Annotated in this window: 421 protein-coding genes and 3 tRNA genes (1 of these 424 only partly in view); 182 read left to right on the forward strand and 242 right to left on the reverse strand. The window is 63.2% G+C overall.

The features are described 5' to 3' along the window. The first annotated feature begins 48 nt into the window (after positions 1 to 48). The 4 genes from hemB (at position 49) to V8J83_RS03825 (ending at position 4,813) form a co-directional block, all read left to right on the forward strand. Positions 49 to 1,047 carry a porphobilinogen synthase gene (gene hemB, locus V8J83_RS03810; protein WP_339983642.1) on the forward strand — a complete coding sequence of 333 codons (999 nt, stop codon included), beginning with the start codon at positions 49 to 51 and terminating at the stop codon, positions 1,045 to 1,047. A 138-nt stretch (positions 1,048 to 1,185) separates the two neighbouring features. Next, positions 1,186 to 1,746 carry a lipid-binding SYLF domain-containing protein gene (locus tag V8J83_RS03815; protein WP_339983644.1) on the forward strand — a complete coding sequence of 187 codons (561 nt, stop codon included), beginning with the start codon at positions 1,186 to 1,188 and terminating at the stop codon, positions 1,744 to 1,746. A 75-nt stretch (positions 1,747 to 1,821) separates the two neighbouring features. After that, entirely contained in the window at positions 1,822 to 2,286 is a 465-nt protein-coding gene (locus tag V8J83_RS03820; RefSeq protein WP_339983646.1) for a DUF302 domain-containing protein, read from the forward strand. Positions 2,287 to 2,335: 49 nt separating this feature from the next. Next, positions 2,336 to 4,813 carry a penicillin acylase family protein gene (locus tag V8J83_RS03825; protein ID WP_339983648.1) on the forward strand — a complete coding sequence of 826 codons (2,478 nt, stop codon included), beginning with the start codon at positions 2,336 to 2,338 and terminating at the stop codon, positions 4,811 to 4,813. Positions 4,814 to 5,275: 462 nt separating this feature from the next. Here V8J83_RS03825 and V8J83_RS03830 read toward each other — a convergent pair whose 3' ends face one another. The 12 genes from V8J83_RS03830 to dusB all read right to left on the reverse strand — a co-directional run bounded on the left by V8J83_RS03830 (position 5,276) and on the right by dusB (position 21,094). After that, positions 5,276 to 6,640, reverse strand: coding sequence for a sensor domain-containing phosphodiesterase (locus tag V8J83_RS03830; RefSeq protein ID WP_339983650.1), 1,365 nt, complete (start codon positions 6,638 to 6,640; stop codon positions 5,276 to 5,278). 81 nt (positions 6,641 to 6,721) lie between these two features. Then, entirely contained in the window at positions 6,722 to 7,972 is a 1,251-nt protein-coding gene (gene hflX / locus V8J83_RS03835) for a GTPase HflX (protein WP_339985975.1), read from the reverse strand. A 53-nt stretch (positions 7,973 to 8,025) separates the two neighbouring features. Then, a complete protein-coding gene (gene hfq, locus V8J83_RS03840) occupies positions 8,026 to 8,259 on the reverse strand; it encodes an RNA chaperone Hfq (protein ID WP_025312876.1) in 234 nt (77 codons plus the stop codon). A gap of 125 nt (positions 8,260 to 8,384) precedes the next feature. Continuing rightward, positions 8,385 to 9,902: a TrkH family potassium uptake protein gene (locus tag V8J83_RS03845; RefSeq protein WP_339983659.1), complete on the reverse strand. Its 1,518-nt coding sequence runs from the start codon at positions 9,900 to 9,902 to the stop codon at positions 8,385 to 8,387. Positions 9,903 to 9,928: 26 nt separating this feature from the next. Further along, positions 9,929 to 11,305, reverse strand: coding sequence for a Trk system potassium transporter TrkA (gene trkA, locus V8J83_RS03850; protein WP_339983661.1), 1,377 nt, complete (start codon positions 11,303 to 11,305; stop codon positions 9,929 to 9,931). Positions 11,306 to 11,580: 275 nt separating this feature from the next. After that, positions 11,581 to 12,387 carry a methyltransferase domain-containing protein gene (locus V8J83_RS03855; protein ID WP_339983663.1) on the reverse strand — a complete coding sequence of 269 codons (807 nt, stop codon included), beginning with the start codon at positions 12,385 to 12,387 and terminating at the stop codon, positions 11,581 to 11,583. 314 nt (positions 12,388 to 12,701) lie between these two features. Further along, entirely contained in the window at positions 12,702 to 13,586 is an 885-nt protein-coding gene (locus V8J83_RS03860) for an NAD-dependent epimerase/dehydratase family protein (protein WP_339983665.1), read from the reverse strand. 171 nt (positions 13,587 to 13,757) lie between these two features. Further along, positions 13,758 to 15,155, reverse strand: coding sequence for a nitrogen assimilation response regulator NtrX (gene ntrX / locus V8J83_RS03865; RefSeq protein ID WP_339983667.1), 1,398 nt, complete (start codon positions 15,153 to 15,155; stop codon positions 13,758 to 13,760). A gap of 3 nt (positions 15,156 to 15,158) precedes the next feature. Then, positions 15,159 to 17,423, reverse strand: coding sequence for a sensor histidine kinase NtrY-like (locus tag V8J83_RS03870; protein WP_439649771.1), 2,265 nt, complete (start codon positions 17,421 to 17,423; stop codon positions 15,159 to 15,161). 85 nt (positions 17,424 to 17,508) lie between these two features. Then, the gene (locus tag V8J83_RS03875) at positions 17,509 to 18,888 is read right to left on the reverse strand and encodes a response regulator (protein WP_339983669.1); all 1,380 of its coding nucleotides are present in this window, start codon (positions 18,886 to 18,888) and stop codon (positions 17,509 to 17,511) included. 155 nt (positions 18,889 to 19,043) lie between these two features. Continuing rightward, positions 19,044 to 20,114, reverse strand: coding sequence for a two-component system sensor histidine kinase NtrB (locus tag V8J83_RS03880; RefSeq protein ID WP_339983671.1), 1,071 nt, complete (start codon positions 20,112 to 20,114; stop codon positions 19,044 to 19,046). Further along, positions 20,111 to 21,094 (reverse strand): tRNA dihydrouridine synthase DusB, encoded by a 984-nt coding sequence (gene dusB, locus V8J83_RS03885; RefSeq protein ID WP_339985979.1) that lies wholly within the window; start codon positions 21,092 to 21,094, stop codon positions 20,111 to 20,113. Before dusB ends, V8J83_RS03880 begins: the two co-directional genes overlap by 4 nt. Positions 21,095 to 21,274: 180 nt before the next feature. On the opposite strand from dusB, the gene V8J83_RS03890 reads away from it, so the two are divergent. The 3 genes from V8J83_RS03890 to V8J83_RS03900 are packed head-to-tail and all read left to right on the forward strand — an operon-like array spanning position 21,275 to position 23,375. After that, the gene (locus V8J83_RS03890) at positions 21,275 to 22,420 is read left to right on the forward strand and encodes a bifunctional 2-C-methyl-D-erythritol 4-phosphate cytidylyltransferase/2-C-methyl-D-erythritol 2,4-cyclodiphosphate synthase (RefSeq protein ID WP_339983674.1); all 1,146 of its coding nucleotides are present in this window, start codon (positions 21,275 to 21,277) and stop codon (positions 22,418 to 22,420) included. After that, positions 22,417 to 22,902, forward strand: coding sequence for a phosphatidylglycerophosphatase A family protein (locus tag V8J83_RS03895; protein WP_339983676.1), 486 nt, complete (start codon positions 22,417 to 22,419; stop codon positions 22,900 to 22,902). The genes V8J83_RS03890 and V8J83_RS03895 overlap by 4 nt, the downstream gene beginning before the upstream one ends. Continuing rightward, a complete protein-coding gene (locus V8J83_RS03900) occupies positions 22,899 to 23,375 on the forward strand; it encodes a CinA family protein (protein ID WP_339983678.1) in 477 nt (158 codons plus the stop codon). Before V8J83_RS03895 ends, V8J83_RS03900 begins: the two co-directional genes overlap by 4 nt. 354 nt (positions 23,376 to 23,729) lie before the next feature. Here the strand turns inward: V8J83_RS03900 and V8J83_RS03905 are convergent, their stop codons facing one another. After that, positions 23,730 to 24,194, reverse strand: coding sequence for a type II toxin-antitoxin system RatA family toxin (locus V8J83_RS03905; RefSeq protein ID WP_339983680.1), 465 nt, complete (start codon positions 24,192 to 24,194; stop codon positions 23,730 to 23,732). 84 nt (positions 24,195 to 24,278) lie between these two features. Between V8J83_RS03905 and hpt the strand changes: the two genes are divergently transcribed. The 4 genes from hpt to V8J83_RS03925 all read left to right on the forward strand — a co-directional run bounded on the left by hpt (position 24,279) and on the right by V8J83_RS03925 (position 27,709). Further along, entirely contained in the window at positions 24,279 to 24,818 is a 540-nt protein-coding gene (hpt, locus tag V8J83_RS03910; RefSeq protein WP_339983682.1) for a hypoxanthine phosphoribosyltransferase, read from the forward strand. Positions 24,819 to 24,929: 111 nt separating this feature from the next. Then, a complete protein-coding gene (locus V8J83_RS03915; RefSeq protein ID WP_339983684.1) occupies positions 24,930 to 25,409 on the forward strand; it encodes a c-type cytochrome in 480 nt (159 codons plus the stop codon). Positions 25,410 to 25,412: 3 nt separating this feature from the next. Continuing rightward, positions 25,413 to 26,303 (forward strand): c-type cytochrome, encoded by an 891-nt coding sequence (locus V8J83_RS03920; RefSeq protein ID WP_339983686.1) that lies wholly within the window; start codon positions 25,413 to 25,415, stop codon positions 26,301 to 26,303. A 50-nt stretch (positions 26,304 to 26,353) separates the two neighbouring features. Next, entirely contained in the window at positions 26,354 to 27,709 is a 1,356-nt protein-coding gene (locus V8J83_RS03925; protein WP_339983688.1) for a WD40 repeat domain-containing protein, read from the forward strand. A 1-nt stretch (position 27,710) separates the two neighbouring features. Here V8J83_RS03925 and lipA read toward each other — a convergent pair whose 3' ends face one another. The 3 genes from lipA to V8J83_RS03940 all read right to left on the reverse strand — a co-directional run bounded on the left by lipA (position 27,711) and on the right by V8J83_RS03940 (position 30,429). Beyond that, positions 27,711 to 28,664, reverse strand: a complete 954-nt coding sequence (lipA, locus tag V8J83_RS03930; RefSeq protein ID WP_339983690.1) for a lipoyl synthase — start codon at positions 28,662 to 28,664, stop codon at positions 27,711 to 27,713. Positions 28,665 to 28,766: 102 nt separating this feature from the next. Continuing rightward, entirely contained in the window at positions 28,767 to 29,033 is a 267-nt protein-coding gene (locus V8J83_RS03935; RefSeq protein ID WP_339983692.1) for a hypothetical protein, read from the reverse strand. A 250-nt stretch (positions 29,034 to 29,283) separates the two neighbouring features. After that, a complete protein-coding gene (locus tag V8J83_RS03940) occupies positions 29,284 to 30,429 on the reverse strand; it encodes a DUF6456 domain-containing protein (protein ID WP_339983694.1) in 1,146 nt (381 codons plus the stop codon). Between the two features lie 206 nt (positions 30,430 to 30,635). Between V8J83_RS03940 and V8J83_RS03945 the strand changes: the two genes are divergently transcribed. Beyond that, positions 30,636 to 30,878, forward strand: a complete 243-nt coding sequence (locus V8J83_RS03945; protein ID WP_339983696.1) for a DUF6477 family protein — start codon at positions 30,636 to 30,638, stop codon at positions 30,876 to 30,878. Positions 30,879 to 30,920: 42 nt separating this feature from the next. Here V8J83_RS03945 and V8J83_RS03950 read toward each other — a convergent pair whose 3' ends face one another. Then, positions 30,921 to 32,477: a trimethylamine methyltransferase family protein gene (locus V8J83_RS03950; RefSeq protein WP_339983698.1), complete on the reverse strand. Its 1,557-nt coding sequence runs from the start codon at positions 32,475 to 32,477 to the stop codon at positions 30,921 to 30,923. 142 nt (positions 32,478 to 32,619) lie between these two features. On the opposite strand from V8J83_RS03950, the gene guaA reads away from it, so the two are divergent. Together guaA and V8J83_RS03960 are read left to right on the forward strand one after the other, a co-directional pair. Then, positions 32,620 to 34,224, forward strand: a complete 1,605-nt coding sequence (gene guaA, locus V8J83_RS03955) for a glutamine-hydrolyzing GMP synthase (RefSeq protein ID WP_339983700.1) — start codon at positions 32,620 to 32,622, stop codon at positions 34,222 to 34,224. A 130-nt stretch (positions 34,225 to 34,354) separates the two neighbouring features. After that, positions 34,355 to 34,978, forward strand: coding sequence for a YdcF family protein (locus V8J83_RS03960; protein ID WP_339983702.1), 624 nt, complete (start codon positions 34,355 to 34,357; stop codon positions 34,976 to 34,978). Positions 34,979 to 34,984: 6 nt separating this feature from the next. Here V8J83_RS03960 and V8J83_RS03965 read toward each other — a convergent pair whose 3' ends face one another. Further along, complete coding sequence (locus tag V8J83_RS03965) at positions 34,985 to 36,328, reverse strand: PQQ-like beta-propeller repeat protein (protein WP_339983704.1); 1,344 nt, start codon at positions 36,326 to 36,328, stop codon at positions 34,985 to 34,987. Positions 36,329 to 36,412: 84 nt separating this feature from the next. Next, positions 36,413 to 37,186, reverse strand: coding sequence for a tetratricopeptide repeat protein (locus tag V8J83_RS03970; RefSeq protein WP_339983706.1), 774 nt, complete (start codon positions 37,184 to 37,186; stop codon positions 36,413 to 36,415). A gap of 294 nt (positions 37,187 to 37,480) precedes the next feature. Between V8J83_RS03970 and V8J83_RS03975 the strand changes: the two genes are divergently transcribed. Beyond that, on the forward strand, positions 37,481 to 38,794 hold the full coding sequence (locus V8J83_RS03975) for an efflux RND transporter periplasmic adaptor subunit (RefSeq protein ID WP_339983708.1): 1,314 nt from the start codon (positions 37,481 to 37,483) through the stop codon (positions 38,792 to 38,794). Next, complete coding sequence (locus V8J83_RS03980; RefSeq protein WP_339983710.1) at positions 38,791 to 42,630, forward strand: efflux RND transporter permease subunit; 3,840 nt, start codon at positions 38,791 to 38,793, stop codon at positions 42,628 to 42,630. The genes V8J83_RS03975 and V8J83_RS03980 overlap by 4 nt, the downstream gene beginning before the upstream one ends. 189 nt (positions 42,631 to 42,819) lie before the next feature. On the opposite strand, the gene V8J83_RS03985 is transcribed toward V8J83_RS03980, so the two are convergent. Together V8J83_RS03985 and V8J83_RS03990 are read right to left on the reverse strand one after the other, a co-directional pair. Further along, positions 42,820 to 44,688, reverse strand: a complete 1,869-nt coding sequence (locus V8J83_RS03985) for an ABCB family ABC transporter ATP-binding protein/permease (protein ID WP_439649750.1) — start codon at positions 44,686 to 44,688, stop codon at positions 42,820 to 42,822. Positions 44,689 to 44,758: 70 nt separating this feature from the next. Continuing rightward, a complete protein-coding gene (locus V8J83_RS03990; protein ID WP_339983712.1) occupies positions 44,759 to 46,069 on the reverse strand; it encodes a LysM peptidoglycan-binding domain-containing protein in 1,311 nt (436 codons plus the stop codon). Positions 46,070 to 46,188: 119 nt separating this feature from the next. On the opposite strand from V8J83_RS03990, the gene V8J83_RS03995 reads away from it, so the two are divergent. After that, a complete protein-coding gene (locus V8J83_RS03995; protein ID WP_339983714.1) occupies positions 46,189 to 46,728 on the forward strand; it encodes an LOG family protein in 540 nt (179 codons plus the stop codon). A gap of 48 nt (positions 46,729 to 46,776) precedes the next feature. Here V8J83_RS03995 and V8J83_RS04000 read toward each other — a convergent pair whose 3' ends face one another. From V8J83_RS04000 to V8J83_RS04045, 10 genes are all read right to left on the reverse strand, one after another. Beyond that, the gene (locus V8J83_RS04000) at positions 46,777 to 47,280 is read right to left on the reverse strand and encodes a host attachment family protein (protein WP_339983716.1); all 504 of its coding nucleotides are present in this window, start codon (positions 47,278 to 47,280) and stop codon (positions 46,777 to 46,779) included. Position 47,281: 1 nt separating this feature from the next. Beyond that, positions 47,282 to 47,512: a hypothetical protein gene (locus V8J83_RS04005; RefSeq protein WP_339983718.1), complete on the reverse strand. Its 231-nt coding sequence runs from the start codon at positions 47,510 to 47,512 to the stop codon at positions 47,282 to 47,284. A gap of 158 nt (positions 47,513 to 47,670) precedes the next feature. Then, on the reverse strand, positions 47,671 to 48,270 hold the full coding sequence (locus tag V8J83_RS04010; RefSeq protein ID WP_339983720.1) for a superoxide dismutase: 600 nt from the start codon (positions 48,268 to 48,270) through the stop codon (positions 47,671 to 47,673). A 181-nt stretch (positions 48,271 to 48,451) separates the two neighbouring features. Beyond that, positions 48,452 to 49,063: a hypothetical protein gene (locus V8J83_RS04015; protein ID WP_339983722.1), complete on the reverse strand. Its 612-nt coding sequence runs from the start codon at positions 49,061 to 49,063 to the stop codon at positions 48,452 to 48,454. Positions 49,064 to 49,312: 249 nt separating this feature from the next. After that, positions 49,313 to 49,882 carry a sarcosine oxidase subunit gamma gene (locus tag V8J83_RS04020; RefSeq protein WP_339983724.1) on the reverse strand — a complete coding sequence of 190 codons (570 nt, stop codon included), beginning with the start codon at positions 49,880 to 49,882 and terminating at the stop codon, positions 49,313 to 49,315. After that, positions 49,875 to 52,871 (reverse strand): sarcosine oxidase subunit alpha family protein, encoded by a 2,997-nt coding sequence (locus V8J83_RS04025; RefSeq protein WP_339983725.1) that lies wholly within the window; start codon positions 52,869 to 52,871, stop codon positions 49,875 to 49,877. Before V8J83_RS04025 ends, V8J83_RS04020 begins: the two co-directional genes overlap by 8 nt. Before the next feature lie 15 nt (positions 52,872 to 52,886). Beyond that, complete coding sequence (locus tag V8J83_RS04030) at positions 52,887 to 53,666, reverse strand: hypothetical protein (protein WP_339983727.1); 780 nt, start codon at positions 53,664 to 53,666, stop codon at positions 52,887 to 52,889. Next, positions 53,663 to 53,983 (reverse strand): sarcosine oxidase subunit delta, encoded by a 321-nt coding sequence (locus V8J83_RS04035; RefSeq protein WP_339983729.1) that lies wholly within the window; start codon positions 53,981 to 53,983, stop codon positions 53,663 to 53,665. The genes V8J83_RS04030 and V8J83_RS04035 overlap by 4 nt, the downstream gene beginning before the upstream one ends. A 78-nt stretch (positions 53,984 to 54,061) precedes the next feature. Further along, a complete protein-coding gene (locus V8J83_RS04040; protein WP_339983731.1) occupies positions 54,062 to 54,289 on the reverse strand; it encodes a hypothetical protein in 228 nt (75 codons plus the stop codon). A gap of 205 nt (positions 54,290 to 54,494) precedes the next feature. Next, positions 54,495 to 55,739 (reverse strand): sarcosine oxidase subunit beta family protein, encoded by a 1,245-nt coding sequence (locus V8J83_RS04045; protein WP_339983733.1) that lies wholly within the window; start codon positions 55,737 to 55,739, stop codon positions 54,495 to 54,497. A 213-nt stretch (positions 55,740 to 55,952) separates the two neighbouring features. Between V8J83_RS04045 and ccmI the strand changes: the two genes are divergently transcribed. Genes ccmI through V8J83_RS04060 form a run of 3 tightly spaced genes read left to right on the forward strand, consistent with a single transcriptional unit; the run spans position 55,953 to position 57,942 of the window. Then, positions 55,953 to 57,227: a c-type cytochrome biogenesis protein CcmI gene (ccmI, locus tag V8J83_RS04050; protein ID WP_339983735.1), complete on the forward strand. Its 1,275-nt coding sequence runs from the start codon at positions 55,953 to 55,955 to the stop codon at positions 57,225 to 57,227. Next, the gene (gene ruvX, locus V8J83_RS04055) at positions 57,224 to 57,709 is read left to right on the forward strand and encodes a Holliday junction resolvase RuvX (RefSeq protein ID WP_339983736.1); all 486 of its coding nucleotides are present in this window, start codon (positions 57,224 to 57,226) and stop codon (positions 57,707 to 57,709) included. The genes ccmI and ruvX overlap by 4 nt, the downstream gene beginning before the upstream one ends. Beyond that, complete coding sequence (locus tag V8J83_RS04060) at positions 57,706 to 57,942, forward strand: DUF1289 domain-containing protein (RefSeq protein ID WP_339983737.1); 237 nt, start codon at positions 57,706 to 57,708, stop codon at positions 57,940 to 57,942. Before ruvX ends, V8J83_RS04060 begins: the two co-directional genes overlap by 4 nt. Here V8J83_RS04060 and V8J83_RS04065 read toward each other — a convergent pair. The 3 genes from V8J83_RS04065 to V8J83_RS04075 all read right to left on the reverse strand — a co-directional run bounded on the left by V8J83_RS04065 (position 57,939) and on the right by V8J83_RS04075 (position 63,039). Further along, positions 57,939 to 58,718 carry a phytanoyl-CoA dioxygenase family protein gene (locus V8J83_RS04065; RefSeq protein ID WP_339983739.1) on the reverse strand — a complete coding sequence of 260 codons (780 nt, stop codon included), beginning with the start codon at positions 58,716 to 58,718 and terminating at the stop codon, positions 57,939 to 57,941. The genes V8J83_RS04060 and V8J83_RS04065 overlap by 4 nt on opposite strands. Then, positions 58,715 to 59,539: a sulfite exporter TauE/SafE family protein gene (locus V8J83_RS04070; protein ID WP_339983741.1), complete on the reverse strand. Its 825-nt coding sequence runs from the start codon at positions 59,537 to 59,539 to the stop codon at positions 58,715 to 58,717. The genes V8J83_RS04065 and V8J83_RS04070 overlap by 4 nt, the downstream gene beginning before the upstream one ends. Positions 59,540 to 59,634: 95 nt before the next feature. Continuing rightward, a complete protein-coding gene (locus V8J83_RS04075) occupies positions 59,635 to 63,039 on the reverse strand; it encodes an indolepyruvate ferredoxin oxidoreductase family protein (RefSeq protein ID WP_339985984.1) in 3,405 nt (1,134 codons plus the stop codon). A gap of 146 nt (positions 63,040 to 63,185) precedes the next feature. On the opposite strand from V8J83_RS04075, the gene V8J83_RS04080 reads away from it, so the two are divergent. The 6 genes from V8J83_RS04080 (at position 63,186) to grxD (ending at position 69,100) form a co-directional block, all read left to right on the forward strand. Continuing rightward, the gene (locus V8J83_RS04080; RefSeq protein WP_339983743.1) at positions 63,186 to 64,037 is read left to right on the forward strand and encodes an EamA family transporter; all 852 of its coding nucleotides are present in this window, start codon (positions 63,186 to 63,188) and stop codon (positions 64,035 to 64,037) included. A gap of 106 nt (positions 64,038 to 64,143) precedes the next feature. Continuing rightward, complete coding sequence (locus V8J83_RS04085; RefSeq protein WP_339983745.1) at positions 64,144 to 65,055, forward strand: LysR family transcriptional regulator; 912 nt, start codon at positions 64,144 to 64,146, stop codon at positions 65,053 to 65,055. A 217-nt stretch (positions 65,056 to 65,272) separates the two neighbouring features. Further along, complete coding sequence (locus V8J83_RS04090; RefSeq protein ID WP_339983747.1) at positions 65,273 to 65,743, forward strand: GNAT family N-acetyltransferase; 471 nt, start codon at positions 65,273 to 65,275, stop codon at positions 65,741 to 65,743. Between the two features lie 54 nt (positions 65,744 to 65,797). Then, positions 65,798 to 67,957, forward strand: coding sequence for a phosphoribosylformylglycinamidine synthase subunit PurL (purL, locus tag V8J83_RS04095; protein ID WP_339983749.1), 2,160 nt, complete (start codon positions 65,798 to 65,800; stop codon positions 67,955 to 67,957). A 167-nt stretch (positions 67,958 to 68,124) separates the two neighbouring features. Further along, positions 68,125 to 68,361, forward strand: coding sequence for a BolA/IbaG family iron-sulfur metabolism protein (locus V8J83_RS04100; protein ID WP_339983751.1), 237 nt, complete (start codon positions 68,125 to 68,127; stop codon positions 68,359 to 68,361). A 379-nt stretch (positions 68,362 to 68,740) separates the two neighbouring features. Further along, a complete protein-coding gene (gene grxD / locus V8J83_RS04105) occupies positions 68,741 to 69,100 on the forward strand; it encodes a Grx4 family monothiol glutaredoxin (RefSeq protein WP_339983753.1) in 360 nt (119 codons plus the stop codon). A gap of 56 nt (positions 69,101 to 69,156) precedes the next feature. On the opposite strand, the gene V8J83_RS04110 is transcribed toward grxD, so the two are convergent. Genes V8J83_RS04110 through V8J83_RS04130 form a run of 5 tightly spaced genes read right to left on the reverse strand, consistent with a single transcriptional unit; the run spans position 69,157 to position 73,647 of the window. Continuing rightward, positions 69,157 to 69,909 carry a DsbA family protein gene (locus V8J83_RS04110; RefSeq protein ID WP_339983755.1) on the reverse strand — a complete coding sequence of 251 codons (753 nt, stop codon included), beginning with the start codon at positions 69,907 to 69,909 and terminating at the stop codon, positions 69,157 to 69,159. Then, positions 69,909 to 71,345, reverse strand: a complete 1,437-nt coding sequence (gene der / locus V8J83_RS04115) for a ribosome biogenesis GTPase Der (protein ID WP_339983757.1) — start codon at positions 71,343 to 71,345, stop codon at positions 69,909 to 69,911. Before der ends, V8J83_RS04110 begins: the two co-directional genes overlap by 1 nt. A gap of 46 nt (positions 71,346 to 71,391) precedes the next feature. Then, on the reverse strand, positions 71,392 to 71,856 hold the full coding sequence (locus tag V8J83_RS04120) for a YaiI/YqxD family protein (protein WP_339983759.1): 465 nt from the start codon (positions 71,854 to 71,856) through the stop codon (positions 71,392 to 71,394). Next, positions 71,849 to 72,892: a hypothetical protein gene (locus tag V8J83_RS04125; protein WP_339983761.1), complete on the reverse strand. Its 1,044-nt coding sequence runs from the start codon at positions 72,890 to 72,892 to the stop codon at positions 71,849 to 71,851. The genes V8J83_RS04120 and V8J83_RS04125 overlap by 8 nt, the downstream gene beginning before the upstream one ends. Further along, on the reverse strand, positions 72,889 to 73,647 hold the full coding sequence (locus V8J83_RS04130) for an HpcH/HpaI aldolase family protein (RefSeq protein ID WP_339983762.1): 759 nt from the start codon (positions 73,645 to 73,647) through the stop codon (positions 72,889 to 72,891). Before V8J83_RS04130 ends, V8J83_RS04125 begins: the two co-directional genes overlap by 4 nt. 313 nt (positions 73,648 to 73,960) lie before the next feature. Here V8J83_RS04130 and V8J83_RS04135 point away from each other — a divergent pair, with 313 nt between their 5' ends. The 11 genes from V8J83_RS04135 (at position 73,961) to V8J83_RS04185 (ending at position 81,730) form a co-directional block, all read left to right on the forward strand. Next, a complete protein-coding gene (locus V8J83_RS04135; RefSeq protein ID WP_339983764.1) occupies positions 73,961 to 75,169 on the forward strand; it encodes an ABC transporter substrate-binding protein in 1,209 nt (402 codons plus the stop codon). Positions 75,170 to 75,280: 111 nt separating this feature from the next. Then, on the forward strand, positions 75,281 to 76,072 hold the full coding sequence (locus V8J83_RS04140; RefSeq protein ID WP_339983766.1) for an ABC transporter ATP-binding protein: 792 nt from the start codon (positions 75,281 to 75,283) through the stop codon (positions 76,070 to 76,072). After that, positions 76,069 to 76,830, forward strand: a complete 762-nt coding sequence (locus tag V8J83_RS04145; protein WP_339983768.1) for an ABC transporter ATP-binding protein — start codon at positions 76,069 to 76,071, stop codon at positions 76,828 to 76,830. Before V8J83_RS04140 ends, V8J83_RS04145 begins: the two co-directional genes overlap by 4 nt. Before the next feature lie 4 nt (positions 76,831 to 76,834). Then, positions 76,835 to 77,242, forward strand: coding sequence for a hypothetical protein (locus tag V8J83_RS04150; RefSeq protein WP_339983770.1), 408 nt, complete (start codon positions 76,835 to 76,837; stop codon positions 77,240 to 77,242). Between the two features lie 92 nt (positions 77,243 to 77,334). After that, positions 77,335 to 77,706: a hypothetical protein gene (locus tag V8J83_RS04155; protein ID WP_339983771.1), complete on the forward strand. Its 372-nt coding sequence runs from the start codon at positions 77,335 to 77,337 to the stop codon at positions 77,704 to 77,706. A 47-nt stretch (positions 77,707 to 77,753) separates the two neighbouring features. Beyond that, positions 77,754 to 78,107, forward strand: a complete 354-nt coding sequence (locus V8J83_RS04160; RefSeq protein ID WP_339983772.1) for a hypothetical protein — start codon at positions 77,754 to 77,756, stop codon at positions 78,105 to 78,107. After that, on the forward strand, positions 78,104 to 78,472 hold the full coding sequence (locus V8J83_RS04165; RefSeq protein ID WP_339983773.1) for a hypothetical protein: 369 nt from the start codon (positions 78,104 to 78,106) through the stop codon (positions 78,470 to 78,472). The genes V8J83_RS04160 and V8J83_RS04165 overlap by 4 nt, the downstream gene beginning before the upstream one ends. A 32-nt stretch (positions 78,473 to 78,504) precedes the next feature. Beyond that, positions 78,505 to 78,927: a hypothetical protein gene (locus V8J83_RS04170; protein ID WP_339983774.1), complete on the forward strand. Its 423-nt coding sequence runs from the start codon at positions 78,505 to 78,507 to the stop codon at positions 78,925 to 78,927. Then, entirely contained in the window at positions 78,927 to 79,295 is a 369-nt protein-coding gene (locus V8J83_RS04175; RefSeq protein WP_339983775.1) for a hypothetical protein, read from the forward strand. The genes V8J83_RS04170 and V8J83_RS04175 overlap by 1 nt, the downstream gene beginning before the upstream one ends. Before the next feature lie 93 nt (positions 79,296 to 79,388). Then, the gene (locus tag V8J83_RS04180; protein ID WP_339983776.1) at positions 79,389 to 80,399 is read left to right on the forward strand and encodes a branched-chain amino acid ABC transporter permease; all 1,011 of its coding nucleotides are present in this window, start codon (positions 79,389 to 79,391) and stop codon (positions 80,397 to 80,399) included. Continuing rightward, positions 80,396 to 81,730, forward strand: a complete 1,335-nt coding sequence (locus V8J83_RS04185) for a branched-chain amino acid ABC transporter permease (RefSeq protein ID WP_339983777.1) — start codon at positions 80,396 to 80,398, stop codon at positions 81,728 to 81,730. The genes V8J83_RS04180 and V8J83_RS04185 overlap by 4 nt, the downstream gene beginning before the upstream one ends. A gap of 28 nt (positions 81,731 to 81,758) precedes the next feature. On the opposite strand, the gene V8J83_RS19045 is transcribed toward V8J83_RS04185, so the two are convergent. The 5 genes from V8J83_RS19045 to V8J83_RS04205 all read right to left on the reverse strand — a co-directional run bounded on the left by V8J83_RS19045 (position 81,759) and on the right by V8J83_RS04205 (position 87,520). Continuing rightward, on the reverse strand, positions 81,759 to 82,115 hold the full coding sequence (locus V8J83_RS19045) for an HNH endonuclease (RefSeq protein WP_439649751.1): 357 nt from the start codon (positions 82,113 to 82,115) through the stop codon (positions 81,759 to 81,761). Between the two features lie 387 nt (positions 82,116 to 82,502). Continuing rightward, a complete protein-coding gene (locus tag V8J83_RS04190) occupies positions 82,503 to 83,279 on the reverse strand; it encodes an enoyl-CoA hydratase-related protein (protein WP_339983778.1) in 777 nt (258 codons plus the stop codon). Between the two features lie 69 nt (positions 83,280 to 83,348). After that, positions 83,349 to 83,828: a cytochrome c-type biogenesis protein gene (locus tag V8J83_RS04195; RefSeq protein WP_339983780.1), complete on the reverse strand. Its 480-nt coding sequence runs from the start codon at positions 83,826 to 83,828 to the stop codon at positions 83,349 to 83,351. Further along, a complete protein-coding gene (locus tag V8J83_RS04200) occupies positions 83,825 to 85,813 on the reverse strand; it encodes a heme lyase CcmF/NrfE family subunit (protein WP_339983782.1) in 1,989 nt (662 codons plus the stop codon). The genes V8J83_RS04195 and V8J83_RS04200 overlap by 4 nt, the downstream gene beginning before the upstream one ends. A gap of 135 nt (positions 85,814 to 85,948) precedes the next feature. Then, positions 85,949 to 87,520: a helicase HerA-like domain-containing protein gene (locus V8J83_RS04205; RefSeq protein ID WP_339983784.1), complete on the reverse strand. Its 1,572-nt coding sequence runs from the start codon at positions 87,518 to 87,520 to the stop codon at positions 85,949 to 85,951. Positions 87,521 to 88,010: 490 nt separating this feature from the next. Between V8J83_RS04205 and V8J83_RS04210 the strand changes: the two genes are divergently transcribed. Then, on the forward strand, positions 88,011 to 88,670 hold the full coding sequence (locus tag V8J83_RS04210) for an invasion associated locus B family protein (RefSeq protein ID WP_339983786.1): 660 nt from the start codon (positions 88,011 to 88,013) through the stop codon (positions 88,668 to 88,670). A 64-nt stretch (positions 88,671 to 88,734) separates the two neighbouring features. Here the strand turns inward: V8J83_RS04210 and V8J83_RS04215 are convergent, their stop codons facing one another. Genes V8J83_RS04215 through V8J83_RS04230 form a run of 4 tightly spaced genes read right to left on the reverse strand, consistent with a single transcriptional unit; the run spans position 88,735 to position 92,970 of the window. Further along, the gene (locus V8J83_RS04215; protein WP_339983788.1) at positions 88,735 to 89,946 is read right to left on the reverse strand and encodes a beta-ketoacyl-[acyl-carrier-protein] synthase family protein; all 1,212 of its coding nucleotides are present in this window, start codon (positions 89,944 to 89,946) and stop codon (positions 88,735 to 88,737) included. A gap of 3 nt (positions 89,947 to 89,949) precedes the next feature. Then, complete coding sequence (locus tag V8J83_RS04220; RefSeq protein ID WP_339985986.1) at positions 89,950 to 90,216, reverse strand: acyl carrier protein; 267 nt, start codon at positions 90,214 to 90,216, stop codon at positions 89,950 to 89,952. A 30-nt stretch (positions 90,217 to 90,246) separates the two neighbouring features. Then, positions 90,247 to 91,344, reverse strand: a complete 1,098-nt coding sequence (locus tag V8J83_RS04225; RefSeq protein WP_339983790.1) for a UDP-3-O-(3-hydroxymyristoyl)glucosamine N-acyltransferase — start codon at positions 91,342 to 91,344, stop codon at positions 90,247 to 90,249. A 30-nt stretch (positions 91,345 to 91,374) separates the two neighbouring features. Beyond that, on the reverse strand, positions 91,375 to 92,970 hold the full coding sequence (locus V8J83_RS04230) for a L,D-transpeptidase family protein (protein ID WP_339983792.1): 1,596 nt from the start codon (positions 92,968 to 92,970) through the stop codon (positions 91,375 to 91,377). A gap of 392 nt (positions 92,971 to 93,362) precedes the next feature. Between V8J83_RS04230 and mepK the strand changes: the two genes are divergently transcribed. The 4 genes from mepK (at position 93,363) to V8J83_RS04250 (ending at position 95,144) form a co-directional block, all read left to right on the forward strand. After that, positions 93,363 to 93,920, forward strand: a complete 558-nt coding sequence (gene mepK, locus V8J83_RS04235; RefSeq protein WP_339983794.1) for a peptidoglycan L,D-endopeptidase MepK — start codon at positions 93,363 to 93,365, stop codon at positions 93,918 to 93,920. A 125-nt stretch (positions 93,921 to 94,045) separates the two neighbouring features. Next, entirely contained in the window at positions 94,046 to 94,489 is a 444-nt protein-coding gene (msrB, locus tag V8J83_RS04240; RefSeq protein WP_339983796.1) for a peptide-methionine (R)-S-oxide reductase MsrB, read from the forward strand. Beyond that, the gene (gene msrA / locus V8J83_RS04245; protein WP_339983798.1) at positions 94,486 to 94,998 is read left to right on the forward strand and encodes a peptide-methionine (S)-S-oxide reductase MsrA; all 513 of its coding nucleotides are present in this window, start codon (positions 94,486 to 94,488) and stop codon (positions 94,996 to 94,998) included. The genes msrB and msrA overlap by 4 nt, the downstream gene beginning before the upstream one ends. A gap of 5 nt (positions 94,999 to 95,003) precedes the next feature. Continuing rightward, complete coding sequence (locus tag V8J83_RS04250; protein WP_339983800.1) at positions 95,004 to 95,144, forward strand: hypothetical protein; 141 nt, start codon at positions 95,004 to 95,006, stop codon at positions 95,142 to 95,144. Here the strand turns inward: V8J83_RS04250 and V8J83_RS04255 are convergent. The 13 genes from V8J83_RS04255 to V8J83_RS04315 form a co-directional block, all read right to left on the reverse strand. Continuing rightward, positions 95,141 to 96,127, reverse strand: coding sequence for an Ldh family oxidoreductase (locus tag V8J83_RS04255; protein WP_339983802.1), 987 nt, complete (start codon positions 96,125 to 96,127; stop codon positions 95,141 to 95,143). The genes V8J83_RS04250 and V8J83_RS04255 overlap by 4 nt on opposite strands. Before the next feature lie 69 nt (positions 96,128 to 96,196). Then, positions 96,197 to 96,273 (reverse strand) — tRNA-Arg (locus tag V8J83_RS04260). Positions 96,274 to 96,326: 53 nt separating this feature from the next. Further along, positions 96,327 to 97,325, reverse strand: a complete 999-nt coding sequence (gene dusA, locus V8J83_RS04265; protein WP_339983804.1) for a tRNA dihydrouridine(20/20a) synthase DusA — start codon at positions 97,323 to 97,325, stop codon at positions 96,327 to 96,329. Positions 97,326 to 97,619: 294 nt separating this feature from the next. Beyond that, positions 97,620 to 99,356, reverse strand: a complete 1,737-nt coding sequence (locus V8J83_RS04270; RefSeq protein ID WP_339985988.1) for a SulP family inorganic anion transporter — start codon at positions 99,354 to 99,356, stop codon at positions 97,620 to 97,622. Between the two features lie 105 nt (positions 99,357 to 99,461). Next, on the reverse strand, positions 99,462 to 101,141 hold the full coding sequence (locus V8J83_RS04275) for a bifunctional protein tyrosine phosphatase family protein/NAD(P)/FAD-dependent oxidoreductase (protein ID WP_339983806.1): 1,680 nt from the start codon (positions 101,139 to 101,141) through the stop codon (positions 99,462 to 99,464). Positions 101,142 to 101,152: 11 nt separating this feature from the next. Then, positions 101,153 to 101,587, reverse strand: a complete 435-nt coding sequence (locus tag V8J83_RS04280; protein ID WP_339983808.1) for an EF-hand domain-containing protein — start codon at positions 101,585 to 101,587, stop codon at positions 101,153 to 101,155. A 14-nt stretch (positions 101,588 to 101,601) separates the two neighbouring features. Then, on the reverse strand, positions 101,602 to 102,486 hold the full coding sequence (locus V8J83_RS04285) for an MBL fold metallo-hydrolase (protein ID WP_339983809.1): 885 nt from the start codon (positions 102,484 to 102,486) through the stop codon (positions 101,602 to 101,604). Positions 102,487 to 102,508: 22 nt separating this feature from the next. Beyond that, positions 102,509 to 102,934, reverse strand: coding sequence for a DUF6691 family protein (locus tag V8J83_RS04290; protein WP_339983810.1), 426 nt, complete (start codon positions 102,932 to 102,934; stop codon positions 102,509 to 102,511). A gap of 5 nt (positions 102,935 to 102,939) precedes the next feature. Further along, the gene (locus V8J83_RS04295; protein ID WP_339983812.1) at positions 102,940 to 103,374 is read right to left on the reverse strand and encodes a YeeE/YedE family protein; all 435 of its coding nucleotides are present in this window, start codon (positions 103,372 to 103,374) and stop codon (positions 102,940 to 102,942) included. Then, positions 103,374 to 103,583, reverse strand: a complete 210-nt coding sequence (locus V8J83_RS04300) for a YgaP family membrane protein (RefSeq protein ID WP_339983814.1) — start codon at positions 103,581 to 103,583, stop codon at positions 103,374 to 103,376. The genes V8J83_RS04295 and V8J83_RS04300 overlap by 1 nt, the downstream gene beginning before the upstream one ends. Before the next feature lie 135 nt (positions 103,584 to 103,718). Next, positions 103,719 to 104,360, reverse strand: coding sequence for a class I SAM-dependent methyltransferase (locus V8J83_RS04305; protein ID WP_339983816.1), 642 nt, complete (start codon positions 104,358 to 104,360; stop codon positions 103,719 to 103,721). Between the two features lie 48 nt (positions 104,361 to 104,408). Beyond that, a complete protein-coding gene (locus V8J83_RS04310) occupies positions 104,409 to 105,077 on the reverse strand; it encodes a Crp/Fnr family transcriptional regulator (RefSeq protein WP_339983818.1) in 669 nt (222 codons plus the stop codon). 78 nt (positions 105,078 to 105,155) lie between these two features. Continuing rightward, complete coding sequence (locus V8J83_RS04315; RefSeq protein WP_339983820.1) at positions 105,156 to 105,818, reverse strand: peroxiredoxin; 663 nt, start codon at positions 105,816 to 105,818, stop codon at positions 105,156 to 105,158. A gap of 103 nt (positions 105,819 to 105,921) precedes the next feature. Between V8J83_RS04315 and V8J83_RS04320 the strand changes: the two genes are divergently transcribed. Together V8J83_RS04320 and V8J83_RS04325 are read left to right on the forward strand one after the other, a co-directional pair. Continuing rightward, positions 105,922 to 106,827, forward strand: coding sequence for a LysR substrate-binding domain-containing protein (locus V8J83_RS04320; protein WP_339983822.1), 906 nt, complete (start codon positions 105,922 to 105,924; stop codon positions 106,825 to 106,827). 90 nt (positions 106,828 to 106,917) lie between these two features. Then, positions 106,918 to 107,112 carry a CTP synthetase gene (locus V8J83_RS04325; RefSeq protein ID WP_339983824.1) on the forward strand — a complete coding sequence of 65 codons (195 nt, stop codon included), beginning with the start codon at positions 106,918 to 106,920 and terminating at the stop codon, positions 107,110 to 107,112. Between the two features lie 63 nt (positions 107,113 to 107,175). Here V8J83_RS04325 and V8J83_RS04330 read toward each other — a convergent pair whose 3' ends face one another. From V8J83_RS04330 to V8J83_RS04425, 20 genes are all read right to left on the reverse strand, one after another. After that, positions 107,176 to 107,610, reverse strand: a complete 435-nt coding sequence (locus tag V8J83_RS04330) for a DsrE family protein (RefSeq protein ID WP_339983826.1) — start codon at positions 107,608 to 107,610, stop codon at positions 107,176 to 107,178. Between the two features lie 23 nt (positions 107,611 to 107,633). Next, positions 107,634 to 108,608 (reverse strand): SLAC1 anion channel family protein, encoded by a 975-nt coding sequence (locus tag V8J83_RS04335; protein ID WP_339983828.1) that lies wholly within the window; start codon positions 108,606 to 108,608, stop codon positions 107,634 to 107,636. A gap of 28 nt (positions 108,609 to 108,636) precedes the next feature. Continuing rightward, a complete protein-coding gene (locus V8J83_RS04340; protein WP_339983830.1) occupies positions 108,637 to 109,005 on the reverse strand; it encodes a DUF5368 domain-containing protein in 369 nt (122 codons plus the stop codon). Positions 109,006 to 109,017: 12 nt separating this feature from the next. Continuing rightward, positions 109,018 to 110,319 carry an NAD(P)/FAD-dependent oxidoreductase gene (locus tag V8J83_RS04345; protein ID WP_339983832.1) on the reverse strand — a complete coding sequence of 434 codons (1,302 nt, stop codon included), beginning with the start codon at positions 110,317 to 110,319 and terminating at the stop codon, positions 109,018 to 109,020. Between the two features lie 53 nt (positions 110,320 to 110,372). Continuing rightward, positions 110,373 to 110,513, reverse strand: coding sequence for a cytochrome bd-I oxidase subunit CydX (cydX, locus tag V8J83_RS04350; RefSeq protein WP_339983834.1), 141 nt, complete (start codon positions 110,511 to 110,513; stop codon positions 110,373 to 110,375). A 15-nt stretch (positions 110,514 to 110,528) separates the two neighbouring features. Beyond that, positions 110,529 to 111,692, reverse strand: coding sequence for a cytochrome d ubiquinol oxidase subunit II (gene cydB, locus V8J83_RS04355; RefSeq protein WP_339983836.1), 1,164 nt, complete (start codon positions 111,690 to 111,692; stop codon positions 110,529 to 110,531). Positions 111,693 to 111,697: 5 nt separating this feature from the next. Beyond that, positions 111,698 to 113,365, reverse strand: coding sequence for a cytochrome ubiquinol oxidase subunit I (locus tag V8J83_RS04360; protein WP_339983838.1), 1,668 nt, complete (start codon positions 113,363 to 113,365; stop codon positions 111,698 to 111,700). 125 nt (positions 113,366 to 113,490) lie between these two features. Beyond that, a complete protein-coding gene (locus tag V8J83_RS04365) occupies positions 113,491 to 115,035 on the reverse strand; it encodes an amino acid ABC transporter ATP-binding/permease protein (RefSeq protein WP_339983840.1) in 1,545 nt (514 codons plus the stop codon). 50 nt (positions 115,036 to 115,085) lie between these two features. Further along, positions 115,086 to 116,756 carry an ABC transporter ATP-binding protein/permease gene (locus V8J83_RS04370; protein WP_339983842.1) on the reverse strand — a complete coding sequence of 557 codons (1,671 nt, stop codon included), beginning with the start codon at positions 116,754 to 116,756 and terminating at the stop codon, positions 115,086 to 115,088. A gap of 59 nt (positions 116,757 to 116,815) precedes the next feature. Continuing rightward, positions 116,816 to 117,478 (reverse strand): Crp/Fnr family transcriptional regulator, encoded by a 663-nt coding sequence (locus V8J83_RS04375; protein ID WP_339983844.1) that lies wholly within the window; start codon positions 117,476 to 117,478, stop codon positions 116,816 to 116,818. Between the two features lie 52 nt (positions 117,479 to 117,530). Next, the gene (locus tag V8J83_RS04380) at positions 117,531 to 118,745 is read right to left on the reverse strand and encodes a TsoY family (seleno)protein (protein WP_339983846.1); all 1,215 of its coding nucleotides are present in this window, start codon (positions 118,743 to 118,745) and stop codon (positions 117,531 to 117,533) included. A 972-nt stretch (positions 118,746 to 119,717) separates the two neighbouring features. Next, on the reverse strand, positions 119,718 to 120,017 hold the full coding sequence (locus V8J83_RS04385; RefSeq protein WP_339983848.1) for a beta/alpha barrel domain-containing protein: 300 nt from the start codon (positions 120,015 to 120,017) through the stop codon (positions 119,718 to 119,720). 75 nt (positions 120,018 to 120,092) lie between these two features. Then, positions 120,093 to 120,230, reverse strand: a complete 138-nt coding sequence (locus V8J83_RS04390) for a beta/alpha barrel domain-containing protein (RefSeq protein ID WP_339983850.1) — start codon at positions 120,228 to 120,230, stop codon at positions 120,093 to 120,095. Beyond that, positions 120,227 to 121,141: a 2-dehydro-3-deoxygalactonokinase gene (locus tag V8J83_RS04395; protein WP_339983852.1), complete on the reverse strand. Its 915-nt coding sequence runs from the start codon at positions 121,139 to 121,141 to the stop codon at positions 120,227 to 120,229. The genes V8J83_RS04390 and V8J83_RS04395 overlap by 4 nt, the downstream gene beginning before the upstream one ends. Before the next feature lie 149 nt (positions 121,142 to 121,290). Then, positions 121,291 to 122,283, reverse strand: coding sequence for an ABC transporter permease (locus tag V8J83_RS04400; RefSeq protein WP_339983854.1), 993 nt, complete (start codon positions 122,281 to 122,283; stop codon positions 121,291 to 121,293). 22 nt (positions 122,284 to 122,305) lie between these two features. Further along, the gene (locus tag V8J83_RS04405; RefSeq protein ID WP_339983856.1) at positions 122,306 to 123,763 is read right to left on the reverse strand and encodes a sugar ABC transporter ATP-binding protein; all 1,458 of its coding nucleotides are present in this window, start codon (positions 123,761 to 123,763) and stop codon (positions 122,306 to 122,308) included. A gap of 118 nt (positions 123,764 to 123,881) precedes the next feature. Beyond that, positions 123,882 to 124,853 (reverse strand): substrate-binding domain-containing protein, encoded by a 972-nt coding sequence (locus tag V8J83_RS04410; RefSeq protein ID WP_339983858.1) that lies wholly within the window; start codon positions 124,851 to 124,853, stop codon positions 123,882 to 123,884. 33 nt (positions 124,854 to 124,886) lie between these two features. Further along, positions 124,887 to 125,648 (reverse strand): SDR family oxidoreductase, encoded by a 762-nt coding sequence (locus V8J83_RS04415; protein ID WP_339985990.1) that lies wholly within the window; start codon positions 125,646 to 125,648, stop codon positions 124,887 to 124,889. A 5-nt stretch (positions 125,649 to 125,653) separates the two neighbouring features. Further along, positions 125,654 to 126,826, reverse strand: a complete 1,173-nt coding sequence (gene dgoD / locus V8J83_RS04420) for a galactonate dehydratase (RefSeq protein ID WP_339983860.1) — start codon at positions 126,824 to 126,826, stop codon at positions 125,654 to 125,656. Then, positions 126,823 to 127,623: a FadR/GntR family transcriptional regulator gene (locus V8J83_RS04425; protein ID WP_339983862.1), complete on the reverse strand. Its 801-nt coding sequence runs from the start codon at positions 127,621 to 127,623 to the stop codon at positions 126,823 to 126,825. The genes dgoD and V8J83_RS04425 overlap by 4 nt, the downstream gene beginning before the upstream one ends. Before the next feature lie 149 nt (positions 127,624 to 127,772). On the opposite strand from V8J83_RS04425, the gene V8J83_RS04430 reads away from it, so the two are divergent. Next, entirely contained in the window at positions 127,773 to 128,657 is an 885-nt protein-coding gene (locus tag V8J83_RS04430) for an aldose 1-epimerase (protein WP_339983864.1), read from the forward strand. Between the two features lie 142 nt (positions 128,658 to 128,799). Here V8J83_RS04430 and V8J83_RS04435 read toward each other — a convergent pair whose 3' ends face one another. Further along, on the reverse strand, positions 128,800 to 129,750 hold the full coding sequence (locus V8J83_RS04435) for a LysR family transcriptional regulator (protein WP_339983866.1): 951 nt from the start codon (positions 129,748 to 129,750) through the stop codon (positions 128,800 to 128,802). A gap of 117 nt (positions 129,751 to 129,867) precedes the next feature. On the opposite strand from V8J83_RS04435, the gene V8J83_RS04440 reads away from it, so the two are divergent. The 5 genes from V8J83_RS04440 to V8J83_RS04460 are packed head-to-tail and all read left to right on the forward strand — an operon-like array spanning position 129,868 to position 136,247. Then, complete coding sequence (locus tag V8J83_RS04440) at positions 129,868 to 130,830, forward strand: Bug family tripartite tricarboxylate transporter substrate binding protein (protein ID WP_339983868.1); 963 nt, start codon at positions 129,868 to 129,870, stop codon at positions 130,828 to 130,830. Beyond that, on the forward strand, positions 130,827 to 131,312 hold the full coding sequence (locus tag V8J83_RS04445) for a tripartite tricarboxylate transporter TctB family protein (protein ID WP_339983870.1): 486 nt from the start codon (positions 130,827 to 130,829) through the stop codon (positions 131,310 to 131,312). Before V8J83_RS04440 ends, V8J83_RS04445 begins: the two co-directional genes overlap by 4 nt. A gap of 3 nt (positions 131,313 to 131,315) precedes the next feature. Continuing rightward, positions 131,316 to 132,827 (forward strand): tripartite tricarboxylate transporter permease, encoded by a 1,512-nt coding sequence (locus V8J83_RS04450; protein WP_339983872.1) that lies wholly within the window; start codon positions 131,316 to 131,318, stop codon positions 132,825 to 132,827. Next, positions 132,820 to 135,072 (forward strand): DUF3604 domain-containing protein, encoded by a 2,253-nt coding sequence (locus tag V8J83_RS04455; RefSeq protein WP_339983874.1) that lies wholly within the window; start codon positions 132,820 to 132,822, stop codon positions 135,070 to 135,072. Before V8J83_RS04450 ends, V8J83_RS04455 begins: the two co-directional genes overlap by 8 nt. Beyond that, positions 135,069 to 136,247, forward strand: a complete 1,179-nt coding sequence (locus tag V8J83_RS04460; protein WP_339983876.1) for a CaiB/BaiF CoA transferase family protein — start codon at positions 135,069 to 135,071, stop codon at positions 136,245 to 136,247. The genes V8J83_RS04455 and V8J83_RS04460 overlap by 4 nt, the downstream gene beginning before the upstream one ends. 1,227 nt (positions 136,248 to 137,474) lie before the next feature. Here V8J83_RS04460 and V8J83_RS04465 read toward each other — a convergent pair. Further along, positions 137,475 to 137,891: an anthrone oxygenase family protein gene (locus V8J83_RS04465; protein WP_339983878.1), complete on the reverse strand. Its 417-nt coding sequence runs from the start codon at positions 137,889 to 137,891 to the stop codon at positions 137,475 to 137,477. Positions 137,892 to 138,080: 189 nt separating this feature from the next. Between V8J83_RS04465 and uxaC the strand changes: the two genes are divergently transcribed. The 3 genes from uxaC to V8J83_RS04480 are packed head-to-tail and all read left to right on the forward strand — an operon-like array spanning position 138,081 to position 142,422. Further along, positions 138,081 to 139,487 (forward strand): glucuronate isomerase, encoded by a 1,407-nt coding sequence (uxaC, locus tag V8J83_RS04470; protein WP_339983880.1) that lies wholly within the window; start codon positions 138,081 to 138,083, stop codon positions 139,485 to 139,487. After that, positions 139,484 to 140,899 carry a mannitol dehydrogenase family protein gene (locus V8J83_RS04475; RefSeq protein WP_339983882.1) on the forward strand — a complete coding sequence of 472 codons (1,416 nt, stop codon included), beginning with the start codon at positions 139,484 to 139,486 and terminating at the stop codon, positions 140,897 to 140,899. The genes uxaC and V8J83_RS04475 overlap by 4 nt, the downstream gene beginning before the upstream one ends. Further along, positions 140,899 to 142,422: a UxaA family hydrolase gene (locus tag V8J83_RS04480; protein ID WP_339983884.1), complete on the forward strand. Its 1,524-nt coding sequence runs from the start codon at positions 140,899 to 140,901 to the stop codon at positions 142,420 to 142,422. The genes V8J83_RS04475 and V8J83_RS04480 overlap by 1 nt, the downstream gene beginning before the upstream one ends. Before the next feature lie 26 nt (positions 142,423 to 142,448). Here the strand turns inward: V8J83_RS04480 and V8J83_RS04485 are convergent, their stop codons facing one another. The 6 genes from V8J83_RS04485 to V8J83_RS04510 form a co-directional block, all read right to left on the reverse strand. After that, a complete protein-coding gene (locus tag V8J83_RS04485; RefSeq protein ID WP_339983886.1) occupies positions 142,449 to 143,729 on the reverse strand; it encodes a TRAP transporter large permease in 1,281 nt (426 codons plus the stop codon). A 1-nt stretch (position 143,730) separates the two neighbouring features. Continuing rightward, entirely contained in the window at positions 143,731 to 144,276 is a 546-nt protein-coding gene (locus V8J83_RS04490; RefSeq protein WP_339983888.1) for a TRAP transporter small permease, read from the reverse strand. A 93-nt stretch (positions 144,277 to 144,369) separates the two neighbouring features. Further along, positions 144,370 to 145,353, reverse strand: a complete 984-nt coding sequence (locus V8J83_RS04495) for a TRAP transporter substrate-binding protein (RefSeq protein ID WP_339983890.1) — start codon at positions 145,351 to 145,353, stop codon at positions 144,370 to 144,372. Between the two features lie 170 nt (positions 145,354 to 145,523). Next, positions 145,524 to 146,000, reverse strand: coding sequence for a redoxin domain-containing protein (locus V8J83_RS04500; protein WP_339983892.1), 477 nt, complete (start codon positions 145,998 to 146,000; stop codon positions 145,524 to 145,526). Between the two features lie 86 nt (positions 146,001 to 146,086). Continuing rightward, the gene (gene uxuA / locus V8J83_RS04505) at positions 146,087 to 147,244 is read right to left on the reverse strand and encodes a mannonate dehydratase (RefSeq protein ID WP_339983894.1); all 1,158 of its coding nucleotides are present in this window, start codon (positions 147,242 to 147,244) and stop codon (positions 146,087 to 146,089) included. 142 nt (positions 147,245 to 147,386) lie between these two features. After that, on the reverse strand, positions 147,387 to 148,361 hold the full coding sequence (locus V8J83_RS04510; RefSeq protein WP_339983896.1) for a sugar kinase: 975 nt from the start codon (positions 148,359 to 148,361) through the stop codon (positions 147,387 to 147,389). A gap of 62 nt (positions 148,362 to 148,423) precedes the next feature. Here V8J83_RS04510 and V8J83_RS04515 point away from each other — a divergent pair, with 62 nt between their 5' ends. The 5 genes from V8J83_RS04515 to V8J83_RS04535 are packed head-to-tail and all read left to right on the forward strand — an operon-like array spanning position 148,424 to position 151,326. Next, a complete protein-coding gene (locus V8J83_RS04515) occupies positions 148,424 to 148,735 on the forward strand; it encodes a cupin domain-containing protein (protein ID WP_339983898.1) in 312 nt (103 codons plus the stop codon). 40 nt (positions 148,736 to 148,775) lie between these two features. Beyond that, a complete protein-coding gene (gene kduI / locus V8J83_RS04520; RefSeq protein WP_339983900.1) occupies positions 148,776 to 149,603 on the forward strand; it encodes a 5-dehydro-4-deoxy-D-glucuronate isomerase in 828 nt (275 codons plus the stop codon). Continuing rightward, positions 149,600 to 150,325 (forward strand): 2-dehydro-3-deoxy-D-gluconate 5-dehydrogenase KduD, encoded by a 726-nt coding sequence (gene kduD / locus V8J83_RS04525; RefSeq protein WP_339983902.1) that lies wholly within the window; start codon positions 149,600 to 149,602, stop codon positions 150,323 to 150,325. The genes kduI and kduD overlap by 4 nt, the downstream gene beginning before the upstream one ends. 10 nt (positions 150,326 to 150,335) lie before the next feature. Next, positions 150,336 to 150,782, forward strand: a complete 447-nt coding sequence (locus tag V8J83_RS04530; RefSeq protein WP_339983904.1) for a GNAT family N-acetyltransferase — start codon at positions 150,336 to 150,338, stop codon at positions 150,780 to 150,782. Continuing rightward, positions 150,775 to 151,326, forward strand: coding sequence for a GNAT family N-acetyltransferase (locus V8J83_RS04535; protein WP_339983906.1), 552 nt, complete (start codon positions 150,775 to 150,777; stop codon positions 151,324 to 151,326). The genes V8J83_RS04530 and V8J83_RS04535 overlap by 8 nt, the downstream gene beginning before the upstream one ends. Positions 151,327 to 151,385: 59 nt before the next feature. On the opposite strand, the gene V8J83_RS04540 is transcribed toward V8J83_RS04535, so the two are convergent. The 6 genes from V8J83_RS04540 to V8J83_RS04565 form a co-directional block, all read right to left on the reverse strand. Beyond that, on the reverse strand, positions 151,386 to 152,129 hold the full coding sequence (locus V8J83_RS04540) for an SDR family NAD(P)-dependent oxidoreductase (RefSeq protein WP_339983908.1): 744 nt from the start codon (positions 152,127 to 152,129) through the stop codon (positions 151,386 to 151,388). Positions 152,130 to 152,162: 33 nt separating this feature from the next. Then, positions 152,163 to 154,487, reverse strand: a complete 2,325-nt coding sequence (locus V8J83_RS04545) for a DUF4962 domain-containing protein (RefSeq protein ID WP_339983910.1) — start codon at positions 154,485 to 154,487, stop codon at positions 152,163 to 152,165. 75 nt (positions 154,488 to 154,562) lie between these two features. After that, entirely contained in the window at positions 154,563 to 156,128 is a 1,566-nt protein-coding gene (locus V8J83_RS04550; RefSeq protein WP_339983911.1) for a type 2 periplasmic-binding domain-containing protein, read from the reverse strand. Positions 156,129 to 156,157: 29 nt separating this feature from the next. After that, a complete protein-coding gene (locus V8J83_RS04555; protein ID WP_339983913.1) occupies positions 156,158 to 157,039 on the reverse strand; it encodes a carbohydrate ABC transporter permease in 882 nt (293 codons plus the stop codon). Between the two features lie 13 nt (positions 157,040 to 157,052). Next, positions 157,053 to 158,054, reverse strand: coding sequence for an ABC transporter permease (locus V8J83_RS04560; RefSeq protein ID WP_339983915.1), 1,002 nt, complete (start codon positions 158,052 to 158,054; stop codon positions 157,053 to 157,055). Further along, a complete protein-coding gene (locus tag V8J83_RS04565; protein ID WP_339983917.1) occupies positions 158,051 to 159,154 on the reverse strand; it encodes an ABC transporter ATP-binding protein in 1,104 nt (367 codons plus the stop codon). Before V8J83_RS04565 ends, V8J83_RS04560 begins: the two co-directional genes overlap by 4 nt. 148 nt (positions 159,155 to 159,302) lie before the next feature. Here V8J83_RS04565 and V8J83_RS04570 point away from each other — a divergent pair, with 148 nt between their 5' ends. Both V8J83_RS04570 and V8J83_RS04575 read left to right on the forward strand, forming a co-directional pair. Continuing rightward, on the forward strand, positions 159,303 to 160,565 hold the full coding sequence (locus tag V8J83_RS04570; protein WP_339983919.1) for an enolase C-terminal domain-like protein: 1,263 nt from the start codon (positions 159,303 to 159,305) through the stop codon (positions 160,563 to 160,565). 93 nt (positions 160,566 to 160,658) lie between these two features. Next, positions 160,659 to 161,342, forward strand: a complete 684-nt coding sequence (locus V8J83_RS04575) for a GntR family transcriptional regulator (protein WP_339983921.1) — start codon at positions 160,659 to 160,661, stop codon at positions 161,340 to 161,342. Here V8J83_RS04575 and V8J83_RS04580 read toward each other — a convergent pair. The 9 genes from V8J83_RS04580 to V8J83_RS04620 form a co-directional block, all read right to left on the reverse strand. Next, the gene (locus V8J83_RS04580; RefSeq protein ID WP_339983922.1) at positions 161,339 to 162,742 is read right to left on the reverse strand and encodes an MATE family efflux transporter; all 1,404 of its coding nucleotides are present in this window, start codon (positions 162,740 to 162,742) and stop codon (positions 161,339 to 161,341) included. The two genes, V8J83_RS04575 and V8J83_RS04580, sit on opposite strands and share 4 nt — an antisense overlap. A 149-nt stretch (positions 162,743 to 162,891) precedes the next feature. Next, positions 162,892 to 166,311, reverse strand: coding sequence for a hypothetical protein (locus V8J83_RS04585; protein WP_339983924.1), 3,420 nt, complete (start codon positions 166,309 to 166,311; stop codon positions 162,892 to 162,894). A 3-nt stretch (positions 166,312 to 166,314) separates the two neighbouring features. Next, positions 166,315 to 172,800, reverse strand: coding sequence for a CLIPPER-2 domain-containing protein (locus tag V8J83_RS04590; RefSeq protein ID WP_339983925.1), 6,486 nt, complete (start codon positions 172,798 to 172,800; stop codon positions 166,315 to 166,317). Between the two features lie 226 nt (positions 172,801 to 173,026). Continuing rightward, on the reverse strand, positions 173,027 to 174,220 hold the full coding sequence (locus V8J83_RS04595) for a hydantoinase/carbamoylase family amidase (protein WP_339983927.1): 1,194 nt from the start codon (positions 174,218 to 174,220) through the stop codon (positions 173,027 to 173,029). A 48-nt stretch (positions 174,221 to 174,268) separates the two neighbouring features. Further along, complete coding sequence (locus V8J83_RS04600; RefSeq protein ID WP_339983930.1) at positions 174,269 to 174,766, reverse strand: GAF domain-containing protein; 498 nt, start codon at positions 174,764 to 174,766, stop codon at positions 174,269 to 174,271. Continuing rightward, positions 174,763 to 175,515 carry an ABC transporter ATP-binding protein gene (locus V8J83_RS04605; protein ID WP_339983933.1) on the reverse strand — a complete coding sequence of 251 codons (753 nt, stop codon included), beginning with the start codon at positions 175,513 to 175,515 and terminating at the stop codon, positions 174,763 to 174,765. The genes V8J83_RS04600 and V8J83_RS04605 overlap by 4 nt, the downstream gene beginning before the upstream one ends. Then, positions 175,512 to 176,339 carry an ABC transporter ATP-binding protein gene (locus tag V8J83_RS04610; RefSeq protein WP_339983935.1) on the reverse strand — a complete coding sequence of 276 codons (828 nt, stop codon included), beginning with the start codon at positions 176,337 to 176,339 and terminating at the stop codon, positions 175,512 to 175,514. The genes V8J83_RS04605 and V8J83_RS04610 overlap by 4 nt, the downstream gene beginning before the upstream one ends. Further along, positions 176,336 to 177,244 carry an ABC transporter permease gene (locus V8J83_RS04615; protein WP_339983937.1) on the reverse strand — a complete coding sequence of 303 codons (909 nt, stop codon included), beginning with the start codon at positions 177,242 to 177,244 and terminating at the stop codon, positions 176,336 to 176,338. Before V8J83_RS04615 ends, V8J83_RS04610 begins: the two co-directional genes overlap by 4 nt. A 1-nt stretch (position 177,245) precedes the next feature. Continuing rightward, on the reverse strand, positions 177,246 to 178,289 hold the full coding sequence (locus V8J83_RS04620; RefSeq protein WP_339983939.1) for an ABC transporter permease: 1,044 nt from the start codon (positions 178,287 to 178,289) through the stop codon (positions 177,246 to 177,248). 124 nt (positions 178,290 to 178,413) lie between these two features. On the opposite strand from V8J83_RS04620, the gene V8J83_RS04625 reads away from it, so the two are divergent. From V8J83_RS04625 to V8J83_RS04635, 3 genes are all read left to right on the forward strand, one after another. Further along, on the forward strand, positions 178,414 to 179,031 hold the full coding sequence (locus tag V8J83_RS04625) for a helix-turn-helix domain-containing protein (protein WP_339983941.1): 618 nt from the start codon (positions 178,414 to 178,416) through the stop codon (positions 179,029 to 179,031). Positions 179,032 to 179,056: 25 nt separating this feature from the next. Next, positions 179,057 to 180,646 carry an ABC transporter substrate-binding protein gene (locus V8J83_RS04630; RefSeq protein WP_339983943.1) on the forward strand — a complete coding sequence of 530 codons (1,590 nt, stop codon included), beginning with the start codon at positions 179,057 to 179,059 and terminating at the stop codon, positions 180,644 to 180,646. 86 nt (positions 180,647 to 180,732) lie between these two features. Then, complete coding sequence (locus tag V8J83_RS04635; protein ID WP_339983945.1) at positions 180,733 to 181,827, forward strand: M24 family metallopeptidase; 1,095 nt, start codon at positions 180,733 to 180,735, stop codon at positions 181,825 to 181,827. 21 nt (positions 181,828 to 181,848) lie between these two features. Here the strand turns inward: V8J83_RS04635 and V8J83_RS04640 are convergent, their stop codons facing one another. Next, positions 181,849 to 183,297, reverse strand: a complete 1,449-nt coding sequence (locus V8J83_RS04640; RefSeq protein ID WP_339983947.1) for an AMP-binding protein — start codon at positions 183,295 to 183,297, stop codon at positions 181,849 to 181,851. Positions 183,298 to 183,406: 109 nt separating this feature from the next. On the opposite strand from V8J83_RS04640, the gene V8J83_RS04645 reads away from it, so the two are divergent. Then, positions 183,407 to 184,090 carry a fumarylacetoacetate hydrolase family protein gene (locus V8J83_RS04645; protein WP_339983949.1) on the forward strand — a complete coding sequence of 228 codons (684 nt, stop codon included), beginning with the start codon at positions 183,407 to 183,409 and terminating at the stop codon, positions 184,088 to 184,090. Between the two features lie 6 nt (positions 184,091 to 184,096). On the opposite strand, the gene V8J83_RS04650 is transcribed toward V8J83_RS04645, so the two are convergent. Beyond that, positions 184,097 to 185,620 (reverse strand): OpgD/OpgG family glucan biosynthesis protein, encoded by a 1,524-nt coding sequence (locus V8J83_RS04650; RefSeq protein ID WP_339983951.1) that lies wholly within the window; start codon positions 185,618 to 185,620, stop codon positions 184,097 to 184,099. A 261-nt stretch (positions 185,621 to 185,881) separates the two neighbouring features. Between V8J83_RS04650 and V8J83_RS04655 the strand changes: the two genes are divergently transcribed. From V8J83_RS04655 to V8J83_RS04695, 9 genes are all read left to right on the forward strand, one after another. Then, positions 185,882 to 186,607: a CDP-alcohol phosphatidyltransferase family protein gene (locus tag V8J83_RS04655; protein WP_339983953.1), complete on the forward strand. Its 726-nt coding sequence runs from the start codon at positions 185,882 to 185,884 to the stop codon at positions 186,605 to 186,607. Beyond that, positions 186,580 to 188,223 carry a sulfatase gene (locus V8J83_RS04660; protein WP_339983955.1) on the forward strand — a complete coding sequence of 548 codons (1,644 nt, stop codon included), beginning with the start codon at positions 186,580 to 186,582 and terminating at the stop codon, positions 188,221 to 188,223. Before V8J83_RS04655 ends, V8J83_RS04660 begins: the two co-directional genes overlap by 28 nt. After that, positions 188,220 to 189,146 (forward strand): lysylphosphatidylglycerol synthase transmembrane domain-containing protein, encoded by a 927-nt coding sequence (locus V8J83_RS04665; protein WP_339983957.1) that lies wholly within the window; start codon positions 188,220 to 188,222, stop codon positions 189,144 to 189,146. Before V8J83_RS04660 ends, V8J83_RS04665 begins: the two co-directional genes overlap by 4 nt. An 89-nt stretch (positions 189,147 to 189,235) precedes the next feature. After that, complete coding sequence (locus V8J83_RS04670; protein WP_339983959.1) at positions 189,236 to 190,237, forward strand: ABC transporter substrate-binding protein; 1,002 nt, start codon at positions 189,236 to 189,238, stop codon at positions 190,235 to 190,237. Between the two features lie 9 nt (positions 190,238 to 190,246). Further along, a complete protein-coding gene (locus V8J83_RS04675; protein ID WP_339983961.1) occupies positions 190,247 to 191,026 on the forward strand; it encodes an ABC transporter ATP-binding protein in 780 nt (259 codons plus the stop codon). Continuing rightward, the gene (locus tag V8J83_RS04680; protein ID WP_339983963.1) at positions 191,023 to 192,564 is read left to right on the forward strand and encodes an ABC transporter permease; all 1,542 of its coding nucleotides are present in this window, start codon (positions 191,023 to 191,025) and stop codon (positions 192,562 to 192,564) included. The genes V8J83_RS04675 and V8J83_RS04680 overlap by 4 nt, the downstream gene beginning before the upstream one ends. After that, entirely contained in the window at positions 192,564 to 193,601 is a 1,038-nt protein-coding gene (locus tag V8J83_RS04685) for a glycosyltransferase family 4 protein (protein ID WP_439649772.1), read from the forward strand. The genes V8J83_RS04680 and V8J83_RS04685 overlap by 1 nt, the downstream gene beginning before the upstream one ends. Further along, positions 193,598 to 194,326 (forward strand): FkbM family methyltransferase, encoded by a 729-nt coding sequence (locus tag V8J83_RS04690; protein WP_339983967.1) that lies wholly within the window; start codon positions 193,598 to 193,600, stop codon positions 194,324 to 194,326. The genes V8J83_RS04685 and V8J83_RS04690 overlap by 4 nt, the downstream gene beginning before the upstream one ends. 45 nt (positions 194,327 to 194,371) lie before the next feature. Continuing rightward, a complete protein-coding gene (locus V8J83_RS04695; RefSeq protein WP_339983969.1) occupies positions 194,372 to 195,265 on the forward strand; it encodes a hypothetical protein in 894 nt (297 codons plus the stop codon). A 2-nt stretch (positions 195,266 to 195,267) separates the two neighbouring features. Here V8J83_RS04695 and V8J83_RS04700 read toward each other — a convergent pair whose 3' ends face one another. Further along, positions 195,268 to 195,687: a response regulator gene (locus V8J83_RS04700; protein WP_339983971.1), complete on the reverse strand. Its 420-nt coding sequence runs from the start codon at positions 195,685 to 195,687 to the stop codon at positions 195,268 to 195,270. Positions 195,688 to 195,828: 141 nt separating this feature from the next. On the opposite strand from V8J83_RS04700, the gene V8J83_RS04705 reads away from it, so the two are divergent. Both V8J83_RS04705 and V8J83_RS04710 read left to right on the forward strand, forming a co-directional pair. Then, the gene (locus tag V8J83_RS04705) at positions 195,829 to 196,524 is read left to right on the forward strand and encodes an alpha/beta fold hydrolase (RefSeq protein ID WP_339983973.1); all 696 of its coding nucleotides are present in this window, start codon (positions 195,829 to 195,831) and stop codon (positions 196,522 to 196,524) included. A 116-nt stretch (positions 196,525 to 196,640) separates the two neighbouring features. Continuing rightward, complete coding sequence (locus tag V8J83_RS04710) at positions 196,641 to 198,191, forward strand: trimethylamine methyltransferase family protein (protein ID WP_339983975.1); 1,551 nt, start codon at positions 196,641 to 196,643, stop codon at positions 198,189 to 198,191. Between the two features lie 35 nt (positions 198,192 to 198,226). On the opposite strand, the gene V8J83_RS04715 is transcribed toward V8J83_RS04710, so the two are convergent. From V8J83_RS04715 to glyA, 11 genes are all read right to left on the reverse strand, one after another. Beyond that, positions 198,227 to 199,531 (reverse strand): NAD(P)/FAD-dependent oxidoreductase, encoded by a 1,305-nt coding sequence (locus tag V8J83_RS04715; protein WP_339983977.1) that lies wholly within the window; start codon positions 199,529 to 199,531, stop codon positions 198,227 to 198,229. A 20-nt stretch (positions 199,532 to 199,551) separates the two neighbouring features. Then, positions 199,552 to 201,045, reverse strand: coding sequence for an aldehyde dehydrogenase (locus tag V8J83_RS04720; RefSeq protein ID WP_339983979.1), 1,494 nt, complete (start codon positions 201,043 to 201,045; stop codon positions 199,552 to 199,554). 3 nt (positions 201,046 to 201,048) lie between these two features. Further along, positions 201,049 to 201,966, reverse strand: coding sequence for a dihydrodipicolinate synthase family protein (locus V8J83_RS04725; protein ID WP_339983981.1), 918 nt, complete (start codon positions 201,964 to 201,966; stop codon positions 201,049 to 201,051). Beyond that, positions 201,963 to 202,685 (reverse strand): GntR family transcriptional regulator, encoded by a 723-nt coding sequence (locus V8J83_RS04730; RefSeq protein WP_339983983.1) that lies wholly within the window; start codon positions 202,683 to 202,685, stop codon positions 201,963 to 201,965. The genes V8J83_RS04725 and V8J83_RS04730 overlap by 4 nt, the downstream gene beginning before the upstream one ends. Positions 202,686 to 202,733: 48 nt before the next feature. Further along, complete coding sequence (gene kynU / locus V8J83_RS04735) at positions 202,734 to 203,948, reverse strand: kynureninase (protein WP_339983985.1); 1,215 nt, start codon at positions 203,946 to 203,948, stop codon at positions 202,734 to 202,736. Further along, positions 203,945 to 204,763, reverse strand: a complete 819-nt coding sequence (locus V8J83_RS04740) for a tryptophan 2,3-dioxygenase (RefSeq protein ID WP_339983987.1) — start codon at positions 204,761 to 204,763, stop codon at positions 203,945 to 203,947. Before V8J83_RS04740 ends, kynU begins: the two co-directional genes overlap by 4 nt. 68 nt (positions 204,764 to 204,831) lie before the next feature. Beyond that, complete coding sequence (locus V8J83_RS04745; protein ID WP_339983989.1) at positions 204,832 to 205,758, reverse strand: metal ABC transporter permease; 927 nt, start codon at positions 205,756 to 205,758, stop codon at positions 204,832 to 204,834. A gap of 18 nt (positions 205,759 to 205,776) precedes the next feature. Further along, positions 205,777 to 206,982 (reverse strand): metal ABC transporter permease, encoded by a 1,206-nt coding sequence (locus V8J83_RS04750; protein WP_339983991.1) that lies wholly within the window; start codon positions 206,980 to 206,982, stop codon positions 205,777 to 205,779. After that, the gene (locus V8J83_RS04755) at positions 206,982 to 207,776 is read right to left on the reverse strand and encodes a metal ABC transporter ATP-binding protein (protein ID WP_339983993.1); all 795 of its coding nucleotides are present in this window, start codon (positions 207,774 to 207,776) and stop codon (positions 206,982 to 206,984) included. The genes V8J83_RS04750 and V8J83_RS04755 overlap by 1 nt, the downstream gene beginning before the upstream one ends. A 7-nt stretch (positions 207,777 to 207,783) precedes the next feature. Further along, complete coding sequence (locus V8J83_RS04760; protein WP_339983995.1) at positions 207,784 to 208,731, reverse strand: metal ABC transporter solute-binding protein, Zn/Mn family; 948 nt, start codon at positions 208,729 to 208,731, stop codon at positions 207,784 to 207,786. Between the two features lie 100 nt (positions 208,732 to 208,831). Next, the gene (gene glyA / locus V8J83_RS04765; protein WP_339983997.1) at positions 208,832 to 210,154 is read right to left on the reverse strand and encodes a serine hydroxymethyltransferase; all 1,323 of its coding nucleotides are present in this window, start codon (positions 210,152 to 210,154) and stop codon (positions 208,832 to 208,834) included. Positions 210,155 to 210,252: 98 nt separating this feature from the next. On the opposite strand from glyA, the gene V8J83_RS04770 reads away from it, so the two are divergent. Further along, positions 210,253 to 210,921, forward strand: coding sequence for a hypothetical protein (locus tag V8J83_RS04770; RefSeq protein WP_339983999.1), 669 nt, complete (start codon positions 210,253 to 210,255; stop codon positions 210,919 to 210,921). A gap of 395 nt (positions 210,922 to 211,316) precedes the next feature. Here V8J83_RS04770 and ugpC read toward each other — a convergent pair whose 3' ends face one another. From ugpC to V8J83_RS04795, 5 genes are all read right to left on the reverse strand, one after another. Then, a complete protein-coding gene (ugpC, locus tag V8J83_RS04775) occupies positions 211,317 to 212,369 on the reverse strand; it encodes a sn-glycerol-3-phosphate ABC transporter ATP-binding protein UgpC (RefSeq protein WP_339984000.1) in 1,053 nt (350 codons plus the stop codon). Positions 212,370 to 212,383: 14 nt separating this feature from the next. Further along, on the reverse strand, positions 212,384 to 213,289 hold the full coding sequence (locus tag V8J83_RS04780) for an ABC transporter permease subunit (RefSeq protein WP_339984002.1): 906 nt from the start codon (positions 213,287 to 213,289) through the stop codon (positions 212,384 to 212,386). Positions 213,290 to 213,303: 14 nt separating this feature from the next. Then, positions 213,304 to 214,185, reverse strand: a complete 882-nt coding sequence (locus V8J83_RS04785) for an ABC transporter permease subunit (protein WP_339984004.1) — start codon at positions 214,183 to 214,185, stop codon at positions 213,304 to 213,306. A gap of 123 nt (positions 214,186 to 214,308) precedes the next feature. Continuing rightward, positions 214,309 to 215,613, reverse strand: a complete 1,305-nt coding sequence (locus tag V8J83_RS04790; protein WP_339984006.1) for an extracellular solute-binding protein — start codon at positions 215,611 to 215,613, stop codon at positions 214,309 to 214,311. 274 nt (positions 215,614 to 215,887) lie between these two features. Continuing rightward, complete coding sequence (locus V8J83_RS04795) at positions 215,888 to 216,256, reverse strand: methylglyoxal synthase (RefSeq protein ID WP_339984008.1); 369 nt, start codon at positions 216,254 to 216,256, stop codon at positions 215,888 to 215,890. Between the two features lie 227 nt (positions 216,257 to 216,483). Here V8J83_RS04795 and otsB point away from each other — a divergent pair, with 227 nt between their 5' ends. Together otsB and V8J83_RS04805 are read left to right on the forward strand one after the other, a co-directional pair. Next, positions 216,484 to 217,251: a trehalose-phosphatase gene (otsB, locus tag V8J83_RS04800; RefSeq protein ID WP_339984010.1), complete on the forward strand. Its 768-nt coding sequence runs from the start codon at positions 216,484 to 216,486 to the stop codon at positions 217,249 to 217,251. Beyond that, entirely contained in the window at positions 217,248 to 218,597 is a 1,350-nt protein-coding gene (locus V8J83_RS04805) for an alpha,alpha-trehalose-phosphate synthase (UDP-forming) (protein ID WP_339984012.1), read from the forward strand. The genes otsB and V8J83_RS04805 overlap by 4 nt, the downstream gene beginning before the upstream one ends. Before the next feature lie 17 nt (positions 218,598 to 218,614). On the opposite strand, the gene cysG is transcribed toward V8J83_RS04805, so the two are convergent. The 30 genes from cysG to recA form a co-directional block, all read right to left on the reverse strand. Next, entirely contained in the window at positions 218,615 to 220,018 is a 1,404-nt protein-coding gene (gene cysG, locus V8J83_RS04810; protein ID WP_339984014.1) for a siroheme synthase CysG, read from the reverse strand. After that, a complete protein-coding gene (locus tag V8J83_RS04815) occupies positions 220,015 to 220,974 on the reverse strand; it encodes a glycosyl transferase family protein (RefSeq protein ID WP_339984016.1) in 960 nt (319 codons plus the stop codon). Before V8J83_RS04815 ends, cysG begins: the two co-directional genes overlap by 4 nt. Further along, the gene (locus V8J83_RS04820; protein WP_339984018.1) at positions 220,971 to 223,601 is read right to left on the reverse strand and encodes a molybdopterin-dependent oxidoreductase; all 2,631 of its coding nucleotides are present in this window, start codon (positions 223,599 to 223,601) and stop codon (positions 220,971 to 220,973) included. Before V8J83_RS04820 ends, V8J83_RS04815 begins: the two co-directional genes overlap by 4 nt. Continuing rightward, positions 223,601 to 223,930 carry a nitrite reductase small subunit NirD gene (nirD, locus tag V8J83_RS04825; protein WP_339984020.1) on the reverse strand — a complete coding sequence of 110 codons (330 nt, stop codon included), beginning with the start codon at positions 223,928 to 223,930 and terminating at the stop codon, positions 223,601 to 223,603. The genes V8J83_RS04820 and nirD overlap by 1 nt, the downstream gene beginning before the upstream one ends. 72 nt (positions 223,931 to 224,002) lie before the next feature. After that, positions 224,003 to 226,438, reverse strand: coding sequence for a nitrite reductase large subunit NirB (gene nirB / locus V8J83_RS04830; protein ID WP_339984022.1), 2,436 nt, complete (start codon positions 226,436 to 226,438; stop codon positions 224,003 to 224,005). A gap of 5 nt (positions 226,439 to 226,443) precedes the next feature. After that, positions 226,444 to 228,171, reverse strand: a complete 1,728-nt coding sequence (locus tag V8J83_RS04835) for an ABC transporter ATP-binding protein (RefSeq protein ID WP_339984024.1) — start codon at positions 228,169 to 228,171, stop codon at positions 226,444 to 226,446. Between the two features lie 10 nt (positions 228,172 to 228,181). Further along, positions 228,182 to 229,255 carry an ABC transporter permease gene (locus tag V8J83_RS04840; protein ID WP_339984026.1) on the reverse strand — a complete coding sequence of 358 codons (1,074 nt, stop codon included), beginning with the start codon at positions 229,253 to 229,255 and terminating at the stop codon, positions 228,182 to 228,184. 169 nt (positions 229,256 to 229,424) lie between these two features. Next, entirely contained in the window at positions 229,425 to 230,783 is a 1,359-nt protein-coding gene (locus V8J83_RS04845; RefSeq protein ID WP_339984028.1) for a CmpA/NrtA family ABC transporter substrate-binding protein, read from the reverse strand. Positions 230,784 to 231,052: 269 nt separating this feature from the next. Then, positions 231,053 to 232,222 carry an ABC transporter substrate-binding protein gene (locus V8J83_RS04850; protein WP_339984030.1) on the reverse strand — a complete coding sequence of 390 codons (1,170 nt, stop codon included), beginning with the start codon at positions 232,220 to 232,222 and terminating at the stop codon, positions 231,053 to 231,055. After that, a complete protein-coding gene (locus tag V8J83_RS04855; protein ID WP_339984032.1) occupies positions 232,219 to 232,803 on the reverse strand; it encodes an ANTAR domain-containing response regulator in 585 nt (194 codons plus the stop codon). Before V8J83_RS04855 ends, V8J83_RS04850 begins: the two co-directional genes overlap by 4 nt. 421 nt (positions 232,804 to 233,224) lie before the next feature. Continuing rightward, positions 233,225 to 243,655 carry a CLIPPER-2 domain-containing protein gene (locus tag V8J83_RS04860; protein ID WP_339984034.1) on the reverse strand — a complete coding sequence of 3,477 codons (10,431 nt, stop codon included), beginning with the start codon at positions 243,653 to 243,655 and terminating at the stop codon, positions 233,225 to 233,227. 68 nt (positions 243,656 to 243,723) lie between these two features. Next, a complete protein-coding gene (locus tag V8J83_RS04865; protein WP_339984036.1) occupies positions 243,724 to 247,275 on the reverse strand; it encodes an RHS repeat domain-containing protein in 3,552 nt (1,183 codons plus the stop codon). Between the two features lie 282 nt (positions 247,276 to 247,557). Next, a complete protein-coding gene (locus V8J83_RS04870) occupies positions 247,558 to 248,073 on the reverse strand; it encodes a site-specific integrase (protein WP_339984038.1) in 516 nt (171 codons plus the stop codon). A 20-nt stretch (positions 248,074 to 248,093) separates the two neighbouring features. Then, a complete protein-coding gene (locus V8J83_RS04875) occupies positions 248,094 to 248,582 on the reverse strand; it encodes a site-specific integrase (protein WP_339984040.1) in 489 nt (162 codons plus the stop codon). A 51-nt stretch (positions 248,583 to 248,633) separates the two neighbouring features. Next, complete coding sequence (locus tag V8J83_RS04880) at positions 248,634 to 249,032, reverse strand: helix-turn-helix domain-containing protein (RefSeq protein WP_339984042.1); 399 nt, start codon at positions 249,030 to 249,032, stop codon at positions 248,634 to 248,636. A gap of 23 nt (positions 249,033 to 249,055) precedes the next feature. Next, on the reverse strand, positions 249,056 to 249,265 hold the full coding sequence (locus V8J83_RS04885) for a MerR family transcriptional regulator (protein ID WP_339984044.1): 210 nt from the start codon (positions 249,263 to 249,265) through the stop codon (positions 249,056 to 249,058). A 95-nt stretch (positions 249,266 to 249,360) separates the two neighbouring features. Next, positions 249,361 to 250,059: a hypothetical protein gene (locus V8J83_RS04890; protein ID WP_339984046.1), complete on the reverse strand. Its 699-nt coding sequence runs from the start codon at positions 250,057 to 250,059 to the stop codon at positions 249,361 to 249,363. A gap of 228 nt (positions 250,060 to 250,287) precedes the next feature. Then, positions 250,288 to 251,499, reverse strand: a complete 1,212-nt coding sequence (locus V8J83_RS04895) for a tyrosine-type recombinase/integrase (protein WP_339984047.1) — start codon at positions 251,497 to 251,499, stop codon at positions 250,288 to 250,290. A 147-nt stretch (positions 251,500 to 251,646) separates the two neighbouring features. Beyond that, positions 251,647 to 251,736, reverse strand: a tRNA-Ser gene (locus V8J83_RS04900). 50 nt (positions 251,737 to 251,786) lie between these two features. Next, the gene (locus tag V8J83_RS04905; protein WP_339984048.1) at positions 251,787 to 252,614 is read right to left on the reverse strand and encodes an endonuclease/exonuclease/phosphatase family protein; all 828 of its coding nucleotides are present in this window, start codon (positions 252,612 to 252,614) and stop codon (positions 251,787 to 251,789) included. Positions 252,615 to 252,677: 63 nt separating this feature from the next. Next, entirely contained in the window at positions 252,678 to 253,394 is a 717-nt protein-coding gene (locus tag V8J83_RS04910) for an alanyl-tRNA editing protein (protein WP_339984049.1), read from the reverse strand. 2 nt (positions 253,395 to 253,396) lie between these two features. Next, entirely contained in the window at positions 253,397 to 255,799 is a 2,403-nt protein-coding gene (locus V8J83_RS04915) for a DUF3772 domain-containing protein (RefSeq protein ID WP_339985992.1), read from the reverse strand. After that, positions 255,799 to 256,824 carry a cysteine synthase A gene (locus V8J83_RS04920; RefSeq protein ID WP_339984051.1) on the reverse strand — a complete coding sequence of 342 codons (1,026 nt, stop codon included), beginning with the start codon at positions 256,822 to 256,824 and terminating at the stop codon, positions 255,799 to 255,801. Before V8J83_RS04920 ends, V8J83_RS04915 begins: the two co-directional genes overlap by 1 nt. Positions 256,825 to 256,885: 61 nt before the next feature. Continuing rightward, entirely contained in the window at positions 256,886 to 258,016 is a 1,131-nt protein-coding gene (locus V8J83_RS04925) for an NUDIX domain-containing protein (protein WP_339984053.1), read from the reverse strand. A 1-nt stretch (position 258,017) separates the two neighbouring features. Continuing rightward, positions 258,018 to 258,464, reverse strand: coding sequence for a TrgA family protein (locus V8J83_RS04930; RefSeq protein ID WP_339984055.1), 447 nt, complete (start codon positions 258,462 to 258,464; stop codon positions 258,018 to 258,020). An 18-nt stretch (positions 258,465 to 258,482) separates the two neighbouring features. Then, the gene (locus V8J83_RS04935; protein WP_339984057.1) at positions 258,483 to 259,694 is read right to left on the reverse strand and encodes a class I SAM-dependent methyltransferase; all 1,212 of its coding nucleotides are present in this window, start codon (positions 259,692 to 259,694) and stop codon (positions 258,483 to 258,485) included. Between the two features lie 96 nt (positions 259,695 to 259,790). Further along, positions 259,791 to 261,206 (reverse strand): cryptochrome/photolyase family protein, encoded by a 1,416-nt coding sequence (locus V8J83_RS04940; RefSeq protein WP_339984059.1) that lies wholly within the window; start codon positions 261,204 to 261,206, stop codon positions 259,791 to 259,793. A gap of 111 nt (positions 261,207 to 261,317) precedes the next feature. Continuing rightward, positions 261,318 to 261,608 carry a DUF1330 domain-containing protein gene (locus tag V8J83_RS04945; protein WP_339984061.1) on the reverse strand — a complete coding sequence of 97 codons (291 nt, stop codon included), beginning with the start codon at positions 261,606 to 261,608 and terminating at the stop codon, positions 261,318 to 261,320. A 3-nt stretch (positions 261,609 to 261,611) separates the two neighbouring features. Then, positions 261,612 to 264,257 carry an alanine--tRNA ligase gene (gene alaS / locus V8J83_RS04950; protein WP_339984063.1) on the reverse strand — a complete coding sequence of 882 codons (2,646 nt, stop codon included), beginning with the start codon at positions 264,255 to 264,257 and terminating at the stop codon, positions 261,612 to 261,614. A gap of 138 nt (positions 264,258 to 264,395) precedes the next feature. Further along, positions 264,396 to 265,472, reverse strand: a complete 1,077-nt coding sequence (recA, locus tag V8J83_RS04955) for a recombinase RecA (RefSeq protein WP_339984065.1) — start codon at positions 265,470 to 265,472, stop codon at positions 264,396 to 264,398. A 216-nt stretch (positions 265,473 to 265,688) separates the two neighbouring features. On the opposite strand from recA, the gene V8J83_RS04960 reads away from it, so the two are divergent. Further along, entirely contained in the window at positions 265,689 to 266,294 is a 606-nt protein-coding gene (locus tag V8J83_RS04960) for a gamma-glutamyl kinase (protein WP_339984067.1), read from the forward strand. Here V8J83_RS04960 and V8J83_RS04965 read toward each other — a convergent pair. The 6 genes from V8J83_RS04965 to V8J83_RS04990 form a co-directional block, all read right to left on the reverse strand. Further along, complete coding sequence (locus V8J83_RS04965; RefSeq protein WP_439649773.1) at positions 266,291 to 268,540, reverse strand: hybrid sensor histidine kinase/response regulator; 2,250 nt, start codon at positions 268,538 to 268,540, stop codon at positions 266,291 to 266,293. The genes V8J83_RS04960 and V8J83_RS04965 overlap by 4 nt on opposite strands. Positions 268,541 to 268,717: 177 nt before the next feature. Continuing rightward, entirely contained in the window at positions 268,718 to 269,890 is a 1,173-nt protein-coding gene (locus V8J83_RS04970) for an RsmB/NOP family class I SAM-dependent RNA methyltransferase (RefSeq protein WP_339984071.1), read from the reverse strand. A gap of 36 nt (positions 269,891 to 269,926) precedes the next feature. Continuing rightward, a complete protein-coding gene (gene guaB / locus V8J83_RS04975) occupies positions 269,927 to 271,381 on the reverse strand; it encodes an IMP dehydrogenase (protein ID WP_339984073.1) in 1,455 nt (484 codons plus the stop codon). Between the two features lie 257 nt (positions 271,382 to 271,638). Next, the gene (locus V8J83_RS04980) at positions 271,639 to 272,340 is read right to left on the reverse strand and encodes an RlmE family RNA methyltransferase (RefSeq protein WP_339984075.1); all 702 of its coding nucleotides are present in this window, start codon (positions 272,338 to 272,340) and stop codon (positions 271,639 to 271,641) included. A 16-nt stretch (positions 272,341 to 272,356) separates the two neighbouring features. Then, positions 272,357 to 273,001 carry an MSMEG_1061 family FMN-dependent PPOX-type flavoprotein gene (locus V8J83_RS04985; protein ID WP_339984077.1) on the reverse strand — a complete coding sequence of 215 codons (645 nt, stop codon included), beginning with the start codon at positions 272,999 to 273,001 and terminating at the stop codon, positions 272,357 to 272,359. A 2-nt stretch (positions 273,002 to 273,003) separates the two neighbouring features. After that, entirely contained in the window at positions 273,004 to 274,179 is a 1,176-nt protein-coding gene (locus tag V8J83_RS04990; protein WP_339984079.1) for a Ppx/GppA phosphatase family protein, read from the reverse strand. Between the two features lie 286 nt (positions 274,180 to 274,465). On the opposite strand from V8J83_RS04990, the gene V8J83_RS04995 reads away from it, so the two are divergent. The 7 genes from V8J83_RS04995 (at position 274,466) to V8J83_RS05025 (ending at position 282,696) form a co-directional block, all read left to right on the forward strand. Further along, positions 274,466 to 274,777, forward strand: coding sequence for a virulence factor (locus tag V8J83_RS04995; RefSeq protein WP_339984082.1), 312 nt, complete (start codon positions 274,466 to 274,468; stop codon positions 274,775 to 274,777). Positions 274,778 to 274,814: 37 nt separating this feature from the next. Beyond that, positions 274,815 to 275,756, forward strand: coding sequence for a methylenetetrahydrofolate reductase (locus V8J83_RS05000; RefSeq protein WP_339984084.1), 942 nt, complete (start codon positions 274,815 to 274,817; stop codon positions 275,754 to 275,756). Positions 275,757 to 275,768: 12 nt separating this feature from the next. After that, the gene (locus V8J83_RS05005) at positions 275,769 to 276,839 is read left to right on the forward strand and encodes a methyltetrahydrofolate cobalamin methyltransferase (RefSeq protein WP_339984086.1); all 1,071 of its coding nucleotides are present in this window, start codon (positions 275,769 to 275,771) and stop codon (positions 276,837 to 276,839) included. A 105-nt stretch (positions 276,840 to 276,944) separates the two neighbouring features. Further along, positions 276,945 to 278,114, forward strand: a complete 1,170-nt coding sequence (locus V8J83_RS05010) for a CaiB/BaiF CoA transferase family protein (protein WP_339984088.1) — start codon at positions 276,945 to 276,947, stop codon at positions 278,112 to 278,114. A gap of 90 nt (positions 278,115 to 278,204) precedes the next feature. Beyond that, positions 278,205 to 280,247 carry an ASKHA domain-containing protein gene (locus tag V8J83_RS05015; protein ID WP_339984090.1) on the forward strand — a complete coding sequence of 681 codons (2,043 nt, stop codon included), beginning with the start codon at positions 278,205 to 278,207 and terminating at the stop codon, positions 280,245 to 280,247. A 37-nt stretch (positions 280,248 to 280,284) separates the two neighbouring features. Beyond that, entirely contained in the window at positions 280,285 to 281,313 is a 1,029-nt protein-coding gene (locus V8J83_RS05020; protein WP_339984092.1) for an AraC family transcriptional regulator, read from the forward strand. Positions 281,314 to 281,490: 177 nt separating this feature from the next. Continuing rightward, a complete protein-coding gene (locus V8J83_RS05025) occupies positions 281,491 to 282,696 on the forward strand; it encodes an acyl-CoA dehydrogenase family protein (RefSeq protein ID WP_339984094.1) in 1,206 nt (401 codons plus the stop codon). A gap of 5 nt (positions 282,697 to 282,701) precedes the next feature. On the opposite strand, the gene V8J83_RS05030 is transcribed toward V8J83_RS05025, so the two are convergent. Further along, positions 282,702 to 284,384 carry a hypothetical protein gene (locus tag V8J83_RS05030; RefSeq protein WP_339984096.1) on the reverse strand — a complete coding sequence of 561 codons (1,683 nt, stop codon included), beginning with the start codon at positions 284,382 to 284,384 and terminating at the stop codon, positions 282,702 to 282,704. Positions 284,385 to 284,438: 54 nt separating this feature from the next. On the opposite strand from V8J83_RS05030, the gene V8J83_RS05035 reads away from it, so the two are divergent. Continuing rightward, positions 284,439 to 284,512, forward strand: a tRNA-Gly gene (locus tag V8J83_RS05035). On the opposite strand, the gene gph is transcribed toward V8J83_RS05035, so the two are convergent. Next, positions 284,479 to 285,162: a phosphoglycolate phosphatase gene (gene gph, locus V8J83_RS05040; protein WP_339984098.1), complete on the reverse strand. Its 684-nt coding sequence runs from the start codon at positions 285,160 to 285,162 to the stop codon at positions 284,479 to 284,481. The two genes, V8J83_RS05035 and gph, sit on opposite strands and share 34 nt — an antisense overlap. 36 nt (positions 285,163 to 285,198) lie before the next feature. On the opposite strand from gph, the gene V8J83_RS05045 reads away from it, so the two are divergent. Beyond that, positions 285,199 to 285,699 (forward strand): acyl-CoA thioesterase, encoded by a 501-nt coding sequence (locus V8J83_RS05045; RefSeq protein WP_339984100.1) that lies wholly within the window; start codon positions 285,199 to 285,201, stop codon positions 285,697 to 285,699. Positions 285,700 to 285,891: 192 nt separating this feature from the next. After that, positions 285,892 to 286,380, forward strand: coding sequence for a hypothetical protein (locus V8J83_RS05050; RefSeq protein WP_339984102.1), 489 nt, complete (start codon positions 285,892 to 285,894; stop codon positions 286,378 to 286,380). 27 nt (positions 286,381 to 286,407) lie between these two features. On the opposite strand, the gene pgi is transcribed toward V8J83_RS05050, so the two are convergent. The 8 genes from pgi to V8J83_RS05090 all read right to left on the reverse strand — a co-directional run bounded on the left by pgi (position 286,408) and on the right by V8J83_RS05090 (position 294,688). Continuing rightward, positions 286,408 to 288,021: a glucose-6-phosphate isomerase gene (gene pgi / locus V8J83_RS05055; RefSeq protein ID WP_339984104.1), complete on the reverse strand. Its 1,614-nt coding sequence runs from the start codon at positions 288,019 to 288,021 to the stop codon at positions 286,408 to 286,410. A 5-nt stretch (positions 288,022 to 288,026) separates the two neighbouring features. After that, on the reverse strand, positions 288,027 to 288,698 hold the full coding sequence (gene pgl, locus V8J83_RS05060) for a 6-phosphogluconolactonase (protein ID WP_339984106.1): 672 nt from the start codon (positions 288,696 to 288,698) through the stop codon (positions 288,027 to 288,029). After that, complete coding sequence (zwf, locus tag V8J83_RS05065; protein ID WP_339984108.1) at positions 288,695 to 290,140, reverse strand: glucose-6-phosphate dehydrogenase; 1,446 nt, start codon at positions 290,138 to 290,140, stop codon at positions 288,695 to 288,697. Before zwf ends, pgl begins: the two co-directional genes overlap by 4 nt. 161 nt (positions 290,141 to 290,301) lie before the next feature. Then, positions 290,302 to 291,513, reverse strand: coding sequence for a reductive dehalogenase domain-containing protein (locus V8J83_RS05070; RefSeq protein WP_339984110.1), 1,212 nt, complete (start codon positions 291,511 to 291,513; stop codon positions 290,302 to 290,304). 63 nt (positions 291,514 to 291,576) lie between these two features. Further along, a complete protein-coding gene (gene speB / locus V8J83_RS05075; protein ID WP_339984112.1) occupies positions 291,577 to 292,539 on the reverse strand; it encodes an agmatinase in 963 nt (320 codons plus the stop codon). A gap of 105 nt (positions 292,540 to 292,644) precedes the next feature. Beyond that, positions 292,645 to 293,229 (reverse strand): HNH endonuclease, encoded by a 585-nt coding sequence (locus V8J83_RS05080; RefSeq protein WP_339985994.1) that lies wholly within the window; start codon positions 293,227 to 293,229, stop codon positions 292,645 to 292,647. Between the two features lie 189 nt (positions 293,230 to 293,418). Then, positions 293,419 to 294,081 (reverse strand): alpha/beta hydrolase, encoded by a 663-nt coding sequence (locus V8J83_RS05085; RefSeq protein ID WP_339984114.1) that lies wholly within the window; start codon positions 294,079 to 294,081, stop codon positions 293,419 to 293,421. Position 294,082: 1 nt separating this feature from the next. Beyond that, positions 294,083 to 294,688 carry a DNA-3-methyladenine glycosylase family protein gene (locus tag V8J83_RS05090; protein WP_339985996.1) on the reverse strand — a complete coding sequence of 202 codons (606 nt, stop codon included), beginning with the start codon at positions 294,686 to 294,688 and terminating at the stop codon, positions 294,083 to 294,085. A 123-nt stretch (positions 294,689 to 294,811) separates the two neighbouring features. On the opposite strand from V8J83_RS05090, the gene V8J83_RS05095 reads away from it, so the two are divergent. Continuing rightward, positions 294,812 to 296,044, forward strand: a complete 1,233-nt coding sequence (locus V8J83_RS05095; RefSeq protein WP_339985998.1) for an MFS transporter — start codon at positions 294,812 to 294,814, stop codon at positions 296,042 to 296,044. A gap of 49 nt (positions 296,045 to 296,093) precedes the next feature. On the opposite strand, the gene V8J83_RS05100 is transcribed toward V8J83_RS05095, so the two are convergent. The 5 genes from V8J83_RS05100 to cysS form a co-directional block, all read right to left on the reverse strand. Beyond that, a complete protein-coding gene (locus V8J83_RS05100) occupies positions 296,094 to 296,837 on the reverse strand; it encodes a squalene/phytoene synthase family protein (protein WP_339984116.1) in 744 nt (247 codons plus the stop codon). Continuing rightward, a complete protein-coding gene (locus tag V8J83_RS05105) occupies positions 296,834 to 297,559 on the reverse strand; it encodes a class I SAM-dependent methyltransferase (RefSeq protein WP_339984118.1) in 726 nt (241 codons plus the stop codon). The genes V8J83_RS05100 and V8J83_RS05105 overlap by 4 nt, the downstream gene beginning before the upstream one ends. Continuing rightward, positions 297,556 to 298,062, reverse strand: coding sequence for a hypothetical protein (locus V8J83_RS05110; RefSeq protein ID WP_339984120.1), 507 nt, complete (start codon positions 298,060 to 298,062; stop codon positions 297,556 to 297,558). Before V8J83_RS05110 ends, V8J83_RS05105 begins: the two co-directional genes overlap by 4 nt. Next, positions 298,059 to 299,675: a citramalate synthase gene (gene cimA, locus V8J83_RS05115; RefSeq protein WP_339984122.1), complete on the reverse strand. Its 1,617-nt coding sequence runs from the start codon at positions 299,673 to 299,675 to the stop codon at positions 298,059 to 298,061. The genes V8J83_RS05110 and cimA overlap by 4 nt, the downstream gene beginning before the upstream one ends. 280 nt (positions 299,676 to 299,955) lie before the next feature. Beyond that, a complete protein-coding gene (cysS, locus tag V8J83_RS05120) occupies positions 299,956 to 301,320 on the reverse strand; it encodes a cysteine--tRNA ligase (RefSeq protein WP_339984124.1) in 1,365 nt (454 codons plus the stop codon). Positions 301,321 to 301,545: 225 nt separating this feature from the next. Here cysS and V8J83_RS05125 point away from each other — a divergent pair, with 225 nt between their 5' ends. Beyond that, positions 301,546 to 301,884: an MmcQ/YjbR family DNA-binding protein gene (locus V8J83_RS05125; protein ID WP_339984126.1), complete on the forward strand. Its 339-nt coding sequence runs from the start codon at positions 301,546 to 301,548 to the stop codon at positions 301,882 to 301,884. Positions 301,885 to 302,088: 204 nt separating this feature from the next. After that, positions 302,089 to 303,282, forward strand: coding sequence for a pyridoxal phosphate-dependent aminotransferase (locus V8J83_RS05130; protein ID WP_339984128.1), 1,194 nt, complete (start codon positions 302,089 to 302,091; stop codon positions 303,280 to 303,282). A 33-nt stretch (positions 303,283 to 303,315) separates the two neighbouring features. Here the strand turns inward: V8J83_RS05130 and V8J83_RS05135 are convergent, their stop codons facing one another. From V8J83_RS05135 to V8J83_RS05150, 4 genes are all read right to left on the reverse strand, one after another. Continuing rightward, the gene (locus tag V8J83_RS05135) at positions 303,316 to 303,912 is read right to left on the reverse strand and encodes an outer membrane protein (protein WP_339984129.1); all 597 of its coding nucleotides are present in this window, start codon (positions 303,910 to 303,912) and stop codon (positions 303,316 to 303,318) included. Between the two features lie 205 nt (positions 303,913 to 304,117). Beyond that, positions 304,118 to 304,756 carry a bifunctional 4-hydroxy-2-oxoglutarate aldolase/2-dehydro-3-deoxy-phosphogluconate aldolase gene (eda, locus tag V8J83_RS05140; protein ID WP_339984130.1) on the reverse strand — a complete coding sequence of 213 codons (639 nt, stop codon included), beginning with the start codon at positions 304,754 to 304,756 and terminating at the stop codon, positions 304,118 to 304,120. Between the two features lie 228 nt (positions 304,757 to 304,984). After that, positions 304,985 to 306,790 carry a phosphogluconate dehydratase gene (gene edd / locus V8J83_RS05145; protein WP_339984132.1) on the reverse strand — a complete coding sequence of 602 codons (1,806 nt, stop codon included), beginning with the start codon at positions 306,788 to 306,790 and terminating at the stop codon, positions 304,985 to 304,987. Between the two features lie 111 nt (positions 306,791 to 306,901). Then, a complete protein-coding gene (locus V8J83_RS05150; protein ID WP_339984134.1) occupies positions 306,902 to 307,300 on the reverse strand; it encodes a BLUF domain-containing protein in 399 nt (132 codons plus the stop codon). Positions 307,301 to 307,430: 130 nt separating this feature from the next. Between V8J83_RS05150 and V8J83_RS05155 the strand changes: the two genes are divergently transcribed. After that, entirely contained in the window at positions 307,431 to 308,246 is an 816-nt protein-coding gene (locus V8J83_RS05155) for an AraC family transcriptional regulator (RefSeq protein ID WP_339984136.1), read from the forward strand. Between the two features lie 156 nt (positions 308,247 to 308,402). After that, positions 308,403 to 309,194, forward strand: coding sequence for an FkbM family methyltransferase (locus V8J83_RS05160; protein ID WP_339984137.1), 792 nt, complete (start codon positions 308,403 to 308,405; stop codon positions 309,192 to 309,194). Between the two features lie 62 nt (positions 309,195 to 309,256). Here V8J83_RS05160 and V8J83_RS05165 read toward each other — a convergent pair whose 3' ends face one another. From V8J83_RS05165 to V8J83_RS05190, 6 genes are all read right to left on the reverse strand, one after another. Continuing rightward, positions 309,257 to 310,390, reverse strand: a complete 1,134-nt coding sequence (locus V8J83_RS05165) for an ABC transporter ATP-binding protein (RefSeq protein WP_339984139.1) — start codon at positions 310,388 to 310,390, stop codon at positions 309,257 to 309,259. A gap of 18 nt (positions 310,391 to 310,408) precedes the next feature. Next, the gene (locus V8J83_RS05170; protein WP_339984141.1) at positions 310,409 to 312,073 is read right to left on the reverse strand and encodes an alpha-glucosidase family protein; all 1,665 of its coding nucleotides are present in this window, start codon (positions 312,071 to 312,073) and stop codon (positions 310,409 to 310,411) included. A 13-nt stretch (positions 312,074 to 312,086) separates the two neighbouring features. Beyond that, positions 312,087 to 312,362: a hypothetical protein gene (locus V8J83_RS05175; RefSeq protein ID WP_339984143.1), complete on the reverse strand. Its 276-nt coding sequence runs from the start codon at positions 312,360 to 312,362 to the stop codon at positions 312,087 to 312,089. A 17-nt stretch (positions 312,363 to 312,379) separates the two neighbouring features. Continuing rightward, positions 312,380 to 313,597 carry a carbohydrate ABC transporter permease gene (locus V8J83_RS05180; RefSeq protein ID WP_339984145.1) on the reverse strand — a complete coding sequence of 406 codons (1,218 nt, stop codon included), beginning with the start codon at positions 313,595 to 313,597 and terminating at the stop codon, positions 312,380 to 312,382. A 39-nt stretch (positions 313,598 to 313,636) separates the two neighbouring features. Then, complete coding sequence (locus V8J83_RS05185; protein ID WP_339984147.1) at positions 313,637 to 314,617, reverse strand: carbohydrate ABC transporter permease; 981 nt, start codon at positions 314,615 to 314,617, stop codon at positions 313,637 to 313,639. A 159-nt stretch (positions 314,618 to 314,776) separates the two neighbouring features. After that, positions 314,777 to 316,126 (reverse strand): ABC transporter substrate-binding protein, encoded by a 1,350-nt coding sequence (locus tag V8J83_RS05190; protein ID WP_339984149.1) that lies wholly within the window; start codon positions 316,124 to 316,126, stop codon positions 314,777 to 314,779. Between the two features lie 261 nt (positions 316,127 to 316,387). On the opposite strand from V8J83_RS05190, the gene V8J83_RS05195 reads away from it, so the two are divergent. From V8J83_RS05195 to V8J83_RS05205, 3 genes are read left to right on the forward strand one after another with little or no spacing between them, the layout of a single operon-like run. After that, positions 316,388 to 317,422, forward strand: a complete 1,035-nt coding sequence (locus tag V8J83_RS05195) for a substrate-binding domain-containing protein (RefSeq protein ID WP_339984151.1) — start codon at positions 316,388 to 316,390, stop codon at positions 317,420 to 317,422. Between the two features lie 33 nt (positions 317,423 to 317,455). Then, a complete protein-coding gene (locus tag V8J83_RS05200) occupies positions 317,456 to 318,763 on the forward strand; it encodes a GH1 family beta-glucosidase (protein WP_339984153.1) in 1,308 nt (435 codons plus the stop codon). A 28-nt stretch (positions 318,764 to 318,791) separates the two neighbouring features. Beyond that, the gene (locus V8J83_RS05205; RefSeq protein WP_339984155.1) at positions 318,792 to 319,730 is read left to right on the forward strand and encodes a glucokinase; all 939 of its coding nucleotides are present in this window, start codon (positions 318,792 to 318,794) and stop codon (positions 319,728 to 319,730) included. 42 nt (positions 319,731 to 319,772) lie between these two features. On the opposite strand, the gene V8J83_RS05210 is transcribed toward V8J83_RS05205, so the two are convergent. Then, complete coding sequence (locus V8J83_RS05210; RefSeq protein ID WP_339986000.1) at positions 319,773 to 320,663, reverse strand: aldo/keto reductase; 891 nt, start codon at positions 320,661 to 320,663, stop codon at positions 319,773 to 319,775. An 11-nt stretch (positions 320,664 to 320,674) separates the two neighbouring features. Beyond that, a complete protein-coding gene (locus tag V8J83_RS05215; RefSeq protein ID WP_339984157.1) occupies positions 320,675 to 321,829 on the reverse strand; it encodes an LLM class flavin-dependent oxidoreductase in 1,155 nt (384 codons plus the stop codon). Between the two features lie 100 nt (positions 321,830 to 321,929). Here V8J83_RS05215 and V8J83_RS05220 point away from each other — a divergent pair, with 100 nt between their 5' ends. The 3 genes from V8J83_RS05220 to V8J83_RS05230 are packed head-to-tail and all read left to right on the forward strand — an operon-like array spanning position 321,930 to position 324,666. Beyond that, a complete protein-coding gene (locus V8J83_RS05220) occupies positions 321,930 to 322,682 on the forward strand; it encodes a GntR family transcriptional regulator (protein ID WP_339984159.1) in 753 nt (250 codons plus the stop codon). A 28-nt stretch (positions 322,683 to 322,710) separates the two neighbouring features. Then, complete coding sequence (locus tag V8J83_RS05225; RefSeq protein WP_339984161.1) at positions 322,711 to 323,799, forward strand: Gfo/Idh/MocA family protein; 1,089 nt, start codon at positions 322,711 to 322,713, stop codon at positions 323,797 to 323,799. A 21-nt stretch (positions 323,800 to 323,820) separates the two neighbouring features. Then, the gene (locus V8J83_RS05230) at positions 323,821 to 324,666 is read left to right on the forward strand and encodes a glucosamine kinase nucleotide-binding domain-containing protein (RefSeq protein ID WP_339984163.1); all 846 of its coding nucleotides are present in this window, start codon (positions 323,821 to 323,823) and stop codon (positions 324,664 to 324,666) included. Positions 324,667 to 324,670: 4 nt separating this feature from the next. Here the strand turns inward: V8J83_RS05230 and V8J83_RS05235 are convergent, their stop codons facing one another. The 7 genes from V8J83_RS05235 to V8J83_RS05265 form a co-directional block, all read right to left on the reverse strand. Beyond that, on the reverse strand, positions 324,671 to 325,390 hold the full coding sequence (locus tag V8J83_RS05235; RefSeq protein WP_339984165.1) for a VIT1/CCC1 transporter family protein: 720 nt from the start codon (positions 325,388 to 325,390) through the stop codon (positions 324,671 to 324,673). Further along, complete coding sequence (locus tag V8J83_RS05240) at positions 325,390 to 326,799, reverse strand: FAD-binding oxidoreductase (protein WP_339984167.1); 1,410 nt, start codon at positions 326,797 to 326,799, stop codon at positions 325,390 to 325,392. Before V8J83_RS05240 ends, V8J83_RS05235 begins: the two co-directional genes overlap by 1 nt. 468 nt (positions 326,800 to 327,267) lie before the next feature. After that, complete coding sequence (locus V8J83_RS05245) at positions 327,268 to 327,645, reverse strand: rhodanese-like domain-containing protein (protein ID WP_339984169.1); 378 nt, start codon at positions 327,643 to 327,645, stop codon at positions 327,268 to 327,270. A 13-nt stretch (positions 327,646 to 327,658) separates the two neighbouring features. Beyond that, the gene (gene ispG, locus V8J83_RS05250) at positions 327,659 to 328,792 is read right to left on the reverse strand and encodes a flavodoxin-dependent (E)-4-hydroxy-3-methylbut-2-enyl-diphosphate synthase (protein WP_339984171.1); all 1,134 of its coding nucleotides are present in this window, start codon (positions 328,790 to 328,792) and stop codon (positions 327,659 to 327,661) included. A gap of 216 nt (positions 328,793 to 329,008) precedes the next feature. Continuing rightward, positions 329,009 to 330,484: a helix-turn-helix domain-containing protein gene (locus V8J83_RS05255; RefSeq protein WP_339984173.1), complete on the reverse strand. Its 1,476-nt coding sequence runs from the start codon at positions 330,482 to 330,484 to the stop codon at positions 329,009 to 329,011. Positions 330,485 to 330,762: 278 nt separating this feature from the next. Then, positions 330,763 to 331,986: a 5-aminolevulinate synthase gene (gene hemA / locus V8J83_RS05260; protein ID WP_339984175.1), complete on the reverse strand. Its 1,224-nt coding sequence runs from the start codon at positions 331,984 to 331,986 to the stop codon at positions 330,763 to 330,765. A gap of 204 nt (positions 331,987 to 332,190) precedes the next feature. Next, positions 332,191 to 332,781: a cytochrome P460 family protein gene (locus tag V8J83_RS05265; protein ID WP_339984177.1), complete on the reverse strand. Its 591-nt coding sequence runs from the start codon at positions 332,779 to 332,781 to the stop codon at positions 332,191 to 332,193. A 238-nt stretch (positions 332,782 to 333,019) separates the two neighbouring features. Between V8J83_RS05265 and V8J83_RS05270 the strand changes: the two genes are divergently transcribed. Further along, positions 333,020 to 334,408 carry a M20/M25/M40 family metallo-hydrolase gene (locus V8J83_RS05270; protein ID WP_339984179.1) on the forward strand — a complete coding sequence of 463 codons (1,389 nt, stop codon included), beginning with the start codon at positions 333,020 to 333,022 and terminating at the stop codon, positions 334,406 to 334,408. A gap of 116 nt (positions 334,409 to 334,524) precedes the next feature. On the opposite strand, the gene V8J83_RS05275 is transcribed toward V8J83_RS05270, so the two are convergent. The 3 genes from V8J83_RS05275 to V8J83_RS05285 all read right to left on the reverse strand — a co-directional run bounded on the left by V8J83_RS05275 (position 334,525) and on the right by V8J83_RS05285 (position 337,664). Continuing rightward, positions 334,525 to 335,910, reverse strand: a complete 1,386-nt coding sequence (locus tag V8J83_RS05275; protein ID WP_339984181.1) for an MATE family efflux transporter — start codon at positions 335,908 to 335,910, stop codon at positions 334,525 to 334,527. A gap of 108 nt (positions 335,911 to 336,018) precedes the next feature. Beyond that, positions 336,019 to 336,960 (reverse strand): nickel/cobalt transporter, encoded by a 942-nt coding sequence (locus V8J83_RS05280; RefSeq protein ID WP_339984183.1) that lies wholly within the window; start codon positions 336,958 to 336,960, stop codon positions 336,019 to 336,021. Beyond that, positions 336,948 to 337,664: a DUF1007 family protein gene (locus V8J83_RS05285; RefSeq protein ID WP_339984185.1), complete on the reverse strand. Its 717-nt coding sequence runs from the start codon at positions 337,662 to 337,664 to the stop codon at positions 336,948 to 336,950. The genes V8J83_RS05280 and V8J83_RS05285 overlap by 13 nt, the downstream gene beginning before the upstream one ends. A 216-nt stretch (positions 337,665 to 337,880) precedes the next feature. Between V8J83_RS05285 and V8J83_RS05290 the strand changes: the two genes are divergently transcribed. The 6 genes from V8J83_RS05290 (at position 337,881) to V8J83_RS05315 (ending at position 343,480) form a co-directional block, all read left to right on the forward strand. Continuing rightward, complete coding sequence (locus V8J83_RS05290; protein WP_339984187.1) at positions 337,881 to 338,465, forward strand: hypothetical protein; 585 nt, start codon at positions 337,881 to 337,883, stop codon at positions 338,463 to 338,465. A 99-nt stretch (positions 338,466 to 338,564) separates the two neighbouring features. Beyond that, positions 338,565 to 339,092, forward strand: coding sequence for a hypothetical protein (locus tag V8J83_RS05295; RefSeq protein ID WP_339984189.1), 528 nt, complete (start codon positions 338,565 to 338,567; stop codon positions 339,090 to 339,092). 184 nt (positions 339,093 to 339,276) lie between these two features. Continuing rightward, positions 339,277 to 341,238, forward strand: coding sequence for a DNA topoisomerase IV subunit B (gene parE, locus V8J83_RS05300; RefSeq protein ID WP_339984191.1), 1,962 nt, complete (start codon positions 339,277 to 339,279; stop codon positions 341,236 to 341,238). Positions 341,239 to 341,423: 185 nt separating this feature from the next. Then, the gene (locus V8J83_RS05305) at positions 341,424 to 342,053 is read left to right on the forward strand and encodes a hypothetical protein (RefSeq protein ID WP_339984193.1); all 630 of its coding nucleotides are present in this window, start codon (positions 341,424 to 341,426) and stop codon (positions 342,051 to 342,053) included. Between the two features lie 300 nt (positions 342,054 to 342,353). Next, complete coding sequence (locus V8J83_RS05310; RefSeq protein ID WP_339984195.1) at positions 342,354 to 343,040, forward strand: hypothetical protein; 687 nt, start codon at positions 342,354 to 342,356, stop codon at positions 343,038 to 343,040. Further along, positions 343,040 to 343,480: a DMT family transporter gene (locus V8J83_RS05315; protein ID WP_339984197.1), complete on the forward strand. Its 441-nt coding sequence runs from the start codon at positions 343,040 to 343,042 to the stop codon at positions 343,478 to 343,480. The genes V8J83_RS05310 and V8J83_RS05315 overlap by 1 nt, the downstream gene beginning before the upstream one ends. Here V8J83_RS05315 and V8J83_RS05320 read toward each other — a convergent pair. The 6 genes from V8J83_RS05320 to V8J83_RS05345 all read right to left on the reverse strand — a co-directional run bounded on the left by V8J83_RS05320 (position 343,477) and on the right by V8J83_RS05345 (position 348,617). Further along, positions 343,477 to 345,288, reverse strand: a complete 1,812-nt coding sequence (locus V8J83_RS05320) for an ATP-binding cassette domain-containing protein (RefSeq protein WP_339984199.1) — start codon at positions 345,286 to 345,288, stop codon at positions 343,477 to 343,479. The two genes, V8J83_RS05315 and V8J83_RS05320, sit on opposite strands and share 4 nt — an antisense overlap. Positions 345,289 to 345,462: 174 nt before the next feature. Next, positions 345,463 to 346,086: a peptidylprolyl isomerase gene (locus V8J83_RS05325; RefSeq protein ID WP_339984201.1), complete on the reverse strand. Its 624-nt coding sequence runs from the start codon at positions 346,084 to 346,086 to the stop codon at positions 345,463 to 345,465. Beyond that, the gene (locus V8J83_RS05330; RefSeq protein ID WP_339984203.1) at positions 346,079 to 346,579 is read right to left on the reverse strand and encodes a peptidylprolyl isomerase; all 501 of its coding nucleotides are present in this window, start codon (positions 346,577 to 346,579) and stop codon (positions 346,079 to 346,081) included. Before V8J83_RS05330 ends, V8J83_RS05325 begins: the two co-directional genes overlap by 8 nt. Positions 346,580 to 346,610: 31 nt before the next feature. After that, positions 346,611 to 347,105: a pantetheine-phosphate adenylyltransferase gene (gene coaD, locus V8J83_RS05335; protein ID WP_339984205.1), complete on the reverse strand. Its 495-nt coding sequence runs from the start codon at positions 347,103 to 347,105 to the stop codon at positions 346,611 to 346,613. 89 nt (positions 347,106 to 347,194) lie between these two features. Next, positions 347,195 to 347,641 (reverse strand): CBS domain-containing protein, encoded by a 447-nt coding sequence (locus V8J83_RS05340; protein ID WP_339984207.1) that lies wholly within the window; start codon positions 347,639 to 347,641, stop codon positions 347,195 to 347,197. Between the two features lie 82 nt (positions 347,642 to 347,723). Continuing rightward, positions 347,724 to 348,617, reverse strand: a complete 894-nt coding sequence (locus V8J83_RS05345) for a LysR family transcriptional regulator (protein ID WP_339984209.1) — start codon at positions 348,615 to 348,617, stop codon at positions 347,724 to 347,726. Positions 348,618 to 348,714: 97 nt separating this feature from the next. Between V8J83_RS05345 and V8J83_RS05350 the strand changes: the two genes are divergently transcribed. Then, positions 348,715 to 350,214 carry a CoA-acylating methylmalonate-semialdehyde dehydrogenase gene (locus V8J83_RS05350; protein ID WP_339984211.1) on the forward strand — a complete coding sequence of 500 codons (1,500 nt, stop codon included), beginning with the start codon at positions 348,715 to 348,717 and terminating at the stop codon, positions 350,212 to 350,214. A 336-nt stretch (positions 350,215 to 350,550) separates the two neighbouring features. Then, the gene (locus V8J83_RS05355; protein WP_339984213.1) at positions 350,551 to 351,687 is read left to right on the forward strand and encodes a carboxylate-amine ligase; all 1,137 of its coding nucleotides are present in this window, start codon (positions 350,551 to 350,553) and stop codon (positions 351,685 to 351,687) included. 84 nt (positions 351,688 to 351,771) lie between these two features. On the opposite strand, the gene V8J83_RS05360 is transcribed toward V8J83_RS05355, so the two are convergent. Next, a complete protein-coding gene (locus tag V8J83_RS05360; RefSeq protein WP_339984215.1) occupies positions 351,772 to 352,413 on the reverse strand; it encodes a VPLPA-CTERM sorting domain-containing protein in 642 nt (213 codons plus the stop codon). A 311-nt stretch (positions 352,414 to 352,724) separates the two neighbouring features. Here V8J83_RS05360 and V8J83_RS05365 point away from each other — a divergent pair, with 311 nt between their 5' ends. The 3 genes from V8J83_RS05365 to mmsB all read left to right on the forward strand — a co-directional run bounded on the left by V8J83_RS05365 (position 352,725) and on the right by mmsB (position 355,857). Next, positions 352,725 to 353,870: an acyl-CoA dehydrogenase family protein gene (locus tag V8J83_RS05365; protein WP_339984217.1), complete on the forward strand. Its 1,146-nt coding sequence runs from the start codon at positions 352,725 to 352,727 to the stop codon at positions 353,868 to 353,870. 65 nt (positions 353,871 to 353,935) lie between these two features. Then, positions 353,936 to 354,988, forward strand: a complete 1,053-nt coding sequence (locus V8J83_RS05370) for an enoyl-CoA hydratase/isomerase family protein (protein ID WP_339984219.1) — start codon at positions 353,936 to 353,938, stop codon at positions 354,986 to 354,988. After that, a complete protein-coding gene (mmsB, locus tag V8J83_RS05375; RefSeq protein ID WP_339984221.1) occupies positions 354,985 to 355,857 on the forward strand; it encodes a 3-hydroxyisobutyrate dehydrogenase in 873 nt (290 codons plus the stop codon). The genes V8J83_RS05370 and mmsB overlap by 4 nt, the downstream gene beginning before the upstream one ends. 84 nt (positions 355,858 to 355,941) lie before the next feature. Here mmsB and V8J83_RS05380 read toward each other — a convergent pair whose 3' ends face one another. Then, entirely contained in the window at positions 355,942 to 356,286 is a 345-nt protein-coding gene (locus V8J83_RS05380) for an antibiotic biosynthesis monooxygenase family protein (RefSeq protein ID WP_339984223.1), read from the reverse strand. Positions 356,287 to 356,730: 444 nt separating this feature from the next. Next, a complete protein-coding gene (locus tag V8J83_RS05385) occupies positions 356,731 to 357,300 on the reverse strand; it encodes an SRPBCC domain-containing protein (protein WP_339984225.1) in 570 nt (189 codons plus the stop codon). A 246-nt stretch (positions 357,301 to 357,546) separates the two neighbouring features. Here V8J83_RS05385 and V8J83_RS05390 point away from each other — a divergent pair, with 246 nt between their 5' ends. The 4 genes from V8J83_RS05390 (at position 357,547) to V8J83_RS05405 (ending at position 359,832) form a co-directional block, all read left to right on the forward strand. Next, the gene (locus tag V8J83_RS05390; protein ID WP_339984227.1) at positions 357,547 to 357,954 is read left to right on the forward strand and encodes a DUF2852 domain-containing protein; all 408 of its coding nucleotides are present in this window, start codon (positions 357,547 to 357,549) and stop codon (positions 357,952 to 357,954) included. Positions 357,955 to 358,091: 137 nt separating this feature from the next. Continuing rightward, positions 358,092 to 358,523, forward strand: a complete 432-nt coding sequence (locus tag V8J83_RS05395) for an RDD family protein (RefSeq protein ID WP_339984229.1) — start codon at positions 358,092 to 358,094, stop codon at positions 358,521 to 358,523. Between the two features lie 100 nt (positions 358,524 to 358,623). Next, positions 358,624 to 359,445, forward strand: coding sequence for an arginyltransferase (locus tag V8J83_RS05400; RefSeq protein ID WP_339984231.1), 822 nt, complete (start codon positions 358,624 to 358,626; stop codon positions 359,443 to 359,445). Between the two features lie 168 nt (positions 359,446 to 359,613). After that, a complete protein-coding gene (locus tag V8J83_RS05405) occupies positions 359,614 to 359,832 on the forward strand; it encodes a VOC family protein (RefSeq protein WP_339984233.1) in 219 nt (72 codons plus the stop codon). A gap of 97 nt (positions 359,833 to 359,929) precedes the next feature. Here V8J83_RS05405 and V8J83_RS05410 read toward each other — a convergent pair whose 3' ends face one another. From V8J83_RS05410 to V8J83_RS05420, 3 genes are all read right to left on the reverse strand, one after another. Next, positions 359,930 to 362,287 carry a TRAP transporter large permease gene (locus tag V8J83_RS05410; protein WP_339984235.1) on the reverse strand — a complete coding sequence of 786 codons (2,358 nt, stop codon included), beginning with the start codon at positions 362,285 to 362,287 and terminating at the stop codon, positions 359,930 to 359,932. Positions 362,288 to 362,338: 51 nt separating this feature from the next. Beyond that, positions 362,339 to 363,250, reverse strand: coding sequence for a TRAP transporter small permease subunit (locus tag V8J83_RS05415; protein WP_339984237.1), 912 nt, complete (start codon positions 363,248 to 363,250; stop codon positions 362,339 to 362,341). Between the two features lie 167 nt (positions 363,251 to 363,417). After that, complete coding sequence (locus tag V8J83_RS05420; RefSeq protein ID WP_339984239.1) at positions 363,418 to 364,503, reverse strand: TRAP transporter substrate-binding protein; 1,086 nt, start codon at positions 364,501 to 364,503, stop codon at positions 363,418 to 363,420. Between the two features lie 792 nt (positions 364,504 to 365,295). On the opposite strand from V8J83_RS05420, the gene V8J83_RS05425 reads away from it, so the two are divergent. From V8J83_RS05425 to V8J83_RS05455, 7 genes are all read left to right on the forward strand, one after another. After that, complete coding sequence (locus tag V8J83_RS05425; protein WP_339984241.1) at positions 365,296 to 367,065, forward strand: acetolactate synthase 3 large subunit; 1,770 nt, start codon at positions 365,296 to 365,298, stop codon at positions 367,063 to 367,065. 81 nt (positions 367,066 to 367,146) lie between these two features. Beyond that, positions 367,147 to 368,034, forward strand: a complete 888-nt coding sequence (locus V8J83_RS05430) for a hypothetical protein (protein ID WP_339984243.1) — start codon at positions 367,147 to 367,149, stop codon at positions 368,032 to 368,034. A 12-nt stretch (positions 368,035 to 368,046) separates the two neighbouring features. Continuing rightward, a complete protein-coding gene (locus V8J83_RS05435; RefSeq protein ID WP_339984245.1) occupies positions 368,047 to 368,499 on the forward strand; it encodes a hypothetical protein in 453 nt (150 codons plus the stop codon). A gap of 89 nt (positions 368,500 to 368,588) precedes the next feature. After that, positions 368,589 to 369,170 (forward strand): hypothetical protein, encoded by a 582-nt coding sequence (locus V8J83_RS05440; RefSeq protein ID WP_339984247.1) that lies wholly within the window; start codon positions 368,589 to 368,591, stop codon positions 369,168 to 369,170. 26 nt (positions 369,171 to 369,196) lie between these two features. Continuing rightward, entirely contained in the window at positions 369,197 to 369,811 is a 615-nt protein-coding gene (locus tag V8J83_RS05445; RefSeq protein WP_339984249.1) for a hypothetical protein, read from the forward strand. Between the two features lie 12 nt (positions 369,812 to 369,823). Next, on the forward strand, positions 369,824 to 370,381 hold the full coding sequence (gene ilvN, locus V8J83_RS05450; RefSeq protein WP_339984251.1) for an acetolactate synthase small subunit: 558 nt from the start codon (positions 369,824 to 369,826) through the stop codon (positions 370,379 to 370,381). Then, entirely contained in the window at positions 370,381 to 370,983 is a 603-nt protein-coding gene (locus V8J83_RS05455) for a hypothetical protein (protein WP_339984253.1), read from the forward strand. Before ilvN ends, V8J83_RS05455 begins: the two co-directional genes overlap by 1 nt. A 182-nt stretch (positions 370,984 to 371,165) precedes the next feature. On the opposite strand, the gene V8J83_RS05460 is transcribed toward V8J83_RS05455, so the two are convergent. Next, positions 371,166 to 371,447, reverse strand: coding sequence for an EF-hand domain-containing protein (locus tag V8J83_RS05460; RefSeq protein WP_339984255.1), 282 nt, complete (start codon positions 371,445 to 371,447; stop codon positions 371,166 to 371,168). Positions 371,448 to 371,812: 365 nt separating this feature from the next. On the opposite strand from V8J83_RS05460, the gene V8J83_RS05465 reads away from it, so the two are divergent. The 3 genes from V8J83_RS05465 to V8J83_RS05475 all read left to right on the forward strand — a co-directional run bounded on the left by V8J83_RS05465 (position 371,813) and on the right by V8J83_RS05475 (position 373,936). Further along, entirely contained in the window at positions 371,813 to 372,424 is a 612-nt protein-coding gene (locus V8J83_RS05465) for an RNA polymerase sigma factor (RefSeq protein WP_339984257.1), read from the forward strand. A 139-nt stretch (positions 372,425 to 372,563) separates the two neighbouring features. Then, positions 372,564 to 373,718, forward strand: a complete 1,155-nt coding sequence (locus V8J83_RS05470; RefSeq protein WP_339984259.1) for an aromatic ring-hydroxylating oxygenase subunit alpha — start codon at positions 372,564 to 372,566, stop codon at positions 373,716 to 373,718. A 5-nt stretch (positions 373,719 to 373,723) separates the two neighbouring features. Beyond that, entirely contained in the window at positions 373,724 to 373,936 is a 213-nt protein-coding gene (locus V8J83_RS05475; protein WP_339984261.1) for a hypothetical protein, read from the forward strand. A 21-nt stretch (positions 373,937 to 373,957) separates the two neighbouring features. Here the strand turns inward: V8J83_RS05475 and V8J83_RS05480 are convergent, their stop codons facing one another. Further along, positions 373,958 to 374,578, reverse strand: coding sequence for a hypothetical protein (locus V8J83_RS05480; RefSeq protein WP_339984263.1), 621 nt, complete (start codon positions 374,576 to 374,578; stop codon positions 373,958 to 373,960). Further along, entirely contained in the window at positions 374,562 to 375,080 is a 519-nt protein-coding gene (locus tag V8J83_RS05485) for a lytic transglycosylase domain-containing protein (protein WP_339986002.1), read from the reverse strand. The genes V8J83_RS05480 and V8J83_RS05485 overlap by 17 nt, the downstream gene beginning before the upstream one ends. Positions 375,081 to 375,326: 246 nt before the next feature. Here V8J83_RS05485 and ssb point away from each other — a divergent pair, with 246 nt between their 5' ends. The 4 genes from ssb to trpE all read left to right on the forward strand — a co-directional run bounded on the left by ssb (position 375,327) and on the right by trpE (position 380,619). Beyond that, positions 375,327 to 375,848 (forward strand): single-stranded DNA-binding protein, encoded by a 522-nt coding sequence (gene ssb, locus V8J83_RS05490; protein WP_339984265.1) that lies wholly within the window; start codon positions 375,327 to 375,329, stop codon positions 375,846 to 375,848. Positions 375,849 to 375,987: 139 nt separating this feature from the next. Beyond that, positions 375,988 to 377,178, forward strand: a complete 1,191-nt coding sequence (locus V8J83_RS05495; RefSeq protein WP_339984267.1) for an aminotransferase — start codon at positions 375,988 to 375,990, stop codon at positions 377,176 to 377,178. Between the two features lie 76 nt (positions 377,179 to 377,254). After that, entirely contained in the window at positions 377,255 to 379,108 is a 1,854-nt protein-coding gene (locus tag V8J83_RS05500) for a SurA N-terminal domain-containing protein (protein WP_339984269.1), read from the forward strand. Then, a complete protein-coding gene (gene trpE, locus V8J83_RS05505) occupies positions 379,108 to 380,619 on the forward strand; it encodes an anthranilate synthase component I (protein ID WP_339984271.1) in 1,512 nt (503 codons plus the stop codon). The genes V8J83_RS05500 and trpE overlap by 1 nt, the downstream gene beginning before the upstream one ends. Positions 380,620 to 380,657: 38 nt before the next feature. On the opposite strand, the gene V8J83_RS05510 is transcribed toward trpE, so the two are convergent. Beyond that, the gene (locus V8J83_RS05510; protein WP_339984273.1) at positions 380,658 to 382,361 is read right to left on the reverse strand and encodes a divergent polysaccharide deacetylase family protein; all 1,704 of its coding nucleotides are present in this window, start codon (positions 382,359 to 382,361) and stop codon (positions 380,658 to 380,660) included. Positions 382,362 to 382,550: 189 nt separating this feature from the next. Here V8J83_RS05510 and V8J83_RS05515 point away from each other — a divergent pair, with 189 nt between their 5' ends. The 8 genes from V8J83_RS05515 to V8J83_RS05550 all read left to right on the forward strand — a co-directional run bounded on the left by V8J83_RS05515 (position 382,551) and on the right by V8J83_RS05550 (position 389,462). After that, positions 382,551 to 383,141: an anthranilate synthase component II gene (locus V8J83_RS05515; protein WP_339984275.1), complete on the forward strand. Its 591-nt coding sequence runs from the start codon at positions 382,551 to 382,553 to the stop codon at positions 383,139 to 383,141. Then, the gene (trpD, locus tag V8J83_RS05520) at positions 383,138 to 384,208 is read left to right on the forward strand and encodes an anthranilate phosphoribosyltransferase (RefSeq protein WP_339984277.1); all 1,071 of its coding nucleotides are present in this window, start codon (positions 383,138 to 383,140) and stop codon (positions 384,206 to 384,208) included. The genes V8J83_RS05515 and trpD overlap by 4 nt, the downstream gene beginning before the upstream one ends. Before the next feature lie 112 nt (positions 384,209 to 384,320). Then, positions 384,321 to 385,121 (forward strand): indole-3-glycerol phosphate synthase TrpC, encoded by an 801-nt coding sequence (gene trpC / locus V8J83_RS05525; protein ID WP_339984279.1) that lies wholly within the window; start codon positions 384,321 to 384,323, stop codon positions 385,119 to 385,121. After that, positions 385,121 to 385,624, forward strand: coding sequence for a cyclic pyranopterin monophosphate synthase MoaC (gene moaC, locus V8J83_RS05530; RefSeq protein WP_339984281.1), 504 nt, complete (start codon positions 385,121 to 385,123; stop codon positions 385,622 to 385,624). The genes trpC and moaC overlap by 1 nt, the downstream gene beginning before the upstream one ends. Next, positions 385,621 to 386,820 (forward strand): molybdopterin molybdotransferase MoeA, encoded by a 1,200-nt coding sequence (locus V8J83_RS05535; protein WP_339984283.1) that lies wholly within the window; start codon positions 385,621 to 385,623, stop codon positions 386,818 to 386,820. Before moaC ends, V8J83_RS05535 begins: the two co-directional genes overlap by 4 nt. A gap of 111 nt (positions 386,821 to 386,931) precedes the next feature. Next, on the forward strand, positions 386,932 to 387,627 hold the full coding sequence (gene lexA / locus V8J83_RS05540) for a transcriptional repressor LexA (protein ID WP_339984285.1): 696 nt from the start codon (positions 386,932 to 386,934) through the stop codon (positions 387,625 to 387,627). Positions 387,628 to 387,835: 208 nt separating this feature from the next. Next, the gene (locus tag V8J83_RS05545; RefSeq protein ID WP_339984287.1) at positions 387,836 to 388,468 is read left to right on the forward strand and encodes a transglycosylase SLT domain-containing protein; all 633 of its coding nucleotides are present in this window, start codon (positions 387,836 to 387,838) and stop codon (positions 388,466 to 388,468) included. 91 nt (positions 388,469 to 388,559) lie between these two features. Then, a complete protein-coding gene (locus tag V8J83_RS05550; RefSeq protein ID WP_339984289.1) occupies positions 388,560 to 389,462 on the forward strand; it encodes a transglycosylase SLT domain-containing protein in 903 nt (300 codons plus the stop codon). On the opposite strand, the gene V8J83_RS05555 is transcribed toward V8J83_RS05550, so the two are convergent. Next, positions 389,459 to 389,875, reverse strand: a complete 417-nt coding sequence (locus V8J83_RS05555; protein ID WP_339984291.1) for a hypothetical protein — start codon at positions 389,873 to 389,875, stop codon at positions 389,459 to 389,461. The genes V8J83_RS05550 and V8J83_RS05555 overlap by 4 nt on opposite strands. Before the next feature lie 172 nt (positions 389,876 to 390,047). Here V8J83_RS05555 and V8J83_RS05560 point away from each other — a divergent pair, with 172 nt between their 5' ends. Continuing rightward, positions 390,048 to 390,806 (forward strand): heparan-alpha-glucosaminide N-acetyltransferase, encoded by a 759-nt coding sequence (locus V8J83_RS05560; protein ID WP_339984293.1) that lies wholly within the window; start codon positions 390,048 to 390,050, stop codon positions 390,804 to 390,806. Between the two features lie 216 nt (positions 390,807 to 391,022). On the opposite strand, the gene pepN is transcribed toward V8J83_RS05560, so the two are convergent. Continuing rightward, on the reverse strand, positions 391,023 to 393,578 hold the full coding sequence (gene pepN / locus V8J83_RS05565; RefSeq protein ID WP_339984295.1) for an aminopeptidase N: 2,556 nt from the start codon (positions 393,576 to 393,578) through the stop codon (positions 391,023 to 391,025). A gap of 104 nt (positions 393,579 to 393,682) precedes the next feature. Between pepN and V8J83_RS05570 the strand changes: the two genes are divergently transcribed. Next, complete coding sequence (locus V8J83_RS05570; protein ID WP_339984297.1) at positions 393,683 to 395,236, forward strand: FAD-binding domain-containing protein; 1,554 nt, start codon at positions 393,683 to 393,685, stop codon at positions 395,234 to 395,236. 98 nt (positions 395,237 to 395,334) lie between these two features. Here the strand turns inward: V8J83_RS05570 and V8J83_RS05575 are convergent, their stop codons facing one another. From V8J83_RS05575 to V8J83_RS05585, 3 genes are all read right to left on the reverse strand, one after another. After that, positions 395,335 to 396,042 (reverse strand): hypothetical protein, encoded by a 708-nt coding sequence (locus tag V8J83_RS05575; protein WP_339984299.1) that lies wholly within the window; start codon positions 396,040 to 396,042, stop codon positions 395,335 to 395,337. A gap of 217 nt (positions 396,043 to 396,259) precedes the next feature. After that, on the reverse strand, positions 396,260 to 396,901 hold the full coding sequence (locus V8J83_RS05580; RefSeq protein ID WP_339984301.1) for a hypothetical protein: 642 nt from the start codon (positions 396,899 to 396,901) through the stop codon (positions 396,260 to 396,262). Continuing rightward, complete coding sequence (locus V8J83_RS05585; RefSeq protein WP_339984303.1) at positions 396,898 to 397,020, reverse strand: hypothetical protein; 123 nt, start codon at positions 397,018 to 397,020, stop codon at positions 396,898 to 396,900. The genes V8J83_RS05580 and V8J83_RS05585 overlap by 4 nt, the downstream gene beginning before the upstream one ends. A gap of 68 nt (positions 397,021 to 397,088) precedes the next feature. On the opposite strand from V8J83_RS05585, the gene gatB reads away from it, so the two are divergent. From gatB to V8J83_RS05605, 4 genes are all read left to right on the forward strand, one after another. Beyond that, on the forward strand, positions 397,089 to 398,600 hold the full coding sequence (gatB, locus tag V8J83_RS05590) for an Asp-tRNA(Asn)/Glu-tRNA(Gln) amidotransferase subunit GatB (RefSeq protein WP_339984305.1): 1,512 nt from the start codon (positions 397,089 to 397,091) through the stop codon (positions 398,598 to 398,600). A 424-nt stretch (positions 398,601 to 399,024) separates the two neighbouring features. Further along, the gene (locus tag V8J83_RS05595; RefSeq protein WP_339984307.1) at positions 399,025 to 399,252 is read left to right on the forward strand and encodes a hypothetical protein; all 228 of its coding nucleotides are present in this window, start codon (positions 399,025 to 399,027) and stop codon (positions 399,250 to 399,252) included. A 204-nt stretch (positions 399,253 to 399,456) separates the two neighbouring features. Continuing rightward, positions 399,457 to 400,500, forward strand: a complete 1,044-nt coding sequence (locus V8J83_RS05600) for a hypothetical protein (RefSeq protein WP_339984309.1) — start codon at positions 399,457 to 399,459, stop codon at positions 400,498 to 400,500. A gap of 352 nt (positions 400,501 to 400,852) precedes the next feature. Further along, entirely contained in the window at positions 400,853 to 401,173 is a 321-nt protein-coding gene (locus V8J83_RS05605) for a hypothetical protein (RefSeq protein ID WP_339984311.1), read from the forward strand. Here the strand turns inward: V8J83_RS05605 and V8J83_RS05610 are convergent. Then, positions 401,150 to 401,410, reverse strand: a complete 261-nt coding sequence (locus V8J83_RS05610; protein WP_339984313.1) for a BolA family protein — start codon at positions 401,408 to 401,410, stop codon at positions 401,150 to 401,152. The two genes, V8J83_RS05605 and V8J83_RS05610, sit on opposite strands and share 24 nt — an antisense overlap. 74 nt (positions 401,411 to 401,484) lie before the next feature. Between V8J83_RS05610 and V8J83_RS05615 the strand changes: the two genes are divergently transcribed. Together V8J83_RS05615 and V8J83_RS05620 are read left to right on the forward strand one after the other, a co-directional pair. After that, a complete protein-coding gene (locus tag V8J83_RS05615) occupies positions 401,485 to 402,120 on the forward strand; it encodes a J domain-containing protein (RefSeq protein WP_339984315.1) in 636 nt (211 codons plus the stop codon). A gap of 10 nt (positions 402,121 to 402,130) precedes the next feature. Then, positions 402,131 to 403,318 (forward strand): BaiN/RdsA family NAD(P)/FAD-dependent oxidoreductase, encoded by a 1,188-nt coding sequence (locus V8J83_RS05620; protein ID WP_339984317.1) that lies wholly within the window; start codon positions 402,131 to 402,133, stop codon positions 403,316 to 403,318. A gap of 144 nt (positions 403,319 to 403,462) precedes the next feature. On the opposite strand, the gene V8J83_RS05625 is transcribed toward V8J83_RS05620, so the two are convergent. Next, a complete protein-coding gene (locus V8J83_RS05625) occupies positions 403,463 to 403,987 on the reverse strand; it encodes an ester cyclase (RefSeq protein WP_339984319.1) in 525 nt (174 codons plus the stop codon). A gap of 22 nt (positions 403,988 to 404,009) precedes the next feature. After that, entirely contained in the window at positions 404,010 to 405,056 is a 1,047-nt protein-coding gene (locus tag V8J83_RS05630; RefSeq protein ID WP_339984321.1) for an ABC transporter ATP-binding protein, read from the reverse strand. Positions 405,057 to 405,165: 109 nt separating this feature from the next. Here V8J83_RS05630 and V8J83_RS05635 point away from each other — a divergent pair, with 109 nt between their 5' ends. Further along, the gene (locus V8J83_RS05635) at positions 405,166 to 406,149 is read left to right on the forward strand and encodes an ester cyclase (protein WP_339984323.1); all 984 of its coding nucleotides are present in this window, start codon (positions 405,166 to 405,168) and stop codon (positions 406,147 to 406,149) included. Between the two features lie 3 nt (positions 406,150 to 406,152). Here the strand turns inward: V8J83_RS05635 and V8J83_RS05640 are convergent, their stop codons facing one another. Next, the gene (locus V8J83_RS05640; protein ID WP_339984325.1) at positions 406,153 to 406,452 is read right to left on the reverse strand and encodes a TraR/DksA family transcriptional regulator; all 300 of its coding nucleotides are present in this window, start codon (positions 406,450 to 406,452) and stop codon (positions 406,153 to 406,155) included. A gap of 181 nt (positions 406,453 to 406,633) precedes the next feature. Here V8J83_RS05640 and V8J83_RS05645 point away from each other — a divergent pair, with 181 nt between their 5' ends. Next, entirely contained in the window at positions 406,634 to 407,071 is a 438-nt protein-coding gene (locus V8J83_RS05645) for a protein tyrosine phosphatase family protein (protein ID WP_339984327.1), read from the forward strand. Between the two features lie 138 nt (positions 407,072 to 407,209). Further along, positions 407,210 to 408,085, forward strand: coding sequence for a lysophospholipid acyltransferase family protein (locus V8J83_RS05650; RefSeq protein WP_339984329.1), 876 nt, complete (start codon positions 407,210 to 407,212; stop codon positions 408,083 to 408,085). Positions 408,086 to 408,105: 20 nt separating this feature from the next. Here the strand turns inward: V8J83_RS05650 and V8J83_RS05655 are convergent, their stop codons facing one another. Together V8J83_RS05655 and V8J83_RS05660 are read right to left on the reverse strand one after the other, a co-directional pair. Continuing rightward, a complete protein-coding gene (locus V8J83_RS05655) occupies positions 408,106 to 408,765 on the reverse strand; it encodes a DUF1223 domain-containing protein (RefSeq protein ID WP_339984331.1) in 660 nt (219 codons plus the stop codon). A gap of 189 nt (positions 408,766 to 408,954) precedes the next feature. Continuing rightward, positions 408,955 to 409,404 carry a methyltransferase family protein gene (locus V8J83_RS05660; protein WP_339984333.1) on the reverse strand — a complete coding sequence of 150 codons (450 nt, stop codon included), beginning with the start codon at positions 409,402 to 409,404 and terminating at the stop codon, positions 408,955 to 408,957. Between the two features lie 78 nt (positions 409,405 to 409,482). Here V8J83_RS05660 and V8J83_RS05665 point away from each other — a divergent pair, with 78 nt between their 5' ends. After that, positions 409,483 to 410,094, forward strand: a complete 612-nt coding sequence (locus V8J83_RS05665) for a tyrosine-protein phosphatase (protein ID WP_339984335.1) — start codon at positions 409,483 to 409,485, stop codon at positions 410,092 to 410,094. Positions 410,095 to 410,175: 81 nt separating this feature from the next. Here the strand turns inward: V8J83_RS05665 and acnA are convergent, their stop codons facing one another. Next, positions 410,176 to 412,956, reverse strand: a complete 2,781-nt coding sequence (gene acnA, locus V8J83_RS05670) for an aconitate hydratase AcnA (RefSeq protein WP_339984337.1) — start codon at positions 412,954 to 412,956, stop codon at positions 410,176 to 410,178. Positions 412,957 to 413,278: 322 nt separating this feature from the next. On the opposite strand from acnA, the gene ccmA reads away from it, so the two are divergent. From ccmA to V8J83_RS05695, 5 genes are all read left to right on the forward strand, one after another. Beyond that, positions 413,279 to 413,911 (forward strand): heme ABC exporter ATP-binding protein CcmA, encoded by a 633-nt coding sequence (gene ccmA, locus V8J83_RS05675; RefSeq protein WP_339984339.1) that lies wholly within the window; start codon positions 413,279 to 413,281, stop codon positions 413,909 to 413,911. Further along, on the forward strand, positions 413,908 to 414,564 hold the full coding sequence (gene ccmB, locus V8J83_RS05680) for a heme exporter protein CcmB (protein ID WP_339984341.1): 657 nt from the start codon (positions 413,908 to 413,910) through the stop codon (positions 414,562 to 414,564). The genes ccmA and ccmB overlap by 4 nt, the downstream gene beginning before the upstream one ends. Before the next feature lie 109 nt (positions 414,565 to 414,673). Next, positions 414,674 to 415,420 carry a heme ABC transporter permease gene (locus tag V8J83_RS05685; RefSeq protein ID WP_339984343.1) on the forward strand — a complete coding sequence of 249 codons (747 nt, stop codon included), beginning with the start codon at positions 414,674 to 414,676 and terminating at the stop codon, positions 415,418 to 415,420. Next, positions 415,417 to 415,578: a heme exporter protein CcmD gene (gene ccmD / locus V8J83_RS05690; RefSeq protein WP_339984345.1), complete on the forward strand. Its 162-nt coding sequence runs from the start codon at positions 415,417 to 415,419 to the stop codon at positions 415,576 to 415,578. Before V8J83_RS05685 ends, ccmD begins: the two co-directional genes overlap by 4 nt. Beyond that, positions 415,575 to 416,174, forward strand: coding sequence for a DsbE family thiol:disulfide interchange protein (locus V8J83_RS05695; protein WP_339984347.1), 600 nt, complete (start codon positions 415,575 to 415,577; stop codon positions 416,172 to 416,174). Before ccmD ends, V8J83_RS05695 begins: the two co-directional genes overlap by 4 nt. A gap of 81 nt (positions 416,175 to 416,255) precedes the next feature. On the opposite strand, the gene V8J83_RS05700 is transcribed toward V8J83_RS05695, so the two are convergent. From V8J83_RS05700 to V8J83_RS05710, 3 genes are all read right to left on the reverse strand, one after another. After that, the gene (locus V8J83_RS05700) at positions 416,256 to 416,753 is read right to left on the reverse strand and encodes a MarR family winged helix-turn-helix transcriptional regulator (RefSeq protein ID WP_339984349.1); all 498 of its coding nucleotides are present in this window, start codon (positions 416,751 to 416,753) and stop codon (positions 416,256 to 416,258) included. An 86-nt stretch (positions 416,754 to 416,839) separates the two neighbouring features. After that, a complete protein-coding gene (locus V8J83_RS05705; RefSeq protein WP_339984351.1) occupies positions 416,840 to 417,115 on the reverse strand; it encodes a succinate dehydrogenase assembly factor 2 in 276 nt (91 codons plus the stop codon). Next, a complete protein-coding gene (locus V8J83_RS05710) occupies positions 417,112 to 417,513 on the reverse strand; it encodes a helix-turn-helix domain-containing protein (protein ID WP_339984353.1) in 402 nt (133 codons plus the stop codon). The genes V8J83_RS05705 and V8J83_RS05710 overlap by 4 nt, the downstream gene beginning before the upstream one ends. Before the next feature lie 107 nt (positions 417,514 to 417,620). Between V8J83_RS05710 and V8J83_RS05715 the strand changes: the two genes are divergently transcribed. The 4 genes from V8J83_RS05715 (at position 417,621) to V8J83_RS05730 (ending at position 421,788) form a co-directional block, all read left to right on the forward strand. Beyond that, positions 417,621 to 418,823, forward strand: coding sequence for a pyridoxal phosphate-dependent aminotransferase (locus V8J83_RS05715; RefSeq protein WP_339984355.1), 1,203 nt, complete (start codon positions 417,621 to 417,623; stop codon positions 418,821 to 418,823). A 411-nt stretch (positions 418,824 to 419,234) separates the two neighbouring features. After that, positions 419,235 to 420,203 (forward strand): Hint domain-containing protein, encoded by a 969-nt coding sequence (locus tag V8J83_RS05720; protein WP_339984356.1) that lies wholly within the window; start codon positions 419,235 to 419,237, stop codon positions 420,201 to 420,203. A gap of 286 nt (positions 420,204 to 420,489) precedes the next feature. Then, positions 420,490 to 421,248 carry a carbohydrate ABC transporter permease gene (locus V8J83_RS05725; protein ID WP_339984358.1) on the forward strand — a complete coding sequence of 253 codons (759 nt, stop codon included), beginning with the start codon at positions 420,490 to 420,492 and terminating at the stop codon, positions 421,246 to 421,248. Between the two features lie 114 nt (positions 421,249 to 421,362). Beyond that, positions 421,363 to 421,788, forward strand: coding sequence for a hypothetical protein (locus V8J83_RS05730; RefSeq protein ID WP_339984360.1), 426 nt, complete (start codon positions 421,363 to 421,365; stop codon positions 421,786 to 421,788). Between the two features lie 39 nt (positions 421,789 to 421,827). Here V8J83_RS05730 and V8J83_RS05735 read toward each other — a convergent pair whose 3' ends face one another. From V8J83_RS05735 to V8J83_RS05745, 3 genes are all read right to left on the reverse strand, one after another. Next, complete coding sequence (locus V8J83_RS05735) at positions 421,828 to 423,219, reverse strand: hypothetical protein (protein WP_339984362.1); 1,392 nt, start codon at positions 423,217 to 423,219, stop codon at positions 421,828 to 421,830. Positions 423,220 to 423,283: 64 nt separating this feature from the next. Further along, positions 423,284 to 423,691: a DUF6314 family protein gene (locus V8J83_RS05740; RefSeq protein ID WP_339984364.1), complete on the reverse strand. Its 408-nt coding sequence runs from the start codon at positions 423,689 to 423,691 to the stop codon at positions 423,284 to 423,286. Beyond that, positions 423,688 to 424,035, reverse strand: a complete 348-nt coding sequence (locus V8J83_RS05745) for a hypothetical protein (protein WP_339984366.1) — start codon at positions 424,033 to 424,035, stop codon at positions 423,688 to 423,690. The genes V8J83_RS05740 and V8J83_RS05745 overlap by 4 nt, the downstream gene beginning before the upstream one ends. A gap of 64 nt (positions 424,036 to 424,099) precedes the next feature. Between V8J83_RS05745 and purB the strand changes: the two genes are divergently transcribed. From purB to V8J83_RS05785, 8 genes are all read left to right on the forward strand, one after another. Then, positions 424,100 to 425,407 (forward strand): adenylosuccinate lyase, encoded by a 1,308-nt coding sequence (gene purB / locus V8J83_RS05750; protein WP_339984368.1) that lies wholly within the window; start codon positions 424,100 to 424,102, stop codon positions 425,405 to 425,407. Between the two features lie 64 nt (positions 425,408 to 425,471). Beyond that, positions 425,472 to 425,639, forward strand: coding sequence for an adenylosuccinate lyase (locus tag V8J83_RS05755; RefSeq protein WP_339984370.1), 168 nt, complete (start codon positions 425,472 to 425,474; stop codon positions 425,637 to 425,639). 148 nt (positions 425,640 to 425,787) lie between these two features. Continuing rightward, positions 425,788 to 426,867, forward strand: coding sequence for a FliG C-terminal domain-containing protein (locus V8J83_RS05760; RefSeq protein WP_339984372.1), 1,080 nt, complete (start codon positions 425,788 to 425,790; stop codon positions 426,865 to 426,867). A gap of 72 nt (positions 426,868 to 426,939) precedes the next feature. Then, positions 426,940 to 427,950, forward strand: a complete 1,011-nt coding sequence (locus V8J83_RS05765; RefSeq protein WP_339984374.1) for a ligase-associated DNA damage response exonuclease — start codon at positions 426,940 to 426,942, stop codon at positions 427,948 to 427,950. Then, on the forward strand, positions 427,947 to 428,828 hold the full coding sequence (locus V8J83_RS05770; RefSeq protein WP_339984376.1) for an alpha/beta hydrolase: 882 nt from the start codon (positions 427,947 to 427,949) through the stop codon (positions 428,826 to 428,828). Before V8J83_RS05765 ends, V8J83_RS05770 begins: the two co-directional genes overlap by 4 nt. Next, positions 428,825 to 430,423 (forward strand): ATP-dependent DNA ligase, encoded by a 1,599-nt coding sequence (locus V8J83_RS05775; RefSeq protein ID WP_339984378.1) that lies wholly within the window; start codon positions 428,825 to 428,827, stop codon positions 430,421 to 430,423. Before V8J83_RS05770 ends, V8J83_RS05775 begins: the two co-directional genes overlap by 4 nt. Further along, on the forward strand, positions 430,420 to 430,629 hold the full coding sequence (locus tag V8J83_RS05780; RefSeq protein ID WP_339984381.1) for a hypothetical protein: 210 nt from the start codon (positions 430,420 to 430,422) through the stop codon (positions 430,627 to 430,629). The genes V8J83_RS05775 and V8J83_RS05780 overlap by 4 nt, the downstream gene beginning before the upstream one ends. Positions 430,630 to 430,730: 101 nt before the next feature. Beyond that, positions 430,731 to 430,904 (forward strand): hypothetical protein, encoded by a 174-nt coding sequence (locus tag V8J83_RS05785; protein ID WP_339984383.1) that lies wholly within the window; start codon positions 430,731 to 430,733, stop codon positions 430,902 to 430,904. 42 nt (positions 430,905 to 430,946) lie between these two features. On the opposite strand, the gene V8J83_RS05790 is transcribed toward V8J83_RS05785, so the two are convergent. The 3 genes from V8J83_RS05790 to V8J83_RS05800 form a co-directional block, all read right to left on the reverse strand. Continuing rightward, complete coding sequence (locus tag V8J83_RS05790; RefSeq protein WP_339984385.1) at positions 430,947 to 431,726, reverse strand: gamma-glutamyl-gamma-aminobutyrate hydrolase family protein; 780 nt, start codon at positions 431,724 to 431,726, stop codon at positions 430,947 to 430,949. Positions 431,727 to 432,002: 276 nt separating this feature from the next. Next, on the reverse strand, positions 432,003 to 432,383 hold the full coding sequence (locus V8J83_RS05795) for a RidA family protein (RefSeq protein WP_339984387.1): 381 nt from the start codon (positions 432,381 to 432,383) through the stop codon (positions 432,003 to 432,005). After that, positions 432,380 to 432,799, reverse strand: coding sequence for a GlcG/HbpS family heme-binding protein (locus V8J83_RS05800; RefSeq protein ID WP_339984389.1), 420 nt, complete (start codon positions 432,797 to 432,799; stop codon positions 432,380 to 432,382). The genes V8J83_RS05795 and V8J83_RS05800 overlap by 4 nt, the downstream gene beginning before the upstream one ends. A 137-nt stretch (positions 432,800 to 432,936) precedes the next feature. On the opposite strand from V8J83_RS05800, the gene V8J83_RS05805 reads away from it, so the two are divergent. Next, positions 432,937 to 433,506 carry a cytochrome B gene (locus tag V8J83_RS05805; RefSeq protein ID WP_339984391.1) on the forward strand — a complete coding sequence of 190 codons (570 nt, stop codon included), beginning with the start codon at positions 432,937 to 432,939 and terminating at the stop codon, positions 433,504 to 433,506. Positions 433,507 to 433,600: 94 nt separating this feature from the next. Beyond that, positions 433,601 to 434,722 carry a TFIIB-type zinc finger domain-containing protein gene (locus V8J83_RS05810; RefSeq protein ID WP_339984393.1) on the forward strand — a complete coding sequence of 374 codons (1,122 nt, stop codon included), beginning with the start codon at positions 433,601 to 433,603 and terminating at the stop codon, positions 434,720 to 434,722. Between the two features lie 70 nt (positions 434,723 to 434,792). On the opposite strand, the gene V8J83_RS05815 is transcribed toward V8J83_RS05810, so the two are convergent. Further along, positions 434,793 to 435,419, reverse strand: a complete 627-nt coding sequence (locus V8J83_RS05815) for a PEP-CTERM sorting domain-containing protein (protein WP_339984395.1) — start codon at positions 435,417 to 435,419, stop codon at positions 434,793 to 434,795. Positions 435,420 to 435,688: 269 nt separating this feature from the next. On the opposite strand from V8J83_RS05815, the gene V8J83_RS05820 reads away from it, so the two are divergent. The 6 genes from V8J83_RS05820 to V8J83_RS05845 all read left to right on the forward strand — a co-directional run bounded on the left by V8J83_RS05820 (position 435,689) and on the right by V8J83_RS05845 (position 441,262). Further along, a complete protein-coding gene (locus V8J83_RS05820) occupies positions 435,689 to 436,618 on the forward strand; it encodes a carbohydrate kinase family protein (protein WP_339984397.1) in 930 nt (309 codons plus the stop codon). Continuing rightward, the gene (gene dtd, locus V8J83_RS05825) at positions 436,615 to 437,058 is read left to right on the forward strand and encodes a D-aminoacyl-tRNA deacylase (protein ID WP_339984399.1); all 444 of its coding nucleotides are present in this window, start codon (positions 436,615 to 436,617) and stop codon (positions 437,056 to 437,058) included. The genes V8J83_RS05820 and dtd overlap by 4 nt, the downstream gene beginning before the upstream one ends. Before the next feature lie 206 nt (positions 437,059 to 437,264). Next, the gene (locus V8J83_RS05830; protein WP_339984401.1) at positions 437,265 to 438,692 is read left to right on the forward strand and encodes a circularly permuted type 2 ATP-grasp protein; all 1,428 of its coding nucleotides are present in this window, start codon (positions 437,265 to 437,267) and stop codon (positions 438,690 to 438,692) included. Positions 438,693 to 438,696: 4 nt separating this feature from the next. Next, a complete protein-coding gene (locus V8J83_RS05835; RefSeq protein ID WP_339984403.1) occupies positions 438,697 to 439,638 on the forward strand; it encodes an alpha-E domain-containing protein in 942 nt (313 codons plus the stop codon). Positions 439,639 to 439,643: 5 nt separating this feature from the next. Further along, positions 439,644 to 440,447: a transglutaminase family protein gene (locus V8J83_RS05840; protein WP_339984406.1), complete on the forward strand. Its 804-nt coding sequence runs from the start codon at positions 439,644 to 439,646 to the stop codon at positions 440,445 to 440,447. A 74-nt stretch (positions 440,448 to 440,521) separates the two neighbouring features. Continuing rightward, complete coding sequence (locus V8J83_RS05845) at positions 440,522 to 441,262, forward strand: proteasome-type protease (RefSeq protein ID WP_339984408.1); 741 nt, start codon at positions 440,522 to 440,524, stop codon at positions 441,260 to 441,262. A 74-nt stretch (positions 441,263 to 441,336) separates the two neighbouring features. On the opposite strand, the gene V8J83_RS05850 is transcribed toward V8J83_RS05845, so the two are convergent. Further along, positions 441,337 to 442,488 (reverse strand): FAD-dependent monooxygenase, encoded by a 1,152-nt coding sequence (locus tag V8J83_RS05850; RefSeq protein WP_339984410.1) that lies wholly within the window; start codon positions 442,486 to 442,488, stop codon positions 441,337 to 441,339. Between the two features lie 79 nt (positions 442,489 to 442,567). Beyond that, complete coding sequence (gene dksA, locus V8J83_RS05855; protein WP_339986004.1) at positions 442,568 to 442,990, reverse strand: RNA polymerase-binding protein DksA; 423 nt, start codon at positions 442,988 to 442,990, stop codon at positions 442,568 to 442,570. A gap of 259 nt (positions 442,991 to 443,249) precedes the next feature. On the opposite strand from dksA, the gene V8J83_RS05860 reads away from it, so the two are divergent. The 7 genes from V8J83_RS05860 (at position 443,250) to V8J83_RS05890 (ending at position 449,516) form a co-directional block, all read left to right on the forward strand. After that, entirely contained in the window at positions 443,250 to 444,089 is an 840-nt protein-coding gene (locus V8J83_RS05860) for an AAA family ATPase (RefSeq protein WP_339984412.1), read from the forward strand. 151 nt (positions 444,090 to 444,240) lie between these two features. After that, positions 444,241 to 444,690 carry a GNAT family N-acetyltransferase gene (locus tag V8J83_RS05865; RefSeq protein ID WP_339984414.1) on the forward strand — a complete coding sequence of 150 codons (450 nt, stop codon included), beginning with the start codon at positions 444,241 to 444,243 and terminating at the stop codon, positions 444,688 to 444,690. A 22-nt stretch (positions 444,691 to 444,712) separates the two neighbouring features. Then, positions 444,713 to 446,068 carry a DUF2927 domain-containing protein gene (locus V8J83_RS05870; RefSeq protein ID WP_439649775.1) on the forward strand — a complete coding sequence of 452 codons (1,356 nt, stop codon included), beginning with the start codon at positions 444,713 to 444,715 and terminating at the stop codon, positions 446,066 to 446,068. 15 nt (positions 446,069 to 446,083) lie between these two features. Beyond that, positions 446,084 to 446,248: an apolipoprotein acyltransferase gene (locus V8J83_RS05875; protein ID WP_339984419.1), complete on the forward strand. Its 165-nt coding sequence runs from the start codon at positions 446,084 to 446,086 to the stop codon at positions 446,246 to 446,248. Between the two features lie 174 nt (positions 446,249 to 446,422). Next, on the forward strand, positions 446,423 to 447,607 hold the full coding sequence (locus V8J83_RS05880; protein ID WP_339984422.1) for a vWA domain-containing protein: 1,185 nt from the start codon (positions 446,423 to 446,425) through the stop codon (positions 447,605 to 447,607). Further along, positions 447,608 to 448,771, forward strand: a complete 1,164-nt coding sequence (locus tag V8J83_RS05885; RefSeq protein ID WP_339984424.1) for a M24 family metallopeptidase — start codon at positions 447,608 to 447,610, stop codon at positions 448,769 to 448,771. 46 nt (positions 448,772 to 448,817) lie between these two features. Then, positions 448,818 to 449,516: a M48 family metallopeptidase gene (locus V8J83_RS05890; protein ID WP_339984426.1), complete on the forward strand. Its 699-nt coding sequence runs from the start codon at positions 448,818 to 448,820 to the stop codon at positions 449,514 to 449,516. 67 nt (positions 449,517 to 449,583) lie between these two features. On the opposite strand, the gene V8J83_RS05895 is transcribed toward V8J83_RS05890, so the two are convergent. From V8J83_RS05895 to V8J83_RS05920, 6 genes are all read right to left on the reverse strand, one after another. Beyond that, on the reverse strand, positions 449,584 to 450,123 hold the full coding sequence (locus tag V8J83_RS05895; RefSeq protein WP_339984428.1) for an RSP_2648 family PIN domain-containing protein: 540 nt from the start codon (positions 450,121 to 450,123) through the stop codon (positions 449,584 to 449,586). Next, entirely contained in the window at positions 450,120 to 451,316 is a 1,197-nt protein-coding gene (locus V8J83_RS05900; RefSeq protein ID WP_339984430.1) for an RSP_2647 family RNA methyltransferase, read from the reverse strand. Before V8J83_RS05900 ends, V8J83_RS05895 begins: the two co-directional genes overlap by 4 nt. Before the next feature lie 39 nt (positions 451,317 to 451,355). Beyond that, positions 451,356 to 451,991, reverse strand: coding sequence for a DUF6778 family protein (locus tag V8J83_RS05905; protein WP_339984433.1), 636 nt, complete (start codon positions 451,989 to 451,991; stop codon positions 451,356 to 451,358). Between the two features lie 239 nt (positions 451,992 to 452,230). Beyond that, positions 452,231 to 452,995: an HpcH/HpaI aldolase family protein gene (locus V8J83_RS05910; RefSeq protein WP_339984435.1), complete on the reverse strand. Its 765-nt coding sequence runs from the start codon at positions 452,993 to 452,995 to the stop codon at positions 452,231 to 452,233. Positions 452,996 to 453,116: 121 nt separating this feature from the next. Next, on the reverse strand, positions 453,117 to 454,283 hold the full coding sequence (locus V8J83_RS05915; RefSeq protein WP_339984437.1) for a FliM/FliN family flagellar motor switch protein: 1,167 nt from the start codon (positions 454,281 to 454,283) through the stop codon (positions 453,117 to 453,119). A 141-nt stretch (positions 454,284 to 454,424) separates the two neighbouring features. Next, positions 454,425 to 455,642, reverse strand: partial view of an ATP-binding protein gene (locus tag V8J83_RS05920; RefSeq protein ID WP_339984439.1) — the end only. Its footprint extends 1,449 nt past the window's final position; 1,218 of the gene's 2,667 nt are visible here — the last part of the coding sequence; the start codon falls outside the window, past its right edge — the gene reads right to left on this strand; the stop codon is at positions 454,425 to 454,427.

Raw genomic sequence — 455,642 nt, forward strand, 5'->3', positions numbered from 1 at the left:
CCGTGGCACCTCTGTCAACAGTTTCTGACGATCGAAAGACCTGACACGATGCGCGCCAACCAAGCCCCCTTCCCCCTCACCCGGTTCCGGCGCACCCGCGCCAGCGCGCCCCTGCGCAACCTCGTGCGCGAAAGCAACCTTAGCGTGCATGACCTGATCTGGCCGGTCTTTGTCTGCGATGGCACCCGCGAGCGTCAGAAGGTCGCCTCCATGCCCGGGGTGGAACGGCTGTCGGTCGATTTTCTGGTCGACGCCGCGCGCGAGGCTGCCGCGCTTGGCATTCCGGCGATCTGCCTCTTTCCCTACACCGACCCGGCGCTAAAAACCGAGCTCTGCGAAGAGGCCTGGAACCCCGACAACCTTTCGAATCGGGCGACGCGTGCGATCCGCGACGCGGGCATCGGGATCGCGATCATGACCGACATTGCGCTCGATCCCTACAACATCAACGGCCACGACGGTATCGTGCGCGACGGGGTGATCGTGAATGACGAGTCGGTCGATGCGTTAGTCAAGATGGCCCTCGCGCAGGCCGACGCCGGCGCCGATATCCTTGGCCCGTCTGACATGATGGACGGCCGCATCGGTGCGATCCGAGCGGCGCTGGAGGAAAATGGCCACACCAACGTGACGATCATGTCCTATGCCGCGAAATTCGCATCCGCCTTCTACGGCCCGTTCCGCGATGCGGTGGGCGCGTCCGGCGCGCTCAAGGGCGACAAGAAGACCTACCAGATCGACCCGCTCAACGCCCGTGAGGCCTTGCGCTGTGTCGAGCGTGACCTGCGCGAGGGGGCCGATATGGTGATGGTCAAACCCGGCCTGCCCTACCTCGACATGTGCCGCCAGGTGAAAGACCGCTTCGGCGCGCCGACTTATGCCTACCAGGTCAGCGGCGAATACGCGATGATCGAGGCGGCGGCGGCCAATGGCTGGATCGACGGCGAAAAGGTGATGCTGGAATCGCTGATGGCGTTTCGGCGGGCGGGTTGCGATGGGGTGCTGAGCTACTTTGCCCCTAGGGTTGCGCGTCTGCTCAACGGGTAGCGGGGGCATCGGCAAAAACCTGCAGATATTGCGTCTTCCCGGATGACAGCCGCGCCATTTCGGCGTATTGTTGCCGCCAAGGACCGGGGCACGAAGCGCCGGCACGAGGCAATTTAGGCATATAGGCAAGGTAATCCCATGGCAGATGGTCTTTCCAGACGGTCCCTTCTTCTCGGCGCAGGCTCGCTTCCGGTGCTGGCGGCTTGCGGCAACCCGCTCGGTAATTCAAACGGCCCCCGCATCGACAGCCGCGTCGATCAAGCGCTCGATTTCATGGTCACGCAGGTGCCCGGCACCCAGGATCTCGTCAACAACGCCTCTGGCATGCTGGTTATGCCGCTGATCACCGAGGCGGGCTTCGGGTTCGGCGGCGCCTACGGGCGCGGCGCGCTGCGGGTCGGCGGGGCGACGGTCGATTATTACTCCGCGGTCTCGGGCAGCTTCGGCCTGCAGATCGGCGCGCAGCAATATGCCCACACCCTGTTCTTCATGACGCAAGGGGCGCTGGCTGAATTCCGCAACACCGTCGGTTGGTCCGTCGGCGCGGACGTGCGCTACGCCGTGAACACAAATGCGGGCGCGCTCGGGTTCGACACTGCCACCCTGACGGAGCCGGTGATTGCCGTGATCTACGGTCAGGCGGGTCTGATCATTGGCGCCACCCTCGACGGAACCCGCTACACGCGTATCATTCCATAATGCTCGCGCAACCGTGACTGGATGCGGCCCCCGGGTCGCGCCATCCTCCACGCTGACCCGATCGGAGGCCTCGTCATGCTGCGCTACATCCTCGCCCTTCTGCTTTTCACCCTGCCCGCCCAAGCGCAGGAGACCGTTGCCGATCTCACCGTTCAGCCCGGCTGGCAGGTGCGTGTGACCGAGCATGATTTCGATACGCTGGTCGACCGCACCCGCGCGGCCATCGGCGCAAACGGCATGGCCGTCGTCACCCAGGCGGGGCCGACCGGAGCCGCCGCCCGTCGTGGGGTCGAGATCCCGGGCAACCTGGTGATTGGCGCATTCAATAACGATTTCGCCGTCCGCCTGCTGCGCCGCTCGACCCACGCGATGATCCACGCGCCGATCCGGCTCTACGTGACCGAAAACGCGGACGGCACCGCGACGCTTTCCTACATCGCGCCCTCGACCTTGCTTGCGCCCTATCCGGACACCGACGATATCGCGTCCGAACTCGATACGGTCTTTGACGCCATTGCCGAGGCCGCCGCAGCGCGGTAGACGCGACGCGCACGCCCCCGTTGGCCCCTCTGCAAAGGACCGCCCGAGCATGATCACACTGTTGCGATGGCTGACGCGGTTTGTCGCCGCCGGTATCGTCGTCGTGGTCCTGTGCGTGGCGCTGGCGTTCTGGATGGCAGGCCGCTCGATCCCGGATTACGAGGCCGACTGGACCGTGCCCGGCCTCGACGGCGAGGTCGAAATCGTGCGCAACACCGCCGCCGTCCCGCATATTTTCGCACTGACCGACCACGATGTGCATTTCGGCCTCGGCTTCGTCCACGCGCAGGACCGCCTGTGGCAGATGCTGATGCTGCGCCGCACAGCACAGGGGCGGCTGTCGGAATTGTTCGGGACACGGACGCTCGAAATCGACGATCTGATGCGGCGGCTGGATCTCGACGGCCATGCCAGTCGCTCGCTCGATGCCTTCTCCGACGATAGCCTTGGCGCGATGCAGGCCTATGCCGACGGCGTCAACGCGTGGCTTCGGCTGGTGGGCTCCGAAGCGCTGGGACGCGGCGCGCCGGAATTGTTCCTGTTCGAACCCGAGATCGCGCCGTGGCGGCCCAATGATTCCGTCGCGATTTCCCTGCTGGTGGCCTTCGACAGCGCCACCCACCACGAATACGAAATCCTGCGTGCGCGCACTTCGCTGGCCCTGCCCGAACCCGAGCGCATCGCCGACATCATGCCGGACGCGCCCGGAACGGGCGCGGCCGAGCTTGGCGATATCGCCGCGCTCCTGAACCTCCCGCGCAGCGCCTTTGCCGATGCCGGAGGCTCCGCGCCGCGCGATCCGCTCCATCCGCACGCCCAGGGTCTCAACCGGGGGGCTGCGTCCAACGTCTGGGCGGCCGCGCCGTCACGGTCGGCGGCGGGCGGCGCGCTGATGGCGTCCGATCCCCATGTCACGCTCACCGCGCCCTCGACCTGGTATCTGGCCCGTCTGGAATTGGCGACCGGTGCCGTGATCGGGGCCACGATCCCCGGCATGCCAAGTGTTCTCAACGGACGTTCGGAACGCCTCAGCTGGGGCATCACCGCCGCCTATCTCGACGACATCGACCTTTATGTTGAAGAGGTGAACCCCGACAATCCGCAGGAATACCGCACGCCCGACGGGTGGGCCGCGTTCGAGACCCGGCGCGAGATTATCGAGATCGCGGGCGAGGCCCCGGTCACGATCACCCTGCGCGAAACCGAGAACGGGCCCGTCATTCCCGGCTCCCACTTCGGGCTGAGCAACGTGACCCCGGCGGGCCATGTCATGGCGTTGCGCTGGACCGGGGCGAGCGATGAGTTCACCTCGATCCAGACCGGCCTGCGCCTGATGCGCGCGCGCTCTGTCGAAGAGGCGCTGGCCGCTGGCGAAGATTTCGTCGCCCCCGCCGCCAACCTGTTGGTCGCCTCCGCCGAGGGCGAGATCGGGATGCAGGTGATCGGTCACATGCCCTGGCGCCTGATCGAACATGAGACGCAGGCCCGCATGCCTTCGCGCGGCTGGATCGAGGGCAATCGATGGCAGGGGATTACGCAATATTTCGCCAATCCCACCTTTGTCGATCCCGAAAGCGGGGTCCTGGGCAACACCAACAACAAGATGGTCGACCGCGATTTTCCACTGCACCTGTCCTACCATTGGGGCGACACGCAGCGCATCGACCGGCTGAGCGGTCTGATGGAGGCCCGCGCTGTCCACACCCGCGACAGTTTCATCGAGGCGCAGCTTGATACCGTATCGCCCGCCGCGCGCAATCTCTTGCCGCTGGTCGCGCGCGATCTGTGGTTCACCGGCGAGCCCGCCGCACCCGGCACGCCCGAACGCCGTCGCCAACGCGCGTTGGAACTTCTGGCCGATTGGAACGGCGAGATGAACGAGCATCTGCCCGAGCCGCTGATTTTTGCGGCCTGGATGCGCCATTTGCAGCAGCGCCTGATCCGCGACGATATCGGCCCGCTGGCCGATGCGTTCTGGCAAGTCGAGCCGGTGTTTCTCGAACGCGTGTTCCGCGATGTGGACGGGGCCGCGATCTGGTGCGATGTGCGCCCGTCCACCGCTGACGAGAGTTGTACCGACATCGCGCGCGCCGCGCTGGATTCGGCGTTACAGGAACTTGAGGAAACCTATGGCAGCGACGTCGAAAGCTGGCGTTGGGGGGCCGCGCACGAGGCGCTGCACGAACATCCCGTTTTGGGGCAGACGCGCCTGTTTTCGTGGATCGTGAACATCCGGCAGGCCACCTCGGGCGGCGACTTCACCCTCAACCGTGCCGCCACGCCCGGAACCGGTCCTGAACCCTATCTCAACACCCATTCTGCGGGCTATCGCGGGGTTTATGATTTCGCGGATCCCGACAGTTCGGTCTTCGTCATCGCCACCGGCCAATCGGGCCATCCGCTCAGCCGACACTACGACGATCTGGGCGATCTCTGGCGCCGCGGCGAATACGTGCCCATGACGCTCGATCCCGACCTCGCCCGCGCCGGGAACCTCGGCATCACACGCCTCAGCCCCGCCCAGTGACCACGATCACGTCGTGCCGTTTCCCCGTGGTCCTCGCCGCGCTGACCTGTCTTCTTGCGACCGCGCCGCACTCTCTTCACACTGCCTTTGTGCTCACCGATATCAAGCAAGTAACGGATATCCGTCTCGTTAAGTCCCATCCGTGAAGACCGGGCCGCTTGCGTTGATCCCGTCACGTGCCCTTCTTCGTCTGTCTGGACCGCATAAATGGGTTCGCTTGACCCTTGACCCGCGCCCCGCGTCCGGGCGCGAATAGCCCGAACTCCTGAGGCCACGTATGCTGGTATCGCTTCATGCGCGTCACGAACGCGGCAAAAGCATAGCCAGCCACCTCCAACCACTCCGCTCAACCGACACTTTCAACACAACAGGCCGCGCCGAAACCCCAAATCATGGCACTCTGATCCTGGCCCAAACATCCACGATACGCCAAAGATCTTGATCCCTGGCCTTGTCTTCATCTCATCCGTCGCTGCCCGATAGCCGCAGAAAGCAATCCTTCTGCATCCATCCGATTACCAACAGCGCCACCGGGCATCCTCTCCAAAGTCCCCCCGGCGCAACCCTCAACCGATCAGACGCGCCTGGCCCTCGGATGCGGCGCGCGATGGCCAGCGCCTCGTCAAGCGGCATCGGTTTGCCAAGCAACCAGCCCTGCCCCCGATGGACGCCCAGATCTCGCAGCGCGGCGGCTTCGGTCTCCGTCTCGATCCCTTCGGCGACCAGAACCGCACCGGTCTCTGTCGTGTAGTGCATCAACGCCGCGCAGAGTGTGCGCAGAACCGGATCCTGATCGATACCCGACACCAGCGAGCGGTCAAGCTTGATCATCTCCGGGCGCAGCCGCACGATCTGTTGCAGGCCGGAATAGCCCGCCCCCGCATCATCCACCGCGATCCGTACGCCGATCTGGCGCAACGCATCCAGCGCGCGAGCGAAACTGGCCGCATCATTCACCGCAGCATGTTCCGTCACCTCAAGCACGATGCGTTCGGGCGTGTGGTCTGCGAACAAAGCCGCCAGATGGCCAGTCGCCACCAGATCCGGACCGGCATTGACCGAAAGGTAAAGCGGCTCGGGCAGGATCGGCAACACCGCCAGGGTGGCCTTCAGAACGCAAAGCTCAAGCTCCAAGCCCAAACCAATCGCTGCCGCTTCATCGAACCACATATCCGGGCTGCGCTTCGGATCGGCGTTGAACCGGCACAAGGCCTCGAATCCCGACACCTCGTTGCTCGCGAGATCGAAAATCGGTTGGAACACCATGCGGAAATGCCGGTTGTTCATAACCTCGCGCACACGGGACTCCGCTTCTTCGGCGATCTGGCGCGCTTCCATGCCGTCCTGCACCTCGGCCTGCGCAAGGCGGGCAAACATACGCATGATGTTCAGGTCACGCAGGTTCAGGCCCGAATTTGCCTTCGGACTGAGGCAGCAAAACATCCCGTAAACCGAGCCATCACGGCGATGGATCGGCACGCTGATATGGGCGCCAATGGGCAGCGCGCGGGTGATCGGCAAGCCCAAGGCAAGCGCATGATCGGCGGTGTCGGGGATCAATTCCGGCAGATCTCCGTCGAGAATATGCTTGCAATACACCTCCGTCAGCGGCTTCGCATCGCCGGGCTTGACCAGATGCTCATATCCGGGCGCGTCGACGGCGCGAAACACCGTCTTATCGCCCACCATTTCAGAGAGATAGGCGATTTCCATCCCCAAATGTGTGCGCACGTCATGCAGCGCTTCCTGCACCACATCGGGGGCCTGAAATGCAACCAAACGGCCCCTGTCAGGCCCGAACAGATCGGGCAAGTGCATGTCAACCATAACGCGTCCTTACGTAACCAAGTCCGCCTTGCTATCGCATGGCCGGGTTAAATCTTGGTTGCGAGGGCTACGATCCGGCACTCACAATGCGCGGAACGCCTTTTCCTGCCGCGCCGTCCACACCACTTTCAGCGTCGTCTCAAGCTCTCCGGACGTCTCGTCTTCCACAACGCCAGCTTCGAAAAGCCACGCCCGTTTGCGCCCCTCCGCATGGGACAACGTCACCTGCGTCTCATGGCGGGGGGGCGACAACGCCTCGGCCACGGCGGTCAGCATCGGACCCATCCCCGCACCGGTCAGCGCCGAGGTCGCAAAGATATCATCGCGCCGCCCGGCCTCCGTCTCGCGCGCCTGCGCCTGTTCGGGGGACAACCGGTCCAGCTTGTTCCAAACCTCGATCAACGGCGCGCCCTCGGCCACGCCCAGATCGCCCAGGATCTTCTCCACATCCTCGGCCTGTTCAACATGTTCGGGATGGCTGATATCGCGCACATGCACAATCAGATCGGCATCCAGAACCTCTTCCAACGTGGCACGGAACGCGGCCACCAATTGCGTCGGCAGATCGCTGATGAAGCCGACCGTGTCGGACAGGATCACATCGGTTCCGTCGGGCAGTTTCACGGCGCGCATCGTCGGGTCGAGCGTCGCGAAGAGCATGTCCTTCGCCATCACCTCTGCCCCGGTCAGGCGATTGAACAACGTGGATTTTCCGGCGTTCGTATAGCCAACCAGCGCAACGATCGGATAGGGCACCTTCTTGCGCGCCGCGCGGTGCAGCGCGCGCGTTTTGACCACCTTGTTCAATTGCCGCCGGATGCGCGTTACTGCGTCGTCGATGGCGCGGCGGTCGGCCTCGATCTGGGTCTCGCCGGGCCCGCCCACAAAGCCCAGGCCGCCGCGTTGCCGCTCCAGGTGAGTCCAGGCCCGCACCAGCCGCGTGCGCTGATAGCTCAGCGCGGCCAGTTCCACCTGCAACACCCCTTCGCGCGTGGCGGCGCGATCGGCAAAAATCTCAAGGATCAGGCCCGTGCGATCCAGAAGCTTGCAACCCCATTCCTTTTCGAGGTTGCGCTGCTGCACCGGGGTCACCGGCCCGTCGATCAGGACCAGACCGATGTCCAGCGCCTCGATCAGATCATGCAATTCCTCGATCTTGCCCGATCCGAACAAAAGGCCCGGTTGCGCACGCGGCAGGCGCACAATCTGCGCATCGACCACCTCAAGATCCGGCAGCGCAGCCGCCAGTGCCACGGCTTCGCCCAACGCGGGCTCGGGCGCGCGGAGGGTGCGGTCGGACTGGATCTCGGGATGCAAGACAAGCGCGCGCATCGGGCCGTTGCCCAATGCGGCTGCGTCGTCGTCATCCAATCGGTTGGATGCGCTCACTCTTCCCCGTCGTAGAGGTTGATGGGCTGCGCCGGCATCACGGTCGAAATCGCGTGCTTGTAGACAAGCTGACTTTGTCCGTCACGTCTTAGCAACACACAGAAGTTGTCGAACCAGGTGATCACCCCCTGCAACTTCACGCCGTTGATCAAAAATATGGTGACTGGAACCTTTGTCTTGCGGACGTGATTCAGAAATGCGTCCTGCAGGTTTTGTTTATTTTCGGCCATTAAACATCACGCCCCGTTGGTTTTTTTGGGCCAGGTTGATCCCGGCACCTCTCCCGCGTTAACGCACTATGTCGCCCTTCGCGGCGGATTTCCACCCCCCGTCAGGGACTTGGCTGCCGCCGTGCTCAATCCCGCCAGAACCCGGGATTGAACAGCGCGATCAACACCAGCGTCTCGATCCGGCCCACGATCATCGCCGCGGCACAGATCAGCTTCGCGGCATCCGACAGCGCGAAGAAATCGACGGGTGCGCCGCCCGCAACACCGGCCAGCGGCCCCGTTGTCGTCAGCGTCGCGATGGCCAGGATCAGCGCCTCCTCGAACGACAGGCCGGTCAGGCTGAGCGCGACCATCACCGCGGCGATGGTCATCGTGAAAAGCATGAACACGATCCAGGCGATATAGGCCCCCTCGCGCCGGATCCGCCGCCCCAGTCGCCCCGCGCCCGCGACGGAGTTCGGATAGATCAGTTTGCCCAATTCCCGCGCGCCGTGTTTGTAAAGCGCATAGACCCGCAGAAGCTTCACGCCGCCCGCCGTTGTCGCCACGCCGCCGCCCATCAAGACGAGGCCGACCAACAACAGGCCCGGCGCCTCCAGGCCCGACCATTCCCGCGCCGCGCCCCAATCGTCGGATACGAAGCCCGTCGTTGTCAGGAACGAGAAAACCGTGAACACCGCCCCCCAAAGCGCCTCGAAGGCGGCGCGGCCGTCGGCCAGTTCATCCACCTCCAACGCGCCGACCCAGTGACGCGCAAACAACAGCGTCGACAACACGATCCCCGCAAACAGCGCCAGGCGGATCTCGCGATCCTTGGTCAGCCGCTGGCGCAGCTCGCGGCCGATCCCGCTGGCATAGGTGCGCCGTGACAGCGCGAAGACGAAAAACACAAGGATCAACACCTCCCCCATCATACCCGCCGGGCGCGCCTCAAGCCCGCCGACCGGACTGATCCCCGAGGTTGCCAGCGTCGACATGGCGTGGATCGCGGCCACCATCGGCTCTTCGCCCACTGCCATCATCGACAGCGCCAATACGATCGTCAGCCCAACGTAGATCGGCGTCAGTCGCTGCGCCTGTTTCATAAGCCGGTCGGAGGCATCGGCCGCACGCATCTGACCGCGTGCCTTGCTCACCTGCCCCTGGATGCTGGCCTCCGACGTCACCTCGTAGCCGCCAAGGTTCAGTGGCGCGAGGATCGCAAACGCCGTCACCCAGATCAGCAATCCGCCCATCCATCCCACCAGGCCGCGCCACAGATGGACCGCCGGATCAAGCCGCGCGGGGTCGAACACCTCCGCCCCCGTGGTCGTCAACGCCGAGGCCATGTCGAGATAGACGTTGATGAACCGCGTGTTGCCAACCGCCTGATCCATCGGCCAGGCGAGCACGACCGGCAGCCACAGATAGGCGAGGAACACGGTGGCCAGGTGACTGCGTGCCGAGGGGCGGCGCCCTTGCTGCTGGCTTGCGAACCCGATCAGGAACGCCCCCATCACCACCATCAGACCCACGTAAAAGAAATCCCGCGCCGTCGCATGCAGGCCAAGCGATAGCCCCACGACCGCGGGCACAAACATCGCCAAACCCGCTCCCAACAGAAGCAAGGTTTGGAACGGCAGGTTGCGGAAATAAGCAGCCATAGGGCGTGCGGCTCCGTCCTCAGGGCTCAGAAGAAATCAATCGACACTTGCAGCAACGCTTCCACCGCCGGAACATCCGCCGTCAGCGCGAAGATCACGATGGCATCACCTTCCTCGATCCGCGTGGTGCCGGTCGGGCGGAACACCTTGCGCCCGCGTTGCACCGCGCCGACCAATGCACCCTCCGGCAGGTCGATGTCGCGGATCGCACGGCCCGATATCGGCGAGGTCGACAACACCTGCGCCTCGATGATCTCGGCCTCCGCATCGCCGATGGAATAGACGCCCCGCACACGCCCGTGCCGGATATGGCGCAGGATCGAGCTGACCGTCGTGGCGCGCGGGCTGACGTAGGCGTCGATCCCCAGCGGGTCCATCAACGGCACCAGCGTCGGATCATTGACCAGGCAGATCGCCATATCCGCCCCCGCCGATTTCGCCCGCACGGACGCCAGCATGTTGGTCTTGTCGTCATCGGTCAGGCACAGCATCACATCCGCGCGCTCCACGCCGGCCTCGCGCAGCAGGTCCATGTCAAGCCCGTCGCCATGCAGCACAATCGTACGCTCCAACGCATCCGCCGCCACTTCCGCGCGCGCCCGGTTCGCCTCGATCACCCGCGCACGAATCCGTGTCTCCGATTGCTCAAGCTTCTTGGCCACCGTCAGGCCCACATTGCCGCCGCCCACGATCAACACCCGTTCCGCGCGGACCTTGGTCTTGCCGAAAATCTCCAATGTGCGTGCCACGTCCTCGGCATGGGTGAAGACGTAGATCTGATCATGGGCGAACAATTGATCACCCGGCTCCGGCGCGAACAGGCGCCCCTCGCGCCGGACCCCCACCACCATCGCGCGCAGGGTCGAGAACAGCTCGGACAATTGCCGCAGCGGCGTGTTGAGCACCGGGCATTCCTCGTCCAGCGCAATGCCAAGCAGTTTCGCATCGCCGCCCAGAAAGCTCTCCGTATCGAAGGTCGTGGGCGAGGCCACACGGTTCAAAACCGCCTCCGCCACCTCCATCTCGGGCGAGATCACCACATCAATCGGCAGGTGGTCACGCCGGTAGAGATCGGAATAAATCGCCTGAAGGTAGCTCTGCGCCCGAAGCCGCGCGATCTTGCGTGGCACCGCGAAGACCGAATGCGCGACCTGGCAGGTGACCATGTTCACCTCGTCCGAAAAGGTCGCCGCAATCACCATATCCGCATCCCGCGCGCCCGCCCGGTCCAGCACGTCGGGATGGCTGGCAAAGCCCGTCAGGCCCTGCACATCCAGCGTATCGGTCGCGCGACGCACCAGATCGGGGTTGTTGTCCACCACGGTGACGTCGTTGTTTTCCGAAGATAAATGCCGCGCGATCTGCCAACCGACCTGGCCCGCGCCACAGATGATGACCTTCATGTCCGAGGCCCGCCTTCAAGCTCCATCAAGGTGCGCAGGATTGGCAGGTTGGCGGCCACGCGTCAACGCCTGTGGGCGCGGCAAGGGGTGCAAGGCGGGATAAATGACCGTTGGGCTTGCGGCCATGCAAGGAAGGGCTGGTTTGAGCCGTCTTTGACAGGTGCAGCACTTTGTACGAATGGTGGCTTGGGTCTCGGGTTCGGATGTCGAATTCGGTCCAAAGAATTAACCGAATCTGCGGGATTACTTGGCTGAAAGCTCGATTTTTGAATGCTTTAAGAGGTTTGCTTCGTCGCAATGAGGGTCACAAATGGCAGAACACAGTAGAGCGTACCTGCCTCGGCCCGCCGAAGGTATTCGGCCTCTAGAGCATCTGCCAAAGGTTGGCCGATAACCCCATCAGCTACCATGCGCGCGGTGGACATTCGGACCCATACCATTGATCCCATTCCAGACGTAACAACGCGGTTTAGAACACTGAAATGACGTGTCTCTAACCTCGCCGTATTGACGAGCGGCTTCAATTTCCCTGCGACCCACGGATCGGTCACAGCGCCCGCGACAAAGGCGTCCGCACAGCTTCCTAAGGGATCCCCGGGGACAACACCCATCTTGGCCTTGGAGAAGTCAGCATCACAAATCACCAAAGATCCGCCAGGACGTAGAATGCGCACAGCTTCGGACACCAATGGCTCAGGACTTTGAACATGCGACAAAACTGTATGTAAAATCGCCACATCAATAGTGTCGCTGTCAACATCAAGAGCTCCGCCGTCTCCAAGGCGGAAGGTCAGATTTGATCTGTCCCCTGCGAGTTCTTTCGCTTTTTCGGTCAGAGCGGTTGACGGTTCCAACCCGGTCACCAAAGCCTTTGGAAAACGATCGGCGATCCTTCGCGTAATGCCGCCGGTGCCCGATCCAATATCGACAATATGTCCCCCATCTCCAACAGCGATTGCGTCGAGATAAGCATCGATAACGGGAAGCATGTCTGTATCTTCTGCGCGCGTTTCCAGCGCCGAAGCAATGATGTCAATCATCTGCGGAGACGCAGCATCGACGTTCTCGAACGGGTCAGACATCGGCGGCTCTCTCCATTCCAAGTGATTGGCAAATTAGACTTACGAAACTGCCCTTGAGCCAATTACTTCTGGCAAAGCATGGATCATTTGGATTGCTTCGAAAAGCGATAAGTTGAGAAGAACTCACAGACTATTTTTTACTCTGCATGTCTCACGACTGGGAACCGAAGCTGACTTTGGTCAAGCCGAAAGCCACGGCAGCTTCGTCCCACACCCCCGTCATCCTCGCCCCTGCCCCAGCGGCTCCGCAACGCCAACGCCACCCCACAATCAACCGCACGCCAATCGCGCAACGTCCTTCCTAAACCACACCCTTACCCCAACACATCCCGCCACGAATGCGCGGGCCGAAACCCGACCATCTCGCGCGCTTTCCTGTTGGAATAGAACGTCTCATCCGGCCCCATCGGCCCGCGCACCTCGACGCCCTCATAATACCGCGCGATCACCTGATCCGAGGTCAGGCCCACCGACATATCGTCGTTTGAGACGTTGAACACCTCAAAGCCCAACCCATCGGTTTTCAGGCAGCAATCGACCATATGCCCCAGATCGCGGGCGTCGATATAGGCAAAGATGTTGCGCCGCCGCTGGTCCGGGTTTTCCAAGAAGGCGGGAAAATTCTCGGCGTATTCATGGGGTTCGATGACGTTGTTGATGCGAAGGCCGTAGATGTCGATGCCGGTGCGCGCCTGAAACGAGCGCGCCGTCGCCTCGTTGCAGACTTTCGACATCGCATAGCTGTCGTGGGGCACGGTCGGGTGGGTTTCGTCGACCGGCACGAAATCCGGCTTCACCGCGCCATCGGCAAAGCACACCGCATAGGTCGTCTCGGAGCTTGCGAAAATGACCTTTGGCACGCCCAGTTTTACCGCCGCCTCGATCACGTTGTAGGTGGTCTGCGTGTTCTGCCGGAAGCATTCGCCATCGGTCCCGATCATCACGCGCGGCACGGCGGCGAAATGGACCACCGCATCGTAGCTCGGCACGCCGGTGCCTGTGTCGAGTTCGGCGAAATCGGTGAATTGCGACATCGCGCCGATCACCTGCCCCGCGTCGTTGAGGTCGATCAGAAGCTCGGAGCACGCAAGGCCCGAGGGCGTCTGATCCACGTTCACCACATGGTGGCCCTGCGCCATCAGGTGCCGGATCGCCCATTTGCCGGCCTTGCCGCTGCCGCCCGTGAAGAAAACCCGCATGCTACGCTCCGATATTCATCCAGAAGGTCCGAAAATGGCCCGCATCCCGGGCGCTGGGGGGGGCGAAACATTTCTACAAACATAGAAATGTTATTTTTTCGCAATTGTTGTTTTTCAATGAGTTAGCGCTTAATTCTCCGTCTGATCACACTTGTGCACGCGTGCACATCCCTACCCTTCGCTGACCTGCGCGACCCGCGCGCCCGACTTCGAGGTCGTCACAACCCCCAGCGATTTCAGCTTGCGATGCAGCGCCGAGCGCTCCATCCCCACGAAGCTTGCCGTGCGGCTGATATTGCCCCCGAACCGGTTGATTTGCGCCATCAGGTATTGCCGCTCGAACAATTCGCGCGCCTCGCGCAGCGGCAGCGTCGTGAGCGATGCCGAGAGCGCGATATCCTCCTCCGACGTCGGCGCCTCCGACTGCCCCGGCAGGTCGCGTGCCTCGATCGGCCCGTTCCCCTCGCCCAGGATCAGGACCCGCTCGATCATGTTCCTGAGCTGGCGGACATTGCCCGGCCACGACATCGTCTGCAGCATGGCCGCCGCATCTTCCCCCAACTCGCGCACCGTCAGCCCCTGCTCGCGATTGAACAGGTCGATGAAATGCCGCGCCAGTTCCGGGATATCCTCGCGACGGTCCTCAAGGCTAGGCACCTCGACCGGCACCACATTCATCCGGTGATAGAGCTCCTCGCGGAACCGCCCGGCCGCGATTTCGGCCTGCAGATCGCGCGTCGTCGATGACACCACCCGAAGATCAACGCGCACCTTCGTCGTGCCACCCACCCGGGTGAAACTCTGATCGACCAGCACCCGCAGGATCTTGGCCTGCGTTTCCATCGGCATATCGGCGACCTCTTCGAAATAGATCACCCCGCCATGGGCCTGCTCCAGCAACCCCTGCTCGACCCCGCGCTGCTGACTTTCGCGGCCAAACAGGACCTCTTCCATGTGATCGGGCTGGATCGACGCGCTGGAGACGGAGACAAACGGCGCGTCCGCGCGGTTCGATTCCGCATGCACATAACGCGCCGCAACCTCCTTGCCCGCCCCTGGCCCCCCGGTCAGCATCACGCGACCATTGGATTTCGTCACCTTGTCGAGCTGGCTTTTCAAGGTTCGGAACGCCGACGAACTGCCGATCATTTCGGTCGAGCGGCTGTCCTGCCGCCGCAGCGCCGAGTTTTCGCGCCGCAAACGCGACGTCTCCATCGCGCGTTTGATCACCACCATCAATTGGTCGATGTTGAACGGCTTTTCGATGAAATCATACGCGCCTTGCTTGATCGCGGCGACGGCGATTTCCACGTTGCCATGGCCCGAGATAATCACCACCGGCACTTCGGGATTATCGCGTTTGACGTGGCCCAGAATGTCGATCCCGTCCATCGAGCTGTCCTTGAGCCAGATGTCAAGGATCATGAGCCCCGGCTGACTCTTGTTGATCTCGGCCATGCATTCATCCGACGTGCCCGCCATCCGCGTGGTGAACCCCTCATCTTCGAGGATATCGCAGATCAATTCGCGGATATCGCGTTCGTCGTCGACGACCAGAATGTCACTCATACCTTATTCTCCATGTCTGTCGGGCAAGCGCGGCAAGGTGATGCGTGCCAGGGCACCGGGATGGGCACCGTCGGAAAACGGTGGCGCATCCAGAAGCTCAAGCGTGCCGCCATGCTCCTCAATAATTTTCTTAACGATGGGCAGGCCAAGGCCCGTCCCCTTGTCGCGGGTGGTCACATAGGGTTCGAACAATTTCGCACGGTCCGGCGGCAGGCCGATCCCGTTATCGGCGATGTCGATACGCGCGATGTCAGGCTCGATCCGCATGGCCACGCGCAATTCCGGAACATGGCCGTCGGGCTTGCAATTTTCATAAAGGCTTTCAATGGCTTCGCCGCCGTTCTTGAGAAGATTTGTCAGGGCTTGACCGATCATCGTGGCATCGAGCTCGGCCATGGCGGCGGTGTCGGGAATATCGGTGACAAAGCGCACGTCCGGCTGACCCGCGCGTTGCAGCATCACGGCATTGTTCAGCAGTTGAACCAAATCCTCGACGCGCGTTTCGGGCTCGGGCATGCGGGCGAACTTCGAGAACTCATCCACGATCCGGCGCAGGTCGTTTGTTTGCCGTACGATGACTTCCGTCATTTCTGCAAGTTTTACTTGATCATCGCCCTCCAAAGTTTTGGAAAATTTGCGATTTATGCGCTCGGCGCTGAGTTGGATCGGGGTCAGCGGGTTCTTGATTTCGTGGGCAATGCGGCGGGCCACGTCGCCCCAGGCCGCCATGCGCTGCGCGCTGACCAATTGTGTGACATCGTCGAAGGCGACCACGTAGCCTTCCAACTCACCCTCGAAATTGCGCCGCGTGGCCATGCGCACAAGAAGGCTTTCCTGCTTGGTCCCACGGGTCAGCTTGATCTCTTCCTGCACCGCTTCGGCGGGGGTGGCCTTCAGCTTCTCGAACAATTCGGCGAATTCGGGCACTGCGGCTTCGAGGGTCAGGCCGCTGTCGCGCTGTTCGACCATGGACAGAAGTCGGATGGCTGAGCGGTTCATGAAATCCACGCGGCCCGACTCCTCTAACCCGATGACCCCGGCGGTCACGGAGGACAGCACGGAATCGAACAGCCGCCGGCGTTCCTCGGTTGATGCGTTCTGCTCGACCAGCGTGTCGCGCTGCCCCTTCAACTGAAGCGTCATCTGGTTGAACAGTCGCCCCAGCATCGCGATCTCGTCGTCAGAGGTTTCTTCCGGCACACGTACGTCCAGATCGCCCTGCCCGACCCGTTGCGCGGCCCCGGCCAGTCGGCCGACCGGACGCGACAGGCGTTCGCCAAAACTAAGGCCTGCCCAGATCGCGGCGAGGATCATCAAGGTGGCGAAGCCCAGATAAAGCAACGCGAAATCAAACAGAAGGCGACCCCGATCCTCCTCCACCTGCCGATACAGAAGGACAGTTTGTTCGGTTTCATCGAGCAGCGCGATGATCTGCCCATCCACTTCGCGGCTGATGTAGAGATAGCGGTCGGGAAAGGCGGCAAGGCGAAACAGGGCGCGGAATTCGTTCTGTTCGCGGTCTTCCGACAGGATCACGTCGCCTTCGGCGGCGGCGACCAGATCTTCATCGCTTGGACGGTCGTAATCGAAAAGGTAGGAGCGTTCGCCGCGGGCGCGAATTTCGCCGCCTCCGTCGATCACAAAGGCCTCGCGCAGACCGCGCTGGATCTGTTGCTGCCCCTGGCTGAGAACCTGCCGCAGATCACCGTCGCTCAGGAACGGCACCGCGCGGCGGTTGAGGTTGATGAACGCACCGAGCGCGCGCGCATCCTGTTCGAGGTCGTCGCGGTGTTCCTGCTGATAGGCGACGGCGGCATCGACGGAATTGCCAAGCGCGGTCGAAACGCGGTCCGAAAACCAGCCTTCGAGGCCCATATTCACGCTCAAAACCGCTAGGATCGCGACCACAACCGTGGGCACCAAAGCCACTGCTCCGAAGATGGTCGTGAGCCGCAAATGCAGGCGCGAACCGGCGGATTCGGCGCGGCGCGAGGCCACGATCCGGGCCAATTCCCGCAAAACAAGTGTCGCGATAACAAGGATATAGACGAAATCGGCCAACAGGATCAGCGTGCGCGCCGTGGTGCCTGTGACATCGCCAAGCGGGCGGAACGCGAGGAACGTGGCGAGCGCGAGTATCGGGGCCACGACGATTAGTCCGATGGTTCCAACGGAACGCACCCGGCGGTTGCGGCGCAATCCTGCGACGCGTTCTAGAAAGGGTTGCGTATCGCCCAGTCCGCGGGCCGGCTCGTCGACCACTCGTATCCCCCATATCCGCCGCTTGGTCGGGCTGACAGGCCCGGTGACGCAGGGGTGCCTGTTCCCCTTCTGCCACGCGACTGTTGCGAGATTACATCAATTTGCGCCGTCGCGTAACCCGAATATCGAGATCCGTGATCTTTTTTCTCAAGGTATTGCGGTTGATGCCGAGAAGGTCGGCACATTTGGCCTGGTTGCCGCCGGTCGCATCAAGGGCAATCTCGATCAGCGGCAGTTCAACCTCGCGCAGGATGCGGGTGTAGAGGCCGGGGGCGGGCAGGACCCCGCCGTGCAGATCAAAGTAACGGCGCAAGTGCTTGGCAACGCTTGACGAAAGCTTGTCACCCTCACCCGCGCCGGAGATCAACGGCTCGATCGCGGGCTGGCTGCCGAGGACGGCTTCGACTTCGGCGAGGGTGATTTCCTCGCTGGCGGCGGTCACGGTGAGACGGCGGATGGAGTTCTCCAATTGCCGCGCATTGCCGGGCCAGGAATAGGCGCGGATCAGGTCCATCGCGGCATCCGAGAACCGCCGCGTGGTGGTGCCATCGCGTTCCGCGCGGGCCAGAAAATGATTTGCCAACAATGGGATATCGTCAACCCGTTCGCGCAGGGCCGGCACAGCGATGCCCACGCCACCGAGGCGGTAGAAAAGGTCCTGACGGAAGGCGCCGGCCTCCATTTTTTCCATCAGATCCTTTTGCGAGGTGGCCATGATGCGTGGCCCGCCGTCCGACATTGCATCCAGCATGCGCACGATCTTGGCCTGCGCCTCTTCCGAGAGATCGCCGACTTCGTCGAATAGAATCGAGCCGCCCTTGGCGCGTGCGAGGATGGCGCCGGGCCCGTCCATGCCGTCCAGATCCGGCGCGGAGGCCACAACAAACGGCAACGTGCGACGATCAGAGAAGTCGTGAATGGCCTTTGCAATCAGGGACTTACCGGTTCCCGACTCGCCCGTGATCAACACCGTCAAATCCGTGTTCATCACCCGCGCGACAAGCCGGTATAGCGACTGCATCACGGGTGTGCGGCCAACAAGGGGGAGGTCTTCGCCGCTGGCCGGAAGAGGATCGGCGGCGGGTTTGGGGGCGGTTTGCAGGCGGCGCTTTTGCTCAAGCGCGCGGGCGGCGCGTTTCATCAGGTCTGGCAGATCGAAAGGCTTGGGCAGGTAATCGAAGGCCTCCTTCTCGGTGGCCTGGATCGCCGTCATGATCGTGTTCTGAGCGGAGATGATGATGACCGGAAGGCCCGGCCGCTCCGCAGTAATTTTCGGCAATGTTTCCAAACCGTTACCATCGGGCATGACGACGTCGGAGATCACCAGATCGCCCTTCCCCTCCTCGACCCAGCGCATCAGCGTCATCAGCGAGGAGGTCGCATGCACCTTGCACCCGGCGCGGGTGAGGGCCTGGGTCAGAACGGTGCGAATGGTGCGGTCGTCGTCGGCGACGAGAACGGTGCCGTCCATGGGTCAATTGCCTTTCGAAAGGCGTTCAACGGAACGCATGTGCGCGCAGTTGAACGGGGTTTTTCGGAGAAATGCGTTCAGGTGAACGGGGTTTGATGTGTTCAGCTGAACGAGTGTGCATGCGTTCGGATGAACGGATATCAGCGCGCCAAGCCTCATGCCGCGCCCGCCTTCGGAGCGACGGGCAGAGAGATGCGGAAGGCGGTGCGGCCCGGCACGCTCTCGACGCTGATCAATCCGTCGTGGTCGGAGACGATTTTCGAGATCAGGGCGAGGCCCAAGCCAGTGCCATTCTCGCGGCCCGACACAAAGGGCTCGAAGATGTCCTGCGCGAGGTCGGCGGGAATGCCCGGCCCGTCGTCGATCACTTCGATCTGCAACGGGACGGCAGCGCCGGTGCCATCGCCGCGCCGAACCCTCAGGCCGATCTCGAAGAAGGTGCGGATACGGATCGAGCCGCCCTCGCTTCCGACCTCCGCCGCGTTTTTCAGAAGGTTCAGCACGACCTGCAACAATTGATCGGGATCGGCCCAGGTCGACGGCAGGGAGGGGTCGTATTCATCCTCGATATTCATATGTGCGGCAAAGCCGATGGCGGCGGATTTTCTGGCGCGGTCCAGCACGTCGTGGATATTGACCGCCTTGCGATCGGGCGGCAGGACGTTGCCGAATTCCTCGACCTGTTCGAGCAGTTTGAGGATGCGACGCGTCTCGGCCACGATCAACTCGGTCAATTCGAGGTCTTCGGGGGGCAGGTTCATCGATAAAAGCTGCGCGGCGCCGGTGATGCCGGCCAGCGGGTTCTTGATCTCGTGGGCCAGCATCTCGCCCATGCCGATGGCGGATTTGGCGGCTGATTTCGACGACATGGCGCGGTCCATCCGGCCCTGCATCTCGCGGCTTTCCAGAAGCACCAGAACATGGTCGGGGCTGTCGCCAAGGCTGGCGATCTGAACGTCGCAGGACACCGGCTTGCGGCTTCCGGTGCCGACATCGACGGCGTTCACAAACAGCGGCGCCTGCGCTGCGCGTACGCGTGCGAAGCTGTCTTCCAGTGGCGCATCGACAAAAATCTTGTCCCACACCGGATGATCGAGAAGGCTGCGGCGGGAGGTGTTGAGGAAGAACTCCGCCGCCGGGTTCACGTCCACGATCCGGTCCTCGGGATCGAGGATCAGCGCCGGGATCGGCAGCGATGGCCAGAGGGCGTCGGTCGGGAAGATCATGCGACTGCCCTCACCTCCGATGAGATGGCCAGCGGCAGGATGGCGCGTACCGCTCGCGGGTCGGTCTCGGTCAGCACGCGCTTGCGCAGGTCGCGCGGTGTCGCGCTGGCGTCCATGTACCAGCCGAGGTGTTTGCGCGCGACTTTCACACCGAGGGCCGAGCCGTAGAAATCGAGCATGTCGTCATAATGCGCGGCGACCATGTCGGCGAACGCGGCCCCGTGCGGGATGACCGGCGCGGGCGCGCCGTAAAGGCTGGCTCCGATCTCGGCCAGACGCCAAGGCGCGCCCTGAATGCCGCGTCCGACCATGACGCCATCGGCGCGAGAACAGCGCAGTGCCTGCATCGCCGACGGCGCGTCTATGATGTCGCCATTGGCGATCACCGGGATCGAGACGGCGTCTTTCACCGCGCGGATCGCGGTCCAGTCGGCGGCCCCCTTGTAGAACTGACACCGCGTGCGGCCATGGATCGTGACCATCTGAATGCCCGCGTTTTCGGCGCGTTTGGCCAGGTCGGGCGCGGTCAAGAGGTCATCGTCCCACCCAAGTCGGGTCTTGAGCGTGACGGGTGTGTCAACGGCGCTAACCACCGCCTCGATCAGGCGCAGTGCATGGTCTGGATCGCGCATCAGCGCCGAGCCCGAAAGGCCGCCGGTGACCTTCTTGGCGGGGCAGCCCATATTGATGTCGATAATCCGCGCACCCTGCCCGGCAGCGATGCGCGCGGCCTCCGCCATCCAATGCGCCTCCCGGCCCGCGATTTGCACAGCGCTCGTCTGCTGGCCAAAACCCAGTTCAGCCCGCGCACGGACGGAGGCCTTGGCTTCGACCATCTCCTGGCTTGCGACCATCTCGGACACCACCAGCCCTGCCCCAAAGCGGGCGACCAGCCGCCGAAACGGCAGATCGGTGATCCCTGCCATGGGCGCGAGCAAAATCGGCGGGTTGAGCGTGATATCGGCGAGGGTCAGGGTCAGGGCGCTTAATCCTTGTGCGATTGTCCCCTTGGATAGGGCCGGATTTTCAGGAAGACAAAGCAGCGAGGCCTCCTAATCGCACGGCACGATGCCATTGCACAATAATTAAGCGTAGCGCCGTGAAAAACATCAGATGGATATCGGATTGTGCGCGCAAAGCGCCTCGCCTATCACAATCGCATGGTTGAAGCGCCCCCCTCCCTGACCGCTGTGATCGTGGCCGCCGGACGCGGTACGCGGGCCGGTGGGGATGTGCCGAAGCAATGGCAATGGATCGCCGGGCGCAGCGTAGTGGACTGGAGTGTTTCGCGGTTTGCGGCGCATCCCGCCGGGATCGGGATTGTTCTGGTGATCCACCCCGAGGATGACGCCATGCTCGGGGCGCTGGACCTGCCGCAGGGGCTGCGCGTGGTGCATGGCGGCGCGGACCGGGCGGCGTCGGTGCGCGCGGGGCTGGCCGCCTGTGGGACCGGAATCGTCCTGATCCACGACGTTGCGCGGCCCTGCGTGCCTGAGGCGGTGATTTCCGCAGTGATCGAGGGCGTGCGCACGCATGGGGCCGCGGCCCCGGCCGTGCCGGTGACCGATGCGCTTTGGCGCGGGGCGACGTCCGTGGAGGGCACCGAGGACCGCGATGGGCTTTGGCGGGCACAGACACCGCAAGGCTTTGATCTGAAGGCCATTGTCGCGGCGCATGAGGCGTTTGACGGGCTGCCCGCCGATGACGTGGAAGTGGCACGCGCGGCGGGGATTGATGTGACGATTGTGACCGGCGATGAGGCAAACCTGAAAATCACCGGCCCGCAGGATTTCGCGCGCGCCGAAGCGCTTTTGAAAGGCGACACGATGGATATTCGAGTGGGCAACGGCTTTGACGTGCATCGGTTCGGGCCCGGTGGTCAGGTGTGGTTGTGCGGTGTGTCGGTGCCCCATGATCGCGGCCTTCAGGGGCATTCAGACGCCGATGTGGGTCTGCACACGGTGACGGATGCGATTTACGGCGCGTTGGCCGAAGGCGATATCGGCAGGCATTTCCCGCCGAGCGACCCGCAATGGAAGGGCGCGCAAAGCCACATCTTCCTGACCCATGCCGTGGAAATGGCGGCAGAAAGGGGCTTTGTGATTTCGAATGCGGATCTGACGTTGATGTGTGAGCGGCCCAAGATCGGGCCGGTGTCGGGCGCGATGCGGGCGCGGTTGGCGGAACTGTTGCGGATTGAGGTCGGGCGCGTGTCGGTGAAAGCCACGACAACGGAGCGGTTGGGCTTCACGGGGCGCGAGGAAGGCATTGCGGCGATGGCCACGGTGACCTTGGTGGCGCGATGACACGGGCGATTGCGACGGTTTTCGGGGTTGGATTGCTGCGCCCGGCGCCGGGGACCTGGGGCAGTTTGGCGGGGCTGATCCTTGGGGTGCTGCTGCATATGGCGGGCGGAGCGGTCTTGCTGGTGCTGGCGACATTGGCGGTGACGGCGCTGGGATATTGGGCGGTGCACGCAGAGGTCGGCGCGTCCGAGGAGGACCCGAGCGAGATCGTGATCGACGAGGTGGCGGGTCAATGGGTGGCGCTTTGGCCGGTTTCGGTTGGCGCGAGCATGGCGGGGGCGGATATTCTGTCGCTTTATCCAGGCGTTATCACGGCATTTTTGGCGTTTCGGGCCTTCGACATCCTCAAGCCGGGACCGGTGGGATGGGCGGACCGGCAGCATGGGGCCTTCGGGATCATGGCCGATGACGTGATTGCGGGATGGCTGGCGGCGATGATCGTGGCGCTGGCGGCGGTGCTGGCGCATCTGGTGTTCGTATGAATGCGGCAAAGGTGATTGCGGCGCTGCGTGCGCAGGGCTGGATTATGGCCACGGCGGAGAGCTGCACCGGCGGGTTGATCGCGGGCGCGGTGACGGATGTTGCCGGAAGCTCGGACGTGTTCGACCGGGGCTTCGTGACCTATTCCAACGTGGCCAAGGCGGAGATGTTGGGTGTGCCCCCTGCCCTGATCGAGGCGCATGGCGCGGTGTCGGAGCCGGTGGCCCGGGCGATGGCCGAGGGGGCTTTGGCGCGGTCGAACGCGCAGATCGCGGTGTCGGTCACGGGCGTCGCGGGGCCCGGTGGAACGGCGTCGAAGCCCGAAGGCATGGTCTGCTTCGGGCTGGCCATGACAGCAGGCGAGACAAGTGTGGAAACGGTCCGGTTCGGGCCGCTCGGGCGCGCGGATGTCCGGGCAGCGACCGTCACCCATGCGCTTTCGATGATCCTGAAGGCGCTCAATTCCGCAACGTAGGCCAATTGATCCGCCCACCTATCCGCCAAAACAGAAATCGCGGAGGTTCTACGCGTCACCTCTGCCCGAAGCCTCTTTTTGCCGCAGAACGCCCGCATCCAACATGGTTGGAGCTGATAGCGCATGGATCATGGTCGCAGCGGCGCTGGTTCTATTCGTGACATTGCCGGAACTTGCGCGCCTGTTGGGCTGGCCGTGGTGGGCCCTTGGGCCTTTGCGGCGACCAATGTGACCATCGTAAGGGGCACGGCGACCGTCCCGCCGCGGGTCGGTGAAGAGGACAAGGCGGCGGTCCTTGACTGAAACAGACAAGCCCGGTCGGTTTGGTCGGGTGTGAATGGTTTGGGAGGCGGCTTAGGCGGTTTCGGCAGAGCCCGCCCCGTAGAGCGCGTCGGCGCGGGCCTCGAAGGCGCGGACAATGCGTTGCATGGCGTCCATGAAGAACAGGCCCGCCGCCCCTTGCAGAAGGCGGTTCTTGAACTCGAAATCAACTTCGAAATGGACGTCGCAGCCCGTGTCGGTATCGACAAAATGCCAGTTTGAATTCAGGTACTTGAACGGCCCGTCCACATAGGCGGTATCGATCTTGAAGGTTTCCTCGTACAGCACCACGCGGCTGAGGAATTTTTCTCGGAACATCTTGAAGCCCACGACCATGTCCGCATGCATCAAGGTGTGATCGCCCTTGTCTTCGACCGAGCGGATCCGTGTGGCCCTTGTCCACGGAATGAATTCCGGATAGCGCGCGACATCGGCCACAAGGTCGTACATCTGCTTGGCGGAATACGGCAGTTTGCGGGTTTCGGAATGGCTTGGCATGGGCCCCTTTAACCTTTTCGTCGTGCGGGTCATGTCATAAACCTGACCGGCGATTGCAAGGTTCCGTGGGAATTTGGGGGCGAAATGGCGCAGCAAGGTTACAGGGTCGGCAAGATGATCTCCGCAAAGGCGATCGCGGCGCGGATCGAGGAATTGGCGCGCGAGATCGAGGCCGAATTCAAGGGCACCGACAAACTGGTGGTGGTGGGCCTGTTGCGGGGGTCATTCGTGTTCATCGCCGATCTGGTGCGCGAGATCGACTTGCCGGTGGAGGTCGATTTCCTGGAGGCGTCAAGCTACGGCAACGCGATGGAAAGCAGCCGGGAGGTCCGTATTCTCAAGGACTTGCGCGGCGAAATTCAGGGGCGCGATGTGCTGGTGGTCGAAGATATCGTCGACACGGGCCACACGCTGAAACATGTCGTGGGGCTGCTGCACCAACGCGCACCCGCGCGAATGAAGACCATCGCCCTTCTCGACAAGGCCGAACGGCGCGAGGTCGAGGTACAGGCGGATTGGATCGGCTTCGAGATCCCGGATGAATTTGTCGTGGGCTACGGGATCGACTTCGCGCAGCGCAACCGCAACCTGCCCTATATCGGCAAGGTCACGATGGAAGGCTGACGCGCAGGCGTCGTGCGCGGATGCACGCAGTTGTGTGTTGACGGAATGTCGCACCTGTCTACCTTTTGCGTACAGGACGACGTGTCAGCAATGCAACCTCGGAGCCATTCCATGATTACATCCCGCATTCTTCTTTCAACTGCTCTCGCTGCTGCTCTCGCCGGTGGCCTTTCGCTTGGCGCGACGGCCGGTGGCCATGGCGGCAACCCGGCCGTCGATGCCCGGCAGGGGCAGTTCCAGATCATGGCGCTCAACATCGGGGTTCTGGGCAATATGGCGCGGGGCAACACCGATTATGACGCCGGCGCTGCGCAGGCTGCGGCCAACAACCTGCTGACGATTTCGCAGCTTGATCAGCAATTCCATTGGCCCGAGGGCACCGACAACGCCAGCATCGAGGGCACCCGCGCACTTCCGGCGATCTGGGAAGACGGCAGCCGGGTGCTTGAGATCTGGGGCGAATTTGGCACCGGTGCAGAGGGCTTGGCCGCAGTGGCGGGCGACGGGCTGGATGCGATGCGTGCGGCGTTGGGGCCGGTCGGGGCATCGTGCGGATCGTGCCACGACGATTACCGCGCGTCCGACAACTGAGCCATGGGTGGCGTTTTGCGCCTGTTGGGGCTTTTGATCCTCGCCGCCGTGGTGGCGGGGGTCTGGCTGAGCCGTCCGATGAGCGTGTCTGAGGGCGATCTGGCAGGGCTGGTGGGTGACGCGCAGGCGGGCGAAGCGGTTTTCTGGGCGGCCGGATGCGCGTCGTGCCATGAGGCCGAGGACGCAGAGGGAGACGCGCGCCTGATCCTGTCGGGGGGGCAGGCCTTTCCAAGCGACTTCGGGACGTTTCGCGCGCCGAATATCTCAAGTGATCCGACCCATGGAATCGGCGATTGGACCTTGGCGGAATTCGTCACCGCGGTGCAGAACGGCGTCAGCCCCGAGGGGCAGCATTATTACCCCGCCTTCCCTTACACGGCATATCGTCTGGCGACGCGGCAGGACATCGTGGATCTCTACGCGTTCATGCAGACGCTGCCTGCATCCGATTTGCCATCGGAGCCCCATGATGTGGGGTTCCCCTTTTCGATCCGCCGCGCGGTGGGCGCTTGGAACCTGCTCTATGCGCAAAATGAATTTACGGTCTCGGGTGATCTGAGCGTCGAGGAATCTCGCGGCCGCTACCTCGCCGAAGCCTTGGCCCATTGCGGCGAATGCCACACCCCGCGCGGAGCCTTGGGCGGGCTGGATCGGGCGCAATGGTTTGCCGGCGCGCCGGACCCGTCGGGGCGCGGCACGGTGCCCAACATTACGCCGGCGGGGCTTGGCTGGTCGGCTGACGAGATCGCGGCCTATCTCAATGATGGCTTCACGCCGGAGTTTGACGTGGCGGGCGGGCATATGCGGTCGGTCGTGCTCAATATGGGACAGCTGAACGAAGACGACCGCGCGGCGATCGCCGCCTACTTGCTGGCCGTGCCGCACGCAGACTAACGTTCGAATGACCGTTCATGCGAGCGGGGCCATTCAAGGGGGGCGGGATGATGCGGAAAGCAGGACTTGCGATGCTTGGTCTGATAATTCTGGGGGAGGCGGCGGTCGCTGATCCGGCCCCGGAGCGAACAGACCTCCTACAGAGTGCATGGCATGTCGAGCAGTCGCGCGATGCTCTTTTGTCGGGCGACCGGGCAACCGCGATCCTCGCGGCCCTGCGTGCGATCCCGGACACACCGACCGAGGCCGATGTCGAGACCTATTCCGATGCGTTCGACGCGCTGCACCTCGCCGCCGCGTCGCGGGCGTTTCAATCCGACATTCCGCTCGACTCATCGGTCTTCTGGAGCCCGAATGGGCGCTATCTTGTTTCTGCGCCGCTTATCCCCGATATATCGGGTATATCGGAGCAAACGACCGTGTTGTGGAACACGGCGACCCAACAACCCATTGCCGACCTTCTGCCGGGGTTGGGTACGAACGACTACACCAACGTCAACCAGTTCTCGGCCTTCGGAAACCCCTTTTCGCCCGACGGCGACCGCATCGCAATCAGCCTCAGCCCTGAGGCCGATTCGAGTGAGGACATGGCCGGGGAAATCCAGATTTTTGACACGGCGACGGGTCAGCGCCTGACCAGCGTCGCGGGCGACATGTTCATGGGATGGTCGCAATCGGGGCAGACCATGCTGATCAGCAACCGGATCGGCAATCTGCATTGGCTCTACGACACGAGCACGTGGCAGGTCGTGGCCGAATATCCCTACGAGACGTTCGAAGGCGGATCTCAATGGGGTTTCTTTCCCGGATCGGACGATGCCTTCTATGCTGTTCACGAGATCTATCAATATGATCCGAACGGCGCGTCGCTGGGGCCGAACCCGATCCACCTCTACCGGCTTGCCCGTGACGCAGGTGGGCAGATCGCGGATATCTCGGACCTGCGGGGGATAATGACCGGGTTGTACTTCAATGCCTTTTCCGTGAACAGATTTGCCCCTTACGTTGCGACCACTGTTTATCCAAGTGAACTTGTGATCATGGGGCTCGACGGGCAGGTGCGCAGCCGCATCGCGGATGTCTCGGCCCTTTCTTTTGTCGAGTTTGTGCGGGACGGGACAGCTGTCATGATCGCCGATCCAGCATTTCTGGAAACGTGGAGCCTCGATCATGTCCGTGTCTTCGACCTCGACGGTGCATCACTCGACGCCGAGCTCCGCGAGGTTGCGCCGATCACGGATAATCTGCGGACGCCAGACGGGGCAGTGATCACCTTTCCGAATGGCTTGCGCCGTGCGCTGCGCGATCCGCGGCCCGTTGGACTGGAGCTCTACGAGGAGGTCTGGCCGGAGATCCTTCCCGAATTGCAGGCGCAGATCGACGATGAGCGGGTGCGCAGACCGTAGTTCAGAGCGCGCCGAGCTTGGCCAGGCGATTGGCCCGCAGGCGTTCGAAATCGTCGCCTGCATGGTAGGACGAGCGGGTCAGCGGCGTTGCGGAGACCATCAGGAAGCCCTTGCCCCAGGCGGCTTTTTCATAGGTCTTGAATTCCTCGGGCGTCACGAACCGGTCCACCTTGTGGTGCTTGGGCGTGGGTTGCAGATACTGGCCGATGGTCAGGAAATCGATATCGGCGGCGCGCATGTCATCCATGACCTGCAACACGGCCTGCTTGTCTTCGCCGAGGCCCACCATGATGCCGGATTTGGTGAAGATCGTCGGATCCATCTCCTTCACACGTTGCAGGAGGCGGAGGGAATGGAAGTAGCGCGCGCCGGGGCGAACCTCGGGGTAAAGGCCGGGGACAGTTTCGAGATTGTGGTTGAAGACATCGGGCTTGGCATCGACCACGATCTGCAACGCGTCGGGCGTTGATTTGATGAAGTCTGGGGTAAGGATTTCGATCGTCGTCTCGGGCGCACGGTGTCGGATGGCGCGGATGGTCTGCGCGAAATGCTCGGCCCCGCCGTCGGCCACGTCATCGCGGTCCACGGAAGTGATGACGACGTGGTTGAGGCCCAGTTTCTGGACCGCATCGGCGACACGGCCTGGCTCGAACACATCAAGCGGATCGGGCGGCTTGCCGGTGGCGATGTTGCAGAAGGTGCAGGCGCGCGTGCAGACCTCGCCCATGATCATCATCGTGGCATGACCCTGCGACCAGCATTCGCCGACATTGGGGCAGCCTGCCTCTTCGCACACCGTGGTCAGCTTGTTCTCGCGCATGATCTTGGCAGTGGATTTATACCCCTCGCCAACGGGCGCCTTGACCCGGATCCAGCTTGGCTTCTTGGGCTGCGGGTTGTCCGGGCGGCGCGCCTTTTCGGGGTGGCGCTGTTCGGGGATTTTGAGATCGCGCATGGCTTCCTCGTTCGATGCTTTGGAGATCATTTAACTTTAAACGATCCCCACGTCACCCGGACGAGATGGCACAGCCGCTATGTGTCTGTTGCAAGGGCCAATTCAGCGACCTGTTCCGGAACTCGAGGCCGTCACCGCAGCGCCGGGGCGCAGCACGCCGAACGTACCCGGCGCGGCGGCGTTTTGCGCCAGCGCGCCGTAATAGGGCATGCATGCGGAAAAGGCGGCGGGGTCGGCCTGCTGCGGGCCAATCACCAGAAGCGCCTCGCATTGCGCGGGCGTCACGACGGTTTGTGCGACACTGACCTGAGGGACAACAGCGGCAAGCGACAGGGCGGCCATCATGGCCAAACGGGATTTGCGATACATCGGGGCGTCCTTTGTGGAATGGGTCAAGTGAGATACCAACCCATCCGCTCAGCCGCACTCCCTGGGGGTAAAGCGGATAGTCCCCGCGATGCGCTTCAAATGCGTAAAGCCCCGTATCAGGAAGACAATTTTCTTGGTTAACGAGGTGTTGGCGTCGCCAAAAGACGCCGCCCCGGGGCAGGTATCATGGTCTTGCCACAATCCCGCGCCGGGGAGAATCGTCGGCCAGCGCCCAAAAGGGCACGGAGCATCACACCTGGGTCGCGGGCACGAACCCGTGCCGGGCCTCGTAGTGCTGCAGCAGGCGTTGCAGGCCGATCTTCAGGACCACCTTGCCGGACCGTGCCGACCAGCCGAGCCGTTTTTCGGCCGATTCCATGCCTTCCAGGAAACAGCAGACCCGCATGACCACATCGGCCAGCCCCGGACCCAGGTCATCAAGCGCGTCCGAGACCCGCTTGCGCGCCGCGCGTGGCCCTTCGGCAATGCCCCCGTCGGAGAGAAACCCGCCCCGGTCGCCACCGGTCAGGAACCGATCCCAGTTCTGACCCACACGCGGCCCCATCTGGGCGCGCTCGAAATCTTCGCGCAGACGTTCGCCGGCCTGCACGAGATCGGGTCCGAGGAAAGGCTTGCCATCGGGCCCCTTGCGTCGGGCCAGCGAAGCCAGCGGCGATTCCGAGAGGTTGACGCGGAGCGGCATCGGCTTGCCGTTGTCGCCCGCAACCTTGCGCGCGCCCCAGGTCGCATGCTGCCCCTGAAACGGCGTGGGACCTTCGGCAAAGCCAGCGTTGCCCATGCGGCGGCGGCGATCTTCTTCGATCAGGCGCTTGAGCGCGGATTTGCCCGCGTTCGTGATGCCATAGCGCGCCAAACGCCCCCCTTGCATCACACATTCGATCCAATCCTTGACCGCAAAGGCCTGCGCGATCTTGCGATCGACCACGGCGGTCCGGGTCTGCTCACCATCTGTCCCCTGGCGCAGCACAACGGCCTTATCCATATCCTGGGCCACGGCAAGCACGGCCCCGGTTTCGCACATACGCCGCAAGATACGGCGTGCTTCGCGTGTAATCTGCGTGTCGTCTTCGTTCGGCGTCCGTATCGGAGCAGTCATGCGCCGCTTCTCCTGTTTTTGTGAGACGTCTACGGTCTGTTCGTGTGACGTCGATTGCGTGAGCCCGGCCAAGGCTTCGTCCATCAACGGGTCATCACGGCGGGCTTCGATGTTGTGGACGTGTCGACAAATGGTCGAGGCCGCCATGCCCGTTCGCTCCGCAATTTCGCGGTAGCTGCGACCGGACGCCGTGTGGGCCAGGTAGTGTTTTGCTTTTCCGGGCACCCATCCCGGCAACGCGGGATCAGCGGAAGGATCGGCAGAGTGAATGTCGGTCATATCCGGACGCCCCAAAGCTAAATGAACCTCTGCAAAAATCCGCCCTATTGATTACTGATTGGTTAAAATCTGTGGATATCTCAAAAATTGTTTCCAATTCGTAAACAATCACGGGGGCACCGCGCGCAGATTCCGCGATTCATGCAACACCCCTCAAACCGGGTGCATCCTGAGGGCAGACAAGATCTGCATTAGGGACATATGACATGAGCGATCTGACCACACATCTGAACCACCTGCGCCGCCCCGGTCTTCTGGTCCGCGCGGCCACAATGGCCTGTGAAACAGGCGATGCGCACCGGCGCGCCAAGCGGCGTCCGGTCACCAAACTCCTGGCCGAGGAAGAGCTTCTGAACGCGGCCCGGATGGGCGGCGGCATGGGCTATTCGCCCACCCGCCACGTGCAGGTGATGAGCGCCCTTCTGGCCGCGGCTCGCGCCGTCAACTGAAGCGCCGCGTTTACCTTTTGCTGTGGATAAGGGCCGCGCGCGTCAGATGAAGGCGTCGGGCATCGCGGCTTTCTTGTCTGCGATATAGGCCTGCAGCGCCTCATTGATGGCGGGGTCGAGGGCGGGTTGCTGGTATTCCGACAGCATCTTGTCGACCTTGAGTGCGGCCAGTTCGAAGCTCGACCTGCTGCCATCCTCGGCCCAGGTCTCGTACGGCTTGTAATCGAGCACGCCGGAGCGCCAGAACGCGCTTTGGTAATTGTCCTGGGTGTGTTCACAGCCCAGGAAATGCCCGCCCGGCCCCACTTCGCGCAGCGCGCCCATAGCTTGTGCGTTTTCGTCGACTGCTACGCCCTCGGCTATCTTGTGCAGTGCGCCCAATTGATCGGCATCGAGCACGAATTTTTCCGGGCTCGATGCCAAGCCACCTTCCAGCCAGCCGCAGGAATGCAGCATGAAGTTCACGCCCGACAGCAGCCCCATGTTGAGCGAATTGGCGGTCTCGTATCCGGCCTGAGCATCGGGGATCTTGGCACCGGTGAACGAGCCGGACGAGCGGTAGGGCAGCCCAAGCCGCCGGGTCAATTGGCCCATGCCATAGGTGATTTGCGAGGTCTCGGGCGTGCCGAAGGTGGGCGCGCCCGAGTTCATGTCGATCGACGTGACCATCGCGCCCATGATTGCGGGAGAGCCGGCCTTGACCAACTGGCTATAGGCGACACCGGCCAATCCTTCGGCGAGGCATTGGGTGAGCGTGCCCGCGACGGAGACGGGCGCCATCGCGCCGCCGACGATAAACGGGGAGATGATCGAGGCCTGCCCGGCCTCGGCGTAGACCTCCAGCGCGCCCATCATGGTGCTGTCGAAGGTCAGGGGCGAGTTGATGTTGATGAGCGAGGTCATCACCGTGTTCTCGGCCACGACATCCGCCCCGAAGAGGATCTTTGACATCTCGACCGAATCGACCGCCCGCGACGGGTCGGTGACCGAGCCCATGTAGGGTTTGTCGGAGAGCGTCATATGGGCATAGAGCATGTCCAGATGGCGCTTGTTGACCGGCACATCTGTAGGCTCGCAGACGGTGCCACCGGAATGGTGCAGCCATTTCGACATGTAGCCGAGCTTCACGAACATTTCGAAATCGGCCATCGTGGCATAGCGCCGCCCGCCTTTTAGGTCGGTGACGAAGGGCGGGCCATAGACTGGGGCCAGCACCAGGGAATTGCCGCCGATCTCGACGTCGCGGGCGCGGTTGCGGGCGATCTGGGTGAATTTCGACGGGGCAGTTTTGACCAGCTCGCGGGCCAGGCCACGCGGGATATGCACGCGCTCGCCCTTCACATCCGCGCCCGCGGCGCGCCACCGCTCCAAGGCGGCGGGGTTTTCGACGAACATGACGCCGATTTCTTCGAGGACCGTTTCGACGTTCGTCTCGATGATCTCAAGCGCCTCGTCGTGCAGGATGTCGAGGTTGGGAATGTTGCGCTCGATGAAGCGCGCGGTCTCGAAACTGACCGCGCTACGGCTGGCGCGTCGTGCCGCCCCGCCGCCGCCCCGTGCCCTGCGCCGTGGTTGTTCTGCCTGCTCTGCTTCGCCCATGACACCCTCCAAAGGCAAATGACCCGTTGCGCCGTGTCTAGCGCGCGCATCTCGGGCCAAGCAGGCGAATTGCGTCATCTGCGGCGCGGATGCGACATGGGCAGGGCTTGCGCGCCCCCGACCTGCGGCGTAATCCGCATCCATGAAAAACGCTGCCGTCCCCGACCCCGCCGACCATGAACGCCTGCTGATCATCGACTTCGGCAGCCAGGTCACGCAGCTGATCGCGCGCCGCCTGCGTGAGTTGAGCGTGTATTGCGAAATCCACCCGTATCAAAACGTCGATGACGCGTTTGTGGCAGCCTTTGCGCCCAAGGCCATCATCTTTTCGGGCGGACCGGATTCGGTGACGCGTGAGGGCTCACCGCGCCCGCCCGGGGCCGCGTATGACGCGGGCGTGCCGATCCTCGGCATCTGCTACGGGCAGCAGGTGATGATGCAAGATCTTGGCGGCGCGGTGCATGGCGGCAAGATTTCCGGCGGTGGTGGGACGGCCGAGTTCGGACGCGCGTTCGTGGAGCCGAAGGGGGAGTTGGACCTGCTGGCGGGCTGGTTCGGCACGCCAGAGCAGGACGGGCGGGAACAGGTCTGGATGAGCCACGGGGATCATGTGGCGAAGCTGGCGCCCGGGTTCGAGGTTTACGGTGTGTCGCCCAATGCGCCATTTGCCATCACGGCGGATGTGTCGCGGCATTTCTATGCGGTGCAGTTCCACCCGGAGGTCCATCACACGCCCAAAGGCGCGCAGCTTTACGAGAATTTCGTGCGGCTGGCGGGGTTTTCCGGCGATTGGACGATGGAGGCCTACCGCGAGCAGGCGGTGGAGGCGATCCGGGCGCAGGTTGGCGCGGCGAAGGTGATCTGTGCGCTGTCGGGCGGGGTCGATTCGTCGGTGACGGCGGCTTTGTTGCACGAAGCCATCGGCGATCAACTGACCTGCGTGTTCGTGGATCATGGGCTTTTGCGGCTCAATGAAGGGGCCGAAGTGGTCGAGATGTTCCGCGATCACATGAACCTGCATGTGATCCATGCCGAGGAGCAGGAGCTGTTCCTGGGCGAGCTGGACGGTGTTTCCGATCCGGAAACAAAGCGGAAGATCATCGGGCGGCTGTTCATCGACGTGTTCCAGAAATACGCCAATGAGATCGAAGGCGCGGAATACCTCGCGCAGGGCACGCTTTACCCCGATGTCATTGAAAGCGTGTCGTTTTCCGGTGGGCCGAGCGTGACGATCAAGAGCCACCACAATGTCGGAGGCCTGCCCGAGAAGATGGGTCTGAAACTGGTGGAGCCGCTGCGCGAATTGTTCAAGGATGAGGTCCGCGAGTTGGGCCATGAGCTTGGCCTGCCCGCGCATTTCATCGCGCGCCATCCCTTCCCTGGCCCCGGCCTTGCGATCCGCTGCCCCGGTGAGATCACCCGCGAAAAGCTTGAGATCCTGCGGCTCGCCGATGCCGTCTATATCGACCAGATCCGCAGGCATGGCCTTTACGACGAGATCTGGCAGGCGTTTGTGGCGATCCTGCCGGTGCGCACGGTTGGGGTGATGGGCGACGGGCGGACCTATGATTACGCCTGCGCACTACGCGCCGTGACCTCCGTCGATGGCATGACCGCCGATTATTACCCGTTCAGCCATGGGTTTCTGGGTGAGACGGCGACGCGGATCATCAACGAGGTGCCGGGGATCAACCGCGTGACCTATGACATCACGTCGAAACCGCCGGGCACCATCGAGTGGGAATGATTGGGGCCTGAGGGCCTTGGTCCGTGCGGCGGTTCATGTTTTGCTGAGATTTCCCTGTTAGGGATCGTGCGATGTGTGACCCGCCCCTGTTTGCCGGATGGCACCGCCGTCCCGCTGGCGAGGCCGATCCATGGCCCTGATCCGACATAAGAAAATGGCCCGCGTCCGGCGGGTTCTGCGGCTTACGGTGATGTTCTATGCGGCCACGCTGGCCTTGGTGCTGGGGTCGAATTGGTTCTGGCCCCGCGACACGGCCCCCGCCCCGGCAGCGCAGATCATATGCCTTGGCGGGGCCGTGTCACGCGGGGTTTTGGCCGAAGACAGCCTGATGCGCGCCGAACGGTGTGGCGGGCTATTGCTGGCCGGGCATGGGGAAAGGGTGATCCTGACGGGCGATGGGGCGGGCACATTGATGGCCGACCATCTGCGCGCGATGGGGATCGAGGAGGCGCGCATCACGGTGGAGCCGGAGTCGCGCTCGACCTTGCAAAACGCGCTGTTTACCGCGCGGATCACGCAGACCGACGCGCCGGTGATCGTGGTGACCGACGCCTATCACCTGCTGAGGTCGTGGGTGTCGTTTCGGTTGATGGGGTTCGATCATGTGCATCTTGCCTCAAGCGAGGCAATGGTGGACCGGACCGGGCCGATGTTCCGCGAGGTCTCCGCCATCTGGTTCAACGCGCTGCGGTTGCTGATCTACACCGGCACGTTTTGGGTCGAGCCTGCGGTGCGCGACGCTCTTCTGGCCTGAGCGCGCCTACCGAAACGCTTCGAGACGTCCGCCGTCGGTGACCACCAGCAACGTGTCATTGACCACAATCGGATGCGCCGCCGCGCCGTTGCGCATCTCCACCGCCCCGACCAAAGCACCGCTTTCGGGGCTGAACAGGCGAATGTTGCCATCGCCCGACGCCACCAAAAGCCGCCCACCGGCAAGGATCGGGCCATAATGCGTGAACACCGCGCGGCGACGACGCTCGCGATCATTGACATACAGCGGCAGTTCGGTGCCCCAGACCCGTGCGCCGGTGTCGGCGTCGAGGCGGATCAATTCGTTGCGGTCGGATACGAAGAACAGATCGCCTCCGGTGTTGAGAACCGGTGAATACGCGCCCTCCTCCGCCGTCCAGAGCCGCGTGCCGGTGCCAGCGCTGATCGATACGACGCGGCCCGATTGGTTGCCCGCGAAGACCCGGCCATTGGCAATCACCGGGTCGGAGGTGACGTCGTTGATGTTGGCATAGGCCACGCCGCTGCGCCCGCCGGCGACGGACGTGGCCCACAGCGGCGCACCGGAGCGGCGCAGGGTGCCCGACAATTCGCCCGAGCCGAAGGGAAAGACCACGATGCGGTCTGTCACAGCCGGCGCGGCGCCGCCGGACAGCAGCGGATCATTGGTCGTTGACGGCACCTGCCAGATCAGGCGCCCGTTTGCCGCTTCAAGCGCCCAGGCCTGATTGTTGCGGCTGACGATGTAGACGATGCCGCCCGAGATCGTCGGCGCGCCAATGCCCGCATCGAGCCGTTGGCGCCATTGCACGGCACCCGACGCCGTGTCGAGTGCCACAAGCTCCCCAAAGCCCGTCGTCGCGAAGAGCGTGCCGCCCGACACGGCCAGACCGCCGCCGGACACCGACCCGCCCCGGTCAAACCCGGGCTGCAAATCCGCCGACCAGACCGCGCCGCCCGACGTCAGGTCGGTCGCCACAACGCCCGCAGACGCATCCATCGTGAACACCCGCGCGCCGTCCGAGACCGGATCGGCGGTGATGCGGTTGCGGCGCGAATTGCCTTGGCCGATGTCTGCCGTCCAAATCGGCGTCAGGCTGCCGGACAGGCTCGCATGCGGGGTCCGGTTGGAGGAATTGAAGCCGCGCTGTTCCCAGGTGGCGGTGCGTGTGACGCCCGGCAGGCTGATCGCGCGGGGTGCATCGCTGGCCGCCGCGTCGCGCTGCGTGCCGGCGGCCTCACCGCTCAACACCTGCGACAGCGGGGTGTCGATGGAGAAGCGTTCGCCCGGCAGGACGGTTTCCCGCTCGCAGGCCGCCAGACCCAGAATCGCGGCGCAGGCAAAGGCGCTTGCTTTGACAAATGTGTTCATCTCGGGCCCACCATTCGCAGTCCGGGAGCCGACATGCGGCCCTTTGAAAATGTCTCTCGCCACCGGCCAAACGGCACCTGCGGCTTACTCGTCCGCCTCGGGGTCATTGGGCGTTTCGGCGTCATCGGGCGTTGCAGCCTCTTGCTCTGGCGCATCCTCTATAGCGGGCGCGTCTTCCTCCTGCGCGGGCGCGTCTTCGACCGGGCCATCCACAAGAACCGCACCGCTTTCAAGCGCCACAATCAACTGCGCGGCGCGTTGTTGCAAGCCCGCCGTCGCCGCCGCCGACCGCTCGATCCCCCGCAACCGGTCCAAACCGGCATCCAGATCGCCCGCGCGGATATCGACCAGAGCCAATTGTTCCTCGGCCAGAGCCGCGTAGGGCGCGCCGGGGGCCGCGATGGCTTCCAGCACAAGACGCGCTTCGTCGGCGGCGGCCGGATCCATCATTTGAGCTTTCAGCAGCGCCAGATCGACATAGCGGCGCGCAAGGCCCGGCGTGTCCGCCGCCGCCCGTAACCGCGCCGCCGCCGCTTCGGGATCATCGGCATTCGCCTCTTCCCCCGCCGCAAGAAGGGCAAGGATCATGGTGACTTCTGGCGAAGGCGTCTCGATCTCGGACAGTGCCGCGATCCGCGCTTCCGCGTCATCGGCATCCAGCCCCGATAGCAAGGCATCGCCAAATGCCTCGGCGCTGGCGCGTTGTTGCGCGGATTGCCACTCGAACCATGCGGCGAGACCGACGATGGCCACGACGATCAAGATCGCCAGCCACGCCCACCGGCGAAACAGCGAAAACAACCGGTCGCGGCGGACCTCTTCACTGACTTCGTTGATAAAACTGTCGCTGTTGGCCATGCCTGCCGCTCCACCCCGGATCGTCTGATTGCGCAGGGAGTACCCCGGCAAAGGGGCGCGGCGCAAGGGCCGGGTCACGTTGCAGCGCGCGTGCGGCACACCCGGGGCGCTCTCTACCTTGAGGCGAGTGTTCTGAACCGTTCAGTTCACTCTTGTGAAAGATTCTAAAAATGAGTAATCTGAACTGCATAGTTCACCGTATTCATCGGGAACACGGAACAACAGGCGGCCTGCTGCATCGGGTCAATGTTCCTGCCCTGTGGGGGGCAATGACGGGCAAATGAAGGTGATCACATGAAGCTGTTTCCGATCCTGACCGCAGTGATTGTCTGCGTCGCGCTCTATTTCGTGGTCCTTGACCGTGCGAGCCTGACCAATTTTGCCGCGCGTTTTGTGCCCGAACCGCAGTCGGCGCCGCAATCCGTGGCGGAAGATACTGCCGAAACCGGGGCCACCGACGACACGCCCTCCGCCGATGTCGATGCGGCGGAGGATGACCGCATTCATGTCGTTGTGCGCCGGTCCGAGGCGCAGGTCACCGAAAACGCCGTTTTGATGCGCGGTCGGACCGAGGCGATGCGCCTCGTCAATGTTGCGTCCGAGACCTCTGGGCGCATTATCTCGACGCCGATCCGGGCCGGGGCCTTTGTCGAAGAGGGTCAGGTGATGTGCGAGATTGATCCGGGCACGTCGCAAAGCGCGTTGGAAGAAGCGCAGGCTCGCCTTGCAGAAGCCCGCGCCCGCGTGCCGGAGGCCGAGGCGCGTCTGCCAGAGGCGCGCGCGATGTTGGCGCAGGCGCAGGCGCAGCTGACCTCAGCCGAGATTGATGGCAATGCCGCGTCGCGCCTGAACGAATCCGGGTTCGGGTCGGACACCCGCGCGGCCTCTGCGGCCGCCGTCCTTGCCGCTGCAGAAGCCGGGGTCGAGAGCGCGGCCGCGGGGCTGCAATCCGCCGAGGCAGGCCTGCAATCGGCCAGCGCCAGTGTACGCTCTGCCGAAGCGGCCGTGACCCGCGCCGAGGATGCCATCGCGGATTTCACCATTTACGCGCCATTTTCCGGCCTTCTGGAAACCGACACCGCCGAATTGGGTGCCCTCATGCAGCCCGGCGCGATTTGCGCCACGATCATTCAACTCGACCCGATCAAGCTTGTGGGCTTTGTGCCCGAAGCGCAGATTGACCGTGTTGCCATGGGTGCGCGGGCAGGTGCCGAGTTGTCTTCCGGGCAACGCGTCGAGGGGGAAGTGACCTTCGTGAGCCGCTCCGCCGATGACGACACCCGCACCTTCCGCGTGGAGATCACCGTCCCCAATGCCGAGCTTCTGATCCGCGATGGCCAGACCGCCGATATTCTGGTGCAGACCGAGGGGACACCCGCGCATCTGCTGCCCTCGTCCGCGCTGACACTCGACGACGACGGCAGGCTTGGCGTGCGCTCTGTCGTGGACGGCGTGGTCGAATTCGTCGAGGTGCAGATGATCCGCGACACGCCAAACGGGGTCTTGTTGACCGGCCTGCCGGATGTGGCTGATGTCATCACGGTTGGGCAGGAGTTCGTGACCGCCGGTGTCGAAGTGCGCACGACCTATGAGGAGTTGACGCAATGACCGGTGTCATTGACTGGGCCGCCAGCCGCGCGCGCATGGTAATTGCCTTTGTGCTGCTGTCCCTGACCGCTGGCACCGCCGCCTATATCGGCCTGCCCAAGGAAGGTGAGCCGGACATCGACATCCCCGGTCTGTTCGTCTCGGTCCCCTTCCCCGGCATCTCCGCCACCGACAGTGAACGGCTGCTGATCCGCCCGATGGAGGCGGAATTTCAGGACCTCGATGGCCTTTTGTCGATCAATTCCACCGCGGGCGAGAGTTACGCGGGCGTGTTTCTTGAGTTCGAGTTCGGCTGGGACAAGGGCGAAACCATCGCCGATGTCCGCGACGCGATGGGTCGCGCCGAGGTGCAATTCCCCTCCGGCGCGGAAAGCTATTCGATCAACGAGATCAACTTCTCCGAGTTTCCGATCATCATCGTGGCGCTTTCCGGTGACGCGCCGGAGCGCACGCTGATCCGCCTGGCCAACGAGATGCAGGCGGAGTTGGAGACGCTCTCGCCAGTGCTTGAAGCGGGCCTTGCGGGCACCCGCGACGAGATGCTGGAGGTGATCCTCGACCCCCTCGCGCTGGAGGCCTACAACGTCACCGCCGCCGACCTGATCAACGCGGTTGTCAACAACAACCAGCTGATCGCCGCCGGTGAGGTCGAAACCTCGGGCGGTGCGATTTCCATCACCATCCCATCCAGCTTCGACGGCGCGCAGGATGTCTATAACCTCGCCGTGACCGTGAATGGCGACCGCGTGGTGACGCTTGGCGAGTTGGCCGAGATCCGCCTGACCTACCAGGATGAGGTCGGCACGGCGCGCTTCAACGGCGAAACCACCGTGGCACTTCAGGTCGTCAAGCGGCAGGGGTTCAACATCATCGACACCGTCGCGCTGATCCGCGACGAAGTGGACCGCGTTCAGACCACCTGGCCCGAAGAGTTGCGCGCCTCGGTGCAGGTCGAGACGACGCTGGACCAATCGGTGCAGGTCGACAGCATGGTTCGGCAGCTTGAAGGCTCGGTCCTTACCGCGATTGCGCTGGTGATGATCGTGGTCCTCGCCGCCCTTGGCACGCGGTCCGCGCTTTTGGTGGGCTTCGCGATCCCGACCTCATTCCTTCTGTGCTTCATCCTTCTGGGCGTGATGGGCATCACCATCTCCAACATCGTGATGTTTGGCCTGATCCTTGCAGTGGGCATGCTGGTCGACGGCGCGATTGTGGTGGTCGAATACGCCGACCGCCGCCTGAAAGAGGGCGCACGACCGATGCAGGCCTATGCCGACGCGGCCAAGCGCATGTTCTGGCCCATCGTGTCGTCCACGGCGACCACGCTCTGCGCCTTCCTGCCGATGCTGTTCTGGCCGGGGGTGCCGGGGGAATTCATGGGAATGTTGCCCGTGACGCTGATCTTCGTTCTGTCGGCGTCGCTGATCGTGGCGCTGATCTACTTGCCGGTTCTGGGCGGTGTGGCCGCGCGGTTCAGCCGGACCATCGACATCGCCGCCGCCACCGTCAAAGGTCTGATCCCTTGGTACATCGTGCGCCTCGCGCTTACGTTCGTCGCGGGGTACCTGATGCTCATGGCGGCGCTCAACGTGGTGCAACCCGGCGTCCTGATCCCCCTGCCCGCCGATCTGTCGCCCGTGCTGCAGATGGCCGTGGGCGGGCTGATCTTCGTGGCGACCTGCGTGATCATGTCGGTCCTGATCGCTACCGTGCAGTTCCAGCGCCGCGAAAAGGCCGTGCAATCGGGATATAAACGCTCCCCCTTCGGCTGGTTCATGCACTTTCTGACCGGCAATCCCGTCATGCCCGTCGTTTCTGTCGTCGCGGTCCTGGGTTTTGTGGCCTTCACGTTCTCCTACTTCGGAGAGAACAACAACGGCGTCGAATTCTTCGTCGCAACCGAGCCCGAGAACGCTATCGTCTACGTTCGCGCGCGCGGCAATCTATCGGTGCAGGAACAGGATGCCCTTGTCAGTCAGGTCGAGGCCATCGTGCTCGAAACCGACGGTGTGCGCGACGTTTTTGCCTTCGCGGGTGAAGGTGGGCTGAACAACAACACCGGCGGTGCGGCGGCCCCGTCCGACACCATCGGGCAGGTGCAGATCGACCTTGAGCCTTGGGGCGAACGCGCCGACGGCGACATGATCCTTGACGCGCTGCAAGTCCGCCTTGATCAGATCCCCGGCATCCAGACCGAGATTTTCTCCGCTTCCACCGGCCCCGCGGAGGGCAAACCCGTCAGCCTGCGTCTGGCCGGGGACAATTGGGAGGAGCTGCAGGACGCCACCGACATCGTGCGGGATTATTACGAAAGCCTCGACGGGCTGACCCTGATCGAAGACACGCTGCCGCTGCCTGGTATCGACTGGCAAATCAACGTCGATGTGGAGGCTGCCGGGCGCTACGGCGCGGATGTCTCCACCGTTGGCGCAATGGTGCAGTTGGTGACACGCGGTATCCTGCTCGACACGATGCGGGTGCCGACCTCAGACGAGGAAATCGACATACGCGTACGCTTCCCCGAAGAGGCCCGCGTGCTCTCGACGCTCGAATCCCTGCGCGTGCGGACCAGCGATGGGCTTGTGCCATTGTCGAACTTCGTCTCGTGGGAGCCGACGCCGCAACTGGCCACCATCGAACGTTACAACCAGCAGCGCTTTTTCATGGTGAAGGCCGATGTCTATTCCGGGTTGGAACGCGTCGATGATGTCGACGGCACCATCATCGCCCTGATCCGCGACGTGTCCGATATCGCCACTGGCGACGCCACGCCCGATTTCGAACATCAGGAGGTCGGCTATCAGGTTTACGCCAATTATTCCGATCTCGACATCAACGAGATCGGCAATGCCGTGCAATCCGCAGAGCTGACGACCACTGCCGTGACCGCCAACGAGCGCATTGAACGCATCACCGAATGGCTTGAGGCCGAGACCCCCCTGCCCGCATCGGTCAGCTGGGAATGGGCCGGCGATCAGGAAGATCAGGAGGAAAGCCAGGCGTTCCTGTCGTCCGCCTTCGCGGCCGCTTTGGGCCTGATGTTCATCATCCTGCTGGCGCAGTTCAACTCGGTCTATAACGCGGTTCTGGTGCTGTTGGCGGTGGTTCTGTCGACCGCCGGGGTGCTGTGGGGAATGATCATCATGGATCAGACCTTCTCGATCATCATGACCGGTACGGGCATCGTTGCGCTGGCCGGGATCGTGGTGAACAACAACATTGTCCTGATCGACACGTATCAGGAATACAGCCGCTACATGCCCCGCCTTGAGGCGATCGTGCGCACGGTCGAGGTTCGCATCCGCCCGGTCCTGCTGACCACGATCACCACGATGGCGGGACTTGCTCCGATGATGTACGGCATCAGCCTCGATTTCGGGAACGGTGGTTATACCGTCGACAGCCCCACCGCGCTTTGGTGGAAGCAACTCGCGACCGCGGTTGTGTTCGGCCTCGGGATTGCGACCTTCCTGACGCTGTTGTTCACGCCGTCGCTTCTGGCGCTGCGAGTGTGGTTCTGGACGATCCTGTCCTGGGGCTTCCGCGGGTTAGCCCGTCTGGGTGCGCGCGACATGAGCCAGCGTGCGCAGGATTGGGCGTTGCAGCGCGAGGCCCGCCGGGCGCGCAATCCGGTTATCTTCTGGGATGAAGATCCCAGGGAAGATGAGGTCGAGGCCCTTGAAGTGCCGGAGGAGGAAACACCGCTTGGGGATCTCGCCGCGGAAGAGCCCATCCCCACTGCGCCGCTGGACCCGCTTGAGGACGACGCGCGCCATGAGGCATCCGAACGCGAAGATAGCGGGCCGCAGCCGCCTCCGTTGCGGGCGGCGGAATAGCGGTTTTCACCGCCGATCTCCGCCCCGTCAGACCGGGTTCGGGGATTTTTGATCATCAGAGGGCCTCGAGCCCAACCCGCCGCGCCGGAACACCTGCAGTTGCGAGTCCGGGAGAGGAGCAGCAGCGCGATGCAGATCGTCCGGCCGCGCATGGCAAGATCAACGTGCGCGGTGTCGGCGCGCCATTGTCTACAAGGCGTCGTCGTCCGCCGCCTGCCGGTGCCAAAGCTGCGCATAGCGCCCGTCGCGCGCCAGAAGCGCCTCGTGGCTGCCTTCTTCCACCACCTCGCCGCTCTCCAGCACCACGATCCGGTCCGCATCCACGATGGTCGACAAGCGGTGCGCGATGGTCAGAACCGTGCGGCCTTCGCCCATGGCCTTCAATTCGGCCTGGATCTCCATTTCGGTCTCGGTATCAAGCGCCGAGGTCGCCTCATCCAGCACAAGGATCGGCGGATCCTTCAGCAACGTGCGCGCAATGCCCACCCGCTGCTTTTCGCCTCCCGAAAGCTTCAACCCCCGCTCCCCCACGGCCGTGTCATAGCCGTCGGGCAAGGACATGATGAACTCATGCACCTGCGCCGCTTTCGCAGCCGCTTCCACCTCCGCCCGCGACGCACCATCGCGGCCATAAGCGATGTTGTAAAAGACCGTGTCGTTGAACAGAACCGTATCCTGCGGCACCACGCCGATCTGGGCGTGCAGGCTTTGTTGCGTGACGGCGCGCAGGTCCTGGCCGTCGATGGTGATCCGCCCGTCGCCGACATCATAGAAGCGGAACATCAGCCGCCCGATCGTCGATTTGCCCGACCCGCTGGAGCCCACAACCGCCACCGTCTGCCCGGCGGGGATGTCGATGTTCACCCCCTTGAGGATCGGGCGCGCGGCATCGTAGCCGAACTTCACATTCTCCAGCCGCACATTGCCGCCATCAACGCGCAACGCCTTGGCGTCCGGCGCATCCTGCACCTCCTGCGGCTGCTCCAGAAGGTCGAACATCTCGCCCATATCCACCAATGCCTGCCGGATTTCGCGGTAGACCGTGCCCAGAAAGTTCAACGGCATGGTGATCTGGATCATGTAGGCGTTGACCATGACGAAATCGCCCACCGTCAGATCGCCCGATTGCACCCCAAGTGCTGCCATCACCATCACGCCGATCAAGCCTCCGGTGATGATCAGGGATTGGCCGAAATTGAGGGCCGCCAGCGAATAGGAGGTCTTCAGCGCGGCCGTTTCATAGCCTTCCATCGCGGCGTCGTAGCGGGTGGCCTCTCGGGTTTCGGCGCCGAAATATTTGACCGTCTCGAAGTTCAGCAGGCTGTCGACGGCCTTTTGGTTTGCATCCGTGTCCTGATCGTTCATCTCCTTGCGGATCCGGACACGCCATTCGGTGACCTTGAAGGTGAACCAGACATAGGCCGTGATCGTCGCGGTCAGGACCAGCAGGTAATTGATGTCGAAGACCACGGCGAGGATGATCCCGGTCAGCGCCAGTTCAAGGATGAGCGGGCCAATCGAAAACAACAAGAACCGCAGCAGAAACTCGACCCCTTTCACGCCGCGTTCGATGATCCGGCTGAGCCCCCCGGTCTTGCGCGTGATGTGATAGCGCATCGACAGCGCGTGGATGTGTTGGAACGTCTCGAGCGCCAATTGCCGCAGGGCCCGCTGCGCCACGCGCGCAAAGACCGCATCGCGGAGCTGTTGGAAGGCGACGTTCAACACCCGTGTCAGGCCGTAGACGACCGTGATCGCCACCGCGCCAAGCCCCAACATCCACGCGGGAGAAGCCGTTTCGCCGGACAGAAGGTTGACCGCTTCGCGGTAGAAAAACGGCGTCGTGACCGCGATGACCTTGGCAAAAGCCAACAACGCCAGTGCCACCACAACGCGGCGCTTCACCCACGGCTTGTCTTCCGGCCAAAGGTAAGGCGAAACCTTGCGAATCGTGCGCCAGCCTGAGCGGCGTTCGGCCTGATCCATCAGCTCTTTTGGGTCTTGTGCGTTGGCGGGTGCGGGACCGGATTGGCCCTGCGCGGTGGTGTCGGCTGGCATCTCGGCTGGCCCCTTTGTCCGTCAGGGGTGCAACTTAGGACGTCGGGCCGGGGACGACCAGAGGCGTTGATCAGTTCTCGACCGTCTCCGCGTCAATAGTGGGCAGGCGGAAAACCTGTCCGGGGAAAATCCAGTTCGGATCGCGGATCTGATCGCGGTTTTCCTCGAAGATCTGCACATATTGGATGCCGTCGCCGAAATTGCGCTCGGCGATGCCCCAAAGGGTGAAGCCGGGCTGCACGGTGATCACATCGACCCCGACGGCGCCGCCCTGCGCCGCAGCCGCCTCCGCCGCGATCCGTTCGGGATCTTCGCGCAGGAACGGCGTCTCGATCCTGCTTTCGACGCTTCCATCCTCGGCCAGTTCGGCGACGGACAGAGTGTAGGTCCCCGGATCGACATCGGGCAATTGCAGCGACCAGGCACCGCTGGGGCTGACCTCGCCCAATTGTATGGGCTGGTTGTTGATCATCACCTGGATATTCGCAGTGGCCGGCCCACGCCCGGCCAGGATGACCGCGCCGCTGGCATCATAGGAGATCGCGTCGAGCAATACCTCGGTCGCCACCTCGGGACGTCCGGGGGGCTGCGAAATGCGCAACCCGTCTGGACCCGCGATCAGGACGGCGGGGGATTGGTCGGTGTCATCCCCGGCACTCGGCGCCTCGGGCGCCTCTAGCGGGTTTGGTGTAACGGCTGCAACCTCGACGTCTTCCGCGGGGATGTCCGGCGTGGCGTCGACTGTGGCGTCGGCTGTGGTCTCGGGCTCTGCCGATTCATTCGGTTGCGCGACCTCGGGTGGCGCGGGGGCATCCAACGCCTCCGCCACGGCGTCGGGCGCTGGGGTCGCGGGCTCTGCGCCGTCGTCTGCGGCGAGAGCGAACGGAGCAACCAGAACAGTTTCCAACCCGGCCAATGCGGGGCCGTCTTCCGGCCGGGTCTCCGCCGAAATCACCCGTGGTGTGTCGGAGGGCGGCAGGGTCAGGGAGGCCACGAAATCACCGTTCCGGTCGGCCTCGACCAGCGCGACCTCTGTTCCATCCAGAAGGATCGCGACGGACATTCCCGGCAAGGTGGCGCCTGCGATCAGGGTGCTGCCGTCTTGTTCGACCCGCACGATGTCTAGGTTCGGCGAGGCGTCGGGGACGGGATCAGGGGCGGGTTCCGCATCGGCCCCAGCCTGCGTGGCGTCCTCGGTCAGGGGGGCGGTTTGGCGCGCTTCAATCGCTGTCTCGTCGGGCAGGACCGGCTGCCCCGCATCGGGATCAGAGCGCCAGACGGAATACCCAATCGCCGCCGCCACCAGCAGAACTGCGCTGCCAGCCGCGGCCGCCACCGCCCCCGAGCTCGACCCGAACATCGACGAGACTTTCATCTGCATGCCTGCGGCATTGCTCTTTCCCCCCGGAAAGCGATCCACGACCCCGCCCAAGATGGGTTGAGGGCCCTGCGAATGGCTTTTATCAGGGGACAAACCAATCCGAAACACAAGGTATTGTCATGTCGAGCTTTTCATTGTGTGTCTATTGTGGCGCGCGCCCCGGAACACAGCCCGCCTATATGGCGACGGCGACGGAGTTGGGAACGGCCATCGCGGCGGCTGGCATGCGCCTCGTTTACGGGGCGGGCGATGTGGGCCTGATGGGCGCGGTTGCGCGCGCGGCCCAGGCCGGGGGCGGTGCGACCTTCGGTGTGATCCCGACCCATTTGATGCAGATAGAGGTGGGAAAGGCTGATCTGAGCACCTTCGTGGTCACGGAAACGATGCATGAGCGAAAGAAAGTGATGTTCATGAATGCCGACGCGGTTGTGGTCCTGCCTGGCGGCGCGGGATCGCTTGATGAGTTTTTCGAAGCGCTGACATGGCGGCAGCTTGGGTTGCACGAAAAGCCGATCTACCTGCTGAATGTCGATGGATACTGGGACCCGCTCCGCGCCTTGATCGACCACATCGTGGCGCAGGGGTTTGCCGATGCGACGCTGCTCGACTTCATGGAAAGCGTGCCGGATGTCGACACGTTGATGGCGCGGCTGGGGTAAGGTCCCTTGCACCGCGCGCGGCGCGCGGGGCAAGGCATGATGCGGCAATCAATCGCCGGTCGTCGCGTCGGCGATGCGTTCGGCAATCTCATCGATCGGGTGGTTCGTCAGGACAAGATCGACCTCGCCCACTACCTTGTCGGTCACGACCTGATGCAATTCCTGGCGCAGTTCGCCGAGGATCTTGGGCGCGGCGCAGATGATGATCCGCTCGAACTTGCCGTGATGGGCCTGCTTGTACAGGATATCGGCCATGTCGCTGGCGAAGCGTTCCTTCTCAAGCCAGTGCCAATCGGTATCGGCCACGGCGGAACGCTGAACCTGCGGGCCGTCGTTGAAGCGGCCGGGCTTGTGCGTGCCTTGCTCATGGGTCGGTGGGTTGTCCTGCTCTTCCTCGCGGAACACCGTCAGGTTGGGCGCGTCGGCGTCGCCGTCATTTCGCAAGAAAAGCGCCTTCTCGCCATCCGCCACAAGCACCCAGGTGCCGGTGGTCAGGGGCGAGGGATTGCGCCGGACGTAGTCGATCTCGGGCTGTCGGAGAGGGTCGGCCATATCACTTGTTCCTTTCGCCGAGATTGTCGGTGCCGGGCTTTTCCTCATCGGATTTCGTGACCCGGGTAACACCGGCAGAGCCGTTCTCGAATGTGCGCAGCTCGGCCTTGGTGCCGGTCTTGCGCGCAAGATCGCCACCGTCGCGTCCCGCGTGTCCGGGGGTGTCGGGCGTGTTGCCCAGTAGGTCCTTTGTCTCGCTGCGCCCGTCTTTTGATCTGTGTCGCTCGGCCATGATGTCCTCCGGTTGATGGGTTCCATTGGGAGGGCAACGCCCGGCGCAGGCGTCGGTTCCGGCAAAGGGATCCGGACGGGGGGTGGCAAGAGGGGTGCCGACACGAAAAAGGCCCGCCGTAGTCAGGCGGGCCTCAATGCGTTGGGTTGCCGACCGCGTTACATGCGCGAGGCGACGTTTTCCCAGTTTACCAGGTTGTCGAGGAAGTTCGACAGGTAGGCCGGGCGTTTGTTGCGGAAATCGATGTAGTAGGAATGTTCCCACACATCGCAGCCCAGAAGCGCGGTCTGACCGAAGCAGAGCGGATTCACGCCGTTCTCGGTCTTGGTGACCTTGAGGCCGCCGTCGCTATCCTGGACCAGCCAGCACCAGCCCGAGCCGAATTGCCCCGCACCGGCGGCGGAGAATTCTTCCTTGAACTTGTCGACGGAACCGAAGCTTTCATTCAACGCCGCTTCCAGCTCACCGGGCATGCCCGCGTCGCCGGGGCCCATCATTTCCCAGAACTGGTTATGGTTCCAAAGCTGGCTGATGTTGTTGAAGATCCCCGACTGCGCGACGGCGTTCGCGTCGTAGGTGCCGGTGATAATCTCTTCCATCGACTTGCCGTCCCACTCGGTGCCCGAGATCAGCTTGTTGCCGTTGTCGACATAGGCCTTGTGGTGCAGGTCGTGGTGATATTCCAGCGTCTCGGCGGACATGCCTTTGCCGGCCAGCGCGTCGTGAGCATAGGGAAGATCTGGAAGGTCGAATGCCATGGTGGCCCCCTGTTTTGATGTGGTGCGTTCTGCGGCACAGATGGAGGTCGCAAGGGGGGAAGGTCAAGGGGCACGCATCAGGATTACCCGATTGCGTGCGGCCCCGGCGGGTCGGCACGCGCCCGGTCTTTGGCGTGACAGAACGGGGCGCGGACCGCCCGCGCCCGGCCAGGTTGCGAGCCTACGTTTCACGCTCCGGCGTGACATCCATCGGCGTCAGGCGGTCGTGGGGAACGGCCAAACGTCGATTGGGCCTGTTCGCGGGGGTGCGGTTCAAAAGATACCACTCACGGCATTGTTGCTGGCTCACTCCGACGGAGCGTGGCGCGCCGTCCAGACCCGACGCTTGCAGGATGATCTGATCCACGGGCCCCCCAAAAAGCACGCCGAACCGTCGGCACATCCCCGGCCCCACAACCGCGCGGTCGACATCGTCGTCGGACACGGCGTGCTCTAGAGTGACGTGTACTGTAAAGGTTGTGGCCTCATAGGTGTAATCGGTCACACGAACAGAACGCTCAAGCCGAGGGATCGGCCGGTCTGCCAACGCCATCACGTCCTGACGCGTGAGTTCCGGCATGATGGCCTGGGCATTGAAAAGTACGGCGCTATTGTAAAGCCCCGTTGAAAACAGAAGCAAAAATACGATCAGGAAGGATCGGACAATCCGCAGTCGCCGTTCGCGCCACACGGCGCGCGCCATGACGCAGACAAGCAGCGCCGGAGGGATGATGAGCATCGTTGCGAAATGCATCATCATGTCCCGCTGCGCCTGGAGAAAATCGGCGGGCATGTAGAAGCCCCCATCAATCCCCCTGTTCGCGATCCACCAAAACAAAACGCACACCGGCAGGATGACACACACAAGCGTCAGAGTGCCAAAACCTACTTTGCGTTGCTGCGGCCCGCGGCTCAGGGGCAGGAAAGGTCCGTCCGGGTCGGTGCCGGACCGGGAAAAATGCTCGGTCATTGCGCGTGTGTTGACTGCGAAAACGGCGAGGTTTTGACCGCACTGGGAAGGTTTCGGGGCGGTTGATCCGGTCTAGTGAAACCCGACCTCTGCACCGGGCTTTGCGGCGGATCTCAGCAGGTCGAACATGTAGCCCGCGACCGAACGGAAGCAGATCACATCCGCGCGGCCCTCCTCAGGCAGACAGATGGCGCCCGCGACCTGCGCCAAGCGGGTGCGCCGCATCTCTGCCGTCGGGAGCGCCGCCATGTCGGCCGGGGTCAGCTTGGCCAATGTATCGCGGACGGCCCCCGCCGCGCCGGTGAGGGCGAACACCGCGCGGGCGTCCGACACGTTCACCGCCAGATGATGCGCCTTGCCCAACTCTTTGGTGAGCCGCCCAACCATCGCCTCGGCCTCGCCATGGGGGCACAGGATCAACAGCTCATCCGGGGCCATCCACGCGACGCTTTTGGCCAGATCACCGCCGGACATTTTTCGCGCATCCGGTAGGTCGAGGCCGGTCGCGGATTTCACCGCCTTCTTCGTCGCGGCCGCCGACAAATCGGCCTTGAGCGTGATCATGCCGACCAGTCCCATCTCGGTCACACGGACGTCACCATCGGCGATAACGCCGGGCAAAGCGCTGATAGCATTAGACATTCTGCTTCTCCCCATCCGGATCATAGAATACCGGGTTCACGATTTTCGCCTGGATCGTGCCGCCCTCGACCGTGTTGAATTCGACGACCTCGCCCATCCGATCCGGACCCTTATGGACCAGACCCATGGCAATGCCGCAGGCGAGCGTGGGCGAGTAATAGGTCGAGGTCACGCGCCCCTGCACATTGCGCTGGCCGTTGGCATTGTTTCCGTCCGCGACACAATAGCTACCGTCGGGCAGGACAGAGCCGTCGAGTGTTTCCAACCCGACCAGATGCCAGCGGTCCTCCGACGCAAGAAACGTGCGCTGCTGGCCGCGTTTGCCGAGGAAATCCTCTTTCTTCTTAGAGATCGCCCAATTCAGCCCGAGATCTTGCGGGATCACGGTGCCGTCGGTCTCATCGCCAATCATGATGAAGCCCTTTTCGGCGCGCATGACGTGCAACGCCTCGGTGCCGTAGGGCGTCGCGTCCCACTCCGCGCCCGCCGCGTGCAGGGCGTCCCAAAAGGCGCGGCCCTGACTGGCGGGGATGGCGATTTCATAGCTCAGCTCACCCGAAAAGCTGATCCGGAAGACCCGCGCGTCAAATCCGCCGAGCTTGCCTTCGGCCATTTGCATAAAGGGCAGCGCATCTTTCGACACATCCATACCGCCAAGCTTTTCCAACAGCTTGCGCGCATTGGGGCCAACGACGGCAATCTGCGCCCATTGCTCGGTCACATTGGCCGTGTAGACCTGCCAATCCCACCACTCGCATTGCAGCCAATCCTCCATATGCGCGTGGACATGATCCGCCCCGCCAGAGGTCGTGTGGCACAGGAACGTGTCCTCATCGAGCCTGACGACAACGCCGTCATCCATGAGGAACCCGTTTTCATTGCACATCAACCCATAGCGGCACTTACCCGGTTTCAGGCTGCTCATCATGTTGGTGTAGAGCATGTCCATGAATTTCGGCGCATCAGGGCCTTTGACGATGATTTTGCCAAGGGTCGAGGCATCCAAAAGGCCAAGCGAGCGCCGCGTGGCGTCAATCTCGCGATTGACCGCATCGGCATGGGTTTCGCCGTCGCGCGGAAAGCAATAGGGCCGCCGCCAATGACCGACGGGCTCCATGTACGCGCCATGATCGACGTGCCAATCGTGGATCGGCGTGCGGCGCAGCGGTTGGAAGATCTCGCCCCGTGCCTCGCCTGCGATCGCACCCAGGGAAATCGGCGTGTAGGGCGGGCGGAAGGTGGTGGTGCCGACTTGCGGGATGCCCTTGTCGAGCGCATCGGCAAGCACGGCAAGTCCATTGATATTGCTGAGCTTACCCTGATCCGTTGCCATGCCGAGCGTGGTGTAGCGCTTGGTGTGTTCGACGCTTTCATAGCCTTCCTGCGCGGCGAGCATCACGTCGGAAACCTTCACGTCATTCTGGAAATCCAGCCACATCTTGGCGCGCTTTTTGGCACCGGCATAGGCGGGCATGACCCAGACGGGGGCCAGCGGTGCCTCGGCCGGGGCCTGCACTTCGAGCGGGTCACAGGGAAGCCCCAGACCATTCATGACGTTGGCGGTGATTGAAACGCCTTCCGCCGCCTGAAGGCCCCCGCCCGCTGCGCCAATGCAGGTCACAAAGCCTTCGCCATTCTGATCGGTTGGCGGACGGCCGATGTCGGGAACGAAACAGGCCTGCGCCTCATCCCACGTCAACTTGCCCCCGCAATGGGACCACAGGTGGACCACCGGCGACCAGCCGCCCGACATGGCGACCGCGTCACACGGGATCTCATCGTAGCGACCGTCGTCCTCTGCGAAGGCCTGCACCCGGACCGAGACTACGCGCCGGAGGCCCTTCACCTTGCTGATGGCCGCACCCGTGCGGATCGGCACGCCAAGCGCGCGGACCTCGGCCGGAAGCGCGCCTTCTACCACCTCACGCGGATCGACGACGCAGGCGACCTCCACTCCGGCGGCGCGCGCGCTCAGGGCCGTTCGGTAGCCGTCGTCATTGTTGGTGACGACCACGATGCGCTCACCCGGTGTGACGCCATAATTGACGATGTAATCGCGCACCGCCGAGGCCAGCATGACGCCGGGTTTGTCGTTCCCGGGAAAGCTGAGCGGGCGTTCGATGCCACCGGTGGCCGCGATGATATGGCCCGCGCGGATGCGCCAGAGCCGGTGGCGCGGCGCGTCTTCGGTGGGGGCATGATCGCCGATCCGTTCATAGGCAAGCGCGTAGCCATGATCATACACACCCGACAATTGCACACGCAGGCGGAGCGTTACATTCGCCATCTTTTCAAGGGCTTCAACGGCGTCCTTCACCCAAGCCTCGGCGGGCATCCCGTCGATCACATCGCCATCAACCGGCGCGCGCCCGCCCCAATGGGCGCTTTGCTCCACCACAAGCACGCGCTTGCCCGCCTTGCCTGCCGCCAGGGCCGCCATCAGGCCCGCAATGCCGCCGCCCGCAATCACCAGATCGACATGGGCGTAGAAATGCTCGTAGGTGTCGGGGTCACGGGTTTCGGGATGCGGCGCCGCGCCGAGGCCTGCGGATTGGCGGATCACCGGCTCGAACACGTGCTTCCAGAAGGCGCGCGGGAACATGAACGTCTTGTAATAGAAGCCCGCAGGCAGGAACCGCGCGACCATCGCATTCACCGCGCCCACGTCGAATTCCAGCGACGGCCAGTGGTTCTGGCTGGTTGCCTCCAACCGCTCGAACAGCTCGGTGGTGGTGACCCGCTGGTTCGGCTCATGGCGATCCTTGCGGCCAAGGTTCACAAGCGCGTTTGGCTCCTCCCCGCCGGAGGCCACGATGCCGCGCGGGCGGTGGTATTTGAACGACCGGCCCACGAGCATCTGATCATTGGCCAAAAGCGCAGAGGCCAGCGTATCGCCGGCATGGCCGCGCATCCACTTGCCATTGAAGGTGAATTTCACCGACGTTGCGCGGTCGATCAGGCGACCGTGGGTCGAGATGCGATGGCTCATGTCAATTGGCTTCCATTAGTTCGACGCCCAGATTTCCCACTGCGCCAAGGTCTCGGCGACCTCAGGCGTGGACAGATCGAGGGTCACGTTTTCGATGAAGACTTGTGTGGCGGCCTGCAGGGTCAGGTGCAGCGCGCCCAGTTCGGAAAGCTGCGTATCGCTGAGGGTGATGAACCCATCGGCATCGCGCGACGCGACCGGCAATTCGAGGATCCGATGCATGTCCAGCTCGATGAACGACATGTCGCCGTAGACCCGTTTGGCGTCCACTGACGGTCCGGGCCAGGCCCCTGACATCAGGGTAGCTTCAGCCCAATCTTCATGGGTCCAGCGCCATTGCAGATTGCGTTGCAGTCGGATGTGGGCGGGCGTCACCATGACCTGCCCATCGGCATTCAGACCGGCCCGTTCCAGCGTCACGCCGCCATAGCCGCTGAGTAATGCGACGATCCGGTCGGGCGTCACGTTGCGTGGAACATAAAGGCCCGGCTCGATTTCTCCGAACAGGGCGGCGAGCTTCAGAAGCGGCAAAAGGTCGATCCAACCGTCAACCAAGGCCTGCGGCTCATCGGTGCCCAAGACTTCGGCCACAGCCTCCCACGGCTGGCCCGCATCAAGAGGCTGGATCATGTCGGTCATCGGCGCGCCCGCTTCGGCGCCGTCAAGCTCCAACCGCAGGCGTCCGATCAACGGCACCAGGCGCTGCGGATCGGGCGTCAGAACGCGCAATTCGCGGCGGTAGTCCGGATAGATCAGCGCCGCTTCCTGCTCTGATGTGAGGGTCGGGCGCGTCATGCAGGTGTCCAGTCCGGGTGTTTGGCCTTGATGGCGGCGATGATGTCGGTGGGCGGCTCAAGGGTCTGCGCGCTATAGGTGCCGAAAACCTCCAACGTGGCGGTGTCGCGCGCCGCATGGAACCACTTCCCGCACCCCATCGCATGACGCCAGCGCTCGAAATGCACGCCCTTCACGTTCGGGCGCATGAACAGGTAGTCTTCGAATTCCGCATCGCTTGAGCCGGGCCCATAGCGCTTGAGATGGGCTTCGCCGCCCGCAGAAAGTTCGGTCTCGCAGGCCGCAACGCCGCAAACAGGACAGGTCAGGGTCAGCATGGGATGGCCTCCGCGCGCATGAAAACGGCGGACGTCCGAAGACGCCCGCCGCTTGCGGTTGATCTGGTTGTGTAGGTCTTAGTCGACAGGCGCGGGTGCAACCGGAGCGCTGGGTGCAGTCTGCTCCACCGCAGGCGCCGCAGCGCCGTCTTCGGGGACCGGGCCCGTTCCGCCGCCCATGAAGATGATGGCGAGCACGAAGAGCACGAGAATTCCACCGATGAACATGAGCGCACCGGATCCGGAGCCGCCGCGCGTCGGCGGGGCGTAGTCGAAGGCTTGGTTTCTGTGGTCGTAGTCAGACATGAAGCATCCTCCATTTGGATGCCCACACCGTTGCGCCCTGCCCCGTTTGCCTCAACGCCGGACGCGTGCGTTGCCCCAGGTCGGCCAGAAAAGGCCGCTTCGGCCCCATCCCATGCGCCAAAAACAGCCGCGTCCCGCTCACATTTTGTGACCGGCGGGACGTTGCCACGCCGCAGCGCAGCGTTCGGATGCACGAGCCAGCCCATCAATGCGCCACCCCGGCCGCGACGCTTTCGTCGATGAAGCGGCCCTCGCGGAACCGTTCCATCCCGAAGGCATCGGTCAGCGGCGAATGCCCCTTGGCCATCAATTCCGCAAATCCCCAGCCCGAACCGGGGATCGCCTTGAACCCGCCCGTGCCCCAACCGCAGTTGATGAACACGCCATCGACCGGCGTTTTTGACAAGATCGGCGAGCGGTCGCCCGTCACATCCACGATCCCGCCCCATTGCCGCAGCATCTTGAGCCGCGAGAGCATCGGGAAGGTCTCGATCAGCGCGCGGACGGTTTCCTCGACATGGTGGAACGACCCGCGCTGCGTGTAATTGTTGTGGCTGTCGGTGCCGCCGCCGATCACCATCTCGCCCTTGTCGGATTGGCTGAGGTAGCCGTGAACAGTGTTGGCCATCACGACGACATCCATGCAGGGCTTGATCGGCTCGCTCACCAGCGCCTGAAGCGGCACGGATTCAAGCGGCAACCGGAAGCCCGCCATCTCGGCCAAGACGCCCGAATGGCCTGCGACCACGATGCCAAGCTTCTTGCACCCGATGAAGCCGCGCGTTGTCTCGACGCCTGCAACTGCGCCCCCTTCGCGGCGCACGCCCGTCACTTCGGTCTGCTGAATGATGTGCATCCCCATATCCGAACACGCCCGCGCATAGCCCCAGGCCACCGCATCATGGCGCGCGGTGCCACCGCGGGGCTGCCACAGCCCGCCGAGCACCGGATACCGCGGACCCTCGATGTTCATGATCGGCACCAGGCGCTTGACCTCATGCTTGTCGATGAAGCGGGTCTCGACGCCCTGCAGCGCGTTGGCATGAGCGGTACGGATGTAGCCGCGCACCTCGTGATGGGTCTGCGCCAGCATGATCACGCCGCGCGGGCTGAACATGATGTTGTAATTCAGGTCCTGCGACAGCGTTTCATAAAGCGAGCGCGCCTTCTCATATAGCGCGGCGGACGGATCTTGCAGGTAGTTCGAGCGGATGATCGTGGTGTTGCGGCCCGTGTTGCCGCCCCCGAGCCAGCCCTTTTCGATCACCGCCACATTGGTGATGCCGAAGTTCTTGCCGAGATAATAAGCCGTGGCCAGGCCATGCCCGCCGGCGCCCACGATCACGGCGTCATAAGCCGCCTTTGGTTCTGGCGAGGTCCACGCGCGCTCCCAGCCCTTGTGATGGCGGAACGCTTCGCGGGCGACGGCAAAAGCAGAATACTTGCGCATGGACGGGACTCCGAAACCTGATGCCTCGCTTTTCGCGCGGTGGCCGGAAAAGAGGATACTCGGCGCGACCAATGAAAGACAATTTGCGACCTCGGATCATCTTGTCGCGGGCTACGCGCGGGTCCTGTCGGCCATGTGACCGCATATGCGCTTTCGCTTGTGACGACCGGGCCTTATGAGAGGGGTCAAAGAGGCTACGCATGGGGTGCGAACATGGTGTTCTGGATCGCCGCTGGTTTGATCTGTCTGGTCGTGGTTGCCCTCGTCCTGCTGGCTGCGCGTCGCCCGGATACCGGCGAAGGGCCCAAGGCGGCCTATGACCTGCAGATTTACCGCGATCAGCTCAAGGAAGTGGAACGCGACGTCGCGCGTGGCACCCTGACCGAGGAAGACGCCGCGCGCGCCCGCACCGAGGTCAGCCGCCGCATTCTGGACGCCGACCGCGCGCTGCAAGGCGAACAGGCGCAGTCCAGCGCGGGCAAGGGCACCGCGCTTGTGGTGCTGGGGCTGGTCGCGACGATCGGCATCTCGGTCTGGACCTATTGGCAGATCGGCGCGCCGGGATATCCGGATTTGCCGCTGGATGGCCGGATCTCGATGATCGAGGAGGCGCGCGAAAACCGCCCCGATCAGGCCACCGCCGAAGAGCAGGCCCCCGATCGCCCGCAGCGCGAGGCCGACCCCGAACGTCTGGCCATGGTCGAGCAGTTGCGCACCGTCATCGAACAACGCCCCGACGATGCCCGCGGCCTGGAGCTGTTGGCCGCGAACGAGGCGATGCTTGGCAATTTCCGCGCCGCCCGCAACGCGCAGGGCCGTCTGCTGAACCTGTTGCAAGACGAGGCCACGGGCCGCCACTGGATCGACTATGCCGAAATGCTGATCTTTGCCGCGGGGGGCTATGTCTCGCCCGAGGCCGAAGATGCGCTGGTGCGCGGTCTGGCGCTAGAGCCGAGCGACGGCACCGGCCGCTATTTTGCCGGTCAGATGTACGCGCAACAGGGCCGCCCGGACCTGGCGCTGCCGATCTGGGTCAACCTGCTTCGCGAAAGCCGTCCCGAAGCCCCATGGGTCAACGCCATTCAAGCCCAATTGGGCGAGGTCGCCTTCGCCGCCGGGGTCGAACTCGACCCCGCCATGCTGCAAGGCGGGCCCGGCCCGTCCGATTTCGCAGCCATGGAAGGCCTCGATGCCGAGGGCCAGCAGGCGATGATCGAAACCATGGTCGAAGGGCTTGCCAACCGCTTGGCGACCGAAGGCGGCACGCCACAGGATTGGGCACAGCTTATCACTGCCTACGGCGTTCTGGGCCGCTCAAATGCCGCGCAGATCGTGCATGACGACGCGCAGGCCACATTCGCCGAGTTCCCCGAAGCGCTGGAAATGATCGACGAAGCCTTCCGGGCCGCCATGGCCCGCGCCGGGGGCGCATCGGAACCCCGCGCCGGGGGCGCATCGGAACCCCGCGCCGGGGGCGCATCGGAGTGATCCACGACAGTCTTGAGGCCTTCGCGGATGCCGCGCCGTCGATGCGCGGTCTGATCGGCCTTGATCTGGGCACAAAGACCATTGGCGTGGCGCTCTCGGACCGGCTGTTGAACTCCGCCACAGCACTGGAGACGATCAAACGCCGGAAATTCACCCTTGATGCCGATCGCCTGCAGGAGTTGATCGCGCGCCATGAGGTCGGGGGCCTGATCCTCGGCCTGCCGCGAAATATGGACGGGACCGAAGGCCCCCGCGCGCAGGCCACGCGCGCCTTCGCGCGCAACCTGACCCGGCGGCCGGACTTTGCCGAGACGCCCATCGCCTTCTGGGACGAGCGCCTGTCGACGGTTGCGGCAGAAAAAGCACTGCTTGAGGCGGATACGACCCGCAAACGTCGCGCAGAGGTGATCGACGCCGTCGCCGCAGGCTATATCCTGCAAGGGGCGCTCGACCGGTTGCGCCATATCAGGAGTGCGACGTGACCGACGACATCTGGAAACGCGACGAGATCGAAAGCCCCTGCGTGAAAATCTGCGTCGTCCATCCCGAGGCGCGCATTTGCACCGGGTGCCTGCGGTCCATCGACGAAATCACCCAATGGTCGCGCATGGCCCCCGAGGCCCGGCGTGAGGTGATGGCGGTTCTGCCCGAACGGCGCGCCCTGATCCAGAAGCGGCGCGGCGGGCGGGCGGCCCGGATGGCCTCAAAGGGCTAAGGTCGCTCTAACCAATCCGACGGATCTTCGAAACACGGCCTGAAATATGCGATCGCGCGACCCTCGGTCGCGGCCTTGGCGCCGTCTGTCCAGGGGGCCACGCCATGGATGACATGGCGATGCAGCAGCACTGCATCGCCCGGTGCCAGCGGGACTTCGACCCGGCGACAGCCCTCGAACACCTCGGCGCGGGCGGCTTTGTAGATCTCGGTGACGTCCACGTCTCCCCATTCCGGCGCGGGCACGCCCTCAAAGACCCGGGCGAAGGCGCGCCGGATCAATTCGTGGCTTCCCTCCCAAACCACCAACGGGCTCGCACCCACGTCCGCCTCGGTCAGGGCGACGCCAAGGATCCAGGCATGCGGCTCACGCAGATGCCGCCGTTTGTCCGGCCCTTCCGGCAACAAGCCATCCAGATGCGCCGCATCGCGCTGCGTCCGGAACCGATGCGCGGCGGCGCTTTCCTCCGCGTCCTGCAGCGGATAACCCGGATAGGTCACCGACAACTGCGCCCGGTGCAGCCGCGCAATTCCCGTTGCCGCCACCGCCGCATCAAACGCGGCGCCCGCAAACGCAGGGCCACGGCCCACAGCACCATGGACATCATTCGGCAAGGCATCCACGCCCACGAACCACGTTCCGCCATGGCGCAGCCAAACCGCGCGCTGCGCGTAATCCGCCGCCGCCGCAAGGGCCGGTGCCCGTACGCTTCGAACCCAGTCTTCGACCGCAGGTTCGGGCGGAAACACTTCAAAGCCTTGCGACAGCCAGCTCAAAACCCCATGGCCTTTCGCAGCATGTTCAAAGCCATGATCATGATGAAGACTGCAAACACCCGCTTCAACGGCTTCGGGTCAAGCGCGTGCGCCAGCCTGACCCCCAACGGCGTGGTCAGCAGGGTCATCGCCACGACCAGCGCAAAGCCCACCAGATTGACCTGGCCCAGTGTGAACGGCGGGCGGTTTGTTCCCTCACCACTGACCAAAAGGAACGCGATGACCGAGGGCACGGCGAGCAGCAGGCCAAAGCCCGCCGCCGTCGCCACCGCGCGGTGGATCGGTTGGCTGTAAAGCGTCATCAACGGCACGCCGAAGGACCCGCCCCCGATGCCCATCAACACCGACAAGAACCCGATCACGGGCGACGATACCATCGTCCCGACCCGGCCCGGCATCGCATCACCCAACCGCCAATCCGCCTGGCCGAACGACATGTAGAGGCCGACGCTCAAACCCAGAACGCCGAAAATCAACATCAGGACTTCGTTGCGCAGGCCGCTCGCCACCCCAACTCCAAAGAGCGCGCCAATCGCAATGCCCGGGCCCCAGCCTTTCAGGATCGCCCAATCGACGGCACCCTTTTTGTTGTGCGCATGCACCGATCGCATCGAGGTGACCATGATTGTCGCCAACGACGTCGCAAGGCAGATCTGCATCAACCCATCGGGCCCATATCCCAGACCCTCGAAGGCGAAGTAATACGCCGGCACCAACACGATCCCACCGCCCACGCCGAGCAGGCCCGCAATCACGCCGGCGAATGCCCCGATGACGAGGATCAGGGCCACCATTGGCAAGAGTTCCGACAATTCAGGCATGGCACGCGTCCTTCTTGCGGCCCGCCCTACCGCAGGGGACGCACGGGAGAAAGTCTTCCGCTGCGAGAGGTACCAAGGGACCGCGTCGCGACGGCCTATTCCGCCGCCTGCGCCGGTGCCGAGCCGCCCGCTTGCAACAGGGCCAGCAAATCGGCCCGTTGCCGCGCGGCCTTGGCGGCATTCGCCTCCTTGACCGGCCCAAACCCGCGGATCTGCAACGGTAATTCGGCCAGCGCCACCAGCGCGTCCATCCTCTCCGGCGTGGCATCGGGCAGCCAGAGCGTCATGTCGCGCTCGTAGTCGCGGATCAACGCGCGCTCCATCCTGCGCTCGTTGGTGTAGCCAAACGGATCGGCCCATGTCCCCCGAAGCCACCGCATCGCGGCCAGCAGCTTGAACGCCTTGCCCATCCACGGCCCGAAGGCGCGTTTCTTCGGGCGGCCATCCGGTGTCTTGCCCGGCAGCAGGGGTGGGGCGAGGTGGTAGGACATCTTGAAATCGCCCCCGAAGCTCTCGCGCGCCTTGGCCTCGGTCTCAAGATGCAGGCGCGCCACCTCGTATTCATCCTTGTAGGACAAGAGCTTGTGATACCCTTTCGCCACCGCCTCGCGCAGGCGCGGATCCTCCACCTTATCGAGCAGCGCGCGGTATTTCCGGGCCAGAGGCTTGCCGCCATAGGCCACCAGATGCCCCTCGCGGTAAGCGATTGTATCGTCAAGCGTCTTGGGAAGCGTCACCACATTGGGCGCGGTCAATCGCGTGACCGCCGCCGGGTTTTCCACGGCCCAACGGCCCATCTCGAACGCCTGTTCGTTGGCCTCGACCGCCGCGCCGTTCAATCCGATGGCCGCCACGATGGCCTCGTGGCTGAGCGGGACAAACCCCATCTGCCACGCGGCGCCGAACACCATCATGTTCGAATAGATCGAGTCCCCCAACAGAACGCGCGCCAATTCCGTCGCATCGAACAGATGCAGCCCATCGCGCAACCGTGCTTGAAGAGCGACCTCCAAATCCTTGCCTGGTATGGTAAATTCCGTATCGAGCGTGAAGTCACCGGTGGTGATCTCGTGGCTGTTCACCGCAGCGCCGGTGCGCCCCGTCGTCATCATGCCAAGCGTCTTTGCCCCGCCCGTGACCACCAGGTCGCCGCCGATCACAACATCCGCCTCGCCCGCACCGACGCGGATGGCGGCGATGTCCTCCGGGCGCTTGGCCAGCCGCAGGTGGATCGAAACCGCGCCGCCCTTTTGCGCAAGACCCGCCATCTCGATCATACCCGCACCCATGCCATCAAGCTGTGCGGCCTGCGCCATCACCGCGCCAATGGTCACAACGCCGGTGCCGCCGACGCCCGTGACCAGCACATTGTGCGTGCCATCGATCGCGGGCAGCGCCGGTTCGGGAAGCCCCGCAAGGTCCACGCTCGCGGAGGCCTCTTTCTTGATGACTGCACCCTCCAACGTCACGAAGGAGGGGCAGAAGCCGTTCACACAGCTGAAATCCTTGTTGCAGGTCGACTGATCAATCGCCCGCTTTCGGCCCAGTTCCGTCTCCACCGGCACGATGGACACGCAATTCGACTGCACCCCGCAATCGCCGCAGCCCTCGCAGACATCTGTGTTGATGAACACGCGCTTGTCGATATCGGGGAATGTCCCGCGTTTGCGGCGGCGGCGCTTTTCGGCGGCACAGGTCTGCACATAGATGATCGCCGAGACGCCCTGAACCTTGGCCATGCGCTCCTGCACATGCATCAAATCGGCCCGCTCGAACCTGTCCACATCCGCCGGAAACGATGCAAAATCCACGTCTTCCTTGGCGTCATAGACCAGCGCCACCTCGCCCACACCCATCGCACGCAGCTCATGGGCAATGCGCCCGGGCGACAGCTCGCCCTCATTGGTCTGCCCGCCGGTCATCGCGACGGCGTCGTTGAAAAGGATCTTGTAGGTGATGTTGGTGCCCGCGGCCAAAGCGGCGCGGATCGCGAGGATGCCGGAATGATTATATGTCCCCTCGCCGAGATTCTGGAACATGTGATCGCGGGTCGAGAACGGCGCCTCGCCGATCCAATTCGCGCCCTCGCCGCCCATATGGGTGTAAGCCTCGGTCTCGCGATCCATCCACTTCGCCATGAAGTGGCAGCCGATGCCCGCGCCCGCGCGGCTACCCTCGGGCACCTTGGTCGATGAATTGTGCGGGCAGCCTGAGCAAAACCACGGCGTCCGTGTTGCCAGATCGGGTGCGTTGGTGGCACGCTTGGCCTCTTCGACCCGCGTCATGCCCGCGCGCATCCGGTCCGTCATGCAGCCCTCTTCTTCGAGGATCCGGCCCAGTTTCAACGCGATATCCGCGGGATCGAGCGCAAAATGCTGCGGGAACAGCGTATTGCCCTGCCCGTCCTTGTAGCCATAAACGCGCCGCCCGCGCCGGTCGTCGAAGATCGCTTCCTTGACCTGCACCTCGATCAGCTTGCGCTTTTCCTCGACCACCACGATCAGATCGAGCCCTTCGGCCCAATCCTTGAAACCGTGCATATCAAGCGGCCAGACCTGCCCGATCTTGTAGGTCGTGATGCCCAGGCGCGTGGCCTCCGCCTCGTCTATCCCAAGCGCGGCAAGCGCCGATTGCAGGTCGAGCCAGTTTTTGCCCGCCGCCACAAACCCGACCTTCGCACCGCGCTGTCCATGCACGCGCTTGTCGATCCCATTGGCATTCGAAAACGCCTCCGCCGCCCAACGTTTGTGTTCCAGAAGGCGTTCTTCCTGCGCGATCCAATGGTCGCCAAGCCGGATGTTCAGCCCGCCCTCGGGCATATCGAAGTCCGGGATCGCAAAATTCATCCGATCCGGGCGCGCGTCGACCACCGCCGTCGCCTCCACCGTATCCTTGAGGCATTTCAGGCCCACCCAAACGCCCGCAAACCGGCTCAACGCGTAGCCGTAGACACCGTAGTCGAGGATTTCCTGCACCCCCGCGGGCGACAGCACCGGCATGTGCGCATCGACCATGGCCCAGTCGCTTTGATGGCACACGGTGCTGCTCTCGCCCGTATGATCGTCGCCCATCGCCATGATCACACCGCCATGGCGCGACGTGCCCGCCATGTTCACATGCCGCATCACGTCGCCGGTCCGGTCCACGCCCGGCCCCTTGCCGTACCAAAGGCCAAAGACGCCGTCATGGGTGCCTTCGCCACGCAACTCGGCCTGCTGGTGGCCCCAATGGGCGGTTGCGGCAAGATCTTCGTTCAATCCCGGACGAAACAGGATATCGTTTTCCGCCAGCCGCTTGTCTGCCCGCGCCATCTGTAGATCCACCGCGCCCAGGGGCGAGCCGCGATAACCCGACACAAAGCCCGCCGTGTTCAGCCCCGCCAAGCGGTCGCGTTCCTTTTGCATCAGCATCAGCCGCACCAGCGCCTGCGTTCCGTTCAGAAGAACCGGCGATTTCGTGAGATCGAATTTGTCGTTGAGCGAGACCTGCTGCACTCCCATATGGGCCTCCCGTGCTGCGTGGTGTTCATCCATTGCAATCAAACTAGGTCACAAAAGCTGACCTGTCTAGAAAAACAATCGTGAGGGATTGCGCCGCAATCCGTGACGTTCCAAGTTTTGCGCGCATCGCCACGGAGCCACGCGATATGACCCCCCTCGGCTTTTCGCTTGTCCTGGCCGCCGCCTTTGCCCACGCGACATGGAACTTTCTGGTCAAGCGCCTCAATGGTGGGCCCGAACTGCTTTGGCTCTTCGCGGCGCTGTCGCTGCCGGTTTACGGCCCTTTCGCGCTTTACCTCGCCCTGACCTTCGATGGGTGGAGCGCCCTAGTCGCCGTGGCCCTCGTCGGGACTGCGCTGCTGCACCTCGGCTATTTTCTCCTGTTGCAAGCGGGCTATCGGGCGGGCGATCTGTCCATCGTCTACCCAACCGCGCGGGCCACGGGGCCGGTCCTGTCGTCGCTCATGGCGCTTGTCCTTCTGGCTCAGGCCCTGCCCGCGCAGGCAGCACTCGGTGGCGCGATCATCGTTTTTGGCGTCGCGATGCTGACCGGTGGGCCAAGGGGCGGCGCGCGGCCTTTGAAATCACTGGCCTACGGGCTCGGCGTCGGTACGCTGATCGGAACCTACACCGTCTGGGACGCCTGGGGCGTCTCGGTCCTGCTGATCCCTCCGATCCTGATGGACTATGCGTCGGCCATCGGGCGCTCGGTCCTGCTCTATCCATACGCGCGCAGACGCTGGGACAAGGTGCAGGCGCTCTGGCGCGACCACAAACCTGCGGTGCTGATCATCGCCGTCTTGAATTCCGGCGCCTATATCCTCGTCCTCTATGCCCTCACCTTCACGCCGGTCATCTATGTGGCGCCCCTGCGTGAGGTCTCGGTCCTGATCGCGGTCTTGCTCGGCTCTGTCGTCCTGGGTGAAGGCCAGCTTGGCCGCCGCTTGGGATGGGCTGTGGTGATCGTGGCCGGGGTCTCGATCCTTGCCGCCAGCTGAGTTTTGATGCTGAAATGCCCCGCAATCCCGACCCCGCCAGAAACCCTTTGCATGGGCCGCGTGGGCTTCCTAGGTTGGCGCGCGAAGCGTGTGAACAGGTGACATGATGGATTGGGACAAGTTGCGGATTTTCCACGCAGTGGCCTCGGCTGGCTCATTGACCCATGCCGGTGACACGCTGCACCTGAGCCAATCCGCCGTCTCGCGGCAGATCCGCGCTTTGGAGGAGGGCCTCAACACGACGCTGTTTCACCGCCATGCCCGCGGCTTGATCCTCACCGAACAGGGCGAGCTTCTGTACGACGCAACACGCGCGATGACCAAGCGCCTCGATGCCGCCTCCGCCCGCATCCGCGACAGCGAAGAGGAAGTGTTCGGCGAGCTGCGCGTGACCACCACCATCGGCTTCGGCTCCCTCTGGCTGGCCCCGCGCCTGCCCGCGCTTTACGAGAAATATCCCGATCTCAAGATCGACCTCATGCTCGAAGAAAAGGTCCTCGACCTGCCGATGCGCGAGGCCGACGTCGCCATCCGCATGAAGGAACCCAGCCAGGCCGACCTGATCCGCCGCCGCCTGATGACGATCAACATGCGGCTTTTCGCGTCGCCCTCCTATCTGGCGAAACATGGCATGCCGGACAGCCTCGAAGACCTGTCCAACCACCGCCTGATTTCCCAAAACGCCTCCGCCGCGCAGGTGAGTTCCGGCGCGTTGCTGGTACGCGAATTGCTCAGCTACGATGTCGGCTCCACGCTTTCGGTGAACAATTACTTCGGCGTGCTGCAGGCCGTGATCCACGATCTGGGCATCGGCGTCTTGCCCGATTATCTGACGCAGGACTTCCCCGATATCGTCCGGGTTCTACCGGAGGTGGAATCCGCCGAAGTGCCCGTGTTCCTCGCCTATCCCGAGGAATTGCGCCAATCCCGCCGCATCGAAGTGTTTCGCGATTTCGTCATGGAAGAAGTCATCGCCTACCGCCGCAGGCAGCGCGAAGCCGAGGCGGTTCCGACCTGATCCGCGCCGACAAGGCTGTGTGCTATGCGCCACATACATACCGGCAATGCATCGTCAATCCCCATTTTGCCTTGATCGGAAGCGTTCCGCCTCTTACTTCATCAATCGTCGGAACGAGAGTTCTGACACCTCCCTGTTGGACTTCGGCCGAGATTCGTCTCGGCCTTTTTTTTTGCTCTGATCTGGCGTCCCGCGCCGTGATCTGCGACGCAAACCCATGGTTTCCAAAATAGAAACAAACCCCGCCTTCACCGATTGGCCCGCCCTCGATGCGCTTCTGCGCGCCGCATACGCGCCGATGGAAGGCCGGATCGACCCGCCGTCGTTCCTGACGACGATGACCCTTCAAGACATTGCGGAAAAGGCCATGGCCGAGGATCTGTTTTTGGCCCGCGAAGGAGTGAGTCCCGTGGCTTGCGGCTTTGGCAGACCCGAGGGGCGATATTACGAAATTGATAAGGTGGCCGTCGCCGCCACCCACCGCAAGCAGGGTCTTGCTCGCACGATGATGGAGGCCGCCGCCGTGCGGGCGCAGCACCTGGGCTGCGCTGGTTTGCAGCTTTATGCGCGCGTCGAACTGATCGAGAACCACGTCACCTATCGCGCACTTGGCTTCACCGAACACGCAACGTTCGCCCATCGCGGCTTTGACCGCCCCACTGCGATGATCTTTCGTCGCGCGGTCTGAGGCTTCCCCCCACGGCGCGGGCGGCTTATAGACCGGCCCAACTGGGGGACCGACATGACCGAACCGACACTTACGCCCGAGATCATCGCCGCCCATGGCTTTACCGACGCCGAATGGGCGGAGGTCAACGCGATCCTCGGGCGCGCGCCGAATTTCACCGAAATGGGCATCTTCTCGGCCATGTGGAACGAGCATTGTTCCTACAAATCCTCCAAGAAATGGCTGCGCACCCTGCCCACCGAAGGCCCGCAGGTGATTTGCGGCCCCGGCGAGAACGCCGGCATCGTCGATATCGGCGACGGTCAATGCGTGGTCTTCAAGATGGAAAGCCACAATCATCCCTCCTACATCGAACCCTATCAGGGCGCGGCCACGGGTGTGGGCGGCATCCTGCGCGATGTCTTCACCATGGGCGCGCGGCCCATCGCGGCGATGAATGCGCTCAGCTTCGGGGCGCCCGACCACCCCAAGACCCGGCAGCTGGTGCACGGCGTGGTCGAAGGTATCGGCGGCTATGGCAATTGTTTTGGCGTGCCCACCGTGGGTGGCGAGATTCGCTTTCACCCGGCCTACAACGGGAATTGTCTTGTAAATGCCTTTGCGGCTGGTTTGGCCGAAACCGACAAGATTTTCTATAGTGCGGCCTCTGGCGTCGGTATGCCGGTCGTCTATCTCGGGGCCAAGACGGGCCGCGACGGTGTCGGCGGCGCGACGATGGCGTCGGCCGAGTTCGACGACACGATCGAGGAAAAGCGCCCCACCGTTCAGGTCGGCGATCCCTTCACCGAAAAGCGCCTTTTGGAGGCCTGTCTTGAGCTGATGGAAACCGGCGCCGTGATCTCCATTCAGGATATGGGTGCCGCGGGCCTGACGTGCTCCGCGGTCGAGATGGGCGACAAGGGCGGGCTCGGCATCAAGCTGACCCTCGACCACGTCCCGCAACGCGAAAGCGCGATGACCGCCTACGAGATGATGCTCTCCGAAAGTCAGGAACGCATGCTCATGGTCCTCAACCCCGCGCTGGAAGATCAGGCGCGCGAGATTTTCGTCAAATGGGATCTGGACTTTGCCATCGTCGGGGAAACCATCGCCGAGGACCGCTTCCTGATTATCCACGGAAACGAAACAGTCGCCGATCTGCCGCTGTCGAAACTCGCCTCTACCGCGCCGGAATACGATCGCCCCTGGGTTGCAACGCCGCCCGCCGAGCCGCTCGCCGACGTGCCGCAGATCGACCCGATCGACGGCCTGCGCGCCCTCATCGCCTCGCCCAACTACTGCTCCCGGGCCTGGGCCTATCAGCAATACGACAGCCAGGTCATGGCCGACACGATCCGCGCGCCGGGCCTCGGCGCGGGCGTCGTCCGCGTGCACGGCACCGACAAGGCGCTCGCCTTCACCTCCGACGTGACCCCGCGCTACGTCAAGGCCAACCCCGTTGAGGGCGGCAAGCAGGCCGTCGCCGAGGCCTACCGTAACCTGTGCGCCGTCGGGGCCACGCCGCTCGCCACAACCGACAACATGAATTTCGGCAACCCCGAAAAGCCCGAGATCATGGGCCAGTTCGTGGGCGCGATCCAAGGCATCGGCGAAGCCTGCCGCGCGCTCGACACCCCCATCGTGTCCGGCAACGTCTCGCTGTACAACGAGACCGACGGCACCGGCATCCTGCCCACCCCCACCATCGGCGCGGTCGGTCTGCTCGATCATATCGAAGACCTGATTTCCGGCACCGCACGCGATGGCCACATGCTCCTGCTCGTTGGCGAAACAACCGGCCACCTTGGCCAATCGGCGCTACTGGCCGAGGTGTTCAACCGCGAAGACGGCGACGCGCCCATGGTCGATCTGGAGGCCGAGCGCCGCAACGGCACCTTCATCCGCGACAACCGCGAGTGGATCGGCGCCTGCACCGACCTGTCCGACGGCGGCCTTGCGCTGGCGGCGTTCGAGCTGGCCGAAGCTGCCGGAACCGGGGTCACGCTCGACGTGGCCGACACCCCCACCCTCTTCGGTGAAGATCAGGCCCGCTACCTGATCTCCACCAGCTTCGACAAGGCCGAGGCGCTGATGATCGCCGCCAGCCGCGCGGGCGTGCCCATCGTGACCGTTGGCAAGGTTGGTGGCGACACCGTCAAGATCGGCACCTCCGAGGCCCCGCTGGAAGAACTGGCCGAAAGCTGGTCCACATCCTTCGCCGGTCATTTCGCCTGACGCCGCCCCTCTTTGCTCTCCAAATACCTCCGGGAGCGCGAGGGGCTGGCCCCTCGCATCGCCACGCATCCGCCACGCGGCACGTGACGATCTTTCCCAAAGCTGACCGCTTGCGGCCTGCGCACGCGCGCCCTACATTCCTTATCGAAACGGTCAAGGACACGCCCATGCCAATGCAAGCCACCGAGATCGAAGCCCTCCTGCGGGAAAGCTTCCCCGACGCCCAGATCCAGGTCGCGGGCGACGACGGTGTGCATATGTCCGCAATGGTCATCGACGAAAGCTTCCGCGGCAAAAACCGCGTCCAACAACAACGCGCGGTCTATGCGGCCCTGAAGGGCAAGATGGACGGCCCCTCGGGCGAATTGCACGCGCTGGCCCTGACCACCAAGGTGCCGGAGTGATGTCATATACGGCATGGGTCGTTTGGGGCTTTGTCGCCTTGGTTGGCCTTGCCGGGGCCATCGGCATTTATCGCAATGTCACGCGCCAATCCCACGTCCCCAAGACCCGCGGTCTCACCGCTGGCCACGGAGATACGCTTGTATCAGCGGATCTCGGATCCGGCGTTGGCGGGCATAGCACCGTCTATCGTGTCCCAAAAGACCCCCAACACCACGCCAAGGGCATGATGCCCGGAAATCGAAAGTGAACGCCCCATGAAAGCCTTCCTCCACGGCGCGATCCTCGCGGCCATTGGCCCCCTCGCCCTTCTGTTCCGCCCCACGCGGGACCAACTCAACCCTATTCCCATCCGTTCCGACGATCAAAGGATCCGACCCCATGAGCGCTGAAGATCAGATCAAGCAAACCATCACCGACAATTCCGTGGTGCTGTTCATGAAGGGCACCAAGGAGATGCCGCAATGTGGCTTCTCCTCCCGCGTGGCGGGCGTGCTGAACTACATGGGCGTCGATTTCGCCGATGTGAACGTGCTGGCCGACGAAGACATTCGGCAGGGGATCAAGGATTTCTCCGATTGGCCTACAGTCCCTCAGCTTTACGTGAAGGGCGAATTTGTCGGCGGCTGCGATATCGTCACGGAGATGACCTTGTCGGGGGAGCTCGACACGATGCTCGCCGACAATGGCGTGACCTTCGACAAAGACGCCGCCGACAAGATCCGCGAAGCCAACGGGTAAGACCCCTCCGCGCGGCACGACATTGGGCGCTCCCATGCCAGGGGCGCCCTTTTTCGTCAACCGCGCGCGAGCGCTTCGTCCGCGATCACCGCACGCAGCACCGCGTCGGGTTGCACGCCCACCACGCGCGTACGCCCGATGATCAGCGACGGGGTTCCGGGCAATCCAAACAGTCCCGCCAAGGCCCGATCCTCGGCCAGCCGCGCGGCCACCTCTGCACCGTCGAGATCCGCACGGAATTGTCCGCCATCCAGACCCAGGCCCTCGGCCAGAGGCCCCAAAGCATCCGCCCCGGAAACTGCCCGCGTGCGGTGCAATCTTTCGCGCATCGCCTCTGCCGCGCCTTGTCGCCCTGCGGCCAGCACCGCGCGCGCGGCCAGCTCTGACGCAGCCCCGAACAGGGGATATTCCCGTGTGGTCAAGGTGATCCCCTCCAACGTGGCCAGACGCGGCTCCAACAGACGGCACAGCGGGCAGCGGATGTCGGTGAAATACGTCACCGGAACCGGCGCGCCGCCGGTCCAGCCGGACCACAGCAACGGCTCGACTTCGGCACGGACCCGTGCCTCCACGGCAGCATCGCGGGCGGGCGACGCATCAAGCCCCAAGAGAACAGCGCCCCCGGCCCCGCCCCCCGTCAACCCGCCCCCTGTCACCTGGCCCCCAAGACTCAGACGGCGAAACCCAGGGACCGGATCAAACGGCTCAAACTCAAGCTCAGGCGCGCGGCCCCAATTCCACGGACGCGCGACAATCGCCCAGGCCCCACCAAGGATCAGCGCCCCTTTGACAAGCCCGCGCCGCTCCATCAACTTTTTTTCGTCTCGCCCTTCCGGACGTGCTTGTTCAGCCGTGAGGGCGTGGATTTCTTGCGGTTCTTGTAGGGGTTATCTTCGGATTGGCTGCGCATCCAAAGCCGGATCGGCGTGCCGGGCATGTCGAAATCCTCGCGCAGCCCATTCACCAGATAGCGCGAATAGGCCTCTGGCAGCTTGTCGGGATGCGAACACATCACCACGAAGCCCGGCGGCCGCGTCTTGGCCTGCGTCATGTACCGCAGCCGGATGCGCCGTCCGCCCGGCGCGGGCGGTGGATGCGCCTCGGTCATCCCGATGAGCCATTGGTTCAGCCTCGCGGTCGCCACACGGGTGTTCCACGTCTTGTGAATTTGCAAAATGGCGGCGTGCAAGCGGTCCAGGCCTTTGCCCGTCTTGGCCGACACCGTGACCAAGGGCGCGCCCCTGAGCTGTGGCAGGAGTTTTTCGAACCCCGCACGCAAATCCTTGAGCTTTTGCTGCTTTTCGCCCTCGATGTCCCATTTGTTGACCGCGATCACCACCGCGCGCCCCTCGCGCTCGGCAAGGTCGGCGATGCGCAAATCCTGGCTCTCGAACGGGATTGCGGCATCCAGCAAAACCACCACCACTTCGGCGAATTTCACCGCGCGCAGGCCATCGGCCACGCTCAGCTTTTCCAGCTTTTCCTGCACCTTGGCGCGTTTGCGCATGCCGGCCGTGTCGAAGATCTTCATCGGCACGCCGTCCCATTCGAACGGCAGCGCAATGGCGTCGCGCGTGATCCCGGCCTCGGGCCCCGTGAGCAGGCGATCTTCACCGATGATCTGGTTGATCAGGGTGGATTTGCCCGCGTTGGGGCGGCCAACAACGGCAATCTGCAAGGGTTTCGAACGGGTTATAACGCGTTCTTCACCCTCGACGTCGACATCCGTTTCGGCCTCCTCCACCGGCTTTTCGTCGATCAACGGCCCCAAAGCGGCGGCAAGGTCACTCATCCCTTCGCCATGTTCCGCGCTTAGCCCGATCGGCTCTCCCAGGCCAAGACCATAGGCCTCGATCATTCCCGACTGGCCCGCGTTGCCCTCGGCCTTGTTGCAGCCCAACAGAACCGGCTTGCCCGATTTGCGCAGGATGTCGGCGAAATATTCATCCGCCGCCGTGACACCCGCGCGCGCGTCGATCACGAACAGGGCCGCATCGGCCATTTGCACCGCATGTTCGGTCAGCCGCCGCATCCGACCCTGAAGGCTGTCGTCGGTGGCATCTTCCAGACCGGCGGTGTCGACCACGGTAAACCGGAACGGCCCCAGCCGCGCGTCGCCTTCGCGCAGGTCGCGCGTCACGCCGGGCTGGTTGTCCACCAGCGCCAGTTTCCGGCCCACGAGCCGGTTGAACAGGGTCGATTTCCCGACATTGGGCCGACCGACGATGGCAAGGGTGAACGACATGGGACTACCTTTATAAGCAAGGCGCGGCTCTACGCCCCTTCGGGCCCTATTTCAAGCGTCTCAACGCGGTCTCCAGGGCATTGGAGAACGCGGAACGGTCTGCCTTGCTGAACGGTTTCGCCCCGCCGATGCCTTGTCCGTCCAGTCCGGCGCGCAGATCGGCCATGATCGCGCGCGTCGCGACCTGCGCCCCGATGGAGTTTTTGGTGAACGCGCGCCCCTTGGGATCCATCACCGCAGCGCCCTTTTCAAGGCACCGCTCGGCCAGCAGAATATCCGCCGTCACCACCAAGGCCGCAGGCCCCGCCACCTCGGCGATGAGGTCATCGGCGGCGTCGAACCCGTCGCCCGCCATTTGCATCGTGATCAACGGATGCGCGGGATGGCGCAGGTACGATCCCGCCACCAACCGCACCGCAATGCCGTGCCGCCACGCGGCCTTGTAGATCTCGTCCTTCACCGGACAGGCATCGGCATCGACCAGGATCAAGGGGCCCGCGGTATCAGTCAAAATGCCCCTCCGGGAACGGGACCGACAAGGTGCCGCCGCCCGCCTCACGCAGGTGCAGCTCCCCCTTGCTCAGGCGCAGCTCGGTGAGATCCGACCATCCCGGTGGCCGCGGCAGCGACACCATCGCATGCCGGATCGTGTGCATCTGCCCCAGCGGGATCGTCGTCGGCACATCCATCGCGCGCAGCGGATTATCACCGCGCGCCGCCTTCAATCCCTGCCCGCCAAGCGTGCAGCCGTCCTCGATGCCCAGAACGCCGGTATGACGGCTGTTCCACGGCGGGAAATCCCGTGCGCCGTTCGACAGCCAAAGCATCGTGACCGGCATCTCGGCCGGGTCCTTCAACACCAAAAGCATGTCATCCTCGGCATTGCGCATCACGCAGGTCCAACCAAGCGTGTTGCCCCGCGCCTCGACCAGCACGCAGAAATCCTCGGTCACGTGACCGGCGGGATAGGTCCGGCCATCCCACTGTCCGCCGCCGTCCAATTCCAGATGAAGATCGCCACGCAACTGATTGACAACCCAGTAATTACTTTCAGGGTGTTGCCAGGTCGGATCGGTCATCGCCGCACGTTTGGCACTGAACGACAGCCGCCCGCCCTCGCGCATGTGCACCATCGGATGATGCGCGAAGGTGATCTCGCCCGCGCCCTTGTCGACGATGTGACGTTGCAGCATCGCGTTGCCGATCAGCGTGATGTCCTTGACCACTACCGCGCCGCCGAACCGGTCCAGATTGGCCGTCGCAACCACGCGGTTGCCCTCTTCGCGCAGCACCTCCCACGGGTCATTCGCCGTCGACCCGTGCAGCGGAGACTCCGCCACATCATCTTTGCCGAACGGCATGCAAAAGAAATCGCCCGCCAAGCGCTTTTCCATCGGCAGGATGTCGGGATTGGTCTGCACCTCCGCCTCATCCCGCCACGGGGCGGCGTGCAACACCGCGCGCCCGCCAACCTGCCAGAGCGGGATATTGCCCACCTCTGTGTCAAACACCGCGCGCGTGTCGCCGTGTTTCAGCTCGACCTTCATGGCCGCGCCAACGCGGTAAGCGCGTTTTGCAACACCGCCGCATCCGCGCCGCAGCCCAGGAACGTCACCCCAAGATCAAGCATCCGCGCCTCCGCCTCGGCGCCCGCGACGATGATACCGGCCGATTTGCCGCCCGCGCGGATCGTTTTGATCGCCTGGCTCACCGCGTCCCAGACCGCCCGATTGCCCAGGTCATCGCGATATCCCATGTCCGCGCCCAGATCCGCGGGCCCGACAAAGACACCATCGATCCCATCGACGGCGGTGATCGCCTCCAGATCGTCCAACGCGGCGCGGCTTTCGGCCTGCACCAGAATGCAGATCTCCGCATTGGCGGTGGCCGGATAATTCTCCGTCGCGCCAAAGCGCCCGGCGCGCGCGACCATCGCGCCCATACCGCGCACGCCCTCGGGCGGATAGCGGCAGGCGCGCACGATCGCGCGGGCCTCGTCTGCGGAATTGACCATAGGCACCAGCAGGGTCTGCACCCCCAGATCGAGCGCCTGCTTGATCACCCAATCCTCGCCCACCGGAACCCGCACCACCGCAGGCGTCCCCGTGCCTTCCAGCGCGATCAACTGATCCCGGATCGCCGACGGATCCCACGGACCATGCTCGCCATCCACCAGGCACCAATCGAACCCGGCACGGCCCGCCATTTCGGCGCTCACCATGCCCGGAAGGTTCAACCACAGCCCCCGTTGCACGCGCCCTGCGGCAAGGTTTGCCTTCAATTCATTCTTCGGTGCCGCCATCCGCTATTCCCTTCCGATGTTGCGCGACCCGTCGCACCTTCGACCTTGGCCGCCTATGACGTTGGCCACCTTCGATCTTGGCACGGGTGGCCGAGACGCTGGCTTCTTTGCAGCAGGTTCATCGCCGCTTCGCAAGCCACAGCGCCCCGCGTGGCCCGCCCGCCTGCCCGATCATGGCCCGCCGCGCGCCCTCATGGTCCGAACCAGCGAACGTTGCGAAACCTCGCTTTTTGGCCTCTTTCCCTTTGTGCATCTCACCGTTACTGTCTCGCGCATCAAGGGCCATCAAGGCTCGGGTACAGGGAGAAAGTTTATGAAAAAGTTTCTGTTGGCATCCGCCGCAACCACCGCAATGTTTGGTGCGCTCACCGGAGCCGCAGCCGCGGACGGGCACCAGGGCGACGTGAGCCTTGGCGTGATCCTCGGGTTCACCGGACCGATTGAATCGATCACGCCCGCGATGGCCGACGGGGCCGAGCTGGCGATGGCCGAAGTGACTGAGTCAGGCGCGCTGTTTGACGGTGCCGCCGTGACCTCCGTGCGCGCAGACAGCACCTGCGTCGACAGCTCCGCCGCCCAGGCCGCCGCCGAGCGCCTGATCACGTCGGACGCCGTGCACGGCATCGTCGGCGCAGATTGCTCCGGTGTGACCGGCTCGATCCTCGCCAATGTCGCGGTTCCCAACGGCATGGTCATGATCTCGCCCTCGGCCACCTCGCCGGGCCTGTCGACCGCCGAAGACAACGGCCTGTTCTTCCGCACCGCACCATCGGATGCGCGTCAGGGCGTCGTGATGGCCGAGATCATCATGGAGCGCGGCATTGACACCGTCGCCGTGACCTACACCAACAACGATTATGGTCAGGGCCTCGCCGATGCCTTCACCGCCGCCTTTGAAGAGGCCGGTGGCACCGTGACCCTCTCCGCCGCCCACGAAGATGGCCGCGCGGATTACTCCGCTGAAGTCGGCGCATTGGCGTCTGCCGGGGGCGACGCCCTCGTGGTCGCAGGCTACGTTGATCAGGGTGGCTCCGGCGTGATCCAGGCCTCGCTCGACACCGGCGCGTTTGACACGTTCGTCTTCCCCGACGGCATGGTCTCCCAGGCCCTCGTGGACAACTTCGGCTCCGACATCGACGGCTCGTTCGGCCAGAACCCCGGCACCGACAGCGAAGGCGCATCGATCTACCAGGGCATGGCGGAAGAAGCGGGCTTCGACGGCACCTCGCCGTTCTCCGCCGAATCCTATGACGCCGCTGCCCTGATCATGCTCGCCATGGCCGCTTCCGGTTCGCGCAACGCGTCCGATTACATGGGCGAAGTGATGAACGTCGCCAACGCGCCTGGCACGCAGATCCTGCCCGGTCAGCTTGGCATGGCGCTTGAGATGATCGCCAACGGCGAAGAGATCGACTACGTCGGTGCCTCGGCAGTGGAACTCATCGGTGGCGGCGAGTCGGCTGGCAACTACCGTGAGATCGAGATCGTCGACGGTGAGCTCTCGGTCGCCGGTTTCCGCTAAACACGATCTGAGGGATATACCGAAGATATACCAAAGATATACCGATAATATCAGCGCAGTCCGGCCCGAAACGCCGGGCTGCGCCGTTTCATTCCGGAGCGCTTTGCAAAAATGATCGAGGTCCACGACCTGCACAAACATTTCGGGGGCTTTCACGCCGTCGACGGGGCGTCACTCAAGATCGAGACCGGCTCGATCACCGGGCTGATCGGCCCGAACGGCGCGGGAAAAACCACGCTTTTCAATGTGATCGCGGGCGTTCTTGAACCAACATCCGGCACCGTCACCATGGACGGCGAAGACATCACCGGGCTCAAGCCGCACAAACTCTTCGCCAAGGGCCTGCTGCGTACGTTCCAGATCGCGCACGAGTTCTCCTCCATGACCTGCCGCGAGAACCTGATGATGGTCCCCGAGGGTCAAACGGGCGAAAGCCTCTGGAACACCTGGTTCGGACGCAAGCGCATCGCGGATGAGGAACGTGCCCTCAAGGCCAAGGCCGACGAAGTGCTTGATTTTCTGACCATTTCCCACCTCGCCGACCATCCCGCAGGCGCCGTCTCGGGCGGGCAGAAAAAGCTGCTCGAACTGGGCCGCACCATGATGGTCGACGCCAAGATGGTGTTTCTGGACGAGGTCGGCGCGGGCGTGAATCGCACGCTGCTGAACACCATCGGCGACGCGATCCTCCGCTTGAACGCCGAACGCGGCTACACCTTCTGCGTGATCGAACACGACATGGATTTCATCGGCCGCCTGTGCGGTCCCGTCATCTGCATGGCCGAGGGTCGCGTGCTCGCCGAAGGCACGCTCGATGAGATCAAGGCCAACGAGCAGGTGATCGAAGCCTATCTGGGCACGGGCCTGAAAAACAAAGATCAACTGGCGGAGGCCGGCGCATGAGCGATTTGGCCGAGCAGACCCGCGCCGCTACGGCCGCTGACACCGACACCGCCTTCCTCATCGGCGACACGATGACCGGCGGCTATGGCTCTGGCGGGCCTGACATCCTTCACGATTGCACGATCGCCGTGAACCCCGGCGAAATCGCCGTCATCGTAGGCCCCAATGGCGCGGGCAAATCCACCGCGATGAAGGCCGTCTTCGGCATGCTCAACGTCCGACAGGGCGCCGTCCGCCTCGATGGTGAGGATATCACCTCCCTCACCCCGCAGGCCCGCGTGGCAAAGGGCATGGGCTTCGTGCCGCAAACCTCCAACATCTTCACCTCCATGACGGTCGAAGAAAACCTGGAAATGGGGGCCTTCATCCGCCGCGATGACATCCGCAACACGATGGAACAGGTCTATGATCTGTTCCCGATCCTGCGCGACAAGCGGCGGCAGGCGGCGGGCGAGCTTTCGGGCGGGCAGCGTCAGCAGGTCGCCGTGGGCCGCGCGCTCATGACCCAACCCAAGGTCCTGATGCTCGACGAGCCAACCGCAGGCGTCTCACCCATCGTTATGGATGAACTCTTCGACCGCATCATCGAGGTTTCCCGCACCGGGATCCCGATTTTGATGGTTGAACAAAACGCCCGTCAGGCCCTTGAAATCGCTGACAAAGGCTATGTTCTGGTTCAGGGGCGCAACGCCTATACCGGCACCGGCAAGGAACTCCTTGCCGACCCGGAGGTCCGCAAAAGTTTCCTCGGGGGCTAATGCCATGCCGCGCAGCCTTGCCTTTGCTGTGATCTGCGCAATAGGCGCTTTCGGCCCCGTCCATGCCCAAACGGCGGAGGATTTTGACTGCGCGCTCGCGATGCAATGCACCGGCGCCTGGGACGCATGCACACGTGCCACAGGCCCGGCGCAGGTACAGCTGCGCGAGGGCAGCATCATCGTCACCGCCATGGGCGACACGTTTCACTTCGACGAGGTCACGCCCGACCCCTTCGCAACCGGCGCGCGCAACCTGACCGCCTCCGGGCTCCGCTTTACGCCCGCGCCCGCGCGCTCCACAATCCTCCTTCTCTCCGACGACAGGCTCGGTGTGATCGTCAGCGAAGACCCGACCAACACCGGCCAATTCCACGCCTCGCTGAGCTTTGCGGCGGACTGCCCCGCCCCGTGACGACACCCGACCAAAGGCCACCCCCCTATTTTCGGCCGCCGCATTCCCGCCTATACTCCACCCCATCGCGTGATCTGTGATACGGACAGCCCATGGAACCCACCGCAATCCACCTCGTCTGCACCTTCATCACCTTCTGCACCGGCGGAACCTGCACCGAGTACACGCCCACAACCGTCAATCTGCGCTTCCAGCAGGACCGCGAGTTCGGCGAATTCTGGATCAGCCCCGAAAACGCGCTCTTCCCGATGCCCACCTTCGTCACCCACCCCGGCGAGACGGGGTTTGACCCGCGCACCCATATCTACGTCCCCGGCGGTTTGAGCATGCCCCATATGATCTCGCTCTCGCCCGATTTCGCCTCCGCCACCCTGACCACCCACCTGCCGCACCGCCCCGAAGGCACCGACGCCCACGCCGCCGCCTCCGAGGGCACCTGCCAACCGGCGGAAGACGGCGCATGAGGCCCGCGGCGGCCCTAGCGTGCACACTCGCCTGCGCCACGCCAGCTATGGCCAACCTCGCCGATGACCCCACAAACGCCCCCTATTTCGGGCGCTGCGAAACCACCGAGATCTGCCGTGACACCTCCGGCTGTATCTCCTTCCCCACCTTCGGCACGCTGGTCCTGCAAATCAACGGGGCAACCGGCACCCTGGGACACGAACCCGACGATCCCCGTCCGCTGGAAATCTACCACGCCCTCGACCCCACGCCGCCCGATCCCGACGACCTCGGCCTGCGTTTTCTGGTGGAACAGGAGCCGCGCGATGCCCTGAGCCGCCGCTTTGCCTATGTGGATCAGACCCGCGCAGGCCCGGCGGGGCAGTATTTCATTCTCGAATGCACGCAGAGCGCGCCATGATCCGCGCGCTCACCCTGGGTGCCAGCGTCTTGGCCTCACCCGTCGGCGCCACCGGGCTCGCCTGCACCTTCACGGACCTCTGCGCGCCGCTGACCGATTGTCAAAGCCACCCCGGCCTGCCGTTCACCTTCGAGCTGATCGACGGCGCCTTGGCACTCAGCACCGCCGAGGGCATCGCGTTCGGCACGCCCCTCTCCCATGTCGAGGCGCCCGCGCTGTCGCTGATCTTCGACACGCGGCCCGACCAAACGCTGCTGCTCAGCGTGTCCAACACCGGGCAGGCCGCTATGACGCAGCATGATTTCGAAGCCGCAGGCCGGCTCACCTCCGTGTCCTATTTCGGCACCTGTGAGCCCGCCTCGTGACCCGCCCGCTCCAAACCAAAAGGACACGCCCCTTGCGCCGCCTAAGCCTTGCCTGCCTGACCGCCATTCTCTGTACCCTGCCCGTCGCCGCCGCGGCACAGGACGACACCGCGCCCGTTGCCCTGACCTGCCTGCTCAACGTGCTGTGCCCCCACACCGGGGCCTGCCGCGATCTGGGCCAGACCATCGAGATCACCGAAGGCGACGCGGGCTGGCGCGTCGATTGGGTCGGCACCGATCTGCCATCCAACTACGAGTTGATCGCCGATATTCCGCCCGCCGCCGATGCCGTCGAACAGACCCGACTGCGCAGCCTGATCCACCGCGATACCAACACCCAAAGCACCCAGATGATCAGTTTCGACACCGCGGGCCATGTCGTTGTCACCACCCATCAACCCCAGGCGGGCATGCAGGTTGTCACCGGCCTGGGCACCTGCGAGGCGGCGGGGTGATGCGCGTCGCCCGGGCGCTGTGCCTGTTGGCCCCCGCCTTCGCCCCCAGCCCGGCCATTGCCGAGCCCTGGACCTGCGAGATGACGGTCATTTGCCAGAACCTCGATTGCCACGCGGTCGATGACACTTACCAGATCATCGCCGCCGATCACGCAGGCGATCTGTTCCTGACCTCGCCCGCAGGCGACCACCCCGTCACGCGGCTGACGGCGCGCGGTGCGCTGCCTGCTGCCTACGCCGGTGCAGGGGACGCGGCGTTGGGTGAATTGATCACCATCCTCGACGATGGCCGCGCCCTTTTGTCGATCCACGGCTATGATGGTCCGGCCCGCACAACCACCGTTTTCGGCACCTGTTTGTCCCAATAAAACAACGCCACCTCTGGCCAAGCCAGTGCCCCGCCGCTAGACCTGTGCCCAAGCGCCATCACAAGGCGCAATGTCGGATCAGGGAGAGGCCTTTTGGACGTCTTGAACGCCGTCGTCGCGCTGGCGAACTTCGTACTCATTCCCGCCACCGCCTATGGCGCGCAGCTGGCGCTTGGCGCGCTTGGCGTGACGCTGATCTACGGCATCCTGCGGTTCTCCAACTTCGCCCATGGCGACACGATGGCGTTCGGCACGATGATCACCATCTTCGGCACCTGGGCGCTGCAGGCCGTGGGCGTCACGTTCGGCCCGCTGCCCACCGCCCTGCTCGCCCTGCCCTTCGGCATCGCAATCACCGCTGCCCTGATGATCGGAACCGACCGCGTCGTCTACAGCTTCTATCGCGAGAAAAAGGCCAAACCGGTGATCTTCGTGATCGCCTCACTCGGCGTCATGTTCATCATGAACGGCATCGTGCGCTTCCTGATCGGCGTCGATGACCAACGCTTTGCCGACGGTGAACGCTTCATCATCCGAGCCCGCGATTTCCGCGAGATGACCGGCCTCGACGAAGGCCTCGCCTTCCGAACCACCCAAGGCATCACCATCGTCGTCGCGATGATCTGCGTCATCGCCTTGTTCTGGTTCCTCAACCGCACGCGCACCGGCAAATCCATGCGCGCGTTTTCCGACAACGAGGACCTCGCGCTGTTGTCGGGCATCAACCCCGACCGTGTGGTGCTGGTGACGTGGATAATCGTCGCCGCCCTCGCCACCACCGCAGGCGTCCTTTACGGCCTCGACAAAAGCTTCAAACCCTTCACGTATTTCCAACTCCTCCTGCCGATCTTCGCCGCCGCCATCGTGGGCGGCCTCGGCAATCCGCTCGGCGCGATCCTCGGCGGCTTCCTCATCGCGTTTTCCGAGGTCGGCGTGACCTACGCCTTCCGCAAGGTCGTGGGCTACCTCGGGCCCGAGGATTGGCAACCCGAAGGCCTCCTGCAACTGCTGAGCACCGATTACAAATTCGCCGTCTCCTTCGGCATCCTTCTGATCGTGCTGCTGTTCAAACCCACCGGCATCATGAAGGGGAAATCGGTATGAGCGACGCGACCACCACAACCGCCCCCACCACTACCCCGGCTCCCCGGAATTCCAAGGCGATCCTGCTCTTCGCTCTGGTGGCTGTTCTCTTCATCGGCACGGGCTTCGTGCAAAGCTGGAACACCGCCCTGACGATCTTCAACATGGGGCTGATCTCGGCCATCATGGCGCTTGGCGTGAACATGCAATGGGGCTACGCGGGACTGTTCAACGTGGGCGTCATGGGCTTCGTGGCCTTGGGCGGGCTGGCGGCCGTTCTGGTCTCCTCCGATCCGGTGCCCGAGGCCTGGGCCGCCGGTGGCTTCGGGGTGCTTCTCGGCCTTGTGCTGGGGGCGGCCACCATTGTCGCCGCGATCCTGACCTATACCAAAATGCCCGCCGGTCGCCTGCGCACTCTCGCCGTGCTTGCGGTGCTGCTTGGCGGTTTCGCGATATTCCGCACCGTTTTCGACCCCGCCGTTGCCGCGGTCGAGGCCGTGGACCCCGCCTCAACCGGCTTTCTCGGCGGTCTCGGCCTTCCCGTGATCCTGGCCTGGCCCATGGGCGGCGTGCTCGCCGCAGGCGCCGCCTGGATCATTGGCAAGACCGCCCTTGGCCTGCGCTCCGATTACCTCGCCATCGCCACCCTCGGCATCGCCGAGATCATCATCGCCATCTTGAAGAACGAGGATTGGCTGGCGCGCGGCGTCAAGAACGTCACCGGCATCCCCCGTCCTGTCCCCTACGAGGTCGATCTGCAGGCCAACGAGGCCTTCGTAAACGCGTTCTCCGACCCCGTTACCGCGTCGACCATTACCGTGAAACTGGCCTATGCCGCGCTTTTCATCGTGATCCTCGCGGCCCTGATCTGGCTCAGCGAAAAGGCCTGGAATTCGCCCTGGGGCCGGATGATGCGCGCGATCCGTGACAACGAAGTCTCCGCCTCCGCCATGGGCAAGGACGTCAAGGCGCGCCATTTGCAGATCTTCATCCTCGGCTCCGCCGTCTGCGGCCTCGCCGGCGCGATGATGACCACCCTCGACAGCCAGCTGGTGCCCGGCACCTACCAACCGCTGCGCTTCACCTTCTTGGTCTGGGTCATGGTGATCGTGGGCGGGTCCGGCAACAATTGGGGCGCGGTTCTGGGCGGGTTCCTGATCTGGTGGCTCTGGGTGCAGGTGGAGCCGATGGGCCTGATGCTGATGCAAGGCATCACCTATTTCATGGAGCCCGGCTCACCACTCTCCGACCACCTCCTCGACAGCGCCGCCCACATGCGCCTGCTGACGATGGGCCTGATCCTGCTGCTGGTCCTGCGGTTCAGCCCGCGGGGGCTTATTCCGGAGCGCTGAACGGGCGCAGCAGAACCGCAGCCAACCTTTATCGCGCGGCACCACGGGTCACGGCACCCAACTGGAGCCAACGCCCTTGGCTGATCCGGCGGCGCACCTTGCGCGCGTAATCCTGCGGCGCGAGAGGGCGCTTTGTGCGGTGCCGTGTATGATTGCAAAACCGGCAAGCCGCCGCGATGTTTTTCGCGGAGGTCTTTCCCCCGTTTGACACCGGTTCCAGATGCTCCGCCGTGCATTGAAACCACCGCACCTGACCCTTGCTCAGCCCGTATGCACGCTGAAACGCGTTGGCGCTCTTTGTCCACATCGGCTGCAAGCAATAGATGCACTTGCCGCCCTGCAGGTCATACTTTTCATTTCTGATCGTCTTGAGTTTGCTGCGCATAACGCACCTCTGCTGTCGATTTCCAAAATCGAGAACAGGGTGCGGATGCGTGGCGCTCTCCGCGCAGGTGGCCTGAGGTCACACCTGCTTGCTCTTCCCCACGGTCAGTGTCTTAGGACTACTCAACCGCATTGCCGAGATTGGGCATGGCCGGTCTCATATCAAGTTCCAAATTGGAAACGCTGGGTTTCCGCGCGATCGAACGACCACCGCAAAATATCGCGCACGCTTTTTCATCTTGCCAGAAAAACCTCGCGGTAAGTGCGTTTACGCACGCAGGGGCAGAGCCCCTTGCACGACAAAACCCTTACCAAAGCCTTAACGAAAAACAGAATATATCAGGATTACAGACACATAACCCCATTGTGCACGCGTGCACAAACCGCCTCACCGCCCCTCGTAGACCGGCGCACGCTTCTCCAGAAAGGCCATCACACCTTCCTTGAAATCCCGCGTTTTCCCGCATTGGCCCTGCAACTGACCCTCCAGCTTCAGCTGCTCTTCCAGCCCATTGCCAAAGCTCGCCCGCATCACCTGCTTCACGCGCTTGAACGCTTCCGTCGGCCCGCTTGCCAGATGCTGCGCCCGACCCATCCAGACCGCTTCAAAGGCATCATCCTCGGCCACTTCCCAGATCATCCCCCACTCGGCCGCCTGCTGCGCGCTGATCTTGTCGGCAAACAAAGCCGCCCCCATCGCGCGCTGCAATCCAATCGTGCGTGGCAAGGCCCAGGTCCCGCCCGCATCCGGGATCAACCCGATCCGCGTGAATGCCTGAATGAACGACGCAGACGCCGCCGCGATCACCACGTCGCAGACAAGTGCAAGGTTGGCCCCCGCCCCCGCCGCCGTCCCATTCACGGCCGCGATCACCGGCACGGGACATTCCACAATCGCCATCAACATCGGGATGTATTCGTCGCGCAGCGTCCGTTCGAGGTTCAGGTTCGCCGCATTCGCCCGGTCGCCCAGATCCTGCCCCGAGCAAAACGCCCGCCCCGTCCCGGTCAACACCACAACCCGCGCCTCATTGCCAGCCGCCGTTACCGCATGGGTGATCTCGGCCCGCATCTGCGTGTTGAGCGCGTTCATCACATCCGGTCGGTTCATCGTAATGATGGCCATGCCGTCGCGGTCGACGCGGGTGATTGTTTCGTAATTCATGGGGTGCCTCCCGTTGCCTTGCCCGGACCCTAGGCGAGCCCATCGGGTCAGAAAAGCACAAACGCTGCGTCAGTCGCGACGTTCCACGTCAAGTATGGCATCAAGGCGCGCCTGCTCATCAGCGCTCAATCCCGTTTCGCTCGGCGCTACCGCTGACGAACGCCCCCGGATATAGACCACCGACAGGCCAATACCGGCAGCCAGTAACACCAGCGGCAGCACCCACAACACGCGGTTCGCCCCGTCGAAATTCGGGCTCAGCAAGACATATTCGCCATAACGCGCCACGATGTAGTCGACGACCTCGACATCGTCGTCGCCCGCCACCAGCCTTTCGCGTACCAAGAGGCGCAGGTCGCGTGCGATCTCGGCGCTCGACTCGTCGATACTCTCGTTCTGACAAACCGGACATCTAAGTCCGGCAGAGATGTCGCGGGCCCGGTCTTCGAGCACCGGATCCGGCAAAACCTCATCGGGCTGCACCGCAAGACCCGGCCCCCCTGCGAGGAGGAGCGCAGATCCCAGCAGGAGCGCGCGCACCCCCCTCATTCTGCCGGAACTCCGCTGACCCGCGGCGGCGCTTTGGCCGCGCCCGCCGCCACCCGGTAGCGCCGGTCGCTCAGGCTCAGGAACCCGCCCAACGCCATCACAATCGTCCCGCCCCAGATCCAGTTCGCAAAGGGTTTGATCCAGGTGCGCAACGCCCATCCCCCACCGACCTGCGGGTCGCCAAGGGTCACGTAGACATCCCGCGTCACCCCATTGTTGATGCCCGCCTCGGTTGTCGGCATGCCCGCCACGGGATAGATCCGGCGCTCGGGGTTCAGAACGGAAATCAACGCCCCCGTCTCCGGGTCACGTACCGCCACACTTGCCATTGTGCTGAGGTAATTGGGCCCCTGCACATTCTCATCGACCCCCAGAAGCTCGATCTCATAGGCACCGACGCGGTACGGCTCGCCTTCGCGGGCCACACGGATGTCTTCGATCTGATACCCGGTCAGCGTCACGACACCAAACATCGTGATCCCGACCCCGGCATGGGCAATGGATTTGCCCCAATCGGCGCGCGGCAGGCGCGTCAGGCGTCCCAGCCGACCGCCGATGGCCCCGCGTCCGGTGCGCGACCACAGGTCCGTGACCGCACCCGCAACCAACCACACCGACAGCGCCACACCAATCGGGCCAATGGCCGATTTGCCTGTCCACATCGCCCAGGTCAGCAGGCCAACCGCGATGGCCAAAACCGCCGCCGGGATCAGCGCCCGTATCGGCTTGGCAAGCGTGGCCCGTTTCCATGGCATCATCGCCGCCACGGGAAGCGCTACGGCCAATGCGAAGACGAACGGGGTGAACGCCGCGTCGAAAAACGGCGGGCCGACCGACAGCGTGCGGTCAAAGAACAGATCCGCGATCAGGGGCCAGATCGTGCCGATGAACACCACGAAGGTCGACACGGCGAGGATCAGGTTGTTGAACACCAGCCCGCTTTCCCGGCTGACGATCCCGAAGACGCCTTTCGCTTCCATCGTCCCCGCCCGGAGCGCGAATAGCAGCAGCGCGCCACCCATGAACACACCCAGGATCATTAGGATGAAGACCCCACGCTCGGGATCATTGGCGAAAGCATGGACCGACGTCAGAACGCCCGAGCGCACGATGAATGTCCCGATCAGGGAGAAGCCGAACGCCAGGATCGCCAAAAGGATCGTCCAGCTTTTCAGGCTTTCGCGCTTTTCCACAACGATGGCCGAATGCAGCAAGGCCGCCGCCAGCAGCCAAGGCATGAAGGATGCGTTCTCCACAGGATCCCAGAACCAGAATCCACCCCAGCCCAATTCGTAATAGGCCCACCAGGAGCCCAGTCCGATGCCGATGGTCAGAAACACCCAGGCCGCCAAGGTCCATGGACGCACCCACCGGCCCCAAGCCGCATCCACCCGGCCCTCGATCAGGGCCGCGACTGCGAAGGAAAACGCCATGCTGAGCCCAACGTAGCCGAGGTAGAGAAACGGCGGGTGAAACGCCAAGCCGGGGTCCTGCAACAAGGGGTTGAGGTCTTGGCCGTCAAACGGCGGGCTGGCGAGGCGAAGGAACGGGTTCGACGTGAACAGGATAAAAGCGAAAAATGCCACCGCGACCGCGCTTTGAACGGCAAGGACGCGGGCCCGCAAGGTCGGGGGCAGGTTCTTTCCGAACCAGCTGGCGCAGGCTCCAAACAGCGTCAGGATCAACACCCACAAAAGCAGCGAGCCCTCGTGGTTTCCCCAGACGCCGGTGATTTTGTAGAGCATCGGCTTGTCGGTATGTGAATTTGCCACGACGAGGCTAAGCGAGAAGTCGGAGGTGACAAAAGCGTAGGTCAGCGCCGCAAAACTGAACGCCGTCAGGATAAACTGCGCCGAGGCTGCCGGATCGGCGGTCGCCATCCAGCCGCGATTGCCTACCCAAGCGCCCGCCAAGGGCACCACCATCTGGAAGATCGCCACCGCAAAGGCAAGGATCAGCGCGAAATGTCCGAGTTCAACAATCATGAGATGGAGTGTAGGCCGACAATCGCCCGGAGGCCATAGGATGTGACGCCCGCAGTGATCGGATTTTGCCGTTCTGACGCAGATGTCAGAACGGAATGGGTCCGGCGTACGGGCCAAGCCGCGGGAGCCGCACGCTCACCGCCCGCGGAAGAGCCCGCCAAGAACCCCGCGCACCACCGCGCGGCCCGTGCGGGTGCCAAGCTGTCGCGCGAAGCTTTTGGCGAAGGTCGTCCCGATGCTGTCGGACCGGGACGACGAACGCCGCTTGCGTGCCGGTTTTGATGAAGAGCGGCTGACCCCGCCGCCGGTGTATCGCCGCCCGGCGCGGAACTCGCGTTCGACTGTTTCGGCCTGTTCTTCGGCGTCTTCAGCAGCTTCGGCCTCCCTTGCCGCTTCGGCGGCGCGCTTTTGCAGGATTTCGAAGGCGCTTTCGCGGTCCTGCACTGCTTCGTATTTGCCCGCCAAGGGCGACTGGCCCATCAGCCCCGCGCGTATCGCAGGCGTGATCGGGCCCAGTTGCGACGACGGCGGCCGGATCAACGTGCGTTGCGCCATGCCGGGGATGCCCTTGCGTTCCAGAAGCGAAGTCACGGCTTCACCGACACCGACCTCACGGATCGCATCTTCGATCTCCAGGTCGGGGTTTTCGCGATAATTCTCGGCGGCCTGCCGCAGTGCCCGACGATCCTTGGCGGTGAAGGCGCGCAAGGCATGTTGGACGCGATTGCCGAGCTGTCCAAGGATATCCTCCGGCACGTCGTCGGGGTTCTGGGTTATGAAATAGACGCCGACCCCTTTGGACCGGATCAGGCGCGCGACCTGCTCGACCTTATCGACCAACGCTTTGGGCGCGTCTTCAAACAGAAGATGCGCCTCATCGAAAAAGAAGACGAGCTTCGGTTTATCGGGATCGCCAACCTCGGGCAGCGTTTCGAACAATTCCGACAGCAGCCAGAGCAGGAAGGTGGCGTAAAGGCGCGGGCTCTGCATCAGTTTGTCGGCGGCGAGGATGTTGATCCGGCCCGCCCCCGCCGCATCGGTCAGGAACAGATCTTCGAGATCCAGCGCAGGCTCGCCAAAGAATTGCGCGGCGCCCTGCCCCTCAAGCACCAAGAGCCGCCGTTGAATCGCGCCAATGGACGCGGTGGAGACATTGCCATAGCGCAGCGACAGGGTCTTGCGGTTCTGCCCGACCCAAACAAGCAACGCCTGCAGGTCCTTGAGGTCCAGCAGCGCCATCCCCTCTTCATCGGCGACGCGAAAGGCGATGTTCAAAACGCCTTCCTGTGCGTCGGACAATTCCAGAAGCCGCGCCAAAAGGAGCGGTCCCATTTCGGCAATCGTCGTGCGCACAGGATGACCTTGCTCCCCAAACAGATCCCAAAAGGTGACCGGGAACGCTCGATAAGCATAGTCGGTGAAGTTGATCCTCGCGGCCCGCTCGGTGAAGGCGTCGTGCAGTTTGAAATCCGCGCGGCCCGCCTGCGCGAGCCCCGACAGATCGCCCTTCACATCCGACAACACCACCGGCACTCCAAGCGCGGAGAAGCTTTCGGCGAGGATTTGCAGCGTCACGGTCTTGCCGGTGCCCGTCGCCCCCGCGATCAGGCCGTGACGGTTGGCGTAATCCGGGCGCAGCACTTGGGCCTCGCCGTATTCCCGGCCACCGCCCCCTACAAAAATCCCGTTTTCAACCTGATCGGCCATCGCATTTTTCCTGCAGTCGTTTTTTCTGCGGATACCAATACATTTTTAACCTTTGGATGCCAGTCTCGGCCTACGCCATGCATTTGCGTGGTGTTGACTTCCTCCCTGTCAACTGGCCGCGCCCCGCTTGGGCGCGGTTTTTTTGGCCAAATGGTCAAGAAAATAGGGCCTTGTTCACATCTGCTATTTTACCCAAAAGCCCTGTTGACGGCTGCCAAACCTTCGCATAGCGTCCGCATCATAAGTCGGCCAGTCCGACAGGGAGAGAAAACGCAAAGGGTCCGTCCGCGGACCCTTTCGCTATTTGCAGCGGCGTTCGCCTGCAAATTCGGGTTCCAGGCAGAGGTGGTTTCACCCGCCTTACCTCTGTATCGCAGTGGTTTTTTTATCCCTGACAGCCCCCCCTTCTCCATGCTAGCCACACGCAGGAATGGCAGGGCGCGCGCGCGTTCGAGCAGAGCCATCAGACAAAGCAAGAGGACACATGACGATGAATGTGCACAAGACACTCGCCACGTTTACCGCGTTGGGCGCGTTGACCCTTCCCGGCACCGCTACCGCGCAGGACGAACCGCTCGTGCTTCCCGATCGCAGCGAGGTCGCCGCAGGCGAGACGTTCGTGGCCGAGATTTTCCGCGATTGGCAGATCCGCTGTATCCGCTCGGAAGGCGACATCGCGCCAGACCGCTGCGAGATGTTCCAATTGTTGGAAGAGGAAAACGGCAACCCGGTCGCGGAATTCCGCATCTCCGCTCCGCTGATCAACGAAGACGGCGCGATTGCCAACGCCACAATCCTGACCCCACTCGACACGTTGTTGAGCCCCGGTTTGCAATTGCAGATCGACGAAGAGGAACCGGCGGTTTTGCCCTATGCGTTCTGCCGTCCAGTCGGCTGTTTTGTGCAGATATCGCTGACCGAGGACAATCTTGGCTTGTTTCAGAACGGGGCCGACGCGCAGGTCGTCATTTTCGCGCTGACCCGCGATGAGCTTGGGCAGATCGGCGGCGTACCTGTGCCCACATCTGCGTCGCTGCGTGGATTTACGGCAGCCTATGAAAACCTCGTCGAACGCCGTGACGAAATCATCGCCTTCATCGAAGAACAGGAAGGTGCAGCAGCCGAAGAAGACGGGGCCGCGAGCGAATAGACGCGACACAAAGCATCGCAAAACAGGCCCGCCGGACACAGATCCGCGCGGGCCTTTCTTTTGCTTAGGGGGCCGCGCGCAGGGCCAGCACGGCGTTCAGTCCGCCAAAGGCGAAGGCATTGGACAGGCACGCCTCGACCTTGGCCTCGCGGGCCACGTTGGGGACAACGTCGAGCGCGCATTCCGGATCGGCTTCTTCATAGCCAATGGTCGGCGCGACGATGCCGTCCTTCAGCGCCATGATACAGGCCAGAAGCTCCACCGCGCCGGTGCCTCCGATCAGGTGCCCATGCATGGATTTCGTCGACGAGATCATCAGATCGTCGGCATGGTGGCCGAATGCATGGGCCACGGCGGCGCATTCCACCTTGTCGTTGGCCGCCGTCCCGGTCCCGTGGGCGTTGATGTAGCAGACATCTTCGGGGTTGAGCTTACCATCGGTCAGCGCCCCGGTGATGGCGCGCGCGGCGCCCTGTTGCGAGGGCATGACAATATCAGCGGCGTCGGAGGTCATCGCAAAGCCGACCACCTCTGCCAGGATCTCCGCGCCGCGCGCTTTTGCGTGGTCGTATTCTTCAAACAGGAACACGGCCGCCCCCTCGCCTTGCACCATGCCGTTGCGATTGGCGCTGAACGGGCGGCAGGCGTCTTTCGACATCACACGGAGCCCTTCCCAGGCTTTCACGCCTCCGAAGCTCAACATCGCCTCGGCCCCGCCGGTCACCATCACATCGGCCATCCCACAGCGGATCAGGTTGAAAGCCTGCCCCATTGCGTGGTTGGAAGAGGCGCAGGCCGTCGCGACCGAAAACGACGGGCCCTTGAGGTTGTATTCCATGCTCACATGGCTTGCGGCGGCGTTGTTCATCAGCTTTGGCACGACGAAGGGGTGGACGCGGTTCTTTCCCTCTTCATAGACTGAACGGTAATTCTCATCCCAGGTGTTCACCCCACCGCCCGCCGTGCCGAAGACCACGCCCGAACGCGTCGCAAGCGCGCCGGAAAAGTCGAGGCCGCAGCCCTCAAGCGCCTGTTTCGTGGCGATCAGGGTGAATTGCGTGAACCGGTCGTAAAGCGCGATCTGCTGCCGGTTGAAAAGGGCTTCGGGATCGTAATCGCGCACCTGCCCGCCAATCCGGACGCTGAGCCGTTCGACATCACGCAGCGCCAATGGGCCGATCCCGCAGCGCCCCTGGCGAAAGGCGGCAAGCGTCTGGGCCACGTCATGGCCGAGGGCATTGATCGTCCCCTGCCCGGTGATGACAACGCGGCGCACCGCTCAGGCCTTCTGCTCGGCCACAAGACCTTCGACGGCTTTCACGATGGCCGCCACGGACGAAATATCAAACGCGCTGGATTGAGGTTCATTGGCGTTGAAGGGCACCTGAATATCGAAGGCTTCTTCGATGGCAAAGATCGACTCCACCAACCCAAGGCTGTCGATGCCAAGGTCTTCAAGGGTCTGGTCCATGGACACATCGGATGGCTCAAGCACCGCCTGTTCGGCGATGATGGCAATGACCCTGTCGTGAATGCTTTCGCCCATGGAAATGCCCTCTCCCTCTCGACTGGCCATTTAGGGTGTATCACCCGGCTTTGACAGGGCTTTTTGCAGTTCCGTCACGGCGCGCGTGGTGCGTGGCAGGCGGCGCAGGGCTTTGTACATCTCGACATGGGTGTCCATCTTCACGGCGGGATGGCCCATGATCATGCGGCCTGACGGCACATTGGTGAAAAGTTTGGAGGATCCGGCCGCCACCACGTCATTGCCGATCACAATATTGTCGTTCACGCCGCACTTGCCGCCCAGAACCACGCGGTCGCCCATCTGCACCGAGCCGGCAAATCCGGTCTGGCCGCAGATCAGGCAATCCTGACCGATCACGCAATTATGGCCGATATGCACGAGGTTATCGATCTTGGTGCCATTACCGATTTCCGTATTGGCGATGGTACCCCGGTCGAGGGTGGCGTTGCTGCCCACCTCGACGTCGTCGCCGATCACCAGGCTGCCGAGCGAATGAATCCGGGTCCAGCTTTGGTCGGTCGCGGCGTTTTCGGCCTTTCCAAGCGTCGCGCGGGCCTGTTCGACCATGGAGGTCTCGGGCGTCACGAAGCTGAACCCGTCTCCGCCCAAAACTGCACCGGGTTGCGCGATGAAGCGATCACCGATCTGAACGTGATGGCCGACCCGGACCCCTTCGTGCAACAGGGCATCGGCGCCGATGCGCGCATGGTTCCCGATGCTGGTATGCGGCGCAATACGGGCACGCGGGCCGATCCTTGCCTCGGCGCCGATCACAACAAACGGGCCAATGGCGGCGTCTTCACCGATTTCCGCGGAGGGCGCGATGACAGCGGAGGGATGGATACCCGGTTCAATCGCAGGCCCCCGGTCCATCGCAGCTGTAACCCCGGCCATCGCATAGCGCGGCCGGGGTGCGATGATGGCAGCCTCCAGGCCAAGCACTGTCCAATCCATACCCGGGCCAATCACCGCAACACGTGCGCGTCCCTGGCTCAGCCCTTCGGCAAATTCCGGCTTCATGGCGAGCGCCAGATCATCGGGCCCGGCGGCCGCGGGCTCGGCCACGCCGCTCACCACAAGATCAACGGCGCCCAAGGCTTCTGCCCCAAGCGCCGTTGCAATGTCTTTGATCGTGTAAGCAGCCATGCGGCCCCCGCTATGGTGTCGGGGGTGGACTTAGCTGTTCACCCCGCGAATCTCCACCCCGAGGTTGGCAATCGCCTGCCGCAGGATGGCGTTGCGCCCATAGATATCGTTGCGGAAATTCAACCGACCTTCGGTATCGACCCAAGAGGTCCAGTAAACGATATGAACCGGGACCGGTTCGACGAGGTTCACCTGGGTCTCGCGGCCAGAATTCAGGATCGTCTGAAAGAAATCGATCGGGCTGTCTTCTTGGGCGGCCAGAAGATGGTAAGCGAATTCGAACGGATCATCGAGACGCACGCAACCCGCCGAATAGGCCCTGACTTCATGAGTCATCAGATGCTGATCGGGGCTGTCGTGCAGATAGATGTTCCACTGGTTCGGGAACATGAACTTCACGAGGCCAAGTGCATTGCGCGGGCCCGGGGGCTGTCGCAGGTCGAACGGAAAGTTCGACGCAGACACGCGGCTCCAGTTCACGGCGCCACGGCTGACCGGACGGCCATTGGACATCAACTGCAAGTGGTTCGCGCCACCGGCAAGGATCGACGGGATATACCCGCGCGCAATCGAGCGCGGCACGTACCAAGACGGGTTGATGACCATATGCTCCATCGTGTCGGAGAACTCCGGTGTGCGCCGATCGCTGTCGCGGCTGCCGATGACGGACCGGGTGATGAACGTCACTTCGCCATCGTCGATCACACGGGTGTGGAAATCGGGCAGGTTCACGAAAACATGCCGGTCGCCTCGGTCAAAGTTCATCCAGCGCTGACGTTCCATCGCGAGGATCACTTCGGACAGATGTTCTGAAGCGGACCGGTTCACGGCGCGGATCGTATCGCCTCCGGCAACACCATCGGGGCTGATGCCGTTGGCCAATTGAAACGCAACGACGGCCTGCTGCATCCGCGCATCATACTCGGCTGTCATGGAGCGTTCGAGATAGCCCAAAGCGATCAAGCGGTTGCGAAGTTGCACAACGGAGGGTCCGGAATTGCCAGGCGCCAGGGATCCGGCCTGAACCGTGGGGCCGTAGCCGCCATTGTCGATCAGGTTTTCCAGATGCAGCTTGGCGCGCATCAGCCGCGTGTATTCGGGATGCTGCGGGGCCAGTGTGGCGATATATTCATAGGGGTTTGCGTCCACGAATTCCGTGAACAGCTCCAGAGGATCGCGGCGCGGCAGAGTGTGGACGATGTCGCCTACAATATCGCCCGGCTCCAGGAAGCCGGAGTGGATGTCTTGCGCATATTGCAGAAACAACAGCGACGCCTGCACATCAGCGCGCCCCATTTCATAGGGGTTGGTCGCGGTTTCGAACGCTGCGACCAGATCCGTCGTGTCATAACGCGCGGTCGGAAGGCCGTGATTGCGCGCTTCAGCCAGCGCACTGAACAAAGCGTTGCGCCGGTCTGCGGCGTCGGCGGTCGTCCAGATCGGCTGGAATTCGCGCTCCCGATAGAAGGCTGCGAGTTGTTCCTCGGTTGCCGATGCCTCTGCGATCGCTTGCCGCAAACTCGAAAATGCCTGAGCTTCGGCTTGCGATGGCGTCAGGACCAGCGTCACGGCTGGTGCGGCCGCAAGCGCGAGCGAAAGAAGCGAAAGCCTCGCGTATTTCAACATGTCATTTTATCCCCGGGTCAAATTTCAGTGCAGCCGTCAATATCTCACCCTTGCGTGAGCGCATCTGCGAGTCCATTCACGTTTCCGTAAGTTTTTCAGCGTAGTTTCCTCATTGCAACGGAGGTTATCCGGACTTGGAGCGTGGACGCCCGCCACCTCGTGACCGGCTCAATCCTTAACGCACATCGGCGGAATCCCGCTAAACCGGCAAAAAATCGCCGAAAAATGGAGAAGTATCCACAGGCAGAGCCGGTCGGGGCTTTCAGAAAAGTTTCGATTGTGTCATTCAGGTCGCACTGAGCCTGTGGGGATGGCACTCGCTTGATTAAGGCCGCTGGGACAGGCGGTCGAGGTGCTGAATGGAACGGGCAGAATGAAGGGGCAGTGAACCCATGGCTACTAATTTCTCGCGGCGCGCACTGATGCGCGCTTTCGCGGCCACCACTGTTGCGGCAGCGCCGGTCATGGCGAATGCAACGGGCCTTTTGCGTGGCGCAGGCGATATTCGCCGTCTCAACATGTACAATGGTCGTGCGGGCGAAAGCCTGAACATGATCTATTGGATTGAGGGCGAATACATCGCGCCAGCGTTGGAAGAAGTGAACTACTTCATGCGCGATTGGCGCAACGACCAGGTGACGGATATCAATATCCGCACGATCGACATCATGACGGCGGCGCATAATCTCTTGGAAACAAGCGAGCCATACACGCTGTTGTCGGGCTACCGCTCTGCTGAAACGAATGCCATGCTGCGCCGTCGGTCCTCTGGTGTCGCGCGCAATTCACGCCACATCCGTGGTGAAGCGGCCGATCTGCAGCTGCAGTCGCGGTCGGTCACACAGATGTTCAATGCGGCACGCTCATGCAACGCAGGTGGCGTAGGCCGGTACTCCCGCTCGAACTTCGTGCACATGGATTGCGGTCCGGTGCGCAGCTGGGGCGGTTAACTCTCCCACATCGGTAGCTATGCGTCATGCGCCCTGCCCTGCCCGCGGGGCGTTTTCACGTCGTGCAGTTGGACAAGTGACCAAAGCCTCCCCATATTCTGGCCTGAAACCAAAAGGGGAAGATCATGACCGACTACACCAAGAACCCCGACGTGATCGCGACGCTGACGCCTGAGCAGTACCGCGTCACCCAGCAAAGCGGCACAGAGCGCCCCGGCACGGGCGAATATCTCGATAACAAGGCGCCCGGCATCTACGTCGATATTGTCTCGGGTGAGCCGCTTTTTGCGTCCGGTGACAAGTTCGAGAGCGGCTGCGGCTGGCCGTCGTTTACCAAACCCATCGACAATGTGACCGAGCATCGCGACACCACCGCCGGCATGATCCGCACCGAGGTGCGTTCGAAACACGGCGATAGCCATCTGGGCCACGTGTTCCCGGATGGCCCGCGCGACCGGGGTGGCCTGAGATATTGCATCAATTCCGCCAGCCTGCGGTTCATCCATCGCGATGATATGGAAGCCGAGGGCTATGGCGCATACGTGGATCAAGTGGAGGATGTGGCATGAGCACACAACGTGCAGTTCTGGCCGGTGGCTGTTTTTGGGGTATGCAGGATCTGATCCGCAAACTTCCGGGCGTTCAATCGACACGGGTGGGCTATACCGGCGGTGACGTTCCCAACGCGACGTATCGCAATCACGGAACCCACGCGGAAGGCATTGAAATCGTTTATGATCCCGAGCTCATAAGCTACCGGACATTGTTGGAGTTCTTCTTTCAGATCCACGACCCGACCACACTCAACCGTCAAGGCAATGACCGTGGCATGAGCTATCGGTCCGCGATCTACTACCTAGACGAGGACCAGCGTCAGACGGCACTCGACACCATCGCCGATGTCAACCATAGCGGGATTTGGCCTGGCCCGGTTGTCACCGAGGTTGAGCCCGTAGGCGATTTCTGGGAAGCTGAACCAGAGCATCAGGATTATCTGGAGCGGATTCCGAATGGCTACACTTGTCATTTCCCGCGTCCCAATTGGGTGCTTCCGAAACGAACACAAGCAGCGGAGTAAGACCAATGGCCATTCGACATATCGCCGTATTCGTTGTTCTCGCGGCGGCCTATGCCGGATGGACCGTCCTGGCCAAACGCAAAGAGGCTGCCGCCCGTGACGCGGCGGCGGCCAACATGTCATCCGCGAAAACCGACGACGCCTAAGCGCGGGCCAGCGCCTGGGCCTGTGCCCAGAGAACATCGGGAACTTCGACCGGATCAATTTGCCTGCGTGGCACGCCGGGAATGCGTCCGTCGCCGCCATCCAACGCGATCACATCCGCGACCCGCGCAAGGCGTGCGCGCATGACATCGCCGCCTGAATGGGCCTCCGGGTCAATCAGCAGATACGTCTGCCCCAGGTCGTGCGGCGCGCCATCAGCGAGCTTCAGCCCCCGCACATCGAGTGAATTGACCGACCCGGTCAAGCCGGCCGCCATCACCTCGACCAAAAGACCGAACGCCCATCCTTTCGGCCCCGCAGCACTCACCAGCGCGCCTGCGAGCGCGGCCTCTGGATCTGTCGTTGGCTTCCCCGAGGCATCAACGGCCCATCCCAGCGGAATGGTCTCTCCCGCGGCCTTGGCCATTGTGATCTTGCCAAGTGCCACCGCCGAGGTCGAAAAATCTGCATGCATCGCGGGCGTACCGTCGCCGGGAATGGTCATCGCGATCGGGTTTGTACCAAGAACCGGCGCACGGCCACCCGGGGCTGCCACGATGGCCGAAGCGTTGGTGAAACCCATGCCGATCAACCCCTGCGCCGCGATCTGTTCGGTGAAAAAACCAAGCGACGTGCAGGTGTGGGCATGCGCGACGGAGAAGGTTGCGACACCGTTTTCCTTTGCGGCATCCAGCGCCTGCGGCAGGCCACGTGCGAATGCAGGTTGCGCAAAGCCGAAGCGTGCATTGGTCAACACGACGCCCGGTTTGGGCCGCGTCACCGCGGGCTCGACCGTGCCGTTCACCCGGCCTGAAGCCAGTTGGATGCAGTAGCTGTCGAGGTAATAGAGCCCGCAGATGATGTTTTCAGTCTCTTCCGCACGGGCCACGGCGCGGGCCACTTGATCCGCTTGAAATGCCCCTGCCCCATGAGCACGCAACGCGGCCTCGGACACGGCATGAATATCGGAAACTGAAACCTGCATCGACGGACCTTTCGTGGACGGCAATCTGGCGAACACAATCCAAACGGCGCGGGTCATGCAAGGGGAGAATGGCGCACCCAAAAGGATTCGAACCTTTGACCTCTGCCTTCGGAGGGCAGCGCTCTATCCAGCTGAGCTATGGGTGCGTGCAGGGCGGTATAGCCCTGACCCCCGTGCATCGCAATCGGAAATCGGGGGCTCAGGCGGCGTGCTGTGTGACGTGATCAAGCGCGCGCAGGATCACCTCCGGCCCCGCGCCGTCTTTGTGCGCCTCCTCCGACAGCGCTCTTTTCCAGCCACGCGCGCCGGGGCGTCCGGCGAAAAGGCCCAACATATGGCGCGTGATCTGGTTCAGCCGTCCGCCGGTTGCCAGATGCGCGTCGATGTACGGCAGCATGGCAAAGGCGATCTCCTCTGCGGTGCGGCTTGTCGCTTCCGCGCCGTATATCCGCGCGTCGGCGTCTAGAAGGATTTCGGCGGGCGTGTGGTAGGCCGCGCGCCCGACCATCACGCCGTCCATTCCCTGCGCCAGATGCGCCTCCGCCTCGTCAAGCGTGGCAATGCCGCCGTTGATGGACAGATGAATATCGGAAAACGCCTGTTTCATACGGTAAATCAGAGGATAATCAAGCGGTGGCACATCGCGGTTCTGCTTCGGGCTCAACCCCTCCAGCCAGGCCTTGCGCGCATGCACGGTCGCGCGCCGGACCCCGGCCCCGAGCATCGCATCAAGGAAGCGTGGCAGTGCCTCGTGCGGGTCTTGCTCGTCGACACCGATGCGACACTTCACGGTAATCTCGATCGCGGTCTGATCCTGCATCGCCTTGACACAATCCGCGACCAACGCCGGTTGCCGCATCAAAACGGCTCCGAAACAGCCAGATTGGACCCGGTCCGACGGGCAGCCAACGTTTAGGTTGATTTCGTCATAGCCATACTGCGCCGCAATCCGCGTCGCCTGCGCCAATTCCGTGGGATCAGAGCCGCCAATCTGCAAGGCCAAGGGATGCTCCGCAGGGTCATAGGCCAGAAACCGCTCCGCATCGCCCCGTGTAATTGCCGGCGCCGTGACCATTTCCGTATAAAGCAACGCCTGCCGCGACATCAGTCGATGCAGGTATCGGCAATGGCTGTCTGTCCAGTCCATCATGGGAGCAGTAGACAACCGCGCGGCCTGAGTGGCTGCGTTCAAGTGCATTCAGCGATCTCCTCGGGCGCGCCAGAACCTAAGACGTACTCGTAATGCACACCATACGCACATGAAGGAAAATCTGCCACCCTGCACCGCGCAAAGACAAGCCAATGGCGGTGATTGCGCATGGTCGGAACAGCGGCATAGGCAGCAGACGACCCAGCGAGTCTGTCCGATCTTCAATCGATCCGCGCAATAAGAAAAAAATGTTGTTCTAATATTTTGTAACAATAGCCAGCAAGCGCTCGCACTCGGTAGTCCGAGAGCGTCCTTAAGAGCACTTTGCTAGGTGACTTGGGTTCACACGGCGGCTTGAGGCACTGGAGCTCGGGTGAGTTCCTTCCAAGCGTCATACTGGGACAGAAATATCTTTCCGTTCAAATCCTCTATCAGGTGTGAGCGTTTCAGACGATCCATCACAGGTCCCTTAACTTCTGACAAGTGCAGGCCAATGCTCATATCCTTGAGACGGGCATTGATTGCTTCTAGACTTTCAAGCGCAGAATAGTCCACCGCGTTCACTGCGGAGAACATCAGTACCACGTTTTGCACCTCGCACCCGTCGGTGACGCGGGATTGGATCAGATCCTCGAGGAACCGGGCATTCACGAAATAAAGGCTTTCATCGACGCGCAAGGTCACAAGCGACGGGATCGTTTCAACTTCATGCCGATGGATATTGCGGAAGTGCTGAGAGCCGGGGACAAGACCCACTTCGGCCACGTGAGGCCGGGACGTTTTGTAAAGATGCAGAAGGACTGAAATAATCACCCCGCTTGCCACGCCGACTTCGACTCCCATGCCAAGTGTCAGAAGGATCGTGGCAGCCACGGCAATGAAGTCAGCACGGGAATATCCACAAGTCTTTTTTAGGATCGACAGGTCCACGAGTGAAAGGACTGCCACGATAATAGTTGCCGCCAAGGTCGCATTGGGCAGGAAGTACACCAGTGGCGTCAGCGCCACCGCGGCGAACGCCAGACCGATTGCGGTGTAAATCCCGGCGGCCGGGGTTTCTGAACCTGCGTCGAAATTCACAACAGACCGCGAGAAGCCACCCGTCACGGGGAAACCGCCGGTGAATGCGGCCCCAAGATTGGCCGCACCCAGCCCGATCAGTTCCTGATCAGGGTCGATACGTTGACGTTTCTTGGCCGCGAGCGTTTGGGCAACCGATACGCTTTCCACAAAGCCGATGATCGAAATCAAAACTGCGGGGATCAACAGCGCGCCGACGAGTTCGCCCGACAGGCCCGGCATGGTGAGTGGCGGTAGACTTTGGGGCACGTCGCCTACGATCTTCACGCCCAGTTCAGCGAGTCCCCCACCCCACACGGCCAGCGTTGTTCCCACGACTGCGAAGACAGGGCCACCTTTCGCCAGCAGATCGGTGAGCAATGGCCCGGTGCCAAGCCGCTTCAAGAGCGGTTTGAGATTGCCCCGGACCCAAAACAGGAACCCGGCCGCACTGACACCAAGGAGCACCGTGATCCAGTTGACTTCATTCAGGTGCGCAAAGATCGAAGCCAACATCTCGGGCAACGTGTGACCGTGGGCGCTGACACCGAGGATGTGTTTCAACTGACTTGTCGCGATCAGAATACCCGAAGCGGTGATGAACCCGGCGATCACCGGGTGGCTCAGGAAATTCGCCAGAAAGCCAAGGCGCAACACGCCCAAGAGCACCAGAAACCCGCCTGACAAGAAGGCCAGCGTGAGGGCTGCGACCGCGTACCCGGCGGTCCCCTGCTCGGCTACCTGCCCGATAGCTGACGCGGTCAGAAGGGAGACAACGGCCACCGGCCCAACGGCCAAGGCGCGGCTGGTCCCGAAAACCGCATATAAGATGATGGGCGCGATAGAGGCATAGATCCCCGCTTCCGGGGGCAAACCAGCAAGCAATGCGTAGGCCAGCGACTGTGGGATCAACATGATCGTGACGATCACCGCCGCGATCATGTCGTTCGACAATGCCTTGCGGTCGTACTGGCGACCCCAGTCAAGGATTGGAACGAACCGGCGCAAGGAATGGGACATCATCTTTTCCGTCAAATAGGAGCGGACGAACTCTTCTGTTCGCACAGGAGTTCGTCCGCCAGTCATCGCGCAAGAAGGGAGGTTTTGCGAGTTAGGGGCGCAGCCTTACTCGGCTGCGACCTTGATCTTTTCAGGTTTGGCCATCCACTCTTTGCCTTTCAGCATGGCCTTCCAGTAGATCGGTGGCAGCATCGTTTCTTTGAGGAACCACGCCGCGCGGCTCGGCTTCGTGCCATCCAGCAGGAAGGAGGGGAAGCTGGGCTTGAGAACGCCGCCATAGCCGAACTCTGCCAGCACGATCTTGCCGCGCTCCACCGTGAGCGGGCAGGAGCCATAGCCGTCATAGGCGGATGTGGGCGAACGACCCGCGATATCGGCCACAATGTTGTCACCCACCGTAGGCGCCTGTTTGCGCGCAGCGGCAGCCGTTTTGGCGTTGGGCGCGTTCATGACATCACCAAGCGACCAGATATTGTCGAAGCTCTTGTGGCGTAGCGTCGATTGATCCACGTCGACCCAGCCTGCCGCATCGGCCAGTGGGGAGACGCGGATGAAGTCCGGTGCCACCTGAGGCGGGCAAACGTGCATCATGTCAAACTCGACCGTCACCTCGGTCGGATCTGTGTCAGGCTTGGCGACCTTGAAGGTGGCGGTCTTTGCCGGGCCATCAACCGAGGTCAGGTTGTGGAAGAAGTTCAGCGTCGCGTCATACTTCTCAATGTATTGTTCGAGCGCCGGGACATAGTCCTTCACGCCGAACAGGACGCCGCCCGCATTCATGAACTGGATGTCAATGTTCTTCAAACGGCCATCACGGTGCCAGGCATCACCGGACAGATACATGGCCTTTTGTGGCGCGCCCGCGCACTTGATAGGCATGGGAGGCTGGGTGAAGAGCGCACGGCCTTCCTTCAACTCCTGCACAAGTTGCCAGGTATAAGGCGCAAGATCATAGCGATAATTGGACGTCACACCGTTGCGGCCTAGCGTCTCCTCAAGGCCTTCAACGGCGTCCCAATCCAGCTTGAGACCCGGGCAAACGACCAGACGATCGTATTTCACAACGCGGCAGCCATCGAGGATGACGGCATTGTTCTGCGGCTCAAAGGCGGCCACCGCCGATTTGATCCAATGAACGCCTTGGGGAATGAGGGAGCCCATGGTTTTGGCAGTGGTTTGCGGATCGAACACGCCACCACCAACCATTGTCCAGCCAGGTTGATAGTAGTGAATATCCGCCGGATCGATCACAGCGATATTGAGACCCGGTTTGCGAGACTTCAGGCTCGCGGCAACCGAAATGCCCCCTGCCCCTGCGCCCACGATCACCACTTCGTAATGCGCGTCGCCCGTGTCGGTGGGTGTCTTGCCACCATTGGCGATACGCCGCGCGACACCGTTCATGTCATAGCCAGCAGCCTTCGTTGCGGCGAGGATCTCCGGCATCGGGCGCTTCTTGCTTTCGTGGAAGGACCACAAGGTCGCAGATCGCGTTCCGGTCCGGCAATAGGCCAGCACCGGACGCTGTGTCTCCTTCAAAGCCGTGCCAAAGGCAGCAACGTCTTCATCGCGGACCATGCCGGACTGTACGGGCACGTAGCGTGCCTCGATGCCCGCAGCCTTGGCCGCGGCTTCGATTTCTTCGAATGAAGGTTGGTCCGCCCCTTCTCCATCGGGCCGGTTGCAGATGATGGCCCGAAAGCCCTGACCGGCCAGCTCCTCAATATCGTCCGGAGTGATTTGTGGACTGACTGAGACCTTGTCAGTTATTCTCTTCAATTCCATGGGTTTCCTCCCTATTGCCGACCGAAATCGGCGGTCGTGACGCCGCCGTCACCATTTCGATCGAGCATGGCCAACCAATCTGCCGAGTGCGCAAGGAATTCCTCGCGGGATACTTCGCCGTTGCCATCAGTATCGTTGAAGGCAAGTGTCATGCCTTCGGAGGCGCGACGCATCCCATTCCCTTGACCATGGCCACCGTTGTTTTCCATGTCGTTGGCGCGGGCTTCGTCGAAATACACGTATTCTTCAGCATCGAGCGCGCCGTTTTCGTCGGCGTCGAAGGTCAGGAAAACATCGCCGCGGCGGGTGGTGATGTCTTCAAGGCTGACAGCACCGTCCTGATCCAAATCCCAGTTTTCGATGAAATGGGCACCGGGCATTTGACCTTCTGCAAGCGCCGCGGTTGCTGAGAGAGCGACAACGGTCGCCAGCATGATCGATTTCATTTTGTTTTCTTTCTTTAGAGGCCGTTGACCGGCACTTTGAGCATTGGGTTGCCATCTTGATCCGTCGGCACTTCGCCTGCGCGCATGTTCACTTGCAGGGATGGAATGATGAGTTTCGGCATAGAGAGCTGTGCATCACGCTCGGTACGGAACTTGACGAAATCCTCTTTCGTCTTGCCCTCGCCCACGTGGATATTGGACGCTTTCTGCTCTGCCACGGTGGTTTCCCACGCAATCGCTCGGCCATTGGGACCATAGTCATGGCACATGAACAGCCGCGTCTCGTCAGGCAGCGCCAGCACCTTCTGGATGCTGTCGTAAAGCTCTTCGGCTGAACCGCCGGGGAAGTCACAGCGCGCCGATCCGCCGTCCGGCATGAACAGCGTATCGCCCACGAACGCGGCATCGCCCATCACATGAACCATGCATGCGGGTGTGTGGCCCGGCGTGTACGTGGCGAAGCACTGCATCTCACCGACCATGTAGGTGTCGCCGTCCTCGAACAGCGCATCGAACTGCGAGCCATCGCGTTCGAACTCGGTGCCTTCGTTGAAGACCTTGCCGAAGGTTTCCTGCACGACGGTGATTTTAGAGCCGACACCGATCTTGCCGCCCAGTTTCTGCTGGATGTAGGGCGCAGCACTCAGGTGGTCTGCGTGCACATGCGTTTCGATGATCCATTCCAGTTTGAGACCTTGAGTCTCAATCTGGCGGATCAGCTCATCAGCATGATCAAACGTGATGCGGCCGGCGGAGTAGTCGATATCCATCACGCTATCGACGATGGCGCAGCTGTTCGAAGCCGGATCCTTGACGATATAGGTGATGGTGTTAGTAGCTTCGTCAAAGAAAGCCTGAACGTCGGGTTTCACGGTGATATCGACTGGGTGGTCGGTCATTTTTTCCTCCTCAAGACGCGGGTTACGTCTTCGTTGTTCCGATGGATTGAGTGAATTTGGCGAGGAAGATCCCCGCGATAAGGGCCGCGGTGAAGGCGATCACTTCCCAGCGACCAGTGCCAAGCGCGGGAAGCGCGCCACCGGGGCAGAATCCCGCGATACCCCAGCCAATGCCAAAGACAGCCGACCCTGCGATCAAACGCGCATCAATCGTGCGGTTGGTTGGAACGCTGAATCCGCTTTCGAACACGGGCGCCGACCGACCGATAACGATCTTGTAGCCGATGAAGGTGGTCACCAGTGCCCCGCCCATGACGAAGATCAGCGAAGGATCCCACGTGCCCGCAATGTCGAAGAAGTTCAGAACCTTGGCGGGGTTCGCCATGCCTGAGATCGAAATCCCGACACCAAAGATCAGCCCGATCAGATAAGTTGAAAGAAGACGCATATGTTTCAGCCTCCGAACACATGACGAACGAGGTAAACAGTCACCCCCGTGAAGATCATGAACGTCACGGTGGCTGCGATAGAGCGCGGTGACAGTCGCGCCATCCCGCAAACTCCATGCCCGGACGTACAGCCGGCGCCATAGGTCACGCCTACACCCACGATCAGGCCTCCAACGATCAGCGCGACCGTTGAAATCGGCACCTCGACCGCAGGCATTTCACCCGACATCAGCCAGACAAGCGCAGGACCACTCACCATGCCGGCAAGGAGTGCGGCGCGCCATGCAAAGTCCTGGGACGAGGCCGGTTGAAACAGACCGGCAAGGACGCCCGTTGCGCCCATGACCCGTCCCAAAGTCAGCATCAAAAGTGTCGAGGCGATGCCAATCAGAACGCCCCCTGCGAGGGACGCGATCGGAGTGAAAGCAGTCTCGATCATCAGCAGTCCTTGCACGTCTTGAGGCCAATGACGCTGTAAAGCGGGCAGTTGCCGACAAACGCCGTCAGCGTGAAGACGCCAGCGACGATCAGTGCCAGCCAGGACAGGATGCCTGCGCCCAAGGCACTGGTGCCAAAGGCAAGAAACAGCAGAACCGCAGCAATCGCGAGGCGTCCGCCACGATCAAATTTTCCCATGTTGGTGGTCATGTTTCACTCCATTGAGAATCTCTGGTGACGCTATCGCACAGCATGGCTCACAGCTTTGGTGACCAAGTCACCAAACTCAAAAAAGACGTGCATGTTAGGCGAATTATCGTCCGCCTCACCGTCAGCGGAAGCGATCTACGCCGTTGTATTATTGAGCTTTTTTGCGACGATAACGTGCCTCACAGACCCTTCCGGGTGGCGTGCGGTCTCAATGATTTCGAAGCCTGCAGTCTTGATCTCTGTTTCCAGCCGCTTCGATGACAGAAACTTGAAACAGGGAGCCTTTGCGAAAGCATGAAGGATCAAAACAACGGGTCGTAGCAGCGTGAATAATCCGCTGACGCAAGGTGTCTTCGAGACAAACAAGCCCCCGGGTTCAAGGGACATGTGGATTTTCGCGAGTATCGTTTTTCTGTCGTCTAGGAGATGTAGGAAATTGAAACAAAGGACCATGTTGAAGGGCCCGGTTGGGTGGTTCTCGTCGCCGATCTGCCCGACATGAAAGTCTAGGTTCTCGCGTGTCTCGGGTGGCTGTCTCTCCATGGCAATGTCGATCATCTCAGATGAGTAGTCACTTGCCACATAACGACGAACGTTCTGAGCCAATCTGAACGCTGTCGTCCCTGTTCCGCACCCCAGTTCCAGCACACAATCCTTCTCAGACAAGTTCGCACGAATGCTGTCCAGCGTCTGTTCATAGGCGTCTGGATTGCGAATATCCATTTGAGCGTAGCGCCGCGCCACCCTATTCCAGAATGCACGTGTGTCCTGTGTCATCATGAACTCTTTTAAGGTTGGACCTATCGCCTTTTGATGCTGTGTTGACTACGCGCCAGCAGACTTGACCAACCGCTCGAGTCCGTCACGATCCGTCAAGTACACTTCGCCACGGGATTGTTCGATCCACCCACGACGATGAAACTCGGAAAGTGTTCGCGAAATGACTTCGCGCGCCGTACCCAGTTCTGTTCCCAAAACAGCATGGGTCGCGTGGACAACACCCTGCTCGTCAGCCAGTTTCAGTAGACGGGAGGCCAAGCGTACGTCCATGCGTTGGAAGACGATATCGTCGATCAAGGTGAACAGATCGGTGATCCGCCGCGAATAGGCAGTGAAGACAAACTCACGAAACACCGGCGATTTCGCAACGAGATCGTCGAATGTCTTCCTTGGGATCGCAACCGCTTCGACGTCGGTCTCAGAAGTCCCCTCAGCAGCATAGTCCTCAAACGCGAGCATGCAGGCCGTCGTCAGAACGCAGCTTTCACCTGCGTGAACGCGGTAAAGAAACACCTCTCGTCCCGTGTCGGATTTTTGCTGGACCTTGACGGTGCCGTCCAGAAGCAACCAAAGGTTATCCGCAGTCTGCCCCGGAGCAAAGATCTGCGTTCCGGGTGGGACCCCGACGATCTCGCTTCCCGACACCAGTTCATCTCTGATCTCTGCAGGGAGGCGGCTAAGGCCTTTGAATTTGTCGATCCATGTTGTTTCCATTTTGCCGTTCCAGATGAAGCATTTGGTATCAGGCGCGACGTCGCTGCTTCTGACGTCGCCGGGCCTTCCGAAGGATAGTCAGAGGGACTTGGTCGAGAAATACCAGTCCTTGGTTTCAAACCCTTCCGCCATGCGGGCTTCAGCGGCCGAGGCAGTCGCGGGGGGCGGTACGATCACATCGTCGCCGGGTTGCCAGTTCTCTGGTGTTGCAACCTTGTTTTCGTCCGATGTTTGCAGGGCCGTCACCAAACGAACGAATTCGTCGACCGAGCGCCCGTTGGTCATCGGATAGTACACCATCGCCCGTAAGATGCCTTCAGGGTCGATGATGAACGTTGCGCGCACGGCCTGCGTATCGGATGCGCCGGGCTGGATCATGCCAAAAGCCTGCGCCACCTTCATGTCGAGGTCCGCGATGATCGGGAACGGAATCTCAACGCCGAACGTGTCCTTGATGGAACGCATCCATGCGATGTGCGCATAGTGGCTGTCGATCGACAGACCCAGCAGCTCGGTATCCAGTGCTGCGAAATCATCGGCGCGATTGGCAAACGCCATGAATTCCGTGGTGCAGACAGGTGTGAAATCTGCGGGATGGGAGAACAGGATCAGCCACTTTCCTTTGTAGTCTTCGTTGGTTTTGCGGCCGTCCGTTGTCAGCGCGTCAAAGGCGGGCGCTGGCTCGTTCAGACGGGGCAAACCCACGGGGGCTTCGTTCGGTACCGGTGTATGTGCGTTCATGGTCATCTTCCTTCTGTTAGCGCCTTGCGCGTTACATAGGAGATGTAGATTTATTTGAGAAATTGATTGTATCGCACACCGTCATTCAATAAAGCGATTACCGATGACAACCCTTCGCCAACTCCGCTTTCTCGTCGCTTTGGACGAGACGCAGAATTTTTCGCGCGCCTCTGAGCTTTGCAACGTCACGCAGTCGACCTTGTCGACCGGCTTGAAGGAGATGGAGGAACGTCTTGGCGTTCAAGTCGCGGAGCGGACGAAACACAATGTCATGATGACACCTGTCGGCAGGGAGTTGGCGGAGCGCGCGCGGGGTATTCTTTCCGAGGTCCAGGACTTCGAAGACCGTGCAGAGCGAGAGAACTCCGCCGGGACCTCAAGCATTCGGCTTGGAACAATCCCCACGGTTGGTCCGTACCTCATGCCAAGGGCCATGCCACTCCTGCGCCAGCGCCTGCCTGACACGAAATTCTATCTGCGCGAGGAGCTCACGGACCAACTGGTCGAAGGGTTGATCGACGGTCGTCTGGACCTTCTGTTGCTCGCCCTCCCCCATCCGCTCCCGCCGCAGATCGAGACAGAAGCCCTTTTCTCGGACGGATACTATCTCGCAACGCCCGCGGATCATCCATTGGGCAACCGAGACAAGGTCGGCGCCGATGATTTGGTGGATCGCCACCTTCTGCTGCTGGAAAAAGGTCACTGTTTGCAAAGACACGCACTTTCCAGTTTCTCCGGCATCAACCTTGACGAGGATGAGAGTTTTTCGGCGACAAGCCTGTCGACGCTTGTCGCTATGGTCGAAGAAGACCTTGGGATCACTCTCCTGCCAAAGCTCGCTGTGGATGCTGGCATCTCGAAGACCCATCACCTGCATCTTGGGAATGTAGAAGGGGCGATCCCCCGCGACGTGGCACTTGCATGGCGCAAGAGCTCTCCAAACGCCGATACGTATCGCGATGTCGCAAGCTGCCTAAAGACAGCGCGAGAGCAGCTCGCAGCGTCCTGACTGAATTTCGGTTATCTTATTGATCTATATCAATGAAATATCGATGAGGACCCCTATCGTCGGGCTACTGTCTGCAAAAGGAATCACGGCATGTTTGGATTGGCTGGCATACTCTACTCTCTCATCAGTACGACCCTCGCGGGATCTGCGATCGTCGTGTCGCTGGTACTGGGGTACGATACATTGGTGCCGCTGTTGATCGCAGCTGGCATTGGTTTCGCCGCTGCACTACCGGCCTCGCTCATCGTTGCAAAGCAGATGCGCGGTAAAGTTTCCGACGAATAGAAAGTCAGCTGAAAGGAGTCAAAGGGGCCGCAGCACTCAAGGTACCGCAGCCCCGGCGGCCTCTTAGAAGCTCAAGACACGGGCATCGGGATCCATGAGTCTGGCTGCCATTTCGCCCGGGTTCGCGACGCCAATGCCATCAAGCAGCACCTCGGGTCCCTCTCCACGCCCCGGCAGATAGATCGCGCAGACCTCGACCGTCGCGCCAGCATTGGTCTGGATCATCTGCATAAGGCCTTGCGGGCTCATGTCGCGCGGAGGCTGTCCGGTCGTCGCGCTTTCCGGCGCGTCCTTGAGGGCCAGATCCCCAGCGGGACCACAAAGCAAGATGTGAGCTGAGGCCCCTTGCTGTGCCGCCTGCATGGTCAGCACCATCGACATCAGCTGCGTTTGGGGATCGGGCGAGGTCACAACTGTGACAACGTTGCTCGGGCCTTCCGCGAAAGCGGAAACGGCTGATGACATGACAAGAACCGCGGAGAGGAGGAGTTTCTTCATGGTTTTTCCTATCGTTTTCGGAGTTATTCCGGTTTGCAGATATCCCCGGCAAAGGCGGCACGGATTGTGCGCACGCCGATCACGAGGATGGTGAGAGCGAGCAGGCCAAGCAAAGCAAAGCCTGACACGCGAAACGGGTCAGATCCGGTGAGCGCCGCGTATCTGAAAACGGCGGTCGTCAGCGCAGCAAGCGGGAACGACAACGCCCAGAAAGACAGAGCGAAAGGGAGCCGCAGCAGCGCCGGCACCTGCAGCGCGACCAGCCCCGCGAAGAACAAGCCGGTGTTCATTAAGATGCGCGCGAATGCGTCGATCTGACCGCCGTTCAGTTCGATCCAGGCCAGGAAGCCAACCGCAGGCGGTGCTATCAAAATGACGAGTGTCGGCTGCAGCTTTCCGGGCAAAGGATCGTGGAAAATGATCCGGTTAAAGACAAGCGTGAGCAGGATCAGCCAGAAAATGATACCGACCGAGAAAAAGTACCAGCTTGGCTCTTGAAGCCCCAAATGCACGCCACCCAAGGGCACGATCACATTGGCGACTGCTGGAATGAACCATGCCGGCGACAGGGTCTGATGCGGAAAAGCCCTGTGAGACATCCAGGCCGAGACGATCACAAGCGTGAGGACCGCCTGCATGCTTGCTGCAAAAACCCATAACGCGGTGGACAGCGTCGGAGCGATATCCTGCAGCAACAGCGCCAGCAGCAAGATCGAGATGTTGGCCGCTGGAAAAAACATCAGGCGGACCGGGTGGTTCCATTCCTCAGCCACGTGTCCGGGAAACCGAATGGCTTTCGCTATGTAGAGCGCCAACAAACCCAAAAGCACCAAGGCCCCTGCCCCGGCGACGCCGTCAGAAACGGCCGTAAGACCTGCTGCCCGTGCAGCTAACGCAAGGCCAAACAGCCCCATGGTTGACCCGAAGAGGGTGATCGGGAAATGCGCGAGCCAAGGCTCTTGCCGTGTTGGAGCTGTGTCGAGATCGGGAATTTGCATGACAGTGTCTACCAATTAGATGTTGCGGTCAAAGATCCGCCTCACCTTTGGTTCGTTTCGTGCCCAATAGCGCTTCGAGCGTGTAGACGAGGATCGCCATACCAACCGCCCCTGCCGCACCAATGCCAAGGAACACGATCAGGTCGACGGGCCCGCCTAGATCGGACAGTTTGGATTTGGTCATTACCATCACGAACCAGACCGCGAGGACAGCACCAACAGGCATGGACAGCTGGGCAATCAGGAATTTCTTCCAGCTCACAGCACGATCGCGAATGAGAACGAAAAGGTAGGCCAGTGTCACCAAAGCAGCTGCAACCACCATTGCCCAGAACAAGCCACGCCCAAAAATCTCTTCGAAGACGGCAATAAGGGTTCCGAATGTCAGGTCTTTCATCTCTCGCCCTCCTCAGGCCCTGCCACGCAGCATGGCATTGTAGGTGGCTTTCAGCGCCACTTCCTTCATCAACCAGCTGATCCACAGCTCTTCCAATGGCGCAATCATGCCCGGGAAGGACGGGGTCAGGTTGTTGTTGTAATCAAACTCCACCAGCATCGCGCTGCCGATGCGGGTGATCAGTGGGCAGGATGTGTAGCCATTGTAGGTTTCCGTCCCCTCACGACCTTCGATGGCCGCAATCAGGTGATCCTCGACAACCGGAACCTGCCACTTGACCGAGGCTGCCGTTTTGCCCTTGGGCACTCCGGCCACGTCGCCAAGCGCGAAAATTTCGGGGAAGCGCAGATGCTGCAGGGTCTGCATGTCACATTCGACCCAGCCCTGATCCGTCCAGCGGTCAGCCCAGGCCAGACCCGACTGGACCACGAACTCCGGCGCGCGTTGCGGCGGGATGACGTGGATGTAGTCGTAATCGACCTCTTCCGTCCCGGTCTCGGTCGCGAAGGTCGCGCGCTTCGTGCCCGAGTCGATTGCCGTCAACGTGCGGTTCATCATGGTGTCGACACCGCGGTCCTCGAACAGCATGCGGACTTTCTCGGCCACGATCGGCACCCCGAAGAGCGACCCTTGCGGCGCGGCATAGACCATGTTGACCCGGCCGGAATTGCCTGCCCGGCGCGCGATATCGTCGATCAGGAAGGTGTGCTTAAGCGGCGCACCGGCACATTTCATTTCCGTGGCAGGCCGGGTAAAAAGTCCCGTGCCGCCCTCTTCGGTGAAGCGGCTGGCTGCGGTCCATGTCTTTGCCGCGTATTCGGGCCCTGCGTAAAGCGCGCCAATCCCGTTCTCGCCGACCATGTCGAGGCTGAAGCCGTCGATAGCATCGTGATCCAAGACCAGACCAGGTGCGACGACCAGCCAGTCATAGTCCACCGTCTGGCCACCTTCGGTCGAAACAGTCTTGCTGATCGCATCCACGGCGGACACCTTGTCGGCGACAAACGACACGCCGCCGGGCAACCAATCCGAATTCTCAGAGACCACGTAGCTGGCGGGTTTGAGCCCCGCCGCAACAAGGGTCAGGCCAGGCTGATACAAGTGATTGGGGCGCGGGTCGATCATCGTGATCTGCGCGCCATCGAGGCGCCGCACCAACCTGTTTGCCAGAGCCATACCGGCCGCGCCGGCGCCTATGATGACGATCTTCGCAGATGTCTGGATTGTCTGGGCGCTGGCTTGCTCGCCACGCGTGACCAATCCAGCGGCTACACCGCCAGCAAGGGCAGCAGTCAAAAATGATCTTCTATCCATCGTTCCTCCTCGGGTCGGGACGCGTCACACACAGTCGACGCGCACCTCGTCCCTTATTCCCCGACAACGACCGGCGCCGGTTCGTCGTCTTCTTCCGCAAGCTTCCGGTCACGCTGCAGCTCGAGCCACATGGCGTTCATGACGGCGAAGATTGCAGCGAGTGGAAGGCCAAGCAGCCAAGCGAAATACCACATCAGCTTGTTCCTTTCTCAGTAGACAGTGTCGGAGTTGCTGGTGACGTCGGCCTCGGTGACCTTGCCCCAGAGCACTTTGTAGACCCACGCGGTGTACATCAGGATCAAAGGCATAAAGATCACGGTGCAGACCAGCATGATGAAGAGCGTCATATGCGAGGATGAACTATCCCACACAGTCAGCGAGCTGTTTGGATCAACGGTCGACGGAAGGATGAACGGAAACATCGTCAGCCCAACCGAAGAGATCACGCCTGTGATCCCAAGCTTCGACCACAGCAGCGTGGACACCTCGCGGCCAGCGATCAGGCCCCGCAGTGCCAGCGCCATTCCGACAAAGCCCATGATGGGGGCAACCGCGATCCATGGACGCTCCGCATAAGCTGAGAGCCAGGATCCACCCCGCGCCACTTCGGAGTAGAGCGGATTGGACGGCCCATCGGTGACCACCTCGCCGACAAACGCAAAGCCGTCGATCCCAACAGCCAGCCAGAGCCCGGCAAGCGCGTAGCCTGCCATCGCTACGATCCCGGCATAGGTCCCGATCCGGCGGGCGCGATTGGCGATCAAACCTTCGGATTTGAGGCTGAGCCAAGCCGCTCCATGCATGAGCAGCATCGAAAAGGATACGACACCGGCCAGTAGCGCGAAGGGACGAAGGAGGCCCAGGAACTTGATCAGGAAGTTGCCATCATAGCGCGGCATCAGCATGTCGTTCAGATGAAACGGCACACCCAGCAGCACATTGCCAACCGCAACCCCGAAGAGCAGCGCGGGGACGGCACCGCCAGCAAACAGTGCCCAGTCCCAGCTATTCCGCCAGGTGGCACTATCCCGCTTTGAGCGATACTTGAAGGCCACGGGGCGCACGATAAAGGCCGCAAGCACGACAAACATTGCAAGGTAAAAACCCGAAAAGCTAACCGCATAAAGCGGGGGCCAGGCTGCAAAGATCGCGCCACCGCCGAGGATGAACCAGACCTGGTTCCCTTCCCAGACTGGACCGACTGTGTTGATGACAACGCGGCGTTCCACGTCCGTCTTGGCGACAAAGGGGAGGAGCGCGCCCACCCCCATATCGAAGCCGTCGGTGAGTGCGAAGCCGATCAGAAGCACGCCCAGAAGCGCCCACCAGATCACCCGCAAGGTTTCGTAGTCGATGAGTTCATAGAGGATCATGTGTCTTACTCCGCGGGGGTTGCGCTTGCGCCGGAAAGGCCGTCATCAACTGCAGAAGCCGCGCGTGCACCGGCAGGTGCAAATGGCCCTTTGCCGTCATGGGTGCGCAGGCGGTGTTCGTGCCGTGCTTCCCATGCGTCGGTCTCTGCCACATCCTGGAACGGGCCCTTGCGGATGTATTTCAGCATCAGGCCGATCTCGACAACGAAGAGGATCGAGTAAAACAGCATGAAGCCCGCAAGCGTGATCAGCAGATCAGCGACGCTCAGGTGGCTGGCCGACAGTGCGGTTGGCAGTACGCCATCCACGGTCCAGGGCTGGCGCCCGAATTCGGCCACGAACCACCCCATTTCGGCGGCGATCCACGGCGTCGGGATCGCGACCACAGCGGCCCAAAGCGCCCAACGCGGATAGGTCTGCCCCTTGAAGGACGAGCGATAGAAGAAATACGCCATAACGCCGATGAAGGCGAAACCCAGCCCCACCATGATCCGGAAGGCCCAGAAAAGTGGCCAGACGGTTGGAACGGTGTCTTCCGCCGCTTGCGCGATTTGCTCAGGTGTCGCTTCACGCGGATCATCCACGTAGCGTAGCAGCAGATAGGCAAATCCGAGATCGCCCGAATGCTCTTCGAAGGTCGCGCGTATATCCGCCGGAGTGGCATCACGCTGTTCACGGATGGTCTGCAGCGCATCATAGGCGACAATACCGCGCTCGACCCGTTCATGTGCTTCTTCGACGAGTTCTTCGATGCCCGGGATTTCCTGGGTCAGCGACCGCGTTCCGATGATGCCCATGGCCCACGGAATGTGCACGGCGTAGTGGGTTTCACGGGCTTCCTGATCTGGGAAACCAATGGCCGTGAACGACGCAGGTGCGGGTTCTGTTTCCCACATCGCCTCAATTGCGGCGAGCTTCATGCGTTGTGTGTGGCTGGCCGAGTAGCCGGACTCGTCGCCCAGGACAACAACGGACAGCGCCGCCGCAAGACCGAAAGACGCTGCAACCGTGATGGAACGGCGAGCCAGTTCGACATGGCGGTTTTTCAGGAGATACCACGCCGAGACACCAAGGACAAAAACCGCCGCTGTGACGTAACCGGCTGAGACGGTGTGGACGAACTTCGCCTGGGCCACCTCATTGAAAAGGACATCGAAGAATGACGTCATCTCCATGCGCATCGTGTCCGGATTGAACTCCGCGCCGACCGGGTTCTGCATCCACCCGTTGGCGATCAGGATCCAGAGCGCCGAGAAGTTGGAGCCGAGTGCCACAAGCCATGCAACAACAAGGTGCTGGACCTTGCTCAGCTTGTCCCATCCAAAGAAGAACAGCCCGACGAACGTCGCTTCAAGGAAGAAGGCCATCAGGCCCTCGATCGCAAGAGGTGCGCCGAAAATGTCGCCCACGTAGTGGCTGTAATAGCTCCAGTTCATTCCGAACTGGAATTCCATGGTGATACCGGTTGCGACGCCGAGGACAAAATTGATCCCAAACAGCGTGCCCCAGAATTTTGTCATTTGCCGCCAGATCGGCCGGCCAGTCATGACATAGACGGTCTCCATGATCGCGACGATGATCGACAGACCGAGCGTCAGCGGCACGAAGAGAAAGTGATACATGGCTGTCATCGCAAATTGCAGGCGCGACAGCTCTACGACATCTAGCTCCATTGAAAGCCCTCCTAAGTAGCGTGCGGCGTCCGGCCTGGTCAGCAAGGGCCTAGTCGGGCTCCACAAATCTTCAGGAGGCAGTGTACGTCAGCACACCGAAAAACCTTGGTGACAACATCACCAAGTCAGGCAGAAAGCTTGATCGACTTCTTGAAGACAGGGTGATCAGCCCCATCGTGCATGGCCGCGACGATGAGCACATTAGGCAAAGCGGCGCGAACCCCTTGAATGACAGCATCTGCAGTCTCAGCATCAAGGCCCTCAGTGGGTTCATCAAGAAGAAGTATATCGCTCTTTTTCAGTAGGTTACGGGCCAAGGCCAAGCGTCTCGACTGCCCGCCCGACAAGCCTGCGCCCCCTTCTACAAGCTTCGTGTCAAGACCTTCGCGCGCTACAAGCGCATCTGCCAGAACGACAGTCTGAAGCGCATTCCACATCTCGGCATCCGTGAAATCGCCACTGATTGACAAGTTGTCACGCACTGTCCCAGCGATCAGGGAACTGCGTTGCGGGAGCATCGACACGACCTTGCGCAACGCGTCGTCGGCGTATGCGTCTGGCTTGTGGCCTTTCACGAGAACCCTCGAACTTGGTGATAGCCCGGCGATCTGCATCAACAGCATGGATTTGCCCACACCGGATGGCCCCGTTAAAGCCACGGTCTCTCCGGCTCGGAATTCTTGCTCGCCACCTGGCAACCGAAGTAAAAGCAGCGGCGCATCGACCTGGCCTGACCGGTTGTCTGTTTGATCTATTCTCGGAAGAAGGTTGCTGATGCGCGCTGCAGCCCCGGACATGCGTCCAAGTTCAGAGACACCACGTCTGAGCGGCATAAGCGCTTCCGCGAGCGCCAGTGCAACGAATAATCCGATAACAGCTTTGGCTGGCCCAACAGACCCTGCGTCGAGAAGGACCGCTCCCATTAGAAAAGCGCTCATCGCAACGCCGGCGACAAGCAGCGACATCCAGAAACCCGACATGCGTTCTGCGCGATCGAGTTGTCTCGCGGCCTCTCGGGCCGTTTCGTCTATCTGGCGCAGACGATCTTCTTTACGTTTTAGGGCTGCATCGACAATCAGGGCTTCTCGATCCCTGATCATGTCAATCATGCCGCGGCGCAAGAACTGGCTTTGCGCCTCAGCTGTACTGGCGGGTGCCAATGTGCCGCGCCCAAGGCGCACAAGGACGACTAACCCTAATGAGAGGTAGAGACCGCCGACAACCGCGGCCACCGGCCAGCCAACGATGAGACCAAGCGCCGCGAAAACGAGTGCATATGTCACGATCGCAGCGCCAAGCGGCAGGATGAGCCGCAGGACAACGCCGTCGAGGGCATCCACGTCGGAGACGATCTGCGTCAACGCGCCTTCACCACGTAACTTTGCTAGCTCTCGGGCATCGCTTCGTGCAAAGCCGCGCAAAAGGACTACGCGAAGAGCTGCCAGCGCTCGAAGGGTCGTATCATGGGTCAGCAATCGTTCGCCATATCGCGCGGCCGCGCGACCCAAGGCCAGAAACCTCACGCCAGCCGAGGGTCGAAAGACGTCGAAGGCGATACCGATACCTGCAAGCCCGGCCAATCCCGTTGCGGTAATGAACCACCCCGACAGACCGAGCAAGGCGGCCCCCATGAGCAAAACAGTGATCGCCAGCAGCGCACCGCGCGCCATCGCCCATCGGTCTGCGCTCACAAGCAGAATTGCAATGCTCAAGAGGTTTCTCATCCAGCCACCTCTATGCGGTCATCCATGGCGGCGGCCAACCTCGGGTCATGTGTTGCCACAATTACCGTCCCTCCGGCATCTTGGAAACTGCGGAGCGACCCGATGATAATATCCGCCGTATCGGAATCCAGATCAGCGGTCGGCTCATCTGCAAGGAGAAGGCTTGCGCCGGTTATGATGGCACGTGCCATAAGTAGTCGCCGCGCTTCCCCGCCCGAAACCCCACCCCCACTTTCACCAAGGCGGGTCTCCAGTCCTTCGGGCAAGCGTGCAACGATGTTCAACGCACCCGCCATCTGAAGCGCGTGTGTCGGACTGGCTCCCGTTCCTCTTGGGTCCAGCCAGTCCTGTAACGTCTCATCGGGAAAATGCGGTCTCTGGGGCACTAACGCGAGGCGCGCGCGCCAGGCGTCGGCGGTTTTCTCATTCAAGGAGCCGCCGTTCACCTCAATGTCGCCCGATGCCAGCGGCACCAAGCCGGCAATCACAGCCAAAGCCGTTGTTTTTCCCGCGCCACTTGGCCCAACGAGCGCGACGCTTTGGCCTTCACACAAGGAAAAATCCGGCACCATGACTTCGCTGTCCGCGACGCGTGCGACCGCGCCCCCGCTCTTGACGCTTATGGGCCCGGCCAACGGCGTGCATGGCTCGGCCTTGCCCACAAACCCGATCCGGTCCGCCGCATCCAACTCATCAAGATCTGCAACCACGGCAAATCCGGCAGCACGATCGTGCCACGCCGTCGCGAGATCCCGTAGAGGCTGGAAGTAATCCGGCGCAATCAAAAGTAAGAACAGCCCCTGCCCCAAGGTCAGTCCGTCCCCCCAGAAGCCAAATCCGATTTCCCCAATCAGCGTGAATCCCACAAAAACCGCAACCATCGCGACACCAAGCGCTGAAAACAATTCGAGCACCGTCGAGGACAGGAAGGCGACCCGCAGAACGGCCATGGTCCGTTCGCGCAACGTGTTCGCGCGCAAGTCAAAATCGGCTGCAGAGCGATCAACGGCACCGAGTAGCCGAATGTCCAGCATTGCTGAAAGCCGGTCCATGACCATATCGTTCATCGATGCGATCTCAGTCATCTGGCGCTTTGAGGCGTCCTCGGCCGCCATGCCGACCAAGGCCATGAACAGGGGTATGAGGGGGCCTGCAACAAGGAGCGTCAGGCCCACGACCCAGGATTGTGAAAACGCCAAGAGCAGAAGCAGGATGGGCAGGACCTGCGCGCGCAACATGGCGACGTGATAGCGCGTGATCCAGGGCTGCAAGAGCGGGAGCTTCTGCACCACGAGGGCTGCGATCTGAGCTGATCCGGCCTCCGTTCGCGCCCGCGCCTCTCGCGAGATGAGGGTCTCACGCTCGCGTGCAATTGTCTTGTCTGCCGCATCAAACAAAAGCGCACCCGACCGGTGCTCCAACGCAGCCCGAACAATCGCGCACCCCATGAAAACCAAGGCGGCTGTGACCGCCGAGCCAAAAGCCGGCTGTCCAGATGCCCAACGTGACACCGCCCAGGCAATGGCCGCCGCTTGAACAGGCCACAGGGCCCCGGCAACCACCGAAAGCCATCCTGAGATGTTCAGCTGTCGCGCGACCGGCGCGATGATGCGTTCTTTCGCGCGCCTCCTGTCATTGCGAGCCGCGCCAGGGTTTTCATGTGTCATGACCAAAATGACCTGCGCAGATGCGGCGTGTGTTGAAGATATTTCAGTGTGTTAAAGCTTTAGCTGGCCAGTGAGAAGCATCCCTTGGACAGGCGTGTCAGCGCGGCTGGTGCATCAATGTGGATCCGGCCACGTTGTTGAACGATCCAGCCCTTAGAGGCAAAGTCACGCAACCTGCGTGAAACCACTTCCCTTGCCGTCAATAATTCTTTGGCAATGTCCCCATGCGTGGCGACAACCTCGCGGCCCTTCGCGTGGCACAAGAGCCAGTCGGCAAGCCGGTTATCCAGGCTTAGCCCTTCTTTCGTGGAAATCTTGGCGAAGAAGGTTGGCAAGCGTTTGGCATGGGTTGCGAACAGTGCCTTTCTGAAGGCCATGTCACTATGGACGAGCAACACAAGGCTGTTCGGAGATAATTCAATCCAGGTTGAAGGGCCCATACATTTCGCGCGGACCGTGATTTCCCGTTCCGACAGAATTGCAGCAGTGACCGGCATACAATCCTGCCCCACTGATGCCCGACATTCTGCCCAAGGCACGTTTCGGCCTTTGGTTCGAAAGTGAACGGTCAGTTTGCCCCGCGTGATAAGCACAAAGGCGCGGGGGTGGCCCTGCCAGCGAAACGCCGTCTGCCCCTCATCCGCACTCCTCACCACACCGCCTGAATCGAGAACAGCGCGCGCAAGAGATGCGTCCTGGCTCATATTGGAATGGATGTTCATCTATGCCTCCATCGCCCGGCTCATCTGAGCCGGGCGTCTGACAAGGGCGCGTTCACTCTACCGGAACAGCGTGGCCATGGGCAGGACGCCCAAAGTGCCGTTTGTTCAGCAGAAGAACCAGCACGATCATTGAAACCTGCGCAGCGATCGCAAGCGAGGTCAGCGACCAATAGGCGATGTCGAACTTGGCGATAAGACCGGCCCCAACGAGACCCTTGTTGATCCAGAAATGCAGCATCACACTGAGAGCAACTCCGGGACACACAAGCGCGTAGGACCCCGCCGAGTTGCCGTCTCCGCGCAGATAGGCATCTGCGTATTTCTGGCGCTTGAGGACCAACAGGCCGAGCGCTAGAAACACGCCTTGGATCGCCAGGATCGTCGTCGTCAGAAGCAGATTGTCGGCCATACCGCCATGCGCCTCGAAGGTCGTATGAAGGCCATGCTCCTGCCGCATGGTCATGATGCCGAGGATCGTCAGGATCGGCACGACAACCATCAATGTAGGCGCGCTTTCCTTGGCGGTCCCATGATGCAGCATCGAGTTGAAAGCGACGATCGCAGCAACCAGCGCATAAAGCGCGGCGATGGCACCGAGGACAATCGACAAGACGAGCGAGATACTAACGGTGTTCGGAACCGTGCTCATGGCCGCAGGCGCGGACATACCAACAGCGGTCATGGACAGCGCAAAAGCTGGCAGAAGTTGTGCAAAAGAGTTGTTTGCGGTGACGTCAAATACCCCACCTTCACTCAAAACGCGGCTCAGGAAAGCACCAATCCGGTGGAAGGCGAGATAGGCGATCAAAGCAAAGGCAATCATCGCCATCGGAAACAGGTATTCAACGACACTCCAGAGGCCCGGAACAAAAACAAGGCCGAGAATGAAGCCAGCATTGACTGTCATCGCCAGTGCCAAAGGCATGGCCAAGAACTGTGTCTCGCCATTGGAGCCCATGAGCTTGGCATAGGCGTCGGTGTTTTTGAACTCCGCCAAGCGCGCGAGGTTCCAGATCAACATCTTGATGTTGAGGAAAGCAAATCCGGCGGTTCCTGTCACCGCGACGATGATTGCGGCTTGCAAGGCGATGCTGCCCTGTGTGAACGCCGCTAGGATGTCCTCGAACACAGGAACAGGTTGTCCGGGATGTGGCACCCAGAACATTAAAAACATGAAGAAAGTCACAGCAAGACCACCTGCCCCGAGCGAGGCGAGGAAGTAGAGCGGCGACCAAGTGTCGGCGGGTCGGTGTTGAAAGGGTTTCATGGCAGTACTCCAATAGTCTGGAAAGGTCATGCCATGAACGACAACGGATCGACGGTGACATGATCACTGAAACCAAAACGCACAGTTCACCGACGTTTCGAATAGAACCACTGAGATGCCGAACGCCGCAAACCGAAAAGAACACGAAATTGCCCGCGACTAAGCGAATACAACATGAACACAAACTGCACACGCCAACCCACAACTCATTGCAATACTGTCAAAATCGCCACCTTCCATCATAGGGGCACAAGATAGACGCGCCGCCGCGGTGGCTGCGTTGTTGGGCATTCATAGGTCTCCTATGGTCCGCGATCGGGTTCTCGCGGCCATGTTGCACACATACTGCACACGGATTGGAGCGGTCCACCCCTCCGAGAGCGAAGACAGGCGAACGGCGGTAACAGGGCGGGGTTTTGCTTGAAGCCGACGTTGTTGCACAAATCACAGCGTAGGCGTGCTTCGCCTTTTGCCCGGACGGACCCATTCAATGGTCTCTGTCAAGGGTATGCCACGGGCGGTGTAACGGTTGAGGACGGCCCCTCTCTGTAGCATCCTGCGGTGCGCCTGCCGGGCCGTGGATGCGGACTTGGATTTCCGCGAGCTGCATGTCGAAATACCGCTCCATCCTCGCCAGATGATGCGGACCAGTAACGTGATAGGCCCACCGCTTCGTTTCGGGCGACCATTGCCCGGCAGGCCAATTGCATAGCAATTCTGTCGAGAACGGGCTTCCAAGGCTTGGCAGTCTTGCGTGGCACAATTACATCATGGGCATTCCGGGCAGCTATCACGCTGGAGTCGCACAGTGATGTCCCGACCCGTTTTATGCAGCAAAGCCGGAACACTTCATTAAGGGGGAAGACCCTACTGAGCCGTTATGCTCGAAACAGGCATCAAATCCTGCGACGCTCACCATGGCATTGCGTGATACATCGGACCGCGACATGACGGTTGAGACGAGGAAACTCCCTAGCCCAAAGGGATGGATCCCGGCGTCCAACCAAAGGCAAAATCAGAAGGTACGGCGCCGCCGACGGCAAACAGGGGAATGCGATTTGGCAGCACAGCCGTCAATGCTTTCACTCCAGAAGGTCCAAAAACGATGGCAGGGAAGATCTTGAGGCCCATTGCCCCGGCATCAATCGCAGTGAAGCACTCTGTGGGTGTCAGAACACTGGGATAGGCCTGCAGCCCAAGGTACCGCGTGGAAGAGATGACCTTGGGGTCGCAATTCGCCGAAACCACGATGAGGCCACCTGCATTGGCCAATCTGGCGACGTCTTGCGTTGACAAAAGCGTTCCGGCTCCGACCTGAGAATGCGTGCCGTGTGCGCGTACGATCCTTTAGATGCCGTCGAACGGGTTCGGTGAATTGGAGGGCACCCCAACCGTGTCGATACCGGCTTCGATCAACACGGCGGCGATGTCCGCGGCGTCTTCGGGGCTTATGCCACGCAATATCGCAATCGGATTTCGTTTCATGAAACAGCTTCCCGTAAGCTGGCTCTGACGGCTGCAAGGCCCGCAAGGGTCACGGTGTCTGCCTCAAGGCGAATGACCTCGCATTGCAGAAGCTCAAGCACTCTGGAATACAAATCCGCCAATGTACCGTCACCAAGAACGTGGACCACGCCCTGCCCGAGCAACGGCTTCGCCTGCCGGACGTCGGCGCCGAGAAGAAGCCCGGAAAGACGTGCCGTTGAGGCGGCGCTGCCAACGTCATGCAAGAGCGAGCCCGCCCGAATTGAGAACAGTTCGGCAAGGATGGTGGTGTCCTCTGCCAACGCCCGTTTTGCCGCCTCGTCAAAGCAAGACATCTCCCATGGACCATTGGAAACCGAATGGCGCAGCGTTGACTGGCTTTTGAGCAAGGCAAACACTTCACCCGTCATGGTTGTGCGAAACGACGAAATCCGCCCGTGGGAGCAGGCGACCCACTTACAGTGGGTTCCGGGCATGCAGACAAGACCATCCAGATCAGGGTCTGCCGCGAGGATCCCTGCAATCTGGGTTTCTTCACCGCGCATGACGTCGGGTGGGTTATCTTGCGACATTCCCGGCAGGACAAAGACCCGCAATCCCGCGTTAGGCAAGTCGATGCGTATCGCCTTGGCGCCGGTTGGCGGTCGACCCGGGACGGGCACGTAAGGCGCCTCACGCCACCCTTGGCGTGCTCCGACCATACCACAGGCGACAACGTCGAGGACGTCGTCGGACCGGGGTATGCCGGCAGTCAATTCAACAAGGACTTCGGCGAACTCATGGGGTTTCAAAACTGACATGCCCCGGGGGTCTTCGATCTTCTTAAGGACGGTATCGCCATCCCCCATGACCCATAGCCTCAGGTTAGACGTGCCCCAATCGACGGCAATCCATGTCGCAACGCCAGTCATATCCTGCCTCTTGCAAGTTGTGGGTGCACCCCGCCGAAAAGGTCATGCGTGGGATCGACAATGGCCATAGCGCTTACCTTCTTGACCGCCGAACTGTGCATGAGAAGGAGAAAACGGGAGGTGGGCGAAGCGCCCACCTCGTGATATTCTCAGGCCTTGTTCAGTCGGTATTCCGCCAGGAACACGGCCAGGATAAGCAACGTGCCCTTTGCCAGCATTTGATAGAACGTCGGTACTGCGGTCAGGATCATGCCGTTGTTGAGCACCCCGATGATGGCTACGCCAAGCAACGCACCGACGACTGTGCCACGGCCGCCTTGCATCGCGCACCCGCCGAGAAACGCCGCCGTGATCGCCTCAAGCTCCAGCCCGTCTGACCCCGAGATCGGCTGGCCCGATCCGGTACGTGCGGCCAGAAGCACACCGGCAACTCCGGCCATGACACCCGAAATGACGTAGATACCAACACGGTAACGCGGAATATTCAGGCCGGACAAGCGTGCTACGATGGGGTTGCCCCCGATCGCATAGTAGTTCCGACCGACGATGCTTTTGTGCATGAAGATGTAGAAGCCGACCGCAACAGCGATCAACACCCAAATCGGGATCGGCAGGCCAAGCAGGCGGTTGGTGCCGATGTACCGAAAGCTGTCCTCAAAGATCGAGATCGACTGGCCATTCGACAGAATAAAGGCCACGCCCCGGAAGATCGCCATTGTCCCAAGTGTCACAATAACGGCATTGATCCGCCCGTATGTAATGAGAACACCGTTGACCAAACCCGCAACCGCACCGACCGCAAGTGCCGCCACAATTCCGGCCCCCGTCAACCCGGTCGACTGCACAGCCATTGCCGTAACGACAGTCGTCAGGCCGACAATCGAGCCCACGGAAATGTCGAGACCGCCCGAAACAATGACCCCGGTCTGCGAAATTGCGAGGACCCCCAAGATGGCGACGCCCATTCCGATGTTCAGAAGGTTGCGGGTTGAAAAGAAGACGTCCCCGCGAAGCGTGCCGAAAATCACCAACAGGGCACATAGTGCAACCAGCAGGCTGATGTTGTGAATTCCCACGCGTTCGATCAATCGGTGCAGGAATGATGCGCCTGGGGCGTCGTTGTCTTTTGTGATGGTGGTCATTGGTTTGTTCCCGAATATTGTTTCATGCCGCCGCAGATCCGTGCGGAATAGCGGCTTGCATAATTGCTTCTTCATTCGCGTCTTCACGCGAGAACGCAGCCCTGATGCGGCCATCCGCCATCACCACGATCCTGTCTGAAAGACCGAGAAGTTCCGGCATCTCTGAAGAGATGACGATGACGCCGAGGCCCTCTTGATCGGTCAGCTTGCGAATGAGGTCATAGATTTCGGACCGTGCTCCCACGTCGATGCCGCGGGTGGGTTCGTCGAGGATCAGGATCTTGAGGTCACAGGCAAGCCACCGGGTCAGGACGACCTTCTGCTGGTTGCCGCCAGACAGGGATGTCACCGGGGCGTCCAGCGAAGAAGCCTTGAGCCGCATCTTGGTGGAAATCTGTGAAATCAAGGCGAGGGCCTTGCGACGGTCATAGAACCCGCGGCTGGACACCTTCTCAGGCACGCAGAGGACAGAGTTTTCAAGGATTGTCTGCATCAACAGCAAAGCCTCTTCCTTGCGATCCTCCGGCGCAAACCCGATCCCTGCGGCGATCGCTGCGGCAGTGTCACCGGAAGGTAATTCGGTGCCGTTTACCATGACGGTCCCGGCAGTGCGGCGATGGAACCCGAAGATGCCTTTCGCAAGCTCGGATCGGCCAGCGCCGATCAATCCGCCGATGCCGAGGACTTCGCCCGCGCGAAGCTCAAGAGAGATGTCGTGGACGTGCTCCGTGTTCATCGCGTCGACCTTCAGAACAACTGAACCGTCGCTCGATTTTCGGTCCGGAAACATCTCGGATAATTCACGGCCGACCATGAGCCGGGTGATCTGGGATTCTGTCACGCCTTCTGCGGGCAGATCATCGACAAGCAACCCGTCGCGCAGGACGACCACCCGGTCTGCCAATGCGGTAATTTCGGGCAATCGGTGCGAGATGTAGATGATTGCAACGCCCTGCCCGCGAAGGTCGCGGATGATCGTAAAGAGGCGTTGTGTCTCTTCATCCGTCAACGACGACGTCGGCTCGTCGAATGCCACGAGCCTACCACCGGCTTGAACCGCGCGCATGATCTCGATCATTTGCCGCTGAGCAGGCCCCAGGCCACCGCACATCTGCCGCGGATGCAGTTCGCGTTCGATGCCGAATTTCTTGAGCAGCGCAGCCGTTTCGCGCATCAGGCGCTTCCAATCGAGAAAATGGCCTGCCTTGCGCGGCAAATCCCCTGCGAAAATGTTTTCCGCCACAGTCAGATCCGGCACGATCTCCGGCTCCTGGTGGATCACGCGAATGCCCGCTTGATGGGCATCTCGGGGCTGACTGAATTCGACTGTCCGCCCCTCAACCTGGATCTCGCCACGCGTCGGAGCAAACACCCCTTCAAGCAAACGCATAAGAGTCGACTTCCCGGCGCCGTTTTCGCCAACCAAAGCCAGCACTTCGCCGAGTTTGACGTCAAACGAGATGTCGGTCAGTGCCTGCACGGGCCCGAAGTGCTTTGTGAGGCCTCGGGTGCTTACAAATGCGTCCGGCATTGGAGTTCCTCATACATCTTGTGAAAGAAGTTGGAGCGGGCATGGGAGGATTGCCCGCTCCGTCGCGTCATCCGTTACAAAGGCGGTCGCGATAGTCACCGAAATTTGCAAACGTCACAAATTCCGGATCGGAATAGGTTGCCTCTGGCAATGGAGCCCCATCGCGGATCGATGCAAGCAGTAGGTTGACCGCGTCGCGACCGTGGTTCTCGGAGTTGAGCCACATGGTGCCGCGATAGGCCGACTCCCGGCCGTTGCCGAACGCATCGCAGGCACGACTTCCGTCGATGCCGATCCCCATTCCGGTTTCCGCGGGATAACCGGAGTTCTCCATGGCACGCGCCGCGCCAAGTACTCCGTCATCGTTGCAGGCGTAGAAGATCCAGTTGTCGTATTGCGGATTGGCGGTCAGAGTTGTCGTCATGACGTCGATCGCGTTGACCATGCTGTTGTCATAGGCGGCGCGCACGATCTGATCCTCGGTGAGATCACTGTTGGCCAGAAGAGCTGCTTCGGCCCCGCCGTTGCGCTGCATGCAGGTGTCCGCCCGACGATCTTCAATCGAGACGATACCGACTGAGCCGGGTTCCCAGCCTGATTCCTCGTAGAACGCCGCCAACGCCTCGCCGACACGCTCACCGATCGCAAATGCGTTCAGGCCGACATAAGGGACCGGGTTACCATCTTGGTCGACAATGTCATCGTCGACCGCAATGAGCGGGATGCCGGCTTCGGCAGCCCGAGCGGCCACAATCGGACCAAGCGCCCGGTCGGGAACGACGATCGCAATTCCATCGACGCCATCGCCAATCATGGTGTCGAGGGTTGTGATCGTCAGGTCCGCGTTGAACTGGACGTCCTGGCTGATGAACTCGGCACCACCGGCTTCCGCGGCAGCCGCCGCGCCTGCCACTTCCGCGACGAACCACGGATGGTCGCCCATCTTGTTGATGTACCCGATCCTGATGTCTTCGTCCGCATGTGCTGCTACTGGGGCCAGCAGGACGGCACCCATTGCCGTCATCATCTTGATATTCATGAGATTTCCTCCCTTAGAGTGCTCTAACGATTATTAGTCGTGAAACAGTGCCGAACGTCCTCCATCGATGATGATCGTTTCGGCATTGATGAAGGGTGCTTCGTCTGAAGCGAGAAACACCGCAGTCATGGCGACTTCCTCTGGCCGTCCAATCCGACCGGGAGGATGCAACTTCTCAGCCTTGAGGCGTTCGGCTGCGGGATCTGGGAAACCCGCCCAATAGGCTTGGGCGATTTCGGTATCGATATATGCGGGGGCGATGGCATTCACGCGAATGCCATCGGCGGCATATTCAATCCCAAGGGCTCGTGTCATCCCGATGAGCCCGTGTTTGGCCACCGGGTAAGGAAACGTATGCGGAATGATCTTGAAGCTGTGGCTGCTGGCGATGTTTACAATCGCACCCGTCGCCTTTTGACGCATGGTCGGGAGAACTGCTTCGGCCATCGCCCAACAGGCTTCAAGATCAAGCGCCATACAGCGCGCCCATTCAGACCTCGGCATCTCGTGTGGGCGGTGGAAGACATTGGCCCCTGCGTTGTTCACAAGAACATCGATGCGCCCGAACCGCTCAAGGGTATGCGCGACACAGCGCTCAACATCCGCTTGCTTGGTGACGTCCGTTTGGATGAACGAACCACCTATTTCGGCAGCGACCCCATTGCCGGTCTCCGCACGCAACTCTGCCACGACAACCTTTGCGCCCGCGTCGGCATAAGCCCGGGCGATCGCCGCGCCTATGCCTTGCCCGGCTCCGGTGACGATGGCCACTTTGTTCTGAAGTCTTCCATTCATCGTGATCACCAATCCACCACAGTGCCGTCCGCCAGAACGGCGTTGCGGGCGTGCAGGACTTCCTGTTCAAACGGATGGCAGGCGATTTCGTCTTCGTTGACCTCAAGCCCGAGGCCTGGTTTTTCGGGCAGGTCCCAACGGCCCGGAACACGGTCGATGGGCCAAGTGACGACATCATCGTACCAGGGAACCGCGCCGACCATCTCTTCCTGAATGATGTGGTTGTGCGTCGAGATCCCGAAATGCAGTGCTGCGATCCCGGCTATGGGACCCAGCGGATTGTGCGGGGCCACACCGACGCCAGCTGTGTCACATAGCGAGGCGATCTTCTTCGCCTCCCAAAGCCCACCGACATGGCAGATGTCGGGTTGCGCGATCTGGAAGGCCTGTTTCTTCAACGCGGCGTCGAAACCGACCCGTCCCGTCAATCGTTCGCCAGCGGCAATCGTCACCGGGGACGTGCGGGTCAATTCGGCAAGGGCGTCGATGTTCTCAGGGGGAACCGGTTCCTCGGCGAAGAGGGGGCGCGACGGGGCAATCACTTTCAGGAACTCGCGGGCCAACGCGGCGGATGCAGGACGCCCATGGAAGTCGACCATGATGTCAACGTCGTCACCCAGGGCCGAGCGCAGCGCGTCCATCGATTCTCCGACCTGATCGATGGCCCGAATTGGCGCAGTATAGGCGGCATAAGGGATCGAGACGACTTTGACCGCGTCGTATCCCGCCTGCACAACGGCACGCCCGCGTGCGACCAATTCGTCCGTGCTTTCGGTCTCATAGACCGATTGCATCTGGCCCATGCCGAGGTGCGTGTAGGTGCGCAGGTAGTCCCGACATTTCCCCCCCAGCAAGCGCCAGACGGGGGTATCCAATGATTTGCCAAGGATGTCCCACAACGCGATCTCGACGCCGCTGATCGCGGACATGCCGATCACGCCCATGCGCCAGAACCCGTGGCGCATCATGATCTGGTAGCATTGTTCGATGTCGCGGGGATCCTGGCCCAGAAGAAGCGGTTCCAGATCCTCGACCGCTCCCGTCACGGCGCGCGTCTTCCATTCCAAGGTAGCCTCGCCCCAGCCGACCAAACCGGGTACATCCGTTTCGACCCGAACAAAGATCCAGTTCCGCATTTCAGCGTTGCAGACGATGCTCTTGATGCCCGTGATCTTCACGTGTGTCCCTTTCCGGCAGGATCTATCGCGACTTTCGACGCGCTTTCTTCAAGGGCGGTGTCCATGTCGCTTTTCGCCAGAGAGATGAGCGCACGCATCCCAGCCTCAGCTTCGTCGGGGCGGCGCATGCGGATTGCTTCCATGACGACGCGGTGCATCTCGATGGCTTGTTCAAAGGATTGGCTTGCGCGATTGGTTTTCCGGAAACTCGTCAGAAGCGCCGCTCGAATGGCGATGCCGAACTGGGCGAACACCCAGTTGCCGCTGGCCTCGAGAATTGCGGTATGGAAATCGAGATCGGACTTGCTGAAATCGTTGTTCTCGCGGCCTCCGGCATCGGCCATAGCGTCGAAGGCTTCGGCGATCCTGAGCAGCTCACGGGTGTCGCCACGTTCTGCGGCCAGTCGTGCGGCGGCTGGTTCCAGCAACTCCCGAGCCTCCAGCAGCGCCCGGTGAAACGAGGCGTCCTGGACCCCGCTCATGGCCGCTTCAAGGACGATCGGATCAAGCATTTGCCAAGCCGTTTTCGCCTGCACCACAGTGCCGGCACGGGGACGGGACCGGATCAGACCTTGGGCGCTCATGTATTGCATGGTTTCGCGCAGCGTTGTGCGGCTTACGTCAAAACGATCCAGCAGCTCGGCTTCAGCGGGGAGCGTCGCCCCCTCGGCGAATTCACCCGACACAACCGCTTGGACGAATTCTTGCAGGCACCCGGACATCTTGCGTCCGGTCTTGCCACCTGAATTCGGGGCAAGCCTGCCGCCAGACCTCTGGTTGTCTTTCGCGTCAGCCATGTGTTCCTCCCTGATTTGGTATCAAATATTATTTATTCATTTTTAGATAGTACTTTTTAGATCATTCGTACTATAAAACCGCAGCGCTCTGGAATGAAACAACAAAATATCAGTGCGAGCCCGCACACGGTGGTGGGTAGGAGGAAAAAATGAGCGAATCAAACCGTGTGAACCTGGCGTTGGGGGGGCTCAAAGCCTCGCTTTCGCTCCATGGTGGCGCGATCCTGAGTTGCACTTGGAGAGGGATACCGATCCTTCGCACAGCTCCAGAAGGGTGCGGACCTGGCGATCGGGCCTGCTTTCCTCTGCTGCCATTCGGCAATCGCATCACTGGCAACGGGTTCAGGTTCGAAGGTCGGTCATTCAGTTTGACGCCGAATACACCCCACGATCCGCACTACCTGCACGGCGAGGGTTGGCAAAGTGACTGGCAGATGACCAAGAATACGCCAGACACGGTTGAGATGCGTCACGCCTGCGTCGGATCGACAATCCCCTACGCGTATCAAGCGACCCAGTCCATTTCTGTGGCCGAAGAGGATCTATCGCTGACGCTTTCGGTCACGAACGTTGGACCGCTCAGGATGCCCTTCGGGATCGGTTTCCACCCCTACTTCCCCTTGACCCGCAACACCGTGCTTCAGTTCCTCGCGGGGCCCATGATGGACGAACTACCAGGACATCTGTCCGGCCCGCCTGTTCCGACGCCCGCAGATATGGACTTTCGCACCGGTGCCCCGCTCCCCGGGCGATGGATCAACAATGCGTTCGAAAATTGGGACGGCGACGCATGGATCAAATGGCTGGACAGAGGCATCGCCGTACATGTGCAGGCGGATGCAGTCTTTCGCGTCGCGCAGCTCTACGCGCCGGGATCTACAGAGGGTCCGTCTACTGACGCGGACTATTTTGCATTTGAGCCCATGAGCCACCTTCCCAATGGCCACAACTTGGAAGACTTGGGCGGGCTGGTCCCGCTCGCAAAAGGCGAAACCCTCACCGCGAGCTTGGTCTTGAGGCCACAGGTCTTGTGAAACGCGGCGTCGCCGGTCCCGGCTCGATCAAGTAGGCTGGGTTGCGCAAATCCACCGTTCTTCGTCAAATGCTCCAAGGTTGGCTAAGGGCCGAGGACACCCCCCTTCCCCTCAACAGATGCGCCGCCTCCGACCACGGTGTTCAGGTTTCTCGGATTTCGCTGTCCGGCCTCAGCCTTTCCTCGCACATTTCCTTTAGAACCTTGACGAACGACGCCCGCGCCGGGTGTGGAACGTTGGTATCGGATACAAAGTATCCAAAGTCGATGTTCACGCGAGGCCGCCATTGACGAACCGCCAAGCCGTGCTGCTCTGCCGGGCTGAGTGTAATTGAATCGGTAAATGTGAAACCGATCCCCTCTCGGACCAACCGACAGGCCGCCAGACTTGTCGACATTTCGTGTATGACGTCCAGATGCTCATCAGCTTTGGTCAGTTGGCGGTCTAACAGAGCGCGCATATTCGTACTCTCTTCTAACGCAACATAAGACAGATCCCTCACGTCGTCCGGCGTCAGGACCTGCTTTCGGGTTGCTGGATGAGCGTCGGGTAGCGCCACCCGCATTTCGGCCTGTGCCAGCAATTGCGCTGAGGGGTTCTGATCGGGCAACGGCAATGTGGCGACCCCGACGTCGTAGAGGCCGTGCGTAATGCGGCGACCCAGATACCGGCGCGGATGCACCTCCAGCTTCAGTTTGACGCTCGGGTCGAGCTTGACGAGGCATGCCATGGCCGGCACGATCAGGCCCTCAACCATCCTGGGGTGGCAGATCACCCGCAGGGGCGGAGCGGAGTTGGTTGCGATCTGCTGAAACAAGTCCGGAAGGTCGTCTACAGACGCCAGAATACGCACGGCTTGGGGGTAGAACGCATCGGCCTGATGGGTCGGAACCATGCGTTTGCGATCACGGTGAAACAATTGAATGTCGAACTCCGCCTCAAGGATCTGAATGAGCCTGCTTGCGGCCGGTTGGCTGAGGTTCATCTTGTGACAAGCCCGTGCCAGCGTTCCCTCATCCATGACGTTTACGAAAACGCGCAGGCTCTTGAGGTTCATGACAAGTGCCTTTCCTTCTTCGAAATCCACGGTCATCAGCTTTTTCGAAGATGTAATCCGATTATAAGATTTTTTCGATCAATTTTTTTCGTCTACGATATCGAAAACCAGTGTTCGGCCAACGATGCCGGATCCCCAACAAGGAGTATTTCGATGGATCGTAGATCATTTCTGCACCTCAGCCTCGCAGCGCCTGCTTTGGCGATGACGTCCACTGCAGCGTTCGCCGAGTGGAATCCGCGCCGTCCGGTCAACGTGATCGTTCCTTATTCCGCAGGTGGCGGCACGGACAGCTTTGGCCGCGCGCTGGCGGAGTCGGCGGAAGCCGCCCTTCCCGTGCCCATGGTGATCGTTAACCGCCCGGGTTCGTCCGGCATCACCGGGGCGACCGAGGCCGCAGGGGCGCGTCCCGATGGCAGCACCTTCATGATGACGTCGTCGGGGTCCTTAACCTTGACGTATCTGTTGCGTCACACCGATGTGGACCCCTTCGACAGCTTCATTCCTGTCGCCCAGATCGGTCGTTTGACGACATCGCTTATGGTTCCCATGGACAGCCCGTACGAGACCTTGGATGATTTGGTGGCCGCCATACAGGAGGCACCGGGCACCTTGCGGTGGGCTCATACCGGACGCGGCGGCTTCCACCACGTGGCGGGCCAGGGCTTCCTGAACGCTGCCGGGTTGGAAGCGCAGGATGTGCCCTTCAGTGGCGGCGGCAATACGCGCGCTGCCGTCATTGGCGGACAGGTCGATTTTGGCATGATCGGAATTCAACAGGCGGCTGGTTTTGCCAACGAATTGCGCACCCTTGCCTTGGTGTCTGACACCCGCGATGCCTTTGCAACCGAGGTTCCGACGTTCGCCGAACAAGGCTACGAGGTGCCGTTGATCTCTTCACCCATCGTGGTGTTTGCACCGCTTGGCACGCCTGACGATGTTGTCACCGGCATGCAGGACGCGATTGAGGAGATAACGCAGGAGCAAGGCTTCATCGACAGCATGGCCGAGCGTGGAAATGCACCGGCGTTCTTGCCGGGTGCCGATGTCGCGACTGTTCTGGCGGCGTTGCGCGATGATGCAGCACCCATTGTCGCCGGTATCTCCGAGGAATGAACACAGTTACGCCCTCTCGCCGCTTGGGCCAGGGCGTCGTCATCGGCGCGGTGCTGATTGTTATCAGCATCGCCGCCCTTGTCGCCAGTTTCCAGATCGACAAGGATCCTGGCGGCGGCTGGGGCGCGCGGATCTTTCCGCTTGCGGGATCGGGCGCACTGTCGATCGTGGGCTTGTTGGAGCTTCGATCCGGTCAAATCGCCAGCGTCAATGCACCCACCAAAGTCAATCCTTCCATCTGGGCGTTGCTGATATTGGCGCTTGGCTATGTCTGGCTGATCAGCAAAATCGGCTACCTTCTAAGTACCGGATTGGTTGCACCCCTGGCGTTATGGGTGTTCGGCATTCGGCGGCCGATAGCCCTTCTTCTTGCCGCTCTTCTGTGTCCGGCGATCTACCATTTGGTCTTCTTCGAATTGCTCGGCGTTTTCCCGCCCTACGGCAAATGGTTTGACCTGCTCGACATCTTGCAAGGCTATTGACGGATGGAGATCTTCGTAGCCTTGGGCGCCGTCGCGACAGACCCCATACTGATGCTCTGGGTCTTCGCGGCGGCGATCATCGGAATGGTCGTGGGCGCGATCCCCGGGCTGACCGCATCCGCCGCCATCGCGATGCTGCTGCCGCTGACATTCTACATGGAGCCCTTGGTGGCCCTCGCCTTCCTCTACGTGATCGGCAAATCGGGTCGCTACGGCGGCTCCATCGCAGCGATCCTGTTCAATACGCCAGGCACGGCGGCATCGGCTGCCACGCAGCTCGATGGCTACCCTCTGGCGCAACAGGGCAAGGCATCCAAGGCGATGAAAGTGGCCACGTTATCTTCTGTGATCGGCGACTATACCGGTGAAATCCTGTTGATTGTGGGTGTCGGCTTCATTGCGGCCATCGCCCTCAGGCTTGGCCCACCGGAGCTTTTTGCCATCTACTTCGCCGCTTTCGTGGTGATCGGGTCGGTCATCGGGAAATCGATCACACGCGGGCTGGCCTCGGCGGCGTTGGGGGTTTTGATCAACATGATTGGCATTGATCCGATCTCATCAGAGGAACGCTTCACCTTCGGCAGCTTTGACCTGACGAACGGGATTTCGCTCGTGCCGCTGATGATCGGTATTTTCGTGTTGGGGGAAGTCTTCTCGCAGCTGGAAGCGCGCGGGAACAAGGTCGAGATCGTGGACGAAAGCGATGCCGACGCGAAGGCGCGCAATCGCCTGACCTGGCCCGAATTCAGACCCTGCGTGCCCCATGTCATTCGATCGTCTTTCATCGGATCGTTCATCGGCGTGCTTCCAGGCATGGGGTCCTCCATCGCGGCGTTTGTCGCCTACGGGGAAGGCAAGCGACGCGCGAAGGACGCAGACCAATGGGGCACCGGTGCCTTGGAGGGCGTCGCGGCACAAGAAGCCGCCAACAACGCCGTCTCCGGCCCATCGATGGCGCCCCTTCTGACCCTGGGTATTCCAGGCTCGACGATCGGCGCGATCCTGGTGGGCGTGTTCCTTATCCACGGCATCCAGATCGGCCCGACGCTGTTCATCACGTCACGCGAACTGGTCTTCAACCTCTTCGCCTGCGGTCTTATCGGGATCGCGATGTACGGCCTTGTCGGCTACTTCGGCGCGTCCTTTGTCGGGCGGTTCATCACCAAGATCCCTACGGACATCCTCTATCCTATCGTCTTTCTCACCTCTTTCGTGGCGGCCTATGCGTCGCGGGGGAACCTCTTTGACGTCTACGTCATGGTCGCCGCCGGGTTCGCCGGGTGGCTGATGAAGAAGTATGACTTCAACGCGGCCGCGTTCGTGATCAGTTTCGTGCTGGCGGGCGGCGCGGAAGAGACGTTTCGCCAATCCCTGCTCCTGTCCGACGCCGGCCTGCTGATCTTTGTCACCCGCCCCGTCGCGCTGGCTTTCCTCGTCATCGGGATCGCCGCGCTTTTTTTCCGCGCCCGCAGCCTCAGCGCGGCTGCCAAGGAGGCTTCGCTCAAAGATGCCTGATCATTCCTACCGCCCCGACCTGATGGGTCACACAAAGCTGATCGACACAACCCCCGTGGTCGCAGGCAGCATGGCCAGTTTCACGCTGGTCTACACGGCGGGCAAGTTCGGGATCGATGATCTGGGGGGCGTGCGCGTGGCAATGCGCACCCATTCTGACATGACGCCTTTGCAGACCACGGACCCAAGCGCGCCGGGGTATCTGACGGTAGAGGCATCCAACGGCGCGCCGATAGAGTACGCGTTCGAGTACAAGCGCAATATCCGCCCCTGGGGCAATTGCATCACCGTGCTGTGCAAGGGTTTCTTGCGGCCCGATGATACACTGACCTTCCGCATCGGCGACACAAGGCAGGGCTCACCGGGTGTGCGCATGCAGACCCATTGCGAAAGCGCGTTCCAGTTTCGGGTGACGGTCGATGCCTTTGCCTCGGTCGATTACACGCCCGTGCTGGAGGAACACCACCCTACGGTCGCCATCGTGCCCGGCCCCCCCGTGATCTGGAAAGCCATCCTGCCGACGCTGCGCCGCCCCGGCGAACCCTTCCGGTTCATCGCCAAAGGCGAAGATCGTTGGGGCAACCCCAGCGACCAGTTCGAACGCCGATTACGCCTGAGCGCAACGCCATCGATTGATGGTTTGCCTGAACAGGTGGCGCTTGCGAAAGGCCAGTTCTCCGTCGTGATGGACGATCTCAAGATCACCGCGCCCGGCGATTACAGGATTGAGGTCACCGATGGCGACAGTCTTTTGGCAACCTCCAACCCCATGCGCATCGCCGACAGCCCCTTCGCGCATTATTGGTCCGACATGCACGGCCAATCGGGTGAAAGCATCGGGACCGGTACGGCGCGTGAATACTTCACCTTTGCCCGCGATCGCAGCTTCGTTGATATCACCGGACATCAGGCCAACGATTTCCAAGTGTCAGACACGTTCTGGGATGAAATCAATGCCCTCGCTGCCGAGTTCAACGTCGAAGGACAGTTCCTGTGCCTGCCGGGCTACGAATGGTCGGGCAACACAGGGTTGGGGGGCGATCACAACATCTGGTATCGGACCGAGGGGCGGCCCATCTACCGCTCGAGCCGCGCGCTGATTTCCGACACGACGCGGCCTGAAACGGACTGCCACGACGTCAAAGATCTGTTCGGCGCCTTGCAGGGGGAAGACGTCATCGTCGTACCCCATGTCGGCGGACGGTTCGCCGATGTGTCCTACGCACACGATGCGCGATTGGAGCCATCGGTCGAGGTGCATTCGTCCTGGGGCACGTTTGACTGGATCGTGGAGCAGAGCCTTCAGAACGGCCATCGCATCGGTATCGTGGCGGGCAGCGACGGCCACAAGGGACGGCCAGGGGCCAGCTATCCGGGCGACGCGAAGTTCGGCAGCTACGGCGGGCTGACCTGCCATCTGTTACCCTCCCTGACCCGCGACGACCTCTTTGAAGAGTTCCGCCGCAGGCACCACTACGCAACGACCGGGACGCGTCTTTTCTTGTCAGCCGACATGGCGTTCGACGCCCCAGCGCAGGTCTACACGCGCAACCCCGATTTCGAGCCCAACGCCTTTGTCTGGCAGTCCACCGCGATCATGGGCGATATCGTCCGCACCGACACGTCAACGGCGCAAATCTCCGTCGAGGTTTCTGCCACATCGCCGGTAGAGCGGGTGCAATTGTTCGATGGGACGCGCCTGCTTGAAACAGTTCAACCGTTTGACGAAGCGGAGATCGGCGCGCGTGTGCGCATCATTTGCAAGGGGCAGGAAACCCGTGGTCGCGGGCGCCTTGTGAAGTGGACCGGGCAAGCGCGACTGACTGGGGCATGCGCCACCCGCATCGCAGCGGTGAATTACTACAATCCGGACAAGCAACCCCAACTGACCGCACCGGATCAGATCGATTGGGTCACGGTGACCACGGGGGGCTTTTCGGCGATCGACGTATGGTTGGCGCAGGTGGAAGCCGGTGCAGAGATAAAGGTGGAAACCAACCTCGGCACCTTGCGGCTTGCGCTGTCTGACATCGGCGTGGATCCGGTGGTTCTGGACTGCGGGGGCATCGACAAGACCTTGTCGGTTCAGCGCCTGCCCGACGTGCTGGACCAGACCACCCTCTCTCTCACCCGGTCCGTCGATCTTCCCACCGTGGGCGAACGCGCCATTTTTGCGCGCGTGTCGCTGGAGGATGGCCACGTCGCATGGTCCAGCCCGATCTACATTTGCAGAGGAACCCCATGACAAGCCCGCTTGCCGGCATCACGGTGATTGACTTCACGCATGTTCTCGCCGGACCCGCCTGCGCCTACTATCTTGGCCTGCTAGGGGCGGATGTGATCAAGGTGGAACACCCCGACCGCGGCGACGCGATGCGCCATCGCGGCGGAACCGACAAGGACCGTGCAGCGCGGGGGATGAGCACCGCCTATTTGACCCAAGCGGCCGGCAAGCGCTCTGTCGCGCTGGATCTGGAGACGGCGGACGGGCGCCTGGCGATGCAAGAGCTGCTGCGGTCTGCGGACGTCCTGGTGGAAAACCATCGGCCAAGCACCCTGAAACGCCTGGGGTTTGACGAAGCCAACACGCTGGCCCTCAACCCGCGCCTGATCCACTGCGCGATGACGGGCTATGGGCGCGGCGGAGAGAAGGCGGATGCGCCTGCATATGACGTCAACATCCAGGCGGCTTCGGGTATCATGACCCTGACGGGAACGACTGAAACGGGGCCTTTGCGCACCGGTGCGCCAATCATGGATTACTCGGTCGCGCTGGCTGCCGGCTTTGCCGTCTCTGCGGCCCTTTTTGAACGCGAACGCACGGGGCAAGGCACCTTCATAGACGTCTCCATGCTGGAGACCGCCTATACTCTCATGAGTTCCACCATCACCGACTACAAGGCGACGGGCCACGCGCCCGGACCCCGCGGAAACGCCGCCAACAGCCGCAGCCCCGGCGCCGGGAGTTTTCCGTGCAAGGAAGGGGTGCTGAGCCTTGGGGTGAATGAAGAAAGCCAGTTTCGCGCCCTCGCGATTGGCTTGGGACGAAAGAGTTGGCTCAAGGATCACAGGTTCGCCCAACGCGCGGCCCGCAATGCACATGCGGCACAGTTGGAAACGGAGATCATCGCCGCCCTGTCGCACGGAACCGCTGATTACTGGGAAGACCATCTTGCCGGGTCGGGTGTGCCCGTCGCCAAGATCCGGACGTTGCCGGAAAGTTTGTCTCAGCGCCATTCGATCGAACGCGGCTACTTGCACGAAGATCCTGCCACCGGCGTAAACGTCCCGGGGCTTCCGTTCCGAATTGGGCAAGTCACGGCGCATACCCCGCGCGGGACAATGCAGGTGTTGGGCCAAGATACAGATGATGTTTTGGGTAAGCTGGAAAGACGTCCCAGGGGAAACGACGGCGATTAGGGGCACGTCATCACCACCCTCATCAAGCATCCGCGAATATTGACCAGGGTGATCAATAGATCGCTGACTTGGGATCGCGGATCAAAGATGACAGAGCGTCGCAAATTCACCATGGCGACCAAGATCAACATAGCCGATCGCGCCGCTCATTCCCCGACACCATTGGGTCGCAATGAAAGAACCAATCGACTTTTTCGCCAATGACTTCCCCAAAGGCATTGATTGATCGGGGCTTAGCCAAAGAAAACCGGCTGTTTTGGGCCCCTGCCCCAAGCCCGTCCTGAATCACCGGTGTTCTTGATCAGCGCGACACAGGACGACTGGGTAAGTCCCGCTACAAGGTTGGTGTGGTTCTTGGGTTATTTTGGTCCCAACGCGCTTCATTTTATCCAAACCCGCGCGCCCGTAAAACGCCCGACGCAGCGCGCCAAAGGGCGATCTCATGTTGCACACGTAGTGCACACGACGACACTTAACCTTCTGAAATTATGAAAGTACCCGTCCCATCCATCATGGGTGCGCAAGATAATCTCGCTGCCGCAGTGGCTGAGTTTTTGGCCATTCCTGTGTCTCCCATGGTGCGCGATCCGCCTTTCGCGTCCTAGCTGCACGCATACTTCACACCAATTGGGGCAGTCTAGCCCCCCGAGCGCAAGGGCTGGTGAACGGCGGTTTTGGGTGGGACAATGATCTCGAGGCCCTGCTCCACTGCCCTAGCCTGACCCTCATGGGCGTACAAAAATCCCGAAGAAAGTGATCTTTCGACAACTCGACATCTTCACACCAACCCCTGACATTTCAACACGAGGTTCGCTCCCCTATGCTCCTCTGTCCAACGATCAACGCGCAGTGCGACGCAATTGCCAGAACCGGACCTTCTTTTGCTCGGCGGCGAATGCCAGAGGCGCGCCCATTCCGGACATTTCAAAATCTTGTTGCGCGCGCGCCGCGCGAAATGGCCTTGTGAGCCAGTCAATACAGCGTTGCGTTGCTGCAGAAAACCTGGAAACCTATGCCTAGCGCATGGTTGAGGACACAACAGGCTGCGCAATAACCCGTATTGAGGATCACTTTCTCGGGGTGCCCATTGCAGAGTAGGTGGCTGTCGTTCGAGTACTGCCAATACTTTGCTGAATCAAATCGAGTCTCAGTCACGCGTTCGGAGAGGCCCAAGAGGTCGCACAGACGTCACCATCGTGACCCGAGCCGCCCCTTTTCGCCGTACCATCACACGGGCGGGCTCTGGGCCAGGGTTATCCAGAGGATACCACATAGCAGCAGTGCAGCTGAAACGACGCAAGCGATTGTCCGAACTGAGTTCCAGAACGTCCAGCGCGGCACGTAGATCTGGAGCCGGTAGTCGCGAGTGATGTCAGACGACATCTCCATGCCCGCCAGAGCCTCGTTCATCGGGACGTTGCAGAAGACGGTGACACCGAAACAGCCGATCAGGTAGGTCAAACCTGCCAGCATGATGAGCGTCCCTGCAGGTCCGGAAACGCGGAAGGCACCGTAGCCTGCGATGGCGAGTGAGTTGGCCGCCGTGCCCAGAAACAGCGCCATGAAATCCCAGCGAAAGACTTCCCGGTTGATGACTTGCATCCCTTCAACGCCACCATGGCCGCCGATGAGCGCCAATTCCACCGCATTGGCTCAATTCAAGGCTGGATCGGATTTCGCACAGTCACTGCCCGTCCAAAAGCGCTGCGGTGACAGACCTGTCACAATTGGGATCCAGGGCGTGAAATTGGCACACGACGGCTCCACTCTCTCCCAATTGGTATGCTAGAATATCAGATCAACCCATCCACAGGTTTCCGGAGCGCCGAGCCCATGACCATGCTACCCCCCGACCGCTTGTTTCCCGCCGAGGCCGGTCAACGTTCCATCGCGCGCGCGCTCTATGAAAGCGTGAAGAATCTGCCGATCATCAGCCCCCATGGCCATTGCGATCCTCAGTGGTTTGCCGAAAATGAGCGGTTCCCCAACCCTGCGGAGCTTTTCATCGTGCCTGACCATTATGTCTTCCGCATGCTGGTCAGTCAGGGCCTGTCGCTTGCCGATCTGGGCGTGCCGCGCGCCGATGGCGGCGTTGTGGAAAGTGACCCGCGCAAGATCTGGCACCGCTTTGCCGCGAATACGCATCTGTTCCGGGGCACCCCCTCAGCGATGTGGCTGAACCACGCGTTCGAGACCGTGTTTGGCATCACCGTTCCGCTCACTGCGGAAACGGCGGACCTGTACTACGACCAGATCGAGGCTCAGCTGGCGCAGGATGAGTTCCGACCTCGCGCGTTGTTCGACCGGTTCAACATCGAGGCCCTCGCCACGACCGACGGCGCGCTGGACGATCTGAAGTGGCACAAGATGATCCGCGACAGCGGCTGGTCCGGGCGGATTGTGACGACCTATCGGCCCGACGCCATCATTGACCCCGATTTTCGCGGCTTCGTGCAAAACATCATTGCGCTGGGAGAGATCACCGGCGAGGACACGGCCACATGGGTCGGCTACCTTGCCGCGCATCGTAAGCGGCGCGCGTATTTCATAGCCAACGGTGCAACGGCCACGGACCACGGCCACCCCAGTGCCCGGACCGAGGACCTGCCGCGCACCGAGGTGGAGGCGCTGTTCCACAAGGCGCGCAACGGCATCTGCAATGCGCAGGAGGCCGACGCGTTCCGGGGGCAGATGTTGACCGAAATGGCCCGGATGAGCCTTGAGGACGGATTGACGATGCAGATCCACCCCGGCTCACGCCGCAACCACTCGGCAACCGTGTTGGCGCAGCATGGGACCGACAAGGGCTTCGATATTCCCGGGCGCACGGATTACGTGGCTGATTTGAAGCCGTTGCTGGATGCTGTTGGCATGGAACCGAACCTGAACATCATTCTCTTTACCCTCGACGAGACTTCCTACGGGCGTGAATTGGCCCCTTTGGCGGGCGCCTACCCTGCCCTAAAGCTCGGCCCGCCGTGGTGGTTTTTCGACAGTTTCGAGGGCATCAAGCGCTTCCGCGAGGCCACGACCGAGACCTGTGGCTTCTATAACACCGCCGGTTTCAACGACGATACGCGGGCGTTCTGCTCTATCCCGGCGCGCCACGATGTCGCCCGACGCACAGATTGCGCTTATCTGGCGGAGCTGGTCAGCACCGGGCGATTGCGCGAAGTCGAGGCATTCGAGGTGGCCCATGACCTGACCTATCGCCTCGCGAAAGAGGCCTACCGCCTATGAGTGCCCCGCGTCTGACCCGCACGGCCCCGGCCCCTCTCGTTGGGCAAGTGCACCTTGGTCCCGGCGCGTTTTTCCGCGCCTTCAATGCGGTTTACACCGAAGACGCCATGGCGGCGGAGGGCGGCGATTGGGGTATCGTCGCGGTCAGTCTGCGCAGCGACACCGCCCGTGATCAGATGACGCCGCAAGCCGGCGCCTACACATCGGTCACACTTGGCACGGCGCGCGCCACACGGGTCATTGGCGCGGTCACACAGGTGTTGGTCGCGCCCGAGGATCCGGAGGCGGTGTTGTGCGCAATGACCGATCCGGGCGTACGGGTGGTGTCGCTGACAATCACCGAAAAGGGCTATTGCATCGATGCGACAACCGGCGGCCTGAATGCAGCGCATCCAGATATCGTCCATGATCTGGCCAATCCCGATACCCCGCACTCGGCCATCGGGTTTCTGGTTGCCGCTCTTGGGCGACGGCGGGCCAGCAGGACCGCGCCGTTCACCGTTCTGTCGTGTGACAATCTCCCCTCGAACGGGGGCCTGACGCGGGCGGTCGTGCTTGATTTCGCGCGCGCGCTCGACCCCGAGCTCGCCACTTGGATCGACGCGCAGGTTCCCTTCCCCGCCACAATGGTCGACCGGATTACACCGGCCACAACCGACGACGATGTGGCGGACCTGGCCGAGACGGCGGGCTATTTCGATCCGGCCTGCGTCGTGCATGAAGCCTTCCGTCAATGGGTGATCGAGGATGATTTCGTCGATGGCCGACCCGCATGGGAGGCCGCCGGCGCGCAATTGGTCAACAGCGTCGAAGCCCATGAATTGATGAAGCTCCGCTGCCTGAACGGCACCCACTCGACACTGGCCTACCTTGGATATCTGGCGGGGTATGAAACCATATCGGACACGGTGGCGTGCCCTGATTTCGCGCGGTTGTGCGAGATCATGTGGCGAGATGAGATCATCCCCACCGTGCCCCCACCCGAGGGAGAAGACTTGACCGTCTATTGCACAAGACTGATGCAGCGATACCGCGACCCGGCGATCCGGCACCGCACCTGGCAGATTGCGATGGATGGCAGTCAGAAACTGCCGCAGCGCCTCTTGGGGACCATCGCCGATACGCTTGCGACGGGGCGCGTTTCCCATGGGCTTTGCCTCGCTGTGGCGGGGTGGATGCGCTATGTCGGCGGCGTGGATGAGGCCGGACAGCCCATTGATGTGCGCGACCCCATGGCGGAGCAGTTGAAAGCCGCTGCGACCGTCGGTGATTTGCTGGCCCTGAAGGAGATCTTTCCTCCGGATCTTGCCCGACACGGTGGGTTTCGCGAGGCAGTCGCCGAGGCCTACGCCGCCCTTGAACGTGACGGTACGCGCGCGACTGTGCGGGCCTTTGTACAGGCACGGGGCTGATGGCGAAGACATTGGTATTGAACGCTGCGGACAATGTCGCAATCCTGACGGAAAAGGCGCCGATGGGCGAACGCCCGTTGGGGCTTGGCCGCGTCCTGTCGCAAGCCGTGCCAGCAGGACACAAGATCGCACGGCAAGCCATCGCAAAGGGCGCGCATGTCACCAAATTCGGCCATATGATCGGCGTCGCCTCCAAGGCGATTGAAGCGGGTGCACATGTTCATAGTCACAACCTGTCTTTCAGCACCCACGGCGATGGCGGGCAAATCGGCGACCACCTGCAGAAGGCGCAAACGGCGGTGCCCAAGGTGTCACCCCGCATGTTCGACGGCTATTTGCGCGCCGATGGCCGCGTTGGCACGCGCAATCAGATCGCGCTTCTCGCGACAGTGAACTGTTCGGCCAGTGTGATCCGACAGGCCGCCGATCAGATCACGCGTTCCGGCATCCTCGACGCCTATCCAAACGTAGACGGCGTGGTCGCCTTCGCCCATGGCACCGGCTGCGGCATGAACGCAAGCGGGCCGGGCTGGGACAACCTTCAGCGCGTGCTGTGGGGCCATGCCACCCATCCGAATATCGCGGCGGCGGTCTTTGTTGGGCTTGGGTGCGAGGTGATGCAGATCGCGCGGATGCGGCAGATGTTCGGCTCGGACGGGGTGGAACGATTTCACGGCCTGACCATTCAGGACAGCGGCGGAACCACCGCCACGATTGCGCAGATCATCGCCAAGGTCGAGGCGCTCTTGCCGATTGTGAACGCCGCAAGGCGCAGTCCGCAGCCGCTTTCCGCGCTCAGTGTGGCTCTGCAATGCGGCGGCTCAGACGGATTGTCGGGGGTCACCGCGAACCCAGCCCTTGGTGCGGCAAGCGACCTTTTGGTGGGCCATGGCGGGCGTGTGATCCTGGCGGAGACGCCGGAGATTTATGGGGCAGAGCGCCTGCTTCTACGCCGCGCTGCACGGAAGGAGGTGGGGCAGAAGTTGAACGCGCGCCTTCGATGGTGGGAGGCTTATGTCGCGATGAATGGCGGCTCGATGGACAACAACCCCAGCCCCGGGAACAAGGCGGGAGGATTGACCACGATCCTCGAAAAATCGCTCGGCGCAGTGGCCAAGGGCGGGGCCACACCGCTGAACGAAGTTGTGGAATATGGCGGGGTTCCAAGCGCTCAAGGCCTGATCTTCATGGATACACCGGGCTATGATCCGGTCTCGGTCACCGGGCAGATCGCGGGTGGAGCACAGATCGTGGTGTTTACAACCGGGCGCGGCTCGGCCTTCGGATCAAAACCTGCGCCAACAATCAAGCTGGCGACAAACGACGCGCTGTTTGCCGCGATGCCCGATGACATGGACCTGAATTGCGGTGACGTGGTGAGCGAAGGCGTTCCACTGGCCGACAAGGGCGCCGAACTCCTCGACCTCATCGTGGCGACCGCCTCGGGTCAGGTGACGAAAAGCGAGGCGCTGGGGCTTGGGGACAATGAATTCGTACCTTGGCAGATCGGCGCGGTGATGTAGCGGCGCAAACGCGCCAGACTCGCGCCTTAGCGCATCACTGACGGCAACCAGAGCGATACGGCGGGCACATATGTCACCAGGATCAGCGCTCCGAGAATGGCCAGGTAGAACGGCCATATTGACCGCAGAGCGTCCTCGATCTTGATCTTGCCAACCGCGCAACCCACGAACAGACAGGTCCCGACCGGTGGCGTGCACAGACCTAACCCAAGGTTCATCAACATCATGATCCCGAATTGCGTCGGGTCCATGCCAAGGCCTTGGGCGATGGGCAGGAAGATTGGCGTACAGATCAGGATGAGCGCCGCCATGTCCATGATCATCCCGAGGATCAACAAGATAACATTGATCATCAGCAGGATGATGATCGGATTTTCGGAGATTGTGACCAGACCGTTGGAGAGCGTTTCAGGCACGCGGTAAAGCGCCAAAAGGTAGGCAAAAGAACTGGCGAAGGCGATCAGGATCATCACCATCGACGTGGTCCGCACCGTTCCGGTGATCGATTGCAGGAAGTCCTTCCAGCTCAGGCTGCGGTAGAAAACCGACGTCAGGATCAGCGCGTAGATCGCGCCGAACGCCCCGGATTCCGTCACCGTGAACACACCCGACAAGGTTCCGCCAACAATGATGACCGCCGTGAAAAAGCCCGGAATGGCAGAGCCCGCCGTGCGCCCCACCTCGCCCCAGCCGGGGAACGGCTCGGACGGGTAATTGTGCTTGACCGAAAGGACGTAGGCCGCAATCGCAAGGCTGATGCACATCAGGATGCCGGGAATGACACCGGCCAGAAACAGCCCCGAGACCGAAATGCCGCCGCCCGCCGCGACCGCATAGATGATCATGTTGTGGCTTGGCGGAATGACGATGCCCGCGATGGAGGATGTGACCGTGACGTTGACGGCGAAATCGGGGCGGTAGCCGCGTTCCTTCATCACCGGCACCAAGAGCGAGCCAAGCGCCGAGATATCCGCCACGGCCGAGCCGGAAATGCCGCCAAACAGCATCGAGGAGAAGATGTTGACCATCGCCAGCCCCCCCTTGAGGTGACCGACAAGGGCGGAGGCCAGCTTGACCAGCCGCACCGCAATGCCGCCGCGTAACATCACCTCTCCGGCGAGGATGAAGAACGGGATCGCCAGAAGCGAAAACACCGACACGCCCGCCGTCGCGCGTTGGAAGGTGATCAGCATCGGGAAACCTTCGTACCAGAAGGCCGATGCGGCCGCGATACCCATGGCAAAGGCCACCGGCATGCCCATGATCACGAGCAGGAAAAAGACGCACATCAGGATGATCAGGCCCATCTCAGCTCTCCGTGGCGTCAGAAGGCGCGCTGTCGGGCAGAGGCTGCCAGCGTGAGAAGGAAATCGTGCGCAGGATCGCACGAATGGCGCAAATTCCGAACGTCAAGGCGCCGCAGGTTGTGATGGCAAGCGTGCGGTAGCTTTCGGGAATATCGAGCATCGGCAGAAGACTGTCCCAGCCAAATTGCACCAGCTTGATCCCCGCCAAAAGCATCACGAACCCGAACACGGCCAGCATCACGTCAATTGCGATGATGATGATCTTTTGCAAACCTGTCGGCAGCATGTCGCGGAACAGGGTCACGCCAAGATGTGTCTCGTCCTTCATCCCCGATACGGCGCCCAGGAACACGATGTAGCAAATCAGGAGGAGCGCGAGTTGTTCAACCCATGTCGGCGTCTCATTCAGGACATAGCGTCCGAAAACGAGCCATCCGAATGTGACCACAAGAACGACAACGGCGAGCGATGCAATCAATGCGCAGATCTTGCCGACCCAGTCGAGCATCACCTCGACCCAACCGCTTGGGGGTAACTGATCGCACATATTTGTTCCGCGATTGGTTTTTTTTGGACGGGTGTGAGAGGAGGCCCATGTCACAGCGCAACACGGGCCTCCCGATCCTTGGTCGAGCGTGGATTATTCCGCGCCGCGGATCAGATCGATGATACCCGCCATGTCCGGGTTGTCTGCCAGGAAGGCTTCATAGACCGGCGCCATGGCATCCTGGAACGGACCCTTGTCCTCGATCGTGTTGACGATCGTGCCGCCGGCTTCCACGACCTCCATCGAGGCCGCTTCACGGGCCTGCCACAGCTCACGCTGCATCTCGGCGCTGGCGCGACCTGCGGCCATGACGATTTCCTGATGCTCGGGCGACAGGGAGTCCCAGGCACTCAGGCTCATGCAAAGGCATTCGGGGATGATCAGGTGCTCGGTCAGCGAATAATACTGCGCAACCTCGAAGTGGCTGGTGGATTCGTAGGACGGCGGGTTGTTCTCGGCCCCATCGACAACGCCGGTCTGGATCGATTGGTACACCTCGGCAAACGCCATCGGTGTTGCGTTGCCGTCCATCGCCTCGACCATCATGACGAACAAATTGTTGTTCATCACGCGGATCTTCAGGCCTTCGACGTCCGCAGGCGTGTTGATCGGGCGAATCGAGTTGTAGAACGACCGTGCACCGGCATCGTACCAACCCAGCGGCACGATACCGCGCTCGCGCATGCCTTCACCGATGGCTTCGCCCACAGCGCCGTCCATCAGCTCGTACATCTGTGGGATGGAGCTGAAAATGAAGGGAAGCGAGACGATGTTGGTTTCAGGCACGGAGGTGCCCATTTGCCCCAGCGAGAAAACACCGAAGTCGAGGGCGCCGAGGCGGACTTGTTCAATCGCATCGGGCTGGCTGCCCAGAACACCGTTGTGGAACACAGTGCCGGTCACTTCACCGCCGGTGGCTTCGGTCACTTCGGCAATGAAGGACTCCATGGCGATGGATACGGGGTAGTCCTCGACGTGGATGTTCCAGCCGCGCAGGTCCTGCGCCGAGGCCGAGGAGGCCGCAACCGCGAGGCACCCTGCAATGACGGCGCTGCTGAGTGTGAAAGTTCGTGACATGTGATCCTCCCAGATCTTTTGTGATCGCGCCGCTTCCCTGGGCCTCAGACCCCCCTCTCGCGGACTGGAATACTAGTATCTTCACAGCTAGGGCGAGTCAATCATCTCGCGTGCCCCGCCCAACAAACGTCCTCGACTGGCCCCGCGCGCGACACGCCCCCAAGCGAGGTTTAGACCGTGCCGCGTGGCGGGCGGTCATTGTTTTTCGTGAAGATCATCCCGTCGAGCAATTCGCCCAGATCGGGGCGCGCCGAGGGGCCGTTTGAAATGGCGATCAAGAGCACGCTGCCATCGGGCCGGATAACAAATGTCCCGGGCTCGGCAAAGCGGCGGTCGGTCTCGGACGAAGACAGTGGCTCGGTCACATATAGGCCAAGCGTGCCCATCTGCGCCTCAGACAAGCCATATCCCAGATCAAAACCCCACCCGAATTCATTTTGGTCGGCCTTGGCTTTTTCTTCCGGATCGGCAGAGACGACCGCGACATCGAAGCCGGCCTTAGCCCATTGTGCCCGCATCCCATCAAGGATGTTGAGGTATTTCTTACACCGCGGGCAATGCTTGCCGCGATACACCACCAGAAGCGTCCAATTCTCCCTTGTGCCACCGAGGTTCAAGGCTCCGCCTCCCAGTTTGGGAAATGACATGGCTTCCAGAACGGTTCCGGACACGAGTTTTGGCGTTGGCATATCGACGGCTTTCTGTTGTTGCGATTTTAGTTACGGAAGCCCGGTCAGGTGTTTCGGTTCAGGGCGGCGACCACGCCGCGCAGTTCCGCTAACCCACGCATCCGACCGATCAGCGGGTAGCCCGGATGGCTCTGCCGCTCGACGTCGGCAAGCAGGTCATGCCCGTGATCGGGTCGAAACGGGATCGGGGTCTTGCGCCGCGCCTCGACCTGCAGCAGTGCATCAATGACGGCGACCATATCGGTGTCACCGCCCAGATGCGTCGCCTCTTCGAACGAGCCGTCGGGATCGCGGCGTACGTTGCGCAAATGCGCGAAGTGGATGCGGTCGCCAAACTGGCGCGCCATGTCGGGAAGGTCGTTTACCGGATTCGCACCAAGCGAACCGGTACAAAGCGTCAGGCCATTCTCGGGCGCATCGACGGCATCGAAGACCGATTGAATGTCCTGCGCGTTCGAGACGATCCGCGGCAGGCCCAAGATGTCTTGTGGTGGGTCATCGGGATGGATGCAGAACACCATGCCAAGCTCCTGCGCGGTCGGGATGACCTCCTCGAGAAACCGCTTGAGGTTGGCGCGCAGATCCGCACGGGTCAGGCCATTGTAGGCGCGCAAGGCGGTGCGCAACTCAGCGATATCGAACCGGTCATATGCGCCCGGCAGGCCCGACATGATTGCGTTGAGCAATTGCGCCTGCGCCTCCGGCCCTGCCGCCTCGTACCAAGCCTTGGCCTTTTCCAGAACCTCCGGCGCGTAGTCGTCTTCGGCTCCGTCGCGGTTGACCATGAAGACTTCGAACGCGGCCATTTTCGACGCTTCGAACCGCAGACAGGTGCCTCCACGCGCAACCGGCGCGGCAAGGTCGGTCCGGGTCCAATCGAGAAGCGGCATGAAGTTGTAGCATACCGTGCGTATTCCGTTGGCGGCAAGGTTCGCCATGGATTGCCGATAATTCGCAAAAAGTGGGCCTAGACCCTCTTCGCCGCGCTTGATCGCCTCGTGCACGGGCAGGCTTTCGACGACGTCCCAAGTGAAGCCCGCGGCCTTGATCATGTCGTTGCGCGCGGCGATGGCATCTGCCTTCCAGACCTCACCGTATGGCACCTCGTGGAGCGCCGTTACGATCCCAACCGCGCCCGTCTGCGCCACTTCCGCCAAGCTTATCGTGTCGAGCGGACCAAACCAACGCCAGGTTTCCCTCATACCCGGCCGGCCACATTGCAGAAAAACCGGGGATCGCAGAGTTGAGCCATGTCCATATGCGCACTTTCGATTGCGGGCTTCTGTTTCGGTTGTTCGACCACGCTAACACCGACATCCTTCCAATGCCCATGCCGCTTGGAGATCATGCGTCCGAAGGGGCCAGCGCGACCAACGCGCCTTTCTGGCCGATGACCTGTCGTGCGACATCGCATCCAAGCGCTATCGCATCATTTATGGACGCGTGCCGCGACAGGCCTGCGAGAAGGCCCGCGTTGAAGCTGTCGCCCGCGCTGGTTGTATCCACGACCACCTCTGCCGGACGTGGTGTCGCCTGACCTGTGTGTCCGTTATGGACGAAATGCAAGGTGTCAGAGGCGTTCTTGACCACGACGCTCCCTGCCCCGGCTGCGAGATACCTTTCGGTCGTGGCAACGATGTTTGCGTCGCCAAAATGCAGCGCTTCTTCATCGGAGGAGGGCAGGATCATATCGCTGACCCCGGCACCTGCCATAACCGCGTCCCGCATCTGCGCTACGTCTTGCCACAGCTTGGGCCGCAGGTTGGGATCGAACACCACGGTTTTGCCCGCATGGCGGGCGGTGTCGATGCTCTGCAGAAAGGCGGGCCGCGAATGGGCCTCAAGAATAGCCAGCGTTATGCCCGAAAAGAACACCACATCCGCATCGGCAATGGCGTCCGCCACCTGCGCAGGGGGCTCTGAGAGCCGCTTCGCCGCGGATTGCCCGCGCCAATAGGCAAAGCTACGCTCCCCCTCGGACAGGGATATCATGTAGAGGCCAACAGTGCGCTCCGGATCACGCTGGATATGCCCGGTCTCAATCCCCGCGCCTGCCATCATGGCAAGCATATCGTCGGAGACCTTATCCCGCCCAACGCGGCTTACATAACGACATGTCCAGTCCGGGCAGAGGTGTCGCAGATACCAAAGCGTGTTCAACGTATCTCCTGCAAAAGATTGCTGAAATTGGCCCGCCGTTTGCAGCGGCGCCATTTCGACCATGCATTCCCCAATGGAGGCAATGCACAGCGGCGCGCCGGTCGGGCCCGAGAGAAGCGGCTTTGAAAGGCGGGTGGGCATCGCAGAATCAACTTTCATTCAGCCAACTGGTATACTATCATACCAGATAGCGAAAGTGGTCACCCAAAAAGAAGGCGCGCATGTCACAGTTTCCGATCATTGAAGCAAGTGAGCACGTAACACGGCAAGTGCTGTCTGATCACTCCGATCTGATGGTGGTGGCCTTTGCATTCGGCGCAGAAGGGGCGGAGGGCGCGTTGCACAGCCACCCCCATGTCCAGTCCACCTATGTTGAAAGCGGCCGATTCCGGTTCACTATGAATGGCGACGCATTCGAAGTCGGGCCCGGTGACAGTTTCGTCATCCCGTCCGATGTCGTACACGGGTGCGTTTGCCTTGAACCCGGGCGCCTTGTGGATTGCTTCACCCCACGCCGGGACGACTTCCTCTGACACGTCCGGCCCCTGCTTACTCCTTCTAAAGAGAGATAAAATGACCCTGAAGACCGAAACCCGTTATGCCATAGATCCCACGACCGCGAAGTCGATGGACACCGATGGGCTCCGCTCTCATTTCCACAAGGATGGGCTATTCGCAGAGGGTGAGATCAACCTTGTCTACACGCATTACGACCGGTTCATCCTTGGATCTGCGGTGCCCGGTTCGGGGACGCTGACGCTTGATCATGTGGCCGAGACCGGGACGCCAAGCTTCCTCGACCGCCGTGAGATGGGCGTTTTGAACATCGGCGAAACCGGGCAGGTTCAGGTCGGCGGGGAGACCCACGAGCTCGCCAATGGAGAGCTGCTTTACATCGGCATGGGCGCGGGGCCTGTCACGTTTTCAGGTGCGGGCCGGTTCTACCTGACGTCGTCGCCCGCCCACCGCGCCTGCCCCACCAAGTTGATCACATTGTCGGACGCGCGGCGCGTTGAATTGGGCTCGCGCGACACGGCAAACGAGCGTGTCATCATCCAGTTCCTGCACCCCGAGGTCTGCGACACCTGCCAATTGCTGATGGGTTACACGCAGTTTCAGCCTGGCTCCTTGTGGAACACGATGCCTGCGCATTTGCACGACCGGCGGATGGAAGCCTACCTCTATTTCGACGTGCCCGAGGACGCGCGCGTCTTCCACTTCATGGGCAAGCCCGAGGAAACCCGTCACCTCGTCATGGCCAACGAGGAAGCCGTCATTTCGCCGCCATGGTCAATCCATTGCGGCGCTGGCACGGCGGCCTACACGTTCTGTTGGGCGATGGCCGGGGACAATGTCGATTTCGCCGATATGGACATGGTTGGCATGGACGAACTGAGATGAGCCCGTTCTCCCTTGCGGGTCAGACGGCCCTTATAACCGGTGCCAATACCGGGATCGGGCAAGCGATTGCTCGGGCCATGGGCCGCGCAGGTGCCCATGTGATCTGCGCCGGGCGCTCGTCGTGTGACGAAACCGTCGGTCAGATCGCCAGCGCCGAGGCCCTGCACCTCGATTTCGCCAACCCGATGGCGGCGCAGGGCGTTTTTGCGGACCGGCAGGTGGATATCCTCGTCAACAACGCGGGCATCATCCGGCGCGACGATAGCGTGGATTTCACCGAATCCGATTGGGATGATGTCATGGACGTCAACCTGAAGGCTGCGTTCTTCACCTGTCAGGCGTTCGCCAAGGCCGCCCTGCCCCGTGGTGCCGGCAAGATCGTCAACATCGCCTCGCTGCTGTCGTTTCAGGGCGGCATCCGGGTGCCAAGCTACACCGCGTCGAAACATGGTCTGGCGGGGCTCACGAAGATCCTGTGCAACGAATGGGCTGCGAAGGGCATCAACGTCAACGCCATCGCGCCGGGCTATATCGAGACCAACAACACCCAAGCTCTGCGCGCGGATCCGGAACGGAACAAGGCCATCCTTGATCGCATCCCGGCGGGGCGTTGGGGCAAGGCAGATGATATCGCGGAAACCGCAGTGTTCCTTGCGTCTCCGGCGGCCAATTACATCCACGGTGCGGTGCTTAACGTCGACGGCGGATGGCTGGCCCGCTAGGGTCGCGTGCATGATCCGGCCCGCAACCATCGACGATGTCCCGGCCATCGCTGTCATCAATCGGCTGGCGAGGGACAAGGCAATGCCGTGGTTGCCGGTGCTGCATTCGCTTGAAGGGGACACAAGGTTCTTCACCCGTGTCGTGGCCGAGCAAAGCTTCGCCGTGGCAGAGGTTGATGGCGACCCGGTCGGGTTTTGCGCCGTCCAGGACGGGTGGATCGAACAGCTCTACATTCATCCCGATCATCAGCGGCAAGGGTTGGGATCGTCCCTCATCGCTTGGGCGCAGGACGGCGCGCAGGCGTTGCAATTGTGGGCCTTCGAACAAAACCACGCCGCCCAAGCCTTTTACGCCAAGCACGGGTTTGTTGAGGCCGAGCGCACCGACGGGCGCAACAATGCCGAAAAGACTCCGGATGTGCGCATGACCTGGACGCGCTGGACCAGCGATGGCTGACGTGCAACTCACGATCCGCCATGAGGCGCCCGAAGATCACACCGCCGTTCATGCGCTCACCCTTGCGGCGTTCGACGGCGACGCGGGCTTGCCCGAGCTCGTCGAAAACCTTCGCCGTGCCGAGGCCCCTTTTCCCACGCTGTCGCTTGTCGCGACCTATGCGGACAACGTGCCCGTCGGGCATGCAATGCTGTCGCACGCCTGGCTGGACGGGCCTGAGCGGTTGATCGACGCCCTGATCCTGTCTCCCCTGGCCGTGGAACCGGACCACCAAAGGCGTGGCATCGGCACGGCGTTGATCAAGGCCGCTCTGACCGCCGCCGACGCCCGGGGGTCGCCATTTGTGATCCTTGAAGGCAGCCCGACCTACTATGGCGCGCGTGGGTTCGAGCCTGCCGGGGCGCTCGGGATACGGCGCCCGTCTTTGCGCATTCCCGAGCGTGCCTTCCAGGTGGCCCGCCTGTCGGCCTATAACCCGTCGATGACAGGCACGTTCGTCTACAAAGACGTGCATTGGCAGGGCGGCGTGGGGCTTTATCGCTAGCGTCATTCGACGCGAATGATTTGCTCAATACGCCAAGGTCACCTGCCCCGTTGCACGGATCAGCTGAACAACATCCCGCCGTTGATGTCGATGTTGGTGCCGGTCATGAACGCGCTGTCATCGCAGGCCAGGAACAGCACAAGATTGGCAACATCCATCGGCACGCCCTGGCGCTTCACGGGGGCTGCCGCCTCGAACGCGCGGCGTCCGGCGTCCGGGGTATGGATGTTGTGGAAATCCGTATCGATCATGCCCGGGCACAGGCCGTTGACGCGCACATCCGGCCCAAGCTCTTTCGCGAGGCCGCGCGTCATGGTCATCACCGCCCCTTTCGACGAGGCATAGGCGATTGATCCCGGGCCACCACCATCGCGCGCCGCCTGACTGGCGATGTTAACGATCGCGCCAGCGTTCATATGGGGTCCGACGGCCTTGATCATCAAAAACGTGCTGGTAAGGTTCAACGTCATCACGTCATTCCAATGCTCCAACGACATGTCCGCAATGGTTTTGCGCGCGATGAGGCCGCCGGAATTGTTTACCAAAACGTCGATGCCGCCGAATTCCGCCAAGGTTGCATCCACAAGCGCGTCCACGCCCGCCTGCGTGGTCAGATCGCCCTGCACTGCGATGGCGTTGCCGCCGGCGGCCTTGATCTCGGCCACGGTCTCATCGGCGCCGGTTGAACTGGCGAAATAGTTGATCGCGACATTGGCCCCTTCGGAGGCGAGATGAATCGCGCAGGCCCGCCCGATATCGCGCCCACCGCCGGTGATGATTGCCGATTTGCCCGCAAGTTTCATGAGGGAATTCCTTTTCGTGGATTGCAGAGTTGGCTAATTTCCAACGTCGAATGTCTTAGGCACGATCACCTTGAAGCTTTGGTCGTCGGCATCGGTGAAGTAGAGATCGCAGTCATAGCCTTGATCGTCCAGGAAACTGAACACCCGGCGTGGCGCGTTTACGGGATACGGTACCAAGAGCGTGGCGATGCGGTGGCGCGTGGCCTTGGGAAACCGCGCCGTGAGACAGGTGCTGACCGGCAGGCCTTCGAATTCGGCCGGGTCCACGCCGGGAAAGCCGGTATGCTGGCTCAGCGTGGGTTGGCCCGCCTCGGACCACAGGAACTTACCGTAGAACCCTGCGCGTTCCCCAGCATAGCGGAAGGTGCTTTCGCCCAATGCCATCGGCGCATTGGCATGCAGCAGCCAATCGATTTCCACCGGGTCGGAGGCGTCGATATTGTCGACGATCACGAAATACTGGTTGCGGACGAAATAAACATCGCGGGTCACGGATGTGACCTCGGGCGACAGGGAGGCGTAGGCGGCGGTCGCGTCGCCTTGGATAAAGACGTGATCCTCGCGCGCCTCGGCCACGTTGATTTGCCCAGAGGACGCCATGGCCATGACCTTGTCACCGCCCGCATATTGGCCTTTCCCATTGATCAGAATACCATTTTTCGACACAGTTTGCCGTCGGAATGCCTGATGCATGGTGGAATTGAAGGCGACGTAATGGCCCGCCTGGATCGCCAGATCCTCGCCAAATCCCGCGAGGCAAAACGCATTCTGGTCGCCGTGGCTGTGGCTGACAGAGCCGAACGGAGAGGATTTCATCACGAACTGGATGTGGTTTTCGGGGTCCTGCATCCGGTGCTGGATCGCGACCCATCCGATGCCACGGAACCAACGCAGTTGATCGTCATCGGCGGGAGGCACGGCCTCGATCACCGGGAAGTCGGTGCGATAGACCAGCTCGTCGAAATTGAAATCCCACCAGCCCCAATTGTAGAACGCTTTCTCGGTGCCCGGGTTCGCGCGCTTGATCTCGTCGTAATACCATTGGTAGGCGCCGTTGCCCGTGACGCCCGCATATTGGCGCAGGTTGTAGCCGACCTTGACCGAGGGCAGATCACCCATCGTCGCATCGTCGCCAAAGGTCGCGCGGCAGGTGTTGGGCGCCTTGGTATAAAGCGGAAAATCGCCCGTGCGCTGAAAGAACGGGCGCTGATAGAGGTCGATGCCGGAGTACCCTTTCAAAAGGTTCGCCGCATCAATCAGATAGGCCATCCCCGTCATCCAGTAGTGCGGGCCTTCCGCCCATCCGCCATCCGCGTCCCCCCACGGCGAATAGACGGTTGACAGGAATTCGACCGAATAATGCAGCCAATCCTCGGCCTCGGGCGCGTCGTCAAGAAGGGATATGCACGACGGGATCAACACGGCGGAGACGGCACGAACGGCGTGGCTGTCGAACGGAAATAGCTGAATGTTGGCGTTCTTGATGATGTGATCGGCGGTCTCGCGGGTGCGGGTGAGCAGAGCCGCGCGCACAGTTTCCTGCTCTGCCTCCGTCAGCTCGTCGAACAACCAATCATAGCCCCAGGCCAGCGCAAGGTTCACGCGAAACGCCCATTCGTCGGTATAGGCGCGGGACGTGGTACCGGCGGGGTTCCATGAGGCCGCCTCCAGCAGCCACGCCTTGGCATGGTCAAGCATGGCCTGATCGCGTGTCACCTGCCCGCCCACCGCGAGGTGGCGGATGGCGTAGAGCAATTCTTGGCAATCGATATAGGTCTGACGCCAGATCGGCGCGGTGCGCTTGTGGCCGGGGTAGCCGGCGGGCTCCTGCATCGGCGCGCGCTCCATCCAAGGGCGCGCGGACTTCTCGTAGAAGATGTTCCAGGTGTGCGTCGTCGGTTCTTTCGCAACCTCCTTGCGGAAGGAATCGAGGCGATCGGGCGTCAGCCACAGGCGCGGATGCGCGCGGGTGGTCTTGGCGAACCTATCGGCGCGCGAGGGCAACGGGGTCTTGTGCAAATCTTCGGTGATGGTGAAGCTGCGTGAGGAACTCCAAGCGGTGACGGGCGCCCCCTTTTGGTCGCAGACGGCATAGGACCAATGGTGCTCCCCCTCGGGCAGCACGACATCAGGCGTGTAGAAATTCAACGGAATGTTTGGGAAGGTCAGCGTCGATTTGGCCGGATACGTCGGGTCGGACGAAATCCGCAGCACGAAACGGGCCTCGTCTTCGATCACCGGCAACCATGTAAACCGTGGTGGGTTTTCCACAACCGGGCTGTGCGCGTCAGGCGCGTATTGGATCGTAAGACGGCCCGTCTTCGGCTCGTCCAGCATGGGGGCGGTCTTGGCCGTCATCCGAACTCTTTCAGGTGGAAAAGGGCAACGTGTGCGGCCCGCGCCGGGGCCGCACACCGGATCATTCAAGCGTGATTAGCCGTACTGACGGGCATAGGCCGCGTTCATCACTTCGATGACGTCCTGATAGCCCATGCTGTTGAGCGTCTCGATATAGGCGTCCCAATCCTCGTTCACGTCGCCCGAGCCCAGGATCCAGGCCTGGTTGCGCTCAAGCATGTACGTGCGGATGGAGGGCCAATACCGGTCGAACACCGCCTGCTCTTCCTGGTTGAAGGCAACGCCGAGGAACTGATCGACCAACAGGTCGTTCGCCCCATAAAGCTCGATCCCTTCACGGGCGGCCTCGGACGTCCACTGCCACTCATAGGCGTAATCCTGCGGGTACCCGCGGAAGATCTGCGCACCTTCCAGATACATCTGGCTGTTCACGGCCTGATCCGAATTCAACACTGCATCGGTGAAGACGGGCTCACCATCAACCATGTTCCATGTGCGGCCCTCGACGCCGAAATTGGCCAGATTGCGGCCTTCCTCGGTGAACCAGAAATCGAAATACTGGATCGTCTCGACAACGTTTTCGTTGGTGAAGCTGATGGCCCAACCATCGGGTTTGATGGGAATGCGACGATGCTCGGCCATGCGCACACCACCGGCGGAGGCGGGCGGCAGGAACGGGATGAAGTTGAAGCCGGGAACCGTTTCGGCCAGCGCATTGTTGTAGCCGGAGGTCGAGGCGAACCAATCGTGGGTCACGCCGCCGAGGTTCTCGGACAACAGGAAGTCACGCGCTGAAGATCCACGCGTGAAGATCTCAGGGTCGATCAGACCCTCTTCGTACCACTGCGCGATGTTCGAGATGCCCACACGATACGCGTCCTGTGCATAAGGGTGCGCGATCTGGCCTTCATCGGTGATGTAGAAATCGTGGTACGTGTCCGAGCCCGATGAACGCGCATCCCACAAGGTGAGCAGCCGGTTCACTTCTTCCCACTGGCGGGCAAAGAACGGAACCTCGTCGGCCACACCATTGCCATTGGGATCGTTGTCACGGAATGCGACCAACACTTCGTAAAGCTCGTCAACGTTCTGCGGCTGCTCCAGCTCCAGCGCATCAAGCCAATCTTGGCGGATGAACCACGCACGGCCAAACTCGCCATCGGGCAGATAGGGGATATAGTAATAATTCCCGTCATAGGCCGAGATCGCCGCCTGCAGGTCCGGGTTCTCGTCCCAGAATGCCTGAATGTTGGGGGCATGCTCACGGACGAGGTCGTTGAGCGGCAGGAACGCGCCCTCGGGGCCGAACTGGTTGACGGGCTGCTTGATCAGGTGCCCACCGACGATGTCGGGCATGTCGCCCATCGCCAGAAGCAGGTTCATCGCTTCGGTCGCTTCGGTCGAGTTGCTGCCCGCGGTCGCGTCAACCAGGGAGATCCCGGTCAACCGGCGCGCTTCCAGTTCGACGGGGTAAATCTCGCTTACCTCACCGCCGACACCATAGCCCTGGGCGCGCGGCCAGTGCATGTGGATCGTCAGTTCGAGCGGCTCCTCCACGATCATCAAATGGCCATCAGCCAGGACCGGGCTGCTGAGCGCCGTTGTTGCAAGGATGGCCGAAGCCAATGTCACTTTACGCATATTATTCCTCCCTTATGCGGTCGTTTGGGTTACTCTTTGACGCCGCCCAACATGATGCCCTTGCTGAAATATTTCTGCAGGAACGGGTAGATGAGCAGGATGGGGATGATCGAACAGACAATGATCGCGGCACTGACGGTCTCGAACGAATAACTGGCCTGAAGCAACGAAGTTGAGAATTCCTCATCATCGCTGAGTTCAAGGATGACGTGGCGCAGGTAGACCTGCAGGGGAATTTTGTCCTCGTCCTGCAACAGCACCATGGCCCAGAAAAAGCCATTCCAACGCGACACGATGCAAAACAGTGCAACGGTTGCGATCGCGGGCTTGGACAGAGGCATGTAGACCTTCCACAGCACCTGAAATTCATTGGCCCCGTCCATACGCGCGGCTTCCTCGAAGCTTTCTGGAATGCCTTCGAAAAAATTGCGCAGCAGGATGATGTTGAAGCCATTGACCGCGAAACCGATCATGATGCCGAAATAGCTGTCGAGCAGGCCCAGATCACGCATATTCAAGAAGAACGGGATCATGCCCGCGTGGAACCACATCGTGAACGCGACCATCAGGTTCCAGAAACGCCGTCCGTAAAGCTGTTTGCGCGACAGGGCATAGGCACCGGGGATGATGAACGCGAGGCTCATCAGCGTGCCGCCGATCGTGTAGATGAACGTGTTGCCGTAGCTGACCCAGAACATCCGCTCCGACAGGACCTGTCCATAGGCCTCGAGCGTGAAGCCCACAGGCGTCAACACGACGCTGCCGGCGCGGGCGGCGAAGCCCGAGCTCATGGACAGGGACGCGATGTAAATGAACGGATAAAGCGCCGAGATCGTGAAAATCGCGATCAGGAACATGTTGAGAAACACGAAGGCTCGATCACCGCGCGAATAGAGGTTCATGTTGGCCATGGCGCGCGCTCCTCTACCACAGGGATGTGCGCGAGTAGCGCTTGGAAATCGCGTTGGCGCTCATCACCAGCACGAAGGCCACGACAGCGTTGAACAGGCCAGCGGCGGCGGCGAGGTCGTATTGGCCGCCCTGCAAACCCTGCCGATAGATGAACGTGTTCACCACATCCGCCGTCTCGTAGGTGGCGGGCTGATAGAGCAGGATGATCATCTCGAAAGAGACCTCAAGCATGTTGCCGATCCGGATGATCAGCATGATGATGATCGTCGGAAGGATCGACGGGATCGTGATTTTCCACATCATCTGCCAGCGGCTCGCACCATCGACCACGGCGCTTTCATAGAGTGTGGGTGACACGCCCGCGATGGCCGCAAGGTAGACGATGGATTGAAAGCCCGCCTCTTGCCAGATCGTCGTACCCACGAAGATCGGTCGGAACCATTCCGGTCGTGTCAGGAAATAGATGGCCTCGCCGCCGAACCATTCGATCACCGTGTTCACGATCCCCGCCGACGGAGAAAAGCCGGTTATCACGATGCCAGCAATAATCACGGATGAAATGAAATGTGGAAGGTAAACAATAGTTTGCGCAGTTTTCTTAAACCATTCCCGCAGGATTTCGTTGAACATCAGCGCCAGAAAGATCGGCATCGGGAAACCAAACAGAAGGCTGAGGAAGCTGATATAGACCGTGTTGCGCAGGGCGCGCAGGAACTGGTCGTTGTTGAACAGCGTCTCGAAATGCTCGAACCCGACCCAGGGACTGGCGGCGATGCCGCGGAACACCGAGTAGTCCTTGAACGCGATCTGAAGGCCGTACATGGGCTTGTAAAGGAACAGCAGCAACCAGACGATCGTCGGGATCAACATCACGTAAAGCTGCCATTCGCGCTTCAGGTGATCGCCCACGCGCACGATGCGGCTCGGGCGAGTCCGGTGCAGCGCCTGTTTGGCAAGAAGCACCGTCTCTTCGGTCTTGGCGGGTCCGCCGACGTTGGTACCCGGCGTGCTCATTCCACACGCGTTTGGCCGGAGAGCGCCAATCCTGTCTGAGCGTCGAAGACTTTGATCAATTCCTGTGGCGCGGTGAACCCCCTCACGGTATCGAGTTTGTCGATATTGCCGAGGGTTTCGGTGCGGATCACGAAGGGGTCGCCAGCGACGCGAAGGTGCAACAACGCCTCGGAGCCAAGCGTTTCCACCAGATCCAAATCGCCCATGATTGCGCCGTCTTGCGGGTCGGTCACAATCTGACTGTATTCCGGACGAATGCCCACGATAACCTCGCGCCCGACCGCATTTTGCAGGCCCGGCAACGGCGCGAGGGCGATTTTCTGCCCCGCGAATTCCGCCATCGGTCCGGTCGTGCCATCGGCAATCGTGGCCTTGATCTGGTTCATCGGCGGCGCACCAAGAAAGCCCGCCACAAACGCGTTTGCGGGGTTGAGAAACAATTCCATCGGGGTGCCGATCTGCTCGATCCGCCCGTCGTGCATCACGACGATCCGGTCGGCCAGCGTCATCGCCTCGACCTGATCGTGGGTCACGTAGATGCTGGTCACGCCCAGGCGCTTGTGCAGGCGCTTGATTTCGGCGCGCATCTGAGTGCGCAGCTTGGCGTCGAGGTTCGACAGTGGCTCATCAAACAAAAACACTTTCGGACGGCGCACGATGGCCCGGCCCATGGCAACGCGTTGTCGCTGGCCGCCGGAGAGGTCGGCGGGGCGCCGCTCAAGGTAATCGGTCAGCCCAAGGATCCCGGCGACTTCTTCAATCGAGTCGTCGACAACCTGCTTGCTTTCCTTCCGGATCCGCAGGCCGAAGGCGATATTTTCGGCCACGTTCAGGTGCGGGTAAAGCGCGTAATTCTGGAACACCATCGCGACGTCGCGATCCTTGGGCGCGACACGGTTGACCAACCGGCCATCAATCGTCAGATCGCCATCGGAAATCTCTTCGAGACCCGCAATCATGCGCAGCGTCGTGGACTTTCCGCATCCCGACGGGCCCACCAGCACCACGAATTCCTGCTCCTGCACTTCAAGGTCGATGCCGTGCACGACCTGCACCGCGCCGTAGGCTTTCACGATGTTATCTAGGACTACGCCGGCCATTGCCCCTCCCGAAGCTCACGGGGACTTTCGTCGCTTGCGCGGACGATTCGTCCCTGGGTAGCCATATCTTAGTTTTTCCAATCTAGAATACTAGTATTGATTTGTCCAATCTGACGGGCCTAGGATGCATGACCCCTGGAGGTCCCGCATGAGAATTACCGACGTCGTCGTCACCCCGATCGCGATCCCGGATGTGCCCTTGGCCAACACCAAAGGCGTGCATCCGTCGGTCTTCCTGCGCGCGGTGATCGAGGTAAAGACCGACACTGGTCTCGTGGGTCTGGGGGAAGCCTATGGCGCGAAACGGACGTTGACGGGACTGCAGGCCGTGGCCCCGATGCTCGAAGGGCTGGATCCGTATGACCTACGGGATTTGCGACAGCGCGTCGAAGCCGTCCTTCCCAACAGCGGAGGCGTCAACGCGCCCACGGCTCTGGCCGATCACAAGGTCACAGATGTGGTCTATTCCGCTTTCGAAATCCCGATGCTGGACATTCGCGGCAAGGAGGTCGGACGCCCGCTTTACGACCTTCTGGGCGGCGCGGCGCGCAGGACAATCCCGTTCGGTGGGTATCTCTTCTACAAGTTTGCCAAGCAGGATCTGACCTTCGGTCCCGACATCATGGGCGAGGTCATGACTCCCGACACTCTTGTGGCGCAGGCCAGGGAATTTGCCGCGGAATACGGATTTAAATCCTGGAAGCTCAAGGGCGGCGTCCTGCATCCCGATCTCGAAGTTGAAACGCTTCTCAAACTGCGCGAAGTCTTCCCGCACGATAGCTTGCGCATTGATCCAATGGGCGGGTGGACCCTTGAGACCACCCTGAAAGTGATTGATCAACTCGGCGGCACCGAGGGCGGGGTTCTGGAATATCTAGAAGATCCGGTGCGGGGCCTTGATGCGATGTCCGTGCTGTCGGCGCGAACCGATATGCCGCTGGCGACCAACCTTGTGGTGGTGGAATTCGAGCACCTGATCGAGGCGATCAAGAAAGACGCCGTTCAGATTGTGCTGTCAGATCACCATTATTGGCGCGGCGCTACCGGCGCTGTGCATCTTGGCGAGATGTGCCGCGCGTCCGGGCTTGGTGTGTCGATGCATTCCAACTCACATCTCGGCATCTCGCTGGCAGCGATGTGCCATGTTGCGGCGGCCACACCGAACCTGACCTACGATTGCGACACGCATTATCCGTGGTCGACCAAGGAGATCATCAAGGGTGGGCGGCCAACGTTCAAAGGCGGCGCCCTTCAGGTGCCGGACGGGCCCGGCCTGGGCGTGGAACTGGACCACACAGCGGTGGCCGAGCTGCATGACCTTTATAACCGCGCAATGGTGCAGGATCGCGACGACACCGACGAAATGCTTAAGTATATCCCTGATTATGTGCGCATGGTGCCCAGATGGTAGGCACATCGCCCTTTTCGCACGTGCCCGCCGGGACTGGAGGCTGGCCAAGACCTCGTCCGCCCATTATGTGCAACCTCACAGGAGGAGATTGAGATGCCCAATGCCGTTCGCACGAGAGATCGCCGCACCAGCGTCGATGTTGTGTTCGATCATCTCCACAACTCCATTGTCACGCTGAAGCTTTTGCCGGGTGACAAGATCTCCGAAGCGGAAATTGCCGCGCAGTTCGGTGTGTCGCGGCAACCGGTACGCGATGCGTTCAGCCGACTTGAGAACCTCGACTTGCTGCTGATCCAGCCGCAGAAAGCCACCGAGGTGAAGCGCTTTTCGCTGCACGAAGTCACCAAATCGCGGTTCGTGCGCGCGAGCGTCGAGGCGGAGGTTCTGCGCCGTGCTGCCAAGCAGGCCAGTGCGGATGACGCCAATCTTCTCGATCGAAGCCTGGCGCAACAGGCCCCCGTTGCCGCCGATGGAAATTACGAGGAATTCAGCAAGCTCGATTATGAGTTTCACAAGATCCTGTGCAAGATCGCCAAGGTCGAGTTTGCTTTCGAAGTCATCGCGTTCGAGAAAGCCAATGTGGATCGTCTTTGCATGCTGAGCCTGTCGAAAGAGGATCGGATGACGGTTCTGCTTGACGATCATCAGGCCATTGCCGATGGGATCAAGGCCGGGGAAGCGGAGGCCGCCGTTGCGGCCGGGATGCTGCATCTGTCCCGGCTTGATGCAACGATCGAGACGATCTTTCGCGAGAACCCGGACTATTTCGAGATCTAATCCTCGACCACGCGGGCGTGCTTCCATGTGCCTTTCCACAGGCGCATATGGAACATTGGAAACTTCACCAACTCGTCCGCCACGAACAAGGCAAAGACCCATGCGACGGGCAGGTCCAGCACCAGCACGAACAACGCGGTCATTGGCACTTTGAACAGCCACTGGCTCGCCATGAAGATGTTCATCACCGCCAGCGTATCGCCCGCAGCGCGCAGCGTCTGACCGCAGATCGCGTTGGACCCTTTCGGGAATGGCAGCAAAAGCAGCGTCGGCCAGAACCACCAGAACGCCAACAGCGTTTCCGCCTCCAACCCGGCGTAGATCCATGGAGATGCCAAACAGATCGCCAGGTAGACTGCCGCCACAAGGCCCGCCGCCACAAAGGCCGCACGCCAGGCAAGACTCAGGAACGCATCTAGTGTGTCTTCGCCCGACCTTGCCCCCAATTGTTGTGCCACAATGATCCCGGTGGCCTGTGCCCACGACATCCCGAATGTGCCTGCGACCTGCACCCATGGCAGGATCAGCGTGATGGCTGCAAACTCGTTAACGCTCATCCGGGCGTAGATCAGGATGCAGGCCTGCGTGCCGATCGTCATGGACAGGAAGGTCGCCGCAATCGGCCATGAGAAAACCCAATGCCGGTGCAAGGCCGCGGCCAAACTGTCCCGCGTCCATCCCGCCACGTCGCGGAACATCCGGTGCTGGCGGTGGAACTGCAGCCCCAGATACGCCATCCGCGTCAGAGCGGCCACGGCACTGCCCCAGGCGGCACCTGCCACGCCAAGCTCCGGCGCGCCATAAAGGCCATGGATCAGGACGACGCTGGCCACGACATTGATCGGCAGCGCGATCAGATAGCTCAGGAACGTCACCTTGGTCTTGCCGCAGCCGTTGAAGTGGCTTCCGAGACATTGCCCCACGGCCTCCGCGAAGATGACCAACACGAAGACCTCAAGATAGGCCATCGCCTGATCCGCGATCTGTTCGGTCGGCGCGACACCTTCGATGATCCGACCGCCAAACGCCACGACAAGCGCGACCCCGATCAGCACCGAGGCAAGGTTCACGATCAACCCGCAATAAAAGGCGGTCTTCAGGCCGACCTCGCCTGCGGCACCGAAATTCTGCGCGATGCGGATCTGCGTTGCATTAGAGAATGCGAACAGGATGCCAAGGAGCAGACCCGCAATCGCCGACGCAAGGCCCATGGCCGCCAGCGCTGCCTCGCCCAAGGCCGAGATCAGATAGGCGTCGATGACAATAATACCGTGCAACATCACCGCTTTGAGCGTGAGCGGCCAGGCAATCCCGAGAACTGTGCGGAAGGTCGGGGCGTCGGTCAATGCGAACCCATCAAGATTGGTGTCCGGGTGGATCGAACCGATACCACCACTCACTTCGACTAGTATACAAGATGTCGACTGAGGTAAACGGGCGGCACCGCCCTGCCCTGCTGACGCGCGGTGGTCCGACGCGCTTGTAAAGGTAAGGCGGGCAAGGTCTCCCTCACCCGCCTGACCATGATTTGGTTCGCGCGGTGGCTAACCTAGAAGCGTGCGATCAGGTTCACGAATACACCCTGCGCATCATAATCGATGACGGTGGCGTCATCTGACACACTGCCCCATTCGTAGCCACCGCCGAGCGACACGGTGTCGTTGATATGGCGGTAGATCCCAAGCAGAGCGCCGCTTTCGGTCAGGTCGGTCTCCTGTGTGTAGAGAAGCCGCCCTTCGGCCAGCACGTCCCACTGATGCAGAACCTCGTAATCCAGCCGGACCACGCCGAGCGTGGCCGTGTCGGAGAAAAAATCATCGGTTCCGCGGTCGGCGATTTCCGAAGACCGGTGCCCGAGATACCCAGTTACGGTGAACCGCTCGTTTAGGTCGTAATTCGCCCCGATCGAAAAGACGGTCGAGCGTTGTTGGGGGCCATCGGTGCTTCCGGTGTCATCGCGCTGATCCTGAGCGGACGTGTCCTCAAGATGGATCAGGCGCGCCAGAAGGTTCAGCCGCTCGTTCGCAATCGGGCGATAGGCCACGCCGGCACTAGCAAAGAGGTATTCGGCATCGGCGAGCGCGCCTTCCTCGGCATCGGAGAAAATCGTGTCGATCTGCGTCAGCAGCCGCCATTCATCGGTAAGCTGCTGACGATACGACCCGGTCACAGCCCAAGTCTCTCGGTCACGCGTCACGCCATCGCCGTCCTCGGTGCGATATTCGAGGCGGACCTGCCCGGTGCGGTCTTCATCCGGCGTCCAGGCCGCGCCAAGCGAGAAGCCGAGGCGGTCAAAATCGCCGCTCGCCTCGTCCTGAATATCGGCCGCCTCAAGACCCGCCGAGAACGCCCAGGTGGTCGATGGCGTGAAGGTCAGGCCATAGACTTGCGTCAGGGTCGGGCCGGTGCCGGGCCGGTCGTAGACATATTCCGTGAACACGCGCAGGTGGTCGGAGTAATTATACGCCGCCCCCGTCACAAGACGCCCGCGATCATCGAACGGATCGCCGCTGCCCCCGCGCGTCGGATCGAGCGTGTAGCCGACATAAAGCTCGTTGTCGGGCGTCGGGTTCCAACTGGCCCGGGCTTCGCCGGCCACGCCGCCATCGCCACCGGACACTTCGCCAGCCAGCGTCAGGCGGTCGCCCACGCGGGCAGACGCACCCACACCGGCGCGATTGTTATCGGGCAAGCCACCGGTCACATCGACCGTTGCCTGCACGAAGCCGTAAACGCTCAGGGCGTCGCTTGGGGAATAAGTCACGCGGGCGGCCAGGTCGGTTCGACTGCCGGTCTCGTCGGGATCTCCCGGCGTGGTGATATCCTCATAGGCAATCGCCGTCGTCAGCTCCCAACGGTCGTTGAACGCATGGGTCAGGCTGATCTCGCCCTCGATGCGTTCCTCGCCATTGTCGCGGCTGAAGTATTCCGCAAATCCGCCAAGGCTCAACGCGTCGCTCAGCGCCACGTCCAACGCCACGCCATAAAGCTCCTGGTCGAAGGCCGTGTCTTGCGTCAGCGTCTCGAAACCCGCCTCGCGAACCTGCGCATAGGCCGTCAGGCCGCCGTCAACATTGAGCCCGAGATCCGAGAACCGCAGGCCGGCGCGTAGTTCATAAGCCAGCGATTGATCAGCCAGCGTTGCCGTTTCTTCGACGATGCTCAAGCCGCCGTCTGTCGAACTTGCGCGACCGAAACCGGGGCCGTCAGACCCTGCAACTTCGAACTCCACGAAGCCCGAAGTGCCGAATTCGACGCGCGCATCAACGGCACCCACGGTTTGCCGGCCATTGCCTGTTTCATCAGACATCATCGTCGCGCCGAGGCGCACGGTGTCGGAGACCCAGGCTTCGGCCCGCCCCCCGACGGAGGCGCCGTCGAAATCGCTCGTTGGAACAAATTCATACTGCACAACAAGGTTGAAGATCGTCTCGTCCGCGGCCCCGCTTATGATGGAGCCGTCGTCCCCACCGCTGGCAAGCGGGCGGGTCAGGATGATCACACCCTGCAGATGATCAACGACGTAATCCTGCCCTTCGATCAGGGTGCGCGTGCCGGTCACGAAGCCGGTCACGGCATCGGTTTCCTCGACCCGGACGTTGGTGCTTCCGCCAACCAGATCGCGCCGCGACAGGAAGTAGAGCGACCCGCCAGTCCCCCGCAGAATATCTCGCTGCGGCAGGGTGTCAGCGACGGCTGCATAGCCGTAGGCACTGACGCGTGCCTCGCCGTCCTCGGTGATCGCGAGGCTCTGATAGGCGACAGACGCGCCATAAAGGTCGCGCGACGACCGGATCAGGCCGGGCCCATCAATCGTGGAGGTGAAATCGCCCCATCCAAAGGTGGTCGTATCGTTCTCGACCCTCAGAAAGACATTGCCGGAGGTCGGCGTGCTGTCGAACCACGTGCTGTCATCGCCATAGGTCGGATAAAGGTCCCACCCTTCGGAGCGCAATGTATCGAGAACCCGCAACGGATCGCGATCATCAAGCCGTGTGAACAGATCCTCAAGCGGTCCGTAAGTCGTGTCGGCGGAGGCCGTTACGTTCCAGCCCCGTGCATTATAGCCGTTGACGTAGAACGCGGCGCGGCCATCGAGGTAGCTTTCATCTTCGTCCAGTGCCCCGCCGATGCGGTGTCCGGCGGTGATGTCGATGATCCCGTTACGGAACCAATCGCTCTGCGGCACATAGACATCGCGCAGGATACGCCGCCCATAGGCGTCGATCTCGATCACGTTGTCGCCCACCGGCAGGATGCGGTCGATCTCGACCTCGCCACGGGCATCGACGGTGACCTCATCGCCCATCACGCGGATCGTGTCGCCCGGCACCGCGTTCACCGCGCGCAGGGTCACGGTGCCTCCGCGCACAACGATGTTGCGGCGTGCGGTGCGGTCTTGGGAAAGGTCGGGCCGCAGGGCAGCATCGGCCCGGCCGCCGGCACCGTCCACACGAGAGAGGGCCGCCGGAATAGTCTCGTCGAAGCGCCCGTTGGCATCATAGACGCGCAAAACGTAGCCGAGCTCGTCCGCCCCATCAGCAGGCATGACCCAATCGGCGGTGCCGTTGGGCTGGATCGGAACAGTCGCAACGACCGGACGGTTGGGCCGGCTGCGATCAAAGATCTGCACCTCGGCGCGCGCGACATAGGCCGGGTAGTTGGTGGCCGCCTGGAAGGTGACCTGCTCACCGGCGCGGTAGCCCACACGCTGATCCTCGGTCAGGACGTTCAGCACGCGATTGCGTTCAAGCGTGTCGAATTGAACCGTGAAGTCCAGCAGCCGCAGGTCACGGTCCACCGGTGCCTGCCCCGGGCGATAGGGCGGCACCGCCCCCGCAATCACATCTTCGCCAAGCGAGATCGAGAAGCCGGTTTCACCGAACCCCTGCGGGATCGCCGGTACCGTCGCCAGCAACGTGAGGGCAGAGGCCATGGCCGTGGAGAGTTTCAACTTGTTGGTCGTCATAACTCAATTCTCCCCTCGGGCGATGGTTTGTTCGATCCTGAGCCGTCCAAACCCTGCACCTGACCATTGTCTGTCGATCTCGGCGGCCACGAGAGCCATGGCGTCGCGCCCCCGGGCCACGGCCTCCGGTCCCGCATTGGAAGAGACGTGGAAGACCAGTTCGACCGTGCTGGGGCTTTCGATCAACCGCGCAACCATGGCGGCGATCCCCTGCTGCATCTCGGGCGAGACGGCCAGACCGTTTGCAAACGCCTGCGCGCTCAGATCCACGCGCATCCGCTGCGCCAAGCGGGCCCCGAAGTTCAGTTCGGTCATCACACCCGGCGTCAGACGGACGACGCGCGGGTTCTGCGTCGTCATCTCGTAGCCCAACGGCAACGAGCGTTCATCCAGGCTCAACAGAAAGTTCGAGCCGATGTCCGCAGGCAAAGCCGCGCACGGGACCGAGAACAGGCCATTGGCGTCGGTGGTGATCACCAGACCATCCAGCGTCACCAGGCGCACACCCGACAGGCCAATCTCATCGGTGAGTTCCGAGGCGACCTCTTCGATCTTGGCTTCGGGATCAATCACAGCCGCCGAGATGGCGTTCGGATCATAGGCGTCCTGGAAACCATCTGCGTCGAGGTCGTCGAACACGCGTCCGATCACGTCGGAGCAATCGAAGACGGCTTCCGGCAGGATGCGCACCGATGCGGTGGCCGGGCCTGCGATCACACCAAAGGGCGGGTCAAACGCCAGCACGGAGTTCACATAGATCCCGGGATTGGCCGAGTTCAGGACCCGCGCATTCAGCGTCGCGACACGTTCCGTACCCGGCGGAACATCGAGACCCGCGAAGGTGATCGTCTGTCCGGACACCGTCACCGGGAAGGGCACGCCATCCAACTCCGCCGAGCCCGGCACAAAGATGAGGCCCTCGGGCAGGGTGTCGATAAGATCGATACCGGTGACGGCAAACGTATTATCGTTACGCAGACGGATCGTGTAGGGCGCGATGACGCCGCGCCGGATCACCTCATCCGGTGTGACCTTGGTCAGCGTCAGCCCATCGGACGGATCCGGCGGCGAGGCCACGACCGTATCGTCATCATCCACCGTAAGCGGCGCACCAAGCGGCCCGAAGGTACCAGTGACAGTCGCGGTATTCTCGATCCGTCCGCCATTGTCCACATCGGTCTGAGTCAAGGTGTAGACAGCCGTATAAGTGGTCGTGTCGACATCGGTGCCATCGGCTGCAGCCGCCGGGTTCATCAGCGGGATCGGCGCACCGCTCAACACGATGCCGGGAAGCGGGTCGGTCACAGTCACATCGCGCAGCGGCACGTTACCGGTATTGGTCACCGTGAAGGCGTAGAAGATCTGATCACCAACCTGCGCGCCGTCATCAAGATCGCTCTGGTCGGTTATGATCTTGTCCAAAGTAATCCCCGGCTCCGCAGCAAGCGGCACCGTTTCGGTATCATCGTCGGTTTCCGGTGGCCCGGCGGGCGGATCGCCGGTCACGCTGGCGGTGTTCTCGACTTCACCGGCGGTCAGGTCATCCTCGGTCAGCGCATATGTGCCGACAAAGGTGGTGCTGTCCTCCGCGCCTGCGGCCAGCGACGGGATCGGTGCTCCGGTCAGCGTCAGACCCGGCAAGGGGTCGGTCACGGTGACGTCGGTCAACGCCACGTTGCCAGTGTTGCGGACCGTAAAGCGGAAGGTCACGATATCCCCGACCTGCGGCGGATCCTGAAGCGCCGAGGTGTCGGCGGTTTTGATCAGGTCGATCGCAGGCGCCGTTCCAAGCGGAATGCTGGTCGGATCATCATTGTCGAACGCTGTCCCGGAATCGTCGGTGACATCGGGGCCGGATGGCGGCGTGCCGGTGACAAGCGCCTGGTTGTCCACGTTGCCCGCGGCGATGTCGCCCGGCGTCAGGGAGTAAGCCCCGGTGTAGGCCGCCGTTACGGTCTCGCCCGGTGCAAGGCTCGGGATCGGTGCCCCGCTCAGTACAAGACCCGGAAGCGGATCGGTGACGGTGACATTGGTCAAGGTGACGTTGCCCGTGTTGCGCACCGAGAAGGTGTAAGTCACGGGGTCGCCTGCCTCTGCGGGCGACGACAATCCGCTGATGTCGACCTCTTTCAGCAGCGCGACAGACGGCTGCGGGTCCAAGGTGATCGGCGTCGGATCGTTTTCGCCCGCCTCATCGGCCAGAAGGTTGCCGTCGCCGTCGATCACCGTGCCATCATCACTGAGGTCGCTGACCGGAAGCCCGGTAAATTCGCCTTCACCGGTGACCGCGGCCTGGTTCTCATATTGCGCGCCGGAAGGCTGCGCTAGCGGCACGGGGTCCGTGGGCTGCACGCGGATCGTGAAGCTGATCGTACAGGTCCCGCCGACCGGCAGAGTGACGCCAGAGGCAAGGGTCTGATCCCCGGCGCCGTTGAAGCCGGCGTTGAACCCGCCGCAGGAGCCGGAGCCCGTGCTGACGATGGCATATGTACCGTCAGCCAAGGGATCCGTTGCAGGGGTCGCGAGCGTGACGAGCGTGCCAAAGAGCGGCGCGCCACCGCTCAGCGCGTCGGTGACCGCGATATCCAGCAAAGGCTCACTGCTGAGGTTTTCGACCACAAGATCGAAGGTCGCGGTATAGGAGCCATCCGCCGCCAGCGCGAAGGCCGCCAGGTCCTTCGACAAGCCGATAGTCGGCGACGGCGTGATGGCAAAGTCGTAATCGACCGCGTCCACACCGTCGGGTACCGTGATGGCGGTGATCGCATCGGGCGCGGCAAGCGTGCCGCCTTCCGAGCCGACGGTGTCGATGCCATCCGTGAACAGCGGATCGGTCGGGTCGCCGCGGGTGATCACATAGGTCCACCCCGTGCCCGGCAACGCATCAAAAAGGTAATCGCCCGAGGCATCAGTTTCGACAGTCCGGGTGATCGTTCGCCCGCCGGGACCCGTGCCCGTAAGCGTCATGGTGACGCCCTCGATCCCGGTGTCGGCGGCGAGGTTCTGCGTGCCTTCATTGTCGAAGTCGCGGAAGAAGGTGCCCGCGATGGACGAGCTGACCACATCCACCGACGCGGATGAGCTATCGTTGCCGGTCGACGAGTCGAACGACGAGGTCGTGACGACGGCCGTGTTTTCGAATGTCTCGGGATTGGTCGAGACCGCGATCACGCGGACCGGTACGTCGATCTGGATGGTGGTTCCAGCCGCGACGTCCCCGAAGTCACATTCAAACTCGGTGTCTCCGGCGGCCCCGGTGCAGGCGGCGGGCAGGAACGCATTGGACGGCGTCCCGGTCAGCACCATGCCAGTCGGAAGCGTATCCTCGACCAACAGGTCGGTCGCGGTGTCAGACCCCACCGTCACATCAAGCGTGAAGCTGAAATCCTGCTCGACGGACACCTGTGTCTCGGCGGTGGTCTTGGTGATGCCGACGTCAGTCAACGTGCGGATCGTGGTGTTTTCCGTGTTGCTGTTGTTCAGAGCATCCGCGTCAAAGCCGTTCAGGATCTCGAACGACGAAACTTCAACGCTGTTCGGGAAGTCGCCCGCCTCGACGGCTTCCATTTCGACGAGGATCTCGAAGGTATCGTCTTCCAGCAGGACAGGCCAGGTACACACCACTTCGCCACCGATGCCGTCGGCGTCGACACCTGTGCTGTCACAGACACCGGGTGCTGGGATGGTCGCTGACACAAAGCGCAGGCCGGCCTGGGGCAAGGTGTCGGTGACCACAATGTCTTCCGACGTGGATGGGCCACCGTTTGTCACCTCGATCTGGTAGACCGTGTTACTGCCGATGGGTAGCGGATCAACGGAATCGTCCTTGTTGATCTGGATATCAGTGAGCGGGTTTTCGACCACGGTCTCTGCGCTGGCGGTGTTGGGCAAGGTGCCCTCTTCCGGCGTGGAGGTCGACACCTCGGCGGTGTTGGTCAGCGTATCGCCGATCTGGTCGTTTGTCGGCTGCAAGGTAACGGTCAGCGTGCGCTGCTGCGCATTGGAGACCGAACCATAGGTACAGACAAGCTCATCATTGACGCCGGCCACGATGATATCGCCTTCGTTCGGCACGCTCGCGCAAGCACCCTGCGGGGAAATCGCCGAGATAAAGCGCATGCCGGCGGGCAAGGTGTCGGTGATTGTAAAGTCGTCAGCGTTCGATTGACCGGTGTTTTCAACCTGGCCGGTGACAATGAAAATGACGTTCTGGCCCGCTTCGATGGTCGGCGCACTAACGGTCTTGTCCACCGTGATCTCGGCCAGGGGGTTCTGGGAGAACGACGTGGCGCTCCGGTTGTTGTCAAGATCGGGGTCAGGGGTGCTTTCCGAGATGATATCAGCCGTGTTGCCAATCGTGGTCGCGCTGGTGCCGTGACGCACTTCCACCGTGATCACCGGACAATCGCTGCCCGCCGTACAAGGGGCCAGTTCATCCGCTTCGCAAGTCAGCACGCGTGCCCGGCCACCCGACGCAGCGGTGGAGCAGGTCAGGTTCGTCGCGATCCCGGATGGGTCGGAGATCACGAAACCCTCAAAGCCCGGCGTCGGCGCCGTCACTGAGTTGTTGATCAGGTTGGTGAAGCGATCTGTCAGCGTCACATCGAAAGAAGTCTGCGTGGCATCATCGTTGATCAGTTCCAGCGTGTAGGTTTGAACTTCGCCCGCATCTAGCGGATCAAGTGCCACGCCTTTGACCACGCGGATGTCGGCGGAATTCCCGCCCACGGCAGTCGTGATCTCGAAATCGTCGATATTGTTGGCGGGGTTGGCATCCGGAAGGTTCGGGTTGACCGTCGTGATCTCCATCCGGTTGTTGCGCACGCCTTCAGCGGTCGCCGTCAGCGTCACAGTGATCGGCGGTGCGGTCTCTCCGGCTGCGAGCGGTGCGCCGGGCGTATAGTCGCGCGTACACTCAACGACGCCAGAGGCACCCGCAGGCGGCGCACCCGGAAGAAGCACGCAGACCCAACCAGGCCCGCTGGCCCCGGAGAACGCAAAAGTGTCGGGAATGACATCGCGCACCACGAGCGTGCCGTCAAAAGCGGTGTTGCCCTCGTTCGAGGCGCTCAGGGTGAAATCATAGTCGAGCCCAACCACGGCCAGCGCAGGGTCCGGACCGGTCTTGTCGGCCACCAGATCCACTTCCGGCTGAAGTATGGATGTCTCGATGGTGTCGGTGTTGTTACCGGGGTTCTGTTCCACCGGTCCGGTAGAGGTGACACTGACCGAACTTACAATATCTTCCCCAGGCGTAACGGCCGTTGTCGGAATGACAATATCACCGAGGCTGATGTCCGTGCCCGAAGCCGCACCTGGGTCAAGCGTGCGGGTAAAGGTAAGGTCATTGCCACTTACGCCAACGGTCCAACCCGGTGCCACGATGTCGCCGGGCACAAAGGTGAATTGTGGCGGCACGGTATGGGTGATCGTCACGGTATCGGGCGCATCGCCACTGTATTGCGGGGACAGTGTGAATTCGACCGGCGTATTCGACAGGATCTCGGGACCCGTATCTCGGGATATGGTGACCGAGACGTCGGTGCCGTCGGTGATCAGCATCTGGTCGCTGGTGCTGTTGTTCGAGCCCACCGGATCGTCCGGCGTTGTCCCATTCACCGTCGCCGACAGCGACACGTCCGAGCCGCCGCCCGCAACGACAAGAGCGTCAAAGTTGAACGTGGTGCTGGCAGACACCGCGAGCACGGACCCGACCGTACAGGTCACGGTCGAACCGGCCTGTGTACACCCGGCGGGCAATGTCAGATCGGCGAAACCGGGCGGCACGGCGAAGGTGAAGCTGTAGCCGTTAGAATCGTTGGGTCCGAAATTCTCGACGTCGACCGTGAACGGGACCCTCGAGCCGGATGCAGCCGTGGGAGGAAGGTCCACCAAGATACCCAGATCCGAACCCGCGCGCACGGTTGTGGTTTCGGTCAAGGCATTGTTTGTGAAGCTTCGGTCGACACCGCCCTCATCCAGAACGGTCATCGTCAACTGATAGCTCTCCGGCGGAGTGGCGGGCGCAGAGGTCAGGAATTGCGGCGTGAAGCCAGCTGTTTCAAGAAAACCAAGCGCGGGCACGTCACAAATGACGCGCTCACCGGTGGTGGCGGGCAAGGGCGTGCCGCCTGCAAATGGCGCTGTGGCACCGACGGCGACAACGCGACAATTGTCGATCGCGGGGCCCGCGCCCGGTGTCAGGAACCCGGTCATTGTGGTCAGGTTCGGCACAGTCAGGTCGATGAACGTGGCCGGGGCCGCGGTGCCGTTGTTGGTCACGGTGGCGGGGTAGTCGACTGTTGCGCCCGCAGCAACCGGGTCAGTTGCGTCCTCGTAGTTCAGAAGCCAGTCAACCGTTTGCGCCTGAGCCGCACCGTAGCCGCTTGGCAGGACCGAAAGGAAAAGCGCAACCAGCAGGAGGCGAAACGAAATAGCAAGCGCAGCACCAAAAGAGTTGCGGCGCGAAAGCCGAGTTCCAAACACCATCAATGACCCCCACGCGCACCAGGATGGGCGCAGTCTTTGTTTATTTCGGATCACGGCAGCCCACATTCTGGGCGCCGCTTTATTGACTGGTGTTCAATAACTTGTGCGATCTATCAACCTCCAGCACAAGACCTACCCAAAGCGAACAGAGAAGTGTTGCTAATATGAACCATCCAATAATAGCCGCCGTCGCGCGGCTTGCGTGAGTGCGCCGTCGCCAAAGCGATCAAACGCGCCGAACCGCCTCTGCGAGGACTTGCAACCCGGTCACCAGGTCCGCCTCCGCTGTATCTTCCCCGAAGGCATGGGATATGCCGTTAATGGACGGCACGAAGAGCATACCCACCGGCATCAACGCAGCCACATTGGACGCATCGTGAAGTGCGCCGGACGGCATCGCGCGCCACCGACCCGGCGCGACAGCTTCGGCGGCCTGCGAGAGCACCGATTGCATCGTTTCGTCCATCGGCATCGGTGACAGATCCTGCCGGAGCCGCTCCGCCGATATCTCACACCCGCTGCTGAGCCGGACATCGTCCAGCGTGTCGAGGATCACGCGCTCCATCCGCGACAACCGCTCCGCATCCGCGTCGCGCCATTGCAAGGTAAAGACCGCGCGCCCGGGCACAATCGACGACGCGTTGGGCTCCAACCGAAGATGTCCGATGGTCCAGACCGATTGCGGCGTGACGACGTTGGCGAAGCGATCTTCGAGCAACGTGGAAATGCAGGTGACCGCCGTGAACGCGTCTCGCCGCAGGGCCATCGGCGTGGTTCCGGCGTGATTTTGCTGCCCGTTGACGGTGATCTGCAACTGACGAAGGCCGACGATCCCGGTGACGACGCCAATCGCCTCTTTCGCCTGATCCAGAACCGGGCCTTGTTCGATATGCATTTCCAGAAATCCGGCAAAGCGTGCCGGATCCACGAAGTCGCCAACGTCCGAGCCGAGCTTGGCGCGCGCCTCGGCGAAGGTCATCCCATCAGTCGCGCGCAAGCCATCTGCCTCCTGCAGCGCAAGCTTGCCGGACCAGACCGAACTGCCGGTGAGCGCCCCAAACCGCCCCTCTTCATCCTGAAAGCTCACGATTGAGACCGCAGGTCCTCCCGCAGCCGCGCTCGCCCGCGCAATTTCGAGTGCAGCGATCACACCCAAGGCACCGTCCAGCCAGCCGCCTTCGGGTTGTGTGTCGCTGTGGGAGCCAATCAGGAGCGAGCGTCCCGGTGCCAGGCCGAAGAGATTTCCGAGCGGATCGAACTGCGGTAGCAATCCGGCCTCCCCGATGCGCTCCGCCAGCCAATCTCGCGCCGCGATGTCGGCCTCGGAAAACGCCCGGCGCCGCACACCGACGCCGTCCTTTCCGAACCGACGCAGCATATGCAGATCTTCCAAAAACCGGTGCGGGTCGACGTCGAACATCTTCCGTTCCTTCCCTTGTCTGTACCGATGATTGTAACGATGCGCGGCTCAGCCTTTCGCGAGGGCGCGCGCCGTTTCCATCGCGTCGCGGGCCGGATCCGAGAGCAATGCCTGAATAGTGGCGACGCGGTCCGGCGTGAAGTGGTGTGCAACATCCAGCAGATTGACGGTTCCGATGACCCGACCCGCGGCGACGATCGGCAGGTTCATCACCGACCCGCACCCAAGCGCCCCGATCAGTACGTGATCTGAAAATACGTGAGCTATGTCCGATAGAGTATTGGCCACAAAACACTTTTGCTCACCAAGCACCTCCGCAGACCAGGCATTTTCTTCAATCGGTTTGATGCCGGATGTGGGATAGGCCTCGGGCATGTTGGTGAAGGCACGTTGCGCCACGCGGCCCGTGGGGTCGACCGCCATGATCGTCCACAAACGCACCGGCATTATCGCGTCGCTCAGGCGATACAACGCCGCGTAAGCATCGTGCGGCGTTTGGGCCGTGGCAAGCTTATCGGCGAAGCGGGTCTTGTCCGTTGTCGTCATCTGTCCCTCGTCTCGCCGACACTGCCGCTGGCGGCGTAAAGCGCTTTCGCGTAGGGGTCCGTGAAGGCCCCGTTATGCAAGGTGCTGGCCGCCGCGATCTCCACGATGCGGCCGTTGTTCATCACAGCCATGCGCTCGCACAGAAAACTGACCACGGGCAAATTGTGCGTCACCATCAGATACGTCAGCCCGCGATCGCGGCGCAACCGCTTGAGCAGGTTGAGGATTTCGGCCTGTACCGAAACATCAAGTGCAGAGGTCGGCTCATCGAGCAGCATAACCTCCGGGCCAAGGATCAGCGCCCGTGCAATGGCCACGCGTTGCCGCTGCCCACCGGACATCTGATGCGGGTAGCGGAACCGGAACCGCCGGTCGAGGCCGACATCGCTCAGGACTTTTTCAACACGCGCATCCTGATCCCCGAGCCCGTGGATCGCCAAAGGTTCGGACAAGACCGCATCGACGGTTTTGCGCGGATGCAAGGAGCCGTAAGGGTCCTGAAACACCATCTGACAGCGTCGCGCGAGCGAAAGGTTCGGCGTGTGGCTGCCCGGTTGACCCAAAAGCTCAATCGAACCGCTCCATTCCGGCGCAAGGCCGCAGATCGCCTTCAGCACAGTCGACTTGCCGGAGCCGGATTCCCCAACCAAAGCAAAGCTTTCACCCTTGGAGACGTTGAAAGTCACCCCCTCTACAACGCGCGTGCCGTCATAGCCTATGTTCACGTTCTTGAGGCGGACCGCACTCATGTTCCGGCCCATTTCGTACGATCCATCACGGGCAATTCCGCGCGGGTTTCATGCATCTGCGGCACGGCCGCCAAAAGGCCCCGCGTATAGGGATGTTTGGCGTGTTCCAGGTCATCGGCGGCGCAGCTTTCCACCACGCGCCCGGCATTCATCACAAGGATCCGGTCGCAATACCGCGCCACCAGCGCCAAATCATGGCTGATCAGGATCAAACCCATCCCGTTGTCGCGCACCAAATCGTCGATCAGGCGCAGCACATCGCCCTGAACACTGACATCCAGCGCGCTCGTGGGTTCATCGGCGATCAAAAGGCGTGGCCGGGGGATCAGCATCATCGCGATCATCACGCGCTGGCCCATGCCGCCGGACAATTCATGGGCATACATGCGCGCGACGCGGTCGGGATCGTTGATGCGCACGGCCTCCAACATCTCGCGGACGCGGTGTTTCATGGCGCGGCGCGGCAAACGTTCATGAGTGCTGAGCGCCTCTTCGATCTGCGTGCCGACATTCATCACCGGGTTCAGCGAATACCGCGGGTCTTGCATGATCATGGAGATTTTCGCTCCGCGAATGGCTCGCATCTGCCGTTGCGACAGACCGGTCAGCTCCGTTCCATCAAAGGCCACATTGCCCGACACACGCCCCGGCGCACGGATCAGGCGCAGGATCGCGCGCCCGGTCATGCTTTTGCCCGAACCGGACTCGCCCACGATCCCCAAGCGCTCCTGCCCCAGCTCGAAGGACAGATCATCCACGACATTCACCCGCCCGCCGGGTGTCGGAAAGCTGACCGAAAGGTTCTGTACCTTGAGCAGGCTCATCCCTTGCGCTCCGATTTCGGGTCCAGCACGTCGCGCAGACCATCACCGAGAAAGCAAAAGCCGAGGGACACCAGGATGATGGCGAAACCGGGAAACGTAGAAACCCACCATTGATCGTAAATGAAGCTGCGCCCGCCGGAAATCATGGCACCCCATTCCGGGGCTGGCGGCTGCGCGCCGAGGCCAAGAAAGCCAAGCCCCGCCGCCGTCAGGATGATCCCCGCCATATCCAGCGTGACACGGATGATCATCGACGATGTGCACAATGGCAGCACATGGCGCGTGATGATGCGCGTGTGCGACGCACCGAGGCACCGCGCGGCGGCGATGAATTCGGTGTTGCGGATGGTCAGCGTTTCGGCCCGTGCGATGCGGGCGTAGGCGGGCCATGTGGTGATCGCGATGGCGATGATCGCGTTTTCGATGCCGGGGCCGAGCGCGGCCGCGAAGGCCAGGGCCAGCACCAGCTTGGGCATCGACAGGAATACATCCGTCACCCCCATCAGCATACGGTCGATCCAGCCGCCGAAATATCCCGAGACCGCCCCGACCAGCAGGCCCAGAGGCGCGGAGATAATCGCCACGAGCGCCACGATTTGAAGCGTGATCTCTGCCCCGTGCACGATCCGCGCAAAGATATCGCGACCCAATTGATCCGTGCCGAACCAGAACTCGGACGACGGCGGTTGCAGGCGGCGGTCAAGGTATTGTCCCCCGGCTCCGCCTGGCGCAATCAAATCGGCAAACAACGCCGTCAGGATCAGGGCGAGGATGATCGCCGCCCCCACCACCGCCAGCGGATTGCGCATCAAGGCCGACCCCCCCCGATAGGTACGCCCGGCCGCCGCTTGCCGACGCGAGGTTGGGCTATCATCCAGAAGCCAGGATCGCAGGCTGATGGCCATGCTAACGGCTCCTCGGATCGAGGATACGATAGAGCACATCCGAGATTTTATTGATCAGGATGAACACCGCCCCGATGACCAGCGTCGCACCAAGCACCGCGTTCATGTCCGCATTGAACAGCGCCGTTGTCAGGTAATTGCCGATCCCGGGCCAGGAAAACACCGTCTCGATCATCACGGAACCCTCCAGCAGGCCCGCATAGGATAGCCCGATCACGGTGATCAAAGGCACACGGATCGCGCCGAAGGCATGGACCCAGATCACCCGCCACTCGGCCACACCCTTGACCCGCGCGGTGGTGATGTATTCCTGGCTCAGCTGGTCGAGCATGAAGGACCGCGTCATCCGAGCGATGTAAGCCAGCGAGAAGACGCCGAGGATCGTGGCCGGAAGAATGATATGGGCCAGCGCGCTTTGGAATGCGCTGATGTCCCGGTCAAGCAGCGTATCGACCAACAGGAGACCGGTCACGACCGGCGTGATGCCATCGTAAAAGATGCTGATCCGGCCAGGTCCTTCGACCCACCCCAAGGTCGCGTAGAACAGAAGCAGGCCAACCAGCCCGAGCCAGAAGGCCGGTACGGAATAGCCCAGAAGCGCCACGACGCGGATCACCTGATCGATCACACTGCCCTGATGCGCCGCGGCCAAAACGCCCGCCGGGACGCCAAGGCCGACGCCGATGATTATCCCGAGCGTGGCCATTTCCAACGTGGCGGGGAAGACCCGCGCGAGGTCTTCGGCGACGGGTCGATTGGTCGAGACGGAGACACCCAAATCGAACCGCAACACATCAATCACATATGAGAAGAACTGCACGATCAACGGTCGATCGAGGCCCATTGCGACTTGCGCGGCTTCATATTGCTCGGGTGTTGCGCGGTCACCGACCACCGCAAGGACCGGATCAATCGGCACCACGCGCCCGATGAAGAACGTCAACGCCAGAAGGCCCAAAAAGGTCAACGCCACAACGCAGATGAAACGGATCACGGAAAGCGCGCCCCCTCCGATCGCGGTCTGGGTGATGGCCTGCGCCTTCATCTTGCAAATAGCTCCTTCGGATTTGAAATGCCGCGCCCGACAGATCAGTGTGCGCAATATTTTCCTTGGTATTGGCACATATTTTTGTTTAAATCAAAAAAATTATGATGAAGCGGGGGAGGACATGGCACGACCGAAGGCACAAAACGATCCCAATCTTGGGGCCTTGATCCGCAAACGGCGCAAACAGGCGAACCTGACGTTGCAGGCGCTTTGCGATGAAGCCGGGCTCTCCGTTGGATACCTCAGCCAGGTCGAGCGTGGCCAGGCGACTCCATCCCTTGGGACCTTGGCACAGATTGCGCGAGGGCTCGACGTGGGCCTGGAATACTTCATCGTGACCCAGAAACCGGGCGATAGCCTGACGCGGGCCGGCGCGCGCCCGCAATTTTCGATCGACGGCTCTTCGATGCGCTATGAGGCCATCAGCACCGATCTGCCTGGTGCCGAATTGTCCAGCTACCTGCTCCACGTGCCACCCGGCTACGTGTCCGAGATGGTCAGCCATGAGGGCGAAGAGATCATCTATCTGCTGGAGGGCTCGATCACGCAGACCCTTGGCGGGCAGCGCTTCATCCTGCAACAGGGGGACAGCCTGCATTACGCTGGCACAACCCCCCATGCCTGGTCCAACGAGACCGACACCACCACCCGTATCCTGTGGACCGGCACGCTTTCGGTCTTGCAGCAAAAAGGTGCGGTCAAACTGCCGGAGATGTCTCCGGCCAATAGCAATTCCTGACATGACCAATTGGAGGTTCCCTGATATGAGACTGATTAAACCCGCACTGCTTGCAGCTGTGATGGCGTTGCCGCTGTCTGGCCCCGCAGCCTACGCCGACACGCCACCCGAAATTCTTGTGGTGGCGCAGAACATCGACGACATCGTCGCGATCGACCCCGCGCAGGCTTATGAATTCACCTCCGGCGAGTTGGTGACCAACACCTACGACCGGCTGGTGCAATACGGCGCCGACGACCCCACCGTGCTTGCGCCCGGCCTTGCCACATCGTGGGAGATCGACGCCGACGCCAAGACCATCACCTTCACCCTGCGCGAGGGCGTGACGTTCAACTCCGGCAACCCGATGCGGCCCGAGGATGTCACCGGCTCTTTGCACCGTGTCGTGCAGTTGAACCTGACGCCTGCGTTCATCCTGACGCAACTTGGCTGGACGCCGGAAAACGTCGCAGAGATGGTCACGTCCGAGGGCAACACCGTCACGATCCGCTATGAGGGGGATTTTTCTCCGGCGTTTGTGATGAACGTCATCGCGTCCCGGCCTGCGTCGATCGTGGACATGGAAACCGTCATGGCCAACGAGGTCGACGGTGACATGGGCAACGCCTGGCTCAATGCCAACACCGCCGGCACCGGCCCGTTCCAGTTGACCGCCTTCCGTGCGGCTGAGCTGATCCGGATGGAGGCCAACCCGAACTATTTCAACGGCGCTCCGGGCGTCGAGGGGATCATCATCCGCCATGTCGCCGAAAGCGCTACGCAGCAATTGCTGCTGGAGTCGGGCGACGTGGACATTGCGCGCAATCTAACGCCGGATCAGGTGGCCTCGCTTGGTGGCGAAAACCTGCGTGTTGAGTCCTTCCCGCAGGCCGCCGTGCATTTCCTGTCGTTCAATCAGGCCGTCGATAGCCTGACCGATCCCGCCGTCTGGGAGGCTGCGCGTTACCTGGTCGATTACGAGGGCATGACTGACACAATTCTTGCAGGGCAAATGGAGATCCATCAGGCGTTCTGGCCCGAAGGGTTCCCCGGCGCCCTGACCGATACGCCCTATAGCTACGATCCCGAGCGCGCCGCGCAGATCCTGGCCGACGCGGATGTAGAGCTGCCGATCACCGTCACGCTCGACGTGATCAATGCCGCACCGTTCACGGACATGGCGCAGTCGCTTCAGGCCTCGTTTGCCGAAGCTGGGATCGAGTTCGAAATCCTGCCCGGTACCGGATCTCAGGTGATCACGCGCTATCGCGACCGGAGCCACGAGGCGATGCTGTTGTTCTGGGGTCCGGACTTCATGGACCCTCATTCCAACGCCAAGGCTTTCGCGTATAACTCCGACAATCGCCAGGAAACCTACACCGCCACCACGACATGGCGGAACTCCTGGGCCGTGCCGGAAGAGATGAACGCGATGACCACGGCGGCGCTTACGGAATCCGATCCGGCGGCGCGCGAAGAGATATACCTGGAATTGCAGCGTCAGGTACAGGCGGAATCGCCCATCGTGATCATGTTCCAAGCCTCCTATCAGGTGGCCTTTGCCGAGGGTGTAACCGGCGAAGTTTTCGGCGCCACATCGGACTTCGTTTTCTACCGTCTGATCGACAAGGAATGACCTGACACGATATCCACCGCCGGCCCCGCGGACTTGGGGCCGGCGCTTTCCATTCCGCTTTCCGATTTGTGACGGGGACCTGATCCATGGACGTTTTCAAAGACCGCCTCACCCGCCTTCGCGCCCGCATGGCCGACGTCGGCACGGATCTGGTCGCTCTTGGTCCCACGAGCCACATGGTGTGGCTTGCCGGAGCCGATCCACACGGCGATGAACGCCCCGTTATGCTGCTGATCAGCCAGACACACGCTGGTTTTCTGATGCCCGCGCTCAACGCCAATTCCGTGCGCCAGATGACGGACCTGCCGTTCGAGACATGGACCGATGACGCCGGGCCGGGTGAAGCCCTGGCGGCCTTGCTCAAGGCCTGTGGTCCTGCAAGCACTGTCGCGGTGGACGAGGCGATGCGCGCGGATTTCGCGTTGCTGTTGCTGGATGCGATGGACGCGCCCGCCCGCGATTTCTCACACACCACCTTGGGCCACCTGCGCGCCATGAAGGACGCGGCAGAACTCGACACACTGCGCGCCTGCGCCCGCCTGAACGACGCTGCCGCCACCGCCGGATTTGACGCGCTGGAGGTCGGCATGACCGAACGCGACGTGGCCCGCGTGATCCACGATCACTACAAAACCAACGGCGCGAAACCGGAATTCACCATTGTGGGCTTCGGCCAAAACGGTGCGTTCCCGCACCACCACACCGGCGACACCGCGCTGGCCGAGGACACGGCCGTGCTCATCGACACGGGGTGTCGGTTCAACGGCTATCCGTCCGACATGACGCGCTGCGGCTGGTTTGGGGGCACGCCCGATGCCACGTTTCTCGAGGTGTCCGGCGTGGTCGAGCAGGCCGTGCAGGCCGCGTTCGACGCCGTTCGGCCCGGTGCGGTCGCAAAGGACATCGACGCAGCCGCGCGGGGTGTGATCGCGGCGGCTGGCTACGGCGACTATTTCGTCCATCGCACCGGCCATGGCCTCGGCATTGACATCCATGAGCCACCCTACATCACCGCCACCTCCGACGTGATGCTCCACGAGGGCAACGTTTTCTCGATTGAGCCGGGGATTTACCTGCCCGGCCGCTTCGGAGTGCGCTTGGAGGATATCGTCACGGTCACCGCCGACGGCGCGGAGATCCTGTCGGGTCTGCCGCGCACGATCTGGACGTCCCGGCGTTAGGTTGTCGCAACCGCCGTCGCCCTAACCTTCCGCGCGCAACTGTGCCTTCTGCACCTTGCCCATCGTGTTACGCGGCAGTTCGGGCAAAACCCGCACCCTGCGCGGGATCTTGAACCGCGCCAACTTGTCCGACAACGCAGCGCCAAGGCTGGCCACATCCATCGCGCCGTCCGCCTTCAACACAATGGCCGCCGCCACGACTTCACCAAGATCAGGGTCCGGAAGACCGTAAACCGCGCTTTCGACGACCCCGGGAAGCGCGTCAATCTCAACCTCGACCTCCTTGGGGTAGACGTTAAAGCCGCCCGATATCACCAGATCCTTCTGCCGCCCGACAATTGACAGGTAGCCATCGGCGTCCAACTGCCCCAGGTCACCGGTGATGAACCAGCCATCTTCGGTGAAGCTTTCCGCGGTCTTTTCGGTATTGCGCCAATAGCCCGGCGTCACATTGGGCCCCTTCACCTCGACCACGCCGATCCCCTGCGCATCCGGCGCGGTGATCCGCATCTCGACCCCCGGCAAAGGATGGCCCACCGTGCCGGCGCGCCGATCGCCATCATAAGGGTTAGACGTAATCATGTTGGTCTCGGTCATTCCGTAGCGCTCAAGGATCGCGTGCCCGGTGCGCGCCTTGAACCCGGCGTGGCTTTCGGCCAGCAACGGGGCAGAGCCGGACACAAACACCCTCATATGCGCCAGCGCCTTGCGCGTGAACCGGGGGTCGCCAAGCATGCGCGTGTAGAATGTCGGCACCCCCATCATCGCGGTGCATTCCGGCAAGTGGCCCGCAACCGCGTCAATGTCGAAGCTCGGAAGGAACACCATCCGCCCCCCCGCCAGCAGCATGATGTTCGTTGCCACAAACAGCCCGTGTGTGTGAAAAATCGGCAAGGCGTGCAGAAGGCTATCGTCTTGCGTGAATTGCCATAGATCGCGAAGCACCTGCGCATTGGACAGCAGGTTGTCATGGGTCAGCATGGCGCCCTTTGACCGCCCCGTAGTGCCAGAGGTGTAAAGGATCGCCGCCAGATCTGCCCCCCCGCGCGCGACCGGAAAGGCCTCCGGCCCAGAGGCGGTCAGCTCGATCGGGGTGGCGACGTGGACCCCGCGCCGTTCGGCCACACAGCGCGCAGCTTCCGTGGTTTCGTCGAGCACGAGAAGCGTTGGATCGGCGTCGCCGAGAAAGTAATCTATTTCCGCCCCGGTATATCCGGTGTTGAGCGGTACAAAGACCGCACCCGCGGCCACCGTCGCCAGATAGAGCAAGAGACCCTCAGGCGATTTTGCGATCTGGCACAGAACCCTGTCGCCAGGTTTGACGCCAACGGCCTGCAGATGCGCGGCCGTCTGCGCCACGCGCTTTCGCAAGGGGCCGTATTCCAGAGCAAAGCCATCCGGTGTATTCAGAAACAGTGCATTGTCCGGCTGATGCGTCAGCAGCGCGGACATCAGGGTGTTGACGCTCATCTTCAGGGCCTCATTCTCGATCTTGAGTGCATATCACCACAGACATCGTGGCATTGGCCATGCCTGACCCGCATGTTAAGCCCCTGCCACATCGCACAGGAAAACGCCCATGCCCACATTTGTCATCCCGGCTGCGGATCAACCGGCTGTTCCGACATCGAGCGGCGAGCGATTTCCCGTGCGCCGGGTTTATTGCATCGGGCGCAATTTCGCGGATCACGCGGTTGAAATGGGCCATGATCCCACGCGCGAGGCGCCGTTTTTCTTTCAGAAGAACCCAGACAACCTCGATCCCTCGGGCCAATTTCCCTACCCGCCCCATACCGACAATGTCCATCATGAGGTGGAGCTTCTGATCGCGCTGAAATCCGGCGGCACGGACATCCCTTTGGACACGGCGCTGGATCACGTCTGGGGCTACGGCGTGGCGCTCGACATGACGCGTCGCGATCTGCAGGGCGCGGCCAAAAAGGCCGGGCGCCCATGGGAGATCGGCAAGGCCGCCGAACGCTCCGGCCCGGTGGGGCCCGTATATCCGGTCAGCGATGTCGGCCATCTCGAAGCGGGCCGGATCTCTGTTTCCGTCAATGGAGAGATGCGGCAGGACGGAGACCTGAACCAAATGATCTGGAAGGTGCCGGAAATGATCGCCTACCTCTCGGCCTATTTCGAACTGGCGGCGGGCGACGTCATTCTGGGCGGCACGCCAGCCGGCGTTGGCCCAGTGGTGCGGGGCGATACGATGGTGGCACGGATCGAGGGACTGGGCGAGATCACGGTGGACGTGACCTGAAGCGCGTCATTCCCGCCCGTCCCGCTTGCGGGTCCAGCGGTGCAGCCAGACCGGGCTGACGGCCAAGCCCGCCGCATCGCGCAGCACCAGTCGCAATTCAAGCGCGCGGGTCTCTTCGCCCGGCGTCACAAGGAATGTCGCGCGTTGGCCCCGCCCATCGGGCAGATCGAACAAGGCCAAGCCGCGCAGCATCTCGGGCGTGGACCCATCGCCCGACACCGACAGGTCGGGCATCAGCCCCTCTGCCGATCCGTCGAAATCAATCACGAACCGGCGTGTGCCGGGGAACTCATGCTCTCGCCCGCTGCGCGAGGCCAAGATGCGGGCGGGGCTTTGGGTGTCCGGCGCGGACAACGTCCAATCAATGCGGTAATCGTAACGGTATTCTCCGCCCGCCTCCAACGCCGCCTCCGGTCGCCAGAATGCAACGATATTGTCGAGGAATTCCGTGCCCGTCGGGATCTCCACCAAAAGGACCGCGCCCGGCCCCCACGCACTCTGCGGGCGCACAACGGCGGAGGGACGCGCCTCATAGCGCGCTTCGGTGTCTTCAAAATCCTCAAAGGTCCGCGCCGTTTGAAACAGGCCGAAACTGGTCGGATCGACATCCCCGAAGGCCGAGGTCTCTACTGAGACCGGGTTGCCAATGGGCCGCCAAAGCCGCTCGCCCGCGCCATTTTCCACGAACAGCACATCGCTGTCATGAACACGTGGGCGGAAATCGTCCGACGCGGCGTCGCGCATCGGCCCCTTGAGGTACATCGATGTCAACGGAGCGATCCCGATCGTTTCGAGGCGCGCGCGGGGGAACAGTGTCACGTTCACATCCATCACCGTGTCCACGCCCGGGCGCAGCACCAGATCGAAATGCCCGGTCAGGGACGGGCTGTCGATCAAGGCCTCCATCCGGATATGATCCCCCTGCCCTTCATGCACCCGCATATGGGTGAAGCGTGGGAATTCCTCGGGCACCGACCCGCCCGTGCCAAGGGCGACGGCGCGCGCCGACAGGCCATAGACCATCGCCCGCCCGATGGCGCGGAAATAGCTCGCGCCCTGGAATACCGCGACCTCGTCCATCCGGTCCGGCGCATTGACCGGATGGCGCAACCGCATGCCGGAAAACCCCGCACCGGGCGAGGTTTCGGGGATCTCGTCGAAATAACGCGGCTCAAAATCGAACAAGGCGGGCGTCAGCGGAAAATCCGACCACACACCGTCGACCTGCCGCTCCACCGTGACCGGGTCGGGAAAATAGAGGCCCGGCGGCATCAGATCGAGGGTGAACCCATCCCCCTGCGGCAGAAGCGCGGCCTGGCCCACGATCGGACGAATGCCGCGATAGGCGTCGTAGTCCAACCCTTCGAACGGGGCGGGCAAGACCCCAGATGGTGCGACATAGGCTTCACGTGCAAGCGCCCTGGCGGCCTCCAGTAATGAGGGAAGGCCAGATTGCGCGGCCAGTGGCAAGCCGTAGCTTGCCATGCCCGCAAGCGCCGTGCCCATGAACAACCGCCGATCCATCTTCATCCTGCATCCTCCCAAGGGCGCCCGTTCGCCCCGCCACAGATACGGTGATCTGCTCAATTCCTACGCACCAAACCGCAGGACCGCCCACGGATCATGCCGATTTCGTCATTTTCCCTACAAGGCCCTTTCTTGTACGCCTTGCCACATTACCATTCAGCCAAATCATGATCTGCCAACCCCGCCCTGAGCAAGGGCCCATTGCCCGGACCGCCTCAACCCTTGAGCGAGAGACCAACAAATATTGACGATCACGGGCCGCACATGCCGGGGCCTCTCTCGATTGTGAAGTCGGGCGGGCCGGTGGTGCCGTTCGGCCTCGCGGCCCTTGCAGGGCTTTGCGCCGTGATCCTTGCCGGGGGACTTCTCCCGAGCGTGGACCCATTGCGCGTCCAGCTCTGGGGCGGTGGTGCGTTTGCCGTTGCGGCGTCCGTAGCGCTTTTTGGGATGGCCCGCAGCTACCCGCATGGCGTGCCGGGCCTGTGCAACATTGTAACTTTGGCGCGCCTTGGTCTCGCCTGCTTGCTGGTCGGCGCGCTTGTGTCAGGGGCATCGGCGCAGTGGCTCGTGTTCGCCATCGCGGGGCTCGCTTTCGCGTTGGACGGCGTCGACGGCTATCTGGCGCGGCGCTCGGGCTTGTCCTCGGACTTCGGCGCGCGCTTCGATATGGAGGTCGACTCGGCACTAGCTCTGACGCTTGCGGCGCTCGCCTATTCGTCCGAGGCTGCGGGCGTCTACGTACTATTGCTGGGTTTGCCGCGCTATGCCTTCGGTTTGGCACAGGTTTTCCTGCCATGGCTCAACCGCCCCCTGCCGCCGCGCTTCACGCGCAAGGTTGTGTGCGTGATCCAGATCGCGGCGCTGTTGGTGATGGTCTTCCCGCTGGCCGGGTCGCCGTTTACCGATACACTTGCCGCTCTCGCGGCTTTGGCGCTGGTCTGGTCATTCTGGCGCGACATCGCTTGGCTGCGGGCCGAGGCCACGGCGTGAAATCGGTGCCGCTGATTGCTGCAGCCTTGATGCTGCATCTGGTGCTGATCCAGCCGAACCATCCCGGCGCCATGACCTGGGGCGCGCTATTGGCGTTTCCGCTCGAACTTCCCGCGATTTTGCTGGCCCTTTTGACCCTCGGGCGCAGTTGGGCCGGACAGGCTCTGCGCGTTGGTGTAACCTTGGCGTTAACCAGTCTCGCGGTGCTCAAGACCGCCGATTTCGTTAGCTTCACAGCCCTGTCGCGCGGCTTCAATCCGGTCACCGATCTCTCTCTGATCGATGCTTTTGCCCGGCTTCTGACCGGCGCGCTCGGCGTTGGCATGGCGATCGTCGTCGGCATCGCAGCGGTGCTTGCCATGGGTCTTGTCGCACTTTTGTTGTGGTGGGCCACTGGCGTATGGTCCGGCCTCCGCCGGTCCCGGCCCGCACGGCTGGCGACGGCCCCGCTTGCCTTGATGGCGAGCGGCGTCGCAGGCGCTGAAGTCGGGCACACGATGAACCGCTGGACGTTGCCCTATGACCCGGCGGGCGCTGCATTCACCGCGCGGGTCGGGGTCGAGCGCCTGGAGCTGATCCGCGACACCCGCGCCCGGCTGGCCGCGTTCGATGCCGCTGCCGCGCAGGATCCGTTTACCAACACCACCGGCCTGTTCGCGGCCATCGACCGCGATGTCCTCGTGATCTTCATCGAAAGCTATGGCCGCACCAGCTTCGACACCCCGCTCTACGCCGAGACCCACCGCGCGACCCTGTCCGCCGCCGAGGCGCGCCTTTCCGATCTCGGACTTGCGATGCAATCGGGGTTCATGACCTCACCCACGCAGGGCGGCCAAAGCTGGCTGGCGCACACGACCTTTGCAAACGGCCTCTGGGTCGACAATCAGATCAGCCATGCCGCGGCACTGGCCAGCGGGCGGGAAACGCTCTACCACCACGCCGCCGCCAACGGGTTCCGCACCGCGACGTTGATGCCGCAGATCACGCTGGATTGGCCGGAATCTGCAGTCATGGGCTTCGAGGATATCTTGGTGGCCGCCGATACGGGATATGCCGGATTGCCGTTCAACTGGGTCACGATGCCGGACCAGTACACGCTGGCAACGCTCGACCGGTTGCTGCGCGACGGCTCCGATCCGCGACGGCTTTTCGTGCAGGTCGCGCTGGTCTCGTCCCACGCGCCCTGGACGCCGGTGCCGGATCTGTTGCCGTGGGAGGCGATCACCGATGGCACCGAATTCAACAGCATGGCACAGGCCGGAGACCCGCCCGAAGTCGTCTGGCGCGACCATGACCGGGTGCGCGATCAATACCGCTTGGCCATCGATTATTCGCTACAGGTGGTCTTCGAATACGCCGCGCTGCATGCCGAAACGCCGCCATTGATCATCGCGGTCGGCGACCATCAGGCGGCGGGCTTCATTGCGTTGGACGAACGGGCCGAGGTTCCGATCCACGTGATCGGCCCCGAGGCGCTTGTGTCGCGTTTGGGCGCGCTCGCACCCTCACCCGGCCTTTTGCCCCCGGACGAGGCCGAGGCCATCGGGATGGAGACGGCGCGCGATATCCTTTTGACCGCGTTCCGAGCGGACGCAGCGGCGGAGTTGGGACAATGACGCGCCGCACCTTCGATCTCCTCCCCCGCTGGCTGACACGAACGGGGCAGCTGGGGCTGCTGGCGGGGTTGGCGTATCTTTTGTGGCACAGTGTCGATCTTCCACAGGCACTCGCCTACCTGGGCGGCGCGGATCTTCAGCTGCTCCTTGGCGCGGCTCTGTTGCTGAGCGTGCAGACCCTTTTGTCGGCATTGCGGTGGCGCCTGACCGCCTCGCGGCTTGGCATCATCCTGCCGCTTGGCCAGGCGATCCGCGAATACTACTTGAGCCAGGTCGTGAACCAGTCACTGCCCGGCGGCGTGCTCGGCGATGCGGGCCGCGCCGTCCGTGCGCGGGGACAGGCCGGGTTGCTGGCCTCCGGGCAGGCCGTGGTGTTCGAGCGGATTGCAGGCCAGATCGGGCTATTGGCGGTTCTGTTGGTGGCGCTCGCCCTGAACGCGGCACGCGCCGATGGCATCACATGGCCCGCCGGCGTCACAACGGCACTTTGGGTCGCCCTTGCCGCGGCTATGGTCGGCGCCGCCCTCGCGCTTTTCTTCCGGCAAAACGCCATCGGACGGGGCCTTTCACTTTTCCAAGACGCGGTGCTGGCCCGCCCGGTTTTCCCGCAACACGCAGCACTCAGCCTTGCCACCGCGCTCTGCAACATTGCCGGTTTCGCGCTTTGCGCCGCTGCGATCGGGGCGCCTCTTTCAATTCTCGCCGCGGCAACGCTGATCCCGATGATCCTCTTTGCAATGGTCCTGCCCCTGTCGATCAGCGGTTGGGGCCTGCGCGAGGGCGCGGCCGCAGTTCTGTTTCCCGTCGCGGGCCTGTCGGCAAGCGCGGGGCTGGCCGCAAGCGTTGCGTTCGGCCTGACCTTTCTGGCCGTGACCTTGCCGGGTCTTCTGATGCTGCGGCGCGGGCCGGATTTTGCCACCTGATCACAACTGGCGGTTGCCGGTTGAGTTCTCGAACACAAACCGCGAAACTATCAATAATACCAGACACCTGCAACGAAATGGACTTTCAGATGAAACGATCTTTTCCCCTCTCCCGCCGCTCTGTCCTGGCTACCGGAGCGAGTGCCCTCGGCGCGGCGTCCCTGGGTCTGTCCCCGCGTCTGGCGCAGGCGCAAACTGCTGTGAATTTTCAATTGTCCTGGCTGCATTCGACACAATTCGCCGGCAGCTACATCGCGCAGGATCGCGGTCTTTGGACCGAGCGCGGCCTGTCCGTCTCGCTGCAGCCAGGCGGCCCCAACGCACCAGTTGAACCGCCTGTCGTCTCCGGTTCGGCACTGATGGGCATCTCTGCCGCGGATTACACCGCCGCAGCGGTCTCTGAAGGGGCGCCGTTCAAGATCATCGGCGTCGCGATGCAGAACAATCCCTTCGCCATCGCCTCGCTGTCGGCCAACCCGGTCAACCAACCGTCGGACATGGAAGGAATGCGCATCGGCATGGCGCTGGCCAATACGCCGGTCCTGCAGGCGCTGTGCACCATCAACGATGTCGATTTCGACGCGATCGAGATCGTGCCGACGCAGTATTCGCCCCAGCCGCTTGTTGCGGGCGAGGTGGATTGCCTGCTGTGTTGGGCGACAGACCTGCCCGTCGCGATGACCGTACAGGGTGTGGACAACACCACGATGTTGATGGCCGATCACGGCTACGCAGTGCACTCGCAAACCTACATCGTAACCGAAGACAGCCTCGCCAACCGCCGCGAAGAGATCGTCGCCCTGATGGCCGGCGAAGTTGCCGGGTGGGCCGCCTACCGAGAGGACACCGCCGCCGCGACCGACCTGACGCTGGCCATGTACCCCGATGCGGGCCTTGACCGGGAGACGCAGCTTCTGCAGGCCGAACGTCAGGTGCCGCTGATGTTCTCGGATCTTACGGATGCCAATGGCTTCGGTTGGTGGACGGATCAAACCGTGGCGGCCAACATCGAGACGCTGGGGTTGCTTGGGCGGGACGTCAGCGCGGACCTCTGGGATCGCTCGATCCTTGAAGAAGTCCACAGCGTCTGACGCAGCGCGATGTCGGTTGAGATCCACTGCAACGGTCTGGCCAAGACCTACCCCGGCGGGGTCGAGGCGGTACGCCCGCTTGATCTGCGCCTGGAGGCGGGCCAGACCACGGCACTTGTCGGGCCATCGGGCTGCGGCAAGTCCACGTTGCTGCGGATGATGGCGGGGCTGGAGGATCCGTCCTTTGGCAGCCTTACCATCGGCGGTGCGCCAGCCGCCGAGACGCTGGCACGGGCGGGGCTTGCCGTGGTCTTTCAGGACCCTTCTCTGCTGCCCTGGCGGACCGTGCGGCAAAACATCGAACTGGCCCTCGATCTTGCCCGTAAACCGCGCAAAGGCTCCGATATCGCGCAATTGATCCACCTGGTGGGCCTCGACGGGTTTGCCGACACACGCCCCGCTGCGCTGTCCGGCGGCATGCGCCAACGCGCGGCCATGGCGCGGGCGCTGTCGACCAATCCCGATCTCTTGCTGATGGATGAGCCTTTCGGCGCGGTTGATGAGCTGACCCGCGCGCAACTGGCCGCCGATCTTCCTGGTATCTGGGAGGCGCGCGGGACCACGACGGTGCTGGTCACGCATTCCGTGACGGAGGCCGTGACCCTGTCTGACCGGATTGTTGTGCTGTCGCCGCGCCCGGCGACGGTGGTGGCCGATCTCGCCATCGACCTGCCGCGCCCGCGCCCCTCGAACCTCAAGGCGCTGGACGCATTCCAGTTCCATGTCGACGCCACCTTTGCAGCGCTGTCTCAAGGCGTGGCCAAGACACTGCCCAAAGCCGCGCAATGAGCCGCGCCCGCGCCTGGTTGGGGCCACTGGCGGCGCTGGTGCTTTGGGAAGGCTTGGCGCATCTCTTCGCAGGCGCGTTCGTGCTCGCGGCGCCCTCTGCAATCGTCCTTTACCTGACCGACAATGCGGCCCTCATGTCCCGTGCGCTTGGCGTCACCCTGACCAACGCCGCTGCGGGCTTTGTCCTTGGCAATGCCGCCGCGATCCTGCTTGCGGGTCTTGCCATCGCCCTGCCCCGCACCGAGGCGATGATCCGCGCGCTGGCCCTTGTCGTTTTCTGTCTGCCGCTGGTGGCCACCGGCCCGATCCTTCGCATCCTCTTCGGCCCCGGCACCGGCCCGCAGATCACGCTCGCGGCGCTTGCCGTCTACTACACAACTCTCATCCCCTTGCTGGTGGGCCTGCGCGCAGTGCCCTCCGATTGGCTCGACCTGGTGCGCAGCTACGGGCGCGGGCGCGTGACTGCGTTGGTGCGAGTGCGGGCCATGGCCTCCCTGCCCTATCTTGTGGCGGGCCTGCAGATCGCCGCGCCCGCGGCTTTTCTCGGCGCGATGGTGGGGGAGTTCACCGGGGCCGAACGGGGCATGGGCGTTCTCACGATCCGCGCAATGCGGGACATGAATGTCGAGATGACCTGGGCGCTCGCAACCCTGGCCACCATCGTGGCCGTCGCCACTTACCTCGCCATCGGTCATGCCGCGCGTGTGATCCTGACGGAGGAGCCGCCGGTGATCCTCGCCGCACCGGCCCGCGCCCGGCGCAATCCGCTGACCGCGCTTGTTATGGTCACGCTTACAACGGCCGCGATCGTGGCGATCTGGTGGGGTGGCCTTGAAGCGCTGAACCTGTCGCGGTTCTTCGCCAAGCGCCCCGATGACCTGATCGACGCTCTGTTTTTCGCCCCCGACGCGGCGCAAACGCGCGGCGCCCTGACCAATGCCCTGTCGGAAACGTTCGTGTTCCTGGTGCCCGGCTACCTTGCCGGTCTTGTTGCGGGGGCGGCGCTGGCCATGGCCCTGGTGCTGGCCCCAACGCTGGCCAATACCGCGATGCCGCTGGCCATTGCACTGCGTTCGGTGCCGATCATCACAACCGCGCCGCTGGTTGTCTTGCTGCTGGGGCGCGGTGCTGTGGGCACCGTTACGCTGATTGCCATTATGGTGTTCTTTCCGACCCTCATCGCGTGTGTGCACGGCCTGCGCCAGGCCCCGGGCCGGGCGACGGATGTGATGCGCTCCTATGCGGCCACACCCACCGCGATCCTGCGTTACGTGCGCATCCCGGCAATGCTGCCCGCCCTGTTTGCCGCCGCGCGCATCAACGTGCCGGCCTCGATCCTGGCCGTTACGGTTGTGGAATGGCTCGCCACCGGCAGCGGTCTGGGTGCGTTGATGGCGCTCTCGGCCTCGCTTTCGGATTACGACATGCTGTGGAGCGCCGTTGTCCTGACCACAGTGATCGCCGTCGTCGGCTACGGGATCGTCGGCCTGATCGAGCGTCGTGTCCTGACCAGTTACGCACCGGAGCAACTCGCATGATGCGCCAAGCTGCCTTCGCCATTCCCGGCGACATCGCCACGCTGACGGGCGGGTACATATACGAGCGTTGTCTGCTTCACGGTCTGCGTGATCTGGGCCATGATTTGACCCATATCGAACTGGGCGACAGCTTTCCGATGCCGAGCGCCGCCCATATGGAGCACGCAATTGAAACCCTCGCGGCCCTGCCGCCCGACCGCGCGCTGATCCTTGACGGGTTGGTCTATGGCTCCATCGACACCGCCGGGCTGGCCCGGGTCCGCGCGCCCATCGTCGCGATGATCCATCATCCGTTGGCCGCCGAAACCGGGCTTGATCCGGCCACCCAGGCGCACCTGTTCAAGACCGAACGCGACAACCTTGCGCTGGCCACCCGCGTTCTGGTCCCCAGCCCGCATACTTCCCATATCCTGAGCACCGATTACGGCGTGTCGCCCGAGAAGATCACAATCGCCCGCCCCGGCACCAAGCGCCCGAGCCTGCCGCACACGCCCTCCGATCCACCGCGTATCCTGTCGGTCGGCATCCTGCACCCGCGCAAGGGACACGACACCTTGCTGCAGGCGTTGGCGCGGATGACCGACCTCGACTGGCGCGCCACGATTGTGGGCGGCCCCCATGATCCTGCCCATGCCAAAGCCCTGGCCACGCTCGTCGAAACGCTCGACCTTGGTGACCGCGTGACCCTTGCAGGCCGGGTCGCGCAGGAGGATCTCGACCCGCTTTATGCACAGGCGACGCTTTTCACACTTGCCACGCGCTACGAGGGCTACGGGATCGTTTTTGATGAAGCGCTCGCCCGGGGTCTACCGATCGTGTCCTGCGCCACCGGGGCCGTGCCGCAGACCGTGCCCGAAGGGGCGGGCCTTTTGGTGCCAGTCGGCGATGTCCCAGCGCTCAGCGCCGCATTGCGCCGCGTGTTATCAGATCCCGAAACGCGCGCAGCCATGACCGTCGCCGCACAAACGGCCGGAGCCGCACTTCCGACATGGGCCGACACCGCCCGCACGGCCAGCAGCGTGTTGAACGCCCTATGATCAACCTGCGTCGGTCCTTCGATGTCTACTACCGTGACGCCGCGCGCACCGCGCGAATGGACGCGCTCAACGGGCAATTCATCCGCCCCGGCGCCTGCGCCTTCGACATCGGCGCTCATGTCGGGGACCGCACCGGCAGCTTCCTGCGGCTTGGCGCGCGCGTGGTCGCTTTGGAGCCTCAGCCGAAAGTGTTCCGCGCGCTGCGCCTGATCCACGGGCGCCATCCGAATGCCGTCTTGATCCGGTCTGCCATCGGTGCAGGGCCGGGCGACCTGCAACTCTACGTCAATTCGGCCAATCCCACGGTATCCACTGCCCATCGCCCGTTGATCGAGGCCGCGCCAATGACGCCCTCCTGGCAAGATCAGCTGTGGGATACCGAGATCACCGTCCCTGTCACCACGCTTGACGCATTGATCGCGACCCATGGCACGCCGGATTTCGTGAAACTGGATGTCGAGGGCTTCGAACACGAAGCGCTCAGGGGCCTGTCGCGGCCGATCCCGGCGCTGTCTTTCGAAGTGACCACCTTGCAACGTGCGGTCGGCTTGGCCTGTCTCGACCGGCTCGCCGCACTCGGGCACTATCGGTTCAACATCAGCCTGGGGGAAGACCACCGACTCCGTCATGCCGAATGGATGACCCATGACGCCACGCGCGCCGCTTTGTCCGCCCTACCAGATGCCGCGAACTCGGGAGACGTCTTTGCCCGATTGCAGACCTGACTGCGGGACATGGACCCGCGCGCGCCGCTGCGCCATCCTGCGCCCATGACCCAGCCCGTTTTCCCATCGCCGCAGCACCAGTCGTTTGGCTGCCTGATCCTGGTCAACCCCGACAGCGGCGAGATCACCCACGCCAGCGCCAATTGCGCCGACGCTTTGGGCCACGACCTAGGCACGCTTCTCGGCGCAAACTTGCGCGCCGTCCTGGGACAGAAGCTGTGGCATGCGCTGCGCAATGCTGCGGGCCATCCGGATTTTGCGGAGGCCTCTGTGGTGATGTCCGATGTCGGCCCGCTGGATGAAACGCACGACCTGCGCGCGTTTCGATCCGGCGCGCTGCACGGGATCGAGTTCGCCCCGCGCCTGCCATCCGGGCTGGGGACCACACCGGTTCTTGATGTCGCACGGGCGGCCATGGCGCAATTTCTGCCACTACAAAGTGAGGCTGAGCTGTCCACTGCGCTGAGCCGGTTCTTGCACCGTGTAACCGGCTACGACCATGCCGTGCTCTGGCAGGCCCCCGCGCCCGGTCTGGCCGACGCCCGCATCGTGGCCGAAGCAAAACGCCTCACCCGCGAGAGCGCCATCGGTCAAACGGAGCCCTGGTCCAATCTGTGGCAACCCGGAGACCCGGATTTGCGTGTGATCGCGGATTGCGGCGCAGCGCGTGTTCCGGTGTTGGCTGCCCCGCTGGCCCTCAGCGCCCCCGATCTGAACCGCGCCATGTGCAATGCGATACCAGACCACCGTATGACGCATCTGCACGCGCACGGCGTCGCGGCGGCGTTTCAGCTTCGTCTGAGCTGTCGGGGTGACGTTTGGGGAATGCTCGAATGCCAAAGCTTGCGTCCCCGCCGCCCGTCGGCACAGGCCGTCGCGCTCAGCCTTGCATTGTTGCCCTATCTCGACGTCAAACTGCAGAGCCTGACGCCGCGCTGACCCTATTCTTCAGCTGGACGCACCAGCAGTATGTCGATCTTTGACAGAAGCTCCCCGGCGCGCACGGGTTTTTGCATCTGGGCCGTCGCCCCGACCTGAACTGCCGTGGTCAGGATCGTCTCCATTCCGGGGTTTTTGAACGTGCCCGACACCGCAAGGATCGGCACACTGCGCTTCGTCGCACTGGTCATCGGCATCCGGCGCAAATATCCGATCAGGCTGATACCCCCATCCGGTGTCGCGCGGCCGTCCAGCTTGACGATAATATCCGTAACAATCAGGTCGAACGGCTCTTGCGTTGCCCGCATAAGCGCCTCGCTGGCGGTGTAGCAGGCAACAACATCATGCCCACCCTCTTCCAGCATTTCCACCATCTGCGCCCTCTGCAGCGCATCGTCCTCCATCACGAGCAAGCGTGCCATTGTCCCTCGTTGCGCCATGCAGGACGCAGATAACCCAAATTGCCGCGGCAGCTTTACTGCGTCATCGATCCATTTGCAAAACCTGTGTGTTCGGATGACAAATCACGCAAGGACACCCATGGCAGGAAGAAGGCCCACCCGATGAACACTCCGCTGCTTTTGCTGCCCGGGATGATGTGTGATGCGCGCCTGTTTCAGCCACAGATCACCGCCTTTTCCGCAAGCCGCCCGGTGATGTGCGCGCCGCTGTCGGGCCGCCGAACCATTGCCGAACTGGCCGCCGACATTCTTGCAGCGGCTCCGCCCCGCTTTGCGCTTCTGGGTCTGTCGATGGGCGGGATCGTTGCGATGGAGATGGCTCGTCAGGCGCCCGAACGGCTGGACCGGATCGCCCTGCTCGACACAAATCCTTTGGCCGAAACACCCGAACGCGCTGCCGCGCGGGAGCCTCAGATCGACGACGTGCGCACCGGCGGCCTGCGCCGGGTGATGCGCGATGAGATGAAGCCCAATTACCTCGCCGACGGACCGAACCAGGGCGCGACCCTCGATCTTTGCATGGCGATGGCGGAGACGCTGGGGCCGGAGGTGTTTGAAGACCAGTCGCGGGCGCTGCAGACCCGCCCGGATCAGACCGAGACGCTGCGCACCCTCGGCATGCCGGCGCTGGTGCTCTGCGGCGAGGCAGACAGCCTATGCCCACTGCATCGACATGAATTGATGCGCGACCTGATCCCCGGTGCGATACTTGAGGTGATCACAGGCGCAGGCCATTTGCCGACGCTGGAACACCCCACAGCGACCAACGCCGCACTGGCCAGGTGGCTGGCGCGCTAGCCTGTCCGCAATAAGGGCGAAGCCCGCGGATGTCGGCCTTGGGCCGTGGAAATTCGGAAACCGGCTAGCCGCGCAGCCACCTGCTGTATACGAAATGTATACAAAGGGAGCCCACGATGTCCGACACGCCCACCCGCACCCGCGCCGGAGGCCGCGCATTGCGCCGCGCGGCGCGGCAGGCCATCGACGTGACGATGCTTCCGGGCTTGGACAACACGCTGCCTTTCACCGAGGTCATGGACGGTGCGCAGGTTGAGCGGATCCACAACGCGTCCATGCATATCCTTGAAAACGTTGGCGTTCAGTTCCGCGACGAGATTGCGCTCGCCGATTGGAAAGCGGCGGGTGCAGATGTGCGGGGCGAGATGGTCCACCTTGACCGGGACTTGGTGTGCGAGCTGATCTCGACGATCCCGTCGACCTTCACGATGCATGCCCGCAACCCTTTGAACAACGTGCCCCTCGGTGGGCGGCGGTCGATGTTCGTGCCGATGACGGGCGCGCCGTTCCTGCGCGATCTGGAGGACAAGCGCCGCAATCCGATGCTCGACGATCTGGCCATGTTCCACAAGCTCAGCCACATGCTGCCCGCGCTGCAATCTTCCGCGCATCACATTGTGGAGCCCTATGACCACCCGATCAGCCAGCGCCACCTGCGCATCACCTATTCGTCGATGAAGCATTCCGACAAGACGTTCATGGGAATGACGACCTCGCCCAAAAACGCCGAGGATGTGATCGACATGTGCCGCATCCTTTTCGGCGCCGAGTTCATGGAAACGCACCCCGTCGTGACCGGCAATTGCAACGGCAATTCGCCCTTGGTTTGGGATGAGACCATGCTTGGCGCGTTGCGGGCGTTTTCACGCGCGAACCAGCCGATCCTGTGCTCTCCGTTCGTTTTGGGGGGTGCGAACACGCCTGCATCGGTGCCGGTCACCGTCGCACAGCTCAACGCCGAGGCGCTCTCTGCACTGGCCTACACGCAGGTCGTGCGCAAAGGCGCGCCTGCGATCTACGGCCATTACCTGTCCACCGTTTCGATGAAGTCCGGCGCGCCGATGGCGGGCACGCCCGAGATCAGCCTGATGAACTTCATGATCGGACAGATGGCGCGGTTCTACGATGTGCCATGGCGCACCTCCAACACGCTTGGCGGGGCCAAGACCTTCGACGCGCAGGCCGGATATGAAAGCGCCCACACCCTGTCGGCAGTGATGCATGCGGGCGCGCATTACATCTGGCATTCGGCGGGTTGGAACGAGGCGGGCATGCATTGCTCGGTCGCGAAATTCGTCGTGGATGCCGAACAATGCGCCATGGCCTACCGGATGGCGGAGGGACCGAAATGGGATGATTTCGACGCCGCGCTTGACGCTGTCGCCGATATCGGGCCAAGCGGGCATTACCTTGGCCATCCGCACACGCAGGAACGGTTTCAGGAGGCGTTTTTCATGCCGGACCTGTTCGACAACAACTCTATCGAGCAATGGGCCGCGGAAGGCTCGGTCGAGATCACCGAACGCGCGCTGAGCTACGCCAAGAAGCTGTTGGCCGCGTATGAGGAGCCGAAGTTGGATGCAGGCGTGAACGAGGCGTTGTTGGATTACATCGCACGGCGGGAGCGCGAAATTCCCGCCGCCGATGCGCTGAACCAGACTCACTGATCAAAAGTCCCCCGTCACGCCGCTCAGCGCGCCTGCTACTCCAACGCCGCGCGGCGTTCTTTCCACCGGATCACGGCATTGCCCACCGCATCGCGAAACGGTTGCGGCGGCAAGCGCGGCGGCGTGCGTTCCGTCGCGAAATGCCGGGTCAGCGCCGTGTCCACACCACAAGCCATTTCCGCGGCGGCGATACCGGTCAACGTGCCGCGCACCGTGCCAAGGCCGTTCTGCACGCAAGCCGAGTACAGGCCCTCGTCAACCTGCCCCGTGACCGACGCGCCGTTGCGCGACAGGCACAAATGCCCGGCCCAGGTGTACTCGGGCGCAAGGCCTGCGAAATCCGGGAACCGCGCGTCAAACTTGGATTGCTGCACCGCCGTGGCGCGCCTCAGATCCCGTTCCGACACCTGCAACCCGGAGCGCAAGCTGGCCACCGTCCGCGTCAGGATGCGGTCACCGCCCTGCGGCCCGTCAATCCGGCGCAGGGACGTGCCCATCGGATCGGACGGCGTGATCCCCCAACGCGGCGCGCCGGACAACGCGCCTTTGGGCAAAACCGGGCTCAGCGCGGCGTAAAGAAACACATGCATCAACCGCCCCCGGGCAAGACCGAAGCTTTCCAGATGCCCGTTCGTCGCAAGGATCACCTCAGGCGCGGCAACGCAGCCCTTGGGCACCTGCACGCGCCAGACATGGCCCATGCGCTTGATGGTGAGCACGGGCGAATGCTCATGCAGCACCGCCTTGCCCGACAGCCCCGCCGCAAAGCCCCGCACATAGCCCGCCGGTTGCAACATCACCGTGCCCGGCGTGTACAGGCCCGAGCGGTAGTAGCGGCTTCCGGTCATCTCCTCCATCGCAGGAGCGTCGAGGGTCTCAAAGGGCTCGCCCAACGCATCAAGGTGGCGGGCGTAGCTTTGGTTTTGCGCATCCGCCGCCGCGCTCACCGCGCCGTTGACCTTGCCGGCCGGGTCGAAAAAATCCGCCGCAATGGCATATTCCGCGACCGCGTCGCGGGCAAACGCGATGGCATGGCGGTTCATCGCAATCTGCGCCTGATCATCGCCCGCGCCCGCATAATCATGGCTCGTCAGCTCATGGGGCAAATCGATCATGAAACCCGAATTGCGCCCCGCCGCGGCCTCGGCGATGGCCCCCGCCTCCAACACGACCACGCGGGCCCCAGGGCGCAGTTGCACAACCCGCCGCGCCGCCGACAGCCCCGCAAACCCGGCCCCGACGATCACGACATCTGCGGTGATGTCCTCTTCCAGCCGGGGATAACTTGGCCCTGGCCCGAGGATGCTGGCCCAGGCCGCTTCCCCGCGGTGATGTGGCAAGCGGCGGGCGTGATATCGCGTCAATCCACAACCTCGTCCACATCGTCGCTCAGGTCGATCCAGATCGTCTTGAGCTGGGTGTATTGGTCATGGGCCTGCCAGCCGTTGTCGCGCCCGCCGAAGCCCGATTGCTTCCAGCCGCCGAATGGGGTGGTGATGTCGCCTTCGCCAAAGCTGTTGACCGTCACGGTGCCTGCTTTGATCGCGCGCGCGCCCCGGATCGCGCGTTTGGCGTTTGCGGTGAACAGGCTCGCGCACAGGCCATAGGGCGTGGCGTTGGCCAATGTGATTGCTTGATCAAAGCTGCCAACCGTCAAGACCGACAGAACGGGTCCGAAAATCTCTTCGGTGGCCTGCACGCTGTCGGCGTCGGTCTCGATACAGGTGGGCGTCACAAAACCGTCCTCGGCCTCGCCCCCGAAAACAACATGAAGATCGCCCGACAAATAGCTGGCAACCTTATCAAAATGCGCCGTCGATACGAGCGCCCCGATACGCGTCTCGGGGTCTAACGGATCGCCGACCGGCCATTCCCGCGCATGGGCCGTGATCCGATCCAGAAGCGGCGCCTTCACGGCCTCATGCACGATCAGCCGCGACGTGGCGGAGCAGTTCTCCCCCATGTTCCAAAACGCCCCGTTGACGATATGCGCCGCGACCCGGTCGAGGTTTTCGGCATCGTCCATTACGATGGCGGGGTTCTTACCGCCCATCTCCAGGACCACTTCTTTTGCATTGCTTTCAGCGGCATAGGAGAGGAACTTCATTCCCGTTTCAGTCGATCCGGTGAACGAGACCATGTCGATATCCATATGCCGCCCAATCGGTTCGCCGACCTCCGGCCCAACGCCCGGCACCACGTTCAACACCCCACGCGGCACGCCCGCCTCCATCGCCAGTTCCGCAAGCCGCAGCGCGGTCAACGGCGTCTCCTCGGCGGGCTTCAAAACCACCGAACAGCCCGACGCCAAGGCCGGGCCAATCTTCCACGCCATCATCAAAAGCGGGAAGTTCCACGGCAGGACCAAACCCACCACGCCGACCGGTTCGCGCACCACCATCGCGATGTGATCATCCGAGGGCGGAGAGATGGAATCGTAAATCTTGTCAATGGCTTCAGCATGCCACTTGATGCAGTTGATCGCCTCGGGCAGGTCCACTGTTTCGCAATCGTAGATCGTCTTGCCGCTGTCGACGCTCTCCATCACGGCCAGCTCGCGCGCGTTGCGCGTCATCAGTTTGACCAGCCGGATCAGCACGTCCTTGCGCTCGGCTGGGTGCAGGCGTGACCAGCGGCCATCCTCGAATGCCTCTCGCGCCTTTTCGACGGCAACATCCACATCCTCCGGCCCGCAGGCGGCGACCTCGGCCACCACTGCACCCGTCGCGGGGTTCACGCTGGCAAACGTCTTGGCGGACGCCGCCGACCGGAACCCGCCGTCGATAAACGCCCCCGTGGGGGGGCTGAGATCCGCGGCCAATGCCCGGTATTCCTGTGCGGTCAAAAGATCCATCGCCTAGCCCTCCGCCTCGATCGCGGCCACGGTGCGTCTGACCACGCTCACGACCTGCTCCAATGCCCGCTTGTCGTCTTTGTTGAGCGACTTGAGCGGTGCGCGCACATCGGTGCAATCGATGCCCTGCATCGTGACGCCATATTTGATCGTCGCCACGAATTTCCCGCCCTGCTCCAACACCCGCATCAACGGCAAAAGCGCCGACATGATGCGGCGGCCCTTGGTGAAATCGCCCTCCACCACGCAAGCCTTGTACAGCGCTACATGTTCGCGCGGCAGGAAATTCGACCCGCCGCACACCCAAAACGGAGCCCCCCACGCGAAGAATTCCAACGCCTGATCGTCCATCCCGCAGCCCAGTTGCATATGGGGATAGTCGCGCGCCAAAAGGTGCACCCGGTTGATATCGCCCGAACTTTCCTTGATCCCGCAGAAATTGCGCGACCGCCCGACCCGGTCGAGGAACTCTTCGCCCATATGCGTGCCGGTGCGCCCGGGGTAATTGTACAGCATCACCGGCAGGTTTGCGGCCCGGTCGATTGCAAGCGCATTAAGCGCATTTTCGCGGTCCGTTGGTACGGCATAAGGCGGCGAGGCCAGAAGAATCGCGTCTGCCCCCATCTCCCGGGCGGCTTCCGCAAGGGCAAGGCTGTCGCTGGTCAGCATCGCGCCAGTGCCCACCACCAGCGGCAAGCGCCCCGCCAAACGGTCCCGGGTAAATCTCGCGATTTCGATGCGCTCCGCGACAGTCTGCGCATAATTCTCGCCGGTCGAGCCGCCCGAGATCAGGCCATTCACCCCAGTCTCGACCAGCCATTCCACCACATCGGCCAGTCGGTCCCAATGGACGCTGCCATTGGCGGCATAGGGCGTGACAACCGGCGTGTAGATGCCGTCAAAACGGATCAGTGGGGTCATGACGCCCCTCCACCGACCTGATCCTCGCCAAGCTCCAGATCCAGCGGGACGGGCAGGACGAAGCGTTCAATCTCGTTGCGGCTCAGTGCCCAATGCGCCTCGGCCAAGGCTGCGGCGGCTTCCTCGTCGCCTACCTCAATCGCCGCGATGATCGCATCATGTTGAGCGGAGGCTTCGGCGAGATTGTCGGCCATTTGACGGTTTCGCGGTTGGTAAAACGTCATCCCGATGCGGGCATGATCGATCAGCAAGCGGTGAAAGGACGGCACCAGATAAACGTTGTGCGCCATCTCTCCGGTGATCTCGTGAAACGCGTTGTTGCTCAGCGCGCGCTCCGCGCCGGAACCTTGACGCAGCGCAGCGGTAAAGGCCTCTTGTGCCTGTTTCAGCTTGCCGATCTGAACGGAAGTGGCGTTGCGCGCAGCCATCCGCAGAATGGCGGAATAGATCATCGGCGCGACAAGAAAGAAATCGCGCAGCGTCGTGTGCGACAAGGCCGCGACCCGCGCGCCCTTGTTCTCGCGAAGCTCCAGATACCCCATCCCGTCGAGATCGCGGAACACCTCACGCACAGGCGTCCGGCTCAATCCGAAACGGTCACACAGGGCCACCTCATCAAGGTCACTGCCGGGATGGTATTCCAATGTGAGAATGCCCGCGCGCAGGTGGTCGGTCAGCGCGGCCTTGCGGGTCTTGGGCGTAAGGGGATCGTGTGTCATGCGGCCGACGCTAGGCCCGAATGCATTCTAAATACAATATGTATTTTCTTACGTGACGCGCTGTCGAGCAAGGTATTCGGGCCGATCCCACAGCCGGTCGCGCAGAATTTCGGCCAGGATCGCAACCGCCGCACGCACATCCGCCTCGTCCAGGTACAGCGGCGTGAAACCGAAGCGCATGATATCCGGCGCGCGGAAATCGCCGATCACGCCGCGCGCGATCAACGCCTGCATCGCCGCATAGCCATGCTCGAAACGGAACGACACCTGCGAGCCGCGCTGTGCTCCGTCGCGCGGACTGGCCAGCGTCAGGTCGGGGCATGCGGCCTCGACTTCCGCGATGAACAGCTCGGACAAGTGCAAGGACGCGGCGCGCAACTCCGCCATATCGACCGCGTCCCAGATCGCCATCGCCTCTTCCAAGGCGGCCATCTGCAAGACCGGCGGCGTGCCCACGCGCATCCGCTCGATCCCCGGCGCAGGTCGGTACTCGAGGTCAAAGGCAAATGGTGCTTCATGGCCCAACCATCCCGCCAGCGCCGGGTCGATCTCATCGGCCAGATCGGGGCGCACGTAGATGAACGCCGGTGCGCCGGGCCCACCGTTGAGGTACTTGTAGGTGCATCCCACCGCAAATTCCGCGTTTGACCCGCTCAGATCCACCGGCACCGCGCCCGCGGAATGTGCCAGATCCCAGATCATCACCGCGCCTGCCGCCTGGGCTTTTTCGGTAATCGCACGCATGTCATGCATCCGACCCGTGCGGTAATCGACCTGCGTGAGCATCACGGCGGCGATATCGTCGGACATCGCCGCCGTGACATCTTCGGGGGCCACGACGCGCAATTCATGGCCCTGATCCAGATGCCGCACCAACCCGTCGGCCATATACAGATCGGTCGGAAAATTGCCGCTGTCAGACAGGATCACCTTACGCTCAGGCCGCATCTGCAACGCCGCCGACAGCGCCTGATACACCTTCAATGACAGGGTATCACCCATCACGACGCTGCCCTTTGGCGCGCCGATGATCCGGCCCACCTGATCGCCGACGCGGCCCGGCTGCGCCATCCAACCGCAAGCGTTCCAGCCCTTGATCAACTGGCCGCCCCATTCATCCGCCATCATCTCCGCGACCCGCGCGGTCACGCCCTTGGGCAGCGGTCCCAGAGAGTTTCCATCAAGGTAAATCACCCCCTCCGGAAGTTCGAAGCGGTCCTTCATAGGCAGCGCGACCTGCGAGACGTGTTTCGGCCAACTCATAGCTGCCCCCTTACATTCCAGAGTTCCGGGAACAGCTCGACCTCAAGCATCCGGCGCAGATATTGCACACCGGACGTGCCGCCCGTGCCCCGTTTGAAACCGATGATCCGCTCAACGGTGGTGACGTGGTTAAAGCGCCAGCGGCGGAAATAATCTTCCAGATCGACCAGCTTTTCAGCCAGCTCATACAGCGCCCATTGCGCCTTGGGGTCGCGGTAGACCCGGGCCCATGCGTCTTCGATCTCCTTGACGGCCCGGTGCGGCGCGTCCAGCGCGGGCTGCGGCAGGGCCGGGTCCAGCTTGGCGATCGCAACCGCATAAAGCGACGGCCGCGTCAGTTCAGCGGCCAACATCGCATGCAGGGCCGGGCGATGTTCATGGACCCGCATCATGGCCGTGTTGCGGTTACCCAGTATGTATTCGATCAACCGATATTGATGCGATTGAAACCCGCTGCTTTCGCCCAGATCTTCGCGAAACGCGGTGTATTCCGACGGCGTCATCGTGCGCAGAACATCCCACGCGCCGTTCAATTGCTCGAAGATGCGCGCCACGCGGGTCAGCATCTTGAACACGGGCGCAAAATCGTCGGACATGAGCGCATCGCGCGCCGCGTTCAACTCATGCAGCGCCAGCCGCATCCAAAGCTCCGAGGTCTGATGCTGGATGATGAACAGCATCTCGTCATGGGCCGCGCTCTTGGGCTGCGCCGCGCCGAGGATCGGGTCAAGCGCGAGGTAGTCGCCGTAGCTCATCGCGCCGTCAAACGACATGCGCGCACCATCATCTTCCGGGTTGTGGGGATCACGGCTCATGGGCGGCAGCCTAGCCTGACGCGGCTCTGTGGCAAGCGGGAAAAACCTGCCCGCTCGTCCGGTGCGGCCTAGCCGCCCACGGCGACGCCCACACGCTGCCGCGCCGGGCCGAACACGCAGGCCAGCGCGAGGATCACGCCCGAGATCGCCGCAACCATCCCGGCCGCCGAGACCGAGCTGTCCGCGCCGATCCAAAGCGGCCCGTAGCCCGCCAGCACGTAGCCGATGATGGCCGAGAGCGTCGCAAACACAACGCTCCACCCGACCTGCGCGCCCAGGCGGTTTGTCATCAAACGCGCGGCAGCCGGCGGGCAGATGAACATCGCGATCACGATGATCGAGCCCACCGCATCAAACGCCGCCACCGCCGCAAGCGCCGCTGCCGTCACCAGTCCCAGGCTGATCAGGTTCACCCGCACACCCATGGCGCGCGCAAAGCCTTCGTCGAAGCTCGCCAGTTTCAGCGGTCGCCAGAACACCAGCGTCAGGATCGCGATGATCAGCGCCGCGACGGCCATACGCGGCAATTCCGGCGGCAGGTGCGACAGCGCGACAGGATCCAGAAGCGAGCCCCAGCCGTCCGCCCGCAGCCAGATCAATTGCTCCAGATTGCCCATCAATGCGTGCTCGACATCGAGGTGAACGCTGGACGTGTCGGATTGCTCCAACAACAAGACCCCGCCCGCGAAGAGCGAGGTGAAGACCACGCCCATCGCGGCACCCGGCTCTATCTTGCCCAAACGGCGCACCGCCTCGATCAGCAGAACCGCCAGCAATGCGGCCCCGCCCGCCCCCAGCATCATCGGCCCCGTCGCCACCGTACCGGTCAAGAGGAAGGCCACCACGATGCCCGGCAAAACCACATGGCTGATTGCGTCGCCGATCAGCGCCTGCCGCCGCAGGATCAGGAAATTGCCCGGCAGCGCGCAGGCGACGGAGGCAAAAATCCCGATCAGGATCGGCGTCAGCGAGAATTGTACGAATTCACTGCCCATGCGACACACCTCCGCCCATCAAGCGGCCCCCTCGGTCACCACATGGCGGTCGATCCACGCGATCTCATCGCCGGTGAACACCTCTTCGATCGGCGTCAGCCCGTCATAGCGCCCGGTCAGTGCGGTGTCCTTGTGCAGCCGCCGCGCGGCGGACCAGCGGCGCTCATCCCGCGCCACCCTTTGACAGGCCGCATGGCCCGCCTGTGTCGCGACGCCGTCGGGGCGCAGAAGTCCCTCGGCGGTCAGGATCCGGATCGTCAGGGGGTCATGGATCGGCTCGTTGCGGGCCAGCGCCAGCAGGCCTTGCCGCCGGTGCACCCGCGCCTGAAACGCGCGCCGCGCCATTACCGCCGCCGCCACGCCGCGGGCGGGCGAAAACAGAAGCGACGCCGCAAATGCCACTGTCGCGACCAGCACGATGATCGGCCCGGTCGGCAACGCAGGCGCAGAGGCCGACACGGCCGCGCCGATCCAACCCGACAGACCGCCGATGCAGCCCGCCACCCAAACCACCGTCTCGGCCCGCTCGGACCAGAACCGCGCGGTCACCGGCGGAATGATCAGCAACGCCACGATCAGGATCAGACCCACGAGCTTGAGCCCGATCACCGTCACGGCCAGAACAACGCCCATCATCGCCAGATCGATACGGCGCACGTCGACACCGCGCGCCGCCGCAAATGCCGGATCGAACGCCACCAGTGTCATCGGCCGCCGCAGCAGCCAGATCGCGCAGACAACCGCGACCCCACCCCCGGCAATCAGCAGCGCATCCTGCATCAACATCCCGGCGGTTGATCCCAAAAGGAAATCCTCCAGCCCCGCCTGACGCCCGCGCGACATGCCCTGGATCACCGTCAAAAGCACCACGCCCGCGCCGAAAAACACCGACAGGACCGCACCGATGGCCGCGTCCTCCGACAGCCGTGTCCGGCGCACTATCCATTCCACGGCCAACAATCCCAGAAAGGCCGAGATGGCCGACCCGGCAAGCAATCCCACAAGCGAGCGGCCATCGCCGCCCAAAGCCACCATGACGATGAAAGCCAGGCCCACACCCGGCAGCGTCGCGTGGGCCACCGCGTCCGAGACCAGCGCGCGTTTGCGGAGAAACAGGAAGCTTCCCCCCGCCCCGGCCGCAAAGCCCAACAGCGTCGCGCCAAGCGTCACCAGCGCCGCGTTATAGCCCGATTGCAGGAACAGCGCGTCGAAAAATCCACCCATCACGCACCTTGCAGGGCAAGCGCGTCGATCTGCATCGCGCCAAGACGCCCGCCATAGGCCTCCGCCAGGGTTTCGGCGGTGAAGGTCGTTGCAACCGGCCCTTCGGCGATGCGGCGCAGGTTCACCAACATGACATGGTCGAAATATTCGCTGACCGTGCTCAGGTCATGGTGCACTGCAATCACGCTGCGCCCCTCCGCCTTCAGCGCCTTGAGCACCCCGATGATCGCCGCCTCCGTCGCCGCGTCGACACCGGCAAACGGCTCGTCCAGCAAGAACAGATCCGCCTCCTGCGCCAGCGCACGCGCAAGAAACACGCGCTGTTGCTGACCACCGGACAATTGCCCGATCTGCCGGTCGGCGAAATCCGCCATCCCGACCCGCTCCAGACAGGCCCGGGCCTGCGCCTTGTGCGCGCCGGTGATGCGCCGCCACAGCCCCACGCTTCCGTAAAGGCCCATCAGGACCACGTCGAGCGCAGTGGTCGGGAAATCCCAATCCACACTGGCGCGCTGCGGCACATAGGCGATCCGGTCGCGCACGCGATCCACATCGCGGCCAAAGACCGCGACATCGCCCGACACTTTCGGGATCAGGCCGAGTGCCGCCTTGAGGAAGGTGGATTTGCCCGCTCCATTCGGCCCGACGATGGCCGACATAGCGCCCGCCGGGAATGTTGCATCCAGCGAGAACAGGGCCGGTTTTTGCCCGTAGCTGACCGTCAGCCCGCGCACCGCCAGCGGGCTGGCGGGATCAAGCGGGTCGGCGGATTGCAAGACGGTCAGCTCGGTCATTGTCATATCAATTCAACGCCAGCGCGCCCTGCATGCCCGCTTCGGGCACCTCGCCGCCCAAAGCGCGGGCAATGGTGGTGACGTTATGGTCGATCATGCCGATCCACGTGCCCTCATAGCTGCCGTCCGGCCCCATCGCGTCCGAGAACAATTCGCCCCCGATGATCACCTCATGGCCTTGAGCGGCAGCCCCCTCGATCAGCGCGCGAATGTTGCGATCCGAGACCGAGCTTTCGACAAAGACCGCGCCGATGTCACGCTCCACCAGCAGATCGACAAGCGCGCCGATGCGTTGCAAACCCGCCTCGGATTCCGTCGAGATGCCCTGAATGCCGACCACGTCGAACCCGTAGGCCGCGCCGAAATAATTGAACGCGTCATGGGCCGTGACCAGCACCCGCGCCTCTTCCGGCACCGTCATTAACACCTGTTCGGAATAGCTGGCCAGCGCAGCGATCTGATCGGCATAGGCGCTCGCGTTGGCGGCGAATTGATCCGCAGCATCGGGATGCACTTCGCTCAGCGTCACACTTACCTGCTGAACGACGCCCGCCCAAAGATCCGGGTCCATCCAGACATGGGGATCGAATTGATCCGCGTAATCCTCCGACCCAATGAGCGTGTCGGGATCAAGCGCTTCGGCTACGGCCACGACCGTATTCGTCTCGGACAGCTCCTGCAGGAAGTCTTCCATTTGCGCTTCAAGGTACAGACCGTGCCATAACACAACGTCGGCGCGCGCCGTCGCCACGATGTCCGAGCGGGTCTGACGATAGGCATGTGGGTCAACACCCGGCCCCATCAGGGCCTGAACATCGACCAGATCCCCGCCCACGACGCGCGCGGCATCGGCGATCATGCCAGTGGTTGCGACCACGGAAAGCTGCTCCTGCGCCAGCGCGGCGGCAGGTAGGATCGCAGTGGACAGGCTCAGGGCTGCAAGTGTGCGTTTCATAGGCAATGCTCCAGGGAAATGCGCCGTCACAGCTGAATATGCGAGGCATTCGCAAGAAGTCAAGAAGTTGCGAATGATTTTCAACTGCGCGTTTTTCGGATCAGGTGATGTAATGCAGGCTCTGGAACCGGGCCCGCATGTCCGCGACCTCCTGGGCCAAACCCTCCGGCGCGTCGCTGCGCAGGGCGCGCGCGATCAGGGACGCCAAATGGGCGGCATCATCCGGCCCCTGCCCGACGCCCCAGCGGACCAGTTCCGGCGTGCCGAAGCGGATCGCGTTCATGTCGCCGGGCACCTCGGCTGCGGGCACGCCAATACCGCAGGCGATCAGGCCCGCTTTATAGAGGTGTTTGGACGCCGCCTGCCCGCCTCCGAAATCGTGGGCCAGCACGGCGAATTGATGGCTTTGGGTGGGGCCATGGGCCGTCTCGAAGACAGGCACGCCTTCGGATTTCAGCGCGTCGGCGAGGGATTGGGCGACCTCGATCATCTTGGCGGCATAGGCTTGGCCGTGCTCGCGCCAGTCCAGCAGCGTGCGCGCCAGGGCTGCGGATTTGGAGGCGTCGAAATTCGCGGTCATGCCGGGGAAGGCGATGGAATCCAGCCGTTCCGCGATCTCGGGCTCGTTGGTCACGATAAGGCCGCCCGCGGGGCCGCCGAGGCTCTTGTAGGTGCTCATCGTCATCAGATGGGCGCCTTGAGACAGTGGATCGGGCCAGGCTTTGCCCGCAAACAGGCCGCATTGATGGGCGGCGTCCATGAGGACCTTGGCGCCGACCTCATCGGCGATCTCGCGGACCTCCGCCACGGGATGAGGCGTCAGGTTGAGGGAGCCGCCAAGCGTGATCAGGGCGGGCTGTGCACGCGTGCACATTTCCTTAAGCCCTTGAATATCCACAGAATACCGATTCTTGTTTACCGGATATTCATGAATTTTGAGGCCGAAAAGACCCGCGCAGCCCGCCATGTGATGGGTCACGTGGCCGCCGATTGCGGCGGGCGGCACAAGGATCGTGTCGCCGGGTTTGCACGTCGCCATGAAGGCATAGAGATTGGCCATCGCGCCGGAAGCCACGCGGATCTCGGCGAAGCAGGCGTTAAAGACCTCCGCGGCCAATTCGGCGGCGATCACCTCGACCTCTTCAATGGCCTCAAGACCCATTTCGTATTTGTCGCCGGGGTAGCCGAGCGAGGGGCGCGAGCCCATGCCGTTGGCGAGAAGCGCCTCGGCGGCCGGGTTCATGACGTTGGTGGCGGGGTTGAGGTTGAAACACCGCGCCTCATGGACGCGCTTGTTTTCGGTGCCGAGCGCTTCGATCCGCGCGGCAATGTCGGCGCTGGCGGCTTTGGTGGTGCGGGCGGCGATGGTTTGGACAAGCGTTTCCGAGGGGGTCGGGACCCAGGGGCGGTGAGCGAGCGTCATGGGGGGGCCTTTGTGCGGTGGTTTGGGGGAGTATGGCGTGCCATAGTGCAGGGAATTATGGCGCCATTTCCAACGCTTCTCTATCGAGTTTCTACTTAATGCTCAAATTTGTATGCCGACTTTGCCGCATATCTCCAATCATCCTTCTGTTGGGATGTAACTCGAGTGATCCGCAAATCGTATTCGGCCTAAACATTGAAGGAACAAGTATCGAGCAGTTCATCTCGACGTTTGATCACGAACTAGAAACTCACATTGTTCTCGAGTGGCTTCCAGGGAACACATCAAGCCTCGACAGGCTTGAGGAGCAATTGGCTCAGTCAATCGTCGATCCCTGTCTTCTCGCTTCGGAAGCTAGTTTAGTGTTGCGGTGGCAAGATGTGCCTGGTGAATATTCTTTTGCCGAGTTTCGCCAGCTTGAAAGCCAAGATGGCATTGCGCGTTGCCAAAGTGGTGACATGTCAGAATTCATATCGGCTAGATCAGCGGATTGGTATCGAGAGCGCATAGAGCCCAACAGAGTGGTATCGCCGATTATCGAACAATATGTCGGCCCCGGTTCCTCAACTGCAGGCGACTACCGAATGTCTGCTAACTTTTCGAGGCCGGGAGTACTGCACTCGATTGAAGTTTTTCGAAGTGTGCCGGTGACTTCGTACGTTGGCCAACAAATACAGAGGCTCTTTCAGAACCCCAACCCAGATCGCCGGACGGAGCCGGTACTGACTTTGTACGTGTCTGGGAATGTTGGATTGCTTTACGATTGAAGCGCGGCACCTAATAGGCTCGTGCGTAATTTGTTTTCGACTGGCCATATGCTGTCATGTTACAACACGCGCAGACAGATATGCCTTCCCCAAAACGGGTTAACAGCGGCGGAACCATTCTCTCGGCGGGCCGGGGTCTGTCGATCTGACGGAAATTCGGATCACTTTATGCCAGCCAAAACCGTCCTCTGCTCATTCGAAGCACCAAGATCAGACAAATCGACAGGCCGCCGGACGGCCCGTCGATAGCGGGGCGGGCCTGCAGCCCGCTGTTAACCCGCTTTGGGGAATGCGCGAATGGCGGGTCTGGTGCGGCTCGCGGGCACCCTACCCTCTCGGCAGACTTTGGCGTGCAAAGTCGCCTGCCGGGCCTCGGTGGGCGCCCGCGCCCCCCTTCACCCCAAACGCCGCCCCTGATCCGCGTCGAACAGGTGCACCGCGCCGGGCTTGAGCGCGAGGCGCATCTCGCCGGTTACGGCCTCCTGATCCTTCGGCACGGCGACGGAGAACGCCTGTCCGGCCATTTGGCCGTGGAGCAAACGCTGCGCGCCCAGTTCTTCTATAATATCAACATTGAGGGTCAGCTCGCCCTGCGGAGACGGGATGATGTCTTCGGGGCGGATGCCGACCTGCACCGGACCGGTGTGGCCGTTGACGCCCGCTTGCGGGACGACATCGCCACCCGGCAGCGTCACGCGCCCCTGCCCCGCTTCGGCTGTCAGAAGGTTCATCGGCGGCGCGCCCATGAACGACGCCACGAAGGTGGAGGCGGGGTGTTCATAGATCTCGTTGGGCGTCCCGATCTGTTCGATATGGCCGTTGCTGAGCACGATGATGCGGTCGGCCATGGTCATGGCTTCGACCTGATCGTGGGTCACGTACATGGCGGTTGTGCCGAGGCGGCGTTGGAGGGCGCGGATCTCAATCCGCATTTGGTTGCGCAGCTTCGCGTCAAGGTTCGAGAGCGGCTCGTCGAACAGGAACAGGTCCGGCTCGCGCACGATGGCGCGGCCCATGGCGACGCGCTGGCGCTGGCCGCCCGACAGTTGGCTTGGCCTGCGGTCGAGGAATTCGGTGAGGTTGAGCATCTCGGCCGCTTCACGCACCTTGGCGGCGATCTGGCCCCTGTCCATGCCGCGGTTCTTCAGGCCGTAGCCCATGTTGCGCGCCACACTCATGTGGGGGTAAAGCGCGTAATTCTGGAACACCATGGCGATGTTGCGGTCGGCGGGGTCGATGTCGTTGACGACGCGGTCGCCGATGGAGACCTCGCCTTCGGTGATGTCCTCAAGCCCCGCGACCATGCGCAACATCGTGGATTTGCCGCAGCCCGAGGGGCCGACAAGCACGCAAAGCTCGCCGTCGGGGATGGTGAAGGTCGAGGCCTCCAGCGCTTCGGCGCCGTTGGGATAGACCTTGCGGACCTGGTTAAGGGTGACTTGTGCCATTTGAATGGTTCTCTCTACTTATCGGATTCCGTGAGGCCCTTCACGAACCAGCTCTGGAAGAAGACGACGATGAGGACCGGTGGGGTCATCGCGATGATGGCGAGGGCGGCGGCCTGCCCGTAGTCCGGTGTCTCGGAGCCGTCGGCGTAGGATTGCACGATTTGCCGGATGCCGCGCACGAGGGTGAAGAGGGACTCGTCGGTGGTGATGAGGGTGGGCCAGAGGTATTGATTCCAGCCGAAGACGAACATGATGATGAACATCGCCGCGATCATGGTCTTGGACAGCGGCACGAGGATGTCGATGAAGAATTTCACCGGCCCCGCGCCGTCGATGCGGGCGGCTTCGATCAGTTCTTCGGGGATCGAGCGGAAGAACTGCCGGAAGAAGAAGGTGGCGGTGGCCGAGGCGATGAGCGGCACGATGAGGCCGGTGTAGGTGTTGCCGAGGTTCATCCAGGAGATCACCTCGTAGGATGGCAGGATGCGCACTTCGAGCGGCAGCAGGAGCGTGGTGAAGATCATCCAGAACGCCAGTGTGGCAAAGCGCAGGCGGAAGTAGACGATGGCATAGGCGGCCATCATCCCGACGATGATCTTGCCGATGGCAAAGCCCAGGCCGAGGATCATGGAATTGGCCAGCATGGTCATGCCGTTCACGCTATCGGTGAAGCCGCCATATTCGAACAGCGCCGCGTTGTAATTGGTGCCCATCTGGTCGCCGAAGCCGAATTGCATGCCGTTGCGGTGGATGGTGATTTCGTCCCAGGAGGAGGTCGCGAAGACCATCCAGACGGGCACGAGCATCAAAAGCGCGCCGGCGATCAGGATCGCGTGGTCGCCCACATGGTCCCAGCGGATGCGCTTGCGGCGGGTGGCCAGCGGGGCGGCGGCGACGCGGGTATCGGTGATATCAGCCATGGTTCAACGCCCCCTCACGTATAGTGGATCCGGCGTTCCAGGAACCGGAACTGCACGATGGTCAGGATCAGGACAAGCACCATGAGCACGACCGATTGCGCCGAGGATCCGCCAAGGTCCTGCCCGCGGAAGCCGTCGACGAACACGCGGTAGACAAGGGTCATCGGGTTGTTGCCGGGCTCGCCCTTCACGATCGTGTCGATGATGCCGAACGTGTCGAACAGCGAATAGGTGATGTTGATGATCAGAAGGAAGAAGCCGGTGGGCGCCAGCAGCGGAAACGTGATGTCCCAAAACCGCGACGTGCCCGACCGGTTGTCGATCATCGCGGCCTCGCGCACGGATTGCGGGATCGCCTGAAGGCCGGACAGAAAGAAGATGAAATTGACCGGGATCTGCTTCCAGATCGACACGGAAATCATCGCAAACGCGGTGTCCCAGTAATTCACGCCGAGGCGGTATTCGATGCCCATCATGCCCAGAAACTGGGTGATGTTGCCGCGCGATTGGTCAAACAGCATCACCCCGATCAGCCCCGCGACGGGCGGCGCGATGGCGTAGACCCACATCAAAAGCGTGCGGTAGGTCTTGGCCCCACGGATCACCTTGTCCGCCTTGACCGCCAGCAAAAGCGCGATCGCAAGGGCGAAAAACGTGACAAGGCCTGTGAAGATCAGCGTAAACCAAGCCGCGTCCATATAATTCGAGGAGGTGGCGAGGCGGGTGTAATTCTCTGCGCCCACAAAGGTCGAGCCGAAGCCGAACGGATCTTCAAGGTAGAACGACGATTGCAGCGCATAGCCCGCAGGCCAGTAGAAGAAGATGGCGATGATCACCAGCTGCGGCAGTAGCAGCAACAGCGGAAAGCCGATGTGCCCGAATGCGGCGCGTTTCACGGATGCAGCCCCCTGAGGTCTGGTCAGTCTAGTCAGTCGATTGGTCGTGTCGTCTTTTTGGGTGGCAACTGGCCGGGGGTCAGAGGCCCCGGCCAGTGCGGTGTTTGCTCAAGTGCGGTGGCGTTAGCCCTGCGTCTGCGCGAAGCGGGCCAGAAGCTCGTTGGCTTCCGCCTCGATGGTCTCGAAGGCTTCGTCGACACCCACTTCACCGGTCAGGATGCGACCGTATTCGCGGTTCATCACGTCACGGATCTGGACGTAGAAGCCCATGCGGTAGCCACGGGTGAATTCACCGGCGGGCAGCTGCAGCTGCTGAACACCCACCTCGGCGGCGGGGAACGTGTCGTAGTGACCGGTCTCTGCCGTGGCCTCATAGGCGGCGGTGGTGATCGGAACATAGCCGGTTTCGACGTGCCAGAAGACCTGGTTGTCGGTGGAGGCGAGGTAATCGAAGAAGGCCGCGGTGGCCTCGTTTTCCTCACCCTCGAAGCCGGACATCGCGAAAAGCGCCGCGCCACCGATGAAGGTTTGCGTGGGCTCGGTCGTCACGGCCTCCCAATAGGGCAACATCGCGGCGGAGAAGTTGAAATCCACACGATCCGCGATCCCGCCGAAGGAGCCCGAGGAGCCGAGCCACATGGCGACTTCGCCGGCTTCAAACGGATCCTGGTTGTCGCCCCAACCGGTGCCGTACCATTCGAAATAGCCCGCGTCCTGCCATTCCACAAGCGCTTCGAAATGCGCGCGGATGGCGGGGTGATTGACCATGATCTCGGTGTCGACGCCGGTATAACCGTTGTCGTTGGAGGCGAATTGCAGGTTGTGGCGCGAGAAGAAGTTCTCGGTGAAGATCCACGGCAGGTGCGATTGCGCCAGCGGGATATAGCCCGCCTCGAGCAGCGCGGGCGCGGTGGTTTCGGCAAATTCTTCCCATGTGGCGGGCGCTTCCACACCGGCCGCTTCCAGCGCATCCGCGTTGTAATACATGATCGGCGTGGAGGAGTTGAACGGCATGCCGATCATCTGCCCGTCGGCATCGGCGTAGAAGTTGCGCACGCCCGAGATGTAATCCTCGCGGTCGAACTCCACGCCGTTGTCGGCCAGAAGCTGCTCCACCGGGATGGTCGCCCCCTGCGCGCCGATCACGGTGGCGGCACCGGCGTCGAAGACCTGCACGATGTTGGGCTGCTCGCCCGCGCGGAACGCGGCGATGGCGGAGGTCAGCGTTTCCTCATAGGTGCCCTTGAAGACGGGCGTCAGGACGTAGTCATCCTGGCTTGCGTTGAAGTTTTCGGCCATCTGGTTGACCGTTTCGCCAAGCTGGCCGCCCATGGCGTGCCAGAACTCGATCTCGGTCTGCGCTTGCGCGGCGGCTCCGGTCAGAAGACCGGCCGCAAGGCCAAGCGAAAGGGTGGTCTTGAGGGTCATTCGTCTCTCCCATTTTCCTGCGCAGCCACAACTGGCTGCTGTTCCGCGACCGCCTGCCGTTGGTCCGGGCAGGTCATGTCGTTGTGTTACGGGGAATGCGGTCCGCGCCCCCCTCGGCGTGTCGCGTGACGCAGACACTACACGGCGCTTGCGCGAACGCAAACGAAATGAAGCGAACCTACCCCAGGCGTGCGGGGCTGGCTATGGGATGAGTCGGTGACACCCATATGACGGATCTTCGCAAAACCGTTACAAAACCGTCACTTGCGCGGCGTCAATCCGCCAGGCAACGGACAATCCCGGTGGCCGTCGCCTCGTTCACGGCCATCAAGGTATCGTAGAGAATGGCCAACCGGATCAAGGATTTGACGTCCACGTCATGGGGCATCGCCGACAACGGATCGACGAAGAAGATCAGCGCATCGAGATCCTCTTCCGCGATCATCGCACCGAGCTGCGCATCGCCGCCCAGGGGCCCGGATTTCAGCGGCGTGATGGCGAGCCCGGTCTCGGCCTTGAGCCGCCCGCCCGTGGTGCCCGTCGCGAACAGGCGGTGCGGAGCCAGCTGCGCCTCGTGGGTCCGGGCCCAGGCGATCAGCGCGTCCTTTTTCTGGTCATGGGCGACAAGGGCGATGGTCTTCATCTGTGATCTCCAATGGGGCCGCACCCGCCGGTGCGCCGTCGCGGGCCTTATCGCCGAAACCCGCGCGACATACGAGAGCGCGCGTGGCCGCGCGACATTCGAGGGCGCGCGACATACGAGAGCGCGCGTGGCGTTGTGCATGCGCGACCCGAACACCGGTTTTCAAACCGCGCGCCGCGTGGCAGGCACAGGGCACAACCTGCGCGCCCCCGAAGGGATTTCTGACGATGACAGCCGATGTTTCACCCGCCCGCCCGCTGCCGCCCAGGCACGGCGCCAGCCTGTTTCTCGACTTCGACGGCACGCTGGTCGATATCGCCCCGCGCCCCGATCTGGTCGAGGTCAGCGCCCGCGTGACCCGGTTTCTGGAGGACGCTCTGGTGGCGCTCGATGGGCGTGTGGCGATGGTGTCGGGCCGTTCAGTCGACGATCTGCGGCACTTCCTGCCGGTCGCGGGCCTGTTGCATGTCGGCGGTCACGGGGCGGAGCATGTCGATGCCGATGGCCAGCGTCATACGCGTGACGATTGGCGCCGGACCGCTCAGGCGCTGGCCGCGCGCGCCCGGGCCGGAGCGAGCGCGCGTCTGATGATCGAGGAAAAGCCAACCGGCATCGCGCTGCATTTCCGCACCCACCCCGAGGCCGAGGAGGAGGCCAACACGCTGGCCCGGACGCTGGCCGCCGATGCACCGGATTTCACCCTTCAGCACGGGCATTGCGTGGTGGAATTGCGCCCGCAGAGCGCGTCGAAGCGCGGCGCGGTCGAGCGGATGATGGACGCCGCCCCGTTTCAGGGCACCACGCCGCTGTTCGCGGGTGATGACCTGACCGATCAGCCGGCGATGGAATATTGTCGCTCCGTGGGCGGCGATGGGCTATGGATCGGGGCCAACCCGCCGCCCTACGCCGGTCTGCATGTCGCGCGGCCCGCCGATCTTCTGTCCCATCTGGAGCTCTGGATCGGACAGCCGGGCGTCACAGGAGCCGCCCCATGAGCCGACTGATCGTCATCTCCAACCGCATCCCGACCGACGAGGCCCCGGCCGGGGGGCTGGTCTTTGCGATCCACGAGATGCTGAACCGTGCGGGCGGGCTTTGGGTCGGCACGGCAGATCCCGGCGATGGCCCGACCGACCGGCTGACCCCGATGGCGGATGGGCGCTACAAACGGGCGACCTTTGCGCTGAGCGAGGCGGAATATGAGGGCTATTACCTGGGCTATGCGAACGCGGTCCTGTGGCCGATCTTCCACTCGCGCCGTGATCTGTTCACCAGTTCGGCGGGCTGGTTCGATGCCTACCGCGAGGTCAATGCGCGGCTGGCCGGTCTACTGGCCGCAGAGCTTGCGCCCGATGATCTGATCTGGGTCCAGGATTATCATTTTCTGCCGCTGGCCGCGGAATTGCGCGCGCGCGGGGTGCAGAACCGGATCGGCTTCTTCCTGCACATCCCGTTTCCCTCCACCGGCGATCTCGACGTGATCCCGCAGGTCGAGAAATTGCCCGGCTGGCTCGCGGCCTTCGATCTGGTCGGCCTGCAGGCGCAGCGCGACGTGGCCAATTGCCTCGATTTCCTGCGCCGCAGCGGCGAGGTCGAGATGCTGCCGCAGGGCGGGGAGCTGGCATGGCACGACCGGCGCTTTGCGGTGGCGAATTTCCCCATCGGGATCGACACCGCCGCCATGCAAGAGGCCGCGTCCGAAGGATACGCGGAGGCGCTGCGCACGCTGGGGTCGGGGCAGAAAATCATCCTTGGCGTGGACCGGCTGGACTATTCCAAGGGTCTCGTGCAGCGGGTGGAGGCCTTCGGACGGCTGCTGGATCACCCCGCGCATCGGGCGCGGCGGCCGACCTATCTTCAGATTGCCCCGGCGAGCCGCGAAAACATCTCTGCCTATGGCGAGATCCGGGCCCATCTGGATCAGATGGCCGGTTCGGTGAATGGCACCCATGCGGAGCTGGACTGGACCCCGATCCGCTACGTGCGGAAAAACTTTCCGCGTGATGTGATTGCCGGGCTGTACCGGCGCGCCGATATCGCGCTGGTGACGCCTCTGGCCGATGGGATGAACCTGGTGGCCAAGGAATATGTGGCGGCACAGGATCCCGAAAATCCCGGCGTTCTGATCCTGTCGCGGTTTGCCGGCGCCGCCGAACAGCTCGACGGCGCGCTGATCGTCAACCCGTATGATCCTCAGGACATCGCCGATGCGCTGGCCCGCGCGATCACCATGTCCGCCGAGGAACGGCTGAGCCGCTTTACCGATATGCTGCCCGGTGTGATGGAACGCGACATCGCGTGGTGGGGGCGGAGCTTTCTGGAGCGGTTGCAGGCCCTCTAGAGGCGGGCGCGTGCCCCCTACCCCGCCTGCAACGCGGGCGGCGGCGTCATCGCCGCCGCAGCCGCCACCTCTGTGGGCCAGCGGAACAGCAGGATGGCCGAACCCGTGACCTCCGCCGCCGCCAGCTGCCCCGGCAACCCGTCGAGCGTCGTGGCAAAGCGCCGCTCCGTGGGTTTCGACGCATCCACGCAGACCGTGACCTCCGCCGTTCCCGGCAGGCCACGCGCGCGAAACGCGGCACTGATCCGCCCGGCCTGCCGCACGCCCATGTAGATCGCCGTCGTGGTCCCCGGCCCCGCGAACCGCGCGCAGTCCGGCAAGGGGGCCTGCGCGCAGCCGGTTCCGGTGGCCAGGATCAGCGTGTCGGAGTGCCCCCGCATCGTCAGGCTTTCGCCCATCGCGGCCCCGGCGGCAGAGGCCGCCGTGACGCCCGGCACGATCTCGACCGCCACGCCCGCCGCGCGCGCCGCGTCGATCTCTTCGCCCGCGCGCCCGAAAATGCCCGGATCGCCGGATTTCAACCGCACGACGCGGCGGCCCTTGCGTGCCTCGGCCACGATCACCGCGTTGATCTGCGCCTGCGGCCAGGCATGCGCGCCCACGTGTTTGCCCACGAACACCCGTTCCGCATCGCGCCGCGCCAGCTCCAACACGTCCGGATCGACCAACCGGTCGTAGTAAATCACATCGGCCTCCTGCAGCCGCTCAACCGCGCGCATCGTCAGAAGATCGCGTGCCCCCGGCCCCGCACCGACCAGCGCGATGGACCCCTCCGTCGCGGTATCCGGCGCGCCGCCCGCCGCAATCGCCGCCTTGATCTGCCGCGCCGCGTCGCGTTCTGCACCGCGCGTCCATCCGTCCCTTGGTGCGCCCTTGAACACCCACGCCCAGAACGCCCGCCGCCCCGCGCGCGGCACCCGCTCGGCCACCACGGGCCGCAACCGCCCCGCCAATGCGGCCAACCCGCCGATATTGGCGGGCAACATCCGTTCGATCCGGGTCTTGATCTCGCGGCCCAGAACCGGGGCCGTGCCTTCGGTGCCGATCGCCACAACCACCGGATCGCGGTCCACGATCGACGGCGTGATGATGTCGCACAGGTCGGGTCTGTCCACCACATTCACCGGCACCCGCGCCGCCTGCGCCAACCCGTGCAGCGCCGCGTCCCATCCCGGACAGCCCGTCGCGATGAACGCCATCGCAGCCCCCTTGAACAGGCCCGCATCGAGCGGGCCCGCGTGATGCGCCGCGCGCCCCTCGGCCACCAAGGCGGCCAGTTCCGCGTCCAGCTCCGGCGCGGCCAGCACGATCTCGGCGTCGGTCTTGAGGATCAGGCGCGCCTTTTGCGCCGCCTGCTCGCCCCCGCCCGCAAGGACAACCCGCCGCCCCGTGGTGCGGAAAAACATCGGAAAGCTTTTCATGCTGCATGCTCCTTGAGGGGGCCACGGTCGCGCCACAGCGCCTTGGCCTGTTCCAGCGCGTCGCGTGCGCCAAGTGTGTCCAGCGCCAGAGCCGCCGTGCCGATCACGATGGCCTGCGCGAAGTCATCGCGCACAACCCCCGACCAGAGGCCCGCGAGATCAACGCCGGCCTCCGTCTCGGCCAGGCGCCGCGTGTCGGTGCAAAGCGCGTCATGTGTGGCCTCCCATGGGGCGCCCGCGCGCAGGCCGAAGCCCGCGATGCGCTTGGCCGGGTGCCGCTCGAACTCGCCGCCGCCGCCCTTGATCACGCTCAGCGCGCGCCAGCACAAAAGCCCCGCCGCGTCGGCCTGCACCAGACGGTAGGAGGGGTGGAACACGCCTTGCACGCTCGCGCCCGCCCGCGACGGGTTCAGCATCCGCGCGACCGTGTTGATGCACGACCGCAAACCCAACACCGGCCGCAACGCCAGCAGATCGAAGAGGCGTGGGTGCAGGTCTTCCAACGGCAGATACACCAGACCGCTGGCCTCCAACGCGCGCTCTGCCCCCGCCCCGTCGCGCGCCACAGCAATCCCCGCAGCGCTCAGGTGCGCGCGCACCGACGCGTCCGAGCCGTTCCAGCCATGCAGCACCACCCGGTGCCCGGCCTGCGCCACCAGACGCGCCGCCAATAGAAACCACGGCAAGCCCCGCGTGCGCCCCGCCGCATAGCTTGGCCAATCCAGATCGGCCCGTGGCAGGTCCGGGACCGCGGCCTGCGCGGCCTGCGCGAACCCGGCGATTTCATCCGCCGTCTCGCCCTTCATCCGCAACAACATCAACACCGCGCCGATGGCTTCCGGCGCGGCATCGCCCGACAGCATCCCCGCCATCGCGTCTGCCGCTTCGTCCCGGCTCAGCGACCGCGACCGCCCCGGCCCGCGCCCAAGCGTGGCCACATGGGGCGCAAGGCTCATTGGGCCGCCTCCGGCTGCGCGACCCGCGCCAGAAGTGCCGCCAATTCCGGCTTGCACGACCCGCAATTGGTTCCCGCCTGAAGGGCGGCACCGATGGCCTCGACACTTGTCACCTCGCCGCGTTCGATGGCCGTCAGGATCGTGTTGATCCCGACGCCAAAGCACGCGCAGATCACCGCGCCCGCATCCGGCACATCCGCCGGAACCCGCCCGGTCAGGACCGTGGCGCTTTGCGTGCCGGGCAGCGTCGCGAGGTAGTCGCGCATCACCGCCACCGGCTCGGGCGAGATGAACAAAGCGGCGCGCAGGCGTCCGTCCTGCGCAAGCGCGATGCGCGCGGTGCCCCTGGATGTATCGCTGATCTCGGTCACATCGGCGGCGGGCAGGTCGAACATCGCGCGCGCGGACGCCTCCCAATCCTGCGGGCTTTCATATCCGGCAAGTTCCGCGCGCTGCCCCGTCGCCGTGCGCGCCACCGCCCAATACGCGCAATCGGGCCTCAGCGCGCGGTCCGAGACCGCAAATCCGTACCATGCCGCCGCCATTCGCTTGACCGAGACCACCGCCGCCTTGCTTTCGGGCTGGCCCGAGACCGGATCGACCACCCCCGCCACCAGCGCATCAATGCGCCCCGTGGGTGCGGTCTCGCCGGTCCAGTGCATCGGCGCGAACAGCTGCCCGCGCGTGACGTCTTGGGACAGCCGCACGCGCAGGATCGCGCGGCCATGGGCGCTTGTCACCTCGGCCAGATCGGCGCGCGCAAGGCCAAGCTCTGCGGCGTCGTCGGGGTGGATATCCAGATACGGCTCGGCCAGATGGCCCGACAATCGCGGGCTCAGGCCCGTGCGCGTCATCGTGTGCCACTGATCGCGCACCCGCCCGGTGTTGAGCCGGAACGGATAGCGCGCGCTGAGCCGTGCCACCGGCCCCTTGCCCGTCACCGGCAGCAGCCGCGCCTTGCCGTCAGCATGGTAAAACTGCCCATCCGCAAAGAACCGCCCCCCGGTTCGGCCCCCCGGCTGCGTCGCGGAAACCGGCCAGCGTGTGGGCGCCATCGCGTCGTAATCCGCCTGGCTCAGCCCCGCGAGCCCCGAGATATCGAAATCGCGCCCGAACTCCGCCGCGACGCCAGAAAGGGTCGCGTATTCGTTGAAAATCTCCGCCGCGCCGGTGTAATCGAACGCCGCGCGCCAGCCCATGCGCCGTCCGACCTCGGCCAGGATCGCCCAATCGGGCCGCGCGGTGCCGGGCGCAGCAAGAACCGCGCGTTGGCGGCTGATGGTGCGGTCGGAATTGGTGACGGTGCCCTCCTTCTCGGCCCAGGCCGTCGCGGGCAAGAGCACATCGGCCAGCCGCGCGGTGTCCGTGGCCCCCGTCACATCGCTCACCACGACGAACTCGCAGCCCGCGATGGCGGCGCGCACCGCATCCGCTTCGGGCATGGACACGGCGGGGTTGGTGTGGATGATCCACAACGCCTTGATCTCGCCCCGGCCCACGGCGCGGAACATGTCGACGGCCTTCAGGCCCGGGGCCTCGGGCATCGCGGGCGATTGCCAGAACGCCTGCACCGCGCCGCGATGGCTCGCGTTTTCCAGATCGAGGTGACAGCCCAGCATATTGGCCAGCCCACCGACCTCGCGCCCGCCCATCGCGTTGGGTTGGCCGGTGACGCTGAACGGCCCCATGCCGGGCTTGCCGATGCGGCCGGTGGCGAGGTGACAGTTGAGGATCGCGTTGACCTTGTCCGACCCGCTGGTCGATTGGTTCACCCCCTGGCTGTAGATGGTGACGACCTTCTCGGTCCCGATCCACAGCTTGCAAAACGCGTCGATCTCCGCGTCGCTCAGGCCGGTATCGCCCATGTCCCCCATCGCCGCGTGCAGCGCCGCGTCAAAGCCCTCGGTGCGTGCAAGATATCCCGCGTCCAGCGCGCGGGCCTGCGCAATCGCCACCAGCAGCCGGTTGAACAGCGCCACATCCGCCCCCGGCGCCAGCGCCAGATGCATCTCGGCCCCCTCACATGAGGCCGTGCGCCGCGGGTCGATCACAACGATCTTCGCCCCCGACGCACGCACCCGCTGGTAAAGCACCGGATGACACCACGCGAGGTTCGAGCCCACCAGCACCACCAAATCCGCCGCGTCGAGATCATCATACGTCCCCGGCACCGTATCGGTGCCAAACGCGCGCCTGTGGCCCGCAACACTCGACGCCATGCAAAGCCGTGAATTGGTGTCGATATTGGCCGAACCGATGAACCCTTTCATCAACTTGTTGGCGACGTAGTAATCCTCGCTCAACAATTGCCCCGACACGTAGAACGCCGTCGCATCCGGCCCGTCCGTCTCGATCACCTCGCGGAACCGATCCGCCACCAATTGCAACGCCGCGTCCCAACCGGCCTCCTGCCCCGCCACCATCGGCGCGCGCAGCCGGTGGCCGAATCCCACCGTCTCGCCCAACGCGGTGCCCTTGGAGCAGAGCCGTCCGTGGTTCGCGGGATGCGCCGGATCGCCGCGCACAGCCAATCCGCCCGCGCCATCGGGGCGCAGCAACACCCCGCAGCCGACCCCGCAATACGGACAGGTCGAGCGCACTTCAGGCGCGGGCGCGGTCCCGTCCATCACGCCGCACTCCGCGCAACCAACGCCGCCCCGTCGATCAGGATCCGCCCCGCCTCCACGCGCACCGGATAGGTCGCGATGCGTCCCTCTTCGCCGCGCGCCTGCCCGGTGTTCAGATCAAACACCCAATTGTGCAGCGGACAGGTCACCGATTGCCCATGCACGATCCCCTCCGACAACGGCCCGCCCTTGTGCGGACAGGCATTCGAGGCCGCAAAGACCTCCTGCGCGCCGGTCCGAAACACCGCCACACAGCCCAACGCCGTCCTGATCTTCCGCGCGCCGCGCTCCGGCACATCGTCCAGCGCCCCGATATCAACCCATGCCATCGGTCCGCTCCTTCTTTGCTTTCAAAATACCTCCGGGGTTTGGGGGCTGGCCCCCAATTGCGACCGCGCCGCTCATTCCGCCGCCTCCAGCGTCAGATCCGCCAACGGCTGATAGCGCTCGGCCTGCTCCGCCACATGCTCGGCCCAGGGGTCCTTGCGATAGATGCTCTGGCTCAACTCGAACGCCGCCACCAGGCGCGCACGCTCGGCCTTGTCCTTGATCCGCGCGCGGATCCACTCAAGCCCCACCTTGCCCATCCACTTGTAGATCCGGTCAAGGTACTTCGCCCCCTCGCGGTAAAGCTGCGTGACCGCCATGACGACCTCGATCGCCTCCGCCTCGCTGGCGACCTGCACCAGCAATTCGGTCTCTTTCACATCCATCCCGGCCGCGCCGCCGATGCTGATCTGATAGCCGCTGTCGACACAGACCACGCCGATGTCCTTGCACGTCGCCTCGGCGCAATTGCGCGGACACCCCGACACCGCCAGCTTCAGCTTGTGCGGCGTCCATGACCCCCACAACACTTTCTCCAGCTTGATCCCAAGCCCCGTGCTGTCCTGCGTCCCGAACCGGCAATGGTCGGTGCCAACGCAGGTCTTTACCGTGCGCAGCCCCTTGGAATAGGCATGCCCCGAGACCAGCCCCGCCCGGTTCAGATCGGCCCAGATGGCGGGCAAATCCTCGCCCTTCACCCCCAGCAGGTCGATCCTCTGTCCACCCGTGACCTTGACCGTCGGCACATCGTACTTGTCCGCCGCATCGGCAATCGCGCGCAGCTCGGATGGGTTGGTGATCCCGCCCCACATGCGCGGCACCACGGAAAACGTGCCGTCCTTTTGAATGTTGGCGTGTTTGCGCTCGTTGATGAACCGGCTTTGCGGGTCGTCTTGATACTCCAACGGCCAATCGGCCAGCAGGTAGAAATTCACCGCCGGGCGGCACACATGGCAGCCGTTCCGGGTGGACCATCCCAGCTCCTGCCAGACGGCCTCCTGCGATTTCAAAGGCATCGTCTTGATCAACCGCCGCACGTCTTCGTGGGTATGCTCCGTACAGCCGCACACAGGCTGCGCCGCAGGCATCTCGAACGCATCGCCAAGCGTGACCTGCAACACCTGCTCGACCAGCCCGGTACAGGTGCCGCAGGACGCGCTCGCCTTGGTGGTGGCGCGCACCGCACCCAGATCGCCCGCCCCGGCCTCGATCGCCTCGACAATCGCGCCCTTGCAAATGCCGTTACAGCCACAGATTTCCGCCTCAGGCGGCAAGGCTGCAACGGCTGACAAAGGGTCCGCTGTGTCCCCCCCCTGATAGGCGGGCCCGAAGATCAGCGTCTCGCGCATCTCTTCGATGTCGGTGCCGTCGCGGATCAGGCCGAAGAACCACGAACCATCGGCCGTGTCGCCATACATCACCGCGCCGACCAGACGATTGCCCTCGATCACCAGCCGCTTGTAGACGCCGCGCGCGGGGTCGCGGAACACGATATCCTCGCGCCCCTCCCCATCGCCGAAATCCCCGGCCGAAAACAGGTCACATCCCGTCACCTTCAACTTGGTCGACAGGCTCTTTTGCACGAAAGCCGCCTCTTCGCCCAACAACGTGCGGGCCAGCACCTTCGCCTGATCGTAAAGCGGCGCGACGAGACCGAAGATCGCCCCGTCATGCTCCACGCATTCGCCCACCGCGAAGACATCCGCATCGGACGTGCACATCTGGTCATCCACATGCACGCCCTTGCCCACGGCCAATCCGGCCTCCTGCGCCAGCGCCACGTTGGGCCGAATGCCCACCGCCATCACCAAAAGGTCACACGGCAGGTCGGTGCCATCGTCCAGACGCAGGGCCGTGACCTTGCCGTCTTCGCCCAGGATTTCGCTGGAATTCGCCTGCAAGCGGATGGTGATGCCCTTGTCTTCAAGCGACTTTTTCAACAGGTAGCCTGCGGCTTCGTCCAATTGTCGCTCCATCAGGTGGCCCATGATATGGACCACCGTGACCTCGACCCCGCGCGCGGCCATGCCTGCGGCGGCTTCAAGGCCCAAGAGCCCGCCCCCGATCACGACGCATTTCTGCCCCGCGCCAAGCGTCATCATCGCTTGCGTGTCTTCCAGATCCCGATAGGCAATCACCCCCTCAAGATCATGGCCCGGAAGCGGGATCATGAACGGGTTGGACCCGGTGCCGAGGATGAGCTTGTCATAGGGCACGTCACCGTGTTCGCCGTGGATGACCTTGGCCGCCCGGTCGATGCGGGTCACATGCTCGCCAAACCGCGTGGCGATGCCGCGCTCGGCGTACCAGGCGGCGTCATGGGTGACGATCTCCTCGTAGGTCTGATCGCCCGCCAGAACCGGCGACAGCATGATCCGGTTGTAATTGCCGCGCGGCTCGGCGTTGAACAAGGTGATGTCAAAGGCGTCCGGCGCCGCGTCGGTCAGGTGCTCCAACACCCGCCCCGAGGCCATGCCCGCGCCGATGATGACAAGGTTTTGTTTGGTCATATCCCTCACTCCGCCGCGATCGCCGGCTTGGCCGATTTGTCAGTGCCGTTTCCCGATGTGGGTTTGGCCGCCTTGGGAGTCCCACCGGAGGTGGGCGTTTTCGGAGTCGCGCCGTGTTCGTATTCCTCAAGGAAATCGAGCACATCCTGCCGGTAGGCGTAGTAATCGGGGTGTTCCAGAAGCGCCTTGCGCGTGCGCGGGCGCGGCAGGTCCACCTCGGTGATCTTGCCGATTGTGGCTTGCGGCCCGTTGGTCATCATCACCACCCGGTCGGCAAGCAGGATCGCTTCGTCCACATCGTGGGTGACACAGATCGCCGTGACCTTGGTGCGGCTCCACACTTCCATGAGGACCTCCTGCAACTCCCACCGCGTCAGGCTGTCGAGCATCCCGAACGGCTCATCGAGCAGCAGCAGCTTGGGCGACAGCGCGAAGGCCCGCGCGATGCCCACGCGCTGTTTCATCCCGTTCGACAGATCGGCCGCGGATTTGTCCATCGCATCGGCCAGGCCCACCCGTTCAAGGTAGTATTCCACCACGTCCTGACGCTCCGCGCGCGAGGCGTTGGGATAGACCTTGTCGACCCCGATGGCGCAGTTTTCCCGCGCCGACAGCCACGGAAACAGCGATGGCGACTGGAACACCACCGCGCGCTCCGGGTCCGCGCCTTCCACGCCCACCCCGTCCAGCTTGATCGCGCCCTTGGAGATCTCGTTCAGCCCCGCCACCATCGTCAGCGCCGTGGATTTCCCGCAGCCCGAATGCCCGATGAGGCTGATGAACTCCCCCTTGCGCAGCTTCAGGTCGAAATCCTCCACCACTGTCAACGGACCCTTGGGCGTCGGATAGACCTTGTGCACCTTGGAGAACTCCAGATACCGGTCCTCGATCGCCGATTGCGCCGCGTTCTTCACCGCCACCGGCACCGCGTGGATCGGCGTCACGTCGGGCAACACACGCGCGCCCTCGACCTTCGCCTCGATGCCCACATCCATCAGATAGGTGGTCACCTGCGCGCGCAGCCGCTTGAACTCTGCATCATTGTTCATCGCCGTGCGGTCGCGGGGCCGCTCGATCCCCACCTCAAACGCCTCTGCCAACGTCCCGTCGGGGTTCAGCGGAATGATCCGATCCGCCAGCAAGATCGCTTCGTCCACGTCATTGGTGATCAGCACGCAGGTCTTCTTGTCCGCCTCCCAGATCTTCTCGATCTCTTCGGCCAGATTGCCCCGCGTCAACGCATCCAGCGCGCTCAGCGGCTCATCGAGCAGCAACATCTCCGGGTCCATCGCCAGGGCCCGCGCCACATTCACCCGCTGCCGCATGCCCCCCGACAATTCCGCAGGCCGCCGCCCCGCCGCCGGGCCAAGGCCCACCATCTCGACATATCTGGCCACCTTCGCGGCGCGCTCGGCCTTGGGCAGGCCGGGGAACATCGTGTCCACGGCCAGCCCCACATTCCCGCTCACCGTCAGCCACGGCATCAGCGAATAGTTCTGGAAGATCACGCCACGCTCGGGGCCGGGCTCGCGCACCGGCGCGCCCTTGAACCACACCTCGCCGCTGGTGGGGCGCTCCAGCCCCGCCATCAGGTTGATCAACGTGGTCTTGCCGGTCCCCGAGAAGCCCAGAAGGACAAGGAATTCCCCCTCCGCCACCTCAAGGTTAATGTCGTTAAGAACCTGGCTGTCGCCAAAGCGCATGGAGACATTTTTCAGCTCGAGAAAGGACATGTGCCAAACCTCAACGGTTGTTGGTGAAGGTGAAAAGCGACTGGATCGTGAACATCAGCCGGTCCAGCAGGAAGCCGATGATGCCGATGGTCAGAACCGCGACCATGATCTTGGCCAGCGATTGCGAAGACCCGTTCTGGAACTCGTCCCAGACGAATTTCCCAAGGCCCGGGTTCTGCGCCAGCATCTCGGCCGCAATCAGAACCATCCAGCCGACCCCAAGGCTCAACCGCAGCCCCGTAAAGATCAGGGGCAGGGCCGAAGGCAACACCAGCTTCTGGATCTTGGTCCAGGTGCCCATTTTCAACACCTTAGAAACGTTCACCAAATCCTTGTCGATGCTCGCCACACCCAGTGCCGTGTTGATCAGTGTCGGCCAAAGCGAACACAGTGTCACGGTGATGGCCGAGACCAGGAAGGAGCGTTCGAACCAGCCGTCCTCGGTCGTGTAGACCGCGGAGACCACGATGGTCACAATCGGCAACCACGCCAGCGGGCTGACCGGTTTGAAGATCTGGATGATCGGGTTCAGCGCCGCGTTCGCCGTCGCCGACAGGCCCGCCGCAATGCCCAACGGCACGGCGACAATGGTGGCGATCAGGAACCCGAAGAACACCGTTTTGATCGAGGTCCAGATTTGTTGGTAATAGGTCGGCGCGCCGGTGAATTGCCGGATCGGGCGTGCCTCTTCACCATTGGCGAGGCGCTCGGCGTTGCGCGTTTCCTGCCGGTCGTAGAAATCGGCGGCGCGCTCGCGCGTCCTTTGCGCGTCTTCGTTCAGATTGCCAACCTGCTCCCAGACCTGCGCGGGGCCCGGAATGGCCCCAAGCGAGGTCTGCACCGTCGGTGCCAGTGTCGCCCATAGCGTCAGGAACGCCGCAATCGCCAGAAGCGGCACCCCCAGAAGCCGCCAGACCTCGCCGCCCTGGGCGCGGGGGTTGTCGCCCGCCGCAATCCGCAGCACCGGCGTGATCCAGGCCAGGCCCAACACCTTGAGCCAGGCGTCGGCCTTGTTGATCCGGGTGAAGCGGCGCTCGCGGCGCGCCTCGCGGTCTGCGTCGAAATTCGGGTCTACCGTCGTCATCTCTCGCGTCCTTTCTGCGGTGCAGCATGGGCGTCTGGGATGGGCGGAGCTATCGCGCGTCTATACCGGAGATATACGATGTCTATACCCGGTCTATACCGCACCTGCGCCGCCCAATTTTTGGGCAATGTCGCGGGCGCAAATTTTCGCACCCGCAGCATTTCGCGGCTCAACCGCCGGTCACGGCGCCGTCGACCACCATCTCATCGCCGGTCAGGCCGATCGGGAAGGCGTCGATATAGGCGTTGGGGAAGCGGCCATCATAGGTGATGCCGTCGATCATCTCGCTGACCGGCTCGCGGAACCCGTCCGTGTCCCAGGGGAAGTCTGCCTCCGCCGCCAAACCGTCATCGACAAGGCTGCGCGCGGCCTCAAGATAGATGTCCGGGCGATACACTTGCGCGGCGACCTCGTGATACCACTCATCGCTCATCGGTTCGGCAATCTGACCCCAGCGGCGCATCTGCGTCAGGTACCAGACCGCATCGGAATAATAGGGATAGGTCGCGTAGTAGCGGAAGAACACGTTGAAGTCGGGGATCTCGCGCACATCGCCCGGCTCGAACTCGAACGTGCCGGTCATCGAGGCCGCGATCACCTCCGCATCCGCGCCGACATATTCCGGCCAGGACAGGATTTCGACCGCCTCTTCGCGGTTGGCATTGTCATTCTCGTCAAGCCACATGCCCGCCCGGATCAGGGCGCGGACGATGGCTTGCGTGGTGTTGGGGTTTTCCGCGGCGAACGCCTCTGTGATGCCAAAGACCTTCTCGGGATTGTTGGGCCAAAGCTGGTAATCGGTGATGACCGGCACGCCGATCCCGCGCTGCACGGCCTGCTGGTTCCACGGCTCGCCGACCGCGTAGCCAAAGATCGTTCCCGCCTCCAGCGTGGCGGGCATCTGCGGCGGTGGGGTGACGGACAGGAAGACGTCGGCATCGATGGTTCCTGTAATGTCTTCAGGGCTGTAGAAGCCGGGGTTCAACCCGCCCGCCGCCAGCCAGAAGCGGATCTCGTAATTGTGCGTGGAGACCGGGAACACCATGCCCATGTCGAACCGCGTGCCTTCATCGCGGTATTGCTCGACCACCGGAACCAGCGCTTCGGCGCTGATCGGGTGTTGCGGGCGGCCATCGTCCATCGAGGGGATGTGCGGGCGCATCAGCTCCCACACCTCGTTGGACACGGTGATGCCGTTGCCGTTGAGGTCCATCGAAAACGGCGTGATGATGTTGGCCTGCGTGCCGTAGCCGATGGTCGCCGCAATGGGCTGGCCTGCCAGCATATGCGCCCCGTCAAGCGTGCCGTCGATCACCCCGTCCAGAAGCACGCGCCAATTGGCCTGCGCCTCCAGCGTGACGAACAGGCCCTCGTCCTCGAAATAGCCCCGCTCATAGGCGATGGCGAGCGGTGCCATGTCGGTCAGTTTGATGAAGCCAAAGGTCAGCTCGTCTATTTCAAGGTCTTGCGCGGCCAGTGGCCCGGCAAGGGCTGTCGTGGTCACGAGGGCTGCGATTGCGCGATTCATGAGGATCGTCTCCTGGCTAGGGGTTGGCGCGTCAGGGCGCCGGACAAATGACAAAAAGCCGCCGAACACGTCGCGGAAGGGGCGACACATTCGAGCGGCTTTGCTCAGCAATCCCGGGCTTTGGGAAATTCGGGACGGAGACGCCATTGCCTCCGTGCCTGTGTACCGGAGCACTCTGCCCCGCTGAGCGCAAGCGTCTCGTCGGGGCCATGGGCGAAAAAATGCTGCGTCGCCGCATGCTCCGGGTGGACTCGCCCAAAAAATGGGCACTACGGATCGTAAGGATCAAAAATCCGCCCATCAAAGAACGCATCCCGCTCCAAAACCACCCCCCCCACCGACCCCACCGCCGTGCGGTGTGTGAGGGAGCCTTCGAGTTTTTCGGATGCGCCGGGCAACTCCGCGCTGGTGCCGTCGAGCGCCGCACGGTAGAGGTCGCTGCGAAAGACATGCCCGGCGCTGGCAACGGCGTCGGCGGTCTTCAAGCCGGTGCGTGTGGCGATCTGATGACCGATCCACTTGCCCTGAGACCGCCACGGAAACCCCGCGGCGCCGCGATGGAATTCGAGGAAGCCGGGCAGGTCGCGCAGCTCTCCGTCCGACGAGATCGTCAAATGCCCCGCCAACGAGCGGTCCACGACTTCGGCAGGCATGTCGAGCCAGGCGCTCTTGGCCAGCAATTCGGCGGCGGCGGTGCGGCTTGCGGGCTCCGAAAGCCAGCGGCCCGCGCGCCAGACCGCCCGGATCAGGCGCCCCAAAAGCTGCATCTCCGTCTCGGCCCAGGTTTCGCGGGTCGCCAACACCTTTTCGGGCGCGAAACTCCAGATCGCCTTGCCCGGCAACAAAAGCGCGCCGACATTGCTTTCGACACTGACGGATCCCCAAGGCTCGCCGACGCAGAATGCGTCGATCTCACCGGCGGCGAGGGCGTCGGCCATCATCGGCGGCGGCACGGTGCGGATTTCAAGTGGAACGCACGCCAAAGGCGTGGCCGCGCGCCAGACATGCAGCAACTCGACATGCATGGAAAACGGGAACGGAACACCGATGGTCAGCCCCTCGGGCGCAGCTATGGCCAAGGCAGCGCCTGCCGCGCGCGCATCCGCGAAGTCGAACGGGTACCCCGCGCCCCGCAGCTTGGCCTCAAGCGGGCGGCTGATGCCGATAACGTTGCCGTTGACGGACAGAACCGAGACCGCCGACAGCGCGGTCGCCACCCCGCCCAGACCCAGCGACATGGCAACGGGGACGACCGACAGCAAATGCGCCACATCCACCCGCCCGAACGCCAGCATATCGCGCACCGACGACCACGACGGCGCCGGGATCAGGTCGAGCGTGATCCCCTCGCCCTCCGCAAAGCCCAATTCCTGCGCCACGATCAAAGGGGCCGCATCGACCAGCGGCATGTAGGCCACGGACAGCGGCACCGTTTTCATCGCAGCAACCCCGCCGCCGTCACCAGCGATTGCGCCACTTCGGCGACGCGCTGCCCCTGATCCATGGCGGCCTTGCGAAGGATGGCATAGGCCGCGTCTTCATCGATCTGGCGGGCTTTCATCAACAGACCCTTGGCGCGGTCGATGACCTTGCGTTCTTCCAGGGCGCGGCGGGTTTCATCGAGCTCCACCCGCATCTGGCGCATGATCTGGAACCGCGCGATGGCGGTGTCCATGACGGGCTTGAGGCGGTCGGGATGCAGCCCATCGACGACATAGGCCGACACGCCCGCCTCAACGGCGGCCTTGGCAAGATTGCCCGCAGCGCCCGAGACGAACATCGCCACGGGCCGTTCCAGCGGGCCGGACGCCAACGTCAGTTCTTCGAGGATGTCGCGGGTCGGATGATCGATGTCGATCAGCACGATATCGGGGTTCAACGTTGCAACACGCCGAGACAGGCCAGAATTATCACCGATCACGTGAATGTCGTGATCGCCCGCATCTTTCAACGCATTGACGATGTCGATGGCGCGCGTGCGGTCTTCTTCGACAACCACGATGGTCAGGGCAGAGCTCATGCGCGGGGTGTCGGGCAAGATCGCCAGGCCATCAATGCCAATCGCAGGGCGAGCACACCCGCAGACGCGATGTGGTCAATCCTTGGGCAGTTTGCACCGATTTGGCATGCGGAACGATCAAATCCGCAAACCGGCGGCCGCCGCTTGCGGCCTGCGTCCTGGGGTCATCAACCCGGAAAAGGGAGGTGGCGGACAGGAAGTCCGCAAAATTTTTCAGGCAGCCAATTGTTTTCTATATGCTTTCATAAACAACACGCGACGCCATACCACGTTTCATACCACATAGGAGCCATCAATGAGTGGAAGTTCATGCGATGGAGAAAAAGAAGAACGCATTTAGCATCAAGTCTCTGCTACCTCGGATATAAGGTCGCGTCGCAGTCAAAACTGGATACTTCTTTCCAATGAGTTGTAAAACGACTCAGCGGGTTCGTCCTATGCTGGTGACGATGCGAAGTTCGTAGGGCGCGGCCCGGCGCCAACGCCGTTCAATCAGATCTTCCAGCATGCTCAAGTTACGCCGTGCGACTTCAAGACTTTCATCACCACGGAAGTAATCAAGCTCCAGAACCGACGGCCGCTCATCCATTACCTGCATCAGCCGGTCCACGCCGTCGAGGAGCGCCACGGTCGGGCGCCCCTCGGCATCGAAGGCCTCGGCCGTCAGGTCAATCTCGATCAACTGCCCAAAGGTAGCGCCGAAATTGAAAACGGTCATCGTGCCCGGTGTCACCCGCAGGATACGAGGGTTTTCAGTTGTAACGAAGAAGCCCGTGGGCAGGGTGCGGTCATCCAGTTCAAGCTGGAAGTTCGAGCCGATATCCTGTCGGGGCAGCGCGGCACAGGGCACAGAGAAGCGGCCGAATTCGTCCGTGGTTATGAGGGTGCCATCAACCATTACCAGCCGCACGCGCGGCAACCCTTCTTCGGTGCCTTCGTCAAAGACCCCGTCGAGATCGCGGTCGTCGAACACCCGCCCGATGATCTCGGCGCAATCAAACAATGCCTCTGCGCGGCGGGTCACGGTGGCGGAAGCCACGTTCGACAGGATCGAGCCATCGGCTGCCACGATGAAGGCGCGGTTGGTCAATTCGCCGCTTTCGCCGCCGGTGATACGGGCCTGCAATTCGATGGCGATCGTTTCACTGGGTCCGATGGTGACATTGGGCCACTGGAGCTGCCGCCCCGCGACGATCGGTGCCGGCGTGGCCGATCCGTTGAAGGTGGCGGTGCCGGGGGTGTATTCGAGCCCGGGCGGCAATTCATCGATCAGGGTCAACGCGCCTTCCGCCGTGGTCAGCCGGTTCTCGAAGGTCATCGTATAGGTAATCGTATCGCCCAGGATCGCGGTTTGCGGCGAGGCGACCTTGTTGGCGAACAGATCCGGTTCGGCGGTGATACCAGCAACAAAGGCGGTGGCGGTCACCGGCACCGTGATACGATCGGTCGTGACGGAAACGGTGTTCGGAGAGGCCGGGTTTCCGGTGGCGACGTCATAGCGGACCGTCAGAAGGATGGTGCCCCCCTCGCCCGGCGCCAGATCGACCGCACCGTCGAGCACTTCGGTATCGGTTGCCCCGTCATAAAGCCCGTTGCCCGATGCCCCGTTGAAATCGGTGACCGCCGGGGTATCGACATCCACCAGCGTGGCGGGCGCGACGAAGCCGGTCAGATCGTCGATCACCTGCAGCCCGGTCTGCGTGACGTTGCCGGTGTTCTCGATCTCGATCTCGAATTCGACTTGGGTGAGCGTGCCCCCGATGCGGATCGGCACACTGGCGGTCTTGCCGACGGCGAGTGCGTCGATCTGGGTTATCGGGGCCGGGGTTGGCGTGCTGCCATCGCCCAATCCGGTGTCAGAGACATCTACAACTGGCGCGCCGGTGGGCGAAGTGGCCTGGAACGTGGCGGAGTTCAGGACGCCGCCTGCGTCGATATCGGATTGCTGGATCGTGTAGATCACACGATAGACCGAGGTTGCACCGACGTTGAGGATGCCGGTGGTATCGCCGCTGATTTGCGTGATGCTGTCGGGCGTCAGCGCGGAGCCATCGAAATTCGTCAGATCCTCGGTGGTCAGTACCAGGTCACCGAGCGTGACATTGCCGCCGTTGGCGACGGCGATGTCATAGACGATGGTTTCGCCCACCGCATCGCCCGCCGAAACGAGGGACTTGATGACGTCGATGCCGGGATTGCGCGCGATCACAAGTTCGGTGGGATCGTCAGCGACATTGCCGTCGGCCAGATCGCCGTCACGCGAGACATCTTCGACCACGGGCCCTGTCGGCGGGGCACCTGAGACGGTGGCCGTGTTCGACAGGCCGCCAGCGTCGATATCGGCCTGCGTCAGCGTATAGCTTAGCGTCCAGGTCCAGGCCTCGCCGGGAGCGATGCCGGCGGCGTTGCCGGAGGTCAGGACCGGCGCGGGCACCGTGCCGCCCACGGGGGTGCCGTCGATCTGGGTCAGCGTATCGGCGACGGTGGGCGTGGTCAGCGTCACGTTGCCAGTGTTGCGCGCGGTGATCGTGAAAACAACCGTGTCGGTGGCCACAGCACCCGGTGTGGTGATGACCTTTTCGACCTCAAGCGACGGTTCACTGGTGATCTCGATCCGGGTCGGGTCGTCGGTGGTGTTGCCGTCCCCGTCGTCGCCATCGTCGGAAACGTCCGAGGCCAGATTGCCGAGCGCGTCGGCGGCGATTGCCGTCGCGGTGTTCTCGAACCCGCCGGCATTCACGTCGTCGAGCGTGATGGTGTAGGTGGCTGTATAGGTCCAGGTCTCACCCACATCGAGCAGGCCGTTGGCGGTGCCGCTTTCGACGGGCGCTGAGAGTGCGCCGATGGGGCCACCCGGCGATCCGTCCAGACGGGTCATCGTGTCGTTGATAGTGGGGGGCTGCAGGGTGACGGTGCCGGTGTTCACGACCGTGAAAGTGTAGGTAACCGTTCCACCGTCGCCGAGGAAATCCACCGCGCTGGTCTTGCTCAGTTCCAGAGCCGGGGCGGGCGTGGGACCGGGCGTGGTGATCGTTGCGTTGGCCGGGGCCGCCGCGCCGCGCGTGGCGGTCGCGTTGACCGTGGCGGTGTTGGTGATCTGCGCAGCGTCGACATCGGGCTGCGTCACGGTATAGCTGAGCGTGCAGCTTGAATTGGTCTGGCCCGGAGCGAGGTCCGGCACGGGGCAGCTGTAGCCGGGATCTATTGGGTCAGTCACCACAATATTGGTCAGCGTGACATTGCCCGTATTGGTGACGGTGAAGGTGTAAAGCACGTCGCCACCTAACGGACCAAAGGGATCGGGCGACGCTGACTTTGCCAAGTTTATCAACGGGTTGGCGGCTGGCATTGCAACTGTTTCGCCATCGGTTCCGCTGATCGAGCCGCCCGCCGGTATGGTGGCGTTGGCCGTGGCGGTATTAACCACGGAGCCCGCGTCGATATCGGCCTGCGTGACGGTGTAATTCTCGGAACAGATGAGGTTTGCACCGGGGGCTAGGCTTGCCACGGTGCAGGTGAGCCCCGGCAAGAGCGGGTCGGTGACCGTAACGTTGGTCAGGGTCTGGTTCCCAGTATTCTGAACCTCGAACTCGTAGGTGATCGACTGCCCCACGGCGGTGATCGGTGCGCTGATGACGCGCTTGTCGAAGGTCAGTTGCGGGTCGGTCGCGGCGTTCGCGGTCTCGGTATCAGCGGGCGAGTTGTAAACGGTCGGGATCAAGCCGAATTCGGTCGATGCGACGGCGGAATTGTCGACCAAGCCCGCATCGAGATCGGCCTGGGTGATAACATATTCGCCGCTACACGTCGCACTTTCGCCGCTTTGGAAATCCTCATCCGTGCCGGGGATGCGTGTCCAACAGGTGATCGGACTTGCGGGCAGGAGCGCATCGACCACGGTGATATCCCCAACAAAGGCCCGAGTGCCCGTGTTGGTCACCGTGAAGTCGTAGATCAGCGTGTCACCCACCTCGGCGAACTCGAGTGTGGCCCGCGGCGTGCCGGAAGGGTCTTCGACCGTGCCAAGGGTCTTGTCGATGGTCAGGGCGGGCACCGCGCCGTTCGGCACCGCCTCGCTCGCGGGGGGCGAGGTTGTCGCGCCGGAGGTGGCGGTCGCGTTGTTGACGACCGATCCGACATCCACATCATCGCCCGTCACCTCGTAGCTGCTGGTGCAAACATATTGCGCCGTGGGCGCGATGCCTGCCGCCGGAAAGACGGGACAGGTTATCCCCGATGCGGGGATGCGGTCATCGGTGATGGCGATCGGATCGGTCAGCGTGACATTGCCGGTGTTGGTGACCGTGTAGGTATAGGTGACGATGGCGCCGACAATGAAATCGACCGGATCAATCGGGTCCGCCACTTTCAGAAGACTCATGGCGGGCTGCGCATCGGCGGGCACCGTGACGCCGTCGGCGGCGCTACTGACGGGTGTGCCGTTGAACAACGAACTTGCCGTGGCCGAATTGGTGACCGCGCCCGCATCAAGGTCGGGCTGCGTCACCACATAGCTGCCAGAACAGGTGATCGTTGCCCCCGGCGCCACCGGCCCGGCGGGGCAGATCACGCTGCCCCCTGCCCCGATGATCAGCGGGTCGTCGATGACAATCGGCTCGGTCAGGGTGGTGTTGCCGGTGTTCGTCACATCGAATTCGAACCCCAGCACATCCCCCACCGCATCAAACGTCGGCCCGCCCGAGGCCAGGCGCTTGTCGAGGGTCAGGCCAAGGGATGGCGTGATTTCCTGCACCGTCGGATCGCTGGCCCCGATGCCGTCATTGTCAGACACATCGTTGATTGGAGCGCCATTGGGCGGCGTGCCGGTTGCGGTGGCGGTGTTCTGGATGCCGCCCGCGTCGACGTCCTCCTGCGTCAGGGTGTAGGTGACCGAATAGGTGGCCGTCTCGCCCGGCACCAGCGTTCCGGAGGGAGAGCCGCCACCGGACCCGGTGAAGATCGGCCCGTTGAGCGCGCCGGTCGCGGCGCTGCCATCCAGGCGGGTGACGGTGTCCGAGGCGATCCCGACGCCGGTCAGGGTGACGTTGCCGGTGTTCTGGACGGCAATTTCAAAGACCACTTGCCCGTTCACGATCGTTGCGGGAGTTGCGACGGTCTTGATCACCTCAATCGCGGGTGCGGCCGGGATCTGCACAAGCGTCGGCGCGTCGCCAGTGGGCGAACTGTCGTCAGAAACGTCAGACGTCGGTGTGCCCGAGGGGTCGAGCGCCTCGGCCAGGACCGAGTTCGAGATGCCGCCAGCATTCACATCGTCCTGCGTCAGCGTATAGATCAGGCTGTATTCCCAGACCTCGCCCACGTCGAGTTCGCCCAAGGTGCCGGTGTCGGCAATCGGGCCCGTGGGCGTCGGCGTTGCAATCAGCGTGCCATCAAGGCGGCGCAGCGTGTCGGTCAGCGTAACGGTATCGAGCGTGACGTTCCCGGTGTTCTGCACCCGGATGCGGAAGGTGACGTCGGTGCCTGCCACAAGCGTTGCAGGCAGATTGGGCACATCCTTCAGGACCACAAGCGCGGGCGCCGCCCCCGACACATCAACCGTGGCAGACGCCGTATCGCTTGGCGCGGTTACGCCGGCGGGGGGCGTCGCGGTGGCAGAGACAAGGTTGGTCAATGCCGCCCCCGCATCGACATCGGCCTGCGTCACCTCGTATTGCGCGGTCAGGGTCGCGCTGTCGAGCGGATCAAGCGACAGGACGACGCCGCCGTCCGAAATCGCCAGCGGTCCAGTGCCCGAGGCGGACGTATGCTGATCGTCGAGCACGATATTGTCGAGGGTCACGTTGCCGGTGTTTGTCACGACATAGGTGTAAGTGATGATGTCACCGACTGCGGCGCTCGTGGTGATCGAGGGGGTCTTGGTGATCTCGATCGAGGCGTTTTGCACCGCGGGGACGGTGGCGCCTGCGCTGGCCCGCAAGGGGGTGCCGGGATTGGTGGGATCGTCGATCTCGACGGCGGCCAGATTGGTGACCGCGCCCGCATCTACGTCGCCCTGCGTGGTCTGGTATGTGCCGGTGCAGTCCAACGTATCGGTGGGCTCCAGCCCGCCCGCGGGCACCGGATCACAGGTCAGGCCGGTGGGAATGCGGTCATCGGTCAGCACGGGTGCGGCCGTCAGGGTGACGTTGCCCGTGTTGGTGATGGTGTAGGTGTAGGTGATCGTCTGGTTCGCCCCGGTGAAATTTGCGACACCGGGTATCTTGGTCAGCGCGATGGACGGCGTCTGTTCCGCCGGGATCGTCACCGATGCGGTCGAGGTCAGCTGCGTGCCCGCGTCCAACGGATTGGGCAGTGAGGCCGTGGCGGTATTGGTGATGGACCCGGCGTCTATATCTTCCTGCTGCGCCTCGTAGGTGGCCGAGCAGGTGACCGTGTCGCCCGGCAGAAGCCCGCCCGGCGGCAGGGCATTACAGCTGAGCCCGGTGACCTGCGGGTCATTGATGCTGGGTGTGCCGGTCAGGGTGATGTTGCCAGTATTCTCGATCTCGAACGTATAGGTGAGCGTTTGCAGCGCGGCGTTGTAGCTGCTGAGATCAACGGTTTTCGTCAGCGTGATCTCCGGCGTCCGGGTCGGCCCCGTTGTCGTGAGTGCGCCGGTTTGGGTCACCTGCCCCGCGCCGGAAGACGGCACCGGAGTTGCAACGCCGGTCGCGACATTGTCGATCTGGCCCGCATCCACATCGCCCTGCTCGACGGTATATTCGAACCGGCAAGTGTCGTCGCTTTGCCCCGGCTCCAGCGTGCCGACCGTGCAGGTGCCGGGCACCAGGCTGTCGGTGACATCGACGCCACTGAGCGTCACGTTGCCGGCGTTGCGCACTTCGATCGTGAAGCTGACGACGTCGCCCTCGGCGGTATAAGCGGGTGTAGCACTTCCGGAGGTGAGGGTCTTGATAACCTCGATATTCGGCGTGGGGGTCGCCAGCGGATGCGTGTCGGTCCCGGTGCCCGAGACCGGGCTGCCATCAGGACTAAGCCCGGTGGCGGTGGCCGTGTTGGTCAGACTCTGCTGATCGAAATCATCCTGCGTGACCGTGTAATCGCCGGTACAAATCAGCGCTTCGCCCGGTTGAAGCGTCACACTGGCCGCGGCAGGCGCGGAGTTGACGGTGCAACTCAGGCTGGGGATCAGCGGATCGTTGAGGCTGACATCGGTCAACGTCTGGTTGCCGGTGTTCGTCGCAGACAGCGTATAGGTCAACGTATCGCCCGCCGAGGCCGGGTCCGGTCCGGCGGTCACATCCTTGGCAACGGTCAATTCAGGCGCGGTTACCGCTGTCACGGTTTCGCTGTCGGCCGGGGAATTATAGGTGCTGACCCCCTCGCCCGGGGCGTTGTATTCGACCGAGGCAAAGGCCGTGTTGACAACTTCGCCCGCATCCAGATCGGCTTGCGTGACGACATATTCCCCGGTGCAGGTCGCCACTTCACCCGGCTGGAAATCCGGATCGGCGCCCGTTGGCGTGAAACAGGTGATTGGGTTCGGCGTCAGCATCGGGTCGGTCACAGTGACCGGACGGACAAAGGCGCGGGTGCCGTTGTTGGTTACCGTGAAGGTAAAGGTCAGCACATCGCCGACATCATTAAACTGCAGTCCGCTTGCCGTGCCACCCAGCGGGTCGGCAATCGACGTGATCGCCTTGGCCACATCAAGGGCGGGCGCGCCGCCCGAGGGCACGGTTTCAGTGACGGGCGGCGAGGTGGTGCCACCCGACGTGGCGGTGGCATTGTTCACGACCGTGCCAATGAAGACGTCATTCGCAGTGACGGTATAGTCGCCGGTGCAAGTCAGCGTATCGGTCGGCTGCAGCCCGCCGGGCGGCAGGGTGGGGCAATTCACCGTCGGAATGCGGTCATCGGTAATGGTCACCGGATCGGTCAGCGTCACATTGCCCGCATTGGTCACCACATAGGTATAGGTGATCGTGCTGCCGACGGTCAGGACCGTGCCACCCGGCGCGGTCTTGGTCATTGCGAGCGCCGGGTTCTGCTGTGCAAAAGCCGTCTCGGTGCCGGGCGTCGCCGTATTGACGGGCGTGCCGTCGAAGGTTGTCGCGGCGCTGGCGGAATTGGCAAACCTGCCGGCATCGAGGTCGGGCTGCGTCACGGCATAGGTCACAGTACAACTCACGCTGTCGCCGGGTGCCAAGCTGACCGGGCCACCGGCGGGGCACGCGACCGTGGCGCCAATATCGGTATCGGTGACCGTGATCGCATCGGTCAGCGTCACGTTACCGGTGTTCGTGACCGTGAAGGTAAAGGTCAGGACATCGCCGACGTCATCGAAGGTCAGGGTCGGCTGGATACCACCGCCCACATCGGTGACCGAGGTGAGGTCCTTGGCAATCGCAATGGCAGGGGCCGCAGCGGCATTGGCAGTCGCGGTGTCCTGTGGCGAGGTCTCGGTGACGGTGGAGCCGTTGGCCAGCGTTTGCGTGACGCTGGCCGAAGCCAGGTTGGTGACGCTGCCCGCATCCAGATCGCCTTGCGTGACGGCATATTGGGCGGTGCAGGTCAGGGTCGCCGACGGCGCCAAGCCGCCCGCAGGGAGAACCGGGCAAGACACGCTGGTCAGATTGTCGGCCACAGTGATCGGCTGTGTAATCGTGATGTTGCCCGCGTTGGTGACCACAAAGCTGTAGCTAATGATATCGCCGACGGCCGTATAATTGTCGCCTGCGGTTATGCTCTTGGCCACGGTGAGTTCCAGCGCTTGCGCCGGTCCGTCGATGGTCAGGGTGTCGTCATCGCTGATCGCTGCGCCTTGCGTGGTTTCGCCCGTGACACTGACCGTGTTCTCGTAGGTTGCGGCGTCGACGAGAGCTTGGGTGATGGTTAGATCGGCATTCAACGGGTCGCCATTGGCGCAGGTCGTCGTGCTGCCGTTAGGGGCGAGATCGGCGAGAGCACAGGAAAACCCGAGGTCTGGATCGCTGAGCGTCAGGTTTGTCAGCGTCACGTCACCGTCGTTGAACACCTCGAAGGTGAAGGTTTCGATTTCATTGACCGGTCCGAAAACGCCATCCGCGCCCTCGTCGGTCTTTTCCACGCGCAAGGCCGCCACTTCAGCGGGCCCTGTCACCGTTGCGGTGGCGCTTTGTTCGGGCAAGGCGGCACCCCCAGCCCCATCGGCATTGGTGGTGGCGGTGTTCACGATTTCGCCGCGGTCGATATCGGCCTGCGTGACGTTGTAGGTGAAGCTGCAGGTTGTGTCGTCTGTCACACCGGGCGCAAGCGACGCGATGGTGCAATTCACTGCCGGATCAAAGAATGGATCGGCAACAACGATATCGGTGATAGTGACATTGCCCGTGTTCTCCACCGAAAGGGTGAAAACAATCGGATCGGCGACAGCGGCAAAGGTGCTGACATCGGTGGTCTTGGTGAAGGCGAAACTGTCGTCCTGATCGACGGGAATACTGGCCGTGTCGCTTTCGACGGTGGCACCCGTCTCGGCGGTGCTGACCGCGACGGTATTCACCAGGGGGCCACCGCCGTCGATATCGCCCTGCTCGACCGTGTAGGACACTGTGTAGCTCCAGGTCTCGCCCACATCGATGCGGCCCGGTTGATCGCGGCCGTCCGTGCCACCGCCCTCGACCGGTCCGGTCAGGGTTGCGGTGCTGCCGTTGGGCAGCGTGTCGACGATGTTGATCCCGGTCAGGGGGATATCGCCGGCATTTTCGACCTCGATCACGTAATCGACGACTTCGCCTTCTTCGGCGGCGACGGCCGCGCCCGAGACGCGCCGTTTATCGACCGTGAACCCGACGTCGCCGGTCACGTCGATGGTAACGGTCGCGGTCGCGGTCAGGCCCGCGGGGTCGGTCACGGTATAGGTGAACGTGTCGGTGCCAATGAAATAGACGTCGGGCGTATAGCTGAACGTGCCATCGGGGTTGAGCATCAGGGTGCCGTCGGATGGCCCTGTGTCGGGGCCTGCCACGTTCAGGTCGCCACCGTCGGGGTCGTTATCGATGCCGTTGCCGTTGTCGGCAGTCACATCCCCGGTTATGGCGACATTAACCGGCGTGGTGAAGTCATCGTCCTGCGCCAGGGGCGGCAGGTTCGGGAAATTCGCCAGCGAACACGAAAAGCCGTCGTTGTTGCCCGAGGGGACGCCAACGCCCACCTGCACGGCGCGTGGGGCATTTGTGTCGTAATCGAAGATTTCGAACAGAAGGCCCGTGTTGTTGTTAAAGGTAAAGAGCCGCCCCGACAGGTCGGTCCAGGTCGCACCGTAACCGCCACCGGGCAGGCCACCGGACACGTTCAGCCGCGTTTTCTGCAAGGTGGTCAGGTTGTAGACATACATCTGGCTGCCGCTGAACCCGATCAGGCGGTCGCCACCCCCGGGGATGAACGCGACATCGGCAGGGCCGCCGCCGGAGCCGGTAAAGTTGAGCGTCGTTATGACGCCCGTGGCCAGATCGAGCCGGTCGTAGCGATTGTTGTTGCGGCGCAGATAGAAGTTGTTCGATCGGTCCAGATCGCCGGAGAAGGTCGAGAAGCCGACATTGAACACGATTTCGGTTTCGCCATCCGAGCCGATGCGGATGATGTTGCCGCCCTGCGAAGCATAAGCGTAATTGTCGACGACATTGAAGCCGGTGGCGTTGTAGCTGCCCTGGTTGGTGCCGATGTTGGTATAGGTCGAGGTGATCGGGTCAAAGATCCGCAATTGCCCGGACTGCACCTGATAGATGTCACCGGAGCAGCCGAAGGTCGGCAAAGTGGATTGCGCCTGCGCCGCATCGCCAAGCCCAAAGACCCCTGCACAGGCAACCGCCATCCCAAACAGCGATGCCTTGATCCGTGCAATCCTGACCATCCGGTTCAAACTCCCCTGCGCGGCGCCTGTTTGCCGGTGCGCGCGTCTTTCGTCGCATTTGGCCTGCCCTAGAAGCTGGCCGTCAGATTGATGAACAGCCCCTGATCATCCCGCACCAGGTCGGTCAGATCGTCCGAGAAGCTGCCAAAGTTGTAGCCAACGCCAAGGCTGATCCCGTTGCCCATCTGCCGGGACACAGCGCCCAGTACACCCATATCCGTGCCGCCCGCCTGCACCGTATGCAGCGCGCGCCATTCCACCAGCGCGTCCCAGTTGTGCAGCAGGTGATAGCGGGCGTTCAGGACCGAAAGGATCGCGTCATTCTGGGTGAAGGGATCGGTTTCGGTGGCCGCCGCCTCGGTCAGGCGGAACCCAACCCGCGCGCCAAGCCGCCAATGATCGTCCAGCAGGTAATTGGCATCTGCGGAAAAGACATGGCTGCGCTGGCGCGGACCAAGTTCATCAGTGTCGTTGAGGCGTTGACCAACATCATCAAACAGATACCGATAGCGCACCAAAACGTTCAGGCGGTCATTGTCGGTGGGCCGGAACGCATAACCCACGGTGGCATCCACAAAACTGCCGTCGAGGATCGAGCTTTCGTCTGTGTCGGTGTCGATCCCCTCAAAGGAATAAACTAGCCGTTCGTGTTCGTTGATGAGGTAGCGGCCATCGAGGGTGAAGGCGATGGTCTCGCTGTCGAGCGCCGCGCCCGACCGCAGGCCGGTTTCCATGCGGTGTTCCAGGCGTGCCGCCGTGGTCAGGGTCTCGTCCTCGTAGCGGACGCCAAGGCTGATCGCTGTTCGGTCAAAGTCGTTGTCGAACCGGTCATCGACCGACCCGAATTCAAGGGCGCCGGTATAGCTGAGGAATTCAGTTGTCTGATACGTCAGCCCGTAGGCCGTGGTAAGCGCATTGTAGCGCCCGAACATGTCATATGTGTTTTCGCCGAAATAGGTGAGTTGGTCGTTCACCTGCCGCCGCATCCCGGCCACAAAGCGCCCGTTGTCGCGGCCATCAAGCGTCACACCCGGCAGCGTCTGCCCGGGATCAAGCTCGTATCCGAAATACGAGGTCGATCCGTCGCCATTGTCGTAGGAAAACCGCAACAAGCCGCCCGGCCCCATGGCGCCTGCGGAAATCTCGCCCGCGACTTGCCATCCGTTATCGAAATCATAGGTGGCCCCGACACCCAGCCGGTCGTTGTCTTCCAGTCCTTCGGTTTCGATGGAGGCCTGTCCGAACAGGTAGACTTCGGAGTCGGCGGTATAGGCATAGGTCAAGCGCGCGCCGATATCTGTGCGCCGCCCCTGTTCCCCCACCGATGCCGCGCGGTCCCGGTCCAGGTGTTCAAGCCCCAGACCCAGCGTGTAGCGATCGTTCAGGGCAAAGGACACCTCGCCCTCGGCCCGCCGGTCATGTTCGCCAACGGCATTGGCGTAATCGTCGTAGCTGATGGAATAGCTCAGGCCCTCGCGCGGCGTCCCCTCGATAGACGCGCCCAAAAGCCGTTCGTCCCCGGTGGCCGAAGTGACCGAGTAGTCGAGGCTTGAAAAGCCTTCTTGCCGATCTTCGAAGTAAAGGCCGATCACCCCCTCGCCCGGCAGGCCCATATCGGCAAAATCCAGTCGGGCAACGGCCCTTACCGCCGCGCCTGACCCGGCATTCGGGCCGACAGCGTCGAAGATCAGGCCGCCATCGGCTGAAAAGGTCGATCCGAACCCCGGCCCATCACTTTCAGCATATTCGAGTGTCACATGGCTGTTCTCGCCAATGCGCCATTCGACATCGGCGCCAAGCGCCGTTTGATCGGCGGCCCCGGTGCGTTCGACCATGCCCGACGCGCCCATCCGGACGTCATCGGTGATCCAGCCTTCGATCCTGCCCCCAACCGAATAGCCGTCGGCATCGACCAGGGTGGGCGTGTATTCATATTGCGCCACCAGCCGCAATTCCGGCGCATCACCAGGCGTCGCAATCACGCCCGCGTCGGCGACGCGGCTGGCAAGCGGTTCGGACAGGGTGACGATGCCCTGCAAGTAATTGATCGAATAATCGACACCGGGTGCCAGGCGCACGATGTCGATGACGCGGCCAGTCACCGGATCACGCACCTCGATGCTGAGCACTTCGGTCGCAACGCCGATATCCTGTCGTTGCAGCACATAAACCGACCCGCCGGTGCCCAGGAACACATCCCGCTGCGGAAGCATGTCGGGGCTTGCTGCATAGGCCGTGACGCTGACGCGCGCCTCCCCGCGTGCGGTGGTATCACTAGTGGCCCAATAGGCCTGCGCGCCGTAAAGGGAACGGTCGTTGCGCACTAGGGTGCTGCCGTCGATATCCGCTTCAAAATCACCCCATACAAAGTGGTTGCCGTCCCGCTCGATCCGCAGGTAAAGGCGGCCCGAGGTGGGGGTATTGTCGATCACGGTCGAGTCGTCGCCATAGGTCGGATAAAGGTCATCGGGGTCGATCCGCTGCACGGTCGCACGCGGATCACGCTCTTCCAGCCTGCGGAAAATATCCTCGATCTCGCCTTCACCGGTATCTGCCTGCGCCGTGATCTCGTATCCGGTCGCGGTGCGTCCATCGATGTAGAAGGCCAGCCGCGCGGAATTCCACGTCTCGGACCCTTCCCCTTCGACCTCGCGCCACCCGACTGTCAGATCGGCAAGCCCCGTCGTGAACCATTCGGCGCGGGGAATTTCGATGTCGCGAACTAGGTCGACCGCCTGACCCGGGCCAACGACGTTGACGTCGATGCCGTATTCCCCGGGCGGCAGGATGCGCTGCAAGACAAACCCACCCGATCCGTCGGGCTGCACGACCTCTCCAAGCGCTGCAACCCGCGCGCCGGGCACGATGGACGACCCACGTACGGTCACCGCCCCGCCATGGACCGGAATACGGGACCGCGCCGTCAGGTCAGAGCCGTCTTCGACGCCATCGGCCAACGGTCGGCGATCCGCCTCACTCAGAAGCACAGGATAGGTTTCGTTGAACCGTCCCTCGACGTCATAGACCCGATGCACCACGGCAATGCTGTCGCCTTCGGGCACCGTGATGGTCACCGTCCCATTGGCCTCAGTGGGAATGACCTCAAGTGTGCGGGGGCCGCCCGTCGCCGCCAGATCAAGCAGACGCACCTCGCTGCGCGCAATGAAGGCGGGATAGTTGGTGGCCGATTGTAGAACGCCCCGATCGCCGGTGACGCGGGCCCGCGGTTCGCCCACAACCTCGAGGTCCAGCCTCGGGCGCGCGCCCAATCCGTCAAACACCACCTCGATATCGGCATCGGCCAGCCGCACGTCGGTGCGACGCACAATGTCGCGCACCTCATCATCGCCTTCGAGCACGTTCCCGTCGACGGAAATGACAAACCCGGTCGGCGCGTCGGCCACACTTGGTCCCGGACGGGAAATGGCAGGTACGCAGACACCGTCCACGATCCGCGCGTCACCCATACAGGATTGTGCAATGGCACCCGACACCGGCACCACAGAGGCCGCCAACGCCGCAAGAAGGGCCTTGCCACCGACGGACTGCGCCATCGGCGTTTCGGGCTGCGTGAGCGGACCCGGATTTGCCACGCTGTTTGAAGCGTTCACCTGCTTCACACTGACCTCCCGTCAGCCGAATGATCGCCACTCGGGCGCCACCCAATTTTTTTCATGTCGTGGTGTTGGCCGCACCTTATACAAGGCTGAGTATTCAACTAGTGCCACGCAGCACTTACCGGTAGTGCGCTTGGCAACTGTGCTTGACCCGCAACACCCATGACCAGTGTACACCGATCGACAGCCGCCAAGACGCCAAACCGTATCAAGATAATTGGTTGAGTGGTTCTTAAGGAGCTGTACTGAACCATAGCCGCCACTCACTGTATTACATATTCACCGTTAGCGTCCGCAGCTCATGCCCGAGATCACCTCTCCTTGGCGCTCTCTACTTACAGGCAGATAGCTATTGGTCGTGGTGGCGAGATGAGCGTGCCCCAAGTTCATCGACCACGCCTTGTGCTGTTCCATCGACCTACAAATTCCATCCCCATACCGCACCAGCGTCTTGCGGAACGCATGCGGCGTAAAAGGGGGCATCTGAACCCGTCGAAACGCCGCCTTGATGATTGCGTTGAGCGGTGCGCCAGATGAATAGCCTTCTCGCGCAAATCCGACCTTGGCGAACCGCTTGTCCACCATGCCCATCTTCGCCTTCGGAAACACCGCGTCCACATCCCCTAACAACTCGACCTCGCGCAGATTGGTGACCCACCGCTCGAAATACTCACGATAGAGCGGATCGACGGGGAAAAACCATGTGTCGATAAGCTTGCCGTTCTTTGCCGCAACATCGCGCGGATCCTGGAATACGTGACCGTCAAACAGATTCACGTGCTTCAGAAGCAGGCTCGCCACCGCCCCGTCCCGCGCCCCTGTCAGCATAAAGAAGGCAAACACGCTTTATCCCGCCGCTGATACTTATCACCCTCCGGCATAGCCTGAAACGCTTGAAGCGCCTGCTCCATCGATGGATAGGGCACGGGCCGCCGTGCATGTGCCACCCGCCCGCCCTTACGTGAGTTATTGAAATAGGCAGCGTCCGAATAAGTGATCCGCGACTTATACCCCGGCTGGTCAGCCAGCCATTTCACGAAGCCTTTCACATAAGCCAGCGTCGTATCCACCGTAGAGGGCGACAGGGGCTTCTTGGTCCGCTTGTTCCGCGATTTAGCGAGGTGCGCTTTGAACCTCTCTCCCCAGCCGCGATGAAACTGCTTGAAATCCTTCCCGCCAACCGCTTTCTCGAATTCCGTCAGCGCCGCAGCGACTTTATCCAGCGTCTTTTCATCCTTACCGTCTGCCTGCTTAAGCCAATCCAGATACTTATGCTTCATCCGCACGTTCGATGCGTGTTTTCCGGGCATGTTCTGCGCCTCCTTTGAAGTGATCATTTGAGTTGAACGGAAAAGGTTCGCTTAGGCGTCTTCCTGCATGTTGGGCGCGAAGCCGTATTTCACGCCCCATTTGCGAAGATCAGATCGCTTGATGATCCGTCGGGTTACCCGTTCACAGGTCGGGCAGATCGCCATGATCCGGTCGCGCTTGGCATCCATAGGCTCTGCATCGACGAGGCCCGGTTGCGGCGTCCGCGCGGTCTGGCACCCTAGGCAATAGACCTCGAATGGCTGCAGCCGGGTTTTCTTCCGGGCCAGCTTCTCGGCATGGAATTCGAGAAAGTCGTGGCCAACGATCAGGAAGGGCCGCATGTCCGTCAGGCAGGGCAAGCCCAGCTTGCACCACCGCCGAACCGTGCCCACCGTCACCTCCAGAAGATCGGCAAGTTGCTGGATCGTGTAGATGCGATGGATTTTCACGCGTCGCGCCTGCACCCGCGCCATCAGCCACCCCCCCGCTCAGGATCGACCCGCTGGGCATCAGCCCATGTGTTCAGGTCTTCTCCCCGATAGACGATCTTGCGCCCAAGCCTGTAGAATGCCGGGCCGGTGCCCTTGTGCCGCCACTGCGCCAGTTTCTCTCGCGGGCCGATGACGTCCAGTTCAGGATCGCCCAGGACGTAGTTGCGGTTTTGCTCGAATAGATATGCCATGATGTGCCTCATGTAGTGAATGTGAGGCCATCAATTCCTATTGGAGGTGGTCTGTTAAGAACGAAGGGAACGCCAAAAATAGCGGTGCATAAGTCCTATCCATCCGGGTCTTTTTCTGGCGATTGGGTCCCCTCGTCTGGCAGTATGCCCAATATGCCGCCCATCTGCCTTGGAGGGCCACCAACCCCAAATCCGTATACCAAGTCATTCAGTGCATTTCTCGGCTCTTGGAAATCGGCATCGGTTAGTTGCGACAGCGCCCACTCGGCAGGCCGTCGCACGTCTCCCTTGATTTCGAGCAATTCGAAAATGTCTTCCAATGCGCGTCCAAAATCCGTGGATGGATGATTTCCATCGCGGGCTGTGCCAAAGGTCGGGCGCTTACCGGTGTTTCTGGCAATTGCCTGCGAAAAGCGAAGCGCAATGATCCTCGCGAAATGGTTTGGCGGGCGGTGTGACTGGCTCCAATACTCAAGCCGCTGCGCCTCAAGGTGTTGAAGACGTTGATCTATCGCCCGCTCAAAGTCGAAAGCCAAGAACACGGTGCAAAGAGATTGACCTTGCCGCGCCGCCATGGATCGAAGCAATTCATAGGGGTCTTGGAACGGGCCAGCATTACTCCCTTTCCTCGCCTCCTGGTCGAGAGCTTCAACGATAGCATGCACCCGCTCCTGGGCCGCTTCACCTTCTTTACCCGCCAACCGTCGCATTACGGCAATCATCGCGCCACAGGCATCTTTCAACGCGTGAAGTTCGCTGACCTCGGCATCGAAGTCCCGCTTGTTCTCGTGCAAGACCGGGCAATCAATCTCGAAGGGACGTACCTCATACGCAAGAAGGTAACGTCACTCAGGTCGCGGATAAAATTGCTCTGCGATTTTCCAGAGACGGTCGGTCAGTTCATCATGTTCCACAAAAGGTCATGTGGAAGAACCCTTTTGACGTTTCAAGGCATTGCGCTCGGTTTCGTTCAACTCCGCATATAACGTCAAAAGCCCAGCGGCTCGCCGACTTATGGAGTTTCATTGGGCTGACCTCGATGGATGTAGCCGCACAATATCCCCGCTCTCTCCCGTCACGTAATCCGACCACCGCTCCATCAGCACCCGCCGCCGATCCAACAAATCACTTCGCGCATAGGCCCGTTCCACCTCTGATCCGATTTTGTGCGACAGACTCACTTCGGCGACCTCGCGCGGCGCGCCCGCCACTTCCCCCGCCCAATCCCGGAAAGTCGAGCGGAAGCCATGAACCGTCACCCCCTCCACGCCCATCCGCCGCAAGAGCATCAGCATCGCCATGTTCGACAAAGGCCGGTGGCGCTTCTGCCCCTCAAACACCATCTCCGACTCCAATGCTTTCAACGGCTCCAGCACCTCGATCATCGCATCCGTCAAAGGCACCCGGTGGTCTTCGCCGCCCTTCATCCGCTCCGCCGGGCAAGTCCACAGGCGCGCATCGAAATCCACTTCCTCCCACCGCATCTTCAACACTTCGCTGGTGCGTGATCCGGATAGGCAGGTGAACATGAGCGCCTTTGCCGCCATCGCCTCCCTCCCCTGCAAATCCGCATAGAATGCAGGCAAGTCTTGCCAGCGCATCGCCTTGTGATGCGTCACCTTTTTCCTCACCTTCGGCAAAACCTGCCCGTCCCGGATCGCCACAACTGGATTTTCACCCTCCCGGAACCCTTTCGAGCGCGCCACGTCTAGAACCGTCTTGATCCGCTGTGACAAACGCCGCGCGGTTTCGTGTTTTTCAGTCCAGATGGGTGAGAGGCACATCAGCACCTCCGGCTGGCCAATCGCATCCACCGGTATTCGCCCAATCTTGGGGAAGGCAAAATCGCGCAGCGTGTTGATCCATTGCTGCCCGTGCTTGGTGTTCCGCCATGTCGGCATCCGATCTATGTGAACCTGTTGCGCCACTTCTTCGAAGGTCGGTATCTCGCGGGCTGCGTTGAAACGCGGGTTGAGGCCCTGTTTCGCCATCCGCCGGTATTCCAGCGCCCGGTCGCGCGCTTGGTTCAGAGTGACCACATCCGCGCCACCCAAGCCGAAATCCGTCCGCATCGGCGCGCCCTTGGCGTTCTTCTGGCCCTTGACCGTAACCCGCACTATCCACCGCCGCGCGCCGGAAGGGTCCACCACAAGGTAAAGCCCGTTGCCGTCCCCGTGTCGTCCCGGCCCCAGGTTCTCAACCAGCTTCTTCGTTAGCTTTCCAGTCAGAGCCATATCCATACCACACTTCGTACCACGCAAAGCACAATATTAGTTAGGATCGAAATAAACCGAACGCAACTGCACGGAGCCCCTCACGCCAGAAAAAAAAGGAAAAGGGCAGACCAAGGTAACCCAGTCAATTCGACAAAAAGGGTAAGGTGGCGGACAGGAAGGGATTCGAACCCTCGAGACGGTCTCCCGCCTACGCACTTTCCAGGCGCGCGCCTTCGACCACTCGGCCACCTGTCCGAGGCCGGGTCTACCCGCACTCTTGGGCGGTTTGCAAGAGGGTGTGAGGCCTACGAGACGCGGAAACTTGCGGTGAACGGCAGGTGATCGGAGACCTCGTTGCGAAACTTGGCCCGACCCATCTTCATGGCCCAATGCATCGGGAAAAGCCGAAGCGAGCCCTGCACATACCGCGCCGAGGGCGGGCCGGAGACCGCGAAGCCATCCAGTAGGTTCGCCCGCCCGCTTTTGAGGATATGCGACCAGCGGTCCTGCAAATCCCACGACGAGACGAAATTCATCTCGTCATCCCCGCCGAGGTAGTGGAAATTCGATACGTCCTGGCCCGGGATCATGTTGAAATCCCCCATCAGCACAATCGGGCGTCGCTTGTATCCCGGCACCTGCCGCAGCGCGGTGATCCACGCGCCGATCACCTTGCATTGGCCGTCGCGCTTGTCCTGATCCAGGCGGCCGCGGCCCGATTTCAGATGCACGCCGATCATGACCGCCTTCAGGCGCGACCCGGCGATCACGTCCACGGCCAGCGCCTGCCGCCCGCCACGATAAGTGCCCTCCGAGCCGGGAATGAAACGCGGGTTTTCGACGGTGAACCACGGCTTGTGCAGGAAACCGATGTTGAGATGGCTGTCGGGCTGCGGCAGGATCGTGACGTCGTAGCTCAGGTTCTTTTCGGCCAGAAGGTCGCGCAGCCGGTCGATATGGGTGATCGGGAAGACCTCGACCAAAGCGACCAGATCGGCATCGAGATGCGCCAGGCCAAGCGCCTGACGTGCGGCCTGCGGGTCTTCGGCGAGGATCCCGTCACCGGCCCCGCCGTCATGCAGGTCATTGGCCGCCAGGTTCCAGACGGCTGTTCGCAGAAGGTAATTGTTCATCGGGCGCGCTCCGGGTGGGGTCGCGGCCAGCCTAGCACAATTTTGCGAAACGCGCGTGCCCGCTCAGATCAGCTCGATGGTGACGCGGCGGTTCTGTTTGCCCTTGTTCTCGATCTTCACGATGCTCAGTTTCCCGATCTCGCCGGTGCGCGCGACGTGGGTGCCGCCGCAGGGCTGCAGATCGACCTGCGCGGCGCCCTCCCCGATCCGCACCAGACGCACGCGCCCCGCACCGCGCGGGGGCTGCACCGACAGGGTCTTCACAAGGCCCGGATTGGCGTCGAGTTGATCCTCGGTGATCCAATCGACACTCACCGGCAAATTGCGCGTCACAAGGGCATTCAACTGCCCCTCGACAACCGCCGGATCTTCGGGCGGGTTCGGCATATTGAAATCCAGCCGACCCTTTTCGGCCCCCACTGCGCCGCCGGTCACCGGGAGTGGGATCACCACCGACAGAAGATGCAGCGCGGTGTGAATGCGCATGTGGCCCATCCGGCGGTCCCAATCGAGGCGCTGCTCGACGCGCGCGCCGACCGATGGCAAAGGATTCGCCTCGGCGGGAACCAGAACGATGGCGCCCGCCTCGCCCTTCACGGTGGTGGCGATGGGAATGCGCCCGCCGTCCCAATCCAGCGTGCCGCTATCGCCCGGCTGCCCCCCGCCCCGCGCGTAGAAGATCGACTGATCCAGCACGATGCCGCCCTCGTCGGTCAGGGCCGTGACGGTGGCGGAGGCCGATTTGCGATAGGGATCGTCAAGGAAAAGCGGCTTGGTCATCGTTACTCCGGCTTGGGCTCTGGACGCGGTTGCGGCGGGGATTGCGGCTGAACCAGCGTTTCGGGATTGCGCAACCAGATATCGCGCTGCGCGAAGGGAATCTCGAGCTCTTCCTGCGCAAAGCGTTCGGCGATGCGGTGGTTCAATTCGGTTTGCACCTTCACGAACAGATTGATGTCGCGCAGGATGACCCGCATCCGGAAATCAAGGCTGTCGGCCCCGAAGCCCATGAAATCAACGCCGGGCTCGGGGAATTTGGCAACGTCATCATGGCTGCGCGCGATCTCCATCAGGATATCGGCCACGCGGCGCGTGTCGCTGCCGTAGGCCACGCCCACGTTGATCATCACCCGGCCCACCGTGTTGCCCCGGGTCCAGTTCGTCACCGTGCCGGAGATGAAATCGGCGTTGGGCACGATCACGTCGGTCTTGTCGAAGGTTTCAATCGTGGTGGAGCGTACGGAGATGTCCTTGACGATCCCCATGTTGCCGTTGACCTCGATCCAGTCGCCTTCCGAGATGGGCCGTTCGATCAGCAGGATGATGCCTGAGACAAAGTTCGAGACCACATTTTGAAGGCCGAAGCCGATGCCGACCGACAGCGCACCGACCACGAAGCCAAGCGCCGTCAGGTCGATACCTGCGCTCGTCACCGCGATGAGGGCGGCCAGCGCGATCCCGACGTAGCCCACGCCCGCGCTGACGGCATTGCGCGCGCCGACGTCGAGCTTGGTGCGCGGCAGAACCGTCGATTTCAGCGCGCCCTGCAACAGCCGCGTGATCAACAGCCCCAGCGCAAAGACCAGGATGACGGCCAGAATGATGCCCGGCGTGATCCGCGTCTCGCCCAGGGTGAAGCCTTCGAGCAGGCGCACGTAAAGCTCCCACAGGCGCTGGGGGCGCACGCCCCACGTGATCGCCAGAAGCGGCGCGGCCAAGAGGAACAGAACAAAGTTGATGAGCACCGGCACCAGCGCCTCGCGCGCCGCCTCGTTTGACGTCCGCGAGGCCAGCGCGTAGCCGTCATGCACCACCGCCTGCAGCGCCACCAACAGCCCGACCAGGAACAGCGTCATCGCCACCGGCACCATCAGCGCCTCGCCCGCGTTGATGTAGCCGATCAGGCCCAGAAGCGGGCCGACGAACGCCACAACCCGCAGTGCCGTCGCCGCCAGACCCAGCACGCCGATCGCAAAGCCCGAGCTTTCGGCCTCGACCAAAGGCGCGCGGATACGGTTGAGCAACCCCGCCAAGCGCCAATACATCAAGGCCAGGCCGATATGGACCGGCACCACCAGAACGCCACGCGCGGCCGGCGGCACGATATCCAGCTCGGCCACCACCTGGGCCAGATTGCCAAGGCCTGTCAGCAGGCCGATGAACAGGATCGTGCGCCGCATCGGTTTGCGCAGCGCAGGCGCGGTGTCGAAGGCGGCGGCGCGTTCTTCGTGGTTCGAGAACAGCCGCCCGGCCAACCACAGGGCCGCATAAATCGCCACGATCAGCGTCAGGACCGCCCCGATCAGGGTCTCGCCTTCCTCGCTCAAAAGGCCCGAGAAGGCGAGTGCGGCGGCCAGAAGGCTGAAGCCCACAACCGGCAGGATCAACTGACCGAGCGACACGATGAACCCAAGCAAGGTGCGCCCCCGACGGCGGTCGCCGTCCAGGAACCGCTCGCCCATCCGCGCCACGAACGGGCGCCCGCGCAGCACCATCACCAACCCGATCAGAAGCATGCCAAGGATGGCGGGCGCATTGTCGGCAATCGTGGCGCGCACCTGCGGATCGCCAAGCCGCGCAAACGTCTGGCTGCGCAGGGTCGCGGCAAGATCGGCCAGCGCGGTCAGCGCGGTGGCCCAGTTGACCGGATTGACCGGGGTCGGCTCAAGCTCCAGCAATTCCTGCGTCTGGCGTTCGATCAAGATCGCGTCGATCTCGGCGATCAGGCCATTGGCCCGGTTGAACGCCTCGTTTGCGGCCAATCGCGGAAGCTGCGCCTGTTCCAGCCGGTTGTCCAGCGTGGTGCGGCGGGTGCTAATGGTGTCGGGCTCGCGTTCGCCCTCGGCGGGGGCCGGTCCCAGCGCGTCGATCTGCGCCTGAATTGTGTCGATCCGCTCGGCATTGGCGGTTTCAGCGGCCAGAAACTGCGCCCGCCAGCGCACCAGTTCGGCGCGACGGCTTTCGAAAAACGCGGTGGAGGCGACCCCGCCGGAGATCAGGTTTTCCGCCGCCGTGGCCGTGGTTTCCCAAGCGTCATAGTCGATAGTGGCGGCGGTCTCGGGCGCCGTCGGCGGGGCGCTGGCCTCTGGAGTTTGGGACTGCGCGAGCACCGGCAGACCCGCAAGCGGCCCCATCAGCGCAAGCACCATCACCAGCGCCGCAGAGATGCGATGCAATAGGGGCATCAAGCCTCGAACACTTCGGGCACATCTCGGCCCGGGCCATCCATCCATGGCGGCACCGGAAGGCCCTTTTCGCGCAGGAAATCGGGATTGAAGAGTTTGGATTGATACCGCGTGCCGTAGTCGCACAGGATCGTCACGATGGTGTGGCCCGGTCCCATGTCGCGCGCCATCCGCATGGCACCGGCCACGTTGATCCCCGACGAGCCACCAAGGCACAGACCCTCGTTGGCGAGGATGTCATAGACGATCGGCAAGGCCTCGGCATCGGGGATCTTGTAGCAAACATCGGGCGTGAAGCCTTCGAGATTGGCGGTGATGCGCCCCTGTCCGATCCCTTCGGTGATGGAATTTCCGCCCGCCTCCTGCCCGGTATAGAGCTTGTAGAGCCCTGAGCCCTCGGGATCCGCCAGCCCGATCTGCACGCCCTTGGGCTGCAACGCCATGCCGACACCGGCCAGCGTTCCGCCCGAGCCGACCGCGCAGACAAAGCCGTTCACCTTGTGATCGGTCTGTTCCCAGATTTCGGGGCCGGTCATGTCGATATGGGCCTGCCGGTTGGCGACATTGTCGAATTGGTTGGCCCAGATCGCGCCGTTCGGGTCGGATTGCGCCAAGCGCTCGGCCAGACGGCCGGAATATTTCACGTAATTGTTCGGGTTCGCGTACGGCACCGCCGGAACTTCGATCAATTCCGCGCCCGCGATGCGGATCATGTCCTTCTTTTCCTGGCTTTGGGTGTCGGGGATCACGATCACCGTCTTGAACCCCAGCGACGCACCCACCAGCGCCAGGCCGATGCCGGTGTTGCCCGCCGTGCCCTCCACGATGGTGCCGCCGGGGCGCAATTGCCCGCTGGCCACCGCCGCACGGATGATGAACAACGCCGCGCGGTCCTTGACCGACTGGCCGGGGTTGAGGAATTCCCCCTTGCCCAGGATCTCGCAGCCCGTTGCCTCGGACGCGGCCTTCAGGCGGATCAGTGGCGTGTTGCCAATGGCAGAGGCCAGGTCATTGTGGATGGTCATGCGCTACGCCTTTTCCGGGGCTGACAGATGCCGTCAGGATTAGGCAGTTCGGCCCCCGACCTCAAGCCGTTGCAACACCCGCGCGCAAGCGGTCGCGATGCAACATGAGGTATTGCATCGAAATGATCTGTGCTGCATCCGCCATATCGCCCTCGGCCAGCATCCGCAGCGCCAGGTCATAGGGCACCAGATGGCTCAGGATATCCTCGTTCTCGTCGGCATGACCGCCAAGACCCGCCATCCCGTCGGGCAGATCCGCAAGCGCGAGATAGGAGAACAGAACCTGCGCCACCCCACCGGGCGACGGGTAATAGCGCGCCACGAACTCCAGCTCCCGCAGCGCCAGGTTGGCCTCCTCCTGCGCCTCGCGCCGCGCCGCGATCTCGGGCGTCTCACCGGCGTCGATCAGCCCCGCAACAGGCTCCAGCAGCCAGGGATCTGCGTCCCCATGGGCATAGGCCCCAAAGCGGAACTGCTGCACCAAAAGGATGCGGTCGCGCACCGGATCATAGGGCAGCACCGTCACGGCATCTGCCACGCGGAACACCGACCGCGCGAGCGGGCCGTTGGTGGCCCCGTCAAACCTCGGGTGGCTGGCATGGATTTCCTCGGCATTGAAAAAACCTGTGTAGGTGTGGCGCGTCTCGTGATGGTCGATCCGCTCGGCGGGCATGTGACGGCCTGCATGGCCGGGCCTGCGCCATTGCCCGGCACGCAGGTAGGCGTCGGCGCGCGCACGGATGATCGGAAACCGCGCGCTCAGAACTTCGGGCGCGATCTGGCCTCTCTGGCGCATGACTTCGCCGGCGGCGATCGTTTGCAACGCGCCCCATTGCGCGGCCCAATCCGACAGCGACCATTCCCCACCGGGGCTTTGCGCAGCATCTGCGGGCGGGAACCAGGCCTCTGCCGCGATCGGCGCGCCGTCGCGGATCACCTCGACCTTGCGTCGGGTGTAGCCAAAGCAGGCCTCGTAGAAATCCAGCCGCTCCAACGCCTCCGGACCCGGCTCGATCAGAAGGCCCTCGGCCCCTGCGCCGTCCCGGCGCTCCAACATCGGCCAGCTCTGGCCCGCCACCCAGGCCGCGCGAAACCCCCGCAGAGCTGCACGAACTCCCGGCACCTCACATCCCGCCACCGCGCGCAGCAGTGGCAGGTGACACAGCGTGCCAAACAGAAAGATCAATGGCATGTCAGCGCCAGGTCTTGGCGGCCCATTCCGTCAGCAAACCGCCGACGATGCCGCCCACAAACAGCACGCCCCAGATCTCGATGGTCAGCGATTGGATGAAGAATTCCATGAAGAACGTCAGCGCATCCGAAATCGCGTGCCCAAGGCCAGAATTCGTATACGCCAGATCCGCTGCACGAATGAACATTCGCCGCAGGGAAAACAGCAACAGGCCAAAAAACACGATCTGCAACGAAGTCCGCAGCCCGTTCGCAATCGCGGCGTTCAAACCCGCACCCGCGCGCGTGCCGATCACCATCCAGCCATTGGCCAAACCGATCAAGGCGATGACCAAAGGGAAGTACGTCATGGACGTGCCTTCAGGGAACGTCGGGATCACCTGTAACGCCGCGTAGTAGCCGATTGCGCAAAACAATACGGCACCGACGAGTTTTGAGCCTGTGGGCATGACCGCCCGTCCTCTTTGTTATGCCGGTCTTTGGACCGTTATCTGCGTTACGTCGCAATTTCCGAAATGGAACGTCGCCGCGCAAGAGGTCAGGTAAAAATTCCACATCCGCCGGAACCGATCGTCAAAGCCCATGGCGGCGATCTGATCCCATTTTTCGTTGAAGGTTTCGTGCCAGCGGCGGCAGGTCTGGCTGTAACTTTCGCCAAATTCGACGGAGTTTGCGACGCTCAAACCGGCCCGTTCGACCTGCTCTCGCAGCACGCTGGGGGCCGGAAGCATGCCGCCCGGAAAGATGTATTTCTGAATGAAATCAACGCCCCTGCGGTAGACGTCCCAGCGCTTGTCCTGCACGGTGATGATCTGAAGCGTGGCGTTGCGTCCGGGCTTGAGGCGCTCGCGGAGCACGTCGAAATAGGTGGGCCAGTATTTCTCTCCGACCGCCTCGAACATTTCGATCGACGCGATCCCGTCATATGTGCCCTTCTCGTCACGGTAATCTTGCAGCTTGATCTCCACGCGGTCGCTCAAACCGGCCTCCGCAATGCGTTTGACAGCGTAATCGTGCTGTTCCTTGGAGATTGTCAGGCCCGTCACTCTCAGCCCGCGTTCCTTGGCGGCGTATTCCGCAAACCCGCCCCAGCCGCAGCCGATCTCCAACACGTGCTCGCCGGGCTGTGCGCCCATTTCATCGACCATCTGCTTGTATTTGGCGATCTGCGCAGCCTCCAGGCTTTCCTGCCCGGTCTCGAACAGCGCGCTGGAATACGTCATCGTATCGTCCAGCCAAAGCGCATAGAAATCATTGCCCAGATCGTAATGCGCCGAAATGTTCTTCTTTGCCTGCCGCTTGGTGTTCGACTGCAACCAGAAGCGGAATTTCTCGTAGGCCCGGATCAATCCCATGCCCAGAAAGCCGTCGTAGACCTCGTCGTTGTCGGCATGGACCACGTCCAGAAACGCCTGCAAATCCGGCGTCGACCACCATTCATCAAGATAGGCGTCGCAAAAGCCCAGATCGCCCTCGCGGATCAGGCGCGCGAAAATGTCTACGTTGTGGATGTTCAGCTCGCCCACCGGGCCCGGCGCGTCGCCCTCGACACGGAACACGCGGCCATCGGGCAAGCGAAAATCGATGCGGCCATGTTCCAACCGCTGCGCCTGATCGAAGACGGCCTTGAAATAGCGCGGCAGATCACGCTGCCCCTCAAGTGATGTCAGTGCGGTCATTTTTTTCCCTTTTTCCCGCGTTACTTTTGCGAGGCGCGGTGCCGCGGGGCAAGCCCCGAATGATTGTCAGTGTAAACGATACACGACACAATGTTGTCAGAAGTTTCGGTTCTCATAGGCCTGCAGCGCACGTTTTCTTCCCTCGGCGGCGTCCACGATCGGCTCCGACGGGTAGCCATCTTCTGGCGTCATCTGCCAGTTTCGCGGGATCGCTTCGAAATAGCTCGACGCCGTCTCGGGCGGCTGGCGGGTGATTTCGGCCAGCCACCGCATCCGGTAGCGCCCCGCCTTGTCGAACTTCTCGGCCTGTGTCTCTGGGTTGAAGACCCGGAAATAGGGTGTCGCGTCGGGCCCCGAGCCCGCCGACCATTGCCAGCCCATCGCGTTCGACGCCGGGTCCCAATCCACCAAGCACGCCTCGAACCAATTCATCCCGATTTTCCAGTGACACATCAGATGCTTGGTCAGGTAGCTCGCCACCAGCATCCGGGCGCGGTTGTGCATCCGTCCCGTCACATACATCTCGCGCATCGCCGCATCGACAATCGCCATGCCCGTGCGCCCCTGCTTCCACGCCTTCACCTCGGCCTTGCGTTCGTCGGTGTTCCACGGAAACGCGTCCCATTCCTCGCGCCAGTTGCCGGTGGTAATCCGCGGCGTGTGGTAGACGAGGTGATAGGCGAAGTCGCGCCAGACGACCTCCTTGAGAAACGTCTCGGCCCCCGCCTTGCCCTCCTGCATCGCGCGTTGGCCCGCCCACCAGCACGCGCGCGCAGAAATCTCACCATAAGCGAGGTTTTCCGACAGAAGCGAGGTGCCGTTCTTTGCCAGGTTGTCCCGCGCATCGGCATAATCGTCGATGCCTTGGCCGATGAAATTGGCAAGCCGACCCCGTGCCGCCGCCTCGCCCACATTCAGATGCGGCGCCACGACCTTCGCGCCGCGATCCATCGCCGCGCCAAGCTGCCAATCGGCGACGGCGTCGCTTGCGGGATAGCTCTCGGGCGCGGGGATTTTCGGCGTACTGAGCGCTTCGCCCGGGTCGCGGTCGCGCACGCTTTTCCAGAATGGCGTGTAGACCTTGTAGAACGACCCACCGCCGGTCTCGACCGTCCAGGGCTCGAACAGAACATGGCCATTGTGGCTTACGGCGTCGATGCCGTCTTCCTTCAGCGCGGCCTTCACGGCCTCATCGCGTTGCCTGCTGTCGGGGTCGTAGAGCCGGTTCCAATGGACCGCTTTCGCGCCGGTCTCTTCGATCAACTGACGCAGACACTTCAGCGCCTCACCACGTCGCAAGATCAGGGTCGATCCGGCCTCGGCCAGCGCCTCGGCAAATGCCTCGACCCCAAGACCCAGCCGCCATTTCGGCGCCGCGCCATGGCTCTCCACCACCTCGTCGCACAGGAAGACAGGGATCACCGGGGCACCGGCCGCGCAGGCCGCGACCAGCGCGGGATTGTCGGACAGGCGCAGGTCACGGCGCGCCCAATATAGGATCGGGGAGGACATGAAACGTGGTTAACACCCTGTTAATGCAGCAGAAAGTTTCGCACGCGAAACCCTTGATGTTAACCTAGCGCCACCTCCGATTGCGTCGAGTGTTTCGTGTCGCGTGGCGCGTCATTCGACCGCTTCGACCAGCACCAGATCCCGTTCCGAGGCCCCTTTGGCATGGCTCAGCGCCTCTTGATAGGTCGCGCTCTCATAGCAGGCATTGGCCGCGTCAAGCGACGGAAAAAGGGCCACGACATTGCGCGGATGGGCGCGGCCTTCCTTCTGGATCGCGGTGCCGCCACGCGCCATGAACTTGCCGCCATGGGCGGTGATCGCCTCGGTCGCGAGCGCTGCATATTTCGCATAAGCCGCGTCGTCGCTGACCGTGACATGGGCAATCCAATAGGCTCCGGGCATCGCTCACACTCCTTCAATGACGGCTCTCGCCGCGACAATCGCATCCTCGGCCTTGGACGCATCGGCCCCGCCGCCTTGCGCGAAATCAGGCCGGCCACCGCCGCCCTTGCCCCCCAGCGCCGGCGTGGCGGCGCGCACCAGATCGACGGCGCTGATGCGGTCGGTCAGGTCATCGGTCACGCCTGCCGCCACCGCCGCCTTGCCGCCCGCATCCGCGATCAAAAGCACCGCGCCCGAGCCAAGGCGCGCTTTATGTTCATCCACGATCCCGGCCAGATCCTTGCCCGTCACGCCCGACAGGGCCTGCGCGTGGAAGGCAATGCCGTTCACCTCTGCCGCCTCGGGCGCGCTGGCGCCACCGGCCATGGCCAGCTCACGGCGCAATTGCGCGACCTCGTTTTCCAGCTTTTTGCGCTCGTCCATCAACGCCTTCACCCGATCCGGCACATCCGACGCCTGCGTCTTGAGCGCCGCTGCCGTCTCGGCAAGAAGGTGATCCTGCCCGCGCAAATACTCCTGCGCCGCCTGTCCGGTCAGCGCCTCGATCCGCCGCACGCCCGCGCTCGACGCGCTGTCGCCAAGCGTCACGAAGGCACCGATTTCGCCGGTCCGGCCCACATGGGTGCCGCCGCACAATTCCAGCGACCAGGTCTCGCCATTGATCCCCTTGCCGGTTGCCGCACGCCCCATGGACACGACGCGCACCTCGTCGCCGTATTTCTCGCCGAACAGCGCCTGCGCACCGATGGCGCGGGCGTCGTCGGGCGTCATGATGCGCGTCTCGACGGCCTCGTTCTGGCGGATGTAGAAATTCACCTCACGCTCGATTTCGGCCAGATCTTCCCGGCTCAGCGCATGATTATGCGAGAAATCGAACCGCAGCCGCTCGGGCGCATTGAGCGAGCCGCGCTGCGCCACGTGATCCCCCAGCCGCTCACGCAGCGCCTCGTGCAGGAGATGCGTTGCCGAATGGTTGGCCCGGATCGCGCCGCGGCGGTCATGGTCCACGACGAGTTCGGCGCCCTGCCCCTGCGTCACCTCGCCCTCCTCAACCGTGCCGATATGCAGGACCACATCGGCCACCTTGCGCGTGTCGCGCACCGCGATGCGCCCGGTTTCGGTGCGGATCGTGCCGGTGTCGCCCACCTGCCCGCCCGATTCCGCGTAAAACGGCGTCTGGTTCAGGACGACCGTGACCTCGCCCTTGGCCGCTTCAATCCGTGCGCCGTCGCTGACAAGCGCGAGGATCTGACCCTCCGCGATTTCCGTGTCGTAGCCGAGGAATTCGGTGGTGCCATGGTCTTCCGCGATGTCGAACCAGATCGTCGCATCGGCTGCGTCGCCCGAGCCGGACCAGGCCGCGCGCGCCTTGGCTTTCTGCGCCTCCATGGCTGCGTCGAACCCGTCGGTGTCCACGCCACGGCCCTTTTCGCGCAACGCATCCTGCGTCAGATCAAGCGGGAAGCCGTAAGTGTCGTAGAGCTTGAACGCTGCCTCGCCGGGCAAATCGTTGCCCTCCGGCAGATTGCCCAATTCATCGTCCAGCAGCTTCAGACCGCGATCCAGCGTCTGACGGAACCGCTCTTCCTCAAGCTTCAGTGTTTCGGTGATCAGCGCCTGCGCCTGGCCCAATTCGGGATAGGCCTGACCCATCTGGCTGACCAAGGCGGGCACGAGGCGGTACATCAGCGGGTCTTTCGCCCCGAGCAGATGCGCATGCCGCATCGCGCGCCGCATGATGCGACGCAGGACATAACCGCGCCCGTCATTGGACGGCATCACCCCATCGGCAATCAGGAACGAGGTCGAGCGCAGGTGGTCGGCGATCACGCGGTGGTGCACGTTCTGCGAGCCATCGATATCGGTCGAGGACGCGTTGGCCGACGCCTCCATCAGGCTGCGCATCGTGTCGGTGTCGTAGTTGTCATGGCTGCCCTGTAGCAATGCCCCGATCCGCTCCAGCCCCATGCCGGTGTCGATCGACTGCATCTCAAGCGGCACCATGGAGCCGTCGGCGAATTGCTCGTTCTGCATGAAAACGATGTTCCAGATCTCGATGAACCGGTCGCCATCTTCCTCCGGGCTGCCCGGCGGCCCGCCCCAGATGTGATCGCCGTGGTCATAGAAGATCTCGGTGCACGGCCCACATGGCCCCGTTGGGCCCATCTGCCAAAAATTGTCCGACGTCGCGATGCGGATGATCCGGTCTTCGGGCACGCCGACCTTTTTCCAGATCTCGAACGCCTCGTCGTCGGTATGGTAAACGGTGGTCAAAAGCTTCGACTTGTCGATCCCGAAATCGCGGGTGATCAACTCCCAGGCGAAGGCGATGGCGTCGTCCTTGAAATAGTCCCCAAAGCTGAAATTTCCCAGCATTTCAAAGAAGGTATGGTGGCGCGCGGTGTAGCCCACGTTGTCGAGATCGTTGTGCTTGCCGCCCGCGCGGACGCATTTCTGCGACGTGGTCGCGCGCTGGTAACCGCGGGTCTCGACCCCGGTAAACAGGTTCTTGAACTGCACCATGCCGGAATTGACGAACATCAACGTCGGGTCATTGCGCGGAACAAGCGGGCTCGACGCGACGACCTCGTGGCCTTGCCGGGCGAAGTAATCGAGGAAGGTCGAGCGGATATCGTTGAGGCTGGTCATTGGCGCGTCCGTAGCTGAGCTGCAAAGGCCGATGTATCCCTGCCGCCGCAGTCTGTCCACAGGACGCCCACGAAAAAGGGCGACCCAAAAAGGCCGCCCCCATTCCCTCTCGATCCGGTCGCCCGGAAACTGTGTGCCTCAGGCGTCGTCGTCGAGGATATCCTCATCGCCTTCGCGCTCCATCTCGAAATCGAGGCCATGGGCGGCGCGGATCTTGTCTTCGATCTGCAACGCGATATCGGTGTTGTCCTTCAGGAAGGTCTTGGCGTTTTCACGCCCCTGCCCGATGCGTTCATCGCCGTAGCTGAACCAGGAGCCGGATTTCTCGACCACGCCCGCCTTCACGCCAAGATCGAGCAATTCGCCCATCTTCGAGATGCCTTCGCCATACATGATGTCGAATTCCACCTGCTTGAACGGCGGCGCGACCTTGTTTTTCACGACCTTCACGCGGGTGGCGTTGCCGACCACTTCGTCGCGGTCCTTGAGCGCGCCGATGCGGCGGATGTCGAGGCGGACGGAGGAGTAGAATTTCAGGGCATTGCCGCCGGTGGTCGTCTCGGGCGAGCCGAACATGACACCGATTTTCATGCGGATCTGGTTAATGAAGATCACCGTACAGCCGGAGCGGTTAATCGATCCGGTCAGTTTGCGCATCGCCTGAGACATCAGACGCGCGTGCACGCCGACCGAGCTGTCGCCCATGTCGCCTTCCAGCTCGGACTTCGGCGTCAGCGCCGCGACCGAGTCGACGACGACCATGCTCACCGCGCCGGAGCGGACCAGCGTATCGACGATTTCAAGCGCCTGTTCGCCGGTGTCGGGCTGCGAGATCAGCAATTCGTCGAGGTCGACGCCAAGCTTTTTGGCGTATTGCGGGTCAAGCGCGTGCTCGGCATCGACGAAGGCGCAAACGCCGCCCTTTTTCTGTTCCTCGGCCACGCAATGCAGCGTCAGCGTGGTTTTTCCCGAACTTTCAGGGCCATAGATCTCGACGATGCGCCCCTTGGGGATGCCGCCGATGCCCAACGCGATGTCGAGGCCAAGCGATCCGGTGGAGGTCGAATCGATATCGGGCAGCGCGTTCTCGCCGCCCAGTTTCATGATGGAGCCTTTGCCGAACTGACGTTCGATCTGGGCCAATGCGCTGTCGAGGGCCTTTTGCTTGTCGGCCGAGATACGGTCATTCATGTCGAGAAGGTTCGCCGTTGCCATGGGGTTTCGTCCTTATGTCATGCCGCGGGGCGTGGCGGCAATGGGGCCGGTCGGGGTTTCGTGTCCCAAAACCCGGCATGCTCTTTGTTCACCTCTTGTTCGCATACATGGTTAACAAACAAAACGAGAACAGATCAATATAAATCTTCTATGGTGATCTTTTGGCATGAGCGGTTAACAATCGGTTACAAGCGGGCAAAAAGACAAGGAACCGGCATGTTGGTCTTCTGGAAAGCGCGGCTGGTGCTGTTGGCGGTGCCGAAAACCGGCACGACCGCGCTGGAGCAGGCGCTGTTGCCCCATGCCGATGCAGCGATCCTCAATCCTCCGCGGCAAAAGCATTGCACGCTGCGACGCTACGAGGCCCAATTACAGGGGTTTTTCGAGCAACGCGGCCAGCATCCGATGGAGGTGATGGCGGTGATCCGCGAACCGGTCGGCTGGCTGTCGAGTTGGTATCGCTATCGCAGCCGCGACGCGATTGCGGGGCGCCCGAACTCCACCCGGGGTATCGGTTTCGATGCTTTCGTCGAGGCATGGCTGCAAGACGACCCGCCGCCCTTCGCCAAGGTCGGACGCCAATCGCGTTTTGTGTCCGGCGACGACGGGCGCGTTGGCGTGGACCACCTGTTCAGCCACGCGAAGTTGGATGAGGCGGTCGGATTTCTCGAAGAACGGGTTGGCGTGCGGCTCGAACCGGGGCGCAGCAATGTCTCGCCCGCCATGACAACAGAGTTGAGCCCACCGATTGTCGCGCGTCTGCACGCGGAGGCGCCCGAGGAATTCGCACTCTGGCGAAGGGTTCAGGCGTCGGGGCGTTAATGCAATTGCCGCCGCACCGTGTCGGTCAGATCCGTGAGCGAAAACGGCTTCGGCAGGAAGACCGAGCCGGGGATGTCTTCCGATTTTCCGTCGAGCGCGTCCTCGGCATAGCCCGACACGAAAACCACCTTGGTCTCTGGCCGGTCCTTGAGCGCCTGGCGCACCCATGTCGGCCCGTCGAGGCCGGGCATGATCACGTCGGTGACGAACAGATCCACGGCCAGATCCGCGTCTTCCAGCGTCTCAAGCGCCTCTTCCGCGCTGCCCGCCTCGATCACGGTGTAGCCCCGCAAACGCAGTGCACGCGAGGCAAACGCACGCACCGGCGCTTCGTCTTCGACCAACAAAACAACGCCCGGACGGCGATCATCGGACAATGCGGCGCTGGCTTTCGGGGTCACGTCAATCATGTCTGATGCGTCGTCGTCTTCGGCCGTGGCCTCGTGGGCGGGGATGTAAATGGTGAAGGTTGTCCCGGCACCCACGGCGCTGTCCACGAAGATGTAGCCGCCCGTTTGCTTGATGATTCCATAGGCCATCGACAGGCCGAGGCCGGTGCCCTCACCGGCGCGTTTCGTGGTAAAGAAGGGCTCGAAAATGCGGTTCAGTTTATCGGCCGGGATGCCCTGCCCCTGATCGCGGACACGGATCGTGACGTAAGACCCTGCGGGCACCACGGCCTGATCGCGGCGCATCACTTCGCTGAGGTGGACCATGCGCGTCTCGACCCGCACTTCGCCGCCCTCGGGCATCGCGTCGCGGGCGTTTACCACGAGGTTCATGATCACCTGATCAAGCTGCCGCCGGTCGGCCCGGATCGGGGTAAGCGCCGGATCGTTCGACAAAGACAGCGTGATCCGCTCGCCCACAAGCCGGTTCAAAAGATGCGTCAACTCGCCCACGGAATCGCGCAGGTCGATCACCTCCGGCTCCAGCGTCTGCTTGCGCGAAAACGCCAGAAGCTGTCCCACAAGTGAGGCCGCGCGGTTGGCGTTTTGGTTAATCTGCACCAGATCCGCGTAGTCCTGATCGCCTTGATCATGGCGCAGCAGTAGCAGGTCGCAATGCCCGGTAATCGCGGTCAAAAGGTTGTTGAAATCATGCGCCACACCACCCGCAAGTTCGCCGATTGCCTGCATTTTCTGACTTTGGACGAACTGCTGTTCCAGCGTTTTCAACTCGGTCGCGTCATGCAGCACCGCCAGAAGCGACGGGCCGGTGCCATCCACGATCCGGCTCAGCGAGATCTGCAGGAACGTCTCATCCTTGCGTAATTTCGCGCGCGCAACCTCGGCGCGGTTCGGGATGCGTTCGGCCAGCGTATCGGCCACCCAGTCGTTAACGGGTCGGCCCAGGTTTTCGACGAATTGCGACAATGGCCCGCTCGCTTCGGCGGATATGCCAAGCAGCGTCTGCGCATTCTGGTTGGAGGCCAGAAGCTCCCCCTCCGCGCCGATATGCAACAGCGCGACAGGCAGCGACTCGAAGGCCCGCGCCGCGACTGAAGCGGCGGGCGGCTCTGACAGGCCCGGCACCGCGTAGACCTCTCGGCGGCCGTCCTTGGCACGCACGACAATCGGGATCACCTCGATCTTACCATCCGCGCCCTGCAGGCTCGACCGACGCCCCGCGACAAGCGGTTGTTCGGGAAACACATCTTCAAGATCCGTGGCCCGGCGCCCCAGCACATCGCGCATCGCGGCATTCATCGACAGGACCGTGTCATGGCTGCTGACCACCATCATCGGCAGCCCGATCGACTCGCCATGGCGCGCATGCGCATCGGCCAGGTCGTCCAGTCGCCAGATCACGCCGCCGCGCATCCGATGCGCCGCCAGCCGGACCGTGCCGCGTGGCGTGACCACAACTTCGTGGGACGACGGCCGTCGCCCGATGGCCGTTTCCTGCCGGAACACGACAGCAGCCGCATTGGGCAAGACGCTGCCGATGGCGCGGGCCACCGACGCGCCGCGCCGATCGCCGAAACGCCGCTCCGCCGCATCGTTCTGCAACAGGATCGCGCCGGTGTCGTCAGTGCAAAGGCAAGGCGAGGGATCGTGTTCGATCAGCTCCATCGCCGATCGAAACGTGCTCCGCGCGCGCCACATCCGCCAGCCGTCGCGCAGGGCCACCAGAACGGCCGCGGACAGGCAACCGCCGGTCACCGCCATCAGGCCAAAGCGCACCTCCGGGCCCGGTGCGAAAAGCGTGGAAACGCCGGTCACAAGGCCGAACACCAGCAGCATGATCGGCTGTGTGAACGGGCGAATGCCGCGCATATGGGTAAAGCCGGTGTTTGCGGCCTCGTCTGTCAAAACCAACCCTCGCCTTTGGTCGGGGCAAGCCACGCGCTGCATGCGGACCCGCGTTGTCCCCAAGAGGTGTCTCAAAAAGGTTAACAATGGTTTAAGAATGCCTGATCGTCAGGCCTGTGGCGAGTCTTCTTGCCGCCGGAGGATCGCGGAGAAGAACCCGTCCGAGGCGGTGATCGGCGTATCGAGGCGGCGCGCGCTGCACTGCCAGCCCGGGCGCCGGGTCAAAAACGCCTCGATCTGAGCGTCGTTTTCGGCCCGAAACAGCGAACAGGTCATGTAAACAAGCTGCCCACCGGGGGCCACGAGATCGGCGGCCTGGTCCAGGATTTCCGCCTGCACCCGCAAGAGATCGGCGAGCGCGTCGCGGGTCAGGCGCCATTTCGCCTCCGGGTCGCGCCGCCAGGTCCCGCTGCCGGAACAGGGCACATCCGTCAGCACCAGATCGAACGGGCCGGACGTCGCCAGAGCCTCCGGGGCGAGCGTGTCGATCCGCACCCCGGCGCGGGCGGCACGGGCGGGCAAATCCGCCATCCGTCGCGGCAGCGCATCATGGGCAAGGATCCGGGCGTCGCTTCGGTCGGCAAGCGCCAGCGCCTTGCCGCCGCCCCCCGCACAGAAATCCAACACCGTGCCCGTCTGCGACAGATCGAGCCGCGCAACCGCCCAATGCGGCGAGAGGTCCTGGATCTCGACCAAACCGTCTTGATACGCGCGCCCGTTGCGCAGCCGCCGTTCCCCGTCATCGACCCGAAGGGCGGTCGGCAGGTCGGGATGGGGCGTGGCGGTGACACCATCGGCGGCCAGTGCCTCCGCCGCCTCCCGGGGCGTGGTTTTGCGGCGATTGACGCGCAGCCACAGCGGCGCGCGGTCCTGCAGATGATCCAGCGTTCCATCGGAAACGAGCGTGGGCTCCAGTTCCGCCAACATCCATTGGGGGACGTCGGGATGCGGGAGCGACGGCTGCGCGCCCGTGGTCCGCTCGTCCGCCGTCAACGGCGGCGGGGCGTGGCCCTCTCCGGTGAAAACCGCGTCCGTGTCGCGTGCTGCGCTGCGCAGCCAGCCAAGGATCAGCGCCCGGCCCGTTTCGCCGCCGCCGAGCGCCGCGCAGGAGGTTTTGCGCCGCAGCACGCCGTAGACGATGTCGCGCACCGCCGCGCGGTCTTTCGATCCGGCATACCGCGCGCCTCGCGCCCACCGCGTCAGCGCCTGCTCGACCGGAGCCCCGTCAAGCCAAGCATCCACGATCCCGATGGCAGCGGCATATCGCGCAGCGTCGCGCATCCTAATGCATCACATGAAGAACGTCACGCAACCTTTTCATCCTGCGCGGTAATTCGGGCTTTCACGCGTGATCTGCACATCGTGTACATGGCTTTCCTTCAAGCCAGACCCGGTGATCCGCACGAATTGGCAATTCTGCCGCATCTCATCGACCGTGCCGCAGCCGGTGTAGCCCATCGCCGCGCGCAGACCACCGATCAACTGGTGCACCACGGTCCCGGCGGAGCCTTTGTAGGGCACCTGCCCTTCGATGCCCTCGGGCACCAGCTTGTCGGAGGCGGCGTCCTTTTGGAAATAACGATCAGCCGAGCCACGCGCCATCGCACCGAGCGAGCCCATGCCGCGATAGGATTTGTAGCTGCGGCCCTGGAACAGGATCACTTCGCCGGGGCTTTCGTCGGTGCCTGCGATCATCGAGCCAACCATGGCGCAATGCGCCCCCGCCGCGATGGCCTTGGCGAAATCGCCGGAGAATTTGATTCCGCCATCGGCGATGACCGGGGTGCCGGTTTTCAGGGCCTCTTCCGCGCAATCGGAGATCGCGGTGAGCTGCGGCACGCCAACGCCTGCCACAATCCGCGTGGTACAGATCGACCCCGGCCCGATGCCGACCTTGATCGCATCCGCGCCCGCGTCGATCAGGGCGCGGGTCGCCTCGGCGGTGGCGACGTTGCCAGCGACGACTTGCACCTCGTTCGACAGACCCTTCACCCGCGAGACCGCGTGGGCGACACCCTCAGAATGGCCGTGGGCGGTGTCGATCACGATCAGGTCGCAGCCCGCATCAATCAGCGCCTCGGAGCGCTCGAACCCGGCGTCGCCAACCGTGGTGGCCGCCGCCACGCGCAGACGGCCCAGAGGATCCTTGCAGGCCTGCGGGTTCAGGACCGCCTGTTCGGTGTCTTTCAGGGTCAGAAGGCCGGTCAGTTTGCCCTCTGCATTCGTCACCAGCAGCTTTTCGATGCGCCGCGCCTTCATCAGGCTGATCGCTTCGTCGCGGTCGGCCGGTTCGCGCAGGATGGCGAGGTCGTCGGAGGTCATCATCACGCGCACCGGCGTGTCGTCGTGATTGGCAAAGCGCATGTCGCGGTTGGTGACGATGCCGAGCACACGGCGGGCCGCGTCGATGACCGGAAAGCCGGAGAACCCATAGCGCTCCATCAAGTCCTTCGCATCGGCGAGCGTCTGATCGGGGGTCAGGGTGACGGGGTTGTAGACGATGCCGCTCTCGAACCGTTTGACGCGGCGCACCTCGCGCGCCTGCGCCTCGGTATCGAGGTTGCGGTGGATCACGCCCATGCCGCCGGCCTGAGCCATGGCGATGGCCATGCGCGCCTCGGTCACGGTGTCCATGGCCGAGCTGAGCAACGGGATGTTGAGCGCGATGGTTTTCGTCACCTGGGTGCGGGTGTCGGCATCCGATGGCAGGACCGAGCTTTTGCCCGGCACAAGGAGAACATCGTCAAATGTGAGGGCCTCGCGAATCTCCATCAGGGCGTCTCCTTGGAGGGTGTCGGTTGGCACGTCCCTATCCCATGGGGTGCGGCGCGGGGCAAGGACGAAATGTGGTGTGCCCTGCGGGGCGGAGGGATTGCGCCGCCTTCGGCGTCGCCGGTGGCAAGGTTCCGAGGGAACCTTGCCAAGGGGGCGCTGCCCCCCGTCCTACGGACTCCCCCCGAGGTATTTTTGACCAATGGAAGACAGGGCGCGGCTGCAAGGACGCCCAAAAGGGCCAAGCCGGCGCGCGTTCAGCCCTTGAAGCCGGTGGCCACGACGAATTTCTCGGAACTGTCGGAGCGCGACGCGCCCGGTTTGACGTTGGAGACCTTCTTGAACCGTTGTTTGAGGGTCTGTTGCAGCGTGCCTTCCGCGCCGCCCGCCAGCACCTTGGCCACGAAGGTGCCGCCCGGCTCCAGCACGTCGAAGGCCAACTCAGCCGCCGCTTCGCACAGCGCGATGATGCGCATGTGGTCCGTCTGTTTGTGGCCCGACGCGGAGGCGGCCATGTCGGACATCACCACATCGGCGGGGCCGCCGAGCCATGCCTTGACCTTGTCATCGGCGCCGTCTTCCATGAAGTCGAGCTGGTGCAATTCGCAGCCTGCGATCGGCTCCATCTCTTGCAGGTCGAGTCCGATGATGCGGCCCACGGCCTTGCCGGATTTCTCGCCCAGGGCATTCACGCGGCGCGCGGCCACCTGGCACCAGCCGCCGGGCGCACAGCCCAGGTCAACGACCCGCGCACCGGGCACAAGAAAGCGGTATTTGTCGTCGAGTTCCAGGATCTTGTAGGCCGCCCGCCCGCGGTAGCCGTCGCGTTTGGCGCGCGCCACATAGGGGTCGTTGAGTTGCCGTTCGAGCCAGCGGGTCGAGCTGAGCTTGCGGCCGCGCGCGGTCTTGACTTTGACCTTCAGGTCCCGCTGCCCGCGTCCGCTTGTGTTCTTTACCATAACAGGCTCCCGGGGCTTATTCGTCGTAAAGCCGGTTCTCGTCATTGTGTTTCAGGCGCTTCTCCACGGCCTCAAGCGGTACGTCAAGCGCCTGCAACCGGCCCTGATCGTGGATCGCCTCGGCATAGCTCGGCAGCGCATCGACCGGTCCCGCCGCCTCGCGCCGCCACAGCCCTGATCTAAGCACCGCCTTGCCGCAATGGAAGAACGCCTCTTCCACATGGGCTACAATCGCGAAGTCCGGCACGCGGCCCTTGATCGCCATCGCCTCACGCAGGCCCGCGTCGCGCACCACCTGCGCGGATCCGTTCACGCGCAGGACCTCGTTGCGCTTGGGCACGAAAAACACCAGCCCGATGCGCCCGGTCTCAAGGATATTGCGGAACCCCATGAACAGGTGATTTCCGGGCCGGTCGGGAATGGCCAGCGTTTGCGCATCTACCACCGTCACGAAGCCTGGCGGATCGCCCTTGGGCGAGGCATCGAGGCGGCCAGCCGCATCGACGGTCGACATCACCAGAAATGGGGAATGGGCGATCCAGACGCGACAATGGTGGTCGATGTGGTCGATCACCTTGTGCTGCTGCGCGATATGTACACCGTCGATCACGGCGCGGACTTCGGCCTCGGACGTGACGGGGTCGGTCGGTGTGTAGGCCACGCTTAATACGGGCCGTCTTCCAGCACGCCATCGCGGCTCATCTGCGCATAAAGCAACCCCTCGCGCAGGCCGCGGTCGGCGACGCTCAACCGATCCGTGGGCCAGGCGCGCAGCAGCGCCTGCAGGATCGCGGCTCCCGACATGATCAGGGTCTGCCGGTCGCGCCCGATGCGCGGGTCGCGGCGGCGGCCTTCGGGGCCAAGGGCGAGGTAGCCATTGATCACCGTGTCAATCTGATCGGAGGTCATGCGCAGCCCGTCGACCTTGTTGCGGTCGTAGCGGCGCAGGCCCAGATGCGAGGCCGCAACCGTCGTCACCGTGCCGGAGGTGCCGATGATCTGGAAGCCTTCGCGGGCCTGTTCGGCGGCATCGTCATAGGGCGAGAATTCGGCCAGTTGCTCCTCGAAATACCAACTCATCAAGGCAAAACGCGCGCCGTCATCGGCGACATCGTCATAAAGGTCCTTCAACGTGGCGACGCCAAGCGGGATGGAGATCCAGTCGACCACCTTGGCGCGCGGAAACACGTCGTCGGCATTGTCGAACCCGTGGTGCAGCCGCATGATCGCCTTGGGGCGTTCGAGTTTCGGCACACGGGAGAGGTCGATCCAGACCAGCTCGGTGGAGCCGCCGCCGATATCGACCACCAGAAGCTGCTCGGTGCGGGTCGAGACCAGCGGCGCACAGGATACAACGGCCAGCCGCGCCTCTTCCTCGGGCTCGATGATGTCGAGTTGCAGGCTGGTCTCGCGCCGCACCAGATTGATGAACTCGGACGCATTGGTGGCCCGTCGGCAGGCCTCCGTCGCGACCAGTCGCGCGCGTTCCACCCGATGTTTGCTCAGCTTTTTCTGGCAGATCTTGAGTGCGCCCACGGCGCGGGCCATGGACGCACGGCCCAACCGACCCGACGCCTCCAACCCCTGCCCCAGCTGCACGGATTTCGAAAACGAATCCACCACGTGCAACTGGCTGCCCTTGGGCTGCGCAATCAACATGCGGCAGGAATTCGTGCCCAGATCGAGCGCGGCATAAAGATCATCGGGGTCGGGACCCGACTTCCGGGCCGACGCGGGGCGCCGCTCAACAGAGGGTATGGCACCCGGCTCGGACTTCGGCGTCACGGGCGCCACGGGTCTGGGGAACGGTCCATCCCCGCCAGAGCGCTCACGCGACATGGGGCACCGCCATTTCGATTGCAAAGTTATAAACAGCGTAGCGTGTTCACGGATTTGAAACAATGGGCGATCCATGGTGGCTTCATGTTCTTCTTGAAAATTTCGGGCGGACCGGCCCCTCGCCCCTGCCGCGCTGACGCTTTACGATGGGCTGCACTGGCAATGGCGTCGTTTTGCGGGCCGCGCATGTCGAAAACAGGACCGGCGCGCGCGCGACGCGCGCCTATGGTGCGCAAAACCACCTGCGCGCCGAGTCGGATGTGCCGCAACGGGAAGGAACCGGAACATGGCTGCGATCACCCACGTCTTCTGGCGCGATATCCCCGCGCAAGTCATTGTCGGCAAGGGCCGGACGGGCGCGAAGATGCCGCTGCCCGAGCGGTTCGAGCAGGCGATTGACCGCGCCGCGATGAAGGTGGGCGCGAAGGATGACGATGCCTATCTTGCGGGCTTTCACCGCGTTGTGGTGGGCGAGGCGCAGGGTGATCTGAAGGACGCCGCCGCCGCCGAGGCCGCAGCCCTTGATGCCGCGTATGACAATGCCCGCCTGAAGTCCCTGATCGAGGCCGAGGGATACGCCCCCTCGACCGCGCCCTGATCGCCCTGTCCCACAAATGAGCCTCCGGGAGACACTCATGTCGCTTCTCAACTTCCGCAAGGCCGCGCCTGCGCCCGACACGACCGCCCCAACGCCCGAGATGGAGGCGCTTTTGCAGGGCTATTCCATCGAGGTGATGCCGCGCACCGCGCAGAAGGTCGATGATTTCCGCGCGCTTCTGCCCCAAGGCACCCGCGTCTACATCGCCCATATCGAGGGCACACCGATCGACGACATGGTCGCCACCGCCGCGCGCCTGCGCGCCGAGGGCTTTGATCCGATGCCGCATTTCCCCGCACGCATCATCCGCGACGTCGCCACGCTTGAGGACTGGATCGCGCGCTACCGCGGCGAGGCCGACATCACCCAGGCGCTTTTGCTGGCCGGTGGCGTGGACAAGCCCCATGGTGATTTCCATTCCTCCATGCAGCTCATGGAAACCGGGCTTTTCGACAAGGCCGGTGTGACCCGCCTCCATGTCGCGGGCCATCCCGAAGGCAACCGCGATATCGATCCCGATGGCGGCGATGCGATGGTGTCCGAGGCGTTGCGCTGGAAACAGGATTTCGCCAACCGCAGCGATGCGCAGATGGCGCTGGCCACGCAGTTCCTGTTCGAGGCCGAGACCGCGATCACATGGGCCGACCGCCTGAAGGCCGAGGGCATCACCTTGCCGATCCACCTTGGCATTGCGGGCCCCGCGAAGCTGCAGACGCTGATCAAATTCGCCATCGCCTGCGGGGTGGGTAAATCGCTTTCGGTGCTGCAGAAACGCGCCAAGGACGTCACCAAGCTCCTGCTGCCGTTCGAGCCGGGCGAGATCATGGGTGATCTGGCCGCCCACAAGGCCGCCAATCCCGATAGCCTGATCGAGGCGATCCACTTCTTCCCGCTTGGCGGCATCAAGACCAATGCCAAATGGGCCATCGCCAATGGCGGGGCCTCGACGGTGCCTGCCAATCCCGACGCTGACATCTAGGACATCCCGCACATGACGCGCACGATCATCGAGTCGAAGACCAAGACCACCGTAATCGGCTTTGACGAGCCGTTTTGCGTCATTGGCGAACGGATCAACCCCACCGGCCGCAAGATCCTCAACGAGGAATTGGAGCGCGGCGATTTCTCCCGCGTGCAGGCCGACGCCATCGCGCAGGTGGAAGCGGGGGCCACCGTGCTCGACATCAACTCGGGCGCGGTCTTTTCCAACAAGATGGCCGAAGATCCCCGTTACGCGGACAACAATTTCGTTGAACCCACCCTGATGCAGCAGCTGGTGGAAACCGTGCAATCCGTCACCGATTGCCCGCTGTGCATCGACAGCTCGGTGCCCGGCGCTCTGGAAAATGGGCTGGCCGCCGCCGAAGGTCGCCCGCTTCTGAATTCCGTCACCGGCGAGGAAGACCGCCTTGAACTGGTCCTGCCGCTGGTCGCGAAATACAACGTGCCGGTGGTGGCGATTTCCAACGACGACACCGGCATTTCCGAAGATCCCGATGTGCGCTTCGCGGTCGCCAAGAAGATCGTCGAACGCGCCGCCGATTTCGGCATTCCAGCCCATGACATCGTGGTCGATCCGCTTGTCATGCCCATCGGTGCCATGGCGACGGCGGGCCATCAGGTGTTCACGCTGGTCCGCCGCCTGCGCGAGGAATTGGGGGTGAACACCACCTGCGGGGCGTCCAACATCTCCTTCGGGCTGCCAAACCGGCACGGGATCAACAACGCCTTCCTGCCGATGGCGTTTTCGGCCGGCATGACCAGCGCGATCATGAACCCCGTCGCGCTGCCGATCGGCCCCAAGAAAATCGCCGAAAAGAAGGCGTTGGTCGAGGCCGCTGGCGTGATCCTGCCCGAGGGCATGGATGACGAGGCCTTCGTGAAACTCTTCGGCATGGGCTCCACCAAACCCCGCGCGGGCAAGGAGATGGAGGCCATTCGCGCCGCAAATTTCCTGCTCAACCACGATGACGGCGGCGGGGCCTGGATCGCGTTCAACAAAGACCCCGATGCCGCCCCTCGGCGCGGCCGGGACGGCGGGCGTCGCCGGCGCGCATCATAGGACGTGCGATCGCGCGTCCATCGAGACGCGAATTGATGCAGATCAGGGCAGGCCAGCGCGGCCTGCCCTTTTGTGTTGCGCAACCCTCACCAGCGGACCCGCAGCATGACCCGATCCGATGCCCCCCTGTCCGACATCCTTGTCATCGACCGCACCCATGTGCTTGCCGGTCCGTATTGTACGCAAACCCTCTGCGCACTTGGCGCACGGATCATCAAGGTCGAACGCCCCGGCACGGGCGACGATACCCGCGCCTTTCCTCCCTTCGTCAACGGTGAAAGCGCCTATTTTCGCGGCCTCAACCACGGCAAGCAATCCATCGCCCTCAATCTGAAATCAGACGACGATCGCGCCATCTTCGACCGGCTTCTGGCACGCGCCGATGTGATCCTCGAAAACGACCGCCCCGGCGTGATGGAGCGTCTGGGCTATGGTTGGGGCACGCTTCACGCCAGATACCCACGCCTGATCTACGGCGCTGTCTCCGGCTTCGGACAGACCGGGCCGGAAGCGCTCAAACCCGCCTATGATATGGTCGTGCAGGCGCGGGGCGGCGTGATGTCGATGACCGGCGAAGCGGGCCGCGACCCGGTGCGCGTGGGGGCCTCCATCGGCGATATCGTGGCCGGTATGGCCTTGGGTCAGGGCCTGCTCGCCGCGCTTTATGATCGGACGAAAACCGGCCTGGGCCAGTTGGTTGACGTTGCCATGCTCGATTGCCAGCTCGCCATCCTTGAACATGCCGTCGCCATGGTGTCCGCCGGTCAGGCCCCGCCCGGCCCATCCGGTGCCCGGCACCCGTCGATCACACCGTTCGAGACGTTCCACGCCGCAGACGGGCTTTTCGTGATCGCCGCGGGCAACGATATGCTTTTCGCCAGGCTGGCCGAGACGTTGGGGCACAGGGACTGGGCCGACGACCCCCGCTTTTCCACCAACCCTGCACGCTGCGACAATGCCCGCCTGCTCAAGCGCATGATCGAGTTGGAGACCCTGCACCACCCAATCGCCCACTGGATCGCAACTCTCGAGGCGGCAGGCGTCCCCACCGGCCCGATCCAGAACGTGGCCGAGGCGATGCACGATCCCCAGATCCGCGCCCGCAACATGGTAATCGACGTCCTTGGCCAAGTCGATGAACCGCCCCTGAAGGCCGCTGGCAACCCGATCAAGATGTCCCGCCTGCCCGATCCTGTGACGCGCCCGCCTGCCCCGGCTCTCGACGGCGATCGCAGCGCCATCCTCGCGTGGCTTGAGGAAACCGGGGGAATGTGACGCGCCTCATGTAAATCTTGACGCATTTGCGACTGTTTTGTCCCCTGCACCGGGATACACACGCCCAAGCCAAGACAACCGGGCAACCCCATGAGCGATCACAACCCCCTCGTCATTTTCACCCCTTCCGGCAAGCGCGGCCATTTTGCCGTTGGCACCCCGATCCTGACCGCTGCGCGGCAATTGGGCGTTGATCTCGACAGCGTTTGCGGCGGGCGGGGCATCTGCTCGAAATGCCAGATCGCGCCAAGCTATGGCGATTTCCCCAAACATGGCGTCACGGTCTCCGACACTGCCCTGTCAGAATGGAACGAGGTCGAGGCGCGGTACGACCGCGTGCGTGGCCTGAAGGCCGGCCGCCGCTTGGGCTGTCAGGCCACGGTTCAGGGCGATATCGTCGTCGACGTGCCGCCCGAATCCCAGGTCCACAAACAGGTGGTGCGCAAGGCCGCGTCCTCCAAGCCGATCACCATGGATCCCGCCACGCGGCTGATGATGATCGATGTGGTGGAGCCTGATATGCACGAGCCCTCGGGTGATCTTGAACGGGTCGCCGACGCGCTCAAGACCCAATGGGGCATCGCGCCCGTCACAGCCCCCCTGACCGTGCTCAAGGCGCTGCAACCGGCCCTGCGCAAGGGCAAATGGCAGGTCTCCGTCGCCGTGCACCACCCCGCGAACAGCGACACCGCGCAGATCCTCGGCGTCTGGCCCGGCCTGCACGAGGGCGGGCTTTATGGCCTCGCCGTCGATCTCGGTTCGACCACAATCGCGGCGCATCTGTGCGACCTGACCGATGGCAGCGTGCTGGCGTCGTCGGGCCTGATGAACCCGCAGATCCGCTTTGGCGAAGACCTGATGAGCCGGGTCAGCTACGTGATGATGAACCCCGGCGGCGATGCCGAAATGACCGGCGCGGTGCAGAAGGCGCTGAACACGCTGGCCGGTGACATCGCGGCCGAGGCGGGCGTTGACCCTGCGCTCATTTTCGAGGCCGTGATCGTGTGCAACCCGGTGATGCACCACCTTCTGCTCGGCATTGACCCGGTGGAATTGGGTCAGGCCCCCTTCGCGCTTGCCACCTCCGGCAGCCTCACGATGGACGCCCGCGACATTGGCCTGTCGGACGTGGCGCCCACCGCGCGGACCTACCTTCTGCCGTGTATCGCGGGCCATGTGGGGGCGGATGCCGCCGCCGTGGCGCTGGCCGAAGAACCCAATACATCCCGTGACTTGGCGCTCATTGTTGATGTGGGAACCAATGCCGAAATCCTGCTTGGCGATGCCAGTGGCGTGCTTGCCTGTTCCTCGCCCACGGGCCCCGCGTTCGAGGGGGCGCAGATTTCGTCCGGGCAACGCGCCGCCCCCGGTGCGATCGAGCGGATCGAGATTGACCCAACGACCAAAGAGCCCCGGTTTCGCATCATCGGGTGTGAGCTTTGGTCCGATGACCCCGCCTTCCCCTCCGAGACCCGGATCACCGGGATTTGCGGCTCGGGCATCATCGAAGCGGTCGCCGAGATGCGCATGGCCGGCCTGCTTGATGCCTCGGGCCTGATCGGCTCGGCCGAGGCCACCGGCACGCCGCGATCCGAGCCCACGGGCCGCACCCACGCCTATCTGATCCATGACGCCACCGAACAGGGCGGGCCGCGCATCACCGTCACGCAGGGCGATATCCGCGCCATTCAGCTGGCGAAATCCGCGCTTTACGCGGGCGCGCGCCTGTTGATGGACCAGCGCGGCGTGGACCGCGTGGACCGCGTCGTTCTGGCCGGGGCGTTCGGGGCCCATATCTCGCCCAAACACGCCATGGTTCTGGGCATGATCCCCGATGTGCCGCTCGACAAGGTCCAGTCCGCGGGCAATGCGGCGGGTCACGGGGCGCGGATCGCGCTCTGCAACCGGGCCGCCCGCACCCGCATCGAAGAGATCGTGCACCAGATCCACAAGGTCGAGACCGCCATCGAGCCGAAATTTCAGGAGCATTTCGTCAACGCCAACGCCATCCCGCACGCCACCGACCCATTCCCGGAACTGGCCAAGATCGCGCCGCTGCCCAATGTCGCCTTCGGGGCCAGCGGCACGGCCCCGGGCGAGGGCGGCGGGCGGCGCAGGCGGCGGCGCGGCTGAACCTGCCCCGCAGATGTCGCTTGAGAGGCCGCGCGCCATGACCCCCGATACTCAGCCGCAGCTTTCGACCGTTTCCAACGCCTTCATCGCGGATTGGCTCGACGCGTTGCGCCCGCTGTGCACCGACGCGCAGTTCCGCACGCTGCTTCACCGCGCGGACCTGCACCCCGGCCCCGCCACGCCGCAGGGCCGCGTCACGCTCGATCAGATCGTAAGCCTTTACCAACACGCCGCGGTGGAGACCGGCGACGAGATGATGGGTCTTTGGTCGCGCCCGATCCGGCCGCGCGCCTTGCAACATCTGCTGACCTCGGTGCGCGAGGCGACGTCGCTGTCCTCCGCGCTCTACCGGTTTTCGACCTTCTGGAACCTGCTGCTCGATGATCACCAATTCGCGCTTGTCGAAACCGACACCACCCTGACCCTGCGCCTGTCGCCGCTGACCGAGCACCCCGCGCAGCGCTTCGGCCATATGCTGATCCTGAAGCTGGCCCACGGCCTGATGTCGTGGCTCGCCCGGCGCGAGGTGCCGGTCCACGAGATCCGCTTCGCCTTCGCGCGCCCCCCTTTCGACGAGGATGACGCCGTCATCTTCCCCGCGCCGGTGCGCTTTGATCAACCGGCCACCGCGCTCGCCTTCAGCCTTTCCGATCTGGGGCCGGTGCAGGTGCGGTCGACCGCCGATCTGGACCTGTTCCTGGAAAACGCCCCGCGCGACTGGATCTTCACCCGCTCTTCGCAGCACACCCAATCGTTGCGCGTGCGCACCTACCTCAGCCAGACGCCATGGGACGATGCCAACCTGACCGGCGCGGCGCAGGCGCTGCACATGACGCCGCGCACGCTGATCCGCAAATTGCACGCCGACGGCACCTCGTTTCAGGCGATCAAGGACGCGCTGCGCCGCGACATCGCGATCCGCCTTTTGCAAACCGACGCCTATAGCGTCGAAGCCATCGCCCGAGATGTCGGGTTCTCTTCTGCAGCCAACTTCCACAAGGCGTTCCAACGCTGGACCGGCAACACCCCCAGCAGCTATCGTCGGACGCCCGCGACATCTGCCTGATTTTGTCACTTTTCGACAAGTTGCTGTCACCTCCCGAGATAGAGGCATTGCCTAATAACTCCTAAGTAGGGCTTACAAACAGGCACTTCATCCGCCTGTCCCGCACCCGCCGCAATGCACGCGCGCCGCCCCCGAAACGGCACAATGCGACAGCGCCCAACGCACGGAACCAAACCCATGTCGGAAAAACTCGATCGCCTCCTCGCCGCCGCCAGGACCCATGCCACGGACGTCATCGCCCCCAATGTCGATGACTGGAACGCCGCCAAGGCCTGGCCCCGCGCGGCGTCCGATCTGGCCGGGGCCGCCGGTCTGGCCGGGCTTTACGCCCCCGAAGAGCTTGGCGGTCAGGGGCTACCACTGTCCGAGGGCATCCAGATCTACGAACAGCTTGGGCTTGGCGACGGGGCCTACGCCTTTGCGCTGTCCATGCACAACATCTGCACCTTCGCGGGCTGCGGGTACGGCACCGACGCGTTCAAGGCCGTGTGGGCGCGGGATCTGACCTCGGGCCGCAAGCTGGCCAATTTCGCACTCACGGAACCGCAATCCGGCTCCGACCCGATGAAGATGTACACCCGCGCAACGATCAACGACGACGGCACCTGGACGATCAGCGGCGCGAAGGCGTGGGTCAGCCTCGCAACCGAGGCCGACATCTATTTCACCGTCGTGAAAACCAGCGACGCGCCCGGCCACAAGGACATGGCCATGATCGCCATTCCCGCCGACGCGCCGGGGATCAGTTTTGGCCCACTTTACGAGACGCCGTCCTACAATTTCCTGCCCATGTCCGAGATGTATCTCGACCGCGTGGTGGTCAGCGAAGACAACATCATCCTGCCCATCGGCCAGGGCCTGCAAGGCTCGCTCATGGCCATTGACATCGCGCGCGTGTCCATCGCGTCGGGGTGTTGCGGGTTGATGCAATCGGCGCTCGACACGGCGCTGTCCTATGCCAAGAACCGCAAGATGTTCGCGGGCAAGACCCTCGATCTGGATGGCATCCAATGGATGTTGGGCGAGGTGGCCACCGATCTCGAAGCCTCCAAATTGCTCTACCGCCGCGCCGCCGAGGCGCTCGGCACGCCCGAGGGCCCGTTGATGGCCGCGCATGCCAAACGCTTCGTGCCCGACGCAGCCGTGAAGGCCGCCAACACCTGTACGCAGGTCTTGGGGGGCATGGGTCTGTTGCAGCCCTACGGCCTGGATCGCCTGTCGCGGTTGGCGCAGATGCTGCGGATTGTCGACGGCACCACCGAGATCAGCCGCGTGGTCATCGGGCGCGCGTTGCAAAAGCGCGCCGCCGGCCTGCCCGATCTGCCGGTGCCCAAGGGCTTCGGCGAGGCCCCCGACACCTCCGCCACGCTCGCGGCAGAATAAAAACCTCACCCGCCGACAAATTTGCGCATCGCCCTGTCGGCGGGGTCTTTTCGGCGGTTCGTCATCCACGCGGCGTCCAGCCAGCGCTGCAATTCCGCGGGGTCGTTGCGAGACAGGCTCAACAGGGTCGCTTGGTAAAACATCGGCCCGCAGACGGAATAGCAATCGCTTGCGGTCCCGGCGCCGCTCCGGATCAACTTGCGCTCCCGCATCGCGTGCGCCAGCGCCGGAATATCGTCGGGCGTGTCCGTGCAAAAGAACATCAGACTTGACCCATAAGCCCGCGAAAACCGCTCCCACCCCGCGTAGAACCAGTTCACGCTTGGCACAAAACCGCTGTAGAGGTGCAGCGCATAGCGCTCCATCGCCATGGCAATCGCCCTGCGCCAACGCGGATGCGCCGCGCCGTAATCGGCCAGTTGCGCCGCCGTTTTCCCCCGCGCTCGTCCCTTCAACGCAAGCGCCACCATCTTCGGCAGATCGGGCAGATCGAAATGCCGCGCGGCCCGCCCGGCCACGGCGCCGTCGTCATAGCAGGCCGCCAGCGCAAAGAAGCAATCCGCATCCGGCAACGCCTGCGCCGCATCCGCAACGGCGTCGGACTGCCCGGCGCGGACCAGTTTCCAAAACAGCGTGCCCGCCACGCCATGGCCTTCGCTTGCATGGTAATGCGGCACGCTGCGGTCATAGGTGCGGCCTTCGCCTTCGAGGTAATAGTCGATCGGTTTGCGGTTCGGGCGGGTGATGAGCGCCGCCGCGCGGTCAGGGTCGAACGCGGCGCCGTCCGCCATCTGCTGATAATAGATCGCAATCTCCGGCGCGCGCACCCAATCCCGCATATGGCGCAGGGCTGGAAACATCGCCTCAAGCGGCACCGCGTTGGCCTCGAACGCGGCGCGCGCGGTGTGCAGCGGGCTTGCATCAAACGCCGCACGCGACGCCATGCGCATTTCGTTCACCTCTCCCTCAAAGGCGAACCGGTAGCGCACGATCTCGGTGCCGGGGGCAAGCTTTTCGCCGCTCAACCCGCATTTCTTCCTCGCCTTGCCGCCAAGCACGGCGTCCTCCGCCATCCGCAGCGGTCCCTGCTCGCTCATGGCCACCGCCTGTGACCAGTGCGTCAGGTACCGCGTCAGGATCGCCTGATACGGCTCTGTGCGCTCAATCCGGTCCAACCATTGATCGCGCCCACACCGCGCAAACGGCGCACCCTCGCGCTCTGTGCGGATGTTGAACCGCCAGAATTGACTGTCGCCCTGCTGACCCAAATTCTCCATCATCGCCAGGGCCGCGTCATCCTCGCCGCACATTGCCAACACACAGGCCGCCATGGATTGCACGCGATGGGCCGTTTCCAACATCTCGCCGCGCGCCACATGGTCGGCCGGGCAACGCGCCTCCACCAAGGCACGCGCCTCTTGGAGCGCGCCGCAAAACAGCGCGTTGATCAAGAACAGCTCTTCGAATCGCGCCACGACCTCCAACGCCGGATCACCAAGGCCGCGCGCCATAACCTTGCGCGCGCGTGCGAACACCGCCCGGCGGTCCTCAGGGCGGACGTAGGTGCGCCCTGCCAGCCACGGCGGCACCGCCGCGCCATCCGCAGGCGGCGGCGGCGACGCACCATAGATCCATGACCGCTCGTCCGCGACGATATCCGCCATATCCTGATAAGATGCGTCCTGCATCGCGTGCCCACTTCTTGACCCCGACCGCTGCATTACCTAACACGTGCGTCAGCGGCGGGTATGGTGAAAAGGTATCACGAAAGCTTCCCAAGCTTCAGTTACGGGTTCGATTCCCGTTACCCGCTCCAACACATCCCAACACCGCCTCCGCCAGACCCGGCATCTCGTACCAATGGTCGAACGCGCCCGCGTGGGGCAGCGCGTCCAACGGTGCCTTGCGGTAGCCGGGCGTGAAGATCAACGTGGGCACCCCGGCACGATCCCCGGTTTGCGCATCGACCTCGCTGTCGCCCACGAACAACGCGGGCCCTTCGCCCAACGCCTGCACCGCCGCGTGCAAGGGCGCGGGGTCGGGCTTGCGCACGGGCAGGCTGTCGCCGCCGTACATCGCCGCGAAAAATCCCGTCAGCTCGAAATGCGCCAGAACCGCGCGCGTCGGGGCGATCGGCTTGTTGGTGCAAATCCCCAGCGCATGGCCCGCATCGCGCAACGCGCCCAAGGCCGCGACAACGCCGGGATAGACCTCCGTGCGGTGCACCGCCCCCTCATAGGCGTCCAGAAATCGCGCCAGAAGCCCCGCATGCGTCCGCTCGGGCAGGCCCCGCGCGATCCGCATCCGCTCCACGAACACCCCCGCGCCCGAGCCCACATATTCGCGCGCCTCCGCCACCTCCATGGGGGCCGCGCCGGTGCCCTCAAGCGCCAGATTGCCCGCAAGGCAAATGTCCGGCGCACTGTCGAGAAGCGTGCCATCCAGATCGAATACGATACGTGCCATCTTGCCCCTTCCGCAGGCTCCCGCCACACTCACACCATGGCCAATCTGCCCTATCACACGCCCCTCGGGCCCGACAATCTGCGCGGCTTGGGCATTCCTGCGCCCTGGACCTTCGGCCTCGCCGACCGGGTCCGGTTTGGTGAACTCGACGCCATCGGCCACGTCAATCACACCGCCTACCTGCGCTGGTTCGAAAGCTTCCGCCTGCCGTTCCTGAAGGCGCGGCAGGTCACGGATTACGGCCCCAATAGCCCGCGATTGGTCCTCAAACAGGTCGAATGCACCTATCTCGCCGAGATGGGGCTGGGGCACGATTACGTCGTCACGGGCCGGGTCAGCCGGTTTCGCAATACGTCCTTCACGATGGAATTCGCCGTCTGGCTGCCGCAAGGCCCGGCCCGGGACGTCGCGCAGGAAATGGCGCGCGGATCATGCATCGTGGTCCTGCTCAACCGCGACGCGCCGGGCCGATACCCCATCCCCGAGGCCGGGCGCACCGCCTTTATGCGCGATGACACCGCCACGCCCGACGGCTAGCCGCGCGCCCGAAGACTTCCGGAATCCCGTAGTGTTGCCAGCCGACCCGTGGCGTTAACCTGATCGCATCCGCAACAATGGCGCGTTTTTTTGGCGCAGATCAGACCATGTTGCGGCATTTGCGACCGTCCTTTTTGTCACGACGGTCATCACAAGACCATTTGAACCCATTCAATTTCGAAGGTGACCCCCATGACCAGATCCTCTGCAAAACCCACCCTGTCGCGCGCCGCGCTCTGCATCGCGACCGCGCTTTTCGCGGCGCCCGCTTCGGCCAATTTCGTCGGCGTCAGCCTGTGCAATGATGCGAATTCGTCGACCTTCGGCACCGTGCTGCACATCGTCGATGGCGGCGCGCGTTACACGATCGCGCCGGGCCAGGCGGGATTGACCCCTAACATCATCATGAACGAACGGGCCGCGATCCAATGGGTCAGCGCCTCGGGCCTGTTTCCCCAAGGCACCGTCTTCGGCAATTATTCCGGCTACGTCTGCGGCATGCAGCGCGGCACCGACACACCCACGAGGGACGAGCCCACGCGCGTCTCGTCGCCGCGCGACCGCCTTGCCTCCGACCCGTCGCTGAGAAGCTCCGAGGTGACGGAGCGGGGGGCGGAACCTCCGGCAAGCGGCACCGGCGAATGCGTCAGCTGTGACGGTCTCGGAAGCCTGTTCGACTGAGGCAAGAGCCGATCGCGCGGGCGTGGACTACCCCGCCTGCGCGGTCCGGACCGCCGCCACCAGCGCCAGGGTCGAGCCATCCTTGCCCGCCCCGTCCGACGCCCCGGTCAAAACCGGCTCCAGCGCTATGGCCAGCTCCTTGCCCAGTTCCACACCCCATTGGTCGAAGGAATTCAGCCCAAGGATCACCCCTTCTACGAACACACGATGCTCGTAGAGGGCGATGATCTGTCCAAGGGTAAACGGCGTTAACTGATCATAGAGCAGCGTTGTGGAAGGCCGGTTTCCCGCAAAGACGCGATGCGCGGCCTGTCGCTCCAACTCTGCCCCGCTCAGGCCCTTCTCGGCCATCATTGCGCGGGCCTCGTCCATCGACCGGCCCCGCATCAGCGCTTCTGATTGCGCCAGGCAATTGGCCACCAGAAGCCGGTGGTGATGCGTCAGATCGGGCTCATGGCCCCGCGCGGCCACGAGGAATTCGCAAGGGATAACGCGCGTGCCCTGATGGATCAGTTGATAGAACGCATGCTGCCCGTTGGTGCCCGGCTCACCCCACACAACCGGCCCCGAGTGGCGCGGCAGGGGGCTTCCGTCCATGGCGACGGATTTGCCGTTGCTCTCCATTTCCAGCTGCTGAAGGTAGGCCGGCAGTCGGCTGAGCCGATTGTCATACGGCAGCACGGCGCGGGTGGCAAAGCCCTGCACCTGATTGTGCCAAATCCCCACCAGCGCCAGCAGGATCGGCAGGTTGTCGGCCAGATCGGCCTCCCGGAAATGGCGGTCCATCGCGTAGCCACCGGCCAGGAATTGCGCGAACGCGTCGTGCCCCACGGCGATCATGATCCCGAGGCCGATCGGCCCCCAAAGCGAATAGCGCCCGCCAACCCAATCCTCGAACCCGAAGACGCGATCCGCGGGGATGCCGAAGGCGCCCGCCTTGGCCTCAGCCGAGCTGAGGGCAGCAAACTGCGTGGCCGGGTCGGCGACCGCCTTGGCCATCCAATCGCGTGCGGTCTGCGCGTTGGTCATGGTCTCGATCGTGGTGAAGGTCTTGGAGGCCACAACAACCAAAGTTGTTTTTGGATCAAGCCCTTGCAAGGCGTCGTTGATGTCAGCGCCATCAACATTCGACACATAATGCAGCCGCGGCCCGTCGTGATACGGTGCCAGCGCCAGCGTCGCCATCGCGGGCCCAAGATCGGATCCACCGATGCCAATGTTGACAACATCCGTGAACCGCCCGCCCGCGCCCGCAAACGCCCCGCTGCGCACGGCTTCGGCGAAGGCAAGACACCGCGCGCGGGTTTCAAGCACCTCGGGCATGACATCCGTACCGTCGACCTTGATCGGTCCGGTTTCGGCGCGCAGGGCGGTGTGCAAAACGGCGCGCCCTTCGGTCTCGTTTATGGCGGCCCCGGCAAACATTTCCTCGCGGCGGGTCTCGACCCGGCGCGTGCGCGCCAGCTCCAGCAACAGTGACCGCGCGCCGTCGTCGATCTGGGTCTTGGAATAATCCAGCAGCAGCCCATCGGCCGAGGCTTGAAACGCCGCCGCCCGGTTCGGTCTGTCGAACAGATCGAGGATCCTGCGCCCCGCGTGGTCCGCGTGATGTGCCGACAATTCCGCCCAGATATCGCTCATGTTCGCTACTCCGCCCAATGCACGTTGGCGCCCTGCAACACGGCCGCGATGGGCGCGTCCTGCGGGTCAAGATGGCGCGCGCGTTCAATCGCCTCGCGCTTTTCGGTCCCGGTGATCACGATATGTTTGCTGAGCGCGCCATTCAGAACCGGCGCACTCAGCGTGATGCGCGGCTCGCCCGCGCCCTCGGCCCGCATCGGCATCAGGCGCGGCGCATCCGCCGCCAGCGCCGCCGTCAGGTTATCGGCGCCGGGAAACAGCGACGCGGTATGCATGTCCGCGCCCATTCCCAACAGCAGAACCGAGATCGGCAAATGCCCGTCGAGGCCTTGGCCAAGTTCTTCCATCGCGTCTTCGGCGGCCACACCTGTCTTGAAGAGCGGGATCAACGTCGCCTCGGACGCCTTTGAAACCAATAACCTTTTGCGCAGCATCGCGGTGTTTGACCGGGGGCTGTCTTCCTCCACCCAGCGCTCGTCGTTGAGCACCACCGACACCCTGTCCCAATCCAGCGCCTGCTCGCTCATCACGTCGAAAATCGGCCCCGGGGTTGAGCCGCCGGGCACGCAGAACGTCGCCGTGTCGTGGCGTCGCAAGGCATCGGCCAACTCGCCCGTCAGCGTATCGGCCAAGTCGAGCATCATCATCTCGCGGTCGGGATATTCAATGAAGGTCACGTCAGATCCCTCCACCGCCGCCCATCGCGGTGCATCAGCATCAGCGCCTCTTCCGGCCCGCTGGACCCCGCATCATAGCCTGCCGGTTTGTCGCGCCGCTCGGTCCAGCCCTCGATAATCGGATCGGTCCAGGCCCAGGCCGCCTCGACCTCATCGCCGCGCATGAACAATGTCTGATTGCCACGGATCACGTCCATGATCAGCCGCTCGTAGGCATCGGGCACGTTTTCTGCATCGGGCCCCAGCGCCTCGGCAAAGGTCATGTCGAGCGGCACGTCGACAAGCCGCATGCCGCCCGGCCCCGGCTCCTTGATCGTCACGCTCAGATCAATCCCTTCATCGGGTTGCAGCCGGATCGACAAAATGTTTGCGCGCTGTCCGGCATCCTCGTCGAAGATCGAATGCGGCGTGTCCTTGAACGTCACCACGATCTCGGATTTGCGCGCCTTCATCCGCTTGCCCGTGCGCAGGTAGAACGGCGTCCCGTTCCAACGCCAATTGGCGATCTCAAGCTTCATCGCGATGTAGCTTTCGGTGCGGCTGTCCGGCGTTTCGGCATCCTCGACATAAGACGGGCCGTCGTTGCCGTTGTACTGCCCGCGCACGATGTCGGCGGGGGCCACGGGTTGCAGGGCGCGGATCACCTTCAGCTTCTCGTCGCGCACGGCGTCGGGCTCGAACTTGTTGGGCGGCTCCATCGCGGTCAGGCACAGAAGCTGCATCAAATGGTTCTGCACCATGTCCCGCATCGCGCCGGATTTGTCGTAATAGGCCCCGCGTCCACCGACGCCGACGCCCTCGGCCACGGTGATTTGCACGTGGTCGACATATTGCGCGTTCCACAACGGCTCGAACAACACATTGCCGAACCGGATCGCCATCAGGTTCTGCACCGTTTCCTTGCCCAGATAATGGTCGATCCGGTAAATCTGCGTCTCGTCGAAATGCTGCGCCAGTGTCGCGTTCAGCGCCTTGGCCGAGCCCAGGTCGCGCCCGAACGGCTTTTCCACGACGATCCGCGCGTCGCTGCGCGCAATGCCATTTGTGTGCAACCGTTCGGCCAGCGCGCCAAAAAGGCTCGGGCCAACCGAAAAGTAGAACGCCTGCGTGACGCCATCGCGCATCTTTGTCTTCAACTCGGGCCAACCGCCCTCACCCATCGCGTCAATCGGCAGGTAATCAAGGCGCTCCAGAAAGGCGTCCACCTGATCGTCGCATTCCTCGGCGCGCAGGAATTCCTTGAACGCCGCGCGGATCTCGGCGCGGTAGCCATCAGCGTCCAGTTCGGAGCGGGCAGCCCCGATGATGCGCGCCTCTTCGGGCATCTGCCCATCGCGGTAACGGCGGTAGAGCGCCGGCAAAATCTTGCGGCGGGCCAGATCACCCGTGCCGCCAAAAATCACCAGATCAAACGGATCGACCGGAATGACGCGCGAGACCATGCTGTGTCCTCTCGAAACTTGGGCAACGCGGGCCGTTCAGTCACGTCTCGGGCCGTTCAACCGCTCGCGTTAGCGCTAACATCGCCTCTCTATCCGAAGCCTGTGGGCAAAGTCTATCAATTCAATGCAAGGAACAAGCACTTGCGCGCAGAGGTCGCGCTTTAGCCGCCGATCCGCGCCCACCATGCCTTCGGGCGCAGTCGCGGTCGCGCACGCCGTGCCGCCCACCGCCGCGCCAGGTATCGCCCCCATGCGCCCGCGCGCCCGGCGGCCAGCGCGTACCAGACCCGCCCCGCGATTCCGCCCGGCGGCGCGGTGAACGGACACACCCGCATGCAAATCGCGCAATCGCTTTTCAGCTTCGCCCAATAGCCAAAACACGCCTCCGCATTCGACGACCATTTCTTCACCCCGCGCAGGGTCGAGGGCGATCCGCGCGCGACCTCCTCCCCGAAATCAGGCGCCCCAAACGGCAGCGCCTTGACCGGGCAGGCCGCCGCGCAGACGTCGCAGCCCTCGCAATAGCCCTTCAGGCCCAGATCGCGCGGGGCGTCGACGGCCAGCGGCAGATCGGTGAAGATCTTGGAAAACCGCACCCGTGGCCCAAACTCCGGCGTCAGCACCATCTGATTGCGCCCATATTCGCCAAGCCCCGCCTTGATCGCATAGGGAATGACCAGCGCAGTGTCATTCATGCTGGCCACTGCGTTGAAGCCGAGGTTGCGGATATAGGCCGCGACCTGCATCGCAATCGCGGCCTCATGGGAATATTCGCGCCCCGTCGCCGCCCCCGCCAGCGCGCTTGGATAGGTCTCGACCAGATCCGCATCCATCGCGTGCCCCATCACGATCACATGGCTCAGCCCCTCGGGCACATCGTCGCGCACTGGCGCCATCGTGCGCGTGTCGGGCCGCTCGGAATAATGCCAGCGCGCGTCGCGGTGGGTGATGCCGATCAGGTCCGCCCCGAACAGCTTGGCGATGGCCTTGATCTCGCGGGCCTCCGTGTCGGGCGGCCCGATCTCGGCGCGGTCGGGGGCCACAGGTGTGTCATCACGGATCGCGCCCTGGAACCCTTCGCGGAGCCCCTCGGCCGCGCTGCGTTCGCTTATGACATCGCTGATCAGCCAGGCCGCATTCCTGAGGGCGAAATCTTTCTGCGTGAACCCGTCGCCCCGGCGCGGCGCGGCCTCCATCCGGTAGGAGGCGAAAAAGGCCTCGGTGTCGGGCGATTTGACGGACGGGTCCCAGAACGCGCGCGTGAAGACGTCGTTCATCTGGCTGAAACGTGCGAAGTCGTCGGTGATCTCGAAGCCTGCCGCGCGGTCGGTCTCGGCCAGATGCCCGGGCAAGCGGTGACTGGGATCGCTCATGGAAGAGATCGAAAGGATATACCAAGGATATACCGGATATATACCGGATCTATATGGCCTGTTTCAGCCATCGGGCTGCATCGCGCAGAGCATCTCGAACATCACCGATGCCCCCAGCCACGCGGTGATCCCGCCCGTGTCAAACGGCGGCGCGACCTCCACCAGATCGGCCCCGATCAGGTTCAGCCCGCGCAGCGCCCGCACGCATTGGATGGCTTGATACGACGTCGGTCCCCCCACCTCCGGCGTGCCGGTGCCCGGCGCGAAGGCGGGGTCGATGAAATCGATGTCGAAGCTGGCATATGTTGGCCCGTCGCCCACCACTTCGCGCGCGACCTGAAGGGTCGATTGCCAGCCCCGCTCCATGCATTCCTCGATCGGAATGATCCGCACACCCCGGTCGTGGCCGTATTGAAAATCCTCGTTATTATAAGAGGTTCCGCGCATTCCGATCATCACGGTACGGGTCGGATCAAGGCAGCCTTCCTCGATCCCCTGCCGGAACGGATTGCCGTGGGTCAGGGTCTTTCCGCCGAAATAGGCCGGGTAGAGATCGGTGTGGCTGTCGAGCAGGATCAACCCGAAAGGTGCCCCCCGCGCGGCACGCAATTCACGCAAGACCGCCAGCGTACACAGGTGATCGCCCCCCACCATGAAGGGCCGGATGTCCTGGCCCAGAAGCTCGGCCACGAAGCTCTGCGCCGCGTCCAGCGCCTGATCCTGATCGACCGGGCTCATCGCGATATCGCCCAGATCGGCGACGCGCGCGGCCTTGAACGGTTCCTGCCCGGTATGGCGGTTCATCTCGCGGATCATCGTCGACGCATCCCTGAGCCCCCGCGGCCCATGCCGCGCGCCGGGCCGGTTCGACGTGGCCCCGTCCCAAGGCATGCCGAAAAGGCCGATGTCGACCTCGGCGCGGCGGGGGTGGTCGGGGGGCAGATAGGGCAGCCGCATGAAGCTTGGGACGCCCGCATAGCGCGGCAGGTCGGTGCCGGCGGGCGGCTGGAAGAACGGATCGGACATGGGGGCACCTCGCTCGGATGGACGGGGGCAGGCTAGCGGCGGGGCCAATTGGGGGCCAGCCCCCAAACCCCCGAGGTATTTGGAAAGCAAAGAAAGCGCGCGCGCTCAGGCTTCGAGTTCGGAATCCCAATAGAGGAAATCCATCCAGCTTTCGTGCAGGTAATTGGGGGGAAACTTGCGGCCCCGGTTGCGCAATTCCTCGGCGCCGGGCTGCCGTGGCGGTTGGCGCAAGGACAGGCCCGAATGCTTCAGGCTGCGCGAGCCCTTGCGCAGGTTGCACCGCGAGCAGGCGGCCACGACATTTTCCCAGCTCGTCACACCGCCCTTGGCGCGGGGCACAACGTGATCGAAGGTCAGATCGCCCTTTCCGCCGCAATACTGGCAGCTGAATTCATCGCGCAGGAACAGGTTGAAGCGGGTGAAGGCCACGCGTTTTTGCGGCTTCACGTAATCCTTGAGCACCACGACCGACGGGATCTTGATCGCGGTCGAGGGGGAATGGACGTAATCCTCATATTCCGCGACGATCTGCACCCGCTCGAGCCAGACCGCCTTGACCGCTTCCTGCCAGGGCCAGAGCGACAGGGGGTAATAGCTGAGCGGGCGGTAATCGGCGTTCAGGACCAGCGCGGGGTTATGGCGCAGCGCGCCCGGTGCGCGCACAAAATTGGTTCGGAAATCCGCGTCTATGTTGTCCGGGGTCGTCGCCTGCATGGATTGAGTCCCTCACCACCCTGTCTGCCCAACCTGGCACCAGAGCGGGAGCCCCCGCCCCTGCCTTTCAGCCACTATATCTAGGTGAAGCCATCCGGCAAGAAAAATAGATACAGTGCCTGTGTCGCAGGGGTACACTTCGAGCGCGACAGTTTCGTGACGCGCTCAACCCGGCAGCTTTTCGCGCAGAAACGCCAATGCCACGCTCAATCCGTCGGGCGCGATGCCGTGCCCGGTGCCCTTCATAATATGGGCGTAGACCTCTTCCCACCCGGCGGTTTGGAGGCCGTCGGCGGCCTCCGGCAGGCTTTGCGGCGGCACGACCTCATCGGCATCGCCGTGGATCAGAAGGACCGGCGGGCGCACGAGCACTTCGTCCACGAGCGTCTCCGGCTCGAGTAAACGGCCCGAAAAGCCCACGACGGCGGCGAACGCGTCGGCCCGGCGCGGGGCGACATGCAGGCTGATCATGGTGCCCTGACTGAAACCAACGAGCGCCGTTTCGGCGGCTGTGACTCCATTCTCGGCCATCACCTGATCGAGGAAGCCGTTGAGATCATGCACCGCGCGCTCCATGCCTTCGGCGGCGACCTCTTCCGAGGATCCGTCGATCCAAGGGATTGGAAACCATTGAAATCCCATCGGATTCATCACCGAGCGTTCCGGCGCATCGGGGGCGACGAACACCGTGTCGGGCAGGTGTTCGGCCAGCGGATCGGCCAGCCCCAGAAGGTCCGACCCATCCGCACCATAGCCGTGCAGGAAGATCACCAGGCTTTTCGTGTCGCCCGAATGCGAGCCCTTTGTCTTGTAGTCCAGCGTTCGCATCTCAGATCGCCCCTTCGCGTTTGGTCTGCGTGCGGTAGTAGGCCCAGAGCGCACGCGCGGCAATGGCCCGGACGGGCTGCCAGGCTTCGGCCATGGCGCGCATGTCGCGTTCGGTGGGACGCTCAGCGAGGTCGAAGAGAAGCTTCGCGCCTTCCTGAAGGGCGAGATCACCGGCGGCGAAGACGTCCCGGTGCCCGAGAGCGAATTTGGCGTAGATCTCCGCCGTCCAGCGCCCGATGCCGGGCACCGCGGTCAGGGTCGTGATGACGTCATCGGTTTGGGCCGTGCGCAGGGCGGCGTAGTCGATCCGGGCGCTGGCGAGCGCGCGGGCATAGCGGACCTTGGGTCGCGACAATCCGCAGGCGCGCAATGCCTCCTCGGAGGCCGCCCGCACGGCCTCCTCCTCGCAGAGGCGGGCCTGTTCCAGACGCGCCCAGATCGCAGCGGCGGAGGCGGTGGAGACCTGTTGACCGACGATGGCCTGCAGAAGCGCGCCGAAGCCGTCCGGACGAAGACGCAAGGGTAATGGCGCCGGAATAATAGAGAATTTCGGCTCTAGCTGCAGCAGGATGGCCCGACCAGCGGCGACATCAGCGTCAGTGTCGATGCGGCTGGGGCAGAATGCGCGTGTCTCGCGTGTCGATTGCAAAACGGATCCTCCGGCCCGCGCCACGAAGCTGTGACAAGCGGTCTATGGACCGCACTGACCAAACCCTATACCGCTTCGGCCATGGCCGACACTACAGATACCGCCCCGCTTCATGACGACACCCGCGCACGTCGCAATGTGGTGGTGTTGGTGCTGGCGCAAGCCTTTCTCGGCGCGCAGATGCCGATGATTTTCGTAGTCGGTGGCCTTGCGGGGTTGATGATCGCGCCGTCGCCTGCGCTGGCGACGATCCCGATCTCTTTGATCGTGTTCGGGTCGATGACAACGGCGCCATGGCTGTCGGCCCTGATGCAGCACTACGGACGGACGACGGGGTTCTACATCGGGGCGGCGGGCGGTGGACTTGGGGCTGCCGTTTCGGCTTATGGGCTTTGGATCGACAGTTTTCCAATCTTCCTGCTTGGCTCGTACTTTACCGGTATCTATATGAGCGCGCAGGGTTTTTACCGATTTGCCGCGACCGATGCGGCCTCGGATGACTACAAGCCCAAGGCGATTTCCTACGTCATGGCGGGCGGTCTTTTGTCTGCTTTGGTGGGGCCGCAATTGGTTAAGGCGACGTCTGAGGCGACGGTGATCCCGTTTCTGGGGACCTATGCGGCGGTGATTGTGCTGAATGCCGCGGGCGCGCTTTTGTTCGCGTTTCTCGACCTGCCCAAGGCGGCGCCGCTGGCGGCGGATGCGCCGCGGGGGCGGAGCCGGGCGGAATTGCTGCGCGACCCGAAAATCGTGGTGGCGATGATCTGCGGCGCGGTGACCTATTCGTTGATGAACCTGATGATGACCTCGACGCCGCTGGCGGTCGTGGGCTGCGGCTTTACGACGGGAAATGCGGCCGATGTGGTCTCGGCCCATGTGATCGCGATGTTCGCACCGTCGTTTTTCACAGGCCACCTGATCGCCCGGTTCGGCGCCACGAAAATCGTCGCGATTGGCCTTGTTTTACTGGGCGCCGCGGGAGTTGTGGCGATGACCGGTGTGGAGCTGTTTCAGTTCTTCTCCGCGCTGATCCTGTTGGGCGTGGGTTGGAATTTCGGCTTCATCGGGGCGACCGCGATGCTGACCCAATCGCACAGCCCAGAAGAGCGCGGAACAGTGCAGGGGATGAACGATTTCGTGGTGTTTGGCTGCGTGACGATTGCGTCGCTGAGCTCGGGCGTGTTGATGCATTCGGGTGGCACGGACGTGGTCGCGGGCTGGACCAGCGTGCAGATGGCGATGGCGCCGTTCCTGGTTCTTGCGGGCGCCGCGTTGATCTATCTGGCCATGAAACCCGCGCCCCGCATGGTCTGAGACCGCGTTCGGCGGACCGGGATTGCGTCCGGCGGACCAGGTTGTGCGGCTAGAGACGGCGGAGCGTCGCGGCACGGATCAGGGCCCATCGCTCGGCCAATGGGCTGCCTTCGAGACGGCCCTCGGCGACGGCCATCGGGTCGCGCGCGGCGCGGATCAGGATGGAGCGCGCACCGGCGGCCTCGAACAGGACAGGCGCGGCGGGACCCGACGGCAGGCGGCGCGGCAGATCGGCCAATGCATTGCGCGCGAGCGTCGCGATGGCGGCGGGGCGGCCATCGACGAGCGGCATACGGCCCCGCACCTCCAGCTCGGGCACGGCGCACAGATAGCGGGCGAGCGCATTGGCGCGCCCGATGGCCTTGGTAGTTGCGTCCGGCCTGCCGCCAAGGGCGCGGCAGCCAGCCTCGATCAGGGCCGATCCGGTGCGGTCGAGATATTCATCAAAATGCGCCGCATCCTCGAACGCGTCCTTATAGATGTCCCAGCGCCGCGCGGCGACGAGTTGGTCGAGCCGCGCCGCGCCGTCGGCATCAAGAAACCCGAGCGCATCGACGACCTCATGCCGCCTGCCCTTGCCAAGCGCCACTTCTTCGAGCGCGTCGCGCCACCATTGCAGGCGCATCTCGGCGATCATCGGCTCTTCGGTGAGCCAGGGGGCGCGGCTGACCTCGATGTTGAAGGCGTAGAGCGGCAGCAGGATCTCACGCGCGGCCAAGGGGGCGGCCATCGCGGCGCGGAACCGGCGCGGATCGCCGCGCGCGACCAGATCGGCGCAGGCCTGAACACTCATGTCCGGGGCTTGACCACCGACAGCAGATAGCCGGTTTCGTCTTTGTGTTTGCGCCAGGCCTCGATCTCGGCGGCGGCTTCGTCGAGGGCGGCGATCATCGGCGCGTCGGCACCGCGGCGCAGCTTGGCGATGCGGTCCTCCATCGGGCGGTAATAGCTTTCCCAGGCGATGTCGGAGATCACGCGGGTGGCGATTTGGTCATATCCAGCCTTGTCGATCTGCGCCGCGATGCCCTCGGCATTGGTCAGGCGCGCGTAGCCCTCCCACATGGCGATGGCACCCTTGGAGGGCGTGTCGGTGAACAGGCAGGGCTCGGAAAAGGCGATCGCGCCACCGTCGGCCAGCGCGTCGCGCCAACCGGTCAGGGCGGCCTCGATGCCGACGAAATAGACCGCGCCTGCGCACCAGATGAAGTCGAACGGACCCTCGGGCGAGAGGTAATCGCCGGTCAGGAGCGTGACGCGCGCGTCCTTGCCCCAGCGCGCCTCAGCCGCCTCGATGAAGCCCGCATGCAGGTCGATGGCGGTGACGTGGCCGCGCGAGGCGACCCGCAACAACGCGCCGATATCGCCGCCGGGCCCGCAGGCCGCGTCAAGTACCTGCGCGCGGGACGTGACCTCGGCCACCTGCGCGGCCCAGGCGACATCGGCGGTTTCGCCGGGGCCTTCGCGGGGCAGATCGGCGTGGATCGTGAAGAAGCTTTCGGGGTCGAAATCGCTCATGGCAGGGTCCTACAAATGTCATGCATGACTGGCAACGGCGGGCTTGTCCATGCACGGGGGGCGTCGCCGGGGGGATCGCCGGTGGCGTCGATCAACGCATCCTTGAGCGCCGCGACCTCCTGCGTCAGGTAGGGCGCGTCATAGCGTTGCGTGGCCTGCCCCGGCGTGGCCAGCGCAAGGCTCACCGGGCCAAGGATGTCGCCGGCGCAGGCGTCGGGCGCGGGCGGCGGGGGCAGATCGGCCAGCCCCGTGCGCAGGGTCGCGGCCATGGCGGGAAACGCGGTGGGCGGCAGGGTGACGAGGCGCGATTGCAAGGCATCTGCGGCGGCCGGAGGCGGCACCGTGACGACAAGCGCGGTGGCATCGGCGCCAAAAATCGCCACCTCGGTCGATTGATCGGGCGCGGCCACCGACAGGCAGATCAGCGCGCGCGCGTCGGGGGTTTGCGCGATGGCGATCGCGGGTGAGAGGGCGAGAGTGGCCACCGCCAGCGCGCGGATCATGGCGCGGCGCCTTCGTGGATCAGCTTCCAGGTCACCGCATCGAGCAACGCCTCAAAGCTGGCGTCCACAATGTTGGCCGAGACACCGACGGTGGACCAGCGGCGTCCGGTGCTGTCTTCGCTGTCGATGATGACGCGGGTGACGGCTTCGGTGCCGCCCTGGGTGATGCGGACCTTGAAGTCGACGAGACGGATGTCGTCGATGTACTTCTGGTACGGTCCGAGGTCCTTGGCGAGCGCCTTCGACAATGCGTTGACGGGGCCGCGGTCGGAGCCGGTTTCGTCCATCGACTCGGAGACGGAGAGTTTCTTGTCGTTGCCGATTTTGACGACGACGACGGCCTCGGAGAGGCTTACCATCTGATCGCGTTTGTTTTTGCGGCGCTCGACGGTCACCTTGTAGCGTTTGACCTCGAAGAAGTTGGGCAGGAGGCCAAGGGCGCGTCGGGCGAGCAATTCGAAAGAGGCCTGCGCGGTGTCGAAGCTGTAGCCCTGATCCTCGCGCGCCTTGATCTCATCGAGAATGGCGGGCAGCGCGGGGTTGTCGCGGGCGACATCGAGCCCGGCCTCGGTCAGCCGTTTGCGCAGGTTCGATTGCCCGGCCTGATTGGACATCGGGATGATGCGCTCGTTGCCGACAAGGCCCGGGTCGATATGCTCGTAGGTGGCGGGGTTCTTGACGATGGCGCTGGCGTGCAGGCCCGCCTTGTGCGCGAAGGCCGACGCGCCGACATAGGGGGCCTGCCGGAAGGGCACGCGGTTGAGAATGTCGTCGAGCATGCGCGAGGTGCGGGTCAGGTTTTCGAGCTCTTCTCCTGGAATGCCGGTGGCGAAGGTGCTGGCGTAGGGTTCTTTTACGAGAAGCGTCGGGATCAGCGTGGTCAGGTTGGCATTGCCGCAGCGCTCGCCAAGCCCGTTGAGCGTGCCCTGGATCTGCCGCGCGCCCGCATCGACGGCGGCCAGCGATCCGGCGACGGCGGTTTCCGTGTCGTTATGGGTGTGGATGCCGAGATGCGTGCCTGGGATTCCGGACGCGATGACGGCGGTGGTGATGGCGTGGATTTCGTGCGGGAGGGTGCCGCCATTGGTGTCGCAGAGCACGACCCAGCGCGCGCCCGCGTCATGGGCGGCGTGCACGCAGCGGATCGCGTAGTCGGGGTTGGCCTTGTAGCCGTCGAAGAAATGCTCGGCATCGAAGAGCGCCTCGCGGCCCTGCGCCACGAGATGGGCGATGGAGGCGGCGATGTTGTCGACGTTTTCATCGAGGGTGATACCGAGGGCGTCGGTGACGTGGAAATCGTGGGATTTGCCGACGAGGCAGACGGTGCCGGTGCCCGCGTTCAGGACGGCGGCGAGGACGTCGTCGTTTTCCGCCGAGCGGCCCACGCGTTTGGTCATGCCGAAGGCGGTCATCTTGGCGCGGGTCGCCGGGGCGGCGTCGAAAAACGCGCTGTCGGTGGGGTTCGCGCCGGGCCAACCGCCTTCGATATAGTCGAGCCCGAGGGCATCGAGGGCCTGGGCGATGCGGATCTTTTCGGGGGTCGAGAATTGCACGCCCTGCGTCTGCTGGCCGTCGCGGAGCGTGGTGTCGTAGAGGTAGAGGCGGTCGGTCATGGGCGGGCGCCTTTGCAGGGTTGCAAGGTTGCAACCGAAAGCAAGCCATTGGAAAAGATAGACATTTCCGTTTTTGTTAACGTGATTTTAACCGGGAGAGCGGGGTTTCGGCCCGCCGTTCGGCTCCGACCATCGCTTGGCCGACCGGGTCGCTTGCGGCCCGGTTTGCGCCCGACCCGCCCCCCGTCGCCGTCGTCGCTCGGACCAATGGCGCAACGAAGGCGACCGGGCGCAAGCGCCCACCCTGCGTGCCGGGCGCGAACCTCTGTTTCGCTATGCATCAGAGGTCCTCCAGCTTGGTGCGGTCGAAGTTGGGGCCGGGCAGCAGCTCAACACCCGCTTTCGACATGCGGACTTCGACACCGGCCTCGAGCAGAGTTTGTTTTAGGGCATCGACTTTGGAGAAATCCTTGTCATGCATTGCGCGGTTCCGCAGATTGGACAGCCGACGTGTAAACTCTGACATGTCTGTTCCATCTGGTTCGGCCCATGATGGTATCCCGTTATCCAGAAACCCAAAAATCCGCAGCGATGCGCGAAGCTTTGGGACATCATGGGCATGCGAAAGCTGGTGGATTTCGGCAATCGCCTGAGGTGTATTCAAATCGTCGGCCAAAGCGTTTTCGACACCGACATACGCTGTATCGTTGTCCAACGCACGCGAGGCTTGCGCATACCACTTCCGGAGCGTCTTCTCTGCCTCCGCCACCTTCTTCTCCGTCCAATCCATCGGCTTGGAATAATGCGTGGACAGCATCACGAAGCGGATCACCTCGCCCGGGACACCCTGATCGAGCAGATCCCGCACCGTGAAGAAATTGCCCAGGCTCTTGGACATCTTCTTGCCCTCGACCTGCAGCATCTCGTTGTGCATCCAGATGCGCGCGAAGGCGTGGCCGGCGGCGCAGGATTGGGCAACCTCGTTTTCGTGGTGCGGAAAGAGCAAATCCGCGCCGCCGCCGTGAATGTCGAATTCTTCGCCCAAGATCGCGTGGCTCATGGCGGAGCATTCGATGTGCCAGCCGGGACGGCCCCTGCCCCACGGTGACGGCCAACCGGGGATGTCGTCCGCGGAGGGTTTCCACAACACGAAATCCATCGGGTCCTCTTTGTAGGGCGCGACCTCGACGCGGGCGCCTGCGATCATGTCGTCGACGGAGCGGCCCGAAAGCTTGCCATACGCCTCGTAGGCGCGGACGCGAAACAGGACGTGGCCGTCGCGGGCATAGGCCATGTCGCGGGCGATCAGGTCTTCGATGAGCGTGACCATCTCGCCGATATAGGCGGTGGCGCGGGGCATGTGATTGGGCTCCAGCACACCCAAAGCGGCCATGTCATCAAGATACCATTGCGCGGTCTCGGCGGTAATGTCGGCGATGGGGCGACCGGTCTCGACGGCGCGCGCGTTGATCTTGTCATCCACGTCGGTGAAATTGCGCACGAAAGTGACGTTGTCGGCCCCGTATTCGTTGCACAGAAGGCGGTAGAGTTGGTCAAACACCACCGCCGAGCGCGCATTGCCGATATGGGCGCGGTCGTACACGGTCGGCCCGCACAGATACATCGACACCTTGCCGGGCGTGACGGTCGGCTCCAACGGCTCGACGCGGCGGGTTTTGGAGTTCTTGAGGCGGATATCGGCCATGGCTGAGGCTTTCGGAGGGTGGGCTTTCGACAAGCAAGTTTCGAGGCACGGGATCGGCCTAGCAGCTTGGGAATGTGTTGAAAACCACGACTGACCGGCCCGCTGGACTTAGCGGATAATGCAGGACCCGGTACATGGTGCATGGGCGATCATGTGGCCGGGATACCACGGCACACGGTGTGCAAACAAGTCGCAGATCATTTCAGATGCAAAATTTACTGTCAGATGTATTTTACACCCATGCGGGAACTCTTCGTAGATCGATACTGCGGTGCCCTGCTCGACACGGAACGCACGACGCCATTTGGCGAAGACACGGTGGTTTGGACGGTACGGGGGCATATGTTTGCGGCCTACGCGGTGGGCGGCGACGGTGTGTCCGTGCGACTTGCCGGTAAGATCGCCGCGCAGCAAATGGTCGGACAGGGACGCGCGAAATCTCCTCCGTATTTGCGCGGAGAGGGTTGGGTGTCATTTCCGTGGGACACGCCGCTCGATGAACTGCGCGGTCGGATCAACAAGAGCTATCGGTTGGTTCTAAAGGATGGCAACGCGGTGCATTGACCGGCGGGCTCTGGCACCGCCATTTTACGGAAACCGGAAGGGTACCTGTTGCGGTGTACTGGCCTTTGCGTGGGCTGTCGGCATGGGCCGCCTGACGCGTGAATTTTGCATTTTCAGGGAACAAAGATGGGGGGTTGCGCCGGAATTCCGAGCGTGTCCTTTTGCGACAGAGGTCAGCGTTTGAGCGCAGGAGAGCGGGTCGCCATGCCAGATTTATCGCAGCGGATCACCGGCCTGACGCCGGGTGGAGATGACGGGTGGGGCCTGTTTTACGAGGCGCGGGCGCGCAAGGCTGCGGGTGAGCCGATCCTGGAGCTGACCATCGGGGAGCATGATGTCGGAACGGATCCTGCGATCCTGGACGAGATGGCGCGCGCGGCCCGGGCCGGGCACACGGGCTATGCGTCGGTGCCGGGGATCGCGCCGTTGCGCGCGGCGGTGGCGGAGCGGCTGAGCGCGGCCAGCGGTGTGGCGCATGGGGCGGAGAATGTATTGATCACGCCGGGCGGCCAGTCGGGTCTTTTTGCGGCGCATCATGCGGCCTGCGGTGAGGGTGACGCGGCGCTTTTGATCGACCCCTATTATGCCACCTACCCCGGCACGATCCGGGGTGTCGGTGCGGTGCCTGTTCCGGTGGCCGCGCGGCCCGAGGACGGGTTTCAGCCGCGCGCCGAGGATTTGGCGGCGGCGGCGGCGCGGAGTGGTGCACGTAGCCTGTTGATCAATTCGCCGAACAATCCGACGGGTGCGGTTTATGGGGAGGCCACGTTGGAGGGCATCGCGCAGGTCGCAAAGGCCCATGACCTGTGGGTGATTTCGGACGAGGTTTACGACAGTCAGGTGTGGGACGGGTGGCATCGGCCCTTTGCGGGGGTCGAGGGCATGTTCGCGCGCACATTGACGGTTGGGTCGTTGTCGAAGAGCCATGCGATGACGGGCTCGCGTTTGGGTTGGATCGCGGGGCCGGAGGCGGTGATTGCGCATCTGGTGAATCTTGCGACGCACACGACCTATGGCGTGCCGGGCTATATTCAGGAGGCGGGGTTGTTTGCGCTTCGGCGGGGCGCGGCGGCAGAGCGGGCGGTGGCAGAGCCGTTCCGGCGGCGGCGCGACATGGTGCTGGCGCGGTTGGAGCGGCAGCAGGCGCTGCGGGTGATCCCACCGGCGGGGGCGATGTATGTGATGCTGGACGTGCGGGCCACGGGGATGAGCGGACAGGCCTTTGGCGCGGGGTTGCTGGCCGAAGAGCGCGTGGCGATCATGCCGGGCGAAAGCTTTGGCGCGGCGGCGGCGGGGCATATCCGGGTGGCGCTGACGCTGCCGGATGACCAGTTCGGCGAGGCGTTGGATCGGCTGTTCGGCTATGCGGTGCGGCAAATGGAAAAGGCCCGCGCGTGATGCACGGGCCTGTCCAGTCAATGTGTCGTCGGATCAGAAGCGGAAGGCCGCGTTGATGCCGAAGGTGGTGGCGGAGACGTCAACGTCGGTGCCATCGAAATCGTCAAACTCGTGCTGCAGCACTTCCGCACCGATGGTGACGGTGTCGGTGACGAGGTAGTCGATGCCTGCGCCGAAGAAATAGCCGTCGCCTTCCAGCTCACCAGCGGAGGTGTCGGCCTCCGCATAGGCGTAGCCAGCGGTGCCGTAGATCAACGCGGGGCCAGCATCGAAGCCGCCTTCCACACCGATGCGGTAGACCGCGTCGAGAGAGCCGTCGAGCGTGTCGTCGAGATCGATGTCAGCGGCGTTGAGGTCGATCTCGGCGCCGATGACGAAATCGCCCAGGTCGTAGCGGTAGCCGCCGAACACGCCGTAGAGCGCGCCGGTGCCTTCGCCGGCGAGCGGGCCTTCGCCTTCGACATCGCCATATTCAATCTGTGCACCGCCGTAGAAGCCGGACCAGTCATAGCCGATCGGGGCTGCGGGGGCGATGGGGGCCGGAGCGGGGGCCGCCGGCTCGGTGAAGCCGCCTGCGGTGGCCGCGAAGGGGGCGAGTGCGAGCGTGCCTGCGAGAACTGCATATTTCATTTCTTCGGATCCTTTGTTCCGTATCGTTTCCGTGTCGTATGCGATGGACCCGTTCGTGCGGGTCCAATCGTATCTCCGGACGACCAACGCAGCCGCGCTGCGCTGGTTCCAAGACGACACATAAGAACTCGGGTTTCGAATGCACCTCACGAAGGCGTGCGCGGAGTGCGGGCGGCCAAAAGCTGCCGAAACGCGACGGAAGCTATCAGCGGAGCTTTGCCGCGTCCGATGCCAATCGGGTGATTTCCGCCCAATCGCCCTTGTCGACCGCCGCCTTGGGCGCGACCCACGAGCCGCCCGCGCAGAGCACGTTGGGCAGGGCGAGGTAATCTTTCGCATTGGCGGGCGAGACGCCGCCGGTGGGGCAGAAGGCGACCTGCGGGATGGGCGCGCCGATGGCCTTGAGTGCGGCCGCGCCACCATTGGCATCGGCGGGGAAAAACTTCAGCATATCATAGCCTTGCTCGTAGAGCGCCATGACCTCGGTGGCGGTGGCGGCCCCTGGCAGAAGCGGCAATTCGTTGGAAATGCAGGCCTCGATCAGCTTCGGGGTGGCACCCGGCGAGACGCCGAATGTGGCGCCTGCGGCCTTGGCTTGTTCGACACACCACGGGGTCAACAGCGTGCCCGCGCCGACCATGCCGCCGTCCACGGAGGCCATTTCGCGGATCACGTCGAGTGCCGCCTCGGTGCGCAGGGTGACTTCGAGCGCGGGCAAGCCCCCCTTGATCAGGGCCTCTGCCAGCGGGGCCGCCTTGGCCGCATCCTCCACGACGAGAACGGGGATGATCGGGGCGAGGCCTGCGATACGGCGGGCTTCGTTGGATTGGGCTTGGGGCATCATGGCGGTTGGGTCTTTCTTTTTTGGGTTTGCGCCCGCTTGCGCGGTCGCCGGGCTCAGATTTTTGAGAAAAATCTGGGTGCGGGCGGCGCGGTTTGCGCCCTTTGGGCCGAGGGGCGCGCGGGATGGAAGGGTTGGAGCCTCCGGCGGGAGTATTTTTGAAACAAGGAAGACGGGGGCGCAAGTCGAAGGGCGCGGCGCGCCGGGGATGGCTCCGCGCAGGGGGATGGATCAGACCACGACGCCTGCCCCGGCGGTGGCGGGCCCTGCGGTCTGGCGGAAGATCTCGAACATTTCGCGCCCTACCCCATGGGCATTGGCCGACAGGTCGGGTTGCGCCGCGGGGCGGTCGGCGACGCCATCGGTGAGCACGTTGAGCGTGCCTGCCCTGGCATCGACACGGACCAGATCGCCGTCGGCGAGTTTGCCGATGAGGCCGCCGTCGAGTGCTTCGGGGGCCACGTGGATCGCGGCGGGGACCTTGCCCGACGCGCCGGACATGCGGCCATCGGTGACGAGCGCGACCTTGTGGCCCCTGCCCTGCAGCACCGACAGGATCGGAGTGAGGTTGTGCAGCTCGGGCATGCCGTTGGCCTTGGGCCCCTGGAACCGGACGACGACGATGACGTCACGGTTCAAATCGCCTTTCTGGAAGGCGGTCTTGACGTCGGCCTGGGAGTGGAAGATCGCGGCGGGCGCTTCGATGACGTGGCGCTCGGGATCGACGGCGGAGACCTTCATGACGCCGAGGCCGAGATTGCCGGAGAGCTCCTTGAGCCCGCCGCTGGCCTGAAACGGATCGGCGGGCGCGCGCAGGATCTTTTCGTTGAGGCTCTCGGTCGGGCCATCGCGCCAGGCGACGGCGCCATCCTTGAGCACCGGTTCCTGCCGGTAGAGGTCGAGGCCATCGCCGGCGGCGGTTTTCACGTCCCCATGCATCAGGCCCGCGTCGAGCAATTGGCCGATCATGTATTGCAGACCGCCCGCGGCGTGGAAGTGGTTCACATCGGCCAGGCCGTTGGGGTAGACCCGCGCCATCAGGGGCGTGGCATCGGATATGTCGTTGAAATCGCGGCATTCGAGGATCACGCCCGCCGCGCGGGCCATGGCGATGAGGTGGATGACGAGGTTGGTGGACCCGCCCGTTGCCATCAGGCCCACAAGGCCGTTCACGAAGGCCTTTTCGTCGAGGATGTCGGCGACGGGGGTGAATTCGTTGCCCAGACCGGTGATCTGCGCGGCGCGTTCGGTGGCGGCCACTGTCAACGCCTCGCGCAAGGGCGTGCCGGGGTTCACGAAGGAGGCGCCGGGCATGTGCAGGCCCATGAACTCCATCAACATCTGGTTGGAATTGGCGGTGCCGTAGAAGGTGCAGGTGCCGGGGCCGTGGTAGGAGGCCATTTCGGCCTTCATCAGCTCGTCCCGGCCCACTTCACCGGCGGCGAATTGTTGGCGCACGCGGGCTTTTTCGTCGTTGGGCAGGCCGGAGACCATAGGCCCGGCGGGCACAAAGAGGCCGGGCAGGTATCCGAAGGTGGCGGCCGCGATAACGAGGCCCGGCACGATCTTGTCGCACACACCGAGATAGAGCGCGGCGTCGAAGGTGTTGTGCGAGAGGGCGACACCGGCGGCGAGCGCGATGACGTCGCGGGAGAAGAGCGACAGTTCCATGCCGACCTGCCCTTGGGTGACGCCGTCGCACATGGCCGGCACGCCGCCTGCGACCTGCGCGGTGGCGCCGGATTTGCGGGCGGCGTCCTTGATGAGGTCGGGGTAATCCTTGAACGGTTGATGTGCGGAGAGCATGTCGTTGTAGGCGGTGACGATGCCGATGTTGGGCGCGCGGGCATCGACCAGCGCGTCCTTGTCGGCGCCCATGGCGGCGTAGGCGTGGGCCTGGTTGCCGCAGGTGAGATGCGCGCGGCGCGGACCATCCTCGGCCAGTTGGCGCATGCGGTCGAGATAGGGCTCGCGCGTCGGACGGGAACGTTCGATGATGCGGTCGGTGACAGCGGCGATGCGGGCGTCGAGGGGCATATGCAGGCTCTTGTGGCTGACGGGGTTGTGTTTGGGTCAGCATAGCATGTTAGCGCTAACGGTACCAGTGGCAATCTGGCACAGGGCGCCCTGCCCCAGCGGCGCGGCGGCCTAACTTGTGCGCTGTGCGATGGCCTTGAAGACGGCGCGGAAATGGTCGGGCCCGGCCTGTTCGAGCGCGCCGGAGGTGACTTGATCCTCGGTCCAGGCGACGGAGAGAGCGGGGTCGTGCAACATCGCCCAATCGCCGAACATGCGGCTGGGTGCCGGGGCATCGAGGCGCAACATCACATCGACGTGGCGGTCGTCCTTTTTGATCCGGTCGAGCGTGTTGCGCACGGCACCGTCTTCGCCTTCGAGATATTGCAGATAGACATCGCGCCGACAGACCAGCGCACCGGTCACCCCATCGCGCCGATTGCAGCGGCGGGCATCCAGCAGCAGGCCCGAAAGCAGGTTTTCGTCGTAGCCGAACGGGGTGGAGGAATAGACGATCTGGGTGACGGACACGGGGGGTGTTTCCTATGGTTCAGGCGAGAGCATAGCGAATTGCGGCGGCACTGTCGTGCGGAATGTCACATGCGATCAAGCGCGCGCTGCGGCGGGCTGGCAAAAGGGAGGCGATGCAACGGAGAGATCCATGGCCCTGACGAACCGATTGATCTGGCAAATCGAAGCGCATTTGGACGAAACGCTGTCGCTTGAGACTTTGGCGGATCGGTGCGGTGTGAACGTGCACCACATGTGCCGGGCGTTTCGGCAGGCGACCGGATTGTCGATCAAATCCTACGTCCGGGCCCGACGGTTGAGTGCTGCGGCGCGTGTGATCGCGGGCGGCGAGGCCGACCTGCTCGGCGTTGCGCTGAATGCGGGCTATGGATCTCACGCGGCATTCACCCGCGCCTTCGTGGCGTATCTGAGGGTGCGACCCTCGGATGTCAAAAAGGCCGGGAATTTGGATGGATTAACCCTTATGGAGCCTTTGGAAATGGACAAATCAATGATCGTAGACGTGGCCGCGCCCGAGATCCGGGAGCACGGGGCGTTTCGCGTGGTGGGGCTTGGCACGCAGGTGCGCGGCTTTGACATCAGCGCGGTGCCGGGCCTGTGGCAGAGCTTTGCGCAGCGCTACCTTGAGATCGGGCCGCCCGGGGTGACCTATGGGGTAAGCTACGATACTGGCGAGACCGGCGATTTCCATTACATGGCCGGGATGGAGGGTCCGAACGTGCCCGACGGCATGCAGACGCTCGACATTCCGGGCGGGCGTTACGCGGTGTTCACCCATCGCGGGACGGTTGGGGACCTGCCGAAGACGATTTATTCGATATGGAACAAGGCGCTGCCGGATGCGGGGCTGACACCGGCGCCGGCCCCGGAGTTCGAGCGCTACGACGACAGGTTTGATGCCGTGACGGGGCGCGGAGAGGTGGAGATCTGGATCCCGCTGGCGTGAGACGCGGGCAGCGCAGGGGGGATTGGGCGATTGAGGCGCGATCCGTCCCCTTGTGGCGGTCAGGTCCGGGCGGTACGGTCCGCGCGTCGGGACGGCCTCGGGCGCTATGCGTTCTGGAGCGATGGACCGGATATCGCAGGCGTTTCGGTGACAAAGATGCAAAAGATCCATACCGCGCACCGCGCCCTGAAAGTGGCAAATGCCAAATCCGCGCTCAAGGGGCGCGATGTCCGGTTCGGATACGAGGACGCGGTTGATCTGTTCTTCGCCGAAGACGGGGATCGGCGGCAGTACTTCCATAATTTCAGACGTGGGGCCAGTATTTACAAATACGGCCTGACCCATCGCGCGAAACAATTGTGGAATTCCTATTGCCTCGAGCATGTCGAAATGCGCCCCGATGATGTCGTGGTGGATTGCGGTGCGAATTATGCCGATCTCTGGCTGACATTGCGGGGCCGCATTGCGCCGGAGAACTACATTCCATTCGAGCCGGGAGACGGTGAGTTCAAGTCGATTGCGCAGAATGCGCCGGATTGCACCAATATGAACTATGGGCTTGGAAACAAGGCGGAAACGCTGACGTTCTATGTGAACGAAAAGGATGCGGATTCCAGTTTTATCGAGCCGTCCCGATATGATGCGAAAGTGACGCTTTCAACGCTCAGGCTGGATGATTTCGTCGAAGAGCAGGAGTTGCGCGCCATTCGGTTGTTCAAGCTGGAAGCGGAAGGATTTGAGCCCGAGATCCTGCAAGGCGCGGAACGTGCCTTGAAGATCATAGATTACGTCGCAATTGACGGCGGCAATGAGCGCGGCGCGGCGAAAGAGCAGACTTTCACGGACCAGGCCAATTTCCTGTTCGAGCACGGATTTGAGATGCTCGACGTCAAATTGAGCTGGGGCCGCGCCCTGTTCCGAAACAAGGCGCTTCAGGACGCGGCATAGGCCCGCCGCGATCGGCGACGGCGTGGTCTTTGTCGACATCCGACGCGTGAGTCAGCCGCGCCTCAGTGCGGTTGGACGCCCGGAAGGAACACGGCCTCGTCGCGGTAGTTCAGACTGATCCCGTCCTTGAACACATGCACCTTTTCCGGTGCTGCGGTGAGTTTGACGTCGTTGCCGCGCAGGTTCTTGTGGATGCCCGCAAGCTTGCCGATGACCGGATCATCGTTCGGGTCGGCGCGCTTGAAGTAGAGCAATGTGACCTCGCCGAGGGCTTCGGTGATCTCGACCGTGCCGTGATAGGCGAAGTCCGAGCCGTCGGCCTCGACCATATCCTCGGGGCGGATGCCGACCTCGACCACGGCCCCCATGTCGGCCTCGTTGGAGGGATAATGGGAGGTGATCGTACCGCCGCCCTGCTCCATTTCGAGCGTCGTGACGGCGCCGGTACCGACGATCTTGCCTTTCATCAGGTTCATCGCGGGTGAGCCGATGAACTTGGCCACGAAGGTGGAATTGGGCTTTTCATAGAGCGTCAGCGGTGAGCCGACCTGCGCCACGCCGCCGCCTGCCAGAACGACGATGCGCGAGGCCAGCGTCATGGCCTCGACCTGGTCGTGGGTGACGTAGATCATGGTGCTGTCGGGCATCTCTTCCTTGAGCTGCGCGATCTGAATGCGGGTGGCGACACGCAGGGACGCGTCGAGGTTGGAGAGCGGTTCGTCAAAGAGGTAGACCTTCGGGTCACGCACGATCGAGCGGCCAATCGCGACGCGCTGCCGCTGCCCGCCGGAGAGCGCTTTGGGCAGACGGTCGAGGAAGTTTTCCAGCTGCAGCTTTTCGGCGGCGGCGTTGACCTTGCGATTGATCTCATCGGCGCTGTCGCCCGCGATTTTCAGCGCAAACGCCATGTTATCGCGCACCGTCATGTGCGGATAGAGCGCGTAGGATTGGAACACCATGGCAATGCCACGCTCGGACGGGGGAACATCATTGACCACGTCGCCGTCGATCTCGAGCGCGCCGCCGGTGATCTTTTCGAGCCCCGCGATCATCCGCAGAAGCGTGGACTTGCCACAGCCCGAAGGCCCGACGAAGACGATCAATTCGCCCTGTTCGATGTCCAGGTTGATGTCGCGCAGCACCTGAACGGTGCCGCCATAGGTCTTTTCGACATCCGTCAATTTCAAATTGGCCATGCCCCGTCTCCCTCCGGTTTAGTGGCTGTCCGCGGCGCGCGCCGCGAAATAGGCTTGGAACGGCGGCAGCGTGACGCCGTTGTCGGTTTCCAGCGGCTCGAACGGCGCGCCGCGGTCTTGGGTCCAGACGCCGTCGGGCAACGTGATCGGCAGCGCGCCGCCGGTCATGTTGAATGCGCAAAACAGCGTCTGATCCCCGTGCATGCGCAAAAAGGACAGGATGCCGTCGGATGTATTCAACAGCTCCAGGCTGCCCTTTGTGAGGGCGTCGTAGCTTTGCCGGAACGCGATCATCCTGCGGTAGAAATGCAGCGTCGAGTCGGGGTTCTGGCTTTGATTGGCCACCGATTGCGACAGGTGTTCAACGGCCACCGGCAGCCACGGTTTGGCATCGGAAAAGCCGCCGTTCTGGTTGTCGGCGATCCAGGGCATCGGCGTGCGGCACCCGTCGCGGCCCTTGAACTTGGGCCAGAAGCGGATGCCGTAGGGATCCTGCAAATCCTCATAGGCGACATAGGCCTCGGTCAGACCCAGTTCCTCGCCCTGATATAGGCAGACGGAGCCGCGCAGGCTGAGCAGAACGCCGGTGATCAGGCGGCGGCCCTGCTCGCCAAGGTTCCAGCGCGAGGCATGGCGCACCACGTCGTGGTTGGAAAACGCCCAACAGGCCCATCCGTCGCCGATCTCGTTCTCGTAATCGAGAAGCACCGCGCCGAAGCGCTCGGCGGTGGGCGGCTGGCCAGAGAGAAATTCGAACGAATAGCACATGTGCATCTTGTCGCCGCCGGACGTGTATTCGGCCTGAAGCTGGAGGCCGTACTGGCCATCTCCGACCTCGCCCACGGCGGTCACGGCGGGGTATTCATCCATCACCGCACGCAGACGACGCAGGAATTCGAGGTTCTCGGGCTGGTTCTTGTCATAGAGGTGGTCCTGCCAATTGTAGGGGTTCACCTCGGGCGCGATGGTGGCATTGCGCGCGGCGGGATCGAGCGCGGGATTGTCGCGCAACTGCTTGTCGTGGATATAGAAATTGATCGTGTCGAGGCGGAAGCCATCGACGCCACGATCCAGCCAGAAGCGCGCGACGGACAGAAGCTCTTCCTGCACATCCGGGTTGTGGAAATTCAGATCGGGCTGTTCCTTGAGGAAATTGTGCAGGTAATACTGCATCCGCTCGCCCGACCATTCCCAGGACGAGCCGCCGAAGATCGACAACCAATTGTTGGGCGGCGTGCCATCGGGTTTGGCATCGGCCCAGACATACCAATCGGCCTTGGCGTTGGTGGTGTTGGATTGGCTTTCCTGAAACCACGGATGCTGGTTCGAGGTATGGCTGAGCACCAGATCGATGAGCACCTTCAGACCCAGATCATGGGCACGCGCGATCAGGGCGTCGAAATCGCCAAGGCTGCCGAACATGGGATCGACATCGCGGTAATCGCTGACGTCATAGCCGAAATCGAGCATCGGAGAGCGGAAGAACGGCGAGATCCAGACCGCGTCGACGCCAAGCTCGGCGATGTGCTCCATCCGGTGGATGATGCCCGCAAGATCGCCGATCCCGTCCCCGTTGCTGTCCTGAAAACTGCGCGGGTAGACCTGATAAATAACGGCGCCGCGCCACCAATCGGTGTCGGGAGCGATGATTTTGCCCTTGGGCATGTCTTGCATCAGGTTCATGTATTCAAGTTTCCTATTGAAGTCCGATTTGCTGCATGCTCAGCAAAACGTCGTCGCCAAAGATCAAGATCATATTGCTTCCGGGCACGCCATTGCCATCCCACGCCACCGACCGGATCGTGACGCCGTCGCACCCGATGCGGTCGACCACCTCGGCCACTGACAAGCCGGGGGCCAGCGTGTCATGCGCGGCGAGTGTGGCGCGGCATGTCGGGCTCGCCTGCGCGCTTGCACCGGTGGCGCAAACCACACCGGCCGCGCAAATCGCAAGGGCCGGGCCACGGGCCATGGCAGGGACAACGCAGCTCACTTCACGGACCCCGCCAGAAGGCCGCGCACGAGGTAGCGTTGCATGGTGAAAAACACCAGAAGCGGGATCGCGATCGACACGAAGGCCGCTGTCGCAAGGATGCCCCAATCGCCGCCCCGCGAGCCCAGAAGGTCGTCGGCGATCTTGACCGTCATGACCTGGCTGTCACCCGAGGCCGGCAGGAAGACCTTTGCCACCAGCAAATCGTTCCAGGTCCACAGGAATTGGAAGATCGCAAAGCTCGCCAGGGCCGGGAAGCTGAGCGGCAGGATGATCTTGGTGAAGATCTGGAAATCCGTCGCCCCGTCGACCTTGGCGGATTCGATGATGTCACGCGGCAGGCCGACCATGTAGTTGCGTAACAAATAAATCGCGAGCGGCAGGCCAAAGCCGGTATGGGCCAGCCATATCCCCAAAAAGCTCTGCCCGATGCCGATCTGCACATGCAGATTCAAAAGCGGCACCAGCGCCAGTTGCAGGGGCACGACCAGCAGGCCCACAACGGTCGCGATCAACAGACCCCGGCCCGGGAAATCCATCCACGCCAGCGCATAGGCCGCGAAAGCCGCGATCAGGATCGGGATGATCGTTGCCGGGATCGTGACCGTCAATGTATTGATGAAGTTGCGGAATATGCCTTCTTCCTCGAACAGAAGCTCACCGAAGCTGGCGCCCGAGGCGATCTCTTCGCCGCGTTCGTCCTCGTCGAGGCCGGTCAGGACCTGCGCATAATTGTCCAAGGTGAAATCCGGCGGTGTTTCAGCCAGGAAGTAGAGCCGCGGCGCGCCGTCTATGGGCTCGGGCGACGTGTAGACATAGGAGCCATCGGGGTCGATCCGGACAATGCCGCCGTCGCGGTTTTCGGCCTCCGTCCCGGCGGCGAACGCGCCCGGCTCACGCCCGCGCAGGCCAAAGGCCGAAACCGAGCTTTCACCGCTGGCGAAGCTGTCGCGGACCTCTTCGGTGGTGAAGATATTCCCCTCGATCGCAAACATCCCGTCCTGTTCCACGGGGGTCGCGTCGCCGCGGGTGCGATAGCTCAGCTCGACCGCGAAGGGCGCCACCCACCAGCCCGAAGCGCTGATCTGATCGCGGTCCCGGAACGAGCTGACGAAGAGACCCACGGTCGGGATCAGCCACGCCAACACGATCAGGAACACCGCGATGTTGGTGACGACTGAAAGGCTGCTTTTCTGTCCGGCGATGTTATCCATTGGTCTTGCTCCTTGCGTCGCGGGCCATCGGGGCCAGGCTCAGCGCATTTCCTTGCGGGCTTGCACGATGTTCCAGATCATCACCGGCAAAACCACCAGCATGATCACGAAGGCCACGGCGGTGGCTTGCCCGTCATCGCGGAACATGAAGTCCATCATGAACGACGGCAGGATGTCGGTGCCGAAATTGCCGCCGGTCATCGTGTAAACGATGTCGAAGACCTTCAGCACGAGGATCGTGATCGTGGTCCAGACGACCACGATCGTGCCCATGATCTGCGGCACCTTGATCTTGAAGAACACCTGCATCGGGCTGGCCCCGTCAATGATCGCGGCCTCGATGGTTTCCTCGGGAATACCGCGCAGGGCGGCGGACAGGATCACCATGGCAAAGCCCGTCTGGATCCAGACGAGGATGACCATCAGCAGGAAGTTGTTCCAGAAGCCGATCTGCAGCGGGTCGATGCCCTCTTCCGCACCGAAGAAGACGCGAATGGCGTTGATGATGCCGATGTCGGGGTCCTGGGCGTAGACGAATTTCCAGATCAGCGAGGCGCCGACAAAGCTGATGGCCATGGGCATGAAAATGATAGATTTGGCGATATTGCCCCATCTCAGCTTGTCGGTGAGCTGCGCGATCACGAGGCCCAGGAAGGTCGAGAGCGCGGGCACGACCAGCGCCCAGAGGATGTTGTTGAAAAACGCTTGCCGGAAATCGGGGTTGTTGAACAGGCGCGCGTAATTGCCCAGGCCCACGAATTCATCGCCCGAGCGGTCGTAGAGCGAGCGAAAGAACGAGCCCACCACCGGGTACATCAGGTACAGCCCAAGCGCGAACATCGCGGGAAACAGGAACACCCATGGCCGAAGCTGGTTGGCGCGGTTGATGTTGCGCCCGGCGTTGGCGCCACGGGCGGGGAACAGAACCTTATCGATGAACAGGTTGGCGAAGTAGAAATATCCGACGCATCCGCCGACGCCGACCACGATGGTGATGATGCCTTGAATGAATGGCGACATGGGCCGCGCCCTCCCCGGTCGAGTGTGTGTGGGCCGATGCGCTCGATCCGGGCGGGCCGCTTTGGGCCGCTTTTGTCGGGCCGGTTGTGCGGCCTTCGGAGTGGGCCCCGGCCCGCGCGTGGCGGGCCGGGGCCGTTTGTCAGGCTCCGTGAGAGGGCCTTACTGGATCTCGTCCCAACGCGCCTGGATCTCTCCGGCGACCGTGGCCGCATCCGCACCGCCGACATAATCGACCATGCCGGACCAGAAGATGCCTGCACCGATCTCGGACGGCATAAGGTCGGACGCGTCGAACCGGAAGGTCGTGGCGCCGAGAAGGATGTCGTTCATCTGACGCAGGGTGCCGGAGGCAAACAGATCAGAGTTCACGCCGGTATGCGGGGTCAGGAAGCCAGACTGCGCCATCCACACTTCGTGGGCGATCGGCGTCTGGAGGAACGCGATCAGGGCCTGCGCCGCTTCGCTGTCCTGGGTGATGCCGAAGGCCGTGCCTGCGCCGAGAACCGGCGAGCCGAGGTCTTCACCGGCGAATGCGGGGAAGTAGAAGAAATCCGCATCCGCATCTTCGGGGAAGAAGGTCGGGATGAACGATGCCTGGCGGTGCATGTAGCATTCCGCCGGGAAGGTGAACAGGCCACCGGGGCTGTCGCGGAAGTCGGTGGATGCGACTGCTTCGGCACCACCGTTTACCCAATCGTCGTTGCGCGCGAAAGAGCCGAAGACTTCGATCGCGTTGACCACTTCGGGCGCGTCGAACGGCATCTCGTTGGCGACCCAGGCGTCATAGACGTCGGGCGATTGGGTGCGCAGCATGATGTCCTCGACCCAGTCGGTCGCGGGCCAGCCTGTCGCGGCCCCCGATCCCAGACCGATGCACCACGGCGTCTCGCCATCGGCGACGATCTGGTCGGACAGCGCGATCAGGTCTTCCATCGTCTCGGGCACGTCGTAGCCCGCTTCGTCAAAGGCCTCGGGCGAGTACCAGACAAGCGATTTCACGTCGACCTTGTAGAAGAACCCGTAGAGCGCCTCGGCGCCATCGGGACCTGCGGCGGTGGCCAGCGACACCCACGATTCGCCCGCGGCGTAGTTTTCGCGCAGCCAATCGGCGGTCTCGTCGCTGAGCGGGGTCAGTTCACCGCGCGACGCGAGGTCGGAGATCAGGCCCGGCTGCGGAAACACGGCGATGTTGGGGGGGCTGTCGGCCTGCGTGGCGATCACGATGTCCTGCTCGAAGCTGTCGGAGCCGGAGTATTCGACGACCGCGCCGGTGGCGCTTTCGAAGTAATCGAGGACGGAGTTCACAAGTTCCGCATCCGCGCCGGTCCATGGCCCGGTGATCGTCACGGTCTGCCCGGCCAGATCGAAGCCGTCGGCGAACGTCGTGTAGCTATCCCAGTTGAAATCGCCTTCACCAATGGCAAAAACGTGGTTGATGTGACCATCAGCCAGCGCGCCGCCCGCGGAAAGCGCCAGTGCAGCCGCACTGGCCAGATACATCTTCTTCATGTGTGACCTCCCAGTCAGTTTCGCGTCATCGGCTTGGCCTGACGCGTGCGTAGCCCCGCTGCGCCTCTCTCCAAAGCGCTTTGGGTTGATGCAACCCTTGCCGATGCAACGGCCCGTGTCAATCGAACTCTGCAGCTGCTCGCATTTCCGCAAGCAAATGGCCAGTGTGTGCTTGGTTTTCGCAATTGCCCCTTTGACAGGCGCGGCAGGCGGACGCTACGGTCACCGACACTTTCGAAGCGCTTTGGAAGCCGATTTCGCATGAACCTCAAGCAATTGTCCGAGTCGCTCGGGCTGAGCCAAACCACCGTAAGCCGGGCTTTGAACGGCTACCCCGAGGTGCGGGAAGAAACCCGCCTGCGGGTGCAGGCGGCGGCGGAAGCGGCGCAATATACGCCCAACGTCAAGGCGCGCCGCCTTGCGACCGGGCGCGCGATGGCGATCGGCCACGTGATGCCGATGGTGCACCGCTCGGAGATGGTGAACCCGATTTTCGCCGATTTCATCGCCGGTGCGGGCGAGGTCTATGCGCGCGAGGGCTATGATTTGCTGCTGTCGATCGTGCCGGTCGACGAGACCGAGGCCGCCTACCGTCAGATGTCGGCCAATGCGTCGGTCGATGGCGTCATCGTGCAGGCACCGACGATGGAGGACCCTCGCGTGCCGCTCCTGCAGGAGCTTGGCCTGCCGTTTCTGGTGCATGGCCGGACCGCTTCGCCGCAGGGGTATTCGTGGCTCGACGTGGCCAATATCCGCGCGTTCCAGCGGGCGACCGAGTTTCTTCTCGACCTCGGGCACCGCAAGATTGCGCTGGTCAACGGGCAGGAAACGCTCGATTTTGCGCGCCGACGCCGGGTCGGGTTCGAGCAGGCCATGGCCGCGCGCGACCTAGCGCCGAACCCGGCGTGGATGCAATCGGATGTGATGACCGAGGAATACGGATACCGTGCCGCGAGTGAGATGCTCGACGCGCCAAACCCGCCCACTGCGTTTCTTGCCGCCTCGATCATTCCCGCCATCGGGATCCGCCGCGCGGCCGGCGAGCGCGGGCTGCGGATTGCGAAGGACGTGTCGATCATCTGCCATGACGACGGGCTCAGCTACCTTGGAAACGAGGGCAACGAGATGCCCGGCGGGCCCGCCTTTACCGCCACAAGGTCCTCGATCCGGGCAGCGGGGACGCGCTGCGCCGAGATCCTGCTGAGCCTGATCGACACGCCGAACCAACCGCCCGTTCAGGAGCTGTGGGACACCGACCTGACCGTCGGGCGGTCCACCGGCCCTGCCCCGGTCTGATCCCGATTACCCTACTTGTTTCAAGGACATGACATGAATTTCACCCGCGCCGACTTTCCGGACGGCTTCCGCTTCGGCGTCGCCACCTCCGCCTATCAGATCGAGGGCCACCAATTCGGCGGCGCAGGCCCGACCCATTGGGACAGTTTCGCCGCGACGCCCGGCAATGTGGTGCGGTTCGAAGATGGCGCGCGGGCCTGCGACCATTACCACCGGCTCGACGAGGACCTTGATCTGATCCAGGGGCTCGGCGCGGATGTCTACCGCTTCAGCACGTCCTGGGCGCGGGTCATGCCCGAAGGCACCGGGGCGGTGAATGGCGAAGGGCTGGATTTCTACGACCGGCTGGTCGACGGACTGCTGGAGCGTGGCGTGTCGCCCGCGCTGACTCTCTATCACTGGGAATTGCCGCAGGCGCTGGCCGACCGCGGTGGCTGGCGCAACGCCGACATGCCGCATTGGTTTGCCGAGTATACGGAGGTTGTGGCGCGCCGTCTGGGCGACCGTCTGTGGTCACTTGCACCGATCAACGAGCCGTGGTGCGTCGGCTGGCTCAGCCATTTCGACGGCCACCATGCGCCGGGCCTGCGCGACATCCGCGCCACGGCGCGCGCGATGCACCACGTGCTGCTGAGCCATGGGCGCGCCATTCAGGTGTGCAAGGGCTTGGGCATGCAAAACCTGGGCGCGGTTTGCAATTTCGAATGGGCCACGGCGGCCAGCGATGCGCCGGAAGACATGGCCGCGACGGCACGCTACGACGCGATCTACAACCGGTTCTTCCTGGGCGGGTTGTTCAAGGGGGAATATCCGGCGGAGGTTCTGGAGGGGCTGGCGCCGTATCTGCCCGCCGGATGGCAGGACGATTTCGCCACGATCCAGTCGCCGCTGGATTGGCTTGGCGTGAATTTCTACACCCGCAAGCGCATCGCACACCGGGCCGACGCACCCTGGCCCGCCTACCAGGAGCGGCCCCCGCAAGGCCCGCTGACCGATATGGGATGGGAGATTTATCCCGACGCCCTGCATCAATTCCTGACCCGGGCGGCGCGGGAATATACCGGTGATCTGCCGATTTATGTGACCGAGAACGGCATGGCCTCGGCCACCACACCCGACCCCGATCGTATCGCGTATCTCGATGAACACCTGCGCGCAGTGCAGGCCGCCGTGGCCGATGGCGCGCCCGTTGCGGGCTATTTCGTGTGGTCTTTGATGGACAATTACGAATGGGCGCTTGGCTACGAGAAGCGCTTCGGCCTGGTGCATGTGGATTTCGAGACCTTGGCAAGAACGCCCAAAGCGTCCTATCACGCGCTCGCAGATTGGTGGCGCAGCTGACGCGCCGCCCGGAATAGGATTGCCCATCATGGCCCTTTCGCTTGTCGCAGATATCGGCGGCACCAACACGCGCGTGGCCCTTGCCGATGACGCGGCGGTCCGTATGAATAGCGTGTCGCGCTATCGCAACGCCGACCACGGCGGGATCGCGGCGGTGATCGCGCGCTATCTGGCTGACACCGGGCAGGACCGCGCGGCCGTGACGGGCTGTTGCGTGGCGATGGCGGGGCCGGTGCATGACGGCGTGGGGACGTTGACCAACCTGGATTGGCGGATCGACAAGACGGTGCTGGCCGAGGCGCTGAGCGCCGAACGGGTCGCCGTGCTCAACGATTTGCAGGCGCAGGGCCACGCCATCGGACAGGTTGCGGCAGACGATCTACAGGAGGTTCTGCCGCAGCCCTCGACCAACCCCAAGGCCGCCAAGCTGGTGATCGGGATCGGCACTGGCTTCAACGCCTGCCCCGTCTTCGATACCGCCGCCGGGCGGTTCGTGCCGCCCTCGGAGGCAGGCCACGTGAGCCTTCCGGCCTCCATCGAAGCGCTGCATCCGCTGTTGGGCGATCTGTGCGACGCCAAGGGCTTTCCCTCGGTGGAAGAGGTCCTGTCGGGCCGGGGCGTGCGCCACCTGCACCGGGCGCTGCACGGCGAAGACATCGACCCGGCCGATGTTCTGGCGCGCATCGCCGAGGGTGAGGTCGCGGCCTGCGCCACGGGCGCGTTGTTCGTGCGCGTGATGGGCGAGAGCGCCGGTAGCCTGGCACTTTCGCACTTGCCGTTCGGTGGCATTTACATGGTCGGCGGCGTCACCCGCGCCTTCGCCCCGCATCTGGCGCAGTTCGGCTTCACCGATGCGTTCCGCGGCAAGGGGCGGTTTTCGGGCTTCATGGAGCAGTTCGGCGTCAGCGTCGTGACGGATGATTATGCCGCGCTGACGGGCTGCGCGAACCACCTGTCGCACCTGTGAGCCTGCGCAACACTGCTTGAGCCTGCGGCTGTCCTCGCAGCGTCACGCCACCTCGTGACCGAGCGCTGCGGTGTAGATCTCGAACCAATCAACGCGGGTGAGGTTCACTTTAAGCGTGTCCGACAAGCCCTTGATCCGGCTCAGGTTGTTGGTCCCCATGACAGGAAGGATCCGCGCCGGATGGTGCAACAACCAGGCGATGGCCACGGCATCCGCACCGACGCCGTGATCTGCGCCAACCCGGTCCAGAACCGCGCGGACCGCCGCGCCGTCTTTGCCAAAGAGCGTCCCACCGGCCAGCGGCGACCATGCCATCAGGGGCTGCCCCTGACGCTGGTGAAAGGCCACGTCGCCATTGGTGAAGGGCGCGTGGTGCAGGACCGACATTTCGATCTGGTTGGTGGCCAGGGGCGTGTCCATCGCCGATTGCAGAAGCTCCCAATCCCACGGGCGGAAGTTCGACACACCCACGGCGCGCACCTTGCCGGAGGCGACCAGTCCGTCCAGGCACGCGCCGGTTTCCGCATGGTCCATCAGTGGGTCGGGACGGTGGATCAAAAGCAGGTCGATGACATCAATCGCCATCTCTTTCAGGGAGGTATCGACGCAGGCCGTCACATAGTCCGCGCTGGTGTCGTAATATTTGACCCGTTTTTCGGAATGCTTGCCGATGGGCGCCACGATATCACATTTGGTGACGATCTCGACCTTGTCGCGCAGACCGGGCGCGGCTTTGAACGCGGCGCCCAGAAGCCCTTCGGCGATGTAGCCGCCATAGATATCGGCCTGATCCATCGTAGTGATGCCCTGCGCCAGGCAGGCTTCGACCTTGGCCTGCACATGGGCGGGCGAAGTGTCGTCATCATCCCCAAGCCGCCACATGCCGTAGACGATGCGGGACATTTCGATGCCCCCAACGGTGACACGATCCATTTCACGGGCCATTAGCGGCGCTCCCCTGTGCCCAGAGGTGTGGCGGGTGTGCCGGACGGCACGCGCCCGTAAACCTCTGGCATTGAACATGTTTTCAGATCGGGCATGACCAGTCGCCCGAAGTGCTTGCATTCATCCATATGCGGATAGCCCGAGAAGATGAAGGCGCGGATGCCCATCTTTTTGTACGCTTCGATCTGCGTCAGGACCTGATCGGCGGAGCCCACCAAAGCCGCGCCGCAACCCGACCGCGCCCGGCCAATACCAGTCCACAGATGCGGCTCCACGTAGCCGAATTTGTCGGCCAATTCGCGCGCCTTGGCCTGATGCGACACCCCGAGAGAGCCCGAATCCAACGCCCGTTCGCGGATCAGCTGGCCGTACTCATCATCCAGCTTGGAGGTCAGATGCTCGGCATAGTCGCGCGCCTCCGCCTCGGTGTCGCGCACGATCATATGCACGCGCAGCCCGTAATCGAGCGTCCGGCCATAGCGTTCGGCGACCGCGTTCACGTCGCGCATCCGCTGCGCCAGCGCCTCTTTCGGCTCGGGCCACATCAGATAGACATCGCAATGCTGCCCGCACAGCTCCAGCGCGGCCGGGGAATAACCGCCGAAATAGAGAAGCGGTCCGCCGGTCTGATAGGGGCGCACGGGGTCGGTGGTTAATCCTTCGAAATCGTAGACCTCGCCCTTGTAGGTGATCTCGTCTCGGGTCCAGGCCTGCTTGAGGATCTCGACCACCTCGCGCGAGCGTTGGTAGCGAAAGCCCGACTCCGCCGTCTCGCCCGGAAAGTCCGACGAGATGATGTTCACCGTCAGCCGCCCTTCGAGCATGTGGTCGAGCGTGGCGATGGTCCGCGCCAGCATGATCGGCTGCATCTCGCCGCAGCGCACGGCGGCCAGCAGGTTGATCTTTTCGGTGATCGGCGCGCAGCCCGCCACGAACGACAGCGTGTCCTGGCCCACCTGATACGACGACGGGCACAGGATGTTGCGAAACCCCTGACGCTCGGCCTCCTGCACGATGCCCGAACAATGCGCCCAGGACGAGCGCAGGCGACCATCGGGCACGCCCAGGAATTCGTAATCGTCCGAGCAGAGCGCCGCGAACCAGCTGACCTCGGCGGCGTCAAGATCCGCCGATGTGACGGGAACCACTGTCATCCCTCGCGTCCTCCCTTGCGCGGTCGTCTCACCTCGGGTAGCACCGCAACAGCACTATATCAATGGTATATCAATTCTGGCCAGCGGGGGAGGACGCGCGATGCCAAAACCGCTGCGCGCCGCCGCTGCGCCGCCACCGACGGACACCACGTCCGGCGCCCTTCCGACCTATTTGCGCATCGCCGAAGACTTGACCCGCGACATCGGATCGGGCCGCATGGCGGCGGGTCACAAACTGCCCCCCGAACGCGCGATGGCCGCCGACAAGGGCGTGGCCGTCGCCACCTTGCGCAAAGCGCTGCAGTTGTTGGTGGATCGTGGGCTGATCGAGCGTCGGCAGGGCTCGGGCAATTACGTCTTGGGCGGCAATCGCTCGGTGGGCACCTACGCGTTGTTGCGCCTGGAATTGGCGGGTCAGGGGGGCGGCCTGCCGACAGCGCGCATCCTCGACATGACGCGCGCGGCCAAGCCCGCCGCGCTGCCTGCGATCGGGGCCTCCGACATCGGGCTGCGGATCCGGCGCTTGCGGTTTCTGTCCGACACCCCTGTCGCGGTCGAGGAAATCTGGCTCGACGCGCGGTGGCTCGACAAGGGGGCGCTAACGCCGAAAACCGTCTCGGAATCGCTTTATCGCAGTTATGAGGACCGGCTTGGCCTCAAGATCGACGCGGCCGAGGATGTGATCCGCATGGGGCCCCTGCCCGACTGGGCGCCCGCCGAATTTGGCGCGGCGCCGGGCCAGAACCTCCCGTTGATTGAACGCCGCGCCTTCGATCAGGGGGCGCAGCCCGCCGAGGCAAGCTGGACCTGGTACGATCCGACCCGTGCCCAATATTTCGCGAGGGTCCCCTGAGACCCCGCCCATAACAGGGAAATAGAACATGACGCGCTACGGCATCGTCGGCTCCGGGATGATGGGGCAAGAGCATATCCGCAACATAGCACTCCTGTCCGGGGCCGAAGTCACCGCCTTTTTCGAGCCGGACGAGGGCATGGCCGCGGCGACATCGGCACTGGTGCCCCACGCCGTGCGCTGTGCGGATCTGGAGGCCGTCGTGGCACGCGATGATGTCGACGCGCTGGTGGTGGCCTCGCCCAACCACACCCATGTGGAGGTGCTGGGGCGCATCGCAGCCACACGCGCCCTGCCCGTCCTGATGGAAAAGCCGCTTTATACCGACCCCGCCGATGCGCCGGTTCTCGCCAGGCTGGTCAAGGAATATCCCGCCCCGATCTGGGTCGCGATGGAATACCGCTACATGCCCCCCGTCGCGAAATTCCGCGAGCTGTGCGATGCGGCGACCGGCGAGATCAAGATGCTGGCGATCCGTGAACATCGCTTTCCGTTTCTGGAAAAGGTCGGCGACTGGAACCGGTTCAACCGCAATTCGGGCGGCACGCTGGTCGAGAAATGCTGCCACTTCTTCGATCTCATGCGCCTGATCCTCGACGATGAGGCGGTGCGCGTGATGGCAAGTGCGGGCCAGGCCGTGAACCACCTTGACGAGCGCTACAACGGCGAGGTGCCCGATATCTGGGACCACGGTTTCGTCATCGTCGATTTCGCCCGTGGCGCGCGCGCGATGCTGGATCTGTGCATGTTCGCCGAGGGCAGCGAATATCAGGAGGAGATCAGCGCCGTCGGCCCCTCCGGCAAGATCGAGGCCAAGGTGCCCGGCCCCACGCGGTTCTGGAACTTCGACATCGGGCCTGCGCCCACGCCCAAGGTCATCGTCAGCCCGCGCCTGCCCACGACCGGCAAGATCGTGCACGAGACGCCGGTGGACAAGGATCTGCTGACGGCGGGCGATCACCACGGCTCGACCTATTACCAACACCTGCGCTTCCTCGATGTGGTGCGCAAGGGCGCGCGGCCCGAGGTCACGCTGGCCGATGGCGCAGCGGCGGTGCGCATCGGCATGGCCGCGCAGGAGAGTGCCGCGACGGGCCAGGCGGTTTCGCTGATCTGAGTGGCGCGGTATGCTTTGGCCATGACGGACCGGATCGACATCGGCATTGACGGCGGCGGCTCGGGTTGCCGGGTTGTGGTCTCGACGCAGGGTCGCGCGGCGCGCGCGACAGGCGGCCCGGCCAATGTCGTAACCGACCCCGCCGCAGCCGAGGCCGCAATCCGCGCCGCCCTTCTGGGCGCGCTGGGGCAGATGTCGCTGAGCCTCGATAATATGCAAAGCGCCCGCGTCGTGGCAGGGCTAGCCGGGTGCCGCCTGCCTGGCACAGCCGATGCCTTCGCGATGCGCCTGCCGTTTCTTGCCAATGTGGTGGACGACAGTGTGACGGCGCTGGAAGGCGCGTTTGATGGCGATCAGGGCACTTTGGTCAACCTTGGAACGGGGTCGTTCTTCATCCGCCGCGACGCGCGCGGGATCACCCATCATGGTGGCTGGGGCGTTCAGATCGGCGATGAAGGCTCCGCCGCGTGGCTCGGGCGCGAAGCATTGCGGCAGTTGATGTGGATCGAGGACGGGCGCGCGCCGCATTGGTCACACGACCCCTTGCGCCAACAGATATGGCGGGCCCTTGACGCGCATCCGGTGGAGTTTGCGGCCAATGCGACACCCGAGGCGTTTGGTCAGTTGGCCCCGCTGGTCGTGGCGAGCGACGGGGACTGGGCCCACAGTTTGCGCTCAAAGGTGCTGCGTGAAGTTGTGATCGCCTTTGAAGACATCGGCCATCCCGACGGCGCACCTTGGGTCATGACCGGAGGCTTGGGCGCGGCCTTGGTGGAGCGCACCCCCGACGCGCTGCCGCCTGGGTCAAGACCTGCTGCAGGCACCGCCCTTGACGGCGCGCTCGCCATGGCGCGGGCCCTGCCCTGAGCGGCTAGAGCACTTCGCCCACCAACGCGCCGATGGCACTGGTCGCCGCCATCGCCAGCGCGCCCCACAGGATCACGCGCAAAGCCGCCCGCCCGCGCGGCGCGCCACCAGCCTGCGCCCCCAGCGCGCCCAACAATCCCAACGCCACCAAAGTGCCTGCCGCCACCCACCAGATCAGCCCCGACACCGGCACAAACGCCGCCACGCCAAGTGGCACCGCCGCCCCTGCCGCAAACGTCGCCGCCGAGACCAGAGCCGCCTGCACCGGGCGCGGCGGCGAGAGGTCCGTGAGGCCGATCTCGTCGCGCAGATGCGTTGTCAACGCATCGTGTTGCGTCAGTTCTTCGGCCACTTCCGCAGCAAGATCCGAACGCAACCCGCGCTCTTCGTAGATTGCCTGCAACTCGGCCAATTCGCCTTCGGGATTGGTCTCCAATTCGCGCCGTTCGCGCGCCACATCGGCCTTTTCGACATCGGCCTGGCTCGACACCGAGACATATTCCCCCGCCGCCATGCTCAGCGCACCGGCCACCATGCCCGCAAGCCCTGCCAGCAGGATCACCGCCTTGTCGCCCGATCCCGCAGCCACCCCCGCGATCAGCGACGCGGTGGACAGGATCCCGTCATTGGCCCCCATCACCGCCGCACGCAGCCAGCCCGAACGCCCCGACAAATGCGGTTCGGCATGGGCGGAGGGCACGGTTGAAGCGGTCGGGCGCACCATCAGTTCGGCAGGCGCATTTTGCCGGGGTTGAAGATGTTGTCGGGGTCAATCCCGCGCTTGATCGCCGCCATCATCGCAATCGCCTCCGAGCCAAGCTCGCGTTCGAGGTATTTCGCCTTGCCCTGCCCGATTCCATGCTCGCCTGTGCAGGTGCCGTCCATCGAAATCGCCAGATCATTGAGCCAACCCACGAAGCCTTCGGCCCGCGTGATCTCATCGGCGTTCTCCATATCAATCAGCAGGAGCGTGTGGAAATTCCCGTCCCCCACATGGCCCACAACCGGTGCGGTGAACCCAAGCTCCGCCAGCTTGGCTTGCGTCGCGGTCACGCAATCGGCCAGCCGCGACAGGGGCACGCAGACATCGGTGGAAATGCCCTGCGCACCGGGGCGCAGTTGCAACGCCGCCCAATAGGCATCATGGCGCGCCTGCCACAGCGCGGTGCGTTCTTCCTCGCGGGTGGTGAAGGTAAAGCCGGTGCCGCCGTGTTCGGCCGCGATCTCGCCAAAGACCTCGGCCTGTTCGGTGACGCCCGCCTCGGTGCCGTGAAATTCCAGCAGCAGAAGCGGCGCCTCGGGCAGTGAGAGTTTGGAATAGGCATTGCACGCCCGCACCTGCAGCGCGTCGAGCAGTTCGATCCGCGCCACCGGCAGCCCGTATTGGAAGCTGGTGATGACCGCGTTGCACGCCGCCTCGACGCTGGGGAAGGAACACGTCGCGGCGGAGGTCGCCTCGGGAATGCCCTGCAGCTTGAGGGTCAGTTCGGTGATCAGCCCAAGCGTGCCTTCGCTGCCGACGATCAACCGCGTGAGGTCGAACCCGGCGGAGGTCTTGCGCGCGCGCTTGGCGCTTGTGACGACCTCGCCCGTCGGCAGCACCGCCTTCAACGCCAGCACATTGTCCTTCATCGTCCCATAGCGCACCGCGCAGGTGCCGCTGGCATTCGTGGCCGCCATCCCCCCAAGCGAGGCGTCAGCACCGGGATCAATCGGAAAGAACAGCCCCGTATCGCGCAGATGCATATTGAGCGCCTTGCGCGTCACGCCGGGCTGGATCGTGACATCCATATCCGCTGCATGGACGGCCAGAACCTGATCCATCTGGCTGAAATCAACGCTGATCCCGCCCGCAGGCGCGTTCACATGGCCCTCCAGTGAGGTGCCGGTGCCGAACGGAATGACCGGCACGCGGTGGGTGGCGCAGATGCGCACGATCTCCTGCACCTCTTCGGTCGATTGCGGAAAGATCACCGCATCGGGGGGCTGGTTCTTGAGCCATGTGGTGGTGTGGCCATGCTGCTCGCGCAGGCTTCGCCCGGTTTCGACACGCGGCCCGAAGCGTTGCGTCAGAACGCCAAGGGCCGTGGCGATGCCGTCTTCGTTGCGCGGCAGATCCGCAATCAATGCCATGTTGGTTTCCCCTCGGTGACGCGCGAAAGCTACCAGCCGGCGGGGCCCGCCTCAAGCGGATGCCGGAAGTCTTGAGGGGGCGCTGCCCCCGTCGCCAAAGGCGCGCCCCCCCGGAGTATTTCTGAAACGAGCAAGCGCGCATTTACGCAGAGTTAACCGTCCTGTGCGACATCGAAGATGCGGTACAGGCTGGAGAGCCGATGGCCGTAAACGAGGAAGGCCCCCGGCTGTGTTCCGGGGGCTGACCGCGCCCTTTACCGCGCCGCGCCAGGGGCGAGCGCCCCTCTTCCTTGTTTCAAAAATACTCAAATCCCCGACCCGCCACCAGACACAGGCCTCCAATCCGCTGGCGCGCTGCCCCGCCACGACGCGCGGGCTTGCCCGCGCCCGGGGCGCGCCTCCCAACCGCGGGCGAAAGCTCTGCTTTCGGCCCGTGGGCGGGAGCGCGGCCGCGCGCGCGACCGGCGATCAGCTCTCTGTCGGGCCGCCCGCCTCTTTCCAGGCCGCGAAACCGCCGATGTTGGTGACATTGGTGAACCCCATGTCCTGAAGCGTCTTGCCGGCCAGCGCCGCCTGCCCTCCGGCGCCGCAGATCAGGTAAAGCGCGGCGTCTTTCTGCAAAACCGGATCATACAAGGCCTCAACCGCCGGATCAGCGCGGAACTCGATCATGCCGCGCGGAATGCGATGCGCGCCCGCGATGGTGCCCGATGCGGCAATGTCGGAACTGTCGCGCACATCGACAAAGACCGCGCCATCGGTGCTGTGTTTCGCCACCGCCTCCTCGGCGGACAGCTTCGGGACGGTGGCGTTCGCCGCCTCCATGTAATCCTTGGCACTTTTCATAATCTGTCGCTCCCTATTCCGCAGCCTGTTCGGCGGCGGCTTGCGCGGCCTCGATTTCTTCGGCCTTCTTTTCAACCTGTTCGACGATGTGTTCGACCATCTGATCGTTGCTCATCTTGTGGCTCTGTTTCCCGGCGAGATAGACCATGCCGCTGCCCGCCCCACCGCCGGTGAAGCCCACGTCGGTCATCAACGCCTCCCCCGGCCCGTTCACCACGCAGCCTATGATCGAAAGGCTCATCGGCGTCTTGATATGCTCCAGCCGCCGCTCCAGCGTTTCGACCGTCTTGATCACGTCAAAGCCCTGCCGCGCGCAGGACGGGCACGAGATGATGTTCACGCCGCGGTGCCGCAGCCCCAGCGATTTCAGGATCTCGAACCCGATCTTCACCTCTTCCACCGGATCGGCACTCAGGCTCACGCGCATCGTGTCACCGATCCCGGCCCACAGCAGATTGCCCAATCCGATGGCCGATTTCACCGTGCCGCCGACGAACCCGCCCGCCTCGGTGATGCCCATGTGAAACGGCGCATCCGTGTGGTCGGCCAGTTGCTGATAGGCGGCGGCGGTCATGAAGATATCGGACGCCTTCATCGAAATCTTGAAGTTCAGGAAATCGTTGTCCTCGAGGATCTTGATATGATCCAGCCCGCTTTCGACCATCGCGTCGGGGCACGGCTCGCCGTATTTCTCCAACAGATGCCGCTCAAGCGAGCCCGCGTTCACCCCGATCCGGATCGAACAATTATGATCGCGCGCGGCCCGGATCACTTCCTTCACGCGGTCCGGGCTGCCGATGTTGCCGGGGTTGATCCGCAGGCAGGCCGCGCCAGCCTCCGCCGCCTCGATCCCGCGTTTATAGTGGAAATGGATGTCGGCCACGATCGGCACCGGGCTTTCGCGGACAATCTCGTGAAGCGCTTTGGCGCTGTCCTGATCGGGGACCGACACGCGCACGATATCGGCGCCTGCCTCGGCTGCGGCCTGCACTTGCGCGATGGTGGCCTTGGCGTCGGTGGTCAGCGTGTTGGTCATCGTCTGCACCGAGATCGGCGCATCGCCGCCCACGGCGACGGACCCAACCATGATCTGACGGGTCTTGCGACGCTCGATATTGCGCCAGGGACGGATCGGATTGTGTGACATCTGGGGCGGCCCTCTTGCGGTCTTGAAGCCAAGATAGACCTGTCAGGCGGGCTGGACAATGCGGTGCATGCGACCGGATGTGCCATGCGAGGCGTCTTGTCGCCCTTTGGCGGTCAGATGATGGAGTTTTCGGACGTGTCGGGCCGTCCGGCAGGCACGCAATGCCCGATGGCGCGGGGCCGATGGCTCAGGGTCGATGGCGCAATGCCCAATGGCTCAGGGACGCGGCACCGGCCGTTCGGTCCCGTCTTCCGGCGTCTGCACCACCACCGGCAACGCGTTGCTGGCCAGGATCGAGGCGGCCACATCGGCGGGGATCTCCGGAAACAGCGTCAGGCCGGTCTCAAGCTGGCCCGCATTGGCCGCGCCCGTGGGGTCATAAACGACTGTCTGCTGCTGCTCCGGCACCTCCACCGGCGCCGCCGGGATCGCAGCCGCGTCCAGTACGAGCGAGGCGATTTCCGTCAGCTCCGGGTCGGCCGCCGTATCGGCGATGGAATAGGCCTGCGTCAGCGCATCGGCGGTCAATTCCACATCGCGCACGATCGACGCGCCGACGCCTGCGGGGCCCAAAGCCACGCCGTTGACCGCAAAATACAAAGAGCCCGCATTGCCCGAGCGCAGGATCGGGACGCTGTCACCCTCGGGGATCACGTAGCTGTCGCCCGCATTCAGCGTCGCCTCGTAGAGAGTGTCGCCCGCAGGCGAGGTCACCCGCACCCAGGTCGGGCGCGTCGCGAATATCATCACCTGATCGCTGGCTTGCGTGACCTGCACGGCAGGTGCCGTCGCGGGGGCTGCTGGCGCGTCGGGGCCCGCGCCTGGCGTTGTGACCTCCGCCAGGGTGCCGACCTCGTTCGGGTCAACCGTGCCGATGGCGCTGTCGCGCGGGGTCAAAACCGGCGCTTCAAGCGCTTGCGGACGGTAAAGCCGGTCCACCGCCTCGGGTCCCGGCACTTCGATGTCAAAGCCCTGCGCCACGTCAAAGGCCCCGTCCGACGCTCCGGCCAGCGGGTCCAGTTGCGCCAGCGGTGCGGAGGGCGCTTCGTCGATGGGCGCGATGTTGAGGCGTTGGATGTCGTGCAGGATCGCCCAGGCACCGTAGCCGATGCCGCATGTCAAAAGGACAAGAACCGCGATGGAGCCAAGCGCGCCGGGCTCGATCCGCGACAGAAAGCTGTCGTTGGCGGGCGCGTAGGATATCCGGGTCGAGGACATGACCTCGTTGGGGTCCAACCGGCGCGGGGCCTCGCCGACCTTGCGCTTGACCTCACCGGCCTGCCCGGCCGCGCCGCCATGGATGCCGCGAAATCCGGTGCCTTCGCAAAACCGTCGGAAGGTCCATTCCGGGTCAATGGACAGGTAGCGCGCGTAGGACCGCACGTAGCCCGCGATGAACCCGGGCGATTGAAACGCGCCGACATCGCCGTTTTCAATGGCGGCAATATAGGTCGCACGGATGCGCAATTCCCGCTCCACATCCAGCAGTGATTTGCCAAGCGTCGCGCGCTCGCCGCGCAGCAGATCACCCAGTGGCACGTCGTTGAGATCATAGCCGTCGAAGGCCGGGGGGGATGCGGGTTCTGCCGGAGAAACCGCCTGCGACGACACATCGGCACCGTGGGACAACCCGGTCGCGTCCTGCGCGTCCCGACGATCATCGCCCCGATACTGATCGTTGTCATGGCCCATGCGGCCTGCCCCGATTCTGTGGGTTCAGCCACCACCTGTCGTGGTGCGCTGCCCGCTTGTCCCAAGATGTTACCCCAAAGCGGGTGATTCCCAAAGGGCCCCCGCCGACTTTTGAATTCGATACCATGGCGCGCGCCTGCGATGCACCCCGCAAGCGTCAGCAACAGATCGTTTCGGCGCGTTTTGGCGCATTATTTTGCAACGAATACGCGGGGATGTCGTGCCCTGCGCCAGATTGGCACGGCCCTGCAGGTTTCTGTGCGACCGCGTGCGGGGACTTATCCGGCAAGCTCCTGACGGTTGAGCGCGCAATGCGACCATAGCCCATCCATCGCGCGGACCAGACCGTCGAGCATCCCGGGCCCGTGCACCGGCGACGGCGTGAAGCGCAGACGCTCCGTGCCGCGCGGCACCGTGGGGTAGTTGATCGGCTGCACATAGATGCCGAAATCCGTCAGCAGCATATCGGAGATCGACTTGGTGTGGACCGGATCGCCGACCATGACCGGCACGATATGGCTGCCGTGGTCGATGATCGGCAGGCCAAGCGCCTTGAGCCGCATCTTCAGGACGCGGGCACGCTCCTGGTGCAGATCGCGCAGGGCCTGATCGGTTTTCAGGTGCCGGACCGAGGCCGCGGCGCCCGCCGCAACCACGGGCGGCAGCGAGGTGGTGAAGATGAACCCCGGCGCATAAGACCTTACGGCATCACACATTTTCTCGGAGGCGGCGATGTAGCCGCCATGCACGCCGAACGCCTTGCCGAGCGTGCCGTTGATGATGTCGACCCGGTCCATCAGGCCGTCACGCTCTGCCACGCCACCGCCGCGCGGGCCATACATGCCCACCGCGTGGACCTCGTCGAGGTAGGTGAGCGCGCCGAACTCGTCGGCCAGATCACACAACGCCTCGATCGGGCCGAAATCGCCGTCCATCGAATAGATCGATTCGAAGGCGATCAGCTTCGGCGCTTCGGGATCGTCGGCCGCCAGCAGCTCGCGCAGATGCGCCACGTCGTTGTGACGGAAAATGCGCTTGGCCCCGCCGTTGCGGCGCACACCTTCGATCATGCTCGCGTGGTTAAGCGCGTCGGAATAAATAATGAGGCCAGGGAAGAGCTTGGGCAGCGTACTTAAAGTCGCGTCATTGGCGATATAGGCCGAGGTAAAGACCAGTGCGGCCTCCTTGCCATGCAGATCCGACAGCTCGGCCTCGAGCGCCTTGTGATAGACCGTCGTTCCCGAGATGTTGCGCGTCCCGCCAGATCCCGCGCCGGTGGCCTCCAGCGCCTCGTGCATCGCGTCGAGCACAACCGGATGCTGCCCCATTCCGAGGTAATCATTGCCGCACCAGACCGTGATCTCCTGCTCGGAGCCATCGGGCTTTTTCCACACCGCATGGGGAAAGTTGCCCTTGTGCCGTTCGATATCGATGAACGTGCGGTAGCGGCCTTCCTCGTGCAGCTTGCCAAGCGCAGCGTCGAGTGCGGTGTCGTAGTTCACTGGCGGTCTCCTTGAACGCGGCACCGGTGTACCGCGTCAGTTCGATGGCTGTGGGGTGCTCCGTCCCCTCACCGCTGACATATGGCCCAATGGCCCCTGAGGCCAAGTTACAAAATGCCGCTGCTTCGGCATTGATCTGCATCAAGACGCGACGTCAAACGGAAAAGGCCCCCGACACTTCCGCCGAGGGCCGGAAAAGGGGCCTTACTCGGCGCCCAGGCGCACCTCGAAGGCAGGATAGCCGAGGCTGTCGGAGAACGTGTAGCCGCCGTGGCAATCGTGGCAGAACGCCTGACTGATGTTCATCGGGTTTCCGTTGGGCTGCACCGCGGAATAGAACCAGCCGTCGGCGTCGGGATATTCCTCGACCGTGCCGCGCGTCATGATGAACAGCGGGCCGCGGCGCGGGGCATTGTCGCGCAGCGTGTAGCTTTCCTTGGCGATGACGGTGCCCACGGGCATCTCGAAGCTTTCGTCATCCTCTTCGTACTGGATGTACGCCTCATAGCCGACTTCGTTGACATAGGTGTTCAGGAACCGGCCCCCGTGGAACCCCGGCGCGGCGGGCCCGGTCTGCGCATGGCCCCAATCGCGGTAGACGGCGGCGACCTCGTTGTCACCGGCTTGGTAGTTCTCCAACAGCTCATCGGCGACACAATCGTAAAGCGCGTCGATCTGCTCTTGGGTGAAATCGGGGATTTCGGCCTCGAAGGTACAGCTGTGTTCGTCGGCGGCGGCGGAAGTGGCAAAAAGCGCTCCGGCGATGGCGACGGAGGCGAGAAGGCGTTGGGTCATGTAAGGATCGTCCCTGGTTATGCGTTGTCCCGCTGCCCGGCGAGGACAGCTGCGCGCGACGCTACTGCATCGTGCGACAAAGCCCTCGTCACGCTTGTTCACAAAGACGGGAGGCGCCTTTCCATCGCGCCTCGGCCCGCCCGGGGCCGCCTCGCGGCTGCCCGCTTGCACCTGCCCCGCGCCCGCGCGACACTGCGCGAAAGCCGATACCCCCTACCCCCTTCCGAACGGAGTTTTCATGTCCCTCGACGCCGTCCTGTCCCGCATCGATGCCGATCTCGACGCCGCCACCGCGCGGCTGTTCGAACTGTTGCGCATACCGTCGATTTCCACCGATCCAGCCTATGACGGCGACGTCGCGAAAGCCGCCGATTGGCTGGCGGCGGAGTTGACCGGGCTGGGGTTCGAGGCCAGCGTGCGGCCCACCACCGGCCATCCGATGGTGGTGGCGCATGGGGCGGAATTGGCGGTCGGCGCGGGCCCGCATGTGTTGTTCTACGGCCATTACGATGTGCAGCCGGTCGATCCGCTGGAGCTGTGGCGGCGCGACCCGTTCGATCCGGTCATCGAAGAGCAAAACGGCAAGCGGGTGATCCGCGCGCGCGGCGCCGCCGACGACAAAGGCCAGCTGATGACCTTCATCGAGGCGTGCCGTGCCTGGAAGGCGGAAACCGGGGCCCTGCCCGCGCAGGTCACCATCTTCCTGGAGGGGGAGGAGGAAAGCGGCTCGCCCTCGCTGGTGCCGTTCCTGGAGGCGCAGGCCGACGAGTTGCGCGCAGAGGTCGCCTTGATCTGCGACACCGGGCTTTATGCCGACGGGGTGCCCGGCATCGTGACGCAATTGCGCGGCATGTTGCAGGAAGAGATCACCGTGACCGGCCCGCGCATCGACCTGCATTCGGGGATGTTCGGCGGCGTGGCGATGAACCCGATCCGCGTGTTGAACCGGGTGTTGGCCAATCTGCATGATGACCACGGCGTGATCCAGGTGCCGGGGTTTTACGACGGCATTCCCGAGCTGGACCCGGAGTTGAAGGCGCAATGGGACGGGCTTGGTTTCCAGGCGGAGACGTTTTTGGGCCCCGTGGGCCTGAGCCATCCGGCGGGGGAAGCGGGGCGCAGTGGCCTCGAGATGATCTGGTCGCGGCCCACCGCAGAGGTCAACGGCATCTGGGGCGGCTATACCGGTGCGGGCTTCAAGACCGTGTTGCCGAGCGAGGCCCATGCCAAGATCAGTTTCCGGCTGGTGGCGGGGCAGGATCCGGAGCGGTTGCGCGAGGCGTTCCGCGATTGGGTCACGGCGCAGATGCCGCCCGATTGTTCGGTGGCGTTCACCGGCCACGGCGCGTCCCCGGCCGGGATGATGGACACGAGCCATCCGATTTTCGAGAAGACGCGTGCGGCGTTGTCGGAGGAATGGCCCACCGAGGCGGCCTATATCGGCTGCGGTGGCTCGATCCCGGTGGCGGGATATTTCAAGACCATCCTGGGCATGGATTCGGTTCTGGCCGGGTTCGGGCAGGATGACGACGCGATCCATTCGCCCAATGAGAAATACGATGTGGAGAGCTTTCACCGCGGCATCCGGTCCTGGGCGCGGGTGTTGGGGAAACTGTCCAACACGTAGGGCGCGCAATGACAGGGCGGCAGGGGGCTGTCTGCCCCCTACGCGACTTTTCCTTCGGGAAAAGCCGCTGACCCCCGAGAGTATTTTGAAAACAAGGAAGACGGGCGCGCGCGCGATCAGGCCGCGTCGGATGAGGGCGTTGATGTTGACTCGGTTTCCGCTGAGAGCGCGCGCGCGAGCCGTTGGAAGCGCAGGATCAGCACCAGCCCCGCGATGGCCAGTCCGATCGCCAGCCCCGCCCAGATGCCTTCCCCCGCAAAGTCCAGCGGGAAGCCCAGGTAATAGGCCAGCGGCACGCCGAGGATCCAATAGGCCACGAAGGCATAGATCATCGGGATCGTCGTATCCTGCAGGCCGCGCAGCAGGCCAAGGGCCATGACCTGCGCGGCATCGGCCAGTTGAAAGAAGCACGCCACGATCAGCAGGCTGACGCCGATGGCGATGATCTGCGGGCGCAGCGGGTCGGTCGGGTCCACGAAGAGGCCCACCAGCGGGGCTGCGGCGGCGATCAGCAGCACAATCGTGGCCGCCACCATCAGCGCCGACAGCAGCAGCGCGGCCCAGGCGGCGCGGCGCAATGCGGTCTGATCGCCCAGGCTCCAGGCACGCCCGACGCGGATCGTGGCCGCCGAGCTGAGCCCGATGTGGATCATGAAGGTCACCGAAATGATCTGCAGGGCGATGCCGTGGGCGGCCAGTTCCAGCGTGCCGATCCACCCCATCAGAAGCATCGTCGCCATGAACAGCCCCGCCTCCAGCAGGAGCGTCACCGCGATCGGCGCGCCGAGCCGGAAGACCTGGGCCATGGCTTGCGGATCAGGCCGCCAGAACCGCGCGAACAAGGCGTAGTCGCGCATGCCGCGCGCGCGGGCGGCATAGAGCGCGAGGATGGCGAAGATCAGGATATGGGTGCCGAGCGAGGCGATGGCCGCGCCTTCCAGGCCCAGCTCCGGCGCGCCCAGATTGCCAAAGATCAGCACCCAGTTGACGAAGGCGTTGAGCACCAGCCCACCCAGCCACGCCCACATCACGATGCCGGGCCGATCCAGCGCACTCAGGTGCGAGCGCAGCGCAATCAGCAGCACACCGGGCCAGATGGCAAGACCCGCAATCCGCAGATAGGCCTGCGCATCGGCGGCAACCTGCGGCGCCTGCCCCGCGGCCAGCAGGATCGCCTCGGAAAACCACATGACCGGCAGCGACACGGCCCCGAAGATCAACCCGATCCACAACCCCATCCGCGTGACCCGTCGCACCTGCACCGCGTCGTCACGTGCCGCCGCCGCCGCAACCATCGGCATCACCGCCAGCGAAAACCCCATCCCCATGATCAGAATCAGGTGGAAGTAGCTCGACCCAAGCGCCACCGCGGCCAGTTCCTCGACCCCGTACCAGCCCATCATCACCGTGTCGGTCACGCCGATGAAGGTTTGCGCCAATTGCCCCCCGATCAACGGCAGGCCAAGGCTTAGCGTGGCGCGGATATGTTGGGCGAAGGTCATGGGTCGCCATACGCCGATGCCCGCCCTCCGGCAAGCCGGACGCAATACCGGGCAAGCCGGACGCAATACCGGGCAGGCCGGACGCAATACCGGGCAGGCCGGGCCTGCTCAGAGGGCTGCCAGCGCCAACTCGACCGCCAGCAGCGCCACGATGAGGCCCACGACCAACTCGATCACCGGCTGCACCCGCGCCAGCGTCGTGCTTTCCGCCAAGCCCGCCAGAACCGAGCGCCGCAGGCCAACCGCCGCCACCGCAACCGCGACCGTCACCGAGGCCGTGCCGATGGCCATCGCAAACGTGCCCGCGACACCGGCCCAGAACACGCCCAATTGCGCCGTCAGGATCAACAGGAACAACGCCCCGGTGCAGGGCCGGATCGCCACCGCCGCAATCAGGGCCAGGACCTCGCGCGGGCTTCCGGCGCGCGCCAACGCCGCGGGATCGGGCCCGTGGGCATGGCCGCAGGTGGAACACACCGCCGCCTCGCCGGTGTGATCATGGTCATGCGAATGCCCATCCCGATGCGAATGCCCGTGCCCCGTCCCACCCGAAGGACGCAATCGCCACACCCCGCGCGCCCCGCGAAACGCCAGCCACAAGCCCACCAGCGCAATCGCCGCAAAGCTCAGCGGCGCAAAAAGCCGGTCCGCCATGTCGGTCATCTGTTCCCGGCCCCAGCCCAGCAGCCAAAGCCCGAGCCCCACCATCACGATCGCCGTCATCGCCTGCGCCAGTGACGAGGCCAGCGCCACGGCCGACAACCGCCACGCGCCCACCGCGCGGGCCGCCCCGTAGCCACCGATCAACAGCTTACCGTGCCCCGGCCCCGCCGCATGGAAAAAGCCGTAACCAAAGCAGATCGCCATCAACCCGAAGACCGCCGCCGGCTCTCCGGCACGCAACCGCCGCAACGCGCCTGCCATCGCGTCCTGCGCGTCGCGTTGTCCGTCCAATGCCCATGCCGTGACAACCCGGTCCCCGCCCGATACCCAGAACCACAGCCCCGCCGCCAGCACCACAACCGCAATCGCGGCCATCATCCATCGCATGTGAAGACCACCTGATCGGCGAAATGTGCCCCGACGGGCGGGAAATTGTCCTCCGCCGCGACCGCGCCGCCGATCTCTTCCAGCGCCGCCTCCAGCACCGCATAGGCCGCGTCGAGATCCGCGCGCACCAGGTCCGTGTCGCAGTCCGGGCCATCCGGCCCCTCGACCACCATCTCGCCGATCATCTCGAAGGCGATGTAGAATTCCGGGTCATAGGCCTGCGCGATCAAGGCGCCCGCGCCGCCGGGGTCGACCACCGGTCGGCGGTGCGTCGTGCGTATCTGCCCCTCGCCCACCAATTCCATCGACACCGGCTCGGGCGCGCCGATCTCCAACACCTGCGCCCCCCGGCGCAACTCAAGCCCGCCCTCGAACCCGCTGTTCCAGTTCAGATCGAACCCCAGCGTCTCGGCCACTTCCGCCTCGGTCAGCGTCAGGTCGAAATCGGGGTCGAGCCCGTAATCCTCAAGCAGGATCAGGGAATACAACCCATCGTAAAGCCACGTGACTTCCACCGCCGCGACCCGCCCGTCCTCCATGATCAGGCGCAGGCCGGCGTCGATGAAGATATGCGGATGCGCGGGCGCGCATGCCGGCCAAAGTGCTGCGGCGCAGGCCAAGGCCCCAAGCCGCGACCCGAAACGGGGTGCAAGGCGGGCCAGACGCGGGGCCAGGCGCGGCAAATGGGGCAAGTAACGGCGCATGGGCCTTTGTATCCGTCAGCCCCGCCGCAGGAGCAAGGCGATCTGCGACGCATCGGCGGGCCTTTGCCCCCGGACCCGGCTGCCCCAGGCGTTCGGCCCCCGACAATTGTTTACATTTTGGTGGGTCATTGTCCCCAAAGCCGGTGCAATCCGCCACAATATTGCCGGGTTCATGGCGGATAACCGCCAATGGATTGTATAGAAAAGAGTAGCTCAGTGACCCGTTCTGCCCTCATTTCAAGGTTCTCACGCACCGAAAGCGGCGCCATCACGGTCGATTGGACCGTACTGGCCGCGGCCATGACCGCCATGTGCCTGGCCACCGCCGCGCTGATGAATGACAATTTCAACATGTTGGGCGGCATGATGGACGCCGAACTGCGCGATCGGCAGATGCAGGATGACTGGGTCGAATTCTACGCCAGCCATTTCGAAGCCGCCCTTGAGACCGGCTACATCACCGAGGATCAGGCCCAGGCCATGCATGACCTGGCCGCCAGCATGTCGACCAACAACCTGCGCGATCAACTCGAAGCAGGCATCACAGCGCTGGAGAATGGCACCATCACAACCGATGAACTGGTCGAGCTTGTGGCCATCGCCTCCGTTGCCCAACAGCTCAACCTGGTCGATGAGGCCACGATGGACACTTATTTCGGGTTCAGCGGTGGAGAGCCGCAATACATGAACTCCGCCGCCGCACCCAGCAGCACCGGCACCTACCAAGGCGTCGCCGCCGGTGGCACCGAAACCGCGGGCGATGAAGGCGGCAGCAATGGCGGGGGGTCAAGCGGCACCTGACCGGGTCTCGTTTGGACAGATCACATGCACCTCATGCCCTCCCCCCTGCACCGCGCGCGTCCGAGCCGCACCGCACCGGCCCGAAAGGACCGCAGTTTCATGACCGACCTTGCTTCGCAGACCAATGCGCCCGCCACGCAACTCGCCCGTTTCGCAACGGATGAATGTGGCGCGATCAGCGTCGACTGGACGATGATCTCCGCCGCCGCCGTCGGCTTCGCGCTTGCGACGGCTGCGTATTTCACCGACATCAACGCCTTTCTCGCCACCAACATGAACACCGAGCTTGAGGGCGGCGACCTCTCGGACAGCGTGCCGATCTACATTGCCGAGCATTTTGCGCCGTTGATAAATGAAGGCGCCGTGACGCCCGAGGCCGCGATAGAGCTCTACGATGCCGCCCACGAAATGATGAACTACGAGATCATCACCACGCTGGAGCAGGGGATCCAACAACTCGAGGCGGGCGAATTGACCACCCAGGAGTTGAACGAGCTGGTCGCCGTCGCCTCCGTCGCGCAGGAACGCGATCTCGAACGCGAAGAGACCCTCGACCATTACTTCGGCTTCGACGGCTCCACCCCGTTTTACGCCAGCGCCGGGACCACCGAGGTCGCCAGCCAGTAATCCGCGCACCGCACAGGCGCTCCGCCCCCCACATTCCGGCGCGCTTTCAACGCCCTAGGCCCCCGCCCGGCCCGCCCCCGGTCCATGGGTGCCCATGCCTGTGCCAAATCGCGCCCGCGCACCTTCCCCCCCTTCCCCAAACCTGCCATTATTGCTCAAAGCGCACACAACATAGAGCAGAGCCATGGCAGACGACCTCCTTTCGGGCCAGCCCGACGCATCCGCCTATGACGCCTCCTCCATCGAGGTGCTCGAAGGTCTGGAACCCGTCCGCAAACGTCCCGGCATGTATATCGGCGGCACCGATGAACGCGCGTTGCACCACCTTGTGGCCGAGGTGCTCGACAATTCCATGGACGAGGCCGTCGCAGGCCACGCCAACCGCATCGAAGTCACCCTGCACAGCGATTTCTCCGTCACCATCACCGACAACGGGCGCGGCATCCCCGTCGACCCGCACCCCAAGTTCCCCGACAAATCCGCCCTCGAAGTGATCCTGTGCACGCTGCACGCAGGCGGCAAATTCTCGGGCAAGGCCTACCAGACCTCCGGCGGCCTGCACGGCGTCGGCGTCTCGGTCGTCAACGCGCTGTCGGACCACGTCCGCGTCGAGGTCGCCCGCAACCGCGAGCTTTTTGCACAAACCTTCTCGCGCGGCATCCCGCAAGGCCCGGTCCAATCGCTCGGAACCACCCCCAACCGACGCGGCACCGCCGTCACCTTCCACGCCGACGAAGACATCTTCGGCTCCCACCGCTTCAAACCCGCGCGCCTGCACAAGATGGTCCGCTCCAAGGCCTACCTCTTCTCCGGCGTCGAGATCCGCTGGAAATCGGAAATCGACGACGGCGAAACGCCTACCGAGGCCACCTTCCACTTCCCCGGTGGCCTCGCCGATTACCTCGGCGAAACCCTTGGCACCGCGCCCACCTATTCCGACAAACCCTTCGCCGGTAAGGTCGAATTCCAACCCCGCTTCGGCGTCCCCGGCTCCGTCGAATGGGCCATCAACTGGACGCCCACGCGCGACGGCTTCATGCAATCCTATTGTAACACCGTCCCCACCCCCGAGGGCGGCACCCATGTCGGCGGCTTCTTCGCGGCCGTGCTCAAGGGCATCAAGGCCTACGGCGAGTTGGCCAACAACAAAAAGGCCGCCAATATCACTCGCGATGACCTCGCCAACGGGGCCTGCGCGCTGGTGTCGTGCTTCATCTCGGAACCCGAATTCGTGGGCCAGACCAAGGACCGCCTCGCCACCACCGAAGCCGCCCGCCTTGTCGAAGGCGCGGTGCGCGACCACCTCGACAATTGGCTGGGTCAGAACACCAAGGAAGCCGGCGCGATCCTCGATTTCCTCGTCCTGCGCGCCGAAGAACGCCTGCGCCGCAAGCAGGAAAAGGAAACCGCCCGCAAATCCGCCACCAAGAAACTGCGCCTGCCCGGCAAGTTGGTCGATTGCTCGCAATCCGCGCGCGACGGCACCGAATTGTTCATCGTCGAAGGCGACAGCGCGGGCGGCTCCGCCAAGATGGCCCGCGACCGCAAGACGCAAGCCCTCCTGCCCCTGCGCGGCAAGATCCTCAACGTCCTCGGCGCGGCGTCGAACAAACTGACCTCTAACGCCGAAATCTCCGACCTGACGCAGGCGCTTGGCGTGGGCCTTGGCACCAAGTTCAACATCGACGATCTGCGTTACGACAAGATCATCATCATGACCGATGCAGACGTCGACGGAGCGCATATCGCCTCGCTCCTGATGACCTTCTTCTTCACCCAGATGCGCCCGATGATCGACCAGGGCCACCTGTATCTGGCCTGCCCGCCGCTCTTCCGCCTCACCCAAGGGGCAAAACGCATCTACTGCATCGACGAGGAAGAGCGCGACGAATGGCTGGCCAAGGGATTGGGCGGCAAGGGAAAAATCGACGTCAGCCGCTTCAAGGGTCTCGGCGAAATGGACGCCAAGGATTTGAAAGAGACCACCATGGACGTGAGCACCCGCAAGCTGATCCGGGTTTCGGTTGACGACGACGTGCCGGGCGAGACGGGTGATCTGGTGGAGCGGTTGATGGGGAAAAAGCCGGAATTGCGGTTCCAGTATATTCAGGAAAATGCGAGGTTCGTGGAGGAGTTGGATGTTTGAGGGATGATCAGACAGCCTTGGAAATCCGAATCCTAATTGACCGACTTTTTAGAGAACCTGCGGACGAAGATTATCTAGTAGCGAGATGGGCCCTTCGAAATGATCTACTACATCAATTCTGCTGGAGCTCCTTGCAAGCGATCGAAAAGTATTGCAAATCCATTCTGCTAAAGAACCAAAAAAGTGTGAAGCGTTTTTCTCACAAAATTTCGAACATCCTGTTAAACGTATACGAGATATATGACGATAAACTACCTTCGATTTATTGCCCGCCAAGAGAGTTTGGCCTCCATCCCTACCATTATCACAAACGCTTCGAGCCGTTCGTCGATTTTGCGAAGAGAGTCGAAGAAAATGGTGATCCAGCAAATCGCTACAGGCAGTATGGAGTATCTGTCGAAAAGTTCGATCTCCATAAACTTGATGAGATAGTGTTTCTTCTAAGAAAGATAGCCGTTGCACGCGATCCAATTCTTAAGCACCCACTCAACAAAAAATTGACCGACCCAGCTGGCAACACGTTTGATTATGGAGTGGATTTCTATGACTGGAACAGGCATATACTGAGAAATCCTCAGCACTTAGAAACGCTTCGTTGGCGAAACCACTCCTTCTTTGGAAGTTCTGCGCTTTCTGAGAAAAGCATTTTAGTTGGTATTTCCTGCACCAACAGCCCCTATGTCGAAGCGAATTGGACCGGAAAACCAGGCATAGACGCAATAAATTGGATAAAGGAAAATACGAAGATTACCAAGCTGGATGCGATTGCACTCCAGAAATTGACATCTGGAAATCGTACGCTTTTGGGCTTTTGAGGCCATGATCTGTACAAAATACGGTTCTTGCGGTTAATCCAACTGGTCGACACGGACCAAGACCATGGGGATGCCACAACTGCCCCCCCCTCTAGGCCCCGCACTTTATCCCTCCCCGGGGCTCCGCCCGTTCGCGGCTGAAACGCTCCCTGGAGCGCTTCCGAGACGCCGCTCACCCCCCCTCTTAACAAAACCTTAACAAAAAATCCTTTATCAAATCAAAACAATAACTTAACCCCCGGTTGCAACCTTGCAACCACCCCCCTTGCCTCCCCCCACCGCCTCCGCCACACTTCCCCCATGCGCACGCTCCTGCTGATCCTGCTGATCGTCCTGCTCGCCACCTGCGGCCGTCCCCTGACCGAGGCCGAGCGCGCCTATATGGCCGAGATACAGGGCGACACGTTCGACCCCGCCCCCGTCCGCATCGCCCGCAACCCGTTCGTCGGGATCTTCACCCAAACCTACCCCACGCGCCCGCCCACGACCTGCCGCGAGCGCATTTTTCCGCCCCCCGACACCCCCACGATCAGCGGTCAGACCGCCGGCATCGTCTTCTTCAACACGCTGCATTTGCGCGAGGATGTCGTGCTGCCCGATTACACGCGCTTTGAGGATGGCACCCGCGGCCTCGTCGCCGCGATGTTCTTCGCCCATGAGATGACCCACATCTGGCAATGGCAGAACCGCGATGTGACCCAGTACCACCCGTTCCGCGCCTTCTGGGAACACGCGGTGGTCGAAGACCCCTACCTGTTCGACAACGACGACCCGCGCCCATTCCTCGACTACGGCTATGAACAACAGGCGAGCCTCGTGGAAGAATACGTCTGCTGCCGCGCGCTCGATCCCGATGGCGCGCGCACCGGCCGGCTTGAGGCGCTGATCGGCGCGGTCATGCCCGTCACACCGCTACAATCGCGCGCCGATGACACCGATATCCGCATCCCCTGGGCCGACGCGCCCATCGGCGGGATCTGTTCGTGATGCCCACCCAAGCGCTCATCATGTTCGCCGCCGGGATCGGCATCCCGATCCTTGCCGCCCTGAACGCGCGGCTCGGCGCCAACATCGGATCGCCCGCAGCGGCGGCCACGATCCTCTTCGTCGTGGCCCTGGCCAGCGCAGCTGTGACCGCCGCGGTCACCGGGTTGGAGCCCCTGCGCGCCCTGCCCGGACAACCCACACACCTGTTTCTCGCAGGCGCTCTGATCGCGTTCTACGTGCTCACGATCACTTATATCGCGCCCACCTTCGGGGTCGGAAATGCGGTGTTCTTCGTCCTGCTCGGGCAATTGGTCAGCGCCGCCGCGATTGACCATTTCGGCCTGTTCGGCGCGCAGGTCAGCCCGATCTCCGGCGTGCGCCTTCTGGGGATTGCTGTGATGGCGGCGGGCGTCGCCCTGACCCAGCTCGCGGCGCGTTAACCAGCCTTTTCCTCAAGCTCCAGCCATTCCATCTCGGCGGCCTCCAGCTTGGCCTGCCGCTCGGCCAGCGCATCCGTTGCCTTCTGCGCCTTCACCGGTTGGGCGGTGTAGATCCCGGGATCTGATAGAAGATCGGACAGTTTCGCGATCTCCGCCTCCAGCCGCTCGATCTCGGCGGGCAAGGCTTCCAACCGATGCTTCTGCGTGAACGACAAACCTGATGCTTTTGCCTTTTCAACGGGTTGGTCGGAAGCCGCCACCTGCTTGACCTTTGACTTTTCCGGCGCAGCGGCGCGGCGCTCACCGCGCTGCGCGACCATATCGGACCAGCCACCGGCATAAACCACCGCTTGCCCCGCGCCTTCCAGAGCCACCGTCGCCGTCGCAACACGGTCTAGAAAATCGCGGTCGTGACTCACGAGCAGGACCGTTCCCGGATACTCCCCCAGAAGATCCTGTAGAAGATCGAGCGTTTCGACATCCAGATCATTCGTCGGCTCATCGAGCACCAGAAGATTGCTTTCCCGCGCCATGATGCGCGCCAGAAGCAGCCGCGCCTTTTCACCCCCCGACAGCGAGCGGACCGGTGCGCGAGCCTGCGCCTCATCAAAGAGGAAATCCTTGAGATACCCGACCACATGACGCGGCACGCCGCGCACCAAAACCTGATCCGCGCGGCCAGATACGCCCACCTCCGGGTCGTTGACCAAGCTGTCCCAAAGCGTCGCCTCCGGGTCCAGCGCCGAGCGCGTCTGATCGAACACCGCCATCTCGATCCCGGTGCCGTGGGTCACGCTGCCGGTGTCAGGCTCCAACGCCCCGGTCAGTATCTTCAGAAGCGTCGTCTTGCCCGCGCCGTTGGGTCCGACAAAGGCCACCCGGTCGCCGCGCAACACGCGCAAATCGAACGGCTTCAGGATGTCTTTCCCATCGTAAGCCTTTGATATTTCACGCGCCTCTATAACCTTCTTACCCGATTGCGATCCTGCCTCGAACGCCATCGCAGCCGTCCCCTGCCGCCGGATCATCGCCGAGCGTTCCGCACGCAAATCCCCCAACGCGCGCACCCGGCCCATGTTGCGCTTGCGCCGCGCGCTGATGCCTTCGACGGCCCACCGGGCCTCGGCCTTGATCTTCCGGTCCAGCTTGTGACGCGCCAGATCTTCCTCCGCCCAGACCGTGTCGCGCCATTCCTCGAACCGGTCGAACCCGCGATCCATCCGCCGCACAACGCCGCGATCCAACCACAAAACGCCGCGCGCCAGCGCCTGCAAAAACGCCCTGTCGTGCGAGATCAGGATAAAGCCCGCACGCGTTTGGCGTAGCTCCCCCTCCAGCCATTGGATCGCGTCGATATCAAGGTGGTTGGTCGGCTCGTCGAGCAACATCAACTCCGGCGCCTCCGCCAGAAGCCGCGCCAGGGCCGCGCGCCGCCGCTCACCGCCCGAGGCCGCCTCAACCGATGCCTCAAGGCGCAGCTTCAACCCCTCCGCCGCCGCCTCGACCCGCCACGCCTCGGATGGGCTCAACGTGGCCAGCGCGAAGTCCCCAAGCGTGGCAAACCCGTCGAAATCCGGGTCCTGCTCAAGATATCCGACCGAGGTTCCATCGGGCAAAACCCGCATGCCTGCGTCGGCCTCCACCAGACCCGCCATCACTTTCATCAGCGTCGATTTGCCCGATCCGTTGCGCCCGACAAGCGCCATCCGGTCGCCGGTCTGCACCACAAGGTCGAGCCCCGCGAACACAGGGTCGCCGCCAAAGGTCAGTGCGATATCAGAAAGTTGCAAAAGAGGAGGTCTGGCCATCCGCGCGAGCTACGCGACGTCGCGCGCCGGTTCAAGAGGGTCGCGCCCGGTCGGGGGCGATTACTGCGTCCGGCGGCGTTTGGATGTCCCGGATCAAAACGGGCGCGCCCGATCCCGAACGCGCCCGTTTGATTTCGACGGCGGAGTTTCCCGGGTTCCGGGAGGCATGCGGCGCTACTCCAGCTCCGCCTCTTCTTCCTCTTCGGGCGGCGGCGGCGGCACCGGATCATCCTCGCGCACGCGCAATGCCGTCATCCGGTCCGGCTCGCCCACGACCGCGCCATTGCGCCCGCGACCACGCCGGATCACGTCGACGATCTCCATCCCTTCGACGACCTGCCCCACGATGGTATATTGCCCATCGAGGTGCGGGGCGGGCTCGAACATGATAAAGAACTGGCTGTTGGCCGAGTTCGGGTCATTGGACCGCGCCATACCGATCATGCCGCGCTCAAACGAGATCTCGTCCGAGAATTCCGCAGGCAGATCAGGGTATTGCGACCCGCCTCGCCCGGCATAGCGCATGTCCTGGCCCATCCGGCCAAACTCGACATCGCCGGTTTGCGCCATGAAGCCGTCGATCACGCGGTGAAAGACCACCTCGTCATAGGCGCCTTCGCCCGCCAATGTGGTGATCCGCTCCACATGCAGTGGCGCGCTCTGCTCGAACAGGTCGATCACAATGGTGCCCTGCGCATCCCCGGCCACGTCGATCTCAAGCCCTGTCGCGCCGACCGGCCCGGCCAGCATTGCCGCGAGGGCGGCCATAGGCCGGAGGAGCGCCAGCGGCTCACGCATCGGCGGCCACCTTCACGCTGATCATCGTGTCCGGCTCGGCAGGCGGCTCGCCCCGGGTGATCGCATCGACATGCTCCATCCCGTCGATCACCTGACCGTAGACCGTGTATTGGCCATTCAGGAAATCGTTGTCCTTGAAGTTGATGAAAAACTGGCTGTTGGCCGAATTCGGGTTCGACGAGCGCGCCGCCCCAAGGCTGCCGCGCGCATGCGGGATACGCGAGAATTCCGCCGGAAGGTCGGGCTTGTCGGACCCGCCCGTGCCCGCCATGCGCAACGACGCCGCATCCTTGCCATGCTGCACATCGCCGGTCTGCGCCATGAAACCGTCGATCACGCGGTGAAAGACCACCCCGTCATACGCGCCTTCGCGGGCCAGTTCCTTCATCCGCTCCACATGTGCGGGGGCCACGTCGGGCAGCAATTCGATGGTGACGGTGCCGCCCTTGAGTTCCATCAGAATGGTGTTTTCGGGATCTTTGATATCGGCCAATGTGGCTCTCCTTGTTCCGTGTCTGCCCCGCTCAGCGCGGGAATTTCTCAAGCAATGCGCGGTTCACGGGCGGCGTCACGAAATGCGACACATCCCCGCCCAACCGCGCGATTTCCTTCACCAGCTTCGAGGCGATCGCCTGATGCTCGGCCTCCGCCATCAAAAAGACCGTGGTGATCGAGGCGTCCAGTTTGCGGTTCATCCCCACCATCTGGAACTCGTATTCGAAATCCGCAACCGCGCGCAGGCCGCGAATGATCATCTCGGCGCCGACGTCGCGGGCGCAGTCGATCAACAGGTTCTCAAATGGATGCGCAACGATTTCGGTCCCGAACGCGTCAGTCATCTTGGCGCATTCCGCCTCAACCATCGCCACGCGCTCTTCAAGGGCGAACAACGGCCCCTTGTCGCGGTTGATCGCCACGCCGATGACCAGTTTGTCCACCAGCTTGCAGGCGCGTTTGATGATGTCGACGTGACCCAGGGTAATCGGGTCGAACGTGCCGGGATATAGCCCTGTGCGCATGAGATGCTCCGCCGTCTGTCCGGGCGGCACGGGAACACGATTTCAGCCCGGTTTGCAACCGGATCGCGGCAGAGGTCCCGAGACCGGCGTCAGAAGCCCTTGATCATGCCTTCCAACGCTTCCTTTTCCATCGACAATTCAGCCAGTTGCGCCTTGACCACATCCCCGATGGAGATCAAGCCGACCATCTCGCTACCCTCCATCACCGGCATGTGGCGGAACCGGCCATCGGTCATCTTGCCCAACACGCTGTCGACCGTCTCGGTCCGCGTGGCCGAAACGATCTTCGACGTCATCAGGCTTTCGACCGGGTCCGCAAGGCAGCCCGGCCCGTTCGCGCCGATCGCGCGCACGATGTCGCGTTCCGACAGGATCCCCGCCATCTGCCTGCCGTCCGACGACACGACCACCGCCCCGATCCGGCGCAACGACAACATCTTGGCCGCCTCGCCCACGCTCGATCCCGGCGCCACGCTGACCACGCTCTCGTCGGCACCGTCACCGGATTTGTCCTTGAGGATTTGTTGAACAAGCATTGTGGGCTCTCCCTTCGTTACCCGCGCATCCCGTGCGCCAAGCGTGGGTCCGAAACGCGCGAGCTGTCAAGTTTTCGTGAGCTCAGCCGACGCTCAGCCGCTCCAGCCGCGCAATCTCCGCGCGCAGCCCCGCGCTGACCAGGCCCGCGATCCGGTCCAGCCGGGCATCGCGCTGCCCCTCGTGCCGCACCAGCCAAAACGTCCGCGTCAACGCCACCTGCCCCGGCAGAACACGCTGCAATTCCGGCGCGGTGGGCAAGGCGAAATCATGCACAACCGCCAATCCGCCGCCCGCCCGCGCCATCTGCAACTGCACCGATATCGAGGTCGAGGCGAGCGGCACCCGGCTCACCCCCAACGCGCTCAGGTAATCCAGTTCCGCGTCGAAAATCATGTCGGGGATGTAGCCGATCATCCGCGCATCTTTTAGCGCGCCCACATCCCGCGGTGCCCCGTTGAGGGCCAGCCAATCGCGCGACGCCGCCAGCGACAGGCGATAATCGCTTAGCTTTTCGGCCTGCAACCTGGCCGTGTCGGGCCGTGACACCGTGATTGCGAAATCCGCCTCGCGCCGCGACAGGTTCACCACCCGTGGCAGGGCCACGATCTGCACATCCAGATCCGGGTGCGTTGCGGAAATGCCCGCGCAAACCTGCGGCAGAAGATACGTGGCACAGCCGTCGGGCGCGCCGATGCGGATCGGGCCCGATAGCGTTTCGCCCGCGCCCGACAACGCGCCCATCCCCCGCCCCAGCGCCGCCTCGGCCTCTTCCGCATGGGCCAAAAGGCGCTGCCCCGCCTCGGTTAAGCGGTAGCCTTGCGGCGACTTCACGAACAAGGCCGCGCCGGCCGCGTCCTCCAAACGCGCAATCCGGCGCGCAATGGTCGCGGGGTCCATCCGCACCGCCGCTTTTGCCGCCGTCAAGCTTTCGGCCCGGGCCGTGGCAAGAAAGATACGCAGATCATCCCAATTCATTCTTGCATTCCCGCAAAATGATACTGCGAAGCTTTCTCTTTTCCCGGCAAAAACGCAAGACTATGCTGCGCCAAACGCGTTTCTTGGGAGAGAGCACATGCAGCAGATTGGTCACTGGATTAACGGCAAACACGTCGCGGGCACCTCGGGGCGCACCGCCGATATCTGGAACCCCGCAACAGGCGAGGTTCAGGCACAGGTCGCGCTTGCCTCCAAGGCAGAGCTTGACGCCGCCGTCGAGGCCGCCGCCGCCGCCCAACCCGCTTGGGCCGCCACCAACCCGCAGCGCCGCGCGCGCGTGATGATGAAATTCGTCAGTCTCCTGCACCGCGATATGGACAAGCTCGCCGAAGCGCTTTCCCGCGAACACGGCAAGACCATCCCCGACGCCAAGGGCGACGTGCAGCGCGGCCTCGAAGTCGTGGAATTCTGCATCGGTGCGCCGCATATGCTGAAGGGCGAATTTACCGACAGCGCCGGGCCCGGCATCGACATGTATTCCTTGCGTCAGCCCATCGGCGTGGCCGCCGGCATTACGCCGTTCAACTTCCCCGCGATGATCCCGATGTGGAAAATGGCGCCCGCGCTGGTGTGTGGTAACGCCTTCATCCTCAAACCTTCCGAACGCGATCCCTCGGTTCCGATGATGCTGGCCGAATTGATGCAGGAAGCGGGCCTGCCCGATGGCCTGTTGCAGGTCGTCAACGGCGACAAGGACAGCGTCGATGCGATCCTCGACAACGAGACGATCTCGGGTATCGGTTTTGTCGGCTCCACGCCCATCGCGGCCTATATCTACGAGCGGGGCTGCGCCAACGGCAAGCGCGTGCAATGTTTTGGGGGTGCCAAGAACCACATGATCATCATGCCCGACGCCGATCTCGATCAGGCGGCGGATGCGCTGGTGGGCGCGGGATATGGCGCGGCGGGCGAGCGCTGCATGGCCATTTCCGTGGCCGTCCCGGTTGGCGAGGAAACCGCCGATCGCCTGATCGAAAAGCTGGTGCCGAAGATCGAGGCCCTGAAAGTTGGCCCCTATACCTCCGGTGATGATGTCGATTACGGCCCCGTCGTGACCCCGATGGCCAAGCAGAACATCGAACGTCTCGTGCAATCGGGCGTCGATGCGGGGGCAGAATTGGTCGTCGATGGCCGCAATTTCAGCCTTCAGGGCTATGAAGAGGGCTTTTTCGTCGGCCCGCACCTGTTTGACCGCGTGACCCCGGATATGGAGATCTACCGGAAAGAGATTTTCGGACCCGTCCTCGCAACCGTGCGCGCGGGCTCCTACGAAGAGGCGCTCAAGCTTGCCATGGACCACGAATATGGCAATGGGACAGCTATCTTCACCCGCGATGGCGACGCCGCGCGCGATTTCGCCAACCGCGTGAATGTCGGCATGGTGGGCGTCAACGTGCCGATCCCCGTGCCGTTGGCCTATCACACCTTTGGCGGCTGGAAGAAATCGGTCTTCGGCGATCTGAACCAGCATGGGCCGGATGCGTTCCGCTTCTACACGCGCACCAAGACTGTCACCTCGCGCTGGCCCTCGGGCATCAAGGAAGGCGGCGAGTTCACCATTCCCGTAATGGAGTGATCCGCGTGGTTTTGGTGGGCCAGATGGCGCTGTGAAACCCTTAAGATCGGGTTAGTGTGAAACGCTTTTTCTATTCGCATCAGGCCATTAGGCGATTTATCACGCGTGATACGTCGCGCAGATGTGGGCATTTGCGTAAAAAAAAGGCCCCTGACAAAAGTCAGGGGCCAGGCCAACAGGGAGGACGAGGGATGCGCCCGTCGGGCCACATCTCTCACCTGTCAAGATAGGCCCGCCTTGCGACCTGCGCCATGGAGGGAATCCTGACCTCCGCGCCGCCCATCCCCTTGCCAAACCGTTCGCTCCGCCCCACCCTCCCCTCACGGGAGGCAGGCCATGGCACAGCAGTTCGACGACGATCACTTCACCCTCGGCATCGAGGAAGAATACCTGCTCGTCGACCGCGACACCTACGATCTTTCCGAAGCCCCCTCGGGCCTGATGGAAGCCTGCGCCGCCGAGCTTGAGGGGCAGGTCAGTCCCGAATTCCTCAAGTGCCAGATCGAGGTTGGCACCGGCATCTGCCCCACCATCGCGCACGCCCGCGCCGACCTGCGCCGCCTGCGCCGCCATGTGGCCGCCTGCGCCGACCGCTTCGGCCTCGCGCCCATTGCCGTGTCCTGCCATCCGTTTGCCGACTGGAAGGATCAGCCCCATACCGACCGCGACCGCTACAACCAGTTGGCCCGCGACCTGGGCGGCGTGGTGCAGCGCATGCTGATCTGTGGCGCGCATTGCCATGTCGGCCTGCCCGATGACGCCGTGCGCATCGACGTGATGCGACAGCTGAGCTATTTCCTGCCGCATCTTCTCGCGCTCTCGGCCTCGTCGCCGTTCTGGCAGGGCCGCGATACCGGCCTGGCATCCTACCGGCTGACCGTATTCGACAACCTGCCCCGCACCGGCCTTCCGCCGACGTTCGGCTCCTTCGGCGAATACCGGCGCAGCGTCGATGTGCTGATCGACCTCGGCCTGATCGAGGATACGTCGAAAATCTGGTGGGATCTGCGCCCCTCCGCGCGTTTTCCAACGCTGGAGACGCGGATCTGCGATGTCTCCCCCCGGATGGAAGATCAACTGGCACTTTCGGCGATGATCCAATGCCTCGTACGCATGCTCTGCCGGCTGCGCAACGAGAACCAGCGCTGGCGCGTCTATGACAGGTTCCTGATCAACGAAAACCGCTGGCGCGCGCAACGCTATGGGGTGTCGGAGGGTTTGATCGATTTCGGCCGCAGTGCGGTGGTGCCGATGCCACAGCTGATCGAGGAACTGATCGCGTTAACGGCGGAGGATGCAGATGCGCTTGGCTGCGCGGCAGAGGTCGAGCGCCTGCATGACATGGCGCGGCAGACCAGCGCTGACCGACAACGTGCGGTTTATAGCGGGACCCGCGACGCGGGCGGCGACCATGGGGCTGGCATGCGATCGGTCGTTGAGCATTTGGTGGATGAGTTTCACGTCGATCTGTGACGGCTTTTGTGCACGCGTTTGGTGGGCGCGCAAACGAAAACGGGCGCCCAAAGGCGCCCGCTTTGCATAGAACTTAGAACAGGCTTAGCCGCGCTTGCGGCGGCGCATAGCGGCAACGCCACCCAAGCCTGCCAGAAGCAGCAGACCGCTTGCCGGCAGCGGCACGGGCGCCACTTCAACCGACACGCCGTGCAGCTTCCATTCGGAGCGGCCACCGGTGGTGCCAATCAGGAACTGCGTTGCGGAGACGGCACCGTCGATGGCTGCCGTGTACACGGAGCTGCCGTAACCCGAACCAGCCAACATGCCGGTATCGACCGCGGAATAGCCGTAGAAGTTGCCGGCAAGGACATGCCAGTCGTCGCCACCATCGCCATAAGCAAAGGCCGCGGCGGTCAGATCGACCGCTTCGCTGAACGACAGCAGCAGGTATTCGTCGTAGTAGCCGTCAACCCAATGCGAGTCTCGGCCACCGGCGTGGAGGCCCACGCCGTTATCCCATGCGGTGGCGTCGCCCCACCAGCCATTGCCGGTCAATCCGCCGGAGAACGCCGCACCGGTGACGGTAAGCGAAAGTCCGCCGCTCTCGGCAACAACCGAAGCACCGTGGTTCTGTGTGACATCGCCATTGGAGGTCAGGTCGAAGTCAACGATAGACGCGCTCGCCATCAAAGGTGCCGCGATTGCGACAGCCGCCGCTGCGAGAGTTTTTACAAAAAGGTTCATACACATTTTCCGTTATTTGCGCCCTGTGGTGCACGTCGGACGCTTGATTTACCCCGGTTCATCTGCGCTCAAGGCCCAACAAAATCAATACAAATTCGTTAGCAATGGTTAATTCCCGCAGTTTTGCTGGGGGGAAAATGCGAGGGCCTGCATCAATCCAGCCGGGGCACGGTGATTGTCGCCAGAAACTCGACACTCGCGGGATTCCGCGCGTGGGCGGCGAATCACAACAAGGTCTTGAACTGGTCTTGCAAGCAAAGATAATTAAACATGCGTTCAATTATGACGGATGAAGATGCCGGGAGGGGCCGATGGATTTCGCACTCAGTGAAGAGGCTCAAGCCATCTACGACATGGCGCGTGCTTTCGGGGAGGCCGAGATCGCCCCCGATGCGCTGGCTTGGGAGCGCGAAGGCACGATACCGAAAGACCTTTGGCCGAAACTGGCCGAGCTTGGCTTCGCGGGATTGTATGTGTCCGAAGAGAACGGCGGATCGGGCTTGTCACGGCTGGAGGCGACGCTCGTCTTTGAGGCGCTGAGCCGATCATGCGCGTCGGTCGCGGCGTTCGTGTCGATCCACAATATGTGCGCCAAGATGATCGAAAGCTTCGGCTCGGAGGCGGTGAAGGCCCGCTTCCTTCCTGCGGCGCTCAGCATGGAGACGGTTTTTTCCTATTGCTTGACCGAACCGGCCAGTGGCTCAGACGCTGCGGCTTTGAAAACCCGGGCCGAGCGCACCAATGAGGGCTATCGGCTGACCGGGACCAAGGCCTTCATCTCGGGCGGCGGCTATTCCGACGCCTACATCGTGATGTGTCGCACCGGCGATGACGGGCCACGCGGCATCTCGGCGATGATTGTCGAAGACGGGACCGAGGGTCTGTCGTTTGGCGGGCTTGAAGACAAGATGGGCTGGCGGTCGCAACCCACACGGCAGGTGCAACTGGACGCCTGCGCCGTGCCTGCGGGCAATTTGCTTGGGGACGAGGGCAAGGGCTTTCGTTATGCGATGGCGGGCCTTGATGGCGGGCGGCTCAACATCGCCGCCTGCTCGCTCGGGGCGGCGGCTGCGGGGCTGCGCGCGACGCTGGAATACATGGGCGAGCGCAAGGCGTTCGGACAGAGCATCGACCAGTTTCAGGCGCTTCAGTTCCGGCTGGCGGATATGGAAATCGAGCTGGAGGCGGCGCGCGTCTTCCTGCGGCAGGCGGCCTGGAAACTGGATACCGGCGCCCCGGATGCGACCAAGGCCTGCGCCATGGCCAAGAAATTCTGCACCGAGGCCGGATCGCGCATTGCCGATCAATGCCTGCAATTGCATGGCGGCTATGGCTATCTGGCCGATTACGGGATCGAAAAGATCGTTCGCGATCTGCGCGTGCACCAGATCCTCGAAGGAACGAACGAGATCATGCGGATGATCGTGGCGCGGCAGATGCTGGCCGACCGGGGCTAAGCCGCGTATTCACAAGGGGCAGGTCTCGGGCAAGGGGCTGGCAAGAGGAAGGGACGCGCGCAAATATGAGCGACGACATCGACATCCGCGTCGAGGGCGCGGCCGGGCGGATCACTCTCAACCGGCCCGCGGCGCTGAATGCGCTCACCTATCGGATGTGCCTGGAGATCGAGGCCGCGCTGGACGCTTGGTCGGATGACGATGCGGTCAAGCTGCTGCTGATCGACGCCGTCGGAGAGCGTGCATTCTGCGCCGGGGGCGACATTCAGGAGATGTACGACACCGGCACAGCGGGCGATTTCGATTACGGGCGCCGGTTCTGGGCCGATGAATACCGGATGAACGCCAAGCTGTTCGGCTTTCCGAAACCCGTCGTGACCTTTCTGCAGGGCTTTACCATGGGCGGCGGCGTTGGCGTCGGCTGCCACGGCTCGCACCGGATTGTGGGCGACACGAGCCAGATCGCGATGCCGGAATGCGGGATCGGATTGGTGCCGGATGTGGGTGGTACGCTTTTATTGGCGCGCGCGCCGGGGCGGTTGGGCGAATATCTGGGCGTGACGGCGGCGCGGATGGGTCCGGGCGACGCGATCCACGCGGAATTTGCCGACTACTACGTGCCCGAAGCGAAATGGGATGCATTGAAAGCCGCGTTGATCGAGAGCGGAGATTGGGACGCCGTGGACCGCGCCGCCGAGACCGCGCCCGACAGCCCATTGCGCGACGCACAACCGGTGCTGGATTACCTGTTCTCGGGCGAGACACTGCGCGATGTGATCACCGACCTGCGCCACAGCGACAGCGACACGGCACGGCAGGCGGAAAAGCTGATAGCGCGCAATGCGCCGCTGGCGATGGCCTGCGCGATCGAGCTGGTGCATCGGGCACGGGGAAGCGATGACATCCTGATCGCGCTGCGCAACGAATACCGCTTCACGGCGCGCTCGATGGAGCATGGGGATTTTCTGGAAGGCATTCGCGCGGCCATCATCGACAAGGACCGCGCGCCAAAATGGCGCCATGCGGGGCCGTTGGATGTGGCGGGTGTCGATGTTGCCAACATGTTGCGCCCGTTGGGCGCGGACGAGTGGAAGCCGCAAGGGAGGGCTGAGCCATGAAGATCGGATTCATCGGGTTGGGGAACATGGGCCTGCCCATGGCGCAAAACCTGCAGACGGCGGGCCATTTTGTGCGCGGGTTTGATACGCAGGTCACGGTTGACGCCTTGAGCGCCCCGGGGGGCCTTGCCGAGGCGGTGACGGGGGCGGATGTCACGGTCCTGATGCTGCCCAACGGGGCGATTGTGCGCGATGTGGTGGCGCAGATTCTGCCCGATCTCGGTCCGGGCTCGGTCTTGGTGGATTGTTCGACCATCGACGTGGCCACGGCGCGCGATGTGGCGGCGGATCTGGAGGCTGCGGGGGTTGGGTTCCTTGATGCGCCGGTGTCGGGCGGTGTGGGCGGGGCGGCGGCGGGGACGCTGACCTTCATGGTTGGCGGAACACAGGCCGCGTTCGAGACGGTGACACCTCTGTTCGACATCATGGGGCAGAAGGCGGTGTTGTGCGGGCCGGCGGGCAATGGGCAGGCGGCGAAGATCTGCAACAACATGATCCTCGGCGTGACGATGATCGCGACCTGCGAAGCCTTTGCGATGGCCGACAAGCTGGGGCTGTCACGGCAGGCGATGTTTGACGTGGTGTCCACGTCGAGCGGGTATTCATGGACGATGAACGCCTATTGCCCGGCGCCCGGTGTGGGGCCGCAGAGCCCGGCCGACAACGGGTATCAGCCGGGGTTCGCGGCGGAGTTGATGCTCAAGGATCTGGGCCTGTCTCAGGCGGCGGCGGAGGCTGCGGATGCGGACACGCCGATGGGGGCGGCGGCGTTGGAATTGTATCGGCGGTTCGTGGAGGAGGAGGACGGGCGGGGGCGGGATTTCTCGGCGATGTTGCCGCGGTTTGAGAGCCGAGGGCGCGATACCTAGCGGCGGTTGCAAGGTTGCAACCGGGGGTTAAGGCATGGACTTTGCTGGTATTTCCGTTTCTTGTTTACCTTTGATTAACCACGATCAGCCATGTGACGCCCGGCTGTCTGCTGGGGCCTCGTCCCGTTCGAACATGCCGTAGTCGCGAATGACGCTCGCAATCCGCAGGCGGTAATTGTCAAATATCCCACCCCTGCCCTTTGATTGCGCGCGGCGATGGGCGGCCAGCGTGCGCCAACGCGCGATGGCGTCTTCATCCTCGAAAAACGACAGCGACAGGATCTTGGTCGGGTCCATCAGGCTCTGGAAGCGTTCAACGGAGATAAAGCCCTCGACCTCGTCGATCATCGGACGCATTTCGGCGGCGATATCGAAATACTCATCGCGGCGCTCGGTCTTGGGGTGGACTTCGAAAATGACGGCGATCATGCGGACGCTCCAAGTGGGACGGGTTTTGCGGCGATCCTGTGCGCTCTGCTGGCAAAAGGAAACGCCCAGAGCTGCGCAGAATTTTCCGCAAGATGTGCAAAGGGCCATGCACAGGCGAACATCGCGCGGCCTTGAGCACTCCGATCGCGCAACCTGGGGGCGATCTAATTGCCACCCTGGCGAGAGCCGAGGCGAGATACGGACGCCATTTTCACCGCCAACCCTCGGGCGCGATTGATGAATTCAATTCAGGCCCAATACTGCGCAAGAAAATTATGGAACCTGTTGCGAAATTGTGTCATATATCTATACGACACTCCAAGATATGTCCGACACCGAGGCCACGGACCCAGCATATTGAAGGTGCACCTCGTTCATGCTGCCGGCCTGACGGACCCCCCCGTGTCAGAGACCGTCCCGTGGCTCACGCGGGACGGTCTTTCTTTATGCAGATGCGGTCATGACAGTCGGAAAGTGCTCCGCCTCCGGCGCTGGCGCGGGTACGGACCCCTCGGGCGCCTGCTTTGAAGCCCGCAACAGAGCATCCAGACGTGTATAAGACAGCTCCATCCCGTCGGTGAGCCCGTTGTCCAACACCATGTCGCGCGTCGCGCGGTCGGCGTAGGAGATGCGCGTGGTGACCCGAGTGCCGCCGTCGATATCGTCGAACACCACCACATTGCGCGTCGGCGCGCCCAACACTGCGTCGCGCGCGCCCTGATGGAACGTCTGGGTGTCTTCGGTGCGCGCGCCCGCGCGCACGTAGGAATAGGTGCCGCGAAACCCCAAGACAGCACCGGTCACGGGATCGCGCCAGCGCCATACATAAGAGCCATTCTCACGCAGGTCGATCCGGCACATCTGCATGTCCCAACCGGGCGGACCCAGCAACCAGTCCCTGAGCACATCGGGGTCGGTGAAGGCGCGCCAGACCACGGCGCGCGCGGCGGCAAACTGGCGCGTGATGACCAACCGGTCCGCACCTTCGCATTCTGCGTTAAGGCTGTTTTGCACCTGTGACCTCCTGATCCGGGGCATGTTGGACTGCGGCGCGCAACGGGGTCCGCGCGCCGTGTTTGGCCAGTATAGCAAGCCGTATCCTATGGATCGGTTAACGCGCATTCACGCTATCACGGCGGCTTTCGGGCCAAATGTAAAAAAGATTTACTTTGACCCTTGCCTGCCCTGCCGCCGATCCCATATGAGTTAATGTGATTAACATTTACATTCACCGAACAACAGAAACCAAGGAGAGACGCAATGACCACGACAACCGCCCCCGCCATCACCGCCGAGGCCCAGGGCTGGTTTTCAAAGGCGGAAAACTGGCTTGATGCCCGTGGCAAAGGTGCATGGATCGCCGCCATGGTGTTGGGCTTCATCTTTTTCTGGCCCGTGGGTCTTGCCCTTCTGGCCTATATGATCTGGAGCAAACGCATGTTCAACGGGTCCTGTTCGTCCCGCCGCACCGCCCATCGCGGGCACAAATTCCACACCTCTGGCAACAGCGCCTTTGACGCCTACAAGGCCGACACGCTGCGCCGGCTCGAAGACGAGCAGGAAGCGTTCGAGAGCTTCCTGAACCGCCTTCGGGAGGCCAAGGACAAGCAGGAGTTCGACCAGTTCATGGACGACCGCAAGAGCGCCGCGGACGCCGAAACGGCCTGAGCGCTGGCCGCAAGACTGGCCTTTGATCCCAGGGGCGGCCCCTTTCCCCGGGCCGCCCCCCTTCTGCGCCACAAGCCGTGCAGACCCAGACCTTTCCCCCCTTCCAATTCGTGACTGCATTCCCCATGTCCCATGCCATGAACACCCTGCCCGATCCGACCTATGACCCCGCCTTTTATGACGGCGTGCTGCCCAAGCGCTTTTTCGCGTGGGTGATCGATGCCACGCTGATCGTGCTTACGATGCTGGTGCTGAGCCTCATCACCGCCGGGATCGCGTTTTTGCTGTGGATCCCGGTGCATGCGTTGGTTGCGTTCCTTTATCGGTGGATCACGATCCGCAACCGCTCGGCGACGTTCGGGATGCGGGTGATGGCGATCGAGCTGCGCGGGCCCACGGGCGCGCCGCTCAGTCCGGGTGAAGCGGCGCTTCATACGATCGCGTTTTTGGTCGGCGCGACGATTGTGCTGGTGCAGCTGCTCTCGATCGCGATGATGATCGGGCGGCCTTTGAACCGCGGGCTGGCCGACGAAATCACCGGCGCGGTGATGATCAATCGCCCGGGCTGATCTCCGCCTAAGTGTGGGCCAGCGTTAACCCTTTTGCAATTTCCAGTTGCACGATGACGCCGTATCCGGCACCGTGCGCGCGAACAATTGGACGCTGAGCATGCGCCATACACTGCCCATTGCGCCGCAATTCTATGTGACGGCTCCTCAGGCTTGCCCCTATCTCGATGGGCGGCGGGAACGGAAGCTGTTCACCGCGCTGCAAGGGGATCAGGCCGAAAAGCTTAACAATTCGCTGTCAAAACAGGGCTTCCGGCGGTCGCAGAACGTGCTGTATCGCCCGTCGTGCACCGATTGCGCGGCCTGTTTGTCGGCGCGGATCCGGGTGGCGGATTTTGCACCCAAGCGCGGCCACAAGCGGATCGCCAAACGCAATGCGCATCTGGTGCGCAACCCGCGTTCGGCCTGGGCCACCGAAGAGCAATACGCGTTGTTCCGGTCCTACCTTGATGCGCGCCACGCCGAGGGTGGCATGGCGGATATGGACGTGTTCGAATTTGCCGCGATGATCGAAGAGACGCCGGTGCGCACGCGGGTGATCGAATACCGCGACCCCGCGGCCGAAGAGGATCTGTCGGCGGTGTGCCTGACCGATATTCTCGATGACGGACTGAGCCTGGTGTATTCGTTCTTCGCGCCGGAGCTGCACAAGAACTCGCTCGGGACCTATGTGATCCTCGATCATATCGAATTGGCGCGCGAGGCCGGGCTGCCGTATGTGTACCTCGGTTATTGGGTGCCGGGCAGCGACAAGATGGGCTACAAGGCCAGCTTTCCGGCGCTTGAGGTCTATGTGGGCGGCGAGTGGCATCCTATTGGCAAGCCCGAGGATTATTCGACGCAGACGCATCCGCTGTCGACCGATCCGATCGCGCAGCAAGTGGCGCAGATCAACCTGCCGGACCTTCGCGGCGACGAGTGAAGCTTTCCCTGATCACCCTGCTGGTGCCGTCTTATGAGGCGGGCATCGGGTTCTTTGTGCACGGCCTTGGCTGGACGTTGCGCAGCGACGAGGATCAGGGCCGCAAACGTTGGGTGACGGTGGCGCCGGGGGGGGGCCGCCTCGCAGGGCCCTGCCCTGCTGCTCGCGGTGCCGACATCGGACGCGCAGGCCAAGGTGTTGGGGCACCAGACCGGCGGCCGTGTGGGGTTCTTCCTTGAGACCGACGTTTTCGCCCGTGACGCAGCGCGGATCGTGGCCGCCGGGGGCGTGCTGCTGGAAGAGCCACGGCACGAGACCTACGGGCGTGTCGCGCAATGGCGCGACCCTTGGGGCAACCTCTGGGATCTGATCCAGCCTGCGGCGTGACGCGCGGAGCTGCCAACAAGGCCCCGTCCCCGCGTCCGAGCGCATGAAAAAAGGGGCCCGCAACAGGCCCCTTTTCCGATTGCGTGCCCTGCCCCGGTCAGTTCGGGAGCAGGTCGGGGATGATCGTCACGATCCCGGGGAACAGGGCGAGCAGGATCAATCCCAAGACCTGGATGCCGACGAACGGCAGCACCCCGCGATAGATATGCCCCGTCGTGACCGATTTCGGCGCCACCCCGCGCAGGTAGAACAGCGCGAAGCCGAACGGTGGCGTCAGGAACGAGGTCTGCAGGTTGACCGCGATCATGATCGTCACCCATTTCGGATCAAGCGTGCCGCCATAGATCACCGGTCCCACGATCGGGATCACGATGTAGATGATCTCGAGGAAGTCCAACACGAAGCCGAGGATGAACAGGATCAGCATCACAAGCAGGAACACCGCCCATTCGTTGTCGAAGGAGCGCAGGAACTGCTGAATGTAATGCTCGCCCCCGAAGGAGATCAGCACGAGGTTGAGGATCTGCGAGCCGATCAGGATGGTGAAGACCATCGACGTCACCTTGGCGGTTTCCCGGACCACGGGAGACAGAACGGACGTGCGGAACAGGACGTAGCAGCCGTAGAGCAGGCCGAAGAAGGCGAAGTGGTAGGCGATCTGGGCCACGACATAGGCGATCCAGTCCTCGACGGCGACGGATTCGCGGGTGATGCGCAGATCGAAGTTCACGCCCGCCAGGATCATGATCACCACGGCGAAGCTCGCCCAGATGATCATCTTGGACAGGCCATCCTCTTCCTTCAGCTTGCGGTAGGCGGCCAGCATGATGGCCCCCGCTGCCCCAAGTGCCGCGGCCGGCGTCGGGTTGGTGATGCCGCCCAGGATCGAGCCCAGAACCGCCACGATCAGGATCAGCGGCGGAAAGACCACGCGCAGAAGCTCGTTCTGCGACAGTCGACCCATCGCGGTCCGACACCCGTAAAGCGCCAGCGCCACCGGGATCGCCATGATCAGCATCGTGGTCCCCGGAGAGCTGGTCGGGGCAACCAGGATCACATCCGCCAGAAGCGCCAGAACCAGACCCAGCCCCCCGATGATCAGGGGTGCGGGGCTTGAGGAGGGCGCGATGCCGCGTGCCAGGATCAGGACGAGGCCCAGAAGCGTCACCATGATGGCGATGCCGACGCCGATGGGCGCGAGGTTTTCGGCGGCGACGAGGCGCGCTTCGGCGAGTTCCTCTTCGGTCAGCTCGACCGCGCCACCGTCGGTCCCGGCTTCGGCCTGTGCAGCGGCCTCGGCCACGGCCGTATCCCACTCGTCCTGCCCGTGCAGGTCGATCATCGAGGCGGCGCATTGCTCGGAGACATTGGTGCGCAGGCTCGGGCCCGCTTCGCGTTCGGCGTAGTCGGACACCTGAATGGTCTGGCCGCCGACAACGCCGACCATGCCACCGACAACCACCGCCGCGATCAGGGCCAGCGGCGCCAACAGGTACCAGGTCAGGGCTTCGTTGCGGGTGACGACTTCACCGCTTGTCACATCGCCCATCTGCACCGGCGGAGCCGAGGCGGGGCGCACAAGCGCGAAGCCGAAGGCATAGGCGCCGTAGAGGAAGGCGAGGAACAGGCCCGGCAGAAGGGCCGCCTGGAACAGCGTGCCGACCGAGAGAACCGCAGGCTCGCCCAGGAAGGTCAGCGCATCGCCACAGCCCGCAAGCTGCGCGCGGGTTTCCTGACCGGTGGCATAGAGGTCGCCCACAAGCGTACCGAGCAGGACGATCACGATGGAGGGCGGAATGATCTGCCCCAACGTGCCCGACGCGGCGATCACGCCGGTGGCCAGTTCCGGCGAGTAATTGTTGCGCAGCATCGTGGGCAGGGCCAGCAGGCCCATGGTCACAACAGTCGCGCCGACGATGCCGGTGGAGGCCGCCAGGAACGCGCCCACGATCACGATGGACACGGCCAGACCGCCGGGCAGCGGCCCGAAGACGCGCGCCATGGTGGTCAGCAGATCCTCGGCGATTTTCGAGCGTTCCAGCGTGATGCCCATCATCACGAACATGGCCACGGCCAGCAGCGTTTCGATGGATTGGCCCGCAATCACACGCTCGTTCATGCGGTTGACGATGAACGACAGGTTGCGGTCGAGCGCCTGTTCCCAGCCACCGATGAACAGAGCTTCCTCTATTCGCGGCAATTCGGGGTATCGGAAGACGGATATAGCGTCTCGGGCCACGCCTTCGGCGACAAGGGCGGAATATTCCGCGGACCCTGTGTCGATGGCCTGGTGGATCAGGATCCCGGAGCTGTCGAGGGCTGCGATGATTGCGAAGGAAATGATGCCCGCGCCGCCGATGGAAAAGGCCACCGGAAAGCCGGTCATGATGCCCGCGAAGAGCGTCAGAAAGACGATGATCAGGCCGATTTCGACTCCATCCAAACCGAATAGCATGGTGCTGTCCCTTTTTTGTGCGGGCGTTTTGGCCGCGTCTTTATGCGTTAGTCAGGTCGAGCCCGAATGGATGGCGTGTTCGAGGTCTTCGGCCTCATCGCCCATGGTATCGCGATCGAGGTATTTGCCCTCGCTTTCGGGGCCTTCGAGCCATTCCAGATACGAGCGCCAGAAGAAGGCCACCGCTTGCAGGAAGACCAGAACGCAGAACGCGACGATCAGGATCTTGAACAGGAAGTAGGCGTTGAAGCCGTTCGGGCTGAAGCCGATGGTCTCGACGTTCCAGCGCATCACGCGGGCCTGCATCAGCATTCGGTCGAGCTCGCCCGACGCGGAAGGGCCCGGCAGCACCAGGTGGCGCCACATGAAGAACCACGCGAACATGTAGGTCAGAACGATGGCGGGCATCATGAAGACGATGGACCCGACCATGTCGATGAAGCGTTTGGTGCGGAATTTCACCGCCGAATACACCAGATCGACGCGCACATGACCGCCTTGCACGAACGTGTAGCTAACGCAAAGGCAGACGATGATGGCGTTGTAGAGCTTGAGCCCCTCGCCCCACCAGCTCAGGTCCTGCACGAAGGCGGTCCCGAGGGGGCCAAGCTGGATCTCGGCGACGCGGAAGATGCGTTGCAGGAACACGATCATCACCTGTTGCAGGACCATGATCAGGCCCGCCCAGGCGGCGACGCGGCCGACGACGTTGGCCAGACCTTCGAGGAACCGGACGCAGCCCCAGAGGATCTCGCGCTTCCAGGCCATGCCGAGCGCGGTGATCACGAGGAAGGTGGTGAAGACCACAAAGAAGAATTCGATGGAGCCGCCGTAATAGATGAACCGGGCCAGCGATTCCGGATTGCTCCAGTTCAGCCAGTCGCCCGGATTAACGATCGCCAGAAACAGGTGATACGGGGCCAGCGCAAAGTTCGTGAGAACCCACAGGAGAGCGTCAATCATGGAAAAGGTCCCCAAAGCGCCTGCGGGAGCCGAAGGGGCACCTCAACACAGGCGATGTTTCGCTTGGAATGCCCTGCCCGGTCGCGCGCGTGGAGCGCCGGGAAGGGCAATCTCTTGCGCCCGTGTCAGGCGCGCAAACGGGTCGCGCGCCTGTCGGGCGATCCGGATCAGCCCGCGTTCACGCGGTTACGCTGACGCTGATACTCGCCATCGGCGATCTGGTACCAATCGGCCGATTCCTGCATCGATGCGAAGTAGCTCTCCGCGGTCTCTGCATAGATCGGGTCGCCCATGTTCTCTTCACGGACTTCCGCAGCGGCGGCACCGAACGCATCCCAGACGTCATCGGGGAACTGACGCACCTGCACGCCACCTTCCTGAAGACGGGCCAGAGCGGCACCGTTTTCAGCCAGCGACAACGCGGTGTTCTGTGCGTGCGCGGCCTGGGCTGCGACGTTGACGATCTGCTTGTGCTGATCGGACAGCGACTCCCAGATTTCCAGGTTGAAACCGAGGCAGAGCGCCGAGCCGGGCTCGTGGAAGCCTGCGGCATAGTAGGTGTTGGTGACTTCCTGGAAGCCCATCCGTTCGTCCGCATAGGGGCCGATCCACTCTGCGCCGTCGATCTGACCGGACGCGAGCGCCTGGTAGATTTCGCCACCGGGGATGTTCTGGACCGAGGCGCCGAGGCGACCGAGAACCTGACCACCTTGGCCGGGCATACGGAAGCGCAGACCCTGCAGGTCGTCAGCCGAGGTGATCTCGGTGTTGAACCAGCCGCCGGGCTGCATTGCGGTCATGCCGCACATGATGGGCTTCAGGTTGAACAGCGACGACAGGTTGTCGTGGAGTTCCTGACCGCCGCGACGGTAGTACCAGTTCGCCATTTCCTGGCTCGTCATGCCGAAGGGCACAGAGGTGAAGAAGGCAAATGCGGGGTGCTGGTTGAGGAAGTAGTATTCCGCCGAGTGGTACACGTCGGCCTGGCCGGACGAAACGGCGTCAAACACCTCGAATGCGCCAACAAGCGAGCCTGCGGGCATTTTGTTGAAGCTCAACGCGCCATCGGTCATGGCGGTGATGTAGTCGATGGCCAGCTGTGCCGCGTCATCAAAGATCGCGAAGCCGTCGGGCACCGACGTCACCATCGTCAGGGTGCGGTTGCCTTGGGCATAGGCCGGAGCGGCCAGAGTGGTCGAGGCTGCTGCGGCACCGCCAACGGCAGACGTGCGCAGAAAAGAACGACGATCCATGTGAGTGTATCCTCCCGGTTGGATATCCCTCCGTGACCCCTCGTGGGCCCGGATGGGTTTAAGAAGTGAGCGCACGTTAGCGAAAGGGTCTGGTCTCGAAAACAGGTTTTCTTGCCTGAATGGGCGTTTTTTGTAAAATTTTCTTACCAATATCGACAAAAACGCCGGATATACACCTGAGATGGTTGTGTTTTGCGCTAACACAACCGAGGCGAAAGAGTGGGGCAATTATCGTGTATTCTGGTGAGAATTGAGGGGCTTAGGCAAAAATGCACCCCACCCGCACGCAATTTTGCATCGAATCTCGCGCGGTATGCGATCGATTGTTACGCGCACACAGAATTGTGTTCCGCAGGTGACTCGCCATGCCGCAGATCCCAGACGACCCGCGCGCGCGTCCAAAGCCACGCGAGACCGGTCGGCGCGGGTGGGACCGTGGGGTTCGGGATCGGCACGCCGCCCTGCCCCGTAACCCGGCCAAGGAGGGTTCAGGTTCAGACGCCTGCGCGCCCGGTTGAAATGCATTCATTGCGCAAATCGTCGCCCAGAAGACATTTTATTCGCATCAACCCCCGATTGGCGGTTGACGACCCATGGGGCCAAACCTATCGTTTCGCCCACGCGATAACAGGAGCCGCTCGGACATGTCCGACATTCTCGTACTTGTAGGAAACAGGCGCATGGGTCGGTAACACCGGCATCCAGACGGATACCATGCGCCCCCGGATCACCACCGGGGGCTTTTTTGTGTCGCAGGAGTAAATCGCAGCGCGGATGAAGAGGACAAGCGCAATGCCAGATCAAGAGACCGGCCAGATGACGGGCGCACAGATGATCGTCGAAGCTCTGAAAGAACAGGGCGTCGATACCGTATTCGGATATCCCGGCGGCGCGGTCCTTCCGATTTACGACGAGATCTTTCAGCAAAACGCGATCCGCCACATTCTGGTGCGCCATGAACAGGGCGCGGTCCATGCGGCGGAGGGTTATGCGCGATCCACCGGCAAGCCCGGCGTGGTTCTGGTGACATCCGGTCCGGGCGCGACGAATGCGGTCACGGGCCTGACGGATGCGTTGATGGATTCGATCCCGATTGTCTGCCTGACGGGTCAGGTGCCGACCTTCATGATCGGTTCGGACGCGTTCCAGGAGGCCGACACCGTTGGCATCACGCGGCCCTGCACGAAGATGAACTGGCTGGTAAAGGAAACCGACAAGCTGGCCGATACGATCCATCAGGCGTTCCATATCGCAACCGAAGGCCGTCCGGGCCCGGTTCTGGTCGATATTCCCAAGGACGTGCAATTTGCGACCGGCGCCTACACGACCAAGCCGAAGGCCAAGGTCAGCCATTATCAGCCCAAGGTGAAGGGCGATATCGAGATGATCACCGCGCTCGTCGAGGCGATGGAGACGGCGGAGCGTCCATTGTTCTACACCGGCGGCGGCGTGATCAGTTCCGGCGATACCGCGTCCACGTTGCTGCGCGAATTGGTGGAGGCCACGGGCTTTCCGATCACCTCGACGCTGATGGGTCTGGGCGCCTATCCGGCCTCGGGCGAGAAGTGGATCGGCATGTTGGGCATGCACGGCACCTACGAGGCCAATCTGGCGATGCATGGCTGCGATCTGATGATCAACATCGGCGCGCGGTTCGATGACCGGATCACGGGTCGGATCGCCGATTTCAGCCCCGGCTCGCGCAAGGCGCATGTCGATATCGACCCTTCGTCGATCAACAAGGTGATCCATGCCGATTTCCCGATCATCGGGGATGTGGGGCATGTGTTGGAAGATATCCTGAAGGTGTGGAAGGCGCGCGGGCGCAAGACGGCGGGCGCGGGTGTGCAGACCTGGTGGCAGCAGATCGAGGTGTGGAAAGCGGTGCGGTGCCTGGCCTATGTGCAGGAAGGCCCGACGATCAAACCGCAATACGCGCTGGAGCGATTGGAAGCGCTGACCAAGCATCGCAAGGATCGCTACATCTGCACCGAAGTGGGTCAGCATCAGATGTGGGCCGCGCAATTCCTGGGCTTCGACGATCCGAACCGCTGGATGACAAGCGGCGGGTTGGGCACGATGGGCTACGGCTTCCCGGCGTCCGTGGGCGTGCAGGTCGCGCATCCGGAGGCCTTGGTGATCAACGTCGCCGGCGAGGCGAGCTGGTTGATGAACATGCAGGAGATGGGCACCGCGATCCAGTATCGCCTGCCGGTCAAGCAGTTCATCCTCAACAACGAGCGGCTCGGCATGGTGCGCCAGTGGCAGGAATTGCTGCATGGCGAGCGCTATTCGGAAAGCTGGTCCGAAGCCCTGCCCGATTTCGTGAAGCTGGCCGAGGCGTTCGGCGCCAAGGGCATCTTGTGTTCCGATCCTGCCGATCTGGACGATGCGATCATGGAGATGCTGAATTACGACGGCCCGGTGATCTTCGATTGCCTCGTCACGAAGCACGAGAATTGCTTCCCGATGATCCCGTCGGGCAAGGCCCATAACGAAATGCTTCTGGGCGAGGCCGAGACGCAAGGCGTGATCGGCGATGCGGGCGGTGTGTTGGTGTGAGCGCGCCCAAGGGTCGATTTTGGTGAATGAACAAAAGTGTGGTAGGATGGTGAATGATCTTCAATTTCAGGGGTCATTCACATGCTCAAACACTTTTGTTTTTTCCTACTTATCGCGTTTTTACCCACCACCCTCGCCGCCCGGGACTTCCCCGCCTCAGACACACAAGTCCGGGACACAATCGTCAAACCGCTTCAGGCGCAGGAACTGACGCTAAGCTATCTCGAAGCGCTGCTGGTCGAGCTTCAGACGCTTGGGCAGGTTGAGGACGATGCGAGCGTTGACACGGTCGATTGGTCCAGCTTCGGGATCACCATAGACATCGACACGTTGAAACAGCGCGAACCGGTGGCGGTGCCCAAGCGCCTGATGCGGCAACACAACGTGGCCGACGCCCCCATCGCAGCGTGTGACAGCACCGATCAGCGGTGCCTGTTCGGGATGATCGCGCGCTTCCGGCTGAACATCAACACGGCCATGGCGATCAGGCCACAGGATTTATGCCAACAGATCCTCGAAGATTTCACCTCGGCCATCAACACGGCCTGCAGTCCCGGTGTCACCACCTCCAGCGCGCTGGCCGTGTGGGAAACCGACAAGGGCGACACGTCGTTTCACGTGCTGGTGGAGCAGGAAGAAAACCGCCCGCCGATCCTGCGTGTGTCGCTGATCGGACGGCCCGACATCTTGCAGGGGCAAAACGGTGACCATTTCGAGCGCCACGATTTTCTCGTGAGCTTCGCTTTCTACGAGACGGCCGAATATTGGATCACCGTCACACCGATTTTCGCGATGCATGATCTGTCTTCCTCGGCGATGGCGGATCTTATGGCGATCGACCGCAACCATTACAGCCTGATCGCCTATTCGCGGAACACGCGCGTGATCCCCCGACGTCTGGGCGATCGGGTCCGAACGCAGGTCGCGCAGGCCGCGCACAGCATCATCAACGCCGCGACGACGAATTGATCGGACCCTGCCATGACCGTTTACAAGGCAAGATATGCAATTGGGTTGCTCGTCCTGATCGGGCATTTCGTGGCCATCGCGGTGTTCGTCTATCTGGTCGACAAGAAGGTTCTTGATGCGGATTTCCTGACCTATGCCGATGGCGTTGCGGTGCTGGCCCCGTTCACCCTTCTTTATGCGACCGTGTTCTACCGCTACGTCGCGGCCAACCCGCGCGCGGTGAAGGCCGACAAGCGCCGCAAGTTCGACACTTTGCCCTTCCTTGTGCAATTCGTGACGGTTTTGTTGTTCGTGATGACCCTGATCGGATCCATCGTCTGGGCATTCAACAACATCAACGACATCGAAGGGGTGGGAAATATCTCGGCGGTGGTGGGAATCGTGGATACGGTGTTTGCGGTTTTCGTGTCGATGACCTTCTCCCAGTTGTTCCCTCTGGAATGGGAGCAGCAGACCGGCACCTGAGCCTGGCGGCTTTTGCGGGAAAGCGCACCGAGGTCTGCGCGCAGGGATCGCGTATTGCCTCGCGCAAGCGATCGGATTAGCCACATCCCATGACACGCTTGACCCTGATAGGCCCGCTTCTTGTGCTGGCCGCCCCTGCAAACGCCCAAGGCGCGGTGGATGCGCTGTTTGATCTGCTGTGCGGTCGGACGGTGCATTTCTATGACGCGGGCGGAAACCAGATCGAATACACCGCCGGTGATGGCTCGGCCTATCTTTGGTACAATGGCGTTGACGATGTGATCGTGGGCACCTGGGGCGTCTATTCCGACGCCGAGGTGGCGGAGCGGGAAAACGACGGCTCGGGCGATGAGGGGCGCGACGGCTTGGATGGCGGCGGGCTCGATAGTGCGGATCTGTTCGATACCCCCACCGCGGGGGCGCAGGTGTGCTACGAGTATCCGCCCGGTGGGTTCGGCCCACTTGATCCGGGCGGGTTCCATTGCTGGTCGGAGCAGCGCCTATTTGAAACCGTCGTGCAGGGCGGCGTGTTCCCCGGCGACCGCTATGGGTTGAGTGACGGCGCGCCGCCGTTCCTGTTGCAGCAGCATCCGTTCCTGGAACTGGACACGTTCGACGCCGATTTCCCGCAACTGCCGCCGGAACCAGCCTGCGGGTTGCCGGTGTCGTGATGCGGGCGCTCTTCCTTTCTTTTCTGATGGCTCTGCCCGCCTCGGCCCAGGACTTCCGGGGCCTTTTGCCGGGCATGCCCGCATCGGCTCTTGCCGCGGTCGGCGAGCCTTTTCGAATTGACCAGGAGGGCGGCATTACCGCAGCCAGCTATCCTCTGCCCTTCGAGCGCACGCTGGATGTGATCTACGCAGATGGCACGATCCTGTTCGTGGCACTCGGCGTTTTGCCCGCGACGTCCATGTCACCGCCCGCCTCCTCCGGCCTTCAGGTGGGGGAGAGCAGTCTGGATGCAGCGCGCACCTTCGCAGGATCCGACGGGTTTGCGTTCGACGTGTTCCAGTCTTTGCCAAGCTTGCCGCCGTCCGGGTGGCGTCTGTCCTACACCCTGCCTGATCATCCCGGTCTGGTCCTGTACCTCTCGTTCTACGGACGCTTGGACCCGAGCCTTGACGCATCCGACATCACAAGGCCCGGCGACGCGCCCCAGGATGCGGTGCTCATCTCTGCCACGCTGACCAACCCCACACTTCTGGCGCAATACCCCAACCTTGCGTCGCTCGCCCAGACACCGCCGCCAGACACGACGCCCTTCGCCCGGCCCTTGTCCGAGGCGTTTCCCCTGATCGCACTTCCACAATAGGAACCCAGCCCCATGGCCCTCAACATCGAACAAGGCTCCACCAGCCATTCCGCCTATGACCTGCGCTCGCATATGTCCGATACGATCGAGACGCATACGCTTGCGATCCTTGTGGAGAACGAGCCCGGCGTGCTGGCGCGGGTCATCGGGTTGTTCTCGGGGCGGGGTTACAACATCGAAAGCCTGACCGTGGCCGAGGTGGATCATGGCGGGCACCGCTCTCGGATCACCATCGTGACTTCGGGCACGCCGCAGGTGATCCAGCAGATCCACATGCAGCTTGAACGCATGGTGCCGGTCCATGAGGTCAGCGACCTGACCATCGAAGGCCCTTTCGTGAGCCGCGAACTGGCGCTGATCAAGGTGGTCGCCAAGGGCGAGCACCGGGTCGAGGCGCTGCGCATCGCCGAGATTTTCCGCTGCAACGTGGTCGACAGCACGCTTGAGTCGTTCGTGTTCGAATTGACCGGCCCGCCTGACAAGATCGACGCCTTCACCGACCTGATGCGCCCGTTGGGGGACGTCCGGCTGGCGCGCACGGGTGTCGCGGCAATCGCGCGCGGGCTTTGATGCGCTTTGCGCTGACGTTTGCGTTGGGGCTTGGGCTTTTAACGGTCGGTGGCCCGCTTGCGGCGCAGGAGTTTCGCGGCGTGGCACTGGGAGCGCCGATCCCGGAAACCGCGCCCGAGCCGACAGGCTCCGAGGTCGCGCCGCCCTTTGGCTACACGCTATGGCAATTCGACGATGGCCTGTCGATGTCGGCCACCCGCGATGCGGAAACCGGCGTGGTGCTCTACCTGGAGATGTGGCGCACGCAGAGCGCGGGCACGGCCGAGACCCCGCTGCCGGGGCTGACCTTCGGCGCGACAACGCGCGGTGATCTGGCGGAGATCTTCGGATCGGAAGGCATCGTGTTCGAGAACCGCGGGCGCTTTGTCGAGGTCGGGCCGATGGCAGTCTTTTTCATCAGCTACGAGGTCGCGGGATCGGACCGGGTCGTGTCCTTCGTGACGATCCAGCCCCTGTCGGAGGCCAGCGAAGAGACGGCGGATGCCTCGGTTCTGGATGCGGTGATTGTGGCGGACGGGCGCTATCTGGATCAGATCTGGGGCGGGAACCGGGGTCGGCTGGACGGCTACACCCCCATCGCGGACCCGTTCGGCGCGGACTGACTGACCGCCCGCCGCGCCACCCGCCTCCCTCCGCGCACACAGGCGCGAGCGGGCCGGTTGATCCAAGACGCGGGAGCTGTCTGCACCGCCCCCGCGCCTTGTTCCCGACCAGTTCAGGGGCGAACCGGCCGGAAGGCAATCCTGCGTATCGGCGCGTCCGACGCACGGGCCCGCGGCGAAGCTCAGCCCGCCGGGATCAGGCCAGCCGCTTCGGCGGCGCCCACCTCATCGGTGCTCAGCAAGCCGTCGGCATTTGCATCGAGCGCCTGAAACTCCTGCTCCGTGAGGGCGGGCATCAAAGTGAGGAGTTCCGCGAAGCTGACCATCCCGTCGCCGTCGCTGTCGACTTCTTCGGCCTGCCCCATCGCAAGCGAGCTCCCCCCCACCACGGCGGCCACGGCACAGGCAACGGCGATGGCGGCGGCCAGGGCGATAAGTGGGGTCGTCTTGTACTCGGATGGCATGGGGGGAACCCTCCACAAAATTACATTCGCATAAAGACGCGCCGGAATCGGCGCGCTGCCTGAGGGTGAAAAAGAGGTAAGGGGCCGATTTGTGCCAGTGCGCACGCCGCGCGGCGCAAGATCGGCGAGCCCCCGCCCACGTCCTGCGGAGGCCATGCGCGGCGTCCCGCCGAAACACCGCACGCGCCATGGGGATAAGTCGCGATCAGCGGGAGATTGCCAAGCAGCACGCGGTTTGGGCGGCAAAAGGTACCGCAGCGGCTCGGGGGACACGCGCGCTTGCGAGACGCCCGCGCGGGACACAGGCTGGGACCAGACGCTGCCGGAAACACACGCCGTTTGCCTTTGAGAGCCCCCCCTTCGTCATGCCCCAGACCGATGATCCAATGGACCCGCCCGGCGCGCCGATGTCGTTCGAAGGGTCGCCGGACCCCACCGCCCTGCCCCATACGCGCATATTCACGGCGCTTCTGACCGATCTGCAACGCAGCGCCCGGCGTCTGGCGCGCAGCGGCGCGGATGCGGACGATCTGGTGCAGGATACGCTGCTTCGGGTCTGGTCGCGGATGGCGGTTTTGCTGGATGCCGAGGACGGGGCCGCCCCGATCGAGGACCTGCGCGCCTATGCCTTCACCACGCTGCGCCACCGGGCCTTTGCGCGCTATTCCATCGCGCGACCGGTCGAGCGGGTCGACCAGATCGACGACATCACCGCCCCGCGCGGCTCGGACGGGACAACGCGGCTGGCCTGTGCGCAGGCACTTGCGGCGTTGGCCGATTTGCCCGCCGAGCAGCAGGATCTTCTGCGACTGCGGGCCATCGACGGGATGAGCTACGCCGATATTGCGCGCAAGACGGGGCTGCCGTTGGGCACGGTGACCTCGCGGCTTGCGCGCGGGCGGGCGACGCTGCGCGAGGTGCTGGACCTGCCGACGGGAACCCCGGTGACGGAACTTCTGCGCGGACCAGCCCTCTAGGGCGCTTGCACGGCGCGCGCGGCGCGCGCGGCACGCGCGCGTGTCTTGGCCGTGTTCGAAAATGTCGCCAATGGCAAAGCGGCGCGGGCACGAAACCGGCACCGTAACGCACAGTCATTCCTGTGCAGGAGCCTTTGCCATGCCCGACGATCGGATGCGCCCCGCAATGCAGCATTTGGCCGGTGTGACGGCCCCGATCGAGCGCGCCCATGGCCTGCCCAATGCGCATTACACCGACCCCGATACCATCGCCGCCGAGAACCGCGCGGTGCTTGAGGCGACATGGGCGGCGGTGGGTGTGGGCGCGGATGTGCCCGCGCCGGGCGATGCCAAACCCATCGACTTTCTCGGCCAGCCCCTGCTGCTGCTGCGCGATGATGACGGCCAGGTTCGGGTGTTTTTCAACATCTGCCGCCACCGGGGCATGATCCTTGTCGATACACCGCGCCGGATCGAAGGCGCGATCCGCTGCCCCTATCATTCGTGGTGTTATGCCAAATCCGGGCGTCTGGTGGCCACGCCGCATGTCGGCGGGCCGGGCCAGAACGCCCATGATGGCATCGACAAGGCGACGCTTGGCCTGTCGGAGGTGCGCGCACATGTCTGGCGCGATGTGGTGTTCGTCAACCTCTCCGGCGACGCGCCCGCCTTCGAGGAGGTCCACGCCGATCTGCTGCAACGATGGGCCGAGTTCGATCAGCCCCTGCACCACGGCGGGCCGGACAGCACATTCCTGCTGGAGCTCGAGACCAACTGGAAACTGGCGGTCGAGAATTACTGCGAAAGCTACCATCTGCCATGGGTGCATCCGGGCCTGAACAGCTATTCACGGCTCGAAGACCATTACCATATCGAAGCGTCGGGGCAGTATTCCGGGCAAGGCACCTATGTATATCGCCAACTCAAGAGCGAGACCGGCGCGATGTTCCCTGATTTCGACGGGCTGAGCGCGCATTGGGATGCGGGTGCGGAATACATCGCGGTCTATCCGAACGTATTGATGGGCGTGCACCGCGACCATGCGTTCGCCATCGTGCTGGAGCCGGTGGCGCACAACCGCACGCGCGAACATGTGCACCTTTATTACGCCACGCGTGAGACCGACCCGGCCTTGCGTGCGGCCAATGCGGCGCAGTGGAAGGACGTCTTCGAAGAAGACATTTTCGTCGTCGAGGGGATGCAGCGCGGGCGCGCGGCCTCGGGATTTGACGGGGGGCGGTTTTCGCCCGCGATGGATGGGCCGACGCATCTGTTCCACGCCTGGGTGGCGGGCCGGATCGCGGCGGAGGGTTAGCGGTTTTGGACAAGCCGGCGCTCGATGCGGCCCTTCTGGCGTCCCATGCGGCCGGCGATCGTGCCGCGTTGATCACGCTTTACGCGCAGGCCGCCGACATGGCGGAACCGGGGGCGGCGTTCTACCTGACCCATGCCTATGTCTTCGCGCTTGAGGCCGGGGATGCCCGCGCGCCGGAGCTGCGCGCGCAACTGGTGGCGCTGGGGGCGGAACTTTAGGCGCGCCGTGTGACGGGCGGATCAGCGCGTGGCCCAAACCGATTGGCGATAGCGCAAAAGCCGCCAGCACATCAGCAGCATCCAAACCGTCCAAAGCGGCCAGAACACGGTGGCGTAACGCATCGGATGGCACCCGCGCGTGCCCTGCCAGCGCAACGCGTCGCGCATCACATCGCCAAACCCGTCGTTGTTGGCCCCGGGCCCCAGGATCGCGGTGCCATCGCCGGGCCGCGTGACAACGATCGTCCCACGGCTTTGCATCAGGTCAAGGGCCAGGGCAGCGCCGTCATGGGTGGCGCGGGCGCGCAGGATATCGGCGGCGAAGGCGCAGGTGTTGAGGTTGGAAAAGACCACCAGCCCGCGCCTGTCGAGCATCTCGGTGTATTGGGTCCAGACCCGCTCGGCCGGGGTGTCGGGCTCTGGCATGCAGGTGGCAGCGTCGCAGATCTCGACCGTGACGGGCTCAAAATCCACATTTCGGCTGCGGTCGGCGGCCCACACGATCAGCAGCGTCGCCAGACAGCAAAACACCAAGCCTTCCACAAATCGCAAGCCGCGGGTCAGGATCCGGGCAAAGCGGGCCTGCGGGGGATCTTCGGATGCGGGGCCTTTCGGCGGCGGTGCCTCAGCTTCGGGTGCCAAGGATCACCCGCACGTAATGCTGCGTTTCGGCAAACGGCGGCACGCCATCATGCGCCTCGACCGCTTCGGGGCCGGCGTTGTAGGCGGCCAGCGCCAGGCGCCAGGTGCCGAACCGGCGGAATTGTTGCGCGAGGTAGCGCGCGCCACCGTCGAGATTGGCCACCGGATCAAGTGGGTCGACCCCGAGCAGATCGGCGGTTCCGGGCATCAATTGCGCCAGACCGAGTGCACCGGCGGTGCTGATGGCTTCGGTGTTCCAGGCGGATTCCTGTTGCACGAGGCGCAGGAAGATGTCCTCGGGGATGCCATGGCGGCGCGCGGCGGCGCGCGCCACGTCCAGAAACGGCCCGTCATAGCCGCCCTCATAGGTCGGAAGCGCGCGCTCGACGGCGGAGTTGGGGCGCAGGCGGTTCGAGAATTCGTATTGCGTCGCCGCGCGCCCATCAAGGACGTTCATCATCCGATCCAGCCGGTCGAGCCCGGATTGCGCCTGCGCCGACATCGGCAGGATGGCCATGGCGAGCCCAAGCAGGATCGTTCGGTAATGGAACACGTTCGTCACAAAAGCTGTTGATAACCCGCGTGAATATAGTCCGAGAGCGCGCGCCGATCCAGCCCACGTGTTTTCCGGACAGGATTCGGCTTTTCTTAACCCTGTTGCGATGGTCTAACCGGGACAAAGTGCAGCCCCCGGAATCGCGGCATCACGCGGGGGGGATGGCGCGAGAACAGCACAGAGGGATTTCGCATGGCGGGCTCGGTCAACAAGGTCATTCTCATCGGCAATCTTGGGCGCGATCCCGAGGTGCGCAGTTTCCAAAATGGTGGCAAGGTCTGTAACCTGCGCATCGCCACGTCGGAGACCTGGAAAGACCGCAACAGCGGCGAGCGGCGTGAGAAGACCGAATGGCATTCCGTCGCGATTTTCTCCGAACCGCTGGCGCGTGTCGCCGAGCAATATCTGCGCAAGGGCTCGAAGGTTTATATCGAGGGCCAGCTGGAAACCCGCAAATGGCAGGACCAAAGCGGGCAAGATCGGTATTCGACGGAAGTGGTCCTGCGCCCGTACCGCTCTGAGCTGACGATGCTGGACGGTCGCGATGGCGGCGGCGGCGGGGGTGGCGGCGGCTACGGCGGTGGTGGCGGCGGGTATGATGACCGCGGCGGCAGCTTTGGCGGCGATGATCGCGGCGGCTCGGGCGGTGGATCGGGCGGCAGCGGCGGCGGCTTTGGTGGCGGCTCAGACCTCGACGACGAGATCCCGTTCTGAGGACTGGCGTATCGCTATCTCTGGCGGTGGGGCATGTGGCCGATGTCGGATGCCTCCGGCGGAGGTTTTTCTGGCAAGATGAAACAACCCATCCGCGCATGGTGAAACCTGCGCGCGGGCGGGTTTCGGGGGGAATGCAATGAACCAGCCCATCAATCCCGCCTTCGCGGCGACCTTTCCGCCCCCGGTGATGGAGGCGCGGCGCTGGATCACCGGCAAGGTGTTTCCCGACAACCACCCGTTGATGAACCTCAGCCAGGCTGCACCGGTCGATCCGCCGCCCCAGGCGCTGATGCAGGCGATGGCGGATGCGATCCTGACCGATCCTTCGGTGCATCTCTATGGGCCGGTTCTGGGGCTTGGCGCGCTGCGCGAGGAATTGGCCAGCCAGTGGAGCGTGGGGTACGGCGGCGCGGTGCGCCCGGCGCAGGTCGCGATCACGGCGGGCTGCAATCAGGCGTTCACCTCGGTTCTTGCGACGCTGGCGGGCGCGGGCGATGAGGTGATCGTGCCGCTGCCGTTCTATTTCAACCACCAGATGTGGCTGGATATGGCCGGTGTGCGCGGGGTTTACCTGCCCACGGGTGCGGACCTTTTGCCGGACCCCGAGCAGGCGGCGCAGCTGATCACCGAACGGACCCGCGCGATTGTGCTGGTCAGCCCCAACAACCCCGCCGGCGTGGAATATCCCGCCGCCTTGATGCGCGCGTTCTACGATCTGGCCAAGGCCCATGATCTGGCGCTGATCGTGGATGAGACCTACCGCGATTTCCATTCCGCCGATGGCGCGCCGCACGACCTGTTCACCGATCCTGATTGGGATGGGACTCTGGTGCATTTGTATTCTTTCTCAAAGGCTTATCGCCTGACGGGGCACCGTGTGGGGGCGATCATGGCATCGGAGGCGCGATTGGCGGAGGTTGAAAAATTCCTCGATACCGTTGCGATCTGTCCGCCGCAGGTGGGCCAGATCGGCGCGCTGTGGGGGATGCAGAACCTGGGCGATTGGCTGGCGGGCGAGCGGCTCGAAATCCTCGCGCGGCGCGACGCGATCCGGACCGGGTTTAAGCGGCTGCCGCAGTGGGATCTGCTCGGTTCGGGCGCCTATTTCGCCTATGTCCGCCACCCCTTCGCCGAAGCCTCCGACGCGGTGGCCAAACGGTTGGTCGATGACGCGCATCTTCTGGTTCTGCCCGGCACGATGTTCGGCCCGCTGAAGGCGCAGGGCGGCTCGGGTCAGGCCGAGGCGACGTTGCGCATCGCGTTTGCCAATGCCGATGCCGCCGGGCTTGACGAAATGGTGACGCGACTGGCCGCGATTGCGCCCTGAACCGCTTGCCCCCGAACCGCCAAACCCGTATCGATCTGCAACCGAAAATCACCCCAACCTGAGGGACGCTTGAGCAATGGCGAAAACTGCGGCGAAGAAAGTCGGCAATATCTTTGTCTGGATCCTGATGGGCCTGCTGTTTGTGGCGCTGGCGGGGTTTGGCATCGGCTCGTTCGCGGGCGGATCAAGCCAGGTGGGAAGCGTCGGAGACGTCGAGATCACCGCCGACGATTACTATCGCGCGCTCAACAACGAATTGCGCGCCCAGATTGCCGACACCGGCGAGGTTGTGACCTTCGCGCAGCTGCGCACACGCGGCGTGGATGAACAGGTGCTGGCCGGCCTGATTGCGCGCGCGGCCCTGAGCCACGAGGCCTCGGAAATGGGCATTTCGGTAGGGGACGAGGAAGTCGCGCGCCAGATCCAGCAGATCCAGGCGTTCCAGGGAACCGGCGGCGCGTTTGATCGCAATTCCTACGAATTCGTCCTGTCCCAACAGGGCGCAACCCCGCGCGAATTCGAGGAAGACACCCGCGAAGATATCTCGCGCGCGTTGTTGCAGGCGGCCGTGGTCGGGGGCCTGACCCCGCCCGATATCTTTGCCGAAACCATCGCCGCCTATCAGGGCGAGACGCGCGATTTCACCCGCCTGACCGTGGGCCGGGCCGAATTGGCCGAGGATCTGGCCGAGCCGACGGATGCCGATCTGCTGGCCTATTACGAAGAAAACCCGCAACGCTTCACCCGCCCCGAAGCGCGGCGCATCACCTATGCATGGATCATTCCCGACCACATCCGCGATGATGTGGCCCTGTCCGAAGACGATCTGCGCGGGCTCTATGACGACCGGATCAACCTTTATGTGCAGCCCGAGCGCCGCCTGCTGGAACGGCTGGTCTTCGGCACAACCGACGACGCGCAGGCCGCCTTTGACGCGATCGCCGCCGGGGAGACCGATTTCGACACGCTGGTGGCCGAGCGGGATCTGACGCTGGACGATGTCGATATCGGCGAGGTGGCCGCCGAGGATCTGGGTTCTGCCGCGGCCGAAGCCGTCTTCTCCGACGATGAGAGCGAGATCATCGGGCCGGTCGCGACCGATCTTGGCCCGGCGCTGTTTCGGGTGAACGCGGTGTTGGAAGCCTCCGAGGTCACGTTTGAAGAGGCGCGTGACGACCTGGCCTCGGAATTGGCGGGCGAAGCCGCGCGCCGCGAGATCGACGACATGCGCGAGGCGCTCGACGATCAGCTGGCCAGTGGCGCCACGCTGGAAGAGCTGGCCGCAGACAGCGCGATGCGCCTTGCCACGCTTGACTACACGCCCGCCTCCGAAGAGGGCATCGCGGCCTATGACAATTTCCGCGACGCCGCTGAAGCCGTGGAAGACGGCGATTTCCCGGAGTTGCTGGACTTGTCGGACGGCGGTTTGTTCGCCGTGCGCCTCGACGAGATCGTGCCCCCCACCCTGCCTCCGCTGGAAGGGATCGAGGGTGCGGTCGCAGAGGCCTGGACCAATAGCGCGCTGCGCGATGCGGTTGCCGCCCGCGCTTCGGATCTGGTGGCGCAGATGGCGCAGGGGGCCACGCTGGAGGATCTGGGCGACACCGCCGAAGATCGCCTGATCCGCCGTCAGGACCTTTTGCCCGATCTGCCGCCCACGACCGTTGCGCAGGTGTTCCAGATGGAAAACGTCGGTGATGTGGTGATGATCCCCGGCGCCGAGGCCGCCCATGTCGTGCGCCTTGATGCGATCAACCCCGCCACCCGCGAGGCGCCGGACACGGCCGTCATTCTGCAGATCCTCGACCAGACCATCGCGCAATCCATCGCGACCGATATCTTCGAGGCCTATGGTCAGGCGACACAGGCAGAGGCCGGGTTCACGACCAACAGCGCGGTCATCAACTCCGTCCACGCAGCCTTCCCCTGATGGCTGAGCTCAGCGATTTCGACGCCTTTTGCGAAGGCTGGGACCGCGGCGAAAATCAGATCGTGCATGCACGGCTGGCCGCCGATCTGGATACGCCCGTGTCGGTCATGCTGAAGCTGACGGAGGCCGGGCGCGATGCCTTCATTCTGGAATCGGTGACCGGCGGCGAGGTGCGTGGGCGCTATTCGATCATCGGCCTGAAGCCTGACCTGATCTGGCGCTGCCGGGGCGCGGCATCCGAAATCAACCGCGCCGCGCGCTATGACCGCGACACGTTTGAGCCCTGCACCGCCCCGCCGCTTGAGGCCATTCGCGCGCTGCTGGCCGAATCCGCCATCGACATGCCCGCCGATCTGCCCGCCGCCGCAGCGGGCCTGTTCGGCTATCTCGGCTATGACATGATCCGGCTGGTCGAACACCTGCCCGATGTGAACCCCGACCCGCTTGGCCTGCCCGATGCGATTCTGATGCGCCCCTCCGTCATCGCGGTGCTCGACGGTGTGAAGGGGGAAGTCACGGTGGTCAGCCCGGCCTGGGTCTCGTCGGGTCTGAGCGCACGCGCGGCCTATGCGCAGGCCGCCGAACGGGTCTCGGACGCGCTGCGCGATCTTGAACGCGCGCCGTCGGTTGCTGCGCGCGAAATGGGCGATGCGCAGCCTCTGGGCGAGCCGGTTTCGAACTTCACCCACGATGGCTATCTGCAAGCCGTGGAGAAAGCGAAGGAATACATCCGCGCGGGCGACATCTTTCAGGTCGTGCCCTCGCAACGCTGGACCCTCGACTTTCCGGAACCGCCCTTTGCGCTCTACCGCGCGCTGCGGCGGACCAACCCGTCGCCGTTCATGTTCTACTTCAATTTCGGCGGCTTTCAGGTCGTGGGCGCCTCGCCCGAGATCCTCGTGCGGGTCTTCGACGGCGAAGTCACGATCCGCCCCATCGCAGGCACCCGCCCGCGCGGTGCCACCCCCGAAGAGGACAAGGCGCTTGAGGCCGATCTGATGGGCGACGAAAAGGAACTGGCCGAGCATCTGATGCTGCTGGATCTGGGGCGCAACGACACGGGCCGCGTCTCGAAAATCGGCACCGTGCGCCCGACCGAGGAATTCATCGTCGAGCGCTACAGCCACGTGATGCACATCGTCTCCAACGTGGTGGGCGCGCTTTCCGACGATCACGATGCGCTGTCTGCGTTGCTTGCGGGTTTGCCCGCCGGCACCGTCTCGGGCGCGCCCAAGGTCCGCGCGATGGAAATCATTGACGAGCTTGAGCCCGAAAAGCGCGGCGTCTATGGCGGCGGCGTCGGCTATTTTAGCGCGGGCGGCGACATGGACATGTGCATCGCGCTCCGCACAGCCGTGGTCAAGGACGGCAAGCTTTATATTCAGGCCGGGGGTGGCGTGGTCTACGACAGCGACCCGGAGGCCGAATTCATGGAAACCGTCAACAAATCCCGTGCGATCCGCAAGGCCGCCGAAGACGCCAGCCTGTTCTCGCGCAGCGGCAACCGCTGATCCGCAGCCGCCGACACGCGTACCGCACCGACGCCCGCTCAGTTCGCCCCGTCGCGCAGCAACACCGCCGACAACGGCGCCAGCGCCACTGCTTCCGAGCGATCGCTGAGCGCCCAGGATACCAGCGCCGTCACGGTGTCGGGCCGTGTGTGGCCCACCACGACCACGCCGCCTTCCTGCGCCGCGGTGAAGGCCGCCCGGGTCAGTGCGCGGGTGATGCGTGGCGCGGTATCATCGGCGTCGTCGAGCATCCGGAACACCGTCGCGCCCGGCACTCCGGCGCGCAACGCGCTTTGCTCGGCGGCGTTCAATCCACGCGGAAACGCCACAAGGCCCTGGCCCGTCTCCGCCAACATCGCCACCGTCGCGTCCAGCACCGGGCGGTCGCCCTGAATGCGATGATCAGGCGTGTCCAGAAGCGCCACCGCCTCCGGCACCACAACCCGCGCGGCCCCGACGGCCACCTCCGTATCGCGGGCCGTGGCCCCATCGACCAGCATCGAGCCAAGCATCACAACCTCGAACCCCGCCGCGCGGTAGGCCTGCGCACGGTCCGCGGCGTCGGGGTGCAAGGCGTCGACCGCGAAGGCCACCGGGAAGGACAACCCGGTCAGGGTCGACAATTCGATCGGGCTGTCGGGCTCGTCGATCAGGATCACCGCCAAAAGGGGGCGGGTTTCGCTGGCGTCGAAGGGGGCCGCGAAGGCTTCGATTGCGGGCAGGTCGCCGGACGGCTCCGGAACGGGCTCGGGGTCGGGGACCGCCGCCGCGCCGCCCATATCATCGCTCAGGTTCTGCGGCAGGCGCGAGGCCTGCGGAATGCGTGGCGCAAGGGGGGGATCGGCGCCAAGCCCGCCCGCGTCCCCGCCGATGGTCGGCAAGCGCGGCACCTGCAAGGCCGGGGTCTGCGGTTCGGTATCGTCCAACTCGGCAAGGGCCTCCGCCGGGGGCGTGGTCGCGCCAGTGGGGCCGTCGACCGGGTCCGCCGCTGCATCGCCTGCGACCGGCTCGGCGGCGTTTTCTGCCGCCGCAGCGTCCTCGACCTCGGGGTCAGGCGCAGGTTCGGACGCAGGCGCAGGCGCAGGCGTGGTCTGAACCTCGGGCGTCTCACTGGCCGAAGGCTGCGACAGAGAGACAGGCGTTGCCTCCTGGACCGGCGCATCCGACGCGCCGGACGCAGCCCCCGCCGGGGCCTGGGGTTGATCGCCCAACGCCGGGGCCGTCGCGATCCCGGACGGCGCTGCGGAGGACACTTCGGGCTGCGCCGCAGGCGACGTGTCGAACCGCGGCGCGGATTGTACCCCATTGGCCTGCGGGGCCGTCGGACTGGCCGCGTTGGGCGCGGTATCGAGGGCGGGCAGAACCGCCGCTTCCTCGGTCGGGGGGCGGTTGAATTCACTGCCGGAGGGCAGCGGCACATTTGTGGCCGGAGCCGCCGACCCTGTGTCCTCGGTCTCCGCGCCGCCGGTCTGCGGGTCGCCGGTCTGCGGGTCGTCGGTCTGCGGGTCGTCGGGTTGTGCCGCGTCAGATGCGTCGGTAGCCGGCGCGACGCTTTGCGGCGAGGGCTCCCCGGCGCCGCTGGCCTCGGCCCCTTGCGCGGCGTCACCGTGACCCGCGCCGCCCGCGGCGTCATCGGCATCTCCCGGCACATCCACCACGGCGCCATCCGCTCCGACCGCCGGCTCCGCACGGTCCGGCAGTGGCGTGCTCAGCGAGAGGCCCGCAATAACAACTCCAGACACCAAAAGTCCTGAAAGGATCCCAACTCCAAGACCATTCATGGCCCCTGCTCCTGTCTGCTCAGGCCCGGATTCACCGCCCGGGCGCAGCTGATGCGGCGCGCAGGCCCACCTTGACCCCCGCGCGCGGCTTTGAAACATGTATAGCGCGGGCGCGCGGCGCCTTCACCCCCTTTTGCGTGAGGTCGCCCTTTGTCCCTTCTGTTGATCGATAATTACGACAGTTTCACCTACAACCTGGTCCATTACCTTGGCGAGCTGGGGGCGGATGTGCGCGTTGTGCGCAACGACCAGATCTCGGTTCAGGAGGCGATGGCGTCCGGCGCGCGCGGAATTGTGCTCAGCCCCGGCCCCGGCACCCCGGACCAGGCGGGGATCTGCCTGAGCCTGACGAAGGCGGCGGCAGGCGCGGGCCTGCCCGTATTCGGTGTGTGCCTCGGGCATCAGACCATCGGCGCGGCCTTTGGCGGCCATGTGCAGCAGCATTCCGACATCGTGCATGGCAAGATGGGCGCAATCCAACACCAGGGCGCGGGCGTATTCGCGGGCCTGCCCTCGCCGCTCGCCGCGACGCGGTATCATTCGCTTGTCGTCGACCGCGCCAGCCTGCCGCCCGAGCTTGAGGTGACGGCCCAGTTGGAGGACGGCACGATCATGGGCCTGCGCCACCGCGACTTGCCCGTCGAGGGCGTACAATTCCACCCTGAAAGCATCCGCTCCGAACATGGGCACGCGATGCTGAAAACCTTCCTTGCGACGACCCAGACAAGCGAGCCCGCATGACCAACACCCCCAACGATTCCATGAAACCGATCATTTTCGCGGCCTCCGAAGGGCCGCTCAGCCGCGCGCAGGCCGAGGAAGCCTTTGCCTACCTCTTCGATGGCGCGGCCAGCCCGGCACAGATGGGCGGGCTGATCATGGCGATCCGCGCGCGCGGGGAAAGCGTTGCGGAATATGCCGCCGCCGCACAGGTGATGCGCGAGCGATGTGTGGCCGTGACCGCGCCCGAGGGGGCGATGGATATCGTGGGCACCGGCGGCGACGGGATGGGCACGTTGAATATCTCCACCGCAACGGCGTTTGTGGTGGCGGGTGCGGGCGTGCCGGTGGCCAAGCACGGCAACCGCAACCTGTCGTCGAAATCCGGCGCGGCGGATGTCCTGGGTCAGATGGGCATCGACGTGATGGTCGGCGCGGATGTGGTGGAGGCCTCCCTGGCGCAGGCCGGGATCGGGTTCATGATGGCGCCGATGCACCATCCGGCGGTCAAACATGTCATGCCGATCCGGCAGGAACTGGGCTGCAAGACGATCTTCAACATCCTCGGGCCGCTGACCAATCCGGCGGGCGTGAAACGGCAGTTGACCGGGGCGTTTGCCATCGACCTGATCTATCCGATGGCCGAGACGTTGAAGGAGCTGGGGTCCGAGGCGGCATGGCTTGTGCATGGCTCGGACGGGACGGATGAAATCTCAATCTCCGGCCCGACGCAGGTGGTGGAGCTGCGCGACGGGACGCTGCGCTCGCGCGAGGTGCATCCCGAGGATGCGGGCCTGCCGGTGCATCCGTTCCGTGATATCCTGGGTGGCACCCCAGATGAAAACGCGCAGGCCTTCCGCGATCTTTTGGACGGGGCCGAGGGCGCCTATCGCGATGCGGTTTTGATGAATGCCGCCGCCGCCCTGATCGTGGCGGGCCGGGTGACGGAACTCCGCGATGGGGTCGAGATTGCGCGCGACAGCATCGACAGCGCAAGCGCCAAGCGGGCCGTGGAAACCGTGGCGCGGGTGACATCGGGGGGGGTAGGGTCTTTTGCGCGTGCTGCAAGGGACGCGCACGGGGGCTGAACGGCGATGCCAGCGGCAGGTGGAGGAGCCTCCGGCGGAGGTATTTTTGACCAATGGAAGACCACAGCGCACCGTCTCGACGGGTGGCGCGGATTGACGTATCAGAGGGGCCATGAGCACAATTCTCGACAAGATCAAAGCCTATAAGCTGGATGAGGTTGCGACAGCGAAAGCGGCGCGACCGCTGGCGGAGGTAGAGGCCGCGGCCCGTGCCGCGGATTCTGTGCGCCCGTTCGGGGCGGCGTTGCGGCACGCGCAGACCGAGGGCTATGGCCTGATCGCGGAGATCAAGAAGGCGAGCCCCTCCAAAGGCCTGATCCGCGCCGATTTCGACCCGCCCGCGCTGGCGCGCGCCTATCAGGCCGGGGGCGCGACGTGCCTGAGCGTGTTGACCGACACGCCCTCGTTCCAGGGCGCGCCCGAGTTTCTCATGGCGGCGCGCGCCGTCGTCACCCTGCCCTGTTTGCGCAAGGATTTCCTATACGACACCTACCAGGTGGCCGAGGCGCGTGCCTGGGGGGCCGATTGCATCCTGATCATCATGGCCTCCGTCTCTGACGCGCAGGCCGCCGAATTGGAGGCGGCGGCGTTTGCCTGGGGAATGGATGCGCTGATCGAAGTGCATGACGGGGCCGAACTGGACCGGGCGCTGGCGTTGCAATCGCCGCTTCTGGGGATCAACAATCGCAACCTCAACACGTTCGAAACCACGCTGCAAACCACCCGCGATCTGGCCGCACGGGTCCCCGGCGATCGTATGGTGATCTCGGAAAGCGGCCTGTTCGCGCCCGGTGATCTGGCCGATATGGCGCGCCACGGCGCGCGGACGTTCCTGATCGGGGAAAGCCTGATGCGGCAGGACGATGTCGAGGCGGCCACGCGGGCGCTTCTTGCGGCGCCGGTGCCGGCCTGATGGCGGAGCTCACGCATTTCGACAAAAGCGGCGCGGCGCATATGGTCGACGTGTCCGACAAGGCCGTCACCGACCGGGTGGCTGTTGCGGAATGTTGCGTGAAGATGCGGCTGGAAACCCTTGAAAAGGTTACGGAAGGCACCGCCAAGAAAGGCGATGTTCTGGGCGTTGCGCGGTTGGCCGGGATCATGGGGGCGAAGAAATGCGCGGACCTGATCCCCCTGTGTCATCCGCTGCCGATCACCAAAGTCTCTGTCGATCTGGCCCCCGACACCGCGCTGCCGGGCGTGCGCATTACCGCAACCGTGAAAACCACCGGCCAGACCGGGGTTGAGATGGAGGCATTGACCGCCGCCTCCACCGCTGCGCTGACCGTGTATGACATGCTGAAGGCGGCGGAGAAAACCATGGAGATCAGCGGCTTGCGCGTCGTTCTTAAAGATGGTGGCAAGTCGGGGCGCTTTGAGGCATCCCCCGGCGCCGCGTCTGAGGCGCGCCGATGATCTCCGTCGAAGAGGCGCTGGCCAAATGCCTCGCGCTGGCCACGCCGCTGGCGTCGGAAACCGTGCCGTTGACCGAGGCCGGGGGCCGCGTGCTGGCCGCGCCGGTCACTGCCACGCGCGATCAACCGCCCTTTTCGGCCTCGGCCATGGATGGCTACGCGCTCCGCGATATGGAAGCGATCCCTGGCCGCCGCCTGAAGGTGGTGGGCGAGGCCCCCGCCGGGCACCATTGGCCGGGCACCATCGGGCCGGGCGAATGCCTGCGCATCTTCACGGGCGCGCCCCTGCCCGCGGGCACCGACCGCGTGGTCATTCAGGAAGACGTCACGCGCGAGGACGACCGGATCACCCTTGGCCGCGACCTCGGATCGGGCACCCATGTGCGGCCCTCGGGCGCGGATTTCGTGGCCGGGGCCATGCTGCACGCCCCGCGCAGGCTCAGCCCCGCCGACGTCGCACTCGCCGCCGCGATGAATGCGCCCGAACTGAGCGTATCACGCAAACCGGACGTCGCGCTGATCGCGACCGGGGACGAGTTGGTCAGCCCCGGTGAAAACCCCGCCCCCGATCAGATCATCGCCTCCAACACCTACGGGTTGAAGGCCCGCATCGACGCCGCCGGGGGGCACGCACGCCTGCTGCCGATCGCGCGCGACCGGCGCGAAAGCCTGGAGCAGGTGTTCGACCTGGCCAAAGACGCCGACGTGATCGTGACCATCGGCGGCGCCTCGGTCGGGGACCATGATCTTGTGGGCGACGTTGCCGCGGGTCTGGGATTGGAACGGGCCTTCTACAAGATTGCCATGCGGCCCGGTAAACCGCTCATGGCCGGGCGTCTGGGCGGGGCGGCTTTGCTGGGTCTGCCGGGCAATCCGGTCTCGGCCATGGTCTGCGCCGAATTGTTCCTGATCCCGATGCTGGACGCGATGATGGGCCTGCCCTCGGGGGCGCGACCCCGCCTCAAGGCGCGCCTTGGCGTCGACCTCGACCCGAACGGCCCGCGCGAGCATTACATGCGCTCGGAACTCACGCCCGGATCCGATCTGCCAACCCTCACCCCCTATTCCAGCCAGGACAGCTCGCTTCTGACGATCCTGTCCGGGGCCTCCGCGCTGTTGGTTCGTCCGGTCGACGACCCGCGCAAACAGGCCGGCGATCAGGTCGAATATGTCCCCCTGACGCACCTCTTTTCCTGATTCGTTGACAAATTGTTCGGAACAGGGGTAGAACATACCCTGAACGGGCATGGAATATTGCCCGCAAACTGAGCAGGGGCCAAAACGGCCGTTACAATCGAGGAGACGGGGATGCTGACGCGCAAGCAAAGGGACCTTCTGGAATTCATTCACAAGCGGATGCAGAAGGACGGCGTGCCGCCCTCCTTCGACGAAATGAAGGAAGCGCTTGATCTGCGCTCGAAATCCGGCATTCACCGACTGATCACGGCCCTTGAGGAACGCGGGTTCATCCGCCGCCTCGCACATCGCGCCCGCGCCATCGAGATCGTGAAAATGCCTGATTCCATGGGCAATGGCGGTGGCTTTACGCCCCGCGTCATCGAAGGCGACCGCAGCACCTCGCAGCCCGCCGGGGCCATGCCGGTGGAGGCGGCGGCGGCTGCGACGGAACTGCCTGTCATGGGCAAGATCGCCGCCGGTGTCCCCATCGAAGCGATCAGCCAGGTGGCCGCCCATGTCGCCGTCCCGCATCAGATGCTGGGAACCGGTCGCAGCCACTATGCCCTTGAAGTCAAGGGCGATTCCATGATCGACGCGGGCATCAATGACGGTGACATCGTGGTCATAGAAGAAGGCGACACAGCAGAGAATGGCGATATCGTCGTGGCCCTTGTCGAAGATCAGGAAGCCACGCTCAAGCGCCTGCGCCGCAAGTCGGGCATGATCGCGCTCGAAGCGGCCAACCCGGCCTATGAAACCCGGATGCTGCGCGACGATCAGGTCAAGGTGCAGGGCAAACTTGTCGGATTGATCCGCACTTACTGACGCGCGGCAGGCGCCCAGACATCCCGCGACATCGCGCGCGCCCCCGACGCCTTGGGGCGCGCGCACTCCCCTCCACTACATGCAGCTTGTCCCGCTTCGGGATCAGCGAAAATCAGCCGTTTTCAGGGGTTTGCCCCGTGGCCGGATTGTGCAGAACGCCGCGCGCAGAGTAGGCCGCGCCGTCTGTAACAACCCAAAGTCCTTAATGATGCCTTCGTTTCTCCGCCGCGCCGGATCGGCGCTGACCGGTCTTCTTGCACTTGCCGCCCTGCCCGCCTGCGCCACCCTCGCCGAGTTCGACCTGCCCGGTTTCAACCGCGACGCGCCCGAAATCGACACAAGTGATGTGGTCCTGCGCTGGGATCACCGCGCGGAAGCGGGCGAATGGACGCGCGCCGCTTTTGCCGCTCTCGACACCCACGCCGCCGCCCTGCCCGCGCTTGTCCCCGCCGACATCGCCGAATGGTGCCCGGCCTATCCCGACGCGACGCAAACCGAGCGCCAGCTGTTCTGGACCGGCCTTCTGTCGGCGCTGGCCCGGCACGAAAGCACCTGGAACCCCGAAGCCGTCGGCGGCGGTGGGCAATGGTTTGGCCTCGTGCAGATCAGCCCCGCCACCGCACGGTTCTACGGTTGCAACGCCACGACAGGCGCGGCGTTGCAGGACGGCGCCGCCAATATTTCCTGCGCCCTGCGGATCTGGTCGCAGACCGTGACGCGCGACAATGTCGTGGCCGCCGGACGCGGCGGGATCGCCGCCGATTGGGGCCCATTCGTGCAGGCCGGCAAACGCGAAGACATGCGCGATTGGATCTCGACGCAGCCTTATTGCGCGCAGTGAGACCTCAGCCATGCAGGAGGTTTGTCTTGCCGACATCGCTCACCACGGGCTAAAAGATCCGTCTGTTGCCAATCCGGGGGGATGGCTGTCCATGGGCGTCGCACGTCTGATCATCATGCTTGGCGGGCTGTCCGCCGCTTTGGTTTTCGCACCGGACGCTGCCTTGGCACAAGCTGACCCGTCGCCGGAGGTCGAGGTCACATCGGGCGCGATCGACGCGGGCATTGCGCTGGACCGCCCTGAACCGGCCACCGAGGTCGCGATCGTTGCCGCTCCCGCTCTGGTAGAAGAACTGCCCACTGAGCCAATCAGCCCCCTCGCCCCCGCCAGCAGTCCCCGCCCCGCGCCGCGCGACACCTGGGCGGTGCCGACCGCGCGCTGGGACGGCCATCCCGACGGATCTCGCTGGACCGCCGCGGTACTTGCGGCTCTGCGCGGGCCCGGTGCGCCGCTTCTGCAGGTCGAGCCACGCGATATCCGCGCCTGGTGCCCGGGTTATCTGCAGGCCACGCCGTCGCAACGCGCCGCGTTCTGGACGGGGCTTGTCTCGGCACTCGCCTGGCACGAAAGCACCCATGACCCGCGTGCTGTCGGGGGCGGTGGGCAATGGTTCGGGCTGGTGCAGATCGCGCCGGGCACCGCGCGGTGGCGCGGATGTGACGTGCAATCGGGTCAGGCGTTGCTGAGCGGAGCCGCCAATCTGCGCTGTGGGATCCGCATCATGGCCCTGACCGTGCCACGGGATCAGGTCGTGGCCGAAGGCATGCGCGGGGTCGCCGCCGATTGGGGTCCGTTCCATTCCTCCCGCAAGCGCGAGGACATGCGCCAATGGGTCAGCGGGCAGGAGTATTGCCAACTTCCCCCGCCGCCAACCCGCCCGGTGATGCGCCCTGCCACGCTTGGTGAGCGCGCGCCAGACACACAAAGGGCCCCGCTATCGGGGCCTTCGATAGGGCGTTCCACACGACCCCAACCGCGTCCAGAAGCGGCTTAGGCCAACCCGCGCACCGCCACATTGCGTGCGCTCGCTTCACGCACCAATGCGCCCAGATCCGGCAACACTTCGGTCGGCAGGCGGATCTCCGTCCCATCGTCGAGGATCAGACCAACCTCCGGTCCACTGTCCGTCTTCTTCTGCACCCGCAAGTAGGAAATCTGGCTTGTCGGGATCACGAAATCGTCCTCCACCCCCAACAATTGCCAGCTTGTCGGCGTCATGCGCAGCCCGTAGCGCGGCAATTGCCACACCTGCCAGACGCAGGCCGCCAGCGCAGGAATACCGGCCAGAAGGACAAAGCCCGGCGCCACCTGCCACAGGAAAAAGGCCAAGGCCCCAAGCCCGAGAAAGCTCATCACGCTCAACAACGTGCTGCCCGGGCGCACGGAATATTCATAGGTCTCTGTCATGGCCTTAACAAAACCCCGCAAAAGTGACGTGAATTGGGAACGCGCGAGACGCTGTCACGGCACATGGGGCGCATTTTCTGGGCTGCGCAGGGCGCGTTTGGCCCATGGCCTGCTTGAGACCGGGCTGCTAGGCTCAACCAAACCCGGATCACCGAATGGGACCGCACGAGGCATGGTTACCGCCGACCCGCGCCACATCACCACCCCAAGCGCCCCCCGCGTGGTCGCACTCGACATCGCGCGCAGCGCTGCGATCGTGGCGATGATCGTCTACCATTTCACCTTCGATCTGGAACTTTTCGGCTATCTCGCACCCGGCACCACAACCCTACCCGGTCCGTGGCGCACGCTGGCGATCGTGACCGCCGGATCGTTCCTGTTCCTGGCGGGTGTCTCGCTCTGGATGGCCCATGGCGCGGGCCTGCGCTGGGGCGCGTTCTGGGCCCGGTTCGCCAAGGTCGCAGGCGCCGCGGCACTGGTCACGCTGGCCACGTATTTCGCCTTCCCAGACGCCTTTGTCTTCTTCGGCATCCTGCATTCCATCGCGCTCTGCTCGCTGCTTGGCCTGGCCGTCCTTCGCGTGCCTTGGCCGCTCATCCTCGTGCTGGCCGCACTGGTCTTCTTCGCCCCCGATTTCGCCAAATCCAACGCCTTCAACGCGCCGTATTTCTGGTGGACAGGCTTGCAGACGATCTCGCTCAGAACGGTGGATTACGAGCCGATCTTCCCGTGGTTCGCGCCGTTCCTCGTGGGCCTCGCGCTTGCGAAACTGGCCGACCGCGCGGGGCTCTGGACGCGACTGGCCACACCAGATCCGTCGCGCAGCCTGCGCCTGCTGAGCCTGCCGGGCCGATACAGCCTGATCCTCTACCTGATCCACCAACCGATCCTGATCGGCCTGATCTGGGTGGCGACGCAGCTCATACGCTAAGCCCAACCGGCTTACACACGTCCCCGTCGGCGCCCCTGTTTCATCTTGCTGAAAAAACCTCGGGGGATCGCGTCTTTCCCTCTTGGGGAAAGACGCGTAAGGGGGCAGCGCCCCCTTGCACGCCGCATGTCGCCCGAGACCCGAACGCACCGCAGCGCCCGCAATTTTTCCTTGAAAAATTGCCACCGGCGACGGCAATGGCCGGCGCAACCGACATCACCCCTCGCGCATCCGCCCGACCATCTCGCCCAGATCCCGGCTCAGCCCATCTTGGCCCGCAATCCGCGCCAATTCCGCCTGCATCAACGCCTGCCGATCCACGTCATAGCGCCGCCAGGCCTCGAACGCGGTCGACATCCGCGCCGCCGTCTGCGGGTTCAACCCGTCAAGCTTGATCAACCAATCCGCCAAAAACCGGTATCCTGCCCCGCTCGGATCATGGAACCCCGCCGGATTGCCCGCCGTCAACCCCGCCATCAGGGACCGGAACCGGTTCGGGTTCCTCCAATCGAAAAGATCATGCCGTGAAAGCCCCTCGGCCACCGCGACCGCATGGTCCGGCGCGGCATGGGCGACCTGCACCATGAACCACTTGTCCATCACCAACCGATCCGCGCTCCACTGCACCTCGAACTGGCCCGCGACATCCGCGTCGCCCGCCTCCAGCAAGCAGGTGAACGCCGCCATCTGGTCGGTCATGTTCGTCGCCGCATCGTATTGCGCGCGGGCCCGGTCCGGACCTTCGGCGCGGATCAGATACGCCAAGCAGACATTGCGCAACGACCGCTGCGCCGCCTGCACCGCATCGGGGCTATAGGCCCCCATCGGCGCGTTTTGCGCGTATTGGTCGGCGAAGTCCGCCGCCATCGCGCGCCCGATCTCGGCCTGCATCGCCTGCCGCTTGGCGTGGATCTGCGTCGGGTCCGGCACCATCCCCGCATCGACGCAGGCCTGCGCCAGATCGTCTTCCGAAGGCAGCGCGAACATCAACGCGCGGAAATCGGGGTCCAGCGAGACATCGCCCAAGACCGCCTTCATCGCGGCCAGCAGGCCCGGCGTCACCGCCGCTTGCCCCTCGATCAGGTTCAGCAGATCCTCGCGCAACACAGAGCGCCCCGCCTCCCAGCGGTTGAATGGATCGCGGTCGTCGCGCATCAGCGCCAGCCTTTCGTCAAAGCTGGTCGGCGCGTCCAATCGCACCGGCGCCGAAAACCCGCGCAGCAGCGATGGCGTGACCGCGCCCGGACCCACCTCCGCCACCGGCCAGGCCAGCCGCAATTCCGGCCCGTCCAACACCGCCAGCGTCTCGGGCACGACCTCTGCGCCGCCATTGTAAAGCGCCAGAAGCACCGGGATCACCGCCGGCTCCTTGAGCGGCTGGCCCGGTGTCGACGGCACGCTCTGGCTCAGGTGCAGGACAAATTCATCGACCTCCACGCCCCAGCGCGCCGTCACCCTGGGCGTGCCCGCCTGAGTGTACCAGCGCTTGAACTGGCTCAAATCGACGGCCGCGACCTCCTCGAAACAGGCCAGCCAATCCTCGATCGTGCAGGCCTGCCCATCATGGCGGTCGAAATACAAATCACACCCCGCCGCATAGAGATCCGGGCCCAGAAGGATCCGCAGCATGCGGATGACCTCCGCCCCCTTCTCATAGACCGTGGCGGTGTAGAAGTTGTTGATCTCAATATAGCTTTCCGGCCGCACATTATGGGCAAGCGGCCCCGCATCCTCGCGGAACTGGCGCGCGCGCAATTGCAGCACATCCTCGATCCGCTTGACCGGCGCCGAGCGCATATCGGCGCTGAATTGCTGATCGCGGAACACCGTCAGCCCCTCTTTCAGGCACAGCTGGAACCAATCGCGACAGGTGATCCGGTTGCCCGTCCAATTGTGGAAATATTCATGGGCGATGATCCCCTCGATCAAATCGTAATCACGATCCGTCGCGGTCTCTGGGCTCGCCAGCACGTATTTGGAGTTGAAGATGTTCAGCCCCTTGTTCTCCATCGCGCCCATGTTGAAATCGTCCACGGCCACGATGTTGAACACGTCCAGATCGTATGCGCGCCCATAGACCTCCTCGTCCCAGCGCATCGACCGGATCAGCGCATCCATCGCATAGGCGCATTTGTCCTCATCGCCCGGTCGCACCCAGATGTTGAGGTCGACCTTTGCCCCGCTCACGGTCGTGAAGCCATCCGAATGCGCCACCAGATCGCCCGCCACCAGCGCGAACAGATACGCAGGCTTGCGGTGCGGGTCATGCCATACGCCGGGACCTTGCGGGTTGCCGTTGGACAAAAGCACCGGCAAATCGCTTTCGATCGTGACGGTGAACGGCGCCATCACGTCGGGGCGGTCGGGGTAATACGTGATCTTGCGAAACCCCTCCGCCTCGCATTGCGTGCAATACATGCCGTTCGACATGTAAAGCCCCTCAAGTGCTGTGTTGGTCTCGGGGCTGATCTCGACCTCGGCCTCCCACACGAAGGGCGCGTCGGGCACCGCGCAGCTCAGCCCCGCCTCGCCCACAATCGGCGCCACCGCGACACCGTCCACCTTCGCCTCGATCAGGCGCAACGCCTCGCCGTGAAGGAAAAACGTCCGATCCTCCGTCGCCGGATTGGGCCGGAATGCAATCTTTGACCGGACCCGCGTTTTCGTCGGATGCAGAGTGAAATGCAGCTCCACCGCATCAATCTCGAACCCGAACGGCGTGTAATCTTCCAACCGGATCGGGGCGGGGGCTGCGGGGCTTGCATCTTTCATCGGGCTTTCTCCTTGAGGCCTTCCGCATAGCTAGAGCGCGGCCCGACCCCGTGCAACCGACCCACTTGCTTGCAGCCACAAACAGCCGTGCTATCTCTCGCCACATGGCAAATGTTCTTGTTTGGTTCAAACGCGATCTGCGGGTGCAGGACAATCCGGCGCTGGCGCTGGCGGCCGCGCGCGCGGCGGCGTTGAACGGCGCGCTGCTCCCCCTCTATATCGTCGAACCCGACGCCTGGGCGCAGCCCGACGCCTCCGCCCGCCAATGGCGCTTCATCGCCGAATGCCTCGACACTCTGCGCACGGACCTCGCGGCGCTCAGTGCGCCGCTGATCGTGCGCCACGGGCCCGCCATCGACACCCTGCAAACCCTCTGCACCACCCACAAGATCACCGAAATCCTCAGCCATGAGGAAACCGGCAACCTGTGGTCCTACGCCCGCGACCGCGCGGTCGCCGCCTGGGCGCGCGATGCGGGCATCGCATGGAAGGAAGTGCCGCAGATGGGCGTGCAGCGCCGCCTGCGCGGCCGCGAAGGATGGGCCAAGACCCGTGATCAGGCGATGCGCATGGCGCAGGTCGACACAGCCCCCGCCCTGCGCGCCCTGCCGCTGGACCCCGGCGCGATCCCCGATGCGCGCGCGCTTGGCCTGCCCTTCGACCCCTGTCCTGGGCGGCAGAAGGGCGGCCGCGCGATGGCGCTCTCTACCCTTGGCTCTTTCCTGACCGAACGCGGACAGGATTACCGCCGCGCCATGTCCTCTCCGCTCGACGGGGCCACCGCCTGCTCCCGGCTCTCGCCCCACCTCGCCTTTGGCACGCTCTCACCGCGCGAAGCCGTCCACGCACTGGCCGCCCGCCGCGCGGAGCTCAAGGGCACGCGGACGGGCTGGCTCGGCTCACTGAAATCCTTCGAGGCCCGCCTCGCATGGCGCGACCACTTCATGCAAAAGCTCGAAGATCAGCCCTCGATCGAGACCCGCTGCCTGCACACCGCCTACGAGGGCCTGCGCCCGACCACGCCCGACGCCACGCGCCTGCACGCCTGGGAACAGGGCGAAACCGGCATCCCCTTTGTCGATGCCTGCATGCGCTCGCTCAACGCCACCGGCTGGCTCAACTTCCGCATGCGCGCGATGCTGGTGGCCGTGGCGTCCTACCACCTGTGGCTCGACTGGCGCGCCACCGGCCCGCATCTGGCCCGCCAATTCACCGATTACGAACCCGGCATCCACTGGCCGCAGGTGCAGATGCAATCGGGCACCACCGGCATGAACACGATCCGCATCTACAACCCCGTCAAACAGGGCACGGATCAGGACCCGACCGGCGCCTTCACCCGCACATGGTGCCCCGAACTGCGCGGCGTGCCCGACACCCATCTACAGACCCCCTGGACCTGGGACGGCGCAGGCCAGCTGCTCGGCAAACGCTACCCCGCCCCCATCGTCGACGTAAAAGACGCCGCCCGCGCCGCCCGTGACCGGGTCTGGGCCGTGCGCCGCGGCGATGCCTTCCGCACGCAGGCCGCGCAGATCGTCGAAAAACACGCCTCCCGCAAGGACGGCGGCGCGGGGCGGCACTTCGTCAATGACCGCGCCCCGAAGCCCCGGCGCAAGACGGACAAGCCGGACGGCCAACTCAGCCTCGGGCTCTGACCCGGCCCCTCCTTTGAGCCGCAAAATGATGGAAATCCCGCCTCGACCTCGCCGCAATTGCCCTGCTCCTGCAAGCCCTGCTAAATTTCTTAAGTGGATCAGTTCACATGCACCACGCGGCAGGGCAGAAGCCCCCAAGCGCGGCTCATCTTTGCGGTCTTGATCGCTTGCGCGACCCGATCAGACATGAAAATTGAGTTTTCTACACGATCATCCATCCAGATTTCGGCACCGTCCTCCATTGGCGGTAGAACTACGATCGGGTCAGGGCCGTCGGTGGAGCCGATTAGGTGGCGACCGGCACCATCCGGGCAAGTTCCGGCGACTGGCTTTTTGCTGAGGGCCCCGGATTGATCGATGATGGTCTCCCGCCGCACTTCGAGGAATTGGACGATGAACAGCTCCGCGCCGTCCCATAACGGCGCAGTTCGCGCGGTATTGGCAACATTGATGGGGTGGAACAGCATTGGCCCAGGGTCCAGGCTCTCCAGGAAGGCGCGCGCCTCGGCGGTGACAACGATGAAACCTCCCAAACCCATTACCACCGGTGGCCCCGCAGGTTTCGGGCGTTTGGGCAAAAGCGAAAATTCGGTTTCGAGTACATCGGGGGTTAGGGGGATGCCTGATCTGTATGTGTCGTAGAGGTCTTTGGCGCGCTGGAGACTCAACTCCAATTTTTCCCTAGGCAAACCAGCTCGCACATCCTTTTGAAACGGCGTTGCTAAGATCGGCTTCTGAAACTTCAGGTCTCCACCAACACGGGCGAGCCAAACCTTCGGCTCCGAAACTTTCGCCTGATCTTTCATGGTTCGTTGCCCCTTTGTCTTTGTCTGCTGCGGTTTGTGAGGTCTGACAAACCCCGTCGCGCATTCGATAAAACCTATTCAAATTTAGTATGACTGAAAGCGGACAAGCCAAGATCGAACTGTTCCAGCGCATCCAAGAATTCGCAAGAGACGGTCAGGAATTCATTGCCGACATGCGGACGATTTTCCGGGTCTGACGCGCCGTGATCGTGTGACGTCACCCAACCAACGGGCAGCGCAGCACGACCAACTTCTTTAGGAGGCCCGCTTCTTTGAGCGCTGTGTGAAGACGGTCTGAAAGAAGCAGCGATTGAGAGAAATTCTGGTCCCGCCACAGGTCAGGGCCAGCCGCCACAGACACATCAAAAACGAAATCCCCATCAACGGCCTCTGGTCGCGGAATTGCGAGGTGTTTCGTACGCTCATATGGCGGCACTTTGAAATTGTGTGACTTGTCGCGCAGGAAGCCGTCTTTTCTCGTCCCAACCCAGATTGCGTGCCACTCGCCTTCAAACGGCGTTGTCTTGTCGCGTTTGAGCAATGTGACAGGCCAGGATTTGAACAGCCCAAGATCGAACTGCTCCAACACGTCCAAAAATTCGCGGGAGACAGTCAAAAACACTGCCGCGACATGTGCGGCTTTGAGCGTCTTGCCTCTCGCCCCGGCCATCGGCGGATCGACCCAAAAGGTGTCTGGCAAAACAGATGTGTCGACGTCATCTCGCCTCGCATACTCCCGCCAAACCTCGTTGCGCTGGTCAACCGTCATCTGCTCCAACATGTCGGCGGTGAACCCATACCGCGAATGCATTTCGCCAAGGACGCGAAGGTACCAGATATTCTGCGCCGCCGTGGTCATATCCGTCCCTTCCGTGCTTCGGTGAAGATGTCTGTCACCACCGGGACCAAAAGCGCGTCAAGCGGCTCCAGATCGACATCCCGGACGGAGGGGCGTTTTCCGAACAGTTTGCCAAACATCTCCGTACCGTCTTGCCCCTGTTCCAGCCTTCCCCTACATCGTTGCGCGTCATTCCCGGAGACGCAAGATGCTCGACCTGACCTACCAGACCCCGAAACCCAAAGTGATCGCCGGTGCCAAGCACGATTGGGAACTCGTCATCGGGATGGAGGTCCATGCGCAGGTCGCCACCAACGCCAAGCTCTTCTCGGGCGCGTCGACCACCTTCGGGGCCGAACCCAATTCCAACGTCGCCTTCGTGGACGCGGGCATGCCCGGCATGTTGCCCGTCATCAACGAGGCCTGCGTGGCCCAAGCCGTGCGCACGGGCCTCGGGCTCAAGGCCGAAATCCATCTGGAATCGGCCTTCGACCGCAAGAACTACTTCTACCCCGACCTGCCGCAGGGCTATCAGATCTCGCAGCTCTACCACCCCATCGTGGGCGAAGGCGAAGTGCTCGTGGAACTCGGCGACGGCACCGCGCGTCTGGTCCGCATCGAACGCATCCACCTTGAACAGGACGCGGGTAAATCGATCCACGACATGGACCCCGCGCTGTCCTTCGTGGACCTCAACCGCACCGGCGTCGCGCTGATGGAGATCGTCTCCCGCCCCGACATCCGCGGCCCCGAAGAAGCCGCCGCCTACCTGCTGAAACTGCGCCAGATCATGCTCTACCTCGGCACCTGCGACGGCAACATGCAAAACGGCAACCTGCGCGCCGACGTCAACGTCTCCGTCTGCCGCCCCGGCCAGTACGAGAAATACCAGGCCACGCAGGATTTCGACCATCTCGGCACCCGCTGCGAGATCAAGAACATGAACTCCACCCGGTTCATCCAACAAGCCATCGAGGTCGAGGCCAAGCGCCAGATCGCCATCCTCGAATCCGGCGGCACCATCGAACAGGAAACCCGCCTCTACGACGTCGACAAGGGCGAAACCCGCTCCATGCGCTCCAAGGAAGAGGCGCATGATTACCGCTATTTCCCCGACCCCGACCTGATGCCGCTCGAAATCGAACAGGCCTGGGTCGACGACATCGCCGCCTCCCTCCCCGAACTCCCCGACGCCAAGAAAGCCCGCTTCATGGCCGACTTCGGGCTGGCCGATTACGACGCCTCCGTCCTGACCGCCGACCTCGACGCGGCCGCCTATTTCGAGGCCGTCGCTGGAAAAACCAACGGCAAGCTCGCCGCCAACTGGGTCATCAACGAGCTGTTCGGTCGCCTCAAGAAGGACGACCGCGAGATCGAGGACAGCCCCGTCACCCCCGACCAACTCTCCGCCCTCATCGCGCTGATCGAGGCCGATACGATCTCCGGCAAAATCGCCAAGGACGTGTTCGAGACCTGCTACACCACGGGCCGCAACCCCGACGAGATCGTCGAAACCGAGGGCCTGAAACAGGTCACCGACACCGGCGCCATCGAGGCCGCCGTGGACGAAATCATCGCCGCCAACCCCGATCAGGTCGCCAAGGCGCAGCAAAACCCCAAGCTCGCCGGCTGGTTCGTGGGCCAGGTCATGAAGGCCACTGGCGGCAAGGCCAACCCCAAGGCAGTCAACCAGATCGTGGCGCAGAAGCTCAAGGGCTAACCCCGCCAGGGACCGCCGCCCGATAGGCTCTTTTGCCCGGCAAAAGATGCCGAGAGGGGGCCGGGGACTGTCGATCCAACATCCGTTCGATGCACTTTATCCCTCAACCTTCGCACGCCGCCCATGCGAAGCGCCCGGACCAACCATCCAAGCCCCGCCATCGACGGGCCGGGGACTGTCGATCCAACGGTTTTTCTGCTCGCTTTATATATCAACCTCCACACGCCGCCCATGCGATGCACTCAGCGTTGCCCAATCGACAGGCCGCCGGACGGCCCGTCGATGGCGGGGCGGCTCCGCCGCTGTTAACCCGCCCAATCTCCGCCAAAACCCGTTGACACCCACACGCCGCCTCGATCTTGCCTCCCCCATCTTGCCCTGACCTCCCCGTTTCTCCAATCTGGTAAAAAACGCTGGGGGACACATGCGCAACCGCGAATTCGGGGCGGTCTATCTCGTCTACGCCCTTGTCGGCGCGGCATCGGCTCCGAGTCTCTTCATTGATAGCGTTTCACCCGCCGTCAAATGGATAGGCGGCCTGTTCCTCTTGGGATGGGCCATTGCCATCCTCTGCGCGCAGGGGCGTCGATCGACAACGGCGCGGGCCCGCTTCGGGCGCGCCCTGATCCTGCCCTTCCACGCAGTGATGTAGCGCCTCTTAAGCGCTCTGCCGCGCCTCATACTGCCTAGAACGGATAAGAACGCGCGACGTGATCGGCTCGCGCGGCTGGCCTACATGATTGAACCGCGCGTCCGCGACGAGGCGGACCTTCGGCGTCTCGTGAACCGACCCTGAGGTTGGCCAGTTTTTGATCTGGCATTGCGCATCGCCATCACCTACCCAATCCTATTCGCGATGGCCCAATACGGCTGGACAGGTACCGCGACCGCGCTCGGCGGTTTTGAGGTCATTCCCTCCGACACGCCGCGCTGGTTCGCCCCGATGGCAATCGGCGCACTTGCATTGCTTTATACGCTCAGAATACTCGCCTCAGCCACCGGGAAAGGTGTCTATGAAAAGCTTTCCCGGTGGCTGGCATTTGCGATTCTGATTGGCGCATTCGCAGTCGCATTCGCACTCTCAGGCGCAGGCGCAGTCACACTCGCACTCGGATTCGCAGGCGCACTCGCAGGCGCAGTCGCAGGCTTAGGCGCAGTCACAGTCGCAGTCGCATTCGCATTACTAATTGCCCTCGGCTACGCCACGCGAAACCGTATGGGAATTGCCGCCTATTTCGCCTTGACCACCTTCGAAATCGCGGCGGCACTATTTGCCTTGAAATATGCGGAGATCCAAGCGGGTCTGGGGCTCTGGTTGGTCTTTCTTCTAATCCTTCCGCTTGTGAACGCCGTTTTCGACTGGTTGTCCTACGGGTTCACCCTCCTGCTGCTGACCCTTGGGTTTCGGTGGAAAGGCCCCTGGCCCGCGCTTTTCGGGCTGCTCGACCTTGTCGTCGCCCTGATGATGTTTGGCCTTCTCTCACTCGCCTTTCTGGCGGTTTTGGCCGTGGCAGACGCGCTCTCACCAGATCAGATCTTCGATATTGCGCACCTGCTGGACGTGATCGAGGCGGACCCATGGAAACAAGGCTGGCTCATCGCGATGATCGCATCCACGCTCTTGCCCATCGCAGTGCACTTCACCATCGGCGCGCTCAGCCTCATGACCTACACGCCGCACCGTTGGATACGCAGACTGAACATCATCAGTGCACGGGGCGAACCGCTGTCGATCTTCCTAGGCACGCTCGGGCTGCCCTTCGTCACTTTCGTTTGCGTAGCCATCCCAATGACGTTGGTCGGCGGCGTTGGCTACCCACTTTGGACCCACGGGACCGCACTACGCCATGGCTATGTTCAGACCCTCCGAGACATCGCGCAAGGATTCGGCTGGCTTTAGGCCATCGCCGTGGGTGCCCCCATTACCACAACCTCGCCGCCGCCCTTCGCGACAAGATCCGCGCCGAGCAATCGGGTGGCTGAGCGCGATCTCGTGCGGATATACCGAAGATATCCTCCAGATATACCGGATCTATATCTCGCCTCACCACACCGAATACGCGCCCACTTGCCCAATTCGTGCGCTGATCGCGTATAGACGCTTTCTATACCAAGGTTAGACAGGTTCTATACCCTTGCCGCACGCCGCACCTGCCGCCATAAACGCGCCCAGTCCAATACCGGAAAGATCCATGCCGATTTACGAGTACAAAGTTATTCCCGCCCCCGAAAAAGCCCGCAAGGTCAGGGGCTTGAAGGGTCCCGCCCTGTTCGCCCACGCGCTGGAAGAGGCGATGAACGAGCTTGGGGCCGACGGCTGGCAATACCTGCGCGCCGACACCCTCCCCCAAGAAGAGCGCGCGGGCCTGACCTCCAAGACCACAACCTACCGTAACCTCTTGGTTTTTCAGCGTGAAATCGCCCCCGAGCCGTCCGAGGAGGCCGCCGTTCCCGTGTCCGAGCCCGCCTCCATTGATCCGCCGACGGATGAGGTGGAAAACTTCTGGGAAGATCCTGAAAAGATTGAAGAAAGTGGCCTTGAGCGCGTGCTATTCCCGGATCGTCAGCGCTAGAGCGTGGATTTCCGAGATCAGCTCTTTTCCCAATGCCGCATGCACCGCCCGGTGCTTCGCGATCCTCCCAAGCCCTTGAAACGCTTCACTTTCCAGCGTCACGCGAAAATGGCTCTCGCCGCCGTCCTGAAATCCCGCGTGCCCGCGATGCGCTTCGCTCTCGTCTACGACCTCCAGAACCCGCGGCGAAAACGCTTTTCGCAACGCCACCTCAATTTTATCCGCCCGTCCCGCCATTTTCTGCCCCTCACACCTTTCCCTCGCCAACCGAAACCCTAAACTGCCAGTCCCGAGTCGAGAAGGGCAGACAGATGACCGACAAAGACCCGTTCAATTTTGATCTCCGCGTGTCCACGGACAAGAAGAAGCGCCGCACCGGTCGGCGCGGCATGTCCGGCGCGTTCGAGACGTCGCAGCGGGTCTGCGAACACCCTGGCTGCGAAGAGCAAGGCCAATATCGTGCGCCCAAAGGCCCTGATAATCTTGAAGAATTTCGCTGGTTCTGCCGCGATCATGTGCGTGAATACAACCTGAAATGGAACTTCTTCGAAGGCACGACCGAGGCCGAGATGAACGCCCAGATGGACCGCGACCGCGTTTGGGACAGACCGACCAAGCCGTTCAAACAATCCGCCGAGGAAAAAGCCTGGGCCCGCCTCGGCATCGAGGACCCACATCAGGTGCTTGGCCAAAACGCCACGCAGAACCCCGGCCGCGCCGGGGGGGGGACCAAGGGCCGTCGCCTGCCCCCGACCGAACGGCGCGCGGTTGAGATCCTTGAGGTAAACGATAACGCAACCAAACCCGAGATCCGCAAGGCGTATAAAGCGCTGATCAAGGTCCTGCACCCCGACATGAACGGCGGTGATCGCTCTGACGAAGACCGCCTGCAGGAGGTCGTCTGGGCCTGGGACCAGCTGAAAGTGTCGCGAAACTTCGCGGATTAACCGAGGTCCAGTGACTAAGCACATCACCACCCTGATCCTCGGCGCTGGGGCCGCTGGCCTGATGTGCGCGGCCCATGCGGGACCCGACACACTGGTCGTAGACCACGCAAAAGCGCCCGGCGAGAAAATCCGCATCTCAGGCGGCGGGCGGTGCAATTTCACCAATCTTCACGCAGGTCCCGAGAACTTCCTGAGTGAAAACATCCACTTCGCTAAATCCGCGCTCAGCCGCTACACGCAGTGGGATTTCATCGACCTGGTCGATCGCCACAAGATCGCGTGGCATGAAAAGACCCTTGGGCAGCTTTTCTGCGACATCTCCGCCAAGGAGATCATCGCGATGCTGCTGTCCCAAATGCAGCCCGCCGACCTCTGGCTGCAGACCGAAATCTCCGACGTCACACACGACGGCAGCCATTTTCACGCCACCCTGACGCGGCAGGGACAGGCGACGCGGGTCATCGCACGCAACCTGGTACTTGCCACGGGGGGCAAATCCATTCCCAAAATGGGCGCCACGGGCCTCGCCTACCGGCTTGCCGAGCAGTTCGGCCACCGCGTGACCGACACGCGCCCGGCGCTTGTACCGCTGACCTTCGACGGCCCGGCCAAGGCGCAATTCGCCGCGCTGTCCGGCACATCCGTGCCCGCGCGCGTGGGCTGCAACGGCACGCAGTTCGACGAGGGGATGCTGTTTACCCACCGCGGCCTGTCCGGTCCGTCGATCCTGCAAATCTCGTCGTTCTGGCGTGAGGGTGACACCCTTTCGCTGCACCTGCGCCCGGATCTCGACCTGTTCGCGACGCTCCGCGACCGCCGCACGATCAGCGGGGCCAAAGCCCTGACCACAATCCTGTCGGACCTCCTGCCCAAAGCCTTGGTCCAGCATCTTGCCGAGGCCACCCACATCACCGGCAAGCTCGCCGACCAATCGGACGCGGCCCTTCGCACGCTCACCGAAACACTCACCGATTGGCGCGTGCGGCCAACGTCATCGGAAGGCTACCGCACGGCCGAGGTCACACTTGGCGGCATCGCAACCGACGGGCTGTCGTCCAAGACCATGGAAAGCGCGCATTTGCCCGGCCTCTACGCCATTGGCGAGGCCGTCGATGTCACCGGCTGGCTCGGCGGCTACAACTTCCAATGGGCATGGAGTTCCGCCGTCGCCGCCGGTCGCGCCATCTCGCAACCCTGACGTCGCCCCTCTTCCATTGGTCCGAAATACCTTCGGGGGGAGGCGCATCTGCGCCGGGGGGCAGACAGCCCCCCCGACCTGAGCCCAAAGCGCGCAAGCGCGGCGGCGAGGCACAGATCACGCGGCGCATGCCGCACCGTCAGATCACGGCGCAGGCGGCGTTTTGCGCCCCTCGTCAAAGGCTTCCCACCCCTCGCCGCCAAACACATCGACGCCCAATTGCGCCAGTACATCGGGAAAATCGACCATGACGTAATTGTCCACGATCTTGCCATCCACGACCTTCCAGAAGTCCATGTACCGGATCGTGACGCGCTTGCCGGTCGCGGCCACGCCCATGAAATCCCCGGAATGCACGGCCTCCTGCCGTCCGAACGCCGCCGCCCATTCGCCCATGTAAAGGCGCGCCTCATCCACGCAGACCTTGTCGGAAAACGCCGCCTGAAACGGCTTTTGCCAGTTCTCCTGAAACGCGCGCAGCCCCTCTTTGGTGCCGCATCCCCGGTTGCCCATCCACCGGAACCCTTCGGCGAAGAACTCTCCGATATCGGCAATACGATGATCGTTGAGGCCATCCACCATGCCCTCGATCACGGCGCGGGTGGCGTCCGTTTTCGACATGTCGGTATCGCGTGACAGCGCGGCCTGCTCGGGGCGGGTTCCCTTCATCTCACTCTCCTGATGGTGCGGCTCAGAGGCGCTGTCCGGTGCTGGCATCAAACAAATGCGTGATGCCCTCGGGCAATGCGATCCCGACCGCCTCGCCGATCCGCGCGCGGTAATCCTTGGCCGCTTTCACCGCGACCATTGCGCCGCCGGCCCGCACCGTCACCATGGTCGCGTCGCCGAGCACCTCCATCGAATAGACATCGGCGTTGATCGCGCCCTGCCCGGCGTCGGTGACATGGGCATCCTCGGCCCGGAACCCAAGCGTCACCTTGCCTGCGCCCGACGACAGGCCCGGTACAGATACGTTGTCTCCCCGGAATGTGCCGTCGATGATCTCTCCGTCCATGAGGTTCATCGCCGGAGAGCCGATGAAGCCCGCGACGAAGGTGTTGGCGGGATTATCGTAGATGTCCGTCGGCGTGCCGACCTGCTGCACGATGCCCGCCTTCATCACCACGACGCGGTCGGCCAGCGTCATCGCCTCGATCTGATCGTGGGTGACGTAGATCGTCGTGACCTGCAATTCGTGGCTGAGGTTCTTGATCTGCGCTCGCGTGCTCACGCGCAGCTTCGCGTCCAGATTCGACAGCGGCTCGTCCATCAAGAACACCTGAGGCTCGCGCACGATGGCGCGGGCCAGCGCCACGCGCTGCCGTTGCCCGCCCGAAAGCGCGGCAGGTTTCCGATCCAAGAATTGCTCCAACTCAACCATCGCCGCGGCTTTGGCCACGCGTTGCTCATGCTCACTTTCCGGCACCTTTCGCACCTTGAGCGGGAAACGGATGTTCTCCCAGACCGACATGTTCGGATAGAGCCCGTAACTCTGAAACACCATCGCCACGTCGCGGTCCTTGGGATCAAGCGTCGTAACCTCCCGATCGCCGATCCAGATCTCGCCCTCGGTCGGATCCTCAAGCCCCGCGATCATCCGCATCGTCGTGGTCTTGCCGCAGCCCGACGGCCCCAGCAACACAAGGAACTCCCGATCCGCGATATCGAGGTGGAAATCGTCGACGCCAACGAAACTGCCCCAGCGTTTGGACACATGGTTTAACCGGATCTGAGCCATCTGCGACGCTCCCTCGTTCGCCTTCGGGTTCGGCTCATCTAGACAGCGCGACCGCGATGGCGCAAGACTTTTGCATAGGATTGCAAGACGGATCGAGGGCACGCACATCATGCGGGATCTGGTTGAGGAAAAGGCGCGTGTGCATGCGCATCTGACGGCACTGGCACTTGGCGGCTCGGTTGAGAAGGTCTTCGCCCCGAACGCGCAGGCCTGGATCGCGCATCCCTGGGGTCCATGCGACGGCTCGTCGGCGATTGCGCCGTTTTATGACGCGCTGACCCGCGCACTCCCCGATGCGACGTGGCGGCCCGAGATCTTTCTGGCTGGTGAAAACCATCCGGACCCACGCACAGATGCGCGCCGCTATTCGCCGCTGGTGGGCTCGTTCGGACATTGGCAAGGCACGTTCACCGAGCCGCTTGTTGGCATCGCGCCAACCGGCGGCGTCGTGCATCTGCGCATTTGCGAAGTGCATCACCTCGACGAAAAGGGGCGCATTGCCCAAAGCTGGATCCTGCCCGACCTGATCGACCTCATGGATCAGGCAGGTCTTGCGCCATTGCCGCCGATGCCCGGCGCGCGCGGGCTGTGGCCCGGGCCTGCGGGCGGTGGCGGCGTGCGGATGGGCTCCGCCGATGCAGAGGGCGGCTTGCGATCCATGACGCAGGTCCTCGACATGCATCGGGCGCTGGGAACCGGATCGGACATCTCGAACGTGCCGATGCATCATTGGCACGAGAATTTCATGTATTACGCCGCTGCCGGTATCGGAATGTGCCGCGGCGTGTCGGGCTTTCGCACGCATCATCAGGCCCCGTTCCGCGCGGCCTTCCCCGACCGGCATTCCAAGGGCCATTTCGTGCGGATTGCCGATGGTCGCTTCGCGCTGACGGGGGGGGCGCTTTATGCCACGCACACCGGCCCTTACCTCGGCATGCCCTCCACCGGGCACGAGGTGTCGTTCATGGTGATGGATTTCTATCATTTCGACGACGACGGCCTGATTGCCGAGAACTGGTTGCCGTTCGATATCCTTGGCCTTACCCATCAACTCGGCCACGACCTTTTGGGCGACGCGGCGCCTTCGGTGTGACGGCTAGCAGGCTTGCGGCGTGCAATCGGCGCAATGGGAGGTAAACGGAAAAGCGTCCAAACGGGCCTCCGCAATGTCCGCTCCACAGGAGGCGCATTGACCGTAGGATCCATCGTCCATCCGTCTCAACGCCGCGTAGATCGAGGCCACTTCAAGCTCTGCGGCCCGGATGTCCGAGACATTGGAGGAGAGTGTCAAAGGCCCCTCTGCCTCAGGCGGTTCGGTTTCGGCAGCCAGGCGCCGGGACAGGACCGAAAGCCTGTCCTTCAGGTCCTTGCGGCGGGACTTCAGATCACTGCGCATGCCCAGTCTCCTTGATAGCATCGCTTGCGTCGCTCGCATGGAAATCCGATCGCGATAAATCCGACACTGGCACATGTCGCAGGCCCGCGCCTTGACGTGCATCAAATGCGTGACCTCTTTCCCTTGCCCGGCGAATGGGGCAGTTTGCGCGTCAATTGTTCCGGAAAAAAGAGGCCCGATCATGATGGATCTTCGCCAGATCACCGAAGGCTACAGCGTCACCCCGCAGATCGAGCCCGCAGACGTTGCCACGCTTGCGGCGCAAGGGGTCAAAACGTTGATCTGCAACCGGCCCGACATGGAAAACCCACCGCCGCTGCAGGCCGCCGCGATCCAGGCCGAGGCCGAGGCGCATGGCATCGACTTCGTCTTCAACCCGTTCCAGGGCCACACGCTGAACCAGGACAATGTCGATGAACAAGCCGATGCGATTGCCGGGTCCGAAGGGCCGGTGGTGGCCTATTGCGCGTCCGGCAACCGCTCGACCGTGGTCTGGGCATTTGGCGCGGCGGGCGATGTTCCGGTTGATGAGATCATCGCCATCGGTACTTCGCATGGCTACCCGTTCGATCAATTGCGCCCCGCGCTTGAGGCCGCAGCCGCGCAGAACACCGGCTGAACCGACACTCGCAACGTGGGGGCGGGGCCATGTTATGTCATGCGCCGCTTGCTCCCATAGAAAACCGGACCCAGACCCATCGCAAAAAGCCCTTCTTCCAACGCCGCGCGCAACGCCCGCTCCGCCGGGAATTGGGTGGTGGACCGTCTCTGGCGCGCGTTGATCTGGGGCGCGTTGCGACTGCCGCATCGGCTGCGGGTGGCGGGCATGGGATGGGTCTTCTCGCGCCTGCTCGGGCCGCTCAGCGGACGCAGCGCGCAGGCGCAGCGCAATCTCGCGATGGTCTTTCCAGAGATGCCCGCGCCGGAGCGCCGCCGCATCGCGCGCGCCGTCACCGACAATGTCGGCCGCGTCGTGATGGAGAACTATGCCACCGCCGACCAGATGACCCGCGCGCGTCACTGGCAGCCGCACGGCCCCGGCTGGGACGCGGCGGAGGCCGCGCGCGCGGAGGGGCGTCCGATCCTGTTCATCTCGGGCCACTTCGGAAATTATCAGGCCGGGCGCGCGGCGTTGAATGCGCGGGGTTACCAGATGGGCGGGCTTTATCGCCCCCTCAACAACGATTTCCTCAACGACCATTATGTGGCCACCATCGAGCATGTCGGTGGCGGGGCCTTCAGCCGGGATCGGCGCGGCCTTGCGGGCTTCGTCAAGCACCTGCGCGGCGGTGGACATGGCGCAATCCTGATTGATCAATATTTTTACGGCGGTCCGATCCATGACTTTCTCGGCCATCCCGCGCCTACCTCCCCGGCGGCGGCGGAAATGGCGTTGAAATACAACGCCTTGCTTGTGCCGATCTATTCGACGCGGCTTGAAAACGGGCTGGATTTCGACATCACGCTCGAAGCGCCTATCCCCCACACTGACCCGCAGACAATGACGCAAGCCCTCAACGACAGCCTCGCGGCACGGGTCCGGTCCACGCCCGAGCAATGGTTCTGGCTGCATGATCGCTGGAAGCCGTCGCGGAAGGAAAAGGCGGCGCTGCGGGCCTCAAGTTACGACTAACCAGGGCGCCACACGCCGGATCAGTCGAGACGCGCCGCGCCCATGATCGCGCCGTGATCTGTGGCCTGCACAATCACGACATGGCGCATGTCCCCGGTCGGGATCACCTGCGCATCGAACGTGTCCGTGCCGGACCATTCGGCCACAGCCTGCCACGATTGCACGATATTATGGTAGACCGTCGTGAGCCCGGCGTTTTCGCCACGGGTGATTTCCACATGTTCTTCCGGCACGAAGGTGACGACCTGCACGACCATCGGCGGCATCTCTGCCTCGGCCCCGGTCCAGGTCGCGCGCACTTGCCAACCGGTGTCCGTCACCTCGGCCACAACCTCGACAGGATCGGGCGCCGCGCGGTGGGCGGCGATGCTATCGGCCACCTGCATCGGGCGGTGTCCGCCGACGTGATCGACGCCGCCGACAACCATCTGTGGGGTGTAGACCACGGTCGAGCCGGCGGAATGCGCATAGCCATGCTGGCGCGCGGTGAAGGCCGGATCGGCGAAGGTGTCTTCCCATCCGATGTAGTCCCAGTAATCCACGTGCAGCGCGAGCGCGATGACATCGTCGCGGCCAGCCAATTCACCCAGAAGCGCATCGGCGGGCGGGCAAGCCGCGCAGCCCTGCGAGGTGAACAATTCGACAACCACCGGCCCATCGGCCAGCGCGGGACCCGCCAAAAGGCTCCCCGTCAGGGCTAAACTAGCTGATATCTGTCGAATCATGTGCCTGCCGTTCTTTTGCGTCTGCGTCCCACGGACCTAAGCAATTGCCGCCGACTTCACCAATCAAGCCTTTGCGAGGCAATGTGACAATAGCCGCGCGCGCATTTCGCCGCGTACACTTTCCGCGCGCTCGAGGTATTTGTTTCACAGCCAACGGCGGGTGGCGTCAATATAGGCCCGGCCCTCGGCTCCGAAGCTCTCCACCAGAGCGGCCTCCTCGGGCAGGACGAACCGGCGGGTGAACAGCAGAAGAAGCGCGGGGATCAGGATCACGGGGCTAAGCGCGCTTAGCCAGATCACCTGTCCCGACAGGATCAGGATCATGCCCAGATAGATCGGATTGCGGCTGAGCCGAAACGGTCCCTCCACAATCAATGTGCCGGGCGTGTGGTGCGGCTCGATCGTGGTTTTCTTTTTCCAAAACCACGCCGCCGCCCAGAAGATCAACACAAAGCCAAGCCCCGCAACCATCACGCCGAACCTTTGCAGCAGCGGGTCGATGCTATCGCTCAACGGCACGAAACGCGCCAAAACCCAGGCCGCGACCATGAACAGCAGCAACCACAGAGGCGGAAGATCGGGAAAGCCTTTCATCGCTCTATCTGGCCCACAACACCGCCTCGGCGCAAGCCCGCTGGACGCCGGGCCGTTGCCCATGATACCGCCCCCACCATGGAGCCCGCAGCCCCCTCTCCCGCCTCCCAGCCGCCGTTTTCGCCCGCCGAAGTGCGGCGTCTTTACTGGCGCAAGGATCACGGGTTTCTGCGCGCGCTCTGGACGAATTTCCATAAGCTCGACGAACACGTCTGGCGGCACAACCATCCCAGCCCCGCGCGTCTGGCGCGGCTGCAGGCGATGGGGGCTGCCTCAATCCTGTCGCTGCGGGGGCCAAAGGCGGCGGTCAGCCGGATGGAGGCTTCTGCCTGTGCCGCACTGGGTCTGCCGTTCCGCACGCTGTCGATGCGCGCGCAGGCGCTTCCGGCGAAGGCGCAATTGGTGGGCCTTTTCGAGGCCTTGCGCGAGATGCCGAAGCCGATGGTGATTCATTGCAAATCCGGCTCCGACCGGACCGGCCTGGCCGCCACGATCTACCTGCACGCCTTCCTCGGCGTGCCGCTGGCGCAGGCGCGCAAGCAATTGGCCTTGCGCTACATCCATAACCCCTGGGGCAAGGCCCGCATCCTCAACCGCCTGCTCGATGCCTATGCCGCCGCCCATGCACAGACCGGGATCTCGATGGAGGACTGGGCGCGCGATGTCTACGATCCCGCCGCCTTGAGTTGATCAAAAACGGGGGCTGATACGCCCCCGCTCCGCGATCGTTCCCCGGCCCATCCCTGAGGAAGGGCCGGAAAGATGGTCTGGTTATTCCGCCGCAACCGGGCCCTTGGCGAGGTTGCGCAGCACGTAATGCAGCACGCCCCCATTCTCGATATACTCGATCTCGACACCCGTATCGATCCGGCACTTCAGCGTGATTTCCTTCACAGTGCCGTCGCCCATGGTGATCGTGGCGGGCACTTCGGCCAACGGCTCGACACTGTCGAGGCCGTGGATCGAAACCGTCTCATCCCCCTTCAGGCCAAGCGACTTGCGGCTATCGCCCCCGGTGAACTCGAACGGGATCACCCCCATGCCCACAAGGTTGGAGCGGTGGATCCGTTCGAAGCTTTCGGCGATCACGGCCTTCACACCCAAAAGGTTCGTCCCCTTCGCCGCCCAGTCGCGCGACGATCCGGCGCCGTATTGCTCGCCTCCGAACACAACCAGCGGCGTGCCCTCGGCCTGATAGGCCATCGCGGCATCGTAGATCGACATCTGCGTGCCATCCGGCCCAAGCGTGTAACCGCCCTCGACCCCGTCCAGCATCTCGTTTTTGATGCGGATATTGGCAAATGTGCCGCGCATCATGACCTCGTGATTGCCGCGCCGCGAACCGTAGGAATTGAACTCGCGCACCGGCACCTGACGCTCGACCAGATATTTGCCCGCGGGCGTGGTGTCCTTGAACGAGCCGGCCGGGCTGATGTGGTCGGTCGTGATCATGTCCCCCAGAACCGCAAGAACCTTGGCGCCTTCGATGTTCTCGATCTCCTTGGTGTCCATGGTCATGCCCTGGAAATAGGGCGGATTCTGGATGTAGGTGGAACTTGCCGGCCAATCGTAGGTCTCGGCCTCGGTGATCTCCACGCCCTGCCACTTTTCGTCGCCTTCGAAGACGGAGGCGTATTTCTCCTGGAACGCCTCGCGCGTAACGGTCTGCTCCACCAGTTCCGCCACTTCCTGCGTGGTCGGCCAGATATCCTTGAGGAAGACATCGTTGCCGTCCCTGTCCTGGCCGAGCGGATCCTTTGTCAGGTCCACGTTCATGTCACCAGCCAGCGCATAGGCCACAACGAGAGGCGGCGAGGCGAGGTAATTGGCGCGCACGTCGGGACTTATGCGGCCCTCGAAATTGCGGTTGCCCGACAGCACGGAGGTGGCGATGATGTCGCCTGCGTTGATCGCGTCCGACAATTCCTTCTGGATCGGGCCGGAATTGCCGATGCAGGTGGTGCACCCATAGCCCACGAGATTGAAGCCGATGGCATCGAGATCCTCTTGCAGCTCGGCCGCTTCCAAATAGGCCGACACGACCTGCGAGCCCGGCGCCAGAGACGTCTTCACCCACGGCTTGCGCGTCAGGCCGAGCGCGCGCGCCTTGCGCGCCACAAGGCCCGCCCCGATCATGACGTAGGGGTTCGACGTATTGGTGCACGACGTGATCGAGGCGATCACGATGGTGCCGTCGTGGATCGTGTAATCCTCGCCCTCGACCTTGGCGCGCTTGTGCTTGCCGATGTCGCCGGGAATGTCGCGCGGGGCGGCTTGCCCGCCCTCGCCCGTCCAATCGGCCTTATCCTCTTGATCGGCCGACCATTCCGGACGCTGGCCCGAGATGTACTCCGCGAAGGTCTGTGCTGCAGCGGTCAATGCCACGTAATCCTGCGGGCGTTTGGGGCCCGAGATCGCGGGCACAATAGTGCCCATGTCGAGGTGGAGCGTGTCGGTGTAGACCGGCGCATAATCTGCACCGCGCCAGAAACCGTTTTCCTTGGCATAGGCCTCGACCAACGCGATGCGGTCCTCGTCTCGACCCGTCGTGCGTAGGTAACGCAATGTTTCGCCGTCGATCGGGAAGAACCCGCAGGTTGCGCCATATTCGGGCGCCATGTTGGCAATCGTGGCCCGATCCGCCAGCGGCAGATTGTCGAGGCCCTTTCCGTAGAATTCCACGAATTTGCCCACAACACCGCGCTCGCGCAGCATTTCCACAACCTTCAGAACAAGGTCCGTGCCGGTCGTGCCCTCCATCATCTGACCGGTCAGCTCGAAGCCGACAACCTCAGGGATCAGCATGGAAATGGGTTGTCCCAGCATCGCGGCCTCGGCCTCGATCCCGCCAACGCCCCAGCCCAGAACGGCCGCACCATTCACCATGGTCGTGTGGCTATCGGTGCCCACCAGCGTATCGGGATAGGCCACTTCGGCCCCGGTCTGGTCGGTATCGGTCCACACCGTCTGCGCGAGGTATTCAAGGTTCACCTGATGGCAGATGCCGGTGCCGGGCGGCACGACGCGGAAATTGTTGAACGCGGTCTGGCCCCATTTCAGGAACGTGTAGCGCTCCATGTTGCGCTCGTATTCGCGGTCGACATTCATCTGGAACGCGCGCGGGTTGCCGAATTCGTCGATCATCACCGAGTGGTCGATGACCAGATCAACAGGGTTGAGCGGGTTGATCTTTTGCGGGTCGCCACCCAACGCCTTGATCCCGTCGCGCATCGCGGCAAGGTCCACAACCGCCGGAACGCCGGTGAAATCCTGCATCAAGACGCGGGCCGGGCGATAGGCAATCTCGCGCGGGTTCTTTCCGCCCTTTTCGGCCCAATCGGAAAACGCCTTGATATCATCGACGCTGACCGTCTTGCCATCTTCGAACCGCAGCATGTTCTCGAGCACAACCTTAAGTGCGGCCGGCAGCTTGGAGAAGTCGCCAAGCCCCGCCGCCTCGGCAGCCGCGATGGAGTAATAGGCGACCGATTGGCCCCCAACGGTCAGTGTCTTGCGGGTCTTCGATGAGTCGTGGCCGACGGTGATGGGCATGAAAAGCGCCTCCTTGTCCGGGTCTGGCTGCGGAATGGGTCTGTTCTACCTCCGGTTGCCATCCAACGGGCACACCATCAATGGAACAAATCGTCTCTATCGCGCTCTGTATGCGATTGCATACCGTTTTGGCAAGCCCTCCCACGCGCATCGACACCGCGAGGGCTTCCTTGTTTCGGAAATACTCCGGGGGAGGCGCCTTCGGCGCTGGGGGCAGCGCCCCCAAATCCGCACCCACCTGCCGAAAACGTCCCGACCGCGGCTCGGATCGCTCGCACGCGCCCCTTCCCCAACCTCTTCAAACCCGATACCGCTTGGCCCCATGACCTTGCTTGTCACCGATCTCGCCTGCGCCCGTGGCCCCGCACAAGTCCTTGCGAACGTGTCCTTTTCCGTGGAACCGGGCGAGGCGCTGATCCTGCGCGGCCCAAATGGCGCGGGCAAAACGACGCTTCTACGCACGCTCGCGGGCCTGACCCCGCCGCTTGCGGGCATGATCACCCATAGCGACGGCGCGATTGCCTATGCCGCCCATGCCGATGGCCTCAAGACGCAGCTCACCGTGACCGAAAATCTCGGCTTCTGGGCCGGGGTCTTCGGCACCTCCGACCTCGCCCCCGCGATCGAGGCTTTTGACCTCGCACCCCTCGCCCATCGCCGCGCCGCGGAGCTCTCCGCCGGCCAAAAGCGCCGCTTGTCCCTTGCGCGACTGCTGGTCACGGATCGCCCGATCTGGTGTCTCGATGAGCCCACCGTGTCGCTCGATGCCGAGAACACCGCCCGCTTCGCCGCCGCCGTCGAGGCGCATCTGGGTCGCGGCGGGTCCGCCGTAATCGCCACCCATATCGACCTCGGGTTGCCCAATGGCCGCACCCTCGACATCACCCCTTTCATCGCCCGGGGATTGGCGCAGGGTGATCCGTTCGGTGACGCCTATTCAGAGGCGCTGCCATGATCGGCCTGCTGAAACGTGACCTTGCGCTGGCGGTCCGGGCCGGGGGCGGCTTCGGCCTGTCGCTGGCGTTCTTCCTGATCTTCACGGCCCTTGTGCCCTTCGGCATCGGTCCCGAAACCGGGCGCATATCCGAAATTTCGGCGGGCCTTTTATGGCTTGGCGCACTGCTGGCGTGCCTCCTGTCGCTCGACCGGATCTTCCAACTCGATTGGGAGGACGGATCGCTCGATCTGCTGGCGACCTCCCCGGTTCCGCTCGAAGGGCTGGCCGCGATCAAGGCACTGGCCCATTGGCTGACCACCGGGCTGCCGCTTGTGGTTGCGGCTCCGGCGCTCGGGCTGCTTCTGAACTTGCCCGCCAGCGCCTATGTGCCGCTGTTGGCCTCGCTTCTTGCGGGAACCCCAGCGCTGTCGGCCATCGGCACTTTCGGTGCGGCGCTCACGGTCGGGATCAAACGCGGCGGGCTCCTTCTGTCGTTGCTGGTCCTGCCGCTCTACGTGCCGACCCTGATCTTCGGCGCTACCGCGGCCAGCCGGGGCGCGCAGGGTCTCGATCCTGCCACCCCGCTCATCATGACGCTGGCCATTACACTTGGCTGTGTGGCGCTTTTGCCATTCGCCGCTGCCGCCGCGCTGCGCATCAACCTGCGCTAGCGCACCCCGCGACCCTTTGTCTGGCACGCATGCCCCGCGACCCTTTGTCTGGCACGCGTGCCAGAACGCCCCATTGTGACCCCCAAATCCCGCGCCTATGTTCCCGGCCATGTCGTCGATCTGGGAATACGCCAACCCGCGCCGGTTCATGGCCACCTCCGCATGGCTACTGCCGTGGGTCACTGGCATTGCGGCGCTGTGCCTGATCGGCGGGCTGATCTGGGGCTTCTTCTTCACCCCGAACGACTTCCGCCAGGGCAGCACCGTCAAGATCATCTACATCCACGTGCCCACCGCGATCATGGCGATCAACGCATGGTTCATGATGCTGGTCTGTTCGCTGATCTGGCTGATCCGCCGCCACCACGTCAGCGCGCTTGCCGCCAAGGCGGCGGCACCTGTGGGCATGGTATTCACGCTCATCGCGCTTTTCACCGGCGCCGTCTGGGGGCAGCCGATGTGGGGCACCTGGTGGGAATGGGACCCGCGCCTGACCGCGTTTCTGATCCTGTTCCTATTCTACCTCGGCTACATCGCACTTTGGGAGGCGATCGAAAACCCGGATCAGGCCGCGGACCTGACGGCGGTTCTGTGCCTCGTCGGCTCGGTCTTTGCGGTCCTCGCCCGCTATGCGTTGGTGTTCTGGAACCAAGGCCTGCACCAGGGCACAACCGTAAGCACCGTTGGTGTCGGGGTTGCGGAAAACGAAGGCGTCTCAAGCGTCTTCTTATACCCGATGCTCACGTCGCTGACCGGGTTCGTCTTCCTGTTTCTGGCGCTGGTCTTGTACCGAACCCGGACGGAGATCCGCGCCCGCCGCCTCAAAGCTCTCATCGCGCAGGAGCAAATGGCATGAATGTCGATCTCGGCCCATATGTGGTGGAAGTGTTATCCGCCTATGCCGGTGGGATTGCCCTCTTGCTGGGTCTGATCGTGGCGTCGGTCTTGCGGGCGCGCTCGGTCGCGCGTCGCCTGGCCGAGACAGAACACCGGCGCGAGGTCCGTACGCGATGAAAATCAATTGGCTCATGGTTCTGCCCTTGGCGCTGACCACCGCGTTTTTCGGCATCGCGGGATGGCAGCTTGCCAACAACAGTGATGATCTGACCGCTGGCGTCGATACAACATCCCTGAGGTCCGCGCAGGAGGGGCAACCCGCCCCGCCGCTTGATCTTGTAGAACTTGGCGACACGCCACTTCTGACCCGCGCCGCGTTGGAGGTCGAAGACCTTGTCGTGGTGAATTTCTTCGCCTCCTGGTGCCCGCCCTGCCGCGCCGAACACCCGACCCTGACGGCATTGTCCGAGGCCGGTGTTCCGCTTTATGGCGTGAATTACCGCGACCGGGACGTGCAGGCACTTGGGTTTCTGGACGAACTTGGCAATCCCTACGACCTGATCGGCGCAGATCCCTCCGCCACAAACGGCCGGGACTGGGGCGTCGTCGCGATGCCCGAGACCTTCTTCATCAATTCCGAGGGCATTGTCGTGTTGCATTTCCGTGGCCCGGTCATTCGACGGTCGCTCGACAATCAAATCCGGCCAGCCTTGGCCGAACTTGGCTACACATTGCCGGAGATCGGCGCATTGGCGGATGTCGAGACGAATTGACGCCCGACACGGGGCGCCCAGTCATACGCTGCCATCCCGGCCTTGCATCATGCCCCAAAGCTGAACGACGCAGCGCCCTGCTCAGTAGATGTAGCGGATCTGGTCGGTCCAGAACCGTTCCACACGCTTGAGCGAATGATTCATGCGGTCAAACCCGTCGGCATCAAGCACCGCCTGTTTCTCCAGTCCTTCGGCATGACGCGCGAAAAGCTGATCGACGGTGTCGCGCACGTGGCGACCCTTTTCGGTCAGCCGTACCCGCACCGAGCGACGGTCAATCTCGCAGCGCTGGTGATGCATGTAGCCCATGTCCACGAGCTTCTTGAGGTTGTAGCTGACGTTCGAGCCCTGATAATAGCCACGGCTCTTCAGCTCTCCGGCTGTCACCTCATTCTCGCCGATGTTGAACAACAACAGGGCCTGAACGGCGTTGATATCGAGAATTCCAAGGCGTTCGAACTCATCCTTGATGACGTCCAGAAGCAGCCGATGCAGGCGCTCCACCATGGAAAGGGATTCGAGATACGCCCCCAGATATCCGGTCTGGACGGGCGTCGCGAGGGGCGCATGCATACTCATGATTTTAGGCTCCGCAATCACTGCTTTCACACAAAGATTCGGCGAAAAACTAAAAAATTCCGTTAAGCGCGAAAAAGTCTTTTGGATCAGGCGCCTCGCCCAAGTGTCGGCCGCATGTCAGCCGCCAGACGCGCGATCATTGGCGCCAGGGAGTCGGGCGCATCCGCCTGCCCCGACACCCATTGGTAGAGGTCGTGATCGGCCTCGGCCAATACCGCTTCGAACGCGTTGACGGTCTGCGCATCGGCTTCAGCCAGATACGCATCGGCCCATCCGCCCAGGATCAGGTCCATTTCCTTAATGCCGCGGTGCCACGCCCGCATGCGCAGCCGTTTCATGCGGATCTCGGGCGTCTCGCTCATGCGCCTGCCAGCGCCGCGCGCAAGCGCTTTTCCAGGCGTCCCATCCGCTCGGCCAGCTGCGTCTGCTCTTGACGCATCTGCCGGATATCAAGCAGCAGCCGCTCCATATCCTCGTCGACCGTCTCCAAGCGCTCGGGGCTGTCGAGGCCTTCCCCCTGTCCGCTGAGCAGCCACATCATCGACACGCCCAAAATACCGGCAAGCATCGACAATTTGTTGGCACGCGGCTCGGCCTGATCGTTTTCCCACCCGCGCACGGTCTTGATCTTCACCCCCAACCGCTTGGCCAGTTCCGCCTGGCCCAGACCCGCGGCTTCCCGCGCGCCCGTGACCCGGTCGCCGAAGGTCGTGGTCTCGGCATCGTACCAATCCGCAGAAGATAGCGACAGATCGCCCATGGTGTTTGTCCCCGTGATAGCTTGAATGCGTGCGGGCACGCTCTTATCAGTGCCCCTTGTGTATATAGCCCCATCGCGGGGAAACCAAAGCCATAGGACGCGACACGATGCCCTTCCTTTCCGACACCCTCGCCCGGGTGAAGCCTTCGCCCACAATCGCCGTCTCCAACCTTGCCGCAGAACTCAAGCGACAGGGCAAGGATGTGATCGGTCTGGGTGCAGGTGAGCCGGATTTCGACACCCCCGACAATATCAAGGACGCCGCCAAGGCCGCCATGGATGCGGGCAAAACGAAATACACCGGCGTCGATGGCATCCCAGAGCTGAAAGAGGCGATCTGCGCCAAACTCAAGCGCGACAACGGCCTCGACTACACGCCCGCGCAGGTCTCCGTGGGCACCGGCGGCAAGCAGATCCTCTACAACGCGCTGATGGCCACCATGAACCCGGGCGACGAAGTCATCATTCCCGCGCCCTACTGGGTCTCCTACCCCGACATGGTGCTGCTCGCAGGTGGTGAGCCCGTCTTCGTCGAAGGCCCCTCGCAAAACGGCTACAAGATCACGCCCGAAGACCTCGACGCCGCGATCACGCCCAAGACCAAATGGTTCATCTTCAACTCGCCCTCGAACCCCACCGGCGCAGGCTATACGGCGGACGAGCTCAAGGGCCTGACGGACGTGCTGATGAAACATCCCCATGTCTGGGTCATGACCGACGATATGTACGAACACCTCGTCTATGACGATTTCGAATTCGCCACCCCCGCTCAGGTCGAGCCCGGCCTCTATGACCGTACGCTGACCTGCAACGGCGTGTCGAAAGCCTACGCCATGACCGGCTGGCGCATCGGATACGCCGCCGGCCCCGAAGAGATTATCAAGGCCATGCGCAAGGTGCAGTCGCAATCGACCTCCAACCCTTGCTCCATCTCGCAATGGGCCGCGGTCGAGGCCCTGAACGGGCCGCAGGATTACCTCGCCCCCAACAACGCGCTCTTCAAACGCCGCCGGGACCTGGTCGTGTCGATGCTGTCCGAAATCGACGGCATGCAATGCCCGGTCCCCGAAGGCGCCTTCTACGTCTACCCGACAATCACTGGCCTGATCGGCAAAACCACCCCCGCGGGCGTGACCATCGACACGGACGAGACCTTCGCCAAGGCCCTTCTGGAAGAGAAAGGCGTCGCGGTTGTGTTCGGCGGAGCCTTCGGCCTGTCACCCGCGTTTCGGGTCAGCTACGCCACCAGCGACGACAACCTGCGCGAGGCCTGCACCCGCATTCAGGATTTTTGCGCATCGCTCACGTAAACGGACAGGACGGGGTTCACCCACCATCAAGACGAGGCTTATACCCCGCCCTCCAGCGCCAAGGCGCCGCGCGGACACCTTTCCACGCCGTGCCAGACCCTTGCACACCCCCCAAAGCGGACGCGTGCCAAATGCTTATCGGGGTGAGAAGCGCGCTTTCGCGGCAGCCCGCGCCAAGGTCCGCCTCGCTGGACGAAGCGCCAGTTCGCTGCAACTGCGCCAATGGCTGCTTTGTACAGTCTTATTGCTGACTGGTCATTGATGTGCTTGGCCGGAGCCCTCTCGAAACCGGCTAAGTGTTTCCTTCTTCTCGCTAAAGCTACGCCACTTTTCCCTCCTATTTTCACCAAATCTTAGGAAAAATTGACCTGTAGACAACGGGTTGATAGGTGCAAGGAAGAAGGGAAAGTCGTGGCGCAGTATACGGTCACAGCGTTCAGGTGGTCAGGAACCGGGTATAATGCCCAGTATAATACGTCCTATTCCGCAGTAATCGACGATGACGACGCAAACCTGGATGGTGCTACAGATACCGATGAAACCGTTAGCATAAACGGCGGTCCATTTAGCGCGATGGCAGGCCCGCCCTATGACATCAATGTTTCGTTCACAGATACCAATGGCGACCCCCATGTTGAAACATTCTATTTCTTCAATACCGGTGGAGACTGGTATTTTATCCCCGGGCCAGGGTCCGATTTTACTGTTGGCGCGACGCTCGGTACCTATCAAAGTCACACAGCGACCCCAACACCTTACACCACCATCACATGCTTTGTACGAGGAACGTTGATCGAGACAGAAAACGGGCCAATGCCAGTAGAGCAATTGCAAGCAGGGATGAAGGTCTTGACTGCTGACGGAGATTTCAAACCTCTGCGCCTTCCACTGAGCCGAAGAATTCCAAAGCATGAAGTGGCACTCAACTTCAAGTTGGCTCCGGTACGCATCATGGCAGGAGCTTTGGGAAATGGCATCCCCAAACGCGATCTTTTGGTCTCGCGTCAGCATCGCATGCTTGTTTCGTCGAATGTTTGCGAACGCATGTTCGGTCAACGAGAAGCATTGGTCGCAGCTATTAGGTTGACGAAATTGCCAGGCGTTTTCATCGAAACCGGCTATGGTGAGGTTGAATACTTCCACCTCCTTTTTGATTGTCATGAAGTAATTTTCGCTGAAGGTGCGCCAACTGAAAGTTTCTTCACGGGGGTAGAAGCGCTCAGGTCAATGCCTTCGCAAGCGCGCGAGGAAATCTTGGAGATCCTACCCCAGATCGGCCGACCTGACTATTTATCAGAACCCGCCGTCCAAATTCCGTCTCGCAAGCTCCAAAAACAGCTTGTTACAAGGCATATCAAGAACAACCGACCTTTCATCTGACCTTCTATCAGCAGACGTTTGTGCAATCCGCAGCATATGACACCACGGGCTCAAACCCGGCCTTCGCTGCGAACTGCGCATGCGTCCGCTCCGGACCTGTGGCCGCCACTGTGACACGTCTGCCGTGACAGCCGGGCGAAAGGGCAGACCTGCGCTTAATCAAAGGTAAACAAAATGTCTTTAACAAATGAAACAAAACTCTAACCCCTCTGCTCAACCTTGAGCAGCCCCGCCCTAACCCCCACGGCCCCTTGCCCATCCCCTTGTCGCCCGCTACGCCGCCCCCATGCCCCGCGCGCGCCTCACCGACCATCTGATCCTGATCCTCGGCTGCCTCGTGATGCTCGGCCCCGTGGCGCTGGCCCTGCGCGCGGGCCTTACGGCCGACGCCCTCGCCCCGCTCCTCGCCCCACCGCCCCACCGGCCCGATCTGGCGCAGATGCTCACCACCTCGCTGGTCATCGCCATCGGCGTCGCCCTGATCAAGACCCTCGTTTCCTTCCTCGCCGCCTATGCGCTCTCGCTCTTCCGCATCCCCCACGCCTCCAGCTTGATGGCGCTCCTGCTGCTGCCGCTGTTCTTGCCCATCGAAAGCCGCATCATGCCCACCGTTCTCGTCACGGACGCACTGGGACTGCTCAACACCTACACCGGCCTGATCCTGCCGGTGACCGCCACCGGCCTCGGCACGCTGATCCTGCGGGCACAATTCAAGCAGATGCCGCCCGAAATCCTGGAAGCCGCCCGCCTCGACGGCGCAGGGCCCCTGCGCGCGATGTGGGACATCTACCTGCCGCTCAGCCTGCCCGCGATCGCGGCACTACTGGCGTTTTTCTTCGTGCTTGGCTGGAACCAGTATCTCTGGCCCCTCGTGGCCAGCCCGTCGAGCCCGGACCGCGCCACCGTCGTCAGCGGCCTTGCACTTCTGCAAATCGGGTCCGCCCCCTCGCTCGCGCTTGCCGCCATCGCCCTTCTGCCGCCGCTGGTGGTATTCGTTGTGGCGCAACGCTGGATCGTGCGCGGCCTTGCGCCGGTGCGCGATTAACCGCCGGCCCCTTGCGCGCACACCGCACCGCACCCCGCCAACCCGCTTGACGCCTGCGCACGGAGGCGGGATGGTCATATCCACAGGGCACAGATCAGATGGCAGACCAGATCCATGACCGAGCTTCCCGAGTATTACTTCCGCATCCGTGACAACGGCGCGGCAGTCTTTCGGGTCACCACCGAGAACCGCCAACGGCGCATCGAGATGGACGAGATTGCTGTCATCAACATCCGCAATGGCAACGTCAAACCCCATGGCGAGCATGTCCTGAGCGATGAGGAACAGGCCGTCATCGCCGATTGGATGGCAGAGCGACGCGCGGTTCTGGCCGAGCGGGATATCGACGACATCCACCGCGCGGTCGACTACCTGAACCTGACGACACATTGGGCGCAAAGCCGGGCCAGTGACGAAGACCTCGACGATGTCACCGACCGCCTGCTGCTCGCCATGCATGATCTGCGCAGCGTCCTGGTCCGCAAGAAAGCCGACCGGGTAATGGCGCAGGCCAAGACGACCGAAAACGCCGAGGGATAGCGCCCGCGCGCCATGCCGACGAATGACGGGCAAACCGACCTATTGCGCTATCGTCGTGATCCGGTAATCGGTCGTACCCGCGGGCACCTGCATCATCTCCATGCAGTTTCCGAGGCCGTCCGTGGCCATCCAGATGTGGCCGGGATCGGTCGTGTAGGCGGCGGCCTGACCGGGGTTGAGGGCCGTGATCTCAACCACCGCGCCGACCTCGTCGATCCATTGCAGCGCGCGGTAGCCGTCGGAGGAATTGATAAAATTAACCACCTGCGCCACGCCGGTCGGGCGCGAAGACACACGCCCGAAATTCTCACACGCCAGATAGCCCGGCTGCGCGTTGATAGGTGCGCTGGGACGGCCGCCGCTTTCGGGATCGAGCCGCGCCACCTCGGCGCAATCGGCCAGGAACGGCCCGATGGTGTTGGGGCCGTTGCCGGTGAGGGTGAGCCCATTGCCGGTCCCCGGCCGATCGAAGCGCACCGTGCGATTGCCCGCAATCACCAGCCACGCCGGGTTCGACACATCCGTGAAAATCTCCACCCCCGAGACACCGAACTCCGCTCCGACGCCCACAACATTGCCCTGCAGAACGACGCTGCGCCCATCGGGAATGGTGGCGCGCAGATCCGCCGCCATGCCATTTTGCAGACCCGCGACATCCGCGCTGACCTGAAGATGAACGACCGGATCGCCCGGATTGACCAGGCACTCCCCCACGATCGCCACGTCATCGGATTCCGGGACCGCATATTGCAGGCGCACAATCGTGCCCTCCGGATTGCCCTCGTCCACTTGCGTGAACCGGGTCCAGACATGGCCGCTGATATCCGGGCCGAGGTCGGGGATCAGGACATCGGCCACCGGCAGCTCCGGCGCGGGCGCAGACGGCTCCGCGACGCTGGCCGCTGCCGCACAGGCCGTGGCGAATTGCGCAACGTAATGCTGGTTGGTGGTCAGGTCGAAGGGGATGTTGAAATCCGTCAACCCCACAAGCCCGTACCGGACCACGGGTGCGGTGGCGAGCATCTGAAGCTCGGGGCCATCGGCGGACACCACGACCTCGGGGCCGCCAACCGGGTCATCCTCGGCGTCAAAGATCTCGGCCTGCAACGTCACGGTCAGGCCCGCATCGTCGCTCATCTGAAACGCCACGACATCGCCTGCCGCCGCAGCCCCGGCAAAAGCCTCGAACCGGATCGCGGCATCGCCTCCGCCGACACATTGCACCCAGATCAGTCCACGCGGCACCCGCGCGCCCCCGGCCTCGCCCTGCCCGGCAGCGAAACTGTCTGTCGCCACCAGATCAAGCACCGGCGGTCCGCCCGAGAACGGGTGGTGTTCGTTGAAAACCCAGGTGAAGGCCTCCTGCGCCGAAAGCGGCGCGGCGGATATGGCGAAACACAATGCAACGGGCAAGGCACGGAAACAACGCATGGAACACTCCTTCATAGGGCCGAATGCAGCTTCCGGCGTCGCCTTGCACAAGGCAAGGTTTCTTTCAAAGGCGGGTGAACCGGCTGCTTAGCACCATGTCCTTGCGCGGGCCGGTGACCTGCCAGACCTGTGTGAAGCTTTGCGGCAGATCGAAGGTATAACTCACCCGGTAGAGGTCGGGGGGGCACTGGTGCACCGCCTCGACACCGGGCGGGGGAAGCGTGTGGAACGGGCGCCCGTCGTCGAAAAACACCTCTATCGCGTCACCTGCTGCGCGCCAGAGGTAGCGTCGCGTCGCCTGCATCGGTAGGCCGTCGCCGTAATGAAGCGTGCCAGCTTCCTCTTGGATCAGGCCATGAGCATCCCGGTGCCAATTGGCCGCTCCCTCCAGCCGCCCTGTCACACCGGCGCGCGCATCCGCAATCACGCGGTCCAGTCTCCACCGCCCCTCCAGATCCCGCAAGTCGATCATTCCGCCACAATCCGCCCTTCATACCGGTTGCCGTACCCATCGAGAAACACGATCCCATCCGGATTGGCGCTTTCAACCGCGTAGCACTCCCATGTCGGAGCCGACGGCCATTGCGAACAGTAGGAATTGTTCTCAACCCGCCACGTGCCCCATGACGGCTCACGGTGGGTGTAGAGCGTGCGCCCCGAGGCATGGAAACGCTGCGTGGCGCCGGTGTGGTAGATGACATCGCGATCAATCAGGATTTCGGCGATTTCGGCACCGCTCAAGGCAAGCCAATCCTGTGCCTGCCCCGCGCCCGGCGCGGCCCCAAGCATCAATACTCCCGCCAATATGGCCCGCATCGCCTTGTCCCCCCCCGTTGATCCGCCTATCAGGCAACGACACGCCGCAGCGAAAGGCAAGCCCATGATCCCCCGCTATTCCCGCCCCGAGATGACCGACATCTGGGAGCCCGCCACCAAGTTCCGCATATGGTACGAAATCGAGGCGCATGCCTGCGATGCGATGGCCGATCTGGGCGTGATCCCACGCGAAAACGCGCAGGCCGTGTGGAAGGCCAAGGACGTGGAGTTCGATGTTGCGCGCATCGACGAGATCGAGGCCGTTACCAAACATGACGTGATCGCCTTCCTGACTCATCTGGCCGAACACGTCGGCAGCGAAGAGGCCCGTTTCGTGCACCAGGGGATGACCTCGTCCGACGTGCTCGACACCTGCTTCAACGTGCAGCTCGTGCGCGCCGCAGACATCCTTCTGAGCGGTCTCGACCGGGTGCTTGCGGCTCTGAAAACCCGCGCCATGGAACACAAGGACACGCTGCGCGTCGGGCGTTCGCACGGGATCCATGCCGAGCCCACGACCATGGGCCTGACCTTTGCGCGGTTCTACGCCGAGATGGACCGCAACCGCGCCCGCATGCAGGCCGCGCGCGCCGAAATAGCCACCGGCGCGATCTCCGGCGCTGTCGGCACTTTCGCCAACATAGATCCACGCGTCGAAGAGCATGTCTGCGCGCAACTCGGCTTGGAACCCGAGCCGATCTCCACGCAAGTTATCCCTCGCGACCGCCACGCGGCCTTCTTTGCCACGCTGGGTGTGATTGCCTCGTCGATTGAGAACATTGCCGTTGAAATCCGCCACATGCAGCGCACCGAAGTGCTTGAAGGGGCGGAGTTTTTCTCGATGGGGCAGAAGGGTTCCTCGGCGATGCCGCACAAGAAGAACCCGGTCCTGACCGAGAACCTCACCGGGCTTGCGCGGTTGGTGCGGATGTCGGTGATCCCGGCGATGGAAAATGTCGCCCTCTGGCATGAGCGCGACATCTCGCATTCCTCGGTCGAACGGATGATCGGCCCCGACGCGACCATCACGCTGGATTTCGCGTTGAACCGGCTGGCGGGTGTTGTCGAAAAGATGCTGATCTTTCCCGACAACATGCTGGACAACATGAACAAGTTCCCCGGCCTCGTTATGTCGCAGCGGGTGCTGCTGGCGTTGACGCAAGCCGGTGTGAGCCGCGAAGGCGCCTACGCCATGGTGCAACGCAACGCGCTGAAGGTCTGGGAGGAGCGGCTTGATTTCCAGGACCTTCTGCTGAGCGACGCGGAGGTTGTGGCGGCGTTGGGCGAAGATGCCATCCGTGAGAAATTCGACATGGGCTACCACACCAAACATGTCGACACGATCTTCGCGCGGGTCTTTGGCGACGGTTGACTTTGACCCAGCGTCACCCCGTGCTATCTTTTCGCTTGCAACCAATCTGACAGGAGCACGCGACATGACGATCAAGACGCTTTTCGCCGCCTCGGTGCTGGTACTGGCCCCCATGATGGCAAGCGCCGAATGCAGCTGGGATTACGGCGCGCAAGAGGCCGCGATCAGCTGCGCCGAAGGCACCACGTGGGACGCAACCGCCATGACCTGCGTGGCCGTGGCCTCCAGCTGACGCCACCGACAGTCTGACTAGGCCGGCCGCAATCCCTGCGCGCCGGCTTTTTATGTCGGATTTTAGCGGTCGCGGGCCGGGATGCTCACCTCCTGTTAACCTGCAAGCGGTAGGACATGGGACGGGTCTCGAAACCGGGGGGCTGCCCATGCAAGACGCATTCGCTGCGGAAAAATCCTCGATCGTGCTGGATGGCGACGTGACGCAGGACCTGCGCATGCTCGATGTGACGCCGCGCAGACTGAGCAAGAAGCAAAAGGCCGCCGTAATCGTTCGGCTGCTTCTTGGCCATGGCGTGTCGTTGGGGGTCAGCAAGCTATCGCCGGACGATCAGCACGCATTGGCCCATACCATTGCCGCCCTTGGAAACATCGACAAACCGACGCTGGCGGAGGTTGTGCACGAGTTCACCCACAAAATCGACAATCTGGCCCTCAGTTTCCCGCAGGATTTGACCGAAACCGTTGAATTGCTGGAACCCTATCTCGCGCCCGGCGCCCTCGGAAAGCTGCGCGCCACCGCAGAGCAAAACGACACGTCCGACCCTTGGGGCCGGATCGCGCGGCAATCCGTGGACCGCCTGCGCCCGCTCTTGAGCAGCGAAAGTGCTGAGGTGTGTTCGGTCCTTCTGTCCAAGCTGAGCGTGGCGAATGCGGCCGAGTTATTGGCAGGCGTGCCGCCGGAACGCTCGGATGTGTTGGCGCATTCCATGGCGCTGACGGAAGCGATTACGCCCGAACTGGTCGATCGGATCGGCCTGCACGTACTCTCGATCCTCGACGCTGCTCCGATCAACGCCTTCGACAAGGCAGCTGCTGAACGGGTCGGCGCGATCCTGAACGCGACCCCGCAGCAGGCGCGCGACCGCATGCTTGAAAACCTGCAAACGCGTGATGAGCCTTTCGCCGCCGAGGTACGCAAATCGATCTTCGCCTTCCCGCATATCCCCGCCCGGCTGGAGCCCGCCGATGTGCCTTTGGTCATGCGCAAGGTCGACAACGATACCGCCGTTACAGCACTCGCCGCAGGCAAAGAGGGCGCAGAGCTATCCGTCGAGTTCCTGCTTGAGAACATGTCCAAACGTCTGGCTGAGCAATTGCGCGATGATGCCGACGCCCGAAGCGCTCCGAAACCCGACGAGGGCGAAGCAGCCATGGCCGCCGTCATCGCCGCAATCCGCACTCTCGAGGCCGAAGGAGAGATCACGCTTCTCATCCCCGAGGAGTAGATCAGCGCGCCTCCCGGGGCCTTTCCGAACTACGCGCTCGCCCCGGCCCTCAAATGGACCTATCTTTTGGCAATGGTCCTCAAATTCACCGAAGCCGGTATCTACTGCCCCGCCGCTGACGCCTATATCGACCCCTGGCGTCCGGTGCCGCGCGCCCTGATCACCCATGGCCATTCCGACCATGCCCGTCCGGGCATGGGCGCCTACATGGCGACGGCCGCCGCCGCCCCGGTGATCCATCACCGGCTCGGCGCCGATATCCACATGCAAACCACTGAATTCGGCGTCAGACACCGCATCGGTGATGCCAACATCAGCTTTCATCCCGCGGGCCATGTGCCCGGCTCCGCCCAGATCCGCGTTGAAGTCGGCGGCGAGGTCTGGGTCGCGTCCGGCGATTACAAGGTGATCGACGACGGGCTCAGCGAGCCGTTTGAACCCATCCCTTGCCACGCGTTCATCACCGAAAGCACCTTTGGCCTGCCGATCTATGACTGGCCCGACCAAGACGTGCTGGCCCGCGATCTCAACGCGTGGTGGGCCGGTTGCGTGGCCGAAGGAAAGCGCGCCGTTCTCGGCGTATATGCCCTCGGCAAGGCACAGCGCATCCTGCGCCTGCTCGATCCGGGCATCGGCCCGATCCTGACCCATGGCGCGGTCGAGGCCACGAACACCGTGTTGCGCGCGCAGGGCCTGCAACTACCCGATACGATCCGGGTGACCGACGGGATCGACGCCAAATCTCACCCCAATGCCATCGTGCTCGCCCCGCCATCGGCGCTTGGGTCTGCAAGGATGAAGCGCTTCGGCGCAGTCTCAACCGGCTTTGCCTCGGGCTGGATGCGGCTGCGCGGGGTGCGCCGCCGCCGTGCCGCCGATCGCGGCTTTGTCGTCAGCGATCACGCCGATTGGAAAGGCCTTAACTGGGCCATAGCGCAAACCGGCGCCGAGCGCGTGTTCGTGACCCACGGCTACACCGCGCAGTTCCGCCAGTGGTTGGCTGAGCAAGGCTATGACGCGGGGATAGTCGAGACGGAATTCGGCGGCGAAGACCTTGATGAAGCAGAGGAAACCGTCGCATGAAACCCCTGTCCCTGGCCGACCGTTTCTTTGTTCTTCAGGCCCGCACCCTCGAACGCGCCGCCCTGCGCTTCGTTGCTCCGCAACGCATCCTGCGCGTCCTGTTCGCCCTCATCGCCCGAATCGGCGGACGGCTGCCGCGCGGCATGATCCCGATCCGCGACCGGCACGGCGCGCTCTGGTTCCGTCCCGATGCCGTCGCCCGTGATGCCCCCGTCATCCTCTATATCCACGGCGGCGGCTTCACCATCGGCGGCCCCCGCACCCATGCGGCGTTGGTCGGGGCCCTGGCCAAGGCGGCCGGCATGCGCGCCGTTGCCGCAAGCTACAGGCTGGCCCCCGAACACCCGTTTCCCGCCGCCCGCGACGATGCCATTGCCACCTATGCGCGCCTGGTAGAGGCCGGAACGCCCCCCATCGCCATCGCAGGCGACAGCGCGGGCGGTTGCCTGTCGCTCAGCGTTTTGCAACATGCGCGTGATATGGGCTGGCCATTGCCGAAAGCTGCCTGCCTGATCGCGCCCATCGGGGATCTATCCGGCTCGGTCGAGGCGCGATTTGGAGAGGCCGAAAACGAGATCCTGATCCCACCGCAATGGCCCGCGCGCATCCGCGAGGTCTATCTGCGCGGCCTCGACCCCACCGCACCGGAAATCTCCCCGCTTTTGGGCGATCTTTCTGGCCTGCCCCCCACCCTGATCCAAGCCGCGACCGGCGAAGCCCTGGCCCAAGACAGCGCCCGCATCGTCGCCGCGATGGATGACGCCACGCTTGATCTCTGGCCCGGCCTGCAACATGTCTGGCACCTGCACGCGGGCCGCGCCCCCGTCGCCGACCGTGCCATCGCGCAGCTCGCCGACTTCATCAAATCGCACGCATGAAGGACTTTGCCGCCCTTTTCACCACGCTGGACCAGACAACCAAGACCAGCGCAAAGATCGAGGCGCTTGCCGCCTATTTTGCCGCCGCACACGAGGACGACAAGATCTGGACCATTGCGCTTTTGTCCGGGCGCCGCCCGCGGCGCGCAATCACCACCACCAAATTGCGGGAATGGGCTGCCGAACGCGCAGGCATCCCGCTGTGGCTGTTCGAGGCCTGCTACCCCGTCGTGGGCGACCTGTCCGAGACCATCGCGTTGGTCCTGCCGGAGCCGAAATCGCGCATCGAAAAGTCGCTCAGCGCGTGGATCGCAACGCTGCGCGGTCTCGACACCGCAGATGAAGACACGCGCAAGGCCGCCATTCTGCAGGCCTGGGACGGGTTACCGCCGATCGAACGCTTCGTGTTCAACAAGCTGATCACCGGGGGCTGGCGCATGGGGGTCAGCCAGAAACTGATGACACGCGCATTGTCCAAGGCCACCGGGATCGAGGAGGCCGAACTGACCCACCGCCTGATGGGCGATTGGTCGCCCGACACGGTCTCGTGGGACAGTTTGATCGAAGCGCCCGATCCGACGGCCGACCTGAGCCGTCCCTATCCGTTCTACCTCGCCTACCAACTGGAGCAGGAACCACATGAACTTGGCGACGTAAGTGATTGGTTGGCCGAGCGAAAATGGGATGGCATTCGGGGACAATTGATCCTGCGCGGCGGCGAGCGATTCTTGTGGTCGCGGGGCGAAGACCTGATGACCGACCGCTTCCCGGAATTTGCGCAGCTCATCGATTTTCTACCCTCCGGCACCGTTTTGGACGGCGAAGTTCTGGCCTATGATCACGCGGCTGAAGCCCCGCTCAGTTTCAACAAGCTGCAACCGCGCATCGGGCGCAAAACCGTGCCGAAGAAGCTCCTGGCCGAGGCGCCCTGCATCCTGATGGCCTATGATCTTCTCGAATGGCAGGGGGCGGACCTGCGCCAGACCCCGCTGGCCGACCGGCGCGCCATCCTCGAAGAAACCATCGCCACCCTCCCCGCCGACTTGCCGATCCGCATCTCTCCCCGCATCAAATCCGATGCTTGGGACGGGCTCACCCAGGCCCGCGCGATCAGCCGCAATATCGGCGCCGAGGGGCTGATGCTCAAACGCCTGAACGCGCCCTACCTGGCCGGTCGCAAGAAGGGCGATTGGTGGAAATGGAAGGTCGATCCGCTGACCATCGACGCGGTGATGATCTATGCGCAAGCGGGCTCGGGACGGCGCGCGACACTTTACACCGACTTCACCTTCGCCGTTTGGAACGGCAACGATCTTGTGCCCTTCACCAAGGCCTATTCCGGCCTGACCGACGCGGAGTTTCGCGAAATCACGGCCTGGGTGCGCAAGAACACCACCGACCGCTTCGGCCCGGTGCGTGCGGTCAAACCGCACCATGTCTTCGAGATCGCCTTCGAGGGCATTCAGGCCAGCCCCCGCCATAAATCCGGCGTCGCGTTGCGCTTTCCCCGCATGGCCCGTTGGCGCAAGGACAAGCCGCTGGCCGAGGCCAACACGCTCGATGATCTGAACCAAATGCTGGAGACATATGGGTGATCTCCGCTGCATTTGCGGCCACTCTCGCCTGCACCCCGGCTCTGGCCTGCGTAACCTCTGATGGCGGACGGCCTGGTACCGACCGGGTGATCTGCAACGGGTTCGCCCTCCTGGAACAGGTCACTGCAAGCGGCAGCTCAGCGGATTTTCAGAAGCTGACCGCCGACCTCAGGGCAGCGATGGCGTTTCTTGCCCAAGCGGATTGAACGCGCAGGGGCGGGCAGCGGCACGGCCTGGCCCCTCAACTCAAAGGGCGTTTTGTGGTATAGATGAGGGCACCGAACCCCTGACCTGGAGGATTTGGAAGATGCTTCAAAGCGATATCACCCAATACGCCCACGCCCTGTTCGTGGCCCATGGCGACAAAGCCGAGGCCGAAGCGGCACAAAAGGCGCGCAATGCGCAGAATACCGCCGAAAGCCGTAAGTGGGATCAGATCCGGCTCCACATCAAGGAATTGCGCGGCGCGCGGCAAACCTGACCCGCGTGAGGCAAGGCGCGCCGGCACCCATGGCGAGACAGCTCAGGCGACGTCGCCCACCGCAACGGGCCGTTGCCCCGCGGCCCATTCCCGCGCGGCCTCGCCAAACGCGGCAAACAACGGCTGGCTGACCGGATCATCGGCGGCGCGGTATTCGGGATGCCATTGCACGGACAAGGTGAAGCCAGGCGCGTCGGCTATATAGATCGCTTCGGGCGTGCCGTCAGGCGCATGACCGTCAATCACCACACGGGGGCCGGGCACCTTGATCCCCTGCCCGTGCAGCGTGTTGGTCATCACCGTGCGCGCACCAAGAAGTCGATGGAAGGGACCGTTGTCGCCAAAGGTCACCTCATGGCGCAGGGCGAACTTCTCCTCCATCGTGCCATCGGGCGGCATGCGGTGGTTCATCCGACCCGGCAAATCCCGGATCTCGGGATAAAGCGAGCCGCCCATGGCCACGTTGACCTCTTGGAATCCGCGGCAGACGCCGAAAAACGGCTGCCCCCGCTCGACGCAAGCCCGTACCAGCGCCAGCGCCAGCTGATCGCGCGCGCGATCCATGGTGCCGTGCGCTTCGGTATAATCCTCACCATATTCCTCGGGATGCACATTCGGACGCCCACCGGTGAACAGGAACCCGTCACAGACCTCCAGAAGGTCGTCCAGATCAATGAACCGCGGATCGGAGGGGATGATCATCGGCAAACCGCCAGACACCTCCGCAATGGCTTCCGAATTCATCGTACCGCCCGCATGGGTCGGGTACTCATCGTTGATGAGGTAATGATTTCCAATGATGCCGATAACGGGACGAGGCATAAGACCCCCAACGTTGCATATGAAAGATTACCTAACCCTGAAGCGTGGCAAGGAAAAGGCATTGTAACGCGCAGACCGCCCCGCATTTATGCACATGCCGCAAATTCCGGCAGATCAACGCCCGAGAATCCGCAAATACGGACGCTGCTCAAAACAACAAGGACACCGGGCGACCGGCATGCCGGTCCCACCTTGTCATCTTGTCAAAAAGCCTCGCGGGACGGTGCCCTAGGTCGACCGAATGCTGCGCCTCCGACATCCGCCCCATCCGGCGCCTCAATCCGGCAATTTCGCCGTCACTTCGATCTCGATCTTCATGCGCGGATCTTGCAGGCGCGCCGCGATCATGGTCGCTGCCGGTCGCGCCTCGCCCAACCACGCGCGGATCACGGGCCAACAGGCCTCCCAATCGGCCGCATCAGGCAGGAAGTAGCTCACCCGCACCACATCAGACATGTCCGCTCCGGCGTCGCGCAACGCTGCGTCGATATTGCGAAACGTCTGCTCGGCCTGCGCCGCGATATCCTCCGCGATCTCCATGGTTGCGTAATCGAACCCTGTCGTGCCCGCGACGAAGACCCATCCGTCCTGCACCACCGCGCGGCTGTAGCCGATCTCTGCTTCGAACGGCGACCCCGACGAAATCAGGCGTCTCATGCACGCGCCTCGAAGCCCGCGGCCTCGATCCCCGCAACGGCCACCTCTGCATCCGCCTCGGACGTGTCGCCCGTGACGCCAACCGCTCCCACTACAACCCCGTCGCGCAGCACCAGAACACCGCCTGGCACCGGGATCACCTTACCGCCATAGGCGCCGTTCACAGCGGCCATGAAATACGCTTGCGTCTCGGCACGGGCCATCTGAGCGCTGCCGGGCATCCCCAGCATCACCGCGCCATAGGCCTTGCCGCGCGCGATCTCGAACCGGCCGGGCGCGGCCTCGTCCTCGCGCTCGAAGGCAAGCACATGGCCACCGGCATCCAGCACGACAACGGACAGTGGTCGCAAGTCCATCTCGCGCCCCTTGGCGCGGGCGGTGGCAATCATGGTTCGGGCGGCTTCAAGGGTAATCATGGCGGCTTTCTCCGGCTTGGGTTGCGTCTTTTTCACCGACCCGCCGCGCCGGGGCAACCGGCTTTGCGCCCCACCCACAAGGCGCGATCACGGGGCTTTCATTGGCACCTCGCGCCCACGTCGCTATCGTGACACCCATGATCGCCCGCCTGCTCCCCCCTTTCGCCACCGCGCGCCTGCCGCGACGGCGCAGCCTGCTCAAGGCGTTGCACTGGGCTATCATCCCGTTTTTCATCTGGTTCATGTTCGCCGATCCCGACGCGCTGCGCCGGATGGGGCCCGGCTGGTTCCAGCTGCATTCCATCAACGGCCTGATCTTCGTGACGCTGGCGCTGATCTGGACGGCGACGCATCTTCGCAAAGGTCTGGCCTCCCGCCCGGGCCCGAAACTGCCGCCGCTTGCGCGGCGTGTGCATCCGCTCCTTCACAAGACCCTGATCTGGGGGCTGTTTCTTGTCGCGCTTGGCGGGTTTGGCCTTGGCCTGACCTCGGCCGTCCTGCTGCGTGCGGGTGGGGTGTTGCCCGTCGCGCCTCCGCTTGATTTGCCGCAGGCCCATGCAATCGTGTCGTGGCTGCATGTCTACCAATTCTACGCGCTGGCCGTGATCGTCATCGCCCATGCGGGATTTCATATCTGGCGTCATGTCTGGCTGCGTGACAATGCGCTTCGGATCATGGCGCCGCGGGTGCTGCATCGCTATCTATAGCACCGAGACCTGTCGTTTGACGGGTTGAGTTGCGCGGCCAGTCGCGAAATGGTGGTGCACGCGCCCTGTTCCACGGCAAGAAGAGCCCGCCCCAATGTCCGACACGTTCGACAACCTGCCTGAAACCGCCCGCCCGGGCGACGAGCATCGATTTCCTTGTTCGAATTGCGGCTCGGACATGCGCTTTGCACCGACGCAGGGCAAGCTGATCTGCGATCATTGCGGCCATGAAGAGCCCATTGACGTGCCCGAGGATCAGGCCGGAGTGGCCCTGGTCGAGAACGATTTCGAAGCCGCGTTGCGGGGCCAATTGTCGGCGATGGAAATCGAGGAGACCCGCGTTTCGCAATGCCCGTCCTGCGGCGCGCAGGTGCAATTCGATGCCGACACACACGCCAAGGAATGCCCGTTCTGCGCTACGCCCGTGGTCACCGACACCGGCACCCACCGTCACATCAAACCCAAAGGTGTGATCCCGTTCCAGCTTGAGGAACGCGACGCGCACAAGGCCATGGACCGCTGGCTTGGCAGCCTGTGGTTCGCGCCCAACGGGCTCAAGGACTACGCCCGCAAAGGCCGCTCGCTCGACGGGATCTACGTCCCGTACTGGACCTATGATGCCGATACCGCGACCTCGTACCGGGGCCAGCGCGGGACGGCCTATTACGTCACCGTTACCGGCGCTGACGGCAAACCGAAACAGCAACGCCGCATGCGCTGGACCCGCACGCAGGGCCGCGTCAGCCGGTTTTTCGATGATATTCTGGTGCTGGCCTCGCGCTCGCTGCCCAAGCGTTACACCGATGCGCTGGCGCCATGGAACCTCGCCGGTCTGGCCGAATACAGGCCGGAGTTTCTGTCGGGCTTCCGCGCCGAGGGCTACACGGTCGAGCTTGACGAGGGCATGGCCGAGGCCCGCCGGATCATGGACGCGCAGATCCGCCGCGACATCCGCCGCGACATCGGCGGCGATGCGCAGCGCATCGATGCCATGAACACCCGTGTCGACAACACGACCTTCAAACATATCCTGCTGCCGGTCTGGATCGCCGCCTACAAATACCGCGGAAAAAGCTATCGCTTCGTAGTGAATGCCCAATCCGGCAAGGTGCAGGGTGAACGCCCCTATTCCGCGATCAAGATCGCCATCGCGATTGTTCTGGCGATCGTTCTGGCGGCGGCCGTGATCTACGGAATGGAGCTGGCCGACGTCTAGGCCCGCCGTACGAACGTAAACAGCCCCGCGCAGACGCGGGGCTGCCGTCGACCTCCAATCGAGGTTGCAATCAGAAGGCCGTCTTCCGACGCCGCCGCGCCACGAGACCTAGCCCCAGCACTCCCGCGCCCAGAAGCGCCAGGGACGCCGGAAGCGGCACCGGAGCCACCTCCTGGGTGAAACTCACGTTGTCCACGAAACTCGACCCGTTGTTGTCGGGCCGGTCGCCGATCGATAGGAAAAAGCTCGCAATCCCGCTGCCCGACACGCTCAGCGCGACCGCGGAATTTCCGCTCACCTCGCCAGTCTCGTCAAGCAGGTTGCCGCTGGCATCAAACGCCTGCAGGTTGAAGATGTCGAGATCACCGCCGCTGTCGCCAGCTACCAGGCTCAGGGCAGAAACCGTGCTGCCCAGGAACGTGCCACCGAACGCGCCACCGCGGGGAAAGCCGCCGAACGGCGGCACGGCTGCGCGCAGCGTGTTGCCGGATTGCCCGGGCCCATTGGCACCAAAGGAGCCGACCTGCATCTGCTGACCGGGTTCACCCGCCTGAAAACTTACACCGCCAAAATCAAAATCGGCGTCGTAGAATCCGCCGAAACTCTCGAAATCCAGCGATACGGTGCTTGCCTGGGCCGCGCCCCCCATGGCGCAGAAGGCCACAACAGCTGCCGCGATATAATTGGAAATTCCCATACTATCGTTCCCCTTTTATGGTTCGTTTGGAGGCCGGACATAACGTCCCCGTCAACAAGAACGTGAGGCGCGCCGCCAAAGTTTCGCAAATCACCTGCTTTTTTTACTGACCCAACACCGGCGGCCCTGTTTTCCCGGTCCTCTCCTGAAAATGCGTGCCTATGAACCGTGGGCCGATAAACTATGGAATGTCAGCGCGCTTGCCGTTACCGCTATCACCGCATGGCCGCGACCCGGTCATATCAGACGACGACCATTGGAGCCCGACGATGATCCTTTGCGCTGGCGAAGCCCTGATTGACATGCTGCCCCGACAGACCGAAGGCGGCGAGGCGGCGTTCGCCCCCTACCCCGGCGGTTCGGTGTTCAACACCGCCGTAGCACTGGCGCGGTTGGGGCAACGGGTGGAATTTTTCACCGGCCTCTCCAGCGACCTGTTCGGTGAGCGGCTGGCCGGTGTGCTGACGGCCAATGGTGTCGGCAGCGCGCTTGCTCACCGCTCGGACCGGCCTACGACGCTGGCGTTTGTGACCCTTACCGATGGGCAGGCCAGTTACGCCTTTTACGACGAAAACACCGCCGGTCGGATGCTGACCGATGATGATCTGCCCGCGATCCCAGAGGCGGCAAAGGCCTGTTTCTTCGGGGGGATTTCGCTCGCCGTTGAGCCCTGCGCCGAGGCTTATGCCGAGATGGCCGACCGCGCCTCGCAAGGCCATGTCGTAATGGTGGACCCCAACATTCGGCCAAGCTTCATCCGCGATGAGGCCGTGTTTCGCGCCCGCATGGACCGCATGCTGGCCTCCACCGATATCGTGAAGGCCTCCGACGAGGACCTGCATTGGCTGCTGGGGGAAGAAACCGGCCTGCCGATGCTGGCCGAGCGCATGTTGACCAAGGGGCCCGCGCTGGTTCTGGTCACGCAGGGCGGCGATGGCGTCACGGCGTTCCACGCGGGCGGCGAGGTTCATATCGACGCGCAGATGGTCGAGGTCGTCGATACCGTCGGCGCGGGCGACACGTTCAACGCGGGCGTTCTCGCGGGGCTTTCAACGGCGGGTGCGCTCGACAAGGGGCAGATCCGCAAGGGCCTGAGCGACGAAACGCTGCGCGAGGCGATGACCCTCGGTGTCAAAGCCGCCGCCGTCACCGTAAGCCGCGCGGGCGCAAACCCGCCCCGCATGGACGAGCTTGCATGAGGGCCCTGATCCAGCGTGTATCTGAGGCCAAGGTCGAGGTTGCGGGCGATCTTATCGGCCAATGCGGGCGTGGGCTTCTGATTCTGATTTGCGCCATGCAGGGCGACACGGAGCTCGAGGCCAACAAGCTGGCCGCAAAAATCGCCAAACTGCGCGTCTTCAAGGACGAGGCCGGCAAAATGAACCGCGCGCTCGTTGATGTGTGCGGAAGCGCCTTGGTCGTGAGCCAGTTCACCCTTGCGGGCGACACCTCCCGCGGCAACCGTCCCGGTTTTTCCACCGCCGCCCCACCGGAGCAGGGCGAACAGCTCTACCTCCATTTCGCCGCTGCCCTGCGCGCCCTTGACGTGCCGGTCGAGACGGGCCGCTTTGGCGCGGAGATGGCTGTCCGCCTGACCAACGATGGCCCCGTCACCCTCTGGCTCGACACCGACGGCTGACGTTCTTTGCGTGGCACGCCACTGCCGCCACGCACAGCGCCCCTTACCCGATCCGTGCGATTTGCCGTTCGCTGACATAGAAATCGAGCCGTTTCAAAACCGCCCAAAAGACCGGCAGTTTTTAGATAAGCCTCTGCAACATCTATAAAAACACTGGCCCTTTCGCTCAGGCGCACCTCTGTTAGGGTGAGACGCTTGGAGGAGCAATGACCGACAACAGCCGATTTTTCGACGAAATGACCGGCGGGCACGCTCAGCCCCGCACCCCCTACGCGACCTATGATGCGTGGTTCCAATCCGAAGACATGAAGGAGCTCCGGCGCAAATCCGCAGACGCCGAAAGCTTTTTTCGCCGCACCGGCATCACCTTCAACGTCTACGGCGCCGAAGAGGCCGATGAACGCCTGATCCCGTTTGATATCGTGCCGCGGGTGATCGCGGCGCGCGAATGGGCGCGGCTTACGAAAGGCATCGAACAGCGGGTGCGCGCGATCAATGCGTTTCTCTATGACATCTATCATCGGCAGGAGATCCTGCGCGCGGGCCGTGTTCCGCGCGAATTGATCGACCGCAACGAGGCGTTCCTGCCGCAGATGATCGGTGTCTCGCCCCCCGGCGGGGTCTACACCCATATCGTCGGCACCGATCTGGTGCGCACCGGCGAGGACGAGTTTTTCGTGCTCGAAGACAACGCCCGCACCCCCTCCGGCGTCAGCTACATGCTGGAGAACCGCGAGACGATGCTGCAGATGTTCCCTGAGCTGTTCAACCAGATCAAGGTGCGGCCCGTGGGCACCTACCCCACCAGCCTGCGCCGCTCGCTTGCAGCCTGCGCTCCCATGGCGTGTGACGGCGATTGCACCGTCGCGGTGCTGACCCCCGGCATCCATAATTCCGCCTATTTCGAACATGCGTTTCTTGCCGATCAGATGGGCGTCGAGCTTGTCGAGGGGCACGATCTGCGCGTCGTGGACGGGCGCATCGCGATGCGCACGACCGAAGGATACAAGGCCATCGACGTCCTTTACCGCCGTGTCGATGACGATTTCCTCGATCCCCTGAACTTCAATCCAGACAGCCAGTTGGGCGTGCCTGGCATCATGGATGTCTACCGCGCGGGCGGCATCACCATCGCCAATGCGCCCGGCACCGGGATCTCTGACGACAAGGCAATCTATAGCTATATGCCCGATATCGTCGAGTTCTACACCGGCGAGCGGGCGATCTTGCAGAACGTTCCGACCTGGCGCTGCTCCGAGGCCGACAGCCTCGCCTATGTGCTCGATCATCTCTCCGAACTGGTGGTCAAGGAGGTGCATGGCTCGGGCGGCTACGGCATGCTGGTGGGGCCCGCCGCCTCGAAGGCGGAGATTGCGGCTTTCGCCAAGAAGCTTCGGGCCCGTCCCGACAATTACATCGCGCAGCCCACGCTTGCGCTCTCGACCTGTCCGATCCTCACCTCAAAGGGCCTCGCACCGCGCCATGTCGATCTGCGCCCCTTTGCGCTGATGTCGCCCGAGAAGATCACGCTCACGCCCGGCGGGCTCACCCGTGTGGCGCTCAAGGCAGGCTCGCTGGTGGTGAATTCCAGCCAGGGTGGCGGCACCAAGGACACCTGGGTGTTGGAGGACTAGGGCGATGTTGGGCAAAACCGCAGGCGGCCTGTTCTGGCTCTTCCGCTACCTTGAGCGCTCGGAAAATACCGCGCGATTGATCGAGACGGGCTTTCGCATCGCCCTGACCCGGCCCGCAGGGTCCGATGACGAGTGGCATTCCGTGCTGCAAACCGCCGCCGTCGATCAGATCTACGCCGCCAAACACGGCGATGTGGATCAGGAGAACGCCATCGATTTCCTTTTGCGCGACAAGGACAATCCGTCTTCCGTCCTGTCCTCCATCGCGGCGGCGCGCCAGAACGCGCGGCTGACGCGCACCGCGCTGACCCGCGAAGTGTGGGAGGCCATCAACGACACCTATATGGGCCTGAAAGACACCCTCGCCGGCCCCGTCGCACCAAGGCGTTTGCCCGAGGTTCTGGCCACCATCCGGCAGCATTCGGCGCTGGTGCGGGGCGCGATGCATGGCACGATGCTGCGCAATGACATTTTCGATTTTTGCCGATTGGGCACGTTTCTTGAACGCGCCGACAACACTGCGCGGATCCTTGACGTGAAGTATTACGTGCTTCTGCCGTCGGTCACGCAGATCGGATCGGACCTCGATAATGTGCAATGGGAAACGATCCTGCGCTCGGTCGCGGGCGCGCGCGCCTATCGCTGGCTCACCCAAGGCGACATCACGCCCAAGGGCATCGCAGATTTTCTGATCTTCGATTCGCGCATGCCGCGCGGGCTGAGGTTTTCCGTCGGCAAGATCGCATCGAACCTGGCCTATCTCGAAGAAAGCTACGGCCAGCGTCATTCCTGCCACGATCAGGTCGACGTGCTTCAGGCCCGGCTGCAACACGCCACCGTCGATGATGTCTTCGAAGAGGGCCTGCATGAATTCTTGACCGAAATGCTGAACGATCTGGGCCGCCTCGGCGGGCAGATCGAGCAGGATTACCGGTTTCTGGGGTAACGGATATGCAACTTTCGATCCAACACACGACGACCTACCGCTTCGTCTCGCCTGCGCAGTACGGGCTGCAACAATTGCGCCTGACGCCCAAGGATCACAATGGGCAATCCGTTGAAATGTGGGACATGCACGTCGAAGGCGGGCAGATCGAGACCTCCTTCTCGGACCAGAACCGCAACACGGTCACGCTGGTGTCCTTCGCCCCGGACGCCACCGAGGTGACGATCGCCTGCAAGGGTGTGGTCGCGACCGGTGACACCGCGGGAATGATCGGTAAACACGCGGGCTTTGCGCCGCTGTGGTATTTCCAGCGTAGCACCGACCTGACGCGGCCCGGGCCAAATGTTCAAAGCCTGATCAAAGACTTACACGACGACATTGAGGAAGACCTGCCGCGCCTGCATGCCCTGTCCGCGCGGGTGCGCGAGACCGTGTCCTACGAGATCGGGCGCACCACGTCCCAAACAAGCGCGGAGGGTGCGATCGAGATTGGCGCGGGCGTGTGCCAGGACCACGCGCATATCTTCCTGTCTGCGGCCCGCGCGCTCGGCCATCCGGCGCGCTACGTTTCGGGCTACCTGATGATGGATGACCGCGTGCATCAGGACGCGTCCCATGCCTGGACCGAGGTACATGTGCCATCCCTGGGGTGGGTGGGGTTCGACATCTCCAACGGGATCTCGCCGGACCCGCGCTACGTACGCGTAGCCACCGGCCTTGATTACGCCGAGGCCGCGCCGATTGCGGGCATCCATTACGGTGCGGAAGGCGAGGCCATGGCCGTCGACATTCAAGTGGCGCAACAGTAAAGCAAGGTTAACGAAGCGGTGTTACAAAGGCCGCCATGCCTACTGGGGCCATTATTGCTGGGGAACGTCGGGCCATGACCTATTGCGTGGGGATGAAGCTCAATCGCGGGCTGGTGTTCATGTCGGACACCCGCACGAATGCCGGTGTCGATAACATCAGCGTTTTCAAGAAGATGTTCCAATGGGAGGTCGCGGGCGAGCGCTCGATCACCCTGATGACGGCGGGCAATCTGGCGACCACGCAGGCCGTGGTCAGCCTGCTGAACGAACGCGCGCTGCCGGCCGAGGAACGCGGCACGTTGTCGATCGTCGAAGCGCCTTCGATGTTTCAGGTCGCACGGCTGGTGGGCGAGACGCTGCGCGAAGTGATCGCCGATCAATCAGGCATCGAGGGGCCGCAAGCCGACAGTACCTTCGGCGCGACACTGATACTGGGGGGGCAGGTGCGAGGCGGCGAGCCGCGGATGTTCCTGATCTATCCGGAAGGCAATTTCGTGGAATCTTGCGCCGACACATCGTTTTTCCAGATCGGTGAGACGAAGTACGGCAAACCCATCCTCGTGCGCGCTTACGACCCCGAAATGCGATTCGAGGAAGCGGTGAAGCTCTTGCTGCTGAGCTTTGATTCGACGCTGAAGGCGAATTTGAGCGTCGGGATGCCCTTTGATCTTCACCTCTATGAAACCGACACCTTCCGCCATGGACAGATCCGCCGGATCGAACAGGACGATGCCTTTTTCGCAGAGATCTCATCAGGTTGGGGTGAAAAGCTGCGTGAAGCCTTCGACACGTTGCCGGACTTCTCACTGGACTGACAAGACCAAGGCTGCCCCCGGATCTGCCGCCGCCGGAGCCAATTCTGCAAGACGAAACGGGCTCCGACCCAAGCTTAGTGCGTCACGTCGTGCGTGTGGATCCAGCGGTAGCGGTTGGCCACCACATGCGGCGCGTACCGGGAGGCCAGGCGAAGCGCGCTATGCGCGGCAAAGCGGAGCGGTCCGGGCCGAAGGTGGTAATTGGCGGCGTTGTCATTGGCGGCCTCGACCACCCGCGCGGCACGCGGTTTGCGCAGGGCCTGGTATTGAGCGAGCGCGGTGGACGTCTCGGCTTCGTGGGTCAGGCAACGGACCACGGTGTAGGCGTCTTCCAGAGCCAGGTTCGCGCCCTGCGCGAGGAAGGGCAGCGTTGGGTGGGCCGCATCACCCAGAAGCGCCAGCGCATCGGAATGCCAGCTTTTCGCAATTGGGTGCCGGAACAGGCCCCAAAGATTTGGCACTTCAATTTTGGTCAGCAGGTCTCTGATTTCAGGGCAAAAATCGGTGAATGCCGCGCGCAGGTTCTTAGGGTCGTCCGAATGGTTCCAGCCCTCCGCCGCCCATTGATCCCGCTCTTCCACCGCCACGATATTGGTCAGCGCACCACCGCGCAGCGGATACCGCACAAGGTGGCGGCCCGGGCCCATGAACACATGCGCCTCAGTCGGCAGATCGCCGCTCGGCACGGTCGCCCGCCACGCAACCTGACCGGTGAAGAAGGGTTTCGTGCGCGGGTTCAGCGCCAGGCGCGCGGCAGAGCCCAGGCCATCGGCGGCCAGTGTCAGGCCATGGCGCTCCGTCGTGCCATCGGCAAGGCTCAGCACATTACCCTCCGGCTCGGGCGTGACCTCCGCGACCCGAACGCTGAGGCGGATCGTGACGCCGGCGTCCCCGCAGGCCGCGTGCAACACATCAATCAGGTCGGCGCGGTGGACCAGGTGGAACGGCTCTGTCAATTTCATCGCAAAGACCTCGGCGCCGCGCCGGAAGTCGCGCAGCCGCACGGCGGTGGATCGGGGCGCATTGGCCGCGACGGCCTCAGCGATCCCAAGCGCCTCAAGCACAACCCACCCGTTGGGCGAGATCTGAAGGCCCGCGCCGACCTCGGTGATTGCGGGTGCCTGTTCTAAAACCGTAACGACCGCACCGCGCTGCGCGCAGGCCAGCGCGACCGCGAGCCCGCCGATGCCGCCGCCAATCACGGTGATGGGTTTGCCGATCAACACGGGCCTGAACCTCCAAAGAAAAAGGGCATCCCCCGTTCACCGGGATGGATGCCCTTGCATTGTGCGTTTGACCAAGCGGTCAGTCGTCGCGGTGGACCTTTTCGCGGCGCTCGTGGCGCTCCTGCGCTTCAAGGCTCATCGTGGCGATGGGGCGCGCGTCCAACCGCTTCAGGCTGATCGGTTCACCGGTCACTTCGCAATAGCCGTATTCGCCCTCTTCCACGCGGCGCAGTGCCTGGTCGATCTTGGCGATTAACTTGCGCTGACGATCGCGGGTGCGCAATTCCAGCGCGCGATCGGTCTCTTCGGAGGCACGGTCGGCCACATCGGGAATGTTGCGCGTGCCATCCTGCAACGTGGTGACGGTCGAACGGCTTTCGTCCAGCAGATCATCGCGCCAACTCAGCAGCTTGCGACGAAAATACTCCAGCTGAAGCTCGTTCATAAACGGTTCATCTTCTGCCGGACGGTAATCCTCCGGCAGGAAAATCTCTGCTTTCATTGTGCTCCCCTCGAAGGGGCTGGTGTCGTTCATGGTGTCTTGCCCTTGCCAGTCCATGCAGCCCTTGAGCGGTCGATTACACGGGCGCGCGCGCTTTGTCACGTCCAGAAACAGCCGTTTACACTATCAAGTGCGATAAATCTGAAACGGTCGCTCTTTGCGCGGCACAAACACGGATTTCCTCATGCTATGCGTGACTTGCGTTTCGTGTGCCCAAGCCATACCCGTCATCGCAGGCCGACTTTCGCGGGGGAGCAAGATGCAGTTTCAGGGCACCGAAGACTATGTCGCAACCGACGACCTGACCGTTGCGGTCAACGCAGCCGTCACGCTCGAACGCCCGCTCCTGGTCAAGGGAGAGCCCGGCACCGGCAAGACAGAGCTGGCCCGTCAGGTGTCGCAAAGTCTCGGCCTGCCGATCATCGAATGGCACATCAAATCGACCACCCGTGCGCAGCAGGGGCTATACGAATACGATGCCGTAAGCCGCCTGCGTGACAGTCAGTTGGGCGAGGAACGCGTCCATGATGTGCGCAACTACATTCGCAAGGGAAAACTCTGGCAAGCCTTTGAGGCGCAAGAGAAATGCGTCCTCCTGATCGACGAGATCGACAAGGCCGATATCGAGTTTCCCAATGACCTTCTGCAAGAACTCGACCGGATGGAATTCTTTGTCTACGAGACCGGCGAAACCGTTTCGGCCAGCATCCGGCCCATTGTGATCATCACCTCCAACAATGAAAAGGAACTGCCCGACGCGTTCCTGCGGCGGTGTTTTTTCCACTACATCCGGTTCCCCGATGCCGACGTGATGCGCAAGATCGTTGAGGTCCATCACCCCGGGATCAAACAGGATCTTCTGACCACGGCGCTCACGCAATTCTACGAGATCCGCGAACAGCAGGGGTTGAAGAAAAAGCCCTCAACCTCCGAAGTCCTCGATTGGCTGAAATTGCTTCTGGCCGAGGACCTGAGCCCCGAGGATCTGCGCCGCGACGGGGCCAATGCGCTGCCGAAACTCCATGGCGCACTGCTCAAGAACGAGCAGGATGTGGCGCTTTTCGAACGGCTCGCCTTCATGGCCCGCGCGCAGCGATAGCGCACCCGCCTGCCGAGGGTCATGGCCCATGCGCCACAGGAGGCGCAGCAAATGCACCCGCCCCCTACTCCGCTGCCCGATTCCTGCCATAATTCGGAAACATTGTGCGGCGGAGCAGCGTGCCCGCACCCGAATTTAAGGTATTCACACTTTGACGAAATCGTTCGACATCCGCCCCCTCGGGCGGCGGGATCGGCCCGATTGGGGCGTGCTTTGGCGGGGATATCTCACCTTCTACGACGCCGATATCGACCCCTCGCACGATGACGTCTTGTTCGAACGGCTGCTTGATACGAACCGTGCGAACATGCAGGGCTGGATTGCCGCGGATGCCGATGGGCTGATCGGTCTGGTGCATATCATCGTGCATGCGCACACGTGGCGGGCCGCGGATGTGACTTACCTGCAGGACCTCTTCGCATTGCCCCGCGCGCGGGGAACCGGCGTCGGGCGGGCGTTGATCGAAACCGTCTATGCCGATGCCGATGCGTCCGGCCGACCGATTGTCTACTGGATGACACAGACCACCAACACGACCGCGCGCACGCTTTACGACCGCGTCGCGCAACCCACTGACTTCATGAAATATTCCCGAGCGTGAGGCACCTGACGTGATCCGTTTCCTGACCCGCCTGATCCCCGTCGCGGCGCTTGCGCTGTCCGCCTGCATGCCCACAAGCGGCACGGATGTCGCCGAACGCCGCGCTGCAGCCCTGCCCAATGCCTTGCCGCCGATGAACACCTTTGCGCAGGCCCGCGCCCCCGCGCCGTCGCGGTCCAACAGCTCGGTTGCGGCGGATTTTCTCGACCTCAGCTTCCAGATGGAATCGGGCCGTGTGATCGAGCGCATGAGCCGCTTCGAGGGGCCCGTGACGGTGGCGATCACGGGGGCCGTGCCCGCCTCGATGAGCCTTGATCTGGATCGGTTGCTGGCGCGCCTGCGCGCAGAGGCCGACATCCCGATCAGCCGCGTCTCCTCGGATGCGTCGATCACGATCGAAACAATGCCGCGCGCACGCATGCAACGGGTCGTGCCGCAGGCCGCCTGCTTCGTGGTGCCGCGTGTCAGTTCCTGGGCAGAATTCCGGCGCAACCGCTCGGGTGGAACGCTCGATTGGACAACGCTTGAAACCCGCGAACGCGTCGCCGTCTTCATCCCGTCCGATGTGTCCCCGCAGGAGATGCGCGACTGCCTGCACGAAGAAATCGCTCAGGCCCTCGGCCCGCTCAACGACCTCTACCGGCTGTCCGACAGCGTCTTCAACGATGACAATTTCAACGCGGTTCTGACCGGCTTCGACATGCTGATCCTGCGCGCCTATTACGACGCGGGCCTGCGCTCGGGCATGACGCGGGGCGACGTGGCCGAACGGCTGCCCGCAATCCTGTCGCGGCTCAATCCCTCCGGCGGCTCTGCCGTGGGCGGGGGGCGCGGCTCGGTGACGCCCCGACCCTGGATTTCCGCGATTGAAACCGCACTTGGGCCGGGCTCATCGGATGCCGCGCGCGTTCAGGCCGCCGAACGCGCCGTGCGCCTCGCCCGGCAGCAAAACTGGAACGACACCCGGACCGCCTTCGCCTATTTCGCGTTGGGTCGCCTGACGCTCAGCCGCGATGTCGAAGCGTCCATCGAAGCGTTTCAGCAAGCCTCCGGCATCTTCGACCGCGTCGCGCCGGGCGGCATCCAATCGGCGCATGTCGATATGCAACTGGCCGCCTTTGCCCTGTCCTCGGGCCAGGTCGAAGAGGCCCTCGCGCTGACCGCGCGCGCGATGCCAGCGGCCACGCGGGCACAGAACGCATCGCTCCTGTCGACGCTTCTCATGATCCGGGCCGAGGCGCTCGACGATGCCGGCCGCCCGTCCGAGGCACGCTCCGTTCGGCTCGACAGCCTCGCCTGGGGCCGATATGGCTTTGGCGGTCAGGCTGCGGTCGGCGCACGGCTGACCGAAGTGGCCGCGCTTTCCCCGCGGCGATAACGTCTGGGGCATGGCATGCTGAATTTCATCGGGGCCGGGATCGGCATTCTGCTTGGCGCGGCTCTGGCATGGCGGCGCAAGGGCAATTGGCAGGATATGGCGCAATGGGCTGCCGTCTTTGCGCTGATCGGTTTTCTGATCGGCACGATCGTGATGCTGGTGGTTCCCGCGCCGCAATAACACGGCCCCTCCTCCAGCCAAAGGCTGTCCTCGCAGCCGTCCCATCGTGGTAAATCAATCGTTAACCAGAATTCGTTTTTCGTTATGTTTCAGGTGAATAACCTAAGGTAGCACGCGTGCTACCACCGTATTTTCCCGTTCGACCCCATTGTGTAACCGCGCTACACTCGCGTCATGTTCCTGCCGTTCTTCGAAACCCTCCGCGCCGCCCGCATCCCCGTTTCCCTCCGCGAATACCTCGCGTTTCTGGAGGGGATGAGCCGTGGCCTCGTGACCTATGACGTGGACGGCTTCTACTACCTCGCGCGCACCGCAATGGTGAAGGATGAACGCCACCTCGACCGCTTCGATCAGGCCTTCGCCCATGCCTTTTCAGGCCTTGAGGCGATCAGTTTCGATGACGTGATGGACGCCACCGAGATCCCCCGAGAATGGCTCGAAAAACTCGCCGAAAAGCACCTCACCGAAGAAGAACGCGCCGAGATCGAGGCGATGGGCGGCTTCGAAAAGCTGATGGACACTCTGCGCCAGCGCCTCAAGGAGCAGGAAAAACGCCATCAAGGCGGGTCCAAATGGATCGGCACCGCAGGCACCTCGCCGTTCGGCGCCTATGGCTACAACCCCGAGGGCGTGCGCATCGGCCAAAATGAATCCCGCCACCGCCGCGCTGTAAAGGTCTGGGACAAGCGCGAGTTCAAGAACCTCGACGGCGACATAGAATTGGGCACGCGCAACATCAAGGTCGCCCTCAAACGCCTACGCCAATGGGCCCGCGACGGCGCGGCGGACGAACTGGATCTGGACGGCACGATCCGCGCCACCGCCGAACAGGGCTGGCTCGACGTCAAGACCCGGCCGGAACGCCGCAATGCCGTAAAAGTCATCCTTTTTCTCGATGTCGGCGGGTCGATGGACGACCATGTAAAGGTCGTGGAAGAGCTGTTCTCCGCCGCAAAGGCCGAGTTCAAGCATCTTGAATATTACTACTTCCACAATTGCCTTTACGAAGCCGTCTGGCGCGACAACCGCCGCCGCTGGTCCGAACAGATCCCGACCTATGAGGTGATGAACACCTACGGCCCCGACTACAAATGCATCTTCGTGGGCGACGCCGCGATGTCTCCCTACGAGATCGCCTTTCCCGGCGGAGCGAACGAGCATTGGAACGAGGAAGCCGGTCAGGTCTGGCTGCGACGCGCCCGCGCCCAATGGCCCGATCACCTCTGGATCAATCCCACGCCCGAGCGTCATTGGCGCTACACGCAATCGACGCAAATGATCGCCGAGATTTTCGAAGGGCGCATGGTGCCGATGACGCTCGAAGGGATCGACCGGGGCATGCGCGAGTTGGGCAAATAGATGATCCTGGAAGCCACACCGCCGCTGTTTTCACCGGACGAATTTCGCGCACGACAAAGCCGTGCCGTCCGCGCATTGAAGGACGCCGGGCTTGATGCCGTGCTGCTGTTTGCGCCCGAAAGCATGTATTGGCTGACCGGCTATGACACGTTCGGATTTGCAATGTTCCAGGCGATGGTGCTGGACGCGGACGGGCGTGTCGATCTGCTGACCCGCCTGCCCGATCTGCGGCAGGCACAGAACACCTCTGTCATTCCCCACGCGCAGATCCATGTCTGGCGAGAGCATCAGGGCGCAAATCCCGCACTCGATCTGGCCGAGCTTCTGGCCGCACTGGGTCTCGCGGGCAAACGCATCGGGTGGGAAACGCGCACCGCCGGGCTGACCCATGCCAACGGGCTGGCCATCGCCGCCGTACTCCCCGACCTGATCGAGGCCTCGGACCTGATCGCGACTGTGCGCAGGGTGAAATCCGACAGTGAAATTCAGATGATCCGAAACGCCGCCGCGATGAGTGATGCAGCACTCGATGCGGCCTTGGACGCCACCGCACCCGGCGCGTTCGAGGGCGATATCCATGCCGCCATGCAAGCCGCGATCCTGTCGATGGGCGGCGAGCCTGCGGGCAATGAAACGGTGATCGGATCCGGGGCCAACGCGCTGTTGTGCCGATCCTTTGCCGGACGCAGGCGCCTGGCCGAGCGCGATCAATTGACGCTGGAATGGTCGGGATCGGCGGCGCGCTACCACGCCGCAGCGATGCGCACGATCGTGATCGGGCCGCCCTCGCAGCAGCACCGCGCCATGCACGCCGCGTGCGAGGAAGCGTTGGAGGCCTGCGAAGCCGCGATCCAGCCGGGTCGTCCGATGGCGGAGGTCTATGACGCCCATGCAAAGGTCTTCGATGCGCGCGGTTTTGGCCATGCCCGGCTGCAGGCTTGCGGCTATGGGATGGGGATCGCCTACAACCCGATATGGGTGGAATTTCCGATGTTCTACGAAGCGAACCCCGTCCTGATCGAAGAAAATCAGGCGTTCTTCCTGCACATGATCCTCATGGACAGCGCCGCGGGCCTTGCCATGACGCTCGGCCATACGCTGGTCGTCGGGTCCGGCGGAGCCACCCGGTTGTCGCGTTATTCAACCGATCTGCTTGCGGTCTGACGCGCGCCGCATTGCCGAACCCGCCCGGCGGACCCATATCAGACCCATGTTGAAGCTGACCCCCATCGTGCTGGCCGTGGGCTATGGCCTGATCATGTATCTGTTCTCATCGTGGCGGACGAAGCGCGAGCTTGATGCCCGCTCGACCGAGCTGGCGGATGCGACGCTGAAACAGATCACCGACAAATTCGCCAGTGTTCTGGACGTCGATCGGATCCGCGTGAACCTCTATGAGGTTGATGCCGTCAACGGACTGGCCGCGCCGGACGGGCGCATCTTCATCACCCGCGGGTTTTACAATCGTTACCGCGCGGGTGAGGTGTCGGCCGAAGAAATCGCCACCGTCATCGCCCACGAGTTGGGCCATGTCGCACTTGGCCATGCACGTCGCCGGATGATCGACTTTTCCGGCCAGAACGCTGTGCGCGCGGTGCTGGCCGGTGTGTTGGGTCGGTTCATCCCCGGCATCGGGCCGTGGATCGGCGGGCTTGTCGCGTCGCTTCTGGCGGCGCGGCTGTCGCGGCAGGATGAATATGAGGCCGACGCCTATGCCTCTGCGCTACTGGTGTCCGCGGGGATCGGAACCGCGCCGCAAAAATCGCTGTTTGAAAAGCTTGAAGGATTGGCCGGGCTCCCAGGTGGCGGGGCTCCCGCATGGTTGATGAGCCATCCCAAGACGGCGGAGCGGATTTCCGCGATTGAGGCGCTTGAGACCCGCTGGCGCGAGAACGGCCAGCCGGAATAGCACGCGGCGGCTGTCCCGGGGTGCTGCCGCTGACCCCAGCATATTTCAGGAACAAATAGAGGGAGGCTCAGCGCGAGAGGGCCTTGCCCAGGCGCGGCAGGCGCGCGCGTTTGAGCAGCGCGCGAAGTGGCAGAACCTGACCCGACAGCCGCTCCGCCTCGGCATGGGTTGCGGTGACGGCGTCTTGCACCGGGCGCGGATCGGCCAACCACATCTCCATCAGGGTCGCGTCAGGGGGCCGCGCGACGACATTGTGTCCGGAGAGTTCGCGCGCTGGAAAATCGCGCAGGTTCAGGGTGATGATCGTCTCGGCGCGCGCCGCGACGGCGGTGGCCAGCACATGGATATCGGCCGGGTCCGGGAGCCACAGCGGCGCCTCGTCTCCGGGCGGCGTCAGGGCCGCGGGGAAGCGCGTGTTGGCCCGCGCGATCTCGGCATCGGCCAGCGCCGCATCGGGCGGACCGCCGTTGCGGGCGGCGGCCCGGCGCCATTCCTCCAACAACCGCTCGGACCAGACCGGCGCAAACAGCCCGCGCTCGGCACAGCCCAGTAGGATCTGCCGCAGGACAGTTGGATAGAGCACGCAGGCGTCGAGAACCGCGATCATAGGCGGAACGCGATGGCCTTGAGGTAGCCCGTGTCGCTCAGGCTGGGGTGCACCGGATGATCCGGCCCCGCAAACCCGGTGTGCAGGATGCGTGGCGCACGGCCCGCCCGCCCGATCCCGCGGAGGCAGGACGCGCGGAACTTGTCGAGGCTCGCGGCGTGCGAGCAGGAACACAGGATCAACGTGCCGCCCTCGACCACAAGCGGCGCGGCCAGCCGTGCAACGCGCTCATACGCGCGCAAGCCCTTGTCGAGCGCGGGCTTCGACGGCGCGAATGCCGGCGGATCCGCAATCACCAGATCGAACTGCGCGCCCTCACCAGCCAGCGACTCCATTGTGGTAAACGCATCGCCCGCGCGGATGGACAGGCGCCCGCCCGCGCCCATCGCCGCGGCGCCCGCCTGCGCCAGATCGAGCGCTCGAGCGGAGGCATCGACGGCCAGCGCCTGTGTCGCACCGGCGGCCAGCGCGGCCAAGGCAAAGCCACCCACATGGGAGAACACGTCCAACACCCGCGCGCCATTGGCCAGGCGGGCGGAGAAGGCGTGGTTCGGGCGTTGATCGTAGAACAGGCCGGTCTTTTGCCCGCCCATCACGTCGGCCATGTAGGTGGCCCCGTTCATCGGCACGGGGATCGGACCCTCGGGGGCCGCGCCGGTCAAAACCGCCATCTCTTCGGGCAGCTCTTCCAGCGCGCGCGCGCGCGAGGTTCCGTTCTTGATGATCGTGGTGCAGCCGGTGACATCGGTCAGGATCGAGACCAGATCGTCCATCCGATCCTCCAGCCAAACCGCGTTGGGCTGCACCACCAAGGTGTCGCCGAAACGATCCACAATCAGGCCAGGAAGGCTATCGCCCTCGGCATGGATCAGACGGTAAAACGGCCCATCATAAAGCGCATCGCGCAAAGCCTGCGCGCGCGTGATTTTCGCGGCCAGCCAATCGCGGTCGATCACCGCGTCGGGGTTCGGATCCAGAATACGCAGGCCAATCCGCGCGCCCACACTGGCCACGCCGACGCCAAGGGGCTGCCGTTCGGCATCGTGCAACACGGCCAAAGCCCCGGAAGGGACGGCTTTTGAGCGGCGATCGAGCACAAGATCATCGGCCCACGCCCAAGGGTGGCCATGGCGGATGCGGCGGGCATCGGCCTTGGGTTTCAGGCGCAGAACGGGCAAAGGGGACGCTGTCATGGCGTCCCCTCTAACGGGTTCTTCAGATGGGGAAAAGGCTCAGCGCGCGACCGCGCTCACCAGAACGCTCGGCGTCACTATGCCGACGAATTCCGCCTCAACCCAATCTTCCAGGCGGCGCGTAATGCGCAACCGCTGCGTCAGACCGGCGGCATCGGCCTCGACCGCGTCATTGCCGCCAAGGGCCGGAAACGTCAGGTCAAACGCCTCGGGACCGGACAGGATTACGCCGGTTTCCGCATCCACAACGGTCATGATGAATTCGATCTCCTGCTCGCTCGGCAGGTTCGAATAGCGCACGCGCTGCGTCTGGGCATGGAACCGGGTCATGCGGATGTTGACGATCACCGGGGTCGTGCCGGTGACCTGCTCGAACGCGCCGTTCAGCGCTTCGGTCATCAGATCATCCACTTGCGTATGGCGGTCGCCGATCGGATCTTCGCGCCAGACAATATCGGCGCGCGGCTTGATCGTATTGGCCTCACTCACCGTCAACGTGCGCGGCACATCGACATCCACGCCGACCACATCCCAATCCTGCAGCACCATATTGTCCACAGCCGGGGGTGGGCTGTCGAAGGCCAAATCGCGCGACACACCGGTGCTGCCAACGCAGCCCGCAAGGACCAGAACGGAGCCAACAAGCATTGCGGGGATGAAACGAACTTTCATCATGGGACTTCTCCTGCACGCCAGATGCATGGGCGCCGGACGGCGCCTGGCACTGGCCATATATTGCCTGTCCCGATCGTTTTTCTGCCGGAACACAAGAAAGAATGCCGGAAAAGGGCGGCGCAATCGCGGTGGCTGTGCGGTCATTCGGCGGTGAAGGAATGGAAACAATCTGCCGCAATTGAGGCAAATTTTAGATGAATGCGTTTGGAATGTGGCCGGGCGCTCGGACCGGCGCGCCCTCAATCAGGGGCGTGGATCCCCGCAACCTGTGCTTTCGCCCCTTGCAGGACCCACGCGTGCTCGGACGCGATGAAAAACATCGAAAACCCGTAATCCCGCAACGCATGTGCGCGTGCGGCGTCGGTCACAAAGGTCACATGGCCCTTGCCATGGGCCCGTGTCGCGGCGGCGGTTTTGCCCATCGCTGCGTGCAAATCGGGATTGTCCAACGTGTCATGACCATAGGCCACGGTGAGATCCGCGGGCCCGACGAACAACCCGTCGATCCCGTCAACGGCGGCGATCGCATCGGCGGCTTCGACGCCTTCGGGCTCTTCGATTTGGGCGAGGACGACTGTTTCGGCGGCACTTTGGGCGAGGATCTCGGGCATGGGCCGGGTGGCGTAGCCCGCCCACCGGGTCGATCCCGCATAGCCGCGTCCGCCATGTCCGAAGCGGGCGGCACGCGCGATGTCTTCGGCCAGTTCAGACGAAGCCACATGCGGCACCACCACGCCGCACGCCCCGTCATCCAGTGCGCGCGCGATGTTTTCGGGTGCAGCTGACGGCACCCGGACCAGAACCGGAAAATCCGCCGCGCGCGACAGGGCCATGCAGGCGGAGATGCTGCCGCGGTCGAACGGCGCGTGTTCGCAATCCAGACAGACGAAATCGAGCCCTGAGAGGAGCAGAACCTCAAGCATATCAACGCTTGGCGTCTTCATGAAGGTCCCCGCCAGTTGGGCACCGCCAGTCACTTTGCCGCGAAATTCTGAGATCGACATGGACGCGCGCCTCTCGCTGTGGATGCCACGGCACACTGGCCTGGCTTGCCTCCAAACACTGGCGAGAGGCTTCCACAAAGGCAACCAACAAGTGCCACGTCGGACGCGGTGGACCCGTGGCTTACTGTGCGGGCGGGTCCGCCTGCGCCATCATCTTTTCCAGGGCCGCACCGGTGTCTTCGGGTGTGCCTGGCTGAGGCTGAGCGGCGGTCGGTGCGGGGGCCATCTGCGCAGCAACGGGCTGGCTCTGGGCCGGTTGCCCGGCCTGGGCGACGCGCGCCTCCATCGACATCGCGGCCAGATCACCCGAACCGGGCGATCTTGCGCTTGGCGGACCCGGAGCGGGCGGCGCTGCACGCAGGCCTGCCTCGGCCCCCGGTGTCTCCGCCAGCCCGTTCGGGTCGGCCAAACGCACCGCGCGGCGTCCGCCGATCTGGCCCAACTTGCCGCGCGCGAAAACATGGCCACCTTCACTCTCCAACGTTACCGCACTCAAATCGGCGCGGTCAAACGGGATCAGGTCGCCGTCCTGCAACGCTTCGACCTTTGCCAGCGGCATATCCACCCGCATCAATACGGCATTCAACGCCAGCGGCGCGGGGCCCAGTGCCGCCAGCATATCGGCCTTCCAACTGTCCGGGCGTGGTGGTTTTGCCTCGGGCCGCTTACCGTTTTTCCGCCCCAGGGCCGGATCGGTCGGCAACAGGATCATCAGCTTGCCGGTCTTCAACCCAGCCGCGGTCACATTGGCCTGCAACAGGTGATAGCCGCGGGCGGGCAAGAGAAGGTTGATCTGACTGCGGTCCTTGATCCGGCTGCCGTAACGCATCCGCTCCGGCCAACTGCGCCCGTTGATCCCGTTGCCCTCAAACGCCAAAGCGCCGTACATCAGGTCAATGAAATCGGCACAAAGCGCCTCGTCGATGCGCGTGACCGCGCGTGGCGGGCCCTGTCCCTCTTCCACGCGGCCAGTGGTCTGCACCTCGATCAGCGCGTCGACCAACGTATGTTCCAACGCCAAAAGACCGCGCCGCCCTTCCATATCTTCGGTGGCCGCGATCAGCCCGTGATCGGGAAAGGCGTCAATGGCGGCCTGCAGATTGGTGTCCAGCCCGATATCGATCCCATCAAGGCTGATCCCGAACCCTTCCATCGGGGCGCCTGCGCGCCGTACGGCACGGCTCAGCGCCACGTCCAGCTGCGCTGACAATTCCTCGGGCCGCATCCCCACACCGGAATGCGCCGCAATTTTGCGGGCCAGGACAGGGCGCGTGTCAGGGGCGGACATCTCGAAATAAGGCCTTCTGGCTTGGGAAAACGGCGCGTGCGCGTTGATCTGCCACAAAAGCCGTTAACGAAGCCCTTACGCTCTATGTTTTTCCGCTTACGCCACTTACGCCACCCAAGCCACCCAAGCCACTCAAACCACTCACGCCGCGCGCGATGCCCGCGCCGGCAAACGCACCCGGAAGGTCGCGCCGCCCGGGCGCGGCACGTAGTGTAAATCGCCGTCGAGCCTGGCCATGATCTCCCGGCTGATGGCCAGGCCAAGCCCCGCCCCAGGTGCCCCCCGTGCGGTATCAAGCCGTGCGAATTTCTCAAAGATCAGAGCCTCTTGCCGGGTCGAGATGCCGCTGCCGTTGTCAGAGAATTCCACCACGACGCCCTGCGCATCCGCCACAACCGCGATCACCAGTTCTGGCGCCTGCGCGTCGCAATACTTGCGCGCGTTCGAGATCAGGTTGATGAACACTTGTGCCAGCCGGTCACTGTCGGTCCACAGCGCCACCGCCTCGCGGGCGCGGTCGCGTTTGATCACGATGCCGCCCCCCGCCTCGGCCCCGGCCGCATTGGTCGCGCGGTCCAGCACATCGGCCAAATTCGCCTCCCCCAGGTTCAACGTCACGCGCCCGTTTTCCAAGACGCTGAGGTCCAGCAAATCATCCAGCAGTCGTGTGAGACGCAGACTTTCGTCGTGGATGATCCGCGAAAACCGCGTGCGCGCGGCGTCATCGACCTTGTCGGCCTGCATCAAGATCTCGGAAAACGACCGGATCGACGTCATCGGCGTGCGCAACTCGTGGCTGATCTGGCTCAGGAAATCGTCCTTTTGCACCGACAATTCGGTCAGCTTGGCGTTCACCTCGCGCAGGCGGCCTGCGGTCTGAGCCAGCTCTTCGGATTTGGCTTCAAGCTGGCTGGAATATTCCATGATCTGCGCGGTTTCATCGGCCACCGCCAGCAGATCGCGCACACTGACACTGGCCGCACCGGTGATCTGCGCCACCATCGCATGCGCCGTCGCCACCCCGACCGAGCCCGCCAATTCGCGCTCCAGCCGTTCAAGGAAATCCGGGGTCGGTTCGGGCAATTGCCCATCGCGCCCCTGCGCGCGGGCGGTGTCGCGGAACAATTGGATGGCGCGGTCATCACCCATGATCCGCTGCGCCATGATACGCAGATCGTCCGATGCACCGACTGCCCCGGTCCACCCCCTAACGGCCCGTGAATGATCGAACACGTTGACGAATTGCGCGCCCTGCAATCGTTCCAGCGGGCTGGGAAAGCTCAGAAGCGAGCCCAGGATGAACAACGTCGTGTTGACCCCAAGCGACAGCACCATGGCCGTCATCAACGGATCTCCCGA

This window comes from Gymnodinialimonas ulvae (assembly GCF_037543845.1).
Lineage (GTDB): Bacteria > Pseudomonadota > Alphaproteobacteria > Rhodobacterales > Rhodobacteraceae > Gymnodinialimonas > Gymnodinialimonas ulvae.

What these genes read in the sequence shown, in the direction of transcription:
- hemB (WP_339983642.1), top strand. Translation starts at nt 49, where the DNA reads ATGCGCGCCAACCAAGCCCCCTTCCCCCTCACCCGGTTCCGGCGCACC.
- V8J83_RS03815 (WP_339983644.1), top strand. Translation starts at nt 1,186, where the DNA reads ATGGCAGATGGTCTTTCCAGACGGTCCCTTCTTCTCGGCGCAGGCTCG.
- V8J83_RS03820 (WP_339983646.1), top strand. Translation starts at nt 1,822, where the DNA reads ATGCTGCGCTACATCCTCGCCCTTCTGCTTTTCACCCTGCCCGCCCAA.
- V8J83_RS03825 (WP_339983648.1), top strand. Translation starts at nt 2,336, where the DNA reads ATGATCACACTGTTGCGATGGCTGACGCGGTTTGTCGCCGCCGGTATC.
- V8J83_RS03830 (WP_339983650.1), bottom strand. Translation starts at nt 6,640, where the DNA reads ATGGTTGACATGCACTTGCCCGATCTGTTCGGGCCTGACAGGGGCCGT.
- hflX (WP_339985975.1), bottom strand. Translation starts at nt 7,972, where the DNA reads ATGCGCGCGCTTGTCTTGCATCCCGAGATCCAGTCCGACCGCACCCTC.
- hfq (WP_025312876.1), bottom strand. Translation starts at nt 8,259, where the DNA reads ATGGCCGAAAATAAACAAAACCTGCAGGACGCATTTCTGAATCACGTC.
- V8J83_RS03845 (WP_339983659.1), bottom strand. Translation starts at nt 9,902, where the DNA reads ATGGCTGCTTATTTCCGCAACCTGCCGTTCCAAACCTTGCTTCTGTTG.
- trkA (WP_339983661.1), bottom strand. Translation starts at nt 11,305, where the DNA reads ATGAAGGTCATCATCTGTGGCGCGGGCCAGGTCGGTTGGCAGATCGCG.
- V8J83_RS03855 (WP_339983663.1), bottom strand. Translation starts at nt 12,387, where the DNA reads ATGTCTGACCCGTTCGAGAACGTCGATGCTGCGTCTCCGCAGATGATT.
- V8J83_RS03860 (WP_339983665.1), bottom strand. Translation starts at nt 13,586, where the DNA reads ATGCGGGTTTTCTTCACGGGCGGCAGCGGCAAGGCCGGCAAATGGGCG.
- ntrX (WP_339983667.1), bottom strand. Translation starts at nt 15,155, where the DNA reads ATGAGTGACATTCTGGTCGTCGACGACGAACGCGATATCCGCGAATTG.
- V8J83_RS03875 (WP_339983669.1), bottom strand. Translation starts at nt 18,888, where the DNA reads ATGGACGGCACCGTTCTCGTCGCCGACGACGACCGCACCATTCGCACC.
- V8J83_RS03880 (WP_339983671.1), bottom strand. Translation starts at nt 20,114, where the DNA reads ATGATCTTCCCGACCGACGCCCTCTGGCCATCGCTGCCGATCCCGGCG.
- V8J83_RS03890 (WP_339983674.1), top strand. Translation starts at nt 21,275, where the DNA reads ATGGTTGAAGCGCCCCCCTCCCTGACCGCTGTGATCGTGGCCGCCGGA.
- V8J83_RS03895 (WP_339983676.1), top strand. Translation starts at nt 22,417, where the DNA reads ATGACACGGGCGATTGCGACGGTTTTCGGGGTTGGATTGCTGCGCCCG.
- V8J83_RS03900 (WP_339983678.1), top strand. Translation starts at nt 22,899, where the DNA reads ATGAATGCGGCAAAGGTGATTGCGGCGCTGCGTGCGCAGGGCTGGATT.
- V8J83_RS03905 (WP_339983680.1), bottom strand. Translation starts at nt 24,194, where the DNA reads ATGCCAAGCCATTCCGAAACCCGCAAACTGCCGTATTCCGCCAAGCAG.
- hpt (WP_339983682.1), top strand. Translation starts at nt 24,279, where the DNA reads ATGGCGCAGCAAGGTTACAGGGTCGGCAAGATGATCTCCGCAAAGGCG.
- V8J83_RS03915 (WP_339983684.1), top strand. Translation starts at nt 24,930, where the DNA reads ATGATTACATCCCGCATTCTTCTTTCAACTGCTCTCGCTGCTGCTCTC.
- V8J83_RS03920 (WP_339983686.1), top strand. Translation starts at nt 25,413, where the DNA reads ATGGGTGGCGTTTTGCGCCTGTTGGGGCTTTTGATCCTCGCCGCCGTG.
- V8J83_RS03925 (WP_339983688.1), top strand. Translation starts at nt 26,354, where the DNA reads ATGCGGAAAGCAGGACTTGCGATGCTTGGTCTGATAATTCTGGGGGAG.
- lipA (WP_339983690.1), bottom strand. Translation starts at nt 28,664, where the DNA reads ATGCGCGATCTCAAAATCCCCGAACAGCGCCACCCCGAAAAGGCGCGC.
- V8J83_RS03935 (WP_339983692.1), bottom strand. Translation starts at nt 29,033, where the DNA reads ATGTATCGCAAATCCCGTTTGGCCATGATGGCCGCCCTGTCGCTTGCC.
- V8J83_RS03940 (WP_339983694.1), bottom strand. Translation starts at nt 30,429, where the DNA reads ATGACCGACATTCACTCTGCCGATCCTTCCGCTGATCCCGCGTTGCCG.
- V8J83_RS03945 (WP_339983696.1), top strand. Translation starts at nt 30,636, where the DNA reads ATGAGCGATCTGACCACACATCTGAACCACCTGCGCCGCCCCGGTCTT.
- V8J83_RS03950 (WP_339983698.1), bottom strand. Translation starts at nt 32,477, where the DNA reads ATGGGCGAAGCAGAGCAGGCAGAACAACCACGGCGCAGGGCACGGGGC.
- guaA (WP_339983700.1), top strand. Translation starts at nt 32,620, where the DNA reads ATGAAAAACGCTGCCGTCCCCGACCCCGCCGACCATGAACGCCTGCTG.
- V8J83_RS03960 (WP_339983702.1), top strand. Translation starts at nt 34,355, where the DNA reads ATGGCCCTGATCCGACATAAGAAAATGGCCCGCGTCCGGCGGGTTCTG.
- V8J83_RS03965 (WP_339983704.1), bottom strand. Translation starts at nt 36,328, where the DNA reads ATGAACACATTTGTCAAAGCAAGCGCCTTTGCCTGCGCCGCGATTCTG.
- V8J83_RS03970 (WP_339983706.1), bottom strand. Translation starts at nt 37,186, where the DNA reads ATGGCCAACAGCGACAGTTTTATCAACGAAGTCAGTGAAGAGGTCCGC.
- V8J83_RS03975 (WP_339983708.1), top strand. Translation starts at nt 37,481, where the DNA reads ATGAAGCTGTTTCCGATCCTGACCGCAGTGATTGTCTGCGTCGCGCTC.
- V8J83_RS03980 (WP_339983710.1), top strand. Translation starts at nt 38,791, where the DNA reads ATGACCGGTGTCATTGACTGGGCCGCCAGCCGCGCGCGCATGGTAATT.
- V8J83_RS03985 (WP_439649750.1), bottom strand. Translation starts at nt 44,688, where the DNA reads ATGCCAGCCGACACCACCGCGCAGGGCCAATCCGGTCCCGCACCCGCC.
- V8J83_RS03990 (WP_339983712.1), bottom strand. Translation starts at nt 46,069, where the DNA reads ATGCAGATGAAAGTCTCGTCGATGTTCGGGTCGAGCTCGGGGGCGGTG.
- V8J83_RS03995 (WP_339983714.1), top strand. Translation starts at nt 46,189, where the DNA reads ATGTCGAGCTTTTCATTGTGTGTCTATTGTGGCGCGCGCCCCGGAACA.
- V8J83_RS04000 (WP_339983716.1), bottom strand. Translation starts at nt 47,280, where the DNA reads ATGGCCGACCCTCTCCGACAGCCCGAGATCGACTACGTCCGGCGCAAT.
- V8J83_RS04005 (WP_339983718.1), bottom strand. Translation starts at nt 47,512, where the DNA reads ATGGCCGAGCGACACAGATCAAAAGACGGGCGCAGCGAGACAAAGGAC.
- V8J83_RS04010 (WP_339983720.1), bottom strand. Translation starts at nt 48,270, where the DNA reads ATGGCATTCGACCTTCCAGATCTTCCCTATGCTCACGACGCGCTGGCC.
- V8J83_RS04015 (WP_339983722.1), bottom strand. Translation starts at nt 49,063, where the DNA reads ATGCCCGCCGATTTTCTCCAGGCGCAGCGGGACATGATGATGCATTTC.
- V8J83_RS04020 (WP_339983724.1), bottom strand. Translation starts at nt 49,882, where the DNA reads ATGTCTAATGCTATCAGCGCTTTGCCCGGCGTTATCGCCGATGGTGAC.
- V8J83_RS04025 (WP_339983725.1), bottom strand. Translation starts at nt 52,871, where the DNA reads ATGAGCCATCGCATCTCGACCCACGGTCGCCTGATCGACCGCGCAACG.
- V8J83_RS04030 (WP_339983727.1), bottom strand. Translation starts at nt 53,666, where the DNA reads ATGACGCGCCCGACCCTCACATCAGAGCAGGAAGCGGCGCTGATCTAT.
- V8J83_RS04035 (WP_339983729.1), bottom strand. Translation starts at nt 53,983, where the DNA reads ATGCTGACCCTGACCTGTCCTGTTTGCGGCGTTGCGGCCTGCGAGACC.
- V8J83_RS04040 (WP_339983731.1), bottom strand. Translation starts at nt 54,289, where the DNA reads ATGTCTGACTACGACCACAGAAACCAAGCCTTCGACTACGCCCCGCCG.
- V8J83_RS04045 (WP_339983733.1), bottom strand. Translation starts at nt 55,739, where the DNA reads ATGCGCAAGTATTCTGCTTTTGCCGTCGCCCGCGAAGCGTTCCGCCAT.
- ccmI (WP_339983735.1), top strand. Translation starts at nt 55,953, where the DNA reads ATGGTGTTCTGGATCGCCGCTGGTTTGATCTGTCTGGTCGTGGTTGCC.
- V8J83_RS04070 (WP_339983741.1), bottom strand. Translation starts at nt 59,539, where the DNA reads ATGCCTGAATTGTCGGAACTCTTGCCAATGGTGGCCCTGATCCTCGTC.
- V8J83_RS04075 (WP_339985984.1), bottom strand. Translation starts at nt 63,039, where the DNA reads ATGGGAGTGCAGCAGGTCTCGCTCAACGACAAATTCGATCTCACGAAA.
- V8J83_RS04080 (WP_339983743.1), top strand. Translation starts at nt 63,186, where the DNA reads ATGACCCCCCTCGGCTTTTCGCTTGTCCTGGCCGCCGCCTTTGCCCAC.
- V8J83_RS04085 (WP_339983745.1), top strand. Translation starts at nt 64,144, where the DNA reads ATGGATTGGGACAAGTTGCGGATTTTCCACGCAGTGGCCTCGGCTGGC.
- V8J83_RS04090 (WP_339983747.1), top strand. Translation starts at nt 65,273, where the DNA reads ATGGTTTCCAAAATAGAAACAAACCCCGCCTTCACCGATTGGCCCGCC.
- purL (WP_339983749.1), top strand. Translation starts at nt 65,798, where the DNA reads ATGACCGAACCGACACTTACGCCCGAGATCATCGCCGCCCATGGCTTT.
- V8J83_RS04100 (WP_339983751.1), top strand. Translation starts at nt 68,125, where the DNA reads ATGCCAATGCAAGCCACCGAGATCGAAGCCCTCCTGCGGGAAAGCTTC.
- grxD (WP_339983753.1), top strand. Translation starts at nt 68,741, where the DNA reads ATGAGCGCTGAAGATCAGATCAAGCAAACCATCACCGACAATTCCGTG.
- V8J83_RS04110 (WP_339983755.1), bottom strand. Translation starts at nt 69,909, where the DNA reads ATGGAGCGGCGCGGGCTTGTCAAAGGGGCGCTGATCCTTGGTGGGGCC.
- der (WP_339983757.1), bottom strand. Translation starts at nt 71,345, where the DNA reads ATGTCGTTCACCCTTGCCATCGTCGGTCGGCCCAATGTCGGGAAATCG.
- V8J83_RS04125 (WP_339983761.1), bottom strand. Translation starts at nt 72,892, where the DNA reads ATGAAGGTCGAGCTGAAACACGGCGACACGCGCGCGGTGTTTGACACA.
- V8J83_RS04130 (WP_339983762.1), bottom strand. Translation starts at nt 73,647, where the DNA reads ATGGCGGCACCGAAGAATGAATTGAAGGCAAACCTTGCCGCAGGGCGC.
- V8J83_RS04135 (WP_339983764.1), top strand. Translation starts at nt 73,961, where the DNA reads ATGAAAAAGTTTCTGTTGGCATCCGCCGCAACCACCGCAATGTTTGGT.
- V8J83_RS04140 (WP_339983766.1), top strand. Translation starts at nt 75,281, where the DNA reads ATGATCGAGGTCCACGACCTGCACAAACATTTCGGGGGCTTTCACGCC.
- V8J83_RS04145 (WP_339983768.1), top strand. Translation starts at nt 76,069, where the DNA reads ATGAGCGATTTGGCCGAGCAGACCCGCGCCGCTACGGCCGCTGACACC.
- V8J83_RS04150 (WP_339983770.1), top strand. Translation starts at nt 76,835, where the DNA reads ATGCCGCGCAGCCTTGCCTTTGCTGTGATCTGCGCAATAGGCGCTTTC.
- V8J83_RS04155 (WP_339983771.1), top strand. Translation starts at nt 77,335, where the DNA reads ATGGAACCCACCGCAATCCACCTCGTCTGCACCTTCATCACCTTCTGC.
- V8J83_RS04160 (WP_339983772.1), top strand. Translation starts at nt 77,754, where the DNA reads ATGGCCAACCTCGCCGATGACCCCACAAACGCCCCCTATTTCGGGCGC.
- V8J83_RS04165 (WP_339983773.1), top strand. Translation starts at nt 78,104, where the DNA reads ATGATCCGCGCGCTCACCCTGGGTGCCAGCGTCTTGGCCTCACCCGTC.
- V8J83_RS04175 (WP_339983775.1), top strand. Translation starts at nt 78,927, where the DNA reads ATGCGCGTCGCCCGGGCGCTGTGCCTGTTGGCCCCCGCCTTCGCCCCC.
- V8J83_RS04185 (WP_339983777.1), top strand. Translation starts at nt 80,396, where the DNA reads ATGAGCGACGCGACCACCACAACCGCCCCCACCACTACCCCGGCTCCC.
- V8J83_RS19045 (WP_439649751.1), bottom strand. Translation starts at nt 82,115, where the DNA reads ATGCGCAGCAAACTCAAGACGATCAGAAATGAAAAGTATGACCTGCAG.
- V8J83_RS04190 (WP_339983778.1), bottom strand. Translation starts at nt 83,279, where the DNA reads ATGAATTACGAAACAATCACCCGCGTCGACCGCGACGGCATGGCCATC.
- V8J83_RS04195 (WP_339983780.1), bottom strand. Translation starts at nt 83,828, where the DNA reads ATGAGGGGGGTGCGCGCGCTCCTGCTGGGATCTGCGCTCCTCCTCGCA.
- V8J83_RS04200 (WP_339983782.1), bottom strand. Translation starts at nt 85,813, where the DNA reads ATGATTGTTGAACTCGGACATTTCGCGCTGATCCTTGCCTTTGCGGTG.
- V8J83_RS04205 (WP_339983784.1), bottom strand. Translation starts at nt 87,520, where the DNA reads ATGGCCGATCAGGTTGAAAACGGGATTTTTGTAGGGGGCGGTGGCCGG.
- V8J83_RS04210 (WP_339983786.1), top strand. Translation starts at nt 88,011, where the DNA reads ATGAATGTGCACAAGACACTCGCCACGTTTACCGCGTTGGGCGCGTTG.
- V8J83_RS04220 (WP_339985986.1), bottom strand. Translation starts at nt 90,216, where the DNA reads ATGGGCGAAAGCATTCACGACAGGGTCATTGCCATCATCGCCGAACAG.
- V8J83_RS04225 (WP_339983790.1), bottom strand. Translation starts at nt 91,344, where the DNA reads ATGGCTGCTTACACGATCAAAGACATTGCAACGGCGCTTGGGGCAGAA.
- V8J83_RS04230 (WP_339983792.1), bottom strand. Translation starts at nt 92,970, where the DNA reads ATGTTGAAATACGCGAGGCTTTCGCTTCTTTCGCTCGCGCTTGCGGCC.
- mepK (WP_339983794.1), top strand. Translation starts at nt 93,363, where the DNA reads ATGGCTACTAATTTCTCGCGGCGCGCACTGATGCGCGCTTTCGCGGCC.
- msrB (WP_339983796.1), top strand. Translation starts at nt 94,046, where the DNA reads ATGACCGACTACACCAAGAACCCCGACGTGATCGCGACGCTGACGCCT.
- msrA (WP_339983798.1), top strand. Translation starts at nt 94,486, where the DNA reads ATGAGCACACAACGTGCAGTTCTGGCCGGTGGCTGTTTTTGGGGTATG.
- V8J83_RS04250 (WP_339983800.1), top strand. Translation starts at nt 95,004, where the DNA reads ATGGCCATTCGACATATCGCCGTATTCGTTGTTCTCGCGGCGGCCTAT.
- V8J83_RS04255 (WP_339983802.1), bottom strand. Translation starts at nt 96,127, where the DNA reads ATGCAGGTTTCAGTTTCCGATATTCATGCCGTGTCCGAGGCCGCGTTG.
- dusA (WP_339983804.1), bottom strand. Translation starts at nt 97,325, where the DNA reads ATGCACTTGAACGCAGCCACTCAGGCCGCGCGGTTGTCTACTGCTCCC.
- V8J83_RS04270 (WP_339985988.1), bottom strand. Translation starts at nt 99,356, where the DNA reads ATGTCCCATTCCTTGCGCCGGTTCGTTCCAATCCTTGACTGGGGTCGC.
- V8J83_RS04275 (WP_339983806.1), bottom strand. Translation starts at nt 101,141, where the DNA reads ATGGAATTGAAGAGAATAACTGACAAGGTCTCAGTCAGTCCACAAATC.
- V8J83_RS04280 (WP_339983808.1), bottom strand. Translation starts at nt 101,587, where the DNA reads ATGAAATCGATCATGCTGGCGACCGTTGTCGCTCTCTCAGCAACCGCG.
- V8J83_RS04285 (WP_339983809.1), bottom strand. Translation starts at nt 102,486, where the DNA reads ATGACCGACCACCCAGTCGATATCACCGTGAAACCCGACGTTCAGGCT.
- V8J83_RS04290 (WP_339983810.1), bottom strand. Translation starts at nt 102,934, where the DNA reads ATGCGTCTTCTTTCAACTTATCTGATCGGGCTGATCTTTGGTGTCGGG.
- V8J83_RS04295 (WP_339983812.1), bottom strand. Translation starts at nt 103,374, where the DNA reads ATGATCGAGACTGCTTTCACTCCGATCGCGTCCCTCGCAGGGGGCGTT.
- V8J83_RS04300 (WP_339983814.1), bottom strand. Translation starts at nt 103,583, where the DNA reads ATGACCACCAACATGGGAAAATTTGATCGTGGCGGACGCCTCGCGATT.
- V8J83_RS04305 (WP_339983816.1), bottom strand. Translation starts at nt 104,360, where the DNA reads ATGACACAGGACACACGTGCATTCTGGAATAGGGTGGCGCGGCGCTAC.
- V8J83_RS04310 (WP_339983818.1), bottom strand. Translation starts at nt 105,077, where the DNA reads ATGGAAACAACATGGATCGACAAATTCAAAGGCCTTAGCCGCCTCCCT.
- V8J83_RS04315 (WP_339983820.1), bottom strand. Translation starts at nt 105,818, where the DNA reads ATGAACGCACATACACCGGTACCGAACGAAGCCCCCGTGGGTTTGCCC.
- V8J83_RS04320 (WP_339983822.1), top strand. Translation starts at nt 105,922, where the DNA reads ATGACAACCCTTCGCCAACTCCGCTTTCTCGTCGCTTTGGACGAGACG.
- V8J83_RS04325 (WP_339983824.1), top strand. Translation starts at nt 106,918, where the DNA reads ATGTTTGGATTGGCTGGCATACTCTACTCTCTCATCAGTACGACCCTC.
- V8J83_RS04330 (WP_339983826.1), bottom strand. Translation starts at nt 107,610, where the DNA reads ATGAAGAAACTCCTCCTCTCCGCGGTTCTTGTCATGTCATCAGCCGTT.
- V8J83_RS04335 (WP_339983828.1), bottom strand. Translation starts at nt 108,608, where the DNA reads ATGCAAATTCCCGATCTCGACACAGCTCCAACACGGCAAGAGCCTTGG.
- V8J83_RS04340 (WP_339983830.1), bottom strand. Translation starts at nt 109,005, where the DNA reads ATGAAAGACCTGACATTCGGAACCCTTATTGCCGTCTTCGAAGAGATT.
- V8J83_RS04345 (WP_339983832.1), bottom strand. Translation starts at nt 110,319, where the DNA reads ATGGATAGAAGATCATTTTTGACTGCTGCCCTTGCTGGCGGTGTAGCC.
- cydX (WP_339983834.1), bottom strand. Translation starts at nt 110,513, where the DNA reads ATGTGGTATTTCGCTTGGCTGCTTGGCCTTCCACTCGCTGCAATCTTC.
- cydB (WP_339983836.1), bottom strand. Translation starts at nt 111,692, where the DNA reads ATGATCCTCTATGAACTCATCGACTACGAAACCTTGCGGGTGATCTGG.
- V8J83_RS04360 (WP_339983838.1), bottom strand. Translation starts at nt 113,365, where the DNA reads ATGGAGCTAGATGTCGTAGAGCTGTCGCGCCTGCAATTTGCGATGACA.
- V8J83_RS04365 (WP_339983840.1), bottom strand. Translation starts at nt 115,035, where the DNA reads ATGGCGCGCGGTGCGCTGCTGGCGATCACTGTTTTGCTCATGGGGGCC.
- V8J83_RS04370 (WP_339983842.1), bottom strand. Translation starts at nt 116,756, where the DNA reads ATGACACATGAAAACCCTGGCGCGGCTCGCAATGACAGGAGGCGCGCG.
- V8J83_RS04375 (WP_339983844.1), bottom strand. Translation starts at nt 117,478, where the DNA reads ATGAACATCCATTCCAATATGAGCCAGGACGCATCTCTTGCGCGCGCT.
- V8J83_RS04380 (WP_339983846.1), bottom strand. Translation starts at nt 118,745, where the DNA reads ATGAAACCCTTTCAACACCGACCCGCCGACACTTGGTCGCCGCTCTAC.
- V8J83_RS04390 (WP_339983850.1), bottom strand. Translation starts at nt 120,230, where the DNA reads ATGAAACGAAATCCGATTGCGATATTGCGTGGCATAAGCCCCGAAGAC.
- V8J83_RS04395 (WP_339983852.1), bottom strand. Translation starts at nt 121,141, where the DNA reads ATGACTGGCGTTGCGACATGGATTGCCGTCGATTGGGGCACGTCTAAC.
- V8J83_RS04400 (WP_339983854.1), bottom strand. Translation starts at nt 122,283, where the DNA reads ATGACCACCATCACAAAAGACAACGACGCCCCAGGCGCATCATTCCTG.
- V8J83_RS04410 (WP_339983858.1), bottom strand. Translation starts at nt 124,853, where the DNA reads ATGAATATCAAGATGATGACGGCAATGGGTGCCGTCCTGCTGGCCCCA.
- V8J83_RS04415 (WP_339985990.1), bottom strand. Translation starts at nt 125,648, where the DNA reads ATGAATGGAAGACTTCAGAACAAAGTGGCCATCGTCACCGGAGCCGGG.
- V8J83_RS04425 (WP_339983862.1), bottom strand. Translation starts at nt 127,623, where the DNA reads ATGGCTGACGCGAAAGACAACCAGAGGTCTGGCGGCAGGCTTGCCCCG.
- V8J83_RS04430 (WP_339983864.1), top strand. Translation starts at nt 127,773, where the DNA reads ATGAGCGAATCAAACCGTGTGAACCTGGCGTTGGGGGGGCTCAAAGCC.
- V8J83_RS04435 (WP_339983866.1), bottom strand. Translation starts at nt 129,750, where the DNA reads ATGACCGTGGATTTCGAAGAAGGAAAGGCACTTGTCATGAACCTCAAG.
- V8J83_RS04440 (WP_339983868.1), top strand. Translation starts at nt 129,868, where the DNA reads ATGGATCGTAGATCATTTCTGCACCTCAGCCTCGCAGCGCCTGCTTTG.
- V8J83_RS04445 (WP_339983870.1), top strand. Translation starts at nt 130,827, where the DNA reads ATGAACACAGTTACGCCCTCTCGCCGCTTGGGCCAGGGCGTCGTCATC.
- V8J83_RS04450 (WP_339983872.1), top strand. Translation starts at nt 131,316, where the DNA reads ATGGAGATCTTCGTAGCCTTGGGCGCCGTCGCGACAGACCCCATACTG.
- V8J83_RS04455 (WP_339983874.1), top strand. Translation starts at nt 132,820, where the DNA reads ATGCCTGATCATTCCTACCGCCCCGACCTGATGGGTCACACAAAGCTG.
- V8J83_RS04460 (WP_339983876.1), top strand. Translation starts at nt 135,069, where the DNA reads ATGACAAGCCCGCTTGCCGGCATCACGGTGATTGACTTCACGCATGTT.
- uxaC (WP_339983880.1), top strand. Translation starts at nt 138,081, where the DNA reads ATGACCATGCTACCCCCCGACCGCTTGTTTCCCGCCGAGGCCGGTCAA.
- V8J83_RS04475 (WP_339983882.1), top strand. Translation starts at nt 139,484, where the DNA reads ATGAGTGCCCCGCGTCTGACCCGCACGGCCCCGGCCCCTCTCGTTGGG.
- V8J83_RS04480 (WP_339983884.1), top strand. Translation starts at nt 140,899, where the DNA reads ATGGCGAAGACATTGGTATTGAACGCTGCGGACAATGTCGCAATCCTG.
- V8J83_RS04485 (WP_339983886.1), bottom strand. Translation starts at nt 143,729, where the DNA reads ATGGGCCTGATCATCCTGATGTGCGTCTTTTTCCTGCTCGTGATCATG.
- V8J83_RS04490 (WP_339983888.1), bottom strand. Translation starts at nt 144,276, where the DNA reads ATGTGCGATCAGTTACCCCCAAGCGGTTGGGTCGAGGTGATGCTCGAC.
- V8J83_RS04495 (WP_339983890.1), bottom strand. Translation starts at nt 145,353, where the DNA reads ATGTCACGAACTTTCACACTCAGCAGCGCCGTCATTGCAGGGTGCCTC.
- V8J83_RS04500 (WP_339983892.1), bottom strand. Translation starts at nt 146,000, where the DNA reads ATGTCATTTCCCAAACTGGGAGGCGGAGCCTTGAACCTCGGTGGCACA.
- uxuA (WP_339983894.1), bottom strand. Translation starts at nt 147,244, where the DNA reads ATGAGGGAAACCTGGCGTTGGTTTGGTCCGCTCGACACGATAAGCTTG.
- V8J83_RS04510 (WP_339983896.1), bottom strand. Translation starts at nt 148,361, where the DNA reads ATGAAAGTTGATTCTGCGATGCCCACCCGCCTTTCAAAGCCGCTTCTC.
- V8J83_RS04515 (WP_339983898.1), top strand. Translation starts at nt 148,424, where the DNA reads ATGTCACAGTTTCCGATCATTGAAGCAAGTGAGCACGTAACACGGCAA.
- kduI (WP_339983900.1), top strand. Translation starts at nt 148,776, where the DNA reads ATGACCCTGAAGACCGAAACCCGTTATGCCATAGATCCCACGACCGCG.
- kduD (WP_339983902.1), top strand. Translation starts at nt 149,600, where the DNA reads ATGAGCCCGTTCTCCCTTGCGGGTCAGACGGCCCTTATAACCGGTGCC.
- V8J83_RS04530 (WP_339983904.1), top strand. Translation starts at nt 150,336, where the DNA reads ATGATCCGGCCCGCAACCATCGACGATGTCCCGGCCATCGCTGTCATC.
- V8J83_RS04535 (WP_339983906.1), top strand. Translation starts at nt 150,775, where the DNA reads ATGGCTGACGTGCAACTCACGATCCGCCATGAGGCGCCCGAAGATCAC.
- V8J83_RS04540 (WP_339983908.1), bottom strand. Translation starts at nt 152,129, where the DNA reads ATGAAACTTGCGGGCAAATCGGCAATCATCACCGGCGGTGGGCGCGAT.
- V8J83_RS04545 (WP_339983910.1), bottom strand. Translation starts at nt 154,487, where the DNA reads ATGACGGCCAAGACCGCCCCCATGCTGGACGAGCCGAAGACGGGCCGT.
- V8J83_RS04550 (WP_339983911.1), bottom strand. Translation starts at nt 156,128, where the DNA reads ATGCGTAAAGTGACATTGGCTTCGGCCATCCTTGCAACAACGGCGCTC.
- V8J83_RS04555 (WP_339983913.1), bottom strand. Translation starts at nt 157,039, where the DNA reads ATGGCCAACATGAACCTCTATTCGCGCGGTGATCGAGCCTTCGTGTTT.
- V8J83_RS04560 (WP_339983915.1), bottom strand. Translation starts at nt 158,054, where the DNA reads ATGAGCACGCCGGGTACCAACGTCGGCGGACCCGCCAAGACCGAAGAG.
- V8J83_RS04565 (WP_339983917.1), bottom strand. Translation starts at nt 159,154, where the DNA reads ATGGCCGGCGTAGTCCTAGATAACATCGTGAAAGCCTACGGCGCGGTG.
- V8J83_RS04570 (WP_339983919.1), top strand. Translation starts at nt 159,303, where the DNA reads ATGAGAATTACCGACGTCGTCGTCACCCCGATCGCGATCCCGGATGTG.
- V8J83_RS04575 (WP_339983921.1), top strand. Translation starts at nt 160,659, where the DNA reads ATGCCCAATGCCGTTCGCACGAGAGATCGCCGCACCAGCGTCGATGTT.
- V8J83_RS04585 (WP_339983924.1), bottom strand. Translation starts at nt 166,311, where the DNA reads ATGACGACCAACAAGTTGAAACTCTCCACGGCCATGGCCTCTGCCCTC.
- V8J83_RS04590 (WP_339983925.1), bottom strand. Translation starts at nt 172,800, where the DNA reads ATGGTGTTTGGAACTCGGCTTTCGCGCCGCAACTCTTTTGGTGCTGCG.
- V8J83_RS04595 (WP_339983927.1), bottom strand. Translation starts at nt 174,220, where the DNA reads ATGTTCGACGTCGACCCGCACCGGTTTTTGGAAGATCTGCATATGCTG.
- V8J83_RS04600 (WP_339983930.1), bottom strand. Translation starts at nt 174,766, where the DNA reads ATGACGACAACGGACAAGACCCGCTTCGCCGATAAGCTTGCCACGGCC.
- V8J83_RS04605 (WP_339983933.1), bottom strand. Translation starts at nt 175,515, where the DNA reads ATGAGTGCGGTCCGCCTCAAGAACGTGAACATAGGCTATGACGGCACG.
- V8J83_RS04610 (WP_339983935.1), bottom strand. Translation starts at nt 176,339, where the DNA reads ATGAGCCTGCTCAAGGTACAGAACCTTTCGGTCAGCTTTCCGACACCC.
- V8J83_RS04615 (WP_339983937.1), bottom strand. Translation starts at nt 177,244, where the DNA reads ATGGCCATCAGCCTGCGATCCTGGCTTCTGGATGATAGCCCAACCTCG.
- V8J83_RS04620 (WP_339983939.1), bottom strand. Translation starts at nt 178,289, where the DNA reads ATGAAGGCGCAGGCCATCACCCAGACCGCGATCGGAGGGGGCGCGCTT.
- V8J83_RS04625 (WP_339983941.1), top strand. Translation starts at nt 178,414, where the DNA reads ATGGCACGACCGAAGGCACAAAACGATCCCAATCTTGGGGCCTTGATC.
- V8J83_RS04630 (WP_339983943.1), top strand. Translation starts at nt 179,057, where the DNA reads ATGAGACTGATTAAACCCGCACTGCTTGCAGCTGTGATGGCGTTGCCG.
- V8J83_RS04635 (WP_339983945.1), top strand. Translation starts at nt 180,733, where the DNA reads ATGGACGTTTTCAAAGACCGCCTCACCCGCCTTCGCGCCCGCATGGCC.
- V8J83_RS04640 (WP_339983947.1), bottom strand. Translation starts at nt 183,297, where the DNA reads ATGAGCGTCAACACCCTGATGTCCGCGCTGCTGACGCATCAGCCGGAC.
- V8J83_RS04645 (WP_339983949.1), top strand. Translation starts at nt 183,407, where the DNA reads ATGCCCACATTTGTCATCCCGGCTGCGGATCAACCGGCTGTTCCGACA.
- V8J83_RS04650 (WP_339983951.1), bottom strand. Translation starts at nt 185,620, where the DNA reads ATGAAGATGGATCGGCGGTTGTTCATGGGCACGGCGCTTGCGGGCATG.
- V8J83_RS04655 (WP_339983953.1), top strand. Translation starts at nt 185,882, where the DNA reads ATGCCGGGGCCTCTCTCGATTGTGAAGTCGGGCGGGCCGGTGGTGCCG.
- V8J83_RS04665 (WP_339983957.1), top strand. Translation starts at nt 188,220, where the DNA reads ATGACGCGCCGCACCTTCGATCTCCTCCCCCGCTGGCTGACACGAACG.
- V8J83_RS04670 (WP_339983959.1), top strand. Translation starts at nt 189,236, where the DNA reads ATGAAACGATCTTTTCCCCTCTCCCGCCGCTCTGTCCTGGCTACCGGA.
- V8J83_RS04675 (WP_339983961.1), top strand. Translation starts at nt 190,247, where the DNA reads ATGTCGGTTGAGATCCACTGCAACGGTCTGGCCAAGACCTACCCCGGC.
- V8J83_RS04680 (WP_339983963.1), top strand. Translation starts at nt 191,023, where the DNA reads ATGAGCCGCGCCCGCGCCTGGTTGGGGCCACTGGCGGCGCTGGTGCTT.
- V8J83_RS04685 (WP_439649772.1), top strand. Translation starts at nt 192,564, where the DNA reads ATGCGCCAAGCTGCCTTCGCCATTCCCGGCGACATCGCCACGCTGACG.
- V8J83_RS04690 (WP_339983967.1), top strand. Translation starts at nt 193,598, where the DNA reads ATGATCAACCTGCGTCGGTCCTTCGATGTCTACTACCGTGACGCCGCG.
- V8J83_RS04695 (WP_339983969.1), top strand. Translation starts at nt 194,372, where the DNA reads ATGACCCAGCCCGTTTTCCCATCGCCGCAGCACCAGTCGTTTGGCTGC.
- V8J83_RS04700 (WP_339983971.1), bottom strand. Translation starts at nt 195,687, where the DNA reads ATGGCACGCTTGCTCGTGATGGAGGACGATGCGCTGCAGAGGGCGCAG.
- V8J83_RS04705 (WP_339983973.1), top strand. Translation starts at nt 195,829, where the DNA reads ATGAACACTCCGCTGCTTTTGCTGCCCGGGATGATGTGTGATGCGCGC.
- V8J83_RS04710 (WP_339983975.1), top strand. Translation starts at nt 196,641, where the DNA reads ATGTCCGACACGCCCACCCGCACCCGCGCCGGAGGCCGCGCATTGCGC.
- V8J83_RS04720 (WP_339983979.1), bottom strand. Translation starts at nt 201,045, where the DNA reads ATGGATCTTTTGACCGCACAGGAATACCGGGCATTGGCCGCGGATCTC.
- V8J83_RS04725 (WP_339983981.1), bottom strand. Translation starts at nt 201,966, where the DNA reads ATGACCCCACTGATCCGTTTTGACGGCATCTACACGCCGGTTGTCACG.
- V8J83_RS04730 (WP_339983983.1), bottom strand. Translation starts at nt 202,685, where the DNA reads ATGACACACGATCCCCTTACGCCCAAGACCCGCAAGGCCGCGCTGACC.
- kynU (WP_339983985.1), bottom strand. Translation starts at nt 203,948, where the DNA reads ATGAGTTGGCCGAAACACGTCTCGCAGGTCGCGCTGCCTATGAAGGAC.
- V8J83_RS04740 (WP_339983987.1), bottom strand. Translation starts at nt 204,763, where the DNA reads ATGAGCCGTGATCCCCACAACCCGGAAGATGATGGTGCGCGCATGTCG.
- V8J83_RS04745 (WP_339983989.1), bottom strand. Translation starts at nt 205,758, where the DNA reads ATGGGCAGTGAATTCGTACAATTCTCGCTGACGCCGATCCTGATCGGG.
- V8J83_RS04750 (WP_339983991.1), bottom strand. Translation starts at nt 206,982, where the DNA reads ATGGGTGGATTTTTCGACGCGCTGTTCCTGCAATCGGGCTATAACGCG.
- V8J83_RS04755 (WP_339983993.1), bottom strand. Translation starts at nt 207,776, where the DNA reads ATGACCGAGCTGACCGTCTTGCAATCCGCCGACCCGCTTGATCCCGCC.
- V8J83_RS04760 (WP_339983995.1), bottom strand. Translation starts at nt 208,731, where the DNA reads ATGAAACGCACACTTGCAGCCCTGAGCCTGTCCACTGCGATCCTACCT.
- glyA (WP_339983997.1), bottom strand. Translation starts at nt 210,154, where the DNA reads ATGACGCTCGCTCACCGCCCCTGGGTCCCGACCCCCTCGGAAACGCTT.
- V8J83_RS04770 (WP_339983999.1), top strand. Translation starts at nt 210,253, where the DNA reads ATGCTCAAATTTGTATGCCGACTTTGCCGCATATCTCCAATCATCCTT.
- ugpC (WP_339984000.1), bottom strand. Translation starts at nt 212,369, where the DNA reads ATGGCACAAGTCACCCTTAACCAGGTCCGCAAGGTCTATCCCAACGGC.
- V8J83_RS04780 (WP_339984002.1), bottom strand. Translation starts at nt 213,289, where the DNA reads ATGGCTGATATCACCGATACCCGCGTCGCCGCCGCCCCGCTGGCCACC.
- V8J83_RS04790 (WP_339984006.1), bottom strand. Translation starts at nt 215,613, where the DNA reads ATGACCCTCAAGACCACCCTTTCGCTTGGCCTTGCGGCCGGTCTTCTG.
- V8J83_RS04795 (WP_339984008.1), bottom strand. Translation starts at nt 216,256, where the DNA reads ATGAAGACCATCGCCCTTGTCGCCCATGACCAGAAAAAGGACGCGCTG.
- otsB (WP_339984010.1), top strand. Translation starts at nt 216,484, where the DNA reads ATGACAGCCGATGTTTCACCCGCCCGCCCGCTGCCGCCCAGGCACGGC.
- V8J83_RS04805 (WP_339984012.1), top strand. Translation starts at nt 217,248, where the DNA reads ATGAGCCGACTGATCGTCATCTCCAACCGCATCCCGACCGACGAGGCC.
- cysG (WP_339984014.1), bottom strand. Translation starts at nt 220,018, where the DNA reads ATGAAAAGCTTTCCGATGTTTTTCCGCACCACGGGGCGGCGGGTTGTC.
- V8J83_RS04815 (WP_339984016.1), bottom strand. Translation starts at nt 220,974, where the DNA reads ATGAGCCTTGCGCCCCATGTGGCCACGCTTGGGCGCGGGCCGGGGCGG.
- V8J83_RS04820 (WP_339984018.1), bottom strand. Translation starts at nt 223,601, where the DNA reads ATGGACGGGACCGCGCCCGCGCCTGAAGTGCGCTCGACCTGTCCGTAT.
- nirD (WP_339984020.1), bottom strand. Translation starts at nt 223,930, where the DNA reads ATGGCATGGGTTGATATCGGGGCGCTGGACGATGTGCCGGAGCGCGGC.
- nirB (WP_339984022.1), bottom strand. Translation starts at nt 226,438, where the DNA reads ATGACCAAACAAAACCTTGTCATCATCGGCGCGGGCATGGCCTCGGGG.
- V8J83_RS04835 (WP_339984024.1), bottom strand. Translation starts at nt 228,171, where the DNA reads ATGTCCTTTCTCGAGCTGAAAAATGTCTCCATGCGCTTTGGCGACAGC.
- V8J83_RS04840 (WP_339984026.1), bottom strand. Translation starts at nt 229,255, where the DNA reads ATGACGACGGTAGACCCGAATTTCGACGCAGACCGCGAGGCGCGCCGC.
- V8J83_RS04845 (WP_339984028.1), bottom strand. Translation starts at nt 230,783, where the DNA reads ATGAATCGCGCAATCGCAGCCCTCGTGACCACGACAGCCCTTGCCGGG.
- V8J83_RS04850 (WP_339984030.1), bottom strand. Translation starts at nt 232,222, where the DNA reads ATGAAAACGGTGCCGCTGTCCGTGGCCTACATGCCGCTGGTCGATGCG.
- V8J83_RS04855 (WP_339984032.1), bottom strand. Translation starts at nt 232,803, where the DNA reads ATGAGCTCTGCCCTGACCATCGTGGTTGTCGAAGAAGACCGCACGCGC.
- V8J83_RS04860 (WP_339984034.1), bottom strand. Translation starts at nt 243,655, where the DNA reads ATGGTCAGGATTGCACGGATCAAGGCATCGCTGTTTGGGATGGCGGTT.
- V8J83_RS04875 (WP_339984040.1), bottom strand. Translation starts at nt 248,582, where the DNA reads ATGCCCGGAAAACACGCATCGAACGTGCGGATGAAGCATAAGTATCTG.
- V8J83_RS04885 (WP_339984044.1), bottom strand. Translation starts at nt 249,265, where the DNA reads ATGGCATATCTATTCGAGCAAAACCGCAACTACGTCCTGGGCGATCCT.
- V8J83_RS04895 (WP_339984047.1), bottom strand. Translation starts at nt 251,499, where the DNA reads ATGGCTCTGACTGGAAAGCTAACGAAGAAGCTGGTTGAGAACCTGGGG.
- V8J83_RS04905 (WP_339984048.1), bottom strand. Translation starts at nt 252,614, where the DNA reads ATGAACAATTACCTTCTGCGAACAGCCGTCTGGAACCTGGCGGCCAAT.
- V8J83_RS04910 (WP_339984049.1), bottom strand. Translation starts at nt 253,394, where the DNA reads ATGACCAAGCCGCTTTTCCTTGACGATCCCTATCGCAAATCGGCCTCC.
- V8J83_RS04915 (WP_339985992.1), bottom strand. Translation starts at nt 255,799, where the DNA reads ATGCCCCTATTGCATCGCATCTCTGCGGCGCTGGTGATGGTGCTTGCG.
- V8J83_RS04920 (WP_339984051.1), bottom strand. Translation starts at nt 256,824, where the DNA reads ATGACCATCCACAATGACCTGGCCTCTGCCATTGGCAACACGCCACTG.
- V8J83_RS04925 (WP_339984053.1), bottom strand. Translation starts at nt 258,016, where the DNA reads ATGCCATTGATCTTTCTGTTTGGCACGCTGTGTCACCTGCCACTGCTG.
- V8J83_RS04930 (WP_339984055.1), bottom strand. Translation starts at nt 258,464, where the DNA reads ATGCCCACAGGCTCAAAACTCGTCGGTGCCGTATTGTTTTGCGCAATC.
- V8J83_RS04935 (WP_339984057.1), bottom strand. Translation starts at nt 259,694, where the DNA reads ATGACCGCACTGACATCACTTGAGGGGCAGCGTGATCTGCCGCGCTAT.
- V8J83_RS04940 (WP_339984059.1), bottom strand. Translation starts at nt 261,206, where the DNA reads ATGTCCTCCCCGATCCTATATTGGGCGCGCCGTGACCTGCGCCTGTCC.
- V8J83_RS04945 (WP_339984061.1), bottom strand. Translation starts at nt 261,608, where the DNA reads ATGCCCGGAGCCTATTGGATTGCCCATGTCACGGTCAGCGACGACGCG.
- alaS (WP_339984063.1), bottom strand. Translation starts at nt 264,257, where the DNA reads ATGACCAGCCTCAACGATATCCGCTCGACCTTCCTCGATTACTTCGCC.
- recA (WP_339984065.1), bottom strand. Translation starts at nt 265,472, where the DNA reads ATGGCAACGGCGAACCTTCTCGACATGAATGACCGTATCTCGGCCGAC.
- V8J83_RS04960 (WP_339984067.1), top strand. Translation starts at nt 265,689, where the DNA reads ATGTTGGTCTTCTGGAAAGCGCGGCTGGTGCTGTTGGCGGTGCCGAAA.
- V8J83_RS04965 (WP_439649773.1), bottom strand. Translation starts at nt 268,540, where the DNA reads ATGCTGCTGGTGTTCGGCCTTGTGACCGGCGTTTCCACGCTTTTCGCA.
- V8J83_RS04970 (WP_339984071.1), bottom strand. Translation starts at nt 269,890, where the DNA reads ATGCGCGACGCTGCGCGATATGCCGCTGCCATCGGGATCGTGGATGCT.
- guaB (WP_339984073.1), bottom strand. Translation starts at nt 271,381, where the DNA reads ATGGAGATTCGCGAGGCCCTCACATTTGACGATGTTCTCCTTGTGCCG.
- V8J83_RS04980 (WP_339984075.1), bottom strand. Translation starts at nt 272,340, where the DNA reads ATGGTAAAGAACACAAGCGGACGCGGGCAGCGGGACCTGAAGGTCAAA.
- V8J83_RS04990 (WP_339984079.1), bottom strand. Translation starts at nt 274,179, where the DNA reads ATGTCGCGTGAGCGCTCTGGCGGGGATGGACCGTTCCCCAGACCCGTG.
- V8J83_RS04995 (WP_339984082.1), top strand. Translation starts at nt 274,466, where the DNA reads ATGGCTGCGATCACCCACGTCTTCTGGCGCGATATCCCCGCGCAAGTC.
- V8J83_RS05000 (WP_339984084.1), top strand. Translation starts at nt 274,815, where the DNA reads ATGTCGCTTCTCAACTTCCGCAAGGCCGCGCCTGCGCCCGACACGACC.
- V8J83_RS05005 (WP_339984086.1), top strand. Translation starts at nt 275,769, where the DNA reads ATGACGCGCACGATCATCGAGTCGAAGACCAAGACCACCGTAATCGGC.
- V8J83_RS05010 (WP_339984088.1), top strand. Translation starts at nt 276,945, where the DNA reads ATGACCCGATCCGATGCCCCCCTGTCCGACATCCTTGTCATCGACCGC.
- V8J83_RS05015 (WP_339984090.1), top strand. Translation starts at nt 278,205, where the DNA reads ATGAGCGATCACAACCCCCTCGTCATTTTCACCCCTTCCGGCAAGCGC.
- V8J83_RS05020 (WP_339984092.1), top strand. Translation starts at nt 280,285, where the DNA reads ATGACCCCCGATACTCAGCCGCAGCTTTCGACCGTTTCCAACGCCTTC.
- V8J83_RS05025 (WP_339984094.1), top strand. Translation starts at nt 281,491, where the DNA reads ATGTCGGAAAAACTCGATCGCCTCCTCGCCGCCGCCAGGACCCATGCC.
- V8J83_RS05030 (WP_339984096.1), bottom strand. Translation starts at nt 284,384, where the DNA reads ATGCAGGACGCATCTTATCAGGATATGGCGGATATCGTCGCGGACGAG.
- gph (WP_339984098.1), bottom strand. Translation starts at nt 285,162, where the DNA reads ATGGCACGTATCGTATTCGATCTGGATGGCACGCTTCTCGACAGTGCG.
- V8J83_RS05045 (WP_339984100.1), top strand. Translation starts at nt 285,199, where the DNA reads ATGGCCAATCTGCCCTATCACACGCCCCTCGGGCCCGACAATCTGCGC.
- V8J83_RS05050 (WP_339984102.1), top strand. Translation starts at nt 285,892, where the DNA reads ATGACCAGATCCTCTGCAAAACCCACCCTGTCGCGCGCCGCGCTCTGC.
- pgi (WP_339984104.1), bottom strand. Translation starts at nt 288,021, where the DNA reads ATGAGCGATATCTGGGCGGAATTGTCGGCACATCACGCGGACCACGCG.
- zwf (WP_339984108.1), bottom strand. Translation starts at nt 290,140, where the DNA reads ATGGTCTCGCGCGTCATTCCGGTCGATCCGTTTGATCTGGTGATTTTT.
- V8J83_RS05070 (WP_339984110.1), bottom strand. Translation starts at nt 291,513, where the DNA reads ATGAGCGATCCCAGTCACCGCTTGCCCGGGCATCTGGCCGAGACCGAC.
- speB (WP_339984112.1), bottom strand. Translation starts at nt 292,539, where the DNA reads ATGTCCGATCCGTTCTTCCAGCCGCCCGCCGGCACCGACCTGCCGCGC.
- V8J83_RS05085 (WP_339984114.1), bottom strand. Translation starts at nt 294,081, where the DNA reads ATGCGAACGCTGGACTACAAGACAAAGGGCTCGCATTCGGGCGACACG.
- V8J83_RS05095 (WP_339985998.1), top strand. Translation starts at nt 294,812, where the DNA reads ATGGCCGACACTACAGATACCGCCCCGCTTCATGACGACACCCGCGCA.
- V8J83_RS05100 (WP_339984116.1), bottom strand. Translation starts at nt 296,837, where the DNA reads ATGAGTGTTCAGGCCTGCGCCGATCTGGTCGCGCGCGGCGATCCGCGC.
- V8J83_RS05105 (WP_339984118.1), bottom strand. Translation starts at nt 297,559, where the DNA reads ATGAGCGATTTCGACCCCGAAAGCTTCTTCACGATCCACGCCGATCTG.
- V8J83_RS05110 (WP_339984120.1), bottom strand. Translation starts at nt 298,062, where the DNA reads ATGATCCGCGCGCTGGCGGTGGCCACTCTCGCCCTCTCACCCGCGATC.
- cimA (WP_339984122.1), bottom strand. Translation starts at nt 299,675, where the DNA reads ATGACCGACCGCCTCTACCTCTACGACACCACGCTCCGCGACGGCCAG.
- cysS (WP_339984124.1), bottom strand. Translation starts at nt 301,320, where the DNA reads ATGGCCGATATCCGCCTCAAGAACTCCAAAACCCGCCGCGTCGAGCCG.
- V8J83_RS05125 (WP_339984126.1), top strand. Translation starts at nt 301,546, where the DNA reads ATGTATTTTACACCCATGCGGGAACTCTTCGTAGATCGATACTGCGGT.
- V8J83_RS05130 (WP_339984128.1), top strand. Translation starts at nt 302,089, where the DNA reads ATGCCAGATTTATCGCAGCGGATCACCGGCCTGACGCCGGGTGGAGAT.
- V8J83_RS05135 (WP_339984129.1), bottom strand. Translation starts at nt 303,912, where the DNA reads ATGAAATATGCAGTTCTCGCAGGCACGCTCGCACTCGCCCCCTTCGCG.
- eda (WP_339984130.1), bottom strand. Translation starts at nt 304,756, where the DNA reads ATGATGCCCCAAGCCCAATCCAACGAAGCCCGCCGTATCGCAGGCCTC.
- edd (WP_339984132.1), bottom strand. Translation starts at nt 306,790, where the DNA reads ATGCCCCTCGACGCCCGCATCGCCGCTGTCACCGACCGCATCATCGAA.
- V8J83_RS05155 (WP_339984136.1), top strand. Translation starts at nt 307,431, where the DNA reads ATGGCCCTGACGAACCGATTGATCTGGCAAATCGAAGCGCATTTGGAC.
- V8J83_RS05160 (WP_339984137.1), top strand. Translation starts at nt 308,403, where the DNA reads ATGCAAAAGATCCATACCGCGCACCGCGCCCTGAAAGTGGCAAATGCC.
- V8J83_RS05165 (WP_339984139.1), bottom strand. Translation starts at nt 310,390, where the DNA reads ATGGCCAATTTGAAATTGACGGATGTCGAAAAGACCTATGGCGGCACC.
- V8J83_RS05170 (WP_339984141.1), bottom strand. Translation starts at nt 312,073, where the DNA reads ATGAACCTGATGCAAGACATGCCCAAGGGCAAAATCATCGCTCCCGAC.
- V8J83_RS05175 (WP_339984143.1), bottom strand. Translation starts at nt 312,362, where the DNA reads ATGGCCCGTGGCCCGGCCCTTGCGATTTGCGCGGCCGGTGTGGTTTGC.
- V8J83_RS05180 (WP_339984145.1), bottom strand. Translation starts at nt 313,597, where the DNA reads ATGGATAACATCGCCGGACAGAAAAGCAGCCTTTCAGTCGTCACCAAC.
- V8J83_RS05185 (WP_339984147.1), bottom strand. Translation starts at nt 314,617, where the DNA reads ATGTCGCCATTCATTCAAGGCATCATCACCATCGTGGTCGGCGTCGGC.
- V8J83_RS05190 (WP_339984149.1), bottom strand. Translation starts at nt 316,126, where the DNA reads ATGAAGAAGATGTATCTGGCCAGTGCGGCTGCACTGGCGCTTTCCGCG.
- V8J83_RS05195 (WP_339984151.1), top strand. Translation starts at nt 316,388, where the DNA reads ATGAACCTCAAGCAATTGTCCGAGTCGCTCGGGCTGAGCCAAACCACC.
- V8J83_RS05200 (WP_339984153.1), top strand. Translation starts at nt 317,456, where the DNA reads ATGAATTTCACCCGCGCCGACTTTCCGGACGGCTTCCGCTTCGGCGTC.
- V8J83_RS05205 (WP_339984155.1), top strand. Translation starts at nt 318,792, where the DNA reads ATGGCCCTTTCGCTTGTCGCAGATATCGGCGGCACCAACACGCGCGTG.
- V8J83_RS05210 (WP_339986000.1), bottom strand. Translation starts at nt 320,663, where the DNA reads ATGGATCGTGTCACCGTTGGGGGCATCGAAATGTCCCGCATCGTCTAC.
- V8J83_RS05215 (WP_339984157.1), bottom strand. Translation starts at nt 321,829, where the DNA reads ATGACAGTGGTTCCCGTCACATCGGCGGATCTTGACGCCGCCGAGGTC.
- V8J83_RS05220 (WP_339984159.1), top strand. Translation starts at nt 321,930, where the DNA reads ATGCCAAAACCGCTGCGCGCCGCCGCTGCGCCGCCACCGACGGACACC.
- V8J83_RS05225 (WP_339984161.1), top strand. Translation starts at nt 322,711, where the DNA reads ATGACGCGCTACGGCATCGTCGGCTCCGGGATGATGGGGCAAGAGCAT.
- V8J83_RS05230 (WP_339984163.1), top strand. Translation starts at nt 323,821, where the DNA reads ATGACGGACCGGATCGACATCGGCATTGACGGCGGCGGCTCGGGTTGC.
- V8J83_RS05235 (WP_339984165.1), bottom strand. Translation starts at nt 325,390, where the DNA reads ATGGTGCGCCCGACCGCTTCAACCGTGCCCTCCGCCCATGCCGAACCG.
- V8J83_RS05240 (WP_339984167.1), bottom strand. Translation starts at nt 326,799, where the DNA reads ATGGCATTGATTGCGGATCTGCCGCGCAACGAAGACGGCATCGCCACG.
- V8J83_RS05245 (WP_339984169.1), bottom strand. Translation starts at nt 327,645, where the DNA reads ATGAAAAGTGCCAAGGATTACATGGAGGCGGCGAACGCCACCGTCCCG.
- ispG (WP_339984171.1), bottom strand. Translation starts at nt 328,792, where the DNA reads ATGTCACACAATCCGATCCGTCCCTGGCGCAATATCGAGCGTCGCAAG.
- V8J83_RS05255 (WP_339984173.1), bottom strand. Translation starts at nt 330,484, where the DNA reads ATGGGCCATGACAACGATCAGTATCGGGGCGATGATCGTCGGGACGCG.
- V8J83_RS05265 (WP_339984177.1), bottom strand. Translation starts at nt 332,781, where the DNA reads ATGACCCAACGCCTTCTCGCCTCCGTCGCCATCGCCGGAGCGCTTTTT.
- V8J83_RS05270 (WP_339984179.1), top strand. Translation starts at nt 333,020, where the DNA reads ATGTCCCTCGACGCCGTCCTGTCCCGCATCGATGCCGATCTCGACGCC.
- V8J83_RS05275 (WP_339984181.1), bottom strand. Translation starts at nt 335,910, where the DNA reads ATGACCTTCGCCCAACATATCCGCGCCACGCTAAGCCTTGGCCTGCCG.
- V8J83_RS05280 (WP_339984183.1), bottom strand. Translation starts at nt 336,960, where the DNA reads ATGCGATGGATGATGGCCGCGATTGCGGTTGTGGTGCTGGCGGCGGGG.
- V8J83_RS05285 (WP_339984185.1), bottom strand. Translation starts at nt 337,664, where the DNA reads ATGCGCCGTTACTTGCCCCATTTGCCGCGCCTGGCCCCGCGTCTGGCC.
- V8J83_RS05295 (WP_339984189.1), top strand. Translation starts at nt 338,565, where the DNA reads ATGACCGACCTTGCTTCGCAGACCAATGCGCCCGCCACGCAACTCGCC.
- parE (WP_339984191.1), top strand. Translation starts at nt 339,277, where the DNA reads ATGGCAGACGACCTCCTTTCGGGCCAGCCCGACGCATCCGCCTATGAC.
- V8J83_RS05310 (WP_339984195.1), top strand. Translation starts at nt 342,354, where the DNA reads ATGCGCACGCTCCTGCTGATCCTGCTGATCGTCCTGCTCGCCACCTGC.
- V8J83_RS05315 (WP_339984197.1), top strand. Translation starts at nt 343,040, where the DNA reads ATGCCCACCCAAGCGCTCATCATGTTCGCCGCCGGGATCGGCATCCCG.
- V8J83_RS05320 (WP_339984199.1), bottom strand. Translation starts at nt 345,288, where the DNA reads ATGGCCAGACCTCCTCTTTTGCAACTTTCTGATATCGCACTGACCTTT.
- V8J83_RS05325 (WP_339984201.1), bottom strand. Translation starts at nt 346,086, where the DNA reads ATGCGTGAGCCGCTGGCGCTCCTCCGGCCTATGGCCGCCCTCGCGGCA.
- coaD (WP_339984205.1), bottom strand. Translation starts at nt 347,105, where the DNA reads ATGCGCACAGGGCTATATCCCGGCACGTTCGACCCGATTACCCTGGGT.
- V8J83_RS05340 (WP_339984207.1), bottom strand. Translation starts at nt 347,641, where the DNA reads ATGCTTGTTCAACAAATCCTCAAGGACAAATCCGGTGACGGTGCCGAC.
- V8J83_RS05345 (WP_339984209.1), bottom strand. Translation starts at nt 348,617, where the DNA reads ATGAATTGGGATGATCTGCGTATCTTTCTTGCCACGGCCCGGGCCGAA.
- V8J83_RS05350 (WP_339984211.1), top strand. Translation starts at nt 348,715, where the DNA reads ATGCAGCAGATTGGTCACTGGATTAACGGCAAACACGTCGCGGGCACC.
- V8J83_RS05355 (WP_339984213.1), top strand. Translation starts at nt 350,551, where the DNA reads ATGGCACAGCAGTTCGACGACGATCACTTCACCCTCGGCATCGAGGAA.
- V8J83_RS05360 (WP_339984215.1), bottom strand. Translation starts at nt 352,413, where the DNA reads ATGAACCTTTTTGTAAAAACTCTCGCAGCGGCGGCTGTCGCAATCGCG.
- V8J83_RS05365 (WP_339984217.1), top strand. Translation starts at nt 352,725, where the DNA reads ATGGATTTCGCACTCAGTGAAGAGGCTCAAGCCATCTACGACATGGCG.
- V8J83_RS05370 (WP_339984219.1), top strand. Translation starts at nt 353,936, where the DNA reads ATGAGCGACGACATCGACATCCGCGTCGAGGGCGCGGCCGGGCGGATC.
- mmsB (WP_339984221.1), top strand. Translation starts at nt 354,985, where the DNA reads ATGAAGATCGGATTCATCGGGTTGGGGAACATGGGCCTGCCCATGGCG.
- V8J83_RS05380 (WP_339984223.1), bottom strand. Translation starts at nt 356,286, where the DNA reads ATGATCGCCGTCATTTTCGAAGTCCACCCCAAGACCGAGCGCCGCGAT.
- V8J83_RS05390 (WP_339984227.1), top strand. Translation starts at nt 357,547, where the DNA reads ATGACCACGACAACCGCCCCCGCCATCACCGCCGAGGCCCAGGGCTGG.
- V8J83_RS05395 (WP_339984229.1), top strand. Translation starts at nt 358,092, where the DNA reads ATGAACACCCTGCCCGATCCGACCTATGACCCCGCCTTTTATGACGGC.
- V8J83_RS05400 (WP_339984231.1), top strand. Translation starts at nt 358,624, where the DNA reads ATGCGCCATACACTGCCCATTGCGCCGCAATTCTATGTGACGGCTCCT.
- V8J83_RS05410 (WP_339984235.1), bottom strand. Translation starts at nt 362,287, where the DNA reads ATGCTATTCGGTTTGGATGGAGTCGAAATCGGCCTGATCATCGTCTTT.
- V8J83_RS05415 (WP_339984237.1), bottom strand. Translation starts at nt 363,250, where the DNA reads ATGATTGACGCTCTCCTGTGGGTTCTCACGAACTTTGCGCTGGCCCCG.
- V8J83_RS05420 (WP_339984239.1), bottom strand. Translation starts at nt 364,503, where the DNA reads ATGGATCGTCGTTCTTTTCTGCGCACGTCTGCCGTTGGCGGTGCCGCA.
- V8J83_RS05425 (WP_339984241.1), top strand. Translation starts at nt 365,296, where the DNA reads ATGCCAGATCAAGAGACCGGCCAGATGACGGGCGCACAGATGATCGTC.
- V8J83_RS05430 (WP_339984243.1), top strand. Translation starts at nt 367,147, where the DNA reads ATGCTCAAACACTTTTGTTTTTTCCTACTTATCGCGTTTTTACCCACC.
- V8J83_RS05435 (WP_339984245.1), top strand. Translation starts at nt 368,047, where the DNA reads ATGACCGTTTACAAGGCAAGATATGCAATTGGGTTGCTCGTCCTGATC.
- V8J83_RS05440 (WP_339984247.1), top strand. Translation starts at nt 368,589, where the DNA reads ATGACACGCTTGACCCTGATAGGCCCGCTTCTTGTGCTGGCCGCCCCT.
- V8J83_RS05445 (WP_339984249.1), top strand. Translation starts at nt 369,197, where the DNA reads ATGGCTCTGCCCGCCTCGGCCCAGGACTTCCGGGGCCTTTTGCCGGGC.
- ilvN (WP_339984251.1), top strand. Translation starts at nt 369,824, where the DNA reads ATGGCCCTCAACATCGAACAAGGCTCCACCAGCCATTCCGCCTATGAC.
- V8J83_RS05455 (WP_339984253.1), top strand. Translation starts at nt 370,381, where the DNA reads ATGCGCTTTGCGCTGACGTTTGCGTTGGGGCTTGGGCTTTTAACGGTC.
- V8J83_RS05460 (WP_339984255.1), bottom strand. Translation starts at nt 371,447, where the DNA reads ATGCCATCCGAGTACAAGACGACCCCACTTATCGCCCTGGCCGCCGCC.
- V8J83_RS05465 (WP_339984257.1), top strand. Translation starts at nt 371,813, where the DNA reads ATGCCCCAGACCGATGATCCAATGGACCCGCCCGGCGCGCCGATGTCG.
- V8J83_RS05470 (WP_339984259.1), top strand. Translation starts at nt 372,564, where the DNA reads ATGCCCGACGATCGGATGCGCCCCGCAATGCAGCATTTGGCCGGTGTG.
- V8J83_RS05485 (WP_339986002.1), bottom strand. Translation starts at nt 375,080, where the DNA reads ATGTCGGCGCAGGCGCAATCCGGGCTCGACCGGCTGGATCGGATGATG.
- ssb (WP_339984265.1), top strand. Translation starts at nt 375,327, where the DNA reads ATGGCGGGCTCGGTCAACAAGGTCATTCTCATCGGCAATCTTGGGCGC.
- V8J83_RS05495 (WP_339984267.1), top strand. Translation starts at nt 375,988, where the DNA reads ATGAACCAGCCCATCAATCCCGCCTTCGCGGCGACCTTTCCGCCCCCG.
- V8J83_RS05500 (WP_339984269.1), top strand. Translation starts at nt 377,255, where the DNA reads ATGGCGAAAACTGCGGCGAAGAAAGTCGGCAATATCTTTGTCTGGATC.
- trpE (WP_339984271.1), top strand. Translation starts at nt 379,108, where the DNA reads ATGGCTGAGCTCAGCGATTTCGACGCCTTTTGCGAAGGCTGGGACCGC.
- trpD (WP_339984277.1), top strand. Translation starts at nt 383,138, where the DNA reads ATGACCAACACCCCCAACGATTCCATGAAACCGATCATTTTCGCGGCC.
- trpC (WP_339984279.1), top strand. Translation starts at nt 384,321, where the DNA reads ATGAGCACAATTCTCGACAAGATCAAAGCCTATAAGCTGGATGAGGTT.
- moaC (WP_339984281.1), top strand. Translation starts at nt 385,121, where the DNA reads ATGGCGGAGCTCACGCATTTCGACAAAAGCGGCGCGGCGCATATGGTC.
- V8J83_RS05535 (WP_339984283.1), top strand. Translation starts at nt 385,621, where the DNA reads ATGATCTCCGTCGAAGAGGCGCTGGCCAAATGCCTCGCGCTGGCCACG.
- lexA (WP_339984285.1), top strand. Translation starts at nt 386,932, where the DNA reads ATGCTGACGCGCAAGCAAAGGGACCTTCTGGAATTCATTCACAAGCGG.
- V8J83_RS05545 (WP_339984287.1), top strand. Translation starts at nt 387,836, where the DNA reads ATGCCTTCGTTTCTCCGCCGCGCCGGATCGGCGCTGACCGGTCTTCTT.
- V8J83_RS05550 (WP_339984289.1), top strand. Translation starts at nt 388,560, where the DNA reads ATGGGCGTCGCACGTCTGATCATCATGCTTGGCGGGCTGTCCGCCGCT.
- V8J83_RS05555 (WP_339984291.1), bottom strand. Translation starts at nt 389,875, where the DNA reads ATGACAGAGACCTATGAATATTCCGTGCGCCCGGGCAGCACGTTGTTG.
- V8J83_RS05560 (WP_339984293.1), top strand. Translation starts at nt 390,048, where the DNA reads ATGGTTACCGCCGACCCGCGCCACATCACCACCCCAAGCGCCCCCCGC.
- pepN (WP_339984295.1), bottom strand. Translation starts at nt 393,578, where the DNA reads ATGAAAGATGCAAGCCCCGCAGCCCCCGCCCCGATCCGGTTGGAAGAT.
- V8J83_RS05570 (WP_339984297.1), top strand. Translation starts at nt 393,683, where the DNA reads ATGGCAAATGTTCTTGTTTGGTTCAAACGCGATCTGCGGGTGCAGGAC.
- V8J83_RS05575 (WP_339984299.1), bottom strand. Translation starts at nt 396,042, where the DNA reads ATGAAAGATCAGGCGAAAGTTTCGGAGCCGAAGGTTTGGCTCGCCCGT.
- V8J83_RS05580 (WP_339984301.1), bottom strand. Translation starts at nt 396,901, where the DNA reads ATGACCACGGCGGCGCAGAATATCTGGTACCTTCGCGTCCTTGGCGAA.
- V8J83_RS05585 (WP_339984303.1), bottom strand. Translation starts at nt 397,020, where the DNA reads ATGTTTGGCAAACTGTTCGGAAAACGCCCCTCCGTCCGGGATGTCGAT.
- gatB (WP_339984305.1), top strand. Translation starts at nt 397,089, where the DNA reads ATGCTCGACCTGACCTACCAGACCCCGAAACCCAAAGTGATCGCCGGT.
- V8J83_RS05595 (WP_339984307.1), top strand. Translation starts at nt 399,025, where the DNA reads ATGCGCAACCGCGAATTCGGGGCGGTCTATCTCGTCTACGCCCTTGTC.
- V8J83_RS05600 (WP_339984309.1), top strand. Translation starts at nt 399,457, where the DNA reads ATGGCCCAATACGGCTGGACAGGTACCGCGACCGCGCTCGGCGGTTTT.
- V8J83_RS05610 (WP_339984313.1), bottom strand. Translation starts at nt 401,410, where the DNA reads ATGGCGGGACGGGCGGATAAAATTGAGGTGGCGTTGCGAAAAGCGTTT.
- V8J83_RS05615 (WP_339984315.1), top strand. Translation starts at nt 401,485, where the DNA reads ATGACCGACAAAGACCCGTTCAATTTTGATCTCCGCGTGTCCACGGAC.
- V8J83_RS05625 (WP_339984319.1), bottom strand. Translation starts at nt 403,987, where the DNA reads ATGAAGGGAACCCGCCCCGAGCAGGCCGCGCTGTCACGCGATACCGAC.
- V8J83_RS05630 (WP_339984321.1), bottom strand. Translation starts at nt 405,056, where the DNA reads ATGGCTCAGATCCGGTTAAACCATGTGTCCAAACGCTGGGGCAGTTTC.
- V8J83_RS05635 (WP_339984323.1), top strand. Translation starts at nt 405,166, where the DNA reads ATGCGGGATCTGGTTGAGGAAAAGGCGCGTGTGCATGCGCATCTGACG.
- V8J83_RS05640 (WP_339984325.1), bottom strand. Translation starts at nt 406,452, where the DNA reads ATGCGCAGTGATCTGAAGTCCCGCCGCAAGGACCTGAAGGACAGGCTT.
- V8J83_RS05645 (WP_339984327.1), top strand. Translation starts at nt 406,634, where the DNA reads ATGATGGATCTTCGCCAGATCACCGAAGGCTACAGCGTCACCCCGCAG.
- V8J83_RS05660 (WP_339984333.1), bottom strand. Translation starts at nt 409,404, where the DNA reads ATGAAAGGCTTTCCCGATCTTCCGCCTCTGTGGTTGCTGCTGTTCATG.
- V8J83_RS05665 (WP_339984335.1), top strand. Translation starts at nt 409,483, where the DNA reads ATGGAGCCCGCAGCCCCCTCTCCCGCCTCCCAGCCGCCGTTTTCGCCC.
- acnA (WP_339984337.1), bottom strand. Translation starts at nt 412,956, where the DNA reads ATGCCCATCACCGTCGGCCACGACTCATCGAAGACCCGCAAGACACTG.
- ccmA (WP_339984339.1), top strand. Translation starts at nt 413,279, where the DNA reads ATGACCTTGCTTGTCACCGATCTCGCCTGCGCCCGTGGCCCCGCACAA.
- ccmB (WP_339984341.1), top strand. Translation starts at nt 413,908, where the DNA reads ATGATCGGCCTGCTGAAACGTGACCTTGCGCTGGCGGTCCGGGCCGGG.
- V8J83_RS05685 (WP_339984343.1), top strand. Translation starts at nt 414,674, where the DNA reads ATGTCGTCGATCTGGGAATACGCCAACCCGCGCCGGTTCATGGCCACC.
- ccmD (WP_339984345.1), top strand. Translation starts at nt 415,417, where the DNA reads ATGAATGTCGATCTCGGCCCATATGTGGTGGAAGTGTTATCCGCCTAT.
- V8J83_RS05695 (WP_339984347.1), top strand. Translation starts at nt 415,575, where the DNA reads ATGAAAATCAATTGGCTCATGGTTCTGCCCTTGGCGCTGACCACCGCG.
- V8J83_RS05700 (WP_339984349.1), bottom strand. Translation starts at nt 416,753, where the DNA reads ATGAGTATGCATGCGCCCCTCGCGACGCCCGTCCAGACCGGATATCTG.
- V8J83_RS05705 (WP_339984351.1), bottom strand. Translation starts at nt 417,115, where the DNA reads ATGAGCGAGACGCCCGAGATCCGCATGAAACGGCTGCGCATGCGGGCG.
- V8J83_RS05710 (WP_339984353.1), bottom strand. Translation starts at nt 417,513, where the DNA reads ATGGGCGATCTGTCGCTATCTTCTGCGGATTGGTACGATGCCGAGACC.
- V8J83_RS05715 (WP_339984355.1), top strand. Translation starts at nt 417,621, where the DNA reads ATGCCCTTCCTTTCCGACACCCTCGCCCGGGTGAAGCCTTCGCCCACA.
- V8J83_RS05725 (WP_339984358.1), top strand. Translation starts at nt 420,490, where the DNA reads ATGCCCCGCGCGCGCCTCACCGACCATCTGATCCTGATCCTCGGCTGC.
- V8J83_RS05730 (WP_339984360.1), top strand. Translation starts at nt 421,363, where the DNA reads ATGACCGAGCTTCCCGAGTATTACTTCCGCATCCGTGACAACGGCGCG.
- V8J83_RS05735 (WP_339984362.1), bottom strand. Translation starts at nt 423,219, where the DNA reads ATGCGTTGTTTCCGTGCCTTGCCCGTTGCATTGTGTTTCGCCATATCC.
- V8J83_RS05740 (WP_339984364.1), bottom strand. Translation starts at nt 423,691, where the DNA reads ATGATCGACTTGCGGGATCTGGAGGGGCGGTGGAGACTGGACCGCGTG.
- V8J83_RS05745 (WP_339984366.1), bottom strand. Translation starts at nt 424,035, where the DNA reads ATGCGGGCCATATTGGCGGGAGTATTGATGCTTGGGGCCGCGCCGGGC.
- purB (WP_339984368.1), top strand. Translation starts at nt 424,100, where the DNA reads ATGATCCCCCGCTATTCCCGCCCCGAGATGACCGACATCTGGGAGCCC.
- V8J83_RS05755 (WP_339984370.1), top strand. Translation starts at nt 425,472, where the DNA reads ATGACGATCAAGACGCTTTTCGCCGCCTCGGTGCTGGTACTGGCCCCC.
- V8J83_RS05760 (WP_339984372.1), top strand. Translation starts at nt 425,788, where the DNA reads ATGCAAGACGCATTCGCTGCGGAAAAATCCTCGATCGTGCTGGATGGC.
- V8J83_RS05765 (WP_339984374.1), top strand. Translation starts at nt 426,940, where the DNA reads ATGGTCCTCAAATTCACCGAAGCCGGTATCTACTGCCCCGCCGCTGAC.
- V8J83_RS05770 (WP_339984376.1), top strand. Translation starts at nt 427,947, where the DNA reads ATGAAACCCCTGTCCCTGGCCGACCGTTTCTTTGTTCTTCAGGCCCGC.
- V8J83_RS05775 (WP_339984378.1), top strand. Translation starts at nt 428,825, where the DNA reads ATGAAGGACTTTGCCGCCCTTTTCACCACGCTGGACCAGACAACCAAG.
- V8J83_RS05785 (WP_339984383.1), top strand. Translation starts at nt 430,731, where the DNA reads ATGCTTCAAAGCGATATCACCCAATACGCCCACGCCCTGTTCGTGGCC.
- V8J83_RS05790 (WP_339984385.1), bottom strand. Translation starts at nt 431,726, where the DNA reads ATGCCTCGTCCCGTTATCGGCATCATTGGAAATCATTACCTCATCAAC.
- V8J83_RS05795 (WP_339984387.1), bottom strand. Translation starts at nt 432,383, where the DNA reads ATGAGACGCCTGATTTCGTCGGGGTCGCCGTTCGAAGCAGAGATCGGC.
- V8J83_RS05800 (WP_339984389.1), bottom strand. Translation starts at nt 432,799, where the DNA reads ATGATTACCCTTGAAGCCGCCCGAACCATGATTGCCACCGCCCGCGCC.
- V8J83_RS05805 (WP_339984391.1), top strand. Translation starts at nt 432,937, where the DNA reads ATGATCGCCCGCCTGCTCCCCCCTTTCGCCACCGCGCGCCTGCCGCGA.
- V8J83_RS05810 (WP_339984393.1), top strand. Translation starts at nt 433,601, where the DNA reads ATGTCCGACACGTTCGACAACCTGCCTGAAACCGCCCGCCCGGGCGAC.
- V8J83_RS05815 (WP_339984395.1), bottom strand. Translation starts at nt 435,419, where the DNA reads ATGGGAATTTCCAATTATATCGCGGCAGCTGTTGTGGCCTTCTGCGCC.
- V8J83_RS05820 (WP_339984397.1), top strand. Translation starts at nt 435,689, where the DNA reads ATGATCCTTTGCGCTGGCGAAGCCCTGATTGACATGCTGCCCCGACAG.
- dtd (WP_339984399.1), top strand. Translation starts at nt 436,615, where the DNA reads ATGAGGGCCCTGATCCAGCGTGTATCTGAGGCCAAGGTCGAGGTTGCG.
- V8J83_RS05830 (WP_339984401.1), top strand. Translation starts at nt 437,265, where the DNA reads ATGACCGACAACAGCCGATTTTTCGACGAAATGACCGGCGGGCACGCT.
- V8J83_RS05835 (WP_339984403.1), top strand. Translation starts at nt 438,697, where the DNA reads ATGTTGGGCAAAACCGCAGGCGGCCTGTTCTGGCTCTTCCGCTACCTT.
- V8J83_RS05840 (WP_339984406.1), top strand. Translation starts at nt 439,644, where the DNA reads ATGCAACTTTCGATCCAACACACGACGACCTACCGCTTCGTCTCGCCT.
- V8J83_RS05845 (WP_339984408.1), top strand. Translation starts at nt 440,522, where the DNA reads ATGACCTATTGCGTGGGGATGAAGCTCAATCGCGGGCTGGTGTTCATG.
- dksA (WP_339986004.1), bottom strand. Translation starts at nt 442,990, where the DNA reads ATGAAAGCAGAGATTTTCCTGCCGGAGGATTACCGTCCGGCAGAAGAT.
- V8J83_RS05860 (WP_339984412.1), top strand. Translation starts at nt 443,250, where the DNA reads ATGCAGTTTCAGGGCACCGAAGACTATGTCGCAACCGACGACCTGACC.
- V8J83_RS05875 (WP_339984419.1), top strand. Translation starts at nt 446,084, where the DNA reads ATGCTGAATTTCATCGGGGCCGGGATCGGCATTCTGCTTGGCGCGGCT.
- V8J83_RS05880 (WP_339984422.1), top strand. Translation starts at nt 446,423, where the DNA reads ATGTTCCTGCCGTTCTTCGAAACCCTCCGCGCCGCCCGCATCCCCGTT.
- V8J83_RS05885 (WP_339984424.1), top strand. Translation starts at nt 447,608, where the DNA reads ATGATCCTGGAAGCCACACCGCCGCTGTTTTCACCGGACGAATTTCGC.
- V8J83_RS05890 (WP_339984426.1), top strand. Translation starts at nt 448,818, where the DNA reads ATGTTGAAGCTGACCCCCATCGTGCTGGCCGTGGGCTATGGCCTGATC.
- V8J83_RS05895 (WP_339984428.1), bottom strand. Translation starts at nt 450,123, where the DNA reads ATGATCGCGGTTCTCGACGCCTGCGTGCTCTATCCAACTGTCCTGCGG.
- V8J83_RS05900 (WP_339984430.1), bottom strand. Translation starts at nt 451,316, where the DNA reads ATGACAGCGTCCCCTTTGCCCGTTCTGCGCCTGAAACCCAAGGCCGAT.
- V8J83_RS05905 (WP_339984433.1), bottom strand. Translation starts at nt 451,991, where the DNA reads ATGATGAAAGTTCGTTTCATCCCCGCAATGCTTGTTGGCTCCGTTCTG.
- V8J83_RS05910 (WP_339984435.1), bottom strand. Translation starts at nt 452,995, where the DNA reads ATGTCGATCTCAGAATTTCGCGGCAAAGTGACTGGCGGTGCCCAACTG.
- V8J83_RS05915 (WP_339984437.1), bottom strand. Translation starts at nt 454,283, where the DNA reads ATGTCCGCCCCTGACACGCGCCCTGTCCTGGCCCGCAAAATTGCGGCG.